408 protein-coding genes, 4 tRNA genes, 4 pseudogenes and 2 riboswitches (2 of these 418 running past the window's edge) are annotated in these 454621 nt (G+C 65.8%); of the genes and pseudogenes, 190 read left to right on the forward strand and 226 right to left on the reverse strand.

The window, feature by feature from the left end; genetic code table 11:
- Positions 1 to 161, forward strand: the final stretch of a protein-coding gene (smeT, locus tag V9K93_RS06035; RefSeq protein WP_337302208.1) for an efflux transporter SmeDEF transcriptional repressor SmeT. It extends 499 nt beyond the left edge of the window; only the last 161 of its 660 coding nucleotides appear in the window; the start codon falls outside the window, past its left edge; it ends in the stop codon at positions 159 to 161.
- Positions 162 to 205: 44 nt separating this feature from the next.
- Positions 206 to 1198 carry a Gfo/Idh/MocA family protein gene (locus tag V9K93_RS06040; RefSeq protein WP_337302209.1) on the forward strand — a complete coding sequence of 331 codons (993 nt, stop codon included), beginning with the start codon at positions 206 to 208 and terminating at the stop codon, positions 1196 to 1198.
- A 109-nt stretch (positions 1199 to 1307) separates the two neighbouring features.
- Here the strand turns inward: V9K93_RS06040 and hslU are convergent, their stop codons facing one another.
- The 9 genes from hslU to V9K93_RS06085 form a co-directional block, all read right to left on the reverse strand.
- Positions 1308 to 2681: an ATP-dependent protease ATPase subunit HslU gene (hslU, locus tag V9K93_RS06045; RefSeq protein ID WP_046985007.1), complete on the reverse strand. Its 1374-nt coding sequence runs from the start codon at positions 2679 to 2681 to the stop codon at positions 1308 to 1310.
- A 60-nt stretch (positions 2682 to 2741) separates the two neighbouring features.
- A complete protein-coding gene (gene hslV, locus V9K93_RS06050; RefSeq protein WP_005411093.1) occupies positions 2742 to 3293 on the reverse strand; it encodes an ATP-dependent protease subunit HslV in 552 nt (183 codons plus the stop codon).
- A gap of 173 nt (positions 3294 to 3466) precedes the next feature.
- Entirely contained in the window at positions 3467 to 3667 is a 201-nt protein-coding gene (locus V9K93_RS06055; protein ID WP_046985006.1) for a DUF3079 domain-containing protein, read from the reverse strand.
- A 78-nt stretch (positions 3668 to 3745) separates the two neighbouring features.
- Positions 3746 to 4636, reverse strand: coding sequence for a tyrosine recombinase XerC (gene xerC, locus V9K93_RS06060; RefSeq protein WP_046985005.1), 891 nt, complete (start codon positions 4634 to 4636; stop codon positions 3746 to 3748).
- A 13-nt stretch (positions 4637 to 4649) separates the two neighbouring features.
- Entirely contained in the window at positions 4650 to 5324 is a 675-nt protein-coding gene (locus tag V9K93_RS06065; protein WP_006393359.1) for a DUF484 family protein, read from the reverse strand.
- The gene (gene dapF, locus V9K93_RS06070) at positions 5321 to 6172 is read right to left on the reverse strand and encodes a diaminopimelate epimerase (RefSeq protein ID WP_046985004.1); all 852 of its coding nucleotides are present in this window, start codon (positions 6170 to 6172) and stop codon (positions 5321 to 5323) included. Before dapF ends, V9K93_RS06065 begins: the two co-directional genes overlap by 4 nt.
- A complete protein-coding gene (gene lptM, locus V9K93_RS06075; RefSeq protein ID WP_012512147.1) occupies positions 6165 to 6437 on the reverse strand; it encodes an LPS translocon maturation chaperone LptM in 273 nt (90 codons plus the stop codon). Before lptM ends, dapF begins: the two co-directional genes overlap by 8 nt.
- A 128-nt stretch (positions 6438 to 6565) precedes the next feature.
- On the reverse strand, positions 6566 to 6988 hold the full coding sequence (locus V9K93_RS06080) for a YbaN family protein (protein WP_337302210.1): 423 nt from the start codon (positions 6986 to 6988) through the stop codon (positions 6566 to 6568).
- A gap of 55 nt (positions 6989 to 7043) precedes the next feature.
- Positions 7044 to 9176 (reverse strand): S9 family peptidase, encoded by a 2133-nt coding sequence (locus V9K93_RS06085; protein ID WP_046985002.1) that lies wholly within the window; start codon positions 9174 to 9176, stop codon positions 7044 to 7046.
- 197 nt (positions 9177 to 9373) lie between these two features.
- Here V9K93_RS06085 and V9K93_RS06090 point away from each other — a divergent pair, with 197 nt between their 5' ends.
- Entirely contained in the window at positions 9374 to 10558 is a 1185-nt protein-coding gene (locus V9K93_RS06090; protein ID WP_337302211.1) for a pyridoxal phosphate-dependent aminotransferase, read from the forward strand.
- 123 nt (positions 10559 to 10681) lie between these two features.
- On the opposite strand, the gene V9K93_RS06095 is transcribed toward V9K93_RS06090, so the two are convergent.
- Both V9K93_RS06095 and V9K93_RS06100 read right to left on the reverse strand, forming a co-directional pair.
- Positions 10682 to 12778: a prolyl oligopeptidase family serine peptidase gene (locus tag V9K93_RS06095; protein WP_337302212.1), complete on the reverse strand. Its 2097-nt coding sequence runs from the start codon at positions 12776 to 12778 to the stop codon at positions 10682 to 10684.
- A gap of 69 nt (positions 12779 to 12847) precedes the next feature.
- Positions 12848 to 13174: a hypothetical protein gene (locus tag V9K93_RS06100; RefSeq protein ID WP_337302213.1), complete on the reverse strand. Its 327-nt coding sequence runs from the start codon at positions 13172 to 13174 to the stop codon at positions 12848 to 12850.
- A 127-nt stretch (positions 13175 to 13301) separates the two neighbouring features.
- On the opposite strand from V9K93_RS06100, the gene V9K93_RS06105 reads away from it, so the two are divergent.
- The gene (locus V9K93_RS06105; RefSeq protein WP_046984998.1) at positions 13302 to 13904 is read left to right on the forward strand and encodes a lipocalin family protein; all 603 of its coding nucleotides are present in this window, start codon (positions 13302 to 13304) and stop codon (positions 13902 to 13904) included.
- Positions 13905 to 13941: 37 nt separating this feature from the next.
- On the opposite strand, the gene V9K93_RS06110 is transcribed toward V9K93_RS06105, so the two are convergent.
- The 3 genes from V9K93_RS06110 to V9K93_RS06120 all read right to left on the reverse strand — a co-directional run bounded on the left by V9K93_RS06110 (position 13942) and on the right by V9K93_RS06120 (position 16741).
- Complete coding sequence (locus V9K93_RS06110) at positions 13942 to 14631, reverse strand: methionine ABC transporter permease (RefSeq protein WP_046984997.1); 690 nt, start codon at positions 14629 to 14631, stop codon at positions 13942 to 13944.
- The gene (locus V9K93_RS06115) at positions 14628 to 15635 is read right to left on the reverse strand and encodes a methionine ABC transporter ATP-binding protein (RefSeq protein WP_337302214.1); all 1008 of its coding nucleotides are present in this window, start codon (positions 15633 to 15635) and stop codon (positions 14628 to 14630) included. The genes V9K93_RS06110 and V9K93_RS06115 overlap by 4 nt, the downstream gene beginning before the upstream one ends.
- 209 nt (positions 15636 to 15844) lie before the next feature.
- Positions 15845 to 16741 carry a DMT family transporter gene (locus V9K93_RS06120; RefSeq protein ID WP_337302215.1) on the reverse strand — a complete coding sequence of 299 codons (897 nt, stop codon included), beginning with the start codon at positions 16739 to 16741 and terminating at the stop codon, positions 15845 to 15847.
- 186 nt (positions 16742 to 16927) lie between these two features.
- Between V9K93_RS06120 and V9K93_RS06125 the strand changes: the two genes are divergently transcribed.
- Positions 16928 to 17410 (forward strand): YajQ family cyclic di-GMP-binding protein, encoded by a 483-nt coding sequence (locus tag V9K93_RS06125; protein ID WP_006393629.1) that lies wholly within the window; start codon positions 16928 to 16930, stop codon positions 17408 to 17410.
- Between the two features lie 35 nt (positions 17411 to 17445).
- On the opposite strand, the gene V9K93_RS06130 is transcribed toward V9K93_RS06125, so the two are convergent.
- The 3 genes from V9K93_RS06130 to V9K93_RS06140 form a co-directional block, all read right to left on the reverse strand.
- Complete coding sequence (locus V9K93_RS06130; RefSeq protein ID WP_337302216.1) at positions 17446 to 18543, reverse strand: helix-turn-helix domain-containing protein; 1098 nt, start codon at positions 18541 to 18543, stop codon at positions 17446 to 17448.
- Positions 18544 to 18744: 201 nt separating this feature from the next.
- A complete protein-coding gene (locus tag V9K93_RS06135) occupies positions 18745 to 19872 on the reverse strand; it encodes an NAD(P)-dependent alcohol dehydrogenase (RefSeq protein WP_006393723.1) in 1128 nt (375 codons plus the stop codon).
- A gap of 17 nt (positions 19873 to 19889) precedes the next feature.
- A complete protein-coding gene (locus tag V9K93_RS06140; protein WP_337302217.1) occupies positions 19890 to 21356 on the reverse strand; it encodes a benzaldehyde dehydrogenase in 1467 nt (488 codons plus the stop codon).
- A gap of 193 nt (positions 21357 to 21549) precedes the next feature.
- On the opposite strand from V9K93_RS06140, the gene V9K93_RS06145 reads away from it, so the two are divergent.
- Together V9K93_RS06145 and V9K93_RS06150 are read left to right on the forward strand one after the other, a co-directional pair.
- Positions 21550 to 22116 (forward strand): DUF1415 domain-containing protein, encoded by a 567-nt coding sequence (locus V9K93_RS06145; RefSeq protein ID WP_032129027.1) that lies wholly within the window; start codon positions 21550 to 21552, stop codon positions 22114 to 22116.
- On the forward strand, positions 22113 to 22916 hold the full coding sequence (locus V9K93_RS06150) for an SDR family oxidoreductase (protein WP_337302218.1): 804 nt from the start codon (positions 22113 to 22115) through the stop codon (positions 22914 to 22916). Before V9K93_RS06145 ends, V9K93_RS06150 begins: the two co-directional genes overlap by 4 nt.
- Positions 22917 to 23054: 138 nt before the next feature.
- Here V9K93_RS06150 and V9K93_RS06155 read toward each other — a convergent pair whose 3' ends face one another.
- Positions 23055 to 25085 carry a M3 family metallopeptidase gene (locus V9K93_RS06155; protein ID WP_337302219.1) on the reverse strand — a complete coding sequence of 677 codons (2031 nt, stop codon included), beginning with the start codon at positions 25083 to 25085 and terminating at the stop codon, positions 23055 to 23057.
- A gap of 170 nt (positions 25086 to 25255) precedes the next feature.
- Here V9K93_RS06155 and V9K93_RS06160 point away from each other — a divergent pair, with 170 nt between their 5' ends.
- Positions 25256 to 25660 (forward strand): hypothetical protein, encoded by a 405-nt coding sequence (locus tag V9K93_RS06160; protein ID WP_046984990.1) that lies wholly within the window; start codon positions 25256 to 25258, stop codon positions 25658 to 25660.
- Positions 25661 to 25760: 100 nt separating this feature from the next.
- On the opposite strand, the gene V9K93_RS06165 is transcribed toward V9K93_RS06160, so the two are convergent.
- On the reverse strand, positions 25761 to 26873 hold the full coding sequence (locus V9K93_RS06165; RefSeq protein ID WP_046984989.1) for a PLP-dependent cysteine synthase family protein: 1113 nt from the start codon (positions 26871 to 26873) through the stop codon (positions 25761 to 25763).
- 125 nt (positions 26874 to 26998) lie between these two features.
- On the opposite strand from V9K93_RS06165, the gene gloA reads away from it, so the two are divergent.
- Together gloA and V9K93_RS06175 are read left to right on the forward strand one after the other, a co-directional pair.
- Positions 26999 to 27514, forward strand: a complete 516-nt coding sequence (gloA, locus tag V9K93_RS06170; protein ID WP_136639044.1) for a lactoylglutathione lyase — start codon at positions 26999 to 27001, stop codon at positions 27512 to 27514.
- Positions 27515 to 27607: 93 nt separating this feature from the next.
- On the forward strand, positions 27608 to 28036 hold the full coding sequence (locus tag V9K93_RS06175) for a VOC family protein (protein WP_046984987.1): 429 nt from the start codon (positions 27608 to 27610) through the stop codon (positions 28034 to 28036).
- A 67-nt stretch (positions 28037 to 28103) separates the two neighbouring features.
- Here the strand turns inward: V9K93_RS06175 and V9K93_RS06180 are convergent, their stop codons facing one another.
- Together V9K93_RS06180 and glmS are read right to left on the reverse strand one after the other, a co-directional pair.
- A complete protein-coding gene (locus tag V9K93_RS06180) occupies positions 28104 to 28535 on the reverse strand; it encodes a CBS domain-containing protein (RefSeq protein WP_046984986.1) in 432 nt (143 codons plus the stop codon).
- A gap of 446 nt (positions 28536 to 28981) precedes the next feature.
- Positions 28982 to 30820 carry a glutamine--fructose-6-phosphate transaminase (isomerizing) gene (gene glmS, locus V9K93_RS06185; RefSeq protein WP_046984985.1) on the reverse strand — a complete coding sequence of 613 codons (1839 nt, stop codon included), beginning with the start codon at positions 30818 to 30820 and terminating at the stop codon, positions 28982 to 28984.
- Between the two features lie 212 nt (positions 30821 to 31032).
- Between glmS and V9K93_RS06190 the strand changes: the two genes are divergently transcribed.
- From V9K93_RS06190 to V9K93_RS06220, 7 genes are all read left to right on the forward strand, one after another.
- Positions 31033 to 32310, forward strand: coding sequence for an efflux RND transporter periplasmic adaptor subunit (locus V9K93_RS06190; RefSeq protein WP_046984984.1), 1278 nt, complete (start codon positions 31033 to 31035; stop codon positions 32308 to 32310).
- Between the two features lie 35 nt (positions 32311 to 32345).
- Positions 32346 to 33071 carry an ABC transporter ATP-binding protein gene (locus V9K93_RS06195; protein ID WP_006394322.1) on the forward strand — a complete coding sequence of 242 codons (726 nt, stop codon included), beginning with the start codon at positions 32346 to 32348 and terminating at the stop codon, positions 33069 to 33071.
- Positions 33072 to 33081: 10 nt separating this feature from the next.
- Positions 33082 to 34380: an ABC transporter permease gene (locus V9K93_RS06200; protein WP_253078348.1), complete on the forward strand. Its 1299-nt coding sequence runs from the start codon at positions 33082 to 33084 to the stop codon at positions 34378 to 34380.
- Positions 34381 to 34400: 20 nt separating this feature from the next.
- On the forward strand, positions 34401 to 35618 hold the full coding sequence (locus V9K93_RS06205; protein ID WP_046984982.1) for an ABC transporter permease: 1218 nt from the start codon (positions 34401 to 34403) through the stop codon (positions 35616 to 35618).
- 1 nt (position 35619) lies between these two features.
- On the forward strand, positions 35620 to 36006 hold the full coding sequence (locus V9K93_RS06210; RefSeq protein WP_337302220.1) for a PDZ domain-containing protein: 387 nt from the start codon (positions 35620 to 35622) through the stop codon (positions 36004 to 36006).
- Between the two features lie 120 nt (positions 36007 to 36126).
- Positions 36127 to 37473, forward strand: a complete 1347-nt coding sequence (locus V9K93_RS06215) for a sigma-54-dependent transcriptional regulator (protein ID WP_253078350.1) — start codon at positions 36127 to 36129, stop codon at positions 37471 to 37473.
- Entirely contained in the window at positions 37470 to 38822 is a 1353-nt protein-coding gene (locus V9K93_RS06220) for a sensor histidine kinase (protein WP_337302221.1), read from the forward strand. The genes V9K93_RS06215 and V9K93_RS06220 overlap by 4 nt, the downstream gene beginning before the upstream one ends.
- 86 nt (positions 38823 to 38908) lie before the next feature.
- Here V9K93_RS06220 and V9K93_RS06225 read toward each other — a convergent pair whose 3' ends face one another.
- The gene (locus V9K93_RS06225; RefSeq protein ID WP_046984979.1) at positions 38909 to 39439 is read right to left on the reverse strand and encodes a GNAT family N-acetyltransferase; all 531 of its coding nucleotides are present in this window, start codon (positions 39437 to 39439) and stop codon (positions 38909 to 38911) included.
- Entirely contained in the window at positions 39408 to 40775 is a 1368-nt protein-coding gene (gene glmU, locus V9K93_RS06230) for a bifunctional UDP-N-acetylglucosamine diphosphorylase/glucosamine-1-phosphate N-acetyltransferase GlmU (protein ID WP_337302222.1), read from the reverse strand. Before glmU ends, V9K93_RS06225 begins: the two co-directional genes overlap by 32 nt.
- A gap of 83 nt (positions 40776 to 40858) precedes the next feature.
- Between glmU and V9K93_RS06235 the strand changes: the two genes are divergently transcribed.
- Positions 40859 to 41242, forward strand: a complete 384-nt coding sequence (locus V9K93_RS06235) for a GtrA family protein (RefSeq protein ID WP_253078351.1) — start codon at positions 40859 to 40861, stop codon at positions 41240 to 41242.
- 184 nt (positions 41243 to 41426) lie between these two features.
- On the opposite strand, the gene V9K93_RS06240 is transcribed toward V9K93_RS06235, so the two are convergent.
- The 9 genes from V9K93_RS06240 to V9K93_RS06280 all read right to left on the reverse strand — a co-directional run bounded on the left by V9K93_RS06240 (position 41427) and on the right by V9K93_RS06280 (position 48624).
- Positions 41427 to 41849, reverse strand: coding sequence for a F0F1 ATP synthase subunit epsilon (locus tag V9K93_RS06240; protein WP_005411127.1), 423 nt, complete (start codon positions 41847 to 41849; stop codon positions 41427 to 41429).
- 113 nt (positions 41850 to 41962) lie between these two features.
- On the reverse strand, positions 41963 to 43369 hold the full coding sequence (gene atpD / locus V9K93_RS06245; protein ID WP_046984975.1) for a F0F1 ATP synthase subunit beta: 1407 nt from the start codon (positions 43367 to 43369) through the stop codon (positions 41963 to 41965).
- Positions 43370 to 43407: 38 nt separating this feature from the next.
- The gene (gene atpG, locus V9K93_RS06250) at positions 43408 to 44271 is read right to left on the reverse strand and encodes a F0F1 ATP synthase subunit gamma (protein ID WP_006394538.1); all 864 of its coding nucleotides are present in this window, start codon (positions 44269 to 44271) and stop codon (positions 43408 to 43410) included.
- 78 nt (positions 44272 to 44349) lie between these two features.
- Complete coding sequence (atpA, locus tag V9K93_RS06255; RefSeq protein ID WP_046984974.1) at positions 44350 to 45897, reverse strand: F0F1 ATP synthase subunit alpha; 1548 nt, start codon at positions 45895 to 45897, stop codon at positions 44350 to 44352.
- Between the two features lie 44 nt (positions 45898 to 45941).
- Complete coding sequence (locus V9K93_RS06260) at positions 45942 to 46469, reverse strand: F0F1 ATP synthase subunit delta (protein ID WP_006394588.1); 528 nt, start codon at positions 46467 to 46469, stop codon at positions 45942 to 45944.
- A gap of 2 nt (positions 46470 to 46471) precedes the next feature.
- A complete protein-coding gene (locus V9K93_RS06265) occupies positions 46472 to 46942 on the reverse strand; it encodes a F0F1 ATP synthase subunit B (protein WP_012512170.1) in 471 nt (156 codons plus the stop codon).
- A 106-nt stretch (positions 46943 to 47048) separates the two neighbouring features.
- Entirely contained in the window at positions 47049 to 47354 is a 306-nt protein-coding gene (gene atpE, locus V9K93_RS06270) for a F0F1 ATP synthase subunit C (protein ID WP_005411133.1), read from the reverse strand.
- A gap of 73 nt (positions 47355 to 47427) precedes the next feature.
- Positions 47428 to 48228 carry a F0F1 ATP synthase subunit A gene (gene atpB / locus V9K93_RS06275; protein ID WP_006394651.1) on the reverse strand — a complete coding sequence of 267 codons (801 nt, stop codon included), beginning with the start codon at positions 48226 to 48228 and terminating at the stop codon, positions 47428 to 47430.
- Positions 48229 to 48258: 30 nt separating this feature from the next.
- Positions 48259 to 48624 (reverse strand): hypothetical protein, encoded by a 366-nt coding sequence (locus V9K93_RS06280; RefSeq protein ID WP_006394654.1) that lies wholly within the window; start codon positions 48622 to 48624, stop codon positions 48259 to 48261.
- Positions 48625 to 49086: 462 nt separating this feature from the next.
- Here V9K93_RS06280 and V9K93_RS06285 point away from each other — a divergent pair, with 462 nt between their 5' ends.
- A complete protein-coding gene (locus V9K93_RS06285) occupies positions 49087 to 49905 on the forward strand; it encodes a hypothetical protein (RefSeq protein WP_010481314.1) in 819 nt (272 codons plus the stop codon).
- Between the two features lie 370 nt (positions 49906 to 50275).
- Here the strand turns inward: V9K93_RS06285 and lpdA are convergent, their stop codons facing one another.
- The 3 genes from lpdA to V9K93_RS06300 all read right to left on the reverse strand — a co-directional run bounded on the left by lpdA (position 50276) and on the right by V9K93_RS06300 (position 54588).
- Entirely contained in the window at positions 50276 to 52084 is a 1809-nt protein-coding gene (gene lpdA / locus V9K93_RS06290; protein WP_253078352.1) for a dihydrolipoyl dehydrogenase, read from the reverse strand.
- Between the two features lie 108 nt (positions 52085 to 52192).
- On the reverse strand, positions 52193 to 53905 hold the full coding sequence (aceF, locus tag V9K93_RS06295) for a dihydrolipoyllysine-residue acetyltransferase (RefSeq protein ID WP_337302223.1): 1713 nt from the start codon (positions 53903 to 53905) through the stop codon (positions 52193 to 52195).
- Positions 53906 to 54072: 167 nt separating this feature from the next.
- Complete coding sequence (locus V9K93_RS06300; RefSeq protein WP_046985027.1) at positions 54073 to 54588, reverse strand: DNA-deoxyinosine glycosylase; 516 nt, start codon at positions 54586 to 54588, stop codon at positions 54073 to 54075.
- A 186-nt stretch (positions 54589 to 54774) separates the two neighbouring features.
- Here V9K93_RS06300 and V9K93_RS06305 point away from each other — a divergent pair, with 186 nt between their 5' ends.
- The 3 genes from V9K93_RS06305 to glpK all read left to right on the forward strand — a co-directional run bounded on the left by V9K93_RS06305 (position 54775) and on the right by glpK (position 58598).
- Positions 54775 to 55410, forward strand: a complete 636-nt coding sequence (locus V9K93_RS06305; RefSeq protein WP_136639053.1) for an OmpW/AlkL family protein — start codon at positions 54775 to 54777, stop codon at positions 55408 to 55410.
- A gap of 128 nt (positions 55411 to 55538) precedes the next feature.
- Entirely contained in the window at positions 55539 to 57020 is a 1482-nt protein-coding gene (glpD, locus tag V9K93_RS06310; RefSeq protein WP_337302224.1) for a glycerol-3-phosphate dehydrogenase, read from the forward strand.
- A gap of 78 nt (positions 57021 to 57098) precedes the next feature.
- Positions 57099 to 58598 carry a glycerol kinase GlpK gene (gene glpK, locus V9K93_RS06315; RefSeq protein WP_046987546.1) on the forward strand — a complete coding sequence of 500 codons (1500 nt, stop codon included), beginning with the start codon at positions 57099 to 57101 and terminating at the stop codon, positions 58596 to 58598.
- A 106-nt stretch (positions 58599 to 58704) separates the two neighbouring features.
- On the opposite strand, the gene V9K93_RS06320 is transcribed toward glpK, so the two are convergent.
- Positions 58705 to 59499, reverse strand: coding sequence for a MetQ/NlpA family ABC transporter substrate-binding protein (locus tag V9K93_RS06320; RefSeq protein ID WP_046987545.1), 795 nt, complete (start codon positions 59497 to 59499; stop codon positions 58705 to 58707).
- Between the two features lie 26 nt (positions 59500 to 59525).
- On the reverse strand, positions 59526 to 60497 hold the full coding sequence (locus tag V9K93_RS06325) for a helix-turn-helix transcriptional regulator (RefSeq protein WP_046987544.1): 972 nt from the start codon (positions 60495 to 60497) through the stop codon (positions 59526 to 59528).
- 81 nt (positions 60498 to 60578) lie between these two features.
- Here V9K93_RS06325 and V9K93_RS06330 point away from each other — a divergent pair, with 81 nt between their 5' ends.
- Together V9K93_RS06330 and V9K93_RS06335 are read left to right on the forward strand one after the other, a co-directional pair.
- Positions 60579 to 61181, forward strand: coding sequence for a LolA family protein (locus V9K93_RS06330; RefSeq protein WP_046987543.1), 603 nt, complete (start codon positions 60579 to 60581; stop codon positions 61179 to 61181).
- Between the two features lie 107 nt (positions 61182 to 61288).
- Positions 61289 to 62065, forward strand: coding sequence for a DUF481 domain-containing protein (locus V9K93_RS06335; RefSeq protein ID WP_046987542.1), 777 nt, complete (start codon positions 61289 to 61291; stop codon positions 62063 to 62065).
- A gap of 115 nt (positions 62066 to 62180) precedes the next feature.
- Here V9K93_RS06335 and hemC read toward each other — a convergent pair whose 3' ends face one another.
- From hemC to mdoH, 5 genes are all read right to left on the reverse strand, one after another.
- Positions 62181 to 63092, reverse strand: coding sequence for a hydroxymethylbilane synthase (gene hemC / locus V9K93_RS06340; RefSeq protein ID WP_046987541.1), 912 nt, complete (start codon positions 63090 to 63092; stop codon positions 62181 to 62183).
- 571 nt (positions 63093 to 63663) lie between these two features.
- Complete coding sequence (locus V9K93_RS06345; protein ID WP_046984806.1) at positions 63664 to 64395, reverse strand: LytR/AlgR family response regulator transcription factor; 732 nt, start codon at positions 64393 to 64395, stop codon at positions 63664 to 63666.
- A 10-nt stretch (positions 64396 to 64405) separates the two neighbouring features.
- A complete protein-coding gene (locus tag V9K93_RS06350) occupies positions 64406 to 65449 on the reverse strand; it encodes a sensor histidine kinase (RefSeq protein ID WP_211195189.1) in 1044 nt (347 codons plus the stop codon).
- A 3-nt stretch (positions 65450 to 65452) separates the two neighbouring features.
- Positions 65453 to 66112 carry an alpha/beta hydrolase gene (locus tag V9K93_RS06355; protein ID WP_136638499.1) on the reverse strand — a complete coding sequence of 220 codons (660 nt, stop codon included), beginning with the start codon at positions 66110 to 66112 and terminating at the stop codon, positions 65453 to 65455.
- A 50-nt stretch (positions 66113 to 66162) separates the two neighbouring features.
- Complete coding sequence (gene mdoH / locus V9K93_RS06360) at positions 66163 to 68088, reverse strand: glucans biosynthesis glucosyltransferase MdoH (RefSeq protein ID WP_046984804.1); 1926 nt, start codon at positions 68086 to 68088, stop codon at positions 66163 to 66165.
- Between the two features lie 492 nt (positions 68089 to 68580).
- Here mdoH and V9K93_RS06365 point away from each other — a divergent pair, with 492 nt between their 5' ends.
- Positions 68581 to 70626, forward strand: a complete 2046-nt coding sequence (locus tag V9K93_RS06365) for a TonB-dependent receptor domain-containing protein (RefSeq protein WP_337302225.1) — start codon at positions 68581 to 68583, stop codon at positions 70624 to 70626.
- A gap of 60 nt (positions 70627 to 70686) precedes the next feature.
- Here the strand turns inward: V9K93_RS06365 and V9K93_RS06370 are convergent, their stop codons facing one another.
- Entirely contained in the window at positions 70687 to 70857 is a 171-nt protein-coding gene (locus V9K93_RS06370) for a hypothetical protein (RefSeq protein WP_169050326.1), read from the reverse strand.
- 217 nt (positions 70858 to 71074) lie between these two features.
- Between V9K93_RS06370 and V9K93_RS06375 the strand changes: the two genes are divergently transcribed.
- Positions 71075 to 71461 (forward strand): DUF2628 domain-containing protein, encoded by a 387-nt coding sequence (locus V9K93_RS06375; RefSeq protein WP_046984802.1) that lies wholly within the window; start codon positions 71075 to 71077, stop codon positions 71459 to 71461.
- A gap of 96 nt (positions 71462 to 71557) precedes the next feature.
- Here the strand turns inward: V9K93_RS06375 and V9K93_RS06380 are convergent, their stop codons facing one another.
- The 3 genes from V9K93_RS06380 to V9K93_RS06390 form a co-directional block, all read right to left on the reverse strand.
- Positions 71558 to 74089: a methyl-accepting chemotaxis protein gene (locus tag V9K93_RS06380; RefSeq protein ID WP_295376453.1), complete on the reverse strand. Its 2532-nt coding sequence runs from the start codon at positions 74087 to 74089 to the stop codon at positions 71558 to 71560.
- Between the two features lie 210 nt (positions 74090 to 74299).
- A complete protein-coding gene (locus V9K93_RS06385; RefSeq protein ID WP_046984801.1) occupies positions 74300 to 75193 on the reverse strand; it encodes an NAD-dependent epimerase/dehydratase family protein in 894 nt (297 codons plus the stop codon).
- A gap of 98 nt (positions 75194 to 75291) precedes the next feature.
- Positions 75292 to 76203: a S41 family peptidase gene (locus V9K93_RS06390; RefSeq protein WP_136638503.1), complete on the reverse strand. Its 912-nt coding sequence runs from the start codon at positions 76201 to 76203 to the stop codon at positions 75292 to 75294.
- A gap of 49 nt (positions 76204 to 76252) precedes the next feature.
- Here V9K93_RS06390 and V9K93_RS06395 point away from each other — a divergent pair, with 49 nt between their 5' ends.
- Complete coding sequence (locus V9K93_RS06395; RefSeq protein WP_046984799.1) at positions 76253 to 76717, forward strand: MarR family winged helix-turn-helix transcriptional regulator; 465 nt, start codon at positions 76253 to 76255, stop codon at positions 76715 to 76717.
- A gap of 5 nt (positions 76718 to 76722) precedes the next feature.
- On the opposite strand, the gene V9K93_RS06400 is transcribed toward V9K93_RS06395, so the two are convergent.
- Positions 76723 to 78207 carry a DUF4434 domain-containing protein gene (locus V9K93_RS06400; RefSeq protein ID WP_308518098.1) on the reverse strand — a complete coding sequence of 495 codons (1485 nt, stop codon included), beginning with the start codon at positions 78205 to 78207 and terminating at the stop codon, positions 76723 to 76725.
- 208 nt (positions 78208 to 78415) lie between these two features.
- On the opposite strand from V9K93_RS06400, the gene V9K93_RS06405 reads away from it, so the two are divergent.
- From V9K93_RS06405 to V9K93_RS06415, 3 genes are all read left to right on the forward strand, one after another.
- Complete coding sequence (locus V9K93_RS06405) at positions 78416 to 79672, forward strand: M24 family metallopeptidase (RefSeq protein ID WP_136638505.1); 1257 nt, start codon at positions 78416 to 78418, stop codon at positions 79670 to 79672.
- Positions 79665 to 80339 (forward strand): CerR family C-terminal domain-containing protein, encoded by a 675-nt coding sequence (locus V9K93_RS06410; protein ID WP_136638506.1) that lies wholly within the window; start codon positions 79665 to 79667, stop codon positions 80337 to 80339. The genes V9K93_RS06405 and V9K93_RS06410 overlap by 8 nt, the downstream gene beginning before the upstream one ends.
- A 136-nt stretch (positions 80340 to 80475) precedes the next feature.
- The gene (locus V9K93_RS06415; protein WP_136638507.1) at positions 80476 to 80772 is read left to right on the forward strand and encodes a KGG domain-containing protein; all 297 of its coding nucleotides are present in this window, start codon (positions 80476 to 80478) and stop codon (positions 80770 to 80772) included.
- 11 nt (positions 80773 to 80783) lie between these two features.
- Here V9K93_RS06415 and V9K93_RS06420 read toward each other — a convergent pair whose 3' ends face one another.
- The gene (locus V9K93_RS06420; protein WP_295376439.1) at positions 80784 to 82256 is read right to left on the reverse strand and encodes an MFS transporter; all 1473 of its coding nucleotides are present in this window, start codon (positions 82254 to 82256) and stop codon (positions 80784 to 80786) included.
- A 125-nt stretch (positions 82257 to 82381) separates the two neighbouring features.
- Here V9K93_RS06420 and V9K93_RS06425 point away from each other — a divergent pair, with 125 nt between their 5' ends.
- Positions 82382 to 83011, forward strand: a complete 630-nt coding sequence (locus tag V9K93_RS06425) for a TetR/AcrR family transcriptional regulator (protein ID WP_337302226.1) — start codon at positions 82382 to 82384, stop codon at positions 83009 to 83011.
- Positions 83012 to 83027: 16 nt separating this feature from the next.
- Here the strand turns inward: V9K93_RS06425 and V9K93_RS06430 are convergent, their stop codons facing one another.
- From V9K93_RS06430 to V9K93_RS06450, 5 genes are all read right to left on the reverse strand, one after another.
- Positions 83028 to 83378, reverse strand: coding sequence for a VOC family protein (locus V9K93_RS06430; protein ID WP_197617746.1), 351 nt, complete (start codon positions 83376 to 83378; stop codon positions 83028 to 83030).
- Between the two features lie 105 nt (positions 83379 to 83483).
- On the reverse strand, positions 83484 to 83684 hold the full coding sequence (locus V9K93_RS06435; protein ID WP_136638511.1) for a hypothetical protein: 201 nt from the start codon (positions 83682 to 83684) through the stop codon (positions 83484 to 83486).
- A gap of 97 nt (positions 83685 to 83781) precedes the next feature.
- Complete coding sequence (locus V9K93_RS06440; protein WP_337302227.1) at positions 83782 to 84219, reverse strand: transposase; 438 nt, start codon at positions 84217 to 84219, stop codon at positions 83782 to 83784.
- A gap of 269 nt (positions 84220 to 84488) precedes the next feature.
- Complete coding sequence (locus V9K93_RS06445) at positions 84489 to 85247, reverse strand: winged helix-turn-helix domain-containing protein (RefSeq protein ID WP_197617743.1); 759 nt, start codon at positions 85245 to 85247, stop codon at positions 84489 to 84491.
- Complete coding sequence (locus V9K93_RS06450) at positions 85240 to 85764, reverse strand: transposase (RefSeq protein ID WP_337302228.1); 525 nt, start codon at positions 85762 to 85764, stop codon at positions 85240 to 85242. The genes V9K93_RS06445 and V9K93_RS06450 overlap by 8 nt, the downstream gene beginning before the upstream one ends.
- Before the next feature lie 269 nt (positions 85765 to 86033).
- On the opposite strand from V9K93_RS06450, the gene V9K93_RS06455 reads away from it, so the two are divergent.
- Genes V9K93_RS06455 through V9K93_RS06465 form a run of 3 tightly spaced genes read left to right on the forward strand, consistent with a single transcriptional unit; the run spans position 86034 to position 90480 of the window.
- Positions 86034 to 86600, forward strand: coding sequence for an RNA polymerase sigma factor (locus tag V9K93_RS06455; RefSeq protein WP_136638515.1), 567 nt, complete (start codon positions 86034 to 86036; stop codon positions 86598 to 86600).
- Entirely contained in the window at positions 86597 to 87601 is a 1005-nt protein-coding gene (locus V9K93_RS06460; protein ID WP_337302229.1) for a FecR family protein, read from the forward strand. The genes V9K93_RS06455 and V9K93_RS06460 overlap by 4 nt, the downstream gene beginning before the upstream one ends.
- Before the next feature lie 59 nt (positions 87602 to 87660).
- Positions 87661 to 90480 carry a TonB-dependent receptor domain-containing protein gene (locus V9K93_RS06465; RefSeq protein ID WP_337302230.1) on the forward strand — a complete coding sequence of 940 codons (2820 nt, stop codon included), beginning with the start codon at positions 87661 to 87663 and terminating at the stop codon, positions 90478 to 90480.
- Here V9K93_RS06465 and V9K93_RS06470 read toward each other — a convergent pair.
- Complete coding sequence (locus V9K93_RS06470; RefSeq protein ID WP_337302231.1) at positions 90477 to 91094, reverse strand: LysE family translocator; 618 nt, start codon at positions 91092 to 91094, stop codon at positions 90477 to 90479. The two genes, V9K93_RS06465 and V9K93_RS06470, sit on opposite strands and share 4 nt — an antisense overlap.
- 374 nt (positions 91095 to 91468) lie before the next feature.
- Between V9K93_RS06470 and V9K93_RS06475 the strand changes: the two are divergent.
- The 3 genes and pseudogenes from V9K93_RS06475 to V9K93_RS06485 form a co-directional block, all read left to right on the forward strand.
- Positions 91469 to 91660, forward strand: a pseudogene (locus tag V9K93_RS06475) (DUF3011 domain-containing protein); the annotation flags it as partial.
- A 275-nt stretch (positions 91661 to 91935) separates the two neighbouring features.
- A complete protein-coding gene (locus V9K93_RS06480) occupies positions 91936 to 92343 on the forward strand; it encodes an Arc family DNA-binding protein (protein WP_169050329.1) in 408 nt (135 codons plus the stop codon).
- A gap of 36 nt (positions 92344 to 92379) precedes the next feature.
- Positions 92380 to 92709, forward strand: coding sequence for a hypothetical protein (locus tag V9K93_RS06485; RefSeq protein WP_337302232.1), 330 nt, complete (start codon positions 92380 to 92382; stop codon positions 92707 to 92709).
- Positions 92710 to 93084: 375 nt separating this feature from the next.
- Here the strand turns inward: V9K93_RS06485 and V9K93_RS06490 are convergent, their stop codons facing one another.
- The 5 genes from V9K93_RS06490 to V9K93_RS06510 form a co-directional block, all read right to left on the reverse strand.
- The gene (locus tag V9K93_RS06490; protein ID WP_136638522.1) at positions 93085 to 93351 is read right to left on the reverse strand and encodes a hypothetical protein; all 267 of its coding nucleotides are present in this window, start codon (positions 93349 to 93351) and stop codon (positions 93085 to 93087) included.
- A 127-nt stretch (positions 93352 to 93478) separates the two neighbouring features.
- Complete coding sequence (locus tag V9K93_RS06495) at positions 93479 to 94360, reverse strand: fimbrial protein (RefSeq protein WP_337302233.1); 882 nt, start codon at positions 94358 to 94360, stop codon at positions 93479 to 93481.
- A gap of 119 nt (positions 94361 to 94479) precedes the next feature.
- The gene (locus V9K93_RS06500) at positions 94480 to 97050 is read right to left on the reverse strand and encodes a fimbria/pilus outer membrane usher protein (protein WP_337302234.1); all 2571 of its coding nucleotides are present in this window, start codon (positions 97048 to 97050) and stop codon (positions 94480 to 94482) included.
- A gap of 19 nt (positions 97051 to 97069) precedes the next feature.
- A complete protein-coding gene (locus V9K93_RS06505; RefSeq protein ID WP_136638524.1) occupies positions 97070 to 97846 on the reverse strand; it encodes a fimbrial biogenesis chaperone in 777 nt (258 codons plus the stop codon).
- 176 nt (positions 97847 to 98022) lie between these two features.
- Positions 98023 to 98559, reverse strand: coding sequence for a fimbrial protein (locus tag V9K93_RS06510; protein WP_136638525.1), 537 nt, complete (start codon positions 98557 to 98559; stop codon positions 98023 to 98025).
- Between the two features lie 434 nt (positions 98560 to 98993).
- Here V9K93_RS06510 and V9K93_RS06515 point away from each other — a divergent pair, with 434 nt between their 5' ends.
- A complete protein-coding gene (locus tag V9K93_RS06515; RefSeq protein WP_295380446.1) occupies positions 98994 to 102332 on the forward strand; it encodes an autotransporter domain-containing protein in 3339 nt (1112 codons plus the stop codon).
- 73 nt (positions 102333 to 102405) lie between these two features.
- Here V9K93_RS06515 and cml read toward each other — a convergent pair whose 3' ends face one another.
- A complete protein-coding gene (gene cml, locus V9K93_RS06520; RefSeq protein ID WP_046984790.1) occupies positions 102406 to 103593 on the reverse strand; it encodes a CmlA/FloR family chloramphenicol efflux MFS transporter in 1188 nt (395 codons plus the stop codon).
- A 198-nt stretch (positions 103594 to 103791) separates the two neighbouring features.
- On the reverse strand, positions 103792 to 104697 hold the full coding sequence (locus tag V9K93_RS06525) for a LysR substrate-binding domain-containing protein (RefSeq protein WP_197617732.1): 906 nt from the start codon (positions 104695 to 104697) through the stop codon (positions 103792 to 103794).
- Between the two features lie 134 nt (positions 104698 to 104831).
- On the opposite strand from V9K93_RS06525, the gene V9K93_RS06530 reads away from it, so the two are divergent.
- Genes V9K93_RS06530 through V9K93_RS06540 form a run of 3 tightly spaced genes read left to right on the forward strand, consistent with a single transcriptional unit; the run spans position 104832 to position 108480 of the window.
- Positions 104832 to 106340, forward strand: coding sequence for an MFS transporter (locus V9K93_RS06530; protein WP_337302235.1), 1509 nt, complete (start codon positions 104832 to 104834; stop codon positions 106338 to 106340).
- Entirely contained in the window at positions 106331 to 106759 is a 429-nt protein-coding gene (locus V9K93_RS06535) for a hypothetical protein (RefSeq protein ID WP_046983397.1), read from the forward strand. The genes V9K93_RS06530 and V9K93_RS06535 overlap by 10 nt, the downstream gene beginning before the upstream one ends.
- A gap of 11 nt (positions 106760 to 106770) precedes the next feature.
- A complete protein-coding gene (locus tag V9K93_RS06540) occupies positions 106771 to 108480 on the forward strand; it encodes a peptidoglycan D,D-transpeptidase FtsI family protein (RefSeq protein WP_337302236.1) in 1710 nt (569 codons plus the stop codon).
- A gap of 79 nt (positions 108481 to 108559) precedes the next feature.
- Here V9K93_RS06540 and V9K93_RS06545 read toward each other — a convergent pair whose 3' ends face one another.
- Positions 108560 to 109012: a PA2169 family four-helix-bundle protein gene (locus tag V9K93_RS06545; RefSeq protein WP_006395575.1), complete on the reverse strand. Its 453-nt coding sequence runs from the start codon at positions 109010 to 109012 to the stop codon at positions 108560 to 108562.
- Between the two features lie 556 nt (positions 109013 to 109568).
- Here V9K93_RS06545 and V9K93_RS06550 point away from each other — a divergent pair.
- Together V9K93_RS06550 and V9K93_RS06555 are read left to right on the forward strand one after the other, a co-directional pair.
- On the forward strand, positions 109569 to 112403 hold the full coding sequence (locus V9K93_RS06550; protein ID WP_046983399.1) for a TonB-dependent receptor: 2835 nt from the start codon (positions 109569 to 109571) through the stop codon (positions 112401 to 112403).
- Between the two features lie 257 nt (positions 112404 to 112660).
- A complete protein-coding gene (locus V9K93_RS06555; RefSeq protein ID WP_337302237.1) occupies positions 112661 to 113689 on the forward strand; it encodes a helix-turn-helix domain-containing protein in 1029 nt (342 codons plus the stop codon).
- 8 nt (positions 113690 to 113697) lie between these two features.
- Here the strand turns inward: V9K93_RS06555 and V9K93_RS06560 are convergent, their stop codons facing one another.
- Positions 113698 to 114633 (reverse strand): DMT family transporter, encoded by a 936-nt coding sequence (locus V9K93_RS06560; protein WP_211195191.1) that lies wholly within the window; start codon positions 114631 to 114633, stop codon positions 113698 to 113700.
- Positions 114634 to 114640: 7 nt separating this feature from the next.
- Between V9K93_RS06560 and V9K93_RS06565 the strand changes: the two genes are divergently transcribed.
- Positions 114641 to 115444, forward strand: coding sequence for an AraC family transcriptional regulator (locus tag V9K93_RS06565; protein WP_136638530.1), 804 nt, complete (start codon positions 114641 to 114643; stop codon positions 115442 to 115444).
- A 7-nt stretch (positions 115445 to 115451) separates the two neighbouring features.
- On the opposite strand, the gene V9K93_RS06570 is transcribed toward V9K93_RS06565, so the two are convergent.
- Positions 115452 to 115868, reverse strand: a complete 417-nt coding sequence (locus V9K93_RS06570; protein ID WP_136638531.1) for a hypothetical protein — start codon at positions 115866 to 115868, stop codon at positions 115452 to 115454.
- Between the two features lie 128 nt (positions 115869 to 115996).
- Here V9K93_RS06570 and V9K93_RS06575 point away from each other — a divergent pair, with 128 nt between their 5' ends.
- Positions 115997 to 116638 (forward strand): glutathione S-transferase family protein, encoded by a 642-nt coding sequence (locus tag V9K93_RS06575; protein ID WP_337302238.1) that lies wholly within the window; start codon positions 115997 to 115999, stop codon positions 116636 to 116638.
- A 22-nt stretch (positions 116639 to 116660) separates the two neighbouring features.
- On the opposite strand, the gene V9K93_RS06580 is transcribed toward V9K93_RS06575, so the two are convergent.
- Together V9K93_RS06580 and V9K93_RS06585 are read right to left on the reverse strand one after the other, a co-directional pair.
- On the reverse strand, positions 116661 to 117068 hold the full coding sequence (locus V9K93_RS06580; RefSeq protein WP_295377242.1) for a hypothetical protein: 408 nt from the start codon (positions 117066 to 117068) through the stop codon (positions 116661 to 116663).
- A gap of 49 nt (positions 117069 to 117117) precedes the next feature.
- Positions 117118 to 117537 (reverse strand): H-NS histone family protein, encoded by a 420-nt coding sequence (locus V9K93_RS06585; protein ID WP_046983405.1) that lies wholly within the window; start codon positions 117535 to 117537, stop codon positions 117118 to 117120.
- Between the two features lie 116 nt (positions 117538 to 117653).
- Between V9K93_RS06585 and V9K93_RS06590 the strand changes: the two genes are divergently transcribed.
- Positions 117654 to 118046: a DoxX family protein gene (locus V9K93_RS06590; protein ID WP_046983406.1), complete on the forward strand. Its 393-nt coding sequence runs from the start codon at positions 117654 to 117656 to the stop codon at positions 118044 to 118046.
- 24 nt (positions 118047 to 118070) lie between these two features.
- Here the strand turns inward: V9K93_RS06590 and V9K93_RS06595 are convergent, their stop codons facing one another.
- From V9K93_RS06595 to dtd, 7 genes are all read right to left on the reverse strand, one after another.
- A complete protein-coding gene (locus V9K93_RS06595) occupies positions 118071 to 118757 on the reverse strand; it encodes a hypothetical protein (protein WP_046983407.1) in 687 nt (228 codons plus the stop codon).
- A gap of 117 nt (positions 118758 to 118874) precedes the next feature.
- Entirely contained in the window at positions 118875 to 119501 is a 627-nt protein-coding gene (locus V9K93_RS06600) for a hypothetical protein (RefSeq protein WP_337302239.1), read from the reverse strand.
- A gap of 43 nt (positions 119502 to 119544) precedes the next feature.
- Positions 119545 to 120090 (reverse strand): GNAT family N-acetyltransferase, encoded by a 546-nt coding sequence (locus V9K93_RS06605; protein WP_046983408.1) that lies wholly within the window; start codon positions 120088 to 120090, stop codon positions 119545 to 119547.
- A gap of 525 nt (positions 120091 to 120615) precedes the next feature.
- Positions 120616 to 120691: transfer RNA gene (locus tag V9K93_RS06610), tRNA-Ile, on the reverse strand.
- Positions 120692 to 120761: 70 nt separating this feature from the next.
- Positions 120762 to 121430, reverse strand: a complete 669-nt coding sequence (locus tag V9K93_RS06615; RefSeq protein ID WP_046983409.1) for a hypothetical protein — start codon at positions 121428 to 121430, stop codon at positions 120762 to 120764.
- 135 nt (positions 121431 to 121565) lie between these two features.
- On the reverse strand, positions 121566 to 123422 hold the full coding sequence (rpoD, locus tag V9K93_RS06620; RefSeq protein WP_046983410.1) for an RNA polymerase sigma factor RpoD: 1857 nt from the start codon (positions 123420 to 123422) through the stop codon (positions 121566 to 121568).
- A 90-nt stretch (positions 123423 to 123512) separates the two neighbouring features.
- Positions 123513 to 123953: a D-aminoacyl-tRNA deacylase gene (dtd, locus tag V9K93_RS06625; protein ID WP_046983411.1), complete on the reverse strand. Its 441-nt coding sequence runs from the start codon at positions 123951 to 123953 to the stop codon at positions 123513 to 123515.
- A gap of 61 nt (positions 123954 to 124014) precedes the next feature.
- Between dtd and V9K93_RS06630 the strand changes: the two genes are divergently transcribed.
- The 4 genes from V9K93_RS06630 to V9K93_RS06645 all read left to right on the forward strand — a co-directional run bounded on the left by V9K93_RS06630 (position 124015) and on the right by V9K93_RS06645 (position 128255).
- Positions 124015 to 124935 (forward strand): lauroyl acyltransferase, encoded by a 921-nt coding sequence (locus tag V9K93_RS06630; RefSeq protein ID WP_136638541.1) that lies wholly within the window; start codon positions 124015 to 124017, stop codon positions 124933 to 124935.
- A 75-nt stretch (positions 124936 to 125010) separates the two neighbouring features.
- Positions 125011 to 126144 (forward strand): GTP cyclohydrolase II RibA, encoded by a 1134-nt coding sequence (gene ribA, locus V9K93_RS06635; RefSeq protein ID WP_046983413.1) that lies wholly within the window; start codon positions 125011 to 125013, stop codon positions 126142 to 126144.
- A gap of 75 nt (positions 126145 to 126219) precedes the next feature.
- Entirely contained in the window at positions 126220 to 126720 is a 501-nt protein-coding gene (locus tag V9K93_RS06640) for a PH domain-containing protein (RefSeq protein WP_046983414.1), read from the forward strand.
- The gene (locus V9K93_RS06645; protein WP_046983415.1) at positions 126717 to 128255 is read left to right on the forward strand and encodes a PH domain-containing protein; all 1539 of its coding nucleotides are present in this window, start codon (positions 126717 to 126719) and stop codon (positions 128253 to 128255) included. The genes V9K93_RS06640 and V9K93_RS06645 overlap by 4 nt, the downstream gene beginning before the upstream one ends.
- A gap of 97 nt (positions 128256 to 128352) precedes the next feature.
- On the opposite strand, the gene V9K93_RS06650 is transcribed toward V9K93_RS06645, so the two are convergent.
- A complete protein-coding gene (locus V9K93_RS06650; RefSeq protein ID WP_295378352.1) occupies positions 128353 to 129411 on the reverse strand; it encodes a CDP-glycerol glycerophosphotransferase family protein in 1059 nt (352 codons plus the stop codon).
- Between V9K93_RS06650 and V9K93_RS06655 the strand changes: the two genes are divergently transcribed.
- Together V9K93_RS06655 and V9K93_RS06660 are read left to right on the forward strand one after the other, a co-directional pair.
- Complete coding sequence (locus V9K93_RS06655; protein ID WP_136638542.1) at positions 129410 to 130228, forward strand: glycosyltransferase family 2 protein; 819 nt, start codon at positions 129410 to 129412, stop codon at positions 130226 to 130228. The genes V9K93_RS06650 and V9K93_RS06655 overlap by 2 nt on opposite strands.
- A gap of 44 nt (positions 130229 to 130272) precedes the next feature.
- Positions 130273 to 131394 (forward strand): glycosyltransferase family 4 protein, encoded by a 1122-nt coding sequence (locus V9K93_RS06660; protein WP_046983418.1) that lies wholly within the window; start codon positions 130273 to 130275, stop codon positions 131392 to 131394.
- Here the strand turns inward: V9K93_RS06660 and V9K93_RS06665 are convergent.
- The 4 genes from V9K93_RS06665 to def all read right to left on the reverse strand — a co-directional run bounded on the left by V9K93_RS06665 (position 131367) and on the right by def (position 136048).
- Positions 131367 to 133133 (reverse strand): ArnT family glycosyltransferase, encoded by a 1767-nt coding sequence (locus tag V9K93_RS06665; RefSeq protein WP_046983419.1) that lies wholly within the window; start codon positions 133131 to 133133, stop codon positions 131367 to 131369. The two genes, V9K93_RS06660 and V9K93_RS06665, sit on opposite strands and share 28 nt — an antisense overlap.
- Before the next feature lie 22 nt (positions 133134 to 133155).
- Positions 133156 to 134487 carry a 16S rRNA (cytosine(967)-C(5))-methyltransferase RsmB gene (gene rsmB, locus V9K93_RS06670; protein ID WP_136638543.1) on the reverse strand — a complete coding sequence of 444 codons (1332 nt, stop codon included), beginning with the start codon at positions 134485 to 134487 and terminating at the stop codon, positions 133156 to 133158.
- A gap of 3 nt (positions 134488 to 134490) precedes the next feature.
- On the reverse strand, positions 134491 to 135414 hold the full coding sequence (fmt, locus tag V9K93_RS06675; protein WP_046983421.1) for a methionyl-tRNA formyltransferase: 924 nt from the start codon (positions 135412 to 135414) through the stop codon (positions 134491 to 134493).
- 121 nt (positions 135415 to 135535) lie between these two features.
- The gene (gene def, locus V9K93_RS06680; protein ID WP_046983422.1) at positions 135536 to 136048 is read right to left on the reverse strand and encodes a peptide deformylase; all 513 of its coding nucleotides are present in this window, start codon (positions 136046 to 136048) and stop codon (positions 135536 to 135538) included.
- Between the two features lie 126 nt (positions 136049 to 136174).
- Here def and V9K93_RS06685 point away from each other — a divergent pair, with 126 nt between their 5' ends.
- The 9 genes from V9K93_RS06685 (at position 136175) to V9K93_RS06725 (ending at position 145766) form a co-directional block, all read left to right on the forward strand.
- Positions 136175 to 137308, forward strand: coding sequence for a LysM peptidoglycan-binding domain-containing protein (locus V9K93_RS06685; RefSeq protein ID WP_337302240.1), 1134 nt, complete (start codon positions 136175 to 136177; stop codon positions 137306 to 137308).
- 130 nt (positions 137309 to 137438) lie between these two features.
- A complete protein-coding gene (gene dprA, locus V9K93_RS06690; protein WP_337302241.1) occupies positions 137439 to 138566 on the forward strand; it encodes a DNA-processing protein DprA in 1128 nt (375 codons plus the stop codon).
- A 43-nt stretch (positions 138567 to 138609) separates the two neighbouring features.
- Positions 138610 to 139083: a DUF494 family protein gene (locus V9K93_RS06695; protein ID WP_005411195.1), complete on the forward strand. Its 474-nt coding sequence runs from the start codon at positions 138610 to 138612 to the stop codon at positions 139081 to 139083.
- Positions 139084 to 139122: 39 nt separating this feature from the next.
- A complete protein-coding gene (locus tag V9K93_RS06700) occupies positions 139123 to 139887 on the forward strand; it encodes a pilin (protein WP_337302242.1) in 765 nt (254 codons plus the stop codon).
- A 49-nt stretch (positions 139888 to 139936) separates the two neighbouring features.
- Positions 139937 to 140869 (forward strand): RDD family protein, encoded by a 933-nt coding sequence (locus V9K93_RS06705; RefSeq protein WP_006395961.1) that lies wholly within the window; start codon positions 139937 to 139939, stop codon positions 140867 to 140869.
- Between the two features lie 192 nt (positions 140870 to 141061).
- Positions 141062 to 143548, forward strand: a complete 2487-nt coding sequence (locus V9K93_RS06710) for a DNA topoisomerase I (protein ID WP_337302243.1) — start codon at positions 141062 to 141064, stop codon at positions 143546 to 143548.
- Positions 143549 to 143678: 130 nt separating this feature from the next.
- Positions 143679 to 144269, forward strand: a complete 591-nt coding sequence (gene tsaC, locus V9K93_RS06715) for an L-threonylcarbamoyladenylate synthase type 1 TsaC (RefSeq protein ID WP_136638547.1) — start codon at positions 143679 to 143681, stop codon at positions 144267 to 144269.
- Positions 144270 to 144312: 43 nt separating this feature from the next.
- Positions 144313 to 145002, forward strand: a complete 690-nt coding sequence (locus V9K93_RS06720) for a hypothetical protein (protein WP_046983428.1) — start codon at positions 144313 to 144315, stop codon at positions 145000 to 145002.
- A gap of 35 nt (positions 145003 to 145037) precedes the next feature.
- Positions 145038 to 145766: a hypothetical protein gene (locus tag V9K93_RS06725; protein WP_337302244.1), complete on the forward strand. Its 729-nt coding sequence runs from the start codon at positions 145038 to 145040 to the stop codon at positions 145764 to 145766.
- 94 nt (positions 145767 to 145860) lie between these two features.
- Here the strand turns inward: V9K93_RS06725 and V9K93_RS06730 are convergent, their stop codons facing one another.
- Positions 145861 to 146637, reverse strand: a complete 777-nt coding sequence (locus tag V9K93_RS06730) for an SDR family oxidoreductase (protein WP_046984257.1) — start codon at positions 146635 to 146637, stop codon at positions 145861 to 145863.
- Between the two features lie 111 nt (positions 146638 to 146748).
- Here V9K93_RS06730 and V9K93_RS06735 point away from each other — a divergent pair, with 111 nt between their 5' ends.
- Positions 146749 to 146961 (forward strand): hypothetical protein, encoded by a 213-nt coding sequence (locus V9K93_RS06735; RefSeq protein WP_012512229.1) that lies wholly within the window; start codon positions 146749 to 146751, stop codon positions 146959 to 146961.
- Between the two features lie 114 nt (positions 146962 to 147075).
- Here the strand turns inward: V9K93_RS06735 and sppA are convergent, their stop codons facing one another.
- The 4 genes from sppA to V9K93_RS06755 all read right to left on the reverse strand — a co-directional run bounded on the left by sppA (position 147076) and on the right by V9K93_RS06755 (position 152289).
- On the reverse strand, positions 147076 to 148998 hold the full coding sequence (gene sppA, locus V9K93_RS06740; protein WP_012512230.1) for a signal peptide peptidase SppA: 1923 nt from the start codon (positions 148996 to 148998) through the stop codon (positions 147076 to 147078).
- Between the two features lie 116 nt (positions 148999 to 149114).
- Positions 149115 to 150479, reverse strand: a complete 1365-nt coding sequence (locus tag V9K93_RS06745) for an MATE family efflux transporter (RefSeq protein ID WP_337302245.1) — start codon at positions 150477 to 150479, stop codon at positions 149115 to 149117.
- A gap of 237 nt (positions 150480 to 150716) precedes the next feature.
- Positions 150717 to 151292 (reverse strand): DUF3106 domain-containing protein, encoded by a 576-nt coding sequence (locus tag V9K93_RS06750; protein ID WP_136638551.1) that lies wholly within the window; start codon positions 151290 to 151292, stop codon positions 150717 to 150719.
- A complete protein-coding gene (locus V9K93_RS06755; protein ID WP_337302246.1) occupies positions 151285 to 152289 on the reverse strand; it encodes a hypothetical protein in 1005 nt (334 codons plus the stop codon). Before V9K93_RS06755 ends, V9K93_RS06750 begins: the two co-directional genes overlap by 8 nt.
- 413 nt (positions 152290 to 152702) lie before the next feature.
- Here V9K93_RS06755 and V9K93_RS06760 point away from each other — a divergent pair, with 413 nt between their 5' ends.
- Positions 152703 to 154880, forward strand: coding sequence for a primosomal protein N' (locus V9K93_RS06760; protein WP_337302402.1), 2178 nt, complete (start codon positions 152703 to 152705; stop codon positions 154878 to 154880).
- Positions 154881 to 154968: 88 nt separating this feature from the next.
- Here V9K93_RS06760 and V9K93_RS06765 read toward each other — a convergent pair whose 3' ends face one another.
- Together V9K93_RS06765 and V9K93_RS06770 are read right to left on the reverse strand one after the other, a co-directional pair.
- A complete protein-coding gene (locus tag V9K93_RS06765; protein WP_337302247.1) occupies positions 154969 to 155589 on the reverse strand; it encodes a glutathione S-transferase family protein in 621 nt (206 codons plus the stop codon).
- 124 nt (positions 155590 to 155713) lie between these two features.
- The gene (locus tag V9K93_RS06770) at positions 155714 to 156493 is read right to left on the reverse strand and encodes an NYN domain-containing protein (protein ID WP_046984251.1); all 780 of its coding nucleotides are present in this window, start codon (positions 156491 to 156493) and stop codon (positions 155714 to 155716) included.
- A 122-nt stretch (positions 156494 to 156615) separates the two neighbouring features.
- Between V9K93_RS06770 and V9K93_RS06775 the strand changes: the two genes are divergently transcribed.
- Complete coding sequence (locus V9K93_RS06775; protein ID WP_046984250.1) at positions 156616 to 157896, forward strand: NAD(P)/FAD-dependent oxidoreductase; 1281 nt, start codon at positions 156616 to 156618, stop codon at positions 157894 to 157896.
- 41 nt (positions 157897 to 157937) lie between these two features.
- Here V9K93_RS06775 and V9K93_RS06780 read toward each other — a convergent pair whose 3' ends face one another.
- Positions 157938 to 158369, reverse strand: coding sequence for a nuclear transport factor 2 family protein (locus tag V9K93_RS06780; RefSeq protein ID WP_046984249.1), 432 nt, complete (start codon positions 158367 to 158369; stop codon positions 157938 to 157940).
- Positions 158370 to 158441: 72 nt separating this feature from the next.
- A complete protein-coding gene (locus tag V9K93_RS06785; protein WP_295380731.1) occupies positions 158442 to 158699 on the reverse strand; it encodes a GIY-YIG nuclease family protein in 258 nt (85 codons plus the stop codon).
- A 40-nt stretch (positions 158700 to 158739) separates the two neighbouring features.
- A riboswitch (glycine riboswitch) is annotated at positions 158740 to 158829 on the forward strand.
- Positions 158830 to 158842: 13 nt separating this feature from the next.
- A riboswitch (glycine riboswitch) is annotated at positions 158843 to 158946 on the forward strand.
- A gap of 84 nt (positions 158947 to 159030) precedes the next feature.
- Between V9K93_RS06785 and V9K93_RS06790 the strand changes: the two genes are divergently transcribed.
- From V9K93_RS06790 to V9K93_RS06805, 4 genes are all read left to right on the forward strand, one after another.
- A complete protein-coding gene (locus V9K93_RS06790; protein ID WP_005411215.1) occupies positions 159031 to 159648 on the forward strand; it encodes a trimeric intracellular cation channel family protein in 618 nt (205 codons plus the stop codon).
- 284 nt (positions 159649 to 159932) lie between these two features.
- Positions 159933 to 161099 carry an MdtA/MuxA family multidrug efflux RND transporter periplasmic adaptor subunit gene (locus V9K93_RS06795; protein ID WP_046984247.1) on the forward strand — a complete coding sequence of 389 codons (1167 nt, stop codon included), beginning with the start codon at positions 159933 to 159935 and terminating at the stop codon, positions 161097 to 161099.
- Complete coding sequence (locus V9K93_RS06800) at positions 161096 to 164230, forward strand: multidrug efflux RND transporter permease subunit (RefSeq protein ID WP_337302248.1); 3135 nt, start codon at positions 161096 to 161098, stop codon at positions 164228 to 164230. Before V9K93_RS06795 ends, V9K93_RS06800 begins: the two co-directional genes overlap by 4 nt.
- A complete protein-coding gene (locus V9K93_RS06805; protein WP_337302249.1) occupies positions 164227 to 167331 on the forward strand; it encodes an efflux RND transporter permease subunit in 3105 nt (1034 codons plus the stop codon). Before V9K93_RS06800 ends, V9K93_RS06805 begins: the two co-directional genes overlap by 4 nt.
- 51 nt (positions 167332 to 167382) lie before the next feature.
- Here the strand turns inward: V9K93_RS06805 and V9K93_RS06810 are convergent, their stop codons facing one another.
- From V9K93_RS06810 to V9K93_RS06840, 7 genes are all read right to left on the reverse strand, one after another.
- The gene (locus tag V9K93_RS06810) at positions 167383 to 168456 is read right to left on the reverse strand and encodes a 3-deoxy-7-phosphoheptulonate synthase (RefSeq protein ID WP_337302250.1); all 1074 of its coding nucleotides are present in this window, start codon (positions 168454 to 168456) and stop codon (positions 167383 to 167385) included.
- Positions 168457 to 168751: 295 nt separating this feature from the next.
- Positions 168752 to 169009 (reverse strand): hypothetical protein, encoded by a 258-nt coding sequence (locus tag V9K93_RS06815; RefSeq protein ID WP_046984244.1) that lies wholly within the window; start codon positions 169007 to 169009, stop codon positions 168752 to 168754.
- Positions 169010 to 169121: 112 nt separating this feature from the next.
- The gene (locus V9K93_RS06820) at positions 169122 to 169460 is read right to left on the reverse strand and encodes a DUF6616 family protein (protein WP_046984243.1); all 339 of its coding nucleotides are present in this window, start codon (positions 169458 to 169460) and stop codon (positions 169122 to 169124) included.
- A 51-nt stretch (positions 169461 to 169511) separates the two neighbouring features.
- Positions 169512 to 170258 carry a DNA alkylation repair protein gene (locus V9K93_RS06825; RefSeq protein WP_136638559.1) on the reverse strand — a complete coding sequence of 249 codons (747 nt, stop codon included), beginning with the start codon at positions 170256 to 170258 and terminating at the stop codon, positions 169512 to 169514.
- The gene (locus tag V9K93_RS06830) at positions 170255 to 170755 is read right to left on the reverse strand and encodes a MarR family winged helix-turn-helix transcriptional regulator (protein WP_136638577.1); all 501 of its coding nucleotides are present in this window, start codon (positions 170753 to 170755) and stop codon (positions 170255 to 170257) included. The genes V9K93_RS06825 and V9K93_RS06830 overlap by 4 nt, the downstream gene beginning before the upstream one ends.
- 72 nt (positions 170756 to 170827) lie before the next feature.
- Positions 170828 to 172126, reverse strand: a complete 1299-nt coding sequence (locus V9K93_RS06835; protein WP_046984241.1) for a sensor histidine kinase — start codon at positions 172124 to 172126, stop codon at positions 170828 to 170830.
- Positions 172127 to 172158: 32 nt separating this feature from the next.
- On the reverse strand, positions 172159 to 172866 hold the full coding sequence (locus V9K93_RS06840) for a response regulator (RefSeq protein WP_046984240.1): 708 nt from the start codon (positions 172864 to 172866) through the stop codon (positions 172159 to 172161).
- 74 nt (positions 172867 to 172940) lie between these two features.
- Here V9K93_RS06840 and V9K93_RS06845 point away from each other — a divergent pair, with 74 nt between their 5' ends.
- Positions 172941 to 173900, forward strand: a complete 960-nt coding sequence (locus V9K93_RS06845; RefSeq protein ID WP_428709738.1) for a retropepsin-like aspartic protease — start codon at positions 172941 to 172943, stop codon at positions 173898 to 173900.
- A gap of 27 nt (positions 173901 to 173927) precedes the next feature.
- Here the strand turns inward: V9K93_RS06845 and V9K93_RS06850 are convergent, their stop codons facing one another.
- Both V9K93_RS06850 and V9K93_RS06855 read right to left on the reverse strand, forming a co-directional pair.
- Positions 173928 to 174956, reverse strand: a complete 1029-nt coding sequence (locus tag V9K93_RS06850; RefSeq protein ID WP_295380744.1) for an LLM class oxidoreductase — start codon at positions 174954 to 174956, stop codon at positions 173928 to 173930.
- A gap of 13 nt (positions 174957 to 174969) precedes the next feature.
- On the reverse strand, positions 174970 to 175605 hold the full coding sequence (locus tag V9K93_RS06855; RefSeq protein WP_046984238.1) for a glutathione S-transferase family protein: 636 nt from the start codon (positions 175603 to 175605) through the stop codon (positions 174970 to 174972).
- A 248-nt stretch (positions 175606 to 175853) separates the two neighbouring features.
- Here V9K93_RS06855 and V9K93_RS06860 point away from each other — a divergent pair, with 248 nt between their 5' ends.
- Positions 175854 to 176741 (forward strand): LysR substrate-binding domain-containing protein, encoded by an 888-nt coding sequence (locus V9K93_RS06860; protein WP_046984237.1) that lies wholly within the window; start codon positions 175854 to 175856, stop codon positions 176739 to 176741.
- 30 nt (positions 176742 to 176771) lie between these two features.
- Here the strand turns inward: V9K93_RS06860 and V9K93_RS06865 are convergent, their stop codons facing one another.
- The 3 genes from V9K93_RS06865 to V9K93_RS06875 all read right to left on the reverse strand — a co-directional run bounded on the left by V9K93_RS06865 (position 176772) and on the right by V9K93_RS06875 (position 179538).
- A complete protein-coding gene (locus V9K93_RS06865) occupies positions 176772 to 177383 on the reverse strand; it encodes a DUF6445 family protein (protein WP_337302251.1) in 612 nt (203 codons plus the stop codon).
- A 134-nt stretch (positions 177384 to 177517) separates the two neighbouring features.
- Positions 177518 to 179167, reverse strand: coding sequence for a chaperonin GroEL (gene groL, locus V9K93_RS06870; protein WP_012512251.1), 1650 nt, complete (start codon positions 179165 to 179167; stop codon positions 177518 to 177520).
- A gap of 83 nt (positions 179168 to 179250) precedes the next feature.
- Positions 179251 to 179538 carry a co-chaperone GroES gene (locus tag V9K93_RS06875; protein ID WP_006396661.1) on the reverse strand — a complete coding sequence of 96 codons (288 nt, stop codon included), beginning with the start codon at positions 179536 to 179538 and terminating at the stop codon, positions 179251 to 179253.
- A 357-nt stretch (positions 179539 to 179895) separates the two neighbouring features.
- Here V9K93_RS06875 and V9K93_RS06880 point away from each other — a divergent pair, with 357 nt between their 5' ends.
- The 5 genes from V9K93_RS06880 (at position 179896) to V9K93_RS06900 (ending at position 187790) form a co-directional block, all read left to right on the forward strand.
- A complete protein-coding gene (locus V9K93_RS06880) occupies positions 179896 to 181686 on the forward strand; it encodes an endonuclease (RefSeq protein ID WP_136638564.1) in 1791 nt (596 codons plus the stop codon).
- A 68-nt stretch (positions 181687 to 181754) separates the two neighbouring features.
- On the forward strand, positions 181755 to 182093 hold the full coding sequence (gene cutA, locus V9K93_RS06885; protein ID WP_046984236.1) for a divalent-cation tolerance protein CutA: 339 nt from the start codon (positions 181755 to 181757) through the stop codon (positions 182091 to 182093).
- Positions 182090 to 184474: a protein-disulfide reductase DsbD domain-containing protein gene (locus V9K93_RS06890; protein ID WP_337302252.1), complete on the forward strand. Its 2385-nt coding sequence runs from the start codon at positions 182090 to 182092 to the stop codon at positions 184472 to 184474. Before cutA ends, V9K93_RS06890 begins: the two co-directional genes overlap by 4 nt.
- On the forward strand, positions 184471 to 185034 hold the full coding sequence (locus V9K93_RS06895; protein WP_253077957.1) for a TlpA family protein disulfide reductase: 564 nt from the start codon (positions 184471 to 184473) through the stop codon (positions 185032 to 185034). The genes V9K93_RS06890 and V9K93_RS06895 overlap by 4 nt, the downstream gene beginning before the upstream one ends.
- A 233-nt stretch (positions 185035 to 185267) precedes the next feature.
- Entirely contained in the window at positions 185268 to 187790 is a 2523-nt protein-coding gene (locus V9K93_RS06900; protein ID WP_337302253.1) for a PepSY domain-containing protein, read from the forward strand.
- Positions 187791 to 187868: 78 nt separating this feature from the next.
- Here the strand turns inward: V9K93_RS06900 and V9K93_RS06905 are convergent, their stop codons facing one another.
- Positions 187869 to 190406, reverse strand: a complete 2538-nt coding sequence (locus tag V9K93_RS06905) for a methyl-accepting chemotaxis protein (RefSeq protein WP_337302254.1) — start codon at positions 190404 to 190406, stop codon at positions 187869 to 187871.
- Between the two features lie 204 nt (positions 190407 to 190610).
- Between V9K93_RS06905 and V9K93_RS06910 the strand changes: the two genes are divergently transcribed.
- A complete protein-coding gene (locus tag V9K93_RS06910; protein WP_337302255.1) occupies positions 190611 to 191453 on the forward strand; it encodes an arylamine N-acetyltransferase family protein in 843 nt (280 codons plus the stop codon).
- Positions 191454 to 191517: 64 nt separating this feature from the next.
- Here V9K93_RS06910 and V9K93_RS06915 read toward each other — a convergent pair whose 3' ends face one another.
- Positions 191518 to 191889, reverse strand: coding sequence for a VOC family protein (locus tag V9K93_RS06915; RefSeq protein ID WP_295381994.1), 372 nt, complete (start codon positions 191887 to 191889; stop codon positions 191518 to 191520).
- A gap of 82 nt (positions 191890 to 191971) precedes the next feature.
- On the opposite strand from V9K93_RS06915, the gene V9K93_RS06920 reads away from it, so the two are divergent.
- Positions 191972 to 192688: a transporter substrate-binding domain-containing protein gene (locus V9K93_RS06920; protein WP_337302256.1), complete on the forward strand. Its 717-nt coding sequence runs from the start codon at positions 191972 to 191974 to the stop codon at positions 192686 to 192688.
- Positions 192689 to 192742: 54 nt separating this feature from the next.
- On the opposite strand, the gene V9K93_RS06925 is transcribed toward V9K93_RS06920, so the two are convergent.
- Positions 192743 to 195355 (reverse strand): TonB-dependent receptor, encoded by a 2613-nt coding sequence (locus V9K93_RS06925; RefSeq protein ID WP_337302257.1) that lies wholly within the window; start codon positions 195353 to 195355, stop codon positions 192743 to 192745.
- Between the two features lie 138 nt (positions 195356 to 195493).
- Positions 195494 to 196636, reverse strand: a complete 1143-nt coding sequence (locus tag V9K93_RS06930) for an alpha-D-ribose 1-methylphosphonate 5-triphosphate diphosphatase (protein ID WP_337302258.1) — start codon at positions 196634 to 196636, stop codon at positions 195494 to 195496.
- A gap of 100 nt (positions 196637 to 196736) precedes the next feature.
- On the opposite strand from V9K93_RS06930, the gene phnF reads away from it, so the two are divergent.
- Positions 196737 to 197483 carry a phosphonate metabolism transcriptional regulator PhnF gene (phnF, locus tag V9K93_RS06935; RefSeq protein WP_169050354.1) on the forward strand — a complete coding sequence of 249 codons (747 nt, stop codon included), beginning with the start codon at positions 196737 to 196739 and terminating at the stop codon, positions 197481 to 197483.
- A gap of 40 nt (positions 197484 to 197523) precedes the next feature.
- Here the strand turns inward: phnF and V9K93_RS06940 are convergent, their stop codons facing one another.
- The 4 genes from V9K93_RS06940 to V9K93_RS06955 form a co-directional block, all read right to left on the reverse strand.
- On the reverse strand, positions 197524 to 198678 hold the full coding sequence (locus V9K93_RS06940) for a TIGR03364 family FAD-dependent oxidoreductase (protein ID WP_253078598.1): 1155 nt from the start codon (positions 198676 to 198678) through the stop codon (positions 197524 to 197526).
- Positions 198679 to 198689: 11 nt separating this feature from the next.
- Positions 198690 to 199985, reverse strand: coding sequence for a DUF5690 family protein (locus V9K93_RS06945; protein WP_136639393.1), 1296 nt, complete (start codon positions 199983 to 199985; stop codon positions 198690 to 198692).
- Positions 199982 to 200671: an HAD family hydrolase gene (locus tag V9K93_RS06950; protein WP_136639394.1), complete on the reverse strand. Its 690-nt coding sequence runs from the start codon at positions 200669 to 200671 to the stop codon at positions 199982 to 199984. The genes V9K93_RS06945 and V9K93_RS06950 overlap by 4 nt, the downstream gene beginning before the upstream one ends.
- Positions 200672 to 200760: 89 nt before the next feature.
- The gene (locus tag V9K93_RS06955; RefSeq protein WP_046986034.1) at positions 200761 to 201666 is read right to left on the reverse strand and encodes a LysR substrate-binding domain-containing protein; all 906 of its coding nucleotides are present in this window, start codon (positions 201664 to 201666) and stop codon (positions 200761 to 200763) included.
- Between the two features lie 98 nt (positions 201667 to 201764).
- On the opposite strand from V9K93_RS06955, the gene V9K93_RS06960 reads away from it, so the two are divergent.
- Positions 201765 to 201956 (forward strand): hypothetical protein, encoded by a 192-nt coding sequence (locus V9K93_RS06960; protein ID WP_046986035.1) that lies wholly within the window; start codon positions 201765 to 201767, stop codon positions 201954 to 201956.
- Here the strand turns inward: V9K93_RS06960 and V9K93_RS06965 are convergent.
- Positions 201953 to 203500: an alkaline phosphatase gene (locus V9K93_RS06965; protein WP_337302259.1), complete on the reverse strand. Its 1548-nt coding sequence runs from the start codon at positions 203498 to 203500 to the stop codon at positions 201953 to 201955. The two genes, V9K93_RS06960 and V9K93_RS06965, sit on opposite strands and share 4 nt — an antisense overlap.
- Before the next feature lie 120 nt (positions 203501 to 203620).
- Between V9K93_RS06965 and V9K93_RS06970 the strand changes: the two genes are divergently transcribed.
- Positions 203621 to 204415, forward strand: a complete 795-nt coding sequence (locus V9K93_RS06970) for a D-alanyl-D-alanine carboxypeptidase family protein (protein ID WP_136639397.1) — start codon at positions 203621 to 203623, stop codon at positions 204413 to 204415.
- Between the two features lie 5 nt (positions 204416 to 204420).
- Here the strand turns inward: V9K93_RS06970 and V9K93_RS06975 are convergent, their stop codons facing one another.
- Together V9K93_RS06975 and V9K93_RS06980 are read right to left on the reverse strand one after the other, a co-directional pair.
- The gene (locus tag V9K93_RS06975; RefSeq protein WP_253078602.1) at positions 204421 to 205014 is read right to left on the reverse strand and encodes a TetR/AcrR family transcriptional regulator; all 594 of its coding nucleotides are present in this window, start codon (positions 205012 to 205014) and stop codon (positions 204421 to 204423) included.
- 16 nt (positions 205015 to 205030) lie between these two features.
- Positions 205031 to 205627, reverse strand: coding sequence for an NAD(P)H-dependent oxidoreductase (locus V9K93_RS06980; protein ID WP_046986038.1), 597 nt, complete (start codon positions 205625 to 205627; stop codon positions 205031 to 205033).
- A 128-nt stretch (positions 205628 to 205755) separates the two neighbouring features.
- On the opposite strand from V9K93_RS06980, the gene V9K93_RS06985 reads away from it, so the two are divergent.
- Positions 205756 to 206286: a hypothetical protein gene (locus V9K93_RS06985; protein WP_046986039.1), complete on the forward strand. Its 531-nt coding sequence runs from the start codon at positions 205756 to 205758 to the stop codon at positions 206284 to 206286.
- 75 nt (positions 206287 to 206361) lie between these two features.
- On the opposite strand, the gene V9K93_RS06990 is transcribed toward V9K93_RS06985, so the two are convergent.
- Positions 206362 to 207189: an isocitrate lyase/PEP mutase family protein gene (locus V9K93_RS06990; protein ID WP_337302260.1), complete on the reverse strand. Its 828-nt coding sequence runs from the start codon at positions 207187 to 207189 to the stop codon at positions 206362 to 206364.
- A gap of 166 nt (positions 207190 to 207355) precedes the next feature.
- On the opposite strand from V9K93_RS06990, the gene V9K93_RS06995 reads away from it, so the two are divergent.
- The 5 genes from V9K93_RS06995 to accC all read left to right on the forward strand — a co-directional run bounded on the left by V9K93_RS06995 (position 207356) and on the right by accC (position 211199).
- Positions 207356 to 208102, forward strand: a complete 747-nt coding sequence (locus tag V9K93_RS06995) for a DOPA 4,5-dioxygenase family protein (protein WP_136639399.1) — start codon at positions 207356 to 207358, stop codon at positions 208100 to 208102.
- A 314-nt stretch (positions 208103 to 208416) separates the two neighbouring features.
- Positions 208417 to 208866 carry a type II 3-dehydroquinate dehydratase gene (aroQ, locus tag V9K93_RS07000; RefSeq protein ID WP_136639400.1) on the forward strand — a complete coding sequence of 150 codons (450 nt, stop codon included), beginning with the start codon at positions 208417 to 208419 and terminating at the stop codon, positions 208864 to 208866.
- Positions 208866 to 209288: a lysozyme inhibitor LprI family protein gene (locus tag V9K93_RS07005; RefSeq protein ID WP_012512269.1), complete on the forward strand. Its 423-nt coding sequence runs from the start codon at positions 208866 to 208868 to the stop codon at positions 209286 to 209288. The genes aroQ and V9K93_RS07005 overlap by 1 nt, the downstream gene beginning before the upstream one ends.
- A 53-nt stretch (positions 209289 to 209341) precedes the next feature.
- Complete coding sequence (accB, locus tag V9K93_RS07010) at positions 209342 to 209821, forward strand: acetyl-CoA carboxylase biotin carboxyl carrier protein (protein WP_006397184.1); 480 nt, start codon at positions 209342 to 209344, stop codon at positions 209819 to 209821.
- 10 nt (positions 209822 to 209831) lie between these two features.
- Positions 209832 to 211199, forward strand: a complete 1368-nt coding sequence (gene accC / locus V9K93_RS07015; RefSeq protein WP_006397186.1) for an acetyl-CoA carboxylase biotin carboxylase subunit — start codon at positions 209832 to 209834, stop codon at positions 211197 to 211199.
- Between the two features lie 134 nt (positions 211200 to 211333).
- Here the strand turns inward: accC and V9K93_RS07020 are convergent, their stop codons facing one another.
- Both V9K93_RS07020 and V9K93_RS07025 read right to left on the reverse strand, forming a co-directional pair.
- Complete coding sequence (locus tag V9K93_RS07020) at positions 211334 to 211708, reverse strand: hypothetical protein (RefSeq protein WP_065723554.1); 375 nt, start codon at positions 211706 to 211708, stop codon at positions 211334 to 211336.
- Entirely contained in the window at positions 211705 to 212667 is a 963-nt protein-coding gene (locus V9K93_RS07025) for a hypothetical protein (RefSeq protein WP_046986043.1), read from the reverse strand. Before V9K93_RS07025 ends, V9K93_RS07020 begins: the two co-directional genes overlap by 4 nt.
- 164 nt (positions 212668 to 212831) lie before the next feature.
- On the opposite strand from V9K93_RS07025, the gene prmA reads away from it, so the two are divergent.
- From prmA to fis, 3 genes are all read left to right on the forward strand, one after another.
- Positions 212832 to 213752 (forward strand): 50S ribosomal protein L11 methyltransferase, encoded by a 921-nt coding sequence (gene prmA / locus V9K93_RS07030; RefSeq protein WP_012512271.1) that lies wholly within the window; start codon positions 212832 to 212834, stop codon positions 213750 to 213752.
- A gap of 42 nt (positions 213753 to 213794) precedes the next feature.
- Complete coding sequence (locus V9K93_RS07035) at positions 213795 to 214562, forward strand: DUF3426 domain-containing protein (protein WP_337302261.1); 768 nt, start codon at positions 213795 to 213797, stop codon at positions 214560 to 214562.
- A 114-nt stretch (positions 214563 to 214676) separates the two neighbouring features.
- Entirely contained in the window at positions 214677 to 214952 is a 276-nt protein-coding gene (gene fis, locus V9K93_RS07040; RefSeq protein ID WP_006397198.1) for a DNA-binding transcriptional regulator Fis, read from the forward strand.
- Between the two features lie 128 nt (positions 214953 to 215080).
- Here the strand turns inward: fis and V9K93_RS07045 are convergent, their stop codons facing one another.
- From V9K93_RS07045 to V9K93_RS07075, 7 genes are read right to left on the reverse strand one after another with little or no spacing between them, the layout of a single operon-like run.
- Positions 215081 to 216076, reverse strand: coding sequence for a phosphatidate cytidylyltransferase (locus V9K93_RS07045; protein WP_046986045.1), 996 nt, complete (start codon positions 216074 to 216076; stop codon positions 215081 to 215083).
- Positions 216073 to 216702, reverse strand: coding sequence for a lysophospholipid acyltransferase family protein (locus V9K93_RS07050; RefSeq protein WP_046986046.1), 630 nt, complete (start codon positions 216700 to 216702; stop codon positions 216073 to 216075). The genes V9K93_RS07045 and V9K93_RS07050 overlap by 4 nt, the downstream gene beginning before the upstream one ends.
- Before the next feature lie 13 nt (positions 216703 to 216715).
- The gene (locus V9K93_RS07055; RefSeq protein ID WP_337302262.1) at positions 216716 to 217153 is read right to left on the reverse strand and encodes a hypothetical protein; all 438 of its coding nucleotides are present in this window, start codon (positions 217151 to 217153) and stop codon (positions 216716 to 216718) included.
- Positions 217150 to 218478, reverse strand: a complete 1329-nt coding sequence (locus V9K93_RS07060; RefSeq protein ID WP_337302263.1) for a phosphatase PAP2/dual specificity phosphatase family protein — start codon at positions 218476 to 218478, stop codon at positions 217150 to 217152. The genes V9K93_RS07055 and V9K93_RS07060 overlap by 4 nt, the downstream gene beginning before the upstream one ends.
- Positions 218478 to 220229, reverse strand: coding sequence for a bifunctional alpha/beta hydrolase/class I SAM-dependent methyltransferase (locus tag V9K93_RS07065; protein ID WP_337302264.1), 1752 nt, complete (start codon positions 220227 to 220229; stop codon positions 218478 to 218480). Before V9K93_RS07065 ends, V9K93_RS07060 begins: the two co-directional genes overlap by 1 nt.
- 34 nt (positions 220230 to 220263) lie before the next feature.
- On the reverse strand, positions 220264 to 220881 hold the full coding sequence (locus V9K93_RS07070) for a CDP-alcohol phosphatidyltransferase family protein (protein WP_046986050.1): 618 nt from the start codon (positions 220879 to 220881) through the stop codon (positions 220264 to 220266).
- A gap of 46 nt (positions 220882 to 220927) precedes the next feature.
- The gene (locus V9K93_RS07075; RefSeq protein ID WP_046986051.1) at positions 220928 to 221551 is read right to left on the reverse strand and encodes a hypothetical protein; all 624 of its coding nucleotides are present in this window, start codon (positions 221549 to 221551) and stop codon (positions 220928 to 220930) included.
- Between the two features lie 189 nt (positions 221552 to 221740).
- Between V9K93_RS07075 and purH the strand changes: the two genes are divergently transcribed.
- From purH to purD, 3 genes are read left to right on the forward strand one after another with little or no spacing between them, the layout of a single operon-like run.
- A complete protein-coding gene (gene purH, locus V9K93_RS07080) occupies positions 221741 to 223324 on the forward strand; it encodes a bifunctional phosphoribosylaminoimidazolecarboxamide formyltransferase/IMP cyclohydrolase (protein ID WP_136639407.1) in 1584 nt (527 codons plus the stop codon).
- A gap of 16 nt (positions 223325 to 223340) precedes the next feature.
- Positions 223341 to 224219, forward strand: a complete 879-nt coding sequence (locus V9K93_RS07085) for a hypothetical protein (RefSeq protein WP_337302265.1) — start codon at positions 223341 to 223343, stop codon at positions 224217 to 224219.
- A gap of 58 nt (positions 224220 to 224277) precedes the next feature.
- Positions 224278 to 225561, forward strand: a complete 1284-nt coding sequence (purD, locus tag V9K93_RS07090) for a phosphoribosylamine--glycine ligase (protein ID WP_337302266.1) — start codon at positions 224278 to 224280, stop codon at positions 225559 to 225561.
- 150 nt (positions 225562 to 225711) lie between these two features.
- Here purD and rpoH read toward each other — a convergent pair whose 3' ends face one another.
- Positions 225712 to 226587 carry an RNA polymerase sigma factor RpoH gene (rpoH, locus tag V9K93_RS07095; RefSeq protein ID WP_006397457.1) on the reverse strand — a complete coding sequence of 292 codons (876 nt, stop codon included), beginning with the start codon at positions 226585 to 226587 and terminating at the stop codon, positions 225712 to 225714.
- Between the two features lie 357 nt (positions 226588 to 226944).
- On the opposite strand from rpoH, the gene V9K93_RS07100 reads away from it, so the two are divergent.
- The 3 genes from V9K93_RS07100 (at position 226945) to V9K93_RS07110 (ending at position 230529) form a co-directional block, all read left to right on the forward strand.
- Positions 226945 to 227337, forward strand: a complete 393-nt coding sequence (locus tag V9K93_RS07100; RefSeq protein WP_006397459.1) for a BlaI/MecI/CopY family transcriptional regulator — start codon at positions 226945 to 226947, stop codon at positions 227335 to 227337.
- Positions 227334 to 228863, forward strand: coding sequence for a M56 family metallopeptidase (locus V9K93_RS07105; RefSeq protein ID WP_337302267.1), 1530 nt, complete (start codon positions 227334 to 227336; stop codon positions 228861 to 228863). The genes V9K93_RS07100 and V9K93_RS07105 overlap by 4 nt, the downstream gene beginning before the upstream one ends.
- 130 nt (positions 228864 to 228993) lie before the next feature.
- Positions 228994 to 230529, forward strand: a complete 1536-nt coding sequence (locus V9K93_RS07110) for a serine hydrolase domain-containing protein (protein WP_337302268.1) — start codon at positions 228994 to 228996, stop codon at positions 230527 to 230529.
- Between the two features lie 37 nt (positions 230530 to 230566).
- Here the strand turns inward: V9K93_RS07110 and ung are convergent, their stop codons facing one another.
- The 5 genes from ung to rhlB all read right to left on the reverse strand — a co-directional run bounded on the left by ung (position 230567) and on the right by rhlB (position 235715).
- Positions 230567 to 231280, reverse strand: coding sequence for a uracil-DNA glycosylase (gene ung / locus V9K93_RS07115; RefSeq protein ID WP_005419723.1), 714 nt, complete (start codon positions 231278 to 231280; stop codon positions 230567 to 230569).
- Positions 231277 to 232119: a response regulator gene (locus V9K93_RS07120; protein WP_012512286.1), complete on the reverse strand. Its 843-nt coding sequence runs from the start codon at positions 232117 to 232119 to the stop codon at positions 231277 to 231279. Before V9K93_RS07120 ends, ung begins: the two co-directional genes overlap by 4 nt.
- Before the next feature lie 7 nt (positions 232120 to 232126).
- Positions 232127 to 233074, reverse strand: coding sequence for a permease-like cell division protein FtsX (gene ftsX / locus V9K93_RS07125; RefSeq protein ID WP_012512287.1), 948 nt, complete (start codon positions 233072 to 233074; stop codon positions 232127 to 232129).
- 2 nt (positions 233075 to 233076) lie between these two features.
- The gene (gene ftsE / locus V9K93_RS07130) at positions 233077 to 233763 is read right to left on the reverse strand and encodes a cell division ATP-binding protein FtsE (RefSeq protein WP_005419728.1); all 687 of its coding nucleotides are present in this window, start codon (positions 233761 to 233763) and stop codon (positions 233077 to 233079) included.
- 227 nt (positions 233764 to 233990) lie between these two features.
- Positions 233991 to 235715: an ATP-dependent RNA helicase RhlB gene (rhlB, locus tag V9K93_RS07135; RefSeq protein WP_337302269.1), complete on the reverse strand. Its 1725-nt coding sequence runs from the start codon at positions 235713 to 235715 to the stop codon at positions 233991 to 233993.
- Between the two features lie 510 nt (positions 235716 to 236225).
- Here rhlB and trxA point away from each other — a divergent pair.
- Positions 236226 to 236555, forward strand: coding sequence for a thioredoxin (gene trxA, locus V9K93_RS07140; RefSeq protein WP_005411275.1), 330 nt, complete (start codon positions 236226 to 236228; stop codon positions 236553 to 236555).
- Positions 236556 to 236787: 232 nt separating this feature from the next.
- Positions 236788 to 238539 (forward strand): transcription termination factor Rho, encoded by a 1752-nt coding sequence (gene rho / locus V9K93_RS07145; protein ID WP_337302270.1) that lies wholly within the window; start codon positions 236788 to 236790, stop codon positions 238537 to 238539.
- 155 nt (positions 238540 to 238694) lie between these two features.
- Here rho and V9K93_RS07150 read toward each other — a convergent pair whose 3' ends face one another.
- Entirely contained in the window at positions 238695 to 241226 is a 2532-nt protein-coding gene (locus V9K93_RS07150) for a glycoside hydrolase family 3 protein (protein WP_337302271.1), read from the reverse strand.
- Between the two features lie 341 nt (positions 241227 to 241567).
- Between V9K93_RS07150 and V9K93_RS07155 the strand changes: the two genes are divergently transcribed.
- A complete protein-coding gene (locus V9K93_RS07155) occupies positions 241568 to 242575 on the forward strand; it encodes a LacI family DNA-binding transcriptional regulator (RefSeq protein WP_046986059.1) in 1008 nt (335 codons plus the stop codon).
- A 17-nt stretch (positions 242576 to 242592) separates the two neighbouring features.
- Here V9K93_RS07155 and V9K93_RS07160 read toward each other — a convergent pair whose 3' ends face one another.
- Positions 242593 to 243789, reverse strand: coding sequence for a sugar MFS transporter (locus tag V9K93_RS07160; protein WP_337302403.1), 1197 nt, complete (start codon positions 243787 to 243789; stop codon positions 242593 to 242595).
- Between the two features lie 490 nt (positions 243790 to 244279).
- Between V9K93_RS07160 and V9K93_RS07165 the strand changes: the two genes are divergently transcribed.
- The 3 genes from V9K93_RS07165 (at position 244280) to V9K93_RS07175 (ending at position 250089) form a co-directional block, all read left to right on the forward strand.
- Positions 244280 to 247270, forward strand: coding sequence for a TonB-dependent receptor (locus V9K93_RS07165; protein ID WP_337302272.1), 2991 nt, complete (start codon positions 244280 to 244282; stop codon positions 247268 to 247270).
- 119 nt (positions 247271 to 247389) lie between these two features.
- On the forward strand, positions 247390 to 248400 hold the full coding sequence (locus tag V9K93_RS07170; RefSeq protein ID WP_337302273.1) for a cupin-like domain-containing protein: 1011 nt from the start codon (positions 247390 to 247392) through the stop codon (positions 248398 to 248400).
- A 114-nt stretch (positions 248401 to 248514) separates the two neighbouring features.
- Entirely contained in the window at positions 248515 to 250089 is a 1575-nt protein-coding gene (locus V9K93_RS07175) for a sensor domain-containing diguanylate cyclase (protein ID WP_337302274.1), read from the forward strand.
- Between the two features lie 39 nt (positions 250090 to 250128).
- Here V9K93_RS07175 and V9K93_RS07180 read toward each other — a convergent pair whose 3' ends face one another.
- The 11 genes from V9K93_RS07180 to V9K93_RS07230 form a co-directional block, all read right to left on the reverse strand.
- Positions 250129 to 251001: an energy transducer TonB gene (locus V9K93_RS07180; protein ID WP_046986064.1), complete on the reverse strand. Its 873-nt coding sequence runs from the start codon at positions 250999 to 251001 to the stop codon at positions 250129 to 250131.
- A gap of 72 nt (positions 251002 to 251073) precedes the next feature.
- Complete coding sequence (gene aceK / locus V9K93_RS07185) at positions 251074 to 252804, reverse strand: bifunctional isocitrate dehydrogenase kinase/phosphatase (protein ID WP_337302275.1); 1731 nt, start codon at positions 252802 to 252804, stop codon at positions 251074 to 251076.
- 147 nt (positions 252805 to 252951) lie between these two features.
- Positions 252952 to 253311 (reverse strand): hypothetical protein, encoded by a 360-nt coding sequence (locus tag V9K93_RS07190; protein ID WP_012512293.1) that lies wholly within the window; start codon positions 253309 to 253311, stop codon positions 252952 to 252954.
- A gap of 53 nt (positions 253312 to 253364) precedes the next feature.
- A complete protein-coding gene (locus V9K93_RS07195; protein ID WP_046986066.1) occupies positions 253365 to 253781 on the reverse strand; it encodes a roadblock/LC7 domain-containing protein in 417 nt (138 codons plus the stop codon).
- Complete coding sequence (locus tag V9K93_RS07200; protein ID WP_253078619.1) at positions 253774 to 254322, reverse strand: GTP-binding protein; 549 nt, start codon at positions 254320 to 254322, stop codon at positions 253774 to 253776. The genes V9K93_RS07195 and V9K93_RS07200 overlap by 8 nt, the downstream gene beginning before the upstream one ends.
- Complete coding sequence (locus V9K93_RS07205) at positions 254315 to 255283, reverse strand: hypothetical protein (RefSeq protein WP_337302276.1); 969 nt, start codon at positions 255281 to 255283, stop codon at positions 254315 to 254317. Before V9K93_RS07205 ends, V9K93_RS07200 begins: the two co-directional genes overlap by 8 nt.
- A 308-nt stretch (positions 255284 to 255591) precedes the next feature.
- Complete coding sequence (locus V9K93_RS07210; protein WP_337302277.1) at positions 255592 to 257814, reverse strand: NADP-dependent isocitrate dehydrogenase; 2223 nt, start codon at positions 257812 to 257814, stop codon at positions 255592 to 255594.
- A gap of 307 nt (positions 257815 to 258121) precedes the next feature.
- Positions 258122 to 258631, reverse strand: coding sequence for a hypothetical protein (locus V9K93_RS07215; RefSeq protein ID WP_337302278.1), 510 nt, complete (start codon positions 258629 to 258631; stop codon positions 258122 to 258124).
- 44 nt (positions 258632 to 258675) lie between these two features.
- A complete protein-coding gene (locus V9K93_RS07220; RefSeq protein WP_005419771.1) occupies positions 258676 to 258969 on the reverse strand; it encodes a LysM peptidoglycan-binding domain-containing protein in 294 nt (97 codons plus the stop codon).
- Between the two features lie 233 nt (positions 258970 to 259202).
- The gene (gene queF, locus V9K93_RS07225; RefSeq protein WP_136639424.1) at positions 259203 to 260021 is read right to left on the reverse strand and encodes an NADPH-dependent 7-cyano-7-deazaguanine reductase QueF; all 819 of its coding nucleotides are present in this window, start codon (positions 260019 to 260021) and stop codon (positions 259203 to 259205) included.
- A 555-nt stretch (positions 260022 to 260576) separates the two neighbouring features.
- On the reverse strand, positions 260577 to 261896 hold the full coding sequence (locus tag V9K93_RS07230) for a M20 family metallopeptidase (RefSeq protein WP_136639174.1): 1320 nt from the start codon (positions 261894 to 261896) through the stop codon (positions 260577 to 260579).
- Positions 261897 to 262082: 186 nt separating this feature from the next.
- On the opposite strand from V9K93_RS07230, the gene V9K93_RS07235 reads away from it, so the two are divergent.
- From V9K93_RS07235 to V9K93_RS07280, 10 genes are all read left to right on the forward strand, one after another.
- Entirely contained in the window at positions 262083 to 263327 is a 1245-nt protein-coding gene (locus V9K93_RS07235) for an efflux RND transporter periplasmic adaptor subunit (protein WP_136639173.1), read from the forward strand.
- A 74-nt stretch (positions 263328 to 263401) separates the two neighbouring features.
- Positions 263402 to 266635 (forward strand): efflux RND transporter permease subunit, encoded by a 3234-nt coding sequence (locus tag V9K93_RS07240; protein ID WP_136639172.1) that lies wholly within the window; start codon positions 263402 to 263404, stop codon positions 266633 to 266635.
- A gap of 31 nt (positions 266636 to 266666) precedes the next feature.
- Positions 266667 to 269789 (forward strand): efflux RND transporter permease subunit, encoded by a 3123-nt coding sequence (locus tag V9K93_RS07245; protein WP_136639171.1) that lies wholly within the window; start codon positions 266667 to 266669, stop codon positions 269787 to 269789.
- Between the two features lie 327 nt (positions 269790 to 270116).
- Entirely contained in the window at positions 270117 to 272174 is a 2058-nt protein-coding gene (locus tag V9K93_RS07250; protein ID WP_295380248.1) for a TonB-dependent siderophore receptor, read from the forward strand.
- Between the two features lie 103 nt (positions 272175 to 272277).
- Complete coding sequence (gene yccS / locus V9K93_RS07255) at positions 272278 to 274455, forward strand: YccS family putative transporter (protein ID WP_136639169.1); 2178 nt, start codon at positions 272278 to 272280, stop codon at positions 274453 to 274455.
- Positions 274456 to 274576: 121 nt separating this feature from the next.
- Complete coding sequence (locus V9K93_RS07260; RefSeq protein WP_295380246.1) at positions 274577 to 275371, forward strand: SDR family NAD(P)-dependent oxidoreductase; 795 nt, start codon at positions 274577 to 274579, stop codon at positions 275369 to 275371.
- A 97-nt stretch (positions 275372 to 275468) separates the two neighbouring features.
- The gene (locus V9K93_RS07265; RefSeq protein WP_136639167.1) at positions 275469 to 277358 is read left to right on the forward strand and encodes an MFS transporter; all 1890 of its coding nucleotides are present in this window, start codon (positions 275469 to 275471) and stop codon (positions 277356 to 277358) included.
- A gap of 182 nt (positions 277359 to 277540) precedes the next feature.
- Positions 277541 to 277828, forward strand: coding sequence for a CD225/dispanin family protein (locus V9K93_RS07270; RefSeq protein ID WP_012512303.1), 288 nt, complete (start codon positions 277541 to 277543; stop codon positions 277826 to 277828).
- Positions 277829 to 277862: 34 nt separating this feature from the next.
- Positions 277863 to 278141 (forward strand): CD225/dispanin family protein, encoded by a 279-nt coding sequence (locus tag V9K93_RS07275; RefSeq protein ID WP_005411298.1) that lies wholly within the window; start codon positions 277863 to 277865, stop codon positions 278139 to 278141.
- Positions 278142 to 278184: 43 nt separating this feature from the next.
- Entirely contained in the window at positions 278185 to 278610 is a 426-nt protein-coding gene (locus V9K93_RS07280; RefSeq protein ID WP_337302279.1) for a DUF2752 domain-containing protein, read from the forward strand.
- A gap of 385 nt (positions 278611 to 278995) precedes the next feature.
- On the opposite strand, the gene ampE is transcribed toward V9K93_RS07280, so the two are convergent.
- The 5 genes from ampE to V9K93_RS07305 all read right to left on the reverse strand — a co-directional run bounded on the left by ampE (position 278996) and on the right by V9K93_RS07305 (position 282690).
- On the reverse strand, positions 278996 to 279883 hold the full coding sequence (gene ampE, locus V9K93_RS07285) for a regulatory signaling modulator protein AmpE (protein ID WP_046983698.1): 888 nt from the start codon (positions 279881 to 279883) through the stop codon (positions 278996 to 278998).
- 146 nt (positions 279884 to 280029) lie between these two features.
- Positions 280030 to 280935, reverse strand: coding sequence for an NAD(+) diphosphatase (gene nudC, locus V9K93_RS07290; protein WP_136639165.1), 906 nt, complete (start codon positions 280933 to 280935; stop codon positions 280030 to 280032).
- Positions 280936 to 281053: 118 nt separating this feature from the next.
- Positions 281054 to 281446, reverse strand: a complete 393-nt coding sequence (gene erpA, locus V9K93_RS07295) for an iron-sulfur cluster insertion protein ErpA (RefSeq protein WP_046983696.1) — start codon at positions 281444 to 281446, stop codon at positions 281054 to 281056.
- A 31-nt stretch (positions 281447 to 281477) separates the two neighbouring features.
- Positions 281478 to 281942 (reverse strand): bactofilin family protein, encoded by a 465-nt coding sequence (locus V9K93_RS07300; protein WP_046983695.1) that lies wholly within the window; start codon positions 281940 to 281942, stop codon positions 281478 to 281480.
- A 4-nt stretch (positions 281943 to 281946) separates the two neighbouring features.
- Positions 281947 to 282690: a DUF6776 family protein gene (locus V9K93_RS07305; RefSeq protein WP_012512305.1), complete on the reverse strand. Its 744-nt coding sequence runs from the start codon at positions 282688 to 282690 to the stop codon at positions 281947 to 281949.
- 179 nt (positions 282691 to 282869) lie between these two features.
- Between V9K93_RS07305 and V9K93_RS07310 the strand changes: the two genes are divergently transcribed.
- From V9K93_RS07310 to V9K93_RS07320, 3 genes are read left to right on the forward strand one after another with little or no spacing between them, the layout of a single operon-like run.
- A complete protein-coding gene (locus V9K93_RS07310) occupies positions 282870 to 283487 on the forward strand; it encodes a DUF4126 domain-containing protein (RefSeq protein ID WP_046983694.1) in 618 nt (205 codons plus the stop codon).
- A gap of 44 nt (positions 283488 to 283531) precedes the next feature.
- Positions 283532 to 285418, forward strand: coding sequence for an EAL domain-containing protein (locus V9K93_RS07315; protein ID WP_136639164.1), 1887 nt, complete (start codon positions 283532 to 283534; stop codon positions 285416 to 285418).
- A 1-nt stretch (position 285419) separates the two neighbouring features.
- Complete coding sequence (locus tag V9K93_RS07320; RefSeq protein ID WP_337302280.1) at positions 285420 to 287618, forward strand: ATP-binding protein; 2199 nt, start codon at positions 285420 to 285422, stop codon at positions 287616 to 287618.
- Between the two features lie 58 nt (positions 287619 to 287676).
- Here V9K93_RS07320 and bfr read toward each other — a convergent pair whose 3' ends face one another.
- The 3 genes from bfr to V9K93_RS07335 all read right to left on the reverse strand — a co-directional run bounded on the left by bfr (position 287677) and on the right by V9K93_RS07335 (position 289230).
- Entirely contained in the window at positions 287677 to 288147 is a 471-nt protein-coding gene (bfr, locus tag V9K93_RS07325) for a bacterioferritin (protein ID WP_006398834.1), read from the reverse strand.
- A 144-nt stretch (positions 288148 to 288291) separates the two neighbouring features.
- Positions 288292 to 288501: a (2Fe-2S)-binding protein gene (locus tag V9K93_RS07330; RefSeq protein WP_032951724.1), complete on the reverse strand. Its 210-nt coding sequence runs from the start codon at positions 288499 to 288501 to the stop codon at positions 288292 to 288294.
- 108 nt (positions 288502 to 288609) lie between these two features.
- The gene (locus tag V9K93_RS07335) at positions 288610 to 289230 is read right to left on the reverse strand and encodes an RNA pyrophosphohydrolase (RefSeq protein ID WP_006398836.1); all 621 of its coding nucleotides are present in this window, start codon (positions 289228 to 289230) and stop codon (positions 288610 to 288612) included.
- A gap of 120 nt (positions 289231 to 289350) precedes the next feature.
- On the opposite strand from V9K93_RS07335, the gene V9K93_RS07340 reads away from it, so the two are divergent.
- Both V9K93_RS07340 and V9K93_RS07345 read left to right on the forward strand, forming a co-directional pair.
- A tRNA-Met gene (locus V9K93_RS07340) sits at positions 289351 to 289427 on the forward strand.
- Between the two features lie 58 nt (positions 289428 to 289485).
- Positions 289486 to 289560, forward strand: a tRNA-Gln gene (locus tag V9K93_RS07345).
- A 237-nt stretch (positions 289561 to 289797) separates the two neighbouring features.
- Here the strand turns inward: V9K93_RS07345 and rpsI are convergent.
- Positions 289798 to 290190, reverse strand: a complete 393-nt coding sequence (gene rpsI, locus V9K93_RS07350) for a 30S ribosomal protein S9 (RefSeq protein ID WP_005411311.1) — start codon at positions 290188 to 290190, stop codon at positions 289798 to 289800.
- 2 nt (positions 290191 to 290192) lie between these two features.
- Positions 290193 to 290621 carry a 50S ribosomal protein L13 gene (rplM, locus tag V9K93_RS07355; protein WP_006398837.1) on the reverse strand — a complete coding sequence of 143 codons (429 nt, stop codon included), beginning with the start codon at positions 290619 to 290621 and terminating at the stop codon, positions 290193 to 290195.
- Positions 290622 to 290817: 196 nt separating this feature from the next.
- Between rplM and coq7 the strand changes: the two genes are divergently transcribed.
- Positions 290818 to 291462, forward strand: a complete 645-nt coding sequence (gene coq7, locus V9K93_RS07360) for a 2-polyprenyl-3-methyl-6-methoxy-1,4-benzoquinone monooxygenase (RefSeq protein ID WP_337302281.1) — start codon at positions 290818 to 290820, stop codon at positions 291460 to 291462.
- A gap of 68 nt (positions 291463 to 291530) precedes the next feature.
- Here the strand turns inward: coq7 and V9K93_RS07365 are convergent, their stop codons facing one another.
- Both V9K93_RS07365 and speD read right to left on the reverse strand, forming a co-directional pair.
- Complete coding sequence (locus V9K93_RS07365) at positions 291531 to 291851, reverse strand: DMT family transporter (RefSeq protein ID WP_005411314.1); 321 nt, start codon at positions 291849 to 291851, stop codon at positions 291531 to 291533.
- 167 nt (positions 291852 to 292018) lie between these two features.
- The gene (gene speD, locus V9K93_RS07370; protein WP_006473908.1) at positions 292019 to 292813 is read right to left on the reverse strand and encodes an adenosylmethionine decarboxylase; all 795 of its coding nucleotides are present in this window, start codon (positions 292811 to 292813) and stop codon (positions 292019 to 292021) included.
- Between the two features lie 149 nt (positions 292814 to 292962).
- Here speD and crp point away from each other — a divergent pair, with 149 nt between their 5' ends.
- The gene (gene crp / locus V9K93_RS07375; RefSeq protein WP_010482649.1) at positions 292963 to 293652 is read left to right on the forward strand and encodes a cAMP-activated global transcriptional regulator CRP; all 690 of its coding nucleotides are present in this window, start codon (positions 292963 to 292965) and stop codon (positions 293650 to 293652) included.
- 55 nt (positions 293653 to 293707) lie between these two features.
- Positions 293708 to 294469, forward strand: coding sequence for a sulfite exporter TauE/SafE family protein (locus tag V9K93_RS07380; protein WP_046983690.1), 762 nt, complete (start codon positions 293708 to 293710; stop codon positions 294467 to 294469).
- A 151-nt stretch (positions 294470 to 294620) separates the two neighbouring features.
- Here the strand turns inward: V9K93_RS07380 and V9K93_RS07385 are convergent, their stop codons facing one another.
- The 7 genes from V9K93_RS07385 to V9K93_RS07415 form a co-directional block, all read right to left on the reverse strand.
- Positions 294621 to 295337 carry a haloacid dehalogenase-like hydrolase gene (locus V9K93_RS07385; RefSeq protein ID WP_136639161.1) on the reverse strand — a complete coding sequence of 239 codons (717 nt, stop codon included), beginning with the start codon at positions 295335 to 295337 and terminating at the stop codon, positions 294621 to 294623.
- Positions 295334 to 296128, reverse strand: a complete 795-nt coding sequence (gene trpC, locus V9K93_RS07390) for an indole-3-glycerol phosphate synthase TrpC (RefSeq protein ID WP_100435359.1) — start codon at positions 296126 to 296128, stop codon at positions 295334 to 295336. The genes V9K93_RS07385 and trpC overlap by 4 nt, the downstream gene beginning before the upstream one ends.
- 74 nt (positions 296129 to 296202) lie before the next feature.
- Complete coding sequence (trpD, locus tag V9K93_RS07395; protein WP_046983687.1) at positions 296203 to 297234, reverse strand: anthranilate phosphoribosyltransferase; 1032 nt, start codon at positions 297232 to 297234, stop codon at positions 296203 to 296205.
- 16 nt (positions 297235 to 297250) lie between these two features.
- Positions 297251 to 297838: an anthranilate synthase component II gene (locus V9K93_RS07400; RefSeq protein WP_065723589.1), complete on the reverse strand. Its 588-nt coding sequence runs from the start codon at positions 297836 to 297838 to the stop codon at positions 297251 to 297253.
- A 2-nt stretch (positions 297839 to 297840) separates the two neighbouring features.
- Positions 297841 to 298620, reverse strand: coding sequence for an SIMPL domain-containing protein (locus V9K93_RS07405; protein ID WP_337302282.1), 780 nt, complete (start codon positions 298618 to 298620; stop codon positions 297841 to 297843).
- 67 nt (positions 298621 to 298687) lie between these two features.
- Positions 298688 to 300163 (reverse strand): anthranilate synthase component I, encoded by a 1476-nt coding sequence (gene trpE, locus V9K93_RS07410; protein WP_136639159.1) that lies wholly within the window; start codon positions 300161 to 300163, stop codon positions 298688 to 298690.
- A 176-nt stretch (positions 300164 to 300339) separates the two neighbouring features.
- Positions 300340 to 302721 (reverse strand): Tle-like phospholipase domain-containing protein, encoded by a 2382-nt coding sequence (locus V9K93_RS07415; protein ID WP_337302283.1) that lies wholly within the window; start codon positions 302719 to 302721, stop codon positions 300340 to 300342.
- Here V9K93_RS07415 and V9K93_RS07420 point away from each other — a divergent pair.
- Complete coding sequence (locus V9K93_RS07420) at positions 302659 to 303684, forward strand: ankyrin repeat domain-containing protein (protein WP_308518138.1); 1026 nt, start codon at positions 302659 to 302661, stop codon at positions 303682 to 303684. The genes V9K93_RS07415 and V9K93_RS07420 overlap by 63 nt on opposite strands.
- A gap of 8 nt (positions 303685 to 303692) precedes the next feature.
- On the opposite strand, the gene yegS is transcribed toward V9K93_RS07420, so the two are convergent.
- The 4 genes from yegS to V9K93_RS07440 all read right to left on the reverse strand — a co-directional run bounded on the left by yegS (position 303693) and on the right by V9K93_RS07440 (position 306409).
- Entirely contained in the window at positions 303693 to 304625 is a 933-nt protein-coding gene (yegS, locus tag V9K93_RS07425; protein WP_337302284.1) for a lipid kinase YegS, read from the reverse strand.
- Between the two features lie 224 nt (positions 304626 to 304849).
- A complete protein-coding gene (locus tag V9K93_RS07430) occupies positions 304850 to 305332 on the reverse strand; it encodes a GNAT family N-acetyltransferase (RefSeq protein ID WP_046983699.1) in 483 nt (160 codons plus the stop codon).
- Positions 305333 to 305344: 12 nt separating this feature from the next.
- Entirely contained in the window at positions 305345 to 306022 is a 678-nt protein-coding gene (gene rpe / locus V9K93_RS07435; protein ID WP_046983681.1) for a ribulose-phosphate 3-epimerase, read from the reverse strand.
- A gap of 57 nt (positions 306023 to 306079) precedes the next feature.
- Positions 306080 to 306409 carry a J domain-containing protein gene (locus V9K93_RS07440; RefSeq protein ID WP_006399039.1) on the reverse strand — a complete coding sequence of 110 codons (330 nt, stop codon included), beginning with the start codon at positions 306407 to 306409 and terminating at the stop codon, positions 306080 to 306082.
- Positions 306410 to 306550: 141 nt separating this feature from the next.
- Between V9K93_RS07440 and V9K93_RS07445 the strand changes: the two genes are divergently transcribed.
- The 8 genes from V9K93_RS07445 (at position 306551) to V9K93_RS07480 (ending at position 314363) form a co-directional block, all read left to right on the forward strand.
- Positions 306551 to 307477 carry a phosphoribosylaminoimidazolesuccinocarboxamide synthase gene (locus V9K93_RS07445; RefSeq protein WP_046983680.1) on the forward strand — a complete coding sequence of 309 codons (927 nt, stop codon included), beginning with the start codon at positions 306551 to 306553 and terminating at the stop codon, positions 307475 to 307477.
- A gap of 144 nt (positions 307478 to 307621) precedes the next feature.
- The gene (locus tag V9K93_RS07450; RefSeq protein WP_136639155.1) at positions 307622 to 308107 is read left to right on the forward strand and encodes an Mpo1 family 2-hydroxy fatty acid dioxygenase; all 486 of its coding nucleotides are present in this window, start codon (positions 307622 to 307624) and stop codon (positions 308105 to 308107) included.
- A gap of 333 nt (positions 308108 to 308440) precedes the next feature.
- Complete coding sequence (locus V9K93_RS07455; RefSeq protein ID WP_337302285.1) at positions 308441 to 311269, forward strand: monovalent cation/H+ antiporter subunit A; 2829 nt, start codon at positions 308441 to 308443, stop codon at positions 311267 to 311269.
- Complete coding sequence (locus tag V9K93_RS07460) at positions 311269 to 311661, forward strand: Na+/H+ antiporter subunit C (protein WP_046984823.1); 393 nt, start codon at positions 311269 to 311271, stop codon at positions 311659 to 311661. The genes V9K93_RS07455 and V9K93_RS07460 overlap by 1 nt, the downstream gene beginning before the upstream one ends.
- Complete coding sequence (locus V9K93_RS07465; protein WP_046984824.1) at positions 311658 to 313193, forward strand: monovalent cation/H+ antiporter subunit D; 1536 nt, start codon at positions 311658 to 311660, stop codon at positions 313191 to 313193. The genes V9K93_RS07460 and V9K93_RS07465 overlap by 4 nt, the downstream gene beginning before the upstream one ends.
- A complete protein-coding gene (locus V9K93_RS07470; RefSeq protein ID WP_006399169.1) occupies positions 313190 to 313696 on the forward strand; it encodes a Na+/H+ antiporter subunit E in 507 nt (168 codons plus the stop codon). Before V9K93_RS07465 ends, V9K93_RS07470 begins: the two co-directional genes overlap by 4 nt.
- On the forward strand, positions 313693 to 313977 hold the full coding sequence (locus tag V9K93_RS07475) for a K+/H+ antiporter subunit F (RefSeq protein WP_006399171.1): 285 nt from the start codon (positions 313693 to 313695) through the stop codon (positions 313975 to 313977). The genes V9K93_RS07470 and V9K93_RS07475 overlap by 4 nt, the downstream gene beginning before the upstream one ends.
- Positions 313974 to 314363, forward strand: coding sequence for a Na+/H+ antiporter subunit G (locus tag V9K93_RS07480; RefSeq protein WP_046984826.1), 390 nt, complete (start codon positions 313974 to 313976; stop codon positions 314361 to 314363). The genes V9K93_RS07475 and V9K93_RS07480 overlap by 4 nt, the downstream gene beginning before the upstream one ends.
- Before the next feature lie 143 nt (positions 314364 to 314506).
- Here V9K93_RS07480 and V9K93_RS07485 read toward each other — a convergent pair whose 3' ends face one another.
- Positions 314507 to 315472, reverse strand: a complete 966-nt coding sequence (locus tag V9K93_RS07485; RefSeq protein WP_337302286.1) for a sodium:calcium antiporter — start codon at positions 315470 to 315472, stop codon at positions 314507 to 314509.
- Positions 315473 to 315545: 73 nt separating this feature from the next.
- A complete protein-coding gene (locus V9K93_RS07490; protein ID WP_136639152.1) occupies positions 315546 to 316199 on the reverse strand; it encodes a hypothetical protein in 654 nt (217 codons plus the stop codon).
- Between the two features lie 125 nt (positions 316200 to 316324).
- On the opposite strand from V9K93_RS07490, the gene V9K93_RS07495 reads away from it, so the two are divergent.
- Positions 316325 to 316852, forward strand: coding sequence for a hypothetical protein (locus V9K93_RS07495; protein ID WP_046984829.1), 528 nt, complete (start codon positions 316325 to 316327; stop codon positions 316850 to 316852).
- 81 nt (positions 316853 to 316933) lie between these two features.
- Here the strand turns inward: V9K93_RS07495 and hmgA are convergent, their stop codons facing one another.
- Both hmgA and hppD read right to left on the reverse strand, forming a co-directional pair.
- Positions 316934 to 318241, reverse strand: coding sequence for a homogentisate 1,2-dioxygenase (hmgA, locus tag V9K93_RS07500; RefSeq protein WP_337302287.1), 1308 nt, complete (start codon positions 318239 to 318241; stop codon positions 316934 to 316936).
- 102 nt (positions 318242 to 318343) lie between these two features.
- Positions 318344 to 319456 (reverse strand): 4-hydroxyphenylpyruvate dioxygenase, encoded by a 1113-nt coding sequence (gene hppD / locus V9K93_RS07505; protein WP_211195207.1) that lies wholly within the window; start codon positions 319454 to 319456, stop codon positions 318344 to 318346.
- A 66-nt stretch (positions 319457 to 319522) separates the two neighbouring features.
- Here hppD and V9K93_RS07510 point away from each other — a divergent pair, with 66 nt between their 5' ends.
- Positions 319523 to 320080 (forward strand): MarR family winged helix-turn-helix transcriptional regulator, encoded by a 558-nt coding sequence (locus tag V9K93_RS07510; RefSeq protein WP_081307605.1) that lies wholly within the window; start codon positions 319523 to 319525, stop codon positions 320078 to 320080.
- 88 nt (positions 320081 to 320168) lie between these two features.
- Here V9K93_RS07510 and V9K93_RS07515 read toward each other — a convergent pair whose 3' ends face one another.
- The 4 genes from V9K93_RS07515 to V9K93_RS07530 form a co-directional block, all read right to left on the reverse strand.
- Positions 320169 to 321308, reverse strand: coding sequence for a hypothetical protein (locus tag V9K93_RS07515; RefSeq protein ID WP_337302288.1), 1140 nt, complete (start codon positions 321306 to 321308; stop codon positions 320169 to 320171).
- A 222-nt stretch (positions 321309 to 321530) separates the two neighbouring features.
- On the reverse strand, positions 321531 to 322130 hold the full coding sequence (locus V9K93_RS07520; RefSeq protein ID WP_046984833.1) for a thioredoxin family protein: 600 nt from the start codon (positions 322128 to 322130) through the stop codon (positions 321531 to 321533).
- Between the two features lie 19 nt (positions 322131 to 322149).
- Positions 322150 to 323649 carry a peptide MFS transporter gene (locus V9K93_RS07525; RefSeq protein ID WP_046984834.1) on the reverse strand — a complete coding sequence of 500 codons (1500 nt, stop codon included), beginning with the start codon at positions 323647 to 323649 and terminating at the stop codon, positions 322150 to 322152.
- A 180-nt stretch (positions 323650 to 323829) separates the two neighbouring features.
- Positions 323830 to 324705 (reverse strand): tryptophan 2,3-dioxygenase, encoded by an 876-nt coding sequence (locus V9K93_RS07530; protein WP_012512331.1) that lies wholly within the window; start codon positions 324703 to 324705, stop codon positions 323830 to 323832.
- A gap of 335 nt (positions 324706 to 325040) precedes the next feature.
- Between V9K93_RS07530 and pdhA the strand changes: the two genes are divergently transcribed.
- Genes pdhA through V9K93_RS07550 form a run of 4 tightly spaced genes read left to right on the forward strand, consistent with a single transcriptional unit; the run spans position 325041 to position 328944 of the window.
- The gene (pdhA, locus tag V9K93_RS07535; protein ID WP_295380023.1) at positions 325041 to 326123 is read left to right on the forward strand and encodes a pyruvate dehydrogenase (acetyl-transferring) E1 component subunit alpha; all 1083 of its coding nucleotides are present in this window, start codon (positions 325041 to 325043) and stop codon (positions 326121 to 326123) included.
- Positions 326116 to 327183 (forward strand): alpha-ketoacid dehydrogenase subunit beta, encoded by a 1068-nt coding sequence (locus V9K93_RS07540; RefSeq protein WP_006474353.1) that lies wholly within the window; start codon positions 326116 to 326118, stop codon positions 327181 to 327183. The genes pdhA and V9K93_RS07540 overlap by 8 nt, the downstream gene beginning before the upstream one ends.
- 1 nt (position 327184) lies before the next feature.
- On the forward strand, positions 327185 to 327538 hold the full coding sequence (locus V9K93_RS07545; protein WP_012512332.1) for an SH3 domain-containing protein: 354 nt from the start codon (positions 327185 to 327187) through the stop codon (positions 327536 to 327538).
- On the forward strand, positions 327535 to 328944 hold the full coding sequence (locus V9K93_RS07550; RefSeq protein ID WP_337302289.1) for a dihydrolipoamide acetyltransferase family protein: 1410 nt from the start codon (positions 327535 to 327537) through the stop codon (positions 328942 to 328944). The genes V9K93_RS07545 and V9K93_RS07550 overlap by 4 nt, the downstream gene beginning before the upstream one ends.
- A 163-nt stretch (positions 328945 to 329107) precedes the next feature.
- Here V9K93_RS07550 and V9K93_RS07555 read toward each other — a convergent pair whose 3' ends face one another.
- The 3 genes from V9K93_RS07555 to V9K93_RS07565 all read right to left on the reverse strand — a co-directional run bounded on the left by V9K93_RS07555 (position 329108) and on the right by V9K93_RS07565 (position 331080).
- On the reverse strand, positions 329108 to 329494 hold the full coding sequence (locus tag V9K93_RS07555) for a VOC family protein (protein WP_337302290.1): 387 nt from the start codon (positions 329492 to 329494) through the stop codon (positions 329108 to 329110).
- Between the two features lie 243 nt (positions 329495 to 329737).
- Positions 329738 to 330445 carry a helix-turn-helix transcriptional regulator gene (locus V9K93_RS07560; protein ID WP_337302291.1) on the reverse strand — a complete coding sequence of 236 codons (708 nt, stop codon included), beginning with the start codon at positions 330443 to 330445 and terminating at the stop codon, positions 329738 to 329740.
- Positions 330445 to 331080, reverse strand: coding sequence for a Rossmann-fold NAD(P)-binding domain-containing protein (locus tag V9K93_RS07565; RefSeq protein WP_211195206.1), 636 nt, complete (start codon positions 331078 to 331080; stop codon positions 330445 to 330447). Before V9K93_RS07565 ends, V9K93_RS07560 begins: the two co-directional genes overlap by 1 nt.
- Before the next feature lie 106 nt (positions 331081 to 331186).
- On the opposite strand from V9K93_RS07565, the gene V9K93_RS07570 reads away from it, so the two are divergent.
- Positions 331187 to 332725, forward strand: coding sequence for a diguanylate cyclase domain-containing protein (locus tag V9K93_RS07570; RefSeq protein ID WP_046984840.1), 1539 nt, complete (start codon positions 331187 to 331189; stop codon positions 332723 to 332725).
- Between the two features lie 107 nt (positions 332726 to 332832).
- Here V9K93_RS07570 and V9K93_RS07575 read toward each other — a convergent pair whose 3' ends face one another.
- Entirely contained in the window at positions 332833 to 333759 is a 927-nt protein-coding gene (locus tag V9K93_RS07575; RefSeq protein WP_046984841.1) for a DUF808 domain-containing protein, read from the reverse strand.
- A 200-nt stretch (positions 333760 to 333959) separates the two neighbouring features.
- Between V9K93_RS07575 and V9K93_RS07580 the strand changes: the two genes are divergently transcribed.
- Positions 333960 to 335651, forward strand: coding sequence for an ABC1 kinase family protein (locus tag V9K93_RS07580; protein ID WP_208043613.1), 1692 nt, complete (start codon positions 333960 to 333962; stop codon positions 335649 to 335651).
- 241 nt (positions 335652 to 335892) lie between these two features.
- Positions 335893 to 337998 carry a phosphoglycerol transferase I gene (locus V9K93_RS07585; protein WP_295380032.1) on the forward strand — a complete coding sequence of 702 codons (2106 nt, stop codon included), beginning with the start codon at positions 335893 to 335895 and terminating at the stop codon, positions 337996 to 337998.
- Between the two features lie 455 nt (positions 337999 to 338453).
- Here the strand turns inward: V9K93_RS07585 and V9K93_RS07590 are convergent, their stop codons facing one another.
- Positions 338454 to 340823: a DUF3772 domain-containing protein gene (locus V9K93_RS07590; protein ID WP_337302292.1), complete on the reverse strand. Its 2370-nt coding sequence runs from the start codon at positions 340821 to 340823 to the stop codon at positions 338454 to 338456.
- Positions 340824 to 340970: 147 nt separating this feature from the next.
- Entirely contained in the window at positions 340971 to 341219 is a 249-nt protein-coding gene (locus tag V9K93_RS07595; RefSeq protein WP_006399378.1) for a hypothetical protein, read from the reverse strand.
- 182 nt (positions 341220 to 341401) lie between these two features.
- Between V9K93_RS07595 and V9K93_RS07600 the strand changes: the two genes are divergently transcribed.
- The 3 genes from V9K93_RS07600 to V9K93_RS07610 all read left to right on the forward strand — a co-directional run bounded on the left by V9K93_RS07600 (position 341402) and on the right by V9K93_RS07610 (position 343726).
- Positions 341402 to 341896 (forward strand): lipocalin family protein, encoded by a 495-nt coding sequence (locus V9K93_RS07600; RefSeq protein ID WP_136639270.1) that lies wholly within the window; start codon positions 341402 to 341404, stop codon positions 341894 to 341896.
- 13 nt (positions 341897 to 341909) lie between these two features.
- On the forward strand, positions 341910 to 343118 hold the full coding sequence (locus V9K93_RS07605; RefSeq protein WP_337302293.1) for an NAD(P)/FAD-dependent oxidoreductase: 1209 nt from the start codon (positions 341910 to 341912) through the stop codon (positions 343116 to 343118).
- Positions 343119 to 343243: 125 nt separating this feature from the next.
- Complete coding sequence (locus V9K93_RS07610; RefSeq protein WP_006399397.1) at positions 343244 to 343726, forward strand: hypothetical protein; 483 nt, start codon at positions 343244 to 343246, stop codon at positions 343724 to 343726.
- Between the two features lie 151 nt (positions 343727 to 343877).
- On the opposite strand, the gene V9K93_RS07615 is transcribed toward V9K93_RS07610, so the two are convergent.
- Entirely contained in the window at positions 343878 to 344312 is a 435-nt protein-coding gene (locus V9K93_RS07615; protein ID WP_046984202.1) for a PepSY domain-containing protein, read from the reverse strand.
- A 151-nt stretch (positions 344313 to 344463) separates the two neighbouring features.
- Here V9K93_RS07615 and V9K93_RS07620 point away from each other — a divergent pair, with 151 nt between their 5' ends.
- From V9K93_RS07620 to V9K93_RS07630, 3 genes are read left to right on the forward strand one after another with little or no spacing between them, the layout of a single operon-like run.
- Complete coding sequence (locus tag V9K93_RS07620; protein WP_099589012.1) at positions 344464 to 344754, forward strand: PepSY domain-containing protein; 291 nt, start codon at positions 344464 to 344466, stop codon at positions 344752 to 344754.
- Positions 344754 to 345413 (forward strand): response regulator transcription factor, encoded by a 660-nt coding sequence (locus V9K93_RS07625; protein ID WP_337302294.1) that lies wholly within the window; start codon positions 344754 to 344756, stop codon positions 345411 to 345413. The genes V9K93_RS07620 and V9K93_RS07625 overlap by 1 nt, the downstream gene beginning before the upstream one ends.
- Positions 345410 to 346729 (forward strand): sensor histidine kinase, encoded by a 1320-nt coding sequence (locus tag V9K93_RS07630; RefSeq protein WP_136639273.1) that lies wholly within the window; start codon positions 345410 to 345412, stop codon positions 346727 to 346729. Before V9K93_RS07625 ends, V9K93_RS07630 begins: the two co-directional genes overlap by 4 nt.
- A gap of 124 nt (positions 346730 to 346853) precedes the next feature.
- Here the strand turns inward: V9K93_RS07630 and V9K93_RS07635 are convergent, their stop codons facing one another.
- Both V9K93_RS07635 and speA read right to left on the reverse strand, forming a co-directional pair.
- Positions 346854 to 347174 carry a DUF6122 family protein gene (locus V9K93_RS07635; RefSeq protein ID WP_005411369.1) on the reverse strand — a complete coding sequence of 107 codons (321 nt, stop codon included), beginning with the start codon at positions 347172 to 347174 and terminating at the stop codon, positions 346854 to 346856.
- 43 nt (positions 347175 to 347217) lie between these two features.
- Entirely contained in the window at positions 347218 to 349107 is a 1890-nt protein-coding gene (gene speA / locus V9K93_RS07640; protein ID WP_046984198.1) for an arginine decarboxylase, read from the reverse strand.
- Between the two features lie 190 nt (positions 349108 to 349297).
- Here speA and speE point away from each other — a divergent pair, with 190 nt between their 5' ends.
- A complete protein-coding gene (speE, locus tag V9K93_RS07645; RefSeq protein WP_295380049.1) occupies positions 349298 to 350152 on the forward strand; it encodes a polyamine aminopropyltransferase in 855 nt (284 codons plus the stop codon).
- A gap of 113 nt (positions 350153 to 350265) precedes the next feature.
- On the opposite strand, the gene V9K93_RS07650 is transcribed toward speE, so the two are convergent.
- The gene (locus V9K93_RS07650) at positions 350266 to 351171 is read right to left on the reverse strand and encodes an aspartyl/asparaginyl beta-hydroxylase domain-containing protein (protein ID WP_167796846.1); all 906 of its coding nucleotides are present in this window, start codon (positions 351169 to 351171) and stop codon (positions 350266 to 350268) included.
- A 436-nt stretch (positions 351172 to 351607) separates the two neighbouring features.
- Between V9K93_RS07650 and V9K93_RS07655 the strand changes: the two genes are divergently transcribed.
- A complete protein-coding gene (locus V9K93_RS07655) occupies positions 351608 to 352267 on the forward strand; it encodes an RIO1 family regulatory kinase/ATPase domain-containing protein (protein ID WP_295380051.1) in 660 nt (219 codons plus the stop codon).
- Between the two features lie 247 nt (positions 352268 to 352514).
- Here V9K93_RS07655 and V9K93_RS07660 read toward each other — a convergent pair whose 3' ends face one another.
- Positions 352515 to 352853, reverse strand: a complete 339-nt coding sequence (locus V9K93_RS07660) for a P-II family nitrogen regulator (protein ID WP_005411374.1) — start codon at positions 352851 to 352853, stop codon at positions 352515 to 352517.
- Positions 352854 to 352989: 136 nt separating this feature from the next.
- Here V9K93_RS07660 and ubiK point away from each other — a divergent pair, with 136 nt between their 5' ends.
- The 6 genes and pseudogenes from ubiK (at position 352990) to V9K93_RS07690 (ending at position 355880) form a co-directional block, all read left to right on the forward strand.
- Positions 352990 to 353241 (forward strand): ubiquinone biosynthesis accessory factor UbiK, encoded by a 252-nt coding sequence (gene ubiK, locus V9K93_RS07665; RefSeq protein ID WP_136639278.1) that lies wholly within the window; start codon positions 352990 to 352992, stop codon positions 353239 to 353241.
- A gap of 126 nt (positions 353242 to 353367) precedes the next feature.
- Positions 353368 to 353802, forward strand: coding sequence for an NAD(+)--rifampin ADP-ribosyltransferase (gene arr, locus V9K93_RS07670; protein WP_136639279.1), 435 nt, complete (start codon positions 353368 to 353370; stop codon positions 353800 to 353802).
- A 550-nt stretch (positions 353803 to 354352) separates the two neighbouring features.
- Entirely contained in the window at positions 354353 to 354904 is a 552-nt protein-coding gene (locus V9K93_RS07675) for a hypothetical protein (RefSeq protein ID WP_295380054.1), read from the forward strand.
- A complete protein-coding gene (locus V9K93_RS07680; RefSeq protein ID WP_337302295.1) occupies positions 354901 to 355380 on the forward strand; it encodes a hypothetical protein in 480 nt (159 codons plus the stop codon). The genes V9K93_RS07675 and V9K93_RS07680 overlap by 4 nt, the downstream gene beginning before the upstream one ends.
- On the forward strand, positions 355344 to 355553 hold the full coding sequence (locus V9K93_RS07685) for an accessory factor UbiK family protein (protein WP_136639282.1): 210 nt from the start codon (positions 355344 to 355346) through the stop codon (positions 355551 to 355553). The genes V9K93_RS07680 and V9K93_RS07685 overlap by 37 nt, the downstream gene beginning before the upstream one ends.
- A pseudogene (locus V9K93_RS07690) lies at positions 355538 to 355880 on the forward strand (NAD(+)--rifampin ADP-ribosyltransferase). The gene V9K93_RS07685 and the pseudogene V9K93_RS07690 overlap by 16 nt, the downstream one beginning before the upstream one ends.
- Positions 355881 to 355884: 4 nt before the next feature.
- On the opposite strand, the gene V9K93_RS07695 reads toward V9K93_RS07690, so the two are convergent.
- The 3 genes from V9K93_RS07695 to V9K93_RS07705 all read right to left on the reverse strand — a co-directional run bounded on the left by V9K93_RS07695 (position 355885) and on the right by V9K93_RS07705 (position 357467).
- Positions 355885 to 356319: a DUF4279 domain-containing protein gene (locus tag V9K93_RS07695; RefSeq protein ID WP_295380055.1), complete on the reverse strand. Its 435-nt coding sequence runs from the start codon at positions 356317 to 356319 to the stop codon at positions 355885 to 355887.
- A 92-nt stretch (positions 356320 to 356411) separates the two neighbouring features.
- Entirely contained in the window at positions 356412 to 356789 is a 378-nt protein-coding gene (locus V9K93_RS07700) for a hypothetical protein (protein ID WP_136639284.1), read from the reverse strand.
- A gap of 75 nt (positions 356790 to 356864) precedes the next feature.
- Positions 356865 to 357467 (reverse strand): DUF998 domain-containing protein, encoded by a 603-nt coding sequence (locus tag V9K93_RS07705; RefSeq protein WP_046984192.1) that lies wholly within the window; start codon positions 357465 to 357467, stop codon positions 356865 to 356867.
- Positions 357468 to 358097: 630 nt separating this feature from the next.
- Here V9K93_RS07705 and V9K93_RS07710 point away from each other — a divergent pair.
- Positions 358098 to 358454, forward strand: coding sequence for a hypothetical protein (locus V9K93_RS07710; protein ID WP_295380056.1), 357 nt, complete (start codon positions 358098 to 358100; stop codon positions 358452 to 358454).
- A 45-nt stretch (positions 358455 to 358499) separates the two neighbouring features.
- The gene (locus V9K93_RS07715) at positions 358500 to 358976 is read left to right on the forward strand and encodes a cold-shock protein (RefSeq protein ID WP_337302296.1); all 477 of its coding nucleotides are present in this window, start codon (positions 358500 to 358502) and stop codon (positions 358974 to 358976) included.
- Between the two features lie 96 nt (positions 358977 to 359072).
- On the opposite strand, the gene V9K93_RS07720 is transcribed toward V9K93_RS07715, so the two are convergent.
- Genes V9K93_RS07720 through V9K93_RS07730 form a run of 3 tightly spaced genes read right to left on the reverse strand, consistent with a single transcriptional unit; the run spans position 359073 to position 366583 of the window.
- Entirely contained in the window at positions 359073 to 359888 is an 816-nt protein-coding gene (locus V9K93_RS07720; RefSeq protein WP_337302297.1) for a hypothetical protein, read from the reverse strand.
- Positions 359889 to 359901: 13 nt separating this feature from the next.
- The gene (locus tag V9K93_RS07725; protein ID WP_337302298.1) at positions 359902 to 363912 is read right to left on the reverse strand and encodes an RHS repeat domain-containing protein; all 4011 of its coding nucleotides are present in this window, start codon (positions 363910 to 363912) and stop codon (positions 359902 to 359904) included.
- A 22-nt stretch (positions 363913 to 363934) separates the two neighbouring features.
- On the reverse strand, positions 363935 to 366583 hold the full coding sequence (locus V9K93_RS07730; protein ID WP_337302299.1) for an RHS repeat domain-containing protein: 2649 nt from the start codon (positions 366581 to 366583) through the stop codon (positions 363935 to 363937).
- A gap of 414 nt (positions 366584 to 366997) precedes the next feature.
- Here V9K93_RS07730 and V9K93_RS07735 point away from each other — a divergent pair.
- Together V9K93_RS07735 and V9K93_RS07740 are read left to right on the forward strand one after the other, a co-directional pair.
- Positions 366998 to 367633, forward strand: a pseudogene (locus V9K93_RS07735) (magnesium chelatase domain-containing protein); the annotation flags it as partial.
- A gap of 432 nt (positions 367634 to 368065) precedes the next feature.
- On the forward strand, positions 368066 to 368599 hold the full coding sequence (locus V9K93_RS07740) for a hypothetical protein (protein ID WP_337302300.1): 534 nt from the start codon (positions 368066 to 368068) through the stop codon (positions 368597 to 368599).
- Positions 368600 to 368739: 140 nt separating this feature from the next.
- Here V9K93_RS07740 and V9K93_RS07745 read toward each other — a convergent pair whose 3' ends face one another.
- The 3 genes from V9K93_RS07745 to V9K93_RS07755 form a co-directional block, all read right to left on the reverse strand.
- On the reverse strand, positions 368740 to 369750 hold the full coding sequence (locus tag V9K93_RS07745; protein ID WP_489686264.1) for a protein kinase domain-containing protein: 1011 nt from the start codon (positions 369748 to 369750) through the stop codon (positions 368740 to 368742).
- 71 nt (positions 369751 to 369821) lie between these two features.
- Positions 369822 to 370877, reverse strand: a complete 1056-nt coding sequence (locus V9K93_RS07750) for a serine/threonine-protein kinase (protein ID WP_337302302.1) — start codon at positions 370875 to 370877, stop codon at positions 369822 to 369824.
- Between the two features lies 1 nt (position 370878).
- Positions 370879 to 371988, reverse strand: coding sequence for a PP2C family protein-serine/threonine phosphatase (locus V9K93_RS07755; protein WP_337302303.1), 1110 nt, complete (start codon positions 371986 to 371988; stop codon positions 370879 to 370881).
- 172 nt (positions 371989 to 372160) lie between these two features.
- On the opposite strand from V9K93_RS07755, the gene V9K93_RS07760 reads away from it, so the two are divergent.
- Positions 372161 to 372727 carry a recombinase family protein gene (locus V9K93_RS07760; RefSeq protein WP_337302304.1) on the forward strand — a complete coding sequence of 189 codons (567 nt, stop codon included), beginning with the start codon at positions 372161 to 372163 and terminating at the stop codon, positions 372725 to 372727.
- Here V9K93_RS07760 and V9K93_RS07765 read toward each other — a convergent pair.
- Both V9K93_RS07765 and V9K93_RS07770 read right to left on the reverse strand, forming a co-directional pair.
- A complete protein-coding gene (locus V9K93_RS07765; protein ID WP_337302305.1) occupies positions 372724 to 373428 on the reverse strand; it encodes a hypothetical protein in 705 nt (234 codons plus the stop codon). The two genes, V9K93_RS07760 and V9K93_RS07765, sit on opposite strands and share 4 nt — an antisense overlap.
- Before the next feature lie 9 nt (positions 373429 to 373437).
- Entirely contained in the window at positions 373438 to 373776 is a 339-nt protein-coding gene (locus tag V9K93_RS07770; RefSeq protein WP_337302306.1) for a helix-turn-helix domain-containing protein, read from the reverse strand.
- 377 nt (positions 373777 to 374153) lie between these two features.
- On the opposite strand from V9K93_RS07770, the gene V9K93_RS07775 reads away from it, so the two are divergent.
- On the forward strand, positions 374154 to 374693 hold the full coding sequence (locus tag V9K93_RS07775) for a hypothetical protein (protein ID WP_337302307.1): 540 nt from the start codon (positions 374154 to 374156) through the stop codon (positions 374691 to 374693).
- Between the two features lie 102 nt (positions 374694 to 374795).
- Here V9K93_RS07775 and V9K93_RS07780 read toward each other — a convergent pair whose 3' ends face one another.
- Positions 374796 to 376454, reverse strand: a complete 1659-nt coding sequence (locus V9K93_RS07780) for a recombinase family protein (RefSeq protein ID WP_337302308.1) — start codon at positions 376452 to 376454, stop codon at positions 374796 to 374798.
- A gap of 23 nt (positions 376455 to 376477) precedes the next feature.
- Here V9K93_RS07780 and V9K93_RS07785 point away from each other — a divergent pair.
- A pseudogene (locus V9K93_RS07785) lies at positions 376478 to 377341 on the forward strand (YifB family Mg chelatase-like AAA ATPase); the annotation flags it as partial.
- Between the two features lie 221 nt (positions 377342 to 377562).
- On the opposite strand, the gene V9K93_RS07790 reads toward V9K93_RS07785, so the two are convergent.
- The 3 genes from V9K93_RS07790 to yidA all read right to left on the reverse strand — a co-directional run bounded on the left by V9K93_RS07790 (position 377563) and on the right by yidA (position 381666).
- The gene (locus tag V9K93_RS07790; RefSeq protein WP_337302309.1) at positions 377563 to 377949 is read right to left on the reverse strand and encodes a hypothetical protein; all 387 of its coding nucleotides are present in this window, start codon (positions 377947 to 377949) and stop codon (positions 377563 to 377565) included.
- Positions 377950 to 378069: 120 nt separating this feature from the next.
- Positions 378070 to 380388: a TonB-dependent receptor gene (locus V9K93_RS07795; protein WP_337302310.1), complete on the reverse strand. Its 2319-nt coding sequence runs from the start codon at positions 380386 to 380388 to the stop codon at positions 378070 to 378072.
- A 444-nt stretch (positions 380389 to 380832) separates the two neighbouring features.
- Positions 380833 to 381666 carry a sugar-phosphatase gene (yidA, locus tag V9K93_RS07800; protein WP_337302311.1) on the reverse strand — a complete coding sequence of 278 codons (834 nt, stop codon included), beginning with the start codon at positions 381664 to 381666 and terminating at the stop codon, positions 380833 to 380835.
- A 148-nt stretch (positions 381667 to 381814) separates the two neighbouring features.
- Between yidA and V9K93_RS07805 the strand changes: the two genes are divergently transcribed.
- Positions 381815 to 382477: an exopolysaccharide biosynthesis protein gene (locus tag V9K93_RS07805; RefSeq protein WP_337302312.1), complete on the forward strand. Its 663-nt coding sequence runs from the start codon at positions 381815 to 381817 to the stop codon at positions 382475 to 382477.
- Positions 382478 to 382565: 88 nt separating this feature from the next.
- On the opposite strand, the gene V9K93_RS07810 is transcribed toward V9K93_RS07805, so the two are convergent.
- Together V9K93_RS07810 and V9K93_RS07815 are read right to left on the reverse strand one after the other, a co-directional pair.
- Entirely contained in the window at positions 382566 to 383876 is a 1311-nt protein-coding gene (locus V9K93_RS07810; protein ID WP_337302313.1) for a PQQ-dependent sugar dehydrogenase, read from the reverse strand.
- Positions 383869 to 384309: a DUF2231 domain-containing protein gene (locus tag V9K93_RS07815; protein ID WP_295380076.1), complete on the reverse strand. Its 441-nt coding sequence runs from the start codon at positions 384307 to 384309 to the stop codon at positions 383869 to 383871. The genes V9K93_RS07810 and V9K93_RS07815 overlap by 8 nt, the downstream gene beginning before the upstream one ends.
- Before the next feature lie 310 nt (positions 384310 to 384619).
- On the opposite strand from V9K93_RS07815, the gene V9K93_RS07820 reads away from it, so the two are divergent.
- Both V9K93_RS07820 and V9K93_RS07825 read left to right on the forward strand, forming a co-directional pair.
- Positions 384620 to 386386 carry a S8 family serine peptidase gene (locus V9K93_RS07820; RefSeq protein ID WP_046984158.1) on the forward strand — a complete coding sequence of 589 codons (1767 nt, stop codon included), beginning with the start codon at positions 384620 to 384622 and terminating at the stop codon, positions 386384 to 386386.
- Positions 386386 to 386979 carry a S8 family serine peptidase gene (locus tag V9K93_RS07825; protein ID WP_006399785.1) on the forward strand — a complete coding sequence of 198 codons (594 nt, stop codon included), beginning with the start codon at positions 386386 to 386388 and terminating at the stop codon, positions 386977 to 386979. The genes V9K93_RS07820 and V9K93_RS07825 overlap by 1 nt, the downstream gene beginning before the upstream one ends.
- Positions 386980 to 387160: 181 nt before the next feature.
- Here the strand turns inward: V9K93_RS07825 and V9K93_RS07830 are convergent, their stop codons facing one another.
- The 5 genes from V9K93_RS07830 to cyoA all read right to left on the reverse strand — a co-directional run bounded on the left by V9K93_RS07830 (position 387161) and on the right by cyoA (position 391830).
- Positions 387161 to 387832 (reverse strand): SCO family protein, encoded by a 672-nt coding sequence (locus tag V9K93_RS07830; protein WP_262921063.1) that lies wholly within the window; start codon positions 387830 to 387832, stop codon positions 387161 to 387163.
- 144 nt (positions 387833 to 387976) lie between these two features.
- A complete protein-coding gene (gene cyoD, locus V9K93_RS07835) occupies positions 387977 to 388309 on the reverse strand; it encodes a cytochrome o ubiquinol oxidase subunit IV (RefSeq protein ID WP_005411473.1) in 333 nt (110 codons plus the stop codon).
- 1 nt (position 388310) lies between these two features.
- On the reverse strand, positions 388311 to 388946 hold the full coding sequence (cyoC, locus tag V9K93_RS07840) for a cytochrome o ubiquinol oxidase subunit III (RefSeq protein WP_012512371.1): 636 nt from the start codon (positions 388944 to 388946) through the stop codon (positions 388311 to 388313).
- Entirely contained in the window at positions 388943 to 390919 is a 1977-nt protein-coding gene (gene cyoB, locus V9K93_RS07845) for a cytochrome o ubiquinol oxidase subunit I (RefSeq protein ID WP_337302314.1), read from the reverse strand. Before cyoB ends, cyoC begins: the two co-directional genes overlap by 4 nt.
- 5 nt (positions 390920 to 390924) lie before the next feature.
- A complete protein-coding gene (gene cyoA, locus V9K93_RS07850; protein ID WP_049444335.1) occupies positions 390925 to 391830 on the reverse strand; it encodes a ubiquinol oxidase subunit II in 906 nt (301 codons plus the stop codon).
- A gap of 183 nt (positions 391831 to 392013) precedes the next feature.
- Between cyoA and V9K93_RS07855 the strand changes: the two genes are divergently transcribed.
- Genes V9K93_RS07855 through V9K93_RS07870 form a run of 4 tightly spaced genes read left to right on the forward strand, consistent with a single transcriptional unit; the run spans position 392014 to position 395886 of the window.
- Positions 392014 to 393429, forward strand: coding sequence for an aminotransferase-like domain-containing protein (locus V9K93_RS07855; RefSeq protein WP_337302315.1), 1416 nt, complete (start codon positions 392014 to 392016; stop codon positions 393427 to 393429).
- 55 nt (positions 393430 to 393484) lie between these two features.
- Positions 393485 to 393763, forward strand: coding sequence for a hypothetical protein (locus V9K93_RS07860; RefSeq protein ID WP_239684215.1), 279 nt, complete (start codon positions 393485 to 393487; stop codon positions 393761 to 393763).
- Positions 393763 to 394362 (forward strand): DUF6436 domain-containing protein, encoded by a 600-nt coding sequence (locus tag V9K93_RS07865; RefSeq protein WP_012481503.1) that lies wholly within the window; start codon positions 393763 to 393765, stop codon positions 394360 to 394362. The genes V9K93_RS07860 and V9K93_RS07865 overlap by 1 nt, the downstream gene beginning before the upstream one ends.
- Positions 394363 to 394371: 9 nt before the next feature.
- Complete coding sequence (locus V9K93_RS07870; protein ID WP_295380099.1) at positions 394372 to 395886, forward strand: aminotransferase-like domain-containing protein; 1515 nt, start codon at positions 394372 to 394374, stop codon at positions 395884 to 395886.
- 44 nt (positions 395887 to 395930) lie between these two features.
- Here the strand turns inward: V9K93_RS07870 and V9K93_RS07875 are convergent, their stop codons facing one another.
- Both V9K93_RS07875 and V9K93_RS07880 read right to left on the reverse strand, forming a co-directional pair.
- On the reverse strand, positions 395931 to 397232 hold the full coding sequence (locus V9K93_RS07875) for an aminotransferase class V-fold PLP-dependent enzyme (RefSeq protein ID WP_337302316.1): 1302 nt from the start codon (positions 397230 to 397232) through the stop codon (positions 395931 to 395933).
- Positions 397232 to 399634 (reverse strand): TonB-dependent receptor plug domain-containing protein, encoded by a 2403-nt coding sequence (locus tag V9K93_RS07880; RefSeq protein WP_337302317.1) that lies wholly within the window; start codon positions 399632 to 399634, stop codon positions 397232 to 397234. Before V9K93_RS07880 ends, V9K93_RS07875 begins: the two co-directional genes overlap by 1 nt.
- A gap of 240 nt (positions 399635 to 399874) precedes the next feature.
- Here V9K93_RS07880 and V9K93_RS07885 point away from each other — a divergent pair, with 240 nt between their 5' ends.
- On the forward strand, positions 399875 to 400546 hold the full coding sequence (locus V9K93_RS07885) for a VOC family protein (RefSeq protein WP_337302318.1): 672 nt from the start codon (positions 399875 to 399877) through the stop codon (positions 400544 to 400546).
- 23 nt (positions 400547 to 400569) lie between these two features.
- Here V9K93_RS07885 and V9K93_RS07890 read toward each other — a convergent pair whose 3' ends face one another.
- Entirely contained in the window at positions 400570 to 402417 is a 1848-nt protein-coding gene (locus V9K93_RS07890; protein WP_337302319.1) for a M3 family metallopeptidase, read from the reverse strand.
- A gap of 73 nt (positions 402418 to 402490) precedes the next feature.
- Entirely contained in the window at positions 402491 to 403003 is a 513-nt protein-coding gene (locus V9K93_RS07895; protein WP_337302320.1) for a hypothetical protein, read from the reverse strand.
- An 81-nt stretch (positions 403004 to 403084) separates the two neighbouring features.
- Between V9K93_RS07895 and V9K93_RS07900 the strand changes: the two genes are divergently transcribed.
- Positions 403085 to 403711 carry a YiiX/YebB-like N1pC/P60 family cysteine hydrolase gene (locus V9K93_RS07900; RefSeq protein ID WP_337302321.1) on the forward strand — a complete coding sequence of 209 codons (627 nt, stop codon included), beginning with the start codon at positions 403085 to 403087 and terminating at the stop codon, positions 403709 to 403711.
- A gap of 54 nt (positions 403712 to 403765) precedes the next feature.
- Here the strand turns inward: V9K93_RS07900 and V9K93_RS07905 are convergent, their stop codons facing one another.
- From V9K93_RS07905 to V9K93_RS07925, 5 genes are all read right to left on the reverse strand, one after another.
- Positions 403766 to 403927, reverse strand: coding sequence for a hypothetical protein (locus V9K93_RS07905; RefSeq protein ID WP_167796845.1), 162 nt, complete (start codon positions 403925 to 403927; stop codon positions 403766 to 403768).
- A gap of 273 nt (positions 403928 to 404200) precedes the next feature.
- Positions 404201 to 405625: a short-chain fatty acid transporter gene (locus tag V9K93_RS07910; protein ID WP_337302322.1), complete on the reverse strand. Its 1425-nt coding sequence runs from the start codon at positions 405623 to 405625 to the stop codon at positions 404201 to 404203.
- A gap of 168 nt (positions 405626 to 405793) precedes the next feature.
- Positions 405794 to 406687: a 4-hydroxybenzoate octaprenyltransferase gene (gene ubiA, locus V9K93_RS07915; protein ID WP_337302323.1), complete on the reverse strand. Its 894-nt coding sequence runs from the start codon at positions 406685 to 406687 to the stop codon at positions 405794 to 405796.
- Positions 406688 to 406800: 113 nt separating this feature from the next.
- On the reverse strand, positions 406801 to 407790 hold the full coding sequence (gene galE / locus V9K93_RS07920) for a UDP-glucose 4-epimerase GalE (RefSeq protein ID WP_337302404.1): 990 nt from the start codon (positions 407788 to 407790) through the stop codon (positions 406801 to 406803).
- Positions 407791 to 407900: 110 nt separating this feature from the next.
- Positions 407901 to 410126, reverse strand: a complete 2226-nt coding sequence (locus tag V9K93_RS07925; protein ID WP_337302324.1) for a polysaccharide biosynthesis tyrosine autokinase — start codon at positions 410124 to 410126, stop codon at positions 407901 to 407903.
- 594 nt (positions 410127 to 410720) lie between these two features.
- Between V9K93_RS07925 and gmd the strand changes: the two genes are divergently transcribed.
- The 9 genes from gmd to V9K93_RS07965 all read left to right on the forward strand — a co-directional run bounded on the left by gmd (position 410721) and on the right by V9K93_RS07965 (position 418877).
- Positions 410721 to 411827 (forward strand): GDP-mannose 4,6-dehydratase, encoded by a 1107-nt coding sequence (gene gmd / locus V9K93_RS07930; protein WP_337302325.1) that lies wholly within the window; start codon positions 410721 to 410723, stop codon positions 411825 to 411827.
- A 7-nt stretch (positions 411828 to 411834) separates the two neighbouring features.
- Complete coding sequence (locus V9K93_RS07935; RefSeq protein ID WP_337302326.1) at positions 411835 to 413124, forward strand: lipopolysaccharide biosynthesis protein; 1290 nt, start codon at positions 411835 to 411837, stop codon at positions 413122 to 413124.
- 35 nt (positions 413125 to 413159) lie between these two features.
- Positions 413160 to 414086, forward strand: coding sequence for a polysaccharide pyruvyl transferase family protein (locus tag V9K93_RS07940; RefSeq protein WP_337302327.1), 927 nt, complete (start codon positions 413160 to 413162; stop codon positions 414084 to 414086).
- Positions 414073 to 415173 (forward strand): hypothetical protein, encoded by a 1101-nt coding sequence (locus V9K93_RS07945; RefSeq protein WP_337302328.1) that lies wholly within the window; start codon positions 414073 to 414075, stop codon positions 415171 to 415173. Before V9K93_RS07940 ends, V9K93_RS07945 begins: the two co-directional genes overlap by 14 nt.
- Entirely contained in the window at positions 415161 to 415964 is an 804-nt protein-coding gene (locus V9K93_RS07950; protein ID WP_337302329.1) for a glycosyltransferase family 2 protein, read from the forward strand. The genes V9K93_RS07945 and V9K93_RS07950 overlap by 13 nt, the downstream gene beginning before the upstream one ends.
- Positions 415965 to 416122: 158 nt before the next feature.
- Positions 416123 to 416464: a serine O-acetyltransferase gene (locus tag V9K93_RS20790; protein ID WP_425513181.1), complete on the forward strand. Its 342-nt coding sequence runs from the start codon at positions 416123 to 416125 to the stop codon at positions 416462 to 416464.
- A 2-nt stretch (positions 416465 to 416466) separates the two neighbouring features.
- Positions 416467 to 417615: a glycosyltransferase gene (locus V9K93_RS07955; protein ID WP_337302330.1), complete on the forward strand. Its 1149-nt coding sequence runs from the start codon at positions 416467 to 416469 to the stop codon at positions 417613 to 417615.
- Between the two features lie 21 nt (positions 417616 to 417636).
- A complete protein-coding gene (locus V9K93_RS07960; protein ID WP_489686265.1) occupies positions 417637 to 418398 on the forward strand; it encodes a WecB/TagA/CpsF family glycosyltransferase in 762 nt (253 codons plus the stop codon).
- Positions 418395 to 418877: a GDP-mannose mannosyl hydrolase gene (locus V9K93_RS07965; protein WP_337302332.1), complete on the forward strand. Its 483-nt coding sequence runs from the start codon at positions 418395 to 418397 to the stop codon at positions 418875 to 418877. The genes V9K93_RS07960 and V9K93_RS07965 overlap by 4 nt, the downstream gene beginning before the upstream one ends.
- Positions 418878 to 418914: 37 nt before the next feature.
- On the opposite strand, the gene fcl is transcribed toward V9K93_RS07965, so the two are convergent.
- Positions 418915 to 419859 carry a GDP-L-fucose synthase gene (gene fcl, locus V9K93_RS07970; RefSeq protein ID WP_049454049.1) on the reverse strand — a complete coding sequence of 315 codons (945 nt, stop codon included), beginning with the start codon at positions 419857 to 419859 and terminating at the stop codon, positions 418915 to 418917.
- A gap of 194 nt (positions 419860 to 420053) precedes the next feature.
- Between fcl and V9K93_RS07975 the strand changes: the two genes are divergently transcribed.
- Positions 420054 to 420130: transfer RNA gene (locus tag V9K93_RS07975), tRNA-Arg, on the forward strand.
- A gap of 360 nt (positions 420131 to 420490) precedes the next feature.
- On the opposite strand, the gene V9K93_RS07980 is transcribed toward V9K93_RS07975, so the two are convergent.
- From V9K93_RS07980 to V9K93_RS07995, 4 genes are all read right to left on the reverse strand, one after another.
- Positions 420491 to 420949: a DKNYY domain-containing protein gene (locus V9K93_RS07980; RefSeq protein WP_337302333.1), complete on the reverse strand. Its 459-nt coding sequence runs from the start codon at positions 420947 to 420949 to the stop codon at positions 420491 to 420493.
- A gap of 26 nt (positions 420950 to 420975) precedes the next feature.
- Positions 420976 to 422331 carry a Gfo/Idh/MocA family protein gene (locus V9K93_RS07985; RefSeq protein WP_197616684.1) on the reverse strand — a complete coding sequence of 452 codons (1356 nt, stop codon included), beginning with the start codon at positions 422329 to 422331 and terminating at the stop codon, positions 420976 to 420978.
- 65 nt (positions 422332 to 422396) lie between these two features.
- On the reverse strand, positions 422397 to 425372 hold the full coding sequence (locus tag V9K93_RS07990) for a TonB-dependent receptor (RefSeq protein ID WP_337302334.1): 2976 nt from the start codon (positions 425370 to 425372) through the stop codon (positions 422397 to 422399).
- Positions 425373 to 425494: 122 nt separating this feature from the next.
- Positions 425495 to 428854: a TIM-barrel domain-containing protein gene (locus tag V9K93_RS07995; RefSeq protein WP_337302335.1), complete on the reverse strand. Its 3360-nt coding sequence runs from the start codon at positions 428852 to 428854 to the stop codon at positions 425495 to 425497.
- Positions 428855 to 429176: 322 nt separating this feature from the next.
- Between V9K93_RS07995 and V9K93_RS08000 the strand changes: the two genes are divergently transcribed.
- The 6 genes from V9K93_RS08000 (at position 429177) to V9K93_RS08025 (ending at position 436427) form a co-directional block, all read left to right on the forward strand.
- Positions 429177 to 430331: an SIS domain-containing protein gene (locus V9K93_RS08000; RefSeq protein WP_337302336.1), complete on the forward strand. Its 1155-nt coding sequence runs from the start codon at positions 429177 to 429179 to the stop codon at positions 430329 to 430331.
- Positions 430324 to 431262 (forward strand): ROK family protein, encoded by a 939-nt coding sequence (locus V9K93_RS08005; protein WP_295380142.1) that lies wholly within the window; start codon positions 430324 to 430326, stop codon positions 431260 to 431262. The genes V9K93_RS08000 and V9K93_RS08005 overlap by 8 nt, the downstream gene beginning before the upstream one ends.
- Before the next feature lie 16 nt (positions 431263 to 431278).
- On the forward strand, positions 431279 to 432613 hold the full coding sequence (locus tag V9K93_RS08010; protein WP_337302337.1) for a D-tagatose-bisphosphate aldolase, class II, non-catalytic subunit: 1335 nt from the start codon (positions 431279 to 431281) through the stop codon (positions 432611 to 432613).
- A 33-nt stretch (positions 432614 to 432646) separates the two neighbouring features.
- Positions 432647 to 433423: a DeoR family transcriptional regulator gene (locus tag V9K93_RS08015; RefSeq protein ID WP_014038836.1), complete on the forward strand. Its 777-nt coding sequence runs from the start codon at positions 432647 to 432649 to the stop codon at positions 433421 to 433423.
- Positions 433420 to 434535, forward strand: coding sequence for an N-acetylglucosamine-6-phosphate deacetylase (nagA, locus tag V9K93_RS08020; protein ID WP_337302338.1), 1116 nt, complete (start codon positions 433420 to 433422; stop codon positions 434533 to 434535). Before V9K93_RS08015 ends, nagA begins: the two co-directional genes overlap by 4 nt.
- 89 nt (positions 434536 to 434624) lie before the next feature.
- Positions 434625 to 436427, forward strand: coding sequence for an MFS transporter (locus V9K93_RS08025; RefSeq protein ID WP_337302339.1), 1803 nt, complete (start codon positions 434625 to 434627; stop codon positions 436425 to 436427).
- A 52-nt stretch (positions 436428 to 436479) separates the two neighbouring features.
- On the opposite strand, the gene V9K93_RS08030 is transcribed toward V9K93_RS08025, so the two are convergent.
- The 5 genes from V9K93_RS08030 to V9K93_RS08050 form a co-directional block, all read right to left on the reverse strand.
- Positions 436480 to 436950, reverse strand: coding sequence for a SecDF P1 head subdomain-containing protein (locus V9K93_RS08030; protein WP_136639182.1), 471 nt, complete (start codon positions 436948 to 436950; stop codon positions 436480 to 436482).
- Positions 436947 to 437498, reverse strand: coding sequence for an HdeD family acid-resistance protein (locus V9K93_RS08035; RefSeq protein WP_021203354.1), 552 nt, complete (start codon positions 437496 to 437498; stop codon positions 436947 to 436949). Before V9K93_RS08035 ends, V9K93_RS08030 begins: the two co-directional genes overlap by 4 nt.
- Positions 437499 to 437556: 58 nt before the next feature.
- The gene (locus tag V9K93_RS08040; RefSeq protein WP_295380157.1) at positions 437557 to 438246 is read right to left on the reverse strand and encodes a ComF family protein; all 690 of its coding nucleotides are present in this window, start codon (positions 438244 to 438246) and stop codon (positions 437557 to 437559) included.
- A 95-nt stretch (positions 438247 to 438341) separates the two neighbouring features.
- Positions 438342 to 439511, reverse strand: a complete 1170-nt coding sequence (locus V9K93_RS08045) for an L-dopachrome tautomerase-related protein (RefSeq protein ID WP_136639184.1) — start codon at positions 439509 to 439511, stop codon at positions 438342 to 438344.
- 255 nt (positions 439512 to 439766) lie between these two features.
- Positions 439767 to 441119 carry a chloride channel protein gene (locus V9K93_RS08050; RefSeq protein ID WP_337302340.1) on the reverse strand — a complete coding sequence of 451 codons (1353 nt, stop codon included), beginning with the start codon at positions 441117 to 441119 and terminating at the stop codon, positions 439767 to 439769.
- Positions 441120 to 441322: 203 nt separating this feature from the next.
- Here V9K93_RS08050 and bioB point away from each other — a divergent pair, with 203 nt between their 5' ends.
- The 5 genes from bioB (at position 441323) to bioC (ending at position 446160) form a co-directional block, all read left to right on the forward strand.
- Positions 441323 to 442366 carry a biotin synthase BioB gene (bioB, locus tag V9K93_RS08055; RefSeq protein ID WP_136639187.1) on the forward strand — a complete coding sequence of 348 codons (1044 nt, stop codon included), beginning with the start codon at positions 441323 to 441325 and terminating at the stop codon, positions 442364 to 442366.
- A gap of 67 nt (positions 442367 to 442433) precedes the next feature.
- Positions 442434 to 443657, forward strand: a complete 1224-nt coding sequence (bioF, locus tag V9K93_RS08060) for an 8-amino-7-oxononanoate synthase (RefSeq protein ID WP_136639188.1) — start codon at positions 442434 to 442436, stop codon at positions 443655 to 443657.
- Positions 443658 to 443674: 17 nt separating this feature from the next.
- The gene (bioH, locus tag V9K93_RS08065) at positions 443675 to 444454 is read left to right on the forward strand and encodes a pimeloyl-ACP methyl ester esterase BioH (RefSeq protein ID WP_337302341.1); all 780 of its coding nucleotides are present in this window, start codon (positions 443675 to 443677) and stop codon (positions 444452 to 444454) included.
- A gap of 29 nt (positions 444455 to 444483) precedes the next feature.
- Positions 444484 to 445263, forward strand: coding sequence for an SDR family oxidoreductase (locus V9K93_RS08070; protein WP_337302342.1), 780 nt, complete (start codon positions 444484 to 444486; stop codon positions 445261 to 445263).
- A 12-nt stretch (positions 445264 to 445275) separates the two neighbouring features.
- Positions 445276 to 446160, forward strand: a complete 885-nt coding sequence (gene bioC, locus V9K93_RS08075) for a malonyl-ACP O-methyltransferase BioC (protein ID WP_337302343.1) — start codon at positions 445276 to 445278, stop codon at positions 446158 to 446160.
- A 204-nt stretch (positions 446161 to 446364) separates the two neighbouring features.
- Here bioC and V9K93_RS08080 read toward each other — a convergent pair whose 3' ends face one another.
- Both V9K93_RS08080 and V9K93_RS08085 read right to left on the reverse strand, forming a co-directional pair.
- Entirely contained in the window at positions 446365 to 447009 is a 645-nt protein-coding gene (locus V9K93_RS08080) for a YdcF family protein (protein WP_041864602.1), read from the reverse strand.
- Positions 446994 to 447956: a pyridoxal-phosphate dependent enzyme gene (locus V9K93_RS08085; protein ID WP_136639192.1), complete on the reverse strand. Its 963-nt coding sequence runs from the start codon at positions 447954 to 447956 to the stop codon at positions 446994 to 446996. Before V9K93_RS08085 ends, V9K93_RS08080 begins: the two co-directional genes overlap by 16 nt.
- A 159-nt stretch (positions 447957 to 448115) precedes the next feature.
- On the opposite strand from V9K93_RS08085, the gene V9K93_RS08090 reads away from it, so the two are divergent.
- Together V9K93_RS08090 and mnmG are read left to right on the forward strand one after the other, a co-directional pair.
- Positions 448116 to 448601 carry a hypothetical protein gene (locus V9K93_RS08090; RefSeq protein WP_253078402.1) on the forward strand — a complete coding sequence of 162 codons (486 nt, stop codon included), beginning with the start codon at positions 448116 to 448118 and terminating at the stop codon, positions 448599 to 448601.
- 548 nt (positions 448602 to 449149) lie between these two features.
- Positions 449150 to 451039 carry a tRNA uridine-5-carboxymethylaminomethyl(34) synthesis enzyme MnmG gene (gene mnmG, locus V9K93_RS08095; RefSeq protein WP_295376509.1) on the forward strand — a complete coding sequence of 630 codons (1890 nt, stop codon included), beginning with the start codon at positions 449150 to 449152 and terminating at the stop codon, positions 451037 to 451039.
- A gap of 124 nt (positions 451040 to 451163) precedes the next feature.
- Here the strand turns inward: mnmG and smeC are convergent, their stop codons facing one another.
- Together smeC and smeB are read right to left on the reverse strand one after the other, a co-directional pair.
- Positions 451164 to 452579 carry a multidrug efflux transporter outer membrane subunit SmeC gene (smeC, locus tag V9K93_RS08100; RefSeq protein ID WP_337302344.1) on the reverse strand — a complete coding sequence of 472 codons (1416 nt, stop codon included), beginning with the start codon at positions 452577 to 452579 and terminating at the stop codon, positions 451164 to 451166.
- A protein-coding gene (smeB, locus tag V9K93_RS08105) for a multidrug efflux RND transporter permease subunit SmeB (protein WP_136639197.1) crosses the window boundary here: on the reverse strand, positions 452576 to 454621 show its 3' portion. Its footprint extends 1104 nt past the window's final position; 2046 of the gene's 3150 nt are visible here — the last part of the coding sequence; its start codon lies beyond the right edge, outside the window; it ends in the stop codon at positions 452576 to 452578. Before smeB ends, smeC begins: the two co-directional genes overlap by 4 nt.

Consider the following 454621-nt stretch of genomic DNA (forward strand, 5'->3'; position numbering starts at 1 on the left):
ATGCCACGGTACTGGGCGTGCTGCACGGGGCGATGGTCGAACCGGACCTGATGGACCTCAAGCGCGATGGCATGCTGGCGCTGGACATGACCCTGGCCGCCTACGTGAAGGAAGGCGTGTTCGTGCCGGGCACCGTACCCGAGCCGCTGCCGGAGGCGTGAGCGGCATTGCTGCCGCCACGACGGCCCCATGTGAGGACGGCCCCATGATCCTGGACAATGTGGCGTGGGGCTTCATCGGTTGCGGCAGCGTCACCGAGAAGAAAAGCGGCCCGGCTCTGGCCGGCGCGCCCGGCTCACGGGTGGCCGCGGTGATGCGCCGCAATGCGGCACTGGCCGAAGACTACGCACGGCGCCATGCGATTCCCCGCTGGTACGCCGATGCCGATGCGCTCATCGCCGATCCGGAAGTGAACGCGATCTACGTTGCGACGCCGCCTTCCACGCACATGCACTACGCATTGAAGGCGATTGCCGCGGGCAAGCCGGTCTACATCGAAAAGCCGATGGCCATGGACCATGACCAGTGCCAACGCATCATGGAGGCCAGCGCACGCAGCGGCGTACCGGTGTTCGTAGCCTATTACCGCCGCGCCCTGCCCCGCTTCGAGAAGGTGAAGCAGCTGCTGGACAGCGGCGCGATCGGTGAACCGCGCAGCGTGCGCGCCACCCTGCATCGACCGCACTCGGCGAATGCCGCGTCGCCGGACTTCTGGCGGACCAACCCGGCAATCTCCGGCGGCGGCCTGTTCGTTGATCTGGGCTCGCACACCCTGGACCTGCTCGATCACCTGCTCGGGCCTTTGACCGATGTGCGTGGCCTGGCCAGTTCGCAGGCAGGCGCGTATGCCGCCGAGGACAGCGTCTCGATGTGCTTTCGTGCCGGTCGGGGGGTGCATGGCATCGCGCAGTGGAGTTTCTGCGCGTTCCGCCGCCAGGATGAGGTCGAGATCACCGGCGACCACGGTCAGCTGCGCTTTGCCACCTTCGATGATGTTCCGGTAGTACTGGAGACCGAGGCCGGCGTGCAGGCGTTCGACATCCCGAACCCGCCGTCGATCCAGCAGCCGTTGATCGCCACTCTGGTCGATGAGCTGCGTGGCAACGGCCACTCGCCGTCAACCGGCGTCAGCGCCGCCCGCACCAATGCGGTGATGGATCAGGTGCTGCAGGCCTACCGCACACGGCAATCGCGCTGACCATCAACGAAGAAGGCCGCCTTGCGGCAGCCTTCCATGTTGCAGCGGCCGGGGTCAGAGCCCTCGCCACGGCGAGGGATCCGCCCCCATCGGATAGCGGCCTTCTGCGTTACAGGATGTAGCGGCTGAGGTCCGGATCCTGCACCAGCTCGCCCAGGTGCGTATCGACGTAGGCGCTGTCGATTGCAAGGGTCTCGCCATCACGGTCCGGTGCTTCGTAGCTGAGCGAATCCAGCAACCGCTCCAGCACGGTGTGCAGGCGGCGCGCACCGATGTTCTCCTGGCGCTCGTTCACCTGGAAGGCGATCTCGGCCAGGCGATCGATGGCATCGGCGGTGAAGCTGACCTTGACGCCCTCGGTGGCCAGCAGCGCCTCGTACTGCTTGGTCAGCGCGGCCTTCGGTTCGGTCAGGATGCGCACGAAATCGTTCTTGCTCAGCGCACCCAGCTCGACACGGATCGGGAAACGACCCTGCAGCTCGGGAATCAGGTCGCTGGGCTTGGCCAGGTGGAATGCGCCGGAGGCAATGAACAGGATGTGGTCGGTCTTGATCGTGCCGTACTTGGTGGACACGTTGGAGCCTTCCACCAGCGGCAGCAGGTCGCGCTGCACGCCTTCGCGCGAGACGTCGCCACCACCCACGTTGTCACCACGCTTGGCGACCTTGTCGATCTCGTCGATGAAAACGATGCCGTGCTGCTCGCAGGCTTCGATCGCCGCGGTACGGATGTCGTCCTCGTTGACCAGCTTGCCGGCTTCTTCTTCGATCAGCAGCGGACGCGCGGCCTTGATGGTCAGCGTGCGCTTGTGCGCCTTGGCGCCACCACCGAGGTTGGCGAACATCGACTTCAGCTGCTGGCCCATTTCCTCCATGCCCGGCGGGGTCATGATGTCCATGCTGACGTTGGCGGCCAGGTCGAGCTCGATCTCGCGGTCGTCCAACTCACCATTGCGCAGCATCTTGCGGAACTTGATGCGGGTCTCGTTGTCCTGTGCCGACGGCTCGTTGCGCGCCACCTCCGGATCGAAACCGATGCCGCCACTACGTCGCGGCAGCAGCGCATCAAGGATGCGGTCTTCGGCGCGCTCTTCGGCCTGGGTACGCACGCGCACCTTGGCCTGTTCGCGGTAAAGCTTCACTGCGGTATCGGCCAGGTCACGGATGATCTGCTCGACGTCCTTGCCGACGTAGCCGACTTCGGTGAAGCGGGTTGCTTCGACCTTGACGAACGGCGCGTTGGCCAGCGTGGCCAGGCGGCGTGCGATCTCGGTCTTGCCGACGCCGGTCGGGCCGATCATCAGGATGTTCTTCGGCATCACCTCATTGCGCAGCTCAGGCACCAGCTGCATGCGACGCCAGCGGTTGCGCAGGGCGATGGCCACCGCGCGCTTGGCGTCGTGCTGGCCCACGATATGCCGGTCCAGCTCCTGCACGATCTCGCGCGGGGTCATGGTGGCGGAGGAAACTTCGATCTTCGACATGGATGTGCTCACGAATTCGTTGTCGGTAGCGCCGGGCCATGCCCGGCGGATCGGGGAGCGTTACAGCTCCTCGACCACCACGTTGCGGTTGGTATAGATGCAGATGTCGCCGGCGATGCCGATCGCTTCACTGGCGATGGTGCGCGCATCCAGTTCGGTGTGCGCCATCAGCGCGCGGGCGGCCGACAGTGCATAGGAACCACCGGAACCGATGGCGATGATGCCGTCCTCCGGCTCGATCACATCACCGGTGCCGCTGATGATCAGCGAGGTTTCCTTGTCGGCCACGGCCAGCAGGGCTTCGAGCTTGCCCAGACGGCGCTCGGTGCGCCAATCCTTGGCCAGCTCGACCGCAGCGCGCTGCAGCTGGCCGTGCTTTTCCAGCTTGGCCTCGAACAGCTCGAACAGGGTGAAGGCATCGGCGGCGGCACCGGCGAAGCCGGCCAGCACCTGGCCGTCACGGCCAAGGCGTCGCACCTTGCGCGCATTGCCCTTCATCACGGTGTGGCCCAGCGTGACCTGGCCGTCGCCGGCAATGGCCACGTGCTCGCCGCGACGGACGCAGACGATGGTGGTGGCGTGGAAAACGTTGGGATTCTGACTGGGGTCCATGCGGCCTCCGATAGCTGTTCCCGGGAGATGGGGACAGCGCCGGGTGCGATCAAGCCTGTGCGGATGGCTGCCGTTCAGCGCTTGGCGGCGCGCCATTGGCAGGCGGGCGCCTTTTCAACGAGCGCATCGCAATGCGCGCGGGCCCCGCCGCCCGAACGTTGAACGCCTGTCGTTCAACGTTTTGCCTGCGACGGCCGCTCCGGATTGGGCTCGATGCCCCAGGCAATGTACCAGTCCTCCCCCTGCGTCTCGATCGGATGCTGGGTCCGGCCGGAACCATTGCCGCAGGCCAGCGCGTCAGCCGCGCAGTAGCGGTCGCAGCCCCAGCAGATGCGCTCGGGATGCCTGGGGTGCAGCGGAATGGGCTTCGCCATGGCAGGCAGTTTCCTCGTGGCCTGCGGCCACGGTGCGCCGGTTGCATCCGCCCAGCCCTGATCCAGATCAAGGGCGGTCTATTCAGCCTTGTCGTCCTTGCTGCGACGCTTCGCACGTGGATGCGCGGCGTCGTAGACCTTGGCCAGATGCTGGAAATCGAGGTGGGTATAGATCTGCGTGGTGGCGATGTCGGCATGGCCGAGCAACTCCTGCACGCCGCGCAGGTCGCCGGAGGATTCCAGGATATGGCTGGCGAAACTATGCCGCAGCATGTGCGGATGCACGTGCTTGAACAGGCCCTGGCGCTGCGCCAGCTGGCGGATGCGGATCTGCACCGCGCGTTGGCTGATCGACCCGTTGCGACCGGGAAACACCGGCATTGCCGGGCCACCACCACTTTCCGCACGCCATGCCTGCAGCGCTTCGCGCGCTGGTCGGCCGAACGGCACCCGGCGCTGGCGATTGCCCTTGCCCATCACGTTGACCAGGCCGCTGGCAAAATCAAGATCGCGCCAGGTCAACGCACACACTTCGCTCAGGCGCAGGCCGGAGGAATAGAACAGTTCCAGCAACGCGCGATCACGACGGCCGAGTTCACCCTCGGGCTCCAGTTCAACCAGCTGCACGGCTTCATCGGCATCGAGCACCTGCGGCAGCCGACGTGGCGCGCGCGGCGCCTTCAGCGTCGCCGCCGGGTTGACCTCGATACGGTCGTGCTTGAGCAGCCAGGCGTAGAAGCTGCGGCAGGCAGACAAGCGGCGCTGCAGGCTCTTGGCCGACAGTCCGCGGCGGTGTTCATCGGCGACGAACTGGCGCAGCGTTTCGGCATCGAGTGCTTCCACCACCACGCCCCGCGGCTCGGCCCACACCGACAGAGCGTCCAGGTCGCGGCGATAGGCATCAAGCGTATGCGCCGACATCCGCCGCTCCACCTGCAGGTGCTGCAGGAAGGCCTGTACCGCGCTCATCGTCGTGTCCTGCTCAGCCCGGGAAGCGCTTCAGGCCGGTGACCAGCGCATCGCCCATCATGCGCAGGAACAGCGTGCCCATGCCCGGGTAGAAGCGGTTCGGGTCATGGCTGCCGACCGCGATCAGGCCTACGCCCGGCAGTGGCAGCAATGCGGTGGTCTGCACTTCTTCGCTGCGTACGCCATACAGCACGGCGTTCTTTTCCGGCTGCAGGCGGCCACAGATCGGCTCGCCGTCCTTCAGGCAATCGCGGAACGGACCGAGCTGCGCATCATCGGCGGCGATCACCTGCAGCCAATCGGCCTGTTCCAGTCCCGCCACCGGCGTGTGCACCACCAACCGCACCAGGTCGCCGGCGAAGTCTTCCTGCAGCGAGGCGGCCATCGCACGCAGGGTGTCGGCGGCGTTGTCCTGCTTCATCAGCGCCAGGGTCAGCTGGTGCGTACGCACCGCCAGGCGCTCGTTGACCTGTGCGGTGGCGCCCAGATCGGCCAAGCGTCGCGCGAGCTCGCGGTTCTTCTCACGCAGCACTTCCAGCTGGTAGCTGGCCAGCGATGCGGTCGGGCCGTCATCGCGGGGCACCACCAGGGTCAGGGCCAGGTCCGGGAACTGCTTGAGGAAGCCGGGATGACGCCGCAACCAGGCAGCAACTTCGTGGGCCCCGAGCTTGTCGACGGTTTCGGTCATGCGATCCACTCCCCTTCGAAGACGAATGCAGTCGGGCCGGCCATTACCACCGGCTGGCCATCACCCGGCCACTGGATGCGGAGGTCACCACCGGGCAGGCTGATGCGCGCATCGCGCTGCAAGCGGCCACGCTGCATCAGGGTCACCGCAGCGGCACAGGCACCGCTGCCGCAGGCCAGGGTTTCGCCGACGCCGCGCTCGAACACGCGCAGGCGTGCATGCGCGGGGCTCATCACCTGGGCGAAGCCCACGTTCACCGAACGCGGGAACGACGCATGCTGCTGCAGCAGCGAACCGACGCGCTCGACCGGTGCGGCATCGATCAGGCCGACTTCAATCACCGCGTGCGGATTGCCCATCGACACTGCGGCAAAACGCACGGTCTCGCCCTGCAGCGGCAGCAGGTATTCCTCGCGCGGATGGGCGAAGCCCACCAGCGGCACGTTGGCCGGCTCGAACGCGGGCACGCCCATGGTCACCGCGTACTGGCCATCGCCCAGCACCTTCACTTCGTGGCTGGCCAGCGGGCTGTCGATGACGAACGCATCGCCCTGTGCACTGCCCTCGCGCACCAGCCAGGCGGCGATGCAGCGCGCACCGTTGCCGCACTGTTCGGAATTTGAACCATCGGCATTCCAGATCCGGTACGAAGCCACCGAGCCTTCCGCACGCGGCGCTTCGATGGTCAGGATCTGATCGCAGCCGACACCGGTGTGGCGATCGGCCAGACGCGCGGCCAGCTCGGGCGTAGGCGGCACGGTGCCGTCACGCAGGTCGATCACTACGAAATCATTGCCCGCGCCGTGCATCTTGCTGAAACGCAGCGCCTTGGAACCGGCCTCACTCATTCCCGCTGCCCACCTTCTTCGCGGGCGCAGGCGCCGGCTGGGTCGTCGGCGCGGCCGGGTCCACGGTCGTGGCCGGGGTGCCGGTGCCCTGGGTCTCCGCCGGAGTCGCTTCGTTGGCGGGCTCGGCAACCGGTTCGACCAGTTCTTCCACCGGCACCGGCTTCTGCGGCAGTACCAGCGGGCCCTTGTTGCCGCAGGCGGCGAGGAGCAGCAGCGAAGCCGCTGCCAGCGGAATCAGGATGGCGTTTCGATGGGGGATCTTCATGCCCCGAGTATAGCCATTGGCGGCTGAGCGGTTGGTGCAGGGTGCCGTGCCGCGCATCCGCCGGGCATGGCCCGGCGCCACCGCAACCGGGCCCCCTGGTAGCGCCGGATCATGCCCGGCGGGGGACGTTACTCGGCTGGCGGCAACGGCCGGGTCCACAACCAGATCGCCACCACGGTCATGCTTCCGATCGAGAACCACTTCACCCAGGCGATCGGCACGCACCACAGCATGATGCCGGCGCACACCGCCATGGTGACCGTGGCCATCCACTTGCCATAACGGCTGACCGCGCCATGCGCCTGCCAGTTAGCGATGGCCGGGCCGAAACGCGGGTGTTGCAGCAACCAGTTGTGCAGGCGCTCGGAACCGCGCGAAGCGGCCCAGGCCGAGATCAGGATGAATACGGTGGTCGGCAGGCCCGGCACGAAGATGCCGACGATGCCGGTGCCGAGGCTGACGTACGCCAGCAGCCACCAGGCCCAGCGGAAACGTACCGGCCGGACCGGCGCGGACGATGCTTTGGCAACGGGTGGGTCGGGCTGGCTCATCGCACAAGGATACCCAGAGCGGTGGCGGCGGCGATATCACCGCCGCCACCGTGCCTCATTCCGCCGCAGCGGCGCCGGCCGGGTCCTGGATACCCAGCTGCTGCAGCACGAAGGCGTATGACTCGGACAGCTCACGGTAGCGCTGGAAGCGCCCCGACTTGCCCCCGTGACCAGCTTCCATGTTGGTGCGGAACAGGATCGGAAGATGACCGGTGTTGTCGTCACGCAGCTTGGCCACCCACTTGGCCGGCTCCCAGTACTGCACCTGCGAATCCCACAGGCCGGTGCCCACGAACAGCGCCGGGTAGGCCTGCTTCTTCACGTTGTCATAGGGCGAGTAGGACAGCATGTAGTCGTAGTACGGCTTCTGCTCCGGGTTGCCCCACTCGTCGTATTCGTTGGTGGTCAGCGGAATGGTCGGGTCGAGCATGGTGGTGACCACGTCGACGAACGGCACCTGCGCCACCATCACCCGATAGTCCTGCGGCGCCTGGTTGGCCACCGCGCCCATCAGCAGGCCGCCGGCGCTGCCACCGGAGGCGGCCACGCGATCTTTCGCCGCCCATCCCTGTGCCACCAGGCCACGGGTGACGTCGATGAAATCGTTGAAGGTGTTCTGCTTGTGCAGCAGCTTGCCGTTCTCGTACCAGTCACGGCCCATTTCCTGGCCGCCGCGGATATGCGCAATGGCATACACCACGCCGCGATCGAGCAGGCTCACCGCGGTCTGGTTGAAGTACGGGTCCATCGACATGCCGTAGCTGCCGTAGGCGTACTGGAACAGCGCGCCCTTGCCATCCTTCTGGTAGCCCTTGCGGTAGACCAGCGACACCGGCACCTTGACCCCGTCGCGGGCGGTGATCCACACGCGGTCGGTTTCGTACTTCGATACGTCATAGCCGATCACCGGCTGCTGCTTCAGCTGACGGCGCTCGCCCGTGGCAGTGTTCAGCTCGAACACCGTGGTCGGGGTGGTCATCGAGGTGTAGACGTAACGCAACCACGGCGTATCGGCCTCGGTGTTGTCGCCCAGGCCCATCGAATACGCCGGCTCATCAGCCTTCACGTAATCGCTGCGGCCATCCTTGAACAGCAGGCGGATGCGCTCCAGGCCCTCGGAACGTTCGGCGATGGCGGTATAGCTGTCGAACAGCTCGAAGCCTTCGATGAACACCGCAGCGTCGTGCGCGATCCAGTCCTGCCACTGCGAGCGCGAGGTGGCATCGGTAGGCGCGGTGACCAGCTTGAAGTTCTTCGCACCGTCGTTGGTGCGGATCACCCAGCGGCCATCGTAGTGGTCAGCGTCATACTCGACATCGCGCTGGCGCGGCGCAAGCACGGTGAAGGTGGTCGGATCACTGGCCGGCGCGTAGCGCTCCTCCGAGGACACGGTGCTGTGCACGCCGATGGTGATGAAGCGGTCGTCGCGGGTGCGGCCGATGCCCATGTAGAAACTGTCGTCCTTCTCTTCGTAGACGACGGTGTCGGCACTGGCCGGTGTGCCCAGCACGTGCTTCTTCACGCGCACGGTCAACAGCGTTTCCGGATCGTTCTCGACGTACAGCACGGTGCGGTTGTCGTCGGCCCAGACCAGATCACCGGAGCTGCCGCTGATCACATCGGGCAGCACCTGGCCGGTGCGCAGGTCCTTGAAGCGGATGGTGTACTGGCGGCGGCCGACGTCATCATCTGCCCAGGCCAACAGCTGGTTGTCCTGGCTGACCTCCATCGAGCCGACACTGAAGTAACCCTTGCCGGCGGCCAGTGCATTGACGTCGAGCAGGATCTCCTCGGGCGCTTCCATCGCACCCTTGCGGCGCGCATGGATGGGGTAGTCCTGGCCGGTCTCGTAGCGGCTGTAGTACCAGTAGCCGCGCTCACGCGCCGGCACACTGGAATCGTCCTGCTTGATGCGGCCGACGATCTCCTTGTACAGGGTGTCTTCCAGTGGCTTCAGCGGTGCCAGCAGCTGGTCGGCATAGGCATTCTCGGCCTGCAGGTAGGCCAGCATGTCCTTGTTCTCGCGCTTGTCGTCGCGCAGCCAGTAATAGTCATCGTTGCGGGTCGCGCCGAACGGCGCCTTGACCACGTGCGGATGCTTGGCGGCATCCGGCGGAACGGGCGGAGTGGCGGCGGTAGCGGTGGTGGTCATCAGGCTGGCAAGCAACAGGCAGAGGGTGGATTTCATGAGATAAGGCTCCTGGTGCATCAATGCAATGGTCTTCGACGGGGTCAGATCCCTTTTCCCGAAAAGGGATCTGACCCCAATCCCGGCAATGCGGCAACCCTGCGGATCGTCATGGATCGCGCGCGCCCCTCCTCCGGGTCAGAGCCCTTTTGCACGCAAAAGGGATCCGACCCCGGCACGCGGCGTACCATGGCTGCATGAGCACCCTGCCCCACACGCCGGGCTACAGCCGGCGCAGCCATGAAATCGCCCCGTTCCACGTGATGTCCCTGCTGGCCCGCGCACAGGCGCTGGAACAGGCCGGCCATGATGTGATCCACCTGGAGATCGGCGAACCGGACTTCACCACCGCCGAACCGGTCGTACGCGCCGGCCAAGCTGCGCTGGCCGCCGGCCACACCCGATATACCGCCGCGCGCGGCCTGCCGGCCCTGCGCCAGGCGATCAGTGGCTTCTATCGCAGCCACTATGGGCTGGACATCGATCCCGAACGCATCCTGGTCACGCCCGGCGGTTCCGGGGCGCTGCTGCTGGCCAGCAGCCTGCTGGTCGATCCCGGCCGCCACTGGCTTCTGGCCGACCCCGGCTACCCCTGCAACCGCCACTTCCTGCGCCTTGTGGAAGGCGGCGCGCAGCTGGTGCCGGTCGGCCCGGACACCGCATACCAGCTCACTCCCTCGCTGGTGGAACAGCACTGGAATGCCGACAGTGTCGGCGCGCTGGTGGCCTCACCCGCCAACCCGACCGGCACCGTGCTCTCCGCCGACGAACTGGCCGCACTATCGAAGGCCCTGCATGCGCGCGGCGGCCACCTGGTGGTGGACGAGATCTATCACGGCCTGACCTACGGCCTGGATGCAGCCAGCGTGCTGCAGGTGGATGACAGCGCGTTCGTGCTGAACAGCTTCTCCAAATATTTCGGCATGACCGGCTGGCGGCTGGGTTGGCTGGTGGCGCCGCCGGCGGCGGTGCCGGACCTGGAGAAGCTGGCACAGAACCTGTACATCAGCGCATCCAGCATCGCCCAGCACGCTGCGCTGGCCTGCTTCAGCGCGGAATCGATGGCGATCTTCGAGCAGCGCCGCGAAGCGTTCCGCGAGCGTCGCGATTATCTGTTGCCCGCCCTGCGCGAGCTTGGTTTCCGCATCGAAGTGGAACCGCAGGGTGCGTTCTACCTGTACGCCGACGTCAGCGCGTTTACCGACGACGCGCAGGCGTTCTGTGCGCACTTCCTGGAAACCGAACACGTGGCGTTCACCCCGGGCCTGGATTTCGGCTTCCACCGCGCCAACCAGCACGTGCGGCTGGCCTACACCCAGGAAGTGCCGCGGTTGCAGGAAGCGGTGGCGCGGATCGCACGCGGGTTGAAGCGATTCCGGTAGCGCCGGGCCATGCCCGGCGGCATATTGCCGCGCTCCGCGCTCGCCGGGCATGGCCCGGCGCTACCCGATAACGAAAAACGCCGCCCTGGGGCGGCGTTTTCCGTTCTGCTTATTCCGTTCTGCTTACTTGCCGCCCAACCGCTCCCACAGGAAGCTGTAGGCCAGTGCAGCCATGTGCGCGGCCTGCGCATTGTTGGCCGCACCGCCGTGGCCACCTTCGATGTTCTCGTAGTAGGTCACGTCCTTGCCGGCGTCGATCATCTTCGCCGCCATCTTGCGGGCGTGGCCCGGATGCACGCGATCATCGCGGGTGGAGGTGGTGAACAGCACCGGCGGGTAGGTCTTCTTCGCGTCGAACAGATGGTACGGCGAGAAGGTCTTGATGAACTCCCAGTCGCTGGTGTCCGGGTTGCCGTACTCGGCCATCCACGAGGCACCGGCCAGCAGGTGGCTGTAGCGCTTCATGTCCAGCAGCGGTACCTGCACCACCACCGCACCGAACAGCTCCGGGTACTGGGTGAGCATGTTGCCGGTGAGCAGGCCACCGTTGCTGCCGCCCTGCACGCCCAGGTGCTTGGCCGAGGTGATCTTGCGGGTGACCAGGTCCTGCGCCACGGCGGCCATGTCTTCATAAGCCTTGTGACGGTTCTGCTTCAGCGCCGCCTGGTGCCAGCGCGGGCCGTACTCACCACCGCCACGGATGTTGGCGACCACGTACACGCCGCCCTTTTCCAGCCAGGCGCGACCCATGCCACCGGAGTAGCTCGGGGTCAGCGAGATCTCGAAGCCACCGTAGCCGTACAGCAGGGTCGGGTTGGAACCGTCCAGCTTCATCGCCTTGTCGTGCACCACGAAGTACGGCACGCGGGTGCCGTCCTTGCTGGTGGCGAAGTGCTGTTCGATCACCTTGTCCTTGGCATCGAAGAAGGCCGGCATGGTCTTGAGCACTTCCGGCGCCTTCCCGATCTCGGCCAGTGCCAGCGTGGTCGGGGTCAGGTAGTCCGTGGCGGTCAGCCAGACGGCGTCGCTGTCGTTGCTGTCCACCGCGCCCACGGCCAGGGTGCCGAAGGCCGGCGCACCGACGAACTCACTCTTCTGCCAGCCGCTGGCACCCGGGGTCAGCACCGACAGGCGGTTCTTGACGTCGTCGAGCACGTTCAGCACCAGGTGGCTCTTGGTCCAGGTCGCACCGGCCAGCGAGGTGGTCGCGGTCGGGGTGAACAGGACTTCGAAATCACGCTTGCCGGCCAGGAAATCGTCGAGCTTGGTCGCCAGCAGCGAGCCGGAGGCGTAGGTTTTGCCACCTACGGTCCAGGCGTCACGCAGCTCCAGGGTCAGCCACTGCTTGTGCAGGCCCTTCTCCGCCGAGTTCGGCGCGTCGATCTTGGTCAGCGTGCCGTTGTCGGCACGCAGGTACAGCTCGTTGTTGTAGAAGGCCAGGGTGCGGCTGACCAGGTTGCGCTCGAAGCCCGGAGTGTCATCGTGCATCGCCGCGATGTACATGTCTTCCGGCTTGCCTTCGTACACCACGCTGGCCGAGGCCATCGGCGTACCACGCTTCCACAGCTTGGCCACGCGTGGGTAGCCGGAGGTGGTCATCGAGCCGGCACCGAAGTCGGTGTAGACGAATACGGTGTCGCGGTCGATCCAGTTCAGGCCGCCCTTCGATTCCGGACGGAAGAAGCCGTCCTTGATCCAGGACTTGTTGGACAGGTCGAACTCACGGGTGACATCGGCATCGGCGCCGCCGCGCGACAGCGCGATCAGGCAGCGGCTGTAGTCCGGGCGCAGGCAGTCGGCACCGTGCCAGACCCAGTTCTCGCCCTCGGCCTTGTTCAACGCGTCCAGGTCGAGCACGGTTTCCCACTGCGGCGAGGCCTTGCGGTATTCGGACAGCGTGGTGCGCCGCCACAGGCCGCGCTCGTGCTGCTTGTCCTTCCAGAAGTTGTAGTAGTAGTCGCCGATCTTCTGCACCCCGGGGATCTTGGCATCGGAGTCGAGCACCTCACGGATGCTGGTCTCCATCTGCTTGAAGGCCGGGGTCTGCGCCAGGCGCCCTTCGGACTTGGCGTTCTGTTCCTTGACCCAGGACAGCGGCTTGTCGCCGGTGACGTCCTCCAGCCAAGCGTAGCGATCGGTTTCTTCAGCGGCCACGGCGGTCCCCACCGAGGCAGCGGTCATCATGCCGGCCAACAGGCAGGCGGAAGCGAGTCGTGACATTGCAGCTCCAGGCAGTCATAAGCCCAGGAACGCTAGCACGGAACGTCGCGGCCGCCCCCGTGTCGAAGGTCAGGCCGTGGCCGTCGAGCCGCGCCGGCCTCGAGGCGTCCCGCCGCTGCGACGTCGCGCCTGTCCACCGGTACGACGTGCCAGCCGCAACCACGACAGGCGTGGCAACGGGAAGCGCAGCAGTGCCCACCAGGCCACCAGCGGCATGCCCACCAGCCACATCGGCAGCCAGCCCAGCCAGGCGCTGCTGCCGCGCGCGGCCGGCCAGACCAGTACCAGCGCCAGGCCGGCCAGGGCCAACTGCTGCACGCTGCGCAGCAGGCGCGGGTCGGCACGCTCGAGGATGACGCGTTCAGTTGCAGGGCGAAGGGCGGAACGTGCGTTCATGGGGCTTCTCCGGTAGACAATGCAACACAGCTTGGGCAAGCCCCTTCTCACAGGTTGCGACACCATTGACGGATCGCGTGCACACAGTCGACCATGCGCGTGCAAGCCCACTGGAGCACGCTCCCGCATGACCTCGATCCGCCCGCTCTGCGCCGTGCTGCTGGCCCTGTCCCTGGCGGGCCCCGCCATGGCCGCCAGTGAGCCGCCGTCGCCCCGTGCCAGCGCAACGCGCGCTCCCGCCCTGGACGAACCGATCGACCTGAAGCGCTTCATGGGCACCTGGTACGTGATCGGCCGCGTACCGAACTTCATCGAACGCGGCCATGTCGCCAGCGTCAACCAGTACGAACTGCGCGACGAACACAAGGTCGGCATCACCTACCGCTACCGCGATGGCTTCGGCGAACCCCTGCAGGAAGTCCGCGCCCGCGCCAGCGTCGACCCGGACAGCGGCAACCATGGCTGGCGCACCTGGTTCTATCGCGTGGTGCCTACGCATTCGCGCGTGCTGGAAGTGGCCCCGGACTACTCATGGGCGCTGATCGGCTACCCGGGTCGCGAGATGGCCTGGATCTTCTCGCGTACCCCGGACATGGACAAAGCCCTGTACAAGGAGCTGGCCGAGCGCCTGCGTGACGAGTACGGCGTCAACACCGACAAGCTCAAGCGGGTGCCGCAGCACCCCGAGCAGGTCGGCAAGCTGGGCTACGAAGTGCCGAACGTGCGTTGAGATGGCGCCGCCGGGCATGGCCCGGCGGACGAACCGATTATTTGCGGCTGTAATGCGTGACCAGGCGGTCGCCGAGCATCTGCAGCAGCTGCACCAGCACCAGCAATACCACCACGGTGACCAGGGCCACGTCGGTACGGTTGCGCTGGTAGCCTTCGCGAAGTGCCAGGTCGCCCAGGCCACCGGAACCAATCGCACCGCCCATTGCCGTGAACCCGACCAGCGCCACGGTGGTCACGGTCGCGGCTGCAATCAGGCCCGGGCGAGCTTCGGGCAACAGTACCCGGCTGACCAGTTGCCAGGTGGTGGCGCCCATCGCCTGTGCCGCCTCGACCACACCGCGGTCTACTTCACGCAGAGCAGTCTCGACCAGCCGCGCGTAGAACGGTGCCGCACCGATGACCAGTGCGGGCAGCGTGCCGAGCACACCGATCGACTGGCCCATCAGCCACAGCGACACCGGGATCAGCACCACCATCAGGATGATGAACGGTACCGAGCGCAGCAGGTTCACCACCAACGCCAGCACGCCGTAGGCGAAGGGCCGGCGCTTCAGCTGCGGCGCCCCGAACACGTACAACAACACGCCCATCGGCAACCCAATGGCCAGAGTCAGTGGCAGCGAACCGGCCATCATCAGCAGCGTCTCGATGGTCGCCTTGCCGATATCCACCCATTTGTCCGCATCCAGGTGGCGGAAGAAACCTTCAGCAGTGGCGGCGATCATCGACGCAGTTCCTCAACGTGCACGCCGGCGGCCACGAATGCGGCCTGCGCGGCGGACTGGTCACCGCCCACCAGGGCGACCACCAGCTGGCCATACGGGGTGTCCTTGATCCGGTCGATGCGGCCGGACAAGATGTTGTAATCGACCCCAGTCTGGCGGGCGACGCTGCCGAGCAGGGGTTCATAGGTGTCGCCGCCGAGGAAGGTCAGGCGCACGATGCGACCGCCGACGACGTCGAAATCGCGGTGCAGCGCGCCTTCATCCACGTGCTCCGATTCGCTGACGAAACGGCGGGTGGTCGGATGCTTCGGGTGCAGGAACACCCGAGTGACCGGGCCGGTCTCGACCATCTGGCCGCCATCAAGCACAGCGACGCGGTCGCAGACGCGGCGGATCACGTCCATCTCGTGGGTGATCAGCACGATGGTGAGGCCCAGCTCGCGGTTGATCTTCGACAGCAGTGACAACACCGAGGCGGTGGTCTGCGGGTCGAGCGCACTGGTCGCCTCGTCGCACAGCAGGAGCTGCGGGCGGGTCGCCAGCGCACGGGCGATGCCGACGCGTTGCTTCTGGCCACCGGACAACTGGGCCGGGTATTTCTGCGCATGCGCTTCCAGGCCGACGGTCTGCAGCAGCTCGGCCACGCGCGCGTCGATCTCCGCCTTCGGCGTACCGGCCAGCTCCAGCGGGAAGGCGACGTTGCCCGCCACCGTGCGCGAAGACAGCAGGTTGAAGTGCTGGAAGATCATGCCGATGCGCCGACGCAGCGCGCGCAGGCCGTTCGGGTCCAGCGCGGTGACATCCTCGCCGCCGATCAACAGCCGTCCACCGCTGGGCTCTTCCAGGCGGTTGATCATGCGGATCAGGGTCGACTTGCCGGCGCCGGAATGGCCGATGATGCCGAACACCTCACCGGCCTCGATGGTCAGGTCCAGCGGTTGCAGCGCGCTGACTTCGCGGCCGGCAACGGCATAGGATTTGTGCAGGCGCTGGAACTCGATCACGGGCGTGACTCACCGGCTGGGTGGCGGAAGGGGGCGTGCAGCCTACCAGCGTGGGGGCTTGCGCGCCCGCGCCATGGGCCAGAATGTTATTCCTTTTGGTTCTAAGTCACCCAAACCGGAGCGTTGGCTGGGGTCAGAGCCCCTGCGGGATCCGACCCCGGGGCCGGATCCCCGCAGGGGCTCTAACCCCATTCCCCGGCCCAACCGACTCAGGGATGATCCAGCGGCTTCGGCGGCTCCTGCCGGTTCACCCGCTCGCGGTGCAGCAGGTACAGGCCGGAGGCGACAATGATCGCCGCTCCCACCCAGGTATAGCCATCCGGCAGCTGGCCCCAGAAGGCCAGATCCCAGCCGATCACCCAGACCAGGCCGCTGTACTCCAGCGGCGCGATCATCGAGGCCTCGCCCAGCTGGAACGCCTTGGTCAGGGCAATCTGGCCCAGCGCTCCGGCCAGCCCCATACCGGCGATCAGCGGCGCATGCGCCAGCTGCAGCGGCACCCAGCCCGGAATCGCCAGCAAGCCGGCGCCGATGGCCATGATCACCAGGAACCAGACCACCATCGACTGCGAGGTATCGGTGCGGGTCAGCAGGCTGACCGTGATCGCGGCGATGGCATAGGCGGTGGCCGCCGCCAGCACCATCAACCCGGGCACCGAGATGAAGCCGTCCACGCCCGGCCGCAGTACCACCAGCACGCCGATCAGGCCGATGCCGATGGCCACCCAGCGCCGCGGGCCGACCCGTTCACCCAGCAGCGGCACCGACAACGCGGCGATCAGCAGCGGGGCGACGAAATAGATGGTGTAGGCGGTGGACAGCGGCAGATCGCGCAGGGCGAACACGAAGCAGCCGATCATCGCCATGCCCAGCGCGCCACGCAGCAGGTGCAACCCCCAGCGACGCGGGATCAGCGAGCGCGGGCCGGCGCTGACCAGTACCCAGGCCAGCACGAACGGCAGCGAGGCCGCGCCACGCAGGAAGGTCACTTCCAGGGTGGGATAGCTGGCCGACAGCTGTTTCATGCCAGCGTCCATCAACGAGAAACAGGCGACCGCCGCAACCATCCAGGTCACCGCGCGCGAGGGAGAGCGTTGCAGGTTCATGGCCCATTATCGCCCGCCTGTTGCTCTTATGTAGCGCCGAGCCAAGCTTGGCTGGCCGTCTTGTAGAGTCCAGCCATGCTCGGCTGATCTTCACAAAGCAGTCGAGCATGGCTCGGCGCTACGGAAAGCGGGCATGCAGGCCGGCGCGATAGAATGGCCGCCACTGAATTCTGCGGAGCCTCGCCCATGCCTTCCTTCGACGTCGTGTCCGAAGTCGACACCCACGAGCTGACCAACGCCATCGACCAGGCCAATCGCGAGCTCGCCACCCGCTTCGATTTCAAGGGCGTGGACGCCAAATTCGAACGCGAGGGCGATGTGATCAACCAGACTGCCCCGACCGAGTTCCAGCTCAAGCAGATGAACGACATCCTGCGTGCACGCCTGGCCGCGCGCGGCATCGACGTGCTCAGCCTGGAATTCGGCGATATCGAAACCAACCTGGCGCAGGCCCGGCAGAAGATCACCGTCAAGCAGGGCATCGAGCAGAAGATCGCCAAGAAGATCGCCGCGGCACTGAAGGATGCCAAGCTGAAGGTGGAGAGCCAGATCAATGGCGACAAGCTGCGCGTGCAGGGCAAGAAGCGCGACGACCTGCAGGATGCCATCGCGGTGCTGAAGGCCGGCAAGTTCGAGCTGCCGCTGCAGTTCAACAACTTCCGCGACTGATGGATGCCGCCGGGCCATGCCCGGCGACCTTCCGGTCAATCGCGCAGCAGCTTGTACAGCGTGGTGCGCGAGATACCCAGCTGGCGTGCGGCCAGACTGAGATTGCCGTCTGCGGCCTGTGCCGCACGCCGTGCCGCCTCTCGTTGCTGGTCACGCAGCTGCGGCGCACCCGGGTTTGTCGGCGCACTCCGCCGCGCGCCGCGCCGCAATGCACCTCGCGGTGCCTGCAGATGCTGCAGGTAGACCGCACTGCCCTCGCCCAGACGGACCCGATGCGGCGCACCCGGTTGCAGCAGGCGACGCCGTTGCGCCGCACTGGCACCGGCAAACAGCGCCTCCAGACTCAGCAACGGCAGCGGCCCGCGCCGTGGCAGACCCAACAGGCGCCTTGCAACGCGGTTGGCCGCGCGCAGCTGGCCGTCCTCCTGCACCGCCAGCAGCCCCTGCAGCGGCGACGCCAGCCAGCGTGGATCATGCTGCACGGCCAGCAGGTGCACGTCGGTGAGGGCATGGAACAGGCGGTTCTCGCTGGCCAGTGCCGCCTGCCGGAAATAGCCCTGCAGCAAGGACGGATCGCGCTCACCCAGGCCGGTGATGTCGATCACCCCGAAGACCTTGCCGTCGAGATCGTGCAGCGGCTCGCTGAGGCAGAACACCGGGGCGAAACGCTGCAGGTAGTGCTCGTTGCCACGCACCAGCGCCGGCAGGTCGTCGGCCAGGCAGACCGCCGGTGCCGTGGTGCCGATTTCGCTCTCGCCCAGCCGTCGGCCAACCTGGATCGGCCTTAACAGGGGCGCGTCTTCCAGGCCATGCGCCTGCTGCGCGACCACCATGCCGTCGCGGTTGGCGCAGAACATCGTCCAGCCACGCCCACCGAAGGCCGCCCAGAGTTGTTGCAGCTCCGGCTGCACGCAGCGCGCCAGGCGTCTGTCATCGGGATGGGACAGATGGCGGCCATCGCCCAGCAGCGGCCGGTAGTCCGGCTCCTGCCCCGGCTGCAGACCGGCCGCACGTGAGCGCTGCCACGACTGCTGCAGCGGCAAGGGCAGGAGGCCCAATGACCGCGCATCCCCCTCGGCGAAGGCCGCCCGGGCGGCCACCAACTGTTGTTGTCCCAGTGCGGAAGCCATCATGGAGGCAGAGTACACCCGCGTTCGCCATGCCCGTGTTACGCCACGGCAACGGAACGTTTCCGCCAGGGATTCCTTACCCAATCAATCAAGGGGTCGGAGCCGCTTTCCGGAGGAAATCGGCTCCGACCCCATCGCATGTCCAACATATCGCGGAGACCTGTCCAAGGCGGGGGGCCGCACCCAGCCGTGCCCCCCCTGCACTTACGCCGCGATGCGCAGGATCGGCTTCAACGTGATGCCACGGGTGCTGTCTTCGGCGGCCTGGTTGATCTGTTCCAGCGGATAGAACTTCACCAGCTTGTCGAACGGGAAACGGCCCTGCTGGAACAGTGTCACCAGCTGCGGAATGAACACCTGCGGCACGCTGTCACCCTCGACGATGCCGCGGATGCTGCGACCGCCGAGCAGCAGGTTGTTCACATCGAAACTGGCGGTGGTGCCCAGCTTCGGCGCACCGACCACGCCCATCATGCCAAGCCCGCCGAGCGCTTCGATGCCGGCGGAGAGCACTTCCGGGCGACCGGTCGATTCCAGCGCAAAATCAGCGCCGCCGCCGGTGATCGCACGCACGGCCTCGACCACATCGGTCTCGCGGCTGTTGATCACGTGGGTGGCCCCCAGCTCCAGCGCCAACTCCAGGCGCGACGGCACCACATCGATGGCGATGATGGTGGTGGCGCCAGCCACCTTGGCCGCCATCACCGCGCTCAGGCCGACTGCACCGGCACCGTAACTGGCGAAGCTGCTGCCGGACCGCACCTGCAGCGAGTTGAGCACCGCACCCGCGCCGGTCTGGATGCCACAGCCCAACGGGCCGAGCAGTTCCAGCGGTGCATCGTCCGGCACCTTGATTGCATTGATCTCGCGTGCAAGTGCATAGGTGGCGAACGAGGACTGTGCGAAGAAGTGGTCGTGCAACGACTGGCCCTGCGCATCGGTGATCGCGGTATGGCCGTGACCATCGTCGCCACCGAAGTTGAGCGCAAAGAAATCGCGGCAATACGCGCCGTGGCCACCGCGACAGGGATTGCAGTGGCCACAGGCACCGTAGGTCAGCACCACATGATCTCCCGCCTTCAGCTCCTTGACGTTGGGCCCGACCGCTTCAACGATGCCGGCGCCTTCGTGGCCAAGCACCGCCGGCAACGGCACCGGATAGTACTGGTCGCGCACGATCAGGTCGGTATGGCACAGGCCCGTGGCCACCACCTTCACCAGCACTTCGTCGTCCTGCGGGCCGCGCAGCGTGGCCTGCTCGATGACGAAAGGCTGTTCCTTGCCGCGCACCACGGCGGCGGTGATCTCACGGGTTGCAGTGTCGATGTTCATACGTGGATCCTCCTGGATCAGATCGGGTAGGCGGGCGCTTCGCCCTTGACGGTCAGCCACTGCCACTGGGTGAATTCTTCGCCGTTGGCCGGGCCACCGATGCTGGTGCCGTTGCCGGACGCACCCACGCCACCGAAGGGATTGATCACCTCGTCGTTCACGGTCTGATCGTTGATGTGCAGCAGGCCGGTGCGCAGGCGTTCGCCGATCTTCAGCGCGCGGCCGACATTGCTGGAGATGATCGCCATCGACAGTCCGTACTCGCTGTCGTTGGCCAGGCGCACGGCTTCGTCGTCATCGTCGAATGGCACCACCACCGCCACCGGTGCGAAGATTTCTTCGTTGAATGCCGGATTGTCGGCCGCGACGTTGCCAAGCACGGTCGGTGCGAAGAACAGGTCCCGGTGCGTGCCGCCCGCTTCCAGCGTGGCGCCGGCCTGTACCGCCTGCTCGACCACGCGCACGGCGTGGTCGCGCTGGCCGGCGTTGATCAGCGGGCCTATTGCTACGTCCTCGCGTGCAGGATCGCCCACCTTGAGCGCGTTGGCCTTCGCCACCAGCTTCTGCAGGAACGCGGCGTGGATCTTCCGGTGCACCAGCACGCGGCCGGTCGCCATGCAGATCTGGCCCTGGTGCAGGTAGACACCCCACGCAGTGTTGGCCACCGCCAGATCGAGGTCGGCATCGTCGAGAATGATCAGCGAATTCTTGCCCCCCAGCTCCAGCGAGACCTTTTTCAGGTGCTTGCCCGCGGCCTCGCCCACCTTGCGCCCGGCCGCCGTGGAGCCTGTGAACTGGATCATCGCCACGTTCGGATCGCTGGTCAGTGCAGCACCGGCCGCACCGTCACCCGGCAGCATGTGCAGCACGCCCGCCGGCAGGTCGGCCTGCTCGAACAAACGCGCGATCACCGCGCCACCACATACCGCCGTGCGCGGATCGGGCTTGAGTACCACTGCATTGCCGAGTGCAATCGCCGGGGCCACCGCGCGCATCGCCAGGTACAGCGGGAAATTGAACGGCGAAATGATCCCCACCACGCCCAGCGGCCGGCGCCGTGCCAGGTTCAGCCGGCCCGGTTCGGAGGGCAGGATCTCGCCGACGCTGCGCGACGGCAGAGCGGCAGCCTCCTGCAGCGCCTTGATCGTCACCTTGGCCTCGAAGCCGGCCTTGAGGCGGGTCGAGCCGCTTTCGCGGACCAGCCAGTCGATGAGGGTGTCGATGTTCTCCTCGGCCAGCCGCGCAGCCTTGCGCAGCACCTCGGCGCGCTGTTCATACGGTGCGGCGGCCCACGCCCGTTGTGCCTGCGCAGCGGTAGCTGCCGAACGCGCCACCTGCGCCGGGTCCGCCAGGCCGATCTCGCCGAGCGACTGGCCGGTAGCCGGTTCGATCACCGGCTGCCGCTGCACAGCAGCCTGCCAGTGCCCATCGAAGAAGGCGCCGGCCCAGAGAGCGTCCGGCAGCCACGGGGAAGATGCAGTCATGGGTGTCCTCCTGTGTCGTGCATCCATTCCACGCCCGTCGCCCCGGGCTGGCAATCGGCCATCCATTGATAGTGCGCAACGACTTGAATCGTCAGGGATTTCCAGCTTGGCCACTGTCCAGTTCCTGCACAGTGGACAGCGCAGCACCGGCACACTGCCTACAATGGCGGCCCCGCCAGCCCACGTGCCCGCCATGACCGATTCCCACCTGCCCACCGATGACCCGATCGCCGCCACCCGCCTGTGGCTGGAGCGCATCGTCATCGGCCTGAACCTGTGCCCGTTCGCCAAGGCGGTGTACGTGAAGGACCAGGTCCGCATCGTGCTCAGCGATGCGACCACGCCGGAAGCCCTGGTTGAACAGCTGGCCGAGGAGCTGGTGCTGCTGCGCGATACCCCGGCCGAGCAGATCGACACCACCCTGATCGTGCATCCGCAGGTGTTGACCGACTTCCTCGACTACAACGACTTCCTCGACAACGCCGACGCAGCGATCGAGGCACTGGACCTGCAGGGCATCCTGCAGGTGGCCAGCTTCCATCCGGACTACCAGTTCGATGGCGTGGCCGCAGACGACGCCAGCAACTACACCAACCGCGCGCCCTTCCCTACCCTGCACCTGCTGCGCGAAGACAGCGTGGCACGCGCGGTGGATGTCTATCCGGACCCGGACGTGATCGTCGAGCGCAACATCCAGACCCTGGACCGCATCGGTGTGGACGGCTGGCACCGCCGCCTGCGCGGCGAAGACCTGACGTGAGCACGGTGCCGCCGATTGCCGCATGGCCGGCCGCGCCGCTGTCGGGCAAGGTTGTGCTGGTCACCGGCGGCGCCAACGGCATCGGCCGTGGCATTGCCCAGGCCGTGCTCGGTGCCGGTGGACGCGTGCTGATCGGCGATCTGGACGCCGAGGCTGGCGAAGCGTGCCTGGCGGAATGGCGGCGCGGCGACGATGCCGCGTTCCAACCGTTGGACATCACCGATGAAGCCAGCGTGCGCGCTTTCATCGCCGTAGCCCTGCAGCATTTCGGTCGCATCGATGGGCTGGTCAACAACGCGGGCATCGCTGGACCGCATGGCACGTTGCTGCAGGACATGGACTGGAACGAATGGCAGCGCCGTCTGTCCTCGCTGCATGGTGCATTCCTGTGCAGCAAGCATGCGCTGCCGGCACTCTCGGCGAATGCTGCCGGCGCGATCATCAACATCGCCTCGACCCGCGCGTGGCAATCCGAATCACACAGCGAAGCCTATGCCGCAGCCAAGGGTGGACTGGTCGCCTTCACCCACGCGCTGGCGATCAGCAGCGGGCCGGCGGTGCGGGTGAACAGCATCAGCCCCGGCTGGATCGGCACCACTGCGTGGCAGGCACCATCGCGGCGCCACGCGCCGGAATACTCAGCCATCGACCGTGCGCAACACCCGGTGGGCCGGGTCGGCCGCCCCGAAGACATCGGTGCACTGGCGGTGTACCTGCTGTCGTCGCTGTCCGGTTTCACCACCGGCCAGGACTTCATCGTGGACGGCGGCATGACCCGGAAGATGATCTACGCCGAATGATCCCAAGGCGCGACGCCCGGTAGAGGCGAACCTTGGTTGGCCTGGGCTTTTCGCCAACCAAGGTTGGCGCCTACCAAGGCGTTACGCCATGTCCGAACATTCCGGTAGATCCACGCCATGCGTGGATGATCGTTGGCCTTACGCCATGCCCGAATGGCGCAGCAGCGCATCGATCTGCGGCGCGCGGCCACGGAAGGCCTTGAAGTTCTCCGCCGCCGGGCGACTGCCACCACGAGAAAGGATCTCTTCGCGGAAGCGCGCGCCGGTTTCAGCCAGCGCCTGCGGCGCCTCCTCGAACGCCGCATAGGCATCGGCGCTCAGCACCTCGGCCCACTTGTAGCTGTAGTAACCGGCTGCGTAGCCGCCGGCAAAGATGTGGCTGAACTGATGCGGGAAGCGGTTCCAGACCGGCGGATGGTTCACCGCCACTTCCGCGCGCACGCGGTCCAGCAGTGCCAGCACGCTGTCCTGCGCCGGCTCGAACTGGCTGTGCAGCAGCATGTCGAACAGGCCGAACTCCAGCTGGCGAACGGTGGCCATGCCGCTATGGAAGTTGCGCGCGGCCAGCATGCGCTCGTACAGCGCGCGCGGCAGCGGCTCACCCGTTTCCACATGCCCGGTCATGCCCTGCAGGTGGTCCCATTCCCAGCAGAAGTTCTCCATGAACTGGCTGGGCAGCTCCACCGCGTCCCATTCCACGCCGTTGATGCCGGCCACGCCCAGTTCGCCGATGCGGGTCAGCAGCTGATGCAGGCCGTGGCCCATCTCATGGAACAGGGTGGTCACTTCATTGTGGCTGAAGGTAGCCGGCTTACCGTTGGCACCGCGACCAAAGTTGCACACCAGGTAGACCAGCGGCGCCTGCACGCTGCCGTCGGCACGCTCGCGACGGTTGCGGCAATCATCCATCCACGCGCCACCACGCTTGCCTTCGCGCGCGTACAGATCCAGGTAGAACTGGCCCACCAGCGCGCCCTGCGCATCGACCAGCCGGAAGAAGCGCACGTCCTCGTGCCAGACCGGAGCGCTGTCCTCCTGCACGCGCAGGCCGTAAAGCTGTTCGATCACCGAGAACAGGCCGCCCAGCACCTTCGGCTCGGTGAAGTACTGCTTCACTTCCTGCTCGGAATAGCTGTAGCGCGCTTGCTTGAGGCGGTCGGCGGCGAATGCCAGGTCCCAGGCCTGCAGTGTGTCAATGCCCAACTGTTCGCGCGCGAACTGCTCCAGTTCGGCGCGGTCCTCGGCCGCGAACGGCTTGGCGCGCGTGGCCAGGTCACGCAGGAAACCGAGCACCTCGGCCGGGTCCTGCGCCATCTTGGTCGCCACCGAATAATCGCCATACGAGCCGAAACCGAGCAGCGCGGCCAGTTCAGCGCGCAAGGCGAGGATGCGGTCGATGTTACCGCTGTTGTCCAATGCATCGTCGCCGAACTCGGACGCACGCTGTGCGCTGGCGCGGTAAAGGATCTCGCGCAGGTCGCGGTCCTCACCCCAGGTCTGCACCGGCAGGTAGCACGGCATCTGCAAGGTCAGTTTCCAGCCGGTCTTGCCGTCCTTCTCTGCTGCAGCATGCGCGGCAGCCTTCACGTCTTCCGGCAGGCCCTTCAGTCGCGCTTCGTCCTCGATGATCAGCGACCACGCATCAGTGGCGTCGAGCACGTTCTGCGAGAAATTCGCCGACAGCGCCGACAGCTCTTCCTTGATTGCCGCGAAACGCTGCTGCGCCTCGGGTGCCAGCTCAGCGCCACCCAAGCGGAAATCGCGCAACGTGTTGTCCAGCACCTTGCGCTGGGCCTCGTCAAAGTGCGCCGCCTCGGCGCTGGCAGCCAGGGTCTGGTACTGCCGGTACAACGCCAGGTTCTGGCCCAGCGCACTGGCGAAACGGGTCACCCGTGGCAGGTTGCTGTTGTAGACCTCGCGCAGTTCCGGGGTGTTGACCACGCCCTGCAGGTGGCCGACCAGGCCCCAGGCGCGCCACAGGCGTTCGGTGGCATCGTCCAGCGGGGCAACGAAGGTCTCCCAGCGCACCGGCTGCACCTGCTCGGCTGCGCTGACGGCGGCTTCGGCCTCGGCCAGCAGCACGTCCAGCGCCGGCGCCACGTGCTCGGGGCGGATCGCCTCGAAGCGCGGCAGGCCGGAAAAATCGAGCAGGGGGTTGGCAGCGGTCACGGCAGATCTCCAGGGTACGGGCCCGACAGGCGGGCAGCACGGTAGATATGGCGCTGCCGGGCGTGGCTGACAAGGGGGCGCTGCCCGGTGTTCACGTCGGCCTTACGGTCGCGGTTCGAAGCTCTGGCTGCGGGGGAGTCCGCAGCGGTAGGTACCCAACGAGGCCCCACATGGAAGGTCTGGCTGCAGTTGCATCCGTCTCATCGGCGCGGTCGCTGGCGTTGTCCGCCAGCGCGGCCGAGCTGACCTGGATCGCCGCGCTGTGCGATGCCGGCGACGACGCCCCGCGCCACCTGCAGCAGTTGCAGGCCGTGCTTCAGCAGGGCGGCACCTTCAACGATGCCCAGGAGTGGTACCCGTTCGAGGTGATCGAACGCGGCGCCAGCCAGCTGCGGCTGGGCCATGAGCGCGAGTTTGTGATCTGCGTGCTGCTGTGGCTGCAGGCACTGGCCCAGGGCCGGGCCAGCGGCCTGGACCCGAGCCTGCACCTGGATGATCGCGCGATGGACATCGAGGCATTGCCCGATGCGCTGCGCGATGCAGTGCTGGATGCGTTCACCGCAGCGGGGTATTGATCGGGGTGCGACACACCGCTGCGCTCGCCGGGCATGGCCCGGCGCTACCCTCCCAGCACGATCGGTAGCGCCGGGCCATGACCGGCGGAATGCCGGCCGGCTACAGCGCTTCCAGGCTGCACCACGGCAGTTGCGGCAGGCCCTGCCCGGCTACCGCAGCAGCCAGCTGCGCGTCGGCCCCCTGCACATCGATACCCTGCCGTGCATACCACGCCGGGTCGTAGTAGCTCTGCGCGTAGCGCTCACCGCTGTCGCACAGGATGCTGACGATGCTGCCCTGGTGGCCGGCCTCGCGCATCCACTGCGCAGCCTGCAGCACGCCGATGAAATTGGTACCGGTGGAGCCACCCACGCGTCGGCCGAGCTGGCGGCTGACATGGCGCATCGCGGCCAGGCTCAGTGCATCGGGCACCTTCACCATCGCATCCACACTGGTCGGAATGAAGCTCGGTTCCACCCGCGGCCGGCCGATACCTTCCACGCGCGAACCGCCGCTGCAGGTCAGGCCGCGCCAGTCCTGCTGGCCGGCCACGGCAGCCTGATAGCCATCGAAGAACACCGACACTTCCGGGTCCGCGCAGAGGATGCGGGTGTCATGCCGGCGGTAGCTGACATAGCGGCCCAGCGTGGCCGCGGTACCGCCGGTACCGGGGCTGCACACGATCCATTCCGGAACCGGGCTGGGCTCTTCGGCCATCTGCTTGAAGATGGATTCGGCGATGTTGTTGTTGGCGCGCCAGTCGGTGGCACGCTCGGCGTAGGTGAACTGATCCATGAAGTGGCCGCCGGTCTCGCGGGCCAGCTTCTCCGAATCACAGTTGAGATCGCAGGCGCGCTCGACCAGGTGGCAGCGGCCACCATGGAACTCGATCGCTGCGATCTTTTCCGGCGAGGTCGTGGCCGGAATCACCGCGATGAACGGCAGGCCCAGCAGACGCGCGAAATAGGCTTCGGACACCGCGGTCGAACCGCTGGATGCCTCGATCACCGGCCGCCCCTCGCGCAACCAGCCGTTGGTCAACGCATACAGGAACAGCGAGCGGGCCAGCCGGTGCTTGAGGCTGCCGGTGGGATGGCTCGATTCATCCTTCAGGTACACATCGATGCCCTCGAACCCGGGCAGCGCCAACGGGATCAGGTGGGTATCGGCGGAACGGTTGAAATCGGCTTCGATCTTGCGGATGGCGGCGGCCACCCATTCACGCTGCGACATGGCGGGCAATGGTCATCAGGACGGAACGGTGCGATCCAGCCATTGTACGTCGCGGTGCCGTCAGGTGCTGGCCGGTAGAATGAAGCTATCCGGCCGGCAACGGCCCTGTCTGAAGGACCTCCCCCATGACCATTCCCGCCCTGCGCGATGTCCCCGGCGTCGCCGCCCAGGCTCCGGCCGAAACCACCGGCTTCGTGTTCAACCACACCATGCTGCGGGTGAAGGACATCACCGCCTCGCTGGACTTCTACACCCGCGTGCTCGGCTACCAGCTGATCGACAAGCGCGACTTCGCCGAAGCCCAGTTCAGCCTGTACTTCCTGGCCTACGTACCGGCCGGCGCCGTGGTACCCGAGGATGACGACGCCCGTCGCGTGTGGATGGCCGGCCTGCCGGGCGTGCTGGAGCTGACCCACAACCACGGCACCGAGAGCCAGGACGGCGCGGTCTACCACGACGGCAACAGCGACCCGCGCGGCTTCGGCCACATCTGCGTGTCAGTGCCGGATATCGAGGCCGCCTGCCAGCGCTTCGAGGACCTGGGCGTGACCTTCCAGAAGCGCCTCACCGACGGCCGCATGAAGAACCTGGCCTTCATCAAGGACCCGGACGGCTACTGGGTCGAGATCATCTCCAACTGACCCCAAAAGGGGACGGAGGGGATCAAGTCGTTTCTGGCACTATTGGCCGGAAGCGACCTGATCCCCTCCGTCCCCTTTTTTTGCGAGGTTGGTATGGAAACGATGGAACTGCACCGCGGGCGACTGATCGACCACATCCAGCTGGTCGTACGCGACCTGGCCGCCAGCCGGCGTTTCTACCAGGCGGTGTTCGATACGATCGGCATCCCGATCGCCGGCGAAGGCGAGGATTACTTCTGGGCCGACGAGCTGTTCATTTCCAGCGCCAGCAGCGAAGCCGCCGCCGGCCAGCTGACCGGCCGCCACCACCTGGCGTTCCAGGCCCGCGACAGCGCCACCGTCGATGCCTTCCACACTGCGGCCATCGCTGCCGGAGGCAAGGACAACGGCGCACCCGGCGAGCGCCCCTACCACCCCGGTTACTACGGCGCGTTCGTGATTGATCCGGATGGCAACAACATCGAAGTGGTCTACCACGGCCCGGCGAACTACAGCGCCGACTCGGTGAAGGTCACTTTCTGATTTCACCGAAGCCGTGAACGAAGAAGCCGGGCAATGCCCGGCTTCTCTCGTTCCGACAATGGAGTCCTCAGTGGGCCGCCATGTAGATGTCCTGCAGCACGGCCTTTTCCAGCTCCAGCTCGCCCAGCAGGTTCTTCACGATGTCGCCCAGGCTGAGGATGCCCACCAGGAGCGTGCCTTCGGTGACCATCAGATGACGGCGCCGCGAGTACGTCATCAACGACATGGCCTGCTTCAGGGTCGCTTCCGGCGCAATACCTTCCAGGCCAGTGGACGGCAGGCTGGAAATCACCCGGCGGCCGGCCTGCGGGCCGTCGTCGGCCAGGGTACGCACGATGTCCTTTTCGGAAATGATGCCAACCGGGGCATCGTCCTTCATCACCACCAGCGCAGCGATCCTGTTCGCGCTCATCTTGTGGGCGGCGGCACCGATGGTGTCTTCGGCGTCGATGGTGATGACAGCTTCTTTCTTGGATTGCAGGAGTTCGCGGACGTTCATTCTTGTTTCCTGGTGCAGGTCACTGAAGTCAAAAAAGTGTGCTCTTCCGATACGCCCCCTCCCCGGGAACAGACCTTTCAGCGCACGTCTGGCGCACCCGCCTGCCGCTTGGAATGAATCGGCAGACGTCGTGCTGCAACGCGAACGAGGTGGGCTCAACGGCTCAACCCGACCCTCGGTCAAAGTGATTCTACGACTGCGACCATCGGTCACTACCGGCATCGATAGGACAGTTCGTCGTGGGAACCAACTGACGATCCAGAGAATGGCACCGTGGCTGAAACCGCCGCTGAATACAGGCGATGTCGCGCATTAAAGATTGATTGCCGGCTGCCGACAGCGGACAGAACACCGGGCGGCTGTCCCACTTGGCACGGCCACCAGCGCAAACGAAAGGGGCCACGTAGGCCCCTTTCGCATGCAGCATCCAACAGATCCGGAATGCCTTACTCCACCGTCACGCTCTTGGCGAGGTTGCGCGGCTTGTCCACGTCGGTGCCACGCGCCAGTGCGGTGTGGTACGCCAGCAGCTGCACCGGGATGGTGTGCACGATCGGGCTGAGCACGCCAGCATGGCGCGGCGTGCGGATCACATGCACGCCCTCGGACTCGTTGAAGTTGCTGTCCTGGTCGGCAAACACGAACAGCTCGCCACCACGGGCGCGCACCTCCTGCATGTTCGACTTCACCTTTTCCAGAAGGCTGTCGTTGGGCGCGATCACCACCACCGGCATGTCCTCGTCCACCAGCGCCAGCGGGCCATGCTTCAGCTCACCCGCCGGATAGGCCTCGGCGTGGATATAGGAGATTTCCTTCAGCTTGAGCGCGCCTTCCAGCGCGATCGGGTAATGCAGGCCACGGCCCAGGAACAGCGCACTGCTCTTGCGCGCGAAACGCTCGGCCCAGGCAGCGATCTGCGGCTCCATGTTCAGCGCGTGCTGCACGCTGCCCGGCAGGAAGCGCAACTGCTCCAGGTAGTCCGCTTCCTGCGCCGCGTCGATGCGGCCATGCAGCTTGCCCAGCACTACGGTCAGCTGGAACAGCGCGGCCAGCTGGGTGGTGAAGGCCTTGGTCGAGGCCACGCCGATCTCGGCGCCGGCGCGGGTGTAGCAGACCAGTTCGCTGGCGCGCGGGATCGCACTCTCCGGCACGTTGCAGATCGACAGCGTGTGCTTGTGGCCCAGCGACTTGGCGTACTTCAGCGCCTCCATCGTATCCAGCGTTTCGCCGGACTGGGAAATGGTGACGATCAGGTGCTTCGGGTTCGCATAGGCGGCGCGATAGCGGTACTCGCTGGCAATCTCCACGCTGCACGGCAGGCCGGCAATGGCTTCGATCCAGTAACGCGCGGTCAGGCCGGCGTAGTAGCTGGTGCCGCAGGCGATGATCTGCACGCCTTCGATGCCCGACAGCACGGCCTCGGCATTCTTGCCGAACAGCTCGGCCGGGAAACCACCGGCGTCGATTGCCGCCTCGATGGTATCGCCCAGCGCACGCGGCTGTTCGTGGATTTCCTTCTGCATGAAGTGGCGGTACGGACCCAGCTCCAACGACGCCAGCGACACGTCGGACAGGTGCACGTCGCGCTCGACCGGCTGGTCATGCTCATCGAAGATGCGCACGCCGTCGCGGCGGATTTCGGCGGTGTCGCCCTCCTCCAGGAAGATCACCTTGCGGGTGGCCGACAGCACCGCCGAAACGTCGGACGCGACGAAGTTCTCGCCCTCGCCCAGACCGATCAGCAACGGGCAGCCCATCCGCGCGCACACGAAGCGCTCCGGTTCGGCGCGGCTGACCACGGCCAGAGCGTAGGCACCGGTCAGTTCCTTCACGGTGCGCTGCAGCGCCACCAGCAGGTCATCGCCGTCCTTCAGGTGATGATGGATCAGGTGCGCGATGACTTCGGTATCGGTCTGCGACTCGAAGCTGTAGCCCAGCGCACGCAGCTTCTCGCGCTGCTCTTCGTGGTTCTCGATGATGCCGTTGTGCACCAGCGCCACGCCGTGGCTGATGTGCGGATGCGCGTTGGCCTCGGTGACACCGCCATGGGTGGCCCAGCGCGTATGGCCGATGCCCAGCACTGCATTGAAGCCCTCGGCCTCGGCCGCAGTGGCCATTTCCGAAACGCGACCGGTGCGACGCACGCGGCGTACATCCCGGCGCTCACCCTGGTCGATCACCGCGATACCGGAGGAATCGTAACCACGGTACTCAAGCCGCTTCAGGCCTTCGATCAGCACCGGCACTACGTCGCGATCAGCGATCGCACCTACGATTCCACACATGTCAGGCGTTTCCTTGAAGACGATCGGCGCATTCTAGCCTGCGCGTCCGGCGTCGCCCTCCTGTCCGCTTAATGAAAGTGTCCGGAAAGGTGTCCGCGGACACGCGGACACTTTTCGTACCCATCCAAATCATTGAACTGAAAGGAAATAAAGTTGGCATGCATCGTGCTTGTATCGGGTACCACCCAGGCACCACCGACAGGCACGCATCGATGATCCGCGACACCTCCGCACAGGACCAGATCGTTTCCTCCGCCCCGGCAGGCACCACCCGCGCCTCCTGGCAGCGCTACCGCTGGCCGGCGCTTGCCGCCATCGCACTGCTGGCCGGCATTGGCTGGGCGGTACATGCCTGGTCCAATGCCAGCCGCTCCTTCGACAGCAGCCGCGTGCGCATCGCCGAAGTGAAGCGCGGCGACCTGGTCCGCGACATTGCTGCCGACGGCCGCGTGATCGCTGCCAACAGCCCGATTCTGTATGCCATCTCGGCCGGTACGGTGGACCTGAAGGTGGTCGCCGGCGACGTGGTCAAGAAGGGACAGGAACTGGCGGTCATCGACAGCCCGGAACTGCGCAGCAAGCTGGCCCAGGAACAGGCCACCCTGGCCGGCCTGGAGGCTGAATCGAGCCGGGCCGCACTGGACGCCACCCTGGCCCGCGCCAAGTCGCGCAAGGAAACCGACCAGGCCACCATCGAACGGCAGGCCGCCGACCGTGACCTGCAGCGCTACCAGCGCGGCTATGACGGCGGCGCGGTGCCGCAGATCGACCTGGCCAAGGCCAAGGACTCGCTGAAGAAAGCCGACATCACCCTGGCCAACGCCACCATCGATGCCCGCCTGCAGAGCCAGGGCGCGGACCTGGATGCCCGCAACAAGCGTCTGCTGGCCGATCGCCAGAAGGCGGTGGTGGCCGAGGTGCAGCGCCAGGTCGACGCGCTGACCCTGCGCGCACCGTTCGACGGCCAGGTCGGCCAAGTGCAGGCCATCCAGTCCACCAACCTGGCCGCCAATGCGCCCGTGCTGGGCGTGGTCGACCTGTCCAAGTTCGAGGTCGAGATCAAGGTGCCGGAAAGCTTCGCCCGCGACCTGGCGATCGGCATGCCGGCGCAGCTGACCGGCGGCAACGGCAAGCCGTTCCCGGGCGAGATCAGTGCGGTGTCGCCGGAAGTGGTCAACGGCGAGGTCAACGCCCGCGTGCGCTTCGCCAGCGCGCAGCCGGAAGGCCTGCGCCAGAGCCAGCGGATGTCGGTGCGCGTGCTGCTCGATACCCGCAAGGACGTGCTGAAGGTCGAGCGCGGCCCGTTCGTCGAACAGGGCAACGGCATCGCCTACGTGATGGATGGCCGCACCGCGGTGCGCCGCCCGGTGGAGCTGGGCGTCAGCAGCCTGGGCGAAGTGGAAATCAAGTCGGGTGTGCAGCCGGGGGACCGCATCGTGGTCTCCGGCAGCGACCTGTTCAAGGACGCCGAACGCGTCTCCGTCAACTGATACCTGATACCTGAATCCTGGAGAGAGGACACCCCATGTACATGCTCGAAATGCGTTCGGTCGCCAAGGTCTTCCGCACCGAACAGGTGGAAACCCATGCGTTGCGCTCGCTGGAACTGCAGGTCAAGGAAGGCGAGTTCGTCGCTGTCACCGGCCCGTCCGGCTCCGGCAAGACCACCTTCCTCAACATCGCCGGTCTGCTGGAAACCTTCACCAGCGGCACCTACATGCTCGACGGCCAGGACGTGAGCAAGCTCGGCGACGATGCGCGCAGCCGCCTGCGCAACCAGAAGATCGGCTTCATCTTCCAGGGCTTCAACCTGATCCCCGACCTGAACCTGTTCGACAACGTCGACGTGCCGCTGCGCTATCGGAAGATGAGCGCCAACGAGCGCCGCGAACGTATCGAGAAGGCGCTGAGCCAGGTCGGCCTCGGCTCGCGCATGAAGCACTATCCGAATGAACTGTCGGGCGGCCAGCAGCAGCGCGCGGCCATCGCACGCGCCCTGGCCGGCAGCCCGCGCCTGTTGCTGGCCGACGAACCGACCGGCAACCTGGACACGCAGATGGCCCGCGGCGTGATGGAACTGCTGGAAGAGATCAACGCCGCTGGCACCACCATCGTGATGGTCACCCATGATCCGGAACTGGCCGCCCGCGCGCAGCGCAACGTGCACATCGTCGATGGCCAGGTGACCGACCTGGTGCGCGAGCCGGTGCTGGCCACCCCGCCGCGTCACATCGTCGCCGTCAACGAGTGAGGGCCCGACCATGTTCGCCTACTACTCCCGACTGGCGGTGCGCAGCTTCCGCCGCAACAAGGTACTGACCGCGCTGATGGTGGTTGCCATCGCGCTGGGCATCGGCGCCTCGATGACCACTTTGACTGTGTTCCATGTACTGTCCGGCGACCCGATTCCCGGCAAGAGCGACCGCCTGTTCTACGTCCAGCTGGATGCGGCAACCGGCGCCTATGTCGCCGGCGAGGAGCCGGAAACCCAGTTGACCCGGTTCGACGGTGAAGCGCTGCTGCGCGAGGCCAAGGGTGAGCGCCAAGCCCTGATGAGCGGCGGCGGTGGCACCATCGAGCCGAACAACAGCACGCTCAAGCCCTTCAGCATCGACACCCGCTGGACGTCGGCCGACTTCTTCCCGATGTTCGAGGTTCCCATGCAGTACGGCCGCCCCTGGACGCGCGAGGATGACAACGCCCGCGCCCGCGTGGTGGTCATCTCCAAGGCACTCAACGACAAGCTGTTCCAGGGTGCCAACAGCGTGGGGCGTGACGTGCGCATGGAAGGCCAGAGCTATCGCGTGGTCGGCGTCATGAAGGAGTGGAGCCCGGAGCCGCACTTCTACGATCTGACCACGGGCAGCTTCGGCAAGGACGAAGATCTGCTGCTGCCGATCTCCACTTCGTTCGACCTGAAGCTGGGCAACAACGGCAACATGAACTGTTTCGGTGAGAACCCCGACGGCAACAGCTACTCGCTCAATGCACCGTGCGCCTGGCTGCAGTACTGGGTGGAACTGGACCCGGCCAAGGCCGCCGACTATCGCCGCTACCTGGAGAACTATTCGACACAGCAGCGCGAGGCTGGCCGCTTCAAGCACCCGCCGAACGTGCGCCTGCGCACCGTGATGGAATGGCTGGACTTCAACGGCGCGGTGCCCAGCGACGTGCGCCTGCAGCTGTGGCTGGCCCTGGGCTTCCTCGGCGTCTGCCTGGTCAACACGGTGGGCCTGCTGCTGGCCAAGTTCCTGCGCCGCAGCGGTGAGATCGGTGTGCGCCGTGCCCTCGGCGCCAGTCGTGGCCAGATCTTCCTGCAGTGCCTGGTGGAAGCCGGCGCGGTCGGCGTGGTCGGTGGCGTGCTGGGTATCGGCCTGGCCCTGCTCGGCCTGTTCGCGGTGCGCCAGCAACCGGTGGAGTACGCCAAGCTGGCCCACCTGGACGGCAACATGCTGCTGCTCGCACTGGGCCTGACCCTGTTTGCCAGCCTCGCCGCCGGTTTCCTGCCTGCCTGGCGCGCCATGCAGGTCACCCCGGCCATCCAGCTCAAGTCGCAGTAAGTACGAGAACGAGGACTCCCATGGACATCCGCCCCATCCTCAGCACCCTGCGCCGGCACAAGACCGCGGCCGCCCTGATCGTGCTGGAAGTCGCGCTGACCTGCGCCATCGTCTGCAACGCGCTGTTCCTGGTCAGCCAGCGCGTCGACAAGATCAGCATGCCCAGTGGCATCGCCGAGAACGAACTGGTGATGGTGCGCGTCAGCGGCATCGGCGAGCAGACCAACGCCATGGCCCGCACCCGCGAAGACCTGGCCTCGCTGCGTGCCATTCCCGGCGTCACCAGCGCCACCATCATCAACCAGGTTCCGTTCCGCAATGGGTCCTCCAGCAGCAGCATCTCGCGTGAGCTCGACCAGGAGCGCCCGACCACGAATGCCTCGATGTACACCCTGTCCGAAGGTGGGTTGGGAACCATGGGCATCAACCTGATCGCGGGTCGTGATTTCCTGCCCAGCGAGTACAAGGACATGAAGGAAGCGAGCAAGGGCGGCGCCAAGGAACAGGCGATTCCGGTGATCCTCACCCAGGCCACTGCCGCCAAGATGGAGCCCAACGGCAGCGCACTGAACAAGACCTACTACATGGGCAAGCAGCCCCTGAATGTGGTCGGCATCGTCGACACCCTCAGCACGCCCAATGGCTGGAATGACAACTGGACCAACTCGATGCTGCTGCCGCTGCGCCGCAGCTTCGATGAAGGTGGCACCTATGTACTGCGCACCGACCCTGCGCGCCGCGAGGAAGTGCTCAACGCCGCCGCCACAACACTGGAACGCAATGATCCCAACCGGCTGATGCGCGACAAGCTGACCTATGAAGACCAGCGCAAGGACTTCTTCAAGAACGATCGCGCGATGGTCGGCCTGCTGATCACGGTCAGCATCTCGTTGCTGGTGGTCACCGCACTGGGCATCATCGGCCTGGCCAGCTTCTGGGTGCAGCAGCGCAGCAAGCAGATCGGCATCCGCCGCGCACTGGGCGCCACCCGTGGGCAGATCCTGCGCTACTTCCAGACCGAGAACTTCCTGCTGGCCACGCTGGGCATCGTGCTGGGCATGCTCGCTGCCTATGCGATCAACCTTGCACTGATGAACATGTACGAGCTGCCACGCATGCCGCTGTACTACCTGCCGCTGGGCGCGCTGCTGCTGTGGGTGCTGGGCCAGATCGCGGTGTTCGGGCCGGCCCGGCGTGCTGCAGCCGTCCCGCCTGCGGTCGCCACCCGGGGCGCGTGAGATGCGCGCCCACTGGATGCTGCTGGTGATGCTCCTGCCACTGCCGGCACTGGCCGGCGGTGGCAACTCGCAGACGCTGGAATGGCGCCAGGATGATGCACGGCTGGCACTGCGCTCGACCGAAGGCCAGGTGCATGTGGACGCGGCCAGCCCGGAGGCCCGCTTCGGCGTGCGCAGCGGTGATCGCATCCTGCGCGTGGACGACACTGCGGTGCGCCAGGTCGAGCACCTTGCCGGCGCCCTGCGCCACTCCACCGGCCCCACCGTCTATCTGTTGCTGCGCCGCGACAGGCGCGAAATGACAGTCCCGGTGAATGCGGCTGCCTGGCGCCTGGCGCTGGTCGCTCCGCCTCCACCGGCACCCCCCCCTCCGCCAGCGCAGCGCTGACCCCGCCTGCCCCTGCGGCCACGGGTTTGGCTATGCTTGATGGGTGGCGCCGGGCTCTCCCGGTGCATGGACACGATCGGCTCCATCGGCGCCGCCCATCCCTTTCTGCAGAACCGCTTGATGCCTTCGATCCTGATCATCGACGACAACGCCAGTGTAGGCACCGCACTGGATGTGCTGTTCTCCCTGCACGACATCGACACCCTGCAGGCGCAGAGCCCGTCCGAAGGGCTGGCCCTGCTCGAGTCGCAGCCGGTCGACCTGGTGATCCAGGACATGAACTTCAGCGAGGACACTACCTCCGGCGAAGAAGGTGAGGCCTTGTTCGCGCAGATCCGCGCACGCCATCCGGACCTGCCGGTGATCCTGCTGACCGCCTGGACCCACCTCAGCAGCGCGGTGGACCTGGTCAAGGCCGGTGCCGCCGACTACCTGGCCAAGCCATGGGACGACCGCAAGCTGCTGACCACCGTGAACAACCTGCTGGAACTGTCCGAAGCGCGCCGCGAACTGGACCGGCGCCGCAGCCGTGAACTGCGCCAGCGCAACGCGCTGGAAGAGAAGTACGACCTGTGCGGCGCGGTCTTCGCCGACCCCGCCAGCGAGCGCGTGATCGCGCTGGCCTGCCAGGTCGCGCGCTCCGAGCTGCCGGTACTGATCACCGGTCCCAATGGTGCCGGCAAGGAAAAGATCGCGCAGATCATCCAGGCCAACTCGCTGGTGGCCAAGGGTCCGTTCATCACGGTCAACTGCGGTGCACTGCCGTCGGAGCTGATCGAAGCCGAACTGTTCGGTGCCGAGGCCGGTGCCTACACCGGCGCCAACAAGGCACGCGAAGGCAAGTTCGAAGCCGCCGATGGTGGCACCCTGTTCCTGGATGAGATCGGCAACCTGTCGCTGGGCGGGCAGATGAAGCTGCTGCGTGTGCTGGAAACAGGCCGCTTCGAGCGCCTGGGCTCCAACCGCGAGCGCCAGGTCAAGGTGCGCGTGGTCAGTGCGACCAACGCCGACCTACCAGCGATGATCCGCGAGGGCAGCTTCCGCGAAGACCTCTATTACCGCCTCAACACGGTGGAACTGGTGCTGCCGCCGCTGGCCGAGCGTCCGGGCGACATCGTGCCCCTGGCCGAGCGCTTCCTGACCGCTGGCAAGCCCCTGTCCAGTGCCGCCACCGCAGCCCTGCAGCGGCACCCCTGGCCGGGCAACGTGCGCGAGCTGCGCAACGTGATCCAGCGCGCCGAACTGCTGGCCACCGGCAACCGCATCGAAGTCGCCGATCTCAACCTGCCGCGCGCAGCCGCCGCTCCGCGCCCGACGCCCAGTGTGGGCAATGATCCCGACCGCGCGCGCATCGAAGACGTACTGGCGCGCAACCACGGCGTCATCGCCCAGGCCGCCGCCGAACTCGGCCTGAGCCGGCAGGCGCTGTACCGGCGGATGGATCGCCACGGCATCCCTCGCGAATGAAACGGCGCTCGTTCACCTTCCGCCTGTTCCTGCGCCTGCTGCCAGTGCTGGCGCTGGCCGCTGCCTTGCCGTGGCTGCTGGCGTACTGGATGGACCATGGCTGGGTGGTCACCACGGTATCGGCGCTGGTCCTGCTGTCGCTGATGTGGTGGACCCTGCGTCGCGCCACCGCGCCGGTGCGTTCGCTGATGCGCGCCCTGTCCGGCACCACCAGCAGCTACCGCGATGGCGAATACAACTTCGGCGTGTACTGGCCCGGCAACGATGAGCTGGGTGACCTGGTGGAAGCCCACCGCGAGCTGGGTGATGTGCTGCGCGCGCAGCGACAGGGGCTGGTGCAGCGCGAGCTGCTGCTGGACACCATGGTGCAGAACACGCCAGTGGCAATGCTGCTGATCGCCTCCGGCGGTGATGGCATCGCCCGCGTGGTGTTCTCCAACCTGGCCGCGCGCAAGCTGCTGCACGGCGGCTGGAAACTGGAAGGCCAACGTCTGGAAGAGGTGCTGGAACAGGTGCCGGTGGAGCTGCGCGATGCCATCGCCCGTGGCGGCGACAGCCTGTTCGCGGTGCACGCCGAGGGAGAGGATGGTGATGAGGACGACGAGCAGGTCTACCACCTGTCGCGGCGCGCCTTCCAGCTCAACGGCCGACAGCATGACCTGCTGCTGGTGCGCCTGCTGACCGCCGAGCTGCGCCGCCAGGAAGTTCAGACCTGGAAGAAGGTGATCCGGGTGATCAGCCACGAGCTCAACAACTCGCTGGCGCCGATCGCATCGCTGGCCCACTCCGGCGGCGTGCTGGTGCAGCGCGAACGCTTTGATCGGCTGCCGGAGATCTTCACCACCATCGAAGACCGTGCGCGCCACCTGGAAGGTTTCATCCGCGGCTATGCGCGCTTTGCCAAGCTGCCGCAGCCGCAGTTGCAGACCGTGCACTGGGCACCGTTCCTGTCCAGCATGCGCCAGCAGATCCCGTTCGGCATGGAGCACGAGCCGGATGAAGAGCTCAGCAGCCGCATCGATATCGCGCAGTTCGGGCAGGCGCTGTTGAACCTGCTGAAGAATGCTCATGAAGCCTGCGCCGAGGCTGATCCGCCGAACGACGATGTGCAGGTGCAGCTGACGCGGTTGCCGCAGTGGCTGCGCCTGGACGTGCTCGACCGTGGCAAGGGCATGAACGAGCAGGTGCTGCAGAACGCGCTGATGCCGTTCTATTCGACCAAGCGCAATGGCACCGGATTGGGCCTGGCTTTGACCCGCGAGATCGTGGAAGCACATGGCGGCCGGGTGTCACTGCAGAACCGCGGCGATGGCGGGTTGTGCGTGTCGATCCTGTTGCCGGTGGGCTGAGCGGGTTTCCCGGCAGCTGCCGACCTTGGTCGGCCTGTCAGTAGATCCACGCCATGCGTGGATATGCCGACCAAGGTCGGCAGCTACTAAACGCGCCGCATCGCCACCCGCAGATGCATCGGAAACCCCAGCGCGGCCTCTTCAGCCATCACGGCGCGCAGGCCATCGCTCCACTCCGCCTGCGGCACTACCGCGAATCCTTCGCTTGCATAGAAGTCCGCATTCCACGGCACATCGGACAACGTGGTCAGCACTGCCGCCGGGTAACCAAGCGCTTTGGCCTCGCCCAATGCATGCCGCAGCAACGCGCGGCCGTGGCCGCGCCGGGCATGCATGGGGTCCACGTCCATCTGCAGCACATGGAACTCACCACACAGTTCGCCGGCCAGCAGGTAACCCGCGATGCCGCCATCAGCTGCATCCACCACCCACAACTGACCGCGCTGCAGGCCCTCCTGCAGGGTCTGCAGGTCCAACCCATGGCCGGCGAACACCGTGTAGGCCGGGTGGCCCTTCAGCAGTTCGCCAGCACGTCGCTCGATCGCAGGCAGCACCCCGAGCTCATCGGCGCGCGCTGCACGTGGCTCAGGGCTTTTTGAGCGGGCGCTTCCAGCCATCGATGGTTTCCTGTCGTGCACGTGCCAGGGTCAGCTTGCCATCCGGGGCGTCGCGGGTGATGACCGAACCGGCGGCAATCGTCGCGCTATCGCCAATGGTCACCGGTGCTACCAGCGAACTGTTGGAGCCGATGAAGGCGTTGTCGCCGATGGTGGTGGTCGACTTGTTCACGCCGTCGTAGTTGCAGGTGATGGTGCCGGCACCGATGTTCACCTTGCTACCGATCACCGCGTCGCCCAGGTAGGTCAGGTGGTTGGCCTTGCTGCCGACACCGAGGGTGACTTTCTTGGTCTCGACGAAGTTGCCCACGTGCACACCGTCGGCCAGCACGGTACCCGGGCGTAGCCGCGCGAACGGCCCCACCAGCGCAGCACCTTCGGTGACCACGCCTTCCAGGTCACAATGCGCGCGCACTTCGGTGCCCGGGCCGAGGTTGACGTCCTTCAGCCGGTTGAACGGTCCGATGGTCACGCCATCGCCCAGCACGATGTTGCCCTCGAGCACAACGTCAACATCGATCAGCACGTCGCTGCCGACACTGACAGTACCGCGGATGTCCAGGCGTGCCGGGTCACGCACGCGCGCACCCTGCGCGCACAAAGCGCGCACCGCGCGGCGCTGCCAGGCACGCTCCAGCTGCGAAAGCTGCCAGGGATCGTTCGCCCCTTCGGCTTCCTGTGCATCAGCCACCAGCGCCATCTCGGCCGGGGTGTACTCATGCGCGGCGAAGGCGAACACGTCGGTGAGGTAGTACTCGCCCTGTGCATTGCTGTTCGACAACTGCGACAGCCAACGGCGCAGCGCGGTGGATTCGGCGGCGATGATGCCGGTGTTGATCGTGCGTACGCGCAGCTGGTCGTCGTTGGCGTCCTTCTGCTCAACGATCGAGCCGACCTTGCCCTCGGCGTCGCGCAGCACGCGGCCGTAACCGGTCGGGTCTTCGACATCGGCGACCAGCACGGCCAGCCGGCCCGGCTGCGCCAGCAGGTCGCGCAGGGTCTGCGCTCGGATCAGCGGCACGTCGCCATACAGCACAAGCACCTGGGCCGCATCCGGAACCTGCGGCATCGCCTGGGCCACCGCATGGCCGGTGCCCAGCTGCTGCGCCTGTTCAGCCCATTGCAGGTCGGGCTGGTCAGCGAAGTGCTGGCGCACCGCTTCACCACCATGGCCATAGACCACATGGATCGCCGCCGGTTCCAGTTCGCGGGCGGCCGCGATCACGTGTGCCAGCATCGGCTGGCCGGCGATCGGCTGCAGCACCTTCGGCAGCACCGACTTCATGCGCTTGCCCGCGCCAGCGGCGAGGATGATGACGTGCAGGGGTTGGGTCATGGAAACGGCAGTCCGTGGTTCGTTGCCCGTGATTCTAGAGCGTAGGCCGTTAACATGGATGTCCTCCTGCCTTCACCACGCCCATGACCCTCGTCCGCCAAGGAAGCACCTACCTCGTCATCGGGCTCATGCAGCTGCTGGTTGACTGGCTGGTGTTCGTTGTCGCCACCGCGCTGGGGTTGCCGATAGTGCCGGCCAACGTCGCCGGACGCCTGGCCGGGATGCTGCTGGGCTTCTGGCTCAACGGCCGTTACACCTTTGCCGAGGCAGGCACGCACAAACTGGGCTGGAGGCGCTTCGCGCGCTTCTTCGGGCTGTGGCTGCTGTTGACCGTAGCCAGCACGTTGCTGGTAAGCCTGGTCGACCACACACTGGGCCTGCAGTACACCTGGCTGGCCAAGCCACTGGTGGAAGGCGGGCTGGCCGGCGTGTCCTTCCTGCTGATGCGCTACGTGGTGTATCGCTGACGCGGCGCAGGGATCGGGATCGGTAGAGTCGACTTTCAGTCGACTGCTCTTCCATCAGACCGCGAAAATCCCGCGCTGCGCGCGATAGTCGACTGACAGTCGACTCTACCCAGTCGGCCCTGCCCCACCAGCCAAACAAAAACGCCGGCACAGGGCCGGCGTTCTCGTGGGTACCGCGTGGACCTCAGTGCTTGAGGGTCTTGCGCAGGCGCTCCAGCGCCTGCAGCTGGACAACGGCCTCAGCCAGCTTCTGCTGGGCTTCGGCCACTTCCATCGCTTCGCCGCGGTTGGCCAGGATGCGCTCAGCTTCTTCCTTGGCCTTGCGGACCGAGGCTTCGTCGATGTCCTGCGCGCGGATCGCGGTGTCGGCCAGCACGGTCACGACCTGCGGCTGCACTTCCAGGATGCCGCCGGAAATGGCGAAATCCAGCTGCTCGCCGTTCGGCGTGGTCACCACCACCTTGCCCGGCTTCAGGCGGGTGATCAGCGGCGCGTGCTTGGGCGCGATGCCCAGTTCGCCCAGCTCACCGGTGGCCACGACCAGGGTCGCTTCACCACGGAAGATTTCCTGCTCGGCGCTGACGATGTCGCAACGGATGGTGCTCATGGAACTCTCTTCGCTAGGGGGCGGGTGTTACCCACCGCAGGGGTTTCCGCAGCGGTGGGCGCAGGCCCACCCCGTTTCACGGATGGGACAGGCCGAAACCCGTCCCCGCCGCATCAGGCCTTTTCGGCCATCTTCTTGGCCTTCTCGACCGCTTCTTCGATGCTGCCGACCATGTAGAACGCCTGTTCCGGCAGGTGGTCGTACTCGCCATCGACGATGGCCTTGAAGCCACGGATGGTGTCCTTCAGCGACACGTACTTGCCCGGCGAGCCGGTGAACACTTCGGCCACGTGGAACGGCTGGCTGAAGAAGCGCTCGATCTTGCGGGCGCGCGACACGGCCTGCTTGTCTTCTTCGGACAGTTCGTCCATGCCCAGGATGGCGATGATGTCCTTCAGTTCCTTGTACTTCTGCAGGGTCTGCTGGACGCGCTGGGCGGTGTCGTAGTGCTCGTGGCCGATGACCAGCGGGTCCATCTGGCGGCTGGTGGAATCCAGCGGATCGACTGCCGGGTAGATACCCAGCGAGGCGATCGAACGCGACAGGGTCACGGTCGAGTCAAGGTGGGCGAAGGTGGTCGCCGGCGACGGATCGGTCAAGTCATCCGCGGGAACGTAGACGGCCTGGATCGAGGTGATCGAACCGTTCTTGGTCGAGGTGATGCGCTCCTGCAGGACACCCATTTCCTCGGCCAGGGTCGGCTGGTAACCCACCGCCGACGGCATACGACCCAGCAGTGCCGACACTTCGGTACCGGCCAGGGTGTAGCGGTAGATGTTGTCGACGAACAGCAGGACGTCCTTACCCTTGCCGTTTTCGTCCTTCTCGTCGCGGAAGTACTCGGCCATGGTCAGGCCGGTCAGGGCGACGCGCAGACGGTTGCCCGGCGGCTCGTTCATCTGGCCGTACACCATCGCGACCTTGTCCAGGACGTTGGAGTCCTTCATTTCGTGGTAGAAGTCGTTGCCCTCACGGGTACGCTCACCCACGCCGGCGAACACGGACAGACCGCTGTGCGCCTTGGCGATGTTGTTGATCAGTTCCATCATGTTGACGGTCTTGCCGACGCCGGCGCCGCCGAACAGGCCGACCTTGCCGCCCTTGGCGAACGGGCACATCAGGTCGATGACCTTGATGCCGGTTTCCAGCAGCTCGGTGGCCGGGGACTGGTCTTCGTACGACGGCGCGTCGCGGTGGATTTCCCAGCTGTCGCTGGCGGCCACCGGGCCGGCTTCGTCGATCGGACGGCCAAGCACGTCCATGATGCGGCCCAGGGTACCGGCGCCGACCGGCACCGAGATGCCGCGACCGGTGTTGATCGCAACCAGGTTGCGCTTCAGGCCGTCGGTGGAACCCAGCGCGATGCAACGGACCACGCCGTCGCCCAGCTGCTGCTGGACTTCAAGGGTGATCTCGGTGTTTTCCACCTTCAGTGCGTCATACACCTTCGGCACCGACTCACGCGGGAATTCGACGTCGACGACGGCGCCGATGATCTGAACGATCTTGCCCTGACTCATTGCTGCATCCTCTAAATGTGTGCTTTGAACGAACGCGGTCAGACTGCTGCCGCGCCGCCGACGATTTCGGAAATTTCCTGGGTGATCGCTGCCTGGCGCGCCTTGTTGTAGACGAGCTGCAGATCGCCGATCAGCTTGTTGGCGTTGTCGCTGGCCGACTTCATCGCGACCATGCGCGCGGCATGTTCGGACGCGACGTTTTCCAGCAGCGCCTGGTACACCAGCGATTCGATGTAACGCGTCATCACGTGCTCGAGCACGGTCGCGGCATCGGGTTCGTACAGGTAGTCCCAGTCGTGATGGGCGACCTGCTTCTCGGCGGCCGGCAACGGCAACAGCTGATCGAAGCTGGCCTTCTGCGTCATCGTGTTGATGAAGCGGTTGTAGACCAGGTACACGCGATCGATCTTGCCTTCGGTGAAGGCATCGAGCATGACCTTGATCACGCCGATCAGCGATTCCAGCTTCGGTACGTCACCAATGTGGGTCACGCTGCCGACCATGTTGACCTTGACACGGCGGAAGAAGGTCGACGCCTTCTGGCCGATGGTCACCATGTCCACTTCGGCACCCTTGTCCTGCCAGGCCTTGGCTTCACCCAGGAGCTTGCGGAACAGGTTGTTGTTGAGGCCGCCAGCCAGGCCGCGATCAGAGGAGATCACGATGAAACCGACCCGCTTGACCTGCTCGCGCTCGACCAGGAACGGATGCTGGTAATCGGTGCTGGCCTGCGCCAGGTGGCCGATCACCTGCTTCATCGCCTGCGCGTACGGACGCGAGGTCTTCATCCGATCCTGCGCCTTGCGGATCTTGGAGGCCGAGACCATTTCCAGGGCGCGCGTCACCTTGCGGGTGTTCTGCACGCTCTTGATCTTGGTTTTGATTTCGCGTCCGCTTGCCATCTTTGATTCCCGTAGAGCGGGGCGATGCCCCGCTGCAATCAACGGTGTAGCGGGGCCAGGCCCCGCCACACGTCCGTCTTACCAGCTGCCGGTGGTCTTGAACTCGGCGATGCCCTTCTTGAAGGCACCTTCGATGTCGTTGTCCCAACCGCCGGTGGCGTTGACCTTGCCGATCAGCTCGCCCTGGGTGTTGGCGAAGTGGGCGTGCAGGCCTTCTTCAAACGCCAGCAGCTTGTTGACCGGCACGTCGTCGAGGTAGCCCTCATTGACGGCGTAGATCGACAGCGCCTGGTTGGCGATCGACATCGGCGCGTACTGCTTCTGCTTCATCAGCTCGGTGACGCGCTGGCCACGCTCCAGCTGCTTGCGGGTCGCTTCGTCCAGGTCCGAGGCGAACTGCGCGAACGCAGCCAGCTCACGGTACTGGGCCAGCGAGATGCGGATGCCGCCCGACAGCTTCTTGATGATCTTGGTCTGGGCCGAGCCACCGACGCGCGACACCGAGATACCGGCGTTCACGGCCGGGCGGATGCCGGCGTTGAACAGGTCGGTTTCCAGGAAGATCTGACCGTCGGTGATCGAGATCACGTTGGTCGGAACGAACGCGGAAACGTCGCCCGCCTGGGTTTCGATGATCGGCAGCGCGGTCAGCGAACCGGTCTTGCCGGTGACCTTGCCTTCGGTGAACTTCTCGACGTACTCCTCGGACACGCGGGCAGCGCGCTCGAGCAGACGGGAGTGCAGGTAGAACACGTCACCCGGGTAGGCTTCACGGCCCGGCGGGCGCTTCAGCAGCAGCGAGATCTGGCGGTAGGCCACGGCCTGCTTGGACAGATCGTCGTACACGATCAGCGCGTCTTCGCCGCGGTCCATGAAGTACTCACCCATGGTGCAGCCCGAGTAGGCGCTGATGTACTGCATGGCAGCCGATTCGGAGGCAGTGGCGGCGACCACGACGGTGTGCGCCAGCGCGCCGTTCTCTTCCAGCTTGCGCACGATGTTGGCGATGGTCGAAGCCTTCTGGCCGATCGCAACGTACACGCACTTGATGCCGGTGCCCTTCTGGTTGATCACCGCATCGATGGCCATCGCGGTCTTGCCGGTCTGGCGGTCACCGATGATCAGCTCGCGCTGGCCACGGCCGATCGGAATCATCGAGTCGACCGACTTGTAACCGGTCTGCACCGGCTGGTCGACCGACTTGCGCCAGATCACGCCCGGTGCAACGCGCTCCACCGGAGCGGTCAGGTCGGTACCCAGCGGGCCCTTGCCATCGATCGGCTCGCCCAGGGCGTTGACGACGCGGCCCAGCAGTTCCGGACCGACCGGCACTTCCAGGATGCGGCCGGTGGTCTTGGCAACGTCGCCTTCGCGCAGGTGCTCGTAGCCGCCCAGGACCACGGCGCCGACCGAGTCGCGCTCCAGGTTCAGGGCCAGGGCGAAGCTGTTGTTCGGCAGTTCGATCATTTCGCCCTGCATCACGTCGGCCAGACCGAAGATGCGCACGATGCCGTCGGACACGCTGGTCACGGTGCCTTCGTTGCGCGATTCCGCGGCCAGCTTGACCTTCTCGATGCGGTTCTTGATCAGTTCGCTGATTTCGGAGGGGTTGAGCGTGGTTGCCATCGTCAAGTCCTAGTGCCGGCAGCGGGGCCGGACGTTAAATGAATTCAGTTAGCGAGCGCGGTCTGCAGACGGGCCAGCTTGCCCTTCAGCGAACCATCGATGACCACGTCACCGGCGTCGATCACGGCGCCACCGATCAGCGAGGCGTCGACCGCGGTGGTCACTTCGACCTCGCGGTTGAAGCGCTTGCGCAGCGCGACCTTGATCGCGTCCAGTTCACCGGCCGAGAGTTCGGCGGCAGAGGTCACGTTGGCCTTGACCACGTGCTCGGCATCGGCGCGCAGGGCGTCGAACATGCCGGAGATTTCCGGCAGCAGCGGCAGACGATGCGATTCGGCCAGGATGGCCAGGAAGCGCGAGTAGGTCTCGCCGTGGGTCACCGGCGCCAGCAGGGCGACGGCGTCGTCACGGCCCAGCTCCGGGTTGGCGAGCAGGGCCGCCACGCGCGGGTCGGCGGCGACGTGGGCGGAGAACGCGAGGGCATCCGACCACGGCGCGAACGCGCCTTCGTCGCGCGCGGTCGCGAACGCGGCGCGGGCGTACGGGCGGGCAAGCGTGAGGGCCTGGCTCATCCTTAGATCTCCGAGGCCAGCTCGTCGAGCAGCGCCTTGTGGGCGTTGGCGTCGATTTCGCGCTTGAGCAGCTTTTCGGCACCGGTCACGGCCAGCGCGGACACCTGCTTGCGCAGATCTTCACGGGCACGGTTGGCGGCGGCGTCGATCTCGGCCTGGGCCAGATCCTTCTGACGGGTGGCTTCGGTGATCGCTTCGGTACGGGCAGCATCAACGATCTGGTTGGCACGCGCGTGGGCCTGATCGATGATCTCGTTGGCCTTGGTGCGGGCTTCCTTCAGCGCTTCGTTGACCTTCTCCTGCGCCTGGGCCAGATCTTTCTGGCTGCGGTCGGCAGCAGCGAGGCCTTCAGCAATCTTCTGCTGGCGCTCTTCGATCGCGTTCATCAGCGGCGGCCAGATCTTGGTCGCGATGATCCAGATGAGACCAGCGAAGGCGAGCGCCTGCGCAAGAAGGGTGAAATTGATATTCATGGTTAGCTCGATCGCTGGTTTCGGGGTGGACGCGCCGCCGAAGCGGCGCATCCGGCCTTCATCCGAAACCGGGTGCATCAGCACCCGGTCGTCTCAAACCGCTGTATCAGCCGGCCAGAGCCTTGGTGACGGCGCCAGCAAAGGCAGCCGACAGCGGGTTGGCGAAGGCCAGCAGCAGGCCGACGGCGACCGAGATGATGAACGCGGCGTCGATCAGGCCAGCGGTGATGAACATGCGCACCTGCAGGACCGGGATCAGTTCCGGCTGGCGGGCGGCCGACTCCAGGAACTTACCAGCCATGATGGCCAGACCCAGACCGGCGCCCAGCGCGGCCAGGCCGATCATGATGCCGACGGCAAGGGCGGTGGAGCTCTGAATCTGCGCGAAGTTGGTCAGGACGGCGAAGTACATGGTTATCTCCAGGAACTTAAGTTGCTAAGGGTGATGAAACGGATGAAGGTTGAAACGCGTTGAAGCTTGAAACTCAGTGAGCGTCTTCCGACAGGCTCAGGTACACGATCGACAGCATCATGAAGATGAAGGCCTGCAGCGGGATCACCAGCAGGTGGAACAGCATCCAACCGAGGCCGAACGCACCACCGGCAATGGCACCGAAGAAACCGGCACCACCCAGCACCCAGATCAGCAGGAACACGATTTCGCCGCCGAACATGTTGCCGAACAGTCGCATCGCCAGCGAGATCGGCTTGCTCAGCCACTCGACGATGTTGAGGATCAGGTTGAACGGCATCATCCACTTGCCGAACGGCGCCGTCAGGAATTCCTTGATGAAGCCGAGCAGGCCCTTGGACTTCAGCGCGAAGAAAAGCATCAGGAAGAACACGCTGAAGGCCATGCCCAGGGTGGCATTGACGTCAGCGGTCGGCACCGGCTTCCAGTAGTGGACGCCCGCCCATTCCAGCGGCTTGGCGATGAAATCGGCCGGGATCATCTTCAGCAGATTCATCATCAGGATCCAGAAGAAGATCGTGATGGCGATCGGCGTCACCAGCTTGCTCTTGCCGTGGTAGGTGTCCTTGGCCTGGCGATCGACGAACTCCAGGCAGATTTCCACGAAAGCCTGCCACTTGCCCGGAACGCCGGCGGTGGCCTTGCGGGTTCCCAGCCAGAACGCGACAACAATCACCAGGCCCATCAGGACCGCGGTGAGGAAGGTGTCGACGTGGATGTGCCAGAACATACCCTCACCCTTGCCGACCGGCGCGGTCAGGTTGTGCAGGTGATGCTGGATGTAGCTGGTAGGGGTTAGAGCCTCGCCCGCCATGTGTCCGGAACCTTAGTTAATTGAATTCTGTCAACGCCTGGCCATGGCCAGGACCTGGAACATCAGACCGACGGCGATACCGGCCAACAGCGCCAGTGCAGGCAGCTTGAAGACCAGGAACCCCACCAGCAGGACGCCGAATACCACCACCCACTTGGCGACGATCGCAATGATCAGGCGAGCCATCGCCGATCCTGCGGCCAGTGCTCCCCCGCCCAGTGCCATCCGTGCCGCAACCCAGCCACCGGCCGAAATGGCCACACCGGACGCCAGCGCGCCGAGGGCATACTTCGGACCAACCAGCAGGAAGGCCAGGGCCAGGACAGCCACTGCGGCCAGCGGGTAGACCGCGGCGCGCAGCATCAGTCGCCGACCCGCATCAACGGAGTTCAGCACAGGACGTCCCGCGTGGTTGCAAGTGGAAGGCTGAGGCGGCTACAGCAAGGGGGGCCTCATCGAGCCGCCAAATTATAGCAATGGGACAATTTGCGAGACAACCGCTGCCTGTTCATCCCGGGAAGCCGCAAGTTGCGGTAGCGCTTACATTTTTGCGTGCCACCCGGGGGACAATGACGTCCGCGCGATGTTGCAGCGCAGTATTGAACTTTGGTCGCAGGCCACGGAACTTTCGCCGCAGGGTGCCGGTCCGATCTTTCGACCTGCCTGCAGCAACCTCGTCGACGCTTCGCCCCGCAGGTCCCACGATGGCCCCGAAGCCCCGCTCCGGGGCCATCTTTTTTGCATCGTCGCGACAGCGCTGAACCGTGCACATGCCGTGGACCATACGTTCACGGATGGTGGACGGCGCCGTCCGGCACAGTGGTCTTCATTCTGATGAACCACTGCAAGGACTCTTCGATGCGCCCCGTACCCACCCTGCTCGCCCTTTCCCTGCTCGCCGCCGGCGCTTCGTTCGCCACAGCCGCCCACGCCGCTGAAGGCGATGACCGCTTCGCCCTGCGCCTGGGTGCGATGAACATCGACTCGGACAACACCCTTCGCGGCAAGACCAACGTCGCCGGCCAGGACATCGGCTTCTCCGAGGACTTCAAGCTGGGTGGCAAGGAATGGGAGCCGCGCATCGACGGCATGTTCCGCATCAGCAACCGCCAACGCCTGCTGTTCAACTACTTCAAGTACGACAAGGACCGCCGCGAGACCCTCGGCCAGGACATCTCCTTCGGTGACGTCAACGTGCCGTCCGGCAGCTTCGTCAAGGGTGAGCTGAAATACCAGGTCGCCAGCCTGGTCTATGACTACTCGGTGGTGGACACCGATACCTTCGACCTCGGCCTGCAGCTGGGTGCCGAGTACGCCAAGGTCAGCACCAAGGCCTACGCCGATCTGGGTACCGTTTATGAGGGCCAGTTCCTCAACGAGAAGACCGACGGCGTCGCGCCAGTGGTCGGTGCGCGCCTGAGCTTCACCCCGTCGGAAAAGTGGATGATCACGCTGCAGGGCCAGTACCTCAATACGCGCTGGGGCAGCTTCGATGACTACAAGGGCGACCTGAGCCGCGCCAACGCCATCGTCGATTACCGCTTCACGAAGAACTTCGGTGTGTTCGCCGGCTACGACTGGTTCAAGCTCGACGCGGACAAGAAGGGCAGCGATGGCACCATCGGCCTGAAGCAGGAATTCAAGGGCCCGGTGGCCGGCGTCAGCTTCGTGTTCTGATCCCCCGCCCCTTCCACGGCATCCTCTCTCCTGGCGCGGCCTCCGGAACATCGGGGCCGCGTTTTTTGTGGCTTCTGACAGAAGAGCAGAAGCGGGTTGGTCGAGCGCTTGAGGGAGAGGGGGCTGGGTGCGAATGTCCCCCGGCGCCGGCCTGCGGCCGTCACCTCCTCCTTTACTTCGCACCCAGCCCCCTCTCCCTCCGCGTGTCAGGCATCCAGGCAGCCGCTGCGGTGGCGGCGGTTGTGGCTCCGCCTTCCGCACGCCGAACCGCTGCGCGGCCGGCCCGAACGCTTGCAGTGAGAATGATCGAGGCCCAACAAAAAAAGCCCCGGCAATGCCGGGGCTTTTCGTTCGCAAAGGCGCGGGCGCCTTACTTCTTCTTCGGCATGTACAGATCGGTGATCGTGCCGTCGTAGATTTCCGACGCCATCGCCACCGATTCGCTCAGCGTCGGGTGCGCATGGATGGTGTGGCCGATGTCTTCGGCTTCCGCACCCATCTCGATGGCCAGGCCGATCTCGGCCAGCAGGTCACCGGCATGCACGCCGACGATCGCACCACCGATGATGCGGTGGGTCTCCTCGTCGAAGATCAGCTTGGTGAAGCCCTCGGTGCGACCGATGCCGATCGCGCGGCCGCTGGCGGCCCACGGGAACTTGGCCACGCCAACCTTCAGGCCCTTGGCCTTGGCTTCGGTCTCGGTGACGCCGACCCAGGCGATTTCCGGGTTGGTGTAAGCCACCGACGGAATCACGCGGGCCACCCACTCCTTCTTGTGGCCGGCAGCCACTTCGGCGGCCAGCTTGCCCTCGTGCGTGGCCTTGTGGGCCAGCATCGGGTTGCCGACAATGTCGCCGATGGCAAAGATGTGCGGCACGTTGGTGCGCATCTGGCGGTCGACCGGGATGAACCCGCGGTCGGTCACCTGCACGCCAGCCTTCTCGGCATCGATCTTCTTGCCGTTCGGCGAGCGACCCACGGCCACCAGCACGCGGTCGAAGGTGCCCTGCGCCAGCGCAGGCGCCTGGCCTTCCTCGGCGGCTTCGAAGGTCACGGTGATGCCCTTGGCATCGGCGGTCACGCCGGAGGCCTTGGTCTTCAGATGCACTTCGATGCCCTGCTTCTTCAGGCGGTCGGCCAGCGGCTTGACCAGGTCCTTGTCGGCGCCCGGCATCAGCTGGTCCATGAACTCGACCACGGTGACCTTGCTGCCCAGCGCACCATAAACGGTGGCCATTTCCAGGCCGATGATGCCGCCGCCGACGACCAGCAGCGAGCCCGGTACTTCGGCCAGCTCCAGCGCGTCGGTGGAATCCATCACCCGCTTGTCGTCCCACGGGAAGTTCGGCAGCTTCACCGCCTGCGAACCGGCAGCGATGATGCACTTCTGGAAGCGCAGCAGCTGGGTGCTGCCGTCAGCCGCGGTGATTTCCAGTTCGTTGGCCGAGACAAACTTGCCAACGCCCTGCACGCTGCGGACCTTGCGCTGCTTGGCCATGCCGGCCAGGCCCTTGGTCAGCTGGTTGACGACCTTTTCCTTGTACTGGCGCAGCTTGTCCAGGGTGATGGTCGGCTTGCCGAACTCGACGCCGAAATCGCCGGCGTGGGCCACTTCGTCGATCACCGCTGCGGCGTGCAGCAGGGCCTTGGACGGGATGCAGCCCACGTTGAGGCAGACACCGCCGAGGCTGGCGTAGCGCTCGACCAGGACCGTATCCAGGCCGACGTCGGCGGCGCGGAAGGCGGCGGTGTAGCCGCCCGGGCCGGAGCCCAGCACGACCATTTCGCATTCGATGTCGGCCTGCTTGCCGCTGGACAGCGCCGGCTTCGGCGCAGCAGGTTCAGCCGGGGCGCGGTGCGACGGGGTCACCGGCGGCTTGCTGGCCGGAGCGGCCGCTGCCGGGGCCGGCGCGGCAGCCTTGGCCGGGGCTTCGGCGGCACCTTCAGCGTCCAGTACCACGACCACGGCGCCTTCGGACAGGGTGTCGCCGAGCTTGACCTTGATTTCCTTGACCACGCCGGCAGCCGAGGACGGCACTTCCAGGGTGGCCTTGTCCGATTCCAGGGTCACCAGACCCTGGTCCTTCTTCACCGTGTCGCCGACGGCGACCAGCACTTCGATCACCGGTACATCGCTGTAATCGCCGATGTCGGGAACCTTGATTTCAATCGTGGCCATAGTGGGTTTTCCTCGGGCCCGCCCGGCGTGGCCGGCGGGCTGTCACTGCGTTTCGACAGGCGGCCGCGCCAGGGGCAGCGGCCGCACGATGGGGGCGAAGCGGATGCCTTACAGCAGCACGCGGCGCATGTCGGCCAGTACCTGCGACAGGTACGTGGTGAAGCGTGCGGCCAGGGCGCCATCGATGACGCGGTGGTCGTAGCTCAGCGACAGCGGCAGCATCAGCTTCGGTGCGAACTCCTTGCCATTCCAGACCGGCTGGATGGACGACTTGGAGACGCCGAGGATGGCCACTTCCGGTGCATTGACGATCGGGGTGAACGCGGTGCCGCCGATGCCGCCCAGCGAGCTGATCGAGAAGCAGCCGCCGCTCATGTCGGCCGGGCCCAGCTTGCCGTCGCGCGCCTTCTTGGCCAGTTCGCCGGTTTCCTGCGCGATCTGCACCACGCCCTTCTTGTCCACGTCGCGGATGACCGGCACGACCAGACCGTTCGGGGTGTCGGCGGCAAAGCCGATGTTGAAGTACTTCTTCAGGGTCAGGTTCTCGCCGCTGGCATCGAGCGAGGCGTTGAACTCCGGGAATTTCTTCAGCGCCGCGGCACTGGCCTTGATCAGGAAGGCGAGCATGGTCAGCTTGATGCCGGCCTTCTCGTTTTCCTTGTTCAGCGCCACGCGCAGGCCTTCCAGGTCGGTGATGTCGGCCTGTTCGAACTGGGTGACGTGCGGAATCATGGCCCAGTTGCGGGCCAGGTTCGCGCCGGAAATCTTCTTGATGCGCGACAACGGCTGCACTTCAACGTCGCCGAACTTGCTGAAGTCGACCTTCGGCCACGGCAGCAGGTTCAGGCCGCCACCGGCGGCAACGGCACCACCGGCAGCCGCCGGTACGCCGCCGCTGAGCGCGGCCTTGACGAACTTCTGCACGTCACCCTTGGTGATGCGGCCACCCTTCTCGGTACCATTGATCTGCAGCAGGTCCACGCCCAGCTCGCGGGCGAACACGCGCACGGCCGGAGTGGCATACGGCACCTTGGCCGGCAGCACGCCATCGGCGTTGAACTGCACCGGCGGGCTGGATGGTTTACCCGCCGAGGCGATCTCGCGAGCAGCCAGCTTGTCCGGCTGGGCCGGCACGGCGACCGGCTCCACCTTGGTGGCGGTCTCTGCGGCAACCGGAGCAGCGGCAGCCGCTGCTTTGCTCGGTGCCGGCGCAGCAGCGCCCTCGGCCTCGATGATGGCGACCACATTGCCCTGCGACAGATTGTCGCCAACCTTGACCTTCAGCTCCTTGACCACGCCAGCCACCGAAGACGGCACTTCCATGGTGGCCTTGTCGCTTTCCAGCGTGACCAGGCCCTGGTCCTTCTTGACCGTGTCGCCGACGGCGACCAGCACTTCGATGACCGGAATGCCGGAGTAGTCGCCGATATCCGGCACCAGCGCTTCAACCGCACCACCGCTGGCGGCCGGGGCAGCCGGCGCAGCAGCGGCGGGGGCCGGTGCGCTCTGGGTGGCGGCAGCCGGAGCCGCTGCCTTGACCGGTGCCGGGGCGGCAGCTGCCGGCTTGGCAGCCTCGCCTTCAGCCACTTCGATCAGCGCCACGACCTTGCCCTCGGACAGGGTGTCACCGACCTTGACCTTGATCTCCTTGACCACGCCGGCGACGGCCGACGGCACTTCCATGGTGGCCTTGTCGCTTTCCAGCGTCACCAGGCCCTGGTCCTTCTTGACCGTGTCGCCGACGGCGACAAGCACCTCGATTACCGGGATATCGCTGTAGTCACCGATATCGGGGACAAGTGCTTCCTTGATTTCGGCCATGGGGATAACTCCGGCAATCTGGTGTAGGGAAACGTCTATTGTGCGGCCAGCGGGGGCCAGCGCCAACCGTTACAGGTGTTTTCAGTACGCACGCAGCCGGGACACGCTGTTGCCCATGGGTTGCGGCTGCATCCAGTCGGTAGCGTATTGTCCGGACGATGTCCGCTTCATGTCGGCAGTGCGTCGGCCACCGGCTGCCAGGCCAGGCGCAGGCGCGGCAACGACCACGCGGCATTGGCCGGGCTGGTGGATGGCAGCGCCAGCAGCGTCGGAGGGGCCTCCAGACGGGGCAACACCCAGCGCTGGAACGCCTGCAGCGACGCACCGCCGTTGCAACCGATCAGCTCCAGCTCAGGAAGCGAAGCGATCAGTGCCGGCAGCGCATTGGGCACTTCCGTGCCACGCACGATGTCGGCATCCAGGCTGCCGCGCCGCTCGCACTGGCCAATCACATCCCACAGGCCGACCTTTGCCGCCATCAGTGCCTGCAGCCGTTGTTGGTAGGCCAGTCCTGCGTCGAAGCCGCAGATATCGGCCAGCAACGGCCAGAAACGATTGCGCGGATGGGCGTAGTAGCGCTGCTCCTGCAATGACGCAACGCCGGGCATCGAGCCCAGCAGCAGCACCCTGCAATCCACGTTCACCTGCGCTTGCAGGCCGATGCACAACGTTGCTTCGCTCACATCTTCTCCAACTGCATGAATGCCACCGATGGCCGAAAAGCCCATGAAAACAGGCTTTCCGCTCCAGTCGCTGAACAAGGAAAACTATTTTTTAACGCGCGTCGGATTCGATTCATGTTGGGGCGACTACGGTGTGCTCGCCCCGCAACCGGGGGCCCAAAACAAGAAACATTAGGAGATACCCCCATGCGCTCCATCCGTATCCTGAGTCTCGCCCTGCTGACCTCCGCCGCGTTCGCGCCGGCCGCTTTCGCCCAGGACAGCAGCACCACCGATACCGCTTCGGGCAAGCATTTTGCCGTTGTTGGCGGCATCTCGCTGCTGGAACCGAAGAACGACCCGATCACCGGCGTGAAGAAGACCGATGGCGGCCCGGCGCCGACCGTCAGCTTCAGCTACTACATCAACGACAACTGGGCCGTTGAACTGTGGGGCGCTGCCGACAAGTTTGACAACAAGTTCAAGGGTCCGGACAACGCCCGCCTGGGCTCGGTCGAGCAGCAGCCAATCGCGCTGAGCGGCCAGTACCACTTCGGCCAGGCTGACAACGTGTTCCGTCCGTTCGTGGGCGTGGGCTACTACCAGTCGAGCTTCAGCAACGAGAAGCTGGGCAACGGCGCTGACAGCGACATCCGCTTCAAGGATGCCAAGGGCGTGATCGGCACCGTCGGTGTGGACATGAACATCAACTCCACCTGGTTCGCCCGTGCCGACGCCCGCTACATGCGCTCGCGCCCGGACGTGAAGATCGGCGGCGAGAAGATCGGCGAAGCCAAGATGGATCCGTGGACCGTCGGCTTCGGCATCGGCGCCCGCTTCTGATCCAGGCTGTACCTGCTTCACTGATGTAACGCGACGGGCCCTTCGGGGCCCGTCGTCGTTTCCGTCACCCGCGTTCTGTAGAGTCGACTGACAGTCGGCTCTACACACAAACAGGATGCGGAGGCGCGATGCATGAAGTCGACCTGCTGGTGATCGGTGGCGGCATCAACGGTGCCGGCATCGCCCGTGATGCCAGCGGTCGTGGCCTGCACGTGCTGCTGTGCGAGCAGCATGACCTTGCTGCGCATACCTCCAGCGCCAGCAGCAAGCTGATCCACGGTGGCCTGCGCTACCTGGAGCAGCGCGAGTTCGGCCTGGTACGCAAGGCATTGGGCGAACGCGAGGTCGTTCGCCGCCAGGCCCCTTACCTGGTCCGGCCGCTGCGTTTCGTGCTGCCCTGGGAACCTCACCTGCGCCCACGCTGGCTGCTGCGCACGGGCTTGTGGCTGTACGACCACCTGGGGCCGCGCAGCCCCGCCTTCCCTGCATCGGGTGCACTGGATCTGCACCAGGACCCGCTGGGTGCACAGCTCTCGCCATCGCTGCGACAGGCGTTCAGCTATGCCGACGCACAGGTCGATGATGCGCGTCTGGTCATCCTCAACGCGCGGGATGCCGCGCAACGTGGTGCACAGGTACGGGTCCACAGCCGCTGCGTCGACCTGCGCGCCGAACAGGGCCGCTGGCACGTGACGCTGGAATCAGCCGACGGCCAGCAGCAGGCGGTGATCGCCCGTGCCGTGGTCAATGCCGCCGGTCCGTGGGCAGGCGGCCTGTTGGATCGGATGCAGCCGCGCAGCGCCGGCCCTGCCCTGCGCCTGGTGCAGGGCAGCCACATCGTGCTGCGCCGCGCCTGGCCTGACGACAGTGCCTGCCTGCTGCAGCAACCCGATGGCCGCGTAGTGTTCCTGCTGCCGTTCGCCCACGAACACCTGCTGGTTGGCACCACCGACACCGACTACCGCGGCGACCCGGCACGCTGCAGCGTGCTGCCTTCGGAGGTCGCCTACCTGTGCGAGGCCGCCAACCGCTATCTGCGCGAACCGATCAGCGCGGCAGATGTGGTCTGGCAGTTCGCCGGGGTGCGTCCGCTGCTGGCCGACCCCGACCCGCGCGCGGCAAGGCTGAGCCGCGACTACCGCCTGCAGCTGCAGGTGGATCCGGCACCGGCGCTGCACGTGCTGGGCGGGAAACTGACAACCTATCGGGTGCTGGCCGAGGAAGCGCTGGAGCTGCTGCGCCCCGCCCTGTCGCAGATGGGAGCGGCATGGACGGCAACGGGAGAACCACTGCCGGGCAGTAACTGGGGCGACGCCGCTCAGGCGTGCTCACGCTTGCTGGCTTTGGCGCCGTGGTTGCCAGCGGACATCGCGCGGCGCTGGGCCGAAGCCTACGGCAGCCGAAGCCTGGCGTTGCTGGAAGGCGCACAGAGCACGGCCGATCTGGGCGATGCGTTCGGCGCTGGACTGCATGCGCGCGAGGTGGCGTTCCTGTGCGAGCACGAGTGGGCGCGCAGTGCCGAGGACGTGCTGTGGCGGCGGAGCAAGCTGGGCCTGCGGCTGGTTACCGCGCAGGTGGCACGGCTGCAGGAATGGATCGATAGACGGTAGAGTCGAGCTTGCTCGACTGACATGAAAGCAGTCGAGCAAGCTCGACTCTACCAACACCGTCGCTACCGGAGACGCTGCATGACGCCCCGCTACGTGCTGGCCATCGACCAGGGCACCACCAGTTCGCGCGCGATCCTGTTCGACCATGCCGGCGACATCGTCGGCAGCGCGCAACGCGAGTTCGCGCAGATTTTCCCGCAGCCGGGCTGGGTCGAGCATGACCCCCGCGAGATCCTCACCAGTGTCTATGCCACGCTGACCGAACTGCTCAGCCGCGGGCAGATCGACCCGCGCCACATCGCCGCACTGGGCATCACCAACCAGCGCGAAACCACCGTGGTCTGGGACCGCTCGACCGGCCAGCCGATCCACAATGCCATCGTCTGGCAGTCGCGGCAGAGCCACGCCATCTGCGAACGGTTGAAGTCCGAAGGCCATGAAGCGCTGGTTCGCGAGCGTACCGGCCTGTTGATCGATGCCTATTTCTCGGCCACCAAGATCCGTTGGATCCTCGACCATGTGGAGGGCGCGCAGCAACGCGCCGAACGCGGCGAGCTGCTGTTCGGCACCATCGACAGCTGGCTGGTGTGGAACCTGAGCGGTGGCCAGGCGCACGTGACCGACTACAGCAATGCCGCGCGCACCCTGCTGTTCAACATCCACACGCTGGACTGGGACGACGACCTGCTGGCACTGCTGGACATCCCTCGCGCGATGCTGCCGCAGGTACGCGACTCCAGTTCGGTGTACGCGCACACCCGGCCGCAGTTCTTCTTCGACCATCCGATTCCGATCGCCGGCATCGCCGGTGACCAGCAGGCAGCGCTGTTCGGCCAGGCCTGTTTCCAGCCGGGCATGGTCAAGAATACCTATGGCACCGGCTGCTTCATGCTGATGCATACCGGCGCGCAGGCGGTGCGCTCGCGCAATGGCCTGCTGACCACCATCGCCTGGGGCCTGGACGGGCGCGTGGAGTACGCGTTGGAGGGGTCGATCTTCGTCGCCGGTTCCGTGGTGCAGTGGTTGCGCGATGGACTGCGCATGATCGAGCGCGCCAGCGACAGCCAGGCGCTGGCCGCGCAGGTTCCCGATAGTGGTGGCGTGTACCTGGTGCCGGCTTTCGTCGGCCTGGGCGCGCCCTACTGGCGCAGTGACGTACGCGGGGCGATGTTCGGCCTGACCCGTGGCACCCGCAAGGCCCACTTCGTGCGCGCGGCACTGGAGGCCATGGCCTACCAGACCCGCGACGTGCTTGATGCGATGCAGTCCGATGCCGGCATCGCGCTGACCGAACTGCGCGCCGACGGCGGTGCGATCGGCAATGACTTCCTGGCCGGATTCCAGGCCGACATCCTCGGCGTACCGCTGCTGCGGCCTCGGCTGACCGAAACCACCGCACTGGGCGCGGCCTATCTGGCCGGGCTGGCCGTGGGCTTCTGGTCAAGCCGCGAGCAGATCGCCGCGCAGTGGGGCCTGGACCGGCGCTTCGAGCCGCAGATGGAGGTGGCCCGGCGCGAGAAGCTGTATGCGGGGTGGCAACAGGCGGTGGCCGCCACCCTCGCCTTCCACGTCGACTGACGGTAGTGCCGGCCGCTGGCCGGCAACCCCATGATCCTTGGCAGCATTTGCAGATTGCCGGCCAGCGGCCGGCACTACCGCATGGCCAGAACGTCCGCGGCGCCGGTCAGAACGCCGGCAGCACCGCGCCCTTGTACTTGGTCTCGATGAAGGCCTTCACCTGCGGGCTGGTCAGGGCCTTGGCCAGCTTCTGCACGCGGGCATCGTCCTTGTTGTCCGGGCGTGCGACCAGGAAGTTCACGTACGGCGAATCCTTGCTCTCGATCGCCAGTGCATCCCTGGTCGGGTTGAGGCCGGCATCCAGCGCGTAGTTGGTGTTGATCAGGGCCAGATCGACCTGGTCCAGCACGCGCGGCAGCATCGCCGAATCCAGCTCGCGGAACTTCAGCTTCTTCGGGTTGGCAGCAATGTCGCGCTGGGTCGACAGCGCGTTGGTCGGGTCCTTCAGCTCGATCACACCGGCCTTGTGCAGCAGGATCAGCGCGCGGCTGTTGTTGCTCGGGTCGTTCGGGATCACCACGTCGGCGCCTTCGCGCAGCTCGGCCAGCGACTTGATCTTGCGCGAGTACGCGCCGAACGGCTCGATGTGCACGCCGATCACCTTCACCAGATCGCTCTTGCGATCGCGGTTGTACGCATCCAGGTACGGCTCGGTCTGGAAGTAGTTGGCATCCACCTGCTTCTGCACCAGCTGGTCGTTGGGCTGCACGTAGTCATTGAACACGCGCACATCCAGGTCCACGCCTTCCTGCTTGAGGATCGGCTTGACCACTTCCAGGATCTCGGCATGCGGCACGGCCGTGGCGGCCACCACCAGCTTCTGCGAGGGCTCGCCGGACTTGCCGCAGGCGGTCAGGGCCAACGCAGCGGCGAGCAGGGGCAGCAACAGGGTCTTCTTCATGGGCGAAAGGGTTCTCGGGGGGAGGGTCAGGAGTTGTCGTAGTTGCTCAGGGCAAGCTCAAGCAGCGCCTTGGCCTGCTCGCGCAGCATCACCGGTTCGACGATCTCGGCATCCGAGCCGTAGTGCAGCACGTCCATCAGCAGTTCGCGGGAGACGCTGTACGGTACCTTCAGCTCGTAGCGGCCGTCGGCCAGGAAACGGCCCTGCTGCTTGGAGTGCCAGTGTTCGTCGGCCACCCAGCGCGCGGCCTTGGCGCTGAACAGGATGGTCGCCCAGCCCTTCGGTGCACCGGAGAAGATGCCGTAGCTGGCGCCCAGCTGTTCGTCGAGCTCGCTGTCTGCCACGTCGCGGGCGGTGCTGTCGACCACCCGCGCCTTGTGGATGCGGTCCACGGCGAAACTGCGCAGGGCCTCGCGGTCGTGGTCCCAGGCATCCAGGTACCAGTTGTCGCGGTAATGGGTCAGGCGCTGCGGCGAGACCGTGCGCTTGGTCGGCTCGTCGGTGGAGCGTGCGCGGTACTCGAACGCCAGCTGGCGGCGCTCCAGCACGGCCGAGGCCACGCTGCGGAAGCTGCCCTCGTCGAACTTGCGGCCACGGTGCGGGATCACCCGCACACGGTCCACCGGCCAGTTGGAGACGCCGGCCTGGGCCGCCAGCAGGCTCTCGATGCGCTGTTGCAGCGGTGCCAGCACCGAGGACAGCACGCCGCCGCCGGTCCGTGCCAGCAGGTGCTGCGAGGCCAGCAGGGCGTGCAGCTCCTCCGAGCTCAGCCACAGGCCGGGCAGCTCGAAGCGGTCACTCTCGTCGGCCTGGTAACGGAAGCCGGCCTCGCCGTCGCCCTCGATCGGTGCCATCAGCGCATCGCGCAGGAAGGCCAGGTCGCGGTAGACGGTGGCGCGGGAACAACCGAGCTTGTCCTGCAGGGTCGCCACCGTCACCGGATAGCGCGCGGACTTGAGCAGACGATGCAGGGCGGTGATGCGTTCGTATCGGTCCATACCCCCGATTATGTCCGAGTCGCGGGTCTTGTGTGGGACGTTTGGGCTATCGTGGGCGCCCCCCGCCCCATGGAACACCCGATGCGCCGGTTGCCTGCCCTGCCCCTGCTGGCCTGCCTGCTGCTGGCCGCCTGCGATCGCGCACCGGCTCCGGCCGGCACTGAGGCCGCCGTCCCTGCCGCCGATCCGGCGCAGGCCGTGCTGGCGGCCAGCCAACGCTTCGCCACCCTGCGCAGCTTCCATGCCGAGCTGGAGGTGCTGGGTGCGCCGGAACCTGTGCGCAGCGCCATGGACTTCGTCGCCCCCGATCGATTCCGGCTGCAGACCGCGGCCGGACCGCAGACGATCATCGGCGACACCATGTTCCTGCAGGCCGACGGCGGGGTCCGCCAGGTCCCGACCCCGCCGGGCCTGCTTGAGCAATGGCGCAACCCGCTGCCGGCCGATGCCCTGCCCGCCGACCTGCGGGCCGAAGACCTCGGCAGCCAGTCCCTGGATGGGGTCGAAACCCGCCACTACCGGTTGCGCGGCGCCCAGCCCGGCGAACGCATGGAGTACTGGGTGGACGCGCAGGGCCTGCCTCGGCAGATCGTACGCAGTGGCAGCAGCAACGGCCGCAGCTTCCAGCTGCGCCTGCGCTATTCGCGCTTCAACGACCCGGCATTGCGCGTCGATCTACCCTGAATGGGCTGGCGGCAGGAACGTTTCCTGAAGCGCGTTTTGGATCGATTCGGACCGCCATCACGCTTCCAGTATCATCACCGGCTGTCAACCGCTTCGGAGAAGCCCCGATGTCCCTGCGTGTGTCCCTGCTGATCCCCCTGCTGCTGTGCGCGCCGCTTGCGTATGCGCAGGACGCCTCCGAACTGGCGGCGATGTCTTCGCCGTGGAGCGGCAGCGGCGGCGAGCTCGGCTTCGCCTCGGCACGCGGCAACAGCAGCACCGAGAGCTTCAACGGTCGCCTGCGCCTGCGCTACACCGACGGCGACTGGGTGCACAGCATGGACCTGTTCGGCCTGCGCTCCAGCTCCAAGGTGACCGAGACCAACGACGACGGCACCACCACCCGCCGCAACAACACCACCGCCAACCGCTACACCGGCAGTGCCGGCAGCGCGCTGCAGCTGGGCGAGCATCGCCAGCTGACCGCGACGGTACGTACCGAGCGTGACGACTTCGCCACCTACGACCGCCAGAGCTCGTTCGGTCTGGGTTACGGCACCCGCCTGTGGAACACCGAGCGTTTCTCGTTCGACGCGCAGATCGGCCCCGGTGTGCGCCGCACCCACAGCACCGAAGACGACCGCACCCGCACCGGCATGATTGGTCGTGGCCTGTTCGACCTGAAGTACTCGCTGACCGACAACACCGACCTGGTCAACACCCTCCTGGTCGAATCGGGTTCGTACAACACCTTCGGCCAGAACGACTTCGGCGTCTCGGTCAGCATGAACGAGCACCTGGCGCTGAAGGCCGGCTGGCAGGCGCGTTACAACAGTGACGTGGCCGAGGACAAGCGCAAGACCGATACGCTGACCACGATGAACGTGGTCTACAAATTCAAATAAGAAACGGGCGCCAAAGGCGCCCGTTCTTCTTTCGGTAGTGCCGGCCGCTGGCCGGCAACTGCATTCAATCGGGGCACGAGGTTGCCGGCCAGCGGCCGGCACTACCTGCGATGCCTCAGACGTTCAGCAGTTCGCCGGCACCGGCATCCAGCAGCATCTTCGCCACGCGCTGGCCCAGTACTTCCGGGTCACTGGCCGGGCCGATCGCCTCGGCGCGCACCGCGCGGCCATCACTGGCACTGCCGACCAGCCCCTGCAGGTGCAGATCCTGCCCCTGCCACTGCGCGATCGCCGCTACCGGCACGTGGCAGCTGCCATGCAGCGCACGGTTCATCGCCCGCTCGGCCTCGACGCAGGCACGGGTAGCCGCGTCATCCAGGCCGGCGAACAGCGCCATCAAGCGCGCATTGCTGCCATCACATTCCACCGCAACCGCGCCCTGTGCCGGCGCCGGCAGCCACTGCGGCGGTTGCAGGCGGGCGACGATGCGCTCGCCCAGCCCCAGCCGCTCCAGCCCGGCCACCGCAAGCACGATGGCGTCGTAGCCGCCGTTGTCGAGCTTGGCCAGGCGGGTGTTGACGTTGCCGCGCAGGTCCAGCAGCTGCAGGTCCGGTCGCAGCGCGCGCAGCTGCGCCTGCCGACGCAGCGACGATGTGCCGACGCGCGCACCGATCGGCAGCGCATCCAGCGAGGCATACAAGTTGGAAACAAAGCCATCGGCCGGATCGTGGCGAGTCAGCATCGCCGGCAGCGCGAACGGCGCATCCAGTTCCATCGGCACATCCTTCAACGAGTGCACCGCGCAGTCGGCCTCGCCACGCAGCATGGCCAGTTCCAGTTCCTTGAGGAACAGGCCCTTGCCACCGATGGCCGCCAGCGAGCGGTCAAGCACTTCATCGCCGCGGGTGCTCATCGGCACCAGTTCCACGTGCAGATCGGGATGTGCCTGGCGCAGGCGGTCGGCGACGTGTTCGCTCTGCCAGAGGGCGAGCGGGCTCTTGCGGGTGGCGATGCGGACGGTTTCCATCCGGTCATTATCGCGCCTATCGGCGGGATACGGCCAACGGCGGAGCCCCTCGTGGCTGGTGTGGTCGTGCAAGCAACAGCTGTGCTTGGCCGGGCGGGGTGGGTGCGCGGGGGACGCCGTAAACCCATCCTTGGGGGCTTGGCCGCGGCATCCATGCCGCGGACACCCCCGCGCACCCACCCCGCCCGGCCTCTGACAGTTTCCGTGTGCGTCAGCCACGGAAGATCAAAAGAAAAAAGAAAGAGCAGAAGCAGAAGCAACAGCCGGCGGCGTCCGGGGTCAGATCCCTTTTCCGCAGGAAAAGGGATCTGACCCCTCTTTCCCCGCCCGATAACAACAATGCCTTTGCCGTCCGACGCTGAAATCTGTCGAAGGCGGAACGGTGTGGGCATGCAGGGGTGTGAGCCGCATGGATGCGGCGACCAAGCCCCCATGGATGGGTTCACGGCGTCCCCTGCATGTCCACACCGTTGCGCCATACGCGCAGCAATACAGAGCCGACCAACCCGCTGTTGCTGTTGCTGTTGCTGTTGATTTCGAAGCAGTCGCGGCCGCAGGCCGCGCGGAAAACCTACAGATGCCGCAGTTCCTGCTTCAGTGTCGCCACGCAGCGGCGGCTGACTTCCAGCGGTTGCTTGCCATGCCGCAGCACCGCCTGCACCTGCCCACCCGTGCCACGGCGCAGCTCGACCAGTTCGTGGCGCGCCACCAGGCAGTTGCGATGGATGCGGATGAAGCGGCTGGCGAACTCTTCTTCCAGCGACTTCAACGACTCCTCGATCAGATCCTCGCCGCGCGCGTGGTGCACCACCACGTACTTCTCTTCGGCCTGCAGGTAATGGATGTCGTCCAGCGGAATCAGGCGCAGGCTGCCGCGCAGGCGCGCGCACAACATGCTGCGGGCCTGCTGCCCGCGGTGGTCCTGCGGCTGGCCGTCACGGCCGGCCAGGAACGTGCGTGCACGTGCGATCGCTGCCGCCAACCGCTCGGCACGTACCGGCTTCATCAGGTAATCAATCGCGGCCGCCTCGAACGCCGACAGCGCATGCGCGTCGTAGGCGGTGCAGAACACCACCGCCGGACGCGGCTCGAAGCTGGCCAGGTGGCGGGCGGCTTCCAGGCCATCCAGTCCGGGCATCGCGATATCCAGCAGGACCAGGTCAGGTTGTAGTTCCGCGCACGCGTGCAGGGCCTGCTCGCCGTTGCCGGCCTCGGCCACTACATCCACGCCTTCCTGCGCTGCCAGCAAGCTGCGCAGCCGCTCGCGTGCCAGCGGTTCGTCATCGGCGATGACTACCCTCACGATCGTCCCCTCACTGGATCGGCACTGTCACCTGGCAGGCATAGTAGCCCTCGCTCCAGCCGGCCGTCATCCGCGCGGTGCTGCCGAAGCGCCAGGCCAGGCGATGGCCGATGTTGTGCTGGGCATGACCCGCGCCCCGCGCCAGGGCCAGCCCCGGGGCCTGCGGATCGGGCGCCGGATTGCGTACGCGGATCTGCAGCTCATTGCCCTCGCGGACGAGCTGCAGTTCGATGGTGCCGCCCCCGGGCAGGCGCGAGATGCCGTGCAGCACGGCATTCTCCACCAGTGGCTGCAGTACCAGCCTCGGCAATGGCAGGTCCCATGGCAGCGGTTCGTCGCGCTGCCAGCGCACCTGCAGGCGTTCGCCCAGGCGCAGCGATTCGATCGACAGGTAGCGCTCGGCCAGCTCGCATTCGTCGCGCAGGGTGGAATCGCCCTCGCCCGCACCCAAGGCTGCGCGGAACAGATCGGACAGGTCGAGCACCGCGCGCTCGGCCACTGCCGGGTCGCGATGCAGCAGGCTGGCGATCAGGTTCATGCTGTTGAACAGGAAATGCGGGCGGATCCGTGCCTGCAGCGCATCGGCCTGCGCGCGCGCGTTGGCCTGCACCTGTGCGGCCCAGCGATCACTCACATAGAAGTAGCGCAGGGCCAGTGCGGTGATAAGTGCGGTGGTTGCGGCACTGCCGAGGGTGAAGCGCCAGAAGCTGATGCCGCTGGCGAAGTTGTCCCCCAGCACCGCATACAGGGCGTGGACGATGCCGGCGCAGACCACCGCGATCAGCGCCGCCAACGCAATCGCCGCGGCCGCGCCCAGCATCTGCGGCAGCTTCGACAGCGCTTGCCGCAGCAGGCACAGGCTGGCGGTCACCGCCAGCGCCAGCCACAGCGCAAAGCCACTGGCCGACAGCAGTTCGCCAAAGGTCCAGTGGCGGCTGCCGTCGGGCGCCAGGGCCAGCACCACCACGACCAGCTCGGCCAGGCCGAGCATCGCCGCCAGCCGTGGCAGGCGGCACAGTTCCGGCATCCACGGCGGTGTGCTGGCCGGGGGCATGGCTCAGGCGACGCCCAGGCGTTCCTGCAGCCAGTCACCCAGCGCCTGGATCTCTTCAGCGCAGACCTGGTGGGCCATCGGGTAGCTATGCCATTCCACCGCCAGGCCCAGCGACTGCAGTGCCTGCGCGCTGTGCGCGGCCACTGCCTGCGGAATCACCGGATCGGCGCTGCCGTGGGCCATGAACACCGGCACCTGCACTGCACCTTCAATACGCTTGGCCGCCTCGGCTTCGGGCAGGTAGGTGGACAGCGCAATCAGGCCGGCCAGCGGCGCGGTACGCGACAGCGCGGCGGTGAGGATGATGGCACCGCCCTGCGAGAAACCGGCCAGGAAGATCTTTTCCGGCGCGATGCCGCGTTCGATCTCACGGGCGATCAGCGCATCCAGCTGCAGTACCGATTCCTGCACGCCGGTCATGTCGGCACGCGAACGGAAGTCCATGCCAACGATGTCGTACCAACCGCGCATCGGCACGCCGTTGTTGATCGTGATCGGCCGCACCGGTGCATGCGGGAACACGAAACGTAGCGCCGGCCAGTGTGGGCGTACCAGTTCCGGCACGATCGGCGCGAAGTCATGGCCATCGGCACCAAGGCCGTGCAGCCAGATCACCGACCACTGCGGCGAAGCGCCGGTTTCCTGTTCCACCGTTTGCAGCATGATGCGGCTCCTTCAAGTTCGAGCCGCATTATGCCGCTGGCACAGGGGAATCAGTACAGCGGCGGTTGCTCGGCCGCTTCCCGGCGCAGCTGGGCGGCGCGCACCAGTACCGGTGGCGGGATGTTCTCCTCGGGGATATCGAGCAGGCCAAGGCGATGCAGGAAGGCGCCCGGGCCCCGCGAGGACGTAAGTGCCACCACCGGAATGGCCAGCACCATGCCGATCACCACCGGTGCCATCCACGCCGCCAGCGACGGCGACACCGCCCACGCCAGCACGCCCATGAAGGCGCCGAACACGCCCAGGCCACCGTAACCGCGGATCAGCGCCATCCAGGAAATGCCGCCGTCGTCGCGCTGCTGGGCGTCCCAGCCCGAATCGCGGCCGGACAGCACTTCGGCCACGCCACGCGACTGCACGTACATCACCACCGGCGCCATCAGTGCGGCCAGCACGGTCTCCACCAGCATCGACACGAATGCGCGGATCGCGCCGCCGCAGCCGCGACGGTCGACCGGGTCCAGCAGCATCGCCAGGTACCCCAGGACCTTGGGCATCAGCAGCACCGCCATGGTCGCAGCGAACAGGCGTACCACCTGTTCCTCGTCCTGGGCGCGCCAGTACACGCTGGGCGACAGGTGCAGCAGGGCGTTGAAGTCGATGCCCTCCTGGAACAACGGGATGGCGATGCCGATCAGCATCAGCATCGCCCACATCGGCGCGGTGAAGTAATGGCCGATGCCGATCAGCATGTGCACGCGGCTGATCCAATGCAGGCCGCGGCTGCCCACCACCTTGCCGTGCTGCAGGTTGCCCTGGCACCAGCGGCGGTCGCGCACCAGCATGTCGGTCAGGGTCGGCGGCCCTTCCTCATAGCTGCCGCCCAGGTACGGCACCATGTGCGCGGCCCAGCCACCCCGACGCATCAGCGCCGCTTCGACGAAGTCGTGGCTGAGCACATGGCCCCCGAACGGCTTGCGGCCCGGCAGCGCCGGCAGGCCGGCCTGATCGGCGAAGGCGCGCGTGCGGATGATCGCGTTGTGGCCCCAGTAGTTGCTCTCGGCACCGTGCCACCAGGCCACGCCGCGGGCGATCACCGGACCGTACACGCGGCCACCGAACTGCTGCATGCGGGCAAACAGGGTGCGGCCGCCGATCACCGAGGGCAGGGTCTGGATCAGGCCAACGTCGGCGTTGTGTTCCATGCCGGCAACCAGGCGCACGATGCTGTCACCGGTCATCAGGCTGTCGGCATCCAGGATCAGCATCTGCGGGTAGGCTCCGCCGAAGCGGCGCACCCAGTCGGCGATGTTGCCGGCCTTGCGCGCGCCGTTGTCACCGCGGCGGCGGTAGAACAGCCGTCGTTGGCCGTCGGGCACGCGCTCGCGCAGCTCGGCGAATACTTGCTCCTCGGCCCGTGCAATGTCTTCGCGGCGGGTATCGCTGAGCACGAAGAAGTCGAAACGTTCCAGCTGCCCGGTGGCGGCCACCGATTCGTAGATCGCCTGCAGGCCGGCCAGCAGCCGTCGCGGGTCTTCGTTGTAGGTCGGCATCAGCAGCGCGGTGCGGCTGTGCACGGTCGGCAGCGGTTTGTCCGGGTCGATGCCGAGGCGGTAGCCACGGTCGAACACCGCGGTCAGGAAGCCGGCCACGGCGCTGGCAAAGGACAGTGCGATCCACGCGAACAGCCCCACGAACAGCACCAGCAGGCAGGCCTCGAGCACACTGATGCCATTGGCCGACAGCACCCGCCACATCATCCGGGTGGCGATGGCGGTCATGGCGAAGGTGCCGCCGAAGATGTACAGCCGACGCAGGCCGATCATGCGCGGCGATGTGCGATGCCTGCGGACCTTCAGCTGGCCGTCGCGAAGGGTCTGCTCGGGCATCTGCAGTGGCGATTCAGCAGGCAGCAGCGCCCAGCCGGCGTCAAGCCGGGGCGTATCCGCTTCCGCGTGGATGGTTTGCCCCCCCATCGCCGCCTACTCCGCGCAGTCGGCACGGCCGGCCATCCCGGCCGGGCTGCATGCACGAAGGTTCCCGGCGCGCCTTCCCGGCGCCCGCACTTGTCCTGGCTGTGCCGGCCTGTGGCCGCACAGTCGATGTCTGTCACTACCGGAACCCACACGATCTCCAACGGGGCGGAATCGAAAATGCGGCGCCAGTCTAGGGCGCTGGATGTAAGCCGCGCGCGAAGGTCTACGCCGGGATTTACCCCCATTCAGCAAACAGCAGGCGATCTCCGGGCGGGGCAGGTGGATGTCGCTTCATCGCCCCAGGTACTGGATCGTAACAAACGCGAACGGTTATCATTTCATTAACCAGGCAGGTCACCGTCTTCGTGCGGCCGAGACCCACCCAGCTGCGCCGGTTCGAGCCGCGCGCCCAACGACCCATGGAAGGGGCTGCCTGCTGACTGCTTGCGCCTGTTGCTTCCACCGGGTCTCCCTCCTCCGATGGAAGCCGTCATGTCCCTGTCGTCCCACCTCCGTAGTGCGCGCCTGCCGCGCACCCGCCTGGCCACCGCCCTGTCTGCCGCCTGCCTGCTTGCCCTCCCCGGCCTGGCCGCCGCCGAAGCCAGTGCCGATGCCTCCACCAAGGACCTGGATACCGTGGTGGTCACCGCCTCGGGCAACCAGCAATGGATCAAGGATGCCCCGGCCAGCATCAGCGTGATCAGCCGCGAGGACATCGCGCGCCAGCCGGTGCATGACCTGGCCACCCTGCTCAGCCGCGTTCCGGGCGTGACAGGCGGCCTCAGCGCCGTTGGCGAGCAGTCCAAGATCAAGCTGCGCGGCATGCCGTCCAACTACACGCTGGTGCTGGTGGACGGCAAGCGCATGGGCAGTTCGGCCTCGACCAACTATCGACCCGACCTTGGCCGCCAGGATCTGAACTGGATCTCGCCCGACCAGATCGAGCGCATCGAAGTGGTCCGCGGGCCGATGTCGTCGCTGTACGGCTCCGACGCCATGGGCGGCGTGATCAACATCATCACCCGCCGCATCGGCGACGAATGGAACGGCAGCGCCACCCACAGCTACACCCGCCCCGGTGACGGCAAGCGCGGTGACACCCAGCAGATCGGCGCGACCTTCTCCGGCCCGCTCGGCGAACGTTTCGGCCTGCGCATCGGTGCCAACAGCATGCGCCGCGATTCGGACCAGTCCAACGGCGGCGTCTACGGCAATGCCTATGCCGGCGAGAAGGACCGCAACGTCGACGCACTGCTGCAATGGAAGCTCAGCGATGCGCAGGAACTGTCGCTGGAAGCCGGCCATGGCGTGCAGCAGGCCTTCATCGATGCCTCGCTGGAAAAGCAGGACGAAGGCGCCTGGGGTGCCAGTGAACTCAAGCGCAGTTCGCTGGCGCTCAACCACGATGGAAAGTGGAGCTTCGGCAACTCGAAGATCAGCGCGTACTGGACCGAGTACAAGAATGACATCGGCGCCACCGGCCGCTCCGAGGCTACCGATACGATCATCGAGGGCAGCCTGACCACGCCGTTCACCCTGGGTGTTGAACACCAGTTCGCCGTGGGTGGCCAGTGGAAGCGCCAGGAACTGACCAACACCGACACCATCGGCCGCGCGCCGATCGACTACGCAGGCAACGCGGTCAACGGCTCCGACCTGCAGGTGGATACCTGGGCGCTGTTCGTCGAGGACGAGCTGAAGCTGCACCGCACGCTGGCCCTGACCCTGGGCGCGCGCCTGGACCACCATGAGAAGTTCGGCGGCCACGTCAGCCCGCGTGCGTACCTGGTCTGGCATCCGGCCGAACAGTGGACGGTCCGCGGTGGCGTCTCCAAGGGCTTCCGTGCGCCCAGCCTGACCGAGAACTCGCCCAGCGCTGCCACCCAGTCCGGCGGCCGTGGCTGCACCTCGCTGATCCCGCTGGGCTATACCCGTGGCGGCTGCTACATGGCCGGCAATCCGGACCTGGATCCGGAAACCAGCACCAACCGCGAGATCGGCATCAGCTTCGACAACGACCTGGTCGATGCCGGCCTGACCTATTTCCATACCGACTTCAGGAACAAGATCGAATACGCACCGCTGGGCAAGTTCAACGGCATCTGGTGGACGCGCATGAGCAACGTGCAGCGCGCGCGTACCAGCGGCATGGAAGGCAACCTGAACGTCCGCTTCGGCGAGCACTGGCGCTGGCGCACCTCGGCGACCTGGATGAAGGAAGCCAAGAACCTGACCACCGGCAGGAACCTGATCGATACCCCGGAGTTCTCGGGCTACTCGTCGCTGGACTGGACGCCCAACACGACGTTCTCCAGCAGCCTGTCGGCGCAGTACACCGGCAAGCAGACCGGCACGGCGACGACCTTCCTCAAGGCCTACACCCTGTATGACCTGACCGCCGCCTGGAACGTCAACGAGGTACTGACCCTGCGTGGTGGCGTCAGCAACCTGGCCGACAAGAAGCTGTACGCGGAAGGCTCCACCGACTACTTCGTGGCCGGGCGCAGTTACTTCCTGAGCATGACCGCGCGCTTCTGACCGGCGACGCGCGCCGCGATCGCGCTGGCGGCTGGCCAGCGCGATCGGCGGTGTTGCGGGTTACTCGCTTTCCAGCGCGGCCGGTGCCGCGTTCTGCGTGGCCGCCGTGCGCGCACGGTCCATTGCCACCGCCAGTTGCTGGCGTGCGAGCAGTTGTTGTGCCTGCACCACTTCAGGTGTCGGCAGGAGCACCGGTCCCGGTGCGTTTTCCGGTGTAGCAGGTGTGGTCATGCAACCTCCATGGACATCCCGCCGCTGCCCGGAATCAGCTGGGGCGGCGGCGGAACTGCGCACCCTATCCTAAAAACAAGGCGGATGGGTGACGGTGCGGCGCCCCGCCGCAGACCTGCACATGCTGGGCGCGTCACATTTTTGACGGTTGAGGGTAGTTTCCTGAACCGGCGGCCTCGTATCATGTAATCGTTTTCCTACAAGGACGTAATCGTCAATGAACGCAGTCGACCTCACCCGCTTCAGCCCGAAGTGGCAGTTCCGCTTCAACTTCTTCCAGCAGCACGGTGCTCCCAAGGAGCCGGGATTCAAACACGCCTGGAAGGCGCTGTCCTTCGGCGACCGCCTGAAGATCAACATCAACTTCTTCGCGTTCTTCTTCGGCTTCATCTACCTGCTCATCCTGGGGATGTGGCGCAAGGCGCTGGTGGTGATCGGCATCGGCATCGTGCTGGGCATCGTCTCCCTGTTCCTGCCGGATGTCGTTGCGCGTCCACTGTTCATTGCCATGAACTTCCTGGTCGCCGCCAGCACCAACTACAGCTACTACCTGGAGCAGGTGAAGGGCAAAGCCAGCTGGAACCCCTTCGAAGGCATGTTCTGAACGATTGCGATTGCCGGACCCGGTACCGGCATGCCAGCAAGCTGAAACAAGGACGCCCGGCTTTTGCCGGGCGTCTTCATTTGTGCCAGCCGCGGCTCAGGCCGCGTAGCGTGCCGCGGCTACCGGCTCGGCCTGCAGCCGGAAGCGCGATACCGCCACCGCCAGCTGCTCGGCCTGTTCTTCCATCGCCCGCGCTGCGGCGCTGGCTTCCTCCACCAGCGCAGCGTTCTGCTGGGTGGTCTCGTCCATCTGCACCACGGTCTGGTTGACCTGCTCGATGCCCGCCGACTGCTCGCGCGACGCCGCCGAGATCTCGGCCATGATCTCGTTGACCCGGCCGACCTGGCCAACGATCTCCTGCATGGTGCGTCCGGCGCCGTGTACCAGCTGCGCTCCGGCACCGACCTGTGCCACCGATGCGTCGATCAGCCCCTTGATCTCCTTGGCAGCACCCGCCGAACGCTGGGCCAGCGCGCGCACTTCACTGGCGACCACAGCGAAGCCACGGCCCTGCTCACCGGCGCGTGCTGCCTCCACTGCCGCGTTCAGTGCCAGGATGTTGGTCTGGAAGGCGATGCCATCGATCACCGAAATGATCTCGGCAATGCGCTGCGAGGAGGCCTCGATCTGCTCCATGGTCTGCACCACCTGGCTGACCACCTGGCCACCTTCACTGGCGACACCTGCAGCGGAGCCCGCCAGGGTATTGGCCTGCAGCGCGTGGTCGGCGTTCTGACGCACGGTGGAGGTCAGTTCTTCCATCGAAGCGGCGGTTTCTTCCAGATTCGCCGCCTGCTGCTCGGTGCGGCGTGACAGGTCACTGTTGCCGGCGGCAATCTCACCGGCGGCCAGGCGGATGCTGGCGGCCGACTGCTGGATCTGGCCAACGATCCGGGTCAGCTGCTGCACGGTGCTGTTGGCATCGTCGCGCATCACCGCGAACACCCCATGGAAGTCACCCTGCATGCGCGCGCTCAGATCGCCGGCGGCGATCGCGCGCAGCAGCGTCGACAGCTCGGCCAGGTTGTGGTCGCTGACCTCCATCATGGTATTGAGGGTTTCGACCATGCGGCGGAAATCGTGGTCGAAGCGCAGGGCGTCGCCGCGCACCGCGAAGTCACCGGCAGCGGCTGCAGCAGCCAGCTGCTGGATCTGATCGTTGATCGCCGCCAGATTGCTCTTGGTGGTGGCCATCGCGGCGCTGAACACTGCCTTCTCGCCCGGCAATGCTTCCATGTCCACGCTGAGGTCACCCACTGCGTAGCGCTGCATCACCTCGACCAGGCGCTGGGTGACCGCATTGCTGGAGGCTACCAGCTGGTTGCTGTCGGCCACCATGCGGCCGTACTCGCCGGGGAATACAGAGGCGTCCATGCGGTAGCTGAGCTCGCCGGCATCGTGGCGACGCGCCATTTCGGACTGCGCGGCCATCACCGACTGCAGCTGGCCGCGCATGCCCTGCATCGCCTCCAGCAGGCGCCCCACTTCGTCATTGCTGCGCGTCGGCAGCGCACTGTCCAGCTTGCCCGCGGCGACATCGCCGGCTACGCGCACCGCTTCGGCCAGCGGCCGGATCGCCAGGCGGCGCAGCAGCACGTAGACACCCGCACTGAGGGTCAAGGCGGCCACCACACCGACCAGCAAGGTCAGCCACAGCAGCTGGCGCGCCTCTGCCACGATCACCGCATGCGGCATCACCACGCCCAGTGCGAAGCGCTGCGGGGCATCGCCCACGCGCAGCGGTACGTACACACGCACGTTGCCGGCCGCATCCGGGGTGAAGGCTTCGAAGCGGCGGTCGGCGGCGATGTCGGCCAGCATGCTGCGGGTCAGTGCATCGCTGCGCGGCTTGCCGATTTCAGCGGGATTGGCCGAAGCCAGCACCACGCCATTGGGCGAGAGCAGCTCGACGCGGCCGGCGCCCATCGGCTTCAGCGTGGCCAGGTGCTTCTGCAGCGCGGCCAGCGAGAAGTCGACGGTAAACACGCCGAGGAACGTACCGTTTTCGACGATCGGCGTACTCAGCGTGCTCATCAGCACCTGCTGGCCGCCGATGTCATAGGCGTAGGGCTCGCTCACCTTCGCCAGCTTGTCGCGGCTGGGTACCATGTACCAGTCGCCGGAGCCGCTGGCGGTCTCGGTGTAGTCGGTCATCGTCGACTGCTGCGGCGTGCCATCGTGCCAGGCCCAGTAGCTCATGTAGCGACCTGTGGCATCGTGCGCCTCGGTGTTGACGAACTCGGCATCCTTGCCATCGAAGGCATCAGCTTCCCACATGGTGCTCTTGCCCAGCCATTCCGGATGGGTACGCAGCTGTTCGCCGAGCACCGCCGCCAGGCTGGCGCGATCGGGCACGTCGCCACGGGCACGCTGGGCCAGCACGCTTTCAACCATGGCATCGTTGCTGGCGAAAGCCGTGCCGAGGTCGGCCGCGACCTGGCGTGCCTCGGCGGTGGCTTCGCTGGCCATGGTCTGGCGCGAGGCATTGACCAGGCTGGCGCTGGCCTGGCGATAGATCAGGAACGCGGTCAGGCCGAAGCACAGCAGCGCGATCACGGCGGTGCCGAGCATCAGCTTGTGGGCGATGCTGCCCGGGCGGCGGGCGGCGACGGAGCGGGAAGAAGGCATGGAAGGATCCGCAAGGCAGTTCAGGACGACCGGCACCGCGAGGGCACCGCGCAGGCGCGCGATCCATCGCGCAGGCCACCGGTCGCCGGGCCGGGCCCAGCACAGGAAGCGCACCGGGTTAGCGGCCGCCCGCCAACGAGGTTGAGGCGGCCGTCCTGCACATTGCTGAACGTACTCAGGGTCGGGTCAGGAACCCGCCCTGCTGCCGCCCTATTCGGCCACGCGGTCCTTGATCCATTCCGCCCGCGGCAGCACTTCGATGCTGCCAGCCGCGTACTGCTGCAAGACATCGTCCGGGCCGAAGCGCGGCTGCCACCCCAACGCCCGCCGCATACGGGCACTGTCGTAGACGCGATCGATGCTCAGCGGCAGCGGCCAACGGCGGCGTTCGAACTCGGCCAGCAGCTGTGGCGCGCGCCGGGCCAGCACGTTGCGCGGCTGGGTGGCCAGCTCCAGGCAGTCCTCGCGCCGGAACGGGGTCGGTGCACAGGCGAGATAGCGGGCGAAGGCAGCGCCTTCATCCAGCAGCAGCGCGGCGTGCGCGCTGGCCACGTCGCGCGCGTCGATGCCACGGTGCAGGCGGAACATCGCCATGCGCTCGGGCGGTTCCGGGAAGCAACGGCCCATGCGCAGCACGCGCACACTGAAATCCGGCGCGGTTGCAGCTTCGGCCAGGGCCTCTGCCTGCAGCTTGGTGCGATGGTAGATGGTGCGCGGCAGGGGCTCGGTGTCCTCGTCGATCCAGCGGCAGCCGCCGGCCACCACCGCGTGACCGTACAGGGCGGTGGTGCTGGTCAGCACGAAGCGCCGTGCACCGGCCTCGCGCGCGGCCTGCAGCAGGTGTGCGGTGGCGTCCACGTTGATCTGCTGGAACACCGCATCCGGCACCAGCCCGACGTGCGGGGCATGCAGCGCCGCGGTATGGATGACCGCGTCGACACCCTGCACCGCCCGCGTGACCGCCTGACGATCGGTGACATCGGCAATGATGCGCGTAGTGGCGAACGGACTGCGATCCAGCCCCACCACTTCATGGGCCGCCGCCAACGCGCCGAAGATCGCGCGCCCGATCCGCCCGGAACTGCCGGTCAACAGAATCTTCATTGAGTCCATTCACTCGAAGCGCCCGGGAACTACCGGGATGCATCGATTCTAGGCACGCTGCATGTCGTCTGCGATAGGGCATGGTTGCAATTGTGCGTTCATCTTGACGACGCCGGCATGGCCAACAACTGACGGGCGACGAACAGTGGATCGTCACCACCGGCGACGTCGGGCCTGACACCGGTGCGCTCCCAGTTGCCACCGGTGCGGAGATTGATCGGTTGCCGGTCCGGAATGCTGATCTGATAGCCATCCGGCAGCAGCACAGGATCATCGAACATATGTGCGGCACCGCCACTGCGGCTGCCAACGATGCGCGCGCGACCCAGCGCCTGCAACGAAAAGGCGACATATTCGGCAGCCGAGCCGGTGCGGCGGTCGATCAGTACCACCAGCGGCTTCAGGTACGCCGGCAGGCTCGCCGGTGGCAACGGCACCGGGGTACGTCGGCCACGCTGCTCCAGTGCCTGCACCTGGGTGATGTTCGCATCCAGCAAGGTACGCACCAGCAGGTCGGCGCTGCCGTCATCACCGCCGCCGTTCTGGCGCAGATCCAGCACCAGCCCATCGGTGTCGGCCAGCAGGGTGAAGGCAGCAGACAGCTTCGGCCTGGCCAGGTCGAGCGGATAGAAAGTGCTCAGCCGCAGGTAACCGATATTGCCCTCCAGCACCTTTACCTCGCGCACGCCTGCACCGTTGCTGCGGGCGTCGGCGCGCCAGGCCATCAGCCAATCGTCCTGTCCGGCGCTGGCATCCACCCGCTCGACGTGGAAATGGCCATCGAATACGTCCAGGTCCTGGTTCAGGCGCAAGCTGAAGGCCTTCGGATCCGCACACGCATCGGCGTAGCGCTGTTCGTTCGACCAACCACGCAGGGCATCGGCGATGCGGGCACCTTCCGCCGCGTCCAGGTACTGCGCCTGTATGGCCGTGGCCGCCGCCTGCAGCACCGCCTCCTGTGCAGGGCAGGAGGCTGCCAGCAGCGCGCCAAGCATCCACGAAACCGCCATGCCCCACCCCGCATTGATGATATGTAAGTGCTTATATATCATCACGACCATGGATCTCCAACATGCCACCCTGGGCACCCTGCTACGTGCTCTTCTTGATCAGCTCGACCCGGCCGTCGAGCAAGCCTATCGCGATCTGCAACTGGACTACCGGCCGCGTTACACGCCGGTGCTGCGCACGCTGATGGCGCAGGGGCCCTGCCGTATCAAGGACCTGGCGCTGGCCTGCGGGCTCAGCCATTCGGCGCTCAGCCAGACGGTTTCAGCGATGGTGCGCGACGGCTGGCTGCACACCGCCGTCGGCGAAGACAGCCGCGAGCGCATCCTGCAACTGAGCCCGCATGCACTGCAGTCGCTGCCGGCGCTGCAGGCGCAGTGGCAGGCGACGGCGCGCGCGGCACGCAGCCTGGACGTCGATCTCGGGCAGTCGTTGGAGCAGGTGCTGCGCGACACGCTGCAAGCGCTTGAGCAGCGACCCTTCGCGCAGCGACTGCGCGATGGGCGCGTGCGCTGACGCCCTTACTGCTCCGCCGCCATCTCGATTTCACTGAGGAAGGTCCAGCTGCCATTGGCCACGCGTAGCTCCAGTGTGCGGCACTGCGCGGCCAGCGGCGCCACGTTGCCCAGCACGTATTCCTCTTCGGTTGAAGCGCTCAGCCCGGCCTGGGTGAAGGGCGCTGACAGCGCGCCGATCTTTACGGCAGGCGTGCCCGGCTCGGCACACATCACTTCCACAGAGGTGGGAGTGAGAATGCCCCAGGCGGGGCGTGTCATCGTGTGCAGGCCAATCCAGTCCACCTGCCGGCGCTGGCCGAGATCGATGGTGACGGCGACGTTGCCATGCACGCCCACCCAGCCGGCATCCATCGGGTTGCGCGGATCGCCCACCCGGCGGTCGAACAGCTCGTGGCCTGTGCCGTCGGGATAGTTCGCATCCGGCGCCACGCTGTAGCTGTAGGTGGTCTGCACCGGATCAACGATGTATGAGGCACCCAGGCCATACAACCCGCGGTAGGTGTTCATCATCCGTGGCGCTTCGACATGGCCCTGGCCAGGGCCGACCACCTCGGACATGTGGTACTGGTTGAGCCAGGCAACGCGTTTGCCAGCCGAACGTGCACTCCACAACTGCTGGTTGATGCGCTGTACCGAGGCCGGCCGGTAGGCGCCGGACAGCCCGTTGCCGGTATCCATGAACAACGGGCTGCCATGGTTGAACAGTTCGATGTCGGCCCACAGGCCGTCAGCACCCAGCGTTGCCGACAGCGCCTGGAAATACTCCTCGGTAGAATGTCCCGGGCGGTCCCACTGGAACAACCTGGCATGCGAGGCCGCGCCGATGCCATCCTGCCAGATCTGCACGTCCACGCCGGTGGCCGTGCGGAACGCCGCTGCAGCGTTGGCCACACTGGCCGGATCGACGCTGGATGACGCCAGGTAGGGCGCGACCATCACCGGCCGCGAAGGCGTGCTGCCTTTGAGCGCCGTCACGATCGCACGATAGAAGGGCGCACGATCAGCCGACGCCTGTGCCGGCTCGTCGGTGATGTACCAGCCCGCAAAGGCCGGATGCGAACCGTACTGCTGGCCGAGCTGGGCCAACGCCTGCGCTGCATCCTGCGCCACCGCCGTCGCGTTCCGGCCCTGCCAGAAGGCGCCGCATTGTCCCGAACTGTAGGTGGTGCCGACCACGACCTTCATGCCGCGCGCCGCCGCAGCATCAAGCACCGTGCCAAGCTTGCCGGGGAAACCGGCGATCCATTCGAAGTCCTGCACGCCGCTGGCGCATCCCACGCCAGCGCGCGTGGCACGGGTCTGGCCGAGGATGATCGTATCGTTGCCCAGGTCCTGCAGCTCGTCCAGGAACAGCGGCAACTGCGCAGCGGGCAGTTGCTCATCGTTGGCCGAATAGCCAACGTGGACGAAGCTGCCGGTCAATAGGCTGCTGGCGGCGTGGGCCGGCGCGGCACATGCCAGCACCACGATCAATCCAATCCTGTTCATTTTCTACGTCCCTGTCGAGGCCAGGTGAGTGGCGTCGTCGCCCATCCTAGCAACATCGGCCGGCACCACGCCGCGATCACCGGCACGGCTGCGCAATCGCCCACTTCCGCTGCACCCGCGGCAGAGCACACCCGAACCCATTTCAAGCGGTTGATTCATTCATCTGCGTGATCGAGCCTGCGCGCACCTTCCCCTTGGAGTTCTTCTCATGCGCACGCCACCGGCACCACTAAGCCTGGACGAACGCAATCGCCGCTGGGCCCTGGCCCGCGACCTCATGGCCAGTGAGCAGCTCGATGCACTGGTCGTGCATGGCGATCGGGAGGCTGCCGCCCCGGCTGGCTTTTCCCCGGACTGCTATTTCACCAACGATCGCCCGGGCTCGATCGTGGTATTCGTCGGCGACGAGCCGCCACGGGTATTCACCTTCGCCTCGTTGATGATCGCCGACCACCTCCAGGCCGGCCTGCGCGGCGACCTGCAATGGATCGCACCCGAGCAACTCTGGGTAGGGAAATCCGGTCAGGAAGTCGGCCGCTGGCTGCAGCAGTGCGGCCTGTACTCGGCGCGCATCGGCGTGCTGGGGCTGGAGCCCTATCCGCCGTTCTACTTCGACGGTGCGATGCCCGCACGCACCCTGCAGGGCATGCAGGCGGCGGTACCGGGCGCGGAATTCGTACCGGTGTTTCGGGCGTTCTTCCAGCGTGCCTCGGTGAAGAGCCAGGAGGAACTGGCGCTGATCGCGCACGCCGCCTGGATCGGTGAATCGATGAGCGAGGCGCTGCGTGCCACTGCTCGCCCTGGTGTTTCCGAAGCCGAACTGGTTGCCGCAGTAACCGCCACCTGTTTCTCGTTGGGGGGCTATACCGCCGAAGTGCTGCTCGGCTCGGGTCCAGAGTATGTAGGCTGGGGGCCACCCGCCTGGCAGTACCGTGCGCAGCCGCCGCGCGTCCTGCGCGATGGTGATCTGGTGTTGTCGGAGATCTTCGCCCTGTACGGGCTGATGGAAACCCAGCACCAGGCTGCGGTTGCGATCGGCGAGGTGCACGACGACATCCATCGCGCCGCCACCGTTGCCCGCAGCAGCTACGAGGCAGGCCTGTCCGCACTGCGCGTGGGCAATACCTTCGGCGATGTCGTCGACGCGATGGAAGCCCCCCTGCTGGAGGCCCGTGGCTGGCATGTGCACCCGCTGGTCCACAGCCTCAACCCCTATGGACCGGTTGGCTTCGGCCGTGCACCGGGCATCGAAGCGCTGCCGGAGGCCACGCGATATGCGCATATCGCGCCGCTGCCGACCGTCGGGCGCGAACTGCCCCTGCAGGCCGGCATGTGCTTCGCCTTCGAACCAAACTGCGCGTTCGGCCGGCACATGGCCAACATCGGCGGTACGGTCATCGTCGGCGAGAACGCCGGCGTAGCCCTCAACGAAAACTCCACCTGGTTGATGCGGGCCGATGCCTGAGTTCATCGCCCACCTGCAGACACCGGCGCGACAGCGGGCAGCCGAGACGCGCAGCGAGCAGACCCGAGCCCGACTGCTGCAGGCCGGGCTTCAGCTGTTCAGCGCGTTCGGCGTGGAGGGCGTGCGCACTCGCCAGCTGGTGGACATAGCGGGCTGCAGCCAATCAGCCATTCCCTACCACTTCGGCGGCAAGCTGGAACTGTATGCCGCCGTGCTCAAGCGCGCCGCACAGGCCATCGCCGAACAGCTGCCTTTGCCCAGCGTGCCACCCTCCAGTCCACGCCAGGCCGCACAGCAGTTGCAGCGGCTGATGCGGGCATTCGTGCACGCGCTGCTGGCTGCATCCGATGCAGGCCCACGGACCCTGTTGCTGGCCCGGGAGCAGATCCAGCCGACGGCTGCATTCGCCAGCGCCCACCGTGAGCTGTTCGGGCCGCTGCATGGCGCGTTGGCCGAGTGCGTGGCCCGTCTGCGAGGCACCGATGCATCCAGCACTGAGACGCTGCTGCGCACCCACGCCCTGCTCGGTCAGGCAATCGTCTTCGCTGTCTCGCACGGCGCCCTGCAGACACGGCTTGGAGCAACAGCAGCGGCAGCCGAAGTTGAGACGATCGCAGCCATCGTCGGCGGCATGGCCTTGGCGGCAGCACGCGCGGCGCCAGCCTGAATGGGCATCACCGTCAACCGGATGCGCAGGCCAGGTGAAAGCGACCCTGAAGATGGCGACCTGGACTTAGCGTGCCATGGCCAACGATGGTCGCCGTCGTCGAACGCGGCGACACCCACGCAACGGGAGATTTCACATGGCTGACCAGCAACGCGGCACCTCCAATCGGGGTTTCGCCTCGATGGACCAGGGCAAGCAGCGCGAGATCGCTGCCAAGGGTGGACGCGCTGCGCATGCGTCCGGCAACGCACATGAGTTCAGTCCTGCTGAAGCGCGCGTCGCGGGTCGCAAAGGCGGCGAAGCGATCAGCCGTGATCGACAGCACATGGCTGCGATCGGTCGCGAAGGCGGGCATGCGCGCCACGCCAATACGCGGCAGCAGCAGGGCCAGTCCACGACCCTGGCGGACGACCCGAAGCGCCAGCAGGGATGAGTAGCCCGTAGTCAGTCCCGCAACCGCTGCCGCTGCAGGCCGATGGCCGCCAGCAGAGCCATTGCACCCGCCACGGCCATCGCCCAGCCAAAGCCACTGGCCATCGCGCTGCGGTACCAGGCCAGCATCTGCGGTGTGGACACCATCGAGGTGTGCCGCAGAACCAGCGCGCGCGCCTGCTCGGCCACGCCTGACTGCCCGGCAACCTGTGCGGAGCTGGCGAACTGTTGCACCGCACGCATGCTCATCAGGCTGCCCAGCAAGGCGATACCCAGACTCATGCCAGCCTGGCGCAATGCGTTCATCGTGGCCGAGGCAATACCCGCGCGCTCGGGGGGTACGCTGGCCATGACCGCCATGCCGGTGGCCGGCACCGCCAGGCCCATTCCAACGCCAAGCAGCATCAGCAGTGCATTGGCGTGCCAGCGCGACGTATCCGGTTCGAACGTGGTCATCGCCAACAGCGACACCCCGGTCAGGGCATAGCCCAACACCAGTGCGGTCGGCAGGCCGATATGGGTAACCAGCCGGCCGAACAGCAGCGACAGCGCGCCCATCAACAGGAACTGCGGGACCAGCTGCGTTCCCGCCAGTGCCACACCATGGCCCTGTGCCTGCTGGAAGAACAGCGACAGGAAGAAGAGGCTGGCATAGGCGGTGAAGCCCAGCACGAACGAAGCCAGGTTGAGCATGCCGAAGCGGCGGCTGGCAAACAGGTCCAGGGGCAGCAGTGGTCGTGCCACCAGGCGTTCGACGATGCCGAACAGGATCAACCCGGCGGCTGCGACGCCCAACGCCAGCAGCGTCAACGGGGCCAGCAGACCATGCTCGCCGATCGCGATCAGGCCGTAGCTCAGCGCACCCAGTGCGACCATGCTGAGCAGCTGCCCGGCAGGATCCAACGCGGCATGCTCTGGATGCAGGCGTTCGGCAATACTCCAGGCACCGAGTATGAGCGCCAGCAGGCCCAACGGCAGGTTGATCAGGAAGATGCTCGGCCAACCGGCACGCTGTACCAGCACCCCGCCCAGCAGCGGTCCAAGCACCAGGGCCAGGGCACTGAACGCCGACCAGCCGCCGATCGCACGTGCACGCTGGCGCGGATCAGGAAACGCATGACTGAGGATCGGCATCGCGCTGGGAATCAACAGCGCACCAGCGACGCCCTGCACCGCGCGCCCGGCCACCAGCATCGACAGGTTGCCGGCACAGGCGCAGAGCAACGAGCCGAGAGTGAAGGTCGCCACGCTGAGCAGCCACATCCGCCGATGGCCATAGCGGTCCCCGAGCGGACCGGCCGACAGCATCAGCGCTGACAGCGCGATCGCATAGGCATTGATCACCCACTGCAGGCCGGCCATGTCGGTCCGCAGTGCCTGCTGCAGGGTCGGCAGGGCGACGTTGACGATGCTGATGTCCAGCGAGGCGAGGAACGTGCCGAGATAAGCCGCCAGCACCAGGGCTGGCCGTTGGAAGCGATGCATGAACGGATCCCGCGGAGGGCGTGCGCGCATCGTAGCCACTGACTGACCGTCGGTCAATGACTGACGGTCAGTCGTCTGCACAGGGCAGCTAGAATGGTGGCCGCCGCACCCGGACCACGCCCACCATGCAGACCCCAGCTGTCGCCAGGCCCCGCACCAAGCCCGCCGAAACCCGCCAGGAAGAACTGATGGACGCCGCGCAGGCGCTGTTCCTGTCGCAGGGCGTGGAAGCGACCACCATCAGCGACATCGTCGCTGCCGCCGACGTGGCCAAGGGCACCTTCTATACCTACTTCGCCTCGCGCACCGAAATCCTGCAGGCGCTGGCGCAGCGCTATACGCGGCAGTTCATGGATGGGGTGGATCTCGCCGTGCAGCAGCATCCCGCCCATGATGGCGTGGCACGCCTGCGCGCCTGGATCCGCGCCAACATCGAGCTCTACGTGCGTACCCATGCGCTGCACGACGTGGTGTTCGCCAACCACCACCATCACCAGCGCGGCAATGCCGAACGCAATGCGATCCAGAAGCAGCTGCGGGAGATCCTCGACGCGGGCATCGCCGCCGGCCTGTGGCAGTTGCCGGCACCGCAGGTCACCGCATCGTTGATCTATGCTGGCGTACACGGCGCCACCGACGACCTGATCGCGGCACCGGCCCAGGATGCAGACGCCTTCATCGCGGCGGTGGTGGCCGATTGCCTCCGCATGGTCGGCATCTCGCCCGCCTTGGCGCGTGGTGGCAAACGCCGCTGAGAGGCAGCCCCTTCGCTCAGGCGTGGGCCAGGATGTTCAACAACCGCCCGAACGGGTCGCGCACGAAGAAGCGGCGCACGCCCCAGGGTTCATCAACGGGACCGTACTCCAGCGCAATGCCGGCCGCGCGCATGCGCTCCAGCACCTCCTGCAGGTTGTCCACTTCGATCGACAGGTCCGGCACCGGGGTTCCGGCGCCGCCTTCGCTGGCGAAGCTGACCTGTGCCAGCGCACTGCCCTGGCCGCCATGGGTGACGATCCAGCCGTGGTCCATCAGCACGGCCATGTCGAGCAGGTCGCCATAGAACGCGGCGGCGCGCGACGGATCGGACGTGGCGATGTTGGCGACGACGCGTTTGACGGCCATGGCACGCTTCCGTTGGAAAGGACACGTCGAGACTGCCCGACCTTGCGCGTAAACAGAAGAGCCCCGTCGGAGACGGGGCTCGCCAACAGCCCATCATGGCTGGGCTTAGACGGCGCCACAGCGCTCCATGATGCAACGGTCGTACTCGTACTGGCATTCCATGGCATCACCGCCACCGGACAGACACGCCTGATAGGCCTTCCAGCAGGGCAGATCGCAGGGCGGAATCGGCCCGGCCACGGCAACAGAGCCGCTGCAGGCCAATGCGAACACGGCACCCACGATCATTTTCCTGAGAATACGCATCGACATCACTCCCTGATAAGCCTGGTGAGCCCAGGCCGGCTCACCTTAGCGTCGCTGCAGGGATAACAGGTGAAGATGGCAGCGACGCCGCTTCGCCTCAACGCCCGAAACGGCGCGATGCAGGAACACCGTCGGGCGCCGGGACGTGGCTGTTCGCGCAACGGTGCCGATAGCTTCGATGCTCCTCTATCCGGTCCCGCAATGCTTGTGCCAGCGGTTCATCCGCTGCCAGCGCGTCGATGACGCCTGGCCATATGCCGTTGTCGCTCCAGCGCAGGAACCGGACATAGACACTGCGCCAACTTCCTCTGTCAGGCTTGAGCTCATGCCAGACAACATCGTTGTCGACCACCCACAGCACCTGCTCCACGAAACGGCGGTAATGCCCCTGGTTGCCACGGGCCCTCGTACCCACACTGCCCGGCAGGCGCTCAAGCAGCTGCGACCACTGCACATCCGTCAGCCTGTGCATGCCGACTTCCGTCGCCTGAGGGTCTGCACATGGTGTTTTACCCATCGCTTCATCACCTGCCATCTGCGTGCTGCCCGGCGCCGACGTCGCCTTGATTGGTCAACTCAAAGGTGGCAAGGCGGCATCGGGGCCGGGGAGCCATGTACAGCGACGATCCGATACCGCCCTGCCGGGGTCGGTCCAGGCAATCCGGGGTGCGCCACGATCCATTTCCTTCAAATCCTGTGGCGATCGCCAGTTCCGACATGACCGATGCTATCCATGCACGGGTTGCAGAGTATTGCCGTACGCCTCGAAGATGTGTCGGGGTGTGACAGCCGCACCGGTTCCATCTACACGCCTGGCAGGAAGACATAGCCAATACCCCAGACGGTCCGCAGAAAACGGGGCGCCGCAGTATCCTCACCCAGCTTGCGGCGCAAGCGCGACACCTGCACATCGATGCTGCGGTCCGCCACATCTGCACCTGCGCCCTTCAGACTCTCCAGCAGATAGTCACGTCCCAACGGACGGCCAGGATGGCGCAGGAAGATTCGCAACAGCTGCAGTTCGGTACTGGTCAGCATCACCGGCTGTTCATTGCGACGCAGCTCCATGGTTGCTCCGTTGAGAACAAACGGTCCGAACGATGTACTGCCTGTCGCGCTCCACAGCGCCGTAGCCAGCGTCATGCGCTGCCGCCGCTGCAGCGAACGCAATCGCGCCACGACCTCACGCGGTTCGAACGGTTTTCCAAGGATATCGTCGGCGCCCATCTCCAGACCCATGATGCGATCCGTTGCTTCTCCTCTCGTGCTGAGCAGCAGGATCGGTACCAGGTGCCCATGGGTACGCAATCGATGGCAGATCATCAGGCCTTCGGCGCCCACCTCATCGGAATCGATCAACACGAAGTCATGCGCTGAGCGCTGCAGAAGGCGCTCCAGGTGCGCCCTCTCATGCACGACCTGCACGGAGAAACCGTGATTGCGCAGATAGCTGCGCATGTGCAGCTCGGTCCGTGCCACCAGCAACAGCACACGGCCTGCAGGCGCATCCGCAGCCGGCACGCACGTTTCCCAGTCCAGCGAGGGAGCCGGCAGTTCACGCACGACGGCGCATCACGTCGAGCTCCGCGCCACGGGCCCAGGATCCGGCACTGCCCAACGTAAGCTTCGGCCCCCCCGGCAACGGGCGGACAGCAGCATCGTCATCATCGCTCTGCGCGCGCAGGGGCACTGGCTGCGCGTCGGCTGGCGTCATCGCCGCCGTCGGGGATGGCACGAAGGCAGGTGCTCGGCGCAATCGCCGCTCGCGGGAGCGTTGCTGCTCGTCCAGGCGCCGCTGCAGCGCCTCACACAGCATCGGATTATCTTCGATGACGCGCAGGACGATCGCCCATACGCCGGCATCGCCCCAGCGCTGGAAGCGCATGTAGACGCTGCGCCAGCCACAGGTGGCCGGCTGCAGCTCATGCCACACCAGATCGTTGCCGACCACCCACAGCACTTCGTCGATGAAAGTGCGATAGCGCTGCACGTCGCGCTGCGCGCGAACCCCAAGGATTCCTGGCAGCTGCCTCATCACCTGCTGCCACTGTTCATCACTCAATCTCAGTTGCATCGTCATTGCACTCTTCCATCTGGACTGTTGCATTCGTCGTAGTTCACGGCCACGTAGAAATGCGACCTGGTACCTATAACGACTCAAGGCACACTCCCCCTACCGCTCTTTCATCGGCTATACCCGATCCATTTCCAGCGGCCGGATATGGACAGTCGTGTCCAATCCGGCCCCAAGATGAATGCCCAATCCCCATGCCTTCGCACCCTTCTGGACGTCATCACAGCAGCTGATCTAACGTAGGCCACCGAGTTGTGCGGAGACCGGTTACGTCGATGCGTCAGGACTCCTCCCCCGCGCCGCCAGGAACATCGCCTGATGACGATGACTTCCCGGGGTTTCTCGACCGGCACTACCCCTTGCTGCTGGGCTATCTGCGGCGACGCATGCAGGCTTCCGACGAGGCCGAGGACATCACCCAGGAGAGCTTCGAGCGGCTGATGCGGTACCGTGGGCAACCCGCTGCGGCGCTGAAGCAGCTGCTGTTCCGCATCGCGTTGAACATCCTGGCTGACCGTGGCCGGCGCGAGCTGGTGGCGCAGGCCCAGTCGGGGCAGCTGATGGCCGAGCTCGGTGAAGAGGTGGCACCGGCCAGCGCGATGCCCGACCAGTACGCGTCCCAACAGCAGGAACTGCTGATGGTGCGCGAGGCAATCGGGCGGCTGCCGGAGCTGTGCCGCCGCACCTATCTGCTCAACCGGCTCGATGGCCTGTCCTACCCGCAGATCGCAATGCACCATGGTGTCAGCGTGAAAGCAGTCGAAAAGCAGATGTCCAAGGCCTTGACCCTCATCGATCGCCACCTGAAGGCACGCGGCGCAGAAACGGTACGCTCCCCATGACCTCCATTCATTCCGCCCGCGACGAACGCGACGAACGCGACGACGACGATGTCATCGCTGCCGCTGCCGCCTGGGTGATCCGGCTTGAAGCCGACGACGCCAGCGCAGAGGATCGGGCATCCTTCGAACACTGGTTGCAGCAGTCGACCCTGCATCCAGCACAGTTCGCGCGCGCTCAACGCAGCCACCTGCTGGCCCAGGCACTGGCAGGTGATGAACTGTTGCGCGCCGAGCTGCACAGCGCCCGTCGCGCACCAGTCAGGCAGGCTCGCTGGCGCTGGCCCGCCGGCATTGCTGCGGCACTTGCGGTACTGCTGGTACCGCTGCTGGTCCTGCAGCCCTGGCGCCCGTCCCCCGAGCATTTCGCCACTGCGATCGGCGAGCGACGCGACGTTACCCTTGAGGACGGCAGTCGCTTGGTACTCGACACCGACACCGAGATCAGTGTGCGTTTCACGCACAGCGAGCGGCAGCTGCAACTGCTGCGCGGGCAAGCCCAGTTCACGGTCGGCGCCGATCCGCGACGCCCGCTGGTCGTGACTACCGACGACGTCTGGATCCGCGATATCGGTACTACCTTCCAGGTCCGACGCGCCCCCGATGGCGTGGACGTGGCATTGCTCGATGGCAAAGTCGACATCGGCCACAAAGGGAGCTCCACCGCCCAGGCATCGCTCACCCCCGGGCAGCAGGCGCGCGTCGATCCACAGGGACGAATCCAGATCGGCAACACCAACAACGATGCCCTGCATGCCTGGACGCAGGGGGCCCTGCTGGTCGAGCGGCAGCGCCTTGACCGGGTGTTGGCCGAGATGAACCGCTACCGCACCCAGCCACTGCGCCTGGCCGACACTGCCGACGGCACGCTACTGATCAGCGGGCGGTTCAACGTACAGGACCAGCAAGCTTTCCTCGCCGCACTGGACGCAGGCTGGTCACTGACGGCCCGCCCTGGCGACCACAACGAGATCGTCCTGTACCGACGCCGCCAGTCCAACTAGCCCCCCATGCATTCTGTGCCCAGCCCGCCTCGCGCGACGCCAGCTCTCCACACCCGCCCATGACCCTGCCCCTGCACCGGCTCCCCCTGCTGCTCGGCCTGCCGTTGCTCGCCTGTAGCGTGCCCATGCATGCGCTGGCGGCTACGGCCACCACCGCCGCATCACTGGCCATTGCCCCCGGACCATTGGAAGCGGCGTTGCAGGAGTTCCTCGCCCGCAGCTCGGTGAAGTTGAACCTACTGTACTCGCCGGCACTGCTCGCGCATCGGCGCAGCAACGGCGTGGCAGCCGATGCTTCTCCCCGTGAGGGACTGGCCCAGCTGCTCGGCGGCAGCGGCCTCACCGCACTGGAAATCAGCCCCAACACCTATCTGCTGCGAGTCGCACAATTGCCGCGCCAGCGGGAAGCCGAGGCAACGCCGCGCACCTCCGAACTCGATGCCGTACAGGTCACCGGCAGCCGCATCCCGCGAACATCGCTGCAGAGCAGTGCACCGCTGTCAGTCATCACCGCCGAACAGATCCGGGCCAGTGGCAGCACTTCGGTATTCGACGTACTGCGCCGCTGGCCGGGCATGAACGCCTATCACCCTTGGGATGTGTCGACCAACTTCGGCAATTCACCGACGACCCCGCTTGCACTGTCTTCGACCACCGGCCTGCTGGCCCTTGGCCCGCAGGCCACCCTGTTCCTGATCGATGGCATGCGCACGACCAGCTTCGGCCTGACCACCGCGGGCTTCGGCAGCATCGTCCCGCTCGACAGCATTCCGCTGGGGATGATTGATCGCATCGAGATCGTCAGCGGCAGTGCATCAGCGGTCTACGGCTCCGATGCGATGGCCGGTGTGATCAACATCGTGCTAAAGCGTGACTATCAGGGCGCGGAAATCAGCACGTACGCCGGCATGTCCTCCCGCGGTGATGCCGCACGCCATGGCCTCGCCGCCAGCCTCGGTGGGACGATGGACAGCGGGGCGCAGTGGACATTGGCATTCGATCGTAGGCGCGACGACGGCCTGCTTGGCAGCAGGCGTAGCTGGGCCACGGTAGACCAGCGTGCAGCTGGCCTGGATGATCAACGATTCGCATTGGCGGCGATCAACAGCTCCGGTGTAAAACGGCCCGCAGATTGCGTCGGGAATGATGTCAGCCCCAGCGGCCAGCGCTGCAGCCTGGATCCCCCCCGCTACACCCGCCTGGTGCCGGCCAGCGAGTCGACAGCCGCGATGGCCACCTATCGGCAACCTCTGGGCGAGCGCACTGAACTGGGTGCGACCCTGCGCATGGCCGAGGCCCGCACCTACGCACAATACGCACCGGCGAAGGTGCTGCTGGTCAATGACGCGCAGCCGGCGCGGCAGCACGTATTCTTCGATACCGGCCCGATCTACCTCGATTCGGACATGCACGATGCCGATCTGCTGGTGACCCTGCGTGGTGGTGGATCCCGCTGGAGCTGGAACAGTGCCGTCTTCCACCACAGCAATACCGTGATCAATCGTGCCAGCGGCATCGTCGACCTGCCGGTGGCCGGCTATGAGGAGCAACAGCTGATCGACCTGGGCTACGCCCTCGGCGGCGGACCCCACACAGCCCCCCTGCCCGGTTTCGGTGCGGAAAACCGGCTTCGTGGCCGCTATCGTGCCGAAGGTCTCAGCGCCGATATCGGCGGTCCGCTCCTGCAGCTCGCCCACGGCCCGGTCGAGGCACGCACGGGTATCGAACTACGTCACGAGCATCTTGGATTCGCTACGGACCTGTCCGCCAACCGCACCGGCTACTCAAGCTACGCGGCATATCTGGGCGGCAACCCGGCTCCTTTCAACATCCAGGCGCTCCGCTTGTCCCAGTTTGGCGAACTCGCCATCCCCTTTGCGCGCGGTGCGGTGCTGGACCTGGCCTGGCGCGCGGACCGCGATCCCCGCTTCGGCACCTCGTTCACGCCGCGTGCCGGCATCACGTGGGCGCCGCTGGAGGAATTGACCCTGCGCGCTTCCTATGGCGCCGGGTATCGCGTTCCCACTCTGTATGAGGAGCGTGCACCCAGCGTGCTTCCCCCGTTGGCCGGCAACGCACTGGGCCTGCCCGCCACGCCTGGACTGGAACCCTGCAAGCTCGACACCAGTACGGTGCCGACCTGCATTCTGGCGTTCCAGCCCACCCGCAGCACTTCACTGCGCCCGGAGCGCTCGCGCAGCCTGACACTCGGCCTGCAATGGTCACCGTCGACAGCCCTGGATCTGGAGATCAATCACTACCGGATTCACCGTCTCGATGAAATCGTTCCCCACGTTGACGCGAGTGATACAGCCTCGTTGATCCGCGATGCCAACGGCATCCTCACCGGAATCCGTTTCTACCTCGCCAATCAGGGCCGATCACGGGTGAGCGGCTGGCAGGGACAGGGCACCTGGCGCCTGGATGGCCCAGCCATGAACCAATGGCAGATCCGCCTGCAGGCGGACTATCTCGAGACGCTCCGGCGTGACATACCGTCGGCACCGCCACGTGGCAACCTGGCCGGTGACAAAACGCCACGATTACACGCATCCATGGAGCTCGATTGGCGCAGGGCCGCATGGAACCTGCGCCTGACCGTGCGCCATCGCAGCGGCTTGACGGCGCCATGGACCTACGTTGAAGACTCGCCAGAGCTGGTACTGGCCCGCAAGCTCCAACGTGATCTTCCTGCCATGACCACCCTCGATCTGGGCATCGGCTACGAGCCCAGCGAGCGATTGACCCTGGCATTGCAGATGTTCAATGCGACCGATCGCACGCCGAAGAACTACAACGGCAGCCCGTTGGGCTATACCGTGGCCGACGACGATCCCATTGGCCGCTACCTCCAGTTCAGCGCCACACAGCGCTTCTAGCGCTGCCCGCGTGCTGTCGCCAGCACCAGGCCGAAGGCCACCAGCAGGCCGCCAAATACGCGATCGATCCAGTGGCGTACCGCCAGCAATCGATCACGCACCCGCCGCGTGGAAAAGAACAACGCCACCGCCGAGAACCAAGCGATGTGCAGTGCGGCGATGAACACGCCATAGCCGATCTGCACATGCAGCGGCGTGTCCTGCCGGATCACCTGCATGAACAGGCTGACGATGAAAATCGTCGTCTTCGGATTCAGCAGGTTGGTCAGAAAGCCGACCCGTAGTGCGCCCAGGTCCGAGAGCGGCGCGACCTCTGCGGCCGCCAGATCACCTGCAGGCTTCGCACGAAGCATCCTGATACCCAGGTAGATCAGATACACCGCGCCGGCCAGCTTGATTGCATTGAACAACCAGATGGACTGGCGGATCAGCACCCCGACCCCCAGAAGCGTGTAACTCACATGCACAAGCACGGCCAGGCCGATACCCAGCGCCGTGATGACACCTGCCCGGCGTGACAGCAGCAGGCTGTTGCGCGACACCATCGCAAAATCCGGGCCCGGGCTGATCGTCGCCAGGAGGGCAATGGTGAGTACAGCGAGCAACTCGGGCATGGCGCCTCCAAGGATTGAATGCGCAACCACTGTAACCGAAGCCAGCCTGGATCCCGTTCTTCAGCACAGGAAACCCCATGTCACAAAGTGGATTTTTCTACTTTCATATCCATGTCCTTGAATCCCGACTTTATGGATGGATGCCCGCTATGAATGGGCGCCCGCATCTATGCGAATAATCCAGGCCACCTCACTGGAATCACGACATGTCCCGTACAAAGTCCCTTCCCGCGATCATCTGCGCTCTCTCCAGCGCCCTGCTGCTCTCAGCGTGCGCCGCCATTCCGGGCTACGACCCGAGCTACGACCAGAGTGGCTACGGCCATAGCCGAGATGACTACTATGTGCCGGCTCCGGCTACGGTGCCGATCGAAGATGGTTCGGGCGTGGTCCGTTGCGAATCCATCAAGGGGCGCAGCCAGGATTGCCGCGTCAACGGACGCGCGCGCCTGATCCGCCAACTGTCGAATACACCGTGCGAGGAAGGCAAAACATGGGGCAAGGGCCGAAATGGCGTATGGGTGACCGGGGGCTGCCGGGCCGAGTTTGTTGGCGAAGGCCGGCGCCGCCATCACTGAGCTGCCTTGCCCGCACGCTGCATCCATCGCAACAGGCACTTTGTGACATCCACAACAACGACCGCACGATTGGAAACATGCCTCGGGTTCCAGCAGAATCCCTGCACGGCGTGCCCCACGTACATGTCCCATCATCGTCACGGGATGCCAGCACGAGACATGGCCAGCCATAGCTGGTGCAGTCAGTACCAGATCAACCCATCCGCCATGCCGGCTCCTCCCAGCGGGCCGGCATGGCTGCGCACCATGCACCATCCGTTCCCATGAAGAAATACATGATTCCCTTCACTCTCCGGTTCCCTTCCGATCTTCGTGATCGCCTCGACTTCGCCGCACGCAGCGGCGGTCGATCACTGAATTCAGAGATCATCGCGCGACTGGAGGAGAGCTTCGGCGATGTCTGCGATCGTATCGGCAAGGCGCGACTGCAGGAAATCACCGAAGTCGAGGCTGCCTTGGCCACCAGCCGAGAGTTCATCGCCATGCACACCCACTTCCTGTGTGACACCGCGCTCAACGGAGCAGAACGCAGGCAGATCGAAGCACGTCTACTGCGCAGCGAAGACCGGGTACGCCGCCTGGATGCTCTCCTTGCGTATCTGCATCGCGACGTCGAAGGCATGCGCCGCCTCGATCAGGCACTCGGTCCTCGCACCTCACCAGCTGACTGAGCAGAGCTCTCCCTGAATCCTTCCTTCTGCATCATCATGCCGTCCTCCCCCTCTCCAGCAGGCGACCGCGTCCTGCGGGTACGTCCCTATCTCCCCGGCCTGATCAGCGCCGTCGGCATGGCCGCGCTCGTCTATACGCTCGACGCCCAGTTTCCCTTGCCGCCGGAACCGCATTTCACTGTTCACGTGGTCACTGTGCATCAGGCGCACCTGCTGCGCCCGGGCGCGCTCGCCACTACAGTCATCAGCGCCGCTGTCGTACTGCTGGTCGCACGTATCAGTCGGCTTCACAGGATCGGCACCGCATTGGTCACACTGCTGGCGAGCCTGCTTTCCCTGGCAGCCTCAACCCTGGCCATGGGCTGAGCGAAGCTCACTCAGGGCCCCCTGCATCGCGGTTGCCTGACATCTGCGCCGATGCAGCTTTTCGGTCAACGCTCCTGGCTCCAACGAGCCCATCCGGTCAGAGCTGCTGAACAGCCGCCGTTGATTCCAGAGCGTGATCGTGCGCGCAGATTTGGCGCAGGCGCCGCCGGATAATTGCGCCGCCTTGGATCGGGGCTGGGTGGAATCCCCAACGCCGGTCCAGCGGGGGGAGCTTCCCGCCGCAGGGAGGCCCGCGACGGGATGTACATGCACAGTGCGTTGCCCCAAAAGCAGAATTAGAAATAGCCCTCGATACATCAGCCCGATCACGAATACGTGCGAAACAGCCCTGCCCGACGTTCGCTGCCAGGAATCTCAGGCAAGACGCAATCCCACCTCTTCCAGCGAGTCGCAGCCATGTACAAGGCCCGGTTTTCCACGCTTCTGTTGTGCGCTTTGGGACCAGCATCGGCGGGACACGCCGCAGATGGGATCATCCACTTCCAGGGCGCCATCGTCGAGCCCGCGTCCTGCCTGCCGCAGCTTCAACCAAGGATGGCCCCATTCCGCATCTGGTGCGATGCGGAACGCGCCCAGGCTGCGGGCAAGCCTGCTGATCGCTTTCGTCTCAGCGCTCGGCACGTGAGGGTCCAGACACGTCCGGTCGTATTGAAGACCGACGTGCCCGGCAGGCGCGACGTACAGGGATACGAGGTGACCCTAGCGTACCTGTAACATCGGCGCTGCCCAGGCCGTCTCCAAGCGAGCGTTACTTGTAACTCAACGTGACGGTGGCCCGGCCATTGGCCTGGCCACCGCCAACGGCGCTCGCGACCTGGTAGTAGCGTGCCTTGAACGGCACCACGTAATCGCCATCCTTCGACTGGCCCAACTGCTTTGGCTGGCCGAACGCCACAGGCTGGCCAGCACTGTCGAGCACCTGGATGCCTACGCCCGACGCCGTTCCCGTGCCGGTGTCGATGCCCAGAACACCTGGCGTGCTGGACGCATCCGGCGTCGCATCCATGGTCAGTGAAACCATGTTCTCGATGCCATTGGGCGATGCCTGGCAATTGACTACGACCTGGAAGTCTTTGCTGGCCGTGGTACTGCCCACGCCACGGAATCGATTGCGGAATTCCTGCCCGAGATTGACGGTCTGGTTGCGAGAGCCAACGGCTACCTGGCACGAAGGGGCAAGAATGCGGATGTCGCCAATCTGTGCCATCACGAGTCGCTTGGTAGCGTCCGCCCCCTGCTGGATACGTCCCACGGGAACGGAAGAAACAGGGCCATTTCCAACACGATCGGCTGTCTTGATGATCTCCAGCTGGAACATCCAGTTCCACTGAGCAAAGCGTCCTGCTTGCGAACCTGGTCCAATAACAATGGTCCTGCTGCCCGGAAACAGAGTACTGGTCCAACCCGAATCGACCAGAGAAAGCCGGTAGCCGATGCCCGGAACGTTTGTGGAAAAAACGTCGCTCCTTCCTGCTACCGGGTCTCCCCACAGAACTACGTTCTCAAACGTAATCGACCCACCAGAAGGGCCGCAATACCACACATCTCCGGTACCCGCACTCCCACGGTATGTTTTCACGACAGCCCCCACAGGAAGATTCTGCGGCACCAGAACCAGGCCCATATCCATTCTGAGAGGTGTTGTGACAGGCCAAGGTGGAAACTGACACCAAGCCAGGGCGACGCTCGGAGCCGCACTGGCCAAGGCCCCAACGAGGATCAGTTGGATGAGACGTACAGGATTGTTCTTCACAGGCAATTCTCTTCATGGTTTCGGATCGGCGACGGGTGCTCTTGCTGCGGCAACGCATACTTCAGCGTGCACTGCGCAGATTCACTTCTGCCCCAGATCACCTTCAGCGTGCCGGCCTCCGGCGCGCCGGTCACGTAGGCCTGGCCCTCCGGCCCAACGACTCCGACTTCCTGTCCAGCTTCGTTCTCGATACGCGATCCGAACGGCAGTGGTCGACCGTCGGCGCCCTTGAGTACCAGCATCAGTCGATAGCCAACCGCGGTTTCGAAGTGCGCCCGCACCACCGCTCCGCGCGTGGGAACAACATCCATCGCTGCATTGCGCACCTCGACCTTGTCGCCCAGATCCTGCGTGTTCAGCGCCACGCGATTGGTTCGATAGGGCGTGACATTGGGCAGCACGGCACTGCCCTTGCCATCGGTGCGCACACCAGACTGGGACTCGATGCCCACGCCCTCGGCCTGCGGCGCACGTACCAGTGCGATGGTTTCGCCCAAGGGCTGCGACAGGGTGATGCCCTCGCCATGCATGACCAAGCCACCGGCCACGCCCAGGTTGGTCTGGCCATAGCCGTTGCCCTGGCTGTGGCCGAGGTCGACGCGCCCGTACTGGCCCTTGTAGCTGAGATTGCCGCTGCCACTGGTACCGCCCTGGTTGGCCCGGTCCAGGGTCACGCCATAGGTCATCCGGTGATCGTCGAAGGCACTGCCGAACACGCTGGCCTGGTGCGCGGTCCTGCCGCTGCTGTCGTGCGAAGCCGTATACATCGCCGAACTGCTGCTGCGCCCCAATGGGAGCGAGAGGGTCAGCATCACCTGCCTGTTGGCCGAGCCATACAGGTTCGAATACTGGTTGTAGAACAGGTTGTAGGTCAGGCGCTGGTAGCTTCCCGAATACCCCAACTGGATCAGCCGCTCCTTGCGATCGCTGCCCCAGTAGGTCTGCTGCCGCGCCGAACCGTAGAGGGTTCCCCACCGGCCCAGTGACTGCGAAACCTCCAGGCGCAGCTCGTTGCGGCGGTTGGCGAAGGGCAATCCATTCTCCTGCGCGTACAGCATGCCCACCGCTTCGGGGAAGGTACGGTAGCCGCTGGTGGAGTAGCGATAGCCCGCCATGCGGAAGGTGGTGCCGGTTTCCTCCAGCGACTTCGCATACAGGAAACGCAACGACTGTCCATTGAAGGAGTGGCCGCTGTCGCCTCGGCTTCGCGCGTGGGTCAGGTCCACCGACACAGCGCCGAAGCCCCGCATGTTCTTGCCGAACCCGACCATGGCTGCCTGGTACCTGCCCGCCAGCGTGGTACCGCCATACAGCGAGAACTCGTTGGCCAGGCCCCGGGCCAGCGTGCCCTGGAAGAAGTAGGGTTGCGGCTGGCTGCCTTCGAAGCGGCCGTACCCCTGGCGATACTGGCCGCCGGTGGCGCTGTAGCGCCATGTTCCCTCGCGCAGCAGCGTGGGCACAGCGGAATAGGCTTGGGTGTACTTCGTTTCCCTGCCATCGGCTTCGGTAATGGTGACCTGCAGGTCTCCACCGGACGAGGTCGGATACAGGTCATCCAGCACGAAGGCACCTGGCGCCACGTATGTGTTGTAGATGATGTAGCCGTTCTGGTGCACGGTGACGCGCGCATTGGTCTGCGCGACGCCACGCACGGTCGGTGCGTAGCCACGCAGGCTGTCGGGCAGCATGGATTCATCCGATGAGATCTGCGCGCCGCGGAACTGGAAGCCGTCGAACAGGTCACCGGGGGTGAATCCGTCGCCCAGCAGCAGCTGCCCGTTGATCGATTTCAGGTCGCGCTGGGCGAAGGTCTGAACCGCATCCCAGCGGCTCTCCCCCATCACGTCGCGGTTGTAGGTCGTGTAGTTGCGGAACCGCCAGTCGCCCAGGTTGAAGCCTCCGCGCAGACTGCCAAATACAGCGTCACGGCGTGGCTTCTTCTCTTCGTAGGGCTCGCCGAAGGCGCCGGCCATGAAGCTCCTGCGGTCGCCATCGCGGGGGTTGGATCCCGAGTTGTTTGCGACGTTGAGCTGGTAGTCCAGCATCGCGGCGTTGATACCCCGATCCCATTTCGAGGGATCCACCGCACCGCGCGCCGACCTGACCAGCGCTGCCTGCGGAATGCTCACAGTCAGTTGCTGGCGACCTGCGTCGTAGTTCACCGCAGCCTCGGGAATCACCGCCCCCAGATCGACGCAGCCACCTTCCGATTGCGCAGCGATACCCGGGAAGGCGGCGACATTCACACCCCAGGACGACAGCATGCCCGCGGTCAGGCAAGGCACGGCATCACGCTTGCCTTCCACGGTATTGAACCGCAGTTGCGATTGCCCCAGGCGGACGTCGTTGCGCATCACATCCACCAGGTAATCACCGGGGAGCACTTGGTTGCCGAATGAGAACAGCGACAGATCAGCACCCTGCTGGTCACCACCGATTTCCAGAAAGCCTTCGTTGAAGACACTGGGCGGAGGCGACTGGGCATGACTCAGCTGCGAGGACAGCGCCAGCGCCAGGATGGACATCGCCTGCCCGCTCATGCGCGACGGAATGGAGACACGACTCACGGCGTTCACCTTCGGAGAATCAGGGCGTGGAAGAAACCGGCACCGGCTGCGGCAGCACCGCCACCGGAACATCGGAAGCCGGCGCGGTGACGGCCTCTTCGACGGTTTCGCCGCCGTAGTCATTGATCGTGGTAAAGCGCAGGCCAAGCGCCTGGGCGACCCGGATGGACTTCAACGGAACCACCAGTTCACCCAGGGGCGGAACCATGTCCGGATTGATCTCTTCCTTCCCCTCTCCCACCTTGAGCAGAGTGAAGGTGACGTTGTACGGCGTCGGATTGGCAATCTTCAGTACAGCGCCACCACCCGCGGCCGTCGACACGGCCCACTTGAGCTTGCTGCGCGCCTGCGACGCGTCACCACCGCGCAGTGCGGCCGGCCGGTAGAACACCTTGATGCGGCTGCGGACGGCCACCTGCAGGACGTTCTCTTCCTCGGCGCGTTCGGGAATTTCCTTGACGTTCAACCAGAACACCGATTCGCGATCCGACGGCAGCTGATCGCCCGTACGTACGATGCGCAGAATGTTCTCCATACCCGGATCGAGCCGCGACAATGGCGGGGTCACCAGGAAAGGCGTCTTGTTCCTGCCCTCGCCCGCGTCGATCCATGCCTGCACCACGAACGGCGCGTTGGCTTCGTTCTTCATCGAGATCGACGCCTCGCGGCTGCCTTCGTTGATGATGACGCGCGTACCGCCCAGCATGATCGCTGCAGAGGCCGGTACTGCAACAGCGAATAGACAGGCGGCCAGCACCAGGCCGCTGAGTTGCGGGAATAGACGCTTGGAAAACATGGAGGTCTCTCGGATATTCGGAAATGCAGCGGCCAGGGCAGCACCGCGAGGGCACCGCCTGAACGGAAAAATGTGTAGTGAAGGTCGGGTGGCGGGCAGGCCGCTGTTGCAGCAAGGCGCCCGATCCCGTACTCGATGCCGGTACCCGGCCTGGACCGGGTACCGACAGCCGGCGATTACTTGTAGGCGACGGTGAACTGTGCCATCGCGTTACCACGGCCCACGGTGACAGCCGGGCCGGTGGACATGTAATTGGCCTGGAACTGCAGAGCGTTGTCGCCCTGTGCCAGGGTGTAGTTGCCCGACGCCTGGCCGACCGGGATCTGCTTGCCCGACGAGTCGGCCACCTGGATGCCCACGCCGGTGGCAAAGCTGCCGTCCACTTCACCCACGCCCACGCGCAGCAGGTTCTTGTTGAGGGCGTCGGCCGGGGCCGCAAAGGTCACCGTCGCGCCCTTGGCGGTGGCGCCACAACCCAGCAGGTCGATGGCGAACTTGGCGGGGGCCGACACCTTGCCGGCAGCGCCGTCCAGCGTGGTACGGGAGACCTTGCCCAGCGGCACGGTCAGGTTCTGGCTCTGGGGAGCGATCGAGCACGGCGCGTCCACGATTTCGCCGATGAAGTTGACAGTGCCGTCGGCAGCGAAGGCGCTCTGCGACAGCAGACCGGTGACTGCAACGGCGGTGAGCTTGGCGATGATCAGATTGCGCATGGTGATATTTACCTATGAATGATGGGCAGGCACGGAGGCCCGGTTCTAATACGCCGGACGCAAGCATCGCGCCGACCCACGCATGGTAATCAGAATCTGTGACGTGAGTCTATTTTTTCCTTTAAAATCATGAAGTTATGACATGAATAACAATACGTTTAATGTCACAAACAGTATTTTCATCGCCCACGCTTCATGCACGCCAGGACGTTATCCGGAACATGTTTTTATTCACGTGATCGACACTCTGCAGGACGTCGCCATGCAGCGATAGGTACCTGCCCATCCACAGAAAGATCTGCAGCTACAAGCGCGCTCCGGTCTGGCACTTCGCTTCTCTGACACCTTCACTGTCTCCTCCTCGAAGCACTGGGGGTGATCGCGCTATGAATCCGTTAACAGCGTGGTTGACCGTCAACCAAGGAAGTTGTCCGATGAATCACCCGCTGCACAGCCGCCTCACCCTTGCCGTGGCCAGTTCCCTGCTGCTGGCCACTGCATCGCCCGCCATGGCCAACGAGTCACTCGATGCCTGGCAGCAACAGCGCCAGTTGCAGGCGGCCTGGGCGCAACCGGCCAGCACGGCCAGCACCGCGAACCTGTCGGCGCCGGTGTCGTCCGCCGCAACCAGCAGCACGTCGATCCTCGGCAACCCGGGCGATGCGGCCAGCTGGCGCAGTGATGAATTCAACGCCGACTGGGGTCTGGCCGCGACCAACGCGGACCATGCCTACGCGCGAGGCCTGACCGGTACCGGCATCCGCCTGGGCGTGTTCGACAGCGGCACCGGCTTGGACCATCCGGAGTTTTCCGGAAAGAATCATCGCAGCCTCCGTCTGGCCGATGTGTTGGCCGATGGCAGCCTATGCGGCAGAGAGGTACTTGCCGGCCCGGATGCCTGCTTCGTCAGCGACGGCGATCAGGTCGCCATCGATTACACCCTCATTGATCCGGCCTACAAGAACCTGCTCAATCGCAACGGCTTCTTCGAGGGTCCGAGCTACAACGTGCATGGGACCCACGTATCCGGCACCATCGCCGCCAACCGCGATGGCAATGGAATGCACGGCGTCGCGTTCGGCGCTGACCTCACCGTAGCCCGCCTGTTTGCCAACAGCGTGAACTACCTGACCGTCGTCGAGCGGGATGGCGGACTGTACCTGGACAGTAAATCGGTTGCCGGGCTGGGAGCCTCCGATTCGGTCTTCCCGCAGCTGTACGCACAGCTCAACGAACAGCACGTACGCGCAGTCAACCACAGTTGGGGCCTGACCAACGAACCGGACACCGCCGAGAAACTCGACTTCTATCTGTCGCATCCGGATCTTGCAGACAGCCTCGGCGCGATAGCAGAAGGCTCACGTGCCCGCGGCCTGATCCAGGTATGGGCTGCGGGAAACACCGACTCGGTCAATCCCTCACCAGAGCAGGCGCCGATAGCAGGCATGTACGCATCGATGCCACGCGCCTTCACTGACATCGAGCCGTACTGGTTGGCCGTAGTCAACGTCAACCAGGCCCTGGAGCTGAGCAATCGCTCGATGCGCTGCGGCCTGGCCGCAAACTGGTGCCTGGCCGCGCCTGGTTCGAATATCAATTCGACCGTCTATGGCAAAGATTCGGTCATTGATGCCAGTCCCCGCGAGGACAATGGCAATGTGATCCTCGAGGTCTCCGGTCAGGCCCCAACTTATGCCTATGGGAACCTGAGCGGCACCTCCATGGCGGCACCCCATGTAACCGGCGCACTGGGCCTGCTGTTCGAGCGCTTCCCCTATCTGGACAGCGCGCAGGTCCGCGACGTGCTGTTGACCACCGCGCGCGATCTTGGCGCACCAGGCATCGATGAGATCTATGGCTGGGGCCTGATGGACCTGCGCAAGGCCATTGAAGGCTACGGCTCGCTGCGCGTGGATACCAACGTGGTGATGAACCAGAAGGCCGGCGGCCTGAAAGTGTGGGAAGGCGACGCCTGGGATGACTGGACCAACGACATCGGGGGCCCCGGCAAGCTGACCAAATCCGGTATCGGCTGGCTGCGCCTGAGCGGCGACAACAGCTTCAACGGCGCGGTGCTGCGTGAAGGCACGCTGGAGTTGAACGGTGCCAACACGCTCACCTCGGCTGTCGAAGTACAGGGTGGCCAGTTCCTGCTCAACGGCAGCCTGGTCTCCACCGCACTGACCACCACCGGTGGCGTCAGCACCGTCAGTGCCAGTGGCGTCCTGAAGGACAGCAACCTGACCGTCAACGGTGGCGTGGTGTCCTTCAACGGCACCCAGACCGGCGGCACCACCACGGTCGGTGCGAACGGCCTGTTGAAGGGCATCGGCACGCTGGGCAACACACATGTGGACGGCACCATCGCCCCGGGCAACTCGATCGGCACGCTGACCATCAATGGCAACTACGTGCAGGGCGCGACCGGCGTCTATGCCGCCGAGCTTGCCCCCGGCGGCCGCAGCGACCAGCTGCACGTCACCGGCAGCGCCACCCTTGGCGGCACCCTGGTCGCACTGCCGGAGCCTGGCACCTACTACCTGGGTGAGCAGTTCAACTTCATCCGCGCCGACGGTGGCGTCAGCGGCCAGTTCGCGAAAACCGACTTCAGCGCGTTCTCGCCGTTCCTGCAGTTCAGCCTGGCCTATGCTGCCAACGGCGCCCGCATCGACGTGGCACGCGGCGCCTCGCTGGCCAGTGCTGCCACCACGCCGAACCAACGCGCGGTGGCGACCAGCGCCGATGGCCTGGCGATCAACCAGGGCCTGCCCAAGCCGCTGACCCAGCTGTTCCCGCAACAGGTCGGTGGCGTGCTTGACGGCCTCAGCGGCGAACTGCATCCGGCCACGGCACTGGCCCTGGTCGAGGGCAGCCGCTACGTGCGTGATGCCGCGCTGTCGCGCCGTGCCGGTACCACCGCACCAGGTGCCGACGCGGGCGATGCCACCGGCGCCTGGGTGCAGGCACTCGGCGGCAACAGCAAGCTGGATGGCAACAGCAACACCGCCCGCACCGAAGCCAACAGCAACGGCCTGCTGGTCGGCATCGATCGCGAGTTTTCCGGCTGGCAGGTCGGTGTGCTGGCCGGTACCGGCCGTACCGACGTGAAGCAGCAGGAGCGTCGTGCCAAGTCGAAGATCGACAACACGCACTTCGGCGCCTACGCCAGCCACAACTGGGGTGGATTCGGCCTGCGCGGTGGTGTGGCCTGGAGCAAGCACGAGGTGAAGAGCACGCGCGACGTGGCGTTCGCTGGCTTCAGCGACAGCCTGAGCGCACGCTACGACGCCCGCACCCGCCAGGCCTTCATCGAAGCCGGTTACCGCTTCGGTGGTCCGGAAGCCGGACTGGAGCCGTACCTGCAGGTGGCGCGCGTGGAAGTGGACCTCAAGCGCATCAACGAACGCGGTGGTGCGGCCTCCCTTCAGGGCAAGGTGGATGACACCGCAACCACGATCGCCACCGCCGGTGTGCGCTTCGACAAGGGACTGAAGGCCTCGTTCCAGCAGGACAGCTGGCTGCACCTGCGCGGTGGCGTAGGCTACCGCCGCGCATCTGGCGACCGCAGCCAGGTGGCCAATCTGGCCTTCGCCAACAGCAGCAGCACCTTCGCGGTCCAGGGCGCACCGATCGCCGACAACGCCGTGGTGGCCGAGCTGGGCCTGTCGGCATGGCTGACCCCGCGGCAGCAGCTGGAGCTGGGTTACAGCGGCCAGTTCGGCAGTGAAAGCCGCGACCATGGCGCCAACGCACGCTGGTCGGTCCGCTTCTAGTTCCAGGCACGTGTTCTCTTGACAGGTTGGGGCGGCCTCGCGGCCGCCCCCTTTTTTTGTCCGCCGCCAGCCGCTATGTACCACACGGCAGGCAGCTTGCAGCCAGCAGGCTGGCCAGTGGCAACAGCAGCCCATAGGCCACCAGCGGCCACACCGTGTCTCCCGGCAGCAGCACGGTAGCCAACGTCCCTGCGCCGGCGACGATCACGCTCTGCAGGGCATAGTAGAGCGCCACCGCCATCCCGGAGGCATCGGCGAAATCACGCAATGCACCGTTGGCAGCCACCGATACCACCATCACCAGGCCCACCGCGATGGCCCACATCGGCAGCACCACGCTGGCGAATGACGGTGGCCATAGCGTCGCCAGTGCCATCAGCAACGCCCCGCCGATCATCACCCACAGCCCACGCAGGAAGGTCCCGCGCACCTGCCAGCGGGCGATCAGCCTCTTCGCCAGGCGCGCGCTGAAAATCATCATCAGCGCCACCGTTGCGAACGCCAGGCTGAAGGACAGTGGCGAGTACTGCATGCGTCCAACCAGGATGCGGGGAGCGATCGAGAAGAACACGAAGAAGGTGCCCATGCCCGCACTGAAACCCAGCGTGTACACCCAGAATCCACCGCTGCGGAGGATGCGCTGCAGCACCGGGCCTGGCGCGTCGCTGCGCGGCGGGCGGGTCTCCTGCCAATGGCGTTGCGCGCGCAGGCCCGCGATCAGGCCGAGCACGCCCAGCAATGCGAAGATTGCACGCCAGCCGAATGCGCCTGCCACCAACGCACCAAGGATCGGACCGAGCGCGGGCACGAAGGCCAGCATCGAGGCGAACAACCCATACAGGGAAGCACCCTCCGGCGTATCGGCATATACATCACGCACGGTGGCGAAGGTCGCCACCAGCGCAGCCGATGCACCGACCGCCTGCACGGTTCGCCAGGCCAGGAACGCCGCGCCGCTGCTGGACGCCGCCAGCGCCAACGACGCGGCGGTGAACAGCAACGCGCCCAGTAACAACACCGGCCGTCGCCCGATGCGATCGGACAGTGGACCGAACACCAGCTGGCCCACGCCGAGCACCAGCAGGTAGGCACCGAGCGTCAGCTGCACCAGCACCGGCGAGGTGCCCAGCGCGCGTGGCATTGCAGGAACCACAGGCAGGTAGATATCCATGGCCAGCGAGGCCAGGAGATCGAAGGGGGCCATCAGCACGATGGCCGACGGCAGGGAATGGGCCCAACGTGGGGCCTGTCGATTGAACATGGGAAGTCTCCGCCCAGAGTGAATCCGGCGGTGGTCCATCCACTTCGCGTGCATCGCAGGGATGATCACCGCAACAACGTCTGCATCGTTGTTGCGGCTCAGCGAACTGTCTGCGGACCGTTCCCGTTGTTCATGGCGCCATCGAATACCTGTACAGGTGGCGCAAGTGTAGCAACCACCGGCAAGCGGCAGCAGCGGTCAGCCCAGCGGCAGCATGTCGATGCGCCTGCATGGCGTCTGTTTCACCTGTTCGATCAGGCGCCGCACCACCGGCGAGCTCTCGGCCTGGCGGTACTGCACGGCAATGGTCGAAACGATGGTCGGGCCGGCCAGCGGCAGATAGACCATGCCCGGCAGCACCAGCGTGCGTTGCAGCACCGATGGCACGATCGCCACCGAACCGACGCCGACGGAAACCTCGGCCAGCACCGCTGCCAGATGGCCGGGCTGCGAACGGATGCGTGGAATGAAGCCGCCCCGTCGCGCGACCTCCATCGCGCCTGCCGGCTGTTCCGGCATCACGAACCCTTCCCTGGCCAGCGCCGCCGGTTGCACCGGACTCCCCGCCTGCGCCAGCGGATGGATTTCCGGCAGGGCCACGCAGAACTGGTCCTCGACCAGGGTGTGTTCACCGAAACTGTCGGGCACATCCATCGGCGGCCGGCAGAACACCACGTCCACCCGGCCTTGCTGCAGCAGCTCCGGCAGCACGCCCATCGGCCATTCGCTCACCTGCAGGTCAACGCCGGGATAGCGGTCGCGGAACCGGCTCAGCTGGTCCTGCAGCGCGCCGGCATACAACGCCGAACCCACATAACCGATCTCGATCTTGCCGATCTCGCCGCGGCCAGCCCGCCGGCCCACGGTTTCGGCCTGCTCGAACCGGCGCAGCACGTCACGTGCTTCGGCCAGGAACACCTCGCCGGCCGAGGTCAGCGCCGCCTCCCGGCGTCCGCGCTCGAACAGGCGGGTCCCGAGCCGGCGCTCGATGTCCTGGATCTGCACGCTCAGGGTCGGCGTGGCGATCCCCAGGCGCAACGCCGCACGGCCGAAGTGCAACTCCTCGGCCAAGGTGACGAAGTACTCCAGGTGACGACGTTCCATGGGCGACGCTTCGTTAGGCAAAACCTAACGTACCGGGAAAACACCGAGAATGAAACAAACACTGATCGCTGCTGGAATGCCTGTCCTCTCCCTCCTGCGAGCGACCGGTGCCATCCTCCCCCACCCTTTCCCCTGTGACACGCAGGCTGCCCGACTGGATCCTGCTGGTGGCCTCGCTGGGCTGCACGATGACCGTGCTGGAGACCAATGCAGTGGCGGTCGCGCTGCCCGGCATCGCGCGTGACCTGCATGCCGGGTTCGCGGATATCGAGTGGGTGATCAGCGCCTACATCCTGTCCTTCACTTCGCTGCTGCTGCCGGCCGGTGCCATCGCCGACCGTTGCGGCCGCCGCCGCGTGCTGCTGATCGGCATCACCGTGTTCGCCCTCACCTCATTGCTGTGCGCGTTGGCGCCGACCGCATCATCACTCTATCTCGCGCGGGCGCTGCAGGGCGTGGGTGCCGCATTCCTGTTGGCGCCATCGCTGTCGATCATCGGCCACACCTTCCACGAGGGGGCCGCCAAGGACAACGCGTGGGCATTCTGGGGCACGGCCATGGGCATGATGATGGTGCTCTCGCCGTTGATCGGTGGCGTACTGTCCACGCTATGGGGCTGGCGCGCGGTGTTCATCGCGATCCTGCCGTTCCTCGCCCTGCTCGGCTACGGCGCGCTGCGCTGGATACCGGAATCCTCCGACAGCGTGCTCCGCCCGCTCGACCCGCCCGGCATCGCCACCTTCAGCCTGGCGATCTTCGGCATCGTACTGTTCCTGGTGGAAGGCCTGGCGCAGGGCTGGGGCGCTGCAACGGCGTTGACCGGGCTGGCCCTGGCCTTCGCCATGGGGACCGCCTTCGTCATCGTTGAGCGGGCACGGCCGCATCCCATGGTGGACCTCGGGCTGCTGGCCAGCCCGCGCTTCGTCGGCGCGCTCATCGCCATGGTCGGCTATTCGGTCAGCGCCCAGGTGATGGCCTCGATGCTGCCGCAGTATCTGCAGAATGGCATGGGGCTGGGCGCGTTGGCCGCCGGTGTCGGCATGCTGCCCTTCGCTGCGGCGATGCTGCTGTTCCCTGCGATCGGCCGGCGGCTGGGCCGCCACCTGACGAGCCCGGCCGTGCTGGCCATCGGCCTGTCGATCACCGCCGTCGGCAACGCCGTGGCCGGCCTCGCCGCGTGGCAGCAGCAACCATGGCTGGCATTGCTCGCGATGATCGTGATCGGTGCCGGTGGGGGCATCCTCAATGGCGAGACCTCCAAGGCCATCATCGGTGCGGCACCGCGCGACCGCGCCGGCATGGCCTCCGGCATCAGCGCCACCACGCGTTTCGTCGGCATCCTGCTGGGCTTCACCATCCTTTCCAGCGCACTGAGCCTGGGCATCCGCACCGCGTTGACGGCGGCGGTGCCACCCGGCGACGTGCGGCCGATGGCCGATGCGATCGCCACCGGTACATTCGCTGGCTCACACACCGCGACGTTCGCACAGGCGATCTACAGCCACGGCTTCGCCAGCGCCCTGTGGACCTCGGCCATCGCCGCAGCGCTGGCCAGCCTAGCGGTGGCACTGCTGGGACGCCCACAGCAGAGCCCCGCAGCACGCACCTCTGCTTCACGCCGGGAGCCACACACATGCGACTGAACCTTCCGCTGATCCTGCTTCTGATCGCACTGCCGGCCACCGATGCGCTGGCGGTGCCAGCCCCGCCCCTCGGTACACCGCCGCGCGATGCACTGCTCAAGCAGATCGACATGGGCATGGCCAATGCCCTGGCGTGGGAATACGCGTTCAACGCCGTTGCATCCTGCGATGTCGCGCGGCTGGACCGTGCGCTGCGCGAGCGGCATGGCAGCCACCCCTTGCAGATCCAACCGATGCTGGACGCCGGCTACACCGCAACCTATCGCTCGGCCGAGCCCTATCCCCGCCTGCAGGACCGGCTGGCGGCACTGCGCGATGCCGAAATCACCTGCATGGCCATTGCCAACAGTCGCAGCCATGCCAGCGTCGTCGACAGCGCCGCTGCGCTGCTGGCGTACATCGCCGATCAGCCGCTGTAGCGACGCGATCGATGTCCAGCGGCGTACGCAACAGGAGCCTTTCCCCACGTGCAGCACGCGGCCATGATTTCCGTCGCCGCTACCGCCTGACCTGCGCAGCACTGGTCGCGATGGGCGGCCTGCTGCTGGCACGCGCGGCCGATGTACAGATCATCCACCATCGTTTCTACCTGCGCCAGGCCGAAGCGCGGATGCTTCGGCACCATCCCCTGCGTGCCCATCGCGGCACGCTCTACGACCGCCATGGCACCGTCATCGCCGGATCAGCGCCGGTGGCTTCGCTGTGGATCGACCCCAGCGAATTCTTCGATGCATCAGGGTCGGTCGAAGCACTGGCAACGGCACTGGACGCTGATGCCGCCGCGCTGGTCCGCCTGCTCGCGCGCGATCGAAAGCGGCGCTTCGTCTACCTGCCCGGCTTCCGCCGGGGTGATCCAACGACCTTGGAAGCGCTGCTCGCCAAGGCTCCCACCGGAGTGCACCTGCAGCGAGAGTTCAAGCGCTTCTATCCGCAGTCGGATCTGTTCGCGCAGGTCATCGGCATCACCGATATCGAAGGCCATGGCGTGGAAGGCCTGGAACGGATGTTCGAGACGCGATTGGCCGGCCGGGCGGGCTACCGCGACGTCATCATCGACCGCAAGGGCCGCCCCGTGGAGCTGCGCGACCGCGGCCGTCCTGCGCGCGCCGGCGAGGACATCGTGTTGTCGCTCGACAGCCGCATGCAGTACACCCTCCATGCAGGCCTGGGACCGGCGGCCCAACGCCACGGCGCTGCGGCCGCCAGCGTGGTCGTGCTGGAAGTCGGTAGTGGCCAGGTCCTGGCGATGGTCAACTGGCCCACGTACAACAACAACAATCCCGGCGCGGGGCCCATCAACGCCCGCCGCAACCGCGCCGTCACCGATGTATTCGAGCCCGGCAGCACGGTGAAGCCATTCACGGTGGCTGCGGCGCTCGATGCCGGCGTGATCACCACAACCAGCTCGTTCAACACCCACCCCGGCTGGATCCGCAACGGACGTTTCACCACTCGGGACTACCGTGACCTGGGTGTACTGGATACCACCGAGGTACTGAAGAAGAGTTCAAACGTCGGCATCTCGTTGATCTCACGTCGCCTCAGCAACGACCAGCTCCACGACATGTTCGCGGCCTTGGGGGCCGGGCACCCGACCGGTAGCGGCTTTCCCGGAGAGCGCAGCGGTACGCTGGCCGATACGCACGCGTGGAGCGGAACCAGCAAGCAGACCATGGCCTATGGCTACGGTCTGTCGATGACCACGCTGCAGCTGGCCAATGCCTACGCCACGCTGGCCAACCACGGCATGCGCGTGCAACCAACGTTCGAGCTCGGGCAGTCACCGGCCCGCACACGGGCAATTCCTGCACATGTTGCCGAGCAGGTGCTGTCGATGCTGGCAACCACCTCCGGGCCGGGCGGCACTGCGACCCGTGCCCGCATCATCGGCTACCCGATCGCAGGGAAAACCGGCACCGCGCGCAAGGCCAGTGCCGGCGGCTATGCACGCCGCTATACATCGCTGTTCGCCGGCCTCGTTCCCGCGGACCATCCGCGCTATGCAGTCGCCGTGGTCGTTGACGATCCGGATGCGCGGCTGGGGGGCTATGGTGGCGGCGCCGTCGCTGCACCGATCTTCAGCGAGCTGATCGGCCGCGTGTTGCATCTGACGGACATCGCACCTGAAACGCGGGATTGAGGCGCCTGCTGCAAAGATGGCCGGAGCGGCAATGCCGCTCCAGCCGTGGCGGCCCCGGGGAGAAGGCCGCCAGAGAGCGTCAGGCCGCCTTCATGGCGTGCTTGCGGGCGCGCATGACGTTGTGGCATTCCTGAACTTCCGGAAGTAGCTGGGTGACTTCCTGGCGCACGGCCGGCGGCAGCTCGTTGTCCTTCAGCACGTCCTTGAACGCACCAAGCAGGCGATCTTCGGATTCTTCCAGTTCGGCCACATAGCCATAATTGGTGTCGCCAAACGCGGCGCGTACCTTGCCGTAGAACTGCTGCATTGAACCGACCATGGTGCCGTGCTCGGCAGGCTTGCCGCCGCTGGCAGCAACCGAGCTGCTCAAGGCCGAGACGATACGACCCTTGACACCGGCGATACGGGTGAACAATGCCGACAGCTCGGCATCCTTCACCTTGGTCGCGGCTTCTTCATAGAACGACTTGCCGTCGCGGGCGATCTCGATCAGGTCGTTGAGGCGATGTTCAATGGTGGACTGGGTGCTCATGGAGTCGCTCCTGTGTGCTCGAAAATCTGTGGGGAATGGCAGCGCGATTGCGTTGCCTTCGACCCCACTGTGGCGGGTGTGGCGTGGCTGTCGGGTGAGTACCGATTGATGTGCACATCACCACGTTCAACGCGCGCTGACTTCTTCATGCGCAGGCGCATTTCCGTTCACGGAAAACAAGCGAACCGACGTCGATTCACCAGGGCGCGATGATGATGATCAACGCAACCAGCAGCACGATGGCCAGTACAAGCAGCAGCACATGCCTCTGCCGCCAACTGGGTTTGGGCTTTCCAGGGGTATTCACTACGCATCTCCTTCGATCTGCAAAAGGTGCACAGGCACACTGATGCAAAGCAGCATGTGCGCGCGTAGAGAATTCGTGCAGGACCCGTGCAGGAACGCACGGAGCCAGCGCGCGACGATAACGCGTCCATAACGTAATCAGGATGTAAACGGAGTGTTAGGTTCCTTCCGATTCCGCACAGCGGAGTTTCAGATCGGTTTCCACGCAGCAATGCACGAAACCCATTCAACTGGATTTGGAGAGAGCCAAATGCATTACAAGTACACCCTGCTTTCACTGGCAGTGGGCACCGCCCTGGCTGCCACCTGGTCGCCGGCCGCACATGCCCAGGATGGCAGCGAGAAAACACCGAAGAACCTCGATCGCATCCAGGTCACCGGCTCGGCCATCCGCAGTGTCGACATCGAGACGCAGCAGCCCATCATCGCCATCACCCGCGCGATGATCGAACAGCAGGGCTTCACCACCATTGCCGACCTGCTGCAGAACCTGACCTCCACCGGCGCCCCGACCATTTCGCGTGCGCGCGCACTGGCTTCCGGCGAGAACGTCGGCGGCTACTACGTGAACATCCGCAACCTGGGCGCCACCCGCTCGCTGGTGCTGGTCAACGGCAAGCGCCTGGGCGCCACCACCGGCGGCTACCAGGATCTCAGCCAGATCCCGATGAGCGCGGTGGAGCGCATCGATGTACTGAAGGACGGCGCCTCTGCGCTGTACGGATCGGATGCGATCGCCGGCGTGGTCAACATCATCACCCGCAAGAACTACGAAGGCCTGGAAGTGTCCGTGCAACATGGGCAGTTCAGCGAGGGCGACGGCAAGGACAGCACTTTCTCGCTGGTCACCGGCGCCCGTGGTGAACGCGGTGGCTACACGCTCGCACTGGAATACCAGAAATCGGACCCGGTGTTCGCCCGCGACCGTGAGTTCTCCCGGTACGGTGGTGCTGGCCCCAACTACCCCGGTGCGGACTGGAGCAACATCAGCCAGAACGGTTCGTGGTGCGACCCGGCCCTGTACAAGTGCAACACCGGTGATGCGGTGTTCAAGACGCTCAATCGTGGCGGCAACCCGAAGAACCCGAACGACTACCACCCGATCACGCCGTCCGAGTTCGCCAACGGCAACGAGCAGATGCACCTGCAGACCGGCATCGAGCGTCGCTCGCTGTTCCTCAGCACGGACTACGCACTGACCGAGCAGATCAAGTTCACTGCCGATATCGGCTACAACGAGCGCACCACCGACCAGCAGATTGCAGGTTACCCGTACCAGTCGACCAAGTTCGGCACGCCGCTGGATGCGGCCAGCGTGTTCAACCCCGTCGACCACAGCATCGCGTTCAATCGCCGCCTGTGGGAGGTGCCGCGCACGACCGAAAGCAAGTTGAAGTCCTTGCGCGTCGCGCCCAGCCTGTCCGGCTACTTCGAGCTGGGAAGCAAGGCGTACGACTGGGACGTCGGCGCGCTGTTCAACCGCAATGAAGTTACAAAAACAGGCCGTGGCGACATGAGCCTGATCGCTTCCCGGCAGGCATTGGGGCCCTCCTACCTCGATGCCAACGGTGTGGCCCGGTGTGGCACGGCGGCATCGCCGGTCACGGGTTGCCTGGCTTGGAATCCTTTGCTGCCGTTCGGGGTCGCGGGGGCTGGCTCTCTCTCCGATCCTGAACTGCAGCGCTTCTTGTTCCCGACGTTCAACGACACCGGCATCACCAAGACCCGCAGCTACTTCGCCAACATCTCCGGCCCGGTGATCGAGCTGCCCGCCGGTGACCTGTCGGTCGCCCTGGGCTACCAGTACCGCAAGGAAGAAGGCCGCTTCGTGCCCGATGCCTTCGCGCAGTCGCGGCAGAGCACGGCGCTGGGCGCCTCCACCACCGCCGGGGACTACAGCCTCAACGAGTTCTTCGCCGAAGTGAACGTACCGGTGCTGCGCGACCTGCCGTTCGCCAAGGAACTGACCGTGAACCTGGCCACGCGCTACTCCGACTACAGCAACTTCGGCAGTACCACCAATTCCAAGGCGAGCTTCGCCTGGCGTCCAATCGAAGAGCTGATGATCCGCGGCACCTTCGCCGAAGGCTTCCGCGCACCGAGCATCTCCGACCTGTACGGCGGCCTGGGTACCAGCTTCGAAACGTATGTCGACCCCTGCGGCATCGGTGCCACCAACAGCGTCAACGGCAATGCCGCCTGCAACGCCGCCGGCGTGCCGTTGGGCTACCAGCAGCTGAACCAGAGCCTGAAGCCCTGTGCCAGCTATCCGTGCGCCACTCCTGACGAGTTCACCACCGGCTCAGACCCGAAGCTGCGCCCGGAAGAGTCCAAGAGCAAGACCGTGGGCGTGGTCTGGAGCCCGCGCTGGGTCGAGGGCCTGGACATCAACCTCGACTGGTACAGCTACAAGATCACCAACATGATCATCCAGGACAGCGTCGACCGCATCCTGCGTGACTGCTACGTGCTGGGTAATGCCTCGCGTTGCGGAAGCGTCAAGCGCGCCGGTGATGGCCACATCACCAGCATGTTCTACGGCCTCGCCAACCTGGGCTCGATGGAGACCGAAGGCTGGGATCTGGGCATCCGCTATCGCCTGCCCGAGTTCTCCTTCGGCCGCATCACCATCGACCTGCAGAACAGCTACGTCTCCAAGTACGACGAGCAGAACCAGAACTCGGCCGGCGATACGATCATGATGGGCCGGATCGGCCAGCCTGGCATTTCCCGACTGCGCTCGAATCTGGGCGTGAACTGGCAGCTCGGCAACTTCAGCACCCAGTACACCGTGCGCTACTTCTCCGGCATGGTTGAAAACTGCGTGCCGAACCGGCCCTGCACCCTGCCCGACCGCTACGCCTATGGTGAACCGGATGCACTGCGCAAGGTGGGTTCGAATGCCTTCCACGACATCCAGGTCAGCTACAAGCTGCCGTGGGACGGCACGGTGGCACTAGGCTCGAACAACGTGTTCAACCACCAGGGCCCGATCATGTTCTCCAAGCCGTCCAGCTCCTTCCCCTACTACGGCGGCTTCGACATCGGCCGCACCGTGTACGTGAAGTACTCGCAGCGCTTCTGATCGACAGGTACGTGCTCGTGGCCGGCGGAAGGGGAGTCCGCCGGCCACGATGCACACAACCTCCACCCGATCTCCATCGTTCTTCGACGGAATCTCCAAGGTTCCCGGCAACACTGATGTCATGACGGCAAAGGAGCAGGACCGCATGGATCGCCACGCGCCTCGACACTGCACGCCCGTCTCCAGGTTCACCACTGAACGCGACGGTGTGGCCCGGTCCCGATCCTCCGGACGTGCCGCCGCAAGGAAAGTACGAGATGACGACGGCAGTTCGCACTGGCCTGACCGACCTGGTCACTGACGCGCAGCGGTACCTGCGCAGGATTCTCCCCGGGCTCGCCTCTGCGGTGCACCCGCTGGCTTCATCGCATGCCATTCCACGCGCGATGTCCTCGCGCTACCACCTTGCTGAGCTGATACTGTATGGGGAAACACCTGCGATGCTTGCCGTGGCCCGCGAGCCCAGCGAGTCCAGCAGCCGCGTCATCCAGGACGTCCGCTGCCTGCGCGCCGCCGCAAATGCACTGGTCCTGTATGTCTCTCCTTATCTCACCCCCACCCAGCGGCGGTTCCTGGTGGAAGCGCATATCGACTTCGTGGTTCCGCATGCCCAGCTGTTCGCGCCCAGCCTGGCCATCGAGTTCCGCGACGCGCCCGATCACGAGAAGAAGGCCATCTCGTTGTTGCCCTCGGCACAGGCCGTGTTGATCCACGTACTGTTGTCGGGGCAGCCGCGATGGTGGTCTCCCCGCGAGATCAGTGCGGCCGCCGGCTACACATCCATGACGGCATCGCGCCTCTCTGCCGAACTGGTCGAACGCGGACTGGTCGAACGCTCCAAGGGCGGCCGCGAACGCTTCCTCACGCTGGCCGGCAACCGCGACGATGTCTGGGCCCGGGCACAACCGTTCCTGCGTTCGCCGGTGCTGAAAGAGGTGGATGTCTGCTGGGAACAGACCGCCGATGTGCTCCGCAGTGCCGGCCATCCGGCACCCGTGGCCGGTACCGATGCCCTCCTTGCCGGTCCCTCGCAGGCGGCCAGCACCACCCGCGCCCTGTACATCGAAACCTGGCGGGTACTGGGCGCACTGCCCGCGCCGGGGCCCACCTGCGCACAGAATGCCCGGTTGCAGATCTGGGCATATCCGCCCGGGTTCACCAGCATCGACGATGCGGTTGACCCGTTGTCGCTGTATCTCAGCCTGCAGGGCAAGCGAGGTCACGATGTGGATGCACTGGAGTTGCGGGTGCAGCAGGCATTGTGCGGATCGGTGCACGATTCTTGATCACGACACTACGCCTGCGCTGCTGCGCGCTTGGCAGCGTATTCGGCGAACACCACGCCGCCGACAGCCAGCAGGCCACCGCCCAGTACCCATCCAGTGAGCGACTCCCCCAGCAGCATCACCGCCAACGCAGCGGTGACGATCGGCACCAGATTGAAGAAGCCGGAAACACGCGCTGCGCCCAGCCGGGAAAGGCCGGTCATCCAGGTCAGCGGCGCGAGAATGGATGCACAGACCGCAGCGAAGCCGATGCAACCGACCGCCGTCAGGTTGTCCACCCCGGTCCCGATCAGCAGCTGCAGTGGCAGCAGGATCAGCGACGCGGCCGTGGCCTGAAGGAACAGCGACTCCAGCACCGACAGCGGAATCTTCCAGCGCTGCATCAGCACGTTGTAGGCGGCGAAGGCCAACGCTCCGACCAGCATGATCGCATCACCGCGGTTCAGGCCCTGCGTAGCCAACCGCGCCAGGTCGCCCTGGGACACCACCGCGACCACGCCGATGCTGGAGATCACCGCTCCGAGGATGGCGGTGCCACGCACCGGATGGCCCATGAATACACGTGACAGCGCCAGCGCGATCAGTGGAATCAGGGCCTGGATCACCCCCATGTTGGTGGCCGAGGTGAAGTGTGCCGCGTAGTACGCCAGGCACTGGTACATCACGCCACCCAGGCAACCCAGCACCAGGAAGCGGCCGAGATTTGCACGCACGGTTGGCAGGTTTCCGCGCAGACGTGGCAGGGCAAACGGCAACAGAAGGACGGCCGCCACCAGCCAGCGGAAGAAGCCGATGTCGATCGGGCCCACTGAACCGGAGGCAAGCTTGGTGACGATGGTGTTTGCGCCCCACAACAGGCACGCGAGGATAGGAAAGAGATAGTTCAAGGCGGCGGCTGTACGCAGGGGAATGGCCAGCGTACGCTTGGCGCATATCGAGGACATCCCGAAAATGCGCCATTCCACCCCTCGCTTGCGGCAACCTCTTGAGCCGGTCCCCACTTTCCTCCAGCTGCCCGGCCCAATCTACTTCCGGCAGGGCTCGATGGAGCCCACCAACTGGGGCACGCACAGTCATCCCTGGGGACAGTTCAACTTCGTCGCGCAGGGCGTGATGGAGATGAAGATCGATGGTGAGTGGATGGTATCTCCACCCCACTACGCCATCTGGATTCCACCCGGCATGGCCCACTACTCGCGCAATCGATCGCAGCTGGCCTATCGCTCGGCCTATCTGTCGGCAGCACTGTCACGTCGGCTGCCAACGCGTTGCAGTGCGCTGGAAGTCAGCCCGTTGCTGCGTGAACTGCTGCATGAGCTGGCACGGCAGGGGGTTGCCGATCCGCAGACACCGGTCCAGCGGCGCATGGCCGCGGTGGTGATCGATCAGATCGTCAATGCCGCGGTGCTGCCAAGTTTCCTGCCGATCGCCAGCAGCGCTGCACTGAAGCAGGTGATGGCGTACATGGAGAAACGCCTGTCGGCGGCCGAATCGGTTGCCGAGGTCGCGCAGCGCCACCACATGAGCGTGCGCAAGCTGGAGCGCATGGCACGCAGTGAACTGGGCATGTCGCTTGGCGACTGGCGTGGGCGGGTGAAGTTCGTGCGCGCCACGGAGGCGTTGTGCACACGCCGGCCGATCAGCCGGATCGCCGAAGAGCTGGGTTACTCCGGCGTCAGCGCCTTCGCCGAGATGTTCAAGCGGCACGCGCAGTGCACGCCGGATCAGTACCGGAAGCTGCATCGGGCAGAGTGAGGGCGAGTTAGATAGCAGCCAGCAGGTCCACGAGCAGCTTCGGCAGCAACAACGCCGCCGCAACGCTGGCCAACAGGATCAGCAACACCTTGGCTGTCAATGGACGACGGCGCGGATTGCTGAAATGCAGGTTCAGATCGCGCAGTTCATCCCGCAGCGCCTGCCGCATACCTGCGCTTTGTGCACCGGATTCGACCAGCTGCCGTTCAAGCGCCTGCAGGCGCTTCATCAGCTCACGCGGCGGAGTAGCCCGGATGATCTGCTGATTCAGCTCCTGCAGCCGGCGCGCCTGCGGCATCAGCGCTGCCACGAGATCATCCGGCGGAAGCCATGAGACCTGTCGCCGGGCTTCCGCATCCATCTCAGCCTGTAGCAGATCGCGTTGCTGCCGCAGTTCGGCCAGGGAGGTGCGGCGCTGCCACATGGGGAGGGCACAGGGTTGATGGGTAGCGGGCAGTGTATCGCCCGGCGTCCCGGAATGGCTGTCGATTTCCCGCCCCGTCGTTCGTCGGAACAGGAAAGGCGGGCCCTTCGGCCCGAAGGAGTACCCCGATGTGCCCCATCCTCACCGCCTTCGCCACCTCCCCGGACCGCGGCCAGGGCCTGGCCCGTGACATGCGCGTGCGCTGGGCCCTCGAAGAGCTGGGTGTGTCCTATGACGTGCAGCTGCTCACCTTCGCCGAGATGAAGCAGCCCGCGCATCTGGCACGGAGTCCCTTCGGACAGATTCCCACCTGGCAGGAAGGACATCGGGTCCTGTTCGAATCCGGCGCGATCATCCTGCACCTGGCCGAGCAGCATCCCGGTCTGTTGCCGATCGATCCGGATGCGCGCATGCGCGCCATCATGTGGGTGTTTGCCGCGCTGAACACGGTGGAGCCGCCGATTGTCGAACGCTCGATGGCTTGGGTGCTGGAGCGCGAGCAGCCCTGGTACGCGCAGCGCCTGCCGATGCTCGATGAGCGTGTGCGTATGCGGCTGGCGCAGCTGTCAGCGTGGCTGGGCAAAGCCCTGTGGCTTGACGGTGACTTCAGCGTGGGCGACCTGATGATGGTCTCGGTGCTGCTGCGCCTGAAGAGCAGCGGCCTCCTCGACGAGCACCCGCACGTGGTCGCCTATGTGGCCCGTGCAACGCAGCGCCCCGCCTACCAACGTGCGTATGCCGCGCAGCTGGCAGTGTTCCAGAACGCCTGACGCTACGCCCCGTGGGTAGGCCTCAGTGCAGACTGCGCCGGCACGCCGCCTGTACCAGCATCAGCTGCGCCACCAGGATCAGCATCGCGCAGCCCGACAGCAGCCAGGGGTCGATGTACCACTGTTCATTGAAGCTGAAATTGCCGGCGGAAATGCGCTTCCAGCCGTTGAAGTGCTGCATCGCCGCCACCACGAACGCGAAACCGCCCGTGGTGTATGAAAGCCAAGGCACGATGAGCCCGCCGGGCCGCGCGAACAGCACCAACAGGCCCAACAGCCCCATACCCGTGCGCTGCACCCGGCAGTATGGGCAGACGTAGGCCACCCCACTCCATTCCACCGACCAGGCCAGCAGACTGATCAGCACGGCTGCGGCGCCGGCGGCGTACAGGATCTTGGGCGCAATCGTCATGCTGCCGTTGTGTTGCATGCGTGCTCTCGCTCTGTGCAGACCCTGGCAGGTTAACAGCGTGGCCTGGTCAATCCTTCTTGAAGACCGTGCGCTTGCCGATCGGGCTGCTCTTGCGCGCCGTCGGCCGGGCCAGGCCGGGAATCAGGAAATCGGTCACCTTGTGGCCCTTCTGCACCTTGGACGCCAGCCAGCGTGGCATGCGCCCGCGGCCGGACCAGGTCAGGCGCTTGTACTCCGGGTCGCGGTACTTGGCCGCCACCTTTCCGGTTCTACGCCTCGCGGGCTTGCGGCTGGGTGCGGCGTCTTCGACGGCTTCTTCGCCGAAGAGCTCTTCGAGCGTATAGCCGGCTTCGGCCGCTGCGGCCTTCAACATGCGCCGCACCGCACTGGCCGGGCGACGGTTGGAAATCAGTTGTCTGCGCTGTTCAGCGGCAGCCACCAAGGCACCCAGTTCCCGAAGGCTGAGCGATTCAATATCGATCGTCATGGCGGGAAAGGTCTACTGCGGCATGGCTGTCTGTCAAGACGCCCTATCTGGTTGTATACACAGGCTTCACCGGCGCTGGGCTCCGATCGGCGTCGCCAGCCCCTGAGGACATCCACATGAGCCACTCATCGCATTCGCTTGCCTACCTGCTTGCGCGCATCCTGCTGATGGCATTGTTCCTGGTCTCCGGGCTGGGCAAGCTCGGTGATCTCAGCGGCACCCAGGGCTATATGGAAGCGATGGGTGTGCCGGGCATCCTGCTGTGGCCAACCATCGTTTTCGAGATCGGCAGCGGGCTGTGCATCCTGCTCGGCTTCCAGACCCGGCTGGTGTCGATCGTGCTGGTGGGTTTCAGCCTGATCACCGCCTTCATCTTCCACCACAACTTCGCAGACCAGACCCAGCAGATCATGTTCCTGAAGAACCTGGGGCTGGCCGGTGGCTTCCTGCTGCTGGCCTGCACCGGCGCCGGGCGCTACAGCATTGATGGGCGCGGGCGGCGCGGGTAAGCGCCGATCCGCGACGCGCACGCGCTAGCGGCGAAGCTCAGCCTCCGGCGCCAGCGTGTGGATCACCCTGCCCTGTGCATCCAGAAACTCGATGGCACCGTAACCCTCGGCCGTGACGGTCAAGCGCAGGCGCGTGCGGTCGGCCTTGTCATTCAACGCAATGGCCGGGGTGCCGTCAGGCCCGACCATCAGACCGATACGGGTGGGTGCCTGCACGCCGGGAATCAACTTGTTGCCCAGCGCAGGCTCGCGGATCAGCTTCGGCGCCTGGTTGAGCGAAAAACTCACCGCGCCGTCCGGCGATACCCGCCAGCCAATCGCATCCATCGCCGGATGATCCAGCGCCAGCACCGCCATCCCACCATCGACGTCGGCAGTACCGAAGCCACCACGCTCGCTGCCCTTATCGTCATACAGCACCATGCCGGCCACGTTGAAGGCGCGCTTGTACTGCAGCCCATCGATGATCGGCGCCGGCGTTTTGCCGGACAACGTCATGCGGATCACCCCCGTGTCATCGACGATATCGATGCGCCGTGCGGTGATGCGCTCGTGGTCCGGTGTTTGCACGCGCGTTTGTGGTGCCTTGTCGACGATCAGGCGCTGCAGGGTTTCAACGGAAGGGCGCTTGGGTGATTCGGATGGCTCTGCAGCGGCAGGCAATGCAGCGAGCGCGGTCAGGGCGACGAACATGCGGGCACTGCGTTTCATGCGGACTCCTGGACGGGTGGCACGGCAGGCGCTGCCTCGAGATGTGGCAGCGCCGTGGTCGAGCATCCCGCAGATGATGGCCTGCTTCAACATCGGGGGCGATCCGTCGGGGCCCGCTCAATAGTTTCGTTCTGGTTCGCTCAAAGTCTGGAAGCGCAGGGCAAGACCGTACTTTTCCTGCAAGGCGGACAGAGCGCCACGGTACCGTCGCGCCTCAGCCTCATCGCCCCGGATGCGAACGGACGCGGCATGGGCATGCGCATCTCCGCTCAACCCGACATAGCCCGGGATGCTGGCCGCAGCCTCCCGGCTGATGGCACGCAGCCGCTGCGCGAATGCTTCTTCCGTGAACGGATGTCCGGTCGAGAATTCCACGCGGACGCGACCTGACGGCACAACCAGAGTACGGGGCGCGACCGGAGCATCGCCTTGCAGCGACACCCGCACATACAGGTCTGTCGCCTGCATGAGGCGGACCTCAAGCAGACGGCGTGCAAACTCGGCCTGCAGGGCCTGCAGATGCGGCGGAAGTTCACCTTCGATCCTGGCCCGTTGCCGGGCTTCATCCAAGGTGATGCCGGGGGCGCGCGTCATGATGGATCGCGCAGAGATCGCTATCTCTTGTTCCATCTCATGGGCCTGCGCTTCATCCACTGCACGGCCCTGAGCGACAGACTGCGCACCGAGAGTGATGCCCGCAAGCATCAGGATCGAAGCAACGACATGCGTACTGGTTACCCTCACCCTCTCGCTCCCTGCAACCGTGACCTATGACGTCGGGCTGTCGCTACACACCCCTGGCGCGGTCGGCCTGACTGATCTTCAGCAGATGCGTCAGCTTCTCGTACTCCCCACTCCTGCAATGGACAAGCTTTTCCTGCGCGAACCCAAGATTTCGATACATCTTGCCCAGTCGCGGATTGGAGGCATCAGCCAGCAGACCAACCTTGGTAAAGCCTCGGGCCTCCGCCTCAATGATGACCCTGCGCACCAATTCGCCAGCTATGCCTTCGCCCCGATGATCCGGATCGACCGCCAGCGAATCAATGTAGACCTCATCTTCATCGGATTCCCTGGGTTCACTCTCTTCCAGACCGCTTACTGAGCTGTACCGACTTTCATCCGTGCCATTGAAAAACAGGATGCAGCCAATGACTGCGCTACCTTTGCGCGCGATCAAAACGTTCTCAAAATTGAAGTAGACATCTGAACGTGCGAAGTTCTGCTCAAAGTGTGCCATTGCCTCGGACAACGAGGGCTTCCCTGATAGAACAATGACGGCCTCTTCATCAGCCAATGCAATCAGCCGAACGACAGCACTGGCATCGCTCACAGCTGCCTTTGTTACTTCAAAATTCCTCTGCATACCGACAGCCTCGACAGATGTGACCGAACCATAATCTCCGCACTGGGAGGTTTTCTGTCTGCATGAGTCGTATGCTTCCGTGTGTCATTCATGGAACCTTTCAACTGCAGACCGCAATGCACGCAACTTCGATCTTGCTCCGAAGTCCTTTCAATGGGCTTACGGTGAATAGGACGCTTGCCTTCCCTAAATAACGGTAACGCCAGACCTTGGATCCCGAGGGGCGCACTTCGATGTACACACAAGCCATTGGCGTCAGCCACACGGAAGGGACTGGCCTTCGGCTTGAGCGAGCGCGGCCTGGTGTCGATCAGCATGTGAGTCGAGCGCCTGTGAGTCGCCCAGGGGCGTCTAGCCCGCTGACACACAGCCTGACTCACTTTTTCGTGGATGCAAGTGGATGCCGCTGAACACCACTGGACGCTAGAACCACCTGTAATCAAGCGACACAAGGGCTTTGCGGACGCCGCTGGACTTCATTGGACGTCTAATTGGTGGGCCCACCAGGATTCGAACCTGGAACCAAGGGATTATGAGTCCCCTGCTCTAACCGTTGAGCTATAGGCCCGGTGCAGCCTCACAGTGTAGTGAGGCTGGCAATGGGTTTCCACTGCGCGCCAAACCAGGCCCGTGCGCCACTACTGCCCCAGGCGCTGCATCAACCGATCCAATGGAGCACGGTTGTGGTACTCACCGCGCAGGCCGCGCTCGCGCTCGCCACACTCCCCATTGTCGGCCACCACCAGGTCGGTGCCGCGCAGCAGTACTCGTGTCGTGCAGCGCCCCTGGTGCAGGTACAGCACGTCCTCATCCTCCTCTGGTGCAACACGGCCCACAACCCGCGGCGCGGCGCCCTCGCCGTTACCAGGCACGCTCAGCTCGAATGCGCCCCCCTTGGCTGCGATGTCGATGGCATTTCCGTCGCTGCGCTCCCAATGGGCAACCCAGTCGGTCAGGCTGGTCTCGACATAGTTGCTCGTTTTCATCACGCGCGGCTCCGGTGCCCAGCCCACCACTTCCTTGCTCGGCGGACGTGCTTTCACGCAGTAGTAGCTGTTCCAGCGGTCGCCGATCACCAGGCCAGTGCCCGGTTCCATCTCCTCGCCACTGCGGCACCCATCACGCTCTTCGTCCAGGCAGCCTTCCGCCTCGCCCAGCAACAGCACCTCCCCGGCGTCGACCACGCGGCCCACGACATAGTCGAACTGGCTGCTGAAGAAACTCTCGGCATTGCACGCCGGCGGTTGTGGAGTATCCGCCCAGGCAACCAGCGGTGACAGCGAGAGCAGCAGGATCGGCAGTTTCATCGGCATTCCATTGACCTGGGCGAAAACAGGACACGTATCCTATCCCCTCGCCTGCAACGCGGATGATCGCAGGCAAAAAAAACAGACCCCGCTTGCGCGGGGTCTGTCAGGTACTTCATGTGCAGCGGATACGCGTCAGTCGATATCCAGGAAGCTGCGCAGCTGCTCCGAGCGGCTCGGGTGACGCAGCTTGCGCAGGGCCTTCGCTTCGATCTGGCGGATGCGCTCGCGGGTCACGTCGAACTGCTTGCCGACCTCTTCCAGCGTGTGGTCGGTGTTCATGTCGATGCCGAAGCGCATGCGCAGCACCTTGGCTTCACGCGGGGTGAGGCCGGCCAGCACGTCACGCACGGTTTCAGACAGGTTGATGTTGGTGGTGTTCTCGATCGGGGACTCCACGTTGGTGTCCTCGATGAAGTCGCCCAGATGGGAATCCTCGTCGTCACCGATCGGGGTTTCCATCGAGATCGGCTCCTTGGCGATCTTCATCACCTTGCGGATCTTGTCTTCCGGCATGTCCATTTCCTTGGCCAGCTCCTCCGGCGTGGCCTCGCGGCCGTACTGCTGGAGCATCTGGCGGGAAATGCGGTTCAACTTGTTGATCGTTTCAATCATGTGCACCGGGATACGGATGGTGCGCGCCTGATCGGCGATCGAACGGGTGATGGCCTGGCGGATCCACCAGGTCGCATACGTGGAGAACTTGTAGCCACGACGGTATTCGAACTTGTCCACGGCCTTCATCAAGCCGATGTTGCCTTCCTGGATCAGGTCGAGGAACTGCAGGCCGCGGTTGGTGTACTTCTTGGCGATCGAGATCACCAGGCGCAGGTTGGCCTCGACCATTTCCTTCTTGGCCTTGCGCGCCTTGGCTTCGCCGTAGGCCATGGCACGGCTGAGTTCCTTCAGATCGTCCAGGTCCAGCTGGGTCAGCTTCTCGATGTCGATCGTCGCCTGCTGTTCGGCGATGATCTGGTCCTTCACTTCGCGCAGGGCCGATGACCACTTCTGCTTGCGCTTCAGTGCGTCTTCCACCCACTCCAGGTTGGTCTGGTTGCCTTCCCAGGAGCGGATGAAATCCTTGCGCGGCATGCGTGCGGTGACGGTCGCCAGGTTCAGCACGCGGCGCTCATGGGCCTTGATGCCGGCCATGGTGTCGCGCAGCTGCTTGGTCAGCACGTCGGTCAGCGGCAGCGGCAGCTTCAGGGTGACGAACACCGCCGACATCTCCTCGCGGAGCTTCAGCAGGCTCTTCTTGTCGCCCTTGGCCACAGCCTTCTTGAACGCATTGAAGGCATCGCTCAGCGCCTGCATGCGCGCGGCGACTTCCTCCGGGTCCGGACCGGTCGGTGCGGCTTCTTCATCGCCGCCCTCGACATCATCGTCCTCTTCCTCGTCAGCGTCGGCGTCGGCGTCGTCACCGTCATCGGAGGCAGCGGGCGCGGCCGGGGCGGCCACTTCTTCAGCCAGATCGTTGAAGCCGACGATCACCTCGGCCAGGCGCTTCTTGCCTTCCTTGTGGGCTTCGTAATCGTTCAACAGCGATTCGACCGACACCGGGAACTGGCCCAGTGCGGCCTGCACCTGCGAAAGGCCTTCCTCGATGCGCTTGGCGATGGCGATTTCGCCTTCGCGGGTCAGCAGCTCGACGGTGCCCATTTCGCGCATGTACATGCGCACCGGGTCGGTGGTACGGCCACCTTCGGTGTCGAGTGCGCTCAGCGCGGCGGCAGCTTCTTCGGCCGCGGTGTCATCGACTTCGCGGTTACCGGTGTTGCCGTCATTGAGAAGCAGGGTTTCGACATCCGGCGCAACTTCATGGACATCAATGCCCATGCCGTTGATCATGCCGATGATGTCTTCGATCTGTTCCGGGTCGACCATGTCGTCCGGCAGATGGTCATTGACTTCGGCGTAGGTCAGGTAGCCCTGTTCCAGGCCCTTGCTGATCAGTTGCTTGATTTCGGATTGGGCAGGACGTTCGTTGGCCATGTAGTGCTCGCGCCACCGGCTAGGGGGAAATAGGGAACGTAGCATTATACCAGCCCGGGGCCCCGCCTGCCGGGCGGTGGTCCCGCAGGCTCAGGGCCTGAGAAGGAAGGTCACGGGACCGTCATTGACCAGGCTGACGACCATATGGGCACCAAATCGGCCCGTTTCCACCCCCGGCGCGTGATTTTCACGACAGATCTCGACAAATCGATTGAACCCCTGTTCAGCCTCTGCCGGCGGAGCGGCGCTGGTGAAACTCGGGCGCATGCCCGAACGGGTATCTGCGGCCAGGGTGAACTGACTGACCAGCAGCAGCCCGCCACCGGTGTCGCGCAATGATCTGTTCATCTTTCCGGCCTCGTCGGCGAACACCCGGTAGCCCAGCAGGCGCTCGGCCATCCGCTGCAGCTGGGCTTCGGTATCGCCCGGCTCCATCCCCACCAGCGCCAGTAGGCCGGGGCCGATCTGCCCCACCGCTTCGTCATCGACATGGACGGCGGCCTGGCTGACACGTTGGATCAGGACGAGCATCTGCGGGCTTCCAATGAACGGGCCGGCCACGATAGCAGCGCCCTTGGCTAAACTGGCGCCGATGAATCCGCAACGCAAAGCCCGGCTGGTCTACCGCGCCACCACCCTGTTCGCCCGCCTGCCCTGGCCGCTGCTGCGGGGATTCGCGCGCGGCCTGGCGTGGGCGTGGATCAATCTCAACGCCCGCGAGAGCCGCGTCACCCGGCGCAACCTGGAACTGGCCTATCCAGAACTGGACGGCGCCGCACGCGACCGCCTGCACCGCGAGCTGCTGCGCTCCACCGCCCTGCAGGCCATCGAGACCCTGCGCCTGTGGAGCCAGGAACCCGCCGACAATCTGCGCCTGCACCTGAAGCAGCGCCACGGCGAAGCCCTGTACGACGCGGCGCTGGCCAGTGGCAAGGGCGTGATCGTGGCCGCGCCGCACTTCGGCAACTGGGAGCTGTTGAACCAATGGCTGGCCTCGCGCGGGCAGATCGCCATCGTCTACAAGCCGCCGGAGGACGAGGCCAGCGACGCCTTCCTGCAGATCGTGCGCGGCGGCCAGAACGTGCAGCAGGTGCGCGCCGAAGGCCCGGCCGTGCGCCAGCTGTTCAAGGTACTCAAGGACGGCGGTGCCACCGGCATCCTGCCCGACCAGCAGCCCAAGGCCGGCGATGGCGTGTTCGTGCCATTCTTCGGCGTGCAGGCACTGACCATGACCCTGGTCAACCGCCTGGCCGAACGCACGGGGGCCACCGTGCTGTACGGCTGGTGCGAGCGGATCGGCCCGGACATGGAATTCGCGCTGCACATCGAGCCGACCGACCCGTCCGTGGCCGACCCGGACCCGCAGGTGGCCGCCACCGCGCTCAACGCCGGCATAGAGCGGATCGCCCGCCGCGACCCGGCGCAGTATCAGTGGACCTACAAGCGCTATACCCTGCGACCACCGGGCAGCGACGAGGAAGACCCGTATGCGACCGAAGAGCATCCACACTGAAAGCCGCTCCCGCCGGCCTGCGACAGACCGCCGCAGCACGTTGAATACGACGCTGGCGCCCCCATAGAGACACCGATGTCTGCCTCCCCCGGTCCTGCCATGTCTGCTTCTTCCCTGTTCGGCGATCCGGCCGCGATCCGCTGCGAGCGCGCGGTGGCCGAACTGCGCGCCGGTCGCCCGGTCCTGCTCCATGATGGCCAGGGCCAGCGCCTGGCGGTGATCGCGCTGGACAGCGCCACCGCCAGCAGTTTCGCGGCCTTCGCCACTGCCGCGCGCGAGCGCCACTACCTGTTCCTGACCGCCACCCGCGCCCGCGTGCTCGGGGTGGAGGCCGCGGAGGGCGCGCGCCTGCCGCTGGCCGGTGTCGCCTTCGATGCCCTGCCCTCGCTGGGCTACCTGCGCGAGCCGGGCCCGATGCCGGACGGCTGGAGCGCCGGTGACGCCTTCGATGCCGGCGCAGTGGAACTGGCCCGCCTTGGCCTGCTGCTGCCGGCGATGGTGGCGGTGCGCCTGGACGTCGATGACCGCACCTTCGACGGTGCCGCCGAAGTGGCGCTGTGCGACCTGGCTGAAGGCGCGGCGCATGCCGCCCACGATTACGAGCTGGTGGCGCGTTCACCGGTGCCGCTGCGCGACGTCGGCATGACCACCTTCGCGGTGTTCCGCGGTGGCGTGGCCCAGCGCGACCAGGTGGCGATCATCGTCGGCGAACCGGACCTGTCAGCCGTGGTACCGGTGCGGGTGCATTCCTCGTGCCTGACCGGCGACCTGTTCGGTTCACTCAAGTGCGACTGCGGCGATCAGCTGCGGCGTGGCCTGCGCAAGCTGAAGGAACTGGGTGGCGGCGTACTGCTGTACCTGGACCAGGAAGGCCGTGGCACCGGCATCGCCGCGAAGATGCGTGCTTACGGCTACCAGCACGACGGCCTGGACACCATCGATGCCGATGCACAGCTGGGCTTTGGTGCCGACGAGCGCCGCTACGGCAGCGCGGTGGCGATGCTGCGTGGCCTGGGCATCGCGCGCGTGGCCCTGCTCAGCAACAATCCGACCAAGGCGCAACGCCTGCGCAATGCCGGCATCGAGGTGCTGGACTGCATCCCGGTCACCGGCGAGATCACCGCCGAGAACGAGCATTACCTGCGCACCAAGGCCGACCGCGCCGGCCACATGCTCGATGTCGACGCGCTGATCCAGGCTGCCCAGTAATACGGCCGACCTGCTACCGTCTGCGCGGTGCGGTCGTCGCCGCCATCGCCTGCCCTGCTGCCTGACGGAGCCCGCGTGACCGAAGCCTCGATACCTGCACCGCTCACCTCTGACTGGCAGGCGCTGCCAGCACGCGCCGCGCGCCTGGCAGCACTGGAAGGCGCATTCGGCGGCCTGTTCGTGCCGGGCCTTCCGCTCGCAGCGGCCTGGTGGTTCTTCGATCTGCCCGCCGGCCTGTGGGGCGCCGTGGTCGGGCTGCTGGTGGGCATCGCCTTCGGCGCCTGGCTCGGCCGCCGGCGCCTGACCCGCACCCGCTGGCGCCTGGATGCGCAGGGACTGGGCCTGCGCCGCGATCTGATGTGGCAGCTGGAAACGCGCATTCCCATTTCGCGCGTACAGCACCTGGACCTGCGCCGCGGTCCGCTGGAACGCCGCGCCGGGTTGGCCACGCTGATCGTGCACACCGCCGGTACCCGCATGAGCGCGGTCACCGTGAGCGGCCTGGACGAGGCCGATGCCGAGCGCCTGCGCGACACCCTCTCGCACCAGCTCGACCAGGACGCCGACGCCCTGTGAGCCAGCCGCCACCCCTGCCCGCGTCGCTGCCCAACGGTGGCGAGGATCATCGCCTGCACCCGTGGTCGTGGCTGTTCGTGCTGCTGATGCAGCTGCGCCACTACTTCCTGCCGCTGGTGGCGCTACTGGTGTTCGGCCAGCGCGGTGACCGCGATCCGATGTGGGCCCAGCTCATTCCACTGTCGGCAATTGCCGTGCTGGTGCTGGTATCGGTGCTGCAGTACCTCAGCTATCGCTACCGCATCGGCAGCGATGCGATCACCGTGCGCAGCGGCCTGCTGGCGCGCAACCGGCGGGAAATTCCATTCGCCCGCATCCACAACGTGGAAGTGCGGCAGAACCCGCTGCATCGCCTGTTCGGCGTGGCCGAGCTGCGCCTGGAATCGGCTGGCGGCGTGCGTCCGGAAGCGGAGATGCGGGTACTGAAGCTGGACCAGGCACTGGCATTGGAACGGCTGGTGCGCCAGCGCGGACAAGCACCGCAGGCTGGCGACGTGACCACATCCGGGCAGGTGGCCGACGCTGACAGCGAACATGTGCTGCTGCGCCTGTCGAGCTGGGACGTGGTGCGCATGGGCCTTCTCTCCAACCGCGGCTGGGCGCTGGCGATCGCCGCGTTCGGCGTGCTGTTCCAGACCGTGCCGCGGCCGGTGATGGACGACGCCCTCCAGCGCGGCGGCCGCGAGGCCTTCGGCTATGCAAGCCACCTGCACCCCGGCGTGGCCGGCGCCTTCCTGCTGCTGGCCGCGGCCTTGCTGCTGGGCTGGCTGGGACTGCGTGCGCTGTCGGTGGTGCTGACCCTGCTGCGCTACCACGGCTTCACCCTCAGTGAGCAGGAGCGCCGCCTGACCGTATCGGCCGGACTGCTCAGCCGCACCCGCAGCAGCGTGGCGCGGCGCCGCATCCAGGCCTGGACGCTGCGCGAAAGCACCCTGCATCGTTGGTTCGGCCTGCGCCAGCTGCGCATCGACAGCGCCGCTGGTGGGCCGTCTCGCGATGAGGACCGCGCCCTGCGCGAACTTGCGCCGCTGGCGTCCAGTACGCGTTGTGAGCAGCTGGTGCAGCACCTGCTGCCGCAGCTGCAGTGGCCGCCGCTGCAATGGCACGCCATTCCGCAGCGTGGCTGGTGGCGGTTGTGCCTGGGCGCGCTGCTGCTGGTGCCCCTGCTGGCCGCGGCCGGGTACTGGCGCTGGGGGCCCTGGGGCCTGGTCGTGCTGGCCTGGCTGCCGGTGGCACTGCTGGTCGCGCACCGGCAGATGGCGCGCATGGGCTGGTACTTGGACGATCAATACGTCGCGGTGCGCGGCGGCTGGTGGAAGCGCTGGTGGCGCTGGGCCGAACTGGACAAGGTGCAGGGCCTTCGCCTGCAGCGTTCGCCGCTGGACAAGCTGCTGGGCACCAGCAGCCTGCAGCTGGACACCGCCGGCGCACATGGTGATGTGGCGCTGACCCTGCACCATCTGCCGCGCGCGCAGGCGCAGCAGGTGATGGAGCAGTTGGCTGCGGCGCTGGCACGGCGCAAGCTGCGCTGGTGATGGCAGGGTCGGATTCCGGACATGTAGCAGGTAGTGCCGGCCGCTGGCCGGCAATTGCAGACATTTCCCGGGTTGCCGGCCAGCGGCCGGCACTACCTCAACGCTGCGACCGGCCCCAATAACCCAGGTCCTTGCGGATCTGCAGATCGCGCAGCCAGGTGCCGAACGGCTTGCGGCGCAGCGCGCCCATTTCGCCAGCCAGGAAATCCTCGGTGGCGGTGATCACCCGCTCGCTGGACAGGCCATCGCGATACGGGTGGATGGTATCGGCGTAGCGCACGATCTCCGCCTGCAGCGCGGCGTCCGGATGCAGCGCACGCTGCAGCATTGCCGGCAGCTGCGCCGCATCGTCGAAGTCGATCATGTGCGGTTTGGGCACGCGGTTGCGGAAGGTCACCACCGGCTTGTGCTGGACGATGAACTCCGAAACGATCGACGAGGTATCCGACACCAGCACATCGGCAGCACGCTGCGCGGCCATCACCTGCTCAGGCTCGATGAAACGGGCATTGGCACCGGCCAGCGCGCGGTAGCGCTCGAACAGCTCCGGCGGGCACTTCGGGTGCAGGGTCAGCAGCCAGTAGCGCTCACCGGCGGCGATGTCGGCGGCGATCTGCGCATGCAGGTGCGGGGCCGCGCTGAGCCGCTCGGTGAAGGTCGAGCCAAACAGGATCACCGGGCGCCCACCTGCCGGCGCGCGCAGCGCAGCGCTCTCGCCGCCATCGTCGCGGAACAGCGGGTCCAGCTTCGGCCAACCGGTCTCTGCCACCGCGAAATGGCCCTGCAGGGCGGCGATCTCGCGGAACGGCGCGGTGGTCGCCGGGCCCTGGGTGCAGTACAGGTCGAACATGCCGCGCACCCGGAAGTGGCCGCGCGCACTGTCCCGCTTCTCCACATTGAACCCATGGAACAGCTGCACCTTGGCCCCGGACAGGAAGGTCGGCACCCAGTTGGCCGCGCTGAACACCGCTCGCGGACGCATCGCCAGGGCCTGCTTCAGGCCGATGTTGGGCACCCCCGGCAGAGCACTGCCCGCGGCGCCGTCCTCGAACCAGGCTGCCACCTCCTGCCCGGAGGCGTGCAAGGCCTGCGCCAACGGGGCGAGAATAGGCAGCGCATAACGCTCCGTCGCAAACAACAGGTACCCGGCCATCATGTCCTCCACGACCGCTCCCATCGAACGGCCTCGCATCTCGGCCTGCATTATCGCGTTCAACGAGGCTGGGCGCATCGGCGACTGCCTGGCCTCGCTGCCCTTCTGCGACGAGATCGTGGTGGTGGACTCGTATTCCACCGATGCCACCGTGGCCATCGCCGAGGCCGCCGGCGCCCGGGTGCTGCAGCGCCCGTTCGAGGGTTTCCGCAGCCAGAAGGCGTTCTGCGTAGAACAGGCGACGCACGATTGGGTGCTGTGCCTGGACGCCGACGAGCGCATCAGCCCGGAACTGCGCGCGGCCATCGAACAGGCCCGTGACGGTGGCTTCACCGGCCATGCTGGCTACCGCTTCGCCCGCCTGTCGGAGTACTTCGGCAGGTTCCTGCGCCATGGCAACGCCTACCCGGACCGGGTGATGCGCCTGTTCGACCGCCGCAAGGGGGGCTGGCGCGGCAAGCGCGAGATCCACGAGGCGGCCAGTGTCGACGGCAGCGTCGGCACCCTGCAGGGCGACCTGATCCACTACCCCTACCGCTCATTGCAGCAGCAGCTGGCCAAGACCGAGAAGTACGCGCGGATGATGGCCGAGCACGAATTCGCACGCGGCAAGCGCGCCACCCTGGGCAAGCTGGTGCTGGCGCCCGCCTGGCGGTTCTGGCGCGGCTTCCTGTTCCGCGGCGGCTTCCGCGACGGCTGGCATGGCCTGGTCTACGCCTATGTTCGCGCCAATTACGTGCGCCAGAAGACCATCATGCTGTGGATGCTGGGCAACGGTCAGGCCGTGGCCGACCCGGCGGTCCGCCCGGACCGGCCCTGAGCCTGCTGTGTCACACTGCCCGCGCGTTGCCTGAAGATTCCCCCATGAAAATCCTGTACACCAACTTCCACTACGGCGACGGTGGCGGCCACACCACGTACATCGTCTCGCTGGCGCGTGCGCTGCATGGCCAGCACACGCTGCATGTCGCTGCACCGGCCGACAGCCGCCTGCTGCGGACCGTGGCCGACGAGAGCATCGCCAGCACGCTGCCACTGGCCTTCGGCAGCGGCCTGCCTACCCTGCCGCAGCAGCTGGCCGAACAGCGCGCGCTGCGCCGGCTGGTCCGCGATGAAGGCATCGACCTGATCCACGTCAATGGCGCACGCGACCACCGCTTCGTGATGCAGGGCCTGCTCGGCATGCGCCACCCGCCGATCGTGCTGACCAAGCACAACAGCAAGCCGACCGGCACCTTCGGCAATGCGCTGCGTGCACGCTGGGCAACCGATCGCGTGATCGCGGTATCGGCCGACACCAAGCGCCTGCTGCAGCAGGGCCCGTACCGGCGCTGCCCGATCGATGTGGTGCGCAATGGTGTCGATCTGGAGCGCTACTCGCCGCTGCCCTCCGGAAGCGGCCACGCGCTGCGCCAGCAATGGACGCAGGATCCGCAGGCGCTGGTGCTGGTCAGCAATGCCGGCACCGACGATTACAAGGGCTGGATCGACCTGGGCCAGGCCATCGCGCGCCTGCCCGATGCGATCCGCCCGCACGTGCACATGGCGGTGGCCGGCCATCTGCCCAGCCCGCAGCAGCGCGAACAGGTGCAGGCCCTGGGGGAAGTCGCTGCGCAGGTGCACTTCACCGGCCTGCTGGCCGATACCCGCGTGTTGATCGCCGCCGGTGATGTCGGCTTCGTGCTGTCCCACGATGTCGAGACAATCTCCTTCGCCTGCCGCGAGATGATGGCCAGCGCCAAGCCGATGCTGGTCAGCGACTACGCGGGCCTGCCGGAAAACATTGAACAGGGTGTCGATGGCTGGGTTGTGGCCACCCGCAACATCGACGCCATCGCCGCACAACTGCAGGCGTTGTATGAGCAGCGCGATACGCTGGCGGAACACGGTCGGGCGGCGCGTCGCCACGCAGAGCGTGAGTTCGGCCTGCAGACGTTCGCTGATGCCACGCTGGCCAGCTACCAGGCTGCGCTGGCCGGGACCTGAGCGGCGGCACCGGCGCGCTCAATCCGCAGCGCCGGGCCCTGCAGGCGCCGCTCCCGTTCGAGTTCCGCCGCCGATGGCCTGCAGGGGCCCATGATCGCCGGCGTCGGCACCAGCCACCAGCGCCGCCGATTGGAAATACCGGCCATTTCCGCGCGCGACCGATCAATGCACGCCTGCATCGCATCCTCGTTGACCAGCAGCCAGCGTCGTTGCGGAACCAGCCGTTGCCAGCGCACAGCGGCCTGCAGTTGTTCATGCCAACGCTCCTCGAAGCCGAAGGTCGCCGCCGGGCGATCAGCCATCAACAGGTTCTGCTCCTTCCACGCCACCAGTCCAAGCTCGGCCTCCGGGCCGATGCGTGCACCGACTTCGCGCATCAGGCCACGTGCCGAACTGGAATCATTCAGCACCGGATAGCCCAAAAGGCTGTACAGCACCCAGACGGCAGCCAGGGTCGAGACCAGGGCGTAGTGATGGCGACGGCGACCGCACACCCACAGGCTCAGGGCCGCCCAGATCCCCATCGCCAGCGCCGCCCATGCCAGCGCATCGATGGCGCCGGGTGCCAGGCCGCGACCCTGGGTCAGGCGCACTTCGAAGGCCGGATCGCCCAGCAGCGCCAGTGCCCCGGCCACGACCAGCGCCGCAGCCAGCAATCCGGTGAATGCCGCCAGCACGCCCTGAACATCACGCCGCCTCAGCAGCCCCGGCAGCAACGGCGCCAGCGCCAGGCAGAACATCGGCAGTGCCGGCAGGATGTAGACATCACGCTTGCCGTGGGGAATCGAGAAGAACAGCACGACCAGCAGCCACCAGGCCAACGGCAGCAGGTAGCGCGGGTCGCGGCGGCGCAGGCGCCGGCACCAGGCCGGAACCGCCCAGGGCAGCAGCAGGAATGCGGGGATCCACAGCGACGGCATGATCCCGAGGAAGTACCACCACGGTTGGTGATGGTCCCAGGATTGCGTATAGCGCTGCGCGGTCTGCCGGAACAGGATGTCTCCCGCGTAAGCACGGTACTGCTCCGAGCCCGTCGCCAGGCCAGCCAGCAGCATTGGTACCAGCCACAGCGACAACGCCAGCAGGAACGCCAGTGGTGCCAGCCAGAAGCGGCCCTCACCCACATGCAGTCGCACCCTTGGCCAGTGCAGCGCCGAGGCGATCGCCGCTGGCACGATCATCATCAGCGCGAGCACGCCCACGCCTTTGGTGATCACCCCGATGCCGGCGAAGAACCAGCCCAGCCACCACCAGCGCCAGGCCGGGCCCAGCAGCAGGTGTCGCAGCAGGCCGTAGTTGGCCAGGGTGATGAACAACACCACCAGCGGATCGATCTGCGCCTTCTTCGCCTGGAAGGTGAAATGCAGTGCGAACAGCAGCGCCCAGCCCGCATACAGACCGACCTGCCGCGTCCACAGCCGTCTGCCCAGGTCGATCACGCACCACAGCGTACCGAGCGCCGCGATCAGCGAGGGCAACAGGAAGGCAACCCGCCAGTGGCCGACCAGGCTATACAGCGTGGCCTGCCACCACATCAGCATCGGAGGCTTGTCCGAATACAGCTCGGTGCCACGCTGCGGGAACAGCCAGTGGCCACTGTCGACCATCTGTTTGGCCACCAGCGCAAAGCGTGGCTCGTCAGAGGGCCACGGATCGCGAAGGCCCAGCCCGGCCCCCAGCACCAGCAGGGCCATTACCACCAACAACCCGGTCTGGCGTGACGCGGGGGATTTCAGCATGGGCCTCGAAGCGGCAGCGGGGTCAGGCTGCTTTTAACAGACGCGCGTAGAAGAAACCGTCAGCATCGTCTTCACCCGGCAGTCTCTGCCGCGCCACACCTTCGCAATCCACGCCGAAGGTGTCATCAAGTGGCTGCGCCAGCGCGTCCGGATGCCACTTCAGGAACGCTCGGACCTGGTCGATGTTCTCGGCACGCAGGATCGAGCAGGTGGCGTACAGCAGCACGCCGCCCGGGCGCAGCATCGACCAGCAGGCTTCCAGCAAACGCGCCTGCACGCCGACCAGCGCATCGATGTCCTCGGCGCGGCGGTGGAACATCACATCCGGCTGACGGCGGATCACGCCGGTGGCCGAGCACGGCGCATCCAGCAGGATCGCGTCGAACGGCACGCCATCCCACCATGAACCTGGATCACTGGCATCTGCGGCCAGGGTCTGTACGTGCTCACCCACGCCAGTGCGGATGTAGGTATCGCGTGCGCGCGCCAGGCGACGGGCATCGATATCCAGTGCCAGCAGGCGCAGGCTCGGATCGCGTTCGAGCAGGTGCGCAGACTTGCCACCGGGTGCCGCGCAGGCATCCAGCACGCGCGCACCAGACGCCGGCGCCAGGGCATCGGCCGCGCACTGCGCGGACAGGTCCTGCACCGACAACGCGCCTTCGGCGAACCCCGGCAGCTGGTTCACCGCAACGGGGACCGCCAACCGCAATGCATCTGCACTGAGCGCACTGGCTTCGGCAGCAATACCGGCCTCGGCCAGCGTTGCCAGCACCTTGTCGCGGCCGCCATGCTGGCGGTTGGCCCGCAGCCACAGCGGCGCGGGCTGCAGGCTGGCAGTGAAGACGGCCTCGGCCTGGGCCGGCCAGTCGCGTTCAATCGCATCGGCCAGCCATTCCGGGAAGGCATCGCGTGCGGGCTGCTCCGGGAAACCCTCGCGCTGTGCACGGCGCAGGATCGCGTTGACCAGGCCGGCCTGGCGCTCGCGACCCAGCGCACGCGCGGCATCGACCGTGGCCGACAGTGCCGCATGCGCAGGCAGTTCCAGCACATCCAGTTGGGCAAAGCCGACCATCAGCAAGGTACGCAGGTCGGCATCGCGGGCCGACAGCGGCTTCTGCATCCAGCCCTGCAGGGCAGCGTCATAGGTGCTGCGGCGGCGCAGGACCGCGAAACACAGCGCTTCCAGCAGTGCACGGTCGCGGCTGTCAGCCAGCTTGGGCAGCGCCCAGGCCAGTTCGGCCTTCAGCGAACGGCCGCGGGTGAACACCTGCGCCAGCACGCGTGCAGCCAGCATGCGGGTGGCTGCGCCCGGCGCCGCCTTGGCGACGGAAAAATCGTTCTGCTTCGACACCGCTTATGCTCCCACGCGCAGGTCGCGGCGGGCGTTGAGGTAGTCGGCGGCGGTGATCGCCTTGCCACCTTCACGCTGCAGCACGCGCAGGCGCAGCGCGCCCTGGCCGCAGGCAATGTCGATACCGTCGCGGCTGGCCGCCAGCACCGTGCCCGGCGCCTGGCCATGGGCCAGATCCAGCGCCACTGCGCCATGGATGCGCACGCGTTCGCCAGCCAGGCTCGCCTCGGCAATCGGCCACGGGTTGAATGCACGCACGGTGCGTGCCAGCGCGCCGGCATCCAGTGCCCAGTCCAGCCGGGCCTCGGCCTTGTCCAGTTTGTGCGCGTAGGTCACGCCCTGCTCCGGCTGCGGCCGCGCGACCGGCTTGATGCCCGCGCGCAGCAGGCCCAGGCCGTCAGACAGCACCTGCGCGCCGAGTTCGGCCAGCTTGTCGTGCAGCTGCCCACCGGTATCGGTGGCGGCGATCGGCAGTTCCTGGTGCAGCAGCACCGGGCCGGTATCCAGGCCGGCCTCCATCTGCATCAGGCACACGCCGGTCTTCGCATCGCCGGCCTGGATCGCGCGCTGGATCGGCGCGGCACCGCGCCAGCGCGGCAGCAGCGAGGCATGCACGTTCCAGCAGCCGTGGGTCGGAATGGCCAGCACCGCCTTGGGCAGGATCAGGCCGTAGGCCACCACCACCATCAGGTCCGGCTGCAGGTCGCGCAGCTGCTGCTGGGCGGCCTCGTCCTTCAGCGATTCCGGCTGGTAGACCGGGATGCCACGGGCAACGGCTTCCAGCTTGACCGGCGATGGCGCCAGGCCACGGCCACGGCCGGCGGGGCGATCAGGCTGGGTGTAGACAGCGACGACCTCGTGATGACGCGCGGCCGCGCGCAGCGACGACACCGCGAATTCCGGCGTACCGGCAAAGACAATCCTCATGGCTACCCCACTTGCAGGATGGATTCGTGCAGGAAAGAAAAACGGCGCCGTCGGCCGGCGCCGTACAGCCCGCGCTTGCCGCGCAGGCACGGGCCACCCCAAGGGCGGCCCGGATTGGCGATCACGCCACGTGCTTGCGCTGCTTGGCCAACTTCTTGCGGACCATCTCGCGCTTGAGCGGCGACAGATAGTCGATGAACAGCTTGCCGTCCAGGTGGTCCATCTCGTGCTGGATGCAGGTGGCCAGCACTTCACCGGCTTCCAGCTCCTGCTGCTGGCCGCTGCGGTCCAGGTACTTCACGGTGATGGTGTCGGCACGGGTCACGTCGGCGAAGATGCCCGGCACCGACAGGCAGCCTTCCTGGTACACCCGGCCTCCGTCCTTGGCGACGATTTCCGGGTTGATGAACACATGCGGTTCATTCTTTTCTTCACTGACGTCGATGACCATGAAGCGCTTGTGCACGTCCACCTGGGTGGCGGCCAGGCCGATGCCCGGCGCGTCGTACATGGTCTGGAACATGTTGTCGATCAGTTCCTGGAAGGCCGGCGTGGTGACTTCGGCAGCGTCGATCAACGCAGCCTTGGTACGCAGGCGCGGATCGGGGAACTCGAGGATGGGGAGAAGAGCCATGGCAATTTCCGGATTGGGGGCCGGCACGCCGGCATACGTCGCAGATTCTAGCTGCAACGCTTGCCTTGCGCCCCGGTTTCTGGACTATAGTGCGCGGACCTGTTGGGGAATCAGGGCTTCACACCTATGTTGCTTCGTTTTCGTACGGTCGTCGCCGCGGCGATGCTGACCGTGGCTGCCTATGCTACCGCCGTGGAAGTGAATGGCGGGCACCCGGACACCTATGTGGTCCGAAAAGGGGATACGTTGTGGGACATCGCCGCACGTTTCCTGCAGAAGCCGTGGCTGTGGCCGGAGATCTGGCAGGCCAATCCGCAGATCGCCAATCCGCACCTGATCTATCCCGGTGACGTGCTCAGCCTGGCCTATCTGGACCGGGTGACCGTCGCAGCCAAGCCCGGCCCGCGCCAGGAAGCTCCGATCGACGCCATTCCGCTGGCCCAGGTCGAGCCGTTCCTGAAGCAGCTGAGCGTGGTCGACAGCATCGAGCAGCTGCCCGCCGTGGCCGGCCTGGAAGAAGAACGCCTGCGTGCCACCAGCGGCCACGCCGTCTACGTGCGCCTGGCCGACGCCCAGCTGGGCCAGCGCTGGGCCGTGGTCCGCCCGACCGTGCGCTACTCCCAGCCCAAGCCGACCGAGGACCTGACCGCCAATGGCGACGTCACCCCGGGCAGCGGCAACCTGTGGCAGGCCTACAACGCGCCCAACCACCGCCGCGGCGTGCTCGGCTATGAGCTGGCCCAGGTCGGCACCGGCACCATCACCCGGATCGCTGGCGGCAAAGTCCAGGCATCCACCCTGGTCCTGGACAGGAACGAAGGCGGCCGCGAAGTGCGTGTCGGCGACCGTCTGGTCCCGATCGAGGCCCGGCCCTACGACCTGCAGTTCGTGCCGCATGTGCCCGCTGCCGGCGTCGAAGGCGTCGACGTGCGCGTGCTGGCAGTGACCGACATGTTCACCGCCGGTGGTCCGCGCGACGTGATCGCGATTTCGGCCGGCCGCGCGCAGGGCGTGGACAACGGCACCGTGTTCTCGCTGTGGCGGCCAGGCCGCCATGTGGCGGACCGCATGAAGTACCCGACCTCGTCGCGTATGGACGATGCCCTCAGCGGCAACGTTGGCCGTGTTGCGCTGCCGGATGAGTACGCCGCGCACGCGATGGTGTTCCGTACCTTTGACAACGTCAGCTACGCACTGGTGATGCAGGGCGTGAAGCCGGTGCGCGTGGGTTACAACGCACTGCATCCGGACGCGAAGTAACCGTTGCCGGGCTGCCCCGGCCACCCCAGGTAGTGCCGGCCGCTGGCCGGCAGCCACCTCCGGGAAAACCTGACGATCACACGCGAAGGCGCCCTAGGGCGCCTTTGTTGCATCTGGTCGATAGTGGGGAATGACCAAGCAAGCTGAAGAGGCGCTGCTGCGCCTGGTGATGGCGGGGGGCGCATTGGCGCAACGGCGGGCGCTGCTGCAGAGCCAGGGCGATGCGGGCGCGGCCATCTCGCTGGGCGTGGCGGGATGGCGTGCACATGGCTGCACCCCGGAACAGTGCGCGGCATTGGAGCGCCCCGATACGCGGACCTGGGCGGCGGGCCTGCGCTGGCTGCTGGACGACAACCACCATCTGTTGGCCTTCAACGATCCGGCCTTTCCTCCGTCCCTGCTGGACGTCCCCAACCCGCCACTGGCACTGTTCGTGGCCGGCGACCCGAGCCTGGCCTGGCGCCCCTCGGTGGCGCTGGTCGGCAGCCGTTCGCCGACGCCCGGTGGGCGGGCGCTGGCGACACGCTTTGCCGGCTGCTTCGTCGAAGCCGGACTGGCGGTGACCAGCGGGCTGGCCGCCGGTATCGACGCCGCCGCCCACCTGGCCGCGCTGGAGGCCGGCGGTTGCACCGTGGCAGTGATCGGCACCGGCCCCGACCGGGCCTACCCGGACAGCCATGCCCGGCTGCAGGCGCGGATCGCCACAGAAGGCGTGGTGCTCAGCGAGTACCTGCCGGGCACGCCGGCACGCCCAGGCCATTTCCCGGCGCGCAACCGGCTGGTGGCCGGGCTGGCGCTGGCCACGGTGGTGGTCGAAGCAGCGCAACGCTCGGGCGCACTGATCACGGCCCGCCTGGCCGCCGAGGCCGGGCGCGAGGTCTGCGCCCTGCCCGGCTCGGTGCTCAATCCACGCGCGTCGGGTTGCCACCGGCTGATCCGTGAAGGCGCAGCGCTGGTCGAGCGCCCCGAGGAAGTGCTGGAGCTGCTGGCCCCGGCCCTGCGCCAACAGCTGCCGGGCTTGCAATCGCGGCTGGCCACCCCCACTGAACAGGCACCGCCGGCGCTCCTGCCGGCGCGCTGGGCCGACGACCCTGACTACCAGTGCTTGTGGCGGGCCCTGGACCACAACCCAAGCGGTATGGATTCACTGATCACGCGCTGTGGATTGACGGCGCCACAGGTGTCCTCCATGCTGCTGGCCATGGAACTGGCGGGAATCGTGGTGTGCGTACACGGCCGCTACTGTCGAACTCCCTAGTTTCTTCACCTCCACAGCGTCGCGCGACGCAGGCCGAGGGGCAATGAAAGAGAGCATCCTGGACGTACTGCTGTACCTGTTTGAACACTATTTCAGCGAAGATGCGGACCTGATCCGTGACCGCGATTCGCTGCAGAACGGCCTGATCCAGGCCGGTTTCAGCCCAACCGAGATCAACAAGGCGTTCGACTGGCTCGACGCCCTAGCCGCGCAGCGGCCGAGCGTGGCCCAGGCGAGGGTCGATGGCCCCGTGCGCGTCTACCACGGTCCCGAGCTGGACAAGCTGGACGTGGAATGCCGTGGTTTCCTGCTGTACCTGGAACAGCACGGCATCCTCGACGCCGACCAGCGCGAGCTGGTGCTGGACCGGGCCATGGCCCTGGACCAGGACGAACTGGACCTGGATGACCTGAAATGGGTCGTGCTGATGGTGCTGTTCAACCAGCCCGGTTCCGAAGCGGCCTATGCCTGGATGGAAACGCAGATGTTCATGGACGAGCCAGAACCCCTGCACTGACCGTACACTTGGGGGCATAGCGCATTCAGGAGCGTCCCCGTGAGCGAGTGGTTCCACGCAGAAGGCAACCGGCAGCAAGGCCCGCTGCCGGCGGAACAGTTGGTCGAGTTGTTCCGCAACAACCAGATCTCCCTGGACACCCTGGTCTGGCGCGACGGGCTGCCACAATGGCAGCCGTTGCGCACGGTCGTCGACGAACTCGGCCTGATCGTACCGGCACTGGATGTCGCTGCGGCCGCCGCCGAACCCGAACCCGAGCCGGAAGCGGTGGCGACAGCGCCGCCTCCGCCGCAGCCGCCCGTACTGCCGCCGTCCACACCGTATGCCACCAGCACGGCGACGACGGCCCTGCCGCCTCCGAAAAAGAAGCTCTCCGGCTGCGCGCTCACCGCCATCATCGGCGGCGGCCTGCTGCTGGTCCTTGTGCCGATCATTGCGATCCTTGCCGCGATCGCCCTGCCGGCCTACAACGACTACACCCTGCGTGCCAAGGTCGCTGGCGCGGTGACCGTGCTGCAACCGCTGAAGGACCAGGTGCAGCATTTCGCCGATGACGAAGGTCGTTGCCCGGGCGCCAACGACGCCGGCTTCCCGGCGCCGGGCGACTTCGCCCATGCCGGCCTGTCGGCGGTGAACATCGGCCGCTTCAACAACGGCCATTGCGGTATCGAAGCCACCCTGGCCGTGCCCGGCAAGAGCATCGACGGCGACCTGCTGTGGCTGGAATACGACCGCGACAGCGGCCGCTGGGAATGCACCGGCGAAAGCGACGACAAGTACCTGCCGCCGTCGTGCCGCGGTTGAGCCGCACGCACGCCAGCCCCTCCAAGGACGACCCAACAGGGAACATGCAATGACTGAGTGGTATTACGCCGAAGGACAGCAACGCCAGGGCCCCCTGCCGGTCCAGGAGATCCGCCAGCGCTTCCAGCGCGGCCAACTGAACCTGGACACCCTGGTCTGGCATGAGGGCATGGCGCAGTGGGCTGCGCTGCGCCAGGTGGTCGACGAGCTCGGACTGCAGACGCTGGCCGATGCCAGCACTGCCACCGGCAGTGGCGGTTTCGACCTGCGCGGCGACTATGCCGCCATCGACAACGGCACCGCGCCGCTGCCCGGCACCGGCGCCATCAGCAGCTCGCCGTACAACGCGCCGGCCGCCGCCGGTACCGCCGGCCATGTACAGCCGGTGATGGGCGGCGAAGTGATCTACGCCGGTTTCTGGAAGCGCGTAGCGGCCTACATGATCGACTACTTCGTGCTGGTCATCCCGGGCAGCATCATCGGTGCCATCCTCGGCGTGGTCCTCGGCGCCAGCATGGGCGCGGTCGGCAGTGGCGAATCGTCCATCGAAATCGTCGCGCAGCTGGCCAGTGCGCTGATCAACCTGGGCATCGGCATGGCCTACTACACCTGGTTCCATGCCTCGCGGGGCGGTGCCACGCTGGGAAAGATGGCGGTCGGCATCAAGGTCGTGCGCGGCAATGGCGAGCGCCTCACCAAGGCCCGCGCCTTCGGTCGCTACTGGGCCATGCTGCTGAGCAGCTTCACCCTCGGCATCGGCTTCCTGATGGCCGCGTTCACCGAACGCAAGCAGGGCCTGCACGACATGATATGCGACACTCTGGTGGTCGACCGTTGGGCCTATACCGACCAGCCGCAGCTGCAGCGTCGGGAACTGGGCACGGTCACCATCCTGGTTCTGGTCCTGACCGCCCTGCTGTCGTTGGCGGGCCTGGTCCTGCTGGTGGCAGCAGTCGGCTTCATCGCCAAGATGGCCTCATGAACGACCATCCTCACGCCTCGCTGCTTGACATGGGCTGGCCGGGCGTGATTCCTCTAATAAGGTGAAACCTGAACGCCCGGCACACTACCGGGCGTTCAGTTTATGGATTTGCCCGTGGCCGCTTCACTAATGCGGCCGTTTGCTCCACCCTAGCGGCCCCTTCCCCCGGTCCGCCCACAGACCTTTCCCGACATGCCCAAGCACCTGCTCATCGTCGAATCGCCGGCCAAGGCCAAGACGATCAACAAATACCTCGGCAAGGACTACACCGTCCTGGCCTCGTATGGGCATGTGCGTGACCTGATTCCGAAGGAAGGCGCAGTCGACCCGGACAACGGGTTCGCCATGCACTACGACGTGATCGACAAGAACGAGAAGCATGTCGATGCGATCGCCAAGGCCGCCAAGGGCGCCGACGACATCCTGCTGGCGACCGACCCGGACCGCGAGGGTGAGGCGATCAGCTGGCACATCGCCGAGATCCTGAAGGAACGCGGGCTGGTCAAGGACAAGCCGATGCAGCGCGTGGTCTTCACCGAGATCACCCCGCGCGCCATCAAGGAAGCGATCAGCCAGCCGCGCGCGATCGCCAGCGACCTGGTCGATGCCCAGCAGGCGCGCCGCGCGCTGGATTACCTGGTCGGTTTCAACCTGTCGCCGGTGCTGTGGCGCAAGGTACAGCGCGGTTTGTCCGCCGGCCGCGTGCAGAGCCCGGCGCTGCGCATGATCGTCGAGCGCGAGGAAGAGATCGAAGCCTTCATCGCCCGCGAGTACTGGTCGATCGCCGCCGAGTGCGCGCACCCGTCGCAGCACTTCAACGCCAAGCTGATCAAGCTGGACGGGCAGAAGTTCGAGCAGTTCACCGTCACCGATGGCGACACCGCCGAGGCGGCCCGCCTGCGCATCCAGCAGGCCGCGCAGGGTGCGCTGCACGTCACCGACGTGGCCAGCAAGGAGCGCAAGCGCCGTCCGGCGCCGCCGTTCACCACCTCCACGCTGCAGCAGGAAGCCTCGCGCAAGCTCGGCTTCACCACCCGCAAGACCATGCAGGTGGCGCAGAAGCTGTACGAAGGCGTGGCCATCGGTGACGAAGGCACCGTCGGCCTGATCTCGTACATGCGTACCGACTCGGTGAACCTGTCGCAGGATGCACTGACCGAGATCCGCGACGTGATCGCCCGTGACTACGGCATCGCCTCGCTGCCGGACCAGCCCAACACCTACCAGACCAAGTCGAAGAACGCCCAGGAAGCGCACGAAGCGGTGCGACCGACCTCGGCACTGCGCACCCCTGCGCAGGTCGCGCGCTACCTGACCGATGACGAGCGCAAGCTGTACGAACTGATCTGGAAGCGTGCGGTGGCCTGCCAGATGATCCCGGCCACGCTCAACACCGTCAGCGTCGATCTGTCGGCCGGCAGCGAGCACGTGTTCCGCGCCAGCGGCACCACCGTGGTGGTGCCCGGCTTCCTGGCCGTGTACGAAGAAGGCAAGGACAACAAGAGCGCCGAGGACGAGGACGAAGGCCGCAAGCTGCCGGCGATGAAGCCCGGCGACCGCGTGCCGCTGGAGCGCATCGTGGCCGACCAGCACTTCACCCAGCCGCCGCCGCGCTTCACCGAAGCGGCGCTGGTGAAGGCGCTGGAAGAGTACGGCATCGGTCGTCCCTCGACCTACGCTTCGATCATCCAGACCCTGCTGTTCCGCAAGTACGTGGAAATGGAAGGCCGCAGCTTCCGCCCGTCCGATGTCGGCCGCGCGGTATCCAAGTTCCTGTCCAGCCACTTCACCCAGTACGTCGACTACGACTTCACCGCCAAGCTCGAGGACGAGCTCGATGCCGTCTCGCGTGGCGAGGAAGAGTGGATTCCGCTGATGTCGCGCTTCTGGGGACCGTTCAAGGAACTGGTCGAAGACAAGAAGGAATCGGTCGACCGCGCCGAGGCCAGCGGCGCACGCGAACTGGGCACCGACCCGAAGACCGGCAAGCCGGTCAGCGTGCGCCTGGGCCGTTTCGGGCCGTACGCGGCCATCGGCAGCACCGCCGAGGACGCCGAGGAGAAGCCCAAGTTCGCCTCGCTTCGTCCGGGCCAGTCGATGCACACCATCACCCTGGAAGACGCGCTGGAGCTGTTCCTGATGCCGCGCGCACTGGGTGAGGACAAGGGCGAAGACGTCAGCGTCGGCATCGGTCGTTTCGGCCCGTTCGCCAAGCGCGGCAGCACCTATGCCTCGCTGAAGAAGGAAGATGACCCGTACACCATCGATCTGGCCCGCGCCGTGTTCCTGATCGAAGAGAAGGAAGAGATCGCGCGCAACCGGATCATCAAGGAGTTCGAGGGCAGCGACATCCAGGTGCTGAACGGCCGTTTCGGTCCGTACATCAGCGACGGCAGGATGAACGGCAAGATCCCCAAGGATCGCGAGCCGGCGTCGCTGACCCTGGCCGAAGTGCAGCAGCTGATGGAAGAAACCGGCAAGCCGGTGCGCAAGGGCTTCGGCAAGAAGGCCGCGGCCAAGAAGGCACCTGCGAAGAAGGCGGCGGTGAAGAAGGAGGCGGCACCGAAGAAGGCGGCCGCCAAGAAGGCCCCTGCCAAGAAAGCGGTGAAAAAGGCTGCTGCGAAGAAGGCGCCGGCCAAGAAGGCCGTCAAGAAGGCCGTCAAGAAGGCCGCGAAGTAGATCCGCGCCCTGCGTGGATGAGGGGTAGTGCCGGCCGCTGGCCGGCAACCCCAGAAGCATCAGGTGCCGGCCAGCGGCCGACACTGCCGGGGTGCCTGGTTCCACCCCATCTGCACGCAGCGGGGGGATAATGAAGGCCCACGCCGGGCCGGTCGCCGCCATGAAAGAACTCACCCTGGACTCCGCTGTCGCCTCGCTCCGCGCAGGCGGCGTGATCGCCTATCCGACCGAAGCGGTCTGGGGCCTGGGCTGCGATCCCTCGCACGAAGCCGCGGTGCACATGGTTCTGCGGCTGAAACAGCGCCCGATCGAGAAGGGCATGATCCTGGTCGCCGCCGAGCTGGCGCAGCTGGAAGGCTGGGTACGCCTGCAGGCACTGCCCGATGCCCGCCAGCGCGCAGTGCTGGCCAGCTGGCCCGGCGCCAACACCTGGATTCTGCCGGCCGGCCCACGAGCCAAACCGTGGATTACCGGCGAGCACAGCGGCATTGCGGTGCGCATCAGTGCCCACCCGCTGGTGGCCGCGCTATGCCGTGCCTGGGGTGGCCCGCTGGTGTCCACCAGCGCCAACCTGGCCGGCGAGCCACCGGCGCGCAGCCGCGAGGAACTCGACCCACGCCTGTTGCGCCTGCTCGACGGCATCCTCGATGGCGAGACCGGCGGCCTGGCCCAGCCGACGCCGATCCGCGACGCGCTCAGCGGCAACGTGCTGCGCTCCTGAGCAGACGATTGCACAGCCACCGACAATCGCGCACCCTGCCGCCATGAACCTGCTGCGCGCCACCTTGAGCCTGTGCCTGCTGTTGCCTTGGAACTCACCGGCCGCCGAGGACGTGCGCGTATACCGCTGCGTGGCCAGCAATGGTGCCGTGGCGCTGCAGGACAAGCCCTGCAACAGCGGCCGCCAGGAAGTGCGCGACCTGCAGCGTCCGCGGGATCCTGCGCCGCGGGTGGTGCGTAGTGACGCCACGCCATCGCCGCCCAGCGATACCCCGGTCATCCGCGAGCGCGAAGTACGCCACGTCTACATCCAGCCGCCACAGCCGATGTACGAGTGCGTCACCGAGGATGGCCAGCGCTATACCAGCGACAATAACGAAGGCAATCCGCGCTGGGTCCCGTTGTGGACCAGTGTCTGGCTGCCGCACGGGCATCGTGGCCCGGCCTATCCCGGACCGCGTCCGGCATTCGGTACACCGGTGGGGACCCCCATCGGTGAAGGCGCGGGTTATCGTCCGCCCTCGGTGGGCATGGGGGTACAGGTTCCGGCCGGCAGCGTCCTGGTGCGCGACAGCTGCCATGCGCTGCCACCGCAGGAAGTCTGCGCGCGCCTGCGTGACCGCCGCTGGGAGCTGGACCGCCGCTACAACAGTGCGCTGCAGAGCGAACGTACGGCCATCAGCAACGAACAGCGCGGCATCGACGCTCGCGTGTCGCGCGATTGCCAGCGCTGAGCGCCGCGCCGCATCACCACCTGTACGCTGTGCGCATGAACAAACTGATCTGGCTGGCCCTGGTGTTGCTGCCCGGCGCGGCACTGGCCGAAACAAGCGTGGTGTATCGATGCACCTCCAGCAGCAGCGACGTACCCACGCTGCAACGCACGCCCTGCCCGTCCGGCAGCAAGCAGCAGGTACTGCGCGTACCCGATCCGGCCAACGCACAGCCGGCGGTGGTCGCCCCCACCCCCGCCGTCGAGACGCCAGCCCCCCTGCCGGCAGGACCCGCGCCCGCGCAGGCGCCCTCTGCAACGCCACGCCGTGCGGACGAAGGCCGAACGATCATGGAAGCGGGAATGGTCGAACGCGAGGGCGGCAACCAGATCCTCGACAGCGCGACGCTGCGTCGTGACGCCGAGGCCCACGCCGAAGCAAAGGACGGCCCACCGAAGCCGCCCCTGCCCCCGATCTTCCAGTGCACCGACAGCCAGGGCGGCAGCTACCTGCACGAGTACGAGGCCGCGCCCGGTCGGTGCGAACTGATGACGGTACAGGGCCTGGGCGGCGTCACGCCGGTGAATGCGGCCGGCTGCGAAGTGGTACGTGATCGCTGCGAGGAACTGCCCGAAGCGCAGCGTTGCGGCGGCTGGCAGCAGCGCTTCCGCGATGCACGCGGCCGCGAACGTTTCGCCACGCCAGAGAACCGCGACGGCGCACGCAGCGAGCGCGAGCGGCTGCAGGGTGTGCTGGAGGCCAGCAACTGCCCGGTACCGGGGTGACGGCCACCCGGTAGTGCCGGCCGCTGGCCGGCAACCACAGGATCTTCAGATGATTGCAGTTGCCGCCCAGCGGCCGGCACTACCTGCTGAAAGCTCAGAATCCGTAGCGCAGGAAACCACCATCCACCGCGATGCACTCGCCGGTGACATAGCTGGCGGCGGGCAGGCACAGGAAGCCCACGGCCGCAGCCACTTCCTCCGGCTCCCCGATGCGGCGCATCGGCGTGCGGTTGATCACTTCCTCGTAGTAGTCCGGGTCCGACAACGGGCCGGACGTGCGCCGCGTGCGGATGTACCACGGCGCCACCGCGTTGACCCGGATGCCATCCTCGGCCCACTCGACGGCCAGGTTGCGGGTCATCTGGTGCATTGCCGCCTTGCTCATGCCGTAGACCACGCCGCTGCGCACATGGGTCAGGCCGGATACGCTGCCGACGTTGACGATGGATGACGAGGCATGGCGTGCCAGCAGCGGGTGCGCGTAGCGCGACAGTTCGAACGCCGAGAACAGGTTGGTCTCGAAGATGTTGCGCCACTCGTCCTCGGAATACTCGGTAGCCGCTTTGCTGATGTTGCCGCCGGCGTTGTTGACCAGGATGTGCAGGCCATCGCTATGGTCTTCCACCCAGTCCAGGATCTGCCGGCGGTCTTCGTCATCGGAAACATCGGCAGCCAGCGCGTGCACCTGCATCTGCGGATACATGTCCAGCAGCTCGTCGCGCGCGGTCTCCAGCATGTCTATATCGCGCCCGACGATCATCAGGTCGGCACCGAAGCCAGCCAGTTCATGCGCGATTGCAAGGCCGATGCCGGCACTGGCACCGGTGATCAGGGCAGTCTGGCCGTCCAGGCGCCACCGTTGCTGGGTCATGTGTCCTCCGGGGCCGCGCCCGCTGTGTTTCGATGCGGCAAGGATACGCGCTCACGGCAGCCCCCTGCCCGGAATGCGACACTGCACGCACGCCCACTGCGGAGAGCCGCCATGCGCATCCTGATCGTGTCCACGTCCCTGCTGGCCGCCGTACTGCTGGCGGCGTGCCAACGGCCGCCGACGCCCAACCCGGAGAAGCCACCGGCACCGCAGGCAATGACCCGTGCAATGCATGAGCCGCTGGACCGCGCCAAGAGCGCGCAGAAGGCCGTGGAGGATGCCGCAGCACGCGAGCAGAAGGCCGAGGCCGACGCGACGCAATGACCTGTGGGGTCAGAGCCCTTTGCGGAGCAAAGGGATCCGACCCCTTGAACGAAAACGCCCGGCCGGGGCCGGGCGTTTCCAGTAGATCCACGCCATGCGTGGATGGACTTCCGATCAGAACCCGCAGAAGCAGTACGCCAGCGCCTTCACCGGCGCACCGTTGCCCTTGTCGCGGGCCGCGTTCTCGACGAAGCGCAGCTGCGTATCCACTTCCGGCATCGCACGCGCCAGCATCATCCGCGCCATGCCCGAGTCGGACAGCATCCAGGCACCGGCACGGCTGCCGGCGAAGCCGCTTACGAACTGCGCAAACGGCGTCGCCGCCTTCTCGATGTAACGCACGCGGTAAGCATCGGCCTTGCCCAGCTTGGCACGGCTGGCGGCATCGGCCACCGCATCCTTCAAGCCACCGAAGGCGTCGACCAGACCGCGTTCCTTGGCCTGCGCACCGCTCCACACGCGGCCACGGGCCACTTCGTCGACCGCCTCGACCGGCTTCTTGCGGGCGTCGGCAACGCGACCGGTGAAGTCGGCGTAACCCTTGTTGATCACCGACTGGATGACCTGGCCCACCGCCGGATCCATCGGGCGGGTGACATCGAAGGCACCGGCAAAGCGGGTCGTACCGACGCCGTCGGTGTGCACACCGATCTTGTCCAGCGCGCGGCTGAAGTTCGGCACCATGCCGAAGATCCCGATCGAACCGGTGATGGTCGACGGATCGGCATAGATGCGGTCGGCATTCATGCTGATCCAGTAGCCACCGGAGGCAGCCAGGTCGCCCATCGACACCACCACCGGCTTGCCAGCGGCCTGCAGGGCCACCACTTCGCGACGGATCTGCTCGGAGGCGAACACCTCACCACCCGGCGAATTGACGCGCAGCACCACGGACTTCACGTTCTCGTCGTCGCGCGCTGCACGCAGCAGCGCCGAGGTTGACTCGCCACCGATGCGGCCGGCCGGCAGGTCGCCACCGCTGATCTCGCCGGCTGCCACCACCACCGCCACCTGCGGACGGCTGTCGACCGGGTTGCGGCGCGCATCGAGCTGGCCCAGGTAGCTGCCGAAGTCGACGTTGCGGAAACCACCGTCGGCATCGTCGTCAGCCACGCCGCGCTCGATCATCAGATCCTCGAATTCCTCGCGGGTCTTCAGCGAGGTCACCAGCTTCTGCTGCAGGGCGAACTTGGCCAGGTCGCCACCGGCGGCGGAGATGCCTTCCGGCAGCGTGTCGATGCCGGCGGCCAGCTGTGCCGGATCCAGGCGGCGGGCTTTGGCGATGTCACCCAGGTAGCGCTGCCACACGTCGTTCATCCAGAACAGGTCGGCTTCCTTGGACGCCGGCGAAGCGGCGTCGAGCACGTACGGCTCGGCAGCGGACTTGTACTCGCCCACCTTGAACAGGTGCACGTCCACGCCCAGCTTGTCCTGCAGGCCGGTGCGGAAGTACTGGCGGTAGCGGCCCAGGCCCTCGAGTACCACCGACCCCATCGGGTCCAGGTAGACCTCGTCGGCCTGCGCGGCCAGCAGGTACTGCGACTGGCCCATGCTCTCGCTGTAGGCCACCAGCTGCTTGCCGGACGCACGCAGGTCCTGCAGCGCAGCGGCCACTTCACGCAGCGAAGCGAAGCCCGACGGCTGCAGCTTGTCCAGCTCCAGCACCACGCGCTCGATCTTCTTGTCTTCCTTGGCCGACTCGATCACCCGCAGCAGGTCACGCAGCTGGATCTCTTCGGCACCGTTGTCGCCCACCGCCTTGGCCAGCGCGCGGCTGACCGGGTCAGCGCTGAACTGCTCGACCAGGCGGCCTTCCGGCGCGATCACCAGGGTGGTGCGGTCCTGCAACGATTTGCTGGCACCGGCACCCATGCCGGCGGCGATGACGAACATCACCAGCAACAGGAACAGCAGGCCGAAGAACACCAGGTTGAGGATCAACCGGCGGGTGAAATTCATGACGTCCCACAGCCCGATGAAGAAACTGGCGACGGGGTTGCGACGCGCCGGGGGCAGCGGGGGCACGGGTTGATTCATGGAACGCTCCGGAAGGCTTCTTGCCGTAGTGCCAGCATAGCCGGTGCCGCGTGATGCGGCATCGGACACAAGTCAGGGGATCGCCCGCCACGGGTCGCCAGGGCGGGCAGGAAGGATCAGGACAGGCTGGACTGGCCGATGCGCAGGCTGCTGCGGCGCAGGCGCCAGCCCATCAGGATCGCCGCCGCGGTGAGACCGACGATCAGGCCGATCCACATGCCCTGCGGGCCCATGCCCAGGCCCAGGCCGAGTCCGGCGCCGAGCGGCATGCCCAGGCCCCAGTACGCGAACATGGCGATGAACATCGGCACGCGGGTGTCCTTCAGGCCGCGCAGCGCACCGGCCGACAACACCTGGATGCCATCCGGGAACTGGAAGGTGGCCGCGTACAGCAGCAGGGTCGAGGCCAGCCCGGCCACTGCCAGGTCGTTGGTGTAGACGCCGACGATGGCGTCGTGGCCGAACAGCAGTGCCGCCGCCGACAGCGTCTGCGTACCCATGATGATCGCGTAGCCGGCCCAGGCCGCGCGGCGCACGCCGAAGCCATCGCCACGGCCGACCGCATGGCCGACGCGCACGGTAGTGGCCTCGGCCACGCCCATGGGGATCATGAAGCACAGCTGGGCGACGTTGATCGCGATCTGGTGCGCAGCCGCTTCATTGGCACCCAGGCGACCGATCAGCAGCGCGGTGACGATGAACAGACCACCTTCCATCAGCACGGTGATCCCGATCGGCAGCCCGGTGCGCAGCAGATCCCAGATCGCCGGCCAGCGCGGCCCTTCGAAGTGCGAGAACAGCCGCAGATGGGCGAAGCGTTTGGTGAACCACAGGTAGGTGGCGAAGGCGATCGCCTGCAGCCACATCATCACCGCCGAGGCGATGCCCAGGCCTTCGGCACCCATTTCCGGGAAGCCCAGCTTGCCGTTGGCCAGCACGTAGCCCATCGGCGCCAGCACCAGCAGGCCACCGAAGCCGATCAGCATGGTCGGCAGGGTCCAGTGCATGCCCTCACTGAGGTAGCGCATGCAGAAGTACAGGGTCAGTGCCGGGCCACCCCAGCGCACCGCATGCAGGAACGCGGTCGCCCCCGGCACGATGTCCGGTGCGATGCCGAAGGCCGGCAGCAGCGGCGGCACTACGGTGAGGAAGGTGAACATGATCAGGCCCAGGCCCAGCGCCAGCCACAGCGCCTGGCGGAACAGCGGGCCGATCTCGCGCTCACGACCGGCGCCGTGCAGCTGCGACACCGAGGCGGTAAGCGAGATCAGGGTACCGATCGGGATCAGCATCGGCAGCCACAGCAGTGCGGTACCAATGGTCACCGCGGCCAGGGTCGCCGTGGCGTGGTGGCCAGCAATGACGTTGTCGACGAAGGAGATCAGACCGGTGGAGACATGCCCGAGCACAAGCGGCAGGGCAAGCAGACCGGTGGCGCCGACTTCCTTGCTGAAGCGCGGCGTGGAGGTTGCAGTAGACATAAGGTGCTTGACGCGAACTGCGGTTGCGCGCGAAGGGCACAGGCACCGGGTTGCGGCCGGTCATCTTACGCGCGCAGCGCGCGCATTCCCATGACATGGCGTGAATGCTGGGTTTCAGCAGCCCCCGGTTTACCGCGTTGCGATCGCGTTACGAACAGAAAAAAGGGGACGGAGGGGATTAAGTCGTTTCAAGCCCGACTGTGCCGAGTACGACTTAATCCCCTCCGTCCCCTTTGTTTACTGACCCGCCTGGCGCTTGAGCCAACTGTCGCGCTCGGCGGCGGGCACGGCGAGGAAGGCGCTGCGCACCGCGTCGCGTTCCTGCGGCGGCGTGCGCTGTGCGACCAGGGTCAGCTGGGCCAGCTGCGCCGGGCTGAGCTGACGCAGCACGGCCAGCGCGGCCTCGCGCTGTTCCGGCGGCACAAAGCCGAACAGGCCGTGCAGCTTGGGGAATTCCAGGCCCAGCTGGGGGCCCAGCCGCCAGCCTTCGCGAAACGCCTGGTCCTGCGCCTGGAACTGCTGGCGCAGGCGCTGCTGCTGATCGGCCGGCAGTGCATTGAAACGCGCCGCAGCCTGGCGGACGCGTTCACGCTCGCCTTCCGGCAACGCCCGCCACGTGGCGTAGTCGGCACGGCGCTGGCGCTGCTGCTGCGCATCCAGGTGGGCAAACGTCGAAGGTGCCGCGGCCGGCGCCGGTGGCGCCGTCGTGGTTCCGGGCGAGGGCGGTGGCAGCGGCACGTTCACGGTCTGCGGCGTGGCCGACAGCGACAACGGCAGGGCCAGCAGCAGGCTGGCGAACACAGTCTTATTCATCGGCAGCAGCGGTTTCCAGCGTGGCACTGGCCGGCTCCGGCCGGCTCGGCTTGGATTGCGATTCGTCCACCGGCAGCGGGCCGCCAGCGGCCGTCCACGCATACAGGTCGGCATCGGCCACCAGCGGATAGTCGCGGTCGGCCAGCATCATGGCGTCGTCGGCAGCCTGGGCCGGGATCGCATCCGGCGCGGCTTCAACCTTGCTCGGCGGCAGCGCCTCCACCGTGACCGGACCGGCATCGCCCACCACCCCTTCCGGCAGCGGTGCATCGCTGCCGAGCACACGGCCCTGCCAATGGCGCCAGCCCAGCGCGGCGGCCAGCAGCACCGCCACGGTCAGCAACAGGATCAGCGGACCGCGCCAGCGCGGCTTGGCATTCGCACGGCGGCGCTTGCCGTTGGCGGCCGCGCGCTCGTCACGCTGCGGTGCACGCCAGCTGGAGGTCGGGGTTTCACTGTTGGCGGCCGGTGCGGCCGGTTGTTGCAGCTGCTGCAGGCGCTTGGCCGGCAGGTCACGGATGCGCAGCTGCACCTGCTCGGCCAGCTGCCGCCAGGCCGAGGCATCAGGCTGGCCATGGGTATCGCGCGGGCAGGCATCGGCCAGCAATTGCTGGTAGCCGGCCTCGTCCTGGTCGAGCACGCGCATGGCAATGCCTTCATCCAGACTACCGCCTACCCGCAGCAACAGCGCCAGGCGTGGCAGTGGCCCCATCTCACCCAGCGCAGCCAATGGCGGTGCCCACTGGCCGCCCAGCGGTTCGCGTAGCGCCTGGCGCTGGCCCAGCAGGGTCCAGAAGCGGGTCGGCCATTGCGCCATGGGCAGGTCGCTGGCGACGGCGGCAAAGGCGCGCATCACCGCCACCAGGGTCTGTTCGGCACGGGCGGCTTCACCGCACTGCAGTTCAGCCACCACCAGGGCACGGCGTTCGACGCCACGCAGGAACGCCGACAGCGCGCCGGCCGCGGTCGAGGAAACAGGGGCGGGCACAGCCGTCATCGGTTACTCCAAAGGTCTGCCGGCATGATAGCGGCAGGCCATCGGCGCCCGGCAGGACTTGCGCCCGCAGGTACTTCGTGCTGCAGGTTGTGCACAGCACCACGGCCCTCGCACGGGAAACTGCGGCATCCAGCTGAATTCACTCTGTTTCAGCAATGTTTCACACTTAAGTTATTGATTTTACTTGACTTTGAAGTGTGGCTATTTTTTGACCAACCCAAGCGTGAGGCCGTCGCCATCGGCCTCCCGCGCGCCCGCCGACCGTTAACGCACAGTCTTATCCACAGAACATGTGGATAAGACTGAATCTCCAATGGACACCGATATTTAGGTGACATTTATGATTCAACGGGCGTCGCCCGGGCGCCTTCGCGCCTGCCATCCGCGTGCGCATGGCCCGTTACACTGGCCCGATGCTTTCACCGATTCCGACCCTGCAGGTCGCCCTGCCCGTCCCCCTGCCCCGCCTGTTCGACTACCTGTCGCCGGAGGGTGAGGCTCCCGCGGTGGCGGTTGGCTGCCGCCTGAAGGTGCCATTCGGCAACCGCGAGCTGGTCGGCGTGGTGGCCGGCCACGGCCAGACCGACGACGGCCAGGGCCTGCGCCAGGCGCTGGCGTGGTGCGACCCGCAGCCGCTGCTGCAGGGCGAGCTGTGGCAGAGCCTGCAGTGGCTGTCGCGCTATACCCATGCGCCGCTGGGCGAGGTGCTTAGCACCGCCCTGCCTGGCCCGCTGCGCCATGGTGAAGCCCTGCCCGATACCCATCACTGGGGCTGGCAACTGACCGCCGAAGGACACCTGCAGCGCGGGAAGCTGCGCGCTGGCAGCCGCCCCCGGCAACTGGCCGAGCTGCTGGCCGAGGCCACAGTGGACGAAGACGTGCTGGGTGAACGCATGCAGGACTGGCGCACCGCTGCGCGCAGCCTGGCCAAGCGTGAGCTGGCCGAGCGCGTCGCCCTGAGTGTGGCCCCGCAACACGCGCAACCGCTGCCCGGCCCCACCCTCAATCCGGACCAGGCCGAGGCCGTGGCCGCGATCAACGCCACCGAGGGTTTCCAGCCGTTCCTGCTGGATGGCGTGACCGGCAGCGGCAAGACCGAGGTGTACCTGCAGGCGATCATCCATTGCCTGGCACAGGGCAAGCAGGCGCTGGTGCTGGTGCCGGAAATCGGCCTGACTCCGCAGACCCTGGCACGCTTTCGCGGCCGTCTCGGCATCGCCGTGCACGCGCTGCACTCGGGGTTGAATGACAACGAGCGCGCGCGCGTCTGGGCGGCCGCCTCTCGCGGTGAAGCTCGGGTCATCGTCGGCACCCGCTCGGCGGTGTTCACGCCATTGCCGCAAGCCGGCCTGCTGATCGTTGACGAGGAACACGACGGCAGCTACAAGCAGCAGGACGGCATCCGCTATCACGCGCGCGATTTCGCTCTGGTGCGGGCCAAGGCATTGGGCATCCCGGTGCTGCTGGGCAGCGCCACGCCGTCGCTGGAAACCCTGCACAACGCCTATGCCGGGCGCTACACCCACCTGCGCCTGAAGCAGCGTGCCGGCGACGCACGGCCACCGCGCGTGCGCATCCTGGATGTACGCAAACGGCCGCTGCATGACGGTTTGTCGGCCGACGTACTGGCCGGCATCGGCGAGCATCTCAAGCGCGGCCAGCAGGTGCTGGTATTCAAGAACCGCCGCGGTTACGCGCCGGTGCTGCTGTGCCATGACTGCGGCTGGACCGCGCCCTGCAACCGCTGCGATGCTCCGATGACCGTGCATGGTGGCGGTCGTCGCCTGCAATGCCACCACTGCGGTGCGCGGCAACCGGCACCGCTGGCCTGCCCGGCCTGCGGCAGCCTGGCGCTGCAGCCGCAGGGTATCGGCACCGAACGCCTGGAAGAGCACCTCACTGCGGCCTTCGCCGAATTCCCGGTGGTGCGCATCGACCGCGGCACCACGTCGCGACGCGACGCGCTGGAACAGCAGCTGGCGAAACTGGGCGATCAGCCCGGCATCCTGGTCGGCACGCAGATCCTGGCCAAGGGCCACGACCTGCCCAAGCTGACTCTGGTGGTGGTGGTGGGCATCGACGAAGGGCTGTTCTCGGCCGACTTCCGTGCCAGTGAAAAACTGGCACAGCAGCTGATCCAGGTCGCTGGCCGCGCCGGCCGCGCACGCGATCCCGGCGAAGTCTGGCTGCAGACCCACCATCCCGGGCATCCGTTGCTGGAAACGCTGGTGAGCGGCGGCTACCACCCGTTCGCGCAGGCCGAGTTGAACCAGCGCGAGGCGGCTGGATTCCCACCGTTCGCGCACCTGGCGTTGATGCGCGCCGAAGCCCAGCAGGTGGAGCACGCCAATGCCTTCCTGCTGGCCGCGCGGCAATTGCTGGGCGAACAGAACGCGGTCGAGGCCTACGGGCCGATGCCGGCGCCGATGCCGCGCCGCGCCGGCTACCAGCGCACCCAGCTGCTGCTGTCTGCGCTGCAGCGGCCGCCGTTGCATGGCGTGCTTTCGCACTTGGTGCCGCAGTTGTACGCGCTGCCGGAAGCACGCAAGGTGCGCTGGTCGCTGGACGTGGATCCGACGGATCTGTATTGAGGGCACGCGGACGGTAGCGCCGGGCCATGCCCGGCGGATTCTGCGCGCACCGCGTCCGCCGGGCATGGCCCGGCGCTACCGTTTCCGCTTACGTCAGCGGCGACATCACGCCGCGCTGGTACGCCGGGCGTTCGCGCAGGCGCGCGTACCAGTCGGCCAGGTGCGGCAGTTCCGGGCGCTGGATCGGCAGTTCGAACCACGCGTAGATCAGCGAGCCGAGTGGGATGTCACCCATCGCGAACGTCTCGCCCGACAGCCACGGCTGCCTGGCCAGCGTGGCGTCAGCCATCGCCAGGTAGTCACCGGCACGCACGATGGCGGCGTTGATCCGTGCTTCGTCGCGGTCCGCCTGGGCGGTGCGCATGATGCCCCAGATCAGGTCGGTGTACAGCGGCGCCATCCGCGATGTGCTCCAGTCCATCCACTTCTCGGCCTGGGCGCGTTCCATCGGGTCCTCGGCGTACAGCGTGCCCAGCGCGTAACGCGCGCTCAGGTAGCGCACGATGGCGTTCGATTCCCACAGCGGCAGGCCGTGGTCCTCGATCACCGGCACCAGGCTGTTGGGATTCATCGCCTGGTATTCCGGCGTCTGCGTGCCGCCGTGGCTGCCACCGACTTCGATGGACTCATACGGCAGGCCGATCTCCTCGGCGCACCACAGCACCTTGCGGACGTTGCTGGAATTGCGACGGCCCCAGATCTTCAACATGCGGGTTTTCCTTGCTGGCAATGCGAGCGGCAACGATACGCCTGATCGGCATGCGGATGTGCGAGTGGCATGACTCCCTCGCGCACCCGCCGGGCATGGCCCGGCGCTACCGGTTCTTCTGGCGCTACCGGTTCTTCTTCGGCAGCGCGCGCACGTAGGAGGACTTGCCGTCCTTTTTCAGCTCGAACAGGCCAATCGCGGCCAGCAGGTCGCTGAGCTTGCCGTAACCGTAGTTGCGCGGGTCGAACGAGGCCTGGTTGCCGATCTGGCTGCCGACCGGGCCCAGGTGCGACCAGCCATCCTCGCCCTCGGCCGAGGACACCGCGCGTCGCAGCATCTTCACCAGACGCGTATCGCTGCGCATTTCCGCGCCGCTCTTGCGCGGACGCGCATCGTCGTTGGCCACCGGCTCGTTCGGTGCCTGTTCGTTCGATGACTGTTCCGCATCCTGCACGCTGGCATGAGTCTGCCCCAACGCCTCCAGATAGGTGAACTTCGAGCAGGCGTTGACGAACGGCTCCGGCGTCTTCTTTTCGCCGAAGCCATAGACCTTCACGCCATCGGTCAGCAGGCGCATCACCATCGGGGTGAAATCGGCATCGCTGGACACGATGGCGAAGCCATCCAGATTGCGCGCGTACAGCAGGTCCATGGCATCGATCACCATCGCCATGTCCGAAGCATTCTTGCCCTTGCTGTAGGCGAACTGCTGGATCGGACGGATCGCGTACTCGTGCAGCACCGCCTCCCATCCCTTCAACCGTGGGCTCTTCCAGTTGCCATAGGCACGGCGAACGTTGGCCACGCCGTAGCGGGCGACTTCGGCCAGGACCTCGTCGATTTTCGATGCCGGCGCATTGTCGGCGTCGATCAACAGGGCGATGCGCTTTTCCGGTTCGCTCATGGATTCCTCGCGGGCGGTTGCCTGAACCCGAGTATCGCCGATCCGCGCGGGCGCTGACGTGACAACCGCCTGCCGTGCGAAGATGCCAAGCGCTTCCCCCATGCCCCCACTGGAGTGAGTCGATGAGTCGCGAGCGCGTTCCCCACCTGGTTGTTGTCGGCGGCGGTTTTGCCGGTCTCTGGGCCACCCGTGCCCTGGCCCGCGAGCGCATACGCATCACCCTGGTCGACCGCCGCAACCACCATCTGTTCCAGCCGCTGCTGTACCAGGTGGCCACCGCCGGCCTGTCCGCGCCGGATATCGCCGCACCGCTGCGCCACATCCTCGGCCACCAGCGCAATGTGGAAGTCCGTCTCGGCGAAGTGGTCACCATCGACAAGCAGGCCCGACAGATCCGCATGGCCGATGGCAGCACGCTGGACTACGACACCCTGCTGCTGGCCACAGGCGCCACCCACGCCTACTTCGGCAACGACCAGTGGGCCGATGATGCCCCCGGCCTGAAGACCCTGGACGATGCCATCGCGCTGCGCCGCAAGCTGTTGCTGGCGTTCGAACGTGCCGAGGCCGAACCGGACCCGGCGAAGAAGGCGGCGTGGCTGAGCTTCGCCGTGGTCGGCGGTGGCCCCACCGGTGTTGAACTGGCAGGCACCCTGGCAGAGATCGCACGGCATACGCTGCGCAACGAGTTCCGCCATATCGATCCGGCCAGCGCCAAGGTGCGGCTGGTCGAAGCTGGCCCACGCGTGTTGTCTTCGTTCCCGGAAGTGCTTTCGCTGAAGGCACGCCGACAACTGGAGAAACTGGGCGTGGAAGTGCTGACCGGCACCCCGGTGAGCGACATCGACAGCCAGGGCTTCAAGCTCGGCGATCAATTCGTGCCGGCACGCACGGTGGTATGGGCCGCCGGTGTGGCTGCTTCACCGCTGGCGCGTACACTGGACGTGCCGCTGGACCGCGCCGGCCGCGTGCAGGTGCAACCCGACCTGACACTGCCTGGCCATCCGGAGCTGTTCGTGGCCGGCGATCTGGCCGTGCTGAACCAGGCCAACGGCAAGCCGGTACCCGGCGTTGCGCCCGCCGCCAAGCAGATGGGCAAGTACGTGGCCGAGGTGCTCCGCGCGCGCCTGCACGACAAGCCGGCGCCAGGTCCCTTCAAGTACGCCGACTTCGGCAACCTCGCCACCATCGGCCGCATGGCTGCAATCGTGCACTTGGGCAGGCTGCAGCTCTCGGGCATCCTCGCCTGGTGGTTCTGGCTGGCCGCGCACGTGTTCTTCCTGATCGGTTTCCGCAACCGCATCGTGGTGCTGCTGAACTGGGCCGTGGCGTACTGGAGCTACCAGCGCAGCGCGCGCATCATCTTCGGTGATGACCAGGAAGACCGGCGGCCGAGGCGCTAGGGCCGCACGCATGTTCCTGTAGAGCCGAGCCCATGCTCGGCTCACGGCGCCTTCGGCTTCGGGTACCACAGCGCGTTGACGATCACCCAGCGCTGCTCGAAGCGGCCCATGTGGAAGTAGTCGACGAACCACGGGGTTTCCAGCCGCACCGATGCGGCGTTGCCGGTCACGTCCAGCACCGTGCAGCGGCGATCCCATTGATCTTTCGGGGTCTTCAACGCGCCCTGCTTCGTCAACGCAACCAGCTCTTCCTTCGACATCCGGCGCAGGCCCAGGCGTTCGTCCGGTGTATCACCGAGCACCGCACGTTTGGCCAGGTCCGGATGCAGGGAACGGGCGACGCGCTGCGGGTCGGCCTCCAGCTGGCCATCCACGTAGTCATGGCAGGTGGCTTCGATGGCTGCGATCGTGGCGGCGTCGGCGGCAGGGCTTGCTGCTGCGGAAAGTGCGAACAACAGGGCAACGGTGGACATCCGGGTCTCCAGCGCTGAAGGCTGGGCGATCATGGCATGGCCGGATGCGCCCCATCCACGCATGGCGTGGATCTACTGCAACAGCCAGGCCAGTTTGCGTTCGCGCGGCTGCCGCTTGAGCTCCCATTCGGCACGTGAGGCCGCTGCTCGGTCCGGGTACTCGCGCACCGCCAGGACCCGCAGTGGTGGCCGCGACCGGGTGTAACGCGCGCCCTTTCCGGCCTGGTGGGCAGCGAAACGCGCGTCCACGTCGGTGCTGATGCCGGCGTAGTAGCTGCCATCGCGGCATTCGAGCAGGTACAGGAACCACGGGCGGAGGGACGGTGCCATGCCCGGATTATGCCGTGCTGCACTGCAGCGGATATACTGGCGCCCGAATGCAGGAGAGAGGCGCCGCGCTGGCGCCCGCCGAAGGCGCAGGCTCCCATGATCGCTCAGGCCGGTGGGCTGGAATCCCACCAACCATGCATTCGACTCGCCGAGCTGGAGAGAGGTCACCGGGCACGCCCGGGACGATCCGCCGAAGGGGCACGCGGCCCATGCCGCTGAACTCTCAGGCAAAAGGACAGCGGGAGCGGCACCGGTCATCGTCATCCCGTCATTGCGCAGGCAATGGCGATAGTGGCGCATGGCCGGCCCCACCGCGCCCGGAGCCTGTCCCATGCTGTTGTCCATCATCTACCTGATCGCTATTTCCGCCGAAGCCATGACCGGCGCGCTGTCCGCCGGCCGCCGCCGCATGGACCTGTTCGGTGTGGTCATGATCGCCTGCGTCACCGCCCTCGGCGGCGGATCACTGCGCGACATCCTGCTCGGCCACTATCCGCTGGGCTGGGTGAAGCATCCCGAGTACCTGGGCTTCACCGTGTGTGCGGCGCTGATCGCCACCTGGGTCGCACGCTGGATGCACCACTTCCGCCGCACCTTCCTGGTGCTCGATGGCCTGGGCCTGATCGCCTTCACCCTGATCGGCTGCTCGATCGCACGTGAGGCCGGCCATGCCATGCCGATCGTGCTGATTGCCGGCATGCTGACAGGCGCCTTCGGCGGCGTGCTGCGCGACATCCTCTGCAACGAGGTGCCGCTGATCTTCCAGAAAGAGCTGTACGCGATCATCGCGCTGCTGACCGGCGCGGCCTACCTGTTGCTGCTGCACTGGGGCGTGGCCGACGCTACCGCGATCCTGTGCTGCCTGGGCGGCGGCTTCGCGCTGCGCCTGCTGGCGATCCACTACCGCTGGGAAATGCCGAAGTTCGTCTATCACGACGAAGTGCATTGATTGCTTGATGGTAGTGCCGGCCGCTGACCGGAAACACGGCGCACGCCCGCAGATTCCAGCCGGTTGCAGGCCAGCGGCCGGCACTACCGATTGCGTTGCATGACGTTGGTCATGCGGCATTGGCCAGGGTGATTGGCTACCATTGTCGCCCCGTCGCTGCCGCGACGGCATCCAGCCACGCCGCGCCCGCGGCCCCGCCAGACACTCCCTCCCCGCTGCCCGTGGTGCCGTGAACGCACCGACGGGCCCGCATGTCCCTGCGCGCGCAGGGCGCAGGATGCCCCATGTCTGTCGCCGAAAACTCCCGCTTCCGTCGTGCCCGCCCGTTGCTGATCATGCTGGGCGTTGCCCTTGCCGGCGGCCTGCTGTGGGGGTTCTGGCCACGCACGGAGGCCGGTGCCGGCGACGATGCACCCGGCAAGACGGTACCCGTGCGCATCGCCCGCGCCAGCGCCGAGCCGCTGGTACTGCGCCTGAAGGCGGTCGGTACGGTCACGCCGCTGCACAGCGTGGTGGTACGCAGCCGTGTGGATGGCGAACTGCTGCGACTGCATTTCCAGGAAGGCCAGCAGGTGAAGGCCGGCGATCTGCTGGCGCAGATCGACCCGCGCCCGTATGAAGTGAAGCTGGCGCAGGCCAAGGGCACCCAGCAACAGAACCTGGCCGAGCTGGAGAACGCCGAGCGCCAGCTGCAGCGCTACCGCGAACTGCAGAAGCAGAACTACGTGTCCGGGCAGGAACTGAGCGACCAGCAGAGCAAGGTGCGCCAGCTGCAGGGCCGCCGCCTCAGCGATCAGGCGTCTGTTGACGAGGCGCGCCTGCAGCTGCAGTACACCCGCATCACCGCACCGGTCAGTGGCCGCGTCGGGCTGCGCCGGTTGGACGTGGGCAACCTGGTACGCGCCAGCGATGCCGAAGGCCTGGTGACGCTGGCACAGACCGCACCGATCAGCGTTCTGTTCACCGTGCCCGAACCCGAGCTGCCGGCGCTGCTCGATGCCGTGCAGGTGCAACCGGCGCTGGCAGTGGAAACCTGGGACCGCGAAGAAGGCCGGCAGCTTGCCAGTGGCGCGCTGTCCAGTGTCGACAACCGCATCGATACCGCCACTGGCACGCTGAAACTGCGTGCGCACTTCGACAACCACGATCTGGCGCTGTTCCCCAACCAGTTCGTCAACGTCCGCCTGCAACTGGGCGAGCAGCGCGCGCTGCTGATTCCCGATGCCGCCGTGCAGTTCGGCAGCCAGGGCAACTACGTGCATATCGTCGACAAGGACAACAAGGCACAGCGCCGCAACGTGGTGCTCGGTCCGGCCGACGATGGACGCGTGGCCGTGCGCTCCGGACTGGTGGCCGGCGACCAGGTGGTGATCGAAGGCATCGACGGGCTGGAAGACGGCACGGCGGTGGAGATCATCACCGAGGAGGCCGCGATCAAGGCCGGCGCATGAATCTCTCGCGCCCGTTCATCCTGCGCCCGGTCGCAACGACTCTCCTGATGGTGGCGTTGCTGCTGTCCGGTGTACTGGCCTACCGCCTGCTGCCGGTGGCCGCACTGCCGCAGGTCGACTATCCGATCATCCAGATCACAACGCTGTATCCGGGGGCCAGCCCGGAACTGACCACACGCACCATCACCGCGCCGCTGGAACGCCAGCTCGGGCAGATTCCCGGTCTGAAACAACTGTCGTCGACCAGTTCCGGCGGCGCCTCGGTCATTACCCTGCAGTTCGGGCTGGAGGTGTCGCTGGGCGTGGCCGAGCAGGACGTGCAGGCCGCCATCAACGCGGCAGGCAGCTTCCTTCCCGGAGACCTGCCGGTACCGCCGGTGTACCGCAAGGTCAACCCGGCCGACACACCGATCCTGACATTGGCGGTGACCTCGCAGGGACTGTCGCTGCCGCAGGTGCACGATCTGGTCGATACGCGCATTGCCCAGCGTCTGGCGCAGCTGCCCGGCGTCGGGCTGGTCAGCCTGGCCGGCGGCCAGCGCCCTGCAGTGCGCATCCAGGTCAATCCAGCGGCACTGGCCGCCAACGGCCTGGGCATGGACCACATCCGTACCGCGATTGCTGCGGCCAACGTCAACCTGCCCAAGGGCAGCTTCGATGGCCCGATCCGAGCGGTGATGCTCGACGCCAACGATCAGATGCGCAGCGTGGCCGAATACCGCGCGCTGGTACTGGCCTGGCGTGACGGCGCGCCACTACGGCTGGGCGATGTGGCCACCATCAGCGATGGCGCTGAGAACCGACAGCTGGCCGCCTGGAGCGGCACTACGCCGGCAGTTCTGGTGAACATCCAGCGCCAGCCCGGTGCCAACGTGATCGCCGTGGTCGAGCAGGTGCGAGCATTGCTGCCGCAGCTGCAGACCACGCTGCCGGCCGGCGTGCAGATGGACGTGCTGAGTGACCGCACCGAATCGATCCGCGCGTCGGTGCGCGGCGTGCAGAAGGAACTGGTGCTGGCCATCGCGCTGGTGGTGCTGGTCACCTGGGTGTTCCTGCGCAATCTGCCGGCCACACTGATTCCCAGCGTTGCAGTGCCGCTGTCGCTGGTCGGCACCTTCTCGGTGATGCTGCTGGCCGGCTATTCGCTCAACAACCTCACGCTGATGGCACTGACCATCGCCACCGGCTTCGTGGTGGACGACGCCATCGTGATGCTGGAGAACATCGCCCGCCATCTGGAGGACGGCGAAAGCCCCCGCGAGGCGGCGCTCAGGGGTGCAGCGGAAATCGGCTTCACTCTGGTCTCCTTGACGGTCTCGCTGATCGCGGTACTGATCCCGCTGCTGTTCATGGCCGACCTGGTGGGCGCGCTGTTCCATGAGTTCGCGGTGACGCTGGCGGTAGCCATCGGCATCTCGCTGCTGGTCTCGCTGACGCTGACGCCGATGCTGTGCGCGCGCTTCCTGAAGCCGCATGCGAAGGGGTCAGAGCCCCACGGGGATCTGACCCCGGTCCAGGGGTCGGATCCAGCCAGGGCTCCGACCCCAAAACAAGATGTCTTCGACCGCGTCATCACCCTTTACGACCGCCAGCTGCGCTGGGTGCTGCAGCGCCAGCCGCTGATGCTGCTGGCCACGGTGGCGACGCTGGCACTGACCGTAGCGCTGTACTTCGCCGTGCCCAAGGGTTTCTTCCCGGTGCAGGATGCCGGCCTGGTGCAAGGCATCAGCGAGGCACCACAGGCTATCTCGTTCCAGGCCATGCGCGAGCGCCAGCAGGCGCTGGCGGCGGCCATCGAAGCCGACGAGGCAGTGGCCAGCGTCTCGTCCTACATCGGCGTGGACGGCAACAACGCCACGCTCAACACCGGCCGCCTGCTGATCGAACTGAAACCGCATGGCGACCGCGACGGTGCCGCCGTCGTGATGGAACGGCTGCAGCAGCGCGTGGCGAAGATTCCCGGCATCACCCTGTACCTGCAACCGGTGCAGGAACTGGGCATCGAAGACCGCATCAGCCGCAACCAGTACCAGTTCACCCTGACCACGCCGGATCTGGAAGCGCTGGAAAGCTGGACACCGAAGCTTCTGCAGGCCTTGCGCCAGTCGCCGGCGCTGCGTGATGTGTCCAGCGATCTGCAGATGCAGGGGCGGCAGGCGCGCGTGGCGATCGACCGCGATGCGGCGGCGCGCCTGGGCGTAAGCGTGGAAGCGGTAGCCGATGCCCTGTACGACGCCTATGGGCAGCGCCAGATTTCAACCATCTTCACCCAGGCCAGCCAATACCGGGTGGTGCTGGAAGCCGATCCGTCGCGCCAGCCGGGACCGGAAGCCATCACCGGCCTGCGCGTGCGCAACAGCGCCGGGCAGACCGTGCCGCTGGGTTCGGTAGCGCGTGTAGAGGTGGGTCCGTCCGCGCTGCTGCGCAATCACGTGGGCCAGTTCCCGGCGGCTACGCTTTCGTTCAATCTTGCCCCGGGCGCTTCGCTGGGCGAAGCGGTGGATGCCGTGCTCGCCGCGCGCGCGCAGGTGAATCTGCCGCAGAGCATCGAACTTCGCCTGCAGGGCGCGGCGGCCGCCTTCAGCAGCTCGCTATCGTCCACGTTGTGGCTGATCCTGGCGGCCGTGGTAGTGATGTACATCGTGCTGGGCGTGCTCTACGAGAGCTTCATCCATCCCATCACCATCCTGTCCACCCTGCCCTCGGCCACCGTGGGTGCATTGGCCGCACTGTGGCTGAGCGGACGCAGCCTGGATCTGATCGCGGTGATCGGCATCGTGCTGCTGATCGGGCTGGTGAAGAAGAACGCGATCATGATGATCGACTTCGCGCTGGACGCGCAGCGCACACGCGGCATGTCACCACGCGAGGCGATCCATCAGGCCGCGCTGCTGCGCTTCCGGCCGATCCTGATGACCACGCTGGCCGCACTGTTCGGCGCGGTACCGCTGATGCTGGCCAGCGGTTCCGGCGCCGAGCTGCGGCAGCCACTGGGCTGGGTGATGGTGGGCGGACTGCTGGTCAGCCAGGTATTGACGCTGTTCACCACGCCGGTGATCTACCTGGCCTTCGACCGCCTGCAGCGTGGCCGTGCAGCGGCCCCGACGGGCGCTGACGAGGCACGCGCGTGACCCCCATCGCGCGCCTGGCGCAGGCCTGCGTGCAGCGCCCGGTAGCAACGATCCTGCTGGCGGTGGCACTGGTGCTGGCCGGCCTGCTGGCGCTGCGGCTGTTGCCGGTGGCGCCGCTGCCACAGGTGGACTACCCAGCCATTGAAGTCAGTGCCAGCCTGCCCGGCGCCTCGCCCGAATCGATGGCCGCCACCGTGGCCACGCCGTTGGAGCGTGCGCTGGGCAGCCTGCCCGGCATCTCGCGCATCGATTCGGCCAGCACCCAGGGCCAGACCCAGATCGAACTGAAGTTCGTGCTCGGCCGTGATATCGATGAGGCCGCACGTGAAGTGCAGGCCGCGATCAACCTCGCTCGCGGCCAGCTGCCCAGTGGCATGCCGGGCATGCCGCAGTACCGCAAGGTGAATCCTTCGCAGGCACCGATCCTGGCACTGGCACTGACTTCGGACACGCGCTCGCCAGGCCAGCTGTATGACCTGGCCTCCACCGTGCTGGCGCAGAAGCTGTCGCAGGTACCAGGCGTGGGCGAAGTGCAGGTGGGCGGCAGTGCCTTGCCGGCAGTGCGTGTGTCGCTGGATCCGAACGCACTGAACCACGCCGGGCTGGCGCTGGAAGACGTAGCCCAGGTCATCGCCCGCGCCAATGCGGTGCGCCCGTTGGGTGCGGTGGGGGATGCGCACCAGCAGTGGCAGCTGGAAGCGCCGCTGCAACTGCGCCAGGCCGCGCAGTATCGCGAGTTGGCTCTGAAGGTGAGCGACGACCGCACGCTGCGGCTGGGCGATGTAGCCGCCGTTGCCGATGGCGTGGAGGACCGCTATGCCAGCGGCTTCCACAACGAACGCCCGGCCGTGCTGCTGATCGTCAGCCGCCAACCCGGCGCCAACATCATCGCTACCGTCGATGCCATCCAGGCGCAGCTGCCCCAGCTGCATGCACTGCTGCCCTCCGGCGTGGACATGCGGCTGGTGATGGACCGCTCGCCGGTAATCCGCGCCACCCTGCATGAGGCAGAGGTCACCCTGGTGCTGGCGATCGTATTGGTGGTGCTGGTGGTGCTGGCCTTCCTCGGCCACTGGCGTGCTGCACTGGTGCCCAGCGTGGCGATCCCGGTGGTGCTGTTCGGTACGCTGGCGCTGATCGCGCTGATGGGCTTCTCGCTCAACACGCTCTCGCTGATGGCGTTGATTGTCGCGGCGGTGCTGGTGGTGGACGATGCCATCGTGGTGCTGGAGAACATCGCCCGCCATCGCGAACTCGGCGCGGACCGCTGGCAGGCGGCGGTGCGTGGCGCATCGGAAGTCGGTGCCACGCTGCTGTCGATGAACGTTGCACTGGCCGTGGTGTTCGTCGCCATCCTGTTCCTGGATGACTTCGTCGAACGCCTGTTCCGCGAATTCTCGCTGACCCTGGTGGCGGCAATGACGGTCTCCGTGCTGGTCGCGCTGAGCCTGGTTCCGATGCTGTGTGCACGATTGTTCGTGGATGCCGCGCAGCAACCCTCGCGTTGGCAGCGCGGCAGCAATGCACTGTTCGAGCGCGTGCGCGGCGCTTACCTGCGCACGCTGCAGGCCAGCCTGCGCCGGCTGCGCTGGCCGTTGCTGGCCTTCGTTGCAGTCATCGCGCTCAACACGTGGCTGTTCCAGCAGGTGCCCAAGGGCATCGTGCCCAAGCAGGACACCGCGCAGCTGCGCGGCTTCGCCCGTGGCGATGACGGCCTGTCCTTCCAGGCCATGCAACCGAAGATCGATGCGTACAGGAAGCTGTTGCTGTCCGACCCGGCCATTGAGGACATCATCGGCTACATCGGTGGCAGCAACGGGGTCAACAACGCCTTCATCATGATCAAGATGAAGCCTCTGGCCGAGCGAAAGGTCTCCAGCCAGGAGGTGATTGACCGCCTGCGCGCGCGGCTGCCCAAGCTGCCCGGCGGCAATCTCTATCTGTGGGTGGACCAGGACATCCGCCTGGAGGGCGCAGGCAGCAGTGGCAAGTACGAGTTCCAGCTGCTGTCGGCCGATACAGCACCGCTGCGCGAATGGGCGCCGAAGGTGGCTGCCGCGCTGCGTGGCCTGCCCGAACTGGTGGACGTGGAAGCACAGGGCGAAGCAGGCATGCGCCAGGTGATGCTGGACATCGACCGCGAAGCAGCCGCGCGCCACGGCGTGGACCTGCGCACGGTGGCCAACATGCTCAACAACTCCTTCAGCCAGCGCCAGGTCGCCACGCTGTACGACAGCCTCAACCAGTACCGCGTGGTGATGGAGCTGGACCCGAAGCACACCCAGGACCCGGGCACGCTGCCACGCCTGCAGGTGATCGATGGCAACGGCCAGCGCATTCCGCTGTCGAGCATCGCCAGCTGGCGCTATGGCATGGCACCGGACCGGGTGTACCACAGTGAGCAGTTCGCCTCGATCTGGATCGAGTTCGCGCTGGCACCGGGGGTGGGCCTGGAACAGGCCACGCAGGCAATCGATGGTGCGATGTCGAAACTGATGCTGCCACGTTCTGTACAGGGAAAACTGTCCGGCGAAGCCGGCGGCCTGGAGCAGCTGCGCTCCCGCCAGCTGTGGCTGGTGCTGGGCGCCACGCTGGCGGTCTACCTGGTGCTGGGCATCCTCTACGAGAGTTTCCTGCAGCCGCTGGTGATCCTGTCCACCTTGCCCTCGGCCGGCATCGGCGCACTGCTGGCGCTGTGGCTGTTCGGCAACGAACTGAACCTGATCGCGCTGCTCGGTCTGTTCCTGCTGGTCGGTGTGGTGATGAAGAACACCATCCTGCTGGTGGACTTCGCGCTGGCCGGCGAGCGGCGTGGCCTGACTGCACGGGACGCGGTGATGGAAGCAGCGCGATTGCGCCTGCGGCCGATCCTGATGACCTCGCTGGCGGCGCTGCTGGGCACGCTGCCGCTGATGCTGGCCAACGGCGAAGGCTGGGAACTCCGGCAACCGCTGGGAATCGCCATTGTGGGCGGGTTGCTGGTCAGCCAGTGGCTGACGCTGTACACCACCCCGGCGATGTACCTGGCGCTGTCGCTCATGCGCAGCGCCAGGCGCATCGCCGGTGCAGATGGGCCGGCCTCCAACTCCGACCGGCCCTGATCGCGGCCGCACCCCCGCAGGCGCTGGCCGCCATCCACACACGTGCCGCACTCAGGCGGCTTCGGACACCTTTACGTCGCGACGGGCGCGCACGGCCGCAGCCAGTCGCTCCAGCACCGTCACGGTGGTGTCCCAATCGATGCACCCATCGGTGATGCTCTGCCCGTAGACCAGCGACTGGCCTTCCACCAGCTCCTGGCGGCCACCGACCAGATGGCTCTCGATCATCACGCCAACGATGCGCTGTTCACCGTCTTCCAGCTGAACGGCGATGTCGTCGATCACCTTCGGCTGGTTCTCCGGGTTCTTCAGGCTGTTGGCGTGGCTGGCATCGATCATCAAACGCGTCGGCAGCTTGGACTTGGCCAGCACCTGGCAGGCCTCGGCAACGCTGCCCGCGTCGTAGTTCGGCTGCTTGCCACCGCGCAGGATCACATGGCAATCCGGGTTGCCCGTGGTCGACACGATGGCCGTGCCGCCCTGCTTGGTGACCGACAGGAAGTGATGCGGATTGGATGCCGCACCCACTGCGTCAGCGGCGATCTTCACGTTGCCATCGGTGCCGTTCTTGAAGCCGACCGGGCACGACAGCCCCGAAGCCAGCTCGCGGTGTACCTGGCTCTCGGTGGTACGCGCACCGATCGCGCCCCATGCCACCAGGTCGGCGATGTACTGCGGCGAGATCACGTCGAGGAACTCGACACCGGCCGGAAGGCCCAGCTTGTTGATGTCGCGCAGCAGGCCGCGGGCGATGCGCAGGCCCTTGTCGATCTTGAAGCTGCCGTCCAGGTCCGGGTCGTTGATCAGGCCCTTCCAGCCCACCGTGGTGCGCGGCTTCTCGAAGTACACGCGCATGACGATTTCCAGTTCGCCGGCCAGTGCGTCGCGCAGCGGCTTCAGGCGCTGGGCGTACTCAATGGCAGCGTTCGGGTCGTGGATCGAGCACGGGCCCACCACCACCGCCAAGCGGTCGTCACGGCCGTGCAGGATCTGGTGCAGGGCCGCGCGCGAGGCGCTGACGGTGTCGGAAGCTTCATCGTCACAGGGCAGCATCGCCAGCAGCTGGGCAGGCGGTGTCAGCGGTTCGATGGTGCGGATACGCAGGTCGTCGGTGTGCGGGGGCATTGCGGGAGATCTCCGGAACGTTGGGGGTCCCCAGCGTGGCGGCATGAAAAAAGCCGCCAGGTTCGCTGGCGGCTTTCGGGAATGCGTCTGAAGCTTTCTTCAGGGTGAGCGCAGTCCTTCCTCCGCCAGTGGCTTCGGAAAGTAATACCAGTAAAAGCTGGTGGGGGCTGCGTTCATGGGTTGTATTGATAGCACAGCTTTTGCGCAGTGCAAAATGTTTCATCCGCAACTGGGAACGCGGTTCAGCGATGGGCCCGTCTGGGACGACTACGCGGCGGCACGCATGCGAAGTCGCTCATCTGCCATGCACTTCCACGTCCAGCAGCAGGCCTTCATGGATGTCCGCCCAGCGCTCCAGCACGCGGTCCAGCTCCTGCCTGGCTTCGTCCAGCTGCTCGGGGTTGAGCAGGGAGCGCGCGGTGTAAAGATCGGAGACCAGCTGCCGCAGGGTCGCTTCCGGAATGGCCACCGACGGCCCCTCCTGCCCCGGCACCTGCAGCGCCGGGCTGGCACCAAGAGGGCCGAACAACGTGACCTGGAGCTTGCTCTGCATGATCAACTTCCCTGCGGACGGACATGGGCAATGCACTGTTTACCGTGTCTCGGTGACAGGCGCATGTGCCATCCATGCCGTGGGCTGGGCCATGCGAGCGCTCTTCACGTCGTTACAGCGCAGCCAGATCAGCCAAGTGCTGGGCCATGCCGTCCACCGCGCCTACCGCATGGGTGGTGGTGAAGTAGTCGTGCCAGCCGGTGGCGGCGATGCCCGCCACCAGCGCGTCGGCCTCCTCGCGGCTGGCGCAGCGCCAGACCGCGTAGAACTGCTCACCACTGCCGCGCGGTACGCCCGTGGCAATGCGGCCCATCGCCAGCGGCATGATGCGGGCCGGATCGAACTGCTGCATACCGGCGCCGATGAGGGCGAAGAAGGCCGCGCGTTGTTCGGGAGGCAGCGTGGTCCAGGCGGGGGTGGCGCTGTAGAGCTCGATGAGCGTGTGCGGCATGGTGGTCTTCCCTGAGGTGGTCGATTGGCGTCCGCCGGGCATGGCCCGGCGCTACCGGGATTGCAGCGAGCGCAGTGCGCGCTTGCGGATGTAGGCATTGGCAGCGCTGTCGCGTTCGCGCTGCCAGCGCGTGCAGAGATCAAGCAGCCACTGCGGCTGCGTCCTGCCAGCATCGTTGAGCCAGTTGCCAACCGAATCCTGCACATAGCGCTCGGGATCGTCGGCGAGTGCTTCCAGCACCGGCAACGCAAGTTCCGGACGCTGCTTGAACAGCGCGATATGCGTGGCCCAGACGCCGCGCGGGCGCAGCGCCTCGCAGGCGAAGCGACGCAGGTACGGCGATGCGTCATGCGTCCACGGCTGCAGGTACTCAAGTGCCTGCATCGGCGCAGCAACGATGTCGGCACGCAATGCCAGCCACGCCCATTCGCGCACGCCGAAGTGCGGGTCATCGGCCAGCGGTCGCATCGCCTGCAGCTTCGTTGCCAGCGGTGTAGAGGCATCGCTGCCGATCAGATAGCAGGCCCAGCCGCGCACGGTGTCAGAGCTGTGAGCCTGCCAGAGCGCAGGCGTGCCCTGCCCCGCCCCGCGCAGCAGCTGTGCGGCCAAACCCATGCGTCGGGTGATGCCCTTTCCCGCAGCGTCGCGCATGCGTTGCAGCGCATCCGGTCCAAGTGCGGGGGCTACCACCTGCAGCAGCGCAGCGAAGTCCACTGCAAGGCACTCGGCCAGATGGGTCGTCGCGACGCTGCCACGGTTGAGCGCACGCAGGCGCTCTGCGGCGATGGCACCGCTCATGCCGCAGTCTCACGCCCGGCGTCGGTGTGCTGCCAGACCTTGTGCAGCAGCTGCGAAAGCTGCTGCTGTTCGCCAGCTTCGAGCCCATTGAACAGGCCACCGATCCACTGCGTGTGCTGGTCGAACAATGACTCGGCCAGACGCGCGCCCTTTGCGGTCAGCACGATCTGCAGGCGGCGGCCATCCTCGGCATCGCTGCGACGCTGCAGCAGGCCTTCGCGCTGCAGGCCATCGAGCAGGCCGCTGATGGTGGCGCGGGTGACGCCTGCGCGCTCGGCAAGTTCATGCGGCGGCAGCGTGCCACCTGCACCGTGCAGCAGGAACAGCACGATGAAGCGCCCCTCGCTGAGACCCTGTGGCGCCAGACGTGTGGCGCAGTCGCGATCGATCGACGATGACAGCGACAGCAGCTGTAAGCACAGGTGCAGCTGCGCGACGTTGGCATGGCCTCGTCGCTGTGCCTCGTCCAGCAGGGCATGGTGCTTGGCTTCGAGCATCGTCGATACCCACATGATTAGGCGCCTAATCATAAACCAGAAAGATGACGTTCAGTCAATCGACATGCGATGTCAGGAGGCCGATCCCAGCACCAGGCGTGCGATCAATCCCCCTCCGTCACGTTGCAGCAGCTGCAGTTCACCCGCATGCCGCCGTGCCACGTTGGCGGCGACGGCCAGACCGAGGCCGGTCCCACCGGTGGCACGACTGCGCGAGCTTTCGCTGCGCTGGAAGGGTTGCAGCAGGCGCACGCGATCGGCCTCGGCGATGCCCGGTCCGCGATCCATCACGTCCAGCTGCACGCGATTGCCTGCCATGGCAACCCGCAGGTGCACGGCACCGGCATAACGAGCGGCGTTGTCGATGAGGTTGTCGATGGCCCGCCGCAGCAGGAGCGCATCCCCCTGCCACGGCAGCACGTCCGGTCCCTCTGCAGAAATATCGACACCGCGCAGCAAGGCGCTCTGCACGCATTCCTCCAGCAACGCGGCCACGTCCAGTGCTCGCAACTCCAGCGGTTGCAGCTCCCCGCGTGCGTAATCGAGCACCTGCTCGATCATCGTGTCCATGCGCTCGATGTCGGCCACCATCCGCGCTGCCTGTGGCGGCGGTGCAAACTCCGCACGCAGGCGCAGGCCGGTCAGCGGCGTGCGCAGGTCGTGCGCCACGGCCGCCAGCATGCGGGTCATGTCCTGCGCCTGGTCGCGCAGGCGCTCACGACCGCTGCTGATCGCTGCGGCCAGCACCTGCACCTCGCGTGGGCCATCGTCCGGCAGCGGCGTCCCGTCCTGCAGATCAACCCGCGCGCTGGCTTCGGCCAAGCGGCGCAGGGGCCGCCCGATGCGGAGCGACGCCCAGGCCGCCAGCGGCGCCAGCAGCAGCGTGCCGGCCAACAGTGCAAGCAGAACCTGACCGCGCCAGGCCGCCAGATCACTGTGATCGCTGCCGACCACCTGCCAGCGATCATCGGCCCGGCGCACACCCAGCTCGAACGGCGGCCACTGCATGGCGGTCAGCAGGGCCGCCTGTGACGTCAGCACTCCGGCACGCCCTGAAGCATCCAGCACCGTACCGCCCTCGATGACCTGCACATCGGGGGCCTTGCCCTGCCCGGCCCAGACCAGGCGCACGTGATCCACCGGTACACCCAGCTGCAAGGCGGCCAGCTCGGTCAGCCAGTCGCTGCTGCGGCCTTCCGGTGCCGAACTGACGACCGATAGATGCAGCCCCAGCGGCGGCGCCGCACGTTCCCCCCGCAGCACCTGCAGAGCCTGATCCAGGCGCATCGGCGGCGGCGCCGGTCGTGGCATCCAGCCCACCACCGCCACGCTGACCAGGGTGGCCAGCAGCAGGCTGGTGAGAGCCAGCATTGCGATCCAGCGCGCAGTGGACCAACGGGCACTCACAGCACCTGGACCTCGGCATTGAAGCGATAGCCTTCGCCGCGCAATGTCTGTACCAGGGCTTCAGCGCCGGGCGCGGCCTGCCCCAGCTTCCGACGCAGGCGGCTGATTGCCAGGTCGATGGCACGATCCACGCTGTCGCTCGGCTCGCCGCGGCTCAGCTGCAGCAGCTGCTCGCGCGCCAGCACCCGCCCGGGACGTTCGGCCAGCACCAGCAGCAGAGAGAACTCACCGCGGCTCAGTACCAGCTCCGCTCCATCCGGCGCGATCAGGCGGCGTTGTTCGGGCAGCAGCCGCCAGCCGGCGAAGCGCAGCTCACTCGCCACCTGGGTGCGCAGCTTGTCCTGCCGGCGCAGCAGCGCACGCACCCTTGCCAGCAGCTCACGCGGGTCGAACGGCTTGGCCAGGTAATCATCCGCGCCCATTTCCAGACCGATCACCCGGTCCGGGGCACTGCCCATCGCCGACAGCATCAGGATCGGGATGGCCCGTGCCTGCAGCCGGCGGCAGACCGACAGGCCATCCTCGCCGGGCATCATCCAGTCGAGGATGATCACATCCGGTCGTTCGGCCTGCAGCAGCATATCCAACGCCATGGCACCGGCCGCCACGCGCACCTGGTAGCCATGCAGCAGCAGGCAGTCGGCGATGGCATCTCGGATGCTGGCGTCGTCATCGACGACGATGACCCGGGCGGGAGCGTTCATGTGCTCAGTATCAGCCAGCTGTGTATCAGGACGGTATCAACGCCGATATTCCCGCGATACGCCCGTGCCCGCCAATGGTCTCTCCACCCTCACTGCTGAGACATCCCGTGCGCCTCACCTTGCTTCCCCTGCTTGCTGCCTCGCTGCCTGCGCTGGCGGCCGATGCTCCCGAACACGTACTGCCGATGTGGATGCAGGGGGGTCATCCAGCCGTGGCTGTCTCGCTGGACGGGCGCGCCGAACCACTGCGTTTCGTGGTCGACAGTGCGGCCGGTGCAACCCTGGTGGATGACCGTGTGGCCCGGCGCTATCGCCTGGAAGACACCGATGCGGCGGTTTCACATGCCCAGGGTGCCAGCGCAAAGGCAGCCGCGCTGCGGAGGATGCGCACCACCTCTTGGCGGCTGGGCAGCTGGCAGCTGCAGGCGAGCGGCACGCAGGCCGACCTGTCCTCGTTGGCGAAGGACGATGAAGCGGCCATTGATGGCCTGGTCGGCAACGACCTGACCGGGCGCTGGGACACGCGCTGGGACTTCGGCCGTGGCGAGCTTGCCTTGTGGGCGCCGGGGCGTCTCGCGCTGGATGGAAACGGCTGCCAGGCCAATGCCCTGCCCGATCGCAGTGCCGGGCTGCGCCAGTTCGGCTTCATCACGCTGGCACTGGGCGAGACCGGTGTGGAGGCCGTCGCCGTGGTCGATACCGGCGCGGCGCAGACCGTGCTCAATGCCGAAGCCGCCCGTGCGCTGGGCGTGCGCACCGATGGCAGCGACATCCGCGTGCGGGTACGTGAGAAGGGCACCGAGGGCCTGGGCGGCGGGAAGCAGGCCACCTGGCTGTACACCCTGCCGAGCATGACCAGCGCTGGCTGGCGGCATCCACCGATGGAAGTCCGGATCAGCGAACTGCCCGTGTTCAAGGCGATCGGCCTCGAGACGCGACCCGCGCTGATTCTCGGCGCCGACGCCATGCAGGGTGGGCAGGTGGACATCAGCACCGGGGCGTCGCGCATCTGCCTGCGCCGGCCGGCCAGCTGAGCGCCGGCCGACGCCATTCCTACTGCGCTACCAGTCCATCACCCGCGGCGTCGGCCCCGGGTGCGACGGGAACAATGGCAGCACCTCTTCGGCCAGTTCCTGCAGCACCTCATCTGCGGGCCGCTCGGCGAACTGGATGCCCAGCGCGGCATGATTGACGCCTGCCTGCTGCCAGGCCTGCAGCAGCTCTATCAGGCCCTTGCGGCCGGTGCGCAGGGTATAGCCCCCTTGCAGCGGCGTGCGTGGATGATCCGGGTCGTCCACCAGGTCGATCCATTCGTTGGTCATGTGCGGGCGGAAGCCACCATCCGGGATCAGCGCGCGCCAGGCGCCGATCTTCGTGGCCAGCCGCTGCGGACCAGCGTTGTCATGAGTGGCCTCTGGGTAGGTCAGCCAGCCATCGGCATGCTGGCCGATCCACTCCAGCGGCTGGCGTGCGCCACCGGTGACAACCAGCGGAACGCGGCCGTTGACCGTGGGCGGCAGCAACTGCAGGCCCTGTTCGGCCCAGGCATGCGTCATCCGCCCGTCCGCGCCCGGCTGCAGCCAACGCCGCATCTCACCCATCGCGCTGGCGAAGCGCTCACCTCGCGCCGCGTGCTCCAGCCCGTAGGCGGGAAACTCCAGCGGACGATCACCGGAGGCAACGCCCATCACCAGGCGCCCACCGGACAGCTGATCGACAGACGCCGCCGCCTTCGCCAGATCGATCGGATGGCGCAGTGGCAACACCACGCTGCCGGTGGCCAGAGCTACGCGCTGCGTGCGCGCCGCCAGCCACGCAAGGTAGGTGAATGGATCGAACAATTGGCCCGCATCGCCGAACATCGGGTCGTACAGCGGCACATCACGCACCCACACCGCGGCAAAGCCGTGGCGGTCGATGTCCTCCACCAGCCGCGCCTGGCCCTGCAGCACGGCCATGTCGCCCTGATAGAAGCGCAATGGCAGGTAGATGCCCAGGGTCAGTGCATCGGGGCGGAACATGCGCTGGTAGCCTGGGTGCGTGGCAAAGACCGGGGCTGACGCGCCCGGCATCACGATGGAGTCGTTCATGAGCGTTGCCTCCTTACGGGCCAGTGGCCGGTTCGGGCAACTGCACGCCGCGCTGTACCGCAGGGCGTGCGGCAACGCGCGCGTACCACGCGCTCAGATGGCGATGCTGCGAGAAATCGATATCGATGATGTGGGCGATATGCAGCCAACCGAAGTGGGCGATGTCGGCGATCGAGTACTGATCACCGGCCAGCCACTCGCGCCCGTGCAGGCGCTGGTCGAGCACGGCGAACAGATCGTCGCTCAACCTGCGATAGCGTTCGATTGCGGCCATGTCGGGCTGTTGTGCGAAGTGCTCGAAGTGCACGCGCTGGCCGAGGATCGGGCCGACGCTGGCGGCATGGAACATCAGCCAGGTCAGTGTCTGCCAGCGTGCAGACGGCTCGGAAGGCAACAACGCGTTGCCCTGCTCGGCCAGGTACATCAGGATCGCCGCGGATTCGAAAATGACGATGCCACGCGCGCGATCCTCCAGCACCGGTATGCGGCCATGCGGATTGAGCTGCAGGAAATCGGGATGTCGGTGCTCGCCCGCGTCGATGCGGACGTGATGCAGGCGATACGGCAGGCCCAGTTCTTCCAGCGCGATGGTGGCCTTGAAGCCATTGGGCGAGCTGTCGGTGTACAGGTGCAGCGAAGGTTCGTTCATGGGGTTCCTGGACGGCAGGGAGCGACGGCACGCGCCAGCCTTCGATGCACGAGGGCCGACGATGCGGAAACAGGCGCTGCAGCAGCCGTGCAGGCAGTCTAGGAAAGGCCGCCGTGGCGGGGAAACGATGTCTTCTGCACGGGGAGTTGAGCCTGGCTCAACTTGCGCGACGGGTGCGCGACAGCCTGCGCCGCGGTCGATATGCTGTCGCCGCGCGGTGGATGCCGGCGAAGCAACGGGAGAACGGAATGGGGGCGGTTTTGCCGCTGCTGGGCCTGCGGGCCTTTGTTGAAACCGGCCGCCACGGCAGCCTGACCGCTGCCGCCGAAGCGATGGGTGTCACGCCCGGCGCGATCAGCCAGCAGCTGCGGCAGCTGCAGGAACGCCTGGGCGTGAACCTGTTCGATCGCACCCGTCATGGCGTGGTGCTCAGCGCGGCGGGCGCGCGCGTGTACCCGGAACTGCTGCTGGCTTTCGAGCAGATCGCACAGAGCCTGCAGGCACTCGAACGCTGGGAAACGCGGCGCACGCTGCGTATCAGCGCCGCACCCAGTTTCGCCGCGCAATGGCTGGCGCCACGCCTGGGTGAATTCAGCGCACTGCAACCGCAGGTGGACGTGCAGCTCGATGCCAGCCCGGCGCTGGCCGACCTGCGCCGCGATGGTGTGGACATCGCGATCCGCCACGGGCTGGGGCGCTACCCCGGACTGCATGCCGAGCATCTGCTGGCGCCGGTGCTGCTGCCAGTGGCCAGCCCTGCGCTGCTGGCCAGCGCGCCCGCCGTGGGCACCGTGCAGGATTGCCTGCAGCTGCCGCTGCTGCAGGATGCCGATCGCAGCGACTGGCGGCTGTGGTTCCAGGCACAGGGCCTGGCGGCCGATGAGCGGCTGGAGCGCGGCCCTGCTTTCGATGACGACCTGTTGCTGATCCGTGCGGCGGTGGCCGGGCAGGGCATCGCGCTGGTACGCGACATCCATGCGGCCGAAGAACTGGCCAACGGGCGCCTGCAGGTGGTGATCGACCAGCCATGGCCGCAGGCCTTCGCCTACTACGCAGTGACGCGCGCCGATGCAGATGGCAATCCGGCGCTGCCTGCCTTCCTGGCGTGGTTGCGCGCAGCGCTGCAGGGCCAGTAGATCCACGCCATGCGTGGATGATTCCCCCGCTTACCGCGCCTGCTCGAAGAACATCAGGTACACCAGCCGGCCGTTCTCCGGCCGGTCGCCGAACGCCGGCCCGGCGGTGTGCCAGAACCAGGGCCGCAGCAGCACCAGCCGGTTGAAGCGCATCGGAATGCGCATCGTCATCTCCCACTGGCTGTCGTCGATGCTGTCGCGCTCGATGATGTCGCGATGCATGTCGCCGCCATTGGCATAGCCCAATGCAGCCAGCTCGCTGGCATCCAGGGCCATCCGTTCGGTGTTGGTGCGGCGGTGACGGAAGAACTCGGTGCCGCCCTCGCAATGCTCCGGCGCGCTCAGGTAGAGGATGCCGGACCAGTGAGAGTGGTCTGTGTGCACTTTCGCGCGGCCGACATCCCCGGCCAGGGTCAGACGGAACTTGCCGTGCGACTGCAGTGGGTTGACCGGTCGCAATGGTTCATTGACCAGCCGCGACGCAGCTCCGGACAGGCCGTCCAGCTCCAGCCGCTCCAAGGAGTTGCGGCCGGGGAATGCGCCTTCCTGTGCCGGATAGGTCAGGCCCAGCGCCGCGTGGCGCAGGCCGTGCGCATCGGCGGGAGAAAGGAAGTCGTCAACGACGATGAACGAGGTAGGCATGGACGCCGAGCGTAGCGATGCGTTGACGCGGCGGCAACCGGGCAACGAAAAACCCCGCCTTGCGGCGGGGTCTTTCACAGCAGCAGAGAAGCGTGCCGGCCCAAGGCCGGCCGCTTCCGGTGCAGCACAGGACCTTAGAAGTCCATGCCGCCCATGCCACCCATGCCGCCCATGCCACCGGCGCCACCCATGGCCGGCTCGTCCTTCTTCGGAGCTTCGGCAACCATGGCTTCGGTGGTGATCATCAGGCCAGCGATCGAGGCTGCGTTCTGCAGCGCCGAACGGGTCACCTTGGTCGGGTCCAGGATGCCGAACTGCAGCATGTCACCGAACTCGCCGGTGGCGGCGTTGTAGCCGAAGCTGCCGGTGCCTTCCTTGACCTTGTTGACGATGACCGACGGCTCTTCGCCGGCGTTGGCAACGATCTCGCGCAGCGGGGCTTCCATCGCGCGCAGGGCGATCTGGATGCCGTGGTTCTGGTCTTCGTTGGCACCCTTCAGGCCAGCCAGCGCGGAGACCGCACGGACCAGGGCAACGCCGCCGCCCGGGACCACGCCTTCTTCAACGGCTGCACGGGTGGCGTGCAGGGCGTCGTCGACGCGATCCTTCTTTTCCTTCATTTCGATTTCGGTCGAGGCACCGACCTTGATCACGGCAACGCCACCGGCCAGCTTGGCCACGCGTTCCTGCAGCTTCTCGCGGTCGTAATCCGAGGAGGTGTCCTGGATCTGGGTCTTGATCTGCGCAACGCGCGAATCGACCGCAGCCTTGTCACCCACGCCATCGATGATGGTGGTGTTTTCCTTGGAAACCTGCACCTTCTTGGCGCGGCCCAGGTCCTTGATGGTGGCCTTTTCCAGCGACAGGCCCACTTCTTCGGAGATCACGGTGCCGCCGGTCAGCACGGCCATGTCTTCCAGCATCGCCTTGCGACGGTCGCCGAAGCCCGGAGCCTTGACGGCCACGACCTTGACGATGCCACGGATGGTGTTGACCACCAGGGTCGCCAGCGCTTCGCCTTCGACTTCTTCTGCGACGATCAGCAGCGGCTTACCGGCCTTGGCGACGCCTTCCAGCACCGGCAGCAGGTCACGCACGTTGGAGATCTTCTTGTCGTGCAGCAGGATGAACGGGTCATCCAGGTCAGCGGTCTGCGACTGCTGGTTGTTGATGAAGTACGGGGACAGGTAGCCGCGGTCGAACTGCATGCCCTTGACCACGTCCAGCTCGTTGTCCAGGCCCGAGCCTTCTTCAACGGTGATCACGCCTTCCTTGCCGACTTCCTTCATCGCGTCAGCAATGATCTGGCCGATCGACTCGTCCGAGTTGGCCGAGATGGTGCCGACCTGGGCGATCGCCTTGTCGTCGGCGGTCGGCTTGGAGATGCTCTTCAGCTCGTTGACGGCGGCCACGACGGCCTTGTCGATACCGCGCTTGAGGTCCATCGGGTTCATGCCGGCGGCAACAGCCTTGGCACCTTCGCGGATCAGGGCCTGGGCCAGCACGGTGGCGGTGGTGGTGCCGTCGCCAGCGTCGTCGTTGGTGCGGGAAGCAACTTCCTTCACCATCTGCGCGCCCATGTTCTCGAACTTGTCAGCCAGTTCGATTTCCTTGGCGACGGAGACGCCGTCCTTGGTGATGGTCGGAGCGCCGAAGCTCTTTTCCAGCACGACGTTGCGGCCCTTCGGGCCCAGGGTGGCCTTGACGGCATTGGCGAGAACGTTGACGCCGCGCACCATGCGCGAACGGGCGTCTTCACCGAAACGAATATCCTTGGCAGCCATTGCAGTTACCTCTTTGGTAGCGCCGGGCGATGCCCGGCGGCTGGGAATTGGAGATCAGGGGATGAAGCAGGTCGCGCCGAAGCTCAGCCGATGACGGCGAGCACGTCGTCTTCGCGCAGGACCTTGTACTCGACGCCTTCGCTCTTGTACGAGCTGCCGGCGTACTGGCCGTAGATGACCTTGTCACCGACCTTCAGCGACGGAGCGCGCACGCTGCCGTTGTCCAGCGGCTTGCCCGGGCCCACGGCCACGACTTCACCCTTGGTGGACTTTTCCTTGGCCGAATCCGGGATCACGATGCCACCGGCGGAGATTTCGTCGGCTTCGATCGGCTTGACCACAACGCGGTCGTGCAGCGGCTTGATGCTCATGAGAGACCTCTTAAGTTATTGATTGGTCTGAAAAAGTCTGGCGATGTTAGCACTCACCCAAGGTGACTGCCAGCATTGCTCGCGAAAAAGCCCGACGAATCGGGAGCAGGACAGAGATGGAGCTGGCCCCGGGCCTTTCAAGGCCGATCCCGCAAAAAAATTCACCGCCCGGCAAAGGCGCACCCAGGTGCTGCGTGAAGGCGGGGTTCCGCGTGCAACGCGACAAGCGGATGCCCGCAACCCTCGACATTTGGTGATACGCGTCGCACTGTCAGATATCTGACGTTCATTTACGACAAAGTGTCACTGGATCGGCCTTAGGCTCGGCCGCGCATTCCCAATCACAAGGAGTAGTCGATGCGATTGCTGTCCCCGCTTGCCGCTGCCTGCCTGCTGGCACTGGCCGCCGCGCCGGCCCAGGCCGAGGTCTTCATCAACGAACTGCACTACGACGACAGCACCGCCGCCGGCGACGTCGGCGAAGCGATCGAGGTCGTGGCCACCGCCGGTGAGGATCTGTCCGGCTACCGCCTGTACCTCTACAACGGCAGCAATCCGTCGGCCGCCACGGTCTACGCCAACAATCCGGTTCCCGCCGGTACCGCTGCAGGCTGCGGCAGCGCCAGCATCGCCGTGGTCACCTACCCCACCAACGGCCTGCAGAACGGCCCGAACGATGGCATTGCCCTGGTCGACGCCAGCGGCAAGGTGGTCCAGTTCCTCAGCTACGAGGGTGCCATCACAGCGTCCGGCGGGCCCGCGGCCGGCATGACCAGCCAGAACATTCCGGTGGCCGAGACCAACAGCACGGCCCCGGGCACCTCGCTGCAGCTGACCGGCAGTGGCAGCCAGTACGCCCACTTCACCTGGGCCGAGTCGGCCAGGCAGACCTTCGGCAACTGCAACAACGGCCAGACCTTCAGTGGTGGCGGCACCCCGGGCCCGAACACGCCGCCGTCGGTGTCCACCACCACCCCGGCCCAGGGCAGCAGCACCTTCCCCGCCGCCGCCGACCTGGAAGTGGTGTTCAGCGAGACGGTGAACCTGGCCAGCGGCGCGTTCGCCCTGAGCTGCGGCACTTCCGGCAGCGTGCCGCTGACTTTCCCGTCCAGCGGCCGCAGCGTGAAGCTGTCCACCAACACTGCGCTGGTGGCCGGTGAAGCCTGCCGCTTCGACATCCGCGCCGCGCGCATCACCGACCTGCAGGGCGCACACCCGGCCGCCGACAGCCGCATCGCCTTCACCGTGGCCAGCACCGGTGGCAATCCGGACCCGGGCAACCCGGGCGTGCCGGCCGGTTACTACTCCAAGGTCAACACCAGCAGCCCCAGCCAGCTGCGCTGCTCGCTGCACGCCACCATCAAGGGCCACACCGCCTACCCGTACAGCGGCTCGGGCACCAGCACCTGGACCATACTGGAGATCGCCGACGAGGATCCGAACAACAGCGGCAGGATCCTGGATGCGTACCGCAACCGCAGCTACGCCAAGGGGACCGATCGCGCCGGCAGCGGCAGCGGCCTGAAGTACAACCGCGAGCACACCTGGCCGAACTCGCTGGGCTTTGCCAGCACCACCGGCGACAAGGGCCTGCCGTACGCGCCCTACACCGACACCCACATGCTGTACCTGACCGACGCACAGTGGAATGCCGACCGCGGCAACAAGCCGTTCGGCAAGTGCGATGCCAACTGCGGCGAGCGTGCCACCGAGGCCAACAACGGCCAGGGCGGCGGCAGCGGTGGCTATCCGGGCAATTCGAACTGGGTACGCACCCCGGACGGCAACGGCGGCACCTTTGAAGTGTGGGGTGCACGCAAGGGCGACATGGCGCGTGCGGTGCTGTACATGGCCATCCGCTACGAGGGCGGCAAGGATGCGGCCACCGGCCAGTCCGAGCCGGACCTGGAGCTGACCGACGACCGCAGCAAGATCGTCAAGACCAGCAGTTCGCCGGCCTACATGGGCCTGTTGTCGACGTTGATCGACTGGCACCTGGCCGACCCGCCGAGCGCTGCGGAACGCGCCCGCAATGACGTGATCTACAGCTTCCAGGGCAACCGCAACCCGTTCATCGACCATCCCGAATGGGCCACCCCCGCCCTGTTCACCTCGGCCAAGCCGGCCACCTGCCAGCTGGCCAACTGACCGCGCAACGCAGCGGTCCATTGCCGCCGCCGGGCCCTGACCCGGCGGCGGCCCTATACTCGACGGTCATGTCGACCGTCGATCCCGTCCTGCTGTTGTTGACCACCTGCCCGGACCGGGCCAGTGCCGAGCGCATCGCGCACGCGCTGGTTGGCGAGCGCCTGGCCGCGTGCGTCACACGACTGGAGGGCGCGCAGTCGACCTACCGCTGGCAGGGCGAGGTCACCACCGACACCGAACTGCAGTTGCTGGTGAAGACCACCGCGAGCCGCGTCGATGACGCAATCGCCCGGGTCGTCGAACTGCATCCGTATGAACTCCCGGAGTGCATCGCGGTCGAAACCCGGGCCGGCCTGCCGGCGTATCTGGACTGGATCCGGGCACAGACCCGGGAGGACACTGATTGAAGACTTTGTTTGCGCGTGGCGCCGCCCTGTGCGCCCTGTTGTGGCTCTCGCTGCCGGCCTTCGCGCTGGATGAGAAGGACCTGCTGCCGGTGGACCAGGCGTTCGCGCTGACCGCGACCGCCCCCGAACGCGGCCAGGTGCAGCTGCAGTTCAAGATCGCACCGGGCTATTACCTGTATCGCCACCGCACCAGCGTCAAGGCCGACCCGGCCTTCAACGCAGGCGCGCTGCAGATGCCCAAGGGCGACAAGCACCACGACGATTTCTTCGGCGAGGTTGAAACCTATCGCGAGCGGCTGCAGGCCACCCTGCCCGGCGCACCGACCAATGCAGCCGGCACCATCAGCCTGGAAGTGCGTTACCAGGGCTGCGCCGACGCCGGTGTCTGCTATCCGCCGCAGAAGCGCGTGGTGCAGGTCACCCTGCCCGGCGGCGGTGCACAGGCGGCGGCCCCGGCCGCACGCCCCGGTGCGGCCAGCCCGTTCAACAACCCGCTGGCCGGTGCCGGCAACAGCGGCGGCCTGCGCCTGCCGGGTGCGGCCAGCAACAGCCAGGCGCTGCCACTGCCGTCGGAGCAGGCATTCGGCTTCGATGCCATTGCCAGCGATGGCAACACCCTGCTGCTGCGCTTCAGCCCGGCGCCGGGCTACTACCTGTATCGCGACCGCACCTCGCTGAAGCTCGAAGGCAGCGCCGGCGTGCTGGCCGACAAGCTGCGATGGCCGGCCGCTCAGTCGCATCGCGACGAGCACTTCGGCGATGTCTCGGTGTATTTCAACCAGGTGGAGGTGCCGCTGCCGCTGCGCCGCTCTGTCGCCGACGCGGTCGACAGCACCCTGGTGGTGACCTTCCAGGGCTGCCAGACCGACGGCATCTGCTACCCGCCGATGACGCGACGGGTGAAGCTGTCGATCCCGGCCGGCAGGATCAACGCCAGCGCCAACCAGGCGCCGCCGCGCAGCGAGGTGATCAGCCCGCTGCCGACCGCCACCGGTGCTCCGCGCGAGGCTGCCAATGGCGCGCCGCTGCGCCTGCTGCCGACCGTGCCCAACGCCGATGCCGGCACGCCGGCCGGCGCTGGCAGTGCCGCCGCTGACAACGCGTTCGCCGCCGACGCGCGCGGCGACAACGCCATGCGCACGCGCCCGCCAGCGGCCACGCCGAACCCGGACCGTTCGTTCCTGTGGGTCCTGCTGCTCGCCCTGGCCGGCGGCCTGGTGCTGAACCTGATGCCGTGCGTGCTGCCGATCCTGTCGCTGAAGGTACTCGGCCTGGCACAGAGCGGTGAAAGCCCGCAGCGCGCGCGCAGCCATGCGCTCTGGTACACGCTGGGCGTGCTGGTTGCGTTCGCGGTGATCGGTGCGTTGATGGTCGGCCTGCGCGCGATCGGCAACGCGGTCGGCATCGGCTTCCAGCTGCAGCACCCGGGCGTGGTGGCCGCACTGGCCTACGTCATGTTCGCAGTGGGCCTGAGCCTGTCCGGGGTGTTCACCCTCGGCGGTGGCCTCGGCAACCTCGGCCAGTCGCTGGCCAGCCGCAGCGGCCCGGCCGGGGACTTCTTCACCGGTGCGCTGGCCTGCGTGGTCGGCAGTGCCTGCGTCGGCCCGTTCATGGGCGGTGCGGTGGCCTATGCGTTCATCGCGACGCCACTGCAGGCGATGACCGTGTTCCTGTTCCTCGGCCTCGGCCTGGCCCTGCCGTTCCTGCTGATCGGCTTCGTGCCGGCGCTGGCACGCCGCCTGCCCAAGCCGGGCCCGTGGATGGAAACGCTCAAGCACGTGCTGGCTTTCCCGATGTATGCCACCGCGCTATGGCTGCTGTGGGTGCTGGGCAAACAGCGCGGCGTGGACGGCATGTCGCTGGTGCTGGGTGGCCTGCTGCTGTTCGCTTTCGGTCTGTGGCTGTTCGAACGCAACCGCTGGACCGGCCCGCGTCCCGTTGCCCTGCTGGGCGTGCTGCTGGCCATCGCTGCACTGGTGCCGACCTGGGGCGTCACCCAGCTGGCACCGCCAGCGCGCGCCGCACAGGCGGCCAGCGACAACGTGGTCGAATACTCGCCGCAGCTGCTGGACCGCCTGCGCGCCGACAAGCGCGTGGTGTTCGTCAACATGACCGCCGACTGGTGCGTGAGCTGCAAGGCCAACGAGCGCGCTGTGCTGTCGCGGCCGGAGTTCAAGGAACTGCTCAAGCGCACCAATGCGGTGTACATGCGCGGTGACTACACCAATGTGGACCCGCAGATCACCACGTTCCTGGAAGAGCACAAGGCCGTGGGCGTGCCGCTGTACGTGGTGTACGGCCCCGGCGCGCCGCCGACCGTGCTGCCGACCCTGCTGACCCAGGCGGTGGTCGAGGAAGCGCTGCTGCGCACCGCACGATGAAATGGCAACGGCCAGCGCTGCTGTGGACAGCGGTGCTGGCCGCCGGCCTCGGCCTGTGGGCCGGGTACCGGCTGGCACCAACGCCGGCTGCACCTGCCGCAGCGCCGGCCGCTTCCCCTGCAGCCCCCGCGACGCCTGCGCTGCAGGTGGGTGACCCACTGCCTGCACTGACGCTGCCGGATCTCGAGGGCCGACCGCTCGACCTGCGCCAGCGCTTCGCCGGTCGCCCGCTGCTGATCAATGTCTGGGCCAGCTGGTGCGCCCCCTGCGTGGAAGAGATGCCGGAGCTGGCACGCTTTGCCCATACCCGGGGCAGCGAAGGCGTGCAGGTGCTGGGCCTGGCATTGGATACGCCGGAAGACGTGCGCCGCTTCCTGCAGCAGGTACCGGTGGACTACCCGATCGTGATCGAGACCCCGGGCCCGCGCGATGCCAGCGTGCAGCTGGGCAATACGCAGGGACTGCTGCCCTACAGCGTGCTGTTCGACGCACAGGGGCGATTGCAGAAGGCGAAGCTGGGACCGTTCACCCACGGCGAGATCGACAGCTGGGTGAAGTGAGGGTCTTGGCAGGGTTGCACCCTGCACCCGCGGTAGTGCCGGCCGCTGGCCGGCAACCTCAGAAACAACAGCCAAGGCAACAGCAACAGCGGGCTTTCCGAGGGGTGCCGGGCGCCGCCCGGCCGATACCCCCTGCTTGACCACAGGCAGGGCGCCACGGAGAATTCCGCGACTAATTCTCATTTGCTGTTGCGCAGGATGCGGGCGGCAGCCTTCCAGGCCCTCCTCCTTCGATGTTCAAGAACGTCCTGTTCCAACTGCACTGGCTGCTGGGCATCACCGCTGGTGCCGTACTGGCCGTTATGGGCCTCAGCGGCGCCGTGCTGTCCTTCGAGGACGAACTGCTGCGTGCCGCCAATCCCGGATTCGCCGCGATCGCCGAGCACCATGCCGACGGCCAGCCACCGCTGGCGTTGAGCGAGCTGATGCCTTTGCTCCAGGCAGGAAGCGAGCGCCCCCTGCAGCGCCTGCGGATCGACGCCACCGGCCAGCGGCCCTCGGTGGCGCGGTTTGCCGGAGGCAAGGAACACTGGGTGTACTTCGATCCGTACAGCGGCGAGCGCTTCAGTGCCCTGCGCGGGCAGGCCTTCTTCGACTTCATCGAAGACCTGCATCGGCACCTCGCTGCCGGCGAGCGGGGCAAATGGATCACCGGCAGCTGTGCGATCGCGCTGCTGTTCTTCACCCTCTCCGGTCTCTACCTGCGCTGGCCCCGGCGCTGGTGGCACTGGCGCAGCTGGTTGGCGGTGGAGTGGAAGCGCAGCGGCCGTGGCTTCCTGTGGAGCCTGCACTCGGTGGTCGGCACCTGGGTGCTGCTGATCTACCTGATGAGTGCGTTGACCGGCCTGTGGTGGTCGTTCGACTGGTACCGCAGCGCCGCCAACACGCTGCTGGGCGTGGCGCCGGCAGCGAAGCACAAGGTCGCCGCCGACGCGGCACTGGACCTGGATCGCATCGAGGCCACGCTGTATGCGTTGCCGGGCGTGCGCACCGGGTACATCGACCTGCGCCTGCCGGAGAAGCCCGGGCAGCCACTCAATGTACGCGTGATGGCCGGTGATCCGGCGCGGCGCGGTGGCCACCACGATCGTGCACATGACCTGCTGCAGCTCGATCCGGCCAGCGGTGCGATCCTCGATGCCCGTCCGTATGCACGCCAGGGCGCCGGCGGACAGCTGGCCACCAGCGTGTTCGCGCTGCATTCGGGAAGTTACTTCGGTGCACCCGGGCGCGTGGTGGTGATGCTCAGCAGCCTGGGCATGAGCCTGTTCTTCATCACCGGCTGGATGCTGTACCTGGACCGCCGCCGCAGCCAGCGCGCCGCGCGCGGCCTTCGCCAGTCGCTGCCGGTAGCCACTGACGATGGCAGCAACCTACCCTGGCTTGTGGTGCATGCCAGCCAGAGCGGGCTGGGCGAGCAGCTGGCCTGGCGCGCGGCGGCGCTGTTGCAGGCCGCCGGACATGCGGTGCAGGTGCTGCCATTGGCCCGCGTCGACGGCTCACAGCTACAGCAAACCGTGCAGGCCCTGTTCGTGCTCAGCACCTTTGGCGACGGCGAACCACCGGATGCGGCGCGACGCGCTTCGCGACTGCTGCTCGCGCAGCGCGTGGACCTGTCGGGCCTGCAGTTCGCCCTGCTCGCGCTGGGTGATCGCCAGTACCCGCACTACTGCGGTTTCGGCCGCCAGGTCGATGCCTGGCTGATCGGCAACGGCGCGCGCCCGCTGTTCGAGCGCATCGATGTCGATGCTGCCTCGGTACCGTCCCTGCGCCAGTGGCAGCAGCAGCTGGCTGCATTGACCGGCATCACCACCGATGACAGCGTGCTGCCGGCTGCCACGCAGATGCATGACTGGCGCCTGCTCGGCCGCGACCGTCTCAACCCTGGCAGCATCGGTGGCGCGATCTGGCGTATCCGCCTTGCCGCGCCCGCCGAGGTGCGGTGGCAGGCCGGTGACATCCTGCATATCGCACCCCGCCACAATGCAGGGCACGCCAGTGCAGTGCTGAAGGCGCATGGGCTGGACCCACTGCAACCACTGCTGGTGGAAGGCAACCCGCGCACGCTGTTGGCCCTGGCCAGCGAGCGCGAGCTACCCGATGCAGACGCCGCGCTGGCGGTGCAGGATGCCTGCCTGTGGCTGCGCGGACTGCCGTTGCTGCCCGGCCGCGAGTACTCGATCGCCTCGTGCACGGATGACGGCGCAGTGGAACTGGTGGTGCGCCTGGTACATGACGCCTCCGGTCGGGCTGGACTGGGTTCGGGGTGGCTGTCACTGCATGCACCGATCGGTGCCAGCATCGTCGCCCGCGTACATCGCAATCCCGGCTTCCACCGCGTGCCGGGTGCACCGATGGTGCTGGTCGGCAACGGCACCGGCATCGCTGGCCTGCGCAGCCTGTTGCGCGAAGCCGCCCATGCTGGCGAGCACGGGCATTGGCTGCTGTTTGGCGAACGCCAGCGCGCGCATGACTTCCTGTTTGCCGAAGAAATCGAGGCCTGGCAGGCCGATGGCCATCTGTCGCGGGTGGACCTGGCGTTCTCGCGCGATGGCGACGGTGGCTACGTGCAGGATCGACTGCACGCCGCAGCCGATGCGCTGCACGAGTGGATGCAGCGTGGCGCGGTGATCCATGTCTGCGGTTCGCTGCAGGGCATGGCCGAAGGCGTGGACCAGGTGCTGCGCGCTGCGCTGGGAGATGAGGCAGTGGAGACGCTGCTGGAGAACGGGCGCTACCGGCGCGACGTGTATTGAGCCATCCCGCCGGGCATGGCCCGGCGCTACCGTTTCAATCTGCCTCGGGTAGCGCCGGGCCGTGCTCGGCGACCGCGTTCATGCCGCGCGTGCGGCCTGCCGCGCCGGCTGCAGCTGGAACGCCCCCACCGCCTCGGCCAAGGCATGCACCTGCGCCTGCATCTGTGCGGTCGAGGCGCCAGCCTCTTCCACCAGGCTGGCGTTGCGCTGGGTGCTGGCTTCCATCTGCACGATGGTCTGGTTCACCTGCGCGATGCCGGCATGCTGGTCCTGCGACGCGCTGCGAATGCCGGCCAACAGCTCGGCCAACTGCTGCACGCTGCCGACGATCTCGCCCATCGTGGTGCCAGCCTGTTCGGCCTGCTGGTTGCCCTGGCCGACACGCGCCACCGAATCCTCGATCAACCCTTTGATCTGCTTGGCCGCCTCGGCGCTGCGCTGTGCCAGCAGGCGCACTTCGGCGGCCACCACGGCGAAGCTGCGACCCTGCTCTCCGGCGCGCGCCGCTTCCACCGCCGCGTTGAGCGCGAGGATGTTGGTCTGGAAGGCGATGCCATCGATCAACTGAGTGATGTCACCGATGCGTCGAGACGCCTCGCTGATGCCATGCATGGTTGCCACCACTTGGCCGACCGCCTCACCGCCGCGCTGGGCCACTGCCGCCGCGCCCTGGACAAGCGCATCAGCGCGGCCTGCGGCATCGGCGTTGCGGCCGACCGTATCGGTCAGTTCATGCATCGATGCTGCAGTCTCTTCCAGGTTGGCCGCCTGCTGCTCGGTGCGCTGTGACAGGTCGTGGTGACCGGCGACGATTTCGCCAACACCCGTATCCAGACTGGACGTGGCCTGCTGGATGCGGGTGACGATGCGGCCCAGCTGCGCGACGGTGGTATTGGCATCGTCACGCATGCGCGCGAACACGCCCTGCAGCTCACCTTCCATGCGCACGCTGAGATCGCCGCGTGCCAGTGCCGCCAGCAATGCCTGTAGATCGCCGAGGTTGGTTTCGAAGGTCACCAGAAGCCGGTTGATGCTGGTCGACAGCGTACGCACGAAGCCTTGCTTGCCGTCCAGTGCAATACGTCCGTGCAGGTCACCGTGTGCGGCGGCATCGACCAGGGCTGCCACCTCGGTTTCCAGCAGGGTTTCCAGGGCGCGGCTGCGCCATTCCACCGCGACACCAAGGAAATGGCCCTCGTCGATGATGGCGTTGGCGATCAACTGGTAGCGCACGCCGGCGTGGCCGATCTCGCGCTCCTCGCGCTGGCGCACGCCGGCCAGGCTGGCCAGCGCCGGGTGCAGGCGCACCGCGTCACCGCCCACCAGGTCTTCGGCCTGCAGATCCAGCAGCTGCAGCAGCGCAGGGTTGGCATACGCCACCTGGCCTTCGGCATCGACCACCATCAAGCCGGTCTGTGCGCTGTCCAAGGCCTGTCGCACGCGGGTATTGCCGCGCGCTACCGCACGCTCGGTTTCGATACGCGCGCGCAGGCGCTGCTGCATGTGGACCAGGCGCTGGGCCAGCTGGCCGATCTCGTCGTTGGCGTTGTACACACGCAGCGTGGTGTCCAGGCGGTCCTCGGCAATGTCGCTGGCGAAGCGCAGGGTGTCCTGGATCGGCTGGCGTACCGCGCGCAGCGCCAGTACCAGGCTGGTGATCAGCACACCGGCGACCAGCAGCAGGGTCACTGCGAACAGCACGCTCATGGTGCGTGCACCGGCCTGCTGGCGCGCCTGTGCCTTGCCCAGCGCGGCGACCTGGGCCTGCTGGAAGGCGCTCAGCGCCGGTGCGACGCTGGCCGCGGTGTCCAGCAGCGATTGCGCCTCCACATCCAGGCCAACGCGGGCGGCGGTATAGCCCAGCAACGCGACCTGATAGGATTCCATGCCGTTGCGAAGGGCATCCTGCGCATCGGTCGGCAGCCCCACCAGCCCGAGATCGAATGGCAGTTTCTCTTCGCTCGCACGGTCGGCATGGGTGGAGTCGCCATCGAGCAGCAGCAGTGCTTCCTGTCGGCGCATCTTCTGCAGGGACAGCGCCAACGACGGCCGCTGCAGCGCATCCACCTGCGCCTGCAGGGTGTCAGCGGCCTGCTGCAGCTGCGCGGCAAGGCCGGCATCGCCACGACCCATCTCATCGACGCGTTCGAACAGGGCGGCCACACCCTGCGAGAACGCGCCGGCGGCTTCGGTCAGCGCCCGCAGCGCCTTGCGCCGTCCGGCGTCCATCGGCATCGCGCGAAGCGCCTGAAGATCGGCCTGCAGCGCCTTCTGCGTCGCCAGCAGCTGCGCGCGGTCGGCATCATCGAAACTGCGTGCATACTGGGTCTGCAGACGACGCGCCTCGGCCACCCGCGTGGCCAGGCTGGCAGCCAGATCGCTGCCACGCTGGTAGCTGGCCTGGCTGCGCGCGGCCAGGGCGTTGGCATGGCCGGTCCACGCGTAGACGGCGGCGATCGCCACCAGGCCCAGGCCACAGACCCACAGGGTCGCCTTGAGCTTGTCGGCCACGCTGAGCCGGTGCGGCTGCAGCCACAGCAGCAGGCCGGGGGACGCCGAGCGCAACGCGGCAAGCCGCATGCGCAGGGACCGGAGGTGGGGGACAACGGCCGACATGACAGACTCCAGGCGGAAGGACGCACCTGTATCGGCTGGATATGGGGCAACTTTAGGTTTTTTTTGGTTCAGTCCCACCGATTGCTGGCGGACGCGGCCTTTGTACCCGGCATAGGCGACGGGGGGATGACACCCGCGCACTGCTTGACCTCAACCCCGGTTGGGGGAACACAGTGGACCTCCCTCCCCCCGACCGGTGGCCGCATGACGACGCTCGATGTCCCCCGCTACCTGCAGCGCCTGCAGTTGGATGCACCGCCACCGCCAACACTGGCGGGCCTGACCCTGCTGCAGCAGCGCCACAACGCACTGCTGCCATTCGAAACCCTCAGCTGCCTGCTGCGCGATGCAGTGCCGATCGACCTGGACAGCGTGCAGCGCAAACTGCTCGATGAACGTCGTGGCGGCTACTGCTTCGAACTCAACGGCGGCCTGCTGGCGCTGCTGCAGGCGCTGGGCTTCGATGCGCAGCCGCTGAGCGCGCGCGTTCTACTGGCGGCACGGGACGGCGAGCTCACGGCGCGCACCCACCTGCTGCTGCGCGTGCACGTGGACGGTGACGAATGGCTGGTGGACGCCGGCTTCGGCAGCCTGACCCCGACCGTACCTCTGCGCCTGCAGGGTGCGCAGCCGCAGGCAACGCCGCACGAACGCTATCTGCTGCAGCGGCTGCCCGGCGACGGAGACTTCGTGCTCTCCGCCGAGTCCAGCGATGGTTGGCGGGCGATGTATCGCTTCGACCTGCAGTCACCGGCCCCGATCGACAACGTGGTGGGCAACTGGTACGTGTGCACCCATCCGGATTCGAGCTTCCCCGGCCAGCTGCGTGCGTCGCTGACCGGACCGGACTGGCGCCGCACCATTGGTAGCGGCAACTACACCGAGTACCGGCCCGGGCAGGCACCGGACAAGCGCCCGTTGCACGATGTCGGCGATGTGCGCGAGGTGCTGCAGCAGCGCTTCGGCATGCTGCTGCCGAACGACCCGCGGCTGGACCCGGCGATCAACGAATGGTTGCAGCGCTCGCGGGCCGCGACCCACTTGTAGCGGCGAGCCATGCTCGACTGGTGCATTGACGGCGCGACCAACAGCAGCCGAGCATGGCTCGACTCTACAGAATCGCGCGCGCCTGCAACGCAATGCGGTTGCCTTCGCTGTCGCGGATCTCGGCCACGCGCCAGTCACCGGCATCAGCGGGGCCGAAACACAGTTCGGCTCCAATCTGCAAGGCTCGCTCGAGGCTGGCATCAAGGTCATCGACCCCGATGTAGATGCGCGCGCCCTGTTCTGACGGCCGGTAGTCCGCCCCCTGCACCAGCGCCATGCTGGCCCCTGCCGCTTCATCGCCGAACGGCAGGTAGGCCATCCGGCAATCGTGCAGCAGGATCGGTTCGTCCACCTGCACCTGCAACCACTGCTGGTAGAAGGTGATGGCACGGGCCAGGTCACTGGCTGGGATCTCGACATGCAGGATCGGATTCATCCGCGCAGGATAACCGGACGCTGACGCTGCCTGCGCAGCAGCACTGGCATGCTGGACGCCCCCCTGTTCCGCGGAGCCCTGCATGTCCCTGGCCGATCATCGAAGCACACTGGCACCGCGAGGCTTTCTGCGCGTAGCGATCAACCTGGGCAACCCAGTGCTGGCGCAGGGTGATGCCCGTTCACCGCGTGGCCCTTCACTGGAGCTGGCCACAGCGATGGCGCAGCGGATGGGCGTGCAGGCCCGTTTCACCTGCCACGACGCTGCGGCGTCGGTGGTCGCCGCAGCGGCCGAAGATGCATGGGACCTGGCCTTCCTGGCCATCGATCCGGCGCGGGCCGACCGCATCGCCTTCAGTGCCCCATACGTGGAGATCGAAGGCACCTACCTGGTGCGCGAGGACAGCCCCTCGCAACAGGTGGCCGACCTGGACCGCGACGGACTGCGCATCGCGGTCGGCCGCGGTGCGGCCTACGACCTGTTTCTCAGCCGCGAACTGCGCCACGCCATGATCGAGCGGGCAGAGACGTCGGCGGCGGCGATCACCCTGTTCGAGCAGCGGCGCCTGGATGCCGCCGCCGGCGTGCGCCAGCCGCTGGAAGCCTGGGCACAGATCCATCCTGGCCACCGCGTGCTGGCTGACCGCTTCACCGCGATCCAGCAGGCGGTGGCAGCGCCGGCCTCCCGCCCGGCCGACGCGCTGAGGGCGTTGTTCGAGGAAGTGGAGGCGATCAAGGCCGGCCCGTTGCTGGCTGAGGCCTTCGCCCGTGCCGGGCAGGCGGTCACGCTGGTGCGATGATTGAAGAGCAGAAGCGGTCGAGCTTGGCTCGACTCTACAGAACGCCGGTACGGCTTACTGGAACAGATACTTCAGGCCGATCTGCGCACGACGGCCGTAGTACTCCACCTGCAGCGGGCGCTGCGGGCTGCCTTGGTAGTACTTCAACGGCTCGTTGGTGAGGTTGCTCAGCTCGGCGAACACCGTCCAGCGATCGAAGGTATAGGAAGCGCTGAAGTCGACCGAGGTGTTGGCGCCGTACCAGGCGTCGGTGACGCTGCTGTCGCCGTGCGCTTCGATGTAGGCACCCTTGTGATTGGTGGCCAGACGGGCAGCGAAGGCGCCGTCGTCGTAGTACACGGTGACGTTGTACAGGCGGTCGGCCTGGCCGGTTATCGGCACGTTGCCGTTACGAGCCGGAATGCGCATGCGCGAGTCCATCAGGGTCAGGTTGGCATTGATGCCCAAGTTGCTCCACAGGCCGGGCAGGAAATCGAAGCGGCGCACGAAGGCGAACTCTGCGCCCCACAGCTTGGCATCGTCACCATTCTCGGGCCGGTAGAAGGTGACGTTGGGGTTGCCGTTGAAGCTGCCGGTGCTGCTGCTCTGGAACACCGGATTGCTGATGTTCTTGTAGAACACCCCGCCGGACAGCAGACCCAGCGGACCGGCATACCACTCGGCCATCAGGTCCAGGTTGTCCGAATAGGTCGGGTCCAGGTTGGCGTTGCCGGAGGTGAAGGTGCCATCGGCTTCCATGAACGAGCCACCCGGGTTGATGTCACCAAAGTTCGGGCGGGCGAAGCTGCGGGTCAGGCCCAGCCGCAGGTTGAGATCGCTGCGCGGTGAGAAACGCACGTTGAGCTGCGGCAGCACCGAGGTGTAGCGCTTGCGGCCCAGGTTGGGCACCAGCGCGCTGCTGCCATCGGCGTCACGCTCCAGCACCAGACCGCGCACGTCGGTGGCGGTGCGTTCCAGGCGCACGCCGCCAACCACGTCCCAGCGCTCGTCCGGCTTCCAGGTGGCCATCGCATAGGTCGCGTACTGCTTCTCGGCCACGTCGAAGTTGCGACCCAGCGCCGCGCCGTTGGCCACCAGTGCCGAATCGCCCGGCACCAGCACCAGGTGCTGCTTGTTCTGCCGGTACCATTCGGCCAATGCCTGCACCGGTACCACCTGCGAGAAATCGCGGGCGTAGTCACGTCCATTGCCGACGTCGTAGCCACTGCGGTCCGGCTGGTCCATCAACGGGAAGTCAGCCAGGGTCGGCACCGGCCCGCCGGTGGCGGAGTTCCAGGCATAGAACTCGTCGGAGAAGCGCGCGCGGCGCTGCTTGTCGCGGTACTTGGCCCCCATCTTCCAGGTCAGCGTGTCGCTCGCGTCGAAACTGAAGTCCAGCTGCGCGACCGCCTTGTCCTTCTCATTGATCGCCACCCGATACAGCTCCACCGCGCTCAGCGACATCTTCCGCGGATCCATTGCGAAGCTCGGCGGCAGATGGGTTTCGGGGGTGTCGGCGGCAACGTTGCCGCCATCGAGGGTGTTGTACGAGTTGCGGCCCACACCACGGTCCTGCAGGCCCTGGTAGCCGACCTTGCCCTGGTTGAACTGGACCACGAAGTACGCGTTGTCGGCACAGGTGGGAATGCAGCCATAACGGAAATCGTTCTCGGCACTGGCCAGCTTCCAGTCCACCTGGCCCCGGCCGAAGGTGTGCTGGCCGCCGAATTCGAACGTCTTGAATTCGGTGATCAGCTCGTTGTGGATGTTCTGCAGCTCCACGCGGTCCTTGTCGAACCGGTAGCGGTGCTTGTAGTGGGTCTCATCGTCGCTCAACTCGCCATACTGGCCACGCACGTACAGGCGATGGCCATCGGCCGGAAGGAATTCCATGCCACCGTTGACGCCGCGCGTGGTGCGCTCGCCGGTGTAGTCGCGCAGCTCCAGCCGGTAGACGCCCAGGCCGTCGGCACTGCGGCGCGGCTCGAAGTTGTCGGTCGCCCACGGGCGCTTCCAGTAGGTACCGTTGATCAGGAACCCGAAGCGTCCATCGGCGCTGCGGTCGCCGTACAGCACGTTCGCGCTGGTGCCGGTGTCGACTGCCTTGTCGTTGTAGTTGCCGGCCACGCTGGCGGCAAACGTGCGCCGTGTCGGTGCGGTGCGGGTGACGAAGTTGACCTGGCCACCGATGGCGTCGCCTTCGCGGTCGGGCGTGAGCGTCTTGCTCACTTCGATGCGCTCGATCAGCTCGGTCGGGAAGAAATCGAATGCCGTGGCACGGCTGGTGGTTTCCTCTTCGGCGGTCGGCAGACGGTCACCGTTGAGGGTGGTTGAGTTCCACTGTGCCGGCAGGCCACGCACGGCAACGAAGCGGCCTTCGCCCTGGTCGCGTTCGATCGACACACCGGGAACCCGCTGCACGGCTTCGGCAGCGTTGTGGTCGGGCAGCTTGCCGATGCCGTCGGCACTGATCACGTTCATCAGATGGCTGGCTTCGCGCTGTGCATCCAGCGCCTGTTTCTCGCCACTGACGATGCTGCCGACCACGGTGACGGTGTCCAGGTCGACGGCGGAGGTGGTGGGCACGGTATCGGTCGCGGCTGGCGTGGCGGCCTGGACGGCCAGCGGGGCATGCAGCAGGGCGAGCAGACCCAGGGTAAGCGGATGGCGCGAAGGCAGTGTGGACATGGCGATGGCGGCGGCAAGGGAAAGTGGGCCACTCCGGCGGGAGCGGCGATGGCGGCCACTTTCGATCAGTGCGGTGAAGCGCAGGCGGCATCCACTAGGCAGGTCGGGGCAGCTGTCTAGGTGTTCGCACCGCGGCGGCTACTGGGCCAGCAGGCGACGGCCGGCCACCCAGACCTCGGCCACGTAGTCCGGCGTGGACCCACGCACCCGCAGCAGGTCGGCGCGCAGGCCTTCGCCGATGCGACCGCGATCCTGCAGGCCCAGCGCCTGCGCCGGCGCATGGCTGACCGTGGCCACCGCACGTGGCAGGCTCCAGCCCAGCTGCGCGCACAGCACGCCCAGCGCCGGCAGCAGGCTGGCGGGCACATAGTCGGAGGACAGCACATCGAGGCAGCCGGCACGTGCCAGTTCCAGCGCCGCCACGTTGCCGGAATGCGAGCCGCCCAGCACCAGGTTGGGTGCGCCGGCGACGATTGTCAGACCGGCTGCACGTGCGGCGGCAGCGGCCTCCAGCGTGGTCGGGAACTCGCAGATGCGTGCACCACAGGCCACGGCTTCATCTACATCCGCAGCCACCGTGTCGTCGTGGCTGGCCAGGCACAGGCCGCGGCTGCGCCCCCACTGCAGCACCTGTTGCAGGTGTGCTTGACGATAGCGCGCCTGTTGCGCACGGCGTGCCTGCAGCAGCTTATCCAGGTAACCGGTCTCCGTGTCGGTCGGCAAACCGTAGTAGGCCGCATAGCGCTGCAGATTCCGGAACTGGCGCTGCCCCGGCGTGTGATCGGTCAGCGACAGAAGGCGCACCGCCGGATCATCCAGCAGTGGCTCCAGCAATGGCAGCAACCCGGAATACGGCAGCTCGGCACGCAGGTGCAGGTAGTGGTCGCCGCGCAGGCCGCCGGCGCGGCGCGCCTCAACCAGCGCCGCATGGGCGGCCTGCAAACTGCGCACGCGCACGCTGTCGGCTTCCACGTCGCCCACCGCCAAGGCATCGCAGGCCGTGGTGATGCCAGCAGCCAGCAACTGTGCATCGTGCGCCTGCACGGCCGCCGCGGCGGGAAACGCCACGCCCGGGCGCGGCACCAGGTGTTTCTCCAGATTGTCGGTATGCAGCTCGACAAACCCCGGCATCAGCCAGTCGCCGCCACAGTCTTCTGCGCCCGGCAGCCCCACCCGCCCCCGCCCCACCGCGCGGATACACGGCCCGTCCAGCACCACGTGGCCGTGCACGACCTCGTCGGCCAGCACCAGCTTCAGGTTGTCGAGAATGCGCTCGCCCATGGATTTCGCCGTCTGTGTCATGCCGTTGCAACCGCAACGCGTTGATATGCCCGCACGTGCAGTGCACCTGTCTAGTCCAGCAGCCGCAGATGGAGGTTTGATGACCATGACCGACCCGGCCTTGACGCCGCGCGATTCGGCGCTGCCGCTGTGGCAGCAGATCGAACAGGCGCTGCTGCGGCAGATCCGCGAACGCCAGCTGGTGGAAGGCGACCAGCTGCCCTCGGCGCAGGACCTGGCCACGCGCTTCGCAGTCAACCGCCATACCGTGCGGCGCGCGATCGAGGCGTTGGAGGAGCGCGGCTACATTCGCACCGAAACCGGCCGCGGCAGCTTCGTGCAGGAGCATCCGTACCACTACCCGATCAGCCGACGCACGCGTTTCGGCCGGGCCATGCATGACCTGAACGTAGAAAGCCACTACACCCTGATCGACACCCGGGTGCAGGTGCCCAGCCGCCAGGTAGCGCGCGCGCTCGGCCTGATCGCTGGCGAGCGCGTGCATCGGGTGGTGTACTCCAGCCAGGTGGAAGACCGTACTGTGGACCACAGCGAAGCCTATTTCCCGGCCACCCGCTTCCCGGGGCTGGGCGAGGTGTTCGCACGCACGCCGTCGGTGACCCGCACGCTGGCCGCATTCGGGGTGACCGACTACCTGCGCCGGCACACCACGGTGATGGCGCGCCTGCCCGATGCCGAGGTCGCGCGCGTGCTCGGGCAATCGACGCGACGGCCGGTGCTGTGCGTGCATTCGCTGAATGTCGATCCACAGGGGCAAGCGGTGCAGTTCGGCATCACCTGCTTCGCCGGTGACTGGGTGCAGCTGATGGTCAGCAGCGACCTCTAGCGAAAGCGCGGCGGGCATTGCACCCGCCGCGTGCAGCGCCTCAGGCTGCGCGCCGCAGCGCCGTGTAGCGGCCGTCCACCAGCTCTTCGGCCAGACCGAAGCTGAGCGTCATGCCCAGACCACCGCCACCGATGGCGTTGACGATGGTCACGCCCGGTGCCGGCTCGGCGACGAATTCGCTGCTGCCATCCAGCAGCTTGGGATAGATGCCGTGCCAGGTCTGCGCAATGCGCGCGTCGGGTACCTGCATGAAACGGGACAGGTAATCGAGCACCTTCTGGTTGATGGCGTGCTCATCGAACGGATCGTGCGTATGTGCGTAGGCATGCGAATCACCAATGGTGATTTCACCCTGGCCGTTCTGCGCGGCCATCACGTGGATGCCGAGCTCGATCAGGTCGGCATGCTCGGCCTGGTAACGCGCCTGCAACGGCGCGACATCGGCGGCCTCGCGGAATCCGGCGTAGTGCACCAGCGACAGGCCGCCACAGAGGGCCGCACCCAGGCGGAACCCGGACGGCTGTGCGGCCAACCGCAGCATCTGCAGCTTGCAGCGGGTCAATGGTGCTGCCGCGTACCGCTCCGGATACAACTGCTCGAACTCCGGACCGCTGCAGACGAACACCTGATCCGCCTCGAACAGGCGGCTGCCGGACCACACCCGACCGCTCTCCACCGCCGTTACCGGCGTGCGCCAATGGAACTGCACACCGTGCTGTTCATGCAGCACGTCCGGCAGCGCGCGGATCGCCTGGCGCGGATCGACCACCAGCTCATCGGCATTGAACAGCGCGCCGCGCAGCTCGCGCGCCACCAGTGCCGGCGACTTCGCCAGCGCCGCATCCCGATCCAGCAGGCGGCATGGGCGCAGCTGCGCATTGGCCGTCGCATACTGCTGCAGCACGGCCCATTCGTCGTCGGCATGGGCCACATGCAACGAGCCACTGGGATCGTGCCAGAGGCCGGCCACGTCGATCAGCTCCTGCCAGATCTGCCGCGAGCGCAGCGCGCGCTCATACAGCGGTCCATTGGGCACGCCGATCGGCCAGACCATGCCGAAGTTGCGGATGGAGGCGCCGACAGCGCGTTCATGGCGCTCCAGCACGGTGACCTTGCAGCCACGCACGGCCAGCGCGCGGGCCACGGCCAGGCCGACGATGCCGGCACCGACCACGAGGGCGGTTGTGTTCTTCATGGGGGATGGACTCAGACGGAGGCGAGTGCTGGCATGCGGGCCAGGCGCAGCGCCTTGTGGTGGAAGTACAGCAGGGACAGCAGCAGGCAGGCACCGCCCAGCAACGACAGATGGATGACCGCACTGGAGAAAAAGCGCACCCACGACAGCTGCAGGCCAGAGAATTCGTGGCCAAGCAGGACCAGCACACTGCCCAGGTAGCCGAACGCATCGGCCAGGTACATCACGAAGCCGACGTTGCCAGCGACCTTGAAGGTGGCGATCAGGCGTTCGAAGAACACGCAGTTGAAGGGCACGTAGGCCAGGTACAGGCCGAAGCCCACCAGGCCCAGCCACGCCAGCGGATGCAGCATGCCTTCGCGGAACGCCAGCGTGCTCAGTCCTGCAGTGGCCAGGCCGATGAACATCAGCGCGTGCAACGCCATCAGGCCGTTGAGGTTGTTGCGGAACCAGGTCAGGCCGGCGGTCAGTGCCAGCACCGCGAACGCCACCGGCGTTTCGATGGCGGCGAACACGCCGGCGCTGCCACCGTAGCCCAGCTCGCGGAACAGCTCGGCTTCAAAGCTGTCGCGGAAATCGCGGACCACGGTCAGGCACACGTAGCACAGGATCATCAGCGCCAGCCCCGGCAGGAAGCGGCGCACGAAGGCGCGACGCTGCGCGCGGTCCATCGGTAGCCGCGGCGAGCGCTCGCGCAGGTCGGCGGCATCCGGGGCGGGAATGCGTTCCAGCATGCGTACCGACACCAGCAGCAGCGGCAGGAACAGCAGGCCGCACAGGAACGGCATCCAGAACTCGCTAACGCCCTGCAGCAGCAGCCATTTTCCGACCGACTTCACCACGCCGGAGGCCATGATGAAACTGGAGGCAAGGATCGCGCCCATCGCTTCGGTGGTCCGTCGCCCTTCCAGGTAGCTGAACACCAGGCCCCACACCATGCCCAGCGGCAGGCCGTTGAGGAACAGGAACGGGATGTTCCACGGCGCCGGCACCAGCGCGAAGCCGAGCAGTGCCAACCAGGAAATGCCGATCAGGCCCAGCAGCAGGCTGGCGCGGCGCTCGGCGCGCAGTTCGCCGATCACCCGCACGCCGATGAACTTGCTGCACATGTAGCCCAGCACCTGCGCCACCACCAGCCACACCTTGTAGTCGGCGCCGAACAGATGCTGGTCATCGAACGATGCGGCGGCGAATGGCTTGCGAAAGGCATACATGCACGCATAGGTGGACAGCGCGGCACTGCCGGCGAACACCGTCAGCGCCAACCGATGCCCCTGCAGCCGAGCCCGCAGCGAGGGCCGGCTCATGCAGCGGCGACCGTGCCGGAACGTGCCAGGCCGAGCAGCGCCGGCAGGCGGTCGAGGTGGTCGATGATGTGATCCGGACCATGCGGCAGCAGTTCGGAACGGGTGAACGCACCGGTTGTGACCGCGATGTTCAGGCCGACGCCGGCATTGCGGCCTTCGTTGATGTCGACCTCGGTGTCGCCCACCTTCACTACAGCGGCGGCGTCATCCACACCGGTGCGCTGCATCAGCGCATGGATCATGTACGGCGCGGGGCGACCCATCGGGACCTCATCGCTGGCCACCAACGCATCGATGCGATCCTGCCAACCGAGCCGCTCGATGATCACCTCGGCAATGTCACGCGAGAAGCCGGTATCCAGGCCGATGCGGATGCCGTGCGCGCGCAGCGTTTCGAACAGTACCTCGGCACCCGGCAGCGGCGCGATGCCCGGTGCATGGCGGTAGCACTCGAGCATGCGCGCCACGAAGTCGGCATGGATCGGCGCCACGTGCGGGTCGTCCACCGCAGTCCCCAACAGGCGGGCGATCGCCTGCGGCTTGGGGTAGCCCATCAACGGGCGCACGTGCTCTACGTCGATGGCGTGGCCGGCGGCGGCCATCGCTTCAACGAAGGCGCGGGCGACCAGTCCCGGGTCGGCAACGGTGGTTCCGGCGATATCAAGAACGGCGAGGCGGTAGCGCATGGCGGCAGGCGGTGTTGGGTGGAGGTGCCCAGCTTCGCCGCGGCCGGCCACGCCCTGATGACAGCGGCCGGACAGGCCGGTGCACCTGTCTAGCCGTGCGGCCCTTGCCCTGCCATGTGCCGCACGTGCTCGGCGGCCTGCGCATGCAGCCAGTCGCGGAAAGCAAGGAAGCCACGATGGCTGGCCGAGCGCTGCGGGTACACCAGCCAATGCGGCCACGCCGTCTTCAGGCGCTGGCTGGACAGCGCAACCAGCTGGCCGGATTCCAGCAGCAGGCGTGCCCGGGTCACCCGTCCGAGCGCCACGCCCACGCCATCCAGCGCCGCGCGATGGTGCGCTTCCGAATCATCCAGCACCGCCACGAAGCGCGGCGGCGGGCTCTGCCCGCTCAAGGCGAACCACGCGCCCCACGCGCCGTCAGGATCACCCAGCAGTGGCCACTGGGTCAGCGGTACGCGGTCGATACCGCCCATGCGTTCAATCAGCGCCGGGCTGGCCATCGGCAGCAGCCACTCGTCAAACAATGGCTCCACCACCAGCCCGGGCCAGTGCCCGCTGCCCAGCCGCAGCGCCGCGTCGAACTGCCGCTGACGCTCGAAATCCACCAGGCGCTCACTCGACTGCAGGTTGATCTCGATCTGTGGGTGCTCAGCCACGAAGTGGCCCAGGCGCGGCACCAGCCAGGCCGACGCCATCGATGGCACCGCGCTGATCGTCAGCACGTGCTCGGCACGCGCGGCATAGGGCTGGAAGGCTTCGTTGATCGCATCCAGGTGCGGACCCACCTGGTCGAGCAGGCGCTGCCCCTCAAGGGTGAGGGTGACACCACGTGGCTGGCGGACCAGCAGCGGCTGCCCGAGCCGCTCTTCCAGCTGGCGCATCTGATGGCTGAGTGCACTGACGGTCAGGTTCATCGACGCCGCCGCGCGCGACAGGTTGCCAAGCCGGGCGGCAGCCACGAAACCCTGCAGGGCATGGAGGGGTGGGCGGGACATCAGGCTTGAATTCCTCTCAAGGCAAGCTTGCGGAAATGTCGCTTTTTCGCCTTCCATGCTGCCCGTATCGTGCAATCCACTCAAGTGGAGGTACGCACATGAACATCTTCAGCGGCCTGTTGTTCCTGCATGGCCATGTGACCAACGCCGAGCTGGCGCGGCAACTGGCCAGCCCTTCCCCGTCGCCGTCCCCACCGCCCAGCAGCACTCCCGGTAGTGCCGGCCGCTGGCCGGCAGCGGCAAGATGCCCGGTCACCGAGGTTGCCGGCCAGCGGCAGGCACTACCCTAGCGCTGCAGTGCTTCCTGCACCGCCGCAGCCACGTCGGTGTTGTCGATGTAACTGCCGTCGTTCCAGCGCACATGCTGGCGGTAGCCCTCGTCGACGCCCCGCACGCGCTGGCCCAGCAGCTCCGACCCCGCCCCCTTGGCCCACAACGGCACCAGTGCATTGGAATGGTTGCCGGTGGGACGGAAGCTCATCCCCGGCATGCGTCCACGGCCGTTGTTGCGCACCGGCTCGAAGGCCACGCTCTGTGCATCCGGGCCCATCGGCATGCTGTTGTCGTGGTCGGTGGTGACGATCAGCAGGGTGCGTTCCCAGCCACCGTTGCGTTCGATCCACTCGATCACTGCTGTCACCGCGTCGTTGAACTCCACGGTTTCCTCGATCAGCCGGCCGTACTGCGGCTGGTCGCCGCACTGGCCGTAGCGCCATTCGGTGCCGCAGGCGCTGGTATGCGCGGCCCAGTCGGTAGCGCCACCTTCCACCATCAGGAACAGGCCCTCGGCCGAACGCTGCTGCAGGAACTGCAGCGCACCGCGGGTCATGGTTGCAAGATCCGGCACGCTGTCGATCTTCCTCACACCAGAAGGCGTGGCCGCGTCCTTGCCCAGCACCTGCAGCTGGCGCGCCTGCTGCAGCGTGTTGGCCACGCGCGGCACGCCGATCAGCGGCCGGTCGGTCGGCAGCCGTCCCTGCGCCAGCGCAGCGAACGCCTCCTTGCTGCGGATCAGGCGCCACGGCCCGGACGGATTACCGGCGATGGTGCTGCCCGCTTCCAGCTGCTGCCAATCCTGCTGCGACACCCACTCCCACGGGTTCGCACAGCCCTCGGCCTTCACCGCGCCCGCGCCTTCGTCACAGGCATGGCCATCAACGCTGTAGCCGGGACCACCAGTACCCATCACCAGGTCCATGTGGCCCTGCGCCAGCATCTGGTGCGCAATGGCGTGATAGTTGTTGCGCGATTCGTTCTGCGCAGCGAACGCGGCCGGCGTGGCATGTGCGAACGGCACCGAGGTGACCACGCCGGTGGCCATGCCCAGGCGCTTGGCATGCAGCGTATTGAATTCGACCGCGTTGCCATCGTTGCTGTAGTTGATGGCGTTGTTGTAGGTCTTGATGCCCGAGGACAACGCCGTGCCCGCCGCTGCACTGTCGGTGGCGACCGCGGCCAGGTACTGGTAGCCGGCGAACGGCAGGTCCTGCGCGGGAACCGGGGAGTCATCCCATGCTTTGGCCGCGTCGTAGCCGAGGGTCTGCGCGTTGTCGCGGGTCGACTGGCTGCTGGCGTTCAACGGATAGGTGGTCACGGCGAGGCGCTGCGGGAAGTCCGCATAGGGGGCGCCTTCGCGGCTGCCGTACTGCCAGTAGGCAGCCGCGTCCCAGGTGCCCCAACCGGCACCGTCGTTGATCATTACGATCACGTTGTGCGGGCGCGTGGTGCTGGCCGCAGCGGTATCGGCGCGCAGGTTCGGCTGACAGCCACCGAACGCGAGCAGCGCGAGCAGCAGAGAGGAAGGGAGCCAACGGCGTGGCATGTGTGCAGTCATCGGAGGTCCCGTCAGGCCAGTGGCGGCCCATTTTTTCGAACGTTATATCGTTTCAATATTGCAGCTTCATGCAGCCGATGCGCACTATCCTGCGAGCTTCCCCTCGCCACCGCAGCTTCCATGCCGTCTTCTTCCCCTGCACGCGCGCCTCTCTCCTTCATCACCCTCGATGCCGCCACCTTCGAGGTGATCCATCAGGACAACGCCGGGGTCGCGCGGCAGCCGGCGTCGCTGACCAAACTGATGACCGCCTACGCAGCGTATGCGTGCATCGAAGAAGGGGGTCGCACATGGGACGAGGCGGTCACCATTGCCGCCGAAGACGTGCACGCGGTGGCCGATGATGAAACGCGGATGGGCCTGGTGCCCGGCGAAAGGGTCAGCCTGGCACGCTTGCTGGAAGGGTTGATGATCGTCTCCGGCAATGATGCGGCGCTGGCCATCGCGCGTCATCTGGACGGATCACAGTCTGCATTCCTGGACCGCATGAACCGGCACGCACGCCAGCTCGGCCTGCGCAGCACCTGGTTCGCCAGCGTCTCCGGCATCACCACGCCACACCATGCGTCCAGCGCGCGCGACATGGCAGTGCTGGCGGCCTGCCTGCTGAACGATCATCCGCAGATTCTGGCCGTCACCGCACAGCGCGCGTTCGCGCACGGCAGCTTCAGCCGCAACAACCAGAATGCCCTGCTTGGCGATGACGGCGTGGATGGCTTGAAGACCGGCTACACCCAGGCCGCGGGCTTCTGCCTGGCCGCCACCGCCTGCCAACCTGTGCCACGGCGCGCGCATCCGGTACGGCTGATCACAGTGGTGCTTGGCTCGGACAGTCGCGACGCACGCGATGCTCTGGTACGCGAACGGCTGGCCGCCGGATTCGCTGCGCTGGCCGGCAGCAGCGCCGACGCCTGAGCGGCTCAGCGCCGTTTGACGGTGGCCACGATCAGGCGTTGCAACTCATGTTCGGCCTCCATCTTGTCCAGGGCACCGGCGGCTACCCCTTCTGACAGGGTTTCGGCAGCACCGAGAATCGCCCAGCGTCCCGCCAACGGCACGGTGCCATCGGCGGCGAACGGGCCCAGCCAGGCGTCGCAGTTGTTGATGAAGTCCTGCTGGTAACGCCGCCGCACTTCGTGCAGTTCCGGCGCGCCCACCAGCGCTGCGAGGATGCCCTGTACTTCACTGCCCTGGCTGAGGATGCAATCGATGTAGCCGGAGGCGATGGCTGCCGCGCGGTCGGCCAGCTGCGCCCGGGCGCGGCCGATGCGCTCGTGGAACACCATCGTCTGCCGGCCGTCGTAGTCATCGTAGAGCGCGGCCAGCAATCCGTTGCGGGTTACGAAGTGATCGTAGGCCACCGGCTTGGTCACGCCCGCGGCCTCGGCCAGCCGCCCCAACGTCAGCGCGTCGGTACCTTCGTCGCCAACCAGCGCCCAGGCCACATCCAGCAACTGGCGGGCGCGTTGCTCGCGGGTCAATCGGCGGCGCGTGGGAGCGGCGTTGGCAGGCATCGGCGGGACACGGCGATCAGTGCATTGGAGTTCCGATTTTACGGCCGATCTCCCCTGCCGACTGCAGATGCGCTTCGGCCGCACCGGAATCAGCGTCCAGCAACAGGTCAGACGACAGCACGCGCGCGCCGCAATAGTCGAAGATGCCCATGTCGATCTGGGTCTTCATCGCCGCGCCGTAGCCACGTCGTTCGATCATGTCCGCGCCCGCGCCGCCGATCCCGACCAAGTGCACGCGCAACCGTCGCAGCTTCTTCTGCACCTTGCCATCGGCACCGTCCTGGTAGGCCCAGCCTTGGGCGAATACACGATCGATCCATCCCTTCAGCAGCGCGGGGAATGACCACCAGTACAGCGGGTAGACCAGTACCAGTGTGTCGGTGGCGTCCAGCCGCGCCTGCTCGGCGGCGACGTCGGCCGGAACTGCGCCGGTGCCACGGAACAGGGCCTGGTCCTGTGGGTTGAAGCGTGGATCGAAACCTTCGGCCATCAGGTCGGCGTGGGTCACGGTGTTGGCGGCATCCGCCGCGGTGATGGCTTCGCCGATGCGCTTGGCGATGGCATGGGTCAACGAGCCGGATTCAGGATGGGCGGTAACGATGAGGCTGTGCATGGGGGATGTCCGGAATTCACTAACTACCAATAGTAAGTAGTGATTGTCGGGATACCAGCGCCATGCGTGGGACGCTGTTTCCGCATCCGCCGTATAGTGCGGCGGTTCCCCCCCAGAGATAGCCGAGAATGGATCGACGCCCGCTTCTCCCATTGCTGGCCCTGCTGCTGTCGGTAGTGCTGCCATCGGCCTTCGCAGGCGAACTCAGCCCCAGCGATTCAAAGGCATTGCGTCAGGACGTGCAGGCGATGCTGGATGCGTTCGGTCGCGGCGATGCGGAGATGATCATCGCGCGCACCCACCCCAGCCTGAAGCAGCTGGCCGGCGGCGATGATGCCTATGCACGGATGACCCGCGATACCGTGAAGGAACTGCGCAAGTCGGTCACCGTCATCAGCGACGAAGCCGGCATGCCCGGCCGCACCTACGCCGCTGGCGGCGAAGAGGTCAGCTTCGTGCCACGCCAGTCACTGTTGCGCGTGCGCGAATCGCCGATACGCAGCACCTCGTTCATGGTCGCTGTACGCCGCGTGGGAACTGCGGACTGGCGTTATCTCGATGGCACTGCGCTGCTGGACAACCCCGGGCTGCTGCGGCAACTGCTGCCGGCGCTGGAGCCGGAAGTGTCCATGCCCAAGGGCGGGATCGAGGCGCTGTAGTCGCGGGCTCATCCGTCCACGCATGGCGTGGACCTGCTGCCAATCTGCTCACCTGGGCCGGCACCCAGGTTTCCGTCAGCGGAACAGCGTATTCAACGCCGCGCCCGGGGCCGCGTGCTGCAGGCCATCGAAGCGGCCGTCCTGCACGATAGGCTGGGTGGCCTGCATCAAGCCACCCCACGCCGCACGCGCCAGCGCACCGCCGAGACTGACCCGGCGCACGCCGAGTGCGGCGATGTCCTGCAGGCTCAGCGGCGTCGGCCCACCGACCAGCAGGTTCACCGGCTTCGAGCCCGCAGCGGCGACTACCGCACTGATCTGTTCGCGTGTACTGATGCCCGGTGCATACAGCACATCGGCACCCGCTTCGGCATAGGCGCGCAGCCGCTGCAGTGCGTCCTGCAGATCGGGCACTCCGACGAAGAAGTTCTCCGCCCGGCCGACCAGCAGCACCTCGCCGCCGGCACGGTCGATGGCCGAGCGCGCTGCACGCAGGCGCTGGATCGCCTCGTCGATCGGCCTCAACGGCGCATCGGCCACGCCACTGGCGTCCTCGATCGACAACGCGGCTACGCCAGTATCGATTGCCGCCGCCACGGCCTCCTCCACCGCGCGCGGTGTGGCGCCAAAGCCATCACCGAAATCGGCGTTCAACGGCAATGGCGTCGCCGCCACCATCAGCCGCAGATGTTCCAGCGTGGCCTGCAGCGAAACCGCGCCGTCTGGCCGCCCCTCGCTCCAAGCGCACCCGGCGCTGGTCGTGGCCAGCGCCTGGAAGCCCTGCCGCTGCAGGTAGCGGGCGCTGCCCACATCCCACGGATTGGGCAGCACGAAACAACCCTGTGCGTGCAGTTGGCGGAAGGTCGCGCGCTTGCGCCGGGTGTCGGCATCGGGCGAGGTCATGGCGGGCTCCAGGGCGGCAGACCTGCACCCTAGCCCGTCGATCGGCCGCGCTCAATGACAAGGGGTGAACGGGCATGAGGTGATACCGCCTGCTTATTGGACGCTGCCGAGGCAGGTGCCTGAGCGTGCTTGCCTGCCCCCGCTGCACGCTGCCATGGAGCCCTTCATGCACCCGGACCCACAGACCTCCGCCACCAACGCCCTGTTTGCTGCCGACGACGATGCCCAGTGGGCCGACCTGCTCTCGCCCACGCGCCGCCGGCTGATCGCCTCGGCCGGGCTGGCCGCCGGTGGCCTGGCCAGTGCCAGCGCGGCGGCCGCCCCGGCAGCCGCGCGCGCCGAAGCGGCGGCGAACACCACCGAGCCGGGCCGCCCCGGTTTCCGAGCCATTGTTCCGCCCGCGCCCCAAGGTCGCAGCCCTTGGGGCGAGGCCACGGTCAGCGAGTCGACTCCGCGTCCAACCAGTGTGCGCCCCGGCGAGGCCACCCTGCCGGCCACCCCGCGTGCCTACACCGATATCAGGAGCTATCACGCGCATATCTACTTCGACGAGGACAGCTTCGAGAAGGCGGCCCTGTTGCGGCGCTGGGCGGCCGAGCGCTTCCCGGTGGAGCTGGGCAACTGGAACCTGGAGCCGCGCGGCCCGCACGTCACGCCCTCGTTCTACTTCGGCTTCACCAACGACCTGCTGCCGGTCCTGGTGCCGTGGCTGCAGCTCAACAGCCTGGGCCTGACCATCCTGATCCATCCCAATACCGGTGATGGCCGCGCCGACCATCTGTATTACGCGTTGTGGGTGAACCGCGCGCAGCCGGTGAACGCCTACAACTGGCCGGCGCCGAAGCCGGGCGAGCAGGAGCCGCTGGAAGAAGTGTTTCCGAATGTGGTGCCAACGGTGCCGTTGGAGACGTGAGGGGGGCCAGATGGCTCAGTGGTGGGTGCGTCGCTTGCTGCGCACCGAACTCCGCCATCCACGCATGGCGTGGATCTACGGCATCACGGCCCATTGCGGCAGCCGCCATCGCCCGGCCTGCCGCCATCGTCGGCCTACGTGCATGCATCCCCGGCCTGCAAGGCGTTCAGCGCGCCTTGATCCAGCGCCCGCCATACGGCCACAAGCGCTCCGGCAGATTTCAAACGATCAATTGAAACGCTGCAAACTTCGCCGAACTGGACAGCATCCACCGGTTCCGCCAGACTGCCGCCCTTTCCCGTCTTCCGGATCCCATGGCGAAGCTGCTGGTCCTGCACGGCCCCAACCTCAACCTGCTCGGCACCCGCGAGCCGGAGGTCTACGGCCACACCACGCTGGCCGACATCGACCAGGCCCTGGCAGCCCAGGCGTCCGCTGCCGGGCACGCCGTGGAGAGCCTGCAGTCCAACGCCGAGCACGTCCTGGTGGACCGCGTGCAGGCCGCGCGCAATGACGGAACCGCTTTCATCCTGATCAATCCGGCTGCCTTCACCCACACCTCGGTGGCCCTGCGCGATGCGCTGGCAGCGGTGGCGGTGCCGTTCATCGAGATCCACCTGTCCAACCCGCATACCCGCGAACCGTTCCGCCAGCACAGCTACTTCAGTGACAAGGCCGTGGGCGTGGTCTGTGGCTTCGGTGCCGACAGCTATCGCTATGCGATGGATGCAGCGCTGGCACGCGTGCGGGTGGCCGGCGCGTGATGATGCTGCCGCGCGTGCTTGCCAGCGTCGTGCTGTGGGCCGGCATCTGCGGCGCGGCCACGGCGTTCGACCGCAAGGACGAAGGCATCGACTGTGCGCACCCGACCACCACGATGGAGAGCGACCTGTGCGCCTCGGACGTAGCGGCGGCTGCAGACGCTGAACTCAATACCGTGTACGCCCAGGCGCGCCAGCAGCTGCGCACGCCGGACCACGGTGGCAGCTGCAGCTACTGCGGCGAGGCCGAACAGCAGCTGGTGCTGGCCCAGCGTGCCTGGATGCAGCTGCGCGACCACGACTGCAACGCCGTCTATGCCCTCAATTCCGATGGCACGGCGCGCAACGGCGCACAGATGCGCTGCCTGACCACCCTCGCGCGCGACCGTACGCGGCAGCTGCGCGAGTTCTACGAACTGCTTTGACCCGAGCGCGACGCGCTTCCCACCACACTGACATCAAGAGCAAAGAGGCCACCATGGATCTCCGCAAAATCAAGAAGCTGATCGACCTGCTGGAAGAGTCGAACCTGGCCGAAATCGAAATCAAGGAAGGCGAAGAGTCGGTGCGCCTGTCGCGTGCCCCGGTGGCCGGCTATGCCGCACCTATGCCGGCACCGGTGTATGCCGCCCCGGCCGCCCCCGCACCGCAGGCGATGCCGATGCAGTCGCCGACCGAAGCCTCCACCGGCGGCACCGCCAAGCCGGGCCCGGCGCTGCCGGAAGGCCACGTGCTGCGCTCGCCGATGGTCGGCACCTTCTATGCCTCGGCCGCCCCGGACAAGCCGGCCTTCGTCAGCGTTGGCCAGCAGGTCAAGGAAGGCGAAACCCTGGCCATCATCGAAGCGATGAAGATGTTCAACCCGATCGAGGCCGACAAGTCCGGCACCATCGTCGCCATCCTCGGCGAGAACGGCCAGCCGGTGGAGTTCGACCAGCCGCTGTTCGTGATCGGCTGAGGGGCACGCCATGCTCGACAAAGTCGTCATTGCCAACCGAGGGGAAATCGCGCTGCGCATCCTGCGCGCGTGCCATACCCTGGGCATCCGCACGGTGGCCGTGCATTCCACGGTCGACCGCAACCTCAAGCACGTGGCCATGGCCGACGAGTCGGTCTGCATCGGACCCGCGCCGTCGCCGCAGAGCTACCTCAACATCCCGGCGCTGATTGCTGCCGCTGAAGTCACCGACGCCCAGGCCATCCACCCGGGCTACGGCTTCCTGTCGGAGAACGCCGACTTCGCCGAGCGCGTGGAGGAGTCCGGCTTCATCTTCATCGGCCCCAAGGCGGACACCATCCGCATGATGGGCGACAAGGTCGAAGCCATCCGCGCGATGAAGTCCGCCGGCGTGCCGTGCGTGCCTGGCTCGGGCGGCCCGCTGGGCGATGACATCGTCGCCAACACCAAGATCGCCCGTGAGATCGGCTACCCGGTCATCATCAAGGCAGCCGGTGGCGGTGGTGGCCGCGGCATGCGCGTGGTGCACGCCGAAGCCTCGCTGAAGACCTCCATCGAAACCACCAAGAGCGAGGCCAAGGCCGCGTTCGGCAATGGTGAGGTCTACATGGAAAAGTTCCTGGAAAATCCGCGCCACGTGGAGATCCAGGTGCTTGCCGACGGCCAGGGCAACGCCATCCACCTGGGTGAGCGCGACTGCTCGATGCAGCGCCGCCACCAGAAGGTGGTGGAAGAAGCACCGGCACCGGGCATCAGCGCCGAGCAGCGCGAACAGATCGGCAAAGTGTGCACCGAAGCCTGCGTGCGCATCGGCTACCGCGGTGCCGGCACGTTCGAGTTCCTGTACGAAGATGGCCGCTTCTACTTCATCGAAATGAACACCCGCATCCAGGTGGAGCATCCGGTCACCGAAATGGTCACCGGCATCGACCTGGTGGCCGAGCAGCTGAAGATCGCCGCCGGCCAGAAGCTGTCGATCAAGCAGAGCGACGTGGTACTGACCGGTCATGCGATCGAGTGCCGCATCAACGCCGAAGATGCTGAAACCTTCGTGCCGAGCCCGGGCACCATCACCGGCTTCCATCCGCCGGGCGGCCCCGGCGTGCGCGTGGACACCCACATCTACAGTGGCTACCGCGTGCCGTCGAACTACGACTCGATGATCGGCAAGCTGATCGTGCACGGTCCGGACCGCGAGACCGCCATCGCCCGCATGCGGGTGGCACTGAGCGAAATGGTGGTGGACGGCATCAAGACCAACATCGCGCTGCAGCAGCGGATCATGCGCGACAAGGGCTTCCAGGCCGGTGGCCAGAACATCCACTACCTGGAAAAGCGCCTTGCCGAACGCAAGAACAAGCCGATCGCGCTGACCTGATCGGCGCCAGGTGCTGGACATGAAAAGGGCGGGGATATCCCCGCCCTTTTCTGTTTCTCTTCCGCTACCGCCGGACCATGCCCGGCGAAATGGCAACGAAGCGCGAGGCCGCCGGGCATGGCCCGGCGCTACCTTCAGCGCGCGTCGGCCGCCGTCGCCGGAATCTGCGACTTTGCCAACGGGCGGACGCCATTGGGCGAAGTCGGGTCGACGATCACCATGGTCTCGGTCGAGCCGTCGGGCCACACCACCTGGAAGGTGCTGCCGGCCGGCAGCGAGGCGAACGGCATGCCGCTCTGCGCGCGATACACCGCTGCGACCTGGCTGGCGCCCGCGCGGCGCACGTCTTCCTGCGCCTTCACCGTGGTCAGCTCCACCTTCGACAGATGCCGGTAGCGATCTTCATAGGTGTCGATCATCAACAGGCCAACCGCACCGGCCGAATAGGCCACGAACAGCGCCACCCAGAACCAGAATTTGGCCCCATGCAGGAATCGACGGTAATTCATTGCCCGTCCCTCTTTCCAACCAATCGCTTGATCCATTGCCTCATCTTCCCCGCACCTTGCCGCGAAACCGCAGCGTCATACACGAAATCCCGGAAATCCTGCGTTCCATCCTGCGAACAGATCCCTCCGTTCGCACAAAAACTGTTGACCAGCACGCTGTCTGCTCCACACGGTAGACCGAGTTCGCAGGCCGCAAGCCGCCATGCCAGTTCACTGAGCTGTTCGCCGGCCACCAGGCCGTTCAGCGCACGATCGCCCGAGGCGCGCACCCCCATGCCCGGCGCGATGGCCATGAATGCCTCCGGATCGCGCGACGTGCGCACCCGCTCGACCAGGTCGCGGCGGTACTCGGGGCTGTCCTGCAGCGGCTCGCCTTCGGCGAACAACGCTGCCTCGGCTGCCAGGTTGCCCTGCTCCGCCGCCTTGCGCCGTTCGGCAAGCACCAGCGGCGGCCCCAGCTTGTCGCCAGGCACAAAGCCACCGCAGCGCTGCGCGACACGTTCGCGTGCCTGCACCATCGCCGGCGCGGCGGTCAGCCCCGATCCGGCCAGCACGTTGTTGTCCAGGCGGTAGCCGCCCGGGTCGACCGCATACTGTGCGCAGTAGTCATAGACACGGCTGAGCATCCAGCGCGCCTCGTGGTTGCCCTCATCGGCCTGCACGCGCAGGCGCTGCGCGTAGGCATACAGATCGGTGGCATCTTCGATATCGGCACGGAGATCCAGTGGCAGGCCTGAAGGCAGGGCGTTGCCGCGCTCGAAGGCCGCCAGCCGGCGCGCCAGTGCTTCCGGCATTACCTGCAATGCTGCTGCGCTGTCATCGGCGACCGCGACGCCCGGCAGGTCTGCCTGCACCGTGGACGGCGCCACGTGGCCGCTGGCCCGATAGCCGGCCACGCCCAGCACGGCCACCGCCGGCAGCACGAGCAACCAGGTTTTCAGGGTCGGAGCAAAGGCCATTGGCGGCGGTGGAGCATCAGGGCGCACAGGAAAGCACGGAGTTTAGCAAGGCCCGGCAGGCCTGTCTGAATCGGCGTCGTTCATCCCAGAGCGGCATCTCAGGCAATACGGAGACGCCCCGATGGTCTAGCATGGCCCCCTTTCCCGCGATTGCCCCCACTGCCATGCCGTTCCTGGAACTGACCCTGCGCTGCACCGAAGCGACCCAGCCCCGCTATGAAAACGCGCTGGAGGACGTCGGCGCACTGGCCGTGACCCTGCTTGATGCCGAGGCCGATACCAGCAACGAACAGGCCATCCTCGAGCCGGGTGTGGGCGAAACGCCGCTGTGGGACACCCTGGTGCTGAGCGCGTTGTTCCCCGCCGACAGCAATGCGCTGTTGCTGCTGGCCGCACTGGAAGCATTCGATCCGGAACTGGACTGGAGCGGCGGCAGCTTCCGCGCGGTCGAGGACGAGGACTGGGAACGCGCCTGGCTGGACCAGTTCCAGCCGATGGATTTCGGCAGCCGGACCTGGATCGTGCCGTGGAACCATGAACTGCCAGAGGCCGCGCAGGCCGCCGATGCCGCCGTGGTGCGACTGGATCCGGGCCTGGCGTTCGGTTCGGGCACCCACCCGACCACCGCGCTGTGCCTGCGCTGGCTGGACCAGTTGGCCGTGGATGGCCTGCTGCAGGGCCAGCGCGTGCTCGACTTCGGTTGTGGCTCGGGCATCCTCGCGCTGGCCGCACTGAAGCTGGGCGCGGCTGAGGCAATCGGCGTCGACAACGATCCGCAGGCACTGGTGGCCACCGCCGACAACGCCGAGCGCAACGGCGAACAGGCGCGCATGCACGTGTACCTGCCGCAGGACGAACCCGTCGCGACCTATCCGGTCGTGGTCGCCAACATTCTTGCCTCGGCGCTGGATGCGCTGGCCGAACTGCTGGCCGCGCGCGTCGCTGCCGGCGGTCGCATCGCCCTGTCGGGCATCCTGCACGGCCAGGAAGGCGAACTGCTGCAGCGCTATGCGCCGTGGTTCGACGACCTGCAGGCCACCCAGGACGGCGACTGGATGCGCATCACCGGCGTGCGCCGCGCCTGATCGTGGTTGAATGACCGCCGGATCCGAGCCCGCGCCCTGAGCATGTCCGAGCCGAACCCACCGCGCCGTCCACTGGCCACCTTCCTGCGTCCCACGTCGGAAGGTGATGCCGCGCCTGCGACCGAAGCGCACACGCCGGACGCAGCCGCGCCGGTGCCCATTGCTGCAGCACCGGCTGAACCTATCGACCCTGTATCGCAACAGGCAGCGATGAAGCACCACCACGATGACACTGTCATTGCCGATGAAGCAGTGCGCATCGAGCCCGTATCGGCCGCGGTACAGGCAACCGCCGTTGCCAGCGACGCGCCCAGCTTCCTCGGTGCCGCGCGCGCGCGCAGGCTGCCGACGCCGCGCTGGCACTGGCTGCTGGTCGCCGGACTGGCCCTGCTGCTGGTTCTGCAAAGCGTGCTTGCCGATCGTGCGCGACTGGCCGCCGACGCCGGCAATCGTGCGTGGCTCGGGGCGCTGTGTGGCGTCCTGCGCTGCACCCTGCCCGCCTGGCATGAGCCGACCGCGTTCACCATGACCAGCCGCGAGATCCGGCCGCTGCCCAACCAGGCGGGTGTCCTGCAGGTGCAGGCCAGCATCCGCAACGATGCTCGCTGGGCACAGGCCTGGCCGGCGCTGCGCCTGTCGCTGTCCGATGCGGATGGCCGGGTGATCGGCAGCGCAGTGTTCACGCCGGCGCAGTATCTGGGTGAAGACCCCGGTGCGGCCCTGCTGGAGCCGGGACAGAGCGCGCGTATTGCCTTCCGTGTACAGGAGCCGGCTGCGTCCACCGTCGCATTCACCTTCGACTTCCTGTGACCAGGATGGACACGACTGGCCGTGGCAGGCCGGGCACGCTCGCGCTAGACTGGCCGCCACCACCTCGTCCGGCCGCGCGCTCCGCGCGCACGGGCAACCGAATCGGGAACCCCCTTGAACGCTGTCCTTTCTCGTCCTGACAACAGTCGTGGCGCTGCCCGGCCACCGCTGCGTGAACATGTCGCCCAGTCCGTGCGCCGTTACCTGCGTGACCTTGATGGCTGCGACGCGGACGATGTCTACGAGATCGTGCTGCGCGAGATGGAGATCCCGTTGTTCGTGGAAGTGCTCAACCACTGCGAAGGCAACCAGAGCCGGGCTGCAGCGATGCTGGGCATCCACCGCGCCACCCTGCGCAAGAAGCTGAAGGAATACGGCATCAGCGCGTAAGCGCGCACGAGGGTAATGCCGGCCGCTGGCCGGCAACCCCATGAACGATGGCAGGATGTTGCAGTTGCCGGCCAGCGGCCGGCACTACCGGTAGATCCACGCCATGCGTGGATGACGGCCCAGCGGCATCAACCGCCGCCGCCTGCCTTCCAGTAGTACCGCACCACGTGGAAGAACACCGGCGCGGCGAAACACACCGAATCCAGCCGGTCGAGCATGCCGCCATGGCCCTCGATCATGTGGCCCCAGTCCTTGATGCCACGGTCGCGCTTGATTGCGGACATCACCAGGCCACCCCAGAACCCCATCAGGTTGATCAACAGCGACAGGCCGAAGGCCTGCAGCGGCGTGAACGGGGTGATCCACCATAGCGCCGCCCCCAGCGCGCTGGCACTGAGCACACCACCCACGAAGCCCTCCACCGTCTTCGACGGCGACAGCTTCGGTGCAATCAGGCGCCTGCCCAGCAGCTTGCCCCAGATGTACTGCAGCACGTCCGAGGACTGCACCACGATCACCAGGAAGGCGAACAGCAACACGTTGCGCGAGGGGTCATGGCCGGGCACGTGCAGGTTCAGCAGCAGCGGCACATGCGAGATGCAGAACACGCAGATCATCAGCCCCCACTGCACCTTCGCCGTGCGCTCCAGGTAGTGGGTGGTGTCGCCGCCGATGGTCGACAGGATCGGCAGGAACAGGAACGCATAGACCGGGATCAGCAGTGTGTACATGCCGTACCAGTCGATCCACACCAGGTAGTACTGCCACGGCAGCACGATGTAGAACGCGGCCAGCAGCGCGTAGTAGTCGCCTGAGCGAGTCGGCGCCAAGGTAATGAACTCGCGCAGCGCGAACAGCGAGATGATCGCGAACAGCACGATCACCCCGGCACGGCCGAAGAACAGCGCCAACCCGACCACGATCGCCATCACCCACCAGGCGCGGATGCGCGAGACCAGGTTGGCGATCACTGCGCTCGGCTGCCCACGCCGGCGCCAGCGCAGCGTTTCGGCCACCAGCGTGGCCAACACCAGCACCGCACCCACGCCAGCGAACAGCAGACCGGTTTGCTGGCCGACGCTCTGCGTAGCCAGGTCACCAGACACATCGATCAGGAAGCTCATGCCTTGCCCCCGTTCGGCGCCAGGTCCAGCAGCGCCTGCCTGCTGCGTGCCAGGAAGGCGGCCTTGTCCTCATCGGCCTGCAGCCGTAGCGGTGTACCGAAGGTGGCCGTACACAGCAATGGCAGCGGCAGGAAACGACCCTTGGGCATCACCCGCTTCAGGTTGTCGATCCACACCGGTACGAACTCCAGCTCCGGCCGTTGCCGTGCCAGGTGAAAGATGCCGCTCTTGAACGGCAGCAACGGCTCGTCGCCCACGTTGCGCGTACCTTCTGGAAACAGGATCAACGAACACCCCTCGTCCACCGCATCACGCAGCACCTGCAGCGGATCCTGCTGGCGATGACCGGCCTCGCGCTCGACCAGCACACCGTTGAACACCGCATCGATCAGGTAGCGTCGCAGGCCATCGCGCTGCCAGTATTCGGCCGCGGCCACCGGGCGCACCTGGCGCCGCAACGCCGGCGGCATCGACGACCAGATCAGCACGAAGTCACCATGGCTGGCATGGTTGCCGTAGTACACGCGGCGCTCGCTGGACGGCGCACAGCCGATCCACAGCGCACGCGCACCGGTCACCACATGAATCGCACCACTGCAGGCGCGGGCAATCAGTTCGGCGAACATCGGGTCCTCCCGTTCACGTCTGCGGCCACAACACGGCCAGCACCAGCAGCACACCCTGCACGCCTGTCAGCAGGTACTGCCGCAGCAACAGGCGACGCATGCCTGCCCAGCGCAGGTCCCAGCCGCGCAGCGGTGCGTCGGACGATACGCGGCGCAAGCCGCTGTCATGCAGCACCTGATCGATACGGCGCGCGGCGGCTTCGCCTTCCAGCCCTTCATTACGCAGCAGCTTCAGCAGGCTCGCGTCCAACCCAACCCGCCATGCGTGGTACGCCTGTGCAAGCCCGACAACGACACTGAGCAGCAACAGGCCGGCAGCGATCATCGCCAGCCCCGGCTCGATACCGAGCAGCAGCAACGCCACCAGCAACAGGCCCAGCGACAGCAGCGCCGGCCGACGCCCCTGCCTCAGCAGCAACTGCATGGTCGCCAGATCGGGAACCATACTCATGCGCGTACTCCCGCTGCAGCAGCGATGGCATACAGATGCGCCGTGCCCAGCACGATGCCGGGGCGTGCAGCGCGCACGATCGCCACCGCTGCTTCGGCATCGCCCGCACGGCCACTGCGCAGCAGCCAGGTCGCGACGCTGGCGGCGCTGCGCGAATAGCCCAGTGCGCAGCACACCAGCAACGGTCCGTGCGCACGCAGCCGCTCGATGGCCTCGGCCGCCTCGCGCAGCTGCTCCGGTGCAGGAACCACCAGATCCAGCACCGGCACGCTGGCATACGCGGCGCCCGGCGCGCGGCAGGACAGTTCGGCACAGGCATCGACCACGCCGACCAAGGGTGCCGGCAATGCAGCGCAGGGAATACGCCCCAGCCACACACCATCCATCACCGGCACCGGCTGCGGCGCACGGCGCGTCCACAGCCGCGAATTGATCCAGGCCGCACCCAGGTAGGGCGCCAGCAGCCAGCGCGCCGCCATCGTCAGGCGACCGTCGGCGCGCTTCTGGAACACTGCCATACCGAGCCCCGCATACGCCAACGCCACCAGCAGCAGCGATACCACCGGCCACAGCAGCCACAACGCCGCGCCACGCAGAAGCACCACCGGCATCAGCAATACAGCGGCCCCCAGCAGGTACAGCGCTGCCAGGCGCCAACGTTTGGCGTCACGCGCGGTGCGCCAGGCACGCAACGGTGGCGCGCCCTGCTCCGGCCACAGCCAGACGCACAGCCAGCCGGCCAGCAGGCCGGTCGGGATATCGATGAAATGATGCTGGAACGTGGTCAGCACCGAGACGCCGATCAATAGCGCCCACAGATGCAGTACCCAACGCCACACCCCGTGCAGATACTGTGCGAACTTCACCCACAGCACGATGAGCAGCACGATGTGCAGCGACGGCGCCTGGTTGAACGGCTTGTCGAAGCCCAGCAGCACATCGAACAGCCAACCAAACACGCCGCCGATCTCGGGCCGTTCGAAGCTGAAGCGCAGCGGCCACAGCAGGAAGCAGGTGACCGCGATCAGCTGCGCACTGAACAGCCGCAGCGCATGCCGGTCCAGTTCGAGGCGCTGACGGCACAGGAAGAAAGAAACCGCATAGAACAGGTCGATCGACCAGTACGGCACGATCGTCCACGGCACGAACGGAATCTGCGTTTCCCACGCGAACGCCATCACCGGCAGTTCGGCATGGCGGCCGGCCATCCAGTTGGCGAAGCCATAGCTGGCGAAAAAGAACGGGCCCAGCAGTACCAGCCACAGCAGGGCGCGCCGCCAGGGGCGCCCTTCCGCGGCCAGCGGGGTTGCAGCGAGCGTCGCCATCACGCGGTCCGGCGCGCCAGCGACACCGTGAAGATGCCGAAGTCGTCGATGCGCTGCGCCACCTTTTCGAATCCAGCCAGGCGCACCAGTTCATCCATCTCGTGCTGGGTCCGGCGACGCATCACCCACGCCACGCCATCGCGATGGCTGGTCAGCGCACGCGCGATGAACTCCAGCTGCGGATGCCAAGGCTGGCCGGTGTAGGCCAGGTAGCCGCCCACCGGCACCGTTGCAGCAATCCCCTGCAGCGATCGCAGCACCGCATCGTTGTCCGGGAACAATTCATACAGCCCCGAAACCACCGCCAGCGTCGGTGCAGGGTCCACCGCTGCCAGCTGCGCGGGATCGAACGCATCGCCTTGCTCGAAGCGGGCGATGTCGGCCGCACCAAGGCGCTCGATCAAAGCCTGACCCTGGGTCACGTTCAGATCGCTGAAATCACGCAGCACGATGCGCTCGGCGCGCTGTTCGCCCGTTCCCAGCGCTTCCAGCACGTAGCGGCCGTGGCCGGCGGCCACGTCCATCACGCGCACCGGCGTGCCCTGCCCACGGAGGCGCTGGGCAGCATCGCGCAGCAGTTCCTGCAGGTGCTTGCCACGCACACGGATGCCGCGCCAGCCGATCGCATCCAGGTAGTTGCGGTCGACCATGCGCCCCAGCGGGCCCTTGCCGCGCGCTTCGTCGCGATAGATGTAGTCGAGCGTACTGCCCGAATCGAAACCGGTCTGCAGGCCCAGCGCGATGCCTTCGGACAGCGTGCCGCCGAAGCGCAGGCCACCGCGTACCACGCGCCAGCGCAGGTCGGCCAAGCTGTTGCGCTCCGGTGGCCAGGCCAGGATTTCCGATTCCTCGAAGGTTGGCCCGTGGCGGTGCGCATCACGCCGTGACAGCTCGCGCAGCGGTTCGGCGAAACGCGCCCGGATGAAGCTGCGGATACGCACCAGTGCCGGTGCACGATCGCGCTCGCCCAGCGTGTCGTGGAAGAAGCCCGGCAGATGCACGCGCTCCTTGATCGGGCTGGACAGGCGCTCGTAGAAGCGGTCCTGCGGGCCACGGTGCACCACGAAATCGGAGCCGGAGACCAGCAGCTGCAGCGGCACGCTGATCGCCTGCGCATCGGCCACGATGCGGTCGGCCGCCTCGTACAGGCCCAGCAGCACGCGCACCGAGATCGGCCGGGTGATCAGCGGGTCGGTGCGGTAGCTTTCCACCCGCGCCGGGTCATGGGTCAGCCACTGCGGCTTGACGTAGCTGTTGACGAAGAAGTTGCCGCGCAGCTTCTGCATCAGGGCCAGGCCCGCACGTGCGAATGGCACGTACAGCTTCACCTTGAACGCCGGCGAAGCCATCACCAGCGCGCGCAGGCGTGGTGCGTAGTCGTGCACCCAGGTCGCAGCGACCACGGCGCCCACGCTCTGCGCGATCACCACGATGTCCTCCACCGCGATGCCATGCTCGGCGCCGATGTGGGCGATGAAGCTGTCGAGGTCGCGCACCAGCGCCGGGAAGCCCGGCGCATCGCCGCGTGCGCCCGGCGAACGGCCGTTGCCACGTGCATCCCAGGCGAAGAAGGCGGTGTCGGGCAGGTCGAGTTCGTCAACCAGATGGGTCACGCGGCCGGAATGCTCATGGCCGCGATGCAGCAGCACGATGGCCTTCGCTGGCGTGGTTGTCGTGGCGCCCGGCCAGTACCTGTAGAACAGCGGTACCTGGTCGAAGCTGTGGAATTCCCGTTCCTGCGCCTGACGCATGCAATCTCCTGATTGTCTTTTTGTATCTGCTTGATTAGTTCGGCGAAACCGCCGCTTCCTGCAGTCCGCGCCGCACGCGGTTGATCATCGTCACCGCGCACAGCACCGCCATCGCGGCGGCCACGCCAGTGACCGTCATTGCACCGCCCCAGCCGAGCGCCAGCAGCAGGCCCAGCGCACCGATGACGAAGGCGCGGTCGCTCTTGCCCATCGGACCGTCATAGCGACGGCTGGCACCGACCATCAGCCCCAGCACCCCGGCGTACTCGCTCAGGGCCGCGGTCCAGGCCAGCAGCCACAGCGCTTCCGGGCGCACGCCCGGCACACTGAGCAGGCTCAGGTACAGCGCCGCGTCGGCGATCACATCGCACAGCTCGTTCAGGTAGGCGCCCAGCCGCGACTGCTGGCCGAACTCGCGGGCCAGCATGCCGTCCACGGCGTTGAGCGCCATGCGCAGCAGCATCCACAGTGGCAGCAGCAGGTACAGCAGGGGCTGGGCCGGCGCACAGCACCACACGGCGGCAGCCACCAGCAGCGAGACCACGGCAGCGGCCACGGTCACCGTATTGGCGGTGATCCCCATGCGGTACAGACCGCGTACGGCCGGACGCAACAGGTCCTGGAAACGTCCTTTCAATGCATAGATCGACATGATCCGTACCTGCTGATCCTTGGCAGTGCGGGCACAGCCTACCCCATCAAATGCGGTTACCGGCAAGTTCGGGCTGGCCCAGCCAGTCATGCCATGGCAGCCCAGGATCGATATGCCGGCACAGCCAGACCACGTCATGGCTGCGCTGCAGGGCATTGCGCACCGCCTGCACGGCCCGCTCGCGTGCTCCTGCATCCGCGAACCCCGCCTGCAGCGACAGCAGCCGGTAGACGCCCCCGCGCGAGCGCTGGAAGTGGATGATGCCGCCGGCAGGCAGCACGATCGCCCCCTCATCCAGCCCATCGGCGTACAGATACAGCTCGAAAGGCTCCAGCCAGTGCTGTGCTTGCATCACCCACAGCAGCTCGGCCAACCCAGGCGCGCGCCGATGCAGCGCGATGGCATCGCCATACCAGCGCTTGTCGTCATCCAGGTAGACCTTGAACTCCAGCCGCCGCCAGCGCCGGCGTTCGCGGCGCTGCACGTCCCAGGACAGGATCTCGGCCTGCTCGCCCCAGCGCTCTGCGGCTTCGGCCTGCAGCGTCGGCACATCGGCCTGGGCGCACCAGGCCGCGCCTTGGCCACAACGCGCATGGCGCACATAACGGGCCAGGAACAGCAGCGCCCCTTCGGCATCGAGGGTGGCCTGCAGGCGGTTGGCAACGGTCACGGGACGGCATCCTGCACACGGGGAACAGGCGGCACCGTGCCGTGCCCAGCGGTGGCTGACAAGCCCGCGGGCCGTGCCCATTACGGTCAAACCGGCTTTGGACGCAGCGAATCTGCCCCGGCAGCACCCGCCACCGGGCCCCAAGAACTACAATATCGGCCCCGCTCCGCTGCCGATTGCCCTGTCCCCATGACTGCTGATCTGTTGCCCGTCCGTCGGGCCCTCCTCTCCGTTTCCGACAAGACCGGCCTGGCCGAGCTGGCCACTGCGCTGGCCGCACGCGGCGTGGAGCTGCTGTCCACCGGCGGCACCGCCAAGGCGATCCGCGATGCAGGCCTGGCCGTGAAGGACGTGGCCGACGTCACCGGTTTCCCGGAAATGATGGACGGCCGGGTCAAGACCCTGCACCCGATGGTACATGGCGGCCTGCTGGGCCGTTCCGGCCTGGATGACGCGGTGATGGCCGAGCACGGCATCGGCGCCATCGACCTGCTGGTGCTGAACCTGTACCCGTTCGAATCGGTCACTGCCAAGGCCGACTGCACCCTGGCCGACGCGGTCGAGAACATCGACATCGGCGGCCCGGCCATGCTGCGTTCGGCGGCCAAGAACTTTGCCCGCGTGGCGGTGGCCACCGACCCGTCGCAGTACGCTGAGCTGCTGGCCTCGCTGGAGGCCAACGACGGCCAGCTGTCGGCCACCACCCGCTTCGCGTTCTCGGTGGCCGCGTTCAACCGCGTCGCCCAGTACGACGCCGCGATCAGCAACTACCTGTCGGCGGTCACCGCTACTGACACGGCGGTGCCGGTGCGTGCCGAGTACCCGGTGCAGATGAATTCCACCTTCGTGAAAGTGATGGACCTGCGCTACGGCGAAAACCCGCACCAGAGCGGCGCGTTCTACCGCGACCTGTACCCGGTACCGGGCACGCTGGCCACGTTCCAGCAGCTGCAGGGCAAGGAGCTGAGCTACAACAACCTGGCCGATGCCGATGCGGCGTGGGAATGCGTGCGCCAGTTCGACGCGCCGGCCTGCGTCATCGTCAAGCATGCCAACCCGTGCGGCGTGGCGGTCGGTGCCGGCAACGGCGATGCTTACGAGTTGGCCTACGCCACCGACCCCACCAGTGCCTTCGGCGGCATCATCGCCTTCAACAAGCCGCTGGACGCGGCCACCGCCAAGGTGATCCTGGACCGCCAGTTCGTGGAAGTGCTGATCGCTCCGGACTACGAGCCGGCCGCGCTGGAATACGCGCAGAAGAAGGCCAATGTGCGCGTGCTGCGCATCCCGCACGGCGACGGCCTGAACAATTTCGACAACAAGCGCGTCGGCTCAGGCCTGCTACTGCAGTCCTCCGACAACCGCGGCATGACCCGCGACGAGCTGAAGGTGGTGAGCAAGCTGGCGCCGACCGACAAGCAGTTCACCGACCTGCTGTTTGCCTGGAAGGTGGCCAAGTTCGTGAAGTCCAACGCGATCGTCTATGCCAAGGACAACCGCACCATCGGTGTCGGCGCCGGCCAGATGAGCCGCGTGTACTCGGCACGCATCGCCGGCATCAAGGCCGCCGATGCGAACCTGGTGGTCGAGGGTTCGGTGATGGCCTCCGATGCGTTCTTCCCGTTCCGCGATGGCATCGATGCCGCGGCTGCCGCCGGCATCAAGGCGGTGATCCAGCCGGGCGGTTCGATGCGCGATGCCGAAGTGATCGCTGCCGCCGACGAACATGGCCTGGCCATGGTGTTCACCGGCGTGCGCCACTTCCGCCATTGATCCTGGAGCGACACGGATGTCCACAGTTTCGATGAAATCACTGGCCGTGCTCGCCCTCGCTGGCGCGGCCATGCTGGCCGGCTGCAAGCCTGCTGCCGAGCCCAGCGCGGGCCCGAAGGCAGATGCGCCTGCGATGGCCTCCGCCTCACCGGCACAGCATGCCAGCCGCACTGCGCGGCTGCAGGCCTTCCTTGTCCAGCGTTACGGCAGCAACGCCACGCTCTCCGGTGAATGGCGCGGCAGCTGGACCGACGATGGCGACACCCATGCGATGGACTGGCAGGTCTGCGCCGAGCAACCGGTGGTGAGCGGTGACAGCTGGCAGCAGCTGCTGGCGGTATGCGGTGCGCTGGTTGATGGCGCGCATATCGACCCGGGAACCATCGAGTTCTTCGTGCTTCGCCCCAAAGGCGAGGGCTTCGAGGTGACCAGCGAACTGACCGGCGAGCGCTTCGGCAGCGGTGGCCAGCCCGGCACTGCCAGCATCATCCGCGCCGGCAGCGACTTCTATGGTTTCCGCGTCGAGGACGGCTGGTTCGGGCAGGGCTTCTCGCTGCTCTCGCAATCGCTGATCCTGCCGGGCCCGAACGGCCTGGCTGCCAGCGGCAGCGTGCGCAGCCATATCGACAATGACGCCCAGTACGAGTGCGACACGGTCGACGCCAACACCGACCCGGATACGGCCACTGACTGCCGCACCCGCCGCTTCAGCATCGACTTCGCCCTGCGTTTCGACGACAGCGACCGCAGCGCGCGGGTCTGGCCACTGCTGATCGACGAAACCGGCACGACCTGTGGCGGCAAGCAGGTGCGGCAGCAACACCGCTTTACCCTGGACCCGAAGACCTGGGCCTACTCCTTCCCCGAATCGCTGCGACGCGAAGGCTGCGAGTGAACCACGCGCGCCGCCGGGGCTATCGACCTTCCCTTCCCACGCAATCTGGAATCTCGTGATGAACGTACTTGTCATCGGCTCTGGCGGCCGCGAACACGCCCTGGCATGGAAGCTGGCCCAGTCCTCCCGTGTCACCGAAGTGATCGTGGCGCCCGGCAACGCCGGCACCGCCAGCGAAGACAAGTGCCGCAACGTTGCGGTGAAGGTGACCGATATCGACGGCCTGCTGGCGTTGGCCCAGGCCGAAGGCGTGGCGCTGACCGTGGTCGGCCCGGAGGTGCCGCTGGTGGCCGGCGTGGTCGACCGCTTCCGCGCCGCCGGCCTGCGCATCTTCGGGCCGACCGCCGCTGCCGCGCAGCTGGAAGGCAGCAAGGCCTACGCCAAGGATTTCCTGGCCCGCCACAACATCCCCACCGCGTTCTACGCCGTGCACAGCGACGTGGACGCTGCCCTGGCCTACGTGCGCGAGAAGGGCGCGCCGATCGTGGTCAAGGCCGATGGCCTGGCCGCCGGCAAGGGCGTGATCGTCGCAATGACGTTGACCGAAGCCGAAGACGCGGTGCGTGACATGCTCTCCGGCAACGCGTTCGGCGATGCCGGCGCACGCGTGGTCATCGAGGAATTCCTCGACGGCGAGGAAGCCAGCTTCATTTCGATGGTGGACGGCGTGCATGCACTGCCGATGGCCACCTCGCAGGACCACAAGCGCGTCGGCGACGGCGACACCGGCCCCAACACCGGCGGCATGGGCGCTTACTCGCCCGCTCCGGTGGTCACGCCGGAGGTGCACGCCCGCGTGATGCGCGAGGTGGTGAACCCGACCGTGCAGGGCATGATTGCCGACGGCATCCCGTTCACCGGTTTCCTCTACGCCGGCCTGATGATCGATGCCAGCGGTGCGCCGAAGGTGATCGAATTCAACGTGCGCTTCGGCGACCCGGAAACCCAGCCGGTGATGCTGCGCCTGCAGTCGGATCTGGTGGAACTGGTGGAAGCGGCCATCGATGGCCGGCTGGACCAGGTGGAAGCACACTGGGATGCGCGCCCGTCGCTGGGCGTGGTGCTGGCCGCCAGGCCATACCCGGAATCGCCGATCACCGGCGACGTGATCTCCGGCCTGGATGACGTGCCGGTCAGTGCCAAGGTGTTCCATGCCGGCACCGCGCTGGACGCGCAGGGCCAGGTGCTCAGTGCGGGCGGCCGCGTGCTGTGCGTGGCGGCGCTAGGCAACAGCGTGCGCGACGCCCAGGCCAACGCCTATGCCGGTGTGGCCAAGGTCAGCTGGGCCAACGAGTTCCACCGTAACGACATTGGTTGGCGGGCGATCGCACGCGAAGGGTGAGGCACGTGCGGCATCAGGGCATCCACGCATGGCGTGGATCTACTGGTTCTGCATAGCTGGGGTAGATCCACGCCATGCGTGGATTGAACACCTCGGAAAAAAAAAGGCCCGGCAATGCCGGGCCTTTTCATTGCTTCAACGCCACTCCGCTTACGCGGTGAACAGCGCCTTCATCTTCTTCAGCGCATTGGCTTCAACCTGGCGGATGCGCTCGGCCGACACGCCGTACTCGTCGGCCAGTTCCTGCAGCGTCACCTTGCTGTCCGCATCCAGCCAGCGGCGGCGGATGATGTCGCGCGAACGCGCATCCAGTTCGGCCAGGCCTTCGCGCAGCAGCTGCATCTGGTTGTCTTCGCTGTCCGCACGTTCGTAGGCCATCGACGGGTCTTCGTCGTTGGCCACCAGGTACGCGGCCGGCGACGGCGGCGCGTGCTCGTTGTCCTCGTCGGTCGGCGCATCGAAACCGATATCGCGACCGGACAGGCGCGACTCCATTTCCATGACCTCGCGCTCGGACACGTTCAGGTCCTTGGCCACTGCGCTCACTTCAGCCGCGTTCATCCAGCCCAGGCGCGTCTTCGACTTGCGCAGGTTGAAGAACAGCTTGCGCTGCGCCTTGGTGGTGGCGACCTTGACGATGCGCCAGTTCTTCAGGATGAACTCGTGCATCTCGGCACGGATCCAGTGCACCGCGAAGGAGACCAGGCGCACGCCCATCTCCGGGTCGAAGCGCTTGACCGCCTTCATCAGGCCGATGTTGCCTTCCTGGATCAGGTCGCCCAGCGCAAGGCCGTAGCCGTTGTAACCGCGGGCCACGTGCACTACGAAGCGCAGGTGCGAATGCACCAGCTCGCGGGCGGCGTCCAGATCGTTGCCGTCGCGGAAGCGACGGGCCAGGTCCTGTTCGTCATCGACCGACAGCACCGGGATCTGGTGCACGGCACCGATGTAGGCGTCCAGCGAACCGAGCGCACTGGGAATCGGGAGATTGTTTGCCACAAGGGCAGTAGAGGTGTTCTGGCTCATAGGCACCCATCTTAGCAGTCCGGGATTTGGACTGCTAAAGGAGGAAAAAGTTCCAGCATCCTATTGATGCAACACTGGTCCCAAACAGAGCCCTACCGTAGCGCGATTTGATGACAGTGGCGAGCACGCTTTTCGGGATTCACAATCCCTTGGAATTCAATCAATTACCCACCGGAAACCGGCGATTCCCGGTCAAGCGGAGCTGAACGGGCCGTCCTGGAGGTCCATTCAGGCCAGGAGACGTTGCCCGGTGTTCAGGCCCGAGGGCTGAGGGTTGTCCCTTTACTACTAAGAAACCCGTTGACAGCCACCCGGCGACATGCTCCGATGCATCAACTAATTCATACGTAGAAGCGCATGGCCCGCCCTGTCTCGCAGAATCCCACTCCCGCCGAGCAGGCCATCCTGGACATCCTTTGGGACAAGGGCGAAGCGTCCGTGCGCGATGTGGCGGATGTGCTCGGCCAACACAAGCCGGTCGCGTACACCACGGTGCTGACCATGTTCAACGTGCTGGCGAAGAAAGGCTTTGTCAGTCATCGCCAGGAAGGTCGCGCCTACATCTATCACGCCACGCTCAGCCGCGAGCAGGCCCGCCGGCAAGCGCTTGACCATCTTCTGCATCAGTTCTTCGACGGCTCACCGAACGTGTTGGCACAGCACCTGGTGGACGAACGCGAAATCGACCGCAACGAACTGCAGGCACTGCAGCAGCGCGTCAGCGATGCCAGGGCCGGGAGGAAGGAATGAACCTCATCGACCTGGCGATGGCATTGGGCGTACGACAGTTGCTGTTGTCCGCAATCGTGCTGCTGCCCGCGCTGTGGCTGGCACGGCGGCGGGCCCTCAGTGCCGAACAACGCTCCTGGCTGCTGACCGCAGCGATGGCAGCGGCCCTGCTGTTGCCGCTCAGCGCCTTCCTGCCGGGCTGGTCGACCACCCTGCCCGCACCGGCACCGCCCGCAGCCGCGTTCCACCCCATGCCCGGCGAAGGGGCAACAGCGGAAGAAGCCATCTTCGAAGCCGGACGACAGCCCGACATCTACTACGTCGAACTGCCGAAGACCCTGCCGACACTGCTTGCACTGCTGTGGCTGCTGGGCACCCTGTGGCTGGGCATGCGCCTGCTGGACGCGACGCTGCACGCACGCCGGCTGCGGCGGCTGGCGCAACCGGCGACCGCCGGACTGCGCGCGGTCCTGGCCGACATCGTGCCCGCCCACGTGACGATCGCCACCTGCGCCGTCGACGGGCCGATGGTCGTCGGCCTGTGGCACCCGCAGATCCTCCTGCCCCGCCCCTTGCTGGCACGCCTGGACAACAATGTGCTGCGCGACATCGTCCGCCACGAGGTTGCACACCTGCAACGGCGCGACCTGTGGACAAGCACGCTGCTGCGGGCGGGAACAGCACTGTTCTGGTGGAATCCGCTCCTGCACCTTGCCCAGGCACGCCTGGCGGTACTGCGCGAGATGGCCTGTGATGCACGCGCTGCGATGCAGGCACGCGAACCGCTGGACTATGCAGGTTCGCTGCTGGCCAGCGTCGAACAGCTGCAGGCCCTGCGCGAGGAGGCGCCGACGCTTGCACTGGGTATGTTCAGTGCGCGCAGCCAGCTGGCGCAGCGCATTGATCAGCTGGTGGACGCCGGGTCACCCAAAACCCGGCACCGCAGCCTGTTGGGGCTGGGCCTGCTGCTTCTGCTGGCCTGCACCGGCACCGCCGTGGCCATCTCACCACGGCTCGCCCCATCACCGGCTGCCAGCGCCTCCGATACGCGCGTCATCAAGCTGTTCCAGGCCGCCAGCACGCATGACGTCGCGCAGGTCCGTCTGTTGGCGGCGGCCGGCGTCGATCTTGATGCGCGCGTGCTCGGTGATGGCACGGCGCTGATCCAGGCCATCCGTGCACGCGATCCGGCGATGGTCGACACGCTGCTGCAACTGGGCGCCGACCCCGATCGTGCCGCGCTGGGCGAAGGCAATCCGTTGATCGTCGCCTCCGCGTTGGGCCTGCAACCCATCGTCGAGCAGCTTGTGCAGGCTGGTGCCGACGTCAACCGGGTCGTGACCTATGACGAGACACCGCTGATAAATGCCTCGCGCGAAGGGCACCTGGTCACCGTGCAGTACCTGCTTGCTCACGGCGCCGACATCAACCTGGGCGTGGAAGCCGACGGCTGGCTGGGGCGCTGGCGGACACCGCTGAACCAGGCTGGCAACGCGGCCGTGCGCGATTACCTGCTGGCGCAGGGCGCCCGCCGCGAACGACGCTGACTCCTCCGCCGCATCGCCTCCTGTGCTGCGGCGGTAACCCGTTCCACCCGCAACGACTGGACGCGACAGGCGTGCGTGGCACCGCGTGCGCCGATCCCGCCCTTCTTCCACTCCTGCAAGGATGTCGATGATGAACCGCCTGTTGCTGTGTTCGCTGCTGGTCTCCCTTGCCCCGTTCCACGTGATGGCCACTGACGCCAACGCTGAAGACGCTGCGCGCTTTGCGCAGGCAATGGCCCGTGGCCTACGCCCCAGCACCGCGCAGCTGGGCGCCGCGCTGCCACAGTGGTCGATCGAAGAACGCCTCGCCCACTACAAGGTACCGGGTGCCGCCGTTGCGGTGATCCGCGATGGCAAGGTGGTCTACGCCGCCGGATACGGCCTGCGCCAGGCCGGCACGCGCGACGCGGTGGATGCCGATACCGTGTTCTCGGTCGGCTCGGTCAGCAAAATGGGCACTGCGGCAACCACCCTGAGGCTGGTTGCTGCCGGCAAGGTCTCGCTGGAGGAGAACATCGACCATCGCCTGCGCCGCTGGCACCTGCCTGCCGATTCGCAGGGACAGCACCCGCCGATCAACCTGCGCATGCTGCTCTCGCACACTGCCGGCTTCAACGTGCATGGCTTCCAGGACTACCAGCCCGCCGAACGCCTTCCGACCTTGCTGCAGACACTGGATGGAATGGCGCCTGCAAAGAATGAACCGGTACGCCTGATCCACGCACCCGGCCAGCAGGTCGACTATTCCGGTGGCGGCTACACGGTGGTGCAGCTGGCGATCGAAGATCTGACCGGCAGAGCATTCGCTGAGGTCGCGCAACGCGAGGTGTTCTCGCCACTGGGCATGTCGCGCAGCACGTATCGGAATCCCTTGCCTGCCGGCTACGGCAACGTTGCCCATGCGCACGACAACAAGGGCCAGCCAGAGGCCCTGCCACGCGGCTGGCAGAGCTTTCCAGAACAGGCGGCGTCGGGGCTGTGGACCAGCGCCAATGACATGGGCCTGTTCGTCGCGGCCTTGCTGCGCAGCATCCGCACCACGGATGGATGGCTGCCGCAGTCGTTGGCCCTGCAGATGGTCAGCGAAGTGGCACCGGCCGGCCGTGGCCTGGGCCCGGAGCTGGCCGGCGCTGGCGCCAGTCGCCGCTTCTTCCACAACGGCAGCAACGACAGCTATCACGCAGGCATCGAAGGCTACCCCGAGAGCGGCGATGGATTCGTCATCCTGACCAATGGGGACAACGGCCCTGCATTGCGTGGGGAGATCCGCAATGCCCTGTCCGATGCACTCGGCCACAACGCCAAGCCGGTCATCCGCACGCTGGATCCCGCATTGCTGGTGGATGGCTATGCGCGCTTCAGCGGCCGCTTCGTACTCGATGACGCCCTGCCCATGGATCTGCGCAGTGGCCTGGCCGATTGGTTCGACGCCGCCACCCTGGACGTGCAGGCGGTCGATGCTGGACTGCAGTTGCGCTTGCCCGGGCGTGATGCACCAGTCGCACTGCAGGCGCTGACGCCCGTCCGCTTCCTGGCAGGCAGTGCGGGCGCGGAACTGCTGTTCCATCGCGGCGGCGATGGCACCGTGCAGGCATTGAGCGTGATCGCCGAAGGCGCGCGCGCCTACTATCGGCGCGCGGATATCGCGCCAGCAGCGGGCCACTGATCCATCGCTGGCGGCACCGGGCTACCGCCCGGCCCGCTCAGAGCGCAGAACGCGGCGGCAGCGACCAGTCGATCGGGGCCTGCCCGCGACGCTGCAGGTACTCGTTGGCCATCGAGAAATGGCGGCAGCCGAGGAAGCCGCGATGGGCCGACAGCGGCGACGGATGCGGCGACTTCAGCACGCGATGGCGGCGGGTGTCGATGACCTTGCCCTTCTGCTGCGCGTAGGCGCCCCACAGCATGAACACCAGCCCTTCGCGCTCGCGGTTGAGCACGTCCACCACGTGGTCGGTGAAGCCTTCCCAGCCGCGCCCCTGGTGGGCGCCGGCCTTGCCCTCTTCCACCGTCAGTACGGCATTGAGCAGCAGTACGCCACGCTGGGCCCACGGAATCAGGCAGCCATGGTCCGGGCGCGGGATACCGAGATCGCTCTCGATCTCTTTGTAGATGTTCAGCAGCGACGGCGGCACCGGCACGCCCGGCGGCACCGAGAAGCTCAGCCCATGGGCCTGGCCACGGCCGTGGTACGGGTCCTGGCCGAGGATGACCACCTTCACCTGCTCGAACGGCGTGGCATCGAACGCGGCGAAGATCTGCGGGCCGGGCGGGAACACCGCCGCGCCACTGGCCTTGCGCTGGCGCAGGAAGCTGGACAGCTCGCGCATCTGCGGCTGCAGCAGGTAATCGCCGACATGCTGCTTCCAGCTCGGTTCCAGTTGGATCGTCGGGGTGTCGGCTACTTCATCCATCATCGAATCAGGGGTCCATCATTCAATCGGGCCAGCCGCAGCTGGAACAGCACCTTGGTGACCAGCAGCCGTTCTTCGATCGGCTTCAGCACCAGGTCGTTGGCGCCGGACTGCAGCAGCCCGGTCTGGTTGTGCGGATTGCCATCGCCGGTCATCACCAGCACCGGCAGGCGGCGCTTGCCGTAGCCGAAGTCCACGCGCACGCGCTGCACCACGTCGCGGCCGCTCAGTTCACCCTTCAGGGTGACGTCGGTCAGCACCAGGTCGATGCGGTGGCGGCTGCGGCCCAGCGACTCGGCGGTGAGCAGGGTGAACGCCTCTTCGGCGCTGACCACGTGCAGCACGTTCAGCTGCTGGCGTTCGAGCATGCGCTTGGTGGCCTCGGCCACCACGCGGCTGTCCTCGATATAGAGGATGGTGGCGCCGGGAATGGTCTGCGGCTGCACATAGCCGCGGATGAAGGTCGCCAGTGCCTCATGGCCCAGCGCCTTGTCGAAATAATCGGTGACGTACTCGGTGAAGCGGCGCTGCTCCAGATGCTGCTGGGCATCGCCGGAGACCACGATCACCGGCACATAGGCCTGGCCAGCGGCTTCGCGGATCATCCGCGCCAATGCCAGGCCGTCGCCATCACGCAGGGTCAGCGAGGTGGTCACCAGGTCCACCGGACCCTGTGCCAGCGCCTGCTGCGCTTCCTCGATGCTGTCGCAGCCGATCACCTCCACGCCCGGCAGGTCACGCCTCAGCACGTCGGCGATCAGCTTGCGTACCAGCTTCGAGCCATCGACCACCATCACCCGCGTCGCGGGCCCCTCAAGGTGCTTCAACGCTTGCGGTTGCATGCCGGTCTCAGGTGTCGGTCGGTCGGGTCTGGCGCAGGAAATGGCCGGTCACCAGCCACGCCCCCAGCCAGCCCAGCAGCAGCGTGCCGAGCAGCACCAGGCCGCCATGCAGCAGGTCCAGGCCGTGCAGCACGAACGGGCTGCCGTAGCTGCGCGAAAGTTCGGCCAGCGGCATGCGCAGCGCGGCACCGGCGGCAGCGATCAGGGCCAGCGCCACTGCGCCAGCGCCCAGGCCATACCAGGCGCCCAGGTACAGGAACGGACGTCGGATGAAGCCATCGCTGGCGCCCAGCAGCTGCAGCACGCCGATCTCTTCACGGCGGGCCTGGATGTCCAGGCGCACGGTGTTGCCGACCACCAATGCGGCACCGACACCAAGCAGCACCGACAGCACCTGCACCAGCCGCGCGCCAAAGGCGAGCCAGGCATCGAGGCGCTGGCGCCACAGCGCATCGTGTTGCACCAGGTCGGCCTCGGGCAGGCTTTCCAGCGCGCGCGCCAGGCGCGCATCGTCCTTGCCCTGGCCGGGAGTGATCACCAGCAGCGAGGGCAGCGGATTGTCGTTGAGCGCGTCGATCGCCTCGCCGAGGCCGGCATCGCGCAGTTCCTGCAGGCCCTGCTCGGGCGTACGCACGTTCACTTCGGCAACGTCGTCGCGGTCGCGCAGCTGCCCGGCCAGGCGCAGCGCGCCGGGGCCATCGACATTGCCCTTCAGGAACACGTTGATGTCGCGCGACTGCTGCACGCTGCCGGCGAACTGCTTGAGGTTGTCCAGCGCGATCGACAGGCCCAGCGGCAGGGCCAGCGCCAGCGCCATCACCATCACCGTCAGCAGGGTCGCCCACGGCTTGCGGCAGGCGCGGCCCAGGCTGAACACCACGCTGTGTACGTGGTGCTGGAACCAGACACCCACGCGCGACGGGGCGGCGGCTTCGCTGTTTTCGTTCTTCGCCATGGTTACTCCGCCAGGTCCTGCGGCGAGATGTCATCCACCAGCCGGCCGTGATCGAGGATCAGCACGCGCTTGCGCATGCGGCGCAGCAGCGGCAGGTCGTGGCTGACCACCAGCACGCTGGTGCCGCGCGAAGGCAGCTCGGCGAACAACGCCATGATCTCCGCCGCCAGGGTCGGGTCGAGGTTGCCCGTCGGCTCGTCGGCCACCAGCAGCTTGGGTTCGCCGACGATGGCGCGGGCGATGCCGACGCGCTGCTGCTCACCGGCGGACAACTGCGAGGGCAGCGCCTTCTCGCGATGGCCCAGGCCCATCCGCTCCAGCACCGAGCGCACCCGCTTGTTGATGTCGCCACGGCGGGTACCGCGCAGGATCAGCGGCAGTGCCACGTTCTCGGCAATCGAGCGGTCCATCAGCAAACGGTGGTCCTGGTAGACCGCACCGACCGCGCGACGGTGGCGGGGCACATCGCCGCCGCGCACCTTCAGCAGGTTGCGCTCGTCGAACACCACCGCGCCGCGGCTGGGCCGCTCGTCCAGGTGGATCAACTTGAGCAGGGTGCTCTTGCCCGCACCGGAATGGCCGGTGACGAACAGCATCTCGCCCGGCGCGACCTCGAAGCTGACATCGGTCAGCGCCTCGTGGCCACCGGCGTACTGTTTGCTGACATTGTCGAAGCGCAGGACACTCATACCCCGATTATGCAGGAGCGGCGCCGCGGATCGGTAGCGCCGGGCCATGCCCCGCGGATTTTTCGATCTGCCGCTGCGCTCGCCGGGCATGGCCCGGCGCTACCTGCGGCATGAAGGCTGTAGAGCCGAGCCAATGCTCGGCTCGGTGGGTGCCGACCGTTGGTCGGCACACCCTTCAAGGTCGCCCGACCAACGGTCGGGCGCTACCCGCTGATCGGCGGCGCCGATCAGCTGCCCGACAGCATCCGGCGGATCTTGCGGCCGATGCGGGTCAGGAACGAATCACCGGTATCGGCGGCGGTGCGCACCGGCTTGGCCACCACCTGCACCGGGGTGACCGGGCTGGCGCCATTGCCGGCCGTGGCCTGCACGCCTTCGGCGCCTTCGACCGGACGGCCGTGGCGACGACGACGGCGCTTGCGCGGCTTGTGCTCGCCATCCACTGCCACGTCCGGTGCACCTTCGGCACGCGGCGGGCGCGGCGGACGCGGGGCCTGGGTCACGGCAGCCTCGGCGCCAGCAACCGGGGTGGCGGCAGCCTGCTCGCCTTCCACACGCGCCTTGCGCGGGCCACGCGGGCGACGTTCGCCGCTGCGCTCGCCGTCACGACCACCGCGGCCACCGCCACTGCCTGAACGGCCGCCACTACGGCCACCGCCCCGACGCTCTTCCTCGGCGGCGCGGGCTTCGCGCGCTTCGCGGAAGATCTGGCCGACGCTTTCGTTGTCATCGCCTTCCTCGCCTGCCGCCGGGGCCGGGCGTTCCGGGCGCGGCAGCGGCGTCAGCAGTTCCTTGGTGACCGGCTCGGACGGAATCTTCTGCTCGATATAGGCTTCGATGTCCGGCAGGCCCATCGCGTAGCGCTCGCAGGCGAAGCTGATCGCATCGCCTTCTTCACCCAGGCGCGCGGTACGACCGATGCGGTGCACGTAGTCTTCGGCATCGAACGGCAGGTCGTAGTTGTAGACATACTTGATGCCGTCGATGTGCAGGCCGCGCGCAGCCACGTCGGTGGCCACCAGGATTTCCAGCTGGCCCTTCTGGAAGCGGTTGAGCAGGCTCTCGCGCTTCTTCTGCGGCACATCACCGGACAGCACGCCGACACGGTAGCCGGCCTTTTCCAGCGAACGGGCCACGCGCTCGACGAACACCTTGGTGTTGACGAAGACCATGGTGCGGGCGCCTTCGCTGCGCGACAGCAGGCCCAGCAGCAGCGGGATCTTCTCGTCGTCGGCCGGGAAGTAGATGCGCTGGCGCACGCGGGCGGCGGTGATGGTCTCGGCCTCGACCACCAGCTTCTGCGGCTCGTTCATGTGCTCATAGGCCAGCTCCAGCACGCGGTGGCTGAGGGTGGCGCTGAACAACAGGGTCTGCCGGGTAGTGCGCTCAGGCATGCGGCGCAGCAGGAAGCGGATGTCCTTGATGAAGCCGAGATCGAACATGCGATCGGCTTCGTCCAGCACGCAGATCTCGCAGGCGTGCAGCGAAACCACCTTGTGCTGCTTGACGTAGTCGATCAGGCGACCCGGCGTGGCGATGATCACGTCCACGCCCTGCTGCAGCAGCTCGCGTTGCTTGTCGTAGTCGACGCCGCCGTAGACCAGCGCGAAGCGCAGGCCCAGGTCGGAACCGAACTTCACCGCGTCCTTGTGGATCTGGATGGCCAGTTCACGGGTCGGCGCAAGGATCAGCGCGCGCGGGTCTTCCGGCTTGCGATCGGCCAGGGCCGGACGGGTCAGCAGGCGGTTCACGACAGCGACCAGGAATGCCAGCGTCTTGCCGGTGCCGGTCTGGGCCTGGCCGGCAACATCACCACCGGGCAGCGCGACCGGCAGGGTCAGTGCCTGGATCGGGGTGCAGCGGGTGAATCCGGCTCCTTCAAGGCCAGCCTGCAGGGCCGGATGCAGCTCGAAGGAGGAAAAGGTCAAATCGGTCAGCGGTTTGTCGCTCATGAGTCCGTCTTGGTATGGCCACCGGCCAGCGGGCGGGCGGCACTGCATCGTCTGGGGGCACCGTCGCAAACTGCGGCCCCTGCGGCGGGTCGGCGGGCCGGGACCACCGGGTCCGCGCGCCGCTCAATGTTCCAGTTTAACGCACTCGGGCCGACAAACCGGAATGACGCGTCTCACCACACAGGGAGACGCTGACCCTTCACCCAGCAACACCGGACTTGAACAGCCCTGCCGGAGGCGCTGGTGTCGCCCCCTGCCAACCCCATGTACAGGAGGACAGTGAAATCCGACACATATCAGGCATCGAAGCGATCACGATACGCTGGGTTCCAGCCGGCGCCTGTCCCTGCCCTGCGATAGGGGTACACTGCCGGCCGTGAGCGTCCAGGCATCCCGCCGAACGCACCGCGGCAGTGCGCCGCGAGGCAACGACGAGGGTCGCGCCACCGGGCATGGCCCAGTTCACCCACCTCCGGCTTCGCCGGGTGCAATCCAAGACGAGAAACCAAGATGAGCGACAAGGTTGTACATGTCGGCGACGCCGACTTTGATAGCGCAGTGCTGAATTCCAAGGAGCCGGTGCTGGTCGATTTCTGGGCCGAGTGGTGTGGCCCGTGCAAGATGATCGCCCCGGCGCTGGACGAACTGGCCGACGCCTACCAGGGCCGCGCCAAGATCGCCAAGGTCAACGTCGACCACAACCGTGCGCTGGCCGCCAAGTACCACGTGCGCTCGATTCCGTACCTGGTCGTATTCAAGGACGGCGAGAAGGTCGGCGAGCAGATCGGCGCGGTGGGCAAGGCCCAGCTGGCCGGCCTGCTGGACAAGGCTCTGGCCTGATCCTGCGTGACAACACCGGCGGCCGCCACCCGCGGCTGCCGGTGGGCGCATACCGCGCCAGCATGAATGCAGTTCCCGGTGACCCTTGCACGGCGCCGCGGGCCGATGATAGTGTCGGCATATCCGGCCGCGTTCGCGTGCCGCACCCTCTGGACGCAGTTTCTTCCAGACCCATTCCCAACGTTCGCCGCCCCAGCCGGGCGCTCGCACCTTCAAGCGAGGAATAACGCTCTTGTCCGATAACACTCCCGAAACCGGCAGCGCCGAAGCGCCCGCCGAAAAGCGCGTGCGCAAGCCCCGCGTAGCCAAGGCTGCCACTCCGGCCGCCGCCGAAACCAGCGCCGCCCCGGCGCAGCCCACCCTGCCGCTGGCAGCCGCGCCCGAAGCGCCGGCACCGGCTGCAGCGCCTCCCGCGCCGAGCGCGCCCGCCGCCGAGGCGCCTGCCAGCAGTGGCGGCGGTGACGGTGGTGAGGGCCGCGAATCCGGCCAGCCGCGGCAGCAGAACCACCAGGGTGGTGGCCAGAACCAGAACCCGTACAACCAGAACCAGCAGGGTCAGGGCCAGGGCAATCGCCGCGACCGTTTCCGCAACCGCCGCGATCGTGATCGCAACGGCGGCGGTGGCGGTGGTCGCTTCCGCGATGACGGCATGCCCAACGACAACGGCGAGCAGCAGCCCTTCGTGCCGCGTCCGCATGCCAGCGTGCCGGAAGGTTTCCCGGTCTACTCGCTGAGCGACCTCAAGCGCATGCCGGCACAGAAGCTGCTGGAGATCGCCGAGCAGCTGCAGATCTCCGAAGGCGTGGCGCGCGCGCGCAAGCAGGACGTGATCTTCGCCCTGCTGAAGGTGCTGACCCGCCATGGTGACGGCGTTGCCGCCGACGGCGTGCTGGAAATCCTGCCGGACGGCTTCGGCTTCCTGCGCGCGGCCGAAGCCAGCTACCTGGCCGGCCCGGACGACACCTACATCTCGCCCAGCCAGATCCGTCGCTTCAACCTGCGCACCGGCGACCACCTGTCCGGCCGCATCCGCTTCCCCAAGGACGGCGAGCGCTACTTCGCGCTGTCGATCGTGGACACCATCAACGGTGAGCCGCTGGAAGCATCGAAGAACAAGGTGCTGTTCGAGAACCTGACCGCGCTGTTCCCGCGCCGCCGCTTCACCCTGGAGCGTGGCAACGGTTCGTCGGAAGACATCACCGGCCGCATCCTCGACCTGATGGCGCCGCAGGGCAAGGGCCAGCGCTCGCTCATCGTTTCCCAGCCGAAGGCCGGCAAGACGATGATGATGCAGCAGGTGGCCACGGCCATCACCACCAACCATCCTGACGTGCACCTGATCGTGCTGCTGATCGACGAGCGCCCGGAAGAAGTGACCGAAATGCAGCGCACCGTGCGCGGCGAGGTCATCAGCTCGACCTTCGACGAACCGGCCGCGCGCCACGTGCAGGTGGCCGAAATGGTCATCGAGCGTGCCAAGCGCCTGGTCGAGCACAAGAAGGACGTGGTGATCCTGCTGGACTCGATTACCCGCCTGGCCCGCGCCTACAACAACGTGGTGCCGAGCTCGGGCAAGGTGCTGACCGGTGGTGTCGATGCCAACGCCCTGCACCGCCCGAAGCGTTTCTTCGGTGCCGCGCGCAACGTGGAAGAAGGCGGCAGCCTGACCATCATCGCCACCGCGCTGGTCGACACCGGCTCGAAGATGGACGAGGTGATCTACGAAGAGTTCAAGGGCACCGGCAACAGCGAAGTGCACCTGAGCCGCCGCATCGCTGAAAAGCGCGTGTTCCCGGCCATCGACATCAATCGTTCCGGCACCCGCCGCGAAGACCTGCTGATCGAGCCGGAACTGCTGCAGAAGATCTGGATCCTGCGCAAGCTGCTGCATCCGATGGATGAAATGGCCGCGATGGAGTTCCTGCTGGACAAGATGAAGAACACCAAGTCCAACGACGAGTTCTTCGGTTCGATGAAGCGATAAGAGAAAAGCCCCGCACTGCGGGGCTTTTTTTGTTTTCGGGACGGCCCATCCACGCGTGGCGTGGATCTACCGGTAGCGCCGGGCCATGCCCGGCGGAATGCATCACCGCGCGCGGTCACAGACACGCCGGGCATGGCCCGGCGCATCCATCCAGATCACGGGCAGGCCACCGCGCCCTCCGAATTGGCCGTGTTGGCGGTCAGCTTGACCTGGGTGAACGCCGCGGCGAACGGCGTGTCCGCGCTCACCACGAACGGTGCTTCGACCGCGCCCAGATCCACACCCTGCTTTGCAAAACACGCCAGCGGCACGGTCACCGTCTGCTTCTGCCCGGGCGAAAGTTTGCCCAGCAGCGGGGCGATGTCCACTCCCCCTTCGCAGCCGGTGCCACATTGCATGGTCATCTTCACCGGCGATGCCGGGCGCTTCACCAGCTGCACGTCGAACTGCAGTGCGCCATTGCTGCGCGCAAGCGCGCCCAGGTTGCGGCGTGAGGTACTGCGCGCGATCAGCTGCGCCGGGGCCAGCCACGTCACTTCCCTGGCGTCCTGCTGGGTGTTCACCTGCACGGTGCGCACCTGCACCACCGGCGTGGCGGTCGGCCAGCGCAGCGTGGAATTCAGATCGTTGCCCAGCGGCTGGGTGGCACCGGCCGCGGCCACGTGCAGAGCGAACGGCGGGGTGTCGGCGCGGTTGAAGATGGGCAGCAGGGTCACTTCACCGCAGCTGTCCGGATTGGACTCGCCCAGCGTAGCAACCTTGCCGCTCCTGGCGTAGCTCAGGCCATAGCCCAGCGGGAACAGCGGCGGCTTCTTCGCATCGGGCTGGTCGATCGGCGCCGGGCAAGGCACGCTCGGCCACGGGAAGCTGAGGCGACCGCGGAAGTCATGCGCGGGCGTTCCGCCCTTGCCCGCCACCAGTACATCGGTGACGCCCTTGCCTTCGGTGCCCGGCAGCCAGGCCGCAACGAAGGCGCTGGACAGGTTGAGCAGGTCGTTGGTGTACATCGGCCGACCGGACATGTAGACCGTCACCACCGGCTTGCCAGTCGCCGCCGCGGCCTTCAGCGCGGCCAGATCCTGCGGGTAGGCGCGGCTGTGGCTCACGGTGTCCGAGGCGAGGATGTCACCGTTGGTTTCCGCATACGGCGTCTCACCGATCACCGCCAGCACCACATCGAAGGCCTTCGGATCGACGCCTTGGCCGTCGACGCTGAAGCTGACCTTGTCTGCGCCCAGTTCCGCGCGCAGCGCACCGAGCACCGAATCGGCATTGGGGAAATCGGCGTTGTTGTTCCCGGTGCCCTGCCAGGTCAGCGACCAGCCACCGGACTGGTCACCGATGCTGTCGGCGCCCTTGCCGACCACCAGCACGCGCGCATCGCGGCGCAACGGCAGCAGCTTGCCTTCGTTCTTCAGCAGCACCAGCGATTCGCGCACCGCGCGGCGCGCCAGGTCGCGGTGCTGCACTGCGCTGGCATCACCGGCATAGCGGCTGTCGGACGGCTTGCGCTCGAACAGCCCGGCGCGCAGCTTCACCCGCAGAATGCGGGTGACTGCATCGTCGATGCGTGCCACCGGGATCTCGCCGCTCTTGACCTGCGCGATGGTGTTGTCGATGAACGCCTTCCAGTCGTCGGGCACCATCACCATGTCGATGCCGGCGTTGATGGCCTGCGCGCAGCTGTCGTTGCGGCAGCCGGGCACCTGGGCGATGCCGTTCCAGTCGGAGACAACGAAGCCGTCGAAGCCCATCCTGTCCTTCAGTGCATCGGTCAGCAGTGCCTTGCTGCCGTGCATCTTGCCGTAGTCGATACCGGCTGCGCGGTCGTTCCAGCTGTTGAAGGACGCCATCACTGTCTGCGCGCCTTCGGCCAGCGCGCCGTAATACCCCTGTGCATGCACGTTGATCATCGTCGCCTTGTCGACCAACGCCTCGCCCTGGTCGCGACCGTTGTCGGTGGCGCCGTCGCCCAGGTAGTGCTTGGCGGTGGTGATCACGTTGCCGTCGTCGTGGAAGCGACCCTGCGCGCCCTTGACGTAGGCATGGGCGAAGCTGCGGATCACCGCCGGATCGGACGAATAGCTTTCGTAGGTGCGCCCCCAGCGCGGGTCGTGGGCCACGGCCAGGGTGGGCGCGAACACCCAGCCGATGCCGGTGGCGCGCACCGAACGCGCCGTCGCCTCACCGATGCGCTCGATCAGTTCCGGATCACCGGCCGCGCCCAGGCCGATGTTGTGCGGGAACAGGGTCGCGCCCAGCACGTTGTTGTGGCCGTGCACTGCGTCCGTGCCCCAGATGACCGGCACCGGCGTCTTCGCGTCTGTTGACAGCGAGGCGGCGTGGTACGCATCAGCCAGTTTCAGCCAGTCCTGCGCGCTGGCGTGCTTGTCCATGCCCGGCCAGGAGCCGCCGCCGTTGAGCACCGAACCGATGTAGTAGCGGCGCACCTGCTCGGGCGTGATCGTCTTGATTTCCGCCTGGGTCATCTGCCCGATCTTCTGCGCCAGCGTCATCTGCGAAAGGATCTTCTGCACGCGGCTTTCGATGTCCGCGTCGGCGGTGATCGCGCTCTGCACGTGCGGCCAGTCCTGCAGGCGTTCGCCGCTGGCCGGTGCGGCACCGGCGGGCGCGGCAAGGGCCGCCAGCAGGCAGCTGGCAAGAAGGGTCTGGGTGGGGCGATTCACTGGGTTCTACCTCCGTGGATGAAGTTCCTGGCGTGCGGGGCTGCAGCAGCACGACAGCGCGGGCACCTGAGTGCCGTTCCTGACAGCGCTGTCATATAAGCCCGCTCCCGTACTGTCAATCGTTGCTCGTGCGCGCTGTGGTGGCCGCCCCTCAACCACGGGCCCCGGCACATCACAAGCGCGCTACAGTGGTGCCCGTGTGTTGCATCGCGACAAGGAATCGGGACGTGCCAGCGCACCTCCTGTCGTGGCAACATCCGCCTGCTTCGGCAACACCGACCGGGCCACCACGCTCTACCATCGCCGCGTGCCCGCCGCCTTCCAGGAGGATCCATCGCACCATGCGCAGTCGAATCGAGGATGTCGCCGCCGTTGCCGGGGTTTCGATCAAGACCGTGTCCCGCGTGCTCAACCACGAGCCGAACGTGCGCGAGCAGACCCGCGAACGGGTGCTGTCGGCCGTGGCACGGCTGGGCTACAAGCCCAACCCGTCGGCACGCAGCCTGGCCGGCCAGCGCTCGTATGCGCTGGCGCTGGTCTACAACAATCCCTCGCGCAACTACCTGATGGAAATCCAGAGCGGCATGCTGGAAGCCTGCCATGCGCAGCACTACAACCTGATCCTGGGCCCGGTCGGCACCGGCCGCCGCACCCTGCCCGACCTGGCCGCGCTGTTCGAGAATTCGCGCCCCGACGGCGTCGTGCTGATCCCGCCGCTGACCGATGACGAGGTGGTGCTGTCCTATCTGGAGGAGCATGAAATTCCCTTCGCCTGCATCGCGCCGCGCCACCCGGAAGGCCGCATCGGCGTACGCATGGATGAGACCACAGCGGTGATCGAACTGATTGGCCACCTGGTCGCGCAGGGCCATCGGCGCATCGGCCACATCAAGGGCCCACGCGCACATGGGGCCTGCCAGTGGCGCCACGCCGGCTACCGCCAGGCGCTGCGCGAGGCCGGCATCGCTTACGACCCGGAGCTGGTGGTCAAAGGCCAGTTTTCGTTCGAATCGGGCGTGGACGCCGCCAATACCCTGCTTGACCTGGTCGACCCGCCAACGGCGATCTTCGCGGCCAACGATGACATGGCCGCGGCGGTGTACCGCGTGGCTGGCGAGCGTGGCCTGCGCGTACCACGCGATCTGTCGGTGTGCGGCTTCGACGATACGCCGATCGCCGGGCACATCTACCCGGCGCTGACCACGGTGCGCCAGCCGACCGCTTACATGGGCCGGCTGGCAACCGAGCAGTTGATCGAGCACATCCGTGCCGAGGCCGCTGGTCGCATGATCACGGTTGAACATGCGGTGCTGGATCGCGAATCGACTGCCGCGCCACGCCGGCGCTGACAACGGCAACACGTGGCTCACGGCGCCGGTAGCCGTGAGCCGTTCCATGCATAGAAGGCGATGTAGACGTAGCACAGCATCGGCAGCAGGAAAGACACCTGCAGGCCGTAGCTGTCGGCCAGCCAGCCCATCGCCAGCGGAATGACCGCGCCACCAACGATGGCCATCACCAGCAAGCTGGAGGCCTTTCCTGTGAGTGCGCCGAGGCGCGCGATGGCCAGGGCGAAAATGGTCGGGAACATGATGGAGTTGAACAGACCGATGCTGACCACGGCCCACTTGGCCATACCGCCACTGGCGGTGACCGTGATGCCCAGCAAGACCATCACCATCAGTGCGAACAGGCCAAGCAACTGGCGTGCGTCCAAGCGTGCCAGTAGTGCGGCACCCACCAGGCGGCCGGCCAGCGCACCGCCCCAATACAGCGAGACATAGCCGGTAGCCTCCTGTTCGGACAGACCCTGGCCGATGCCCGGCGAGGACAGGAAGTTAACCAGCACGCTGCCGACGGATACCTCCGCACCGACGTAACAGAAGATGGCCAGCACGCCCAGGCGCACGTGGCGATGGCGCAGCACATCCCACACGCGGCCTTCGCCGCTGATGCGCCCCTCCACGCCCGCAATGGTGGGCAGGCGGAACATCCAGATCGCCACGGCCAGCAGGAACAGCGCCACCGCCAGGCCGAAGTACGGCAGCTGCACCGACTGTGCTTCGGCCGCACGATAGGCCAGTGCTTCGGCCTGCGGCAGCAGGGCCAGCTCATCCTCGCTGCGTGGCTGCGCCGAGAGGATCAGCAGGCCGCCGAACAGTGGCGCCAGCGTCGTGCCCAGCGCGTTCATCGCCTGCGCCAGGGTCAACCGGCTGGAGCTGGTGCGCTCGTCACCGAGCAGCGCAACGTATGGATTGGCGGCCACCTGGAGCACGGTGATGCCGGTGGCCAGCACGAACAGCGCCGCCAGGAACAGGCTGTACACGTGTGCGGCGGCCGCCGGCCAGAACATCAGCGCACCCACGCAGGCGATCGCGAGGCCGGCGACGATGCCGCGCTTGTAGCCGACCGCCGCCACCAGCCGGCCGGCCGGCAGTGACATCAGGAAATACGCGCCAAAGAAGGTGAACTGGATCAGCATCGCCTGCACCCAGGTCAGTGCGAAGGCGGCCTTCAGGTGCGGAATGAGGATGTCGTTGAGGCAGGTGAGGAAGCCCCACATGAAGAAGATCGCGGTCACCACAGCCAGCGCGCGGGTATTGCCCTGCACGTGCTGTCCGCTGACGGTCGTTGCTGTGTCCAAAGCCTGTCCTCCCGGTCAGTGATTAAAGCCATCCATCGGTCATGTGCGACATGCGACGCCGCTCCGGGTTGTCCAGCGCTGTCAGCTCGCTGCACCCCGTCCTGGCAAGGTTCCGCACCGCCATCCGCGCAGTTTCGTTCTGCACCGCACAACGCTTTTCCGCAATCGGATTGGCAGCGCTGTCATACCTTGAAAACCGCTGCAGATGCCTTCCTTTAAGGCAATTCATCGGTGCGAGCGGGCCCATGGCAACGGTTACATCACGGCCGGCACGACCGCTGGTCAGGCGCACTTGATGGCAGTTTGTTGACAACGCTGTCAACCGTCGCTCCAATCCGGCCACGTGCAGTAACCGCGATCACGACAGCGCCGCACCGACACAACCGAATTCCCTGGGGAGGGAGCTTCCATGAAGACGTACACGGCAGTACCTCGCAAGACGATGCTCACTTCCGCGCTGCTTGCAGCACTGGCCGCTCCGGCCTGGGCACAGGACGCGCCCGCCGCCGCCCCTGCCGACCCAGCCACGCTCGATACCGTGCAGGTCACCGGTATCCGCGGCAGCCTGCAGTCGTCGATGAACCTCAAGCGCGACAGCCAGGGCGTGGTCGATGGCATCGTCGCCGAGGACATCGGCAAGTTCCCGGACACCAACCTGGCCGAGTCGCTGCAGCGCATCAGTGGCGTGTCGATCGACCGCACCTCCAGCGGCGAAGGCTCCAAGGTGACCGTGCGCGGCATCGGCCCGGACTACAACCTGGTGTTGTTGAATGGCCGACAGATGCCTGCATCCAACCTTGGCAACGGCGGTGGCGGCCTCAACGGCTCGCGCTCGTTCGACTTCGCCAACCTCGCATCCGAATCGGTTTCGGCCGTTGAGGTGTACAAGACCAGCCGCGCCGACAATCCGGCTGGCGGCATCGGCGCCACCATCAATATCAAGACGATGCGCCCGCTGGAATCGGAGCCGGTGATCAGCCTGGGCCTGAAGGCGGTCAATGATTCATCCAACGACAACCTGCCGCGCACGCTGCAGGGCTCGAACATCACCGGCGAGCTGTCGGGCATCTTCAGCCAGCGCTACGCCGATGACCGCTTCGGCGTGACCCTCAGTGCCAGCCATCAGGAGCGCGATTCGGGCTTCAACCAGGCCACGGTGGCCGAGGGCTGGGCGACCCTGTACGGCAACAACACCACGGACTGGCGTGCGCTGCCGCAGCCTGGCCAGGGCTACGCCGATCGCATCACCAACCGGCCCGGGCCGGACGATGTGTACGCACGCCCGCAGAACACCGCCTACAACGTCAATGGCGTGCAGCGCCAGCGCACCAACGCGCAGGCTACGTTCCAGTGGAAGCCGGCCGACAATGTGACGACCACGCTGGACTACACCTATGTCGAGAACAAGGTGCAGCAGCAGCGTAGCGAACTGTCGGTATGGTTCAACTACGGCCCCGGCGACAGTACCTGGACCAGCGGCCCGGTGGCCGCGCCGATCATCTACAGCGAGGACATGACCAACTCCGATGTGTCGATGGGTGGCGCCAAGCTGGCCACCAAGACCGGCATGCATTCGCTGGGCTTCAACGTGGACTGGGAAGTGAACGATGCGCTGGACCTGTCGTTCGATGCGCACAACTCCACCGCCGAATCGAAGCCGGACAGCCCGTATGGTTCTGCCGGTGTGCTGGGCGTGGCCGCCTTCGTGCGCGGCAAGACCACGGTCGACTACAGCGGCGACCTGCCGATCATCAACATCGCCCTGCCGCCCGGTGGCGTGCAGGCATCCGATGCGCTGGTGACCGGGTCGGTATTCCAGAACAGCTACAACAAGTCCAAGGTGCAGCAGTACCAGGGCCGCGGCACCTTCCGCTTCGCAGACTATTCGGCCCTGGACTTCGGCATCGGCCACGCCCAGGTGGAGAACCGCTCGGCCTCGGCGATCATGCAGCGCAATACCTGGGGTGGCCTGGGAACGCCGTCCGACTACGCCGATGACATCTGGTATGCGGACAACATGGCCAAGTACTTCAAGGCATTCTCCGGCCACAGCGATCCGCGCCTGACCGGCCAGTTCCTGGTCTTCGACTTCGACCGCCTGATCGATCGCGCCGCGCAGGTCGGCACCGCATCCGATCCGGCATGCCCCAGTTGCTACTACGCGCCCAGCGAGTATTCAGAGGACATCCGCACCACCGAGAAGACCCGCAGTGCCTACCTGCAGTACCGCACCAGCTTTGACTGGTCGATGCCGCTGCACGTAGCCGCCGGCGTGCGCTATGAGCGCACCGAAGTGGAATCGAACGCGATGGTTCGCGTGCCCACCGGTATCAGCTGGGGCTCGGCCAACGAGCTGAACATCGTCTATGCGGCCGACAGCAGCTTCATCGGTGGCCGTGGCAAGTACGACTACGTGTTGCCCAACGTCGACCTGAAGCTGGACCTCAGCGAATCGCTGGCACTGCGCGGCAGCTACAACCGCACGCTGGGCCGTCCCAGCTGGACCCAGATCCAGAGCGGCCAGTCGCTGGCCGACATCGTGCGCACCCAGGGCGGTACCGCCAGTCGTGGCAACCCGGGCCTGGAACCGCTGATCTCGGACAACTTCGACCTGTCGCTGGAGTGGTACTACGGCGAGGCCAGCTATGCCTCGGTTGGATTCTTCCGCAAGAACATCAAGAACTTCATCAGCGACACGATCGTGCGCGAGAACACCGGGACGCTGCACACCCCGGTGGGCGGTGCGTACTGGAACGAGGCACTGGCCTCCGGCTGCGGCACCACCGACATGCCCTGCATCCGCGACCATATCTTCACCAACCATGCCGGCGATCCCGGCGTGACCTACACCGGCACCAATTCGGCGGGTCAGAAGACCGGCACCATCACCGGTCTGCCGGGAGATCCGATCGCCGGCTTCGACGTCACCGTGCCCGCCAACCAGCACTCGGACCATCTCGATGGCTGGGAAGTGGCGGTACAGCACCTGTTCGGCCAGTCCGGTTTCGGCGTAGCGGCCAACTACACCAAGGTGAAGTCGGGGCTGACCTTCAACAACCTGAGCCTGGGTGACCAGTACCCGATGATCGGCCTGAGCGACTCGGCCAACGTTGTCGCCTTCTATGACAAGAATGCCTGGCAGATCCGCGCGGCATACAACTGGCGCGACAAGTTCCTCAACGGCATCGGCGGCCAGGGGCCCAATCCCAACTACACTGCCGCCTATGGCCAGCTCGATCTGAACATCAGCTACGCGGTAAGTGACCAGCTGACACTGAGCCTGGAGGCGATCAACCTCACCGACGAGACCATGCGCACGTACTCGCGCCATACCAACATGCTGCGCTACGCCACCCAGACCGGCCCACGCTACATGTTCGGCGTGCGCTACAAGTTCTGACCTGTTGCAGGGCCGTGGAGCCGGGCGCCGGCTCGGCCCTGCCGGGCCGGGACGGGGCCGTGCATCCCGACGGAGCCGAGCGTACGCTCGGCTCTACACACCGCTCCGGATTTGCGCGCATGCTGGCCCAACCCCGCCCCATCGATGAAGTGCATGACCTGGGCCCGGCGCAGCTGCACGAGCAGCTGCCCACCTGGACCACACCCAAGGTGATCCGTGGGCTGGTGGCACACTGGCCACTGGTGGCCGCCGCGCGCCGGTCCGCCGCCGAGGCGGTGGCCCACCTTGCCCTGTTCGATCACGGGCAGATGCCGGTGACCACCACCACGGCCGCGCCGGGAGCGGGTGGGCGGCTGTTCTACAACGAGGACATGAGCGGCTTCAACTTCCGCCGCGAGCAGGTGCCGCTGAAAGTGGTGCTGGCCACGCTGCTGAAGTACGCCCACGATCCGTCTCCACCATCGATCTACGTGGCATCGACCACCCTGGACAGCTTCCTGCCTGGCCTGGCCGAGGCCAATCCGCTGCAGCTGGGCGTGGCTGACCCGCTGACCAGCATCTGGATAGGCAACCGCTCGCGCATCGCCGCCCACCAGGATGTGCCGGACAACCTGGCCTGCGTGGCCGCAGGACGTCGCCGGGTCACCCTGTTCGCTCCCGACCAGGTGCGCAATCTCTACATCGGCCCTCTGGATCTCACCCCGGCAGGCCAGGCCATCAGCCTGGTTGACTTCCACGCACCGGATTTCGAGCGCTTCCCACGCTTCGGCCAGGCACAGGCGCAGGTGGCGGAACTGGAGCCAGGCGACGCCGTCTTCATTCCTTCACTCTGGTGGCACCACATGGAAGGGCTGGATGCCTTCAACGTGCTGATCAACAGCTGGTGGCGCCCGGTGCCGTCATGGATGGACTCACCAATGAACGCACTGATGCTGGCGATCCTGGCGTTGCGCGATCTGCCCGAAGCGCAGCGCGCGCAGTGGCGTGTGATGTTCGATCACTATGTGTTCGACGCCAATATGTCGACCAGCGCACATATCCCTACGCAGGCACGCGGCGTACTTGCGCCACTGAGCGAAGAGCGTGCCGGGCAGATCAGGAACATCCTGCGCCAACGCCTGCAACGGTGAGCCCTGCGCGGGGCGCGCACTTCACCCGCGGCGGCCCCGTTTGTGGCGATAATGCAGCCCCGCCTCCGCCGGCACCTGCCCGCGCTGAGCGCCCTCCGCCTCCGTTTGCCCCGCATGCGCCTGATTTCGCCCCGCCTCAACCTGGGCAAGCTGATCCTTGCCCTGGCCCTGCTCAGTGCCATCATTGCCTTGGCCAACACCCTGCTGGCCAGCTACCGGGTGCAGCGCGACCAGCTGGTCGGCAACACACTGGAAGCGAACCGTGTCTATGCCACCAAGCTGGCCGAGACCACCCAGAACTTCCTGCTGGCCGCACAGCAGGAGCTGGCCTACGCCGCCACCCGGCTCGGCCAGAGCGACCTCGATCGGGTACAGGCGCAGGACGAAGCCAGCCGCCTGCAGCTGCAGACCAACAGCTTCAACTCATCGCTGGTGGTGGATGCCGACGGCCTGGTGATCGCCACCTCTCCACAGACCCTGCAGCTGCAGGGTGAAATCCTGCACAGCGTCGGCAACAACGCCGCATTGGCGGCGCGCCAGCCGATGATCAGCGACCCGTACCAGTCGGCCACCGGCAAGCTGCTGGTCTCGCTGTCGCACCCGATCTTCGACCGCCAGGGCCACTATCGCGGTTATGTCAGTGGCACCCTGTACCTGCGCCAGCGCAGCGCGCTGCATACGCTGCTGGGCAAGCACTACTACCGCGACGGTTCCTACCTGTACGTGGTCGACCGCCACGGCCGCCTGCTGTACCACGCCGATGGCAAGCGGGTGGGTGACTATGTGGTCGGCAACCCGGCGGTGAAGGCGGTGATTCGCGGCGAACGCGGTGCACAGCAGGTGCGCAACAACCGCGGGGTGTCGATGCTGGCCGGCTATGCACCGGTGCCGGCCACCGGCTGGGGCATCATCGCCCAGCGCCCGACCGAATCCACCCTGCAGCCGCTGTCGCGGTTGATGACCGCAGTGATCTGGAACGCGATCCCGCTGGGCCTGCTGTCGCTGCTGATCACCTGGTGGTTTGCGCGCCGCATCTCGCTGCCGCTATGGCAGTTGGCGCGCAACGTGCAGGGCGGTGAGGACACCGGCAATGCGATCAACCACGTCAGCGGCATTCGTGCCTGGTATTTCGAGGTCGCCCAGCTCAAGCAGGCGGTACTGCACAGCTTCAACGCGCTGCAGGACCGGATCGGCACGCTCAACCGCGCCAGCCGCACCGATCCACTGACCGGCCTGCTCAACCGCCGCGGCCTCCAGCAGGCGCTGGATGCGCTGCAGGTGCAGCGCATCCCGTTCGCGATCCTGGCGCTGGACATCGATCGTTTCAAATCGATCAACGACAGCCACGGCCATGACGTCGGCGACGCCGCCATCGTCCACATCGCCGACCAGATGCGCCGCTACTCGCGCGACAGCGACATCCTCTGCCGCGCCGGTGGCGAAGAGTTCCTGCTGTTGCTGCCGGGCATCGGCACCGAATCGGCGCGGCAGGCCGGCGAGCGCCTGCGCCACCATATTGCCGATCATCCGTTCGAGCCGGTCGGCACCATCACCGTGTCGCTGGGCGTGGCGCATTTCCCGAGCTTCCATGTCGACGCCGAGCAGGCGCTGCGGCTGGCCGACAAGGCGCTGTACCTGGCCAAGGAACAGGGCCGCAACCGGGTGGTGGTGTACCCGTACGCGGACTGAGGCGGCACCGGATACGTCCGGCACCGCCTCCACGCGCCCTCACCCCAGCGGCGTCAGCAGCCGCGGGCCGTCGTTGCGGCCGACCATGTAGACGCCACCTTCGGGCAGTAGATCGGTACCGGACGCCTTCTCGTCTTCGCCTGTCTTCCATGGCGCCTGTTGGCGCGGCCCCGGAATGTAGGCCGACCATCGGCCATACCGCTCTTCCTTCCGGTCGAAGGCATAGCGGACCGGCACCCGCACGGTCCAGAACTCACGATCCCTGTACTCACCGGTGGTCGGCGGATTGAATGTCCAGCCCCGGGCCGTCGCCACGCTGGACTTTGCCAGCACATCGCGCAGCATCTGCATGGTGCGCTCGGGAGCGACCACCGCCAGGTTGGTCTGTTCGGCGATCACATCGGCGACCTTGCCATCGCGTCCCACCTTGACCAGCAGTATCACGTCGCCCTGGCCACGGATTGAAGCCGCCCGTTCCGGGTACGCCGGCGGGCGCATTTTCGCCGCACTTACGTCGTCGCTGGGCCGCGTCTGTTCATTGTCGATGCTGCCGAAGTTGGCATCGACCACCCGGATCTGCATGGTATTGCCGGTCAGGGTCTCGGCCAACAGGCGCAAGCGGACAGCGGTGCGCGCGAGCACAGGCTTGCCATCGACCAGCACTGGCTCGAAGCGCCAGCCCTTGACCGTGCCGTCAACCATTGCCGCCACGTCGGCGGCAACCTTCTCACGGCGATCCAGCTGGAAGCCTTCCACCTGGCCTTCGCGGCCGATATTGATGATACCGCTGAGCGTCATGCTGGCCTCGAGCTGCTTGCGTACTTCACGCGCGGTCTGTGCGTCGGCCACGCCGATGCAGGCGACACCACTGCCCAGGGCCAGCGTCAGGGCCAGGAAAAGGGAAGACCGCATTACACTCACTCCTTGTGCTTGGAGTGCCAAGCCTACCGCAGGCGGCGCTGCAGCTGGCAATGACAATGGCAATCACGCCAGCCGGTGTGCGCCCGCATAGGGCGGCGTATCCGGATAGTCACCGTGGGCGAAGCGTTCCTGCAGGCCCTGCCACCAGCCCGGGTCGAACAGGTGCCGGTAGTGCTCGCGCACCGCTGCCAGCTCTCCGCCCGGCAGGCCCATGAACGGGCCGAAACGCTCGGGAAACACATCGCGCGGCCCCACATGGAACCAGGGCTCGTCGGCCATGGCCTCCTCCGGCGTGCGCGGCTGCGGCCAGGCACGGAACACGCAGTCACTGACCAGGCAGAGCTCGTCGTAGTCGTAGAACACCGCACGGCCATGCCGCGAGACGCCGAAGTTCTTCGGCAGCATGTCGCCGGGGAAGATGTTGTTGCGCGCCATGTCGGTGATTGCCTGCGCGTAGTCGAGCACCGCCGCGCGCACCGCCTCCGCGCCCTGCTCACGCAGGTAGAGGTTCAACGGGCGGAAGCGGCGCTGCACGTAGCACAGGTTGATCTCGACCTCGTCGCCATCCAGTCGCACGCTCTGCGCGCACTGTTGCAGCAGTTCCTCCAGCAATGCCGGAGCGAAGCGGTCACGTGGGAACCGCAGGTGGCGATACGGCTGCGCATCAAGCAGGCGGCCGACACGATCCAGGTTGAATACCAGCGCATATTTTTCTTCCACCTGCTGCCGCGACATCGCCTTGGGCCAGGCGAAGCGGTCGCGGATCAGCTTGAACACCAGCGGGTAGCTGGGCAGAGTGAATACCGCCATGACCATGCCCGGCGTGCCTTCGGCATGCACCAGCCGTTCCTGCGGATGCTCGTTGAAGTGGCGGAAGAAGGTGCGGTAGCGCTCGGTCTTGCCCTGCTTGGCCCGGCCCAGCACGGTATAGATCTCGTCGATCGGCTTGCCCGGCAGCAGGCTGCGCAGGAACACCACGGCATCACCCACCGTGGCCAGATCGGCCTGGAAATAGCTGCGCGAAACGCCGAACAGGTGGGCGACATCGCGGCGCCGGGTCAGTACCGCATCGGCACGCAGGCCACGCTCGTCATTGACCAGCGCGATCACGCACGGCGAGAAGCGATGCTCGCCGAATACCCGGCCGACCAGATAGGCACGGCGCTCGCGGTAGAACACGGTATCCAGCAGCTCGATGCTGCGCACCGGCGTGTCGCCCCAATGCGCGAGATCGTCCTGCAGACGTACGGCAATCGCCGCCGCACAGCGCAGCTGGTGGGCATAGGGAATATCGAAACGGTAATCGGCCAGCACCCGCTGCAGCGCCTCCACCGGTCGCGTCGGCGAGACCGCATAGGTATGCCGGGCAACCGGATGGGTGATCGCATCGGACGGTTCGACATCAAAAGCAATGAACTCCAGCGCCGGATCCACGCCACGAGTGGCGAACAGCCGCCGCGACAACGTGTTGTAGAAGGTCTTGTACAGCTCGGCGTCGATCAGCCCCTGCAGCAGCGCGCTGTACTCCGCGTGCACCTGCAGCCACAGCGCGCGCTCGCCGATCACCTCTCCGGCCAGGCGACGCAGCGCGTCCATCTGTTCGGCGATGCACAGGTCGTACAGGGCAATGCGCTCGACCGCATCCTGGCGGGCGCCAGCCCAGTCGCGCTGCTCGAAGCGCAGGCGGGCGCGAACGGTGATCGCCGCGAAACGGGCGTGGTAATCCTCGAAACCATCGCAGATGGCGCCGGCGATGCGCGGCGCCAGTATGGTTGCGATGACAGGCTCGGACATGCACGACGTACCCGTGGAGGACCGTCTCCACCATACGCTGGCGTGTGCGATGCCGTCGAGCACGAAGGTAGTGCCGGCCGCTGGCCGGCAGCCCCTGGATCGTCGATGGATCGATGCAGATGCCGGCCAGCGGCCGGCACTACCGGCTCAGATCGCCAGTTCGGCCTCCACGTCCTGCACCTTGCGCCGGGCCAGTGCCAGGTTGGACTTGGTACGATCCAGCACGATGTAGAAGAACAGGCCCTGCTTCTTCGCCACCGGGCGCATGATGTGGTACGCCTTGCCCAGCGAGATCAGAATGTCCTCGATGCTGTCGTTTAGGTTCAGCGATGCGGCGGTCTTCATCTTGGCGCGGATCACTTCGGTGTTGCCGGCGGCGGCCACTTCCATGTCCATGCCGGCACCGGCCTCGCCCAGCAGCATGCCGCTCTCGTAGTCGACCAACGCTACTGCCTGCGCGCCGTCGATGCCCATCAGTGCGTTCAACGATTCATTCAATCCAGCCACGTCGCACCCCTTGTCGATGTTGGTTCGAGCCCCTCGTTCCCCTGCGGCCGGGCTCACGATCCGCCGAGTTCGGCCAGGATCGCCTGGCCACATTCCCTGCTCTGCCACAGCACCTGGCCGATCACGCTGCGCTGGTCGCAGGCCGCCATCAGCAGCAACGGCGCGCGCCCCTCGGCGTGGATGGCCAGCATCAGCACCTTGCCGCCCGCCGCTTCCAGCATCAGCGTCTGCAGATCGCCCAGCACCAGCTCGCGCCCCACCGCCGCTGCCAGCGCCAGCATCGCGCTGGTCATCGCCGCCAGCCGCTCGCCGCGCCCTTCGGCACCGGCACTCACCAGCGCAAAACCATCGACGCTGGCCAGCACGACCGTGCGCACGCCTTCCACGCGCTGCTGCAGGTCCTGCAGCAGAGGCTGCAGGCGCTCACGCTGGCCGGCATCGGGCAGTACCGCCATCTGCCCGTCAGCCATGCGCAGCCACCAGTGCGTGCGCTTCCATTTCGCTCATCAATACATCCATCAGCAGCAGTCCCTGTTCGCGGTCACGGGCATCCACCGCCAGCAGCGGCAGCGGCTGGTCATCGAGGTAGGCACGGGCGGCCCAGTCATCCAGCGCGGCGTGTGGCGCCTGATCCAGGTGGGTGACCGCCACCGCCAGTGCCAAGGATGATGCGAACGGGCGCAGCACCTGAAGATAGTCTTCCAGCTCGCTGGCCAGGCCGGCGCGACGCGCATCCAGCAGCAGCACCGCGCCACGTGCGCCCTGCAACAGGATCGGCCACAGGAAATCGAAACGCTGCTGGCCGGGTGTTCCGTACAGGCGCAGGCGCTCACCGTTGGGCAGGTGGATATCGGCGTAGTCCAGCGCTACGGTGGTCGACGCCTTGTCCGCACCCGCACGGTCACTGTTGGCAACGTCAGTGTCGATCACCGCGCCGGCGGCGATGCTGCGCACCAGGGTCGACTTGCCGCTGCCCATCCCGCCCAGCACCACCACCTTGTGCTCACGCATTGCGCTCGCTCCCGCGCAGGTGCCGCCACAAGCGGGCGAGCAGGCCGTTGTCGGTACCGGCGCCGTGCCTCGACGACGCTATCGGTGCGCCCGACGCCACCTGCAACTGTGCATAGCCGCACAGGTAGGCGGCATGGATGAAATCGCGCACCGCTGCGGCCGGCAGCTCGAGCAGCATCGCGCACTCGTCCACCGTGCAGGCCCGCTTGAGCAACAGCGAGCACAGGCGGAAGCCATCGTGGTCGTGCCCCAGCACGCGGAAGTCCGGCCAGCGCAGCAGTTTCACCGACGCGCTGCGCAGGCGTTCATCCAGCGCCTGCCAATGGCGGCTGCGCTGCGCCCATTGCCACAACAGCGGCCGCAGCGGTTGGCGCGGCCGCTCACCCGCCAGCGCCTGCAGGCGCGCCGGCGTCAACGCATCCAGCTGCAGGCGTTCGAAGGCATCGGCCAGGCGTTCCACAAGGGCGGCCGCTGGCTCCTGCAGCAGCACCGCCTGGTCGTGCTCCAGATCCATCAACAGCAACGGCTCGCCCGCATCACTCAGCAGTGCCTGGCCCTGCCGCAGCGGCAGCCGCTCGCGCAGCAGACGGGTGATGGCATGCGCACCATCAGCCAGGCGGATCGGTGCGAGTGCGTGCATGGCCAAGGGCTCCACTGCCAACTGCATGCCGCGCAATGCACGGCCGATGGCACTGTCATCAAGTACGTCCTGGTGGCCATCACCGTCACGCAGCTGGCCCCCCAGGTCCTCGATCCAGCACTGCAGTCGCGGACGCTGCTGACGCATGCGCAGGGCCGCGTTGCGCAGCGCCGGGGTATCGCGGATGACCAGCAGGTCGCAATCATCCAGGTCCTGGCTGCGGCGGATCTGGTCGTCCGGCAGGGCCGATGCCACGCGCAGCCGCTGCAGGAGGGCCTGCTCGCCCTGGATGTCGGTTCCCACCACCAGCACGCGTGCCATCCGTGTTCCCCGTGCGGCCACCTCCCCGGTGGCCTCGCGTCGCCAAGGCTAGGCCATCGCCAGCGGCAGCCGTCGTGATCGACTGCTCAGATCGAGGGCGGTTGCAGATTCACTCTTATCGGTTCTGCGACGGCCATCGCGGGCAAGTTTCATGCCCCTTTGACGGCATTCCGACAGCCGACGGATGTCGCGCTTTTCGGCTGGGGTCAGAGCCCTCTGCGGTGCAGAGGGATCCGACCCCCGCGGCCTGCAAAAAAGAAACCCGCGCCGAAGCGCGGGTTCCGGTATCACGACCGAGCGGCGATGGATCAGCCGCGCAGCTGCTCCAGCGCGGCGTTGAAGGTCGCGCTCGGGCGCATCGCCTTGCTGGCCTTGGCCACGTCCGGACGGTAGTAGCCGCCGATGTCCACGGCCTTGCCCTGCACGGCGATCAGCTCTTCGACGATCTTCTGCTCGTTGTCGGTCAGCGCCTTGGCCAGCGGTGCGAAGCGGGCCTGCAGTGCAACGTCTTCGGTCTGCGCGGCCAGGGCCTGCGCCCAGTACAGCGCGATGTAGAAGTGGCTGCCGCGGTTGTCGATGCCACCCAGCTTGCGCGACGGCGACTTGTCGTTGTCCAGGAACTGGCCATTGGCTTCGTCCAGCGCCTTGGCCAGCACGCGGGCAGCGGCGTTGTCGTAGCGGTTGCCGAGGTGTTCCAGCGACGCGGCCAGGGCCAGGAACTCACCCAGCGAATCCCAGCGCAGGTAGTCCTCTTCAACGAACTGCTGCACGTGCTTCGGGGCCGAACCACCGGCGCCGGTCTCGAACAGGCCGCCACCGGCCATCAGCGGCACGATCGACAGCATCTTGGCGCTGGTACCCAGCTCCATGATCGGGAACAGGTCGGTCAGGTAGTCGCGCAGCACGTTGCCGGTCACCGAGATGGTGTCCTCACCCTTGCGGATGCGGTCCAGCGAGAACGCGGTGGCTTCCACCGGCGGCAGGATGCGGATGTCCAGGCCGGCGGTGTCGTGGTTCTTCAGGTACTGCTCGACCTTGGCGATGACCTGCGCGTCGTGGGCGCGGGCAGCATCCAGCCAGAACACGGCCGGGGTGCTGCTCAGGCGGGCGCGTTCGACGGCCAGCTTGACCCAGTCCTGGATCGGCGCGTCCTTGGTCTGGCACATGCGCCAGATGTCACCGGCTTCCACGGCGTGCTCGAACACCACGGTGCCGGCATCATCGGTGACCTTGACCACGCCGTCGGCGGCGATCTGGAAGGTCTTGTCGTGCGAGCCGTATTCCTCGGCCTTCTGCGCCATCAGGCCCACGTTCGGCACCGAACCCATGGTGGCCGGGTCGAAGGCACCGTGCGCCTTGCAGTCGTCGATGACGGCCTGGTACACGCCGGCGTAGCAGCGGTCCGGAATGACGGCCTTGGTGTCCTGCAGCTTGCCTTCGGCGTTCCACATCTTGCCGGAGTCGCGGATCATCGCCGGCATCGAGGCGTCGACGATCACGTCGCTCGGCACGTGCAGGTTGGTGATGCCCTTGTCCGAGTTGACCATGGCCACGCCCGGACGCTGCGCGTACTCGGCAGCCAGATCGGCTTCGATCGCAGCGCGGGTGGCTTCAGGCAGCGACGGGAGGCGCGCGGCCAGGTCACCGATGCCGTTGTTGGAATCGAAGCCGGCCTGCTTGAGCACGTCGGCATGCTTGGCCAGCACGTCCTTGTAGAACTCGTTGACTGCCACGCCGAACATGATCGGGTCGGAAACCTTCATCATGGTCGCCTTCAGGTGCAGTGAGAACAGCACGCCCTGGGCCTTGGCATCGGCGATCTGCTCACTGATGAACGCGGCCAGCGCCTTGCGGCTCATTACCGCGGCATCGACGATCTCGCCCGCTTTCACCGCGGTCTTTTCCTTCAGCACGACGGTGCTGCCGTCCTTGCCGTGGAAGGTGATCTTCAGCGCACCGGCGTTTGCCAGGGTGGCCGACTTCTCGCTGCCGTAGAAATCACCGGCGGCCATATGCGCGACGTGCGACTTCGAATCCGAGGCCCAGGCGCCCATGCGGTGCGGGTGCTTGCGTGCGTAGTTCTTCACCGACAGCGGTGCGCGGCGGTCGGAGTTGCCTTCGCGCAGCACCGGGTTCACCGCGCTGCCCTTGACCTTGTCATAGCGCGCCTTGTAGTCGCGCTGCTGGTCGTCGGCCGGAGCTTCAGGGTAATCCGGCAGCGGGTAGCCCTGGTCCTGCAGTTCCTTGATGGCCGCCTTCAGCTGCGGCACCGAGGCGGAGATGTTCGGCAGCTTGATGATGTTGGCGTCCGGGGTGGTCGCCAGCTGGCCCAGCTCGGCCAGGTCGTCGTTGACCTTCTGCGCATCGCTCAGCAGTTCCGGGAACAGCGACAGGATGCGGCCGGACAGCGAGATGTCACGGGTTTCCACCGCGATGCCGGCAGTGGAGGTATAGGCGTCGACGATCGGCAGCAACGACTGGGTGGCCAGGAACGGTGCTTCGTCGGTCAGCGTGTAGAGGATCTTGGACATGGGGGACTTGGACTCTGTAGCAGTGCTCAGGGGAAGGCCGGCGCCAGCGCCGGGCCACGTGCAACCGTGTCACTTCCCCCGCCGCCGTCAGGGTGGGCGCGCGGCGGGGAAACCCCTGCATTGTCGCGTTTTCAGCCGCGCGGGGCAAAGCCGCGCCATACGCGGCGGTACTGCAACGCAGTGATTCGTTCGGCCGGGCTTGTGCGGCGGTGATGCGTGGATGAGACCCCGCCATCGCACCATAAAAAAAGACGCAGCCTCGCGGCTGCGTCCATCGTGAGCCCTGCCGGGAGAGAGTCGGCAGGACTTACTTGACCTCGAACTCCTGCGGCGTTCCGGCCGCCTTGCCATCGACGGTGACCTCGGCGCGGTACTTGCCGGCCGGCCAGCCCTTTGCATTCTTGAAGGTGACGTTGGTGGTTTCCGCACCGCTGGTGTTCAGGGTTGCGTTCTGTTCGCCGGCCACCTGGCCGTCCTGGTAGGTCAGCTTCGCGCCAACGGTGACGTTGTTGGCAGCGCCATCGGTCTTGACCGAGACGACGATGTCATCCTTCGGAGCGAACAGCGCCGCCGTTGCAACCGACTTGTCGGCGGCAGCGGTCTTGCCCACGGTGACCGCCGAGACGCTGACAGCAGCGGCTTCTGCCATCGGCGCCGGCGCGCCGGTCATCGGCGCCGGTGCCGTCTCGGCCGGAGCGGTTGCGGCGGGCGCGGCGTTGTTGTCGGTCGACTCTTCTTTCTTCTTGCAACCTACCAGGGCAACGCTGCCCAGCAGGGCGGCGATCAGGGCGGTCTGGAGCGGGGTGGTCTTGATCATTCGGGGTTCCTCCCAGGGATTGTCGGACGGCGTTCGATCGCCGTTTACTTCGGCGGCAGTTTCAGGGTCTGGCCCGGGAAGATCTTGTCCGGGTCGTCAAGCACATCGCGATTGGCTTCGAAGATCTTCTTCCAGGCATTGGCGTCGCCCAGATGCTGCTTGGCGATCTTCGACAACGAGTCACCCTTCTGCACGGTGTAGGTGCCGCCGCTGACGACGTCTGCGGTGCTGTCCACCGAAGCGCTGACGCCAGAGAAGTCTGCCTTCGGCACCTGCTCGGCGGTACTGTCGACGCTGCCACTGACGCCGGAGAAATCGGCTTTCTTCTCGGTACTCATCCACAACTCCCGTTTGCATGACTACGTGGTTCGCACGTTGCCATGACGGTTGTTAAATGGGGATGGTGCAGATGTGAAGCCGCCCCCCGGGGCGGCTGAACAATCGGGGCGGAAGGCACCCGCCGGGCTCGCCGTTGAACCGGTAGTGCCGGCCGCTGGCCGGCTTGGCCTGCACGCGGGTTCCACGCGGTTGCCGGCCAGCGGCCGGCGCTACCCGTAACCGCCTGAGGCGGCTACTGGCGCAGTTCGCGGTAGGTCGCAGCCGGCGCGGCGATGCCAGGGCTGGCGCGCCAAGGGTTGATGTCCAGGCCACCACGGCGCGTGTAGCGGGCTTCCACCTCCAGCCACTGCGGCTGGCAACGCGCGGACACCTCACTGAAGATCCGCTCAACGCACTGCTCGTGGAACTCGGCGTGTTCGCGGTAGCTGATCAGATAACGCAGCAGGCCCGCGCGATCGATCTTCGGCCCACGGTAACGCAGGCTGACGGTGGCCCAGTCCGGCTGGCCTGTCACCGGGCAGTTCGACTTGAGCAGTGCCGAGACCAGGGTCTCCTCCACCACCTCGCCCGCGTCGGCCACGAGGAAGTCCGCCTGCGGCGGGCCGTAGCAGTCGATTTCCACGTCCAGCCCATCGATGGACTCGCCCAGCGGCGCCTCGCGCAGTTCCGGCAGGCCGAACCGCACCTGCACCGGCGCACCGGCGCAGGCCGACAGATCGGTCACCAGGCGTTCGCGCAGTGCCTCGGCGCTGTCGATACGGGTGCTGTTGAGGGAGTTGAGGTACAGCTTGAACGACTTCGATTCGACCAGCCGCGGCGAGGTGCACGGCACCTGCACGGTGGCGACGGCGACCTGCGGCTTGCCGCGCGGGTCGAGCCAGCTCAGCTCGAAGGCATGCCAGCGGTCATGGCCGACGAATGGCAGCGCGGCGTCATCGAGGCCGATCTCGGCGCGGGCGCCGCTGCGGGGGATGGGAAACAGCAGGCCGGGATCGTACTGCGACGGGTAACTGACCTCGCGACCGAGGCTGGAATCCTGGGGGGTGTTCATGGCGCTTATTGTATCGCGCGCAGAGCGGACCTTCGGCCGGGTCGGCCAACGGCGGAGCCCCTCCGTGGTGGGTGGGTTGGTCGCGGGAAGCCCCGACTCCCGGGTGCGGGCCGGGGGGGTGGGGCTGGCGGGGACGCCGTGAATCCGCCCTTGGAGGCTTAGCCGCGCCATCCATGACGCGGATACCCAGCCACCCCCACCCGCCCGGCCCCCAGACACATTTCTGCCGCCGATCCACCACGGGAAAGATCAGAAAAATCAAAATCAAAAGCCGATGCTTCAGACGTTCATGACGTCCGCCGTGTCGACCAAGGTCGACACCTACCAAAGCAGGAGGTCGTTCCAACAGCCGCGGGAAGCTGTCGAAGGCGGGGTGGGTCCGGTTGAGGGGGTGTGAGCGGCATGGATGCCGCGACCAAACCCCCAAGGACGGGTTTACGGCGTCCCCCTCAACCGGACCCACCCCGCCATCCCACGGAATGCCAGCCTTTGCTGTTGCTCCGGCTGTTGCCGTTGCCTCTGCGGGTGCAGGGCTGCAAGCCCTGCCGGTAACCCTCACCCCGCCGGGGTGCCGGCACCGTGCAGGTAATCCAGGCTCACCTGCAGCAGCGCGCGCAGTCCCACATCCAGCGCCTTCTCATCCAGCAGGAACTTCGGCGAATGATTCGCCGGTGCCGTCGCCGGATCGATGCCCACGCTGGTCGAACCGACGAAGAAGAACATGCCCGGCACTTCCTTCGCATACAGCGAGAAATCCTCCGCGCCCATCTGCAGCGGCGGCTCGTACACATTGTCCTTGCCCACCACCGCCTGCAGGCTCGGCAGCATCTTCGCGGTCAGTGCCGGGTCGTTCACCGTGGCCGGGTTGCCTTCCGACTCGTAGATGTCGGTCACCGCCTTTGCACCGTGCGCGGCGGCGGTGTGCTCGGCCACGTTGCGCAGGTCGGCGAAGATCTGCTGGCGCATGCCTTCGTCGAAGGTGCGGATGGTGCCCACCATCTCCACTTCATCCGGAATGATGTTGTAGCGGATGCCACCATTGATCGCGCCGAAGGTCAGCACCGCCGGCTGCTTGGACAGGTTGGCGCGGCGGCTGACGATGGTCTGCGCGGTGCCGACCAGGTCGGCGGTGGCCACGATCGGATCCACGCCATTCCACGGCGCCGAGCCATGCGTCTGCCGACCGATCACCTTGATTCCGAAACGATCCGAGGCAGCCATCAACGGACCACCACGCACGGCGATCTGCCCAGCCTGCACGCTGGAGAACACGTGCAGGCCGAACACCGCTTCCGGCTTGAAGTCGGCGAACAGGCCTTCCTTCAGCATCAGTGCGGCACCGCCCTCCTCCGGCGGCGGAGCGCCCTCTTCGGCCGGCTGGAAGATCAGCATCACCTGGCCCGGCAGATCCTTCTTCATCGACACCAGTGCTTCGGCCACGCCCAGCAGGGTGGCGGTGTGCGCGTCATGACCACAGGCATGCATCACGCCCACGGTCTGCCCGCGATACTGGTCGGTGGCCTTGGAGGCGAACGGCAGGCCGGTCTGTTCGGTCACCGGCAGCGCGTCCATGTCCGCGCGCAGGGCGATCTTCGGCCCGGGCTTGCCGCCTTCGATGATCGCCACCACGCCGTGGTGGGCGATGCCGGTCTTCGGCTTCAGGCCCATCGCACGCAGGCGCTTGGCGACCTCGGCCGAGGTGCGTACCTCCCGGTTGGACAGCTCCGGATGCTGGTGGAAGTCGCGCCGCCACTCCACCACCTTGGCCTGCAGTCGCTGGGCGGCGGCGGTCACTTCCGGGCGCTGCGCGTCCTGGGCATGGGCGAGGGCCGGCAAGGCCAGCAGCAGGGCGGACAGCAGCAACGAACGGCGCATCACGATCTCCACGGCAGGGGGTTCCAGCTGAATGTAGGGCAACGCCGCCGCCACGGGAACCTCCGCGGCCGGATCCGGTCTTAGCGCCCGTCCCATCCGTCATGCAGGAAACGTGATGTGGCACAGGTATGCTTTGCGCAATGCCAACCGGGGCCGTGCCCCGTCCAGCCCTCTTGGAGTCCTTGAATGTCACGTGTTTGGAAGATCGTGCTGCTGGTCGTGGCGGTACTGGTGCTGGCTGTGGTCGGCCTGCGCGTACTCGGCGGGGGCAAGGACAAGGCCGGTGGCCCGGCGGCAGCTGCGCGCCAGGGTGGCGAGGATCCGGATGCCGGCCCGGTGCCGGTGACTGTGGTGGATGCGGCACGCCAGGACGTGCCGGTCTATGCCAGTGCCCTGGGCACGGTGACCGCGATGAACACCGTCACCGTCAGCCCGCAGGTTGGCGGCCAGCTGATGAGCCTGAACTTCCGCGAAGGCCAGGAAGTGAAGAAGGGCGATGTGCTTGCGGTGATCGACCCGCGCACCGCCCAGGCCAGTTATGACCAAGCGGTGGCTTCCAAGCGCCAGAACGAAGCGCTGCTGGCCACTGCGCGTTCCAACTACCAGCGCTCGAACGCGCCGGAGTATCGCCAGTTCGTCGCCAAGACCGATCTGGATACACAACGAAACCAAGTGGCACAGTATGAAAGCGCGGTGGCGGCCAACGAGGCCAGCATGCGCTCGGCGCAGGTGCAGCTGCAGTACACCAAGGTCACCGCGCCGATCACCGGTATCGCCGGCATCCGTGCGGTCGACGCCGGCAACGTGGTCAGCGCCGGCACCGCGCTGGTCACGCTGACCCAGATCCATCCGATCCACGTGCTGTTCAACCTGCCCGAGCGCCAGCTCGGCGATGTGCGCCAGGCGCAGGCCGCCGGTGCGGTACCTGTCGCGGCACTGGACCGCGCCGATTCGCATGTGCTGTCCGGCGACGGCAAGCTCGACGTGGTCGACAACCTGATCAGTGCCGACAGCGGCACGTTCAAGGCGCGCGCGATCTTCGACAACACCGACAACGGCCTGTGGCCGGGCCAGTTCGTCAACGTACGCATGCAGCTGCGCACGATTGCCGGTGGCGTGGTCATTCCGACCCAGGCGGTGCTGCGTGGCCCGGACGGCGAGTACGTCTATGTGGTGCAGGGCGACAACTCGGTGAAGATGCAGGCCGTGCGCAGCGGCGTGGAAGTGGGTGACAGCCAGGTGCAGATCGCCGAAGGCCTGAAGGGCGGCGAGCGGGTGGTCAGTGAAGGCCAGTTCCGCTTGAAGCCGGGCAGCAAGGTCACCGCGCTGAAGCCGGGCGAAACCCCGGCGGTGCCGACCGAAGCCGAGCTGAAGGCGGCCGAGCAGAAGAACGCTGGCGGCGGTGGCCGTCGTGGCGGCGGCCCGCGCTGAGCGCAGGCTACCGACCTCCCTCGCGCCGGCAAGCCTGCCGGCGCCGACATTGAAGTGCCAGCAAGGATCAGTCCGTGGGCTTTTCGACGATCTTCATCCGCCGTCCCATCGCCACCTCGCTGTTGATGGCGGGCCTGTTGCTGCTGGGCATCCTCGGTTACCGCAAGCTGCCGGTGTCGGCGCTGCCGGAAATCGATGCGCCCAGCCTGGTGGTCACCACCCAGTACCCCGGTGCCAACGCGACCACGATGGCCTCGCTGGTCACCACCCCGCTGGAGCGCCAGTTCGGGCAGATCTCCGGGCTGGAGCTGATGACCTCCGACTCGTCGGCCGGGTTGTCCACGATCATCCTGCAGTTCTCGATGGACCGCGACATCGACATCGCCGCGCAGGACGTGCAGGCGGCGATCCGCCAGGCCACCCTGCCCTCGTCGCTGCCCTACCAGCCGGTCTATAACCGGGTGAATCCGGCGGACGCGGCCATCGTCACCCTGAAGCTGACCTCGGACACGCGCCCGCTGCGCGACGTCAACAACTACGCCGACTCGATCCTCGCCCAGCGCCTTTCGCAGGTGCAGGGCGTGGGCCTGGTCTCGATCGCCGGCAACGTGCGCCCGGCCGTGCGCATCCAGGTCAATCCGGCGCAGCTGTCGAACATGGGCCTGACCCTGGAGCAGCTGCGCAGCGCGCTGACCCAGGCCAACGTCAACGCACCGAAGGGTTCGTTGAACGGCAAGACCCAGTCCTACAGCATTGGCACCAACGACCAGCTGTCCAGCGCCGCCGAGTACCGCGACACCATCATCAGCTACAAGAACGGCCGTCCGGTGCGGCTGTCGGACGTGGCCCAGGTGATCGATGGCGTTGAGAACGATCAGCTGGCCGCCTGGGCCGATGGCAAACCGGCGGTGCTGCTGGAAGTGCGTCGCCAGCCCGGCGCCAACATCGTGCAGACCGTCGAGCGCATCCGCGCGATCCTGCCGCAGCTGCAGGGCGTGTTGCCAGCCGACGTGCACCTGCAGATCTTCAACGACCGTACCGAGACCATCCGCGCCTCGGTGCATGAAGTGCAGTTCACCCTGATCCTCACCATCGGCCTGGTGGTAGCGGTGATCTTCGTGTTCCTGCGCCGGCTGTGGGCCACGATCATTCCCTCGGTGGCGGTGCCGCTATCGCTGGCCGGCACCTTCGCGGTGATGGCCTTTGCCGGCATGTCGCTGGACAACCTGTCGCTGATGGCGCTGGTGGTGGCCACCGGCTTCGTGGTCGACGATGCGATCGTGATGATCGAGAACATCGTGCGTTACATCGAGCAGGGCAAGAGTGGCAAGGAAGCGGCCGAAATCGGTGCGCGCCAGATCGGCTTCACCGTGCTGTCGCTGACCGTTTCGCTGGTGGCGGTGTTCCTGCCGCTGCTGCTGATGCCCGGCGTCACCGGCCGCCTGTTCCATGAGTTCGCGTGGGTGCTGAGCATCGCCGTCGTGCTGTCGATGCTGATCTCGCTGACGCTGACGCCGATGATGTGCGCTTACCTGCTCAAGCCCGACGCGCTGCCCGAGGGCGAGGACGCGCATGAGCGTGCGGCCGCCGCCGGCAAGCAGAACCTGTGGACGCGCACGGTGGGCCTGTACGAACAGAGCCTGGACTGGGTGCTGGGCCACCAGCGCCTGACCCTGGCCGTGGCCGGCGGCGCGCTGGTGCTGACCGTGCTGCTGTACGTGCTGATTCCCAAGGGCCTGCTGCCCGAGCAGGACACCGGCCTGATCACCGGCGTGGTCCAGGCCGACCAGAACATCGCCTTCCCGCAGATGGAGCAGCGCACCAAGCAGGTGGCCGAAGCACTGCGCCAGGACCCGGACGTGACCGGCGTGTCGGCGTTCATCGGTGCTGGCAGCATGAACCCCACGCTCAACCAGGGCCAGCTGTCGATCGTGCTGAAGGAACGCGGCGAGCGTGACGGCCTGGACAAGATCCTGCCGCGCCTGCAGAAGGCCGTCGCCGGCATTCCAGGTGTCGCGCTGTACCTGAAGCCGGTACAGGACGTGACCCTGGATACCCGCGTGGCTGCCACCGAGTACCAGTACTCGCTGTCGGACGTGGATTCGGCCACGGTGGCCACCCAGGCCACGCGCCTGACCGAAGCACTGCGCAAGCGCCCGGAACTGGCCGACGTCGACAACAACCTGTCCAACCAGGGCCGTGCGCTTGAGCTGAACATCGACCGCGACAAGGCCAGCGTGCTGGGCGTGCCGATGCAGACCATCGACGACACCCTCTATGATGCGTTCGGCCAGCGCCAGATCTCGACCATCTTCACCGAGCTCAACCAGTATCGCGTTGTGCTGGAAGTGGCGCCGGAGTTCCGCACCAGCACCGCGCTGATGGAACAGCTGGCCGTTGCCTCCAATGGTGCCGGTGCACTGACAGGCACCAATGCCACCAGCTTCGGCCAGGTCACCTCGTCCAACTCGTCGACCGCTACGGGCATCGGTGCGCAGAACACCGGTATCACCGTCGGTGCCGGCAACATCATCCCGCTGTCGGCGCTGGCCGAGGGCAAGGTCAGCAGCGCGCCACTGCTGGTCAGCCATCAGCAGCAGCTGCCGGCGGTGACGGTCTCGTTCAACGTGGCACCGGGCTATTCGCTGTCCGAAGCGGTGCGGGCGATCCAGGAAACCAAGGACAACCTGGACATGCCCACCCACCTGCATGCCGAGTTCATCGGCAAGGCTGCCGAATTCACCGGCAGCCAGACCGATGTGGTGTGGCTGCTGCTGGCGTCGCTGGTGGTGATCTACATCGTGCTGGGCGTGCTGTACGAGAGCTACATCCACCCGATCACGATCATCTCCACGCTGCCGCCGGCCGGTGTTGGCGCGCTGCTGGCGCTGATGCTGTGCGGGCTGAGCCTGTCGGTGGATGGCATCGTCGGCATCGTGCTGCTGATCGGCATCGTCAAGAAGAACGGCATCATGATGGTGGACTTCGCGATCGAGGCACGCCGCGCCGGTGCCAACGCGCACGAAGCGATCCGCCGCGCCTGCCTGCTGCGTTTCCGCCCGATCATGATGACCACCGCCGCGGCCATGCTCGGCGCCCTGCCGCTGGCGCTGGGTACCGGCATCGGTTCGGAGCTGCGCCGCCCGTTGGGCATCGCCATCGTCGGCGGCCTGCTGCTGTCGCAGCTGGTGACCCTGTACACCACTCCGGTGATCTACCTGTACATGGAGCGCTTCTCCGAGTGGCTGGCACGCCGCCGTGAACAGCGCGCACTGCGCGATGGTTCACTGCAGGAGCCGCAGGCATGATCCACGCCCCACTGCCGTGGTGGCCCGCACGATGAACCTGTCCGGCCCCTTCATCCGCCGTCCGATCGGCACCGCGCTGCTGGCCATCGGCCTGTTCATGGTCGGCCTGATCTGCTACCTGCGGCTGGGCGTATCGGCGCTGCCGAACATCGAGATCCCGGTGATCTTCGTGCACGCCAGCCAATCGGGCGCAGATGCGGCGACCATGGCCTCGACGGTCACCGCACCGCTGGAGCGCCACCTCGGCCAGCTGCCCGGCATCGACCGCATGCGCTCGTCGAGTTCGGAAGGCAGCTCGCTTGTGTTCATGATCTTCCAGAGCGGCCACAACATCGATTCGGCCGCGCTGGACGTACAGACCGCGATCAATTCTGCACAGGCCGACCTGCCCTCGGGCATGGGTTCGCCGATGTACCAGAAGGCGAACCCGAACGACGATCCGGTCATCGCCATCGCGCTGACCTCGCAAACGCAGTCGGCCGACGAGCTGTACAACGTCGCCGACTCACTGCTGGCCCAACGCATCCGCCAGATCAGCGGCGTGGCCTCGGTCGACATCGCCGGTGCCTCGACGCCGGCGGTGCGTGTGGACGTCAACCTGCGCCTGATGAACGCGCTGGGCCTGACCGCCGATGACCTGCGCAACGCGGTGCGTGCGGCCAACGTGACCTCACCCACCGGCTTCCTCAGCGATGGCAACACCACCACCGCGATCATCGCCAACGATTCGGTCGCACGCGCTGCCGACTTCGCCGACCTGGTGGTGAAGACCCAGGGCGACGGCCGGGTGATCCGCCTGAAGGACATCGCCAACGTCTACGACGGCCAGCAGGACGCCTACCAGGCCGCGTGGTTCGACCACAAACCGGCGGTGGTGATGTACGTGTTCACCCGCGCCGGCGCCAACATCGTGGAGACCGTAGACCGGGTCAAGGCGCAGATCCCGACCCTGCGCGACTACCTGCAGCCCGGCACCACGATGACGCCGTACTTCGATCGTACGCCGACCATCCGCTCGTCGCTGCATGAAGTGCAGATCACCCTGCTGATCAGCCTGGCGATGGTGGTGCTGACCATGGCGCTGTTCCTGCGCCGGCTGGCACCCACGCTGATCGCCGCAGTGACCGTGCCGCTGTCGCTGGCCGGTGCCGCGCTGGTGATGTACGTGATGGGCTTCACCCTGAACAACCTGAGCCTGCTGGCGCTGGTGATCGCGATCGGCTTCGTGGTCGATGATGCGATCGTGGTGATCGAGAACATCATGCGCCACCTCGACGAGGGCATGCCGCGCATGCAGGCGGCGCTGACCGGTGCCCGCGAGATCGGCTTCACCATCGTCTCGATCACCGCCTCGCTGGTGGCGGTGTTCATCCCGCTGCTGTTCGCCAGCGGCATGATGGGTGCGTTCTTCCGCGAGTTCACCGTTACCCTGGTCGCGGCCATCGTGGTGTCGATGGTCGTCTCGCTGACGCTGACCCCGGCGCTGTGCAGCCGCTTCCTCAGTGCCCATGATCACAAGGCAGCGCCGTCGCGCTTCGGCCGTTGGCTGGATGCCGGCCACGAGCGCATGCTGCGCATCTACACCGTATTCCTCGACTTCTCGCTGCGCCACGCGTTGCTGCTGTCGTTGACGCCGCTGATCCTGATCGGCGTCACCATCTTCCTGTTCGGCGCAGTGAAGAAGGGCGCGTTCCCTCCGCAGGACACCGGCCTGATCTGGGGCCGCGCCAACTCCAGTGCCACCGTCTCCTTCGAGGACATGGTCGCCCGCCAGCGTCGCATCACCGACATGCTGATGGCCGACCCGGCGGTGAAGACCGTGGGCGTACGCCTGGGCAGCGGCCGCCAGGGCTCCAGCGCACAGTTCAACGTCGAGCTGAAATCGCGCAAGGAAGGCCGCCGCGAAACCACCGCACATGCACTGGCACGCTTGAGCGCCAAGGCCGACCGTTACCCCGACCTGCAGCTGCGCCTGCGTGCGATCCAGGATCTGCCCAGCAACGATGGCGGCGGCTCCAGCCAGGGCGCGCAGTACCGTATCTCGCTGCAGGGCAATGACCTGGCGTCCCTGCAGGAATGGCTGCCCAAGCTGCAGGCGGAACTGAAGAAGAACCCGAAGCTGCGCGATGTCGGCACCGATGTCGACAATGCCGGGCTGCGCCAGAACATCGAGATCGACCGCGCCAAGGCTGCGCGCCTGGGCGTATCGGTCGGCGCCATCGATGGGGCGCTGTACGGCGCGTTCGGCCAGCGCCAGATCTCGACGATCTACTCGGACATCAATCAGTACAGCGTGGTGGTCAACGCCCTGCCCTCGCAGACCGCTACGCCGGCAGCGCTGGACGAGGTGTACGTGCGGGCGCGCAACGGCGAGATGGTGCCGATCACGGCGATGGCCAAGCAGGTGCCGGGGCTGGCGCCGTCGCAGATCACCCACGAGAACCAGTACACGACGATGGACCTGAGCTACAACCTGGCGCCGAACGTGAGCATGGGTGAGGCCAAGGCGATCATCGACGCGACCGTGGCCGGCATGCGCATGCCCGGCGACATCCGCCTGGCCGATGATGCGGGCTTCGGGTTCAACTCCGATCCCAGCGACATGCTGATCCTGGTGTTTGCCGCGATCCTGACCGTGTACCTGGTGCTGGGCATGCTGTACGAGAGCCTGATCCATCCGGTCACCATCCTGTCCACGCTGCCGGCGGCCGGAGTGGGCGCGCTGCTGGCGCTGTTCGGCACCAACACCGAACTGTCGGTGATCTCGATGATCGCACTGGTGCTGCTGATCGGCATCGTCAAGAAGAACGCGATCATGATGATCGACTTCGCGCTGGTGGCGCAGCGCGAGCATGGGCTGGCCCCGCGCGAAGCGGCACGCGAGGCCAGTATCGTGCGCTTCCGCCCGATCATGATGACCACGATGGTGGCGATCCTGGCCGCCGTACCGCTGGCGATCGGCCTCGGCGAAGGGTCCGAGCTGCGGCGCCCGCTGGGTATCGCGATGATCGGCGGCCTGCTGTTCTCGCAGAGCCTGACGCTGCTCAGCACACCAGCGCTGTACGTGATCTTCTCGTGCCTGGCCGAACGCTGGCGGGCACGCCGCGCACGCAAGCGCGAAGCGAAGCTGCTCAAGCGCGCGCAGCGGGCGTAGAAGGGTCATCCACGCATGGCGTGGATCTACTACTGGTAGAGCCGGCCGCTGGCCGGCTTTCTCCATACAGCCAATCTGCCGGCCAGCGGCCGGCACTACCGTGGATGCAGATGGTGGGTGTGGATGGTGGGTGCGGACCGTTGGTCCGCACGCCTCCGGGTTTGACGCGCCGTAACGAAAAGAGAACAATTCTCATCCAGCCATGGTCCTGCGCCCCGTTGTGGCGCCCCGCTGCCGGCTTCCGGCACGCCTGTGTGATCCCAGCCACTGCCCCTTCCCCCACCCGTGGGCGGATGGCCCGTGGCCGTCCGTCGAGGACCACCATCGATGCTACCTTCCCGTTCCCCCCGCCTGGCCCTGCTGGCCGTTGCCCTTTCCGCCGCCTGTGCCGCCCACGCCGAAGTGCCGGCCGGCAGCCGTAGCGCCACCGATCTGGATGCGGTGAAAGTCACTGCCGAGCGCACCCATACCGACGCCGGCGCACTGGGCGACCGCGCCCTGCGCGACACTCCGTTCGCGATCACCGCGGTTGGCCGCGAGCAGATAGAGCAGCGCCAGGTGGTCTCGCTGGGTGAAGCCTTCCTGCTCGACCCCTCGGTCAGCACCCAGGTCAGCGCCTATGCCAGTGGCTGGAGCTCGCCGATCCGCAACCGCGGTCTGGAGCTGAACTACGACAGCTACCGGGTCAATGGCCTGCAGGTCTCGTCCTGGGGCACCGAATGGCCACTGGAAGTAATGGAACAGGTCGATCTGCTGAAAGGCCCGGGCGGATTCCTGTATGGCTTTGGCACCCCCGGCGGCATCGTCAACTACATCACCAAGAAGCCAACCGACACGCCCACGTTCTCCGCCCAGCTGGGCTGGCGCGAACAGGGCATCGTCAGCGGCGGCATCGACGTTGGCGGCCGCTTCGGCAACGAGCAGATGTTCGGCTACCGCTTCAACGCCTTCCAGGAAAAGGGCGAGACCTTCAACGGCGGGCATGTCGATCGCAAGGTCGGCGCGCTGTCGCTGGACGCGCGCCTGAGTGATGCGCTCACCTGGACCTTCGACGGTGTGTTCCAGTCGCGCGACCTGCGCGAGGAATCGCCGCAGTACTACTTCCGTGGCCTGACCTCGTTGCCGCGGCCGATCTCTGGAGATACCGACAACAGCGTGCCCGGCACCTACTACGACACACGCTCCAGCCTGCTGTCGACCGGCTTGAACTGGCAGATCAACAGTGACTGGAAGGCCAGCCTGAGTTATGGCGTCACCACTTCATGGAATGACGTCAACAAGATCTTCGCCTACATCGATGATCTCAACGGCGACTACGACGTCAATGTCTACGAACTGGGTGGCAAGAGCGAGTGGAAGCTGGCCCAGGCGATGTTGCAGGGCAGCTTCCGCACCGGTCCGCTGCAGCATCAGGTGGTGGCAGGCATCAGCCACCAGACCGGGCTGGGCTGGGACCGTCCCTACGAGTGGAACCTGATCGGCCGCGCCAACCTGTACCAGCGCCATGCCATCCGCCACGACGCCGTCGGTTCGCGGGTGATGACCCGCGGCGACGAGACGGTGCAGCAGGCGGTGTTCGCAAGCGATACGGTGAACCTCGGCAGCGGCTGGTCGGTGCTGGCGGGCTGGCGCTACAACGACTTCGAAACCAAGGGGCGATACCACACCTACCCGGTCACCCCGACCTACGCCGTGATGTTCAAGCCCAGCGAGGCGGTCACCCTTTACGCCAGCTACATCGAGTCGCTGGAGGCGGGCAGCCGCGTAGGCAACAGCTACATCAACGCCGGTGACGTGCTCGATCCCACCATCAGCAAGCAGTACGAGATCGGTGCCAAGGTCGAAGCGGCGCGTTGGAATGCGAACGTGGCCGCGTTCCGGCTGGAACGTGGTGCCAACATCGATGAGCTCACGCCGGCCGGCAAGCGCCTGGTGCAGGATGGCGTCACGCTGTACGAAGGCATCGAAGCCAGTGCCGACCTGCACCTCAACGATGCACTGACGGTCGGCGGCGGCGTCACCTGGCTGGATCCGACCTACGACAAGCTGTCCCCGGGCAGCGCCGCACAGGAAGGCAACCGTACCGCCGGTGCTGCGCGCTGGAGCGGCGTACTGCACGCCACCTACCAGCTGCCCTGGGTAGACGGTTTGGAGACCTATGCCGCCGTGCGCTACTACGGCGATGTCTGGTACGACGCCGACAACACCCTGAAGCTGCCCGACTACACGCTGGTGAACGCAGGCATCGGCTATCGCCTGCTGGCGTCAGGCCATCCGGTGACCCTGCGTGCCAGCGTCGAGAACCTGGCCAACCGCAGGTACTGGTCCAACGCCGGCGCCGGCCTGCCGCGCACGTTCGCGGTGAGCGTGCGTTGGGAGATGTGATCCAACGGTAGCGCCGCGCTGCGCCCTCGCCGGGCACGGCCCGGCGCTACCGGATTTCACGCAAGGCCCGCAATAATGGGGGCATTCCGCCTCCCGAGCCTGCATGTCCGCCCGCCAATCCAGTCTCAGTCGCCTGTGGGCCCACGAGAAGGCCAGTTATGGCCTGCGGGTGTTCATCGCCCTGACCGCAGCTGTCGCCGTGTGCTGGCAGCTGGATGCACTGACCGCGCTACCCGGCGTGTTCCTGGGCATCATCGCCAGCGCCATCGCCGAGACCGATGACAACTGGTGGGGCCGGACCAAGGCCGTGGCGCTGTCGCTGTTGTGCTTCTGCCTCGCCGCGGCTTCGGTGATCTGGCTGTTCCCATGGCCGTGGATCTTCATCGCCGCGCTGGCGCTGTCCACCTTCGGCCTGACCCTGCTCGGTGCGCTCGGCGAGCGCTATGCGTCCATCGCCCAGGCCACGGTGACGCTGGCGATCTACACCATGATCGGGCTGGAACAACACGGTGCCAGCGATCTGCACAGCGCGCTGGAAGCGGTCAGCCACCTGCTGGCCGGTGCGGTCTGGTACGGCCTGCTGTCGATCCTGTGGACCACGCTGTTCGCCAACCGGCCGGTGCGCGAACGGGTGGCGCGCCTGTATGTGGAACTGGGCCGCTACCTGCAGCTGAAGGCCGCGCTGTTCGAACCGGTGCGCGAGGCCGACCTGCAGCGTCGCCAGCTGGACCTGGCCGAACAGAACCGGCGCGTGGTCGGTGCGCTCAACGAAGCCAAGACCGCGATCCTGGCCCGCTTCGGTCGCTCCGGCCGGCCCGGCGTCAATTCCGGCCTGTACCTGCGCCTGTACTACATGGCGCAGGATTTCCATGAGCGCGCCAGTTCCTCGCATTACCCGTACGGCGCGCTGGTCGATGCGTTCTTCCACAGCGACGTGCTGTACCGCTGCCAGCGCCTGCTCGACCTGCAGGGCCAGGCCTGTGCGCGGCTGGGCGAGGCGATCCGCCTGCGTCGTCCGTTCGTGTATGGCGAAAGCAACCAGCAGGCCGGGCGCGACCTGGCCGATGCGCTGGCCTACCTGCGCGACCAGCAGCGTCCGCAATGGCAGCGCCTGCTCGGCTCGCTGGACCTGCTGGTGCACAACCTGCGCAGCATCGAGCGCCGCCTGCTCGATGCGGAGCGTTCCGAGGCCAGCCTCGACAACGTTGACACCCGCCTGCGCGACAGCAACCCGCATAGCCTGCGCGAGATGGGCGTGCGTATCCGCCAGCAGCTCACGCCGGGCTCGGTGCTGTTCCGCCATGGACTGCGCATGGCGCTGGCACTGATCGCCGGCTTCGCTGCGATCCGCTTGTTCAATGCACAGAACGGCTCGTGGGTGCTGCTGACCATCGTGTTCGTGTGCCGTCCCAACTTCGGTGCAACCCGCCAGCGCCTTGCACAACGCATCGTCGGCACGCTGTTCGGCCTGGTGCTGACCTGGGCACTGCTGCAGCTGTTCCCGCAGCTGCACGTGCAGCTGCTGATCGCGCTGCTGTCGGCGCTGCTGTTCTTCTTCACCCGCACCGACCGCTACCTGGTAGCGTCGGCGGCGATCACGGTGATGGCACTGACCTGCTTCAACCTGATCGGCGACGGCTTCGTGCTGATCGTGCCGCGCATGGTCGATACGCTGCTGGGCTGTGCGATCGCCGCTGCGGCCGCGTTCCTGATCCTGCCCGACTGGCAGGGCCGGCAACTGCATCTTGTACTGGCGCGGGTGCTGGATACCGCTGCGCGCTATCTGGATTCGGTGCTGGGCCAGTACCGCAGCGGCATGCGCGACGACCTGGCCTACCGCATCGCCCGCCGCGACATGCACAACGCCGACGCCGCGCTGTCTACCGCGCTGTCGAACATGCTGCGCGAACCCGGCCACGTGCGCCGCAACCTGGACGCCGGCTTCCACTTCCTGGCGCTGTCCAACACGCTGCTCGGGCACCTGTCGGCCCTGGGTGCGCACCGCGACCAGGTGGACAGCTACGCCGGCGATCCGCTGGCACTGGCTGCCGGTGAGCGCGTGCGCAAGGCGCTGCAGCAGCTGGCGACGGCCCTGACCGCACGGCAGCCGGTCGCAGAGGAGGACAATGATGCCGACCGCGCGGTGGCCGCCGAGCTGGAGCAGATTGACGAGGCGATGCCGCCGAAGCTGCAGTTGATCCGCACGCAGATGGCGCTGGTGCTGCGGATGCTGCCGAAGGTGCGCGCGGCGGCCAATGAGGCGGTACGCACGCTCACCTGACAGCCTGCCGCCGTGCATCGCCCGGTGCTACCGCCAACGCAACATCGCGTTGCATCCAGCGCTGCATCCCGATCACGCAGCCACGCGGATACTGCGTGATCCCCCTGCCCCGGATTCCTCCATGAAGATCGAACTCAGCAGCCGTACCGCGCTGGTCACCGCCTCCACCGCCGGCATCGGCCTGGCGATTGCCCAGGGCCTGGCCGTCGCCGGTGCGCGGGTCATCCTCAATGGCCGCAGCACCGACAGCGTCGAGCGCGCCCGCCAGCGCCTGCTCGACGCCGTTCCAGATGCCGACGTGCTCGGCGTGGCTGCCGACCTGTCCGATGCGGCCGGTGTCGATACGCTGCTGGCCGGCTTGCCCAAGGTCGACATCCTGGTCAACAACGCCGGCATCTTCGGCCCCGAGGACTTCTTCGAGACCGACGATGCGACCTGGGAGCGCTACTGGCAGACCAACGTGATGTCCGGCGTGCGCCTGTCGCGGGCGCTGCTGCCGGCGATGGTCGATGCTGGCTGGGGCCGCGTGCTGTTCATCTCTTCCGAGTCGGCCCGCAACGTTCCCGCCGACATGATCCATTACGGGGTCAGCAAGACCGCGCAATTGTCGTTGTCGCGCGGCCTGGCCAAGCGCGTGGCCGGCAGCGGTGTCACCGTCAACGCGGTGCTGCCCGGCCCCACCCTGTCCGATGGTTTCGCGGCGATGTTCGAAGATGAACGCCAGCGCAGCGGCAAGCCACTGGAGCAGATCGGCCGCGAGTTCGTGATGGCGCACCGGCCGTCTTCGGTGATCCGGCGCACCGCCACGGTTGAGGAAGTGGCCAACATGGTGGTGTACCTGGCCTCGCCGCAGGCCTCGGCCACCTCCGGCGCGGCGCTGCGCGTGGATGGCGGCGTGGTCGACGATATCGTCTGACACCTTTCAAAGTGTGCGGACCAACGGTCCGCACCCACAGGTCCGCACCCACAGCGGATAGGCAGGAATGCTAGGCTGCGCCGGTCAAGGAGGCTCCATGTCCGGTCACAACCAGTTCGCCCTGCTGCGCCAGCGCCGTTTCCTGCCGTTCTTCGTCGTCCAGGCGCTCGGTGCGTTCAACGACAACGTATACCGGCAGGCGATCATCAGCATGTTGCTGTTCATGGCCGTGCCGGAGGAAGAACTGGGGCTGTACGCCACGCTGGCACCGGCCATCTTCATCCTGCCGTACTTCCTGTTCTCGGCACTGGCCGGGCAGATCGCCGACAAACTTGAGAAATCGCGGCTGATCGTGATCACCACCAGCATGGAGATCGTGATCATGTCGCTGGCGGCCACCGGGTTCCTCACCCAGAGCCTGCCGGTGCTGCTGATCGCGCTGTTCTGTACCGGCATGCAGTCGACGTTGTTCGGCCCGGTGAAGTACTCGGTGCTGCCGTCGGTGCTCAAGCCCGAAGAGCTGACCGGCGGCAATGGCCTGGTCGAGATGGGCACCTCGATGTCGATCCTCTCCGGCATGATCGTCGGCGGGCTGGTATTCACCGTTGCCGGCAGTCATGGCACGGTGGTGGCGGCCTGCGCGATCATCGGCCTTGCGATCTGCGGCAACATCGCCGCGCGGCTGATCCCCAAGGTCGATGCCGGCGACCCGAACCTGAAGATCAACTGGAACCCACTGCCGGAGTCGCTGGCGGTGCTGCGCATGGCACGCCAGCAGAAAGCGGTGCGCAACGCGATCCTGGGCGTGTCCTGGTTCTGGTTCGTCGGCACCGTGCTGACCTCGCAGCTGCCGGCCTATGCGGTGACCAACCTCGGCGGCGAACCGACCCTGTACATCTTCGCCCTGGCCCTGTTCTCGGTGGGCACCGGCGTCGGCTCGCTGCTGTGCGAGAAGCTGTCGGCACGCACGGTGGAAATCGGCCTGGTGCCGCTCGGTGCGTTTGGCATGACCGCGTTCCTGCTCGACCTGTACTTCGCCCGCAGCGGCGAGGCGACCGTGCACGGGCTGTCCATCGGCCCGTTCCTGCAACAGCCTGGCAGCATCCGTATCGTCATCGACCTGATCGGCATCGGCCTGTTCACCGGCATCTTCGTGGTGCCGCTGTTCGCGCTGATCCAGAGCCGCACGCCGAAGGCGCAGATGTCACGCGTGTTCGCCGCGCTGAACATCCAGAACTCCGGCTTCATCGTCGGCGCCGCGTTGCTGTCGCTGGCCGCGCACAAGCTGCTGCACTGGACCATTCCGCAGCAGTTCCTGGCGCTGGCCATCGCCAACGCACTGGTGGCGATCTACATCTTCACCATCGTCCCCGAATTCCTGATGCGCTTCCTCAGCTGGGTGATGGTGCGCACGCTGTACCGGCTGCGCCCTCACGGCATCGAGGCCAACGTGCCCGACGAAGGCGCCGCGCTGCTGGTCTGCAACCATGTCAGCTACATGGACGCGCTGATCCTGTCGGCGACGATCCCGCGCCCGGTGCGCTTCGTCATGTACTACAAGATCTTCAACATTCCGGTGATGCGCTGGATCTTCCGTACCGCCAAGGCGATCCCGATCGCTGGTGCCCGCGAAGACCCGGCGTTGATGCAGGGCGCGTTCGACGAGATCGACGCGGCGCTGGCCGAAGGCGAACTGGTCTGCATCTTCCCCGAGGGTGCGCTGACCCGCGACGGGCAGATGGCACCGTTCAAGTCCGGGGTGGAGAAGATCCTCGAACGGCGGCCGGTGCCGGTGGTACCCATGGCGCTGCGTAGCATGTGGTCGAGCATGTGGAGCCGGCGCGACACCCGGCTGGGCCGCATGCGTGTACCGCGCCGCTTCCGCGCCACCGTAGAAGTGGTCGCCGCGCCGGCCGTGGATGGCCACACCACCAGCGCCCCGGTGCTGGAGGCCCAGGTGCGGGCGCTGCGTGGTGACCACGCCTGACGGAATCGGCTCGCCTAGGCGGACCCGGCGACCTTCCCGCATACGCTACCGTGCAGTGGCGAACACGGAATACCGCGACTGTAAACGCATACATGCAACGCCGGTTGCGGTAGATTACGCACCCACAGGGGGGAGGTCCGGCCGATTCACAACGGCCGACCACCAAGGAATGGAGTCTCGCTTTGAATCAACCACCACCGCTCAGCCGTCCGGTCTACATCCCCAACCATCTGGTCTGGGCAATCCTGACGACGCTGTTCTGCTGCCTGCCGTTGGGCGTGGTGTCGATCGTCTATGCCTCCCAGGTCGATGGCCGCCGCGCGGCCGGCGACCTGCCGGGGGCCTACAGCGCGTCGCGCAAGGCGGGCTGGTGGGCGGTGGCTTCGGCCGTGTCCCTGCCGGTCCTGTTGCTGTTGTGGTTCGGGCTGTTCGGCGGCTTGGCCGTACTGGGCGCTCTTTCCGACCAATGATTCACCACCACCACCCATCAAGGAGCTTGAACCCATGAATACTGCTACTCCGCAGGTCCCGAACAACCTGGTCTGGGCCATCCTGACCACCCTGTTCTGCTGCCTGCCGGCCGGCATCGTGTCGATCGTCTACGCCGCACAGGTCAACGGCAAGCTGGCGGCTGGCGACATCGCCGGTGCCCAGGACTCCGCTGCCAAGGCCAAGAAGTGGGCCATCTGGTCGGCCATCGCCTGGGCCGTGCTGGTGGTGCTGTACGTGCTGTTCTTCGTTGTGCTCGGCGGCATGGGCGCGATGAGCAACAGCGGCTACTGATACGCCTGGACGGATCCGGCGCCTGCGCCGGATCCGTTGTTGCATGTCCGCGCTTCCCGCTCGTTCCCGACTCGCCCGCTGGGCACCGCTGCTGGTCTCCGCCGGCCTGGCCGTGGGTGCCACGGTGGTGTTGCGCAACGTCAATCCGTATGTCGCCGGCAATCCGCTGCCGAGCTGCCCGCTGTACGCGCTGACCGGCCTGTACTGCCCCGGCTGTGGCAGCACGCGCTGCCTGTATTCCCTGGTCCATTTCGACCTGCCCGGCGCGATGGCGATGAACCCGCTGCTGGTCATCAGCCTGCCGTTCCTGTTGCTGATGCTGCTGAACATCGCCGGCGTCCGCCCCCGTGTACTTGATCCGCTGATGCGGGTGCTGGCCAATCCCGTGTTCTGGCTCTGGGTGCTGCCCGGGTATGCGCTGCTGCGCAACCTGCCGTGGGCACCGTTCACTGCGCTGGCACCGATCTAGGTTTCCAGCCAACGGCGCAGCCCCTCGTGGTGGGCGGCGTTTGAAGGTAGAAGCCTTGGGGTTGGCCGGGTGGGTGGCCTGCGCAGGGGGCGTTGCAAGTCACCCTCCGGGGGCCGGCCCAGCCGCTGCCGGCTGGGCGTTCGGTCGCTTGCGAAGCAATGCTTCGCAAGCAAAGCGCCCTCACCCATGTAAGCTCGGTCGCCGCTTGCACGTGTGCGCTGTCCTGCGCGCACGAGCGAGGCGCCATCGAGCCCCCAGGGACGGGTTTACGGCGTGTCCTGCAGCCCCACACCGTCCCGCCCAACCATCAGCAATCCAGAGCTGCTGTTGCTGTTGCTCCGACCTTTGCCTCTGCAGGTGCAGGGCTGCAAGCCCTGCAATACAACTACGTCACCCAGCCTGCAATCACCAGCAGGGCGAGGATCGCCAGCCACAGCAGCAGCATCCGCCACACCAGGCTCATCGCATCGCGCAGGTCCGGCAGCCGCTGCCATACCGGCAACAGTCCCGCCTCGGTGTAATCGTGCGCATCCTCGCGCAGCTCGGCGTTGACGCTGGCCCGTGCCACCGCGCCAAGAAAGCCGATGTCACCGGCCAGGCGTTCGCCATGGGCCTGGCGCCAGGCCTTCCACGCCGTATCGAAGTTACCCACCAGCGCCATCGAGAACGCCATCAACTGCGCCACCGGCCACTCGATCCAGCCCAGCAGACGCTGTGCCAGTGCCAGCGGCTCCACCGGCACGCGCGCGCGCATCGGGCTTTCCGCCATCAGTGCCAGCAGCCGGTACCCCAGCGCACCGGCCGGGCCCAGCAGCAGGAACCAGAACAGCACCGCGAACCAGCGCCGCAGCGCGTTGAGTACGGTCGCCTCGACCAGTGACGGAATGTCCTCGCGCAGGCTGCCGCCGGCCGACTGCAGGTTGCGCACCGCCGCCTGACGCGTCGCGGCATCGTCGGCATCGATGATCGCTTCGATATCGCGGTCCAGGTCGCGCGGGCCCCAGCACCACGCCAATACCGCCACGCCCAGCAGCAACGATGGCAGGCCGAACAGCGCGCCGCGCAGCAGCCAGGCCAGCAGCGCCATCAGCAGCAGCGGCGGCAGCAGCGCCAGGGCCACGCCTGCCGGCCCCTGCCAGGCCTTGCCACCCCGCGCGTCCAGCCAGCCCAGCCAGCGCCGGAAGCCATCGAAACGGCGCAGCGAAGCGGCAGCGGCCGGAGCCACATGGCCCAAGGCCAGTGCCACCAGCACGGCGGCCAGAGTGGTGAACATGGCAGGTCTCCCTACGAAACAGAACGCTAGGCGTCGCTACCTTACCTGTCGCAGCGACGCCTCCTGCGATGGATCGCACTGTAACCCGAGGCGTGTTCAGGTGGCGGCAATGCTGGCACCAGAACACGCCTGGCAGCCCCTGGCCATCACCCCTGCTGCTGGCGGTACCAATGCTCGATCAGGCCCCGCGAGATCGAGATCGGCGGCGACAGGCGGATGCCCTGACCATCGTCCTCGACATCACGTGCCAGCGCCGCGCCGACGTCTTCGGCGCTGAACCAGCGCGCGTCTTCCAGCTCTCCGTCCACGGTCGGCAGGTCATCCTGGGCCTGCGCACGGAAGCCGATCATCAGCGCACCAGGGAACGGCCACGGCTGCGAACCGAGGTATTGGCAGGCGGTCACCCGCACCTTGCTTTCCTCGTGTACTTCGCGCACTACGGTCTGTTCGAAGGTCTCGCCCGGTTCGACAAAGCCGGCCAGCACCGAGTAACGGCGCGGCGCCCAGTTCGACTGCCGGCCCAGCAGCAGCCGGCCCTGGTTCTCCACCGCCACGATCACCGCCGGATCGACCCGAGGGTAGTGCTCGGTGGAACACTGCGTGCAACGGCCGACAAAGCCGCCACGGGCAAATGCCACGGCACCGCCGCACACGCCACAGAAGCGGGTGCGCGAATGCCAGTAGGACATGCCGCGGGCATAGCTGAAGGCGGTCGCATCGGCCATCGACCACAGCAGGGCGGCCTGGCGCAGGTCGAGCCGGCGCGGCGCAGTAACCGAAACGCTGGCGGCTTCGACCGAGAACCAGGCCTGCTCGCCACGCAGGCCGAGGAAGACTGCGGCACCAGGGCCACCACCGATGTCGGCGCCGGTCAGCGCCAAGGGCTGGTCGTCGTCGCCGGTGAAGGCGGTACCGTCCTGATCGAGCACGAGAATGCGCGCGCCCGGCCACAGGCGCGCCAGTGCATCGGCATCGTCGCGCAGGGCATCGGCGCGCTCCAGCGGTTCGCCCACGAAGGCGAAACCGGAAAGCGGCGAAGGAGTATTGGGCATCCGGCAAGCGTGCCGTCAATCGATGCGGGTGGCAAGCCGCAGGCTTTGCGGAAACCAGCTGTGGGGTGGAGCTTGCTCCACACACCTTGTCGCGCAGGGGGCAGGCCCCGCGGCCTGTTTACATGCTGAAGCTGCTGCCGCAGCCGCAGGTAGTCTTGGCGTTCGGGTTGCGGATCACGAACTGGGCACCGGTCAGGCTCTCGGTGTAGTCCACCTCGGCGCCCATCAGGTACTGCAGGCTCAGCGGGTCGACCAGCAGGGTCACCCCGCTGGTCTGCACCGCCAGATCGTCCTCGGCACGGTTCTCGTCGAACTCGAACCCATACTGGAAGCCCGAACAGCCGCCACCCTCGATGTACACGCGCAGGGCCAGGTCGAGGTTGCCCTCTTCCTGGATCAAAGATCTGACCTTGGCGGCCGCCGACTCGGTGAAGTTCAGCGGGCGCTCCAGCGACTGGTAATCGGGCGCGGCGACCGGGCTGGCGCCGGGCAGGGAGACTAGCGTGCTCATGGTCTCAGCATGGGGGCGTCGACGCTGGGTTTCAAGCCATCGCCTCGGCCAGCTTGCGGCGCGCGGCGGTATCGCCCTTGCCACCGTTGGCGTCGTCGCTTTCCGGGGCCGGCAGGGCCGCCATCGGGGCGCTGGCGTGGATCAGGCGTCCATTCAGCTGGGCCCCCGCATTCATCTCCACCACCTGGTAATGGACATTGCCGTTGACCCGCGCGCTCGGGGTCAGCTCGACCTTCTCGGTGGCGTGCACGTCGCCGTCGAGACGACCGCTGATGACCACCACCTGGGCGCGGATCTCACCCTCGATCACACCATGCTCGGCGACCGTCAGGGTCGCGCCACTGGCACCTTCAGCGGCGATCACCTTGCCATGGATGCGGCCTTCCACGTACAGCCCGCCACTGAATTCCACATCACCGCGGATCACCACCTGGTTGCCGATCAGGGCATCCACCACCAGCTGGCCTTCACGGTTGGATTTGCTGCTTCCGAACATCTGCCTACTCCCCTTTGGCGGCCGGCGCACCGGCCTGTTTCCAGTCGAATACCTGGGTGGTGCCCCCCGCACCACTCCCCAATGTCACCCGCACGCGTTGCGGGGTGAAGTCAGCCGGCAGCATCACGCTGCCGCTGATCTGCTGGAAGTACCGGAACGAGTAATCCTGTCCCGGCACCTTGCTGCGCTGGTGCAGATCATCCCAGCTGATCGTGGCCAGCTTGCCGTTCTTCACGCCTTCCACGGTGAAGCGCATCTGCCCCTGGCTGATGGCACCGCGGTTGAGGTTCTGGGTCAGCACGGCGGTGTACTGCCAGGTGCCGGCCGCTTCCGGGCTGAACTCGATGGAATGGGTGTTCAGGCCCTTGCGCTGGCTGGTCGAACCCACCAGTCGCTCATAGAAGGCGACGTCGGCGCGCAGGCCGGCGATTTCTTCGTCACGCTCGGCCAGCGAGGACTGCACCTCGGTATTGGCGGCGCGGCTGATGCGGTCGGAGGCTTCCAGCGTGGCCTGTTTCTGGCGCAACTCGGTCAGCTGCGTCTGCAGGCCCTCGGCACGCTTCTCGGCGGCCTGCAGGCGCTGGCCCTGCGCATCGCGCGGCGTGGCCATCCAGCAGCCACCCAGCGCGGCCAACACCAGGCTGAGCAGCCAGATGCCACCGATCACCAGCAGGCGGCGACGGTCCATCGGCGGTTGCGGCGCGCCGGGCAGGCGCACCTGCACGCGCATGGGTGGGCGGTTGTTCATGGGTGGTTTCCGGGGCATCGCGAGGGCGACACCGATACGGCCCCTGTGGCAAACGACGGGCTAGTGTATGACAGGACAGGTGGGTTTCCTGCGCAGGGACCGGCGGCGGTCTGTGGCGTTCAGGCACGCCATCGCCGATAGTGTGGCCCCCTGCACAGTTCCGTCGCCGGAGCATCGCCATGACCGAAGCCCACCTGTTCGTGATCGGCATCCTGCTGGCCTGGCTGGCCGGTATTCGCGTCTACCTCACCGTGTTCGGCGTCGGCCTGGCCGGCCTGCTCGGCTGGGTCGACCTGCCCCCCGCCCTGCAGGCCACCGAGTCATGGTGGGTGCTGGGCACCTCCGCGGCGCTGGCCGTGGCCGAATTCTTCGCCGACAAGATTCCCGGCGTGGACTCGGCCTGGGACCTTGTGCAGACGCTCGCGCGCGTGCCTGCCGGTGCCTTCCTCGCCGCCGCCACGCTGTCGCCCGATGGGCAGCTGGGCACCGGCGCGCTTGCTGCCGGTGCCGGTGTCGCGTTGGCCAGCCATGGCCTGAAGGCCGGCACCCGCGCGTTGCTCAACACCTCGCCGGAACCGGCCAGCAACTGGGTCGCGTCCGCTGCCGAAGACACCGTGGTGATCGGCGGCCTGGCACTGGCCCTGGCACATCCGTGGATCGCGCTGATCGTGGTGCTGGCCTGCAGCCTGGCCGGTGCCCTGCTGGTGTGGCTGGTCTGGCGCACCCTGTGGAAAGGCGTGCGCTGGCTGGCACGCGGTGTCGCCGCAGACGGTCCGCGACAGCCCGGCACCGGTTGAACGCCGGGCTTGTCGCATAATGGACGCGAACACCAGGAGCACCGATGGCCGCAAACGAATCCCCCGCGGGCGCCCGCCCGGGACGCGCTGAAACCCCTCCGGCCGATCATTGGCAACGCTGGACCGCTGAACCGGCAAGTCCGGTCGCAGCCGCCGCGGCGGCAACCCCGTCGCTGGCCGCGGTTGACACGCCGGCGACGATCGGCAGCGCACCGCCGCCGCTGCCCGGCCCTGGCGCACTGGCTGAAGCAGGCAACAATGACCAGGCACCGCCGCCCTCCGATTCGCCCTACCGCGTGCTGATCGTCGAGGATGACCGCGCCCAGGCCTTGTTCGCGCAGAGCGTACTGCACGGTGCCGGGATGCAGGCGATCGTGCACAGCGATGCCGATGGCGCGCTGCAGGCCATCAAGGAACATCGCCCCGATCTGATCCTGATGGACCTGCACCTGCCCGGCCTGGACGGCATGCGCCTGACCGCGCTGATCCGCCAGCAGCCTGGCCTGCAGTTGCTGCCGATCGTGTTCCTCAGCGGCGATCCGGATCCGGAGCGCCAGTTCGAGGTGCTCGACAGCGGTGCAGATGACTACCTGAGCAAGCCGATCCGCCCCCGCCACCTGATCGCGGCGGTGGCCAACCGCATCCGCCGCGCACGTGCCCAGGCCGCAACCTTGCCCGGTGCCACCGGCGCACCGGCCACCAGCAATCCGGAAACCGGCCTGCCGACCCGCCACCACGTGCTGCAGCAGCTCAACACCGCGCTCGCCCACCGCGACCACGGGGGCGTGTTCTTCATTGAAGTGGCCAGCGCGCTGGGCCTGCGCGAGCGCTACGGCTATGCCGCGTTCGAGCGCCTGATGGTGCAGGCCGGGCAGCGCCTGGCCGAAGCCGGTCATCCGCACCTGCTGGCGCGCTTGAACGACAACAGTTTCCTGCTGCTGGCCCGCAGTGCTGACGAAGACAGCCTCGAAGGCATCGCCGCGACCCTGCGCGAGCAGTTGTCGGCGCGGGCCTTCGTGATCCGCGACGACGAATCGGTGCACCTGCGCGGCGTGGTCGGTTACGCGCCGATGTCGCCGGGCTTCGACGATGCCAACAGCGCGCTGGAAGCGGTCGAGCGCACCACCCTGCAGGCGCGCCTGCTCAGCGCCGGCGTCGCCGGTCATGTGCATCGCCAGGCGATCACCGAACAGGAACACCTGGCCCTGCTGGAAGGCCAACTGGAACTGGCCTACCAGCCGATCGTCGCCGTCGCCGGCGGCAACACCGCGCAGTACCAGCTGTTGCTGCGCCTGCGCCAGGCCGATGGCACGGTACTGGCGGCCGGCCAGGTGATTCCGGCTGCGGAAGCGGCAGGCCGCATCGCTGATCTCGACCAGCAGGTGATGGACCATGCGCTGGGCCTGCTCGATCTGTACCGGCATGCCACGCAACCGTTGAACCTGTTCGTGTCGCAGTCGCTGCGCACCCTGCAGCGCGATGCCTTCGCCGACTGGCTGCTGGAATCGCTGCAGCGGCGCGACCTGCCCGGTAGCGCGCTGGTGGTCGACGTACGCCTGCCCGACGCGTTGATCCACACCGTGCCACTGCAGCAGTTCTGCCAGCGCATGGCCGGCGCCGGCGTGCGTTTCTGCCTGAGCCAGTTCGAACCCAGTGCCGACGCCGATGCACTGCTGACCCAGCTGCCGCTATCGTTCGTGCGCATGGCCGCGCGCTTCTCCAGCAGCCATGCCAACCCGGCCACCCGCGAAGAACTGCGCAGGGCGATCGAGCAGGCGCATGCCGCCGGCCTGCAGATCATCGGGCAGCAGATCGAAGACCCACAAGCCGCAGCCGCGATGTGGGTCGGTGGCGTCGACTACATCCAGGGCAACATGGTGCAGTCGGCCGGCAGTGACCTGAACTTCGACTTCCACAACGCGGTGCTCTGACGTGCCGCTGTGGGGCGCGCTGCTGGTTGCCCTTGCTGCGGCCGCCATCGTGCTGCTGATGGGCCTGCGCCTGCGTACGCGCAATCGTGCGCTGGCCAGCCTGCAGCGCGAGCGCAGCGTACTGGCCAGCGAGCGCGACCAGCTGCGCCGCACCACCGAACGCCAGGGCCAGCTGGAACAGCAGCTGCTGCAGGCCAAGCAGGCCGCCGAAGCGGCGGTGCTGGCCAAGGGCGAGTTCCTGGCCACGATGAGCCATGAGATCCGCACCCCGCTCAACGGCATCCTGCCGATGCTGGAGCTGATCGCACGTGGACCGCTGGGCGAGGACCAGCGACAGATGCTGGCCACCGCCTCGGCCAGCTCGCAGCAGCTGCTGCGCATCGTCGACGACATCCTCGATTACTCGCGCCTGGAAGCGCAGGCGCTGGAACTGGAGATCACCAGCTTCAACCTGCGCGAGCTGCTCGATGGCGTGGTGCAGCTGATGCAGCGCGCCGCCGATTCGAAGGGCCTGGTACTGGGCCTGCAGCTGGACCCGTCGGTGCGGCTGCCGGTGCGTGGTGACCCGGTGCGCCTGCGCCAAGTGCTCAGCAACCTGCTTGCGAACGCGATCAAGTTCACCGCGCGTGGCCAGGTGCAGCTGCGCGTGCAACGGCTGGGCGAAGGTGCCGCGCAGCACCAGCTGCGCTTCGAGATCACCGATACCGGCATCGGCATCGACCAGGCACTGCAGGCGCGCCTGTTCCAGTCCTTCAGCCAGGCCGATGCCTCGACCACCCGCATCTACGGTGGCACCGGCCTGGGCCTGGCCATCTGCAAGCGCATCATCGACCTGATGCAGGGCCGCATCGGCGTGCAGTCCACGCCTGGCCAGGGCGCCACTTTCTGGTTCGAGATTCCGCTGCTGAAGGTCCCCGGCGACCTGCCCGCGATGGCGCGCGCACCGGCAGCGCTGCTGTTGTTCAGCGCCGATGCCTCGCTACAGGCACGCGTCGAGCGCGTCGCGGCCCACCACGGCCTGCAGGTTCAACCGCTGCCGCAACTGGATACGCTGGTCGAACGCCTGCGCGCGGTACCGCGCCCGGGCCAGCAGGCGCCCGCCTGGCTGCTGGTTGATGCACGTGCGCGCCGCAACGGCGAGGTGACGCTGCAGCGGGCGTTGGCCGAACGTGGCGAGGACGACGCACTGCGGGTGCTGTGGCTGCAGGACGAGGCGCTCCCGCCGCACCCGCGCCAGCACCAGCTACCCGCCCATTTCGATGATGCCGCCCTGCATGCGCTGCTGGCCGTTCCGGTGGCGCATGCGCGCCCGGCTGCGCTGCTGGCCAACGCCGAAGATGGGCAGCCGGCAGCGGCATTGCCGCCGCTGCACCTGCGCGTGCTGCTGGTGGAAGACAACACGGTCAACCGCATGGTGGCCGAACAACTGCTGCGGGTGTTCCAGTGCGAGGTGCGCAACGCCAGCGATGGCGAACAGGCACTGCTCGCGCTGCGCGAGGGCGGCGTGGATGTGGTGCTGATGGACTGCCAGATGCCGGTGCTGGATGGCTACGCCGCCACCCGCCGGTGGCGCGCCGAGGAAGCGGAATCCGGTCGCCCGCGGTTGCCGATCATCGCAATGACCGCCAATGCCATGGCCGGTGACCGCGAACGCTGCCTGCAGGCCGGAATGGATGACTACCTGTCCAAGCCGATCGCGCGCGCCACGTTGCATGCGCTGTTGAAGCGCTGGGGGCAACGATCGAGCGATGTCGCAGCGTCGAGCTTGCTCGACGGCAACGCCCCCGCGGCCGGTCGAGCCCCGCCAGCCGAGCATGGCTCGGCTCTACAAAACACAAAAGGCCACGCCGCTCCGCAGCCGGTGCTTGACCGCGGTGTTCTGGACGAACTGCACGCGGTGATCGGCGATGCCGCGCTCCAGATCGTCGCGGTGTTCCTGGAAGATGCACCCGCAATGGTGCAGCAGCTTCAGCAGGCCGCGCAGAACGGCGACGAGCCGCGCCTGCAGGCACTCGCGCACACCCTGAAATCATCCAGTGCGAATGTGGGCGTGTTGTCGCTGTCGGCGGTCGCGCAGCGCATCGAGCATGAAGCCCGTGCCGGCAGCCTGCAGCGCCCCGCCGTGGCGGTGGCGCTGCTGGTTGCGGAATTCGCCCGGGCGCGCGTGGCGCTGACGGGCTACCTGGCACAGCATCGGTAGCGTCGAGCTTGCTCGACCATCGCCATGCTGGACACAGTCGAGCAAGCTCGACGCTAAGTCACTCTTCCAGCTTGCTCAGCAGGTACTTCGGCTCACCGATACGCTCGATCAGGTCGAGCTGGGTTTCCAGCCAGTCAATGTGTTCTTCCTCCGAATCGAGGATCTTCACGAACAGCTGGCGGCTGACGTAGTCGCCGACTGAATCGGAATAGGCCACGGCCTCGCGCAGGGTGACCACGCCGTCGCGTTCCAGCGACAGGTCACACTGCAGGATCTCGGTCGGGTTCTCGCCGATGCGAAGCTTGCCCAGCGCCTGGAAGTTCGGCAGGCCTTCGAGGAACAGGATGCGGTCGGCGAGCATGTCGGCATGCTTCATCTCGTCGATCGATTCCTTGTACTCGTGTTCGGCCAGTTCCTTGATGCCCCAGTTCTTCAGCATCTTGGCATGCAGGAAGTACTGGTTGATCGCGGTCAGCTCGTTGTAGAGGACCTTGTTGAGGAATTCGATGACCTTGCTGTCGCCCTTCATGGGGGTGCTCCTGCGCGCTGAAAACGCAGGCACTTTAGCGCCTTGCGCGCGCCGGTGAAGGAACGCGAATCGTGCGCATTGGCCTGTGCGGCACGCAGTGAAGGGAACGAGTGAGCGGCGTCAATGCGCCGCGAAAAAGGTTGCTCAGGCGACCTGTGCCAGGCCGAGCACCGGCAACGGCAGGTCGTGGGTGGCGCGCGCCTTGGCCAGCAGTTCGCCGGCCATGTCCAGGCAGGAACCGCAGGTGGCGCCACAGCCCGTACGCATGGTCAGCTCGGCCACCGACGTGACGCCATGGCTGGCGGCTTCGCGGATCTGGTGGTCGGTGACTCCGTTGCAGATGCAGACGTACACAGGCGTAAACCGGGCTGACAGGCCAGAGGTGGCCTGTTGGCTATTCCAATGGAAACGAGAATGGTTGTCAATCAGAGACCTGAACCATTCTCGATACCGTTCAGCCGGTTACGCCGGCGGCACGTCGCCCTGCGCCTTCTTCGGCCAGTAGCCACGGCTGCGCGGACGCTTTCGCGGGCGATCGTGGCCAGCCGTGTGGCCGGGCATCCAGGCCTCGGCAGCACTCTTGGGCATGGCCGTGACGCCCTGCCCGGCCACCCCGCGTGCCAGCGGCGCCAAATGTCGCAAAGCGCGTGCATAGACGCCGCGCTTGAACATCACCACATGCTCCACCGGGTACCAGAAATCCACCCAGCGCCAGTGGTCGAACTCCGGCGAATCGGTATGGTCCAGGCACACATGGGATTCGTCACCGGTCAGGCGCAGCAGGAACCAGACCTGCTTCTGGCCGATGCAGACCTGCCGCTCGTTGCGGCGGATGGCCCGCGCCGGCAGCTTGTAGCGCAGCCAGCCGGGCGTTGCCCCGAGCACTTCCACGTGCTCAGGCAGCAGGCCGGTCTCTTCCTGCAGTTCACGATACATGGCCTCGACAGGCGTCTCGTCGGTATTCATGCCACCCTGCGGGAACTGCCAGCCATCCCGGCGCACACGTCGTGCCCAGAACACCTGGCCGTCCTGCCGCATCAGCACAATGCCGACGTTCGGTCGATAGCCGTCCGGATCGATCACGATGCGGACTCCTAAAAAATCTACTGGTTGGGACTATCCCATGCCGTCTGTCGGCCTACAAGCACGACACAAAAGTGTTGACAGGGTCGATACACATCAGCAGAATAACGGGCTCACCGAGGCTATGTAGCTCAGCCGGTTAGAGCACAGCACTCATAATGCTGGGGTCGGTGGTTCGAGTCCACCCATAGCCACCACACTGAAATCCAAGTTGTTTTTCAGTGTGAAAAGTGAGAAAATAGTTACACGTTACATTGCCCCGTCGCCAAGCGGTAAGGCACCTGACTCTGACTCAGGCATTCGGTGGTTCGAATCCATCCGGGGCAGCCAGATTAAAAAGCAAAAGGCCAGATCGAAAGATCTGGCCTTTTGCTTTTTAATCTGGTCCCGCAACCTGGCGAAGAGCAGCCGAGCATCGGCTCGGCGCTACAGGAAGCCAAGGATAGTGCCGGCCAATGGCCGGCAACCTCGAAATGCGTACCCCAGAACGACAAAAGCCCGGCCGAAGCCGGGCTTTTGCTTTTCCATCCAGCGGGCCCCCGAAGGAGCCCAACCAGGCGCGGTAGATCAGCGCTTGGAGAACTGGGTGGCGCGACGGGCCTTGTGCAGACCGACCTTCTTACGCTCGACTTCACGGGCGTCACGGGTCATGAAGCCAGCCTTGCGCAGCTCGGACTTCAGGGTTTCGTCGTACTCGACCAGCGCACGGGCGATGCCCAGACGGATCGCACCGGCCTGGCCGGTGGTGCCGCCGCCAGCGGCGGTGACCAGGATGTCGAAGCTTTCGGTGTTCTTGGTCAGCTCGAGCGGCTGGCGCACGATCATGCGCGCGGTCTCACGACCGAAGAACTCGTCCAGCGGACGGCCATTGACGGTGATGTTGCCCGAACCCTTGCGCAGGAACACGCGAGCGGTGGAGGACTTGCGGCGGCCAGTGCCGTAGTTTTGAGTGATAGCCATGATTAGATATCCAGAACCTGCGGCTGCTGTGCGGCGTGCGGATGCTCAGTGCCGGCGTAGACCTTGAGCTTGCGGTACATCTGGCGACCCAGCGGGCCCTTCGGCAGCATGCCCTTGACGGCGGTCTCGATCACGCGCTCCGGGTGGCGCTCCAGCGCCTGAGCCAGGGACTCGGTCTTCAGGTTGCCGATGTAGCCGGTGAAACGGTGATACATCTTGTCCTGCAGCTTCTTGCCGGTGACGACAATCTTTTCTGCATTGATGACGACCAGGTAGTCGCCGGTATCAACGTGCGGGGTGTAGACCGGCTTGTGCTTGCCACGCAGACGGCGGGCCAGCTCGGTGCAGAGACGGCCCAGGGTCTTGCCCTCGGCGTCGACGAGGTACCAGTCGCGCTGGACGGTCTCGTTCTTGGCAGTGAAAGTGCTCATGAAGAACTCTAGTTAGGTCGGGCTCATTGCGGCGAAGGACTCGCCGGAACTCTGCCACGCGTTGTGAAAGATGAAGCGTAAGAGGCGGGATTGTACGCAGGTCAAGCCCCCGGTGCAAGCCACCCCCAGCCGCGGGTTGGCAGGGGCACGGGGCCGGGCGAGAATCGCGGGGTCTTCCGCCCCATCGCGTACCGCCATGACCGTGCTCCGCCAGACCACCCCGCTGGATCATCTGCTGACCGAGGCGCAACGCGCCCTGGACACGGTCTTCGGCAATCCGCCGGCGGCCCGCCCCTACCCGGCCGCGGATACCGACGAGCCGGGCATGGACAGCGCCGAGCGCCGCCACGCGGCCGGCCTGATGCGGATCAACCACGTGGGCGAAGTCTGCGCACAGGGCCTGTACTTCGGCCAGGCCGCCGTGGCCCGCGACCCGGCCACGCGCGAACACCTGCTGGAAGCGGCGCAGGAAGAAACCGACCACCTGGCGTGGTGCGCCACCCGGCTGGGCGAGCTGGACAGCCGCCCAAGCCTGTTCAACCCGCTGTGGTATGCCGGCAGCTACACCATCGGCACCCTGGCCGGGCTGCGCGGCGACGGCTGGAACCTGGGCTTCGTGGTCGAGACCGAGCGCCAGGTGGAGGCCCATCTGGACGAACACCTGGTCGATCTGCCCCCAGGCGACCTGCGCAGCCGCGCGGTCATCAAGGTGATGAAGGACGACGAGGCCCGCCACGCGGAGCACGCCGAGCGGGCCGGCGCACGCCGCCTGCCGTCCCCGATTCCGGGCGCGATGGCGCTGGCCTCCAAGGTGATGAAGACCATCGCCTACCGGCTGTAAGCCCCGGGTAGTGCCGGCCGCTGGCCGGCAAGATCCTGAGGTTGCCGGCCAGCGGCCGGCACTACCAGTTAATTGGGCGAGACCAGCTTCAGGCCGATCACGCCAGCCACGATCAGGCCCACGCAGGCCAGGCGTGCCGGCGACGCACTATCGTTGAACAGGTAGATGCCCAGCACCGCCACGCCCATGGCGCCGATGCCGGTCCAGATCGCATAGGCCGTGCCGACCGGGATGCTCTTCATCGCCTGGCTCATCAGGTACAGGCTGATCAGCGCGGACACCACCGTGGCGGCGGTGGGCAGGGGTTTGCTGAAGCCTTCGGAGTACTTCATTCCGAGGGCGAAACCGATCTCGAACAGGCCGGCCAGCAGCAGATAGATCCAGGGCATGGGTGGGGGCTCCTTACCTTTTTTGAAAAAACGAAACGGCCCGGTGTTTTCACACCGGGCCGTGGGTCGGTACATCACCGTGGAACTATACAGTGCGCAAAGCGCAGGTTCCACGGGGCGGGTCGTCCCGCCTGGGTGGCGATGCCTGCCGGCATCGCGCACGGGGCTTACTCGGACAGGTTCCGGCCGTGGAACAGCTCTTCGATCTCGCGCTTGAGCAGCGCTTCGATCTTCATGCGTTCCTTGAACGACAGGTTCTTGGCCTTCTCCTCGAACAGGTACTGGTCCAGGTCGAAGTCCTTCAGGTGCATCTTCGTGTGGAAGATGTTTTCCTGGTAGACGTTGACGTCGAACATCTCGTAACGCGACTTGATGTTCTTGGCAAGGAAGTTCTGGATCGAGTTGATCTTGTGGTCGATGTAGTGCTTCTTGCCCTTCACATCGCGGGTGAAGCCACGCACGCGGTAGTCCATGATCACGATGTCCGATTCCAGACTCTCGATCAGGTAGTTCAGCGCCTTCAGCGGCGAAATGACGCCACAGGTAGCCACATCGATGTCGGCGCGGAAGGTCGCGATACCTTCCTGCGGGTGCGTTTCCGGATAGGTGTGCACGGTGATGTGCGACTTGTCCATGTGCGCGACCACGGCATCGGAGATCAGCTCCTTGCCGGCCTGCTTCTTGTCGATCACCGGTTCTTCGGAGATCAGGATCGTCACCGAGGCACCCTGCGGATCGTAATCCTGGCGGGCCACGTTGAGGATGTTGGCGCCGATGATCTCAGCGACATCGGTCAAGATTTGAGTCAGCCTGTCGGCGTTGTACTCTTCATCGATGTATTCAATGTAACGCTGACGCTCCTCTTCGGTGCGCGCGTAACACACGTCATAGATGTTGAAGCTCAGCGCCTTGGTGAGGTTGTTGAAACCCTGCAGCCTCAGGCGAGGCAACGGCTTGACCACGGCGGTCGATTCCTGTGTAAGAAGGGAAAGGGTGAATTATGGGGCAAACTGTCCCCGGGGGGAACGTGAAGACCGCTCACATCTGGCACACTGTTTGCCCTTAACAATTGCGCTGGTTAAGCTCCGCTATCGACCCCGTGAATCCGTTCATGCGCAGAGGGAGCGCTCCTATCGTGTCAACCGTGCGCCTAGCTAGCAGTCCACTGGCCCTGGATATCGCCACAATCGATCGTTTCCTGGCGCACAGCCACAGGCGGCGATACCCCACCCGTACCGACGTCTTCCGACCCGGTGATCCGGCGGGAACCCTGTATTACGTCATCAGCGGCTCGGTTTCGATCATGGCCGAGGAAGATGACGATCGCGAGCTGGTACTGGGCTACTTCGGTGCCGGCGAGTTTGTCGGCGAGATGGGCCTGTTCGTTGAATCGGACCGCCGCGAGGTGATCCTGCGGACCCGTACCGCCTGCGAGCTGGCCGAAATCAGCTACGAGCGCCTGCACCAGCTGTTCCTCGGCCCGCTGTCGGCCGATGCCCCGCGCCTGCTCTACGCGCTGGGCCAGCAGATCTCCAAGCGCCTGCTCGACACCAGCCGCAAGGCCAGTCGCCTGGCGTTCCTGGACGTCACTGACCGGATCGTGCGCACCCTGCACGACCTGGCGCAGGAGCCGGAGGCGATGAGCCACCCGCAGGGCAGCCAGCTGCGCGTCTCGCGGCAGGAACTGGCCCGTCTGGTGGGCTGCTCGCGCGAAATGGCTGGCCGCGTGCTGAAGAAGCTGCAGACCGACGGCCTGCTGCATGCACGTGGCAAGACCGTGGTGCTGTACGGCACCCGTTGAGCAACCGGTGGGTGCGGACCTTGGTCCGCACTCCTTCGCGCGCTAGGCTCGGTGCATGGAACTGAGCAGCGAATTCTGGTGGTTCATCCTCATCGGCCTCGGCGCGCAGCTGGTGGACGGCGCGCTGGGCATGGCGTTCGGCCTGGTGTCCTCGTCGGTGATGCTGAGCATGGGCCTGCCGCCGGCGCAGGTCAGCGCCAGCATCCACACTGCGGAAGTGTTCACCACCGGCGCCTCGGGTGTGTCGCACCTGGCAGCCGGCAATGTCGATAAGCGCCTGTTCCTGCGTCTGGCCCTGCCCGGCGCAGTGGGCGGCGCCGTGGGCGCCTACGTGCTCACCCAGATCCCCGGCGACATCATCCGGCCACTGATCTACCTCTACCTGCTGGTGCTGGCCATCATCATCCTGGCCCGCGCGGCCGGGCGCTGGATGCCCCAGGGCGAGATCCGTCGGGTGCCGGTGCTGGGCTTCTTCGCCGGCCTGCTCGACGCCAGCGGCGGCGGCGGCTGGGGCCCGGTGGCCACCTCCACCCTGCTCGCCCGCGGCGGCCAGGCGCGTACCACCATCGGTACGGTCAACGCGGCCGAGTTCATCGTCACCCTGACCATCTCGGCCACCTTCCTGCTGTCGATGGGCGTGCAGCACCTGCAGATCGTCGCCGGCCTGCTGATCGGCGGCATGATGGCCGCGCCGGTGGCGGCGATCCTGGTCAAGCGGGTGAAGGAGCGCTGGGTGCTGGTGGCCGTCGGCGTGCTGGTGCTGGGCATCAGCCTGTTCCAGATCGGCCACGCGGTGTACGGGCACCTGTACCGCTGACCGCTCGCCCGGCGTGGCCCGGCGCTACCCGCGTGGGATTCGGTAGTGCCGGCGGCTGGCCGGCAACCTCATGAGCTGCGGAAGGGGATGCAAGGTTGCCGGCCAGCGGCCGGCACTACCGGGTCCCTGCCCGGCGGGCAGGCGGGATCGATTACGCCTTCTCGCCGCCGCGGTCGACGCAACCCCAGTTGAGGATGCGGGTACCGGCCGGCAGCACGCGGCGGAAGAACTCCACGCGGCCCGGCTTCGGGTTCACCACCACCGGCGCCTTGGCGGCCAGCAGCAGCGGCAGGTCGGCGGTGCTGTCGGAGTAGGCGATGTCGATATCGCCGTAGCCGCGCTCGCGCAGCATGCGCATCTTTTCTTCATTGTGGCAGTGGCGGGTCGGGCCGACGCCGCCCAGCCGCGGGCCGACCTCGGTACCGATCACCGGCACGTCCTGATGGGCGACGAAGGCCAGGATCGCGCGCGCAAGTTCCGGCGGTGCGCCTGTAGCCACCACCACGCGGTCCCCCTTGGCACGGTGCGCGGCGAACACCTCCAGCGCCTGCGGCAGCAGCTTGGCGCGCATCTGCGCCTCATTGCGCAGCACGTAGGCGTCGATCACCTTGTTGAAATCGCGCGCACGGTGCAGGCCGAAACTGCCGATCCACACATAGACCGAAATACCCGTTCGACGGGTCGGCAGCATCGCCACCAGCGGCCCGGCGATCGGGGTGACCAGCAGCGCCGCCAGCATCCGCAGCGGATTACGCTTGATCAGCGAGGCGAACAGGTGGGTGCCCGAATCGCCGTCGTACAGGGTGTGGTCGAAGTCGAAGACCACCAGCGGCGCATCCTCGCGCGGCGTTGGATAGTGCGTTTTCATGCCGCGAAGAATAGCTGACGCAGGCCCTCGCCCGGCTCTTCCACGCGCATGAAGGCCTCGCCCACCAGGAACGAGTGGATGCCGGCGTCGCGCATCAGCGCCACGTCCTGCGGGCCGAGGATGCCGCTCTCGGTGACCAGCAGGCGATCACGCGGCACCGCCTTCTGCATGTCCAGCGTGGTCTGCAGCGACACCTCGAAGGTGCGCAGGTTGCGGTTGTTGATGCCGATCATCGGCGCCGGCACCTGCAGCGCACGCTCCAGCTCGTCGATGTCGTGCACTTCCACCAGTACGTCCATGCCCAGCGACATCGCCAGTTCGGACAGCGTGGCCAACTGCGTGTCGTCCAGCGCGGCGACGATCAGCAGGATGCAGTCGGCGCCCAGCACGCGCGCCTCGTACACCTGGTAGGCGTCGATCACGAAGTCCTTGCGCAGCACCGGCAGCGTGCAGGCGTCACGGGCCTGCTGCAGGTAGGCATCGGCACCCTGGAAGAAGTCCACATCGGTCAGCACCGACAGGCAACTGGCGCCGCCGAACTCGTAGCTGACGGCGATGTCGGCCGGGCGGAAATCCGGGCGGATCACGCCCTTGGACGGGCTGGCCTTCTTCACCTCGGCGATCACCGCCGGGTCGCCGTTGGCCACCGCCGCCTGCAGCGCGCGCACGAAGCCACGTACCGGCGGGGCGCTGGCAACGGCGGCCTGCAGGTCCTCGAGGGGACGCTGGGCACGGCGTTGGGCCACTTCTTCGGCCTTGCGGGCCAGGATCGTCTGCAGGATGTCGCTCATCGTCGTCGGTTCAATGCGGGGGCGGTGAGGACGGCCATTATCGGCCATCGAGGGGGTCGGGCTGAACCGCGCGCTCAGGCTACCAGCGCGCGGGTGGTGTCAACGTACTGCTGCAGGCGCTGACGGGCGCTGCCGTTGGCGATGGCGGCACGCGCGCGGGCCAGGCCATCGCCGATGTCGCTGGCCACGCCGGCCACGTACAGCGCGGCGCCTGCGTTCAGGGCCACGATGTCCAGCGCCGGGCCAGGGGTGTTGTCCAGCACCGCACGCAGCATGGCAATGGACTGCTCCGGGCCATCCACGCGCAGGTTGCGGCTGGCCGACATGGCGATGCCGAAGTCCTCCGGGTGGATCTCGTACTCGCGCACCTTGCCGTCACGCAGCTCGCCGACCAGGGTGCCGGCGCCCAGCGAGATCTCGTCCATGTTGTCGCGGCCCCAGACCACCATGGCGCGCTCGGTGCCCAGCTCGCGCAGCACGCGTGCCTGGATACCCACTAAATCGGGGTGGAACACGCCCATCAGCACCGACGGTGCGCTGGCCGGGTTGGTCAGCGGGCCGAGGATGTTGAAGATGGTGCGCACGCCCATCTCGCGGCGCACCGGCGCGACCACCTTCATCGACGGATGGTGGATCGGCGCAAACATGAAGCCGATACCGGTCTGTTCGATGGCCGCGGCCACCTGCGCCGGCTGCAGCTCGATAGCCGCACCCAGCGCTTCGACCGCGTCGGCGCTGCCGGACTTGGACGACACGCTGCGGTTGCCATGCTTGGCCACGCGCGCACCGGCCGCAGCGGCGACGAACATCGCGCAGGTAGAGATGTTGAAGGTGTGCGAGCCATCGCCACCGGTGCCGACGATGTCGACCAGGTGGGTGGTATCGGCCACCGGCACCGCCAGCGCGAATTCGCGCATCACCGTTGCCGCAGCGGCGATCTCGTCGATGGTTTCCTTCTTCACCCGCAGGCCGGTGAGGATGGCGGCGGTCATCATCGGCGAGACGTCGCCGCGCATGATCTGCCGCATCAGGTCGACCATTTCGTCGAAGAAGATCTCGCGGTGTTCGATGGTGCGTTGCAGGGCTTCCTGGGGGGAGAAGCTCATCGGAATGCTCCTTGGATCAGGCCGCCGGACGCTGCAGGAAATTGCGCAGCAGGGCGTGGCCGTGTTCGGTGAGGATGGATTCGGGGTGGAACTGCACACCTTCCACCGGGAACTGGCGGTGGCGCAGGCCCATGATCTCTTCGATCGAGCCGTCGTCGTTCTCGGTCCAGGCGGTGACTTCCAGCGCGTCGGGCAGGCTGTTCTTGTCCACCACCAGCGAGTGGTAGCGGGTGGCCTGGTAGCGGTCCGGCAGGCCGGCGAACACGCCCTTGCCTTCATGGCGGATGGGAGATGTCTTGCCGTGCATGATGTTGCCGGCGCGGATGACCGTGCCGCCGTAGACCTGGCCGATGCCCTGGTGGCCCAGGCACACGCCGAGGATCGGCGTGGTCGGTCCCAGGCGCTCGATCAGCGCCAGCGACACGCCTGCTTCGTTGGGCGTGCACGGGCCGGGCGAGATGACGATGCGTTCGGGCTTCTGCGCGGCAATCTCATCCACGCTCATCGCATCGTTGCGCACCACCTTCACCTCGGCACCCAGCGTCTGCAGGTACTGCACGAGGTTGTAGGTGAAGCTGTCGTAGTTGTCGATCATCCACAACATGGTCAGGTTCCGTCGCTTATCAGGAAAATGGCGTATACGTTTTCGGTGTAGGTGATGGGGCCGGCTTCGATGGATTCGCGTTCAGCGGGCGCCGGTGCCGAGGCCGGTGCGTAGCTGCCGGTCACCGAGATCCTGTCGAGATACTCACCATCCTCGCCCAGCTGCGGCCATTGCCCGGCCTGGATGCCATAGGCAAAGTTCGGCGCCACATCGGAGATGCTGTACAGACCGCGCACTTTTGTTCCATAGGCCTTGGCCAGCCCCTGCGCGGACTCCCGGGTCTTGGCCGCGGCCTCGCCCTTGAGCTCGCGGCGCAGCGCGACTTCACCGGAGTAGGTCGGGGCAACGCTGCTGACCTGCACGTTCTCATTGGCCTTCAGCGCACCCAGCACGTCCTGCATCTGCTTCACGCTGGCGAAACTGGCGCGCAACTGGCGCGACACCTGGGTACCCATGAAGACCTGCCGGCTCTGCTCATAGCGGGTTGCCGGGCCGATCCGCAGGTTGTCCGCACGTACGCTGCCTTCCACCGCCTTGTACTGCTTGAACAGCGCCAGCACGCGGGCAACGTTGTCCTGCACGCGGCGGCGCGCCGCATCCGCATCCATGTCGGTTTCCTCGATGTTCAACTGCAGGCCGAACCGGTCCGGCATCACCACGCGACGCGCCTCGCCCTTCACCAGCAGGTGCGGCTGCGAGGGAATGGTATTGGCCTGCGCCCACGCAGGCGGGGCCATCGTGGCCAGCAGTGACGACCACAGCAATGCGCTCAGCAGCTTCATGCGGTACTCCTTGTCTTGAATGGGAACAGCGGAAGGTGCCGCGGCGTCGGCCACGGCACGGCAGAACTCACAGACCCTTGGCGGCCTGGGCGACGGCGCGGAACAGGGCACGGCCCTTGTTCATCGTCTCGTCCCATTCCTTGTCCGGGTCCGAGTCGTAGACGATGCCTGCGCCGGCCTGCACGTACAGGCGGCCGTCCTTGATCACCGCAGTGCGGATCGCGATCGCGGTATCGGCATCGCCGTGCCAGCCGATGTAGCCGATGCTGCCGGCGTAGACATTGCGCTTGATCGGTTCCAGCTCGCGGATCACTTCCAGCGCGCGGATCTTCGGCGCACCGCTGACCGTACCGGCGGGGAAGGTGGCGCGCAGCACGTCGGCGTAGCTCAAGCCCGGCTGCAGCTGCCCGGTCACTTCGCTGACGATGTGCATGACGTGGCTGTAGCGTTCGATCACGAACTGCTCGCCCACTTCCACGGTGCCGGCCTTCGAAACACGACCGGCGTCGTTGCGGCCAAGGTCGATCAGCATCAGGTGCTCGGCGCGTTCCTTCGGATCGGCCAGCAGTTCTGCTTCCAGCGCCTGATCCAGCTCGGGCGTGGCACCGCGCGGACGGGTGCCGGCGATCGGGCGCACGGTCACTTCACCGTCCTGCAGGCGCACCAGGATTTCCGGCGAGGAGCCGACCACCTGCAGGTCGCCGACATCCAGGAAGTACATGTACGGCGAGGGGTTCAGCGCACGCAGCGCGCGGTACACATCCACCGGGCGCGCCTTGAACGGTACGCTCAGGCGTTGGCTGAGCACCACCTGGAAGATGTCGCCGGCGCGGATGTATTCCTTGCTGCGCTGGACCGCATCGACGAAACCTTCGCGGGTGAACCCGGAGACGAAATCGGACTCGTCCAGCACGTCGCTGTTAAGCGGTGCGGGATAGCCGGCACCCGGTGCGCGCAGCTTGGCGGTCAACGCATCCAGGCGTGCCTGGGCCTGCTCGAAGGCACCGTCGGTACGCGGGTCGGCATGCACGATCAGGTACAGCCGGCCCTTGAGGTTGTCGAACACCGCCAGTTCGTTGGAGTCCAGCAGCAGAATGTCCGGCGTGCCCAGCTCATCGCGGCCAGCCGGCGGGGCCAGGCGCGGCTCGATGTAGCCGATGCACTCGAAACCGAACCAGCCGACCAGACCACCGGTGAAGCCCGGCAGGCCGTCCAGCTTGGGCACCGAATGGGCGCTGCGCAGCGCCTCGACCTCGGCAAACGGATCGGCGACCTCGCGGGTTTCCACCACCTGCCCGTCCTGGCGCACGGTCAGGGTGTGGCCGTGGAAGGCGTACACGCGACGTGCCGGCAGGCCGATGATCGAGTAACGACCAAAGCGCTCGCCGCCTTCGACGGATTCAAACAGGTAGGTATTGGGGCCGTCGGCGAGCTTCAGATAGACCGAAAGCGGCGTGTCCAGGTCGGACAGCACTTCGCGGACAACGGGAATATGGGTGTGGCCTTCAGCGGCCTGCTGCAGAAACTGAGCGTGCGAGTTCAAGACGACTTTCCTTCCGGGACACAGCGTTATGGGGACGGACGACGGCAACAGGCCACCATCGCCACCAACGGCGTGCGGAAGAAAGGGTATGCGGGGTCGTCAGGCTGGACACCCAATGACTGTATCGCAGCTTTGGCCGCAGGGAAACCCTTTGGCGACGGGCGGTTTGCGCCGCCCTAGCCCATCCGCCGTGCCTGTTCCTGGGTCTCCTGCACCTGCTGCTGGGCCAGCGATACCCCCTGCGCCTGCTCGCGACTGGCGTTGATCGCGTCAACCTGGGCCGTGCTCGCGCTCAGGGGTTGGGCCATGCCCGCTGCCACATCGACGTGGGCATGGCGGCGGTGCGCGGCGTTCAGGTCCGGCGTATCCACCGCGAAGGCACGGCTGTGATCCTCGCTGAGCACCACGTGGGAAATGGACTCCAGCCCTTCGCGCTTGGCCTGTACGGCCAGTGCGCCGGCGAGCTGGTCGCTCTGCAGGTCAGGCACCCGGTTGTGGGCGCGGTCCAGGGCGTGGACCCCGGTCTGTGCGCCATTGAACAACCGGTAGTCGGTGTGGCCAGGGTCATTGATGCCGTGCCCGCGCGCAGCGGGCTCTGCTGCCACGCTGGCGCGGCGGCCATCCTCGGGATGCTGTATGCGCTGGTGCTGCTCGACCAGCTTGCGGGCGACGGCTTCCTGCTTGATCAGTTCCGAGTCCAGGCTGGGAATGACAGTCTCGGCCATGCCATGGCGGGCAGTTGCCTCGCCAAACGCTGGACCGATGTCACGGATCAGTCGCGCGGACTGAGCGAGATTGGAGAGCTTCACCGCATCCAATGGCAGGACACCGGTGGGTACATGCGTTGCTGCCGCAGTGCCCACCCCCACACTGATGCCCCCGACCGTCGCCATGGCAGCTGGCGCTTGGGCGGTAACGCCCTTTACCTTCGATGCCACCAGGTCATAGCCGCGGTCCACATGGGCGCCGGCGGTGGCAAAACCGTTCTGCAGCTTGCCGGCCACCCACTGCCCGTCATTGCCGATGGCCGTGGCCGTCCGCTCGCCAAAGGCACGCGTCCACTCGGCATCCGCATGTGCTTGCCGCGATGCGAGCACCGCACGCTGCTCGCCCGTAGTACGTGCCCTTTCGGCCTCTTTGGCCAACCTGTCGGACGCGTCATCCAAAGCAATCCGACCGGCTACCCACGACAGTGCGGACATGCCATGGGAACTGGCCTGCGACTGCGCGCGGTGCAGGGTTGCCTCTATGCCTCCGGTCAGCTCGCGCCCGGAGGCGATCACGGTGGTGGTCGCCCGGGTACCCACCTGGAGCGTGGTCGATCCCATGTTCACGACCTGGCCAATGGCCATGCCCTGGGTCCTGAGGATCTGCTCTGCGCCATCGCCGACCCTGTCCAGCACATGCGCGCCAGTCGCACCCGCGCGTTCAACCTGCTCACCGATCACACGCCCACCGCGCATGCCGTAACCAGTGGCGTGCAGCACCGTGGACAGCGGTCCAGCCAGCTCTGCAACCTGGCTTGGCGCCGCTACCTGCGAACGATTGACGATATTGCCCTGTGCGTCGCGTGCCTTGGCCTCGAGCAGCAGTTCGGCACGGCCAGCGGCAACCGGGATATTGCGCAGGGCTTCCTGCCCCGGCTGGGTCGCCAGTTGTTCGATGAACTGCGCTGCGGACGTCTGCGCACCCGGTGGCATCATCTCGCGCAGTTTGTCGCCCACCAGCTTCTGCATGGCGGGCTCCTTCAGCGACATGCCCATTTCATTGGCAAGCACGCCATAGCCGCGACGCTGCTGCTCGCTCAGGCGCTGCATGCCGTTCTGCACGTCATTCAGCACCTCGCCGGTGGTCTGGTAGGTGTGCACGCTTTGTTGCGGGTTGAAGGTGGGCAGACCATTTTCCTTCGCGAAACGAGCCGCCGTTTCCGGATGCAGGCCTGCCGCATTGAAGGTGGTAGCCCGTGCGCCGGTGACGGCCGACGCGGCGGAAGCCATGCCGCCACCGAGGGAGTGACCGGCGATTTCGAAGTTATTGCCAATGCGATCATTCAGCTGCGTGGCAAGTGACATGGCGCGATCGTAGTAGTCGCTTCGCATCCCAATGCCTTGCTGCCCATTGTTCAGAAAATCCTCGCCGCCCGACTCACGCCATCCATTCGGTGCAAGAGGATCGGCGATCTTACCGGTGGAGCCTTTGTAGACCACCACCGGCTTTGCGTCTGCACCGAAAAGCGCTTTGTCGGGAACATATATTTCCGCACGGAATCCAGACTGCGGCGGTTGCAGAAGCTCACGCAACTCTTCGTCAGACATGTTGATGCCTGCAGCGCGCAGTGCATCCGGATCGGAGCTGCCGCGCGTCCATCCCACGGGAGGCGCACCTTCGTGCTTGGCTGATTGATAGACATCAGCTGCGAGACCAGACATTTCACGCGCGTGATAGGTCTCCTGAAGACGATCAGCTTCCCTGTCATTGCCGCTTTCCCGCAGCTGTTGAACGAGAAGATCCTGCTGCTGGAGGGCGCGCGCACGCGCCTCGATGTCGGTTCCATTCATGGCAAACTCCATTGCGCCGGGCACGGGCTTGGGCACGCGATGCTTATCGATTATCAGAACTTTTTGCTAATGTCACGTTTCAGCCCAATCATCAGGATGATAATGCGCATTCACTTTCACAAATGTGTGCAGAAAGCCCTCATCTCCGCGGCTTGTCTCACACTTTTGCTGATCAGCGGCTGCGCGGCATCATCGAGTCATGGAGCAGACAACTACTTTGAAGGGAGGGCTCTGCAGCTTGCCATCGCCACGGAAAGCGGCGATTCAAAGGCCATTCGCCGCCTCATCGTTGAAGAGGGTGTCGATCCGGACAAGACGTTCTCGCGTGAAGACGGGATTCCCATGGTCGCCTGGCCTCTACGCACAGGCAGTCTGGACGGCCTCCGCGCACTTCTTGAAAACGGGGCAGATCCAAATGCCCGCGCTTACAAGGTCGTGGATGGCCGCAGACTTGGCTACAACAACGCCATGGTCTACGCCGCAAAGCTGGACGACGCGCGCTACCTGCAGTTGCTGCTCAAGTACGGCGGCGATCCCAACACGCGGAATTCGGCAGGCGAAACGTTGCTGTTTCAAGCCTTCATCGCAGGCAATCAGTGGGAGAACGTGAAACTTCTGATTGAGAATGGAGCGAACATCAATGAATCCAATCGCGGCACCGCCGACACAGTCCTCAGCTGGTACACCACCCGGGGTGGATTCGAGCATGCCTATTGGCTGCTGGAGCACGGGGCCGACCCTACGGTGATGCTGAAATCATCCATCGGCGCTCCCGACAGAATGCTGATCGCCGAGCACATCTTCTGGGGCATCACTACACCCGATCTTCTGCCATGGCAGAAGAAGTGCCAGCAGTGGCTTGTCGCCCGGGGCATCCCTCGTCCCCCGATGCCAAAAGGCATCCGCGACAAGCGTGAAGCCTTCGGCTTCCCCACAAAGGAAGAAGACATTCCGCTGCTCTGATTCCTGTCTCAGCTGCCGGAAAGCAGCACGCAGTCATCCGGCAGATGCATGCGCACCCTGCCGGCCACGCATTCGATGCGGAAGCGGCGTGCCTGCACCGGTTCGCCGTCCAGGTTCAACGTCAACGGCTGCGTTGCGTCGATCTGCAGCCACGGCAGCTGCGCGCGCGTGGCGACACGTTCAAGCGCCGCCTCCTTGCCGCCGGTCAGCATCTGTCCAAGGGTGGCTGCGACTTCACCCTCCAGTTCCGGCACTACGGTGACATCCAGCAGGCCGTCATCGATCAGTGCCTGCGGGCACAGCTGCTGACCACCACCCGCTTGGCGGCCGTTACCGATACCCAGCGCGATGAACCCACCTTCCCACTGGAAATCCGGCCCGCTCAGGCGCGCGGTGATCGGTTCGATGCGACCGAGCTTGGCGATGCCAGTAATGACATACGCCAAACCGCCAAGCATCTTCTTCAAGCCCGCATCGGTTTCCACCGTGACCTGGGTGCCGAAGCCACCGCTGGCGAGGTTGGCGCACCACCATGGCTTGCCGTCGGCATCGACGCGCAGCAGATCCATCGGGCGTGGGTGGCCGCCGGCAACCAGTGCGAAGGCCGCCTGCGGCTCCACCGGAATGCCCGCAGCGGTGGCGAAATCGTTGGCGGTGCCCATCGGGACCAGCGCGAGCGAAGGCAGCGCCTCAGCCGGCTCGTCGCGATGCGCCAGCGTCTCTGCGACCGCGCTGAGCGTGCCGTCGCCACCGGCCGCCACGATCACGTCCACGCCGTGGTCGATGGCCTCGGCGACGTAGCGCTCGGCATCACCGTCTTCCCAGGTCACCCGCACTTCCAGCTGCACACCGCGTTCGCGCCAGTGGCCCACGGCCTCGCGCAGGTCATCGTTGCCTGCGGATTTTCCGTTGAGGATCAGGCGCCAGCGCGGGGTGGTCATGCAGTACATCCAGTGAAAGGGCGCTCAGGCTAGCAACACGCCGTTTGCCAGCGGTGAATGTCACGCAGATGTCATTCAGCTGCCGGAGAATGGAAGGCCATAGCAGGGACGACGGATGGAGGCAGGATCAGCCTCCCACGCATGCAGCAAGGCCACGCCAACGTTTGGCGTGGCTTTTTTTTGTCTGCCAGAAGCATCCACCCATGGCGTGGATGCACGTCATCTCAACCGTTGGCGAAATCTTGCAATGCGTGGCCCTGCAGCCGGTACACGGTCCACTCGTCCTGCGGTTTCGCGCCAACGGCGGTGTAGAACTCGATGGCCGGGGTGTTCCAGTCCAGCACCGACCATTCGAAACGGCCGCAACCTTCGGCCACGGCCTGGCGCGCGATGTATTTCAGCAGCGCCTTGCCCGCGCCGCAGCCGCGCTTCTGCGGGCTGACGTACAGGTCTTCCAGATAGATGCCCTTGCGCCCCAGCCAGGTGGAATAGTTGTAGAAATAGACCGCATAGCCGATGGCTTCGCCGTTCGCCTCGCAGACCAGCGCTCGGGCGGTAGCGTCGGCGCCGAACAGGCTTTCGGCGATGCCGATCTCATCGGTCTGCACCGACTGCTCGGCCTTCTCGTAGATCGCCAGTTCGCGGATGAACCGAAGGATCAGGCCAGCATCGGCGACGGTGGCCGGACGGATGTTCAACACGGCCACCGTGCTCATGGCTCAGCCCCGCGCTGCAGCGACGTTGGCGCGCATCTGCGCGATCACGTCCTGGTAGCTGGTCTTGGCGTTGAAGATGGCCGAGCCGGCGACGAACGTGTCGGCGCCAGCGGCGGCGATCTCGCCGATGTTGTCGGCCTTCACGCCACCGTCGATCTCCAGGCGGATGTCACGGCCACTGGCATCGATCTTCTGGCGCACCACGCGCAGCTTGTCCAAGGCCGACGGAATGAAGGCCTGGCCGCCGAAGCCCGGGTTGACCGACATCAGCAGCACCAGGTCCAGGTCATCCAGCACCCAGTCGAGGATGTCCACCGGGGTGGCCGGGTTGAGCACGATGCCCGGCTTGCAGCCCAGCGAGCGGATCAGCTGGATGGTGCGGTGCACGTGGCGGCTGGCCTCCGGGTGGAAGCTGATGTAGGTGGCACCGGCCTCGGCGAAGTCCGGGATGATGCGGTCCACCGGCTCGACCATCAGGTGCACGTCGATCGGCGCGGTGACGCCGTGCTTGCGCAGGGCTTGGCAGACCATCGGGCCGATGGTCAGGTTGGGCACGTAGTGGTTGTCCATCACATCGAAATGGACCCAGTCGGCACCCGCGGCCAGGACGTTGTCGACTTCCTCGCCCAGGCGGGCGAAGTTGGCCGAGAGGATGGAAGGAGCGATGAGGCAGTTGGACATGGCCGGGGCCTTCGGAACGGGGAAAGGGGTCTCCCGCCCGCAGGCGGGGCAATGGGGTCAGCGCTTGCGCAGGGTCTTGATGCGGTCGTAGGCGGCGTTGATGCGCCGCGACTTCTGCTCGGCCTGCTGCTGCAGCTCGGGGGCCGCGCCGCCGAGCTTGTCGGGGTGGTACTGGGAGATCAGCTTGCGGTAGGCACGCTCGACCTCGGCATCGGTGGCCTCGGAGGTCAGCCCCAGCTCCCGGTACGGGTTTTCCTTGTTCAGGCGGAACCAGTCCGAATCGAAGGCATGGCCGATCAGCAGGCCGATGACCGCACCGAACAGCGGATTGGGCCGGAACAGCAGGGCGCCGGCGATGAATCCGAGCAGTTTTCCGTACCAGCGCATGGCGCCCCAGGGTCGACCGGCGAAATGGACGCTCATTTTACGTCACAGCGGGCCCGGACCGCTTTACACTAGGCCGCCCGCTGGTCAGCGGGCCCGCCGGGTCCGTTGGGCAGCCGTATCGACGAAGCCCCAGGAGTGCCCGTGCCAACCACGCTGTTGCAATCCGATCTCCCCGGCCTGCCCTTGCGCCACCGCGGCAAGGTGCGTGACGTGTTCGATATCCCGCGCGAGCGGCTGCCAGCCGGGACCCCACCAGGCGACTACCTGCTGATGGTGGCCACCGATCGCCTGTCGGCCTTCGATGTGGTCCTGCCCGACCCGATCCCGGGCAAGGGCGAGATGCTCTGCCAGGTCTCCAACTTCTGGTTCGCCAAGACCGCGCACCTGATGCCCAACCACCTGACCGGCATCGATGTGGCCAGCGTGCTGCCCGAGGGCGTGGACGCGGCCCTGTACGCCAAGCGTGCGGTAGTCACCCGCAAGCTGAAGCCGGTACCGGTGGAAGCGATTGCCCGTGGCTACCTGATCGGCAGCGGCTGGAAGGATTACCAGCGCACCGGCAAGGTCAGCGGCATCGACCTGCCCGATGGCCTGCGCCAGGCCGAACAGCTGCCCGAGCCGATCTTCACCCCCTCGACCAAGGCCGCCGTCGGCGACCATGACGAGAACATCGACTTCGATGCGATGGTGAAGCAGGTCGGCGCCGAAATGGCCGAGCGCGTGCGCGATGCCACCCTGCGCATCTACAAGTTCGCCGCTGATTACGCCCGCGAGCGCGGCATCATCCTGGCCGATACCAAGTTCGAGTTCGGTACCGACGCCGATGGCCGCCTGTACATCATGGACGAGATGCTGACGCCGGATTCCTCGCGTTACTGGCCGGCCGACGAGTACGAAGTGGGTACCAGCCCGCCGAGCTACGACAAGCAGTTCGTACGTGATTACCTGGAGACGCTGGACTGGGGCAAGACCGCCCCGGGCCCGACCATTCCGGCCGAGATCATCGAGCGCACCCGCGCCAAGTACGCCGAGGCGCTGCAGCGTCTGGCCGGGATCAGCGTCGACTGATCCCCCTGCGCCCCCGGCCGGTCCGGCTGGGGGCGTTCTGAATGGGGTAGTGCCGGCCGCTGGCCGGCAATCTCGCGAACTCGGCTATGCTCTGGATTGTCGGCCAGCGGCCGGCACTACCGTTGTCCGAGGAAGCGACGCAGCATGCAGACATCCACCGAGCTTGCGCGGCCGATCGACCGCTATTTCGCCAGCTATTCCGACGACCACCGCAATGTCATCAACCAGCGCATCCACGTGGTGGCGGTGCCGGCGATCCTGTGGTCGGTGGTGGCCCTGCTGTGGTGCGTGCCGCCGCTGATCACCTGGTTCCAGTACGGGATCTGGTCGGCCTTCGCGATGTTCAGCGCCTGGTGCTTCTACAACAAGCTGTCGCGCCCGCTGGGCATCGGCATGCTCATCCAGTTCTTCGTGTTCGGCTGCCTGTGTCGGCTGCTGGAGGCGGAAATCGGCCTGCACAATCTGTTCTGGCTGGCGGTGGGCGTGTTCGTGGTGGCCTGGATCGCACAGTTCATCGGCCACAAGTTCGAGGGCCGCAAGCCCAGCTTCCTGACCGACCTGACCTACCTGCTGATCGGCCCGGCCTGGGTGATGGCCAAGGCCTATCGGAAGCTCGACTGGCGCTACTGACCCGACCACGACCGACAAGGACTGTTGTTTCCTGAACGGGCAGATTCCGTCACCCGTAGTCCACGGCGGCCCTGCCAGCCTGCGCCGGTGACCCGCCCCCCACCTCCCGCCCGTCGACGGCAGCCCCTGTGCGACAGGGCCTGCGGTCTCCCTGCGTGGGCGTAGGGTGATCCCCGAGGGCAGCCAGGGAGCGACTGCAGGAACGTGATGTTGCGCCGCAGAAAAAATGAATCAGCGAACGTTACATGCAATTGATCGCTGTTCGATGGGTTTCGGCGACATTTCGCAGCCTGTTATCCTCCCTGACCTGCTCGTGAATCATGGATTCCCTGCATGCTCCCCAGCCTGCCCCTGCTGCTGGCCCTGCCGTTCCTGATGGCAGTGGCTGTTGCGGCCTTCCCCCGTAGTTCGCGCTCGACTGCTGCCTGGCTGGCGGCGCTGGCGCCGTTGGGCGGGCTGGCCATCCTCGCCTGGCTGACCCCATCGGTGCTCGACGGCCAGGTGGTGCGGACGATGGTCCCCTGGCTGCCGCAGATCGGCCTGGACTTCACCCTGCGCCTGGATGGGCTGGCCTGGATGTTCGCCGGGTTGGTGCTGGGCATCGGCGCGCTGGTGGTGCTGTATGCGCGCTATTACCTGAGCAGCCAGGACAACGCACACCGCTTCTACATCTACCTGCTGCTGTTCATGGGCGCCATGCTGGGCATGGTGCTGTCGGGCAACCTGTTGCTGCTGATGGTTTTCTGGGAAATGACCAGCATCAGCTCGTTCCTGCTGATCGGCTTCTGGTCGCACCGCCAGGACGCCCGCGAAGGCGCGCGCATGGCGCTGGTGATCACTGGCGGCGGCGGCCTGGCGCTGCTGGCCGGCGTGCTGCTGATCGGCCGCATCGTCGGTAGTTTCGACCTGGACGTGGTGCTGGCCGCCGGCGAGCAGATCCGCGCCAGCGCGCTGTACCCGTACGCGCTGTTCCTGGTGCTGGCCGGCATCTTCACCAAGAGCGCGCAGTTCCCGTTCCACTTCTGGCTGCCGCACGCAATGGCCGCGCCGACCCCGGTCTCGGCCTACCTGCACTCGGCCACCATGGTGAAGGCCGGCGTGTTCCTGCTGGCGCGCCTGCATCCGGCATTGGCCGGCAGCGATCTGTTCTTCTATACGGTCAGTGGCATCGGCGCGCTGACCCTGCTGGTCGGTGCCTGGAACGCGATCTTCCAGCATGACCTGAAGGGCCTGCTGGCCTACTCCACCATTTCCCATCTGGGTCTGATCACCCTGCTGTTCGGCCTGTCCACGCCGATGGCGGTGGTGGCCGGCGTGTTCCATATCCTCAACCACGCCACCTTCAAGGCCTCGCTGTTCATGGCCGCCGGCATCATCGACCACGAAACCGGCACCCGTGACATGCGCAAGCTGGGCGGGCTGCGCAGGCTGATGCCGTTCACCAGCGCGCTGGCGATCATCGCCTCGCTGGCAATGGCCGGCATTCCGCTGCTCAACGGCTTCCTGTCCAAGGAAATGCTGTTCGCCGAGGCGATCAGCGCAGGCGGCACCCAGGCCATGCGCACGGCGGTGTCGATCGCCGCGCTGCTGGCCGGCGTGTTCGGCGTGGCCTACAGCCTGCGCTTCGTGCATGACACCTTCTTCGGCCCCGGCCCGCACGATCTGGACCGCGTACCGCACGAGCCGCCGCGCTGGATGAAGGTGCCGGTGGAGATCCTGGTAGTGATCTGCGTGGCGGTGGGCGTGGCCCCGGCATTGACCGTGGCGCCGGTGCTGCACGCCGCTGCGGCCTCGATCCTCGGCAATGCCATGCCCGAATACAGCCTGGCGGTGTGGCATGGCTTCAACCTGCCGCTGGCGATGAGCGCGATCGGCGTGGTCGGCGGCGTGGCGCTGTACTTCGGCCTGCGCAGGCTGATCAACCTGCACGGGGTGACCAATACCAGCCCCGGCCGCAACGTGTTCCACCGCCAGCTGGATCTGCTCTCAGCCGCAGCACAGCGCCTGACCAACGGCATCGCCAACGGCAGCCTGCAGCGCATGCTGCTGGGCCTGGTGCTGGTGGCGATCGTGGTCGCCGCCGCGCCGTTCGTGGCCAATCCGGCCTCGCCGAACTGGACCGCGCCGCAGCCGATCCCGTTGCTGGGCTGGGCGCTGTGGCTGGTGATGATGGCCTGTGCGGTTGCCACCCTGCGCGTCTACAAGCAACGCCTGCTGGCGGTGCTGCTGGTCGGCGGCGTCGGCCTGATGGTGGCGCTGACCTTCGTGTTCCTGTCCGCACCGGACCTGGCGCTGACCCAGCTGCTGGTGGAGATGGTGACCCTGGTGCTGATGCTGCTGGGCATGAACTACCTGCCCGCGCAGTCCGGGCCGGAGCGCCCGCGCTGGCGCAAGCGCCGCGATGCGGTGATCGCGATCATCGCCGGTGCCGGCCTGGGTGCGCTCGCCTACACCGCGATGACCCTGCCGCCGAACACCATGGCTGGCGAGCTGCTCGCCCGCGCCCTGCCCGAGGCCTACGGCCAGAACGTGGTCAACGTGATCCTGGTCGACTTCCGCGGCTTCGATACCTTCGGCGAGATCACCGTGTTCGGCATTGCCGCGCTGGTGGTGCACGCACTGCTGCGACGCACGCGGATGGCACCGGAGCAGATCATGCCCGGCCCGCCGATCAAGCTGCCGGTGCCGGCCGACCTGGCCCAGATCATGTTCCCGCTGACCCTGACCGTGTCGATCTTCCTGTTCCTGCGCGGCCACAACGCACCCGGCGGCGGTTTCATCGCCGGCCTGGTGCTGGCCGTGCCGCTGCTGATCCAGTACGTGATCCAGGGCACCGCATCGGTGGAATCGCGCTTCGGCTTCGACTACATCCGTTGCATCGGCATGGGCCTGCTGATCGCCATCCTCAGCGGCAGCGCGTCGATGCTGTTCGGCGTGCCGTTCCTGACCAGCGGCCACCTCGACCTGCACCTTCCGCTGATCGGCGAGGTACCGCTGGCCAGCGCGATCGGCTTCGATATCGGCGTGTACCTGGTGGTGTTCGGTGGCGCGATGCTGATGCTGTCGATGATGGCCACCGTGAAACCCTCTCGTACCCGCACAGCGCGCAAGGGCGAGATCGACCTGCAACGCCGCTCGGCACGTACCGGGGAGATGCACTGATGGAACTGGCCCTGGCCTCCGCGATCGGCGTGCTGACCGCTATCGGCATCTACCTGCTGCTGCGCGCGCGCAGCTTCGATGTGATCCTCGGCATGACCTTCCTGTCCTACGCCACCAACCTGCTGATCTTCGCCGGTGGCCGTGTGGTGCTGGGCAAGGCGCCAGTGCTGCAGGAGGGCGTGGACAGCAACCTCGGCAACTACACCGATCCGCTGCCACAGGCGCTGGTGCTCACCGCCATCGTCATTGCCTTCGCGATGACCGCAGTGAGCATCGTGCTGGCCATGCGCAGCCGCAGCGACAACCACAGCGACCACGTGGACGCTCACGAGCCGGATGACGACCTGCAGGATGAGGGTGTGCCGCCGCGCCAGGGCGAGGACCGCGCATGAACCACCTGGTGATCCTGCCGATCCTGGTTCCCCTGCTCGGTGCCGCGCTGTCGCTGTTCGTCGAGCACCGCCGTTATGGCCCGAAGGTACAGCGCGCTGTGGCCTGGACTTCGCTGTCGGCGCTGGCGCTGGTGGTGGGCCTGTTGTTCGCCACCACCGCCAGTGGCGATATCAGCGTCTACCTGCTCGGCGACTGGCCGTCGCGCCTGGGCATCGCGCTGGTCGCCGACCGGCTGTCGGCGTGGATGCTGCTGACCACCCTGCTGCTGGCCATTCCCTGCCTGCTGCATGCCTGCTCGGGCTGGGACCGCCGCGCACCGCACTTCCATGCGCTGTTCCAGTTCCAGCTGGTCGGCCTCAACGGTGCGTTCCTGACTGGCGACATCTTCAACCTGTTCGTGTTCTTCGAGGTGATGCTGATCGCCTCCTACGGCCTGCTGCTCAGTGGCGGCCGCGGCCTGCGCATGCGCATCGGCCTGCACTACGTGGTGTTCAACGTCACCGCTTCGACGTTGTTCCTGATCGCGCTGGGCCTGCTGTACGCCTCGCTGGGCTCATTGAACATGGCCGAGCTGTCGCAGCGCATCGCCGAGGTGCCGCCGGCACAGCTGACCCTGGTGAAGGCGACGATGGGCCTGTTGCTGCTGGTGTTCTGCGCCAAGGCCGCACTGATGCCGCTGTACCTGTGGCTGCCTGAAGCCTATTCGCGCGCGCCGGCCGCAGTGGCCGCACTGTTTGCGATCATGACCAAGGTCGGCCTGTATGCGGTGCTGCGCATCCAGATGCTGTGGTTCGGCGACGATGCCGGTGCGATGGCCGGCTATGGCCGCGACTGGCTCCTGTGGGCCGGCGTGGCGACACTGGTGCTCGGTGGCCTCGGTGCGCTGGCCGCGACCCGCCTGCGCGTGCTGATCTCCTACCTGGTGATCGTCTCGGCCGCCACGCTGTTCATCGCCTTCTCGGTGGGCACGCCGCAAGTACTTTCGGCCGGCCTGTACTACCTGCCGCACAGCAGCTTCGTCGCCGCCGCGCTGTTCCTGATCGCCGACCTGATCCGCCGCCGCCGTGGTGGCGCCAGCGACCGCAAGGAAGTGGTGGCGCCGATGCCGGGCAAGGAGACGCCGGCGGTGCTGTTCCTGATCGCCGCGGTGTCGGTGGCTGGCCTGCCGCCGCTGTCCGGCTTCCTGGCCAAGGCCGCGCTGCTGGCCGGCATGCCGGCGCAGTACACCGGCCCGGTCTGGACCGCGGTTCTTGTCAGCAGCCTGCTGGTGATCATGGGCCTGACCCGCGGTGGCATCCGCCTGTTCTGGCGCGTGCCGCCGGTCGATCCGGAAGCGCCGCCGCCGCGCAAGGCACGGCTGCGCCGGGTCGAGCTGTACGCCGCCTGCATCCTGCTGGCCTATGGCATCGGCATGACCCTGGCCGCCGCGCCGCTGATGCGCTACACCGACGCCACCGCCGCACAGCTGCTGCAGCCCGGCGAGTACGTGCAGCAGCTGCGCGCGACCGCACCGGAGATCCGCCAGCCATGACCGCCCAGCGCTCACTGTTCCGCCGCATCATTCCCTCACCGATGCTCAGCATCATGGTGGTGGCGTTCTGGCTGCTGATGTCCGACAGCTTCACCGTCGGCCAGACCGTGCTCGGCCTGGTGCTGGGCGTGGTGGTGCCACTGTTCGCCGCGCGCCTGGACCGCGAGTTCGCCCGCATCGGTACCCTGCGCCCGCTGCCCAAGCTGCTGTGCGTGACCCTGTGGGACATCCTGATGTCCAACATCCGCGTCGCCCTGCAGGTGCTGGGCCCGGAGAAGAACATCCATCCGGGCTTCATCTGGCTGCCGTTGGACATCGCCAACATCCACGGCATCGCCGCGCTGACCAGCATGATCACGCTGACCCCGGGCACGGTCTCGGCCGCGCTCAGCGAAGACCGCAGGTTCCTGCTGGTGCATGTGCTGCACCTGGAGGATCCGCAGGCGCTGATCGATACGATCAAACGACGTTACGAAGCCCCGTTGATGGAGATTTTCCCATGACTGGATTCCAGATCATCCAGACCACGCTGGTGGTGTGCATGCACGTGGTCGGCCTGGCCATGCTGCTGGCCACCTGGCGCCTGCTGCGCGGACCGACCGTGCCCGACCGCATCCTTGCGCTGGATACGCTGTCGGTGACCGCCATCGCCGAGCTGATGCTGTTCGGCATGTACCTGAACTCCGCGATCTACTTCGAGGCTGCCCTGGTCATCGCCATGCTCGGCTTCGGCAGCACCGTGGTGCTGAGCAAGTTCGTGCTGCGCCGGGACATCGTCGAATGATCACCGCGATCCAGGTCGGCCTGTCGATCCTGCTGCTGTTCGGCTGCTTCTTCATCCTGGTCGGTGCGCTGGGCCTGGTGAAGCTGTCCACGTTCTTCAAGCGCCTGCACGCGCCGACCAAGGCCAGCACGCTGGGCGTGGGCTGCGTGCTGGTGTGCTCGGTGTGCTACCACATCTTCCTCGGCCAGGACCCGCAGCCGCGCGAGCTGCTGATCACCGTGTTCCTGTTCATCACCGCACCGATCAGCGCGCACATGATGGCCAAGGCCGCGCTGTCGCTGCTGATGGAAACCCGCCCCAGCCTGCCCGGCAACGAACCGGCTGCCGAAGAGCAGCTGCCGCCGCCGGAGCCGGTGCGGGAAGAAGAGCACGCGCAGAACCGGTAACCCCGGTAGATGCCGACCTTGGTCGGCGCTTTGTTGCTGCGAGTGCCAACCAAGGTTGGCAGCTACCGCATCATTGGCGGGGTGACCGGTAGGTGCCGACCTTGGTCGGCACGGAACCAACCGCATCCACGCATGGTGTGGCTCTACAACCCGGGTGCACCCACCAGCAGCAGCTCCAGCACGAACCAGCCAACAAACGCGACCAGCAGGATCACGCCTTCGCCACGGCTGATCTTCAGGTCGCCACGCAGCATCGGGTACAGCACCAGCGCGAAGGCCAGCAGCGCCGGCAGCTCCAGGCGCACGAACGAGGCCGGCAGCGCCAGCGGCTGCAGGACCGCCATCGCACCGATCACCAGCAGCAGGTTGACCACGCTGGAGCCCAGCACGTGGCCCATCACCATGTCGCCATGGCCACGGCGTGCCGCAGCGATCGCGGTTGCCACCTCCGGCAGCGCGGTACCGATCGCGACCGGCAGCAGACCGACCAGCAGCGGCGTCCACCCCAGTGCAACACCGAAGTCCGCCGCCGCACCGACCACCAGGCGGGCGCCCCAGTACAGCGCCAGCGCCGCGATCACCACGCGCAGCACGTTCAACGGCAGGCTGGTACGGCTCAACGCGGACTCGGCGATCACCGCCTGCACCTCGGCGCTCTCGCTGCGGCCACGACGCAGCAGCACCACCTGCACGATGATGAAACCGGCCACCAGCACGCCGCCTTCCCAGCGCGCCAGGCCACCATCAAGACCGAACAGGATCAGCACCACGCCCGCCGCCAGCAGCGACCACCACAGTACCGTCTGCAATCGCGCGTGCAGCAGCAGCGGCGCAGCCATCGCAGCGACGGCCAGGGTCAGGCCCAGGTTGACGATGCTGCTGCCCACCGCGTTGCCCAGCGCCAGCTCCGGCTGGCCGACCGCCAGCGCGCGTGCGTTGACCGCCAGTTCCGGCAGCGAAGTGGTCACCCCGAGCAGCAACAGGCCAGCCGTGAACGGACTGGCGCCGAAGCGTTGCGCCAGGCCGGACACGGCCTTGACGATGGAGTCCCCGCCCAGCGCCAGCAGCAGCAGGCCGAGCAGGAACCAGGCAATTGCAATGGCGATCATCGAGCACTCCCCCAGCGGTCGTGGCGCGATTCTACGCTTGGCCCGCGCACAAGGCTGGGCCGTGGATCAAGGATCAGCCACAGCCTTCCACATAATCGACCTGCGGGGTCTGGCCCACCCGCCACGCGCCGACCCGGCCGTCCGCACCGAGTGCGAAGTCGACCACCGCACCGCCCTCCTGCGCCGGCCGCACGCGCAGGTGCTGGGCCTTCTCGTCGTACTTGTCGGGGACGACGTCACCGCGCTCGGGATACAGCACCTGCAACTCGCCCAGGGTCATGCCGACCTTGCCGCCGCCCGGTGCGATGACCGCAGCATTGTGCACGTCATAGCGCACCAGCTTGCGGCCTTCGATCATCAGGCGCGGATCTTCGGCATTCTGCGGACGCAGGAAATAGCAGCCATCGTTGTTGTCGTCGACCGGCAGCGGTTTGCCGGCAGCATCGCTGCCCACGCCCCGCAGCGGCGCGCCGAAGCCGCTGCGGACCTCGGCGATGGCTGCACCGAGCTTCGCGCCGGCGTAGCCGTCCAGGTGTGCTGGGCTGTCGCTGCGGAGATCATTGGCCGGGCGCGCGGCCAGATCGGGATCGGCGGACTGTGCGGGCCCGGTCGCCGACGCGGTTTCGGCTGGGGTGTCGCTGCCACTGCCGGCCGCCCCCTGTTTGTCCTGGCCGCCGCAGGCGGTGAGCGAAAGCAGCAACAGACCAGCAATCGGGAGGTGCTTCATCGGTGCGGTTCCCTGGCACGAAGGTGGCTGCACGCTAGCGCAGCACATGTGCAGGTGCTGCATTGTCATCGCCGTTTCATGGCCTTCGTTCAGGCTCGGCGTGCACCGACTTGGCCGTCCCCTCCATGCAACCGCGTAAGACCGATCTCGCCCGAACCGCGCTGCAGGCCCACCGCGCGCCGCTGGACATGCGCCAGAGGCGGCTGCTGATCCTGTGCGACGGCCAGCGCAGCATCACCGACTTGACCGGCCTGCTTGGCCCGGAGGCTCCGGCGATGGTCATCCAGCTGGTGCAGGCGGGCTATCTGAGCACAGGGCCGGCCGCAGCGACGCCCGCCCCCTCCCCCGAAGCCGCTGCCATCTTGCCAGCGCAGGCTGCGGTGCCTGCGACACCGGTCGAACGCCGCCGCTCGCTGGTGGCCGCGCGCATCTACGTGCTGGGCATCCTGGAGATGCAGCGCCACCCGCAGGCCGCTGCGGTGTTCCGCGACCTGCAGCAGGCGCGTGCGGAAGACGAAGTGCTGCAGCGGCTGCAGTCAGCGCTGCAGGTGCTGCCCGCGCTGACCTCGGACGGCTACTGCCAGCGCGTACGCCAGCGCCTGCTGGAAGCGCTGCCGCTGGAGCATTGCGACGCGTTCGCCGAGATGGCGTAACCGCAGGTTCCGACGGCAATCATCCACGCATGGCGTGGATGCGATCAGGATCCGTGCCGACCAAGGTCGGCACCCACCAAGCTAGCGGGACGACCGGAAGTTGTTGCGCAGGCCGTTCCAGCACTGCTGGTAATCACCCTGCCGATGGCCGGCAGCCAAGGCCTGCGCGGTCGGGCGGATCACCGCGCGGGTCTCGAACATGAAGGCCATGGTGTCCTTGATCACGTCCGGCTTGGACAGGTCTGCGTTGGAGGCCTTGTCGAAGGTCGGCGCATCCGGGCCATGGCCGCTCATGCAGTTGTGCAGCGACGCGCCGCCGGGCACGAAGCCTTCGGCCTTGGCGTCGTAGGCGCCATGCACCAGGCCCATGAACTCGCTGGCGATGTTGCGGTGGAACCACGGCGGGCGGAACGTGTTCTGCGCCACCAGCCAGCGCGGCGGGAAGATCGCGAAGTCCATGTTGCTGGTCCCCGGTGTGTCGCTGGGCGAATGCAGCACCAGGAAGATCGACGGGTCCGGATGGTCATGGCTGATCGAGCCGATGGTGTTGAAGCGGCGCAGGTCGTAGCGGTACGGCGCGTAATTGCCGTGCCAGGCCACCACGTCCAGCGGCGAATGGTCGATCGGCGCGCGCCACAGGCGGCCTTCGAACTTGGCGATCAGTTCGAAATCACCATCGATATCCTCGAACGCCGCGTGCGGGGTCTCGAAGTCGCGCGGGTTGGCCAGGCCGTTGGAGCCGATCGGGCCGAGGTCAGGCAGCTTCAGCAGCGCACCGTAGTTCTCGCAGATGTAGCCGCGGCTCGGGCCATCGGGCAGTTCGACGCGGAACCGCACGCCACGCGGAATCACCGCGATCTGCTGCGGTTCGATCTCGATCACGCCCAGTTCGGTCAGCAGGCGCAGCGCTCCCAGCTGCGGCACGATCAGCAGTTCGCCATCGGCATCGTAGAAGTAGCGGCCAACCATGTCGCGGTTGGCGGCGTAGAGGTGGATGCCCACACCGGCATGCGCGTCGGGCGAGCCGTTGCCACCCATCGTGTACAGGCCTTCGACGAAGTCGGTCGGCAGTTCCGGCAGCGGCAGCGGGCTCCAGCGCAGCTGGTTCGGCGACGCAGGCTGCGCAGCGAAATCGCACTGCAGCTGGGACTGCGCGAACGGGGTGAACTCACCATGGGTGACCGCCGGGCGGATCCGGTACAGCCAGCTGCGGCGGTTGCTGCCGCGCGGCGCGGTGAAGGCGGTGCCGGTCAACTGTTCGGCGTACAGGCCGTGGGCCACCTTCTGCGGCGAGTTCTGCCCGACCGGCAGCGCGCCGGCGACGGCCTCGGTGGCGAATTCGTTGCCGAGGCCGGACTGGTAGCCGCGGGCGGTGATGGCGGGGGACATGGTGGCTCCTGGAACGGCGATGCCGGAACGGATAGCAGCCGAGCATGGCTCGGCTCTACAGATGAGCAGCCGCCGGGCGTGGCCCGGCGCTACCGATGAACGTTACAGCACGCCGCGGCGGATCTGGTCGCGCTCGATGCTTTCGAACAGCGCGGTGAAGTTGCCTTCGCCAAAGCCTTCGTTGCCCTTGCGCTGGATGATCTCGAAGAAGATCGGGCCGATGCAGTTCTGGGTGAAGATCTGCAGCAGCTTGCGCTGGTGGGTTTCCGGATCGGCATCGATCAGGATCTTGTTCTTCGCCAGGCGCGCCACGTCTTCACCGTGGTTCGGCACGCGCTGGTCGATCACGTCGAAGTAGGTCTCCGGCGTATCGAGGAAGTCCACGCCCTGCGCGCGCATCGCTTCGACGGTCTCGTAGATGTTCTCGGTGAAGCAGGCGATGTGCTGGATGCCCTCTCCCTTGTACGCGTCCAGGTACTCGTTGATCTGGCTCTTCGGGTCGGACGATTCGTTCAGCGGGATGCGCACGATGCCGTCCGGCGCGGTCATCGCCTTGGACACCAGGCCGGTCTTCAAGCCCTTGATGTCGAAGTAGCGGATCTCGCGGAAATTGAACAGACGCTCGTAGTAGTCCGACCACTGCTGCATGTTGCCGAAGTACAGGTTGTGGGTCAGGTGGTCGATGAAGGTCAGGCCGAAGCCCACCGGGTGCAGGTCGGCGCCGGCGATCAACTCATAGTCGCCGTCGAAGATGCTGCCGGCGCTGCCATAGCGGTCGACCAGATACAGCATGCAGTCGCCGATGCCCTTGATGACCGGGGCATTGACCGCCTTGCTGTCCGGCTTGAAGGCGATGGCTTCGGCGCCGTTGCCCAGCGCGGTCTGGTAGACCTCCTGGCCCGGCTTCTTGAAGCGGATGGCGAAGCCGCAGGCGCACGGACCGTGCTTCTCGGCGAAGTCGGCGGCGAACGAATCGGGGTCTTCATTGACCAGGAAGTTGACGTCGCCCTGGCGATAGACGGTAATCGGACGCTGCTTGTGCTTGAGCACCGCGCTGAAGCCCATCTTCCGGAAGTACTCGTGCAGCTCCTGGCCACGGCCGGCCGGGGCGGCGAATTCGACGAACTCGAAGCCGTCGATGCCCATCGGGTTCTCGAAGGTGGTGACCTGCATGCCGGGGTTGGGATGCGAGGCGGTCGGGACTGCGGTATTCATGGCGTGGCTCCGAATCGGTACCGCATCGGTACAAACCAGGTGCGGGCAGGTAGGGACCCGGCGAGAATGCAGGGTCTGGACCTACCCCTTATAGTTACACTTGAAACCACCAGCAAGGTGCACCGCAACATGAGCCCCGCCGATCCCGTTTCGACCCGCCTGCGTTCCTCGCACGTCCTGCTCGACCTGGAACAGTTCCTGCCTTACCGGCTGAGCGTGCTGTCCAACCGGGTCAGCGGCAACATCGCCAAGCTATACGGCGATCGTTACGGTCTGGCGATCCCCGAATGGCGGGTGATCACCATCCTGGCGCTGTACCCGGGTTCCTCGGCCAGCGAGGTCTCCGACCGCACGGCGATGGACAAGGTGGCGGTCAGCCGCGCCGTGGCCCGCCTGCTGGAGCGTGGCTTCATCAAGCGCGAGACCCATGGCGACGACCGCCGTCGCTCGGTGCTGGCGCTGTCGGCAGCCGGCTTCGAGGTGTACGAGACCATTGCGCCGATGGTGATCGAGATCACCCGCAAGCTGATGTCGGTGCTGAGCGAGGAGGAGGAGCAGGTGCTGGAGAAGCTGATCCTGCGCCTGGCCGGCGACGGCCTGGAGCGGATGGGCGAAGGGGTCTGAAAGAAAAAGGGGACGGAGGGGATCAAGTCGTTTTGGGCACAACTGTGCTGATTGCGGCTTTATCCCCTCTGTCCCTTTTTTCCGCGCCTCAGCTCAGATGCTTGCGGCGTGCATGGATCCACGGCACGGCCAGCGCGGCGATGGCACCACCTGCAAAACCGAGTGACGCAGCAACCGTGGCCGCTTCGACCGCCCCTGGCAGCGCCAGTGCCGCAGCCACCAAGAGCAGCGACGGCAGGCCGACGAAGGTGCCGAGGAAGAAGTGCCAGCGCGGCGACCAGGTGTTGAGCTGCAGCAGGCTGACCGGCTGCCAGGCGTCGGATGCGGCGTCCTCGGCGATCTTCGCTACCGCCTTGCCCAGGTCTACTTCCGGCAGCGCGCGCCCCTGCCGTGCGGTCGCCAGCAGCTCGGCCACGGCCTCCACCGGCGGAAAGCTGGACGGCCACGCCACCGGCGCCGGCACGCCGTAGGCGGTCATCAGCGGCACGCTCAGCCACGGCGCCACCAACGGGCGCATGCGGCGTCGGCCATGCACGCACCAGATCTGTGGCTGGCCATGGGCGGTGACGCTGTACAGCGCCAGCTCACCCGCTGGCGGGTAGCCAAGCATGGTCACCCGCGCCGCCAGGCTGTCCTGGCCCATCGCGCGCAGGAATCCAGGACGGCTGCGTCCCTCCTGCATCCACGCCAGGCCGAGTGCACCCACCAGATACGCCTCGGCCACGTCCTTGCTGCCGGCAGTGGCGCGCTCATCACTGGCCAGGTACCAGGCCAGCGATTTCGGTTCGGAGACATCGTCCAGGCCCCAGCGGCTGTCATCGCCCAGCACGTGGCGCACCGGCAGGCGCGCCGGCGCGGTTTCGCCACGTTCGCCCGGCTGCAGGAACGGCAGTACGCCCTGGATGAAGGTGGACAGTTCGATGGCCCGCGCGCCATGGCCCTGCCATTCCGGCGGCAGCAACCCGGCCAGCTGGCCTTCGGCAGCCAGCGCATCCAGCCGCGCTTTCTGCTCGACCAGCCTTTGCACCGCCCCCTTCAGCACCACGTTGTCGGGCAGCGCGATCTGCGGCAGGCGGTGGCGCGGTAGTGTCAGTTCAACGGTGTTCTCGCCGGTACCATCGTCATCGAGCAGCACTTCCTGCGCCGGCAGGCTCACGCCCTCATCTGCTCCGCTCTCGGCCAATGCGCTGGCAGGTTCGGGCAATCGTTCGGCGTGGTCGCTGTGCATGGGCGTTCCGGTAGGTTGCATCGACGGGGCGTCGACTGAAGTCCTTGCCGGTAACGGCGTGCACGCAGTGAAATTGAGACACCGATTCGGAGAGTGTGACGGCGCGCGCAATAGATCCACGCCATGCGTGGATGCACGTCTGTGCCGACCAACGGTTGGCCCCCACCAGAGCCTGCTGACCAGCAGGCGGCACCCAGCCAGGTTGCCGGCCAGCGGCCGGCACTACCGGTCAGGTGCCCACTGCTTGAGGAAGGCGCTCACTCGGGCAGGCTGGAAAGCTTCGCCCCTGCGCAGCTCACCAGTCGCCTGCGATACCAGCAGTCCACCATCGGCATCGAGCACCAGCAGGTACGGGTAGTCGCGTTCCATCATCGGGAACTGGGCAAAAAAGGCGGTGTTGGGCTGTTCGTCACTGGCGTTGATCTTCACCCACACGTAGTGAGCATCGCGGAAGCGGCGCAGGTCGCCGTTGCCTTCCACCAGTTCGTCCAGCGCATGGCAGCGCTCGCAGGCGGCGTTGCCGACCTCGAGCAGGATGCGCTTCTTGCCGCGCTGGGCTTCCACCTTGGCGGTGGCCAGGTCATTGGCCGGGTCGCGGGCCGGGTCGAACTGTGCACCGAGCCCGGCGATGGCGGCGATGTCCGCCGCCACCGGGGTGTTGCCCGAGGCCACCGGTTCGCTGGGGTCAGCGACCGGTGGCTCGGTGGGTCGGGTATCCAGGGGCTGCGTAGGCTCGGCGGCTGCAGGCGGTTGCGGTTGGGAACAGGCGCCGATCAGCGCCGCACAGACCACCACTACCGCAGTACCGAGCTTGCTACGCATGCCTTCTACCCTCTCATCATTACTTGACGCCGTGCATCAGCTTGTTGATCAGCGGGGCGACCAGGAACAGCACCACGCCAGAGCCGATCAGAGCCCAGAACCCGAAGGTATACCCCTTCAGTGCCGACTCGACCGTCATGCCGCCTTCACCACTGACAACGCCGGCGAAGATGCCCGACAGGTTGTTGCCGATGCCGGTGGACAGGAACCAGCCACCCATGCCGAAGCCGACCAGGCGCACCGGAGCCAGCTTGGTCACCATCGACAGGCCGATCGGCGACAGGCACAGCTCACCGACGGACTGGATGACGTAGACCATGAACAGGGTCCAGAACGGGATCTTGCCGTCCACCACCATCTGCGACAGGGCGTACATCAGCAGGGCAAAGGCGGCGCCGTTGAACAGCAGGCCCAGGCCGAACTTGCGCGGAATCGACGGATTGGCGCGGCCCAGGGCCACCCAGATCCAGGCGATGATCGGCGCCAGGGTGATGATGGCCACCGAGTTGACCGACTGGAACCAGGCGGTCGGGAAGGTCCAGTCGCCCATCTGGCGGTTGACGATATTCTCGGCCAGGAAGGTGAACGAGCTGCCGGCCTGTTCGAAGAACATCCAGAACATCACGTTGAAGGCGAAGATGATCAGCATGGCGATCACGCGGTCGCGCTGCACCTTGCCCTCGCGGATGCCCTCGACCAGCAGCAGCACGGCCAGTGCGGCGAACATCACGCCCAGGATCCAGGCCAGCGCGGTGGCGCCGGTGGCCAGCAGGAAGTAGGCCACCGGAATGGCGAACAGCGAGCCCACCAGCACCATGACGATACGGCCGAAGCCTTCAGCACCAGCCGGCGGAGCACCGATGCCCTTCAGGCCGGCGCGCCCGATGTAGAACCACACCAGCGAGATCAGCATGCCCACGCCCGAGGCGATGAACACGACCTTGTAGGACGGCATTTCCGAGGTGCCGAAGACCTTGCGGGCCAGGTACTCGGTCAGCACCGGGGCGATCATCGCGCCGATGTTGATGCCCATGTAGAAGATGGTGAAGCCCGAATCGCGACGCTCATCCTTCAGGCCGTACAGCTTGCCGACCATGGTCGAGATGTTCGGCTTGAACATGCCGTTGCCGACGATGATCGTGGCCAGGCCGAGCTTGAACAGATGCTCTTCCGGCAACGAGATCATGAACAGGCCGGCGGCCATGATCACCGCACCGGTCAGGATCGAGCGCTGGTACCCCAGCACCCGGTCGGCCACGTAGCCACCGAAGATCGCCGCGGCGTACACCAGCGCCAGGTAGGCACCGTAGATGCGGCTGGCGTCGGCTTCACCGGCGGCACTGCCATCACGGAACTGGGCGACGATGTACAGCACCAAGGCCCAGCGGATGCCGTAGAACGCAAAGCGTTCCCAGAACTCGGTCATGAACAGCATCCACAACGGGCGCGGGTGGCCCATCATGGTCTTGAAGTCCGGCACGGCCGGCTCTGGGGTGTTCGCAGTGGCGTTCAAGCTCATGCGGATTTCCTGGTTCGGTGGATGACGAGCACGTCCGATGTGCAGTGGAGCAACGCGCGAGGATCACCGACTTCTGGCGTTCACGTCAAATACACGCCGTTTGAGGCAGGTGCCAGCCTGCTCGCTGAACTTGCATCTGAAACGATCCAGCCGCCGGCCGGGAACCAAGCTGAATGGGAGTCAGGCCAGATCGGCCGGGGGTGCGGCCTGCAGGCTGGTGCGCACCTGGAACAGTTCGGGGAAAAAGGTCAGTTCCAGCGCCTTGGCCAGGAAACCGACACCGGACGAGCCGCCCGTGCCGCGCTTGAAGCCGATCACCCGCATCACCGTACGCATGTGGCGGAAGCGCCAGAGCTGGAAGGCGGTCTCCAGGTCCACCAGGTCCTCGCACAGCGAATACTCGCGCCAGTAGCGATCGGTGTCCTGGTAGATGCGTTCGAAGACCGGCTGCAGTGCGTCATCGGCCACATGCGGCTGGGTCCAGTCGTGGGCCTCGTACACCGCCGGGACGGCGTGGCCGAAACGGGTCAGGTACTTGAGGAATTCCTCGTACAGGCTCGGCGCTTCCAGTGCGGTGCGCAGCTGCGCCTGGCCAGCCGGGTCGTGCTCGAACACCTGCAGCATCTGCGCGTTCTTGTTGCCCAGCAGGAACTCGATGTAACGGTACTGCAGCGACTGGAAGCCCGAGGACGGGCCCAGCACGTCGCGGAAGCCCATGTACTCGGACGGGGTCAGCGTTTCCAGCACCGACCACTGCTCGGTGAGCTGGCGCAGCACCTGCTTGCTGCGCGCCAGCACCTTGCGGCACTGCCAGACTTCATCACGCTGCAGGAAGCCGATCGCGGCACGCAGTTCGTGGCCGAGCAGCTTCAGCCACAGCTCCGAGGTCTGGTGCTGGATGATGAAGAGCATCTCGTCGTGGTGCGGCGGGTTGGACAACGGCTGCTGCGCGCTGAGCAGCTGGTCCAGCCGCAGGTAGCCGCCATAGGTCAGCCGCCCCTGCAGATCGGTGTGGATGCCAGCTTCGAGATCGCGTTGGTTGTTGTCGACGGACATGGGCGGGACCAGATCGGGGGCGGCAAGGGTAGCGCGTTGCCGCCATGCTGGCAGCCGCCGCGTCCATACCGGGGCGTCCGGGGGCCCGTGGAGCATCCCTCGATATGGGGGCTGCGCGTGGAACCGTTCGGGCCGTTGCACGGGCAGTCAGCCAGAGGCGTATTCTGATGCTCTGCAGCAACGACTGAATACGTTGTTGTTATTGGCCCCCCACCCGCCGGCAGGGGTAAAACAGGGCATCGCCGTGTTGCGCCGCAGGAAGGCTATTCCGTACGCGTTCCTTAACATGGCGATTCATATCATTTGTAACTTCTCTGTCGAAGGTGCAGTACGCAATGACGGTTGCCGCTGAATTCAAGATCGAATACCTGCAGTACCTGGACACGGACGGCACGCTCGTCCGCGATGACCTGCCCGCGTCGCTGCGCGACCCCAAGGTCCTGGTGCCGCTGTTCAAGCAGATGCTGTTCGTACGTACGTTCGACAGCAAATCCATCGCGCTGCAGCGCACCGGCAAGCTCGGCACCTATGCCGCCTGCCTGGGCCATGAAGCCGCGCACGTGGGCATCGGTGCCGCCATGCAGAAGGACGACGTGTTCGCGCCTTCGTACCGCGAGTATGGCGCGATGTTCATGCGTGGCGTGCGCCCGCACGATGTGCTGATGTACTGGGGCGGCGACGAGCGCGGCAACGACTACGGCGGCAACGCGGCCAAGGACTTCCCGTTCTGCGTGCCGATTTCCACCCAGTGCCTGCATGCCGCAGGCGCCGCGCTGAAGTTCAAGCTCAACAAGGAACCGCAGATCGCGGTGGCCGTGTGTGGCGACGGCGGCAGCTCCAAGACCGACTTCTACGCGGCACTGAATTCGGCGGGCGCTTACAAGCTGCCGCTGATCCTGTGCATCGTCAACAACGGCTGGGCCATCTCGGTCCCGCGTTCGGCCCAGACCGGTGCCGAAACGCTGGCACAGAAGGGCCTGGCCGGCGGCCTGCATTGCCTGCAGGTGGACGGCAACGACCTGATCGCGGTGCTGGCGGCAATGGAGCAGGCGCGCGAACGTGCGCTGGCCGGCGACGGTGGCACTGTGCTGGAACTGATGACCTACCGCCTGTCTGACCACACCACCGCCGATGACGCGCGCCGCTACCGCGACGACGCCGAAGTGAAGGATGCCTGGCAGCGCGAACCGATGCTGCGCCTGCGCAAGTACCTGATCAACGCCGGCGTCTGGAGCGAGGAAGAGGAAACCGCTTGGGTCGCCGAGTGCGGCACGCGCGTGGACGAGGAAGTGAACCTGTACCTCAACACGCCGGTGCAGCCGGTCGAGGCGATGTTCGATTTCCTCTACGCCGATCCGCCGCAGGACCTGCTGGCCCAGCGTGCCCAGGCGATCGCCCTGGAGAAGCGCCATGGATGAGATCAAGAACGGCGCGCCCGGCGCGCACACCAACGCCGCTGACAGCGCCGCCGTCGCGCGCGGAGAACAGAGCATGACCACCACCCCCATCACCCTGATCGAAGCCATCACCCAGGCACTGGCCTGGGAGCTGGAGCACGACCCGTCGGTGCTGGTGCTGGGCGAGGACGTGGGCGTCAACGGCGGCGTGTTCCGCGCCACCGCCGGCCTGCAGCAGCGCTTCGGCTCCGAGCGCATCCTCGACACCCCGCTGGATGAAACCACCATCGCCGGCCTGACCATCGGTCTGGCGGCACAGGGCATGAAGCCGGTGGCCGAAGCGCAGTTCGACGGTTTCATGTACCCGATGGTCGACCATATCGTCTGCCACGCCGCACGCCTGCGTTACCGCACGCGTGGCCGCCTGCACTGCCCGATGGTGCTGCGCGTGCCGTGGGGCGGTGGTATCCGCGCACCGGAACATCACAGCGAAGCCAATGAGGCGATCTTCACCAACGTGCCGGGCCTGCGCGTGGTGCTGCCGTCGTCGCCGCAGCGTGCCTATGGCCTGCTGCTGGCCGCGATCCGCGAGCCGGATCCGGTGATCTACATGGAGCCCAAGCGCATCTACCGCCAGTACAAGGAAGTGGTCGTCAACGACGGCGAAGCCTTGCCGCTGGACGTCTGCTTCGTGCTGCGCGATGGCACCGACGTGACCCTGGTGACCTGGGGCGCGCAGGTGAAGGAAGCGCTGGAAGCGGCCGACAAGCTGGCCGGCGAAGGTATCAGTGCCGAAGTCATCGACGTGGCCACGCTGCGTCCGCTGGACTTCGCCACCATCGCCGAATCGGTGGCCAAGACCGGCCGCTGCGTGATCGTGCAGGAGGCCCCGAAGACCGCGGGCTTCGGCGCCGAAATCGCTGCGCGTCTGGCCGAGGAATCGATCTACGATCTGCTGGCCCCTGTCGAGCGCGTCACTGGCTACGACACCCACATTCCGCTGTTCCGCCTGGAGATGAAGTACCTGCCGAGCGTTGAGCGGATCGTGGCTGCGGCCAAGCGCGCGGTGGCGGCCGGCTGACATGCGGGCCCGCCTCCTGGGGGCTTACCGCAGCCAGTATCCCAACCCGCTCCGGTTCCGCACCGGCCAGATCGTCGAAGTAGGTGTCCGTGACGAGGAATGGCCGGCGTTTGCCTGGGTACGCACCAACGATGGGCGCGCTGGATGGGCGCCCATCGCCTGGTTGCAGCTGCTGGACGAGGGTCGCGCCGAAGCGCTGTGCGACTACGACGCCCGCGAGCTGGATGTGGAAAGCGGCGAGATGGTGAAGCTTCATCACGAACACGGCGGGTGGTGGTGGTCCGAGCGCGCCAATGGCGCGACGGGTTGGCTGCCGGCCCGCGAACTGGAACTGCTGGAAGAGAACTGCAAATGAGCCAGACCAAGAACTTCAACCTGCCCGACCTGGGCGAAGGCCTGCCGGACGCGACCATCGTCGAGTGGTTCGTCAAGGAAGGCGATGTGATCAAGCTGGACGAGCCGCTGGTCTCGATGGAGACCGCCAAGGCCGTCGTCGAAGTGCCCTCGCCGTTCTCCGGCACGGTGCTGAAGCTGTCCGGCGCCGCCGGCGATATCATCCCGACCGGCTCGGTGCTGGCCAGCTTCGAGCTGGACCCCAACCTGCCGCAGCGCGCCGATGGCCAGGACACCGGCCACAGCCACGGTCATGCCGCACCTGCCGCAGCACCGACCCCGACCCCGCCACCGCTGCCGGCCGCTGCCGCACCGGTGGCCGCCGAAGCCGCCAAGCCCGCCGCCGCCAAGCCCGCCGCCGCCGAGCGTGATGACGCCGGCACCGTGGTCGGCGCGATGCAGAGCTCCAACGCCGTGCACGCCGAGCAGGCGCTGGCCGTCGGTGGCGTCAAGGCCGTACCGGCCGTGCGTGCCACCGCGCGCAAGCTGGGCGTGGACCTGTCCCGCGTACGCGCCACCGGCGCCGATGGCGCGGTGACCATGGCCGACGTCAAGCAGGCAGCTGCGGATGGCAGCGCAAAGATCGGTGCCGCTCCGGCTCCAGCCGCTGCTGCCGCCTATGCCACGCCGGCCCCGGCGCAGGTGTCTGCCCCGGTGCAGAGCGAAGCGCGCACCCCGCTGTCTGCTGCCGGCAAGCCGATGCGTACCCAGCCGCCGGGCGTGGTCGCCAAGGGCCAGCCGGAACCGCTGAAGGGCGTGCGCCGCAACATGGCGCGCGTGATGGCCGATGCGCACAGCAAGGTGGTGCCGACCACGCTGAACGACGACGCCGACATCCACGCCTGGCTGCCGGGCAACGACGTCACCGCGCGCCTGGTGCGTTCGATCGTGGTCGCCGCACAGAAGGTGCCGGCGATGAACGCCTGGTTCGACGGTGAAGCGCTGACCCGCACCCTGCACGCCCAGGTCGACATCGGCATCGCCGTGGACACCGACGACGGCCTGTTCGTGCCGGCGCTGCGCAATGCCGACATGCTCGATGCACGTGGCATCCGCGAAGGCGTCAACCGCCTGCGCGAGCAGGTGGAATCGCGTTCGATCGCCGCCTCGGAACTGAGCGGCTACACCATCTCGCTGTCCAACTTCGGCATGTTCGCCGGCCGCTACGCGACCCCGGTCGTGGTACCGCCGTGCGTGGCCATCGTCGGCGCCGGCCGTGCCCGCCACCAGATGACCCCGGTGATGGGCGGCGTGGAAGCGCACAAGGTGATCCCGCTGTCGGTCACCTTCGACCACCGCGCGGCCACGGGTGGTGAAGCGGCCCGCTTCCTGCGCGCGATGATGGACGATCTGGCACTGGCCAGCTGATCGGTAGGTGCCAACCTTGGTTGGCACATGTGTTGAAAGAACGCCGGGCACTGCCCGGCGTTTTTTTGTGCCTGCTGGATCGCGCGCCATCCACGCATGGCGTGGATCTACTGAACGACCTGTCGCTGCGGTGGGCTCGCCGTTGTTCTGCGTCAGGGGAGGATCAATCGCGCGCGACCATGCCCTCGGCGCGGCTGTAGACACGCAGCCGGTGACCATCGGGGTCGACCCCGACGAAGGTGTGGCCGAATTCCAGCGTCACCGGCGCCTGCGCGATCTGCACACCGAGTGCGCGCCAGGCATCGTGCAACTGCCGCACTTCATCAGGATTGGCCACCACCATCGCCAGTTCGGCGGCACCGGCCTGCGCATCCACCGGCGGCTGCACGTCATCGCGCTGCCACAGGCCCAGTGCGGCGCCATCGCCGAGCAGGAACAGGGCAAAGCCAGGCGACTGCTCGACCGGTGGTTTGCCGAGAATGCCGCTGTAGAACGTGGCGCTGGTGGCGACGTCGCGCACGTACTGCAGCAGGGTGCTGGGCGTGAACATGGGAAAGCTCCGTGGTTGGGAGCGGTCATGGTGGTACGGGCCTGCTGACAGATTCTGTCAGTAGCATCGAGCGTGCTCGACTGCTGTTGCCCTTGCTCTGGTAGAGGTCGAGCTTGCTCGACTGCTGTTCGCGAAGATCAAAGGCGGTCGAGCAAGCTCGACCCCTACCAGGAGCAAAGAGCGAAGGTCGCTCTCCCCCAGAAGCAGGAAGCGAAGCGCGGAAGCAGTCGAGCAAGCCCGGCGCTACGAGCGGTCCAACCAATCCAGTGCGATGCCCTGCGCCTTCTGCCAGCGCCGCAGCAGGGTGGCGCGTGGCACGAGGTAGCGATCCTCCAGCACGCGCACCTGGCGGATGCGGTCCAAGCGGAAATGTCGGAAGTCCTCGCGGCTTTCGCACCACGCCGCCAGCATTGGCACTTCATCGAAGTAGCCCAGCGCGAACGGCCAGACGATGCGCTCGGTACGTTGGCCCTGCGCATCCTGGTAACCGAACTGCAGTCGTTGTTGCGCGCTCACCGCTTCGCGCACAGCCTGCAGGCGCGCAGCGGGTACCTTGGCTGCCGCACGCGAGGGACCCACGCGCAGGCCGCTGTCACGCAGCGCTTCGCGACGCGCGGCAGGCAACACATGCGCGATGCGCGCCAGGGCATCGCGTGCGGCCTCGGCCAGCGCGGGTTCGGTGCGGGCCGCAACCCAGCGCAGGCCCAGCACCAGCGCATCGATCTCGGCGGGCGGCAGGGTCATCGGCGGCAGGGTATCGCTCGGTGCCAGCTGGTAGCCGACGCCGGCCTCGCCGCGCAGGTCGGCACCCTGCTCGCGCAGGGTCTCGATATCGCGGTACAGCGTGCGCAGGCTGATGCCCAGGGCTTCGGCCAGCACCTGTCCGGCCACCGGCCGCCGATGGCGGCGGAGCAACTGTTGAAGCTGGGTCAGGCGCAGCGCACGCGACATCAGCCGGCCAGTGCGCTCGATGCCACTACGTGTTCACCCGGGTGCGGGGCGAGTGCGGCCTCGACCAGTTCCTTGGCAACTTCGCTGGCCGGATTGATCCGCCACGCCCGTGGCAGTACTGGCCCCAGTGCGCCGAGTACCGTCAATGCGAAACGCTCGCCGCGGCGCACCTCGTTACGCTCGCCACCAATCAACCCTGGACGTACCAGCGTCAGCGAAGCGAAGTCGAGCGCGCGCAGGTCATGCTCCAGCTCACCCTTCACCCGGCTGTAGAAGATCGACGACTGCGGGTTGGCACCGGCTGCGGAGTTCAGCACATAGGTCTGTGCTCCCTGCGCCCGCGCCAGCCGGGCGAACGCCAGCGGGTAGTCATGGTCGATGCGATGGAAGGCCTCGCGGCTGCCGGCCTGGGCAATGGTACTGCCGAGCGCGCAGATGACCGCGTCCACGCGGGCCCATTCGGCTGCGGCGGGCAGTGCATCGAAGGCCAGGACCGGGTTCTCAAGCGTCCCGTGGGTCATGCCCAGCGGGCGGCGGGTGGGAGCGACCACGACACTGCAGCGCGGGTCGTCCAGCAGCTTGCGCAGGGTCAGCCCGCCCACCAGCCCGGTCGCCCCCAGCAACATCACGCGCATCACCACCTCCACTGCGGCATCCTGTCGCCCATCCTAGCCGTTCAAGCCGTCGGCGGCCGCGCCGATATGCTGGAACCAGTCCCTGCCAGCCCCCAGGATTTGCTCCATGACGGACCAGCCCGACCACCGCCCTGCCCCCGGTACCGCCCTTGGGCCGCCGGCACGCGTGCGCGCGGTGGTGGATGACGGGCTGGGAGACCGCGTGGTGCTGCAGGGCGGTGGCGGCGTGGCCCTGCAGCAGCTGTTCGCCGGCGCCGATGCACCGGAACCACTGCTGGCCGCGTTCGCCAACGGCATGGCCACCCTGCCCGGCGAACTGGGCGACATGGGCGACCGCCTGCAGTCGGCGCAGGCCAGTGCCGACTGGCCGCGCTACGGGCGCGCGATGCGGCAGCTGATCGACAAGTACATCCGAACCATCGAACAGCATTCGCCGGATGGCCAGCCCGAAAGCCTGCGCCTGTCCGAGCAGCTGCGGTTGCTGCTGGGCGGCGCGGTGGTGGCCCTGCTGCAGCACGATCCGGACCTGCGCGAGCAGGCGCAGACGCTCGCCATGCAGCTGCGCCAGTGGCAACCGGGCACGGCGCTGGAACCGATCGAACAGGGCGTGCGCGAGCTCGGCCACCAGGTCGGCGTGCGTGCCGAGAGCTGGCAGGAGCAGCAGGCGCTGCTGCTTGAGCTGTTCGCGCTGCTGCTGGAGAACGTCAGCGAACTGCTGGACGACCGCAGCTGGCTGCAGGGCCAGATCGCCGCAGTGCGCCACCTGCTGGACGGACCGCTGGAAGCCGAAGCGGTGGAGCGCACCCGCGCCGAACTGCGCGAAGTGATCTACAAGCAGGGCCTGCTGCGCCAGGGCATCGACGATTCGAAGGCGGCGATGCGCGGGCTGATGGGTGAGTTCATCGAGCGCATGGATGGCATGGCCACCAGCACTGGTGAGTACCACGATCGCATCGGCAGCTATGCACTGCAGCTGCGCGAGGCACGCAGCATCGCCGACCTCAACCAGCTGCTGCAGGAAGTGATGCGCGATACCGGCAAGGTGCAGCAGCAGGCCGCGCAGGCGCGCGATCATCTGGCCAGCGCGCGCCAGGAAGTGGAACGTGCCGAGCAGCGCATCGCCGAGCTTGAGCAGGAACTGCGCGCGGCCGGCGACCTCGCCCGCATCGATCCACTGACCCAGGCACTGAACCGCCGCGGCCTGGACGAACTGCTGCAGCGCGAGCTGGCCCGCGCCACGCGCAACAACTCACCGCTGGGCGTGGCGGTGATCGACCTGGATGATTTCCACCAGACCAACGATGCGCACGGCCATGCCGGTGGCGATGCGCTGCTGCAGCACCTGGTGTCTGTGTGCAAGCTGCTGCTGCGCGCCACCGACGGCATCGCGCGGCTGGGTGGCGACGAGTTCGTGCTGGTGCTGCCGGAAACCCAGGGTGCCGACAGCATGGCCACCGTGCAGCGCCTGCAGCGCTCGCTGGCGCACCGCGTGTTGACCGTACAGGATCGGCGCGTACCAGTGCATTTCAGTGCCGGACTGGCGCAATGGCAGCCCGGCGACGATATAGAAACCCTGCTGCGGCGCGCCGATGACGCGCTGTATGCGGCCAAGCGGCAGGGCAAGAACCGGGTGCAGGCAGGGTAGTTTCCCGGCACACCTGAAACTGCTTCGGTAGGTGCCAACCTTGGTTGGCACACGCGGGAAACAAAGCACCGACCAAGGTCGGCCTCTACCGGACAAAGGGCCGTTGCTTACTTCCCGCGCAGCTTCTGGAACCCGGTCACCGCCGCCAGCACGATCGCACCGGCAATGATGCCGACCACCATGTTGGCCACGGCACTGATCAGCCAGCCCCACTGGCCTTCACCGCCCAGCGCCTGCACCGCGTGGTGCAGCGCCGGCACGTTGTGCACCAGGATGCCGCCACCGACCAGGAACATCGCCGCGGTACCGGCCACCGACAGGAACTTCATCAGCCACGGGGCCGACACCAGCAGGCCGCGGCCAACTGCCGCCAGCGCCGCGCCCTTGCGCGACAGGTACAGGCCCAGGTCGTCCAGCTTGACGATGCCGGCGACCAGCCCGTAGACGAACACGGTCATCGCCAGCGCGATCACCACCAGGGTGCTGACCTGGTTGATGAACGACGCCGTGGCAACCACGCCCAGCGACAGCACGATGATTTCGGCCGAGAGGATGAAGTCGGTGCGGATGGCGCCCTTCACCTTGTCCTTTTCCCACGCGACCATGTCCACCTGCGCATCGGCCAGCGCCTTGCGCCGCTCGGCCTGGTGTTCGGCGTCCTCATCGGCGGAATGCAGGAACCGGTGCGCCAACTTCTCCACGCCCTCGAAGCACAGGAAGGCGCCGCCGATCATCATCAGCGGCACGATCAGCGGCACGTTCCAGCCGCGGCTGTGCAGCCAGGCTTCCAGCGCGCTGATCGCCAGCGCCGCTGGCACCAGGATCACCTTGTTCACCAGCGAGCCCTTGGCCACCGCCCACACCACCGGCAGTTCGCGGTTGGCGTTGACGCCGGTCACCTGCTGCGCGTTCAGTGCAAGGTCGTCGCCCAGCACGCCGGCGGTTTTCTTCGCCGCGACCTTGGTCAGGACCGAGACGTCGTCGAGCAGGGAGGCGATATCGTCGAGCAGGGCGAACAGGCTGGCACCGGCCATGGGGCGTCCAAGTGAGGGAATGAGCGGATTCTGACCGATACCGGGGCGACTGCGGAAGCGGTCGGATTCACTGCATGCCTACCGCCCCCCGGCGACACTGCGGAATCCGGTAGTGACGGCCGCTGGCCGGCAACCGCGCAGTTCCGGACATTGCCGGCCAGCGGCCGGCTCTACCTGTATCCGTCGCATGGGAGTTCCGCTTGAGCAATCCGCCCACCACCAATGGCAACCCTCCGCTGGTCAAGGGCATGAACCGGCGCAGCCAGATCCTGCGCCTGCTGATGCGCTATCGCCATTCGGGCGTGTTCTCGGGCATGAACCTGGACGCCGCCAGCAATCAGGCCGACGTGCCCGCCGACGGAAACCCGGAACAGTTCGTCAGCGACCTGGAAGCCCTGGGGCCGACTTTCGTCAAGCTGGGCCAGATGCTGTCCACGCGACCGGACATGGTGCCGGTGGAGTTTGCTACGGCGCTGGAGCGCATGCAGGAAAAGGTGGCCGAGATTCCGGTCGCTCGCATCCATGCCATCGTCGAACAGGAGCTGGGCGCGCCGGTGAACAAGCTGTTCGCCGCGTTCGATCCCGAGCCACTGGGCTGTGCCTCGATCGCGCAGGTGCATCGCGCGGTGCTGCACGATGGCCGCCAGGTGGCGGTGAAGGTTCAGAAACCCGAGGTCGCTGCTCAGCTGCGCTCGGACCTGGAGGCACTGCGCAGCTTCGCGCTGGCCGCCGACCATCTGACCCAGGTCGGTCGTCGGGTGCGCCTGCGCGACTGGCTCAACGAGTTCGCCAAGACCCTGATGCAGGAGCTGGACTACCACGCCGAGGCCGAGAACCTGGCCCGTTTCGGCCGCCATCTCAAGCCGTTCCGCCGCCTGTGGATACCGCAGCCGCTGTGGGATTACAGCAGTCAGCGCGTGCTGACCATGGAACTGGCCACCGGCGTGCGCGTGGATGCGATTCCCGATGTCCGCCGCACCGAACAATCGATGGACCCGCTGGCGGCGGCGCTGATCCGCGGCTACCTGGACCAGATCTTCGTGCATGGCGAGATCCATGCCGACCCGCATCCTGGCAACCTGCGGGTGATGCCCGATGGACGGCTGGCGATCTTCGACCTGGGCATGGTCGCGCACATGCCGCCGCGCCTGCGCGAGCGGCTGCTGAAGATCCTGTTCGCCGCTGTCGATGGCCGTGGCGAAGAAGTGGCCGACGACCTGATCAGCATCAGCACGCGGTTGGAGGCATTCGACGAAGAGCGCTACCTGCGCGAGACCGGCCAGCTGATTGCGCGCTACGCCGCCAGTGGCAGCTTCTCGGAAGGCCGCGTGGTACTGGACCTGGTGCGCATCGCCACCGCCTGCGGCCTGCGCACGCCGCCGGAGCTGAGCCTGCTGGGCAAGGCCCTGCTCAATCTGGAAACCGTATGCCGATTGCTGGCACCGGACCTGGATACCCGCCGCATCGTCGAGCGCCAGCTGCAGCACGTGATGCGCGCACGCCTGAAGAAATCGCTGTCTGCCGCCAACCTCGCCAGCGAGGCGATGGAGCTGCAGCAGCTGCTGCGCGATGGGCCGCGCAAGCTGTCGGACATCATGGCGCTGCTGGCCGAGAACCGCCTGCAGATGAAGGTGACCGGCCTGGAAGAATCGCGGTTGATGGAAAACCTGCAGAAGATCGCCAACCGCGTGGCGGCCGGCATCATCAGCGCGGCATTGATCATGGCTGCGGCAATGATGATGAAGATCGACACCGGCTGGCATCTGTTCGGCTACCCGCTCATCGCCCTGATTCTGTTGTTCATCGGCGTGGTGCTCGGGCTGGGCATCGTTACCAGCGCGTTGTTGTTCGATCGTCGTGCGCGGGCGCGCGAAGAACGCGGGCATCGCTAGCGCATCAATGAAAACATCCGTATTCATGCGGTTTTTAATGCAATCCAACGAACCCTTTCACGCTCGTTTTACCTTCTGAACGCGATTGCGCGCGCGTCATTTCAACAAACATTTCAGTCAGGTTCGTGCATGCACTATCGGGTCATCGGCCTGTCATGTGTATGTGCTTGCGACAGCGCCGGTCGGATGGACACGCGTCGGTACGACGTCCATCAACATCCCGTCACTGCCGAAGCTGCCTATGCTCTGGATACTGTTGTTGTCGTTGCTGCTGCTGTGCTGGCTGTTCCTCGCGTCCGGCAAATGGGTGTGGTGGAAGGCCGGTTCACTCTCGCTGCTGCTGCTCATGCTCAGCGCATGGTGGCTGATCGACAAACTCTCCGGTGATGGGCTCAATGCCGCCACCCTGTACCACCTCGGCGCCGATATGGAAGGCGCCGGTGTCTCCGATTTCAAGGGCTATATCGCCGGCTTCATCGCGCTGGCGCTGGTCTCGCTGCTGCCGCTGTTCGCGACGCGGGTGAAGCGCTGGCGCCGGCCCGGCCACGGTGGCGCGTTGTTCGCCGGTTTCGCGGCCGTGTGGGTGGCCGCGATCATGATCAGCCCGCTGGCCCGCGACGGCCAGCGCCTGTACCAGCAGCTGCGTCCGGTCGACTTCGCCCGCATCGCCCCCGAGTACCAGGTGCCGACGCAGCCGCTGCAGCGTCCGCGCAACATCGTCTGGATCTACGGCGAAAGCCTGGAACGTACCTATCTGGACGAGAGCGCTTTCCCGGGCCTGATGCCCAACCTCAACCGCTTGGCATCTGAGTCGCTGGACGTGCGCGGCCTTGCCTCCGCTGAGGGCAGCGGTTGGACCATCGCCGGCCTGGTGTCATCGATGTGCGGCGTGCCGCTGACCACCTCGCAGGGTGATGAGAACAGCATGGACCGCATGGGCAGCTTCCTGCCCAAGGCCGTGTGCCTGGGCGATTACCTCAAGCAGCAGGGCTACACCAACCATTACCTGGGTGGTGCCAACGGCCAGTTCGCTGGCAAGGGCCAGTTCCTGGCCAGCCACGGCTTCGATGAAGTGCATGACCTGGCGTGGTTCAAGCAGCAGAAGAAGATCGGCCGCATCCATTACTCGGCGTGGGGCGTGCACGATGACGTGCTGCTGGATACCGCCTACCAGCGCTTCGAGCAGCTCTCGCGCGCCGGTTCGCCGTTCATGCTGACCACGTTGACCATGGACACCCACCACCCGGCGGGTCATCTGCCGGTGTCGTGCAAGGGCGAGCGCTACCAGAGCCAGTACGGCAACATCAACATGCTCAACGCGCTCAAGTGCAGCGACCGGCTGATCTCGCAGCTGGTGCAGCGCATCCAGGCCAGCCCGTACGGCAAGGACACGCTGATCGTGATCGCTTCCGACCATCTGGCGATGCCCAACGATCTGACCCATATCCTGACCCGGCAGAAGCGCGAGAACCTGCTGCTGTTCCTTGGCGATGGCATTGCCCCGCAGCAGCTCAGCGCCGATGCCGGCACCACCCTGGATTCGGGTGCGACCCTGCTCAGCCTGCTTGACCCGAACCTGAAGACGATGGGCTTCGGCCGTTCACTGATCGATACCCAGCGCGCGCCCAGCGCCAGCGTAGCCACCCAGCGCGATGGCGGCCGTGACTATCCGCAGTACCTGGCCTTCGCCCGCTCACTGTGGCTGGGCGAACCGACCCGCGAGCTGAAGATTGATGGCGATGACCAGGTGGTGGTGGGCCTGCAGCACGTGCAGCCACCGGTGTTGCTGGAGTACGACAAGGACTGGGGTTTGAAGTCCGTGTATCTGGAAAACACCTCGCGCCAGTTCGATGATGCCAACCCGGACAACACCCTGGCCTACGTCGACCGTTGCACCGCATTCGAGGATGGCTCAGCCGACGGTGACTGGTGCGCCCTGCTGGTCAACCGCGACAACGGCATCAAGCTGTACCGCGACAACGATCTGCGTGGCGGCATCGCGGTGGATGCACCGCTGGATGCGTTCCAGGGCCCGCGCCCGAGCGTGCGCCAGGCGCACATGATCACCCAGAAGGGCCGCCGCACCCGTGCCGGCCAGTACATGCTGCAGCTGGTGGCGAGCACGCGCCCGGATCGCGGCTTCTGGATCGAGGCGGTGTCCTCGCAGCGCAAGGTGGTGCTGGCGCAGCAGTGGGTGCAGCCCGATGCCAACGGCAAGATCAACGTGTCATTCGGGCTGGACCACGAAGTAGATGATCTGGAGATCCGCGCGTGGTTGAACCATGCGGAGAAGCTGGCGGTGGACACGTTCGCACTGGTGCCGTCGCGCAGCCGGCCACGAGGGTAGGGGTTTCTTTGCAGGGCTGCGCCCTGCACCCGCCGAAGCAACAGCAACAGCAACGGCAACAGCGTGCATTCTGTGGGATGGCGGGGTGGGTCCGGTTGCGGGAGACGCCGTAAACCCATCCATGGGGGCTTGGCCGCGGCATCCATGCCGCGGACACTCCCGCAACCGGACCCACCCCGCCTTCGACAGTTTTCCGCGATCTGTCGGAAATACTCTTGGGGTCAGATTGATTTCGATATCTGACAGACGTGTCGACCAAGGTCGACACCTACCGACAGCCGCAGGAATCTGTCAGAGGTGGGGCGGTGTCGGAGTGCGGGGTGTCAGCCGCATGGACGGATTTACGGCGTCCCCGCACTCCGACACCGCCCCGCCATCCCACGGAATGCACGCTGTTGCCGTTGCTGTTGCTCCGGCTCGTAGCGGGTGCAGGGCGCAGCCCTGCAGAACAACCCCTACTCCTGCGGATCACGGGTGATGTGGATGTCGGTCGGGGTCGACAGCGGAATGTTCCGCTCGGCCAGGATCTGCAGCAGGCTGAAGTACAGATCGCTGCGGGTCGCATACACCTGCCGCGGGCTGGCCACGTACGCGAAGCTGTTGATGGTGATCTGGCCACCGGCAATGCTGTCGATGTAGACCGTCGGCGCCGGCTGTTTCAGCACGTTGGTGTGCGCGGTGTACGCATCCAGCAACGCTTGGCGCAGGTTGCCGACATCGGTGCTGGTGGGCACCGCGAACTGGATCTGGATGCGGCCCTGGTTGTTGCCCATCGTCATGTTGCGGATGGTCTTGGTGATCAGTTCCGAGTTCGGCACGATCAGCGTCGACTTGTCGCTCACCTGGATCTCGGTCGAACGCACGTTGATGCGGCGGATGTCACCCTCCTGGTCACCCAGCTTCACCCAGTCGCCGATCTTCACCGGGCGCTCGGCCAGCAGGATCAGGCCCGAGACAAAGTTCTGGATGATCGCCTGCAGGCCGAAACCAATACCCACCGACAGCGCGCTGACCAGCAGCGCCAGGTTCTTCAGGTTCAGGCCCATGGCGGTCAACGCCCACAGTCCCACCAGGATGATGCCGACGTAACCGGCAATGGTGCTGATCGAGTTGCGCGCCCCCAGGTCCAGCTCGGTCTTGGGCAGATAGGTGTCGGTCAGCCAGCGTTGCAGCAGCCGGGTCACCGCCAGGCCGACCAGCATCACCAGCAGAGCAATGGCGATGCGGCCGGGTTGCAGCGTCAGGTCCTTGGTGATCGGGATGCCGTTGGCCAGCGAGGCCACGCGTTCAACGACCGAGCCGATGTTGCCGAACGGCGCTGCCAGTGCCAGCAGCGCGATCAGCACCACGAAGGTACGCAGAACCGCCGACAGCAGCACGCCGGCCTGCTCCAGCCGCGATACGCTCAGGCCGGTGCTGAGCAGAATGGTCTGGCCAACCTTGCTGTCGGCATTGAGCATCCACGTGCTCAGGTCATCGACGAATTTGAACAGCAGCGTCGCCGCCAGCACCACGATGCTGCCGCCGATCAACTGCTGGTTCACGAACTTGGCGAAGTTCAGATAGCCCAGCAGGGTGGCGATGATGGCCGCTGCCACAGCGATGTTGCCCGCCACGCGTGCCAATACCAGCCAACTGCTGCGGCGCACCGCCGTGGCCGCACCCACGCCATCGGCCTGCGCCTCCAGCTTGGCCTCGGCCTCGGCGGTCTGCCGGCGATGCAGGCGCGCCAGGGTCACCAGCATGGCCATGATCAGGCCGAGGTAGGTCAGCGCAATCAGGCCATCCAGCGCCACCGTGGTGACGTCGCTGGTACGTGTGGCCTGATCGAGGGCGACCAGCACCGTGCTCAGCCAGGCCAGCGCCGCCGCACCCCAGGCGTATTTGCGCAGCTTGAGTGCGGCGGTGTCATCCAGATTCAGCAACCGCCACGACGGACGCTTGGGAACCAGCATGCAGGCGCTGAGCGCGGCGATGAAGGCGGCGCGGAAGGTAGCCGTCTCCAGGCCGTCGGCCACCACCTGCAGGCGCGGCGCGATGGCATCGATGGCGTCCAGCGCCGCCATCAGTACCACCACGGCATAGCCGGGCAGCAGTGTCCCCACCAGCAGCAGCCACATGGCCAGGCCAGAACGCCGCAGGCGGCCATCGGGTGCACGCTCGGACGCAGCAAAGCGACGACCCAGCCGGCGCAGCCACAACCGCAGCGGGAACATCATGACCAGTGCAGCCACCAGGCCCAGCAACGGCGTGCCCCAGCCATTGGCCCGGATGCCGGCGACGAAGGTATCGCGCCCCTGCTCGGCCAACGGCGCAACGCGTGCGATATCGATCGGCAGGCGCTCGGCAACTTTGCTCCACAGCGCGGGAGACAACGGCGAGGCAACCTTCTGCCCTAGTTCTTCGGTGCGCTGCGCGACGCGTTGCTGGTCGATGTCGGTCGCCAGCTGCTGGGCACGCACGGCACTGGTCTTGGCCTGCGCTACCGACGCGGCCAGTCCGTCCCGCTGCTTGGTGATGCTGCGCCGTTGCGCCGCCAGTTCCGGCGGCTCGGTAGTGCCCTCGGCAGGCGTACCCAACTGCGCCAGTTGTTCGTCGAGGCGAACCAACTGTGGCTGCAGCTCCTTTTCCAGCGCCTCAGCGTCTCGCCGTGCCTGCGAGGCACTCTCGGACAACATGGCCAGTGTCTCGATGGCCGAAGCATCACCGCGCTTGCGGTCGATCTCCTTCAGGCTGGATTCGATCTGCGCCAACTGCTGCTTTGGCGTGAGGTCCTCATCCTGTGCCAGCACCGGCGCGGACAGCAGGAGGGCGGAGCACAGCATCAGGACCCACCAGGGCCCTCGTGCACGGATCGATCGCAGGAAAGAAGACAAGCCAGCCACACCGGTTCGCGCGGACCACCGCGCCTGCGCGCGACTATACGGCAGAGCCGGTAAAGGGCGGATGGGCGGCCCCGGCAGCGTCGAGCATCAGTACTTCAGGCGCAGCTCTTCCACCGTGGGCTGCTGCAGCGCGTACCAGTCCTGGAACTCTTCCTCGGTGATCTCATCGGGCGCATACACCGCCACCGGGTGCCAGTCGTGGTCGGTCGGCAGCGGCTGGCGCGGGCCGGCACGCAGGCTGTAGGCCACGCCTTCGTAGTCCACCAGGTCATCGACCTGCGGCCACTGTTCGCGTGCGAACGCGGATTCACTCTTCAACAGGATCACCTGGTACATCGGCACCTCCACCTCGTCTGGATCAGGAAAACACGGCGCTGGCTGCAGGATACCGCCGCGCCGGTGACAACGGGCGCTCCGTCGGGGCGACGGAACGTTCTGGACACGGCCATCGCCCCGGCTTCACCCGCCCATGGCAAGGCCATCGGCATCGTGGAGGCCCCCCCCTGCAACGACCGCCAATGACCGATCACCCGCCGCTGAAGACCGTTGCCGACCTCAAGCTGCCGCGCTACCTGGGCACCTGGTACGAGATCGCGCGCCTGCCTATGCGCCATGAACCGGAGGGCTGCACCGACGTGTCGGCGCACTACACGCTGCTCGACAACGGCAACGTCGGCGTCACCAACCGCTGCCGTATGGACGGCGAGGTCGAGGAAGCCACCGGCGAGGCCTGTGCCGTCGACAACGACAGCGCGCGGCTGGAGGTGAGCTTCCTGCCCAAGGGCCTGCGCTGGTTGCCGTTCGCCAAGGGCGACTATTGGGTGATCCAGGTTGCTCCGGACTACAGCGTGGCGCTGGTCGGCAGCCCGGACCGAAAATACCTGTGGCTGCTGGCGCGCGAGCCACGCCTGGACGCGACCGTGCAGGACCATTATCTGGCGGCGGCCCGCCTGCAGGGCTTCGATCTGTCCGAACTGATCCAGACCCCGCACACCGGCCGCCCCACCGCCTGAGCAACGCACGACCATGGACCTCAAGAGTGGCTACCCGTGGTGGGCGGTACGCAACGGCCTGGTCCACGCCTTTCCCCCGCTGCAGCAGGACCTGCGCTGCGACGTGCTGGTGGTCGGCGGCGGCATCACCGGCGCGCTGATTGCCGACGAACTGTCCCGGCATGGCCACGACGTGGCGGTGATCGAGCAGCGCGACATCGGCTGGGGCAGTACCGCCGCCAGCACAGCGCTGCTGCAGTACGAGATAGATACCCATCTGCTGGAACTGGCCCAAAGCTATGGCCAGGACGCCGCCGCGCTGGCCTACCGGGCCTGTGCCGAGGCGATTCCGGCGCTGGGCGAGGTCGCTCGCGGTCTGAAAGACGTTGATTTCCAGCGCATGGACAGCCTGTACCTGGCCAGCCGCCACCGTGACGTCCCCACCCTGATGGCCGAGGGTGAGGCCCGGCGCAGCATTGGCCTGGATGCCCGCTGGCTCGGCCCGGAGGCACTGCAGGAACGCTTCGACGTGGACGCCGGTGGTGCCCTGCTCACACGCCAGGCGGCACGGGTCGATCCCTATCGCCTGACCTATGGGTTGCTGCAGCGCGTGCGCCGGCGCGGCGGCAATGTGCATGACCGTACGGTGCTGCACACGCTCACGCCCAGCGCGCGGGGGGTGACCGCACTCACCGAGGGCGGCGCCACGATCCACGCCCGCCATGTGGTGCTGGCAATGGGCTACGCCAACCAGACCTGGCTGCAGCAGCGCGTCGCACGTAACCGCAGCAGCTATGCCTTCATTACCGACCCGATCGATGCAGACGTGCTGGGCCGGCTGCGGAACACGATGGTGTGGGAGAGTGCACGTCCCTACCTGTACCTGCGCGCCACCGGCGATCGCCGCCTGCTGGTGGGCGGCCTGGACGACGCCATCGACATTCCCGCCCGCCGCGATCGGCGCGTAGAACGCAAGGCCGACAAGCTGATGAAACAGCTGCTGCATTGGTTCCCACGGCTGGACCCGGTGCCGGCGTTTTCCTGGGCCGGCACCTTCGCCGAAACGGCGGACGGCCTGCCGTTCTTCGGCCCGCACGATCAATGGGGGCCACGGGTGCACTTCGCCATGGCCTACGGCGGCAACGGCATCACCTATTCGATGATCGGCGCGCAGCTGCTGCGGGCCCGGATCGAGCGGCGCAAGCACCCGCTGCAGGGGCTGTTCGGGTTCGGGCGGTTGTGACCGCCTCCCGGCATGGCCCGGCCCTACCGCAAGCCGGCGCCGACAGGCATCATTCAAGCAGCCCCTGCTAGCGTCGGCCTGTACCGCCGCGTGTTGCGTGGCCACCTGTCCGCTGGAGCGCCGTCATGATCCGCCCCCTGACCCTGCTGCTGTGCCTGGCCCTGCCGGGAACCGTGCTGGCCCAGTCCGCTGCTGGCGCGACCGCGCCGCAGGCGACCGGGCTGGATCTGTCGCTGCCGCAGGCACCGATGCGCTATCTGAACGATGCGAGCCTGAAGCAGGACCCGCCGGGCACGTTCTACGGCGACAAGAGCGGCCCGCGCGTGCACGACGACGCGAAGATCGCCGACGTCACCGACGACAAGGTCAAGGTGTCTGGCAGCTTCACCACCGGCATCGGTTATTCCAAGAACGGCGGCAACAGCCACTACAACGCCGCCACCCTGAACCTCAGCAAGAACTACACCACCGATGAAGGCAAGACCCATGGGGTCAACGTCAACATCCACGTGAGCGAAGGCAAGGGCCCAGGCTTCTACGGCCCGTACGGCGGCTACTACGGCCGCGGCCCGGGCTATTGGGATTACCCGCCGCCGTTTGGTTGGTAAGCCCCGCGTCGGGCCTGGGCCGACCAAGGTCGGCCACTACCGGTGCACGTGTCCGGTAGGTGTCGACCTTGCATGTGCCGGTGGGTGTCGACCTTGGTCGACACGCTCTGCTTTCCGTGCCGACCAAGGTCGGCACCTACCGGCACGCGAATCAATCCAGCCAGCCATCGCGCTCGCTGTGCAGGATGCGGCCGTCATATCCGCTCAGGCGCACGTCCACCTTCTGGTTGCGGGCATTGCGCGCTTCCAGCGACCACGTCGCACCATCGCGTTCCAGCGAATGGATCTCGCGCAGGCCATGCGCCTGTGCCCGTGCCAGCACCTGCTCGGTGGTCAACAGTGCGCGGCTGCTGTGCTCATCGAAGATCTCGCCGGTCTTGGGGTCAACGTAGACCTCGCTGAAGCGGCCGTCGGCGCGGCTCACGTCAGCCTCCCACAGGCCATCATCGCGCTCGATCTCGTGGATCTGGGTGTAGCCGGCCTTGCGCAGGGTCTGTTCGACCTGGGCCATGCCCAGCGGCGCGGCCTGTACAGCCGGTGCGATGGCCAGCAGAGCAACAGTGGCGAGGGTGAGCGACTTCAACATGGGGGTTCTCCTGTTCGTGTTCGTGACCGGACCATCCCGGCAACGCCACGATGCACCCCGTGGTTAACAACGTCTTAGCCGCCCCTGTTAGCCAACGGTTAGTCGCCACCGGCACACTCATGCCTGTTCCCCTTACCTTTCCGCATCCACCATGCTTGCGACCCTGCCCCTGCTGCTGGCCCTGGCCAGCGCCCCGACCGCCGCCGCGCCTGCACAGGACCCGGCGCAGCAGGTCGCGCGCCGCGCCGTGCAGCAGGGCCGTTACGTGCCATTGGAAAGCGTGGTGCGCGATGCCCTCAAGCGCTACCCGGGCCAGCTGCTGGAAGTGGAGCTGGACGATGGCGTCTACGAAGTGGAGATCCTGCGCGGCGACGGCGTGGTGGTGGAGCTGGACTATGATGCGCGCAGCGGAAAGCTGCTGAAGACGGAGCTGGACGACTGATGCGCATCCTGTTGGCCGAAGACGATGCTGCGCTGGCACAGCGCCTGCTGCCCCTGCTGGAACAGGCCGGCTACGTGGTGCACGTGGTTGCCGACGGGCGCGAGGCCGAGGAAATCGGCCAGATCGAAGACCTGCAGGCCGCCATCGTCGACCTCGGCCTGCCCGGGCTGGACGGATTGAGCGTGATCGAGCGCTGGCGCGGCAATGGCCGCAGCTTTCCGGTGCTGGTGCTGACCGCGCGCGGGCGCTGGCACGACAAGCTGGCCGGCTTCGATGCCGGCGCCGACGACTACCTGACCAAACCGTTCCAGGCCGACGAACTGGTGCTGCGCTTGCGCGCACTGATCCGCCGCAGCCATGGCCATGCCAGCCCGCGCCTGCACTGCGGCCCGCTGCAACTGGACGTCAATGCAGGCCGCTTCGAACTGGATGGGCAGGCGCTGTCGCTGAGCCCGCAGGAGTTCCGCCTGCTCAGTTACTTCATCCACCACAGCGGCCAGGTGATCGGCCGCGACCGTCTGGGCGAACAGGTGTTCGAGGGCGGCCACGATCCGGACTCGAACGCGCTGGACGTGCTGCTGGGGCGGGTGCGTCGCAAGCTCGGCACCGAGCTGATCCAGACCGTGCGCGGCCAGGGTTGGCGGCTGGCCGCGCCATGACCCGGCAGCCATCGCTGCGACGGCGCCTGCTGCTGGCCGGCGGCGTCGGCCTGCTGCTGGTCTCGCTGCTGGCCAGTTCACTGCTGGGCGAACTGTTCAAGCGCAGCGCGCGTGACCGGCTCGACCACGAACTGCAGCAGGACATGCTGACCCTGCTGGCACAGGCCGAAGTGGATCCGGAAGGACAGCTGCGCCTGCGCCAGGAACCGAACGACGCGCGCTTCCAGCGGGTGTTTTCCGGTGCGTACTGGCAGATCGCCGGTGCCGATGGCCGTGTGCTGCTGCAGTCGCGCTCGCTGTGGGATGAAACCCTGCCGGCCACGACCAGCGGGCCGGCCACGCGCAATCTGAGCGGGCCGCTGCAGCAATCCCTGCGCGCACGTGTGCAGCAGGTGCGGTTGCCGCGCGCCAGCGAGCCGTTCGTGGTCGTGGTCGCCACCGACCGCAGTGCGCTGGATGCGGATGTGGCCGCATTCCGTCAGCGCACGGCCATCGCCCTGGCCGTGCTGGTAGCCGCGTGGCTGGCAGTGCTGGCCAGCCAGGTGCACTTCGGATTGCGTCCGCTGCATCGCCTCGGTGCACAGCTGGAACGGGTGCGTCGCGGCGACGCGCAGCGCATCGATACACAGGGGCTGGGTGCGGAGGTCGCACCGCTGGGCGAAGAACTCAACGCGCTTTTGGAGCACCAGCAACGCATGGTGGCGCGCGCGCGTACCAGCGCACAGGATCTGGCGCATGCGCTGAAAACCCCGCTGAGCGTGCTGGCCACCGAGGCCGATGGCGACGGCACGCACTGGCGCACCACCGTGCGCGAGCAAAGCGCACGCATGCAGGCCAGTGTTGACCGTTACCTGGCTGCCGGGCTGGCCGCCGACCATCGCCAGCGCACCGACGTGGCCGCTGTCGCGCAAGCACTGTGCAGGCTGATGGCACGCGTGCATGGCGAACGCGGCATTGCGTTCACGGCGGAAGGCATCGATCCGGCGCTGCAGTTCGCCGGTGCCAGTGCCGATCTGGAAGAAATGCTGGGCAACCTGCTGGATAACGCCGGGCGGTGGGCGCAACAGCAGGTGGACGTCACCGCAGACAGCAGTGACGGGCAGCTACGCATCGAAGTACGTGATGACGGTCCGGGCCTGGCCGCGGAGTCACTGTCACAGGTCACGCAGCGTGGCGTGCGGCTGGATGAGCGCGAGGGCAGCAGTGGGCTGGGCCTGGCGATTGTGGGGGATATCGCCGCCAGTTATGGCGGGCGCTTGGCGCTTGAGAATGCGCAGCCGGGATTGCGTGCGACGTTGTGGTTGCCGTTGGGGTGAAGCGGCCAACCTGACGGCCGGCTCTACCAAGCGTCAATTCGACTGGTCGCCGTGCACCCGGTAGGTGTCGACCTTGGTCGACACGCATCAAAAGCGCCGACCAAGGTCGGCATCCACCCATGCATCAACGGTGATGCATCCACCAGCAGTCAATCGCGTCCAGCACGATGTGGATGATCAAACCGATGCCGAACAACCGCGTTTTCTTCGGCACGCACAGCCCGGCATAGACCGCAATCGCCGGTGCGGTGTGCAGCGGGTGGAAACCGATGCTGCAGCGGTTCGGTGCATAGATCGGGTCGGCCAGCAGATGGTCCAGATCGATGATCCAGCCCAGCAGCATCAGCAGCCACGCCGAGGCGAAGCGCTTGCGCCAGAACAGCCATGCCAGCAACGCTGGCACGGCGGCATGCAGGAACAGGTGGAAGATCGCGCGGGCGCTCATCAGGGCCGGTAGCGCCGGGCCATGCCCGGCGTTCCCGTTTACCTCAGACCAGCGGTTCGTCGGACAGGTAGGTGTAGCCGGTCAGGCCGGCTTCCAGCGCTTCGGACAGCTCCTGCGCGCGCTCCGGCGACAGGTCGGCCGAAGCCACGCGTTCGGCGTAGGCCGCACGCAGGTCATCCAGCTTGTAGCCCACGTAGTCCAGCATCACGTCGGTGGTATCGCCGCGACGCTGCTGGGTGATGGCGTAGCCATCGGCATCGGCCAGCACTTCCACCGCATCGGTATCGCCGAACAGGTTGTGGATGTCGCCCAGGATTTCCTGGTAGGCGCCGACCATGAAGAAGCCGATGCGGTAGCTCTCGCCATGCTTCATTGCGTGCAGCGGCAGCGAGCTGTCCAGGCTTTCGTTCTCGACATAGGTCTTGACCATGCCATCGGAATCGCAGGTCATGTCGGCGATGATGCCGCGACGGTCCGGCGTCTCGTTCAGGCGCTCGATCGGCACGATCGGAAACACCTGGTCGATCGCCCACGCATCGGGAATCGATTCGAACACGCTGAAGTTGACGAAGTACTTGTCGACCAGGCGCTCGTTCAGTTCGTCCAGCGCCGGGCGATGGCTCTTTTCGTCATAGCTCAGGCGCGCACGCACACCGTGGGCAATGGCGTAGAACAGATCGTCGATGCGCGCACGCTGCGGCAGGTCGATCTGGCCCAGCGCGTAGCTGGACAGGCCCTCGGCATGGAAATGCTGCGCTTCCTGGAACAGTTCCACCGCCGGGCGCACGTCCAGTTCCTCGTGGATCTCGCGCAGGTGGCGGATCGAAGCCGGCTCGTCGTCGTGCTGGTCCGGCACGCGGCCTTCCTGCGCCTGTTCCACTTCAGACACGTTGGCGATCAGCACCGCATGGTGCGCGGTCATCGCGCGGCCGCACTCGGTGACGATGCGCGGCGGGGTCAGGCCATGTTCTTCGCAGGCATTGGCCAGCGGCTGCACGATGTTGCTGGCATACGAATGCAGCCCGTAGTTGATCGAGCAGAAGCTGCGCGAACGGGTGCCTTCGTAATCCACGCCCAGGCCGCCGCCGACGTCCACATGGGTGATCTTCGCGCCCAGCTGTGACAGTTCGACGAAGTAGCGGGTGGCTTCGCGCATCCCGTTGGCGATGTCGCGCACGTTGGAGATCTGCGAGCCCATGTGGAAATGCAGCAGGCTCAGACAGTCGGCGTATTCGGTATCGCGCAGCGACTTCCACAGGTCCAGCAGCTGGCGCGGCGACAGGCCGAACTTGGCCTTGTCGCCACCGCTGTTCTGCCACTTGCCAGCGCCCAGCGAGGCCAGGCGCATGCGCACGCCCAGGCCCGGCTTCACATCCAGCGCCTTGGATTCTTCCAGCACCAGCTTCAGCTCGGACGGCTTCTCGATAACGATGAAGGTCTGCAGGCCCAGCTTGCGGCCGATCAGGGCCAGACGGATGTACTCGCGGTCCTTGTAGCCGTTGCAGACGATCAGGCCGCCCGGGCGCGACAGCGCCAGCACCGCCATCAGTTCCGGCTTGCTGCCCGCTTCCAGGCCAAAGCCCTCACCGTGATGGCTGGCCAGGGTGCCGGCCACACCGCGGTGCTGGTTCACCTTGATCGGATAGACGGCGGTGTAGCCACCGGCGTAATCCCAATCGGCGCGGGCCTGGGTGAAGGCCGCCTGCAGCTTGCCCAGGCGCTGGCCCAGGATGTCCGGGAAGCGCACCAGCAGCGGCAGCTTGGCACCGGCCGCACGGGCCGCGTCCACCACCTTGGGCAGCGACACCACCGGGCCGTCTGCCCCGGTCGGTCTCACTACCATGTGCCCGGCCTGATCCACGTCGAAGTAGCCGTCCGCCCAATGCGGGATCGAGTAGGTCTTGCGGGCTTGGTCGAGGGACCAATCGGTCATTGCAGTCGGCCTTGTTGGCAATAAAAGGGGGGCATGATAACGCCTATATGCCCACAGGTTCGTTATCATGCGCGCCCGCGCCCGTGGCAGGTTCCAACCTGAACGGGCCGATCCGTCCGGATGTGGCATCTGTGCCACGCGGCCCCGCCCGCCAGCCCGGCTTCACCCCTCCGAACAGGACTGTTTTCCAATGACTGACAGCAACAACTGGTACATCGAACACTTCGAGCGCACGGGCTCGGCCATCGGCTACCGCATCACCGGCAAGCTGGACGAGGTGCAGTCGCCGTTCCAGAAGATCGAGATCTTCCAGACCACTGACTGGGGCAACCTGATGACCATCGACGGGGCCATCATGCTGACCAGCAAGGACAACTTCTTCTACCACGAGATGATCAGCCACCCGGTGCTGTTCACCCATGCCGCGCCCAAGCGCGTGGTGATCATCGGCGGCGGCGACTGCGGCACCCTGCGCGAAGTGCTCAAGCACAAGGGCGTGGAGAGCGTGACCCAGTGCGATATCGACGAGCAGGTCACGGTGATGGCGCGCAAGCACTTCCCGGAACTGTGCGATTCCAACGACGACCCGCGCGCCGAGCTGCTGTTCGACGACGGCGTGGCCTACATGGCCAACTGCCCGGCCGGCAGCGTGGACGTGGTGATCGTGGACTCGACCGATCCGGTCGGCCCGGGTGAAGGCCTGTTCAACAAGGCCTTCTACGCAAGCTGCTTCAAGGCCCTGAAGGACGACGGCATCCTGGTGCAGCAGTCCGAATCGCCGCTGATGCAGCTGGAGCTGATCAACGAAATGCGCACCGAGATGGGCAAGGCCGGCTTCGGCTCGTTCAAGACCCTGCCGTTCCCGCAGCCGTGCTACCCCACCGGCTGGTGGAGCGTGACGCTGGCGCGCAAGGGCGAAAGCAGCTTCGACTTCCGCCAGGCCGACTCGGCCGCCAAGACCTTCGAGACCCTGTACTACACCGCCGCGCTGCACACCGGCGTGCTGGTGACCCCGCCGTTCGTGCAGGCGGCACTGAAGGGCTGATCGGAAAGCGTGCCAACCAAGGTTGGCACCTACCAAAGCAAAAACCCGCGCTGGCGACAGCGCGGGTTTTTTCGTTTTCCGGTAGCGCCGGGCCATGCTCGGCGGCGGTCCGCTTACAGCGCCCAGATACCCGCAATCACCGCCACCACCAAGCCCCACTTGATGACCTGGTAAGCCACCACGCTGCGCTCGCGCAGTGCCTTGGCCTTCAGGCGCACCTTGTAGACGCTGCCGAACGCCTTGTTGACGCCACCGGTCGGGTCACCCGGCAGGTTCGGCGACGCACCACCGGCCAGCAGCGTGGCTGCCACCGCACGATTGAACAGCCCCGGCAGGCCGAAGTGCAGCGGGCGGGCGATGTCACAGAACAGGATCACGCGATCATCGGGCGTCTCGTTGTGCGCGTGGTGGATGTAGGTCTCGTCGAACATCATCCACTCACCGTCGCGCCAGCTCTTCTTGATACCGTCCACTTCGATGTAGCAGCCGTCGTTGTTCGGCGTGGCCAGGCCCAGGTGCAGGCGCAGCGAACCGGCGAACGGATCGCGGTGCGGGCGCAGCTCGCTGCCCGACGGCAGCTGCGCGAACATCGCTGCACGCACGTCCGGCAGCGACTCCAGCAGCGCGGTGGTCTTCGGGCACATCGCCTTCGCCGACGGGTGCGACGGGCCGTACCACTTCAGGTAGAAGCGCTTCCAACCACGGCGGAAGAACGAATTGAAGCCGGCGTCGTTGAACGTGCTGGACGCGGCGATCGCCTGCGCATCGCGCAGCGCCAGCGCCTCGTCGCGGATCATCTGCCAGTTCTGGCGCAGCGGCTCCAGCTGCGGGAATTCCTTGGCCGGGTCCAGGAAAGGCGTGGTCGGCACCTTCGAGAACATGTACATGACCACGTTGATCGGGGCCATGAAACTGGAGTGGTCCAGCAGCTGGCGCGACCAGCGCGCGCGGACCTTGCCACGGAAGTGGATGTACAGCACGCAGGCGACGAACAGCGCTGCGATGACGATTTTGATGATCAAAGCACTTTCCTCCAGCCGCAGCCGGAACGGGAAACAGGGCGATGCACGGCCGGACAGCCAGCACCGGAGGGGACCGCGGCAGGGGACGGGGACGTGCCGGAGAGGGGCGGCCGCCGATGTCGCGAATTAACAGCTTATGGTCGGCAGGCCGTGCGTCGGGGTCAAGCCGGGCGTGCATGGCGTTCAGCGGAACGCGAATGAATGGACGGTAGGAAGGCACAACTGCCTGATCTGAAAGGCCCATTCCAACAAGTGAGACGGAATTGTCCGATTCAGCGTGACGAACTGTTCCAGCCACGACCCCGACATTTCTCCGACAAATCGTGGAATAGCGAACTGACGAGTACTAAAATTAACGAAAACTTAGTAACTCCCTGTAACACCGGTTCGCTTGACGCTTTGCGCCACCCACCGGGTCGTCCGAGACCCCGACATGTATCTTCCTGCTCTGCCCCCTTCCTCCTGCGGCGACGACGCCGCCACCCCGCTGCTGCTCAAGCGCGGCGAACGCTTCCTGGCCCCCGACGTCTATCGCACCTGCCTGGACGGGCGCGAGGCGGTCATCAAGGACTATTCCCGCTACCGCGGCACTCCCGTTTCACTGATCGCGCGACTGATGGTGCGACGTGAAGCCCGCATGCTGCAGCGCCTCGGCGGCTGGAAGCATGCCCCCGCGCTGCTCGGCACCCTCGGTGGCCTGGCGCTGGGCATGGAGTTCATTCCCGGCCAGACCCTGAGCACTGCGCAGGCCGTCGGCAATGAAGTATTCGAGCAGCTGCAGCACGCGCTCAGCCGCCTGCACGCCGCCGGCATTACCCATAACGACCTGCATGGCACCAATGTGGTGGTCAGTGGCGGCGTGCCGGTGCTGCTGGATTTCACCTCGGCCTGGCGCGTACCCCGCTGGCTGCGCCGCGGCCCGCTGAGCCGGCAGATGCGCCGCAGCGACATGAAGAACCTGCTGAAGATCCGCCAGCGCGTGACCGGCCAGGCCCCGAGTGCCGCGCAGGCCGCACTGGTGGCCGACCCAGGCTGGGTCGCCGCCGTGCGCCAGGGCTGGAAGCGGTTCTATAAGTGGGCGAAGCGCCGGTAGGTGTCGTGTCTTTCGGGCGGCGATGGATCGCCCGATGGGATGGGACAACGTCGTTGGGGCTGGATGCCCCGACGGGGATGATGCCTCGGCGGCTGCGTGCGCCCGACCAGGTAGAGTCGACTGTTAGTCGACTGCTCTTCGTTCCGAAGCCGGAAAACCCCGCGCTGCGCGCGCAAGTCGACTAACAGTCGATTCTACCTCGTCGCACCCCGGCATCCCTGTCGTGCGCCGACAGCCCGCGGCGCGCTTACAACGCGTCCGCGTCCAACTCACCGGTACGAATACGCACCACGCTGCCCAGGTCGTACACGAACACCTTGCCGTCACCAATCTTGCCGGTGCCTGCCGCCTTCACGATCGCCTCAACCACCGCCTCAACCTGGTCATCGGTCACCGCCACTTCCAGCTTCACCTTCGGCAGGAAATCGACCACATACTCCGCGCCACGGTACAGCTCGGTGTGGCCCTTCTGGCGACCAAAGCCCTTCACTTCCGTCACCGTGATCCCGGTGACCCCACGCTCGGCCAGCGCTTCGCGCACGTCGTCGAGCTTGAACGGCTTGATCACCGCCATGACCATCTTCATCGTCTATCTCCTGTCTTCCGGCGTGGAGGATAGCGCCTGAACACGCGCAGTGCGAAACAGCCCATGCCTGTGCGGGCGCCCGGCCCAGCAGTATCCTTGTGGCCTGCACGGCCCGCCCTACCCCACGGAGCACCCCATGATCGACCTGAACCACATCGATGACCTCGCCCGTCGCCTCAGCGACCTGGTGCCGCCGGGCCTGCGCGAATCGCGCGAGGAACTGCAGGCCACCTTCAAGAGCGCGCTGCAGGCCGGCCTGGCCAAACTCGACCTGGTCACCCGCGAGGAGTTCGAAGTGCAGCGCGCCGTGCTGCTGAAGACCCGCGAGAAGCTGGACGCACTGGAAACCGCCGTGCGTGAGCTGGAAGGGCGCGCCGCCGCAGAATGAAAAAAAGAGGCGCACCGCGCCTCCCGTTTACAGATTATTTCCCGGATGGGGCCTTGCAGCAAGGCCCACCGGGCGCCCTAGACTCGCCGGCCTGTCGATCCGGCAGGACACGCAGGGGCAGTGCCGATGGCGCAGGACACCGAATGGACACCCGTTTCGCATGACACCTGCGACCAGGTCGCCGGGCCGTTCTATCACGGCACCCGCGCAGACCTCGCGGTGGGCGAACTGCTGAGCGCGGGGTTCCGGTCCAACTATCGCGACAGTGTGGTGATGAACCACATCTACTTCACCACGATTGCCAAAGGCGCTGGGTTGGCTGCGGAGATGGCCAAGGGTGAGGGGCGACCGCGTGTGTATGTGGTGGAGCCGACCGGGCCGTTTGAGGACGACCCGAATGTCACCAACAAGAAATTTCCCGGGAATCCAACGCGGTCGTATCGGAGTGCGGAGCCGTTGCGGGTGGTTGGGGAGATTGTGGAGTGGGAGCTTTACGACGCGGAATTCGTTCGGCAGTTGAGGGCGTTTGTTGCTTCTGGCACCGGCGACATTATCAACTGATGTCCATGTGACGCCGAAGCCGTGCCGCGACCTCTTCCAATAGCCCCGGGGCATTACTTCCTGCGCCCCAGCTCTCCGCACTGAAGGCATTTCGACAATGGAGCCGCGCGCCATGGACCGAATGATGGCTATCGGTCTGACAAATCAGAACCCAAGCTCAATTGAATGAAACGTATAACCCGGCGGTGCTGGCCTCTATGATCGGGCGGTCCCGGCGTCGGGGTTTGCATAGTTCGCTCACTCAAGTTCAAATGCGGGAAGATCGCGCGCAGTGTGGGTAGATGGCACCCGCGCCAACTCCTGCAACTAGTGCTTGTAGAGAACTCACATGACAATGCGCGTTCGCCTCCTCCTCTTGCTTGCTCAACTGGCTTTGCTCTTCGGCTGCACGGCTACCGAGAATCCTGTGTCCGACACAACGCAGCCCCCTCCAACGGCTGCTGACAACGACCATACAAGCAGGACACCCGCCACAATCATTCAGCCAAAACCCGATCGCCCCAACGCGGACAGTTCTGCTTCCATCTCATGGGAGCAGGAAGTGCGCCGCATGTCTGAAGACAAGGCCGCGTACCTGGATTCAATCAATAACCGCTACTTCGGCGCCGTCGCCTATGAGAACGAACAGGAGCGGCGTTACCTGGAGGACTCTGGCTTCCCCAGCATCGACGAGTGGCTCCAGGCACGAACGATGAGCGACAACCAGCTGCAGCAATGGGCGAGCAGCGGTGACGGTAAGGCGATGGCTTTCTACATTGACAGGATGCTCGAGCGTGCCACGCCATATTTGCACCTGCGCGGCGTCGATGACACCGCCTACAAAGCAAGCCCCGCCGCATCCTACGCCCTCAAAGCCTACGAGTTTTCGACCCAGGTTCAGTCTAGCCACAAGAGTCCATTCTCGGGCTATCTCCTCGGTGCGATGTTCTCCACGCTGGCCTACCCACAGTCACCAGAGTCTGCCGCTGCAGGGATCATGGCCGCCCGTGATGCTGGTGATCCACGGGCAAGCGCCCTACTGCTCACGTACGAAGCGAATCACCCAGGAATGGATCAGCAAGCAATCCTGGCAGCTCGTCGCGCCATGGAAATATCCCGATGAATCAATCGATCTTGCGGCTCGCGGTTACGTCACTGCTGTTGCTCTGCGTATCACTCTGGCTCTCGCAGAACGTAGCAGCAGCGACAGCTGCTACTTTCAACATGAATGGCCTCCACCTTGGTGCCACTGCAGCAGAGATTCGCAAGGCATTTCCTACTGCCAGCTGTGAATCCAGTTGCGTGGGACAAGGCGCCGTCTACCTGGGGACTTCCGGGAAATTCGTCGCCTTTCTCCGCGATGGGAAAGCCACCATGCTTGCCATGGAGTTCCCTTCGATGTCCGAGGGTGAACGAGCGCGTGTGCGTGCAGAACTGGAGAAGATGTATGGACCTCCCACGGACAACCTTGGGATCATCGGCTGCGATGAGTGGGCCATGTCCAATGGCTTCGTCGCAGCCTGCCTCAACGAAGAATTGAACCACATCGTTTTCAGCAATGAATCCCGCGTGGATGTGAACAGGCGCCACAGCAATTGAGCGGAACCGCAGGCCACCGTCAAGAGCTTGACCAGGCCGGCCTGGCCAAGCTCGACCTGGTCACCCGCAAAGAGTGCGAAGCGCAGCGCGCCATGCTGCTGAAGACCCGCGAGAAGCTGGATGCGCTGGAAACAGCCGTGCGCGATCTGGACTCGCGGTGGGCGAACTGCTGAGCGCGGGGTTCCGGTCCAACTATCGCGACAGCGTGGTGATGAACCACATCTACTTCACCACGATTGCCAAAGGCGCTGGGCTGGCTGCGGAGATGGCTCGCAGTGAGGGGCGGCCGCGCGTGTATGTGGTGGTGCCGACCGGGCCGTTCGAGGACGATCCGAACGTGACCAACAAGAAGTTTCCCGGGAACCCGACGCGGTCGTATCGGAGTGCACAGCTCTTGCGGGTGGTCGAGGAAATTTGTGGAGTGGGAGCTCTACGACGCGGAGTTCCTTCGGCAGTTGAAGGAATATGTTGCGTCAGGGAGTGGGGAGATCATCAATTGATGATCTACTGGCGTTGGGCATTGCGCACCTCTTCCTCGGCATCGTAGATGTCCAGCCCGAGCTCGATGCCACGTTGTCCCAAGGCAAGCAGCGCGCGGGGCGAAAGCGAGACACCATCATTGCCACTGCCCATGAAGAGACCGCAGAACAGGTCAGGCCGAAACCGCGCCAGTGATTCCCATATGGCGAGATCTCCGGTGAGTTGATCAAGGATCTCGAAGATCTGAGCCTCCAGATCTTCTGGCTCACGACGAGGCGCGCTGAGTCGCCAGCTTCCGGTCCTGGCGATACGCACGGTGCCTGATTGGCTGCCCTTAAGTTCCTCCCCCTTGTGATGCGAAACGGTTGGAGTCGCCCCGAGCAAGGCACTGATCTCGTCTGGCAAGAGGTCGTCCCCGAAGAATCGGAGGGTTACCAGGGAATGATCGAATGCGGCCATCGGAATCCAATTGTCCTCTTCTGAATCTCTTCCAGTACGTGCGCCGCTTTGATGTCACTACCGGCCAGAGACGGACCCAGCACCACCTCCGCCTAGCCGGAGCGCATCATCGACCCAATGACGAACGCCGCCGTAAGGCCCGCCCAGGACAGTACCGCCACGACGACCAGCAGCACCTTCCGATGCACCGCCTGCGCCTCGTGCCGGTAGGGCGCCTTGCGGTCGTATGGCCTGATCAGCCCGAACAGTTCGCCGGTAATTGTCAGTGCTCCCAGCAGCAACAGGGCAAGCATGCAGAACCCGAACAGCGTTCCAACGTTGCCCAACCTGGCGCCGTCGGTCGCGGTGACGGAATGACCGGCAAGGGCTTCGAAGAACGTCCCGACCCAGCCGGCCAACAACCCGGCCAGGATCGCGACGAACCCCAGATGGCTGAAAAGATGCACCCAGAAGCGGGCTGGAAGTTTCATCGCGTGAGGTCCTTCATCCAGTCAGAAGTAGTGGGCGGGCCACTACTTGAACACATCAACCCGCATGTGTCCCCATCAGTGCACGAGGTGCGTCTTCAGCTCGTTGGAACCCCTGCGCAGCAGGTACAGCGCAACCACAAATGGCCACAGCGAGTTGATCGACGAGAACAGACGCTGAGTCAGCCCCCGGTAGCCTTCCGGATCCGATCCCACCACGTTCAACCAGAGATAGACGATTCCCGCGATGCTCACCAATGCGGTCACAGCGTACGCCCTTCGGTTGGCAGACCACGCACTCAGTTCGATGTGCGACATCGCCGGTGCGATGATGTTTGCGATACCGATGGTGTAGAAGCCGTGCATCGGATGGCCCATGGGCCAGAGCCCATTGGTCAGCATGGAGATGCCAAAGATCATCCAGCAGATCGCGCCTACGGCAATCCGGCGGCCGGACTCCCGCCATACCCCAATGGCAAACGCCACAAACCCCACACCGGAGCCGATGGCAGCAATCCTGGCGCAGATGCTTGAGAGCGTCGGCGCCTGCAGCAGCTCGCTGGCGTGTTGTGCAAGCGGGTTGTAGCCCGGCGCGAACACAGCGGCAACGCTGGTCCAGAACAGGAACCACGGTAGCGGGACCAGACCCGCAGACAGAAGAAGTCGATTGCGGCGTAACACGTGCAGTGATCCTTGTTTTGGCCTGCGCCGGTGGGTGGAATCCGTTCAAACGCCGCAGATCCTTCCTGCTCCGGGCAGGACAGTTCCGGGTGACTACAGCAGTAGTCAGATTCTGCGTGACGCCCTGTGGGGTCAATAGGCAGAAAGTCACTCACGCCTTGGGGCAAAGTACGCGGCACCCATCAGCGGCCGTCGGACCAATGTTGTCGCATTTGCCGCCCCTTGCGTCTCTGGGGGAAGGTTCTGACGACTCCGTTCCAGAAGTGCCGTTCCGCCTAGCACGCCAAGGCTCTCGCCTCTTCCGGTGCTATGCGACAATGCCAAAAGCGTCTCGGGTTTTGGCGGCATTGACCCCTACCCGTTGGCATTCCGAACAACAGCAGGTAATCGTTACTTCGCCACCGTGCATCGGTGGTCGGGACTCGAAAACCCGGATTGCTAGACGTAAGTTTGCGCTTGCCAGCCGGCATCACCTCGCGTGGTGCCGGCTGGCAATCCGTCTGCCGGCTATGGCGGGCGGGGCGTGGGGGTCTTGTACCCGCCGGCTTTGTCTAGCAACCGGTTTTCGAGCCACGCCCTGTCCGCCACCTTTATCGGTGGCGGCGTCCGCCTGCATGCACGGAGCCCGCCATGACCACACCGCACTCCCCGCCCTCGCGCCCCATCCACGAAGCGCGCTCGAACGCTCCAGCCCCGGACCCGAACAGCCTCATCGCCATCCTCCACGCCATCGGTGCGGGTGCTGCGGCCGACGGCCAGCCGTGGCCAGAACGCCACCACCTGCGTAGCCGGCAGATGCAGTTGTCCGACGCCGACTGCGCGCTCACCGGCCAGCGCATCGTGCAGGAGATCCTGCTGGCGGCCGAGCGCACGCGCCAGAACGGCGAGCCGGAGCAGTACGTGGGCGACCGGGTGATAGAGGGGCTGGTGATGGCCGATCTCGCGCTGACCGCCTTCATCCACGAACGGATGCGCCCCAAGGACTGAGCGCGCTTGTGGCGCGGGGTTTTCTGCCTGCGTGCGGGGTGACGAATGAAGATGCACGGCCTTGCCGCTGCAGCGGTGTGCGTCGCGGTGATCGGCGCGATGTGGGTGCAGTGGCCCGAGCCAGCGGGCGATCAAGTGTGGGCCTACCAGAAGCTACAGCCGGCCGATTACCGCCTGCTGCACAGTGATGCGCGCGGCTTCGTGACCGCGAAGGCTGATGAGGATTTTGAACTGCACGCGCGCCATGCCAAGGCAACGTCCTTCGAGATCCGATGCAAGGGCGTTGTGGTGATGGACGTGGAGAACGCGCCCTCGCGTGTACTGATACGGATGCCCGCCGGTGCAGTGTGGCGCGCGCCGGATATCGAACGGCTGCGCATCAGCTTCGGACGCTGGCTGGACATCTACCAGAGCCAGGGTCGGTTGTTGGTGGAGCGTGCTGGGCCGTCGTGGGTAGAGGCGCGCTTTGGGCGCTTGGGTAGGGTGGTGCCTGATGAAGAGAGGTGTCCAATTGGTGCTTGAACTCCAAATCGTCATGCTACTCACAATTGGGGTGGGTCGACCCTCTCAAGAGTTGGAGCCAGTAGGAATTCCCAGCTGCTTCACAACACCTGGAGCCTATTCTGGCGCGGCACAAGGCCATAGCTTAGCTCCCCTCATCTTGGCCGACTGAATCACCGCGACCACATCCCGCCTGATGAGAATGGCGTTGGAAGACTGGTGGCCTGCTCCAAAGAACTGCTCGCTGCGGAAGATGGGAAGGTCTGGATTGCCAACTGGCGCTGGCAAGAACCCTCGCTCTGGGCCTGTGTAGCGAACACGCCCACATTTCGGACAGCGAACCCCCAAGTCCTCATCCATCTGTAACGCCACGCTCGTGTCAACACGTAGCTGCACGATGTGATCAAGAACATTTCCCTTGGTGTCCTCAACCGGCCACGCCTCAATACCAAGTGGAGCAAGATGCGCTTGCCAGACATCCTTATGCATGAAGATCGCATCTTCAACCCAGAACAGTTTGAGGAATGCGTTACGCCCCCACTTCAATGACTTCCGCACACGGAAAGGCGCAATCTGGACAGCCCAGGCTCCGCACTCATCACAGTATTTCGAAGTGTCGTAGGTTTGCGCCCGAAACCCAAAATCGTCTTCCGGCTGAGGATACCCATTTGCATGCGTAACCTGCAGCTCACAGTAATCAGCAGCGGCAATCTCTGTGGCCGAAAAATCCGTCGTTACAAGGAAAGAGCCGCCCCAGTCCCTGATCAGCGAGGAAACACCCGCCCATTCTGGAGCCCCTTCCATCGAATGGACGACACCAATAATGCACTCCCCGCTGAAGTCAGACGGCGGATCAACAGTGGCGCCGATCTGCTCGAGCTTTAGCGCGCGCTTAGCTGTCCAAGCAAAGGTGAAACGATACCTTACCTTCATGAACAAATAGACCTCAAAGACCTAGTTCCCTAAGGAATGCTGGATAGTTCGCATAAATTTCGCGGGCCTTGTTCATAACCTGATCTGCACTCAATTGCCTGTAGTTGGTTCCGTATGGGAAAGCTCTCCGCCACGCATTCGTAAAGGGTTGATGCTCTGCCTCCGTTACTGCGACGGAGAGCATCTGAGATTGCTTCTGCCCCACCACTGCGGCAAACCTCTTCTCAATGAGATGGTGGCTCTTAAGCCCTGTTCCAGCTACCGCCTTGCGCAGCGCATTATAGGGCATCACTCCAAACTCAGCTGCTCGCGAAAGACTCCCAAAGCCCTTGGCCGCATTAGCTTCGCGCAGTACCACCATGGCGGAGGCAAGCTTGAGGCCGCCAGCAGCAGTTGATCCCGTTGGAGAGTTCATCAACGGAACGACGATCGCCTCCGACACGGCGTCGAAATCGGTCAAGCTTCCCTGCCCGGTGAAGAAATTCCGTTCATCAAAATACTCCGCGATGGCGCCCAGGCCTGTAGCCTTAACGGTCTCCGCAGGCGCGGGGGCGTTGGGATCGTGCTGGGGCACTCCGCCAGGTGTCGGCGACGGCGCACCGGTCAGGTTTGCCCCGGCGAACCCGCTGCCATTGCACATGTGTGACCCGGTTACCTGATCACACGCGCCTGTGGGATCAGAGAATCGGAATGGGTTGTTGCTGGCGTACCGATAGCGATTGAAATTTGGCCCTCCGGAGGTGCTGGCAGCCAACGGATCGGGAGAAATGAACCTCGCCAGTTGCGGGTCGTAGTAGCGCCGCCCCATGTAGACCAGTCCCGTGTCGGGGTCTGCCAGGTGGCCTGAGTAGCCTGGAATCTTCGCAGCAGGCGCCGCGTCTGCCTCGCCATACGGTGACCAGAAGTGACGCGTCAGCACCTCTCCATTAGCCCTGCTCGTTGCCACCAGCGTATTGAGTGCATCGTGATGAAGATAGGTGAGCGTTGCGCCCGTGGCAGAGCTGGTGCGAATAGCCAGCAGTCTCTTGCCGAGATAGATGTAGTCGGACGTTTCCCCACCTTGGGTGGATTCGATCAGCTCCCCGCCCACGAGGTACTGCCAGGAGCGATCCAGATCACTCGCCAAGAAACCAAGTTCACCGCCACCGCGCTCTGGAATGGACACATCCCAGTTCTGGCTACCCGTGATGGGCGTCTCGCCCAACATGGGTGAATTTTCTGATGTCGGTGCCGACGTTGATGCTGTTGCGTAGGCACGCAGTCCGGCTCCGTCGTAGAAGTATTTCTGTACATCTCCAGCGGAACGGAGCTGGCCACCCATGTCGTAGGTGAACGTCTGGCCGTTACGCACCGCCAGATTGCCTGCCGCGTCGTAGGAGAAGCCAGAGACGCCGTTGCCGCTGGGGTCTCGCAGCAGTTCCAGGCGATTGCGGGTGTCATAATGGAACGTGCGCTCCCGCTTCCCTGGCAATCGCATCGAAACGATGTTGTCCGACGTGTCATAGCCGAACGTGTACTGCCCATTCCCTCCAAATGCCGGCGCGCGGGCCTGAATCAATCGATCAAGGCGATCGTAGCCCAAGCTGATCTTCCAGGAGTCGCCGCGTACGGCATCGCTGATCTGGCTGATGTTTCCCGTCGCGTCATAGCTGTAATTCAGATCGACCATGCCACTGTCAACGATGCGGCTGGTCAACTGTCGCGCATTCTCGGTTACGCCACGTACGATGCCATTGCCGTAGGTCAGCGCGGCGATTTCACCACTGGGGAAGTAGGCGATGTTGCTGGCGAGTACGGCGCCAGTGCCATCCTGTAGCCGCACGGGCTGGCCCAGAGCATTCAAGGATTGCTGGACGGAGTAGCCATCGGGGTAGTCCGTACGAACATGCTGACCCATGTGGTCATAGCCAAATGCCAGCGTTCGGGCGCTCGCGCTGCCTATGACACGGCTCTGGCTGACCACCGACCCGAGAGAGTTGTAGTTACGGGTGGTCACCACTGGCACACGGTCCTGATTGAAGACCCTCTCAGTCTTCAGCTGGCCCGTAGGTGTGTACTCAAGCTGCTGATCACCCAGACCATCGGGATAGACCACCGTCTGCAGGCGATTGCCGGCATCGTAGTTGCGTGAAACGCGGCGCGCTGCAATCTGCGGCGCCTCACGGTTGCATTCGGTCAGGCTGGGCAACTCCAGCCCGCCCGCACTCCAGGCAAGATTGCCGGCCGCATCGTAGCCAAACACGGTCGCCCCGGTTTCTGGCTCGATGACCTTGCATAGCCGGAGATTGTCGTCGTAGACGTATCGCCGGGCCACGGTCGGGGCCGGATTGTCTGGATTGACTGGCAAGGTAGGAGCGGCCTTGGCGGTGGCCGCCGCCTGGGCAATCGCATCACCCGCAACCGAAAGCGTGAATCGATTCGTGCCGGCGCCAATCGGTACCACGATGGAACCGCTCGCTCCGCTGCCGACCACAGAACCGCCATCACGCTTGAGTTCTGCACGGGAGTCCGTGGCCGACCAGATCAGGGTGACGTTGCAGGTCTGCGCACCAGCTGCAATCTGGCACATCGCAGGGGACACAGACAGAGTGCCACTGGGCGCTGCGGGAACGACGAACACACCGGAACCGCCAATAGCGTTGTTCGGTTGTCCAACGGGGGATATTCCATGGACGTGGATCGGTTGTCCGGCACGCTGGCGGCGCTGCTCGTTGCTCATTGGAAGCGAGAAGCGATGATTGCCTCCGGCCTTGCAGGACGTAGCCACGGCCGGCTCACTCGCCAAGTCGGCCTTGCCGGTCAGGAAGATCGTCCCGCCACTGCCGGCGGCTCCACCGGTGTAGACATGAATGTCGATTGACGAATCAATGCCCGTCGAACACGCCCAGCCTCGGATCTGACCGTCGCTGGTGACGCCATCGATATTGCCGATTACCTTGGACGGCGGCCCGTTGACCGTGACCTGGACATTGTCACTTTCCCGACCAAACCACTCTTTGCCCTCTTCCAGCAATCGCCATTGGAAGCTGTAGACACCCGGCAATGAAGGAGCTACCACATCGAATTCAAAGAACGCAGGTAGCTGTGGACTGACGTCATTCGGCATTGGGACCCGCGCCCTGCCCCACCGGACATTGTCATTGGGATTCCAGGAACCCAATGCATAGCCCGCAGACGCCGACCACGTGGTATTGCCCGTATTGACGAACTTCAGCTTGACGCGATAGGTCCGCCCGGCCTCCATGCTGGTCGGGACTTCTTGCTCATACATGACGCCGCGATTGAGCCTTCCGGTCGTCTCAAAGGTCTGCTCGCTGCTGGTGCTACCAAAGCGAACACCATTGCGGTTCATCTGCCACTGGAGGGTGCTCGGTCCATTCTCATTGGCTGCCGCGCCGTTGAAGGTAAAGGTAACCGTCCCGCCGGGGCCCACGTCATGGGGAACGGCGACGTCGGCGATACCCAGTCTCGCAGCACTGGGGACATAGCGTTCGGCTTGACCCAAGCGGTAGCCATCTCCCGCTCTCCACGTCGTGTTTCCGGTGTTCCGGAACGTGACAGTACCGCTGAACGGCGTGCCCCTGTCGGCTGACCTCGGCCAGCTCGCGGAAACATACTCCGCACCGTCAAAGGGGGCCGGTGGCGCGGCCACCGTGATCGTGATGACAGGCGACGTCAGCTCTCGCGTGAACTCATCACCATTGACATTGCGTACGGCAAAAGCCCTGTAGACATACTGATAGCTTCCAGGCGAGATGCCGTTTTCGGTGTACGCCCCGTTCGGAAGCCGCGAGATCACCTGGCCATTGCGCAAGAGTTGTATGTCCGACAGGTACTCGGCCTTGGGGCCGGTGCCTCTGACGCCACTCTTGAGCTGCAACTGATAGGTTGCAGGCGCCGTGTAGGATGTCTGAGCCGGCCCGGTGAGTTCAATCCATGCTTGGGCATGGACCACCTGGCAGATGAAGATGAGCACGAAGCCCAGCAGCACCGCCGCGGCCATGCGCAGTTTTTCAGCGTACATGCTTGCCATCCTTGACATGCCTTTAGTTGGCGGACTGGGCTACTTCGGTGGTAAGGCCAAAAGCATTTCGTTTGATGCTGACTTTGCTGCCATCGGCACGAATGATCTGCGCAGGCTTCCCGTAGTCCGGGCCTTCGAACGCATCGAATCGGGTGATGGTCTGATGGCCGAGTGGATCCACGACTGTGGTGGTGGCATTGCTGCTGTAGCCAATGGTTGTAATCAGCAGGCCCTGCTCGCTGTCCTGGGACGAAGAGGTCTTCCGCCCCAGCGCGTCGTACTCGGTCCAGGTACCGGTCGCCACCGTACTATCGCTTGAAGGATAAGAGGTGAACGTCAGGCGACCTTCGCTGTCGTAAGCGTTCCTGACCCACCGCTGCGTGCCGGCGACGTTGTTTGCATCGTATTCGCGCACCAGGAGCGGCTGCCAAAGCGCGTCGAGATAGGTTTCCTGACGCCGTGCCCCTTGGGCGTTATCGACTCGCCAGTGCCCCGGCGAAAGGCCGTACTCATCGGCCGCGACCTGACGGAACGAGATGGTAGTCTTGGCCCACTGGTTCTCATCGACCGGCGGTTGGACTTCGCGCACGCGACCCATCGGATCGTGCAGATAGGAAGTAGTCCTTTGTAGCGCGTCCGTGGTGGAAGTGATCCACCCGTTTCCATCTGCCGACATGCGATTGGTGGTGCCATCGGGATTGATGACCAATCGCGGCACGCCGCGATACCAGTCCTGGATCCGCGTTTCGTTCCCCTTTCCGTCGCGCACTGCACTGATCGTGCCATCCGCCGCATAAGTAACACTCTGCAGCAAAGCCCCGGCCCGATAGACGGCATTCGGCTTGGCCATACCGTCATAGGCATACTGTGTGGTGATCTTTCCCGACGCAGCCTCCTTGACACTCAGCACCTGATCCAAGACCCAAGGGCTGGCGGTATCCAGATGCTCTCGTATCTCAGCCTTGGTACCAGAAGGGCCGGTATAGGTCACGCGTGCCGGACGGGCCTTGCGATCGAAATCGCTGTAGACGACGCGGTAGGTATCGCCATCTTGAGAGAATGTGCTTTCACTGAGAGCGCTCAGCATGCCCGCCAAGAACTGACCCGCTTGGACCCCGATAGAATGCCCGACCCGCGTCCTGAACGGACCGCTCTCGGAACCGAACGTATACGTGTAGAGCTCGTCACGCTGCACTTGGCCAGCTGCGTCCAGAACCTGCTTTTGCATGAGCTTTCGCTCGTTCAGAGCTGGATTGGCACCGTAGCGCTCGCGAATCTGCGTTCCATTCGGCTTGGTCAGGCTGGACCAGCGGCCGCTTCCCGGCAACTGCAGGTTGTAGCTTCGCGTACTGACCATCGGAGACAGTCCGGGCCCGGTGATGGTGCGCTTCTTCAAAGACCAGGCTTGGTAGTGCGAGGGTGTCAGTCCATTGCAAGGATCGGAGCGAATGAACAACTCCATTTCAAAGTCAAATATGCCTCGGGCACCCGAGGGGGCGACCACCGTCATCTGCGTAGGAGGGGGCTCACTACCGGCCCGTATTTCGCACCCGCCCTCATCGTCGGCTTTACGGATAGGGAAACTGGACTGGAGGCGTCCGCGATGACTGTAGGCCCACGCCGAGCCATCCGGAAGCGTGACCTGGGACAAGCCGCCATCGTTCCCGTCTGTGTCGCCAACATACGAATACCGCCATATGCGCCCATTGGCTTGCACGCTGGTCACCCGACCGTCGCCGTCATAGCTCAGGTCAATCCGACGACCGTCGCTGGACTCAATTTTAGTAAGTTTGTCTCCGTTATAACTATAGGACACCCAGTTCCCATAGCGGTCCTCCACACGCGACGCCAGCAGATAGACCCGCTTACGCCCCACCGAACGATTGGCAGCGCCATCACTGAACTGAGCTGTTGCATAGGGTCTTTCCACACCCCAGTCGAAGAAGTACTTCTTCCCATCCGGGGTGTGCCCAATAAACGCCTCGCCTGGATATCCGTTTCGTGTTGCAGCCAAACAGGTGAACCGTGCTCTCGAAGCCGTCATCCACTTGGGCGCCTCCAAGCCTGGTGCCGTGGCATGGGACGGATCGTCGGCAATCAGAAGCTCCTCGCCATTTCCGCCATGCCACTTCACGTCAATGCCGAAGCCGATATTGGTATAGCCCCAGGTCTCCAATAGGAAGGGCGCCTTATTGACCGAACAACGCTGTGTGGTCTGCGCCCCTGGATCGCCCGTAATCCATCCAGCCCCCTTGGTCCATACGCCCGACATGTGGGGAACGACGATTTCCCAATCGTCAAACAGCGTCAGCCCTTTGGCCTCGCTATAGCGAGATCCTCGGTTGACGGCCTCAACTCCAAAGCGGCGGGCGATGCTGACCGGAAGGTCGAAATTGCCTGGTATGGACACGTCTTCAACAAGGAACTCGGTGCTGCCGTCGAAGCCGGAGGTTCGATCCCCAAATACCTCATCTGCGGATATGGCGGCAAGCGACTGCGCGCCTTTTACCCTCTTCTCATACTCTTGATAGTTGAAGAGTCCATCTTGGGCTGAGACGTGGAACCCGGCTCCCAGCGTAAGTGCCAAGCCCACGATGAGCGAGCAAAGCGGCGAGTCCGGATAAACATTGCAGGGAGCATTTTCCCCGCGCCTGTCCTTGGCAGAAATCATGTCCGTTACATCCTTGGATGAAGGGCGAAAAACGACTCAGCTTCCGTTCGTGCGGATGATTACTCCACCTGACACACCCTTGTCAAGGACCGTTCTTCATGTTCAGACTTCCTCAGCTCAATCAGCAGTCGCCCTGTTGGGCAGCCAGCATGATCGATGCGGTCTGGCGAGTGCCGGATAGCGAGCGCGTGCGCATCAGCTTCGAGCGTTGGATGAACTCTCAGCGGAAACTGGGACGGTTGCTCTAGGAAGACGCAGAGCCACTGTTGGTCCAGGCGTGCTCCGGGTGCTTTGGCGAGTGTGCACCAAGCGAACACCGGCCAGAATCCCCCTAGCTCCTTCACCAGCAATTCCCGATAGCACCCCGCTGCACACCTGCCGCACCATCAAGCGCTCCTTCGCAGGAAACCACACATGAGCCTAGCGCTGGTCCACAGTCGCGCCCGCGCCGGGGTCGATGCCCCGCTGGTGCGGGTGGAAGTGCATCTCTCCGGTGGCCTGCCCGTTACCCAGATCGTGGGCTTGGCCGAGACCAGCGTACGCGAGTCGCGCGAGCGCGTGCGTGCCGCCCTGCTCTGCGCGCGCTTCGACTTTCCACAGCGGCGCATCACCCTGAACCTGGCGCCTGCCGACCTGCCCAAGGAAGGCGGTCGCTATGACCTGGCGATTGCCTTGGGCATCCTCGCTGCCAGTGGCCAGGTCGACCCACAGTCGCTGCTGCAGTACGAGTTCCTCGGCGAGCTGGGCCTGACCGGTGAACTGCGGCCGGTAGCCGGTGCACTGCCCGCCGCGATCGCGGCCGCTGAAGCCGGGCGCATCCTGGTGGTGCCGCCGGGCAATGCTGCCGAGGCTGCACTGGCCGAGCACGCCGATGTGCGGGTGGCCCGTACCCTGCTGGAATGCTGCGCGGGGCTTGGCAATCCGCGCCTGCTGCCACCCGTGGAGCGCGTGGACACGACGCCCTTGCCACTGCCTGATTTGGCCGACGTGCGCGGGCAGGCGCATGCACGACGCGCATTGGAAGTTGCCGCAGCGGGTGGGCACCATCTGTTCTAGTTGAACAGCATTACACCCATCGAAATGAACTGTGCATTACCTGGAGACGCGCTGACGCACAGCGCCCTCCGCTCGTCGCCTCTGGGACAGGCCCATTCTCTTGAACACTCTCGCCACCTGGGTCGCAGTCCATTGGCCTCCACGCCTCGTGGGCCAGCGACGACGGTTAAGCCATTCCGCGTACTCCACCAGGTTCATGCCCTGCTGCTCCAAGCTCGCCTGATATAAGAGCTTCCCTGTCTCACGGCTGTACTCGTCGGCCAAGTCGCGTCGCTTCCGGTTCGCTGCTGCAGTGTTCTTGTTCCGAACACTCTTCAAATCTGGGTTCCCGCCGGGTCTCATAAAGGCTCTAATTGCGAAATGTAAATCACCACTACAAATATCTCATGCGAGCACAAAAAAGCAATTGCTCCGCAAGGATTACAAGTGGTCGATTTCAAGAAAGAAGAGCAACAGACAGAACTACAGAGAGCGCTGGCAAAGCACTTCCTGATGGAGAATTACAACACCTTCATCACGCTGACTTTTAAGGGCGAAGCTGTGACCAGCTACGCACACGCGCAAAAGGCCTTCGGGCGATTCATGCATTCTCTGCGCTGCAAATTGTTCAAGGAAAGAAGTAGGTACAGGATGCCGCTTCTGGCCGTGGTTGAAGGCTATCCAGGAAGGCCGATGTGCACCGGCCCCCTGCAAATGCCACATGAGAGAACTCACATCCACTGCTGCATCAGACTTCCAGATGGGAAGTCGGACTATCGAGAGTTGGTCCGACACTGCTGGTTAGATGCTGATGCCAGTAGCGGAGACCCGCTCATCATTGACCCTACTGGAGACAAGTGGTTCATCGACATCCCTGATGCGGTTTCCATGGAACGATATGTCCATTACTCCCTGAAACAGTGTCGCTGTGACCATGAGCCGGTCCTATGGAATTTTGCCCGCCGCATACCAACTGCTTGATTAGCGGCTAGACCGCTTCCCTGCAGAGCCAAGGGCATAGAGCTGTACATCGCCGAAAGCTTCGGAGTTGGGTCACCACACCCAGCCCTTGACTAAACTATTGTCCAGCATGCACTCAATGCACAACGAGCCCAACTGTACTAGGCCCCATCTGTTGAACTCAATTTGACAACCGGATAGGCCCTATATGCTCCACCACCTTCGTAGCTTGAGAAGAGCACTTCGTCTCCAGCTTGAGGTAGTTCAGGGCCATAGCAACTATCAACGTGGAAGAAGACATCCTCTCCGTCGGTTCGAATAAATCCATACTTGTTGTAGTCGACACGCTTAACAACACCCACCGCCCGGGGAGATGAGTTGTAATAGAGGTCCCCGCAACTCTGTACCAGTTGGTCCGCAGACGGTCGAGCCAGCGGGTCCTTCTGCATACACTTCAGTGCCAAGTCCAGCACGTTCTTTGACAAAGCAGAAAACTGAGGGTTCCTCGAAAGAAATGTAGGCACAGGAGGAATTTCTGCCGCCAGAATGCTTTTGACCGCGCGAAGACCCGTCCCATAAGGAGTGGAACCGGTCAATAGATGGAAAATCATCGCGCCTATTGACCAGATATCGGCTGGATACGAAACCAGCTCAGGCGAATCGATGGCCTCAGGTGCCATGTAAGGAAGCGCACCAACAGCAGTCTGGGACATCGACAAGCTCGTATCGCCGCCCGCCACCGCCTCGTCGATTTCCTCTTGAGCGAGTTTTGCGATACCAAAATCTGTAACCTTCACCGCCTCAAGGCTGTAGTCGCCAACAACCATCACGTTGGAGGGCTTCAAATCGCGATGTATGACGCCCGCATGATGTGCCGCCGCGACCCCCTTGGCGAGGTGATGAAAGACACGAGCAGCCAAGTAGGGGTCCAAGAACGGTGTTCTACGGAGCAATGCCTTGGACAGGTCTTCCCCCTCGACCAGCTCCTCAATCAAGAACCGTTCGTCTCCGTCTCGAACGTAGTCCAATGTCTTGGCAACACTTGGATGGTTAACTCGAGCAGCCACAATCGCGCTCCGACGAAAGCGCTTCGTTGAAGAGCGGTTCTTGGGCGTCTTAAGCGCCACTACTCGCTCCATCAGACTGTCGTACGCTTCATAGACGAACTGCATACCTCCTTCGTCGATGTAGCGAACAACCCGGTACCGGCCACCAATTATCTGTCCAATCCCCAACGTTCCGCTCACAGAACAACCTCCGGTGAGGAAAGGTCAAAAGTGATGTACCGGCGGCGGTTCGCCATTGTTAGCGCGCCCAACGCAATGACGCAGGAACCAGGAAGAACCTGCCCCACGAACGGGACCTTGTTATTAATGTACACGTCGCCATCCAAAGCCTGCACTACGAAATCAAGTCCGTCGTAATGAATCTTGATGCCGCCCATATCGGGAAGACTAGCGACAACGGTCCTATTCCCAGCATTTAGGTAGGACGGAGCTTGCTGGTAGACAAGAAGCCCCTGATGACGATTCAGTAGCAGATGGCGGGAGAGGACATGCGACACAGCTTCCATGCTCGGTCGCTCCAAAGGATTCTCAGAGAGGCATTGCGCCAAGATGGCTCTCACATCAACCGCAAGCCCTCCCATGATGGCGTCGATGAACCCGGCTGGAGGCGGAAGAGGAGGGACTGCCGTAAGCTCCTCTGGCAACCCCCGCGCTGCGAGGAAAACTGCTGTCGCGCCAAATGCGTAGACGTCGACTGCTGTCGTGAAGTCTGCGACGTCGCGGTAAAGCTCAGGAGCGGCGAATCCCCTCGTTCCAACGAAGCCCATAGTAGAAGCCTCGCCGCCCTCGCTCCTAGCGAGGCCGAAGTCAAAAATTTTGATGACGCCCTCGCCGTCCAACTTCATGTTGTTCGGCTTGATATCCCGATGAATGATGTTCTCAGCGTGGATATCCCTGATGCCCGCCGCAATCTGCCAGAGCTGCCTCATCAACATATGTGAATCGGCCGCCAACGTAGCTTCATGCAGAAGGTCATTGCCACTCAGGAACTCTTGCACGATGGCGACCGCGCCACCATCGAGCTGAAGAAGGTCATAGACCTGTACAACATGCTTGGACCGAAGCTTCAACAATGCCCGCACTTCGTCCAGCATGCGGCGCTGCTCGACGCCACTCTGTATAACTTTTACTGCAACTGGTCGGCTGAGTATTTCGTCTTGGCATGGGAACACATCGCCCATTCCACCCTTAAGAGCATTTCCCAAGACGGTGTACCGCTCTCCGAATTCCATTTCAGCCTTCCTTGTCTGAGAACTGGATTTGTACCTGGGGGACCTTGCCCTCTGTTTTGGTCTTAGCCTTTGCCTTCGCCCTTGACTTCTTCTTCGCCTTCACCGCGCCAGAGGTCGACGCATTTGAAGCCTCACTCACCGCAATTTCGGGGGGAGGCCCCTCGGACGCCCCCAAGGGATTGCTACTACGGTCTTCCGAATGGAAAGGCTCTCTCCTGGCACTCGGGACTTCCACCAAATCGAGAATACGTATCTCGCCGAACGCGTCCCAAACATCGAGACAAGAGCTGCTTAATGGCGCGTCATCAACTAGGCCTTCGCTACTGAAAGGAATGGCAACAGCCGAAGCATTGTCTGGCCCTCCGCACCACCGCGAAAGCTCGATGAGTCTACGTACACAGCTACCAAAGTCACCGGCATGACGGACCACAAGCTCAAGAAGACCGTTAGCGCTCTCCAAAAAATGCACGCCGTCCGTTGTCAGCAAGGCCATGCCCTGCTGCGCCTCCTCAACAGCATGAATGGAGACTTCGAGCGAGCCACCTATTCCTATGTACTGGAGCAGCTTTGACTGCTCAGACCCTGCTCTAGCCTTTCCAAGCTGACCGGCGATGGTGTCGTCCTTCGAGAGCTGCACCAGGACATCGTCCATTGCATAGATACGACTATCGCCGACACTCGCCCAGTACCCTCCCCCTCCTTCCAACAGCAAGAGAACGGAGAGGGTCGTACCGCCATTGGACCTGTAGTCACGGAAGACTGATTCGTTCGCTGCGTAGAGTGCGATTTCAAGCCACAGCTCCGCTGGTACTCCACGTTGGGCTTGATAGAGCAAACTTGTGAAAAGCGACGCCAAACCGGTCGAGGCGCAGACGTGCCCATCCTGCATCCCTCCGATTCCGTCGGCCACAGCCGCAACGACGAATACTCTGCCATCAGCGTCTCGTCCACGTGCAATCGCAGCTCGGTCCTCGTTCTGTTTCCGCACCAAGCCAGTTTCGCTGCCGATTGCTGCTGAGAATGGGAGAACACGCCGCGCACCGCTCGCCGGGGACCTGCGGAGGAACCACGCCATCAACTGTCGTTCCGCCATAGGTGTTCTGTCGGTCATGAATGCTTCTTCGCTGCTACTGGAGCTGATGGTAGAGGATACGTCATGGGCTATCGCCTTGACGCACAGGAGAGACTCTCAATTTGTATACCTACTGAGACGGGCGAAGCAATGTCCCAAAACTAATCTCAAAATGATAGAATCTAAAGCTCTAGACATTTTGGGACACATCATGGAACTGGTTGGCTATGCACGTGTCAGTTCAGCTGGTCAGTCGCTGGATGTTCAACTTGAAAAGCTTGCTAACGCGGGATGCATCAAGGTCTTTCGTGAGAAGCGCTCCGGCCGACAGGCTGAGAGCCGCCCCGAGCTTCAGGCGGCCATTGGATACTTGAGGGAAGGGGACGTGCTTGTCGTTTCCAGGCTCGACCGAATTGCCCGCTCTATGTTCGATTTGGCTACCATCTCCGACACGCTTCAGCGCAAGAAGGTCAGCTTACGGGTGCTCGACCAGGGTTTGGACACGACTACCTCTGAAGGGAAGCTGATGTTCAATCTACTGGGTGCCTTTGCCGAGTTTGAAGCGGATATCCGTTCAGAACGCCAAAGAGACGGCATCGCGCTCGCGCGACAGAAAGGAACGAAATTTGGGCGCAAGAAGGCTCTCACGCAGGCTCAGGAGGAACGCGTCCGCACGCTGCGCAATGAGGAGAGCTTCAGCATCGAGCAACTGTGCGAGCGCTTCGCAGTGAGCAGGAGCAGCGTCTATCGCGCACTGCAAGGTCCAGCCGCAGACTAAGCCTCAGGCTTTTCCCATCCTGGGACGGTCGCGGCCCACTCAGCGAACACTTCGGACGCCTGATAGACGTCTTGGAAGAATTCTCCAATCACCCGAAGCGATTCAATCATGTGGTGAGTCAGAAGGCAGACAGCTTGGTCCTCCCCACCCATGCTTGACTTTAGCTCGCCAAGAGACAGCTCGTCGCCGCGCTCTGATTCAGAGTGGAAGAAGTCATCATTGAACCAAGCCCTGACAACCGAGGTCGTGTTCAGCGTCTTTTCGTCGATAGCGAGAGTCATCCGTCCCTCGAAAGCACTGTTTTCCCAGCGCAACCTATGCCGCTTGAGGCATGGGCGCAGGCCCTCTACTCCGCCCAAGGAGCGAAGTGCCAGCAGCTTCATGAAGCTGAGGGAATCCTTCTCTAAGAAGAATGGGCGCATCTCAAGAGCAAGAAGCTTCACGCTCGAGAGATGCGGCCTTTTCGTAGCGAATGGCTGGCCATTTTGAAAGGAAAGACCAATATCCCCCACTTCCCGTCGGGCTTCGACGGCTCGAGAGAAGCGCAGGAAGGCCTTCTTTAAGCGCTCAAAGTCAGACGCCACCAGAACCACGCGACAATCATCTGGAGCGGGCAGCCTCGGATACAGCGGAAGTGCCTCCGCAACGAATGTCCGGATGAGGTTGCCCTCTTGGTCGACACAGCGAATCTGAATTTGCATATGCGAAATTCAAGGGCTAGAAGCTGAGTTCAACCGCTCAGACTTCAACTCATGGGCTAATTTGCGCTGCTCGGCAGGAGCCATGCGTGCCACAGCAAGGATGATTTCCGCCAACGCATCAGTGTCTGCCAACAAATAGGCCAGTGGCACACCAAGCTCTTTTGCCATTCGGCTAGCGGTACCGAAGTCAGGCTCGGATGTCCCAAGTTCGTATCTGGTCACCCTACTGGACACCACGTCCTCCGACAGTCCAATCCTACGTCCAAGCTCACGCTGAGAAATGCCAGCCGCTAAGCGCGCCTCCTTGAGACGCCTGGTGAACATTTCAGAGGTGCTGTAGAGCGCCATAAGCCGGGTTCAAAAGTCCTGTAGCACGCTACAGGATGGCTACCCCAGCCCAATTCGTATGCTACATTATTTGTAGCATCGTCGCGTGTAGGAATTACTTGCGCTTAGGACAGGGTGCGGGCCGATTTCAGCGGAAATCCTTGTGCGACAAGCCTTCCGAGGGGATATCTCTGCCCTCAAGGTGCAAGTGTTTTTATCGCAGAGAGGTACCTTCGAGCTTCCGAGAACCCGCCAATCGCTCATCCCTGCTTCTGACGAATCTTGCCCAGCAAACCCACCACTCAACTCGCCGACCGAATGGGAGCAGCCACACGATGAATCATGCTTTAGCCAGTACTTCGACAACAACGATGCGACTAGCCAAGCCTAGAGCTTGCTTGGCTGCACTGCTCCTCACTTCGCTAGCGGCATGCGGCAGCGAGCACGCCCGAGCGCCGACGTTCGATGAAATTGGCGCAAATCTGTCTCGCTACCTCGAGACCTATCCAGGAGTTGAGCGTGGCGAGACAAGTAGCTGCATAGAACTGAAGGTGGACTTAGTCCGCTCCGTAATGAGAGGCCAAATCGTTGCGACAGATGGGTTCAAAGACCGTTCTATCGACGGTAGCTCGCTTCGGAACGGAGAAGTTGTGTACTTCGAGGGACGGGCGCGAAACGTCATCACACCCGTCGCTGCTCATTCGGAGACGCTCATCACTGGCGAGCTGGAGGCCGCCGGTGCCAACTATGGCCTAATCTTTCGAGGTTCCAGCCCGATAACAGATAGGCGAGTCAAAGAAGGCTATCTCATGCGCGGAGGAGCCAGCTCACCCATGCTCGGGCCTGAGGGAGCTTACGTCTGCGGCTTCGGCGTCGCCGTTGTTGAGGGTCGCTTGAACGGCATTGTAGTCACGGACGCCGTTGAGTTCTCAAAGTAATAGCGGCTGTCATAACAAGTTTGGCAAGAACACGACTTGCGCTGAAGGTACCAGTTGAGAGGTCGGGCTTTAGGGCAGAGACAGCGCGCTCTGCCCGCACCCTCAGTCTGGTTGCGAATGCGCAGGGAGGTCTTCCATGTGGATGGCGTTCTTTCCGATGGGTAGGACGAGCTTACGGCAACCGTCTTTGAAGAGAAGAAAGAGCTTTGCAGAGTTGTTGCCCTTCGATGTGACAATCGGCTCGTCCTTGCCTACAGCCATCACCTCAATTTTTTCAAGAAGCCTGGAAATTTGCTGTCTGAGTCTGACTCGGAGGACGTATCTGTCCTCGTCGTTGACGCTATACATCTGGTCATAGAGCTGCAGAAGCCCCTGAGCATAGGTTGCCGGGTCCTTGATTGGCGCACCTAGTGCTAGCTCTTGAGCCTTAAGTGCTTCCAGCTCATTCTTCTTCTCTTCGTGCGATAGCTCAAGCTTCGTAACTACGTTGACGAGCGTTCTAATGCTTGCACCCTGTCCTTCTACGAGGGCAACTGATAGTTCAGAGAGTCTCGCCTCTATCTTCGCAAGCTCGACCGCGGCTCTGGCCACATCGGTACGAATCCTCTGCCGACGCTCGTCCGTGTCCACCCCGGCTATGACAGCGGCCAGGTCCAGTTGGCGCAGCGCATAGAGCACATACATCTCTACATCATCGTAGTTCCAGGCCCGGTACTTACAATTCATCCCACGCCTTGCTTTGGAGCAGACCAGATAGCGTCCGCCTTTCGTCCCTTGCCCCTTGTTTGCCAGAGACATCGGCGCACCACATCGATGGCAATAGATGAAACCGGTGAAAAGATTGGACAGTGATTTCCCCTGCCGGCCCACCAGCGGGGCCACAGGGCTGTACTTCTTTGCACTAACGCGAAGAAACAAGCCTTCATCTATTACCTTCGGGTAGTAGTTAGCAATCTCTTCCCCATCCGGAGTTCTCTTCTTGACTCCCGTGTTCTCATCGTAAGAAATGCAGTGCGGTTGGTAGTAGCCCAAGAGCGACCGATTCTTCAGCAACTTAGATACAGAAGATGCCTGCCAGCCTTGGGTTGGGCTTCTGAAGCTGGGGAACCCATTCGTATTGAGGAACTTGACTATGCGACCACGGCCGAGACCCGCATCAGCAAGCTCGAACATCTTCAGAATGGTATTGACTCGCTCTGGAACCGGCTTGAACACGGATTCTCTGTCGTCGAAATAGAGCCATTCAGGAGCACGGCGGCTTACGGGCTTGATTGCCGCATGGCGTCGCTTAGCTTGCCATGCGGCCCTGACTCGCATGGACTTCATCTCTGACTCGTCGTTCGCACGATGCATTGTGCTGAGGGTCATGAACAGTGTGGGCAGGTCGGTCTGCTTATCGAGCACTCGCGCACCAGCGTCGCCAAGCGTAACCACTTTGATGCCCTTATCAATCAAAGAGAGAAGCAGCGTTAGTGACTCCATCACTCGCTGCCTCGACATCCTGTCGAGGGACTCCATGAGCAGATACGAGCCGCGAGGCACCTTTCCGGCATCAACCTCAGCGATGAACTCGCCCAGGCCGTGACGCAAGTTCGCTCCCCGGAAGCCAGATATCCCAAGGTCCTTGAACGCGCTACTAGGCGCCAGAGTGAGATTGTGCGTTCGAACGAACTCATCTATGGCGAGCTGCTGGCGGTCCAGACTGTTGCCACTTGCCTGGTCAGGGGTAGAGAAGCGGATGTATGTGTACGCCAAGGTCATGGGTGTAATCCTACCCAATGTGCTTGTTGATCGGCAGTCCAGGCTGCGGCAAGACGCTGCTGGCCTCACGCCTGCCCAGCCTGTTGCCGGACACCGAGGAAGCCGAGGCGTTGCAGCTGGCTGCGATTGCCTCAGTCAGTGGCGAAGGGTTGGACCCAAGACGATGGCGGCAGCGGCCCTTTCGGGCGCCGCACCACAGTGCCAGTGCGGCGGCGCTGGTGGGTGGCGGCAACCCGCCCTGCCCCGGCGAAATCTCGCTGGCCCATCACGGTGTCCTTTTCCTCGATGAGCTTCCAGAGTGGAACCGCAGTGCGCTGGAGACCCTGCGCGAGCCACTGGAATCCGGCCACATCCGCATCGCCCGCGCGGCGCGCAGCGTGCAGTATCCCGCGCGGTTCCAGCTGGTGGCAGCGATGAACCCCTGCCCGTGTGGCTGGGCCGGCGACCGAAGCAACCGCTGCCTGTGCAGCGACGAACGTATCAACCGCTACCGCGCGCGGGTGTCCGGTCCGTTGCTGGACCGTATCGACCTGCATATCGGCGTGACGCGTATGGACGCGGTGGAGCTGCGGGAGAGCACACCGCTGGGTGAGCCCAGTGCATCGGTGCGTGAGCGGGTGGAAGCCGCCCATGCCCGGCAGCATGCGCGTGGTGGGCTCAATGCACATCTACCGCCGGCTGCGCTGCGTGCGTGCACGAAATTGAGTGAGGCCGATCAGGATCTGCTGGAGCAGGCGATTGAGCGGCTGCAGCTCTCCGCGCGGGCGATGCACCGGATTCTGCGGGTGGCGCGCACGATTGCGGACCTGGCGGGTTGTGAAACGATCCAGACGGCGCATCTGGCTGAGGCGATCGGTTACCGGCAGTTGGACAGGGGAAAGCCTTAGAAGCACCAGTTGGAGAGGACGTTGGTAGAGTCGACTGTTAGTCGACTCGCGCGCGAAGCGCGGATTTCTGCGGAGCCGATGAGTAGAGCAGTCGACTGACAGTCGACTCTACCAAGAGCAGGTCATGGCAGCGGATGGGTCAATGCCAGAGCGGGTCACGGCAGCGGGCAACCAAAGCGGGTCATGGTCGCCCGGCGACGCCAAGGGCGTCTCCCCGCACATCACGCTGCGGAATCAATCCGCCCGCGCCTGGCCAGCAACGCCACCCGACGGCTGACCAGCGCGTGCAGCTCCGCCAGCTCCGACGCCCGGTCAGCCGTCATGTTGTCGCCGAACAGCACCCGCGACAACGCCGCCTCGTCGCTGTCGTGCGGCTGCTGCCACCGGTCCCGGTACACTTTCTGGCACACCATCCAGGCCAGCCGCAGCCCCCCACCGGGCAGCGGGCGGACCACGCGTTCGTAGACCTGCCAGAACTGATACTCGGCCTGCAGGTCGATCACAGGCGCCACGGACAGCGCCTGCCGGGGCCGTCCTGGGCCCCGGATGCCGAACAACGGTGATCGCGGGTTGTTCTGTGCCATGCCAACAGGATGACCCAGCAACATTGTGGGAACCTTGCGTCGCTGCCAGAAAATCGCTGCCGATTGCGCAAGGCGGGTTTCTGGATGGGTTTTGGGCCAGAGCCCTTTGTGGTGCAAAGGGATCTGACCCCGTTCCCTGTTGCCTCAGAACGCCATCGAGGTGCTGAACATCAGCTGCCGGGGCGCGCTGCGCTGCAGGGTCTGGTAATCCCCCGAGAACGACGAGCCGGCGATGGTGGCGGTGCCGATGTTGTGGCGGTTGAACAGGTTGCTCACGTCCAGCCGCAGCTCCAGGCCCGGCACCGCACTGTCCACACCGAAGCGGTAGGCGGCATAGGTGTTGACCTGCCAGAAGGTCGACACGCGGATGTCGTTCTCGTAGGTGAAGGGCTGGCGCAGGTAGGAGGTGCTGGTGGCACCGAAGCGCCAGTCGCCGAAATGCGCCGACAGGTCGCTGACCAGCGAGATCTGCGGGTAGCCCGGCTGGGCGTTGCCCTTGATCGGGTACACCGTATCGCCCACCACGAAATCACTGTCGTAGTACGAACGGGCCACGGCCACACCTTGGTAGAACTGCAGGTGGTCGGTCAGGTCGGCGGTGATGCCGAGGTCAGCACCGATCACGTGCATCTTCGGCATCAGCCGCACGGTGTTGATCTGCGCGAACTGGGTGCCGATGGCCGCCGACAGCAGGCGGTTGCGGATGTCGTTGTAGAACACGTCGCCGGTGATCGTCAGCCGGTCGAAGCGATGCGACGCGCCCACGGTCAGGTTCCAGTTCTTTTCCGGGCGCAGCGTGCCGGCCACGCGGTCGAACTCTTCCTGGTCGGTGATGGTCCACGCCGAGGCGGTGTAGCCGATGTTGCCGCGCTGGGCCACGCGATAGCCGTTCATGGTGTTGGCCAGGTCGATGAAGGCATCGGTGGATTCGGTCGGGCTCCAGAACAGCGAGACGTGCGGCAGGAAGTTGCTTTTCGCGCGCAGCGTTCCGTTCACCGGCCGGTCCTTGGCATCACCCAGGCCGCCACCGCTGGTGCGGAAGTCCACGGCCTTGAAGCCGACACCCAGCTTCAGCGTGTCGTTCAACACGATGTCGTCCTGCAGGTAGAACTGGCGCGAGCGGGTCACCCAGCTCGATGCGTTGTCGGTCTTGAACGCGGGGCCATACACATCGAACGGACCGGTGGTCTTCAGCGGCGGGCCCTCGCCCAGCAGCGGCTGCTGGTACCACTCGGTCTTGGCCGCGGCCTTGCTCTTCTCCTGCCAGAAGCCAGCAGTGAAGGTGTGCGCGCCGGTCTCGAACTGCAGGTTGACCATGCCGCCCAGGCGATTCACACGCGGCGTCTGCACCTGTTCGGAGAACGGTGCGCCGTTGGGCGACGGCACGGTCGGGTCGGTCAGCGTGGCCTGGGTGTGGCTGTTGGCGTTGTACAGCTGCACGTTGCCGCTCAGGGCCGGGGTGATCTGGAAGCGATGGTTGATCGAGGACACGCGGTCGCGGGTGATCTGGCCGGTGTCGTACGGGATCAGTTCGGACAGCTCACCGCAGGTGTAGGCACCGCAGGATTTGTCGGCGTTCTCCGGCGAGGCCACGTACCAGGCCCACGCATAATCCGGATAGAAGATGTCGGCCTTCCAGCCCAGCTTGCGGATCATGTCGAAGGAGATGTTGTTGTAACCCCAGACCTTGGCCTTGCTGTCGGACAGGAAGACGGTGAAGTCACCCCAGGCGACATCCTGCTGCAGCTTCAGGTCGCCGCGCAGGAAGTTCTGGGTGCCCTCACCCTGGTACTTGTCGGCCGATACACGCTGCAGGTCGACCAGCACCTTCGGGCCGTGCTCACCGAGCTGGCCGCTCTGCCCGGATACGGTGGTGACCAACGTGTTGTTGCTGCCCACGCCCTGCTTCACGCGCAGGTTGGGCGTGTCCTGCAGCTCGCGCAGGCGGTACTCCAGGCTGCCGCCGTTGACGCTGCTGGAGAACACGCTGACCGGTGCGCCGCCGGGGCTGACCGTGATCGCGCCGATGCCATCGGGTACGCCCACGTTCACCACGCTGGTGCCGGTGAGCGAGAGGAAACCGTTGTCGTTCAGCGGCACGCCTTCGAAGGTGATGCCCATTTCGTTCATGCGGAAGCCGCGCACGAACAGGCTGGTGGCGGAGATATCCAGACCCAGCCCGTCGGTGGCGGTGTAGCTGGCACCCGGCACCTGCTTGAGCATGGCCAGGCCGTTGTTGCCGGTGACCATCGCGTCGAGGTCTTCGGCCTTGATGATGTAGCGGTTGGGGCCGACCACCTGGGTCGGGGCTACGGCCGCGCCGCGCGGTGTGGCGATCACCTGCAGGGCGTTCAAGGTGGTGGGGGTGTCATGTGCCGCGCCGTGAGTCTCAGCGGCATACGCAGGTGCGGCGATGGCCGTGATGATGGCCAGGGCGAGGTGCGTCGTGGGTGGGGTGTTCATGGGCAGATCCAGGGTGCAGGGAGAGAGCGGCGCAGGCGCACGCCCAGCGCGTTGCAGCACCGGTGTCGGCGCCCTGGCTGGCGGTGCGATTGCGTTGAGGGAGTGACAGCGCAGTGCGCGCCAGTCAGTGGCAGAGGAAGACGATCCTCTGCCTCAGGATTCGATGGCGTGATTTCGACGTGCGAAATTCTTGCATCGCAGTGCCGCATCCGCCATTGCACCGTGGTACAGCGCCGATGGCGGTGGGGATGGGTGGGCTATACGTGGGTATAGCCCCGGCGTGGTGGAGGCCGACCTTGGTCGGCGCTTGCCGTCTGCGTGTGCCAACCTAGGTTGGCAACCACCTTGGGCGGATGGGGCGTGGTGGGGGCCGACCTTGGTCGGCGCGTGCCGTTTGCGTGTGCCAACCAAGGTTGGCAACTACCGGGGCAGCTGGACGCGCGGTTACTGCAGGACGAAACGCTCAATGGCGCGCGCCACGCCTTCATCGGCATTGCTCGTGGTTTCAAAACGCGCCACCGCCTTCACTGCGTCGATGGCATTGCCCATCGCCACGCTGGTACCGGCGTACTGCAGCATGGTCAGGTCGTTTTCCTGGTCGCCGATCGCCATCACGTTGCCGCGGTCGATACCCAGGTTCTCGGCCAGCTTCTGCAGGCTCGGGCCCTTGCCGGCGCGATGGTCAAACACTTCCAGGAAGAACGGCGCGCTCTTCAGTACCGCGAAGCGCTCGGTCAGTTCGCTGGGCAGGCGCGCGATGGCGGCATCCAGCACGTCCGGCGCGTCGATCATCATCAGCTTGATGAAGGACATCGATGGGTCCATGTCTTCCACGCGACGGTAGGAAAGCGGCATCCGCGAGAGATGCGAGTCGGCCACGGTGTAGTAGCTGATGTCCTGGTTGGGCGTATACATGCGCTGGCTGTCCAACGCCTGGAAATGCACGCCCAGTTCGCGGGCCACCTGCTCGCAGAACAGGAAGTCGTCGAAGCTGAGCGGATACTCGACCACGGTTTCGCGCGTGCCGATGCGCTGCACCAGGCCGCCATTGCAGGCGATGCAGTAGTCGTCGTCGCCGGTGATGCCCAGCTCGTGCAGGAACGGCGCCAAGCCGGGAACCGGGCGGCCACTGGTCAGCACGATATGCACGCCCAGCGCGCGCGCCTGCGCGATGGCCTGCTTGGCCCGGGCGGTGAGCGTGTGGGTGGGGTCCAGCAGGGTGCCATCCATGTCGATGGCGACCAGTTCGATGGTCGATTGCCTGCGGCCCATGTCCATTGCGTTCAGCTCGTGCGGGGCACGCCAGTTTACCCCTCATGCCCGGTTCACCTCTTTGCCCACGTTGGCCGGGATACTGCGGGAGCCTGTGCGTCCCCCACCGCAGGACGGCCCGCTGACCGCCCTTCCCTGGAGAACCTTGCGACGCATGACCTACCGTGCCCCCGAAACCAATGACAGCGCGCCCCTGGCCCAGCAGATCGAGCAGATGATCGACGAGCTGCCCGGCGACCAGGTGAGCGTCGGCACCCTGCTCAGCGCGCTGGGCGATGAGGGCCTATTGCTGATCGTGATCCTGCTCTCGGCCATCTTCATCATCCCGGTGTCGATTCCCGGGCTGAGTACCGTGTTTGGTGCCTCGATCCTGCTGATCGGCCTGAGCCGCGTGCGCAACCGCCCGCTGTGGGTGCCGCAGAAGCTGGCGCGCCGCGAGATCGCCACCGACAAGCTGAAGGCCAACCTCGGCCGTGCGCTGAAATGGGTGCACCGCATGGAGCGCCTGTCACAGCCGATGCGGCTGGCGGTGATGGTGCGCTCGAAGAAGATGATGCGCCTGAACAACCTGATGCTGGTGTTCGCGACCCTGCTGCTGATGGCCCCGGCCGGGCCGATTCCCTTCAGCAATACGTTGCCGGCACTGGCGCTGATGTCGTTTGCGATTGGCTTCATCCAGCGCGATGGTGCGGCGGTGGCGGCTGGTTATGGTTTCGTGGTGGCTACGGTGGTGTATTTCGGCGTGCTGCTGGGTGGCGTGGGGTTTGCCGCCGAGTCGGTGTTCAGCGGGCTGCGCGCGGCGCCGTCGGAGGTGTAGAGCCGAGCCCATGCCCGGCTGCTGTTCGGCCGGTTTCCCGAAACCCCGCGCTGCGCGCGTAAGCCGAGCATGGCTCGGCTCTGCACAGCTACTTGGCAGACACCCGCCACACCACGTCGCCCACGTCGTCGGCGACCAGCAAGGCACCCTCCGCATCGATGGCCATGCCCACCGGCGCGCCCATCAGGGTCTTCTCGTCCTTCGAGGCGAAGCCACTGACCACGGTCTGCGGCCGCCCGGTCGGCTTGCCGTCCTTGAACGGCACGTAGACCACTTCGTAGCCGCTCAGCGGCGAGCGATCCCAGCTGCCGTGCTCGCCGATGAAGGCGCCACCGTGGTACTGCGCCGGCAGTGCCTGGCCGGTGTAGAACAACAGGCCCAGCGGTGCCACGTGCGAGCCGATGGCATAGTCCGGCACGATCGCCTTGGCCACCAGGTCCGGCCGCTGCGGCTGCACGCGCTCGTCCACATGCTGGCCGTAGTAGCTGTAGGGCCAACCGTAGAAGCCATCCTCCTTCACCGAGGTGAGGTAGTCCGGCACCAGGTCGGCACCGATCTCGTCGCGCTCGTTGGCCACGGCCCACAGCTGGCCGGTGCTCGGCTCCCAATCCAGCCCGGTCGGGTTGCGGATGCCCGACGCAAAGATACGGCTGCCACGGGTGGCTACGTCCACTTCCAGCACCACCGCGCGACGGTATTCGACGGCCAGGCCGTTCTCGGTGATGTTGCTGTTGGAGCCCACGCCCACGTACAGCTTGCTGCCATCGCGGCTGGCCAGCAGTTCCTTGGTCCAGTGGTGGTTGATGGTGCTGGGCAGGTCGGTGAACTCGCGGCCCTTGTCGGACATGCGGGTTTCGCCCGGCACATAGTGGTACTGCATGATGTTGCCGGTGTTGGCCACGTACAGCGTGTCACCGATCAGCTGGATGCCGAACGGCGAGTGCAGCCCTTCGATATAGACATGCTGGGTCCAGGTGTTCGTGCCCGGCGTGCGCCGCAGCAGGGTGACCCGGTTACCGCCCTTGCCGGCCTTGCCCGAGCGCGCCTTCACCTTGCCGGCGATCCACTGTTTGGGCGTGGTGACCGGTTCTTCGCCAGGCCCGTTGCCTTCCACCACCAGCACATCACCATTGGGCAGGGTCAGCAGGCGCCGCGGATGCAGCAGGTTGGCGGCGATGCGTTCGATCTTCAGGCCTTCGGCCACTTTGGGTGACTGGCCGTCGGCCCAACCCACGCCGCGCGGCACCTGCATCGGCGGCATCAGGAAGTTCTTCGGTGCTGGCAACGGCGGCTTCGCACCGGACTGGTCGGTGGGGTGGTATTCGGCCTTGCCGGCGCAGGCCGACAGCATCACGGCCAACGCCAGGGCGCCCACGGTGGGCAGGATGTACTTAGCCATGACGACCTCCCTGCAGCACCGGCGGCTGCAACGACAGCAGGATCAGGCCCAGTGCGATCAGGGCCACGGTCAGCGCCGACAGGATCGTGCCTGGCACCGCCACGGCATACGCATCGCGGCTGTGCACGAAGGCATTCCAGATGGCCAGCACCACTGCGACCAGGTTGAGGAAGAAGTCGATGCGGTCGATGCGCGTGGCGGTGCCGTTGCGGCGCCAGACCGTGAACAGGTTGATCAGCCGCGGCACGATGGCGATCAGCAGGCCGAAGGTGATCAGCCAGGCGGCGGCCTTGCCCCACATCACCTCGGCGCTGTTGAGATAGATCGCGTCGAAGATCAGCGCGCCGACGAAGAAGCCGAAGGGTATCGGGTTCAACAGGCTGAACAGCGTGGTGCCGAGGCCGCGATGGGCCTGGGCCAGAGGGTTGACCATCATCGTGCTCCGATGCGGAAGGGTGCACGGGCTGTAGTAGCACAGCCGGATGTGAGGGCGCGCGACGATGCCGGGTAGATCCACGCCATGCGTCGATACGCGTGCCAACCAAGGTGGGCACCTACCAGATGCGGGCCGCTGCAGTCGTCATTACCCCACGGCATAAGTGTTTGTGACGCAATTGGCACATCTGCAGATTGCGGGTGTGAAGAGGTAGGGGGTTGTTCGTTGTGTCGCGTTTGGCTCGTTGCGATGGGGCAGTTCCGCCCTGCCGTCCTGCCATGCCGATTCACAACAGAAGGATTCGTGTATGAAGCGACACACGCAACGCTCCGCGCCACCGCGCTCCGCGCGCCTGGCCTTGGCCACTGCCCTGGTCCTGGGCAGCCTGGCCGTCACCGCCCAGGCCCAGCAGGCCGATCCGCTGGCCGGGCGTCAGTGGCATCTGCTCAACACCGGACAGGCCGTACTGGGCGATACCCTGCCGGTGGCCGGCAACGATCTCAACGTGGATGGCCTGTTCCGCAATGGCATCCGTGGCCAGGGCGTCACCATCGCCATCGTCGATGACGGCCTGCAGATCGCGCACCCGGACCTGGCCGCCAACGTCGCGGCGGTCGCAGGCAAGAACTTCGCCAACCAGAGCAACAACCCTTCACCGTCCAATCCGGACCGCGACAATCACGGCACCATGGTCGGCGGCATCGCCGGTGCGGTGGGCGCCAACAACCTGGGCGTGCGCGGCGTGGCCTCGGCGGCCACCCTGAAGGGCTTCAATTTCCTGGCGTCCAATGCCCAGGGCAATTCGAATTCCAACATCGAGTACTCGTGGTGGGACGGCGCCGAAGTGGCCGACGTGGGCGTCTTCAACAACAGTTGGGGCTCAAGCCCGGGCAACCCCAACCTGCCGTTGGCCTACAGCCAGAACGACATCACCGCCTATGAGCAGGCCATGTCCGGCACCCGTGGCGGGCGCGGTGGCATCTACGTGAAAGCCGCCGGCAACAATCACAACAACGGCGCACGCTCGGATGGCACCGACATCTGCTCGGCAGACACCAAGAACCGCAACACGGGTTGCATTCCGGCCGGCCGCGACCCGCGCAACAACCTGTTCAACGTGATCACCGTTGCCGCCGTGCGCGCCGATGGCGTGCGCTCGTCCTACTCGTCCACCGGCTCGGCGCTGTGGGTGTCCGGCTTCGGCGGCGAGAACGGTTGGCAGCGGCAGGTCGTGCCGGGGCAGCTGGCGATCCGCTACGATCCGGCCATTCTCACCACCGACGTCACCGGCTGCGCGCAGGGCAGCAACAAGAACACGAGCCTGCGCAACACCTTGGACGGCGACCAGTCCGCCATCGACAGCACCTGCAACTACACCGGCAAGATGAACGGTACCTCGGCGGCCACGCCGATGGTGTCGGGCGTGGCGGCACTGCTGCTGGAGACAAATCCGAACCTGTCCTACCGCGATGTGAAGTACATCCTGGCCACCACCGCCAACCGGACCGATCCGAACCAGGCTGCGGTAACGCACTCCGATGGCCGCGTGCTGGTGCCGGGTTGGACGGTGAATGCCGCCGGCCGCGCCTACAGCAACTGGTACGGCTTCGGCGTAGTCAACGCCGCGCGCGCGGTGCAGGTAGCGGAGAACTTCCAGTCGCTGGGTGCATTGGTGGACAGCGGCTGGCGCAGTACGACGCGCACCGTGGCCATCGGCAATACCTCGGCCGCCGCTGCACGCCTGACCTTCCAGCTGGCCAATGGCGCGCGCAACATCGAAAGCGTGCAGCTGGGCTTCCGGGTCAATCACAGCAACACCCGCCAGTTGCAGTTCGTGCTGGTTTCGCCCAGTGGCACGCGCAGCGTGGTGCAGCCGGCATTCACCGCGATCGGCTCTGGCCTCAATGGTGTCCAGCGCAACTTCACCAACTGGGACCTGCTGTCCAGCAATGCCTTCCTGGATGAGAACGCCACGGGCACCTGGACACTGGAAGTAACCGACCTGGGGCAGGCCGCGAACGCTGCATCGCGTGGCAACCTCGAATTCTTCAAGATCCGCGTTCTGGGGCACTGATGATGAAGACGACCATTCTGTTGAGCACCCTCGCCCTGGCGGCGATGACCACCACCGCCTGGGCACAGAGCTCGGGCCAGACACCTCCGGCGAAGACCTTGTCGACCGTAGACACGCAGCAGTTGAAGGCGGAGGCCACTGGCCGTTCGTTCAATGTGGGCGGCTCGCGCTTCCAGCTGGCGCCGTCAGCAACCGTGCAGCAGGCCAGCGGCGGTCAGTTCCGGATCACCACCGGGGCTGATGCCAGCGCTGCGGCCGTCGGCACCCGCAGCAAGCGGTCCACCGATGCGTCTACCGGTGTGGCCGCACGTGCGGATGCCGGTGCCAGCAAGTTTGCGGCCGCTGTCTCCAACGATGGCGCGCCGGTGGTGGCGACCTCGCGGGTCAAGGTGTTCTTCACCGATGCGGCCTCGGCCCAGCGTGCGGCCACCGCCACCGGCGGCACCGTGGTGAAGGTGTCCAAGGCCTCGGGCCGCGCGATTGTGGAGTACCCGTCGGTGAACGCGGCGCTGGATGCGACCACCAAGCTGCTGTCGACCGCCGGCATCAAGGCGGCCGAGCCGGACGTGGTGCAGTGGGAAGAAACCAAGTAAGGCGTTGAGTGGTGCCCCCGGTCGGTTGGCTCTCCTGGCCGGCCGGGGGATTGGTGTGTGGGGGTGTGCCGACCAACGGTCGGCACCCACCAGATTCATTCACCGCGTGTCGACCAAGGTCGACAGCTACCGTGGCAGCGGGCGCAACGAACGGTCGGCATCAGGCGGGCATGGCCCGGCGTTACCGGGCGGCGAGTGTGTCGCTGTGCTTGAGGTGGCAGCTGGCCAGTGCGTCGTTGCCGGCGGCTGGATGGGCTGGCTCCAGCAGCAGGCGCTGCACGTCGGAGAACAGCTTGTCCACCGGCATGCCATAAGGCGCGAACAGGCGCAGGCGGCCTTGGCGGTCGAATACGTAACCGCCCGCGATGTGGCTCATGGTGTAGGTATCCGGCACCTGGCCAGGTTCCTTTTCATAGAACGCCTTGAAGTCGCTGGCCATCGCGGCCAGTTGTGCTTCGTTGCCGACCAGTGCGATCGCCTTGGGGTCGAACGCTTCCACATAGGTGCGGGCGACTTCGGGCGTGTCACGTGCGGGATCGACGCTGACGAACACCACCTGCAGCTGATCGGCATCCTTGCCCATCAGGTGCTTGACCTGGCTGAGCTCGACCATGGTGGTCGGGCAGACATCCGGGCAACTGGTGAAACCGAAGAACAGATAGGTCACCTGCCCCTGCAGGTCCTTCGGGCCGTGCAGGGTGCCGTGGCTGTCGGGCATCGACCACTGCTGGCCGAGCTCTTCGCAGGCGATGTCCTTGGAATAGAAGTCCATGCGCGACTGCGCACTGCAGCCGGCCAGCAGGCCGATGGCCAGGGCTGCCAGCAGCGGCAGGCGGAAACAGGGAGAGAACAACGAACGGACAACAGCAGCAGGACGCTTCACGGGGTACCACCAACGCAGACGCGGGCGGGGTCTCGGTCAGGCCTGCCCTTGGGGGGAAAGAGGACGGAGGTGCCGGGGTGATCGCGCGGTCCATGCCGATCACCCCGGCCACGGTCAGTTGATCATCATGTGGTAGTGCATGCTCCAGATGATCCACACCGACAGCGCGACGATGATGAACAGGATCACCAGGGTGAACACGAAGCTCGCCAGGTTCCAGCCGCCTTCGGACTTGCGGTCCATGTGCAGGAAATAGACCAGCTGCACCAGGATCTGCGCCACCGCGAAGCCGACCAGCAGGAACAGCGTGAGCGGCCGCGACAGCACCGGATTCATCACCAGTGCGAACGGCACCACGGTCAGCAGCGCGCACAGCACGAAGCCGATCAGGTAGGACTTGGTGGAACCGTGCGCATTGCCGGCGCGCGAGGTTTCGACGTGGGCCATGTCAGAAGGCTCCGATCAGGTAGACGAAGGTGAAGACGCAGATCCACACCAGGTCCAGGAAGTGCCAGAACAGGCTCAGGCACGACACGCGGGTGATGTTGGTCGGGGTCAGGCCGCGGCTGTAGACCTGGTGCATGACCACCGCCATCCAGATCAGGCCGCTGGCCACGTGCAGGCCGTGGGTGGCGACCAGTGCGAAGAACGCCGACAGGTAGGCGCTTGTGCTGGGGCCCGCGCCTTCATGGATCAGGTGCGAGAACTCGTAGATCTCCATGCCGATGAACGAGGCACCGAGCACGAAGGTCACGCCCAGCCAGCGCAGCACTGCCGAGGTGTCGTGGCGATGCATCGCCAGCACGGCCTGGCCATAGGTGATGCTGGAGACCAGCAGCAGGAAGGTCTCGGCCATCACGAACGGCAGCGAGAACAGGTCCTTGCCGGTGGGGCCGCCTGCGTAGGCGGTGCTGAGCACCGCGTACGAGGCGAACAGCGAACCGAACAGCACCAGATCGGACATGAGGTAGACCCACATGCCGAACACCTTCATGCCGCCCTGTTCGTGGCCGTGGTCGTGTTCGTGGTGGTCCTCGTGCGCCTGCGTGTCGCTGGCCAGCTCCGGGCGGGTCAACAGGTTCATGCGCGTACCTCCTTCAGCTTGGCAAGGCTGGCCGCTTCGGTGCGCGCCACCTCTTCGGAACTGACGTAGTAGTCCACGTCCTCGTCGTAGGACCGCACGATCAGGGTCACGATCATTGCGATGAAGCTGGCCGCGGCCATCCACCAGATGTGCCAGACCAGGGCGAAGCACAGCACCAGGATCCAGATGTTGAGGATCAGTGGCACGCCGGTGTTCTTCGGCATGTGGATCGATGCGTACTTCTTCGGCGGCGGTGGCATGCCGCGCTTCTTCGCTTCGTGGAAGGCATCCAGCTCGTCGGCCTTGGGCACCACGGCGAAGTTGTAGAACGGCGGCGGCGACGGCGTGGCCCACTCCAGCGTGCGTGCATTCCACGGGTCGCCGGTCAGGTCCAGGTTGCGCTTGCGGTCGCGCACGCTCACGTAGATCTGCACCAGCATCAGGATGATGCCCGCGAACACGAACAGTGCACCGATGAAGGCGGCGATCAGGTACGGCGTCCACGCCGGGTTGTCGTACTGGTTCATGCGGCGGGTCATGCCCATGAAGCCGAGCATGTACAGCGGCATGAAGGCCAGGTAGAAGCCGATCACCCAGCAGGCGAACGACCACTTGCCCAGGCGCTCGTTGAGGGTGAAGCCGAACACCTTCGGGAACCAGTAGGCGAAGCCGGCCAGGTAGCCGAACAGCGCGCCGCCGATGATGGTGTTATGGAAGTGCGCGACCAGGAACAGGCTGTTGTGCAGCAGGAAGTCCGCGCCCGGGATGGCCAGCAGCACGCCGGTCATGCCACCGATGGTGAAGGTGACCAGGAAGGCGATCGTCCACAGCATCGGCACGCTGAACTCAACGCGGCCGCCATACATGGTGAACAGCCAGGTGAAGATCTTCACGCCGGTGGGGATGGCGATGATCATCGTCATGATGCCGAAGAAGGCATTGACGCTGGCACCGGAGCCCATGGTGAAGAAGTGGTGCAGCCAGACGATGAACGACAGGATGCCGATTGCCAGCGTGGCGCCGACCATCGACTTGTAGCCGAACAGTTTCTTGCGCGCGAACGTGGCGGTCACTTCAGAGAAGATGCCGAACGCCGGCAGCACCAGGATGTACACCTCCGGGTGGCCCCAGGCCCACACCAGGTTCACGTACATCATCGGGTTGCCACCCAACGTGTTGGTGTAGAAGTTGAAGTCCAGGTAGCGGTCCAGGGTGAGCGCACCCAGGGCTACGGTCAGGATCGGGAAGGCGGCGATGATGATCACGCTGGTGACCAGCACGGTCCAGGTGAACACCGGCATCTTCATCAGGGTCATGCCCGGCGCACGCATGCGCAGGATGGTGATGAACAGGTTGACGCCAGTCAGCAACGTACCGATGCCGGACGCCTGCAACGCCCAAATGTAGTAATCGACACCCACTCCTGGACTGAACTCGATGCCCGACAGCGGCGGATAGGCGACCCAGCCGGTCATGGCGAATTCGCCAACACCCAGCGAGATCATCATCAGCGCAGCGCCGACCACGAAGATCCAGAAGCTGAAGGCGTTGAGGAACGGGAACGCCATGTCGCGCGCGCCGATCTGCAGCGGCACGATGATGTTCATCAGGCCGACCACGAACGGGGTGGCCACGAAGAAGATCATGATCACGCCGTGCGCGGTGAAGATCTGGTCGTAGTGCTCCGGTGGCAGGAAGCCATCACTGCCCGGGCCAGCCGCCGCCAGCTGCGCGCGCATCATCAGCGCATCGGCAAAGCCACGCACCAGCATGACCAGCGCCACCACCACGTACATGATGCCGATCTTCTTGTGGTCCACGGTGGTGAACCAGTCACGCCACAGCGGGCCCCACAGCTTGAAGTACGTCACCGCGCCAAGCAGCGCGAGGCCACCCAGCACCATGGCCGCCAATGTGACCACGACGATCGGCTCGTGCAGCGGCACGGCCTCCCACGTCAATTTACCCAACATGTTCGTTACTCCTGGGAAACCTGGGCACCGCCGGCAGCGCCCGCCGGGGTCGCAGCAGCGGTGTTCTCACCAACGCCGATGAACTGGTCGATGACCTTCTTGAACAGCAGTGGTTCAACACTGGAGAAGTGCTGTACCGGTGCGTTCTTCGACGGCGCGGCCAGCGCCTTGAACTGGTTGAAATCCAGCGCCTGCGGCGCACTGCGCACCTCGGCCACCCAGCGCTCGAAGTCTTCGTTGCTGCTGGCGGTGGCGATGAACTTCATGTTCGAGAAGCCATGCCCGCTGTAGTTGCCCGACATGCCGCGGAACTGGCCGGGCTCGTTGGCGATCAGGTGCAGCTGCGTGCGCATGCCGGCCATCGCATAGATCTGCCCACCCAGCTGCGGGATGAAAAAGGTATTCATCGTCGAGTTGGAGGTGATGTTGAACGCCAGCGGGCGGTTGGCCGGGAAGTTGAGCTGGTTGACCGTGGCGATGCCCAGGTCCGGGTACACGAACACCCACTTCCAGTCGGTGGCGATCACGTCCACGTGCAGCGGTTCACCGGCCACGTCCAGCGGCTTGTACGGGTCCAGCTCGTGGGTCGACTTCCACACGATCACCGCCAGCACCGCGATGATGATCAGCGGCACGCCCCAGACCACGATCTCCACCTTGGTGGAGTGTGACCAGTCAGGCATGTATTTCGCTTTGGTATTGCCGGCGCGGTAGCGCCAGGCGAACACGAAGGTCAGCACGATGGCCGGTATCACCACGATCAGCATCAGGCCGATGCAGATCAGGATCAGGTCGCGCTGGGCGAGCCCGACCATGCCCTTCGAATCCAGCAGCACCCAGTCACAGCCCGACAGGCCGACGCAGGCCAGGGCGACCAGCGCCAGGCGGATGCGGTTCCAGCAGATATTCATTGGAGGTCAACCCTGTTGAAGAAGCGCGCTTGACCGGCTCGCCTGCGCGCAGCGCCCGGGCGTGGAGCGGCTACACTGTGGGTACGAGGTCGCCTACAAGCAGGCGAACCACTCCAATCAAGCCCATACAAGATACAGCATTGTATGGACTTGTGCATCTGCACGTATGGAAAAAACTGACCGATGACGCCACCTGCCGCCGGCCGCCGCCTGAAACACCCCAATCGCACCTGGGTTCGCCCCTTCCGCGAAGGCGCCGGCCCGCTGTACCTGCAGATTGCCCAGCAGGTGCGCGAGGCGGTGGATGACGGGGTGCTGCGCCCGGGCGACCGCCTGCCGCCGCAGCGTGACCTGGCCCAGCAGGTCGGCGTGGACCTGACCACGGTCACCCGTGCCTTCGCCGAGCTGCGCCAGGCCGGCCTGCTCGACGCCCAGGGCGCCGGTGGCACCTTCATCGCGCTGTCGGCCGGCAACCGCAGCACCTCGGTCGACCTGAGTATGAACATCCCGCCGCTGCTGGGCAGCGCGCCGTTCGCGCAGGGCATGGAGACCGGCTTCCAGCACGTCGGCCAGCAGCTGGGCCAGGGCGAATTGATGAGCTACCACGTCGGCGCCGGCACCCGCGAGGACCGCGCCGCCGCAGTGCAGTGGCTGGCGCCGATGCTGGGCACGGTGGGTGCCGACCAGGTGGTGATCTGCCCTGGCGCGCAGACCGCGCTGTGCGCGCTGATCCTGGCCCGCACCCAGCCGGGCGAGCTGATCGCCGCCGAGCAACTGACCTACCCGGGCCTGCTGGCTGCCGCGCGCGTGCTGCAGCGGGGCGTGGTGCCAGTGGCGATGGACGCCGAAGGCATGCTGCCTGAAGCGCTGGAAGAGGCCTGCCAGCTGCGTCGCCCGCGCCTGCTGTACCTGGTGCCGACCATCCAGAACCCGACGACGGCGACGATGTCGGCACAGCGCCGGCAGGCCCTGCTGACGATCGCGAAGCGCCACGATCTGACCGTGATCGAAGACGATCCCTACTGGTTGCTGGCCGGTGACGCTGCACCGCCGCTGGCCGCCCACCGCGATGCCGGCTGCCCGGTCTATTACATCTCCACCCTGTCCAAGTGCCTGGCCCCGGGCCTGCGCACCGCCTATCTGGTGGTGCCGGCCGGCGAGCCGATGGAGCCAGTGCTGGACGCCCTGCGCGCGATCGCGCTGATGCCGACCCAGTCGATGGTGGCAGTGGCCTCGCAGTGGATCCGCAGCGGCCAGGCCCAGGACATGGTGCAGCGCTTCCAGCAGGAGCTGCGCGAGCGCCAGTCCATTGCCGCCCGGTACCTGCCGGCCCGTGCCCAGGCGCATCCGGCCGGCCTGCATGTGTGGCTGCCGTTGCCACCGCGGCTGGACCAGTACCGGCTGATCCAGGCCGCACAGGAGCAGGGGCTCGGCATCGCCAGCTCCGATGCCTTCAGTGTGGAAGAACCGCCACCGGGCAATGCGATCCGCCTGTCGCTGGGTGGCGCGGTTGACCAGGGCGCGCTGGCCGGGGCGCTGGCCAAGCTGAACGAGATCCTGTCTGAAGCCCCCGAGGCCCGGCACAACGCCATCGTCTGAGCGGGGCGCATGGCGCTTTATCCATACAAGATGATATTTTGTATGCAATGTATGGATGAAGGGACGTGCATCGATGCGCGCCGAGAAACTGAAGTTCCACCTGGTGATGGCGGGGTGCGGTGGCTTTGTGGTGCTGATGCTGGCCGCGCTGGCCTGGGTCTGCCTGCAGCCACAGACCGTGGACGTACAGGCCGCCGAACGCCACGCCATCGAGCAATGCGTGCAGCGCAGCGAGGATCCGTCGCGTAGCGAGATCCAGCGCCGCGCCCAGGCCGATTCCTGCCGCGAGATGCGCAAGCAGTACCTGCACAAGTTCGGCCGGGAAGATTCCTGATGGGCGCAGCCGCGCCGCGTCGCCGCTGGCTGCTGCCGACGATGATCGCCCTCGCCTGCCTGTTCATGGCCGGCGTCGCGGCTGCGCTGTGGCAGTACTTCGGCTACAGCGCGCAGTCCACCTTCACCGAACAGGCCATCGTCTTCGACGATTCTCAGCTGCGCCTGCCGGCCGACCTGGCCGGTGATACCGGCCGCATCCGCGTGGTGCATTTCTGGGACCCGGCCTGCGGCGTGTGCAACCGCGAGACCGGTGCGCACCTGAGCTACCTGATCAGCATGTACCGCCGCGCCGGCATCGACTTCTATGCGATCCGCCGCCCGGGTACCCAGGGCGAGCTGCCCGAGCCGCTGCGCAACAAGGTGATCAACCTGCCGACCATCGACGGCATCGAACACATCCCGGCCAGCCCCGCTGTCGCGATCTGGGATCGCCAGGGCCACCTCGCCTACGCCGGCCCTTACAGCATCGGCATGGTCTGCAACTCGGCCAACAGCTTCGTCGAACCATTGCTGGACAGACTGGTACGCGGCGAGACCGTGCGCCCGAAAGGACTGCTTGCCGTGGGCTGCTACTGCCCGTGGCAGGCCAAGCGCTGAGGACGCGCAATGACATCACTGACACTGGCCGGCGTGGCCGCCGCAAACAACAACGGCGGTCACCTGTCCGAACCGACCGATGGTTATGGACAGGCTCCCGCCGTTGGAAACAACGATACGCCCCGACATGCTCCGTACATGCCGCGACCGGATGTCGCAGCACGCGAATGGGTGCAGGACGTGCTCGCGCACAACGGGCCGATCTACCTGCGCATCGTCAATTCGCTGGAACGCACAGTGCGCCGCGGTGGTCTCGCACCGGGCCAGCGCCTGCCTTCGCAGCGCGCGTTGGCGCAGCAGCTCGGCATCGACCTGACCACGGTGACGCGGGCCTTTGATGAAGCGCGCAAGCGCGGCCTGATCGAGGCACGCGGTCCGCAGGGCAGTTTCATCGCACCGCCCAAGGCTGGCTTCGACCAGGTGGTGGACCTGAGCATGAACGTGCCGCCCGTGCCCGACGCCGATGCGCTGGCGGAGACGCTGCGCCGCGGTGCCGCCGCCGTGCTCGCGCGCAGCAATGCACCGAACCTGATGACCTATCACCTGGGAGGTGGCAACCCGACCGACCGCCACGCGGCGGCGCGCTGGCTGCAGCCGATGCTGGGAAAGGTGGACGATGCCTGCCTGTTGCTGACCGAGGGCGCACAGGTGGCGCTGGCGTCGATCCTGGTCAGCCAGGGACGCGACGACGACGCGATCCTGTGCGATGCGCTGGTCTATCCGGGCCTGCTGCAGGCGGCCGCCGCACTCGGTCGGCGCTTGCTGCCGGTGGACAGCGACGAGCACGGCATGTGTCCCGAAGCGCTGGTGCGGTTGGCACGCGAAAGCGGTGCGCGGCTGGTCTATCTCAATCCCACCTGCCAGAACCCGACCGCACTGACCCTGCCGCTGCATCGGCGCGAAGCGCTGGCGCGCGCGCTGGAAAGCGAAGGCCTGCTGGCGATCGAGGACGATCCTTACTGGCATCTCGCCGAAGATGCGCCGACACCGCTGGCAACCCTGGCACCGCGTCACGTGTTCTACGTGGCGACGCTGTCGAAGGTGATCAGCCCCGGCCTGCGCACCGCCTTCGTGCGTTGCCCGAGCGCCGCGCATGCCGAGGCGATGACGGCCGCACTGCGAGCGACGCGGTTGATGGGCCATCCGCTGGTCTCGGCGTTGGCCAGCCAGCTGCTGCTGGATGGTTCGGCGCAGTCACTGCTGGCGCAGGTGCGCACCGAGGCGCGCGAACGCGTGCGCCTGGCGCGATATCTGCTTGCGCCTTCGCTGCTGCAGCGCGCGGAAGGGCTGCATGCCTGGTGCCGGATACCGGCACCGTGGACCGATGCCACCCTGGTGCGTACCGCACAGCTGCAGGGGCTGGCGATCGCGCCGTCATCGGCGTTCTGTCCGCCGGGGGTATTGCATCAGAGCGGTGTGCGGCTGTCGCTGGGACTGGCGGCGGACCGCCGGCAGCTGGAAAGTGCGCTGCGGAGAATCGACCGGTTGTTGTTGTCGGATGCGTTGCCGGCGATCGAGCGGTAGGCGCAAGGAAGTGCCAACCAAGGTTGGCACCTACCAGAGCAGGGTCAGGCCAGAGCGGAGAGGGCCTGCACGAGCGCATCCATCTGCTCCGGACGGGTGAACACCGACGGTGTCACCCGCACGCACGCGCCGGACTCCAACCCGTCGCGATGGGTGGTGAACACGCGATGCTCATCCAGCAGGCGCTTCTGCAGCGCGATGTTGTCGGCCACGCTGGTGCGCCCCCGCAGGCGGAAGCTGGCCAATGCACTGGCCAACGCCGGATCCGGTGACGACAGCACCTCGATATGCGCCATCTGCCGCGCCGCCACCGTCCAACGCTCACGCAGGTAGCGCAGCCGCGCCTGCTTGTTGGCCACGCCGATACGCTGGTGCAGGTCGATCGCTTCCGGCAGCGCCAGGTAGGCGGCGAAGTTGACCGTGCCGGTGTGCACGCGGCTCCCCACGCGGCCGTCGTCGGCCTCGCCCATGTACGGGTCGAGGTCTGCAACGCGGCCCCTGCGAACGTACATCGCGCCGACACCGACCGGCGCACCGATCCACTTGTGCAGGTTGATGCCAACGAAATCGGCCTTCAGGTCCGGCACCGCGTAGTCGATCTGGCCAAAGCCATGTGCAGCATCGACAATCACATCGATGCCGCGCGCCCGCGCACGCTCGGCGAGCTCGGCCACCGGCAGCACCAGCCCATGGCGGTGGCTGACCTGGGTCAGCAGTACCAGTTTCAGGCGCGGCAGGCGCGCGAACGCCTCATCGTAGGCCTGCAGGATCTGCTCATGGGTGGGCACCACCGGCAGTGCGATGCGCTCGACCTGCACGCCACGACGCTGCTGCAGCCAGCGCATCGCGTTGATCATGCTGTCGTAGTCGACGTCGGCGTACAGCACCTGGTCGCCTGCAGCCAGCCGGTTGTAGCCGCCGATCAGCGCGAGCATGGCTTCGGTGGCGCCACGGGTCAGCGCGATCTCGTCGGCGCCGACGCCAAGCATGTCGGCCACCTGCCGATGCACGGCCATGTACTGCGCCGGGAACGCGTGGCGACCGTACCAAGCATTGCCCCGGTTCACTTCGGCGGTATGCCGCTGGTAGCTGGCCAGGGTCTGCTTGCCCATCGCGCCCCAGTAGCCGTTCTCCAGGTGGTTCACTTCGTCGGTGATGTCGAAGTGACTGGCCACGGCGGCCCAGTAGCCTTCATCGCGGGCCAGCATGTCCGGCGCCACGGTCGTTGCGGGAATCTGCATGGGTGCAGCGTAACGCGCGGCAGCCGTGGCGGGCAGTGAAGACAGTGCGGCTGCGGCGGGCAGCAAGGTGCCGGCACGCAGCAGGGAGCGGCGGGTACGGTCCATCAGAAGCTCAGCCGGTACTGCGCGTACAGGTTGGCACCGTCGGTGTCGTACGGCGCATTGCGCGAGTAGACCAGGCCGCGGCTGGCCTGGAAGACCGCCTCATCCGGATAGCGGTCCAGCACGTTGTCTGCTCCGACGCGCAGGCTGTGGTGTTCATTGATGCGATAGCCCACGGCAAGGTCGAGGAAGTTCATCGCGCCGAAGCGCTGGTAGATATCGCCCACCGCATTGCCGCTGGCGTCGGTCCAGGCACCGTAGTAGCGCATGCGCGCCATCAACGACCAGGCACCGATGTCCCAGCTGCCGGTGAGGCTGCCCTTGTGCTCGGGCAGGCGATCTTCGAACAACACGCGCTGGGTCTCATTGGTGGCCACCGAGGTGCTGCCGTTGTCCACTCGCGTACGGTTGTAGTTGTAGGCCAGGGTCAGCGTCATACGGCCGGCACCGAGATCGCGCAGGTAGTTGCCGACCACGTCCACGCCGGTGGTGGTGGTATCGAAGTCATTGGTGAAGTAGTTCACCGAGGTATAGCCCAGCGGATTGGGAGTACCGGCCGGAATGGCGAAGCTGGCCGACTGGCTGAAGCGGTCGGTGAGCTTGATCTGGTAGACGTCCACCGAACCGGACAGGCCCAGGTCGGTGCGCCAGGTCAGGCCCAGCGACGCGGTACGCGATTCTTCCGGCTTCAGTGGCCTGGCACCGAGCAGCTGCGCCAGCGGGTCGTTCGGCGACAGGCGGCCACTGGTGAAGATCTGCAGGGTGCGCGTATCCAGGCCCTGGGTGGTGCTGGTGGTATTGAGCTGCGCCGGGGTCGGTGCACGGAAGCCGGTGGACACCGTGCCACGCAGGGCCAGGTCCGGGGTGATCGCGAAACGTGCCGAGAGCTTGCCGTCCAGCGTGCTGCCGAAACTGGAGAAGTCTTCATAGCGGCTGGCCGCACCGATACTCCAGCGCTCGCCCAGCGGCACTTCCATATCCACGTAGGCGGCCTTGCTGCGCTGGCTCCACTGCCCGGCCTGGCTGGCCGAGAAGCCCGGCGCGCCGTTGGAATTGGCCTCCAGGCCTGCCGCTGCGCCCGGGCCCACCGCGTACGAGGCCGGATCACCGGCACGCACCTGGTAGGTCTCCTGGCGGAACTCACCACCGAAGGCGACGTTGATCGGCTTGGACAGCCCACCCACGTCCCACTCGTAGTTGAAGTCGGCGTTGGCGTTCTTCTCGGTCTGGGTCAGGCGGCCGAGATCGAATGCGGTGGGGCTGGCCGGGCCGAGCGAGGCGTTGATCGAGTTCTTCAGGCTGTAGTCGATGGCGTTGCGGCCATACGAGGCGCTGACATCCCAGCGCAGCCTCGGTGTGATCTCGCCACGCAGGCCACCGACCAGCTGCAGGTCGTTCTGGACGTTGCCGTACTGCGGGCTGAAGCCCACCGGATAGATCGAGCGCAGGTTCCAGCCCGGGAAGATGGCGGTAGTACGATACGCGCCGGTGGTCGTGTCCGGATTGCGCCAGTTGAAATCGCTGACACCATCGCTGTGGCTGTACAGGCCGAACGCGTACAGCTCCAGCGTGTCGTTGGCGTTGGCCTTCAGGTTGAAGCCCACGCGGCGGCTTTCCAGTTCCGGTTGGCCCCAGCGCTGTACCGGGTTGGGCACGTCCAGCTCCGGATGTGCAGCCTGGAAGGCGATCGCATCCGGGCGCTGGCGGGTGCGCGAGGTGGCGTCGGAGTTGGACGATTCGGCGAACAGCACCAGGCTGCCATAGTCACCCAGCGACCAGCCGGTGCGTGCGCTGAAATCGCGCGAGGCGCCATCGCCCTGCGCATACTGCGAATAGCCGGCGGTGATCTCGGTACCGGGGCCATCCTCGAGAATGATGTTGATGACGCCGGCGATGGCATCCGAGCCGTACTGCGCCGACGCACCATCGCGCAGCACTTCGATGCGCTTGATCGCACTGGTCGGAATCTGTGCCAGGTCGGCCGCCTGCGCGCCACGGTTGCCGAGCAGCGCGCTACGGTGGAAGCGACGACCGTTGACCAGCACCAACGTCTGATCCGGCGACAGGCCACGCAGCGTGGCCGGGCGCACGAACACCTGGCCATCCGCCATCGGCAGGCGCTGCACCACGAACGACGGCACCAGCTGCGCCAGCACGTCCTTCAGATCGGTCGACTCGACGGACTTGATGTCTTCCTTGGTGAACACGTCCACCGGCGCCAGCGTTTCGAACTGGGTGCGGTTGGAGGCGCGGGTGCCGGTGACCAGCATTGCGTCGAGCTGGGTGGGCACCGCACGGCTGCTGCCCGCGGCATCAACCGCATCGGCCTCCGCTGCGATCGCGCCTCCTGCGCTGGCCATGGAAAGGGCAAGGAGGATGGAACGCGAAAGCTTCGAACGATGCACGGCAGGGCTCCGGGAGGACGCGACGGGGCCAGCACCTGTGCGGACACAACAGGCCTGGACAAGGCGCGCAGTCTCGGCGCGATGTGTGAAGGAGCCATGACGTCAGTACGACAGCTTGATGCCGCACGGGCGCACGCGCAGGCAGTGGACGCGGCGCTGCGGCTCTTTGGCCTGTCCCTGCGCTAGTGGCCGCCGGGCATGGCCCGGCGCTACAGTGGGTGCGTCCACGGAGGATCGATCATGCGCCTGCTGTACCTCACCCTGCCGGTATCCGACGTCGCCACCGTCGCCGCGTATTTCCACGATGTACTGCAGCAGCGCGTGGTCGGCAATCATGTGCACATCGGCTGGAGCACGATCGAACTGCAGCCGGCGGGTGACCACCCTGTCGGTGGCGTGCACCTGGCCTTCAACGTACCGGACAACCGCTTCTGCGAGGCGATGACCTGGTTGCGTGAGCGCACGCCGCTGCAACGCAATCCGGCGGGACTGGACTACTTCGCGCTGGAGAGCAGCTGGCAGTCGCAGTCGGTGTACTTCACCGGCCCTGACGGCCTGATCCTGGAACTGATCGGCCGACGCCGTTTGCCGGCCAGCGCGCGCGAAGGCGCGTTCCATGGCAGCGAGCTGACCTGCCTGAGCGAAGTCGGCCTGCCCAGCCACGATGTCGATGCCGTGCGGGCACAATCACAACAGCGTTTCGGTCTGGAACCGATCAGTACGGCCTCGCCGCAGTTCGCGCCGATGGGCGACGACGAGGGCCTGCTGATCGTGGTCGCTGCCGATCGCCGCTGGTTCCCCGAGCAGAAAGACCTGCCAAATGCGCAGGGCCTGCAGCTGCGGGTGGGGGATGTCGCCGGCATCGGCGAACTCTGCGACGACGCACTGGGCTGGCGCGTCGCTTCGACCTGAGGCGACGCGCCAAGCGTGACGCGCTACTGCATGCGCGTACCCTGCCCCGCCTCGATCTGCGCATGCAGCACCTGCAGCTGCGCGGCGGTCTGGTTGAACACCTGCAGATCCGCGTCCACCAAGACCTGCCAATCCGGTGCGTGGCCCAGCAGCTGTGCCACCTGTTCCTGCGGCGCGCGGTCGAAGCCTTCGCCCAGCACGCCGAGATAGCGCTGGCGGAACCCATCGGGGTCGCGCTGGTCCTGCACGTACAGCTGCACCGCCAGCAGCCCCGCATACAGATAGTTCACCAGATAGTTCGGGTCTTCATACATCAGGCGCTTGGCGATCCAGCTGTTGCGCAGCTGCGGATAGCGCTCCGGTTGCTGGCCGAAGTGCGCCAGCACCTGGCCGGTCAGCGCATCCAGATCGTCGGCGGTACCCAACGTGCCTGCGGCAACGCCGCGATAGATCGACTGCTCCAGCTGCGCTTCCTCGGAAGAGGTGAACAGCTGCAGCACCATGTCGTCCAGCAGTGACTTCAGATAATAAGCTTTGGCACGCGGATCCTGTGCCTGCTGGTAAAGCTGATCGCGGAAGCGCAGCTCGTTGTAGATCGCGAACGCCTCGGTCAGCCACTGGCTGCCATTGCGCTGCAGCGGCGACGCATGACCGCGCTGCATCCATTCACCATGCACGGCATGACCGGCTTCATGTGCGATCTCGACATCGCTTTCCAGATCACCGCTACGCACGCCAACGAACAACATCGCCGGCACACCGGGAGCGCTCACCGAGAACGCGTCCTGGCTGCGGTCACCGCGTTCGGTGGCCAGATCCATACGCTGGTTGGCCGGATCGAGCAGCGCGCGCAGTTCGGCGACGTACGCAGGCCCCAGATGCTGCATGGCATCGGCGGCGTTGTCGCGCAGCTGCGCCAGCGTCAGCACCGGTGGCGTATAGCCGGCATCGGGCAGCGTGGTGTCCCAGATCTGCGGCGCGTCGATGCCGGATCGCGCAGCGTGGTGCAGCAGCATGTCCTGATAGGCGCGGCGGTCGCCGGCGTGATGTTCGATCGCTACCAGCGTTGCATCCACTGCGGCGGTGTCCAGGCCCATGCGCTGGTAGCCACGTGCCGGCGCCGAACCATCGCCCTGCAGGCGTGCGGCGGCGTCGTTCACCTGTACCAGCCCCAACAGCACCGAGGCCATTGGCTCGCGGCGCGACTGCAGCCCCTGCCAGTAGCCCTTCCAGCCCGCTTCGCGCAATGCGCGATCCGGTTGCAGCGACAGTGCCCGCTTGTCGCGCCCAGCATCCCAGTGCCGACCATCACGCTCGATCTGCGGGTACTCGGCACTGCGCAGGATCTGCCCACGCAGGCGCGCAAAGCTGTCCAGCGCCGGATCGGCCAGCGCATCCACGGCCTCGTCCAGCGCGGCGTTGGCCGGGGTGGCTGCCTCCTTCAGCGCCCGAGTGCGCAGGAAGCCATACGGCGCTGCCCACGCCGCATCTGCAGGCGCCTCGCGCAGGGCGGCGCGACCAGTGCGGGCGATGCGGCTGCACAGCCCCATTGCCTGCTCCATCGCCTGTGCCGGACGATGATCACGTGCGTTGCGGGCGGACTGCAGATGCAGGTAGGCGAGATGACGCAGGCACTGCGCTTCCAATACCTCGGCCTGCTGGAAGCGTTCCACCGGCGCGAGGGTGGAAGCGTGCTGCAGGGCCTCGACGCGCTTGCCCAGCGCATCACGCGCGGTCTGTTCAGCCGCGGCGTTGGCGAAGTAGACGCGATCGTCGGCATGCACCGACTGTGCCTGGGTGCCGCTGAAGGGGGCCATCGCCAATACAGCGGCGATGACGGTGGTGGTGGCGTGCTTCCTGAAAGCCTGCATCGGCGTCTCCCTGCCTGGACCAGGCCTCGAGCCTAGCAGCCGCTGCCCCGCCGTGCCTGTGCCGGATCAGGCCTCAGATCGACTCATCCTCACGCTTGACCAGCAGCCAGCAGGGCGACTGCGCGAAGGTATAGGTCTGCTGGTCGCTGCTGTCCGGCGTGCGGATCTGCACCTGGCGTTGCCCGTCAGCCAGCGTGCTGACCTGCATTTCGCGGCCCTGCCCGGCCAAGGCGGCGGGATCGGGCATCACCGGCCACTCGACATCGGCCCGCGCCAACCGGCTTTCCACCTTGCGCGGTTCCGGCTCGGCCTCGGCATCGATGTAGCTGTCCAGCAGCGGATCGGCGGTGGCCTTTTCCTGCAGGGTGATCTCGTTGCCGAAGTGCTTCAGGAACGCATCGAAGTCCGGGTACGGGCATTCACTGCTGGCAGGCACCGGTGCGGGCTGGATCGCTGCCGCCGTGGACGACGGCGCGGGACGTGCAGGTGCGGTTTCCGTGGACGTCGACTGCGGCGCAGGTCTGCAGGCGACCAACGCTACGCCAACGGCGAGCATCAGCAGTGCCTGGAAACGATATCGACGCATGGGCTTATCCTGAATCCGGTCCGGTCGCTCCATGCTACCGCGCACCCTACAATTCCGGCATTCCGCCTGTCCGAGAATTCCATGCACCGCCTCCTGCTCCTGATCGGCCTGCTGTTGCCCGCCCTGTGGCCGGCCGTGGCGATGGCCGTCGATGTCCACGAGGGTGACCTGCTGTTCGTCACCGCCGGCCGCAGCGGCCTCAGCGCCGCCATCGACGATGCCACCGGCAAGCAGGGCGCGCCCAGCTTCGATCATGTCGCGCTGGTCGCTTCCGCGCCGAAGGGCTGGGAGGTATTGCATGCCGACGAGAAGGGATCGCGGCGGCAATCGCTGTCCGAGTTCCGCCAGGACGCGAGAGCAAAGCAGCGGCAGATCGTGGTCTATCGCCTGCGCGCACCGCAGCAGGCGGCAATCAAGGATGCAATCGCCACCGCGCGCACGATGCTCGGCAAGCCGTACAACACGTCGTATGTGTTGAACGATGACAGCTACTACTGCTCGGACTTCATCGAACGTGCGTTCCGTGCGCACCACGTGTTTGCGCTGCAGCCGATGAACTTCCGCAACCCGCAGACCGGGGAGATTTCCCAGCACTGGATTGACCTGTATCGCGGCATGGGCATGGAGGTGCCGCAGGATCAGCCCGGCAGCAATCCCAACGACATGTCGGCGGCACCGGTGTTGCAGCGCATTGGCGTGCTGGAATAAGCGAAGCCCCGCACGTGGCGGGGCTTCACCGGTCACTCCGCATGCACGGCGCGGTCATTCTTCTTCGTCGTTGCCGCCCTGCTGCTGGTTCTGGTTGCGCTTCTGCTGTTCCTGCTGCTGTTGCTGCTGCTGGTCACGGCCACGACCCTGCTGCTGATCCTGCTGGTTCTGCTGGCCCTGTTGTTTCTGGTTCGGGTTCTGGTTCTGCTGTGCCATGTCCGATCTCCAAAGCCACTCGCGGAATGCGGTGGACGTGGCCATCGTCTGCAGCGAATGGTTAATCACGCGTGGGGGGGCGGCTACATCTGTGTGTACGCCTGTGAATGAACACGCAGAGGTCCTTGTGGCACAAGCGGCTGAAGGATTCATGCGGGTTCGGCATGTGTTCATGCCGTCGTCAACGGTGCACGCATTCATGGCGTTCGCACCCGGAAACACGCGCTGAACGAGGTTGGCTTCCCAACGCACGCAGGGAAGCCTACCCTCCATTCAGGGCATCACCGGCGGCACATACGCCAGGGTCATGCCCAGCAGCCACAGCAGGCCCAGCACCAGCGGAATGTGCACCAGCAGCTGGATGAAGGTGAAGCCGACGATGTCGCGCGCCTTCAGGCCCAGCACGCCCAGCAATGGGAGCATCCAGAACGGGTTGATCAGGTTCGGCAGCGCTTCGGCCGCGTTGTAGACCTGCACCGCCCAGCCCAGATGTGCCTTCAGTTCGTTGGCGGCCTGCATCACGTACGGCGCTTCGATGATCCACTTGCCGCCACCGGAGGGCACGAAGAAGCCCAGCACCGCCGAGTACACGCCCATCACCAGCGCGAACGAATCGGTGCTGGCCAAGTGCACGAACAGGCTCGACAGCCGGTGTGCCAGCGTCTGCCCATCACCACCGGCAGCGTGGGTGAGAATCATCGCGATGCCACCGTAAAGCGGGAACTGGATCAGCACGCCGGTGGTGCTGGGCACCGCCTTGGCCACGGCGTTGAGGAAGCTGCGCGGCCGCCAGTGCAGCAGCAGGCCCAGCGAAATGAACAGGAAGTTGTAGGTGTTGAGGTTGGCGATGGCGGTGACCACCGGTTTGTTGGCGAACTCGTTGAACAGCCAGCCGAACGCCAGCAACGAGAGCAGCACGGTCAGCAGCGGGCTGTATTCCAGCCACTCGCCCGGGCGCGTGCGCCGCTGCAGCGGTTCCGGCTCGGCCTGCGCGGCGCCCGGGAAGTCTTCAGCGGTGCGGGCACTGCTGGCGGCGGGTGCGGTCAGCCAGGCGATCAGCAACGAAACCAGGATCAGCACCGCGGTCAGTGCGATCGACTGCCACAGGAAAATGGTTTCGGTGAACGGCAGGACGCCGGTGATCTCGACCAGCCCCGGCGGCATGCTGGCCGGGTTGGCCTGCAGCTGCGCGGCCGAGGAACTCAGCCCCATCGCCCACACCGCACCCAGACCGAGGTACGCCGACGCACCGGCCGCGCGGTAGTCCATGCGCAGTTCGGTACGGCGCGCCAGCGCGCGCACCAGCAGGCCGCCGAACACCAGCGAGAAGCCCCAGCTGAGCAGCGAGGCCAGCATGCTGATCAGGCCCACGTATACCACCGCACCACGGCCGGTGCGCGGCACACGGGCGAGGAAATCGATGAAGCGTGCGACCACCGGCGCCGTCGCCACGGCGTAGCCACCGATGACCACGAAGGCCATCTGCATGGTGAAGGGAATCAGGCTCCAGAAGCCGTCACCGAAGGCCCTCGCGGTGGCCTGCGGGGTCGAGCCGAAGCCCATCGCGGCCAGTGCGACGATGACCACGCCCAGCACCGCGAACACATACGCGTCGGGGAACCACTTTTCCGCCCAGGCGGCCGAGCGTAATGCTGCGCGCGCCATCCAGCCATCCTGTACTGCTGCCGTCGAGGCCATCGCCTACCCTCCCAGGTTCGATGGACCGATTCTGGGCGGTGGGGTGCGGGCTGTCAGCCACCTATTGGTCGTAGGTGGCCGGTGGCGGTGGTGCCGGCCGCTGGCCGGCAACCTCGAGATTACGCACGGGTGCAGCCGGCCAGCGGCCGGCTCTACCTCACCTTGCGCTCAACGCAGCGCCAAATCCACGGCGATACCGGCAAACAGCGCCGCACCCACCCAGTTGTTGTGCAGGAATGCCTTGAAGCACGGGCCGCGCTCGCGGTTGCGGCAGATCCAGAACTCGTACACCACCAGCGCAGTGGCCACCGCCACGCCCACCAGGTAATAGCCACCCAGCCCACCACGCACGCCGACCAGCGCCATGGTGGCCAGGAACAACGCGTACAGCACGCCCTGGATGACCAGATCGAGGTCACCGAACAGGATCGCGGTGGAGTGAGAGCCCATCTTCAGGTCGTCCTCGCGGTCGACCATGGCGTACCAGGTGTCGTAGGCGGTGGACCACAGGATGTTGCCGGCATACAGCAGCCAGCCCAGCAGCGGCACCTCGCCCTGCACGGCGGCGAACGCCATCGGGATGCCCCAGCCGAACGACATGCCCAGGTAGACCTGCGGCAGATGGGTGTAGCGCTTCAGGTACGGGTAGCTGGCGGCCAGGAACACGCCGATGAAGCTCAGGCCGATGGTCAGCCCGTTCAGGGTCAGCACCAGGCCGAACGCCACCAGCATCAGCACGGCGAACAACGCCAGCGCAGCGCGGCCACTGATCGCACCGGTGGCCAGCGGGCGCGCCTTGGTGCGCTCCACATGCGGGTCGAGCCAGCGGTCGGCGTAGTCGTTGATGACGCAACCGGCCGAGCGGGTCAGCCACACGCCGGCGGTGAACACGAACAGCGTCCACAGCGGCGGCAGGCCGCCTGCAGCCAACCACAATGCCCACCAGGTGGGCCACAGCAGCAGCAGCGTGCCGATCGGGCGATCAGCGCGCATCAGACTCCAGTAATGCCGCCAACGCGGCGTCGCCGGCGACTGCGGCGAAGCGAGGGGGGTATCAGCCATGGCGATAGGATACTCCTGCGCTGGAAGGACTGCGGCGCGGGCCTGGAAAATACAGGGCCCAATGCGCCTGCGCGCACCGGGCCCCGGTGTCCTGCCCCAGCGTGACGGTGGACTCAGAGCTTGCCCCACGCTGCTGGCGCGTTGTGCCAGCGCCAAGCGCTCTCAATGATCGGAGCCAATTCTGTCCATACGGGCTGCCACCCCAGCACCCTGCGCGCGCGCTCACTCGAAGCCACCAGCCGAGCGGGATCACCGGCTCGTCGCTCAGCAGCGTCGTAGGGTACGCGCAAGCCAGACACAGCCTCAGCCGTCTGGATCACGTCCAGTACGGAAAAGCCTTGTCCGTTGCCAAGATTGAACGCATGGGCACCTGGTTGTGCATTCATGTAATCCATCGCCAGCGCATGGGCTTGGGCCAGGTCTTGGACGTGCACGTAGTCCCGCACACAGGTTCCATCGGGTGTTTCGTAGTCGCTGCCAAACACCTTGAGCCGCCCACCCTGCCCCAGCGCCGAGCGCAATACATTGGGAATCAGGTGAGTCTCGCAGGCATGCGCCTCTCCGATGCCGTGCTGAGGCAGCGCCCCGGCGGCATTGAAGTAGCGCAGGCATACCGAGCGCAGACCGTAAGCTGCAGCAGCGTCTGCCAAGATGCGCTCGGCCATCAGCTTGCTCGACCCGTAGGGGTTGATGGGCTGCTTCGGATGGTCTTCGTCAATCAGCGCAGAGCACGGCTCGCCAAAGATCGCCGCCGTAGAGGAAAACACAATGCGCTCCACCTCATGACTTCGCATTGCCTGCAGCAGATTCATCGTGCCGGTGACATTGTTGGCGTAGTACGCGTACGGATCACGTACCGACTCACCCACCAGCGACCGGGCAGCGAAGTGCATGACCGCATCGAAGTGCCGACCAGCAAACAGCCGTTGAAGGGCTGCCGCGTCCAGCAAGTCGCCCTCTACCAGCTCTCCCCACGCCACGGCGCCACGGTGCCCAGTGGACAGATTGTCGAATACGGTTACCCGATGCCCCTGCTCGGACAAGTACTGGGCCATGTGGCTGCCGATGTAGCCCGCACCGCCGCATATGAGAACGTCATGCATGGGGATCTTCCCTGATCTGATGGGAAGAATGCCTAGAGCTTCCTTCCCTTGGAATGGACGGAGGGTCGGCATCTTCATGCCGACCCTCTAACGCCATCGACAGCAGGAGTTTATTCCTTGCCGTCAGACTTGTACTCGTAATAGCCGTAGCTGTAATAGCCCGTGGCACGCTTCTCGACCGCATTGAAGATCGCACCCTTGATCTGCACGCCGTTCTGCTCGAAGCGCTGCAGCGTCAGCTCGATTTCCTTGGCCTGGTTCACGCCGAAACGCGTGACCAGCAGACTCGAGCCCGCGTGGGTGGCGACCAGCGCCGGATCGGTCACGGCCAGGATCGGCGGCGTATCGACGATCACCAGGTCGTACTTGCCGGACATGTCCTGCAGCAGCTGCGCGAAGCGCGGGTGCATCAGCAGCTCGGCCGGGTTCGGCGGAATATCGCCACGCACCATGTAATGCATGTTTTCCAGACCGGACACCGGATGGATCACTTCGTCGGTGCTCAGCTTGCCGCCCAGCACATCCGACAGGCCCCTCTGGTGCGACACACCCAGGATCTTGTGCAGCGTGCCCTTGCGCATGTCGGCGTCGATGACCAGCACGCGCTGGCCCGCCTGCGCAATGACCGCGGCCAGGTTGGTGGAGACGAAGGTCTTGCCCACGCCCGGGCGCGGGCCCGAGATGGTCAGGATGTTGTTCTTCGCTTCCAGCATGGCGAAGTGCAGGCTGGTACGCAGGCTGCGCAGTGCCTCCACAGTCGGGTCGGCTGGTGCGGATACCGCCAGCAGGTGCTGGCGACCGTCGGCCACCACGCGCGTACCGTGCTTGCCCTTGCGCAGCTTGGGCAGCGTATTGGACACGCTGAGCGGGATGGCTGCGTAGACGGGCAAGCCCAAGGCTTCAATGTCTGCCGGGTCTTCGATGCCCGGGTTGAGCATCCGCTGGAGGAAAACAAAGGCGACGGCGAGCAATGCCCCGAGTAGGGTGCTGACGATAACAATCAAAGCCTTACGCGGCTTAACTGGATTTGCCAGATCAACTACCGCGGAGTCGACAATACGCACGTTGCCAACCGCACCTGCGCGGGCTACATCCAGCTGCTGAGCTTGATTCAACAGCGCCGTATACAGCTCGTTACTTACTTGCAGATCACGCGTCAGGCGCAGCAACTCCTGCTGGGTTTCCGGCAGATCACCCACCTGCTTCTGGAATCCACCCTTGCGACCCTCCAGATCACTGATCTGCCGGAGCAGTGCGCGATAGGCCGGATGTTCGCGAGTAAAGCTCCGATCCATCTCAGCTTGTTTCAAGCGCAACTGCTGGATACTCGCCTCCACAGCGACTTCCTGCTCCAGCAGCCCTTTGGTCTGCATGGTGATATCCACCGACCTAGACTGCGACTGGTAGGCGCTCATGGCGGACTGAGCCTGCTCGACCTGACGGCGAATAGTTGGCAGCTGATCCTTTACAAATTGAAGCTGAGACGCTGCCTCCGCAGAGCTCCGGTCCACGTTCTGGCGAACGTAGGCATCGGCAACTTTTTGCACCAGAGCCTCGGCACGAACAGCATCAGAGTTTTGATAGCGAATTGCCAAGATCCCAGAGTCTTTGCCTTGCTCGACAACCTGCAACTCATCCTGAATGCTTGCTACGACATCTAGACGTCGCGTCTTCACCAGCTCAAATCGGACACCAGGATTGCCTTGGAGCCCTGAAACCTCAAGCACTACTCCACCGCGACTAAGTGGAACGCCCACCTTGCCGTGCAGCACGCTTTCGCCTTCAGGCCCATACAGAGAAAATTCACCAGCTCCACCTTCGATCTGAAGAATGTATTTCTGGTCGATCTGCGATCTGGGGACGTCGAATCGATGGACCTGGAGCGTTTCACCACCCCATGCGTAACTAGCAAGCCCAAGCCAAGGATCGGCAACAGGGGCCTGCTCAGTTGGCTTGAAACGGCGTGAAATGAACCCGCCGATCAATGGAAAAAGATGCGGCTCAACTTGCGTATCAAGCTGAAGGGCATCAACAGCGGCCCCCACAACCGTGCGAGAAGTGAGGAGCGCGACCTCTGTAGTCGCGGCGGTACTGCCTCCACCTCCCAACGAAGCAAGGTCGGCAAGACCCGGGATGGCGGGAACCTTTGACTCCACCTGAATCATAGCTTCCGCCTGATAAACAGGCTTTGAAAGCAATGCGTAGGCACAGCCAACCGCGAAGAAAATTACCGCAACCGAGATTATCAACCAACGGCGATCCAACAATATGCCAAGTACTTCGCGCAGATCGATCTCATCGTTCCTTGCGGCCCGGCCTTCCATTTGTTTGGTCATTGATTCCACTTCATCATCGAAAAATCTCGCGCAGCAACCCAGGGGCGATCCCCGACGAGGCCGCACTTGTTCAGGCGCCGTCACTTGCTGAGGCGCCATCAAAGAACCGAAGATCCTAGATCTTTTACGCGGACAGGAAGCAGGAGCCCGGTCATCGGGCCACATAGCATACCTTGAATTCGACTCAGAGATGAAGGCCAACGCCATCGACACCATGCGCCTTGAAGACGCACGCGTTGCAACAGGAACACGGGCTGCTATGCTTGGGGGTCGTAGAAGGGAAGCGATGGGCCTAATCAGCGAAAAAGCGCGCGGCGCCCGAGAACAGCCTGGGCACCCACTGATACGTAGACAAGCTACACGACTGGACGCCCCGCGGAAGACACCCAACTCGCGACGCCGCTAGTCACAAGGCGGTCGCAAGTTAGAGCCGTCTTGGGCACTCAAGGACCAATGGATATGGAGTTTCGAATCGGGCAAGCCGCCCAAGAACACACGGGCATCCTCGCGGACAGCACCTAAGCGCCGACTGCCAGTCTAAAAATGACAATAAGCAGCCGACGATACAAGTTAACGTCATCAAATGGAATTTCAATGAGCAAGCGCGCGCTAATTACAGGAATCACCGGACAAGATGGATCTTACCTTGCGGAACTATTGCTGCAGAAAGGCTATGAAGTTCACGGAATCAAACGCCGATCCTCGTCCTTCAACACTCAGCGCGTCGATCACATTTATCGTGATCCCCACGATGCAACAAGCAAGTTGCACCTTCACTACGGCGACCTCACAGACTCCAGCAACCTGACCCGTATCGTCGCGGAAGTTCAGCCCGACGAGGTCTACAACCTAGGCGCGCAAAGCCATGTAGCGGTGAGCTTTGAATCACCGGAGTATACCGCGGATGTAGACGCCCTCGGCACCCTCCGGCTGCTGGAAGCCATTCGATTCCTGAAACTATCTGAGAAGACCAGGTTCTATCAAGCCTCAACCTCTGAACTTTTCGGGCTTGTCCAAGAATCCCCCCAACGGGAATCGACTCCATTTTACCCTAGAAGCCCTTATGGCGTAGCAAAACTCTACGCTTACTGGATCACCGTCAATTACCGTGAGAGTTACGGCATGTACGCGTGTAATGGGATCCTGTTCAATCATGAAAGTCCACGTCGCGGCGAGACGTTCGTAACACGCAAGATTACACGCGGCTTGGCAAATATCGCACAAGGCCTTGAGGAGTGTCTCTATATGGGAAACCTCGACTCTCTGCGAGACTGGGGCCATGCCAAGGATTACGTGGAAATGCAGTGGTTGATGCTGCAACAGCAGAAGGCAGTCGACTATGTAATCTCAACGGGCGTTCAATACAGCGTTCGCCATTTCATTGAACTTGCTGCGCTCGAACTGGGTATCACGCTCCAGTTCGTCGGCGAGGGCGATTCGGAAAAAGCCGTGGTTGTCCGGGTAGAGGGCGACCAAGCACCAAACGTGCGTCCTGGAGACACTATCGTGTGCGTTGATCCCCGATATTACCGTCCGGCAGAGGTTGAAACGCTGCTGGGCGACTACGCAAAGGCTGAGCGCGAATTGGGATGGAAGCCGACCACAACTCTGCAGGAAATGGTTTCTGAGATGATTCAGTCGGATTTGCTGGAAGCCAAAGAGAAGCGCTATCTGATTGCATCCGGCATCCGCGATAGCTGACAGGGCGATGTTTAGAGCATCGCTAATTTCAGCAGTTACCGCCATCCTAGTGATGGCGGTCAATTTTCTAGTGAGCGTTGTCACTGCTCGAAGCCTGGGCCCCGAAGGTCGAGGCGCATTCTACTCAGTGCAGGTCTTTGCACTTTTTGTAGCCTCCGCTGCGCAGCTGGGACTCGGACAGGCAATGGTCTATGCAGTGCGCGCGAAAATTATTCAGTTCGGCGCTGCCTATGACCGCTCCAGTGCGTTGACCACTATACTTTCCGTGTGCCTCGCTGCCGCCACATTCCAGGTTTTTCTTTCAGAGGGAGATGTCAGTAAATGGACCGCACTCTGCTACGCGGCAGCGGTTTCTATTACCATCTTTTGCGGCTTCTGCGCCCAGCTGGACAGTTCACTTAAAGCATATAATTTTGCAAGAATCGGATTGCCAGTCTTGGTCCTCCTGGGCCTTTGCGCTGCATCACTAGCTGAAACGCTTAGCCTGAGAGTCGCCATCGACATACAAGCAGCCGCGACGCTAGTTATTGCATGCGGGACATGGCTATACCTCCGGAGGAAATTTCGCAGCAAGTCGTCCGATCCGAGCCTGCATCAGGGGCCGAGTAACGCCAACAGGCAATCACTCATGGGACTTGGATTGAAGTTCCACGTGACGACCATGACTGGAATCATCGCAACGAATGCTGACAAGATCTACCTTATGGCAAGAGCAAGCACTGCAGATCTTGGAATCTACTCGATCGCATTTTCTACATCTCGAATACTGAGCTCACTGTACGAATCGATAGCGACATCGCTATATTCCCGCTACGGCGGACAACGCGAAACCGGATCAACGGATGTGGTCCTACAAGTTTTCCGTATAACATTCGCCCCGATGTTGATCGCCGCCATCGCAGCTGGACTGGCAGGCCATATTTTCATACCAATTATTTTCGGTCAGCGCTTCGTTGGAGCTACGCTACCCTTTTCAATCCTGCTAATTGAAGCGACACTGTCAGGATCTAGTTGGATGCTCGCCCAAAAATTCAATATTGACGGAAAACCCGGACTGGTTGCCGTAAGGCAAGTTGCGTCAGTCATACCGATGCTGGCAGCTTTACCACTCCTGCCGCAGCAGAACTTGATAATTTGGCTATCATTTGTGATGACACTATCCGGTGCAATCAGACTATTTTTAACCGCGTTCTTCATGATTAAGATGGAAAAAATTCTACTACGTCAATTGGTCCCGACCATCAGTGACGCGCACTTTGTGCTTGGTATGTTTGGCAGGAAAGGGAGTTCCGAGTGAAGCAGGGCAGAGGGTTGATTCCGCACGACCAGGTAATGGCAGAACTCAAGGAAAGACTGTCGAGAGTCGCCAGCGTCATTAACAGCAAGGCGATTCACTTTGTGGACATACCAGTTCACGGTAATGTCGGCGACATCCTAATCATGTCTGGAACATTGAAGTTTCTGAGTGACTATAATATTCGAAGAGTTCAGACGTCCGCGTACTTTAATTATTCCCCGGCTTGGGCCGAGGTTGACGTGCCCATCGTGTTTCAGGGAGGAGGCAACCTGGGAGACCTTTACGACGGCCCCCAAGAAATACGCGAGAGAATCATTTCTCGATGTCTGACAAACAGAATTGTGATCCTTCCCCAGACAATTCACTTCTCAAGCCCTGAAAAGTATGAGGCTTGCTGCGCTCTATTCTCCAAACACCCTGATCTTCACATATTCGTTCGAGACACTAAATCTGCGAATCTGGCGAGGAGAATGACGCCCAACGTCTATCTTTCACCTGATATGGCACATCAGCTTTGGCCAATGAAGACTGAGAAGCGTCCGCAATTTGACCAGCTTGCCTTTAAACGAACTGACGACGAGCGTAGCAACTCCGCGAGGGTCGATGAATCGCACTCTATCGACTGGCCAGCTCTTATTGGATGGCATGGCACAGCTGTCAGGATTTATGCAAAGATTGGAAAGCTATCGCTTCTACGCAAATCCAAGTTCGCCGCGAATATTCACAGCGAGATTTGGTGCCGATACGCCAAATATCTAGAGTCTCTCTCTGCGTCGCACTTCAGTCGATACAAGAAAGTTGAAACCGACAGACTCCACGGCCATATCCTGAGCTCACTATTGGGAATTGAGAATGTCGTCGGCGACAACTCCTATGGCAAGAATGGCGGATATATCTGTTGCTGGACTCGCTCTAGCAATTGTGTAACCTTGGCTGAGCATACAGAGCATGGCAAAGACTAATTCACAGATGGACGGAAGATCGCTGTTATGGACCTTCTGTCTCCTGCTAGTGTTGACTTCCATGGCCATCCATCAGCTGCGTTACGCGATGTACCTCATCCCGTTCGCAGCCCTGCTTGCAGTCATCTCTACCCAAAAAATCAGAGTTCCCGCCCCTGTATTACCCTTTCTTGCATACGCTTCTGCCGCTGCCCTCACAATACCATTTGGCGGGGAGCTAGGATTCAAGGACTTTTATTTCGTATTTTCCGGAATCGCGATTTCTCTTGCCTTCGCGAACCCCATTGAGTTCAGCTGGATCAAAGTTCTCCTACCGGTTGTATTTACCTCTAGTATCATCGGGGCTATCACCCTTCGCGGGTGGCACGGCCTTGAATTCGACCTACTCGACTCTTCTTCTTCTCTCGAGAGCACTGGCTCTTTTGTTTGCGGACTATTTGCCGTCGTAGCACTGGCACGCTCTCGATGGATGATCTTCATCGTCGCAACAATTGCATCGGTCCTTCTTCTGAAGCGCGCGGCCCTCCTTGGTATTGCGGTATGCGTTCCATTCGCCCTGTTACCTGAGCGGAAGGCAAAGAAGCTACTGTCCAGCCCGATCATGGTACTCGTGAACCTTGTAGCTGTTGCGTTTGCAGTAAAATACGCTGTCGGCGATCTCGATGCCGCAATCACCGCATTAACGGGAAAGTCTGCCAACGAGGTTGGCCTAGGCAGGCAGCTCCTTCAGTCGGAAGCGGCACACAGCATCGTTGGAAGTAGCCACTACATTTTCTACGGAAACGGCGTTGGGACAGCCTACGCCACTTTTCTTGGAAAGTTCGGGCAGGGAGACGCAAACATGCACTCCGATGCTCTCAAGATGATTTATGAGCTCGGGCTTGTATTTTTCCTTACCTTCATATGGCTCGGGTACCGTGCAAAGTCACTAGAAGCAAAAATGCTGTTTCTATACAGCAACTTGATATTCTACTTTGACAACACAATTATCTATTCATTCTATCTATTCTTCCTGCTTTCAATGCAAATGCTTGACCAGGACGACAGAGAGCCGAAACAAGGGAGCCACGCGCCATGCAGCCAGTAGTCTCAGTTGTCATGCCTGCGTACAATGCAGAGAAAACAATTGAGGAGGCCGTTGTCTCCATCCTCAATCAAGACCTGCGCGAAATTGAGCTGATCGTGGTGGATGATGGATCTACGGACCAGACGGGACTCGTCCTTGCTCGTTTGCAGGCTGACAGCAGACTTAGAGTATTAACGCAGAAGAACGCGGGCGTGGTCGCTGCCCTCAATGCCGGAATTGCCGTTGCAGATGGAACATTCATTGCTCGCGCGGATGCTGACGACTATTACAGCCCCAGTCGACTGAGCCTCCAGCGCTCGGTGCTTGACGCCGACCCTCGCGTTTCCCTGGTCTATACAGACTTTTTCAAGGTATATCCCGACGGAACACTCACGCCATCCACAACTCCTGACAACCATGACGATGCGATGACCTCGCTATTTAAAGGCAACTTCGTAATGCACAGCAGCGTCATGTTCCGACGAAAGGACTTCATCCAGGCAGGCGGTTATCGACCTGAGTGGAAACACATTGAAGATTGGGAGCTTTGGTTCAGACTTTCTCTTCTTGGCAGAATGGCCAGAGTTGGCGATGGAGTTTCTTTCCTTCGCGTCCACGACGGAAGCGTGTCCGCAAAGCATGAGATTTTCCAGGCAAAAGCTGGATTGAAATTGAGATGGAGCCTGATCCAGTCTCAGCGATACCCTGTTTCAAGTATGATCCATATGATTCGCCCGGCACTGAAAGTCCTCGTGGGCAAGCATGCGCTGTCCGTGGCTCGCAAAGTGCTCGGGAGGAAACGCTATCAATGAGATACATTATTTGTGATTGGGCTGCAAACCGAGGAAATCCCAAGGGCCGCTTGATATTGCTCAGCTTTCGAGCTGTCAATCTGATCAGTCGTATGCCCAAGGCCATCAGGCTCCCTTTACTTCCAGTCGTTGCTGCCTACAGAGTTGCTGTCGAATGGATGCTGGGCGTTGAAATTCCATGGAAAACAAGGATTGGTCCTGGCGCGTCGCTCTACCACGGGGTTGGCTTGGTCATCAACGATCGAGCGATTATTGGTCGCAATGTGGTACTGAGGCACTGCACTACAATTGGCGTTCGCGTTACAAGCTCGAGCTTCGATGGCATCGCCCCAGTTATTGGGGACAATGTAGACATCGGATCAAATGCAACAATTATTGGGCCAATTAAGATAGGGAACAATGTATCGATAGGCGCTGGGAGCGTCGTTATTACAGACGTTCCTGACGACTGCATCGCCGTTGGAAATCCCGCCCGGATAATCAATCGCCGGACAAGCTGAAGATGAGAGTTCTCATTGTCCACAACTATTATCAGCAGGCCGGCGGCGAAGATTCCGTGGTCAGGAACGAAGCGGAGCTGCTTCGGGCGAACGGCCATGAAGTGAAGCTTTACGCTGTCTCCAACCACTCAATCCGAGGGTTCGCATCGAAGATTGTTGCAACGTTGAATGCAATCTTCTCCATTCCCTCATACCTCAGGATACGTAGAGAGATATCTGAGTTTCGTCCTGATGTAGTTCACGTCCACAACTTCTTCCCACTTATTTCGCCATCCGTATTTTATGCCTGCCGAGCGAAGAAGGTACGATCGGTTTTCACTCTTCACAATTACCGAATTGTATGTCCGACTGCGACATTGTACTTTGATGGGAAAGTGACCGAGAGGAGCATAGACGAGGGCCCTTGGTGGACCGTGGCTCGTCGCGTGTATCGGAACTCGCTCATCGGAACTTTTTCAATTGCCGCCAGCGTCTCACTGCATCGGCGACTGGGTACGTGGGACAGGGTTGATCAGTTCATTGCGCTCACCGAGTTTGCAAAGAGCCTCTTTTCGAGAGCAGGGATACCAAGCTCCAAGATTAGAGTGAAGTCCAACTTCTCTCATCTTGAAATTGAAGAGTTCCCCGAACAGGGAGTTCGTGATGGTTATCTTTTCGTGGGTCGACTTACTGAAGACAAGGGAATACACGTGTTGCTCGAAGCGGCACGTTCCGCTGACGTAGCTGTGACAGTCATTGGTGATGGCCCGCTATCGGACATCGCTTCAGGCAACAAGCATATTAATTTCTTGGGCAAGCGAGATTCTTCGATAATCAGGTCTGAGATGAGGAAAGCCAAAGCGCTTATCGTTCCCAGCCTGTGGTACGAAGGCTTTCCGATGGTCATCGCCGAAGCGTATTCACAGGGCCTTCCCGTCTTTGCTAGTGATATCGGTGCTCTTAGCGAGTTGATAGAACCAGAAATAACGGGCGAGCTATTTAGTCCGGGGAGCCCTGATGAGCTCGCCGCTCTGTTGACAAGCTATAAAAACTCTGAGCATCGAATAGCGCGGATGAGTTCCGGCGCGCGCAGCCGTTATCTGAACTCCTACTCTCCGGAAGTAAGTCTTCGAACCCTTTTGTCCGCCTACAACTCCGAGCAGCCCCTCTAAATTGCATGGACAGCATCCATAGTGAATAACCCATCTACTACTATCGACGTTATCGGCGCACCGATCACTCGCGTCAGCTGGGATCAGTCCCTACACCGTATTCACGCTTGGAGCATGCGTCGAGACAGCAGGGTAGTCTGCATCTGCAACGCCCACTCCGTCGTAACCGCACGTCAGGACAAGGAGTTCGCAGCAGCCGTGAACTCTGCCGACATGGCAACGCCCGATGGTGCGCCGGTGGCCTGGCTCATGAGACGTCTTGGGGCTTCCGGACAGCAACGCATCAATGGTCCCGACCTGATGCTCAAGTACTGCGAGGCAGCCGCCAAGCGCGGCGAGTCCATCTACCTCTATGGTGGCGCTGAGACGACCTTGAGCATTCTCCGCGACGAGCTGCCCAAACGATTCCCTGGCTTGGTCATTGCCGGCTCGCACTCACCGCCCTTCCGCGCACTCAGCGAAGAAGAGGATGCTGCCATCGTGCGCGACATCAATGACTCTGGTGCCGGGACGATCTGGGTCAGCCTCGGCTGTCCGAAGCAGGAGAAGTGGATGGCGGCGCACCGTGGCCGCATCAATGGCGTGATGATCGGTGTCGGCGCGGCATTCGACTACCATGCGGGTGTTATCTCCCGGGCCCCCCTCTGGATGCAGAACAATGGCCTCGAATGGCTGCACAGGCTTGCGAGCGAGCCTCGTCGGCTCTGGAAGCGCTACTTCGTCACCAACACCCTCTTCATTTGGCACGCTGCGCGCCAGCTCATGACGGCGCAGTCGAAATGACCCACTTGACCGAGCTTCCACCACGGCACTTGAGTGCAGCTGACTTCAAAGCCGTCGTTCGGGACACACCCCTTGTGTCGATCGATCTTCTGGTCATGGATCCACGGCAGCGCATGCTTGTGGGGTTGCGTACCAATGAACCTGCACGCGGATTCTGGTTTGCCCCGGGTGGGCGCATCCGCAAAGGCGAGAACTTCAGCCAGGCATTCCGCAGGCTGACTTTGGCTGAGCTCGGACAATCGCTGGATATCAGCGAAGCCAACTTCGTTGGAGCGTATGAGCACTTCTACGCCGAAGACTTTACCGGCGCATCGGATGCAGGCACGCACTACGTGGTGTTGGCGTACTCCATCAGCGTGGATCCCGCGGGAATGGCTCTGCCGGAGGAACAGCATGCTGAGTACCGTTGGGTAACAGCAGAAGATGCTTTGTCCGATGCCTCGATCCACCCCAATACCCAAGCATACGCCCGCAAATAGAAAGGGCCAGCGAACGCTGGCCCTTCCATCCAGAACCTTAGGCGGCGCGCAGGCGCCCTTGATTGTCGAGGAACCAGCGATACGTCTGTTCGACGCCTTCCCGAAGCTCAATCGAAGCCTTCCAGCCCAATTCATTCAACCGTGAGACGTCCAGCAGCTTGCGCGGGGTGCCATCGGGCTTGCTGGTGTCATTGCGGATCTCGCCCTTGAAACCTGTGACGTCCTTCACCAGCTCCGCAAGCTCGCGAATGCTGATGTCATCACCGACACCAACATTGACGATGTCCGAGCCTTCGTAGGTCTCAGTCAGATAGACCGTTGCGGCTGCCATGTCGTCTACATGGAGGAACTCACGGCGTGGCGTCCCCGTACCCCACATGACGACCTCGCTGTCACCACGCTCAGCGGCTTCATGGAACTTCCGCAGAAGCGCCGGAAGCACATGCGAGTTCTGCAGATCGAAGTTGTCGCCCGGCCCATAAAGATTGGTCGGCATCAGGCTGATCGCGTTGAATCCATACTGCTTGCGATAAGCCTGGCACATCTTGATGCCCGCAATCTTTGCGATCGCATACCACTCGTTCGTAGGCTCCAGGCCTCCGGTCAGCAGCGAATCCTCGCGGATGGGCTGCTCGGCGAACTTGGGGTAGATGCACGACGAACCCAGGAAAGTCAGCTTCTTGGCGCCATGGCGGTATGCCGCGTCGATCACATTGTTCTGGATCTGCAGGTTCTCAAACAAGAATTCGGCAGGGTACGCATCGTTTGCATGGATGCCGCCTACCTTGGCCGCAGCCAGGATGACGATGGCCGGCTTCTCGGCCTCGAAGAGCGCTTCGACCGACGCGCGATCCCTGAGATCGACGCGCTCGCGCCCTGCCAGCAAGAGGTTGTCATATCCCAACGCCTGCAAACGGCGCACCACAGCACCACCCACCAGCCCCCGGTGTCCTGCGACAAAAATCTTATCGTGCTTGTCCATGCCCTTTCCGTTCAACTGCTGAGTCATGGGTCAAATTTTAGCAGACGGCCTCAACCCCATCCGGGCAGCCCGGCCTTGATGACGGGTGGGTTGAGATTTATGCGGGGAAACCAGATAGAATGCTCTCCTCACGGCCCCTTCCGGGTGTCTTGATGCTCGTCCCGGCAGGTTCCGAGGGCGAGGCTGTATACAACGCGCCCGTAGCTCAGCCGGATAGAGTAGTGGCTTCCGAAGCCATTGGTCGGGGGTTCGAATCCCTCCGGGCGCGCCATCTTCCCCTGCTCCCGTCTGCCCTTGCAGACCCGCCTCCCAGCAGGATGTCCCCAGCAACACCCAGGCTCCCAGAGCCTGACCGCCAAGCGCTTCAGCCGGCGGCACAGCGCCATGGCCGATCGACAGCGAGCCTCCGCGCGCGCCAGTCACTCAAGCCCATGCAGCGCCCGCGCCTCAGGGTCCCTCTCGACCAGATACATGTTGAACAACTGCGTCGCATCTCGCGACCAGCTTCCCTCCAGCCAGCGCCACGTCCACCTGAGGCAGCTTCCGCTCCAGGTAGTAGGTACGGCTGCCATCGCCCGAGAAGTGTCCATCCAGCAGCTGCCAGCGCGCGCCCCCCCCCCCGGGCAGCGGCTTACCATCGTTTGCGGAAGGTGGCGCAATCGGCTTCGGCCAAGGCTTTCAGCGAAATCTCGTATTCGAAGTAGACATTGCACTTGTCCAGCCAGTAATCACCGCACTGGCGGAAGCTGTCGCGGTCAATCGCAGGCAGGCGGGTCCCGGCGTGGTAGACGGCGGGCGCATCGCGCGCGATGAAATAGTGTTCGGGGATGAACTCGAAACTGGCCGCGTCGGCCTTGCGCAGCAACCGGCCCTGGTGGAAGACCTGGCCTTCGTGGATTCGCCAGAATTCGGTGCCGTAGGGGCCGACGAATCGCTGGTCAGGAAGTTCGCTGATCTTCTGCCATGGCATGGTCTGGGGCTCCGCCAGTGGTGGGGCCGCTAGTTCAATGCGGTCGGCGGGAAAAGCAGCCGAGCGTTGGCTCGGCTCTACAGGTGTCAATGCACCGATGCAGACGGCAACGCCAGGCATGTGCGGCGTTGCCGTTGATGTGCAGATCAGTACTTCCCGTCGAACGCAAAAATCGGCTTGCGCTGCTTCCACGCGCCGGCAGTAAAGTCCGGGAACTCCAGCGTCTGGAAACTATTGGCGATCGACTGCTCGCTCAGCGGGGTAATCGCACTCCAGGTCACTGCGTCGTAGATGTCGATCGGCATCGGTGCCTTGGCCTTCAGCGCTTCCACGAAGGCGTGGATGACGAACCAGTCCATGCCACCGTGGCCGGCGCTGGCGGCGGTGTCGGCGTTCTGCTTCCACAGCGGGTGCTCGTATTCGTCCTGGTACTTCTTGAACTCTTCCCACTGGTGCGGCGGGCTGCGGCCTTCGATGTGGATTGAATGGTTCACATCCATCCACAGGCCCTTGGTGCCCTGCACGCGGAAGCCCATCGAGTACGGGCGCGGCAGCGAGGTATCGTGCTGCAGCAGGATGGTCTCGCCGTTCTCGCAGGCCAGCGTGGTGGTCACGATGTCGCCCAGCTTGAACTTCACCTTGGTACTGGGATGCGTGGTGCCGCCACTCTTGGCCACGGTGTATTCGTGCAGGCCGCGCGCCTTGGTCGCGAAGGCGTTGATGTGGGTGAAGCGGTTGCCGCGATTGATGCCGGTGTACATCGCGCACGGGCCGATGCCGTGGCTGGGGTAGAGCTCACCATTGCGCTCCACCGAATGCTCGGTACGCCAGCGTGCTTCGCTCCAGCCCTTGGGGCCGAACTCCACGCCGCTGTCGTAGGGCTGGTTCGGGTCACCGGAATTGAACTTCACGCCGCGCAGGTCGTGCTGGTAGCCGGCCTGCAGGTGCACCAGCTCGCCGAACAGCCCCTGGCGCACCATCTGCAGTGCGGCCATCACATCGCGGCGGTAGCAGACGTTCTCCAGCAGCATGTACGGGGTGCCGGTACTCAGCTGGGTCTTCAACACGTCCCAGTGATCCTGCAGGGTGATGCCGGCCACCACTTCACAGCCCACTGCCACGCCAGCCTGCATCGCGGCAATCGCCATCGGCGCGTGGTACTCCCACGGCGTGGCGATGATCACGCCATCGATGCCCTTCTGTTCCAGCAGGCGCTTCCAGGCGTTGGTGTCGCGGTCCTGGCCGTAGGTCTTCGGGGCCGGTTTGCCGGCCTTGCTGACCATCTCCACGGCGCGGCCGAGCATGATCGGCTCGATATCGCAGACGGCGACAACCTCGACGTCTTCGCGGCGCACCAGTTCCTTCAGCAGCACCAGGCCACGCATGCCGGTACCGATCATGGCCAGGCGCACCTTGCGCCCGCGTGCCCATGCCGGGGTCTGCGGCAACAGGCTGCTGGCGGCGACAGCGGCACTGGCCGCAATGAATTCCCTACGCTTCATGGCAAACATCTCTCCTCTTGGCAGCGTGCCGGCCGAAGCCGGCACGCCAGATCACGCAAACGGAATTACTTGAACCGGTAACCGACAGTCACACTGTAACCACGACCGAAGATGGTCGCGTAGTCACTGGAGTCACCCAGGAAGCTGTTCGGGTCGTAGAACGGCAGGCGATTGAACAGGTTCTTGACCGTGAAGCTCAGGTTCCACGCATCATCCGGGCGCCAGGTGACGCTCATGTTGGCGGTCCACCACGACGGTGCACCATCACACTTGCTCTTCTGCAGGGCCAGGTAGCCGCCGGTGCAGGTTTCCTTGTTGTTGCTCACCTCATCAACCTGATCGGTGGCCCACTTGGTGCCGCCGACGTAGTTGACGAACATGCTGGTGGTCACCTGCTTGTAGGTCCAGTCGGCGTTGAGCGTGGCACGCAGGCGCGGGTTGTTGTAGTAGCCCACCACGTCGCCGTAGTACCAGCCGTTCTCGGCGTCCATGTAGAAGCGGTTGCGGTTGGCGATGGTGGCGGCCAGGCCGATGTTCAGGTTGCCCCAGTCACCCAGCGAGAAGCGGCTGCGCGCATCGATGTCGAAGCCGTCGATCAGGGTCTTGCCGCGGTTCTTGTACTGACCCACCACGCTGGCCACGTTGCCGGCGGAGTAGCCCGGCAGGTTCGCCGGGCAGCTCACGCCGCTGGCCGGGTCGGCACACATCGCCGCCAGCTGCGCCAGGTTGGCCCGGTCGCTGTCGGTGATTGGCGAGCGCGACGAGGAGATGATGTCTTCCATGCGGCGGTAGTCCGGCGCGACGATTTCATTGTCGCGATAGATGAACCAGTAGTCGGCCGACACCGACAGCCAGGTTGCCGGCTCGTAGACGAAGCCGAGGGTGGCGATCTTCGCTTTCTCCGGCTTCAGGTCCTTGTTCGGCTGGGTCATGCGGGCCACGGTGCGGCTGCAGTCGACGTTCAGCAGGGTCTTGCCCAGGTCGACATCACCCGGCCGCTGCGACTTCAGCAGCAGGTTGGCAATGGCGTTGGTCTCGTTGCAGCGCAGCTCGTCACGGTAGCCGCCCAGCTGCGCGAACACGCCGCCGTTGCCGGATTCGGCCAGGCTCGGTGCACGGAAGCCGGTGGAGTAGGTGCCGCGCAGCATCAGCTGATCGAACGCCTGGTACTTGAAGCCGATCTTCGGCGCGACGTTGGCGCTGAAGTTCGGGTATTTGTCCACGCGCACCGCCGCATCCAGTTCCAGCTTGTCGGTGATCGGTGCCACGGTCTCGGCAAACAGCGCGTAGGTATTGCGCTTGCCGTCGAACCACGAGCCGCCCTGCTGGGAAATCAGGCCGTTGGCCGCATCGGCGTTGCCCGGGGTGTAGAAGGTTTCGCGGCTGGCATTGAAGCCGAACGCAGCGCGCATTTCACCGGCCGGCAGCTGGAACAGCGGGCCTTCGATCTTGCCGTCGAGGGTGTGCAGGCGGGTCCACGACTGGATGTCGAAGGTCGGGAACGCTTCACGGATCAGTGCGGCGTTGGCTTCGCTGATCTCGCCGAACTTGTACGCCGGGTGGTCGGAGATGATCACGCGGCCGGTGGTCGGATCGACCGAGTACGGGCCGAACGCCTTCTCGAAGCCCTTGATGTTGACGTTGATCGTCTGGTACGTGGTGGAGTGGGTACCGGCACTGGCGAAGGCAGTCTCCCAGTTCCAGTCACCCCTGCTGCCGCGCGCACCGGCCAGCACGCGGTAGCTCTTGTCGGTGTTGCGCTGGCCGAAGTAGTTGGCGCCGGCATCCTGCAGCAGGTAGTTCAGGCCGACCACTCCGCCCATCATCGCCTTCATTTCAGGGCTTGCGTGGTTGTACTCGTTGTTCGGGCCCAGGAACGGGTACAGGAACTGGTTGACGTTGTTGCCGGTGTTGCGCGAGAACCAGCTGGTCGGGTTGCCGGTGGTAGTGCCGTAGGTGCGCGGCGTGCCGCCATTGGCGCGCAGGTCGATGTCGGTGTAGGTCGCCTCGGCGAAGATCTCGGTGCTCTCACCCACCAAGAAGGTGCCGTTGAGGTAGGCGGTGTTGCGCTCGGACTTGGCGCCGGCATCGATCTCGTTGTTCATCCAGGTTTCCCAGACGCAACGCGGACCGGCCGCTTCACTGGTCAGCACGTTCTTGCAGCCCGGTGCGGCTTCCTGCACGCGGCGGCCGGTGACCGGATCGAATGCGAAGTAGCTGCCCGGGTTGAACTCACCCGGCCTGCTGCCCACGCCCAGGCGCAGGTTGTTGAGGTAGTTCGGGTTGTTGACGTAGTACTGGTCGGGCCGCTTGTCGTAGAAATCGCTGAGCGGAATCGCATCGCGGCGGTACATGTTCACCGCGCCGTAGATGTTGAAGCGGTTCTCGGTCAGGTCGCCGAAGCCAGCGGTGATGCTGGCCTGGCGCTCGCCGTAGGAGTCGATGCGCGAGGAGGTATCGTTGGTGAAGCTGACCTCGGCACCCTGGAAGTTGCGCTTGGTGATCACGTTGATCACGCCGGCCACCGCGTCGGTGCCGTACACGGCCGAAGCGCCGTCGGTCAGCACTTCCATGCGCTCGATGGCCGCAGCCGGGATCGCATCGATGTTGACGAACTGGGTCTGGAAGCCCGCCGGCGCACCGTAGTACGACAGGCGGCGACCATTCAGCAGCACCAGCGTGCCCTGTGCACCCAGGCCGCGCAGATTGGCTTGCGAAGCACCGTCGGAACCAGTGAACAGTGAGCGCGCATCCTGCTGCGCTGGCCGCGCGGCCGGCAGGTTGTCGAGCACCTGCAGCAGCGTGCGCGCACCCATGTTCTGGATGTCCTGCTTGCTGATCACCTGCACCGGCGAGGCGGTTTCAACGTCGGTACGGCGGATGTTGGAACCGGTGACCTCGATGCGGGCCAGGTCGGTAGCCTTGTCCTTGCTCTCCTGAGCAACGGCAGGAACGGCGACCGAGAGCAGTGCGCCGGCAATGGCCAGCGTCAGCGGGGCGATGGAACGACATGGGGGGCGGTGGTGGCGTGCGGGCAACATCGGGGTTCTCTCCTGGCAAGGGTGCGGCGCGAATGGTGAATCGGCGGGCAAAACGCTCCCGGGCCACGGCCATGAGGGCCGCAGTCGGAATGGGCGGGGGGAGGAGCGGTGTTACGAGGGGGTCATGGGGCGACGAGGCTGGCGGAGTCGCCCTCCTGGCCGATCAGTACGGCGTTGGCCCAGTTGGCACAGACCTGGGCGGGTTGGCTGCCCTGCGCACCCAGCGTGCGCAGGCTCAGGGTGGAAAGGCCTCGGATATCCAGCTCCGGTTTGACCACGCCGGGAGCCTTCACCAGGCCACTGTCGTACAGCAGGCGGTTGTCACCCCAGACCTGGAACTGCAGGCCACCGGCAGTGCGGCAGGCGTCGTCGATGCCGAGGTCGGCTCGCAGCAGGTGCCAGCCGCCCTGCAGGCGCAGGTCGATGCGGCTGTTGGCGCCGACACCCAGGCCACGGCGGAACTGCAGGCCGTTCATGCGCATGCCGGCGTCGCCACGGAACGATTGGTCGGTGCGCAGCTGGCTGGCCAGCGCGGCCGGCACCGGCAGCTCGGAGAGATAGCGCTGCCGGGCCGGTCGCTCCGGTTCCTGGTGTTCGAGGATGTGGAAGGTGGACAGCGCAATCGGGCCGACGTCGCGCGGTTGCAGCGCGTCGAAGGTACGCGCACTGCCCTGTGCAGCGGTCACCATCGGATCGGTGCTGGAGGCACCGTCACCTTCAGGGTTCTGCACGCTCAGCACACGGAAACGCAGCAGGCGGCCGGCGTGGGCCGGGAAGTCGATGCGCTGCATGCCTTCCTTCAGCTGCAGGTGGCCGCGGGCAATCGGTTCACCCCACTCGCCGTTGCTGTCGCCCAGGTACACCTCGTAGTCGCGCACCTGGCCGTGCTTCCAGTTCTTGTCGTTGCGCGGCGCGATGTCGATGCCATCGATCATCTTCCGTTCGCCGAAACCGATCACCCACTCATGGGCACCGGTGCGCACGGCCTGGTTGCGCACGCTGCGGAACCAGGTGGCCGGATCATCATCGAAGGCATTTTCCAGCGCATGGCCGGGTTCTTCGGCCGGGCGGTTGACCACCAACAGGCTGTCGGCCGGCAGTTCGCGGCCCAGCACCGGTGCGGCCGGATAGGCATCGTCGGCGGCCGCTGCGGTGACGGCGAAGTCCAGCTGCAGCTGCAGCGGCTGGCGGATGTCCTGCGCCGCGGTGCGTACATGCAGGGTGCCGCGACGCTCCTTGGCATCGAAGTACCAACCCTCGCTGGCGCTGTTGAATGCGGTCGCGTCGGCCAGCGCCGGCAGCGCGCGGCCAGCGGCCTGCACCGCACGCGGCGCCTGTCGGCTGAGCACGCGCAGGCCATAGCGGCGCTGTGCCAGCTGGCCGTTGTACTGGCCCTGTACCGCATCGATCTGCACCTGCACCGGGCCACTGCCCTGTGCCGGCGCCTGCACACGGATCCGCTGCGTGCTCGATTCGCCCTGCTGGTAGCGGCGGGTGTTGCCGTCATCTTCGTACAGCGTGTACTGCGAATCACCCTGCGGGTACAGGTCGAAGGTCACTTCATCGAGCGGTTTCTCGCCGTCGAACAGCATCGACGGGTACATCGGCAGGATCGCACCGGCACGCACGAACACCGGCAGGGTGGCCAGGTCCACCTGGCGGTCCAGCTGGCGGCCATCGGCGGCGGCCTGCACGCGGCGGCCGTCCCAGTAGTCGATCCAGCCGCCGGCGGGCAGGTGGATGTCGCGGCGCCAGCCACGGCTGGCGGCCTGGCTGCGGTACACCGGTGCAACCAGCAGGTCGCGGCCGAGCAGGAACTGGTACTTGTAGGTTTCATCCTGCGCGTGCGGATCGCGCGGGTTGTCCCACATCAGGCCACGCACCGGCGGTGCACCGGTCTGCGCAGCCTCATGCACCAGCCCATACATGTACGGGGTCAGGCGCATCTTCAACTTCAGGTAATCGCGGTTGATGCTGCGGTAGGGCTCGTCGTACCACCACGGGTGCTTGCGCGCATTCGACGACCAGCCACTCATGCCCATCAGCACCGGGGTGAACGCCTTCCACTGCAGGTCGCGGGTGAAGGTCTCGGCGCTGCCGCCGAAGATCGCGTCCACATCGCCACTGGCGTAGGCCATGCCGGACAGGCCCGAACCCACCAGGGTCGGCACATGCCAGCGGATGTAGTCCCAGCTGCTGCTCTGGTCGCCGGTCCACGCCACGGCATAGCGCTGGATGCCGGCCCAGCCCATTACCGTCCACAGGAACGGGCGCGAATCGGAATTGTCGAGGATGCCGTTGAAGGCCTGGCGGTTGGCATCCATCGCGAACTGGTAGCCCTTGCCGGTCCAGGCCACGTCCAGTTTCTGCACGCGGCTGCCTGCCTTGCCTACTTCCCAGGCGATCTTGTCGACGCCGTTTTCGGTCCACAGGCCGGTGCGGAAACCGTACCCGGCCAGCCCCTTCACCGTCTCCGGCAACTGCTTGTAGCCGCAGCCATAGCCATCGTTGGGCAGGATCCAGCCGCCGGGCATGTCATTGGCGCGATACTGCTTGGCTACGCTGTCGATCACATCGGGGGTGGTGCCGGTCGGGCCGTCGCTCCAGCCCTCGGGCACGGTGCCGGGCTTCTTGCTGTTGTCGCCGTCGTTGTAGCAATCGGCATCGCCGTAGGACAGCGCCCAGCGCGCGACCATGTTCGGGCGGCCGGTCAGCTGGGTGTAGCGCTCGATCAGCTTCGGCAGATCGGCGCCAACGAAGTAGTACGCATCGAAGCGGTCTTCGCGATGCAGCAGGGTGGCCTGGTCGCTCTGCCGCAGGTCGTAGCTGCCATCGCTCCACGTATTGCGCAGCATGCCCCAGCCACGGCTGCTCAGCAGCATCGGTGCCGGGCTGGGGCGGTCGCCCTCTTCCCAACCGCCGGAATAGGACACTTCCAGCTCGCGGCCCTTGAACTGGTAACGGCCGTTCTGCTGGCCGCCACCGTAATAGCCTTCATCGGCCTGCGAGGACAGCACCTGCACGCTCTGCGCCGCATCCAGATCCAGCGGTTGCAGTTCCTGCCAGAGCGCGGTGGGCTGGCCGTTGTCCAGGCGCTCCAGGCGCAGGCGCAACGGCTGCCGCTGCACATGCAGCACCAGTGCATCGGTGCGCACGCGGATCTCCTGCGCGTCTTCTTCCAGCTGTGCCTGCACGTTGGCCTTGGGCTGTGGCAGCACGATCGGCGCGGCCTTGTCGCCGGCACCGGTCAGCTTGCCGTTGCGGCCGGCCTGCACGCGGATGATGTCGGTGGCCGGCAGTTCAATGCGGATGCGCGTGCCGTTGTCGGTCTGCAGGTCCCAGCCATTTACACCGTCGGTGCTGGCACTGGCGCTGACCGAGCGCAGGTTGCCGACCGGTGCGGCCTGGGCCGACAGGGACGCCGACAGCAGTGCCGGCAACAGGGCCAGCAGCAGTGGCGAACGACGAACGCAGATTTCCACACGGACTCCCAACCCGTTCACCGGGCGTTTCGAAAGCGGTTGGGCCGACTCTAGGGCAGCGATTCGAAAGATGTCAACAAATTGAAAGAAAAAAGGAAGATATATTCCATTGAAACGAAAGTTGTTGCGTTGCAATACTTTGTGTAAGCGCTTGCAGCTGCCTGTTAAGCATTGTGCGATACGGCATTCGGTCCTTCCTTTCGTTTTTCTGGGCACCTCGCGGTGGCAAAAGTCACTCCGCCATTTTCTTTCTTTTTACTTTCGATGTTTGACATTTCGAAAGAAAACGCAGATGGTGCGCTGGCCCAACTGGAACCTCCGAATGGACGTCACCCTGCTTTCCGATGTGTCCGCCTGGCAGCGCCGCGGCGGAGCCGATACCGCTACCGAAATCGCCCAGCAGCCTGCGCTGTGGGAAGCCCTCGCACAGGACCTGTCGCGTGCCCGCGACCGCCTGCAGGCCTTCCTTGGCGACAGCCTCAACGATCCCAACCAGCGCGTGCTGTTCACCGGCGCCGGCAGCTCAGGCTTCATCGCCGAAATGGTGGCCGATGCGATAAATGCGCAATGGCCGGCCGAGGTGCGCGTGGTGCACACCACCAGCCTGCTGACCCACCCGGCGCTGTACCTGCAGCGCGACCGCCCGACCCTGCTGGTCTCGTTCGGCCGCAGCGGCTCCAGCCCGGAGAGCGTGGCGGCGGTGGACCGCGTGCGTAGCGACGTGGATGACGCGCGCTTCCTCGACATCACCTGCAACGCCGATGGCGAACTGGCCCGTCGTGGCGCCGGCCGTGCCGATACCTGCACCCTGCTGATGCCGTCGGCCAGCTGCGACCGTGCCTTCGCCATGACCAGCAGCCTGACCTGCATGCTGCTGGCCGCGCTGACCGTGTTTGATCGTTCGCCGTGGGATGCGCGTATCGCGCGTCTGAAACAGATTGCCGTGCTGGCCCGCGAAGGCCAGGCACAGTGGGATGCACCGGTGGCGGCGCTGGCGCAGCGCCCGTTCAACCGCATCATCTACCTCGGCAGCGGCCCGCTGGAAGCGCTGGCACGCGAGTGCGCGCTGAAGGTGCTGGAACTGACCGCCGGCCGCGTGCTGGCGCTGGCCAACACGCCGCTGGGCTTCCGTCATGGCCCGAAGTCGACGCTGGATGGCAACACCCTGGTGGTGGTGCTGCGCAGCGTGCAGCCGCTGGCGCGCCGCTACGAACAGGACCTGCTGGAAGAACTGCGCCGCGATGGCGTGGCCGGCCAGGTACTGGCAATCGGCCCGCATTCGGATATCGGCGCCGATGACGAATACACCCTTACCGTACCGGCACTGGATGATCCGTGGCTGGCGCCGGTGTGGCTGGGCTTTGCGCAGCTGTTCGCGCTGCAGCGCTCGGCTGCGCTCGGGCTGACCCCCGACAATCCGTTCCCGGACGGCACCGTCAACCGCGTCGTCAAGGGCGTCACCATCCACCATGGCTGAGCTGATCGCCCACGCCTGCTACGGCATCGACATCGGCGGCACCAAGATCGAGCTGGTGGTGTGCGATGCGGCGATGCAGGTCAGCTGGCGCCGCCGCGTGGCCACCCCGCAGGGTGACTACGACGGCTTCCTGCAGGCGGTGGTGAGTTTGGTTGCTGAAGCCGATGCTGCGCTGGGTCGCAGCGATGCGGCCATCGGCATCGCCCTGCCCGGCGTGCGTGATCGTCGCAGCGGCCGCCAGCTCAGCGCCAATGTGCCTGCGCTGACCGGTCAATGCGTGGCGGCTGATCTGCAGGCACGCCTGCAGCGCCCGCTGCATTTCGGCAACGACCTGCAGTGTTTTGCGCTCTCAGAGGCGCATGGTGGCGCCGCCGATGGCTACCCCAGCATGTTCGGCGCCATCCTCGGCACCGGTGCCGGTGGCGGCTTCTGCCTGCAGGGCCGCCTGTTGTCCGGCTTCAACGGCCTGGCCGGCGAATGGGGCCACTGGAGCGTGCCGGGCCACCTGCTGCAGCGCCACGGCCTGCCGCTGATCGACTGCGCCTGCGGCCTGCAGGGCTGCGTGGAGCGCTACGTGTCCGGTAGTGGCGTGGCAATGATCGAACGCCACCTCGGTGGCAGCGCCGCCGAGGCCAGCGCAGTGATCGCACTGGCCGAAGCCGGCGATGCCCGCGCACGCAAGGCGCTGGACATCCATCGCGACCTGCTCGGCCACAGCCTGGCCGCGCTGGTGCTGGCGCTGGACCCGCACGTGATCGTGCTCGGCGGTGGTCTTTCGCAGTACGCACCGCTGTACCAGCAGTTGCCTGCGGCCATCGCCGCGCATCTGTTCAACGGCGTACAGGTACCGCCCATCGTGCCGCCACGCTTCGGCGATGCCGGTGGCGCACGTGGTGCTGCCCTGCTCGCCTGCCAACCCTCGTTTTCCTGATGTCCGGAGCTTGACCATGTCCCCGTTGCAGACCCTGCTTGCTTCCCACCGCGCCGGCCATAACGTCGGCCTGTACAGCGTCTGCTGCAGCAACGAGCAGGTGCTGCGCGCGGCCATGCACGTGGCGCTGGCGCATGGCACCGTGCTGCTGATCGAGGCCACCTCCAACCAGGTCGACCAGTTCGGCGGCTACACCGGCATGACCCCGCCGCAGTACCGCGATTACGTCGGCACGCTGGCCGATGAGGAAGGCTTCCCGCGCGAGCGCTTGATCCTCGGCGGTGACCACCTTGGCCCGAACGCCTGGCAGAAGCGCCCGGCCGCCGAAGCGATGACCCAAGCGCGCGCGCTGATCGAAGCCTACGTCGCCGCCGGTTTCCACAAGATCCACCTGGACTGCAGCATGTCCTGCGCCGATGACCCGGTGCCGCTGCCCGATGCCATCGTCGCCGCGCGTTCGGCCGAGCTGGCCGAGATCGCCGAACGCACCGCCGCCGAACACAGCCTGCCGCCGCCGGTCTACGTGATCGGTACCGAAGTGCCGATTCCCGGTGGCGAAGCCTCGCTGGCCGAAGGCCTGCAGGTCACCACGCCGGCCGCCGCCGCGCAGACCCTGGCCATCCACCAGCAGGCGTTCGACACGCCGCAGCTGCGCGATGCGTGGCAGCGCGTGATCGCGATGGTGGTGCAGCCGGGCGTGGACTTCGACCACAGCAGCGTGCACGAGTACGACGCGGCCGCCGCCAGCACGCTGGCTGATTTCCTGGAACAGCAACCGCGCATCGTGTTCGAGGCGCACTCCACCGATTACCAGCGCGAGAGTGGCCTGCACGCGCTGGTGCGCGACCACTTCGCCATCCTCAAGGTCGGCCCGGCGGCGACCTTCGCCTACCGCGAAGCGCTGTTCGCGCTGGCCGCGATCGAAGCCGAGCTGCTGCCGGCCGCGCAGTGCTCGCGCCTGCCGCAGGTACTGGACGAGGTGATGCTGGCGCAGCCGAAATACTGGCAGTCCTACTACCAGGGCGATGACGCCGCGCTGCGCCTGCTGCGCAGCTATTCCTTCAGCGACCGCTGCCGCTACTACTGGGGCGAGCCGGCGCTGGTACGGGCGGTGCAGACCCTGTTCGCCAACCTGGAACAGCATGCGCCGCCGCTGGTACTGCTCAGCCAGTATCTGCCGGAGCAGTACCGCGCCGTGCGCGAGGGCACCCTGGCCAATACGCCCACCGCGCTGGCGCAGCATCGCGTCGGCCTGTGCCTGGGCGAATACGCCCGCGCCTGCAGCGCCAACCAGGCCGGAACCCGCGCGCAGAACGCAGGTTCGGCTGCCGCCGTTCTTGCGAACGGCTAATCTCTACCTTTTCCCGCGAGACCGAGAATGGCCATGCGCAACACCCGCTCCCGCCGGCAACAGATCCTGCAACTGCTGATCGAGCACGGCTCGGTGCAGGTGGCCGATCTGGTCGAGCGCTTTGGCGTGTCGGCGGTGACCATCCGTGCCGACCTGACCCACTTCGAGTCGCAGGGCCTGGCCAACCGCACCCACGGCGGTGCCACCCTGGTGCGCACGCCGCCGCAGGAACAGGACATCCACGAGAAGGACGCGCTGAACCTGCCGCTGAAGGAATCGATCGGTGCGCGCGCCGCGCGCCTGGTGCAGCCCGGCGACAACATCATCATCGACTCCGGCTCGACAACGATGACCCTGGCCCGCCACCTGCGCGCGCATCGCGATGTAACGGTGATGACCAACGGCCTGAACATCGCTTGGGAACTGGCCAATGCGGCGGGCATTACCGTACTGCTGACCGGTGGTCTGCTGCGCCAGCAGTCGCTGTCGCTGCAGGGCAGCCAGGCCGAAGCCAGCCTCAACTCGTACAGCTTCGACACCCTGTTCCTGGGCGTGGATGGCCTGGACCTGCAGTTCGGTCTGACCACCCACGACGAGGCAGAAGCCCGCCTCAACCACCGCATGGTCGAGCGCGCGCGCCGTATCGTGGTGCTGACCGACGCCTCCAAATTCGGCCGCGTCAGCCTGCACCGCATCGCACTGCTGGATCAGATCCACGCCATCATCACCGACGCCGGCATCGACGATGCGACCCGTGAGGGGCTGCAGCGGCTGGGCATCGAAGTGATCATCGCCGAGCCCACCGCATGACCGACACCCGCACCCTGCATGGCCGCATCCTCACCCCGCTGGGCTGGCGACGCGGCTACGTCCACTTCGATTCGCAGGTGCGCCAGCTGCAGGTGGACGACCACAGCGGTGCCGATGATCTGCAGCTGCCGGTGATCCTGCCCGGCTTCATCGACCTGCATGTGCATGGCGCGGCCGGCGTGGACCTGATGCAGGGTGGCGACGTGGCCCGCACCATCGCCCGCACCCATCTGCGCTTCGGCACCACCACGTTGCTGGCAACCACCATGACCGCCGGGCTGGACGAGATCGAGCACGCGCTGCAGGGTGTGGCCGCCACCATGGCGGCACCCGATGCCGAAGCAGCCTGCATTGCCGGCGTGCATCTGGAAGGACCGTTCATCAGCCCGCAGCGTCTTGGCGCGCAGCCGAACCGCACGATCGAGGCGACGCTGGCACTGGTGCAGCAGCTGCATGCGCTGGCACCGATCCGGGTGATGACGCTGGCTCCGGAGATCGGCGAGCACACCGCGTTGATTCCCGCGCTTTCGGCAATGGGCATCCGCGTGCAGCTTGGTCACAGTGCTGGCACCTACGAGGAAGGCGTGGCCGCGCTGCAGGCCGGTGCCTCCGGCTTCACCCATCTGTTCAACGGCATGACCGGCGTCGATCACTATCGCCCCGGCATTGCGGCGGCGGCGCTGGCACATGCGCAGTACGCCGAGATCATTCCCGACCTGCAGCACATCCATCCCGGCGTGATCCGGTTGGCCGCGCGCGCGATCCCGCGCCTGTACGCGGTGACCGACGCCACCGCCGCCACCGGCATGCCCGATGGCGAGTACGCCTTGGGCGAACAGCGCGTGCACAAGTGCGGCGGCTGCGTGCGCCTGGCCACCGGTTCGCTGGCCGGCAGCGCACTGACCATGGACCAGGCGCTGCGCAATCTGGTGCAAGTGGGCCTGGACCTGGCCGACGCCTCGCAGCGTGTTTCCACGTTCCCCGCCGCGTATCTCGGCCTGGACGATCGCGGCCGCATTGCGCCCGACGCCCGCGCCGACCTGGTGGTGCTGGATGCCGAACTGCGCCTGCAGCAGGTCGTGGTGGGCGGTCAATTGATCGATCTGGACTGACACACGCCATGCGGCCCGGATGCCGCACACAAGGCGCGCAAGCGCATTGCATCAGCCACGCACCATCCCGTTAGTCCAGGAACGAGTCGATGACCGCAGCCACTGCACCTGCCGTACCCGCTTCCACCGCCCCGCGCTGGCCCGTACGTTACCTGCTCTTCATCGGCGGCCTCGGTGGCCTGCTGTACGGCATCGACATCGGCATCATCGCCGGTGCCCTGCCCTATCTTGAAGCCACCGCCAGCCACGCCTGGCAGCTCAGCAGCCAGCAGCTCGGCTTCGTCGTGGCGGCGGTGTTGCTCGGCAGCGTGTTGTCCTCGCTGTTCGCCGGCATGGTCGCCGACCTGATCGGCCGCCGCGGCGCGATGCTGCTGGCCGGCCTGCTGTTCACCGCCTCGATTCCGATCATGGCGCTGGCCTCGGGCTACACGCCGTTGCTGCTCGGCCGGCTGCTGCAGGGCATCAGTGGCGGCCTGATCGGCGTGGTGATTCCGCTGTACCTGGCCGAAGTGCTCAGCCCGGAACGACGCGGGCGCGGCGCGGCGATGTTCCAGCTGCTGCTGACCATCGGCCTGGTGTTGGCGGCCCTGATCGGCCTCTATCACGCGCATGCGGTGGATGCCGCCGCTGAAGCCGTGCGTTCGCTGCCGGTGGCACAGCAGGCGCAGGAGCTGTTTGCGGTGAAGGACCACGCCTGGCGCACCATCTTCTGGACCTGCCTGGCGCCGGGCCTGCTGTTCTGCGCCGGCATCTTCTGGCTGTCCGAGTCACCGCGCTGGCTGGTGCGCCGCGGCCGCATCGATGACGCGCGCCGCAGCCTGCAGCGCGTGCTGCCGGCTTCGGAGGTCGAGCCGACGCTCGCACAGATCCAGGCACCGGAATCGAGCAGCAGCAGCGGCAAGCGCGACCCGCTGCTCAGCCGCCGCTACGTGGTGCCGTTCCTGCTCGCGTGCGTAGTGCTGGCCTGCACCCAGGCCACCGGCATCAACTCGGTGCTGGCCTACGCGGTGAACATCCTCAACCAGGCCGGTCTGTCCGGCTCGGTGGCCAACGGCGCCGACGTGGCGATCAAGCTGCTCAACGCGGTGATGACCGTGGTCGCACTGCTGCTGGTCGACCGCAAGGGCCGCAAGTTCCTGCTGATGCTTGGCAGTGGCGGCATCTGCGTGGCCCTGCTGGCAGCGGCGACGCTGTTCTTCCAGGCCGAACGCGGTCGCACCGACGTGCAGCCGCAGCTGCAGGCGGCGGTCAGCGGCGATGGCCTGCAGCTGGTACTGGACGATACGCAGTGGCAGCGCTTGGGCGCTGGCATCGACAGCGAAGGCCGGCCGATGCAGCTGACCGTCTCCTACGCCTACGGTGACTTCACCAACGTGCGCACCCTGCGCAGCGACAACCTGATTGATCGCGAGCTGCGCATCGAGCGCGCCGGCACCGTGCAGCCGGACAGCGTGATCGGCGCGTTCTTCCGCAAACTGCGCCTGAACCCGTTCGCCGACCCGGCCGCTGCTGCGCAGGCACCGCTGCGCATCGAACAGGCCCGCATCGGCCCGGTGCCGCCGCCTGCACATGGCTGGGCGGTGGCCGCCTGCATCCTGGTGTTCGTCGCGTTCTTCGCGGTCGGTCCGGGCGTATGCGTGTGGCTGGCACTGTCGGAGCTGATGCCGAACCGTATCCGCTCCAATGGCATGAGCATCGCGCTGCTGATCAACCAGTTCGTATCCACCACCATCGCCGCCATCTTCCTGCCCACGGTGGGCCACTACGGCTACGCCAGCATGTTCGTGTTCTGGGCGGCGTGCACCTTCGTGTTCTTCCTGGTGGCTGCACTCTGGCTGCCGGAGACCAAGGGCAAGTCGCTGGAAGAGATCGAAGCGCGGTTCGCCCGGTAGCGGTCGACCTTGGTCGACCTCCGCGCGCAGCGCGGGGGTGTTGGCGCGCCCGTCATTCGCCGGTGATGTGCCTGGCCAGCTCCCGCGCTTCGGCAACGCTGGACAACCCGCTCAGCATCATCGATTCACCGAATGGCCCCTGCACGGTCGCCACCATCAGCACGCGGCCATCCACGCTGAGCGCCGCACGCTGGCCCACCAAGGCAGCGGTGCCATCGTGGATGCGCTGATGTGCCTCCGGCCGGTAGCGGATCTGCAGGCCCGGCTGCTTGCGTTCGTCCAGCACGTAGCGCACATCGGCGATGTCCGCGCTGCCGGCAATCGGCGGCTCGCGCAGGGCCAGGGTTTCGCCCTGCCACTGCACCGGCGTGCCCTTGCCGGCTGCATCGACCGCGCTCAGGCGCACATCCACTCCGGGTCGTGGCGCATGATCCTTGCCTGCCCAGGCACCGGGTGTGGCGCCCGGCATGCATCCGGTCAGGATCAACGCCATGCCCAGCAACAGCGGAAGCGCAGCCCTCACTTCAGCTTCCGCAGCTTGAATGCCACCAGCACCTGCAGCAGCCCATACAGCAGGCTGCCGATGCCGATCCACAGCGTGGTCACCGCAACGCCTGCATACGGATTGGCCGCAAACAGCAGGCCCAGCACCACCGCCAGCACGCCACTGAGGATCAGCAGCCACTCGCCCTGGATCTGCTTGCGCACGCGTATCGCGAACACGATGCGATAGATACCTGCCACCAGCAGCCACGCTGCCAGGAACAGCACCAGCACGCTGGCGGTGGCCAGCGGATTGATCACCGCCAGGATGCCGAAGCCCAGCGAGGCGATGGCATACAGCGCCAACCACCCACGCGAGGCACCGCTGCCGCCGCTGATCAGTGCGAACAGGCTGATGACACCTTCAACGATGGCCATCACGCCCAGTGTCCACGCCAGTGCCATCGCCGCGGACAGCGGCCAGCCAATGGCAACGATGCCGAAACCCAGTGCGACGAGCCCGTACAGCAGCAGGATCCACCAGCTGCGCCCAACCGCCGACAGCAAGGGAGACAAGGGGGAATTCATGGCCACTCCTTCGATCCGGAACCGGCCTCATCCTAGCCCCTGTGGATGAAGAGGACGATCACGGCGCCCGCGCGCACACCCATACGCGCACCTCTCCAACTCCCACGCAGCGCAGCGTTTCGGTAATCTCCATCACCGTACTGCCGGTGGTCATCACGTCATCGACCACCGTCAGTCGCGGTGGCACCGGACGGCGTACATCGAAGGCATCGAACAGGTTCTCCCGGCGCTGTTCGGCCGTGCGTTCGGACTGGGGCGCGGTGTGGCGCCGCCTGTACAGCCCCTGCCAGACCGGCATCGGCAGCAGGCGGCACAGTTCTGCCGCCTGGTTGTAACCGCGCTGGCGCAGGCGGCGCCCGTGCAACGGCACCGGCACCAGCGGTGGGCATGACCAGGGCGGCGGTGCCCGCTGCATCAACTGTGACAGCAGGCGACCGGCGGCGAGGTCCTGATGGAACTTGTAGCGCACCAGCAGCTGGTCGACCGGCGGCAGGTACAGCAGGCTGGCATGCGTGGCGGCCTGCGGCGGTGCTTCCTCACGGCAGGTACCGCAGACGATCAACGCGTTGTCCGGCAACGGCAGTGCACACCGCAGGCAGGCGCGGCCAGCCCAGGGCAGTCCGGCCAGGCAGGCACCGCAGAGATCGAGCCCATCGTGGCCCGGGTCACCGCAGACCAGGCAACGGAGTGGTAGCAGCACGCGAAGTGCTGCCTGCACATGGCGGCCCGCGTCGAAGAAAACAGACATGCGCTTCAGCGTGACGCAGCCGTCAGCGCGTCGCCATCGGGTGTGTCCTCAACGATCCGTAGGGGTTTTGCCGCCCACCCGCTGCCCCGATCACCTCACCGCGTTGGCGCAGGCTTCGCATCCACCCGGGTGCGATACACCATGTACGGCGTCTGCCGGCGATCAACGCCACCATTGAATCCGGCCTGCCGATGCAGCTGGTTGGCGGTGAAGTACAGGTAGCCGTCCGGTCCCATCGACAAGGTATCCGGCCACAGGATGCGCGGATCGTGCACCACGGTCGTCCATCGTCCATCCGCATCGCGGGCATGAATGGCGTTGTGCTCGTAGTCGCTCGCATACAGCCGGCCGTTGGCATCCATTTCCATCCCATCGGAGGCGCCCTTGTCGCCCAGGTCGACCACGGCCGCAGCCAACGCCGCTTCGCTTACCTTGGGGTCGCGCAGCAAGACGGTGGGCACGCTGTACAGATGACGGCTGGACAACGGGGTATAGAACAGCGTCCCGCCATCGGGCGACAAGGCAATGCCATCGGCGGCCACGGTGAACGGCTGCGTCGAACCATCCGGATTGCGCAGTCGCATCTGCTGCCCTTCCACGATCGGTACGAATGCCGGATCCGCCGATGTGGACACATGACCGACCAGGCGCTTGGACGCGGCGCCGGTGGCAAGGTCGATCACGATGATGCCGCCGATTCCGCTCAGCGACGAGTCGGTCACGTAGGCCACGCCCTCGTGGCCGACACGGAAATCGAAGCGCACATCGTTGACGTAGGTGCGCGCGTCGATGACGTTGGCCGGGAACACCAGCGTTCTGGCCACCGTATTGGTGGCCAGATCGATCGCCACCAGCTTGACGCCACCGGCCTGCGGCGCAGAGAACCCGGGCGCGGCGGTATCCAGCACCCACAACCGGCCCTGGCCATCGGCCACCACACTCTGCACGCTGATGAAGTGGGCCGTCGGATCGGGACCGTCCTTGCGGTTGATGCGCGCATCCGGATAGGGCACGGCGTGACCATCACGCCACTCGGCCACGCTGTAGGGCACCTCATCGCCCCAGCGCGGGAAGTTGACGAAGATGCGTCCGCTTTCAGACACCGCCACGCTGGTAGGCATAGCACCTTCGAAACGCGCCACCGGCTCAATGACACCGATGCTGCGTTCGCTGGGCAGCACAGGAGTGCCCGCCAGCGCCAGCGCGGGGGAACTGGCCAGGGCCAGCACGGCAGCCGCCAGGCGGCGGATACGGCAGTTGATCATGGTTGCTCTCGATGCAGGTCCGGGTGCAGCCCCGGCGTGGATGCATCTTCAGCGGCGCATCTGGCATCGGCTAGACGGTGCAACGGGAAATCAGCTTCACTGCAAAAGTGAAGATGGAAGGCGGATTGATCGCGCTGATCACAGCAATGGGCGATACCTATCGACAACGCTCGCGACGGCTGACGCTATTGGCCCGCGCGCCCTGACCGTGCATCGCTCCGGCGCGATGAAGCACAGCAGCGGATCGGAAGAGGCTCAACGCCCCGCGGTGGTGTCCCGGCCGCGTTCCTCGGCATCTTCATGCGCAGGCGCAGGCACCATCAACAACTCCGCCAACCCACGGTAGATCGGCACGCGGCACACCAACCCGGACACGCCACGCGCGATCAGCACCGTGGCCAGGATCGGCAGCAGCAGATCGCCGCTGTCGGTCAGCTCCAGCGAGATCACCGCCGAGGTCAGCGGTGCCTGGGTGACGCCGGTGAGATAGGCACACATGCCCAGCAGCACGAACGCGCGCGGGTCCACGCCGGGCATCAGGACCGCCAGGTTGTGGCCCAGTCCGGCACCGACCGCCAGCGCCGGCGAGAACAGGCCACCGGGAATGCCCGCCACATAGGACGCCAGGTTCGCCAGCAGCTTCATCAACCCGAACTCGTGGCCGACCATCGCCTGCCCCTGTACCAGGCTGCGCGCTTGCTCGTAGCCGGTGCCGAACGCGCCTTCACCGAAGACCAGGGCGAGCAGCACCACCACCAGACCGCAGCCTGCGGCCAACAGAACCGGATGCCGCTGCCGCAGTTGCCCGAGCCAACGCGGGCGGCCCGCCGCACTCGCCAGCACCGCACGCGCGAACAGGCCTCCCAGCAACCCGGCCACCACGCCGCACAGCAGGATCGCGAGCCACCCCTGGCCCAGCGGCAGCCGCGCGCTTACATGGCCGAAGTAGGTGTAGTTGCCCAGCAGTCCGAGCGATACCACGCCGCCGACGATCACCGCGGTCAGCAAGGTGCCTGAGAAGCGATGTTCGAAGCGGCCGCTGAGCTCCTCGATGGCGAAAACGATACCGGCCAGCGGCGTGTTGAACGCCGCCGCGATGCCTGCCGCGCCGCCCGCCAGCAGGAAGTGCGAGAGCTCGCGTGGATCCTTGAAGCCGAACCAGCGGCCGAACAGATACATCAGGCTCGCGCCCACATGCACGGTGGGCCCCTCGCGCCCGACCGAGGCGCCGCCGAGCAGCGACAACGAGGTCAGCAGCAACTTGCCGGCCGACACCGCAGGCGAAAGGTTGGTTTTCCGGAACGACTCATCTGGCTTGTCCAACGCAGCGATGACCTGCGGAATGCCGCTGCCGCGGGTGGGTTTCAGCACGCCCGCGGTCAGCCAGGCCAACAGCGCGAAGATGCCCGGCGTGAGCAGCAGGGCCCACCACGGCGAGTGCGAGGTGATGCGCTGGAACAGGTGGAACGCGGCGTCGCTGGCCTTGGCGAACAGGATCGCCACCAGTGCCACGGCCACGGCGCCGCCCCAGAGCGCGGCGCGGCGGCGCCAGGCCTCGCTGAGAACCAGCGCGGTGATACGGCCGCGGAGGCGGTAAAGATCGATCATGGGAAAGAGTCTGCGCGCCAGCGCTTGCGTGGGGCAGCGGCCACTGTGGCCGGAGGCCTTGCAGGATGCGGTGAAATGCGGCGCATCCTTCGGACTTGATTGAATGGCCCGACTGTAAACCATTTTGATTAATAGATGGTTGACAGTCCGGACGCACCCACCCACACTGCCGCCCTCGCTCCACTCGTACCCAAGGTCCCGCCATGGCTGCTGCCATCCGCCACGACTGGCAACACGACGAACTGCAGGGGCTGTTCGATCTGCCGTTCCCCGAGCTGCTGTTCCGCGCCGCGACGGTCCACCGCGAGCACTTCGACCCCTCGCAGGTGCAGGTCTCCACGCTGCTGTCGGTGAAAACCGGTGGTTGCCCGGAAGACTGCGCGTACTGCCCGCAGGCGCAGCGCTACAACACCGGGGTGAACGCGCAGAAGCTGATGGAGACCGATGCGGTGCTGGCCAAGGCACGCCAAGCCAAGGCCGCCGGTGCGTCGCGCTTCTGCATGGGCGCCGCGTGGCGTTCACCAAAGGACCGCGACATCCCGAAGGTGGCGGCGATGATCGCCGGGGTGAAGGCACTGGGCCTGGAGACCTGCGCCACGCTGGGCATGCTCAGTGGCGAGCAGGCACGTGCGCTGAAGGACGCCGGACTGGACTACTACAACCACAACCTCGATACCGCGCCGGACTACTACGATTCAATCATCCACACGCGCCAGTACCAGGACCGCCTGGATACGCTGGAGCACGTGCGCGATGCCGGCCTGAAGACCTGCTGCGGCGGCATCGTCGGCATGGGCGAGACGCGCGCGCAGCGCGTCGGCCTGCTGCTGGCGCTGGCCACGTTGCCGGCACACCCCGATTCGGTGCCGATCAACAAGCTGGTGCAGGTGGCGGGCACGCCGCTGCATGGCAGCGCCGAACTGGATCCGTTCGAGTTCGTGCGCATGATCGCGGTGGCACGCATCGTCATGCCGCGCTCGATGGTGCGGCTGTCGGCCGGTCGCGAGGCGATGAGCGATGAACTGCAGGCGCTGTGCTTCGTCGCTGGCGCCAACTCCATCTTCTACGGCGACAAACTGCTGACCACCGGCAACCCGGAGAGCGAGCGCGACCTGGCGCTGTTCGCGCGGCTGGGACTGCAGCCGATGGCGGTGCAGGTGGATGCCGAGGGCCACGACCACGGCGGCACCGTGCACGCCGATATCAGCGCCGATACGCCCGGCTGTGGCTGCGCTCACGCGGCCTGAGACGGGATGCAGGCAGGCGTCGCGGCAACGCGCTACCCTAGCCGCCCCGTCGTCGCATTCAGCCACCATGGCCCGCCCCGACCTGACCGCCCGCCTCCACGCCCAACGCGCCCTGCGCGATGCCCAAGGCCGTCGCCGCCCGCGACGCACGGTCACCCGTCGTGATGGCGTGCGCCTGGAGGTGGACGGCCAGTGGCTGACGGGCTTCTGCAGCAACGACTACCTGGGCCTGGCCCAGCAGTTCAGCGTGGTCAACGCGTTGCAGGACGCCGCGGCGCGTGAGGGTGCCGGTGCCGGTGCCTCGCACCTGGTTTGCGGCCATCACGCCATGCACGAAGCGCTTGAACGCGAAGTGGCCGAGTGGCTGGGCTATCCGCGTGCGCTGCTGTTCGGCAGTGGCTTCGCCGCCAACCTGGCGGTGCAGCAGGCGCTGCTGAGCGAAGAGAACGACGTCTGCGTGCAGGACAAGCTCAACCACGCCAGCCTGCTCGATGCCACGCGGCTGGCCGGTGCACGCCTGCGCCGCTATCCGCATCTGGATGCGGAGGGCGCAATGCGTCAGCTCAAGCACGCGCCGGATGGCGCGGCGATGCTGGCCACCGACGGTGTCTTCAGCATGGATGGCGACATCGCACCGCTGCGCGCGTTGTCGCTTGTGGCACGCCTGCAGCAGGCGCTGTTCTACGTCGATGACGCACACGGTGTAGGCGTGGTCGGTGATGGCCGCGGCGCCGTCGCGGCCGCTGGTCTGGGCGTGGACGATGTGCCGCTGCAGCTGGTCACGCTGGGCAAGGCGCTGGGCGGTTCCGGCGCACTGGTACTGGGCCGCGACGACCTGATCGAGCACCTGGCCGAAACCGCACGCCCCTACATCTACACCACCGCAGTGCCACCGGCGATGGCCGCTGCCGCACTGGAAGCGGTACGCCTGGCGCGCCGTGACCACTGGCGCCGTTCCAAGCTGGCCGACCTGATCGCGCTGTTCCGCAGCGAAGCCCGTCGCCATGGGCTGGACCTGATGGCCTCGGATACACCGATCCAACCGCTGCTGTGCGGTGATGACCACGCGGCCGTGGCGATGTCCACGACGCTGGAACAGGCCGGCTGGCTGGTCGGTGCGATCCGCCCGCCGACGGTGCCGGAAGGCAAGGCGCGGCTGCGCGTCACGCTGTCCGCACTGCATACGCCGGAACAGGTGCGCGGCCTGGTCGAGGCCATCGCCAGCGCGCGCGACCGCGTGACCCTGGCCGCGCGTGAAGCCGCGCCACCGCCGCTGCCCGCTTTTGCCTGAGTTCCGTGTAGTTCCCCATGCATATTGAAGTCACCGGCCGCGGGCCGGACCTGGTTCTGATCCACGGCTGGGCCCTGCAGGGCGGCGTGTTCGCACCGCTGGTGCAGCGCCTGGCGGACCGGTTCACCCTGCACCTGGTCGACCTTCCCGGCCATGGCCACAGCCGCGACGACACCACGCCGCTGCGCCTGCCGTTCGTGGTCAACGCGATTGCTGCGGCCACGCCACCGGCAGTGTGGTGCGGCTGGTCGCTGGGCGGATTGTTCGCGCTGCACGCGGCGGCGACGCTGCCGAAGGTGCGTGGGCTGGCGATGATCGCCGCCACACCGCGCTTCGTACGTGGCGAAGATTGGCCGCACGCGGTGGAACCGGCAGTGTTCGAGCAGTTCGGGCGCGAACTGGCCACCGATTTTGCCGGCACCCTGGAACGCTTCCTGGCGCTGGACGTGATGGGCTCGGCGCATGCCCGCGAGGAGCTGCGCACATTGCGACAGCGCCTGGTCGAGCGCGGTGCGCCCACCGAACGCGCGCTGCTGGAGGGCCTGCGGCTGCTGGAAAGCACCGACCTGCGTGGCGCGCTGCCGACGCTGGGCAAGCCCAGCCTGTGGATCGCCGGCCAGCGTGACCGGCTGGTTTCGCCAGCAGCGATGCAGGCCGCTGCAGCGCTGGCCCCGGGCGGACAGGCGCTGACCATCGCCCATGGCGGCCACGCGCCCTTCCTCGGCCATGCCGATGAGGTGGCCACCGCGTTGCAACACTTCGTTGCCGGCCTGTCACCGGCCGATGGCGGACAATGAGCGCCTTCCGAATTCCGCAGGACTGACGCATGGATCTGGGTATCAATGGCCGCTGGGCACTGGTCTGCGGCGCAAGCAAGGGGCTGGGGCTGGGCTGCGCGCGTGCGCTGGTGCGCGAGGGCGTCAACGTGGTGATCGTGGCTCGTGGCGAAACGGCGCTGCAGCAGGCTGCCGAGGAGCTGCGCGCGCTGTCCGGCGCCGCTGAAGTACGCGCGGTCTCCGCCGACGTCACCACCGAGGCCGGTCGTACCGCGGCGCTGGCCGCGTGCCCGCAGGTGGACATTCTGGTCAACAACGCCGGTGGCCCGCCGCCCGGTGACTTCCGCAATTTCGAACGCGACGACTGGATCGCTGCGCTGGACGCCAACATGCTGGCGCCGATCGCGCTGATCCGCGCCACCGTCGACGCGATGATCGAGCGCAGCTTCGGCCGCATCGTCAACATCACCTCATCGGCGGTGAAAGCCCCGATCGACATCCTGGCGCTGTCCAATGGCGCGCGCAGTGGCCTGACCGGCTTCGTCGCCGGCCTGTCGCGCCGCACCGTGGCCCACAACGTCACCATCAACAACCTGCTGCCCGGCCAGTTCGACACCGACCGCCTGCGTGCCAACTTCGCCCACAGTGCCGGCAAGGACGGCGATGCTGGCGAAGTGGCCGAACGCCGCCGCCAGCAGATCCCCGCCGGCCGCTTCGGCACGCCGGATGAGTTCGGCGCCGCCTGCGCCTTCCTGTGCAGCGCACAGGCCGGTTACCTCACCGGGCAGAACCTGCTGATCGATGGCGGCGCCTACCCCGGTACGTTCTAAGAGACTCCTGCAATGCCGTCCCACTTCGATGCCCGCCATGTCCGCCGCGCGTTCGCCCGCGCCGCCAACAGCTACGATGCCGCCGCCGCCCTGCAGCGCGAGGTGCAGTCGCGGCTGATCGAATCGCTGGACTACCTGGAGGCGCGCAAGCCCGAGGTAGTGCTGGATATCGGCGCCGGTACCGGTCATGCCAGCTCGCTGATGAAGAAGCGCTGGCCGAAGGCGCAGGTGATCGCGCTGGACGTGGCGCTGCCGATGCTGGACCAGGCCAAGCGCCAGGCTGGCTGGTGGAAGCCGTTCCAGCGCCTGTGCGGCGACGCCGCCGCGCTGCCGCTGGCCGACAACAGCGTGGACGTGATCTTCAGCAACCTGTGCCTGCAGTGGGTGGACGACCTGCCGGCGGTGTTCGCCGGGTTCCGCCGCGTACTCAAACCAGGCGGCCTGCTGGTGTGCTCGACCTTCGGCCCGGAAACCCTGATCGAACTCAACGAGGCATTCGCCGCTGCCGATGACCGCCCGCACGTGAGCCGCTTCGCGCAGATCGCCCAGTTCGGCGATGCGCTGATGATGGCCGGCTTCCGCGACCCGGTGCTGGACCGCGACCTGTTCACCCTGACCTACGACGACCTGCCCTCGCTGATGCGCGAACTGCGTGCGATGGGCGCAACGAATGCCCGCGTCGACCGCCGCCACACGCTGACCGGGCGTGGCCGCTTCGCTGCTGCTGCGGCCGCCTACGAGCCGATGCGCCGCGCCGACGGCAAGCTGCCGAGCAGCTGGGAAGTGATCTATGCCCACGCCTGGGCGCCGGACCCGGGCGCGCCGATCCGCGAAGGTGGGCATGACGTGGCATCGGTACCGGTGTCGGCGATTCCGATCCGGCGCAGGCAGACCTGATCGTCCGGTAGTGCCGGCCGCTGGCCGGCAATCTCATGATTCCATGCTGGACATCTGCCGGCCAGCGGCCGGCACTACCGCATTCCACGCCGTACGCGAATCGCACTGGTAGGTGCCAACCTTGGTTGGCACAGCACGCCAGATCGCGTTGCGGCCGGCATTGTGCCAACCAAGGTTGGCACCCACCCAAAACAGGCTTCCGCCTCAGGTATTGGCCGGCGAACTCAGCGGCGGGCGCACCAGATCGCGGTGGAAGAAGTAGATCTCCTGCACCAGGAAGCGCCAGCTGGTGTGGAAGCTGCGGAAGCGCGTGCTGGGCGTGGACGAGGCCAGCGCGTCGATCCCCAGTGCCTTGCTCAGTCGCAGCGCGCGCGCCATGTGCAGCGGGTCACTGACAATGATCACCCGGTGCAGGTCACGCTGCTCCATCAACCGCTTGGCTTCGACCAAGTTCTGGACGGTGTTGCGCGAGGCGGTCTCGATCAGGATCGCATCGTCCGGGATGCCGTGCTTGAGCGCATAGCGCCGCGCCACCTGTGATTCGGAAAAGCGTGCACCGGTGCCGCCATAGCCACCGGTGAAGATCAGCAGCGGCGCGTAGCGGGCCTCGTACAAGTCCAGGCCGTGGCGGATGCGCTCTTCGAACACCGGTGATGGCTTGGCGTCATAGGCCGCCGCACCAAGCACGATGATGGCGTCGGCCTTGGCGGCCTGGTCGCGTTCACCAACCCACACGATCCACGCGGTCACGCCCAGCAGCCAGATCACCAGCAGGACAAACAGCCGCCACAGCCAGCCCAGCAGGCCGGTGCGATGCCGCTGCCGGTCGCGGCTCACGGCGCCCCCCAGCGCAGCGCTGGCAGGTCGACGTTGCCACCGGACAGCACCAGCCCGACGCGCAGCCCTGCAAAGCGCTCAGGTTGCGCCAGCACTGCGGCCAGCACGGTGGCCGAGGACGGTTCGACCACCTGCTTGAGGACCTCCCACAACAGGCGCATCGCGGCCATTGTCGACGCGTCGTCGACCACGATCACCTCGGCGCCGGCCGCGCGCAGCAGCGCGAAGTTGGGCGCGCCGATCAGCGTGCGCAGGCCATCGCAGATGGTGTCCGGGGTGAACGCGCCCAGACGCTCGCCTGCAGCCAGCGAGCGCGCGGTGTCATCGGCGCCGGCCGGTTCGGCCAGCACCAGCCGGGTCTGCGGGCTGGCGTGCTGCAGGGCCAGCGCAGTGCCGGTGGCCAGGCCGCCGCCGCCCACCGGCACCACCAGCACGTCGAACGGGCCGTCGCTGTGCAGCAGTTCCAGGGCAGCGGTGCCTTGTCCGGCCATCACCGCCGGGTCGGTATAGGGATGGACCAGGGTTGCGCCGGTATCAGCCTGTACCTTGGCGCAGGTGGCTTCACGGTCGGCGATGGTCGGCGGGCAGTGCCAGAGCGTGGCGCCATGCCGGGCAATATTGGCCAGCTTGGCCGCCACCGCGCCTTCCGGCACCACCACATGGCAGGGAATGCCCCGGGTGCGCGCGGCCAGCGCCAGCGCGGCGCCATGGTTTCCCGAGGAATGGGTCACCACGCCGGCACCGGCGCGACCGGCATCCAGCGACCACACCGCATTGCAGGCACCGCGGAACTTGAACGCACCACCGCGCTGCAGGTGCTCGGCCTTGAAGGCCAGCTGTGCCCCGGCCAGCGCATCGAGCGTGTGCGAGCGCAGCACCGGGGTCACGCTGGCATGCGGGGCGATCCTCGCGGCAGCAAGCAGGACGTCGTCGGCGCGGGGCAACAGTGAATCGCTCATGACGCAAGATTAACGTATGCCCCCGCGCTGGCGACCGGGGCACAGGTCATGCCAGCATGCGGACCTTCACCTCCATTCATCCTGGCCGGTGGAATTAAGGGTCGATTCAATGCCCGCGCACGAAGCTGACTGCACACCCGTCCTCTGGGGGGACCCACCATGAAAACGCGCTTGATGCTTGCCGGTGGCCTGATGCTGGCCCTGACCGGCTGCACCACCTACGACTACGTCGGCGGTGGCCGCGGTGGCGGCTACTACCACGGTGCGCCGTCGGTGGAATACCGCTACCCGGCCGGCTATCCCTACAACTCCGGCTACCCGTACTACGGCGGCTATGGCGGTTACTACGGTGGCTACGGCAATCCGTACTACTCGCGCCCGATCTACCGCCCGCCGCACAATCACCGCCCGCCGCCGCGTCCGGGCAATGGCGGCGAGAACCGTCCGCCGCCGTCGCGCCCGTCCTACAACGGGGGTTCGCCGTGGCGGAACATGGATTCGATGCGACGCCCGCCGCAGTCCAACGTGCAGCCGTCGGCGCCCCCGCCGCAGTCCCGTCCGGCGCCGGCGCCAAGCGCACCGAGGATGAACGGTTCCCCCTGGCGCAACATGGATCGTGGGACGCAGCGCACAGTTGAGCGCTGAACCGTCTTGCATTTCACACGGTCTAAGCCGCAATCTACGGGGATGGTGACGGCCCGCGTCACAAAGTGACAAAAACGACACGGGCCGCCGCAAAAAGCTCTACGTCGATATCCGACAGGAACATCTGGATCCCCCCTGTTCCGGCCCTGTCGGATGTCGGCACCTCTGAAAGCAGACGGCCCCGCAATGCGGGGCCGTTTGTTTTGACGGGTCGCCAACCGGCGACAGCCCCGGCTTCAGTAGATCCATGCCATGCGTGGATGGAGCTTTCCCGGTAACCCCAAAAAAACAGGGCCGGACAGTCCCCCGACTGCCGGCCCCCTGCTCCCCCACCGTGCGCCTGTACCGGCCCCTGTTCCAATTCCGGTCACGGGCGCCTACGGCGCCAGCCACGGTGGGTGCTATTGGGTTATCTGCAAAAATCCTGCCAACTTTAGGGCTGATTTCGACGCCAGGCACCTGGCGACGACGTCCCGGCCCGGAATGGCGCTAAAATCGCCACCCCGGCGCCGCCCCCGGCCGCGCCCGCATCCAGCTGAACAGCACCCATGAACCCGTCCTTCCATCGTTACGACGTCATCGTCATCGGCGGTGGCCACGCTGGCACCGAAGCCGCGCTGGCCGCGGCCCGCACCGGCGTGCGCACCCTGCTGCTGACCCACAACATCGAGACGGTGGGCGCGATGAGCTGCAACCCGGCCATCGGCGGCATCGGCAAGGGCCACCTGGTCAAGGAAATCGACGCCCTTGGCGGTGCGATGGCGCATGCCGCCGACCGCGCCGGCATCCAGTGGCGCACGCTCAACGCCTCCAAGGGTCCGGCCGTGCGTGCCACCCGCTGCCAGGCCGACCGCAACCTGTACCGCATGGCGATCCGCGCCATTGTCGAAGGCCAGGCCAACCTGACCGTGTTCCAGGCCGCAGTAGACGATCTGGTGATCGAGGGTGACGCCGTGCGCGGGGTCATCACCCAGACCGGCCTGCGCTTCGACGCCGAAGCGGTGGTGCTGACCGCCGGCACCTTCCTGGCCGGCAAGATCCATGTCGGGCCGACCCAGTACGCCGCCGGCCGCATGGGCGACCCGCCGGCCACCACGCTGGCCGCGCGCCTGCGCGAGCGCCCGTTCCAGGTCGACCGCCTGAAGACCGGTACGCCGCCGCGCATCGATGGCCGCTCGCTGGACTACAGCGTGATGGACGAGCAGCCCGGCGATACGCCGCGGCCGGTGATGTCCTTCCTCGGCTCGGTGGACGAGCATCCGCAGCAGGTCAGCTGCTGGATCACCCACACCACCGAACAGACCCACCAGATCATCCGCGACGCGCTGCATCGCTCGCCGCTGTACAGCGGCCAGATCGAAGGTATCGGCCCGCGCTACTGCCCGTCCATCGAGGACAAGGTGGTGCGCTTCGCCGAGAAGGCCAGCCACCAGATCTTCGTCGAACCCGAAGGCCTGGGCATCGTCGAGATCTACCCCAACGGCATCTCCACCTCGCTGCCGTTCGACGTGCAGCTGGAGATGGTGCGCAGCATCCGCGGGTTCGAGAACGCGCACATCACCCGCCCCGGCTATGCGATCGAGTACGACTTCTTCGATCCGCGCGGCCTGAAGGCGTCGCTGGAAACCAAGCTGGTCAACGGCCTGTTCTTCGCCGGCCAGATCAACGGTACTACCGGCTATGAAGAAGCGGCCGCGCAGGGCCTGCTGGCCGGCCTCAACGCCGCGCGCCAGGTGCGCGGGCTGGAGGGCTGGTGCCCGCGCCGCGACGAGGCGTACCTGGGCGTGCTGGTGGATGACCTGATCACCCACGGCACCAACGAGCCGTACCGCATGTTCACCAGCCGCGCCGAGTACCGGCTGCAGCTGCGCGAAGACAACGCCGACCAGCGCCTGACCCCGGTCGGCCGCGGGATGGGCCTGGTCGATGATCGTCGCTGGAGCGCATTCGAGACCAAGCAGGCGGCGGTGGACGCCGAGCGCGCGCGACTGGGCGCGCTTTGGGCGACCCCGGCCAATGCGCTGGGCCGCGAAGTGAACGAAACGCTGGGCGTGGCGGTCAGCCGCGAAACCAACGTACTGGACCTGATCAAGCGCCCCGAGCTGGATTACGCCAAGCTGATGCAGGTGCCCTCGCTGGGCCCGGCGGTGACCGACGGCAAGGTGGCCGAGCAGGTGGAGATCGGCGTGAAGTACGCCGGTTACCTGGATCGCCAGCGCGAGGAGATCGAGCGCCAGCAGCGGCATGAGGCCACGCCGATCGCTGAGGCCTTCGATTACGCGACCGTGCGCGGGCTGTCGGCCGAAGCACTGCAGAAGCTGGAGCGCGTGCGGCCGCAGACCATCGGTCAGGCGCAGCGCATCCCGGGCATGACCCCCGCGGCGATCTCGCTGCTGCTGGTGCACCTGGAGCGCGCACGCCGCGGCCGCGTGGCGTAAGCGGTCGCACCTGCTTCTGGTGGCTGCCGACCTTGGTCGGCACGAATCATCTGATCGCATGCTTCCGTGCCGACCAAGGTCGGCACCCACCGGAGCGGAAGACGCACACACCCGCGCAGGCGCGTTACCGTGCGTCGGCGCCACCTCCCAGCACCTTGAACAACGTCACCCGGTTGCCCGCCTCCTGCTGCTGCAACGCAATCAGGTCCTGCTGCGCGGCATACAGGCTGCGCTGTGCATCCAGCGCCTGCAGATAGCCGTCCAGCCCGGTGCGGTAACGCACATCGGCCAGCGTGTAGCTGCGCTGGCTGGCGGCGACCAGTGCACGCTGCGCTTCCATTTGCGCAACCAGGTGATCACGCGTGGCCAGCGCATCGGCCACTTCGCTGAAGGCCTGCTGGATTGCCTTCTCGTACTGGGCGATGCCAATGTCCTTGCCGATCTTCGAGGCATCCAGAGAGGCCTTCAACGCGCCGGCGTGGAAGATCGGCGCAGTGATGCTGGGTGCGAACGACCAACCGCGGGTACCGGCCGAGAACAGCGTCGACAACACGGTGGAACTGTGGCCGTAGTTGGCGGTCAGCGTCAGCGTCGGGAAGAACGCGGCGCGCGCAGCGCCGATATCGGCATTGGCCGCCTGCAGTGCGTGCTCGGCGGACAGCACGTCCGGGCGCTGCAGCAGCACGCTTGAGGGAAGGTTGGCCGGCAGCGGTGCCAGCGCCACGGTGCCATCCAGCGCCTGCGCGCTGGGCAGCAACGCCGCGTCAAGCGGAGCGCCCACCAGCAACTGCAGCGCATCACGATCCTGCGCCTGCTGGGTCTGCAGCCTGGCCAGCGCAGCGCGCGCGGCTTCCACGCTGGTCTGCACCTGCGACAGGTCCAGGCCCGAGGCCAACCCCTGTGCGTGGCGGGCCTCGGTGCGCTGCAGGGTCTGCTGCTGGCTGTCCAGGGTCTGCCGGGTGAACGCCAGAGACTGCTCGTCCGCCGCCAGCGCCAGCCACGCCGTCGCCACTTCGGCCACCAGGCTGGTGCGCGCGGCGCGCTGGTTCTCGGCGCTGGCCAGCCAGTTCTGCAGCGCCTCGTTCTTCAGACTGCGGATGCGCCCGAACAAGTCCAGTTCCCAGCTGCTGATACCCACCTGCACCGCATCGGATTCGGTCACCTGAGTGGTACCGGTCTCGCTGTTGGCATCACTCACCCGCGAGCGGGTGACGCTGCCGCTGGCATCCACCGATGGCAGCAGCGCCGCGCGCTGGATGCGGTATTGCGCGCGTTCCTTCTCCACCTGCAGCACCGCCACGCGCAGGTCGCGGTTGTTCTGCAGTGCCAGCGCGATGACCTGCTGCAGGCGCGGCTCCAGGAACACTTCGCGCCAGGCCGGCATCGCCAATGCCGGCCCGGCCTCGCCCGTTGCGGCATTGTCGAACTGTGCCGGCACCGGTGCTTCGGGCAGCTGGTAGTGCGGGGCCATGCTCACGCAGCCGCCCAGCACGGTGGTCATCGTTGCGGCCGCCAGGGCGCGCAGCAGCATCAGCTTCATGGGCTTGCCTCCGTGGCAGTGGCTTCGGCCGGCGCACGGCCCGGGAACATGCGGCGCACCAGCAGATAGAACAACGGCACGAAGAACATGCCCAGCACCATCGAGGCGACCGTACCGCCGGCCACGCCGGTACCCAGCGAACGGCGCGCGGCCGAACCGGCGCCAGTGGCGAATACCAGCGGCAACACGCCCATCAGGAACGCCAGCGAGGTCATCACGATCGGCCGCAACCGCAGATAGACCGCCTGCAGGATCGCTTCGCGGGTGCTCTTGCCCTGCTGTTCGAGGATGCGCGCGAACTCGACGATCAGGATGCCGTTCTTCGCTGCCAGACCAATCGTGGTCAGCAGGCCGACCTGGAAGTACACGTCGTTGTTGAGGCCACGCAGGTTCATCATCAGCACGGCACCGAACACGCCCACCGGCACCGCCAGCATCACCGCGAACGGCACCGCCCAGCTTTCATACAGCGCGGCCAGGCACAGGAACACGAACAGCAGCGAGATGGCGTACAGCATGGGCGCCTGGTTGCCTGACAGCTGCTCCTGGTAGGCCATGTCCGACCAGGCATGGCTGAAGCCTTCCGGCAGTGTGTCGGCCAGGCGCGCGATCTCGGCCATCGCCTCGCCAGAGCTGACGCCGGGCGCCGGCTGGCCGGTGATTTCCATCGCCGATACGCCGTTGTAGCGCTGCAGCGCGGCCGGCGCGCTGGTCCAGTGGCTGCTGACCAGCGACGACAGCGGCACCATCTGGCCGGCCTGGTTGCGCACGCTCCAGCGCTCGATGTCCTGCGGCTGCATGCGTGCTTCAGCGGTGCCCTGGATGAACACCTTCTTGATGCGGCCCTTGTAGATGAAGTTGTTGACGAAGTCGCCGCCCAGCGCCGCGTTCAAGGTGTCATTGATGTCCTGCGGATTCACGCCCATGGCCTGCGCCTTGGCGTCGTCCACCTTCACGGCGTACACCGGCGCGTCCTCCAGGCTGGCATAACGCACGTTGACCAGCTTCGGATCCTTGGCGGCCTCCTTCAGCAGCGTGTTGCGCGCGGCCACGGCGGCGGCATGGCCGGCACCGCCTTCGTCCTGCAGTTCCAGGGTGAAACCACCGGCATCGCCCAGGCCGAGGATGGCCGGTGGCGAGGTGATGAACACCTGCGCATCGGGCACGCTGGCCATGGCTGCGGTCAGCCGCGCGGCGATGGTATCGGCATCGTCCTTGCGGTCATCCCAATCCTTGAGCCGGATGAAGGCCTGGCCGACGTTCTGGCCGCTGCCGGTAACACTGAAACCGGCAGTTGCCTGGATCGACAGCACACTGTTGTCCTTCACTGCGGCGGCACTAAGGCGATCCATCACCGCGCGGGTCTGCTCCAGGGTGGAACCGGCCGGCAGCTTCACCAGCGCGTTGAGCATGCCCTGGTCCTCATCGGGCAGGAACGCGCCCGGCAGGTGCCACAGCAGCAGGCCGGTGGCCACGCTCAGCACCAGGTAGAACAGCACGCCCAGCGCGCGCCGGCCGAGGAAACCATCGACGCGATGGCGCAGGCCATTGGAGGTGCGCTCGAAGCGGTGGTTGAACCAGATGAAGAACTTGCCCAGCAGGCTCGGCTCGCCGCCGTGGTCACCATGTGGGTGGCCGCCCTTGGGAATCTGATGCAGGATGCTGCCGCACAGCGCCGGCGTGATGGTCATCGCCACCAGCACCGACAGGATCATCGCAGCAGCGATCGTGACCGAGAACTGGCGATAGATCACGCCGGTGACACCGCTGAAGAACGCCATCGGCAGGAACACCGCGGTGAGCACCAGCACGATGCCGACCAGCGCACCGGTGATCTGGCCCATTGCCTTCAGCGTGGCCGGCTTCGGTGCCAGCCCTTCGAAGGTCATCACCCGCTCCACGTTCTCCACCACCACGATGGCATCGTCCACCAGCAGGCCGATGGCCAGCACCAGCGCGAACATGGTCAGTGTGTTGATCGAATAGCCGAATGCGGCCAGCACGCCGAACGTGCCCAGCAGCACCACCGGCACCGCGATGGT

The sequence above is a fragment of the Stenotrophomonas sp. CCNWLW162 genome (genome assembly GCF_037203745.1).
Classification (GTDB): Bacteria; Pseudomonadota; Gammaproteobacteria; order Xanthomonadales; family Xanthomonadaceae; genus Stenotrophomonas; species Stenotrophomonas maltophilia_AQ.

Excerpts from the sequence above, each read along its gene's own strand:
- V9K93_RS06040 (WP_337302209.1), top strand. The coding sequence starts at position 206 with ATGATCCTGGACAATGTGGCGTGGGGCTTCATCGGTTGCGGCAGCGTC.
- hslU (WP_046985007.1), bottom strand. The coding sequence starts at position 2,681 with ATGTCGAAGATCGAAGTTTCCTCCGCCACCATGACCCCGCGCGAGATC.
- hslV (WP_005411093.1), bottom strand. The coding sequence starts at position 3,293 with ATGGACCCCAGTCAGAATCCCAACGTTTTCCACGCCACCACCATCGTC.
- V9K93_RS06055 (WP_046985006.1), bottom strand. The coding sequence starts at position 3,667 with ATGGCGAAGCCCATTCCGCTGCACCCCAGGCATCCCGAGCGCATCTGC.
- xerC (WP_046985005.1), bottom strand. The coding sequence starts at position 4,636 with ATGAGCGCGGTACAGGCCTTCCTGCAGCACCTGCAGGTGGAGCGGCGG.
- V9K93_RS06065 (WP_006393359.1), bottom strand. The coding sequence starts at position 5,324 with ATGACCGAAACCGTCGACAAGCTCGGGGCCCACGAAGTTGCTGCCTGG.
- dapF (WP_046985004.1), bottom strand. The coding sequence starts at position 6,172 with ATGAGTGAGGCCGGTTCCAAGGCGCTGCGTTTCAGCAAGATGCACGGC.
- lptM (WP_012512147.1), bottom strand. The coding sequence starts at position 6,437 with ATGAAGATCCCCCATCGAAACGCCATCCTGATTCCGCTGGCAGCGGCT.
- V9K93_RS06080 (WP_337302210.1), bottom strand. The coding sequence starts at position 6,988 with ATGAGCCAGCCCGACCCACCCGTTGCCAAAGCATCGTCCGCGCCGGTC.
- V9K93_RS06085 (WP_046985002.1), bottom strand. The coding sequence starts at position 9,176 with ATGAAATCCACCCTCTGCCTGTTGCTTGCCAGCCTGATGACCACCACC.
- V9K93_RS06090 (WP_337302211.1), top strand. The coding sequence starts at position 9,374 with ATGAGCACCCTGCCCCACACGCCGGGCTACAGCCGGCGCAGCCATGAA.
- V9K93_RS06095 (WP_337302212.1), bottom strand. The coding sequence starts at position 12,778 with ATGTCACGACTCGCTTCCGCCTGCCTGTTGGCCGGCATGATGACCGCT.
- V9K93_RS06100 (WP_337302213.1), bottom strand. The coding sequence starts at position 13,174 with ATGAACGCACGTTCCGCCCTTCGCCCTGCAACTGAACGCGTCATCCTC.
- V9K93_RS06105 (WP_046984998.1), top strand. The coding sequence starts at position 13,302 with ATGACCTCGATCCGCCCGCTCTGCGCCGTGCTGCTGGCCCTGTCCCTG.
- V9K93_RS06110 (WP_046984997.1), bottom strand. The coding sequence starts at position 14,631 with ATGATCGCCGCCACTGCTGAAGGTTTCTTCCGCCACCTGGATGCGGAC.
- V9K93_RS06120 (WP_337302215.1), bottom strand. The coding sequence starts at position 16,741 with ATGAACCTGCAACGCTCTCCCTCGCGCGCGGTGACCTGGATGGTTGCG.
- V9K93_RS06125 (WP_006393629.1), top strand. The coding sequence starts at position 16,928 with ATGCCTTCCTTCGACGTCGTGTCCGAAGTCGACACCCACGAGCTGACC.
- V9K93_RS06130 (WP_337302216.1), bottom strand. The coding sequence starts at position 18,543 with ATGATGGCTTCCGCACTGGGACAACAACAGTTGGTGGCCGCCCGGGCG.
- V9K93_RS06135 (WP_006393723.1), bottom strand. The coding sequence starts at position 19,872 with ATGAACATCGACACTGCAACCCGTGAGATCACCGCCGCCGTGGTGCGC.
- V9K93_RS06140 (WP_337302217.1), bottom strand. The coding sequence starts at position 21,356 with ATGACTGCATCTTCCCCGTGGCTGCCGGACGCTCTCTGGGCCGGCGCC.
- V9K93_RS06145 (WP_032129027.1), top strand. The coding sequence starts at position 21,550 with ATGACCGATTCCCACCTGCCCACCGATGACCCGATCGCCGCCACCCGC.
- V9K93_RS06160 (WP_046984990.1), top strand. The coding sequence starts at position 25,256 with ATGGAAGGTCTGGCTGCAGTTGCATCCGTCTCATCGGCGCGGTCGCTG.
- V9K93_RS06165 (WP_046984989.1), bottom strand. The coding sequence starts at position 26,873 with ATGTCGCAGCGTGAATGGGTGGCCGCCGCCATCCGCAAGATCGAAGCC.
- gloA (WP_136639044.1), top strand. The coding sequence starts at position 26,999 with ATGACCATTCCCGCCCTGCGCGATGTCCCCGGCGTCGCCGCCCAGGCT.
- V9K93_RS06175 (WP_046984987.1), top strand. The coding sequence starts at position 27,608 with ATGGAAACGATGGAACTGCACCGCGGGCGACTGATCGACCACATCCAG.
- V9K93_RS06180 (WP_046984986.1), bottom strand. The coding sequence starts at position 28,535 with ATGAACGTCCGCGAACTCCTGCAATCCAAGAAAGAAGCTGTCATCACC.
- glmS (WP_046984985.1), bottom strand. The coding sequence starts at position 30,820 with ATGTGTGGAATCGTAGGTGCGATCGCTGATCGCGACGTAGTGCCGGTG.
- V9K93_RS06190 (WP_046984984.1), top strand. The coding sequence starts at position 31,033 with ATGATCCGCGACACCTCCGCACAGGACCAGATCGTTTCCTCCGCCCCG.
- V9K93_RS06195 (WP_006394322.1), top strand. The coding sequence starts at position 32,346 with ATGTACATGCTCGAAATGCGTTCGGTCGCCAAGGTCTTCCGCACCGAA.
- V9K93_RS06200 (WP_253078348.1), top strand. The coding sequence starts at position 33,082 with ATGTTCGCCTACTACTCCCGACTGGCGGTGCGCAGCTTCCGCCGCAAC.
- V9K93_RS06205 (WP_046984982.1), top strand. The coding sequence starts at position 34,401 with ATGGACATCCGCCCCATCCTCAGCACCCTGCGCCGGCACAAGACCGCG.
- V9K93_RS06210 (WP_337302220.1), top strand. The coding sequence starts at position 35,620 with ATGCGCGCCCACTGGATGCTGCTGGTGATGCTCCTGCCACTGCCGGCA.
- V9K93_RS06215 (WP_253078350.1), top strand. The coding sequence starts at position 36,127 with ATGCCTTCGATCCTGATCATCGACGACAACGCCAGTGTAGGCACCGCA.
- V9K93_RS06220 (WP_337302221.1), top strand. The coding sequence starts at position 37,470 with ATGAAACGGCGCTCGTTCACCTTCCGCCTGTTCCTGCGCCTGCTGCCA.
- V9K93_RS06225 (WP_046984979.1), bottom strand. The coding sequence starts at position 39,439 with ATGGCTGGAAGCGCCCGCTCAAAAAGCCCTGAGCCACGTGCAGCGCGC.
- glmU (WP_337302222.1), bottom strand. The coding sequence starts at position 40,775 with ATGACCCAACCCCTGCACGTCATCATCCTCGCCGCTGGCGCGGGCAAG.
- V9K93_RS06235 (WP_253078351.1), top strand. The coding sequence starts at position 40,859 with ATGACCCTCGTCCGCCAAGGAAGCACCTACCTCGTCATCGGGCTCATG.
- V9K93_RS06240 (WP_005411127.1), bottom strand. The coding sequence starts at position 41,849 with ATGAGCACCATCCGTTGCGACATCGTCAGCGCCGAGCAGGAAATCTTC.
- atpD (WP_046984975.1), bottom strand. The coding sequence starts at position 43,369 with ATGAGTCAGGGCAAGATCGTTCAGATCATCGGCGCCGTCGTCGACGTC.
- atpG (WP_006394538.1), bottom strand. The coding sequence starts at position 44,271 with ATGGCAAGCGGACGCGAAATCAAAACCAAGATCAAGAGCGTGCAGAAC.
- atpA (WP_046984974.1), bottom strand. The coding sequence starts at position 45,897 with ATGGCAACCACGCTCAACCCCTCCGAAATCAGCGAACTGATCAAGAAC.
- V9K93_RS06260 (WP_006394588.1), bottom strand. The coding sequence starts at position 46,469 with ATGAGCCAGGCCCTCACGCTTGCCCGCCCGTACGCCCGCGCCGCGTTC.
- V9K93_RS06265 (WP_012512170.1), bottom strand. The coding sequence starts at position 46,942 with ATGAATATCAATTTCACCCTTCTTGCGCAGGCGCTCGCCTTCGCTGGT.
- atpE (WP_005411133.1), bottom strand. The coding sequence starts at position 47,354 with ATGTACTTCGCCGTCCTGACCAACTTCGCGCAGATTCAGAGCTCCACC.
- atpB (WP_006394651.1), bottom strand. The coding sequence starts at position 48,228 with ATGGCGGGCGAGGCTCTAACCCCTACCAGCTACATCCAGCATCACCTG.
- V9K93_RS06285 (WP_010481314.1), top strand. The coding sequence starts at position 49,087 with ATGCGCCCCGTACCCACCCTGCTCGCCCTTTCCCTGCTCGCCGCCGGC.
- lpdA (WP_253078352.1), bottom strand. The coding sequence starts at position 52,084 with ATGGCCACGATTGAAATCAAGGTTCCCGACATCGGCGATTACAGCGAT.
- aceF (WP_337302223.1), bottom strand. The coding sequence starts at position 53,905 with ATGGCCGAAATCAAGGAAGCACTTGTCCCCGATATCGGTGACTACAGC.
- V9K93_RS06305 (WP_136639053.1), top strand. The coding sequence starts at position 54,775 with ATGCGCTCCATCCGTATCCTGAGTCTCGCCCTGCTGACCTCCGCCGCG.
- glpD (WP_337302224.1), top strand. The coding sequence starts at position 55,539 with ATGCATGAAGTCGACCTGCTGGTGATCGGTGGCGGCATCAACGGTGCC.
- glpK (WP_046987546.1), top strand. The coding sequence starts at position 57,099 with ATGACGCCCCGCTACGTGCTGGCCATCGACCAGGGCACCACCAGTTCG.
- V9K93_RS06320 (WP_046987545.1), bottom strand. The coding sequence starts at position 59,499 with ATGAAGAAGACCCTGTTGCTGCCCCTGCTCGCCGCTGCGTTGGCCCTG.
- V9K93_RS06325 (WP_046987544.1), bottom strand. The coding sequence starts at position 60,497 with ATGGACCGATACGAACGCATCACCGCCCTGCATCGTCTGCTCAAGTCC.
- V9K93_RS06330 (WP_046987543.1), top strand. The coding sequence starts at position 60,579 with ATGCGCCGGTTGCCTGCCCTGCCCCTGCTGGCCTGCCTGCTGCTGGCC.
- V9K93_RS06335 (WP_046987542.1), top strand. The coding sequence starts at position 61,289 with ATGTCCCTGCGTGTGTCCCTGCTGATCCCCCTGCTGCTGTGCGCGCCG.
- hemC (WP_046987541.1), bottom strand. The coding sequence starts at position 63,092 with ATGGAAACCGTCCGCATCGCCACCCGCAAGAGCCCGCTCGCCCTCTGG.
- V9K93_RS06350 (WP_211195189.1), bottom strand. The coding sequence starts at position 65,449 with ATGCCCCCGGCCAGCACACCGCCGTGGATGCCGGAACTGTGCCGCCTG.
- V9K93_RS06355 (WP_136638499.1), bottom strand. The coding sequence starts at position 66,112 with ATGCTGCAAACGGTGGAACAGGAAACCGGCGCTTCGCCGCAGTGGTCG.
- mdoH (WP_046984804.1), bottom strand. The coding sequence starts at position 68,088 with ATGGGGGGGCAAACCATCCACGCGGAAGCGGATACGCCCCGGCTTGAC.
- V9K93_RS06365 (WP_337302225.1), top strand. The coding sequence starts at position 68,581 with ATGTCCCTGTCGTCCCACCTCCGTAGTGCGCGCCTGCCGCGCACCCGC.
- V9K93_RS06370 (WP_169050326.1), bottom strand. The coding sequence starts at position 70,857 with ATGACCACACCTGCTACACCGGAAAACGCACCGGGACCGGTGCTCCTG.
- V9K93_RS06375 (WP_046984802.1), top strand. The coding sequence starts at position 71,075 with ATGAACGCAGTCGACCTCACCCGCTTCAGCCCGAAGTGGCAGTTCCGC.
- V9K93_RS06380 (WP_295376453.1), bottom strand. The coding sequence starts at position 74,089 with ATGCCTTCTTCCCGCTCCGTCGCCGCCCGCCGCCCGGGCAGCATCGCC.
- V9K93_RS06385 (WP_046984801.1), bottom strand. The coding sequence starts at position 75,193 with ATGAAGATTCTGTTGACCGGCAGTTCCGGGCGGATCGGGCGCGCGATC.
- V9K93_RS06390 (WP_136638503.1), bottom strand. The coding sequence starts at position 76,203 with ATGGCGGTTTCGTGGATGCTTGGCGCGCTGCTGGCAGCCTCCTGCCCT.
- V9K93_RS06395 (WP_046984799.1), top strand. The coding sequence starts at position 76,253 with ATGGATCTCCAACATGCCACCCTGGGCACCCTGCTACGTGCTCTTCTT.
- V9K93_RS06400 (WP_308518098.1), bottom strand. The coding sequence starts at position 78,207 with ATGAACAGGATTGGATTGATCGTGGTGCTGGCATGTGCCGCGCCGGCC.
- V9K93_RS06405 (WP_136638505.1), top strand. The coding sequence starts at position 78,416 with ATGCGCACGCCACCGGCACCACTAAGCCTGGACGAACGCAATCGCCGC.
- V9K93_RS06410 (WP_136638506.1), top strand. The coding sequence starts at position 79,665 with ATGCCTGAGTTCATCGCCCACCTGCAGACACCGGCGCGACAGCGGGCA.
- V9K93_RS06415 (WP_136638507.1), top strand. The coding sequence starts at position 80,476 with ATGGCTGACCAGCAACGCGGCACCTCCAATCGGGGTTTCGCCTCGATG.
- V9K93_RS06420 (WP_295376439.1), bottom strand. The coding sequence starts at position 82,256 with ATGCATCGCTTCCAACGGCCAGCCCTGGTGCTGGCGGCTTATCTCGGC.
- V9K93_RS06425 (WP_337302226.1), top strand. The coding sequence starts at position 82,382 with ATGCAGACCCCAGCTGTCGCCAGGCCCCGCACCAAGCCCGCCGAAACC.
- V9K93_RS06430 (WP_197617746.1), bottom strand. The coding sequence starts at position 83,378 with ATGGCCGTCAAACGCGTCGTCGCCAACATCGCCACGTCCGATCCGTCG.
- V9K93_RS06435 (WP_136638511.1), bottom strand. The coding sequence starts at position 83,684 with ATGCGTATTCTCAGGAAAATGATCGTGGGTGCCGTGTTCGCATTGGCC.
- V9K93_RS06440 (WP_337302227.1), bottom strand. The coding sequence starts at position 84,219 with ATGGCAGGTGATGAAGCGATGGGTAAAACACCATGTGCAGACCCTCAG.
- V9K93_RS06450 (WP_337302228.1), bottom strand. The coding sequence starts at position 85,764 with ATGACGATGCAACTGAGATTGAGTGATGAACAGTGGCAGCAGGTGATG.
- V9K93_RS06455 (WP_136638515.1), top strand. The coding sequence starts at position 86,034 with ATGCGTCAGGACTCCTCCCCCGCGCCGCCAGGAACATCGCCTGATGAC.
- V9K93_RS06460 (WP_337302229.1), top strand. The coding sequence starts at position 86,597 with ATGACCTCCATTCATTCCGCCCGCGACGAACGCGACGAACGCGACGAC.
- V9K93_RS06465 (WP_337302230.1), top strand. The coding sequence starts at position 87,661 with ATGACCCTGCCCCTGCACCGGCTCCCCCTGCTGCTCGGCCTGCCGTTG.
- V9K93_RS06470 (WP_337302231.1), bottom strand. The coding sequence starts at position 91,094 with ATGCCCGAGTTGCTCGCTGTACTCACCATTGCCCTCCTGGCGACGATC.
- V9K93_RS06480 (WP_169050329.1), top strand. The coding sequence starts at position 91,936 with ATGAAGAAATACATGATTCCCTTCACTCTCCGGTTCCCTTCCGATCTT.
- V9K93_RS06485 (WP_337302232.1), top strand. The coding sequence starts at position 92,380 with ATGCCGTCCTCCCCCTCTCCAGCAGGCGACCGCGTCCTGCGGGTACGT.
- V9K93_RS06495 (WP_337302233.1), bottom strand. The coding sequence starts at position 94,360 with ATGGATATGGGCCTGGTTCTGGTGCCGCAGAATCTTCCTGTGGGGGCT.
- V9K93_RS06505 (WP_136638524.1), bottom strand. The coding sequence starts at position 97,846 with ATGTTTTCCAAGCGTCTATTCCCGCAACTCAGCGGCCTGGTGCTGGCC.
- V9K93_RS06510 (WP_136638525.1), bottom strand. The coding sequence starts at position 98,559 with ATGCGCAATCTGATCATCGCCAAGCTCACCGCCGTTGCAGTCACCGGT.
- V9K93_RS06515 (WP_295380446.1), top strand. The coding sequence starts at position 98,994 with ATGAATCACCCGCTGCACAGCCGCCTCACCCTTGCCGTGGCCAGTTCC.
- cml (WP_046984790.1), bottom strand. The coding sequence starts at position 103,593 with ATGTTCAATCGACAGGCCCCACGTTGGGCCCATTCCCTGCCGTCGGCC.
- V9K93_RS06525 (WP_197617732.1), bottom strand. The coding sequence starts at position 104,697 with ATGGAACGTCGTCACCTGGAGTACTTCGTCACCTTGGCCGAGGAGTTG.
- V9K93_RS06535 (WP_046983397.1), top strand. The coding sequence starts at position 106,331 with ATGCGACTGAACCTTCCGCTGATCCTGCTTCTGATCGCACTGCCGGCC.
- V9K93_RS06540 (WP_337302236.1), top strand. The coding sequence starts at position 106,771 with ATGTCCAGCGGCGTACGCAACAGGAGCCTTTCCCCACGTGCAGCACGC.
- V9K93_RS06545 (WP_006395575.1), bottom strand. The coding sequence starts at position 109,012 with ATGAGCACCCAGTCCACCATTGAACATCGCCTCAACGACCTGATCGAG.
- V9K93_RS06550 (WP_046983399.1), top strand. The coding sequence starts at position 109,569 with ATGCATTACAAGTACACCCTGCTTTCACTGGCAGTGGGCACCGCCCTG.
- V9K93_RS06555 (WP_337302237.1), top strand. The coding sequence starts at position 112,661 with ATGACGACGGCAGTTCGCACTGGCCTGACCGACCTGGTCACTGACGCG.
- V9K93_RS06560 (WP_211195191.1), bottom strand. The coding sequence starts at position 114,633 with ATGTCCTCGATATGCGCCAAGCGTACGCTGGCCATTCCCCTGCGTACA.
- V9K93_RS06565 (WP_136638530.1), top strand. The coding sequence starts at position 114,641 with ATGCGCCATTCCACCCCTCGCTTGCGGCAACCTCTTGAGCCGGTCCCC.
- V9K93_RS06570 (WP_136638531.1), bottom strand. The coding sequence starts at position 115,868 with ATGTGGCAGCGCCGCACCTCCCTGGCCGAACTGCGGCAGCAACGCGAT.
- V9K93_RS06575 (WP_337302238.1), top strand. The coding sequence starts at position 115,997 with ATGTGCCCCATCCTCACCGCCTTCGCCACCTCCCCGGACCGCGGCCAG.
- V9K93_RS06580 (WP_295377242.1), bottom strand. The coding sequence starts at position 117,068 with ATGCAACACAACGGCAGCATGACGATTGCGCCCAAGATCCTGTACGCC.
- V9K93_RS06585 (WP_046983405.1), bottom strand. The coding sequence starts at position 117,537 with ATGACGATCGATATTGAATCGCTCAGCCTTCGGGAACTGGGTGCCTTG.
- V9K93_RS06590 (WP_046983406.1), top strand. The coding sequence starts at position 117,654 with ATGAGCCACTCATCGCATTCGCTTGCCTACCTGCTTGCGCGCATCCTG.
- V9K93_RS06595 (WP_046983407.1), bottom strand. The coding sequence starts at position 118,757 with ATGAAACGCAGTGCCCGCATGTTCGTCGCCCTGACCGCGCTCGCTGCA.
- V9K93_RS06615 (WP_046983409.1), bottom strand. The coding sequence starts at position 121,430 with ATGAAACTGCCGATCCTGCTGCTCTCGCTGTCACCGCTGGTTGCCTGG.
- rpoD (WP_046983410.1), bottom strand. The coding sequence starts at position 123,422 with ATGGCCAACGAACGTCCTGCCCAATCCGAAATCAAGCAACTGATCAGC.
- dtd (WP_046983411.1), bottom strand. The coding sequence starts at position 123,953 with ATGCTCGTCCTGATCCAACGTGTCAGCCAGGCCGCCGTCCATGTCGAT.
- V9K93_RS06630 (WP_136638541.1), top strand. The coding sequence starts at position 124,015 with ATGAATCCGCAACGCAAAGCCCGGCTGGTCTACCGCGCCACCACCCTG.
- ribA (WP_046983413.1), top strand. The coding sequence starts at position 125,011 with ATGTCTGCCTCCCCCGGTCCTGCCATGTCTGCTTCTTCCCTGTTCGGC.
- V9K93_RS06655 (WP_136638542.1), top strand. The coding sequence starts at position 129,410 with ATGTCCTCCACGACCGCTCCCATCGAACGGCCTCGCATCTCGGCCTGC.
- V9K93_RS06650 (WP_295378352.1), bottom strand. The coding sequence starts at position 129,411 with ATGATGGCCGGGTACCTGTTGTTTGCGACGGAGCGTTATGCGCTGCCT.
- V9K93_RS06660 (WP_046983418.1), top strand. The coding sequence starts at position 130,273 with ATGAAAATCCTGTACACCAACTTCCACTACGGCGACGGTGGCGGCCAC.
- V9K93_RS06665 (WP_046983419.1), bottom strand. The coding sequence starts at position 133,133 with ATGCTGAAATCCCCCGCGTCACGCCAGACCGGGTTGTTGGTGGTAATG.
- fmt (WP_046983421.1), bottom strand. The coding sequence starts at position 135,414 with ATGAGGATTGTCTTTGCCGGTACGCCGGAATTCGCGGTGTCGTCGCTG.
- def (WP_046983422.1), bottom strand. The coding sequence starts at position 136,048 with ATGGCTCTTCTCCCCATCCTCGAGTTCCCCGATCCGCGCCTGCGTACC.
- V9K93_RS06685 (WP_337302240.1), top strand. The coding sequence starts at position 136,175 with ATGTTGCTTCGTTTTCGTACGGTCGTCGCCGCGGCGATGCTGACCGTG.
- dprA (WP_337302241.1), top strand. The coding sequence starts at position 137,439 with ATGACCAAGCAAGCTGAAGAGGCGCTGCTGCGCCTGGTGATGGCGGGG.
- V9K93_RS06695 (WP_005411195.1), top strand. The coding sequence starts at position 138,610 with ATGAAAGAGAGCATCCTGGACGTACTGCTGTACCTGTTTGAACACTAT.
- V9K93_RS06705 (WP_006395961.1), top strand. The coding sequence starts at position 139,937 with ATGACTGAGTGGTATTACGCCGAAGGACAGCAACGCCAGGGCCCCCTG.
- V9K93_RS06710 (WP_337302243.1), top strand. The coding sequence starts at position 141,062 with ATGCCCAAGCACCTGCTCATCGTCGAATCGCCGGCCAAGGCCAAGACG.
- tsaC (WP_136638547.1), top strand. The coding sequence starts at position 143,679 with ATGAAGGCCCACGCCGGGCCGGTCGCCGCCATGAAAGAACTCACCCTG.
- V9K93_RS06720 (WP_046983428.1), top strand. The coding sequence starts at position 144,313 with ATGAACCTGCTGCGCGCCACCTTGAGCCTGTGCCTGCTGTTGCCTTGG.
- V9K93_RS06725 (WP_337302244.1), top strand. The coding sequence starts at position 145,038 with ATGAACAAACTGATCTGGCTGGCCCTGGTGTTGCTGCCCGGCGCGGCA.
- V9K93_RS06730 (WP_046984257.1), bottom strand. The coding sequence starts at position 146,637 with ATGACCCAGCAACGGTGGCGCCTGGACGGCCAGACTGCCCTGATCACC.
- V9K93_RS06735 (WP_012512229.1), top strand. The coding sequence starts at position 146,749 with ATGCGCATCCTGATCGTGTCCACGTCCCTGCTGGCCGCCGTACTGCTG.
- sppA (WP_012512230.1), bottom strand. The coding sequence starts at position 148,998 with ATGAATCAACCCGTGCCCCCGCTGCCCCCGGCGCGTCGCAACCCCGTC.
- V9K93_RS06745 (WP_337302245.1), bottom strand. The coding sequence starts at position 150,479 with ATGTCTACTGCAACCTCCACGCCGCGCTTCAGCAAGGAAGTCGGCGCC.
- V9K93_RS06750 (WP_136638551.1), bottom strand. The coding sequence starts at position 151,292 with ATGAATAAGACTGTGTTCGCCAGCCTGCTGCTGGCCCTGCCGTTGTCG.
- V9K93_RS06755 (WP_337302246.1), bottom strand. The coding sequence starts at position 152,289 with ATGACGGCTGTGCCCGCCCCTGTTTCCTCGACCGCGGCCGGCGCGCTG.
- V9K93_RS06760 (WP_337302402.1), top strand. The coding sequence starts at position 152,703 with ATGCTTTCACCGATTCCGACCCTGCAGGTCGCCCTGCCCGTCCCCCTG.
- V9K93_RS06765 (WP_337302247.1), bottom strand. The coding sequence starts at position 155,589 with ATGTTGAAGATCTGGGGCCGTCGCAATTCCAGCAACGTCCGCAAGGTG.
- V9K93_RS06770 (WP_046984251.1), bottom strand. The coding sequence starts at position 156,493 with ATGAGCGAACCGGAAAAGCGCATCGCCCTGTTGATCGACGCCGACAAT.
- V9K93_RS06775 (WP_046984250.1), top strand. The coding sequence starts at position 156,616 with ATGAGTCGCGAGCGCGTTCCCCACCTGGTTGTTGTCGGCGGCGGTTTT.
- V9K93_RS06780 (WP_046984249.1), bottom strand. The coding sequence starts at position 158,369 with ATGTCCACCGTTGCCCTGTTGTTCGCACTTTCCGCAGCAGCAAGCCCT.
- V9K93_RS06785 (WP_295380731.1), bottom strand. The coding sequence starts at position 158,699 with ATGGCACCGTCCCTCCGCCCGTGGTTCCTGTACCTGCTCGAATGCCGC.
- V9K93_RS06790 (WP_005411215.1), top strand. The coding sequence starts at position 159,031 with ATGCTGTTGTCCATCATCTACCTGATCGCTATTTCCGCCGAAGCCATG.
- V9K93_RS06795 (WP_046984247.1), top strand. The coding sequence starts at position 159,933 with ATGTCTGTCGCCGAAAACTCCCGCTTCCGTCGTGCCCGCCCGTTGCTG.
- V9K93_RS06800 (WP_337302248.1), top strand. The coding sequence starts at position 161,096 with ATGAATCTCTCGCGCCCGTTCATCCTGCGCCCGGTCGCAACGACTCTC.
- V9K93_RS06810 (WP_337302250.1), bottom strand. The coding sequence starts at position 168,456 with ATGCCCCCGCACACCGACGACCTGCGTATCCGCACCATCGAACCGCTG.
- V9K93_RS06815 (WP_046984244.1), bottom strand. The coding sequence starts at position 169,009 with ATGCAGAGCAAGCTCCAGGTCACGTTGTTCGGCCCTCTTGGTGCCAGC.
- V9K93_RS06820 (WP_046984243.1), bottom strand. The coding sequence starts at position 169,460 with ATGCCGCACACGCTCATCGAGCTCTACAGCGCCACCCCCGCCTGGACC.
- V9K93_RS06825 (WP_136638559.1), bottom strand. The coding sequence starts at position 170,258 with ATGAGCGGTGCCATCGCCGCAGAGCGCCTGCGTGCGCTCAACCGTGGC.
- V9K93_RS06830 (WP_136638577.1), bottom strand. The coding sequence starts at position 170,755 with ATGCTCGAAGCCAAGCACCATGCCCTGCTGGACGAGGCACAGCGACGA.
- V9K93_RS06835 (WP_046984241.1), bottom strand. The coding sequence starts at position 172,126 with ATGCTGGCTCTCACCAGCCTGCTGCTGGCCACCCTGGTCAGCGTGGCG.
- V9K93_RS06840 (WP_046984240.1), bottom strand. The coding sequence starts at position 172,866 with ATGAACGCTCCCGCCCGGGTCATCGTCGTCGATGACGACGCCAGCATC.
- V9K93_RS06845 (WP_428709738.1), top strand. The coding sequence starts at position 172,941 with ATGGTCTCTCCACCCTCACTGCTGAGACATCCCGTGCGCCTCACCTTG.
- V9K93_RS06850 (WP_295380744.1), bottom strand. The coding sequence starts at position 174,956 with ATGAACGACTCCATCGTGATGCCGGGCGCGTCAGCCCCGGTCTTTGCC.
- V9K93_RS06855 (WP_046984238.1), bottom strand. The coding sequence starts at position 175,605 with ATGAACGAACCTTCGCTGCACCTGTACACCGACAGCTCGCCCAATGGC.
- V9K93_RS06860 (WP_046984237.1), top strand. The coding sequence starts at position 175,854 with ATGGGGGCGGTTTTGCCGCTGCTGGGCCTGCGGGCCTTTGTTGAAACC.
- V9K93_RS06865 (WP_337302251.1), bottom strand. The coding sequence starts at position 177,383 with ATGCCTACCTCGTTCATCGTCGTTGACGACTTCCTTTCTCCCGCCGAT.
- groL (WP_012512251.1), bottom strand. The coding sequence starts at position 179,167 with ATGGCTGCCAAGGATATTCGTTTCGGTGAAGACGCCCGTTCGCGCATG.
- V9K93_RS06875 (WP_006396661.1), bottom strand. The coding sequence starts at position 179,538 with ATGAGCATCAAGCCGCTGCACGACCGCGTTGTGGTCAAGCCGATCGAA.
- V9K93_RS06880 (WP_136638564.1), top strand. The coding sequence starts at position 179,896 with ATGCGATTGCTGTCCCCGCTTGCCGCTGCCTGCCTGCTGGCACTGGCC.
- cutA (WP_046984236.1), top strand. The coding sequence starts at position 181,755 with ATGTCGACCGTCGATCCCGTCCTGCTGTTGTTGACCACCTGCCCGGAC.
- V9K93_RS06895 (WP_253077957.1), top strand. The coding sequence starts at position 184,471 with ATGAAATGGCAACGGCCAGCGCTGCTGTGGACAGCGGTGCTGGCCGCC.
- V9K93_RS06900 (WP_337302253.1), top strand. The coding sequence starts at position 185,268 with ATGTTCAAGAACGTCCTGTTCCAACTGCACTGGCTGCTGGGCATCACC.
- V9K93_RS06905 (WP_337302254.1), bottom strand. The coding sequence starts at position 190,406 with ATGTCGGCCGTTGTCCCCCACCTCCGGTCCCTGCGCATGCGGCTTGCC.
- V9K93_RS06910 (WP_337302255.1), top strand. The coding sequence starts at position 190,611 with ATGACGACGCTCGATGTCCCCCGCTACCTGCAGCGCCTGCAGTTGGAT.
- V9K93_RS06915 (WP_295381994.1), bottom strand. The coding sequence starts at position 191,889 with ATGAATCCGATCCTGCATGTCGAGATCCCAGCCAGTGACCTGGCCCGT.
- V9K93_RS06920 (WP_337302256.1), top strand. The coding sequence starts at position 191,972 with ATGTCCCTGGCCGATCATCGAAGCACACTGGCACCGCGAGGCTTTCTG.
- V9K93_RS06925 (WP_337302257.1), bottom strand. The coding sequence starts at position 195,355 with ATGTCCACACTGCCTTCGCGCCATCCGCTTACCCTGGGTCTGCTCGCC.
- V9K93_RS06930 (WP_337302258.1), bottom strand. The coding sequence starts at position 196,636 with ATGGGCGAGCGCATTCTCGACAACCTGAAGCTGGTGCTGGCCGACGAG.
- phnF (WP_169050354.1), top strand. The coding sequence starts at position 196,737 with ATGACCATGACCGACCCGGCCTTGACGCCGCGCGATTCGGCGCTGCCG.
- V9K93_RS06940 (WP_253078598.1), bottom strand. The coding sequence starts at position 198,678 with ATGAAGAACACAACCGCCCTCGTGGTCGGTGCCGGCATCGTCGGCCTG.
- V9K93_RS06945 (WP_136639393.1), bottom strand. The coding sequence starts at position 199,985 with ATGAGCCGGCCCTCGCTGCGGGCTCGGCTGCAGGGGCATCGGTTGGCG.
- V9K93_RS06950 (WP_136639394.1), bottom strand. The coding sequence starts at position 200,671 with ATGCGCTACCGCCTCGCCGTTCTTGATATCGCCGGAACCACCGTTGCC.
- V9K93_RS06955 (WP_046986034.1), bottom strand. The coding sequence starts at position 201,666 with ATGTCCCGCCCACCCCTCCATGCCCTGCAGGGTTTCGTGGCTGCCGCC.
- V9K93_RS06960 (WP_046986035.1), top strand. The coding sequence starts at position 201,765 with ATGAACATCTTCAGCGGCCTGTTGTTCCTGCATGGCCATGTGACCAAC.
- V9K93_RS06965 (WP_337302259.1), bottom strand. The coding sequence starts at position 203,500 with ATGACTGCACACATGCCACGCCGTTGGCTCCCTTCCTCTCTGCTGCTC.
- V9K93_RS06970 (WP_136639397.1), top strand. The coding sequence starts at position 203,621 with ATGCCGTCTTCTTCCCCTGCACGCGCGCCTCTCTCCTTCATCACCCTC.
- V9K93_RS06975 (WP_253078602.1), bottom strand. The coding sequence starts at position 205,014 with ATGCCTGCCAACGCCGCTCCCACGCGCCGCCGATTGACCCGCGAGCAA.
- V9K93_RS06980 (WP_046986038.1), bottom strand. The coding sequence starts at position 205,627 with ATGCACAGCCTCATCGTTACCGCCCATCCTGAATCCGGCTCGTTGACC.
- V9K93_RS06985 (WP_046986039.1), top strand. The coding sequence starts at position 205,756 with ATGGATCGACGCCCGCTTCTCCCATTGCTGGCCCTGCTGCTGTCGGTA.
- V9K93_RS06990 (WP_337302260.1), bottom strand. The coding sequence starts at position 207,189 with ATGACCTCGCCCGATGCCGACACCCGGCGCAAGCGCGCGACCTTCCGC.
- V9K93_RS06995 (WP_136639399.1), top strand. The coding sequence starts at position 207,356 with ATGCACCCGGACCCACAGACCTCCGCCACCAACGCCCTGTTTGCTGCC.
- aroQ (WP_136639400.1), top strand. The coding sequence starts at position 208,417 with ATGGCGAAGCTGCTGGTCCTGCACGGCCCCAACCTCAACCTGCTCGGC.
- V9K93_RS07005 (WP_012512269.1), top strand. The coding sequence starts at position 208,866 with ATGATGCTGCCGCGCGTGCTTGCCAGCGTCGTGCTGTGGGCCGGCATC.
- accB (WP_006397184.1), top strand. The coding sequence starts at position 209,342 with ATGGATCTCCGCAAAATCAAGAAGCTGATCGACCTGCTGGAAGAGTCG.
- accC (WP_006397186.1), top strand. The coding sequence starts at position 209,832 with ATGCTCGACAAAGTCGTCATTGCCAACCGAGGGGAAATCGCGCTGCGC.
- V9K93_RS07020 (WP_065723554.1), bottom strand. The coding sequence starts at position 211,708 with ATGAATTACCGTCGATTCCTGCATGGGGCCAAATTCTGGTTCTGGGTG.
- V9K93_RS07025 (WP_046986043.1), bottom strand. The coding sequence starts at position 212,667 with ATGGCCTTTGCTCCGACCCTGAAAACCTGGTTGCTCGTGCTGCCGGCG.
- prmA (WP_012512271.1), top strand. The coding sequence starts at position 212,832 with ATGCCGTTCCTGGAACTGACCCTGCGCTGCACCGAAGCGACCCAGCCC.
- V9K93_RS07035 (WP_337302261.1), top strand. The coding sequence starts at position 213,795 with ATGTCCGAGCCGAACCCACCGCGCCGTCCACTGGCCACCTTCCTGCGT.
- V9K93_RS07045 (WP_046986045.1), bottom strand. The coding sequence starts at position 216,076 with ATGAGCTTCCTGATCGATGTGTCTGGTGACCTGGCTACGCAGAGCGTC.
- V9K93_RS07050 (WP_046986046.1), bottom strand. The coding sequence starts at position 216,702 with ATGTTCGCCGAACTGATTGCCCGCGCCTGCAGTGGTGCGATTCATGTG.
- V9K93_RS07055 (WP_337302262.1), bottom strand. The coding sequence starts at position 217,153 with ATGAGTATGGTTCCCGATCTGGCGACCATGCAGTTGCTGCTGAGGCAG.
- V9K93_RS07060 (WP_337302263.1), bottom strand. The coding sequence starts at position 218,478 with ATGGCGACGCTCGCTGCAACCCCGCTGGCCGCGGAAGGGCGCCCCTGG.
- V9K93_RS07065 (WP_337302264.1), bottom strand. The coding sequence starts at position 220,229 with ATGCGTCAGGCGCAGGAACGGGAATTCCACAGCTTCGACCAGGTACCG.
- V9K93_RS07070 (WP_046986050.1), bottom strand. The coding sequence starts at position 220,881 with ATGTCGATCTATGCATTGAAAGGACGTTTCCAGGACCTGTTGCGTCCG.
- purH (WP_136639407.1), top strand. The coding sequence starts at position 221,741 with ATGACTGCTGATCTGTTGCCCGTCCGTCGGGCCCTCCTCTCCGTTTCC.
- V9K93_RS07085 (WP_337302265.1), top strand. The coding sequence starts at position 223,341 with ATGTCCACAGTTTCGATGAAATCACTGGCCGTGCTCGCCCTCGCTGGC.
- purD (WP_337302266.1), top strand. The coding sequence starts at position 224,278 with ATGAACGTACTTGTCATCGGCTCTGGCGGCCGCGAACACGCCCTGGCA.
- rpoH (WP_006397457.1), bottom strand. The coding sequence starts at position 226,587 with ATGAGCCAGAACACCTCTACTGCCCTTGTGGCAAACAATCTCCCGATT.
- V9K93_RS07100 (WP_006397459.1), top strand. The coding sequence starts at position 226,945 with ATGGCCCGCCCTGTCTCGCAGAATCCCACTCCCGCCGAGCAGGCCATC.
- V9K93_RS07105 (WP_337302267.1), top strand. The coding sequence starts at position 227,334 with ATGAACCTCATCGACCTGGCGATGGCATTGGGCGTACGACAGTTGCTG.
- V9K93_RS07110 (WP_337302268.1), top strand. The coding sequence starts at position 228,994 with ATGAACCGCCTGTTGCTGTGTTCGCTGCTGGTCTCCCTTGCCCCGTTC.
- ung (WP_005419723.1), bottom strand. The coding sequence starts at position 231,280 with ATGATGGATGAAGTAGCCGACACCCCGACGATCCAACTGGAACCGAGC.
- V9K93_RS07120 (WP_012512286.1), bottom strand. The coding sequence starts at position 232,119 with ATGCAACCGCAAGCGTTGAAGCACCTTGAGGGGCCCGCGACGCGGGTG.
- ftsX (WP_012512287.1), bottom strand. The coding sequence starts at position 233,074 with ATGGCGAAGAACGAAAACAGCGAAGCCGCCGCCCCGTCGCGCGTGGGT.
- ftsE (WP_005419728.1), bottom strand. The coding sequence starts at position 233,763 with ATGAGTGTCCTGCGCTTCGACAATGTCAGCAAACAGTACGCCGGTGGC.
- rhlB (WP_337302269.1), bottom strand. The coding sequence starts at position 235,715 with ATGAGCGACAAACCGCTGACCGATTTGACCTTTTCCTCCTTCGAGCTG.
- trxA (WP_005411275.1), top strand. The coding sequence starts at position 236,226 with ATGAGCGACAAGGTTGTACATGTCGGCGACGCCGACTTTGATAGCGCA.
- V9K93_RS07155 (WP_046986059.1), top strand. The coding sequence starts at position 241,568 with ATGCGCAGTCGAATCGAGGATGTCGCCGCCGTTGCCGGGGTTTCGATC.
- V9K93_RS07160 (WP_337302403.1), bottom strand. The coding sequence starts at position 243,789 with ATGTGGGGCTTCCTCACCTGCCTCAACGACATCCTCATTCCGCACCTG.
- V9K93_RS07165 (WP_337302272.1), top strand. The coding sequence starts at position 244,280 with ATGAAGACGTACACGGCAGTACCTCGCAAGACGATGCTCACTTCCGCG.
- V9K93_RS07170 (WP_337302273.1), top strand. The coding sequence starts at position 247,390 with ATGCTGGCCCAACCCCGCCCCATCGATGAAGTGCATGACCTGGGCCCG.
- V9K93_RS07175 (WP_337302274.1), top strand. The coding sequence starts at position 248,515 with ATGCGCCTGATTTCGCCCCGCCTCAACCTGGGCAAGCTGATCCTTGCC.
- V9K93_RS07180 (WP_046986064.1), bottom strand. The coding sequence starts at position 251,001 with ATGCGGTCTTCCCTTTTCCTGGCCCTGACGCTGGCCCTGGGCAGTGGT.
- aceK (WP_337302275.1), bottom strand. The coding sequence starts at position 252,804 with ATGTCCGAGCCTGTCATCGCAACCATACTGGCGCCGCGCATCGCCGGC.
- V9K93_RS07195 (WP_046986066.1), bottom strand. The coding sequence starts at position 253,781 with ATGGCTGACGGGCAGATGGCGGTACTGCCCGATGCCGGCCAGCGTGAG.
- V9K93_RS07200 (WP_253078619.1), bottom strand. The coding sequence starts at position 254,322 with ATGCGTGAGCACAAGGTGGTGGTGCTGGGCGGGATGGGCAGCGGCAAG.
- V9K93_RS07205 (WP_337302276.1), bottom strand. The coding sequence starts at position 255,283 with ATGGCACGCGTGCTGGTGGTGGGAACCGACATCCAGGGCGAGCAGGCC.
- V9K93_RS07210 (WP_337302277.1), bottom strand. The coding sequence starts at position 257,814 with ATGTCCAAGATCCTCTACACGCTGACCGACGAAGCACCGTTCCTGGCC.
- V9K93_RS07215 (WP_337302278.1), bottom strand. The coding sequence starts at position 258,631 with ATGATCAAGACCACCCCGCTCCAGACCGCCCTGATCGCCGCCCTGCTG.
- V9K93_RS07220 (WP_005419771.1), bottom strand. The coding sequence starts at position 258,969 with ATGAGTACCGAGAAGAAAGCCGATTTCTCCGGCGTCAGTGGCAGCGTC.
- queF (WP_136639424.1), bottom strand. The coding sequence starts at position 260,021 with ATGAACACCCCCCAGGATTCCAGCCTCGGTCGCGAGGTCAGTTACCCG.
- V9K93_RS07230 (WP_136639174.1), bottom strand. The coding sequence starts at position 261,896 with ATGCGCCGTTCGTTGCTGCTGTCCGCCCTGCTGCTGGCCTTGCCGGCC.
- V9K93_RS07235 (WP_136639173.1), top strand. The coding sequence starts at position 262,083 with ATGTCACGTGTTTGGAAGATCGTGCTGCTGGTCGTGGCGGTACTGGTG.
- V9K93_RS07245 (WP_136639171.1), top strand. The coding sequence starts at position 266,667 with ATGAACCTGTCCGGCCCCTTCATCCGCCGTCCGATCGGCACCGCGCTG.
- V9K93_RS07250 (WP_295380248.1), top strand. The coding sequence starts at position 270,117 with ATGCTACCTTCCCGTTCCCCCCGCCTGGCCCTGCTGGCCGTTGCCCTT.
- yccS (WP_136639169.1), top strand. The coding sequence starts at position 272,278 with ATGTCCGCCCGCCAATCCAGTCTCAGTCGCCTGTGGGCCCACGAGAAG.
- V9K93_RS07260 (WP_295380246.1), top strand. The coding sequence starts at position 274,577 with ATGAAGATCGAACTCAGCAGCCGTACCGCGCTGGTCACCGCCTCCACC.
- V9K93_RS07265 (WP_136639167.1), top strand. The coding sequence starts at position 275,469 with ATGTCCGGTCACAACCAGTTCGCCCTGCTGCGCCAGCGCCGTTTCCTG.
- V9K93_RS07275 (WP_005411298.1), top strand. The coding sequence starts at position 277,863 with ATGAATACTGCTACTCCGCAGGTCCCGAACAACCTGGTCTGGGCCATC.
- V9K93_RS07280 (WP_337302279.1), top strand. The coding sequence starts at position 278,185 with ATGTCCGCGCTTCCCGCTCGTTCCCGACTCGCCCGCTGGGCACCGCTG.
- ampE (WP_046983698.1), bottom strand. The coding sequence starts at position 279,883 with ATGTTCACCACTCTGGCCGCCGTGCTGGTGGCACTGGCCTTGGGCCAT.
- nudC (WP_136639165.1), bottom strand. The coding sequence starts at position 280,935 with ATGCCCAATACTCCTTCGCCGCTTTCCGGTTTCGCCTTCGTGGGCGAA.
- erpA (WP_046983696.1), bottom strand. The coding sequence starts at position 281,446 with ATGAGCACGCTAGTCTCCCTGCCCGGCGCCAGCCCGGTCGCCGCGCCC.
- V9K93_RS07300 (WP_046983695.1), bottom strand. The coding sequence starts at position 281,942 with ATGTTCGGAAGCAGCAAATCCAACCGTGAAGGCCAGCTGGTGGTGGAT.
- V9K93_RS07305 (WP_012512305.1), bottom strand. The coding sequence starts at position 282,690 with ATGAACAACCGCCCACCCATGCGCGTGCAGGTGCGCCTGCCCGGCGCG.
- V9K93_RS07310 (WP_046983694.1), top strand. The coding sequence starts at position 282,870 with ATGACCGAAGCCCACCTGTTCGTGATCGGCATCCTGCTGGCCTGGCTG.
- V9K93_RS07315 (WP_136639164.1), top strand. The coding sequence starts at position 283,532 with ATGGCCGCAAACGAATCCCCCGCGGGCGCCCGCCCGGGACGCGCTGAA.
- bfr (WP_006398834.1), bottom strand. The coding sequence starts at position 288,147 with ATGAAGGGCGACAGCAAGGTCATCGAATTCCTCAACAAGGTCCTCTAC.
- rpsI (WP_005411311.1), bottom strand. The coding sequence starts at position 290,190 with ATGGCTATCACTCAAAACTACGGCACTGGCCGCCGCAAGTCCTCCACC.
- rplM (WP_006398837.1), bottom strand. The coding sequence starts at position 290,621 with ATGAGCACTTTCACTGCCAAGAACGAGACCGTCCAGCGCGACTGGTAC.
- coq7 (WP_337302281.1), top strand. The coding sequence starts at position 290,818 with ATGACCGTGCTCCGCCAGACCACCCCGCTGGATCATCTGCTGACCGAG.
- V9K93_RS07365 (WP_005411314.1), bottom strand. The coding sequence starts at position 291,851 with ATGCCCTGGATCTATCTGCTGCTGGCCGGCCTGTTCGAGATCGGTTTC.
- crp (WP_010482649.1), top strand. The coding sequence starts at position 292,963 with ATGCGCAGAGGGAGCGCTCCTATCGTGTCAACCGTGCGCCTAGCTAGC.
- V9K93_RS07380 (WP_046983690.1), top strand. The coding sequence starts at position 293,708 with ATGGAACTGAGCAGCGAATTCTGGTGGTTCATCCTCATCGGCCTCGGC.
- V9K93_RS07385 (WP_136639161.1), bottom strand. The coding sequence starts at position 295,337 with ATGAAAACGCACTATCCAACGCCGCGCGAGGATGCGCCGCTGGTGGTC.
- trpC (WP_100435359.1), bottom strand. The coding sequence starts at position 296,128 with ATGAGCGACATCCTGCAGACGATCCTGGCCCGCAAGGCCGAAGAAGTG.
- trpD (WP_046983687.1), bottom strand. The coding sequence starts at position 297,234 with ATGAGCTTCTCCCCCCAGGAAGCCCTGCAACGCACCATCGAACACCGC.
- V9K93_RS07400 (WP_065723589.1), bottom strand. The coding sequence starts at position 297,838 with ATGTTGTGGATGATCGACAACTACGACAGCTTCACCTACAACCTCGTG.
- V9K93_RS07405 (WP_337302282.1), bottom strand. The coding sequence starts at position 298,620 with ATGAAGCTGCTGAGCGCATTGCTGTGGTCGTCACTGCTGGCCACGATG.
- V9K93_RS07415 (WP_337302283.1), bottom strand. The coding sequence starts at position 302,721 with ATGAATGGAACCGACATCGAGGCGCGTGCGCGCGCCCTCCAGCAGCAG.
- yegS (WP_337302284.1), bottom strand. The coding sequence starts at position 304,625 with ATGACCACCCCGCGCTGGCGCCTGATCCTCAACGGAAAATCCGCAGGC.
- rpe (WP_046983681.1), bottom strand. The coding sequence starts at position 306,022 with ATGTCCAACTGCCTCATCGCTCCTTCCATCCTCTCGGCCAACTTCGCC.
- V9K93_RS07440 (WP_006399039.1), bottom strand. The coding sequence starts at position 306,409 with ATGCGCTGGTACGGAAAACTGCTCGGATTCATCGCCGGCGCCCTGCTG.
- V9K93_RS07450 (WP_136639155.1), top strand. The coding sequence starts at position 307,622 with ATGCAGACATCCACCGAGCTTGCGCGGCCGATCGACCGCTATTTCGCC.
- V9K93_RS07455 (WP_337302285.1), top strand. The coding sequence starts at position 308,441 with ATGCTCCCCAGCCTGCCCCTGCTGCTGGCCCTGCCGTTCCTGATGGCA.
- V9K93_RS07460 (WP_046984823.1), top strand. The coding sequence starts at position 311,269 with ATGGAACTGGCCCTGGCCTCCGCGATCGGCGTGCTGACCGCTATCGGC.
- V9K93_RS07465 (WP_046984824.1), top strand. The coding sequence starts at position 311,658 with ATGAACCACCTGGTGATCCTGCCGATCCTGGTTCCCCTGCTCGGTGCC.
- V9K93_RS07470 (WP_006399169.1), top strand. The coding sequence starts at position 313,190 with ATGACCGCCCAGCGCTCACTGTTCCGCCGCATCATTCCCTCACCGATG.
- V9K93_RS07475 (WP_006399171.1), top strand. The coding sequence starts at position 313,693 with ATGACTGGATTCCAGATCATCCAGACCACGCTGGTGGTGTGCATGCAC.
- V9K93_RS07480 (WP_046984826.1), top strand. The coding sequence starts at position 313,974 with ATGATCACCGCGATCCAGGTCGGCCTGTCGATCCTGCTGCTGTTCGGC.
- V9K93_RS07485 (WP_337302286.1), bottom strand. The coding sequence starts at position 315,472 with ATGATCGCCATTGCAATTGCCTGGTTCCTGCTCGGCCTGCTGCTGCTG.
- V9K93_RS07490 (WP_136639152.1), bottom strand. The coding sequence starts at position 316,199 with ATGAAGCACCTCCCGATTGCTGGTCTGTTGCTGCTTTCGCTCACCGCC.
- V9K93_RS07495 (WP_046984829.1), top strand. The coding sequence starts at position 316,325 with ATGCAACCGCGTAAGACCGATCTCGCCCGAACCGCGCTGCAGGCCCAC.
- hmgA (WP_337302287.1), bottom strand. The coding sequence starts at position 318,241 with ATGTCCCCCGCCATCACCGCCCGCGGCTACCAGTCCGGCCTCGGCAAC.
- hppD (WP_211195207.1), bottom strand. The coding sequence starts at position 319,456 with ATGAATACCGCAGTCCCGACCGCCTCGCATCCCAACCCCGGCATGCAG.
- V9K93_RS07510 (WP_081307605.1), top strand. The coding sequence starts at position 319,523 with ATGCAGGGTCTGGACCTACCCCTTATAGTTACACTTGAAACCACCAGC.
- V9K93_RS07515 (WP_337302288.1), bottom strand. The coding sequence starts at position 321,308 with ATGCACAGCGACCACGCCGAACGATTGCCCGAACCTGCCAGCGCATTG.
- V9K93_RS07520 (WP_046984833.1), bottom strand. The coding sequence starts at position 322,130 with ATGCGTAGCAAGCTCGGTACTGCGGTAGTGGTGGTCTGTGCGGCGCTG.
- V9K93_RS07525 (WP_046984834.1), bottom strand. The coding sequence starts at position 323,649 with ATGAGCTTGAACGCCACTGCGAACACCCCAGAGCCGGCCGTGCCGGAC.
- V9K93_RS07530 (WP_012512331.1), bottom strand. The coding sequence starts at position 324,705 with ATGTCCGTCGACAACAACCAACGCGATCTCGAAGCTGGCATCCACACC.
- pdhA (WP_295380023.1), top strand. The coding sequence starts at position 325,041 with ATGACGGTTGCCGCTGAATTCAAGATCGAATACCTGCAGTACCTGGAC.
- V9K93_RS07540 (WP_006474353.1), top strand. The coding sequence starts at position 326,116 with ATGGATGAGATCAAGAACGGCGCGCCCGGCGCGCACACCAACGCCGCT.
- V9K93_RS07545 (WP_012512332.1), top strand. The coding sequence starts at position 327,185 with ATGCGGGCCCGCCTCCTGGGGGCTTACCGCAGCCAGTATCCCAACCCG.
- V9K93_RS07550 (WP_337302289.1), top strand. The coding sequence starts at position 327,535 with ATGAGCCAGACCAAGAACTTCAACCTGCCCGACCTGGGCGAAGGCCTG.
- V9K93_RS07555 (WP_337302290.1), bottom strand. The coding sequence starts at position 329,494 with ATGTTCACGCCCAGCACCCTGCTGCAGTACGTGCGCGACGTCGCCACC.
- V9K93_RS07560 (WP_337302291.1), bottom strand. The coding sequence starts at position 330,445 with ATGTCGCGTGCGCTGCGCCTGACCCAGCTTCAACAGTTGCTCCGCCGC.
- V9K93_RS07565 (WP_211195206.1), bottom strand. The coding sequence starts at position 331,080 with ATGCGCGTGATGTTGCTGGGGGCGACCGGGCTGGTGGGCGGGCTGACC.
- V9K93_RS07570 (WP_046984840.1), top strand. The coding sequence starts at position 331,187 with ATGACGGACCAGCCCGACCACCGCCCTGCCCCCGGTACCGCCCTTGGG.
- V9K93_RS07575 (WP_046984841.1), bottom strand. The coding sequence starts at position 333,759 with ATGGCCGGTGCCAGCCTGTTCGCCCTGCTCGACGATATCGCCTCCCTG.
- V9K93_RS07585 (WP_295380032.1), top strand. The coding sequence starts at position 335,893 with ATGCTCTGGATACTGTTGTTGTCGTTGCTGCTGCTGTGCTGGCTGTTC.
- V9K93_RS07590 (WP_337302292.1), bottom strand. The coding sequence starts at position 340,823 with ATGCTGTGCTCCGCCCTCCTGCTGTCCGCGCCGGTGCTGGCACAGGAT.
- V9K93_RS07595 (WP_006399378.1), bottom strand. The coding sequence starts at position 341,219 with ATGTACCAGGTGATCCTGTTGAAGAGTGAATCCGCGTTCGCACGCGAA.
- V9K93_RS07600 (WP_136639270.1), top strand. The coding sequence starts at position 341,402 with ATGACCGATCACCCGCCGCTGAAGACCGTTGCCGACCTCAAGCTGCCG.
- V9K93_RS07605 (WP_337302293.1), top strand. The coding sequence starts at position 341,910 with ATGGACCTCAAGAGTGGCTACCCGTGGTGGGCGGTACGCAACGGCCTG.
- V9K93_RS07610 (WP_006399397.1), top strand. The coding sequence starts at position 343,244 with ATGATCCGCCCCCTGACCCTGCTGCTGTGCCTGGCCCTGCCGGGAACC.
- V9K93_RS07615 (WP_046984202.1), bottom strand. The coding sequence starts at position 344,312 with ATGTTGAAGTCGCTCACCCTCGCCACTGTTGCTCTGCTGGCCATCGCA.
- V9K93_RS07620 (WP_099589012.1), top strand. The coding sequence starts at position 344,464 with ATGCTTGCGACCCTGCCCCTGCTGCTGGCCCTGGCCAGCGCCCCGACC.
- V9K93_RS07625 (WP_337302294.1), top strand. The coding sequence starts at position 344,754 with ATGCGCATCCTGTTGGCCGAAGACGATGCTGCGCTGGCACAGCGCCTG.
- V9K93_RS07630 (WP_136639273.1), top strand. The coding sequence starts at position 345,410 with ATGACCCGGCAGCCATCGCTGCGACGGCGCCTGCTGCTGGCCGGCGGC.
- V9K93_RS07635 (WP_005411369.1), bottom strand. The coding sequence starts at position 347,174 with ATGAGCGCCCGCGCGATCTTCCACCTGTTCCTGCATGCCGCCGTGCCA.
- speA (WP_046984198.1), bottom strand. The coding sequence starts at position 349,107 with ATGACCGATTGGTCCCTCGACCAAGCCCGCAAGACCTACTCGATCCCG.
- speE (WP_295380049.1), top strand. The coding sequence starts at position 349,298 with ATGACTGACAGCAACAACTGGTACATCGAACACTTCGAGCGCACGGGC.
- V9K93_RS07655 (WP_295380051.1), top strand. The coding sequence starts at position 351,608 with ATGTATCTTCCTGCTCTGCCCCCTTCCTCCTGCGGCGACGACGCCGCC.
- V9K93_RS07660 (WP_005411374.1), bottom strand. The coding sequence starts at position 352,853 with ATGAAGATGGTCATGGCGGTGATCAAGCCGTTCAAGCTCGACGACGTG.
- ubiK (WP_136639278.1), top strand. The coding sequence starts at position 352,990 with ATGATCGACCTGAACCACATCGATGACCTCGCCCGTCGCCTCAGCGAC.
- arr (WP_136639279.1), top strand. The coding sequence starts at position 353,368 with ATGGCGCAGGACACCGAATGGACACCCGTTTCGCATGACACCTGCGAC.
- V9K93_RS07675 (WP_295380054.1), top strand. The coding sequence starts at position 354,353 with ATGTCTGAAGACAAGGCCGCGTACCTGGATTCAATCAATAACCGCTAC.
- V9K93_RS07680 (WP_337302295.1), top strand. The coding sequence starts at position 354,901 with ATGAATCAATCGATCTTGCGGCTCGCGGTTACGTCACTGCTGTTGCTC.
- V9K93_RS07695 (WP_295380055.1), bottom strand. The coding sequence starts at position 356,319 with ATGGCCGCATTCGATCATTCCCTGGTAACCCTCCGATTCTTCGGGGAC.
- V9K93_RS07700 (WP_136639284.1), bottom strand. The coding sequence starts at position 356,789 with ATGAAACTTCCAGCCCGCTTCTGGGTGCATCTTTTCAGCCATCTGGGG.
- V9K93_RS07710 (WP_295380056.1), top strand. The coding sequence starts at position 358,098 with ATGACCACACCGCACTCCCCGCCCTCGCGCCCCATCCACGAAGCGCGC.
- V9K93_RS07715 (WP_337302296.1), top strand. The coding sequence starts at position 358,500 with ATGAAGATGCACGGCCTTGCCGCTGCAGCGGTGTGCGTCGCGGTGATC.
- V9K93_RS07720 (WP_337302297.1), bottom strand. The coding sequence starts at position 359,888 with ATGAAGGTAAGGTATCGTTTCACCTTTGCTTGGACAGCTAAGCGCGCG.
- V9K93_RS07725 (WP_337302298.1), bottom strand. The coding sequence starts at position 363,912 with ATGTACGCTGAAAAACTGCGCATGGCCGCGGCGGTGCTGCTGGGCTTC.
- V9K93_RS07730 (WP_337302299.1), bottom strand. The coding sequence starts at position 366,583 with ATGATTTCTGCCAAGGACAGGCGCGGGGAAAATGCTCCCTGCAATGTT.
- V9K93_RS07745 (WP_489686264.1), bottom strand. The coding sequence starts at position 369,750 with ATGCAGTTCGTCTATGAAGCGTACGACAGTCTGATGGAGCGAGTAGTG.
- V9K93_RS07750 (WP_337302302.1), bottom strand. The coding sequence starts at position 370,877 with ATGGAATTCGGAGAGCGGTACACCGTCTTGGGAAATGCTCTTAAGGGT.
- V9K93_RS07755 (WP_337302303.1), bottom strand. The coding sequence starts at position 371,988 with ATGACCGACAGAACACCTATGGCGGAACGACAGTTGATGGCGTGGTTC.
- V9K93_RS07760 (WP_337302304.1), top strand. The coding sequence starts at position 372,161 with ATGGAACTGGTTGGCTATGCACGTGTCAGTTCAGCTGGTCAGTCGCTG.
- V9K93_RS07765 (WP_337302305.1), bottom strand. The coding sequence starts at position 373,428 with ATGCAAATTCAGATTCGCTGTGTCGACCAAGAGGGCAACCTCATCCGG.
- V9K93_RS07770 (WP_337302306.1), bottom strand. The coding sequence starts at position 373,776 with ATGGCGCTCTACAGCACCTCTGAAATGTTCACCAGGCGTCTCAAGGAG.
- V9K93_RS07780 (WP_337302308.1), bottom strand. The coding sequence starts at position 376,454 with ATGACCTTGGCGTACACATACATCCGCTTCTCTACCCCTGACCAGGCA.
- V9K93_RS07790 (WP_337302309.1), bottom strand. The coding sequence starts at position 377,949 with ATGTTGCTGGGTCATCCTGTTGGCATGGCACAGAACAACCCGCGATCA.
- V9K93_RS07795 (WP_337302310.1), bottom strand. The coding sequence starts at position 380,388 with ATGAACACCCCACCCACGACGCACCTCGCCCTGGCCATCATCACGGCC.
- yidA (WP_337302311.1), bottom strand. The coding sequence starts at position 381,666 with ATGGACATGGGCCGCAGGCAATCGACCATCGAACTGGTCGCCATCGAC.
- V9K93_RS07805 (WP_337302312.1), top strand. The coding sequence starts at position 381,815 with ATGACCTACCGTGCCCCCGAAACCAATGACAGCGCGCCCCTGGCCCAG.
- V9K93_RS07810 (WP_337302313.1), bottom strand. The coding sequence starts at position 383,876 with ATGGCTAAGTACATCCTGCCCACCGTGGGCGCCCTGGCGTTGGCCGTG.
- V9K93_RS07815 (WP_295380076.1), bottom strand. The coding sequence starts at position 384,309 with ATGGTCAACCCTCTGGCCCAGGCCCATCGCGGCCTCGGCACCACGCTG.
- V9K93_RS07820 (WP_046984158.1), top strand. The coding sequence starts at position 384,620 with ATGAAGCGACACACGCAACGCTCCGCGCCACCGCGCTCCGCGCGCCTG.
- V9K93_RS07825 (WP_006399785.1), top strand. The coding sequence starts at position 386,386 with ATGATGAAGACGACCATTCTGTTGAGCACCCTCGCCCTGGCGGCGATG.
- cyoD (WP_005411473.1), bottom strand. The coding sequence starts at position 388,309 with ATGGCCCACGTCGAAACCTCGCGCGCCGGCAATGCGCACGGTTCCACC.
- cyoC (WP_012512371.1), bottom strand. The coding sequence starts at position 388,946 with ATGAACCTGTTGACCCGCCCGGAGCTGGCCAGCGACACGCAGGCGCAC.
- cyoB (WP_337302314.1), bottom strand. The coding sequence starts at position 390,919 with ATGTTGGGTAAATTGACGTGGGAGGCCGTGCCGCTGCACGAGCCGATC.
- cyoA (WP_049444335.1), bottom strand. The coding sequence starts at position 391,830 with ATGAATATCTGCTGGAACCGCATCCGCCTGGCGCTGGTCGCCCTGGCC.
- V9K93_RS07855 (WP_337302315.1), top strand. The coding sequence starts at position 392,014 with ATGACGCCACCTGCCGCCGGCCGCCGCCTGAAACACCCCAATCGCACC.
- V9K93_RS07860 (WP_239684215.1), top strand. The coding sequence starts at position 393,485 with ATGAAGGGACGTGCATCGATGCGCGCCGAGAAACTGAAGTTCCACCTG.
- V9K93_RS07865 (WP_012481503.1), top strand. The coding sequence starts at position 393,763 with ATGGGCGCAGCCGCGCCGCGTCGCCGCTGGCTGCTGCCGACGATGATC.
- V9K93_RS07870 (WP_295380099.1), top strand. The coding sequence starts at position 394,372 with ATGACATCACTGACACTGGCCGGCGTGGCCGCCGCAAACAACAACGGC.
- V9K93_RS07875 (WP_337302316.1), bottom strand. The coding sequence starts at position 397,232 with ATGGACCGTACCCGCCGCTCCCTGCTGCGTGCCGGCACCTTGCTGCCC.
- V9K93_RS07885 (WP_337302318.1), top strand. The coding sequence starts at position 399,875 with ATGCGCCTGCTGTACCTCACCCTGCCGGTATCCGACGTCGCCACCGTC.
- V9K93_RS07890 (WP_337302319.1), bottom strand. The coding sequence starts at position 402,417 with ATGCAGGCTTTCAGGAAGCACGCCACCACCACCGTCATCGCCGCTGTA.
- V9K93_RS07895 (WP_337302320.1), bottom strand. The coding sequence starts at position 403,003 with ATGCGTCGATATCGTTTCCAGGCACTGCTGATGCTCGCCGTTGGCGTA.
- V9K93_RS07900 (WP_337302321.1), top strand. The coding sequence starts at position 403,085 with ATGCACCGCCTCCTGCTCCTGATCGGCCTGCTGTTGCCCGCCCTGTGG.
- V9K93_RS07905 (WP_167796845.1), bottom strand. The coding sequence starts at position 403,927 with ATGGCACAGCAGAACCAGAACCCGAACCAGAAACAACAGGGCCAGCAG.
- V9K93_RS07910 (WP_337302322.1), bottom strand. The coding sequence starts at position 405,625 with ATGGCCTCGACGGCAGCAGTACAGGATGGCTGGATGGCGCGCGCAGCA.
- ubiA (WP_337302323.1), bottom strand. The coding sequence starts at position 406,687 with ATGGCTGATACCCCCCTCGCTTCGCCGCAGTCGCCGGCGACGCCGCGT.
- galE (WP_337302404.1), bottom strand. The coding sequence starts at position 407,790 with ATGCATGACGTTCTCATATGCGGCGGTGCGGGCTACATCGGCAGCCAC.
- V9K93_RS07925 (WP_337302324.1), bottom strand. The coding sequence starts at position 410,126 with ATGACCAAACAAATGGAAGGCCGGGCCGCAAGGAACGATGAGATCGAT.
- gmd (WP_337302325.1), top strand. The coding sequence starts at position 410,721 with ATGAGCAAGCGCGCGCTAATTACAGGAATCACCGGACAAGATGGATCT.
- V9K93_RS07935 (WP_337302326.1), top strand. The coding sequence starts at position 411,835 with ATGTTTAGAGCATCGCTAATTTCAGCAGTTACCGCCATCCTAGTGATG.
- V9K93_RS07940 (WP_337302327.1), top strand. The coding sequence starts at position 413,160 with ATGGCAGAACTCAAGGAAAGACTGTCGAGAGTCGCCAGCGTCATTAAC.
- V9K93_RS07945 (WP_337302328.1), top strand. The coding sequence starts at position 414,073 with ATGGCAAAGACTAATTCACAGATGGACGGAAGATCGCTGTTATGGACC.
- V9K93_RS07950 (WP_337302329.1), top strand. The coding sequence starts at position 415,161 with ATGCAGCCAGTAGTCTCAGTTGTCATGCCTGCGTACAATGCAGAGAAA.
- V9K93_RS20790 (WP_425513181.1), top strand. The coding sequence starts at position 416,123 with ATGCTGGGCGTTGAAATTCCATGGAAAACAAGGATTGGTCCTGGCGCG.
- V9K93_RS07955 (WP_337302330.1), top strand. The coding sequence starts at position 416,467 with ATGAGAGTTCTCATTGTCCACAACTATTATCAGCAGGCCGGCGGCGAA.
- V9K93_RS07965 (WP_337302332.1), top strand. The coding sequence starts at position 418,395 with ATGACCCACTTGACCGAGCTTCCACCACGGCACTTGAGTGCAGCTGAC.
- fcl (WP_049454049.1), bottom strand. The coding sequence starts at position 419,859 with ATGGACAAGCACGATAAGATTTTTGTCGCAGGACACCGGGGGCTGGTG.
- V9K93_RS07980 (WP_337302333.1), bottom strand. The coding sequence starts at position 420,949 with ATGCCTGGCGTTGCCGTCTGCATCGGTGCATTGACACCTGTAGAGCCG.
- V9K93_RS07985 (WP_197616684.1), bottom strand. The coding sequence starts at position 422,331 with ATGAAGCGTAGGGAATTCATTGCGGCCAGTGCCGCTGTCGCCGCCAGC.
- V9K93_RS07990 (WP_337302334.1), bottom strand. The coding sequence starts at position 425,372 with ATGTTGCCCGCACGCCACCACCGCCCCCCATGTCGTTCCATCGCCCCG.
- V9K93_RS08000 (WP_337302336.1), top strand. The coding sequence starts at position 429,177 with ATGGACGTCACCCTGCTTTCCGATGTGTCCGCCTGGCAGCGCCGCGGC.
- V9K93_RS08005 (WP_295380142.1), top strand. The coding sequence starts at position 430,324 with ATGGCTGAGCTGATCGCCCACGCCTGCTACGGCATCGACATCGGCGGC.
- V9K93_RS08010 (WP_337302337.1), top strand. The coding sequence starts at position 431,279 with ATGTCCCCGTTGCAGACCCTGCTTGCTTCCCACCGCGCCGGCCATAAC.
- V9K93_RS08015 (WP_014038836.1), top strand. The coding sequence starts at position 432,647 with ATGCGCAACACCCGCTCCCGCCGGCAACAGATCCTGCAACTGCTGATC.
- nagA (WP_337302338.1), top strand. The coding sequence starts at position 433,420 with ATGACCGACACCCGCACCCTGCATGGCCGCATCCTCACCCCGCTGGGC.
- V9K93_RS08025 (WP_337302339.1), top strand. The coding sequence starts at position 434,625 with ATGACCGCAGCCACTGCACCTGCCGTACCCGCTTCCACCGCCCCGCGC.
- V9K93_RS08035 (WP_021203354.1), bottom strand. The coding sequence starts at position 437,498 with ATGAATTCCCCCTTGTCTCCCTTGCTGTCGGCGGTTGGGCGCAGCTGG.
- V9K93_RS08040 (WP_295380157.1), bottom strand. The coding sequence starts at position 438,246 with ATGTCTGTTTTCTTCGACGCGGGCCGCCATGTGCAGGCAGCACTTCGC.
- V9K93_RS08045 (WP_136639184.1), bottom strand. The coding sequence starts at position 439,511 with ATGATCAACTGCCGTATCCGCCGCCTGGCGGCTGCCGTGCTGGCCCTG.
- V9K93_RS08050 (WP_337302340.1), bottom strand. The coding sequence starts at position 441,119 with ATGATCGATCTTTACCGCCTCCGCGGCCGTATCACCGCGCTGGTTCTC.
- bioB (WP_136639187.1), top strand. The coding sequence starts at position 441,323 with ATGGCTGCTGCCATCCGCCACGACTGGCAACACGACGAACTGCAGGGG.
- bioF (WP_136639188.1), top strand. The coding sequence starts at position 442,434 with ATGGCCCGCCCCGACCTGACCGCCCGCCTCCACGCCCAACGCGCCCTG.
- bioH (WP_337302341.1), top strand. The coding sequence starts at position 443,675 with ATGCATATTGAAGTCACCGGCCGCGGGCCGGACCTGGTTCTGATCCAC.
- V9K93_RS08070 (WP_337302342.1), top strand. The coding sequence starts at position 444,484 with ATGGATCTGGGTATCAATGGCCGCTGGGCACTGGTCTGCGGCGCAAGC.
- bioC (WP_337302343.1), top strand. The coding sequence starts at position 445,276 with ATGCCGTCCCACTTCGATGCCCGCCATGTCCGCCGCGCGTTCGCCCGC.
- V9K93_RS08085 (WP_136639192.1), bottom strand. The coding sequence starts at position 447,956 with ATGAGCGATTCACTGTTGCCCCGCGCCGACGACGTCCTGCTTGCTGCC.
- V9K93_RS08090 (WP_253078402.1), top strand. The coding sequence starts at position 448,116 with ATGAAAACGCGCTTGATGCTTGCCGGTGGCCTGATGCTGGCCCTGACC.
- mnmG (WP_295376509.1), top strand. The coding sequence starts at position 449,150 with ATGAACCCGTCCTTCCATCGTTACGACGTCATCGTCATCGGCGGTGGC.
- smeC (WP_337302344.1), bottom strand. The coding sequence starts at position 452,579 with ATGAAGCTGATGCTGCTGCGCGCCCTGGCGGCCGCAACGATGACCACC.